432 protein-coding genes, 1 tRNA gene, 2 other RNA genes, 7 pseudogenes and 1 riboswitch (2 of these 443 running past the window's edge) are annotated in these 448,661 nt (G+C 62.4%); of the genes and pseudogenes, 263 read left to right on the top strand and 179 right to left on the bottom strand.

The window, feature by feature from the left end; genetic code table 11:
* Window positions 1-1,243, bottom strand: the 5' portion of a protein-coding gene (locus tag PZL22_RS13045) for a cystathionine gamma-synthase family protein (RefSeq protein WP_003534205.1). The gene continues 41 nt to the left of window position 1, outside the view; only the first 1,243 of its 1,284 coding nucleotides appear in the window; its start codon is at window positions 1,241-1,243; the stop codon falls past the left edge of the window.
* A gap of 235 nt (window positions 1,244-1,478) precedes the next feature.
* On the opposite strand from PZL22_RS13045, the gene PZL22_RS13040 reads away from it, so the two are divergent.
* Window positions 1,479-3,158 (top strand): alpha/beta hydrolase, encoded by a 1,680-nt coding sequence (locus PZL22_RS13040; RefSeq protein WP_003534207.1) that lies wholly within the window; start codon window positions 1,479-1,481, stop codon window positions 3,156-3,158.
* 228 nt (window positions 3,159-3,386) lie between these two features.
* Here PZL22_RS13040 and PZL22_RS13035 read toward each other — a convergent pair whose 3' ends face one another.
* Window positions 3,387-4,232, bottom strand: coding sequence for a LysR family transcriptional regulator (locus PZL22_RS13035; RefSeq protein ID WP_003534209.1), 846 nt, complete (start codon window positions 4,230-4,232; stop codon window positions 3,387-3,389).
* 122 nt (window positions 4,233-4,354) lie between these two features.
* Here PZL22_RS13035 and PZL22_RS13030 point away from each other — a divergent pair, with 122 nt between their 5' ends.
* The 3 genes from PZL22_RS13030 (at window position 4,355) to PZL22_RS13020 (ending at window position 10,874) form a co-directional block, all read left to right on the top strand.
* Complete coding sequence (locus tag PZL22_RS13030) at window positions 4,355-6,802, top strand: GcvT family protein (protein WP_003534210.1); 2,448 nt, start codon at window positions 4,355-4,357, stop codon at window positions 6,800-6,802.
* A complete protein-coding gene (locus PZL22_RS13025) occupies window positions 6,799-9,246 on the top strand; it encodes a GcvT family protein (RefSeq protein WP_284718688.1) in 2,448 nt (815 codons plus the stop codon). The genes PZL22_RS13030 and PZL22_RS13025 overlap by 4 nt, the downstream gene beginning before the upstream one ends.
* 83 nt (window positions 9,247-9,329) lie before the next feature.
* Complete coding sequence (locus tag PZL22_RS13020) at window positions 9,330-10,874, top strand: trimethylamine methyltransferase family protein (protein WP_003534213.1); 1,545 nt, start codon at window positions 9,330-9,332, stop codon at window positions 10,872-10,874.
* A 210-nt stretch (window positions 10,875-11,084) separates the two neighbouring features.
* On the opposite strand, the gene PZL22_RS13015 is transcribed toward PZL22_RS13020, so the two are convergent.
* From PZL22_RS13015 to PZL22_RS12970, 10 genes are all read right to left on the bottom strand, one after another.
* The gene (locus PZL22_RS13015) at window positions 11,085-11,606 is read right to left on the bottom strand and encodes a hypothetical protein (RefSeq protein WP_003534215.1); all 522 of its coding nucleotides are present in this window, start codon (window positions 11,604-11,606) and stop codon (window positions 11,085-11,087) included.
* Window positions 11,607-11,712: 106 nt separating this feature from the next.
* Window positions 11,713-12,846, bottom strand: coding sequence for an ABC transporter substrate-binding protein (locus PZL22_RS13010; RefSeq protein ID WP_003534217.1), 1,134 nt, complete (start codon window positions 12,844-12,846; stop codon window positions 11,713-11,715).
* 2 nt (window positions 12,847-12,848) lie between these two features.
* Window positions 12,849-13,580 carry a siderophore-iron reductase FhuF gene (gene fhuF / locus PZL22_RS13005; RefSeq protein WP_003534219.1) on the bottom strand — a complete coding sequence of 244 codons (732 nt, stop codon included), beginning with the start codon at window positions 13,578-13,580 and terminating at the stop codon, window positions 12,849-12,851.
* Between the two features lie 29 nt (window positions 13,581-13,609).
* On the bottom strand, window positions 13,610-15,784 hold the full coding sequence (locus PZL22_RS13000; protein WP_003534221.1) for a TonB-dependent siderophore receptor: 2,175 nt from the start codon (window positions 15,782-15,784) through the stop codon (window positions 13,610-13,612).
* Window positions 15,785-16,081: 297 nt separating this feature from the next.
* Entirely contained in the window at window positions 16,082-17,509 is a 1,428-nt protein-coding gene (locus PZL22_RS12995) for a gamma-aminobutyraldehyde dehydrogenase (protein WP_003534222.1), read from the bottom strand.
* 27 nt (window positions 17,510-17,536) lie between these two features.
* Window positions 17,537-18,352 carry an ABC transporter permease gene (locus tag PZL22_RS12990; protein ID WP_010969816.1) on the bottom strand — a complete coding sequence of 272 codons (816 nt, stop codon included), beginning with the start codon at window positions 18,350-18,352 and terminating at the stop codon, window positions 17,537-17,539.
* Window positions 18,342-19,292 (bottom strand): ABC transporter permease, encoded by a 951-nt coding sequence (locus PZL22_RS12985; RefSeq protein ID WP_003534226.1) that lies wholly within the window; start codon window positions 19,290-19,292, stop codon window positions 18,342-18,344. Before PZL22_RS12985 ends, PZL22_RS12990 begins: the two co-directional genes overlap by 11 nt.
* A complete protein-coding gene (locus tag PZL22_RS12980; protein WP_013844659.1) occupies window positions 19,289-20,287 on the bottom strand; it encodes an ABC transporter ATP-binding protein in 999 nt (332 codons plus the stop codon). Before PZL22_RS12980 ends, PZL22_RS12985 begins: the two co-directional genes overlap by 4 nt.
* A 201-nt stretch (window positions 20,288-20,488) precedes the next feature.
* Window positions 20,489-21,649 (bottom strand): ABC transporter substrate-binding protein, encoded by a 1,161-nt coding sequence (locus PZL22_RS12975; protein WP_003536635.1) that lies wholly within the window; start codon window positions 21,647-21,649, stop codon window positions 20,489-20,491.
* A 123-nt stretch (window positions 21,650-21,772) separates the two neighbouring features.
* Window positions 21,773-22,681 carry a LysR family transcriptional regulator gene (locus tag PZL22_RS12970; RefSeq protein WP_003536639.1) on the bottom strand — a complete coding sequence of 303 codons (909 nt, stop codon included), beginning with the start codon at window positions 22,679-22,681 and terminating at the stop codon, window positions 21,773-21,775.
* Window positions 22,682-22,801: 120 nt separating this feature from the next.
* Between PZL22_RS12970 and PZL22_RS12965 the strand changes: the two genes are divergently transcribed.
* Complete coding sequence (locus tag PZL22_RS12965) at window positions 22,802-23,725, top strand: alpha/beta hydrolase (protein ID WP_003536640.1); 924 nt, start codon at window positions 22,802-22,804, stop codon at window positions 23,723-23,725.
* A gap of 186 nt (window positions 23,726-23,911) precedes the next feature.
* Here the strand turns inward: PZL22_RS12965 and PZL22_RS12960 are convergent, their stop codons facing one another.
* Both PZL22_RS12960 and PZL22_RS12955 read right to left on the bottom strand, forming a co-directional pair.
* Window positions 23,912-25,909: a CocE/NonD family hydrolase gene (locus PZL22_RS12960; RefSeq protein ID WP_003536642.1), complete on the bottom strand. Its 1,998-nt coding sequence runs from the start codon at window positions 25,907-25,909 to the stop codon at window positions 23,912-23,914.
* A 79-nt stretch (window positions 25,910-25,988) separates the two neighbouring features.
* Entirely contained in the window at window positions 25,989-27,578 is a 1,590-nt protein-coding gene (locus tag PZL22_RS12955; RefSeq protein WP_003536644.1) for an ABC transporter substrate-binding protein, read from the bottom strand.
* 123 nt (window positions 27,579-27,701) lie between these two features.
* On the opposite strand from PZL22_RS12955, the gene PZL22_RS12950 reads away from it, so the two are divergent.
* Window positions 27,702-28,496, top strand: a complete 795-nt coding sequence (locus tag PZL22_RS12950; RefSeq protein WP_003536646.1) for a helix-turn-helix domain-containing protein — start codon at window positions 27,702-27,704, stop codon at window positions 28,494-28,496.
* Between the two features lie 29 nt (window positions 28,497-28,525).
* On the opposite strand, the gene PZL22_RS12945 is transcribed toward PZL22_RS12950, so the two are convergent.
* The 9 genes from PZL22_RS12945 to bcoG form a co-directional block, all read right to left on the bottom strand.
* The gene (locus PZL22_RS12945; RefSeq protein ID WP_003536648.1) at window positions 28,526-30,157 is read right to left on the bottom strand and encodes an ABC transporter ATP-binding protein; all 1,632 of its coding nucleotides are present in this window, start codon (window positions 30,155-30,157) and stop codon (window positions 28,526-28,528) included.
* The gene (locus PZL22_RS12940) at window positions 30,150-30,977 is read right to left on the bottom strand and encodes an ABC transporter permease (RefSeq protein WP_003536650.1); all 828 of its coding nucleotides are present in this window, start codon (window positions 30,975-30,977) and stop codon (window positions 30,150-30,152) included. Before PZL22_RS12940 ends, PZL22_RS12945 begins: the two co-directional genes overlap by 8 nt.
* Window positions 30,974-32,098: an ABC transporter permease gene (locus PZL22_RS12935; protein ID WP_033049313.1), complete on the bottom strand. Its 1,125-nt coding sequence runs from the start codon at window positions 32,096-32,098 to the stop codon at window positions 30,974-30,976. The genes PZL22_RS12940 and PZL22_RS12935 overlap by 4 nt, the downstream gene beginning before the upstream one ends.
* A complete protein-coding gene (locus PZL22_RS12930) occupies window positions 32,083-33,672 on the bottom strand; it encodes an ABC transporter substrate-binding protein (protein ID WP_003536654.1) in 1,590 nt (529 codons plus the stop codon). Before PZL22_RS12930 ends, PZL22_RS12935 begins: the two co-directional genes overlap by 16 nt.
* 341 nt (window positions 33,673-34,013) lie before the next feature.
* A complete protein-coding gene (locus PZL22_RS12925; protein ID WP_284718687.1) occupies window positions 34,014-34,796 on the bottom strand; it encodes a carnitinyl-CoA dehydratase in 783 nt (260 codons plus the stop codon).
* 5 nt (window positions 34,797-34,801) lie between these two features.
* Window positions 34,802-36,865, bottom strand: a complete 2,064-nt coding sequence (locus PZL22_RS12920; RefSeq protein WP_033049314.1) for an acetate--CoA ligase family protein — start codon at window positions 36,863-36,865, stop codon at window positions 34,802-34,804.
* A 194-nt stretch (window positions 36,866-37,059) separates the two neighbouring features.
* Complete coding sequence (locus PZL22_RS12915) at window positions 37,060-38,220, bottom strand: acyl-CoA dehydrogenase family protein (RefSeq protein WP_284718686.1); 1,161 nt, start codon at window positions 38,218-38,220, stop codon at window positions 37,060-37,062.
* A gap of 241 nt (window positions 38,221-38,461) precedes the next feature.
* A complete protein-coding gene (locus PZL22_RS12910) occupies window positions 38,462-39,952 on the bottom strand; it encodes a carnitine 3-dehydrogenase (protein WP_003537893.1) in 1,491 nt (496 codons plus the stop codon).
* A 175-nt stretch (window positions 39,953-40,127) separates the two neighbouring features.
* A complete protein-coding gene (gene bcoG / locus PZL22_RS12905) occupies window positions 40,128-41,030 on the bottom strand; it encodes a 3-dehydrocarnitine:acetyl-CoA trimethylamine transferase BcoG (RefSeq protein ID WP_003536409.1) in 903 nt (300 codons plus the stop codon).
* Window positions 41,031-41,139: 109 nt separating this feature from the next.
* Between bcoG and PZL22_RS12900 the strand changes: the two genes are divergently transcribed.
* Window positions 41,140-42,111, top strand: coding sequence for a GlxA family transcriptional regulator (locus PZL22_RS12900; protein WP_003536406.1), 972 nt, complete (start codon window positions 41,140-41,142; stop codon window positions 42,109-42,111).
* A gap of 91 nt (window positions 42,112-42,202) precedes the next feature.
* Here PZL22_RS12900 and PZL22_RS12895 read toward each other — a convergent pair whose 3' ends face one another.
* From PZL22_RS12895 to PZL22_RS12875, 5 genes are all read right to left on the bottom strand, one after another.
* Window positions 42,203-42,964: an SDR family NAD(P)-dependent oxidoreductase gene (locus tag PZL22_RS12895; protein WP_003536404.1), complete on the bottom strand. Its 762-nt coding sequence runs from the start codon at window positions 42,962-42,964 to the stop codon at window positions 42,203-42,205.
* A 4-nt stretch (window positions 42,965-42,968) separates the two neighbouring features.
* Window positions 42,969-43,787: an ABC transporter permease gene (locus PZL22_RS12890; RefSeq protein WP_003536402.1), complete on the bottom strand. Its 819-nt coding sequence runs from the start codon at window positions 43,785-43,787 to the stop codon at window positions 42,969-42,971.
* A complete protein-coding gene (locus PZL22_RS12885; RefSeq protein ID WP_284718685.1) occupies window positions 43,787-44,653 on the bottom strand; it encodes an ABC transporter permease in 867 nt (288 codons plus the stop codon). Before PZL22_RS12885 ends, PZL22_RS12890 begins: the two co-directional genes overlap by 1 nt.
* A 157-nt stretch (window positions 44,654-44,810) precedes the next feature.
* A complete protein-coding gene (locus PZL22_RS12880) occupies window positions 44,811-45,974 on the bottom strand; it encodes a polyamine ABC transporter substrate-binding protein (protein ID WP_003536400.1) in 1,164 nt (387 codons plus the stop codon).
* Between the two features lie 50 nt (window positions 45,975-46,024).
* The gene (locus PZL22_RS12875; RefSeq protein ID WP_003536399.1) at window positions 46,025-47,146 is read right to left on the bottom strand and encodes an ABC transporter ATP-binding protein; all 1,122 of its coding nucleotides are present in this window, start codon (window positions 47,144-47,146) and stop codon (window positions 46,025-46,027) included.
* 142 nt (window positions 47,147-47,288) lie between these two features.
* Here PZL22_RS12875 and PZL22_RS12870 point away from each other — a divergent pair, with 142 nt between their 5' ends.
* The 18 genes from PZL22_RS12870 (at window position 47,289) to derI (ending at window position 66,132) form a co-directional block, all read left to right on the top strand.
* Window positions 47,289-48,092 carry a helix-turn-helix transcriptional regulator gene (locus PZL22_RS12870; protein ID WP_284718684.1) on the top strand — a complete coding sequence of 268 codons (804 nt, stop codon included), beginning with the start codon at window positions 47,289-47,291 and terminating at the stop codon, window positions 48,090-48,092.
* 208 nt (window positions 48,093-48,300) lie between these two features.
* Window positions 48,301-49,260 carry a sugar-binding transcriptional regulator gene (locus PZL22_RS12865; protein WP_003536397.1) on the top strand — a complete coding sequence of 320 codons (960 nt, stop codon included), beginning with the start codon at window positions 48,301-48,303 and terminating at the stop codon, window positions 49,258-49,260.
* A 113-nt stretch (window positions 49,261-49,373) separates the two neighbouring features.
* Window positions 49,374-50,819 carry an ABC transporter substrate-binding protein gene (locus PZL22_RS12860; RefSeq protein ID WP_003536396.1) on the top strand — a complete coding sequence of 482 codons (1,446 nt, stop codon included), beginning with the start codon at window positions 49,374-49,376 and terminating at the stop codon, window positions 50,817-50,819.
* Between the two features lie 183 nt (window positions 50,820-51,002).
* Window positions 51,003-51,926 (top strand): carbohydrate ABC transporter permease, encoded by a 924-nt coding sequence (locus tag PZL22_RS12855; protein WP_003536394.1) that lies wholly within the window; start codon window positions 51,003-51,005, stop codon window positions 51,924-51,926.
* Window positions 51,927-51,937: 11 nt separating this feature from the next.
* Entirely contained in the window at window positions 51,938-52,795 is an 858-nt protein-coding gene (locus PZL22_RS12850; protein ID WP_003536392.1) for a carbohydrate ABC transporter permease, read from the top strand.
* 4 nt (window positions 52,796-52,799) lie between these two features.
* Window positions 52,800-53,918, top strand: coding sequence for an ABC transporter ATP-binding protein (locus tag PZL22_RS12845; RefSeq protein ID WP_003536390.1), 1,119 nt, complete (start codon window positions 52,800-52,802; stop codon window positions 53,916-53,918).
* Window positions 53,915-55,039 carry an ABC transporter ATP-binding protein gene (locus PZL22_RS12840; protein ID WP_003536387.1) on the top strand — a complete coding sequence of 375 codons (1,125 nt, stop codon included), beginning with the start codon at window positions 53,915-53,917 and terminating at the stop codon, window positions 55,037-55,039. Before PZL22_RS12845 ends, PZL22_RS12840 begins: the two co-directional genes overlap by 4 nt.
* Window positions 55,039-56,616, top strand: coding sequence for an FGGY-family carbohydrate kinase (locus tag PZL22_RS12835; RefSeq protein WP_003536386.1), 1,578 nt, complete (start codon window positions 55,039-55,041; stop codon window positions 56,614-56,616). Before PZL22_RS12840 ends, PZL22_RS12835 begins: the two co-directional genes overlap by 1 nt.
* Complete coding sequence (locus tag PZL22_RS12830) at window positions 56,613-57,650, top strand: 2-hydroxyacid dehydrogenase (protein ID WP_003536384.1); 1,038 nt, start codon at window positions 56,613-56,615, stop codon at window positions 57,648-57,650. The genes PZL22_RS12835 and PZL22_RS12830 overlap by 4 nt, the downstream gene beginning before the upstream one ends.
* Window positions 57,651-57,659: 9 nt before the next feature.
* Entirely contained in the window at window positions 57,660-58,328 is a 669-nt protein-coding gene (locus PZL22_RS12825; protein ID WP_127517385.1) for a class II aldolase/adducin family protein, read from the top strand.
* A 4-nt stretch (window positions 58,329-58,332) separates the two neighbouring features.
* Window positions 58,333-59,871 carry a glycerol-3-phosphate dehydrogenase gene (locus PZL22_RS12820; protein WP_003537289.1) on the top strand — a complete coding sequence of 513 codons (1,539 nt, stop codon included), beginning with the start codon at window positions 58,333-58,335 and terminating at the stop codon, window positions 59,869-59,871.
* Between the two features lie 13 nt (window positions 59,872-59,884).
* On the top strand, window positions 59,885-60,940 hold the full coding sequence (locus tag PZL22_RS12815; protein ID WP_003537288.1) for a class II aldolase: 1,056 nt from the start codon (window positions 59,885-59,887) through the stop codon (window positions 60,938-60,940).
* On the top strand, window positions 60,937-62,220 hold the full coding sequence (locus tag PZL22_RS12810) for an FGGY-family carbohydrate kinase (protein WP_284718683.1): 1,284 nt from the start codon (window positions 60,937-60,939) through the stop codon (window positions 62,218-62,220). The genes PZL22_RS12815 and PZL22_RS12810 overlap by 4 nt, the downstream gene beginning before the upstream one ends.
* Entirely contained in the window at window positions 62,217-63,062 is an 846-nt protein-coding gene (locus PZL22_RS12805; RefSeq protein WP_003537286.1) for a TIGR01459 family HAD-type hydrolase, read from the top strand. Before PZL22_RS12810 ends, PZL22_RS12805 begins: the two co-directional genes overlap by 4 nt.
* Before the next feature lie 13 nt (window positions 63,063-63,075).
* Entirely contained in the window at window positions 63,076-63,999 is a 924-nt protein-coding gene (locus PZL22_RS12800) for a sugar phosphate isomerase/epimerase family protein (RefSeq protein ID WP_003537274.1), read from the top strand.
* A gap of 108 nt (window positions 64,000-64,107) precedes the next feature.
* Window positions 64,108-64,893 carry a DeoR/GlpR family DNA-binding transcription regulator gene (locus PZL22_RS12795; protein WP_003537273.1) on the top strand — a complete coding sequence of 262 codons (786 nt, stop codon included), beginning with the start codon at window positions 64,108-64,110 and terminating at the stop codon, window positions 64,891-64,893.
* Complete coding sequence (locus PZL22_RS12790; RefSeq protein WP_003537272.1) at window positions 64,890-65,657, top strand: triose-phosphate isomerase; 768 nt, start codon at window positions 64,890-64,892, stop codon at window positions 65,655-65,657. Before PZL22_RS12795 ends, PZL22_RS12790 begins: the two co-directional genes overlap by 4 nt.
* 37 nt (window positions 65,658-65,694) lie before the next feature.
* A complete protein-coding gene (gene derI, locus PZL22_RS12785) occupies window positions 65,695-66,132 on the top strand; it encodes a D-erythrulose-4-phosphate isomerase (protein ID WP_003537271.1) in 438 nt (145 codons plus the stop codon).
* A 636-nt stretch (window positions 66,133-66,768) separates the two neighbouring features.
* On the opposite strand, the gene PZL22_RS12780 is transcribed toward derI, so the two are convergent.
* The 8 genes from PZL22_RS12780 to PZL22_RS12745 all read right to left on the bottom strand — a co-directional run bounded on the left by PZL22_RS12780 (window position 66,769) and on the right by PZL22_RS12745 (window position 76,063).
* Window positions 66,769-68,979: a TonB-dependent siderophore receptor gene (locus tag PZL22_RS12780; RefSeq protein ID WP_003529202.1), complete on the bottom strand. Its 2,211-nt coding sequence runs from the start codon at window positions 68,977-68,979 to the stop codon at window positions 66,769-66,771.
* 151 nt (window positions 68,980-69,130) lie between these two features.
* Complete coding sequence (locus PZL22_RS12775) at window positions 69,131-70,015, bottom strand: AraC family transcriptional regulator (protein ID WP_003529200.1); 885 nt, start codon at window positions 70,013-70,015, stop codon at window positions 69,131-69,133.
* Window positions 70,016-70,240: 225 nt separating this feature from the next.
* Window positions 70,241-70,714: a 6,7-dimethyl-8-ribityllumazine synthase gene (locus PZL22_RS12770; protein ID WP_003529198.1), complete on the bottom strand. Its 474-nt coding sequence runs from the start codon at window positions 70,712-70,714 to the stop codon at window positions 70,241-70,243.
* Window positions 70,715-70,804: 90 nt separating this feature from the next.
* Window positions 70,805-70,970: riboswitch (FMN riboswitch) on the bottom strand.
* Window positions 70,971-71,085: 115 nt separating this feature from the next.
* Window positions 71,086-72,147, bottom strand: a complete 1,062-nt coding sequence (locus PZL22_RS12765; protein WP_003529197.1) for an ABC transporter ATP-binding protein — start codon at window positions 72,145-72,147, stop codon at window positions 71,086-71,088.
* Window positions 72,148-72,151: 4 nt separating this feature from the next.
* On the bottom strand, window positions 72,152-72,940 hold the full coding sequence (locus PZL22_RS12760; protein ID WP_003529195.1) for an ABC transporter permease: 789 nt from the start codon (window positions 72,938-72,940) through the stop codon (window positions 72,152-72,154).
* Window positions 72,937-73,818 (bottom strand): ABC transporter permease, encoded by an 882-nt coding sequence (locus PZL22_RS12755; protein WP_003529194.1) that lies wholly within the window; start codon window positions 73,816-73,818, stop codon window positions 72,937-72,939. Before PZL22_RS12755 ends, PZL22_RS12760 begins: the two co-directional genes overlap by 4 nt.
* 77 nt (window positions 73,819-73,895) lie before the next feature.
* A complete protein-coding gene (locus tag PZL22_RS12750; RefSeq protein ID WP_003529193.1) occupies window positions 73,896-74,999 on the bottom strand; it encodes an ABC transporter substrate-binding protein in 1,104 nt (367 codons plus the stop codon).
* A 185-nt stretch (window positions 75,000-75,184) separates the two neighbouring features.
* Window positions 75,185-76,063 carry a MurR/RpiR family transcriptional regulator gene (locus PZL22_RS12745; RefSeq protein WP_003529191.1) on the bottom strand — a complete coding sequence of 293 codons (879 nt, stop codon included), beginning with the start codon at window positions 76,061-76,063 and terminating at the stop codon, window positions 75,185-75,187.
* Between the two features lie 170 nt (window positions 76,064-76,233).
* Here PZL22_RS12745 and PZL22_RS12740 point away from each other — a divergent pair, with 170 nt between their 5' ends.
* The 6 genes from PZL22_RS12740 (at window position 76,234) to PZL22_RS12715 (ending at window position 83,770) form a co-directional block, all read left to right on the top strand.
* Window positions 76,234-77,007 (top strand): N-formylglutamate amidohydrolase, encoded by a 774-nt coding sequence (locus PZL22_RS12740; RefSeq protein ID WP_003529189.1) that lies wholly within the window; start codon window positions 76,234-76,236, stop codon window positions 77,005-77,007.
* Window positions 77,008-77,115: 108 nt separating this feature from the next.
* The gene (locus PZL22_RS12735; protein WP_003529187.1) at window positions 77,116-78,663 is read left to right on the top strand and encodes an amino acid permease; all 1,548 of its coding nucleotides are present in this window, start codon (window positions 77,116-77,118) and stop codon (window positions 78,661-78,663) included.
* Between the two features lie 92 nt (window positions 78,664-78,755).
* The gene (locus tag PZL22_RS12730) at window positions 78,756-80,120 is read left to right on the top strand and encodes a glutamine synthetase family protein (RefSeq protein ID WP_003529186.1); all 1,365 of its coding nucleotides are present in this window, start codon (window positions 78,756-78,758) and stop codon (window positions 80,118-80,120) included.
* A gap of 196 nt (window positions 80,121-80,316) precedes the next feature.
* Entirely contained in the window at window positions 80,317-81,702 is a 1,386-nt protein-coding gene (locus tag PZL22_RS12725) for an aldehyde dehydrogenase family protein (protein WP_003529185.1), read from the top strand.
* Window positions 81,699-82,844, top strand: a complete 1,146-nt coding sequence (locus tag PZL22_RS12720; protein WP_003529184.1) for an iron-containing alcohol dehydrogenase — start codon at window positions 81,699-81,701, stop codon at window positions 82,842-82,844. Before PZL22_RS12725 ends, PZL22_RS12720 begins: the two co-directional genes overlap by 4 nt.
* A gap of 209 nt (window positions 82,845-83,053) precedes the next feature.
* Window positions 83,054-83,770, top strand: a complete 717-nt coding sequence (locus PZL22_RS12715) for an AAA family ATPase (protein WP_003529183.1) — start codon at window positions 83,054-83,056, stop codon at window positions 83,768-83,770.
* A gap of 27 nt (window positions 83,771-83,797) precedes the next feature.
* On the opposite strand, the gene PZL22_RS12710 is transcribed toward PZL22_RS12715, so the two are convergent.
* Together PZL22_RS12710 and PZL22_RS12705 are read right to left on the bottom strand one after the other, a co-directional pair.
* Window positions 83,798-85,087, bottom strand: coding sequence for an NAD(P)/FAD-dependent oxidoreductase (locus PZL22_RS12710; RefSeq protein ID WP_003529182.1), 1,290 nt, complete (start codon window positions 85,085-85,087; stop codon window positions 83,798-83,800).
* Between the two features lie 187 nt (window positions 85,088-85,274).
* On the bottom strand, window positions 85,275-86,681 hold the full coding sequence (locus tag PZL22_RS12705; protein ID WP_013844647.1) for a L,D-transpeptidase family protein: 1,407 nt from the start codon (window positions 86,679-86,681) through the stop codon (window positions 85,275-85,277).
* Between the two features lie 167 nt (window positions 86,682-86,848).
* Here PZL22_RS12705 and PZL22_RS12700 point away from each other — a divergent pair, with 167 nt between their 5' ends.
* Window positions 86,849-87,685 (top strand): DUF4432 family protein, encoded by an 837-nt coding sequence (locus tag PZL22_RS12700; RefSeq protein ID WP_003529180.1) that lies wholly within the window; start codon window positions 86,849-86,851, stop codon window positions 87,683-87,685.
* Between the two features lie 72 nt (window positions 87,686-87,757).
* Window positions 87,758-88,096, top strand: a complete 339-nt coding sequence (locus PZL22_RS12695) for a protein tyrosine phosphatase family protein (RefSeq protein WP_003529179.1) — start codon at window positions 87,758-87,760, stop codon at window positions 88,094-88,096.
* Between the two features lie 395 nt (window positions 88,097-88,491).
* On the opposite strand, the gene PZL22_RS12690 is transcribed toward PZL22_RS12695, so the two are convergent.
* Genes PZL22_RS12690 through PZL22_RS12680 form a run of 3 tightly spaced genes read right to left on the bottom strand, consistent with a single transcriptional unit; the run spans window position 88,492 to window position 92,067 of the window.
* On the bottom strand, window positions 88,492-90,138 hold the full coding sequence (locus PZL22_RS12690) for a thiamine pyrophosphate-binding protein (RefSeq protein WP_003529178.1): 1,647 nt from the start codon (window positions 90,136-90,138) through the stop codon (window positions 88,492-88,494).
* A 34-nt stretch (window positions 90,139-90,172) separates the two neighbouring features.
* The gene (locus tag PZL22_RS12685) at window positions 90,173-91,126 is read right to left on the bottom strand and encodes a DMT family transporter (RefSeq protein WP_003529177.1); all 954 of its coding nucleotides are present in this window, start codon (window positions 91,124-91,126) and stop codon (window positions 90,173-90,175) included.
* A complete protein-coding gene (locus PZL22_RS12680; RefSeq protein ID WP_003529176.1) occupies window positions 91,123-92,067 on the bottom strand; it encodes an alpha/beta fold hydrolase in 945 nt (314 codons plus the stop codon). The genes PZL22_RS12685 and PZL22_RS12680 overlap by 4 nt, the downstream gene beginning before the upstream one ends.
* A 191-nt stretch (window positions 92,068-92,258) precedes the next feature.
* On the opposite strand from PZL22_RS12680, the gene PZL22_RS12675 reads away from it, so the two are divergent.
* The 4 genes from PZL22_RS12675 to metF all read left to right on the top strand — a co-directional run bounded on the left by PZL22_RS12675 (window position 92,259) and on the right by metF (window position 97,167).
* Complete coding sequence (locus PZL22_RS12675; protein ID WP_284718682.1) at window positions 92,259-93,026, top strand: ribonuclease T2; 768 nt, start codon at window positions 92,259-92,261, stop codon at window positions 93,024-93,026.
* A gap of 127 nt (window positions 93,027-93,153) precedes the next feature.
* Window positions 93,154-94,803, top strand: a complete 1,650-nt coding sequence (gene ettA, locus PZL22_RS12670) for an energy-dependent translational throttle protein EttA (protein WP_003529173.1) — start codon at window positions 93,154-93,156, stop codon at window positions 94,801-94,803.
* 397 nt (window positions 94,804-95,200) lie between these two features.
* Window positions 95,201-96,223, top strand: a complete 1,023-nt coding sequence (locus tag PZL22_RS12665; RefSeq protein WP_003529172.1) for an ArsR/SmtB family transcription factor — start codon at window positions 95,201-95,203, stop codon at window positions 96,221-96,223.
* Window positions 96,224-96,225: 2 nt separating this feature from the next.
* Complete coding sequence (metF, locus tag PZL22_RS12660; RefSeq protein WP_033048634.1) at window positions 96,226-97,167, top strand: methylenetetrahydrofolate reductase [NAD(P)H]; 942 nt, start codon at window positions 96,226-96,228, stop codon at window positions 97,165-97,167.
* Between the two features lie 541 nt (window positions 97,168-97,708).
* Here the strand turns inward: metF and PZL22_RS12655 are convergent.
* The 5 genes from PZL22_RS12655 to PZL22_RS12635 form a co-directional block, all read right to left on the bottom strand.
* Window positions 97,709-98,653, bottom strand: a complete 945-nt coding sequence (locus tag PZL22_RS12655; protein ID WP_003529170.1) for a DMT family transporter — start codon at window positions 98,651-98,653, stop codon at window positions 97,709-97,711.
* A gap of 170 nt (window positions 98,654-98,823) precedes the next feature.
* A complete protein-coding gene (locus PZL22_RS12650; RefSeq protein ID WP_003529168.1) occupies window positions 98,824-100,041 on the bottom strand; it encodes a lytic murein transglycosylase in 1,218 nt (405 codons plus the stop codon).
* A 136-nt stretch (window positions 100,042-100,177) separates the two neighbouring features.
* Window positions 100,178-100,963, bottom strand: coding sequence for a glycoside hydrolase family 25 protein (locus PZL22_RS12645; RefSeq protein ID WP_003529163.1), 786 nt, complete (start codon window positions 100,961-100,963; stop codon window positions 100,178-100,180).
* A gap of 161 nt (window positions 100,964-101,124) precedes the next feature.
* Entirely contained in the window at window positions 101,125-101,790 is a 666-nt protein-coding gene (locus tag PZL22_RS12640) for a class I SAM-dependent methyltransferase (RefSeq protein ID WP_003529161.1), read from the bottom strand.
* Window positions 101,787-103,037, bottom strand: a complete 1,251-nt coding sequence (locus PZL22_RS12635; protein WP_003529160.1) for a BtaA family protein — start codon at window positions 103,035-103,037, stop codon at window positions 101,787-101,789. Before PZL22_RS12635 ends, PZL22_RS12640 begins: the two co-directional genes overlap by 4 nt.
* Window positions 103,038-103,380: 343 nt before the next feature.
* Between PZL22_RS12635 and PZL22_RS12630 the strand changes: the two genes are divergently transcribed.
* Window positions 103,381-104,742 (top strand): serine hydrolase domain-containing protein, encoded by a 1,362-nt coding sequence (locus PZL22_RS12630; protein ID WP_003529158.1) that lies wholly within the window; start codon window positions 103,381-103,383, stop codon window positions 104,740-104,742.
* A gap of 37 nt (window positions 104,743-104,779) precedes the next feature.
* On the opposite strand, the gene PZL22_RS12625 is transcribed toward PZL22_RS12630, so the two are convergent.
* The 3 genes from PZL22_RS12625 to PZL22_RS12615 all read right to left on the bottom strand — a co-directional run bounded on the left by PZL22_RS12625 (window position 104,780) and on the right by PZL22_RS12615 (window position 107,901).
* Window positions 104,780-105,781, bottom strand: coding sequence for a lytic transglycosylase domain-containing protein (locus PZL22_RS12625; protein WP_003529156.1), 1,002 nt, complete (start codon window positions 105,779-105,781; stop codon window positions 104,780-104,782).
* Window positions 105,782-105,913: 132 nt separating this feature from the next.
* The gene (locus PZL22_RS12620; protein ID WP_027993154.1) at window positions 105,914-106,549 is read right to left on the bottom strand and encodes a LysE family translocator; all 636 of its coding nucleotides are present in this window, start codon (window positions 106,547-106,549) and stop codon (window positions 105,914-105,916) included.
* A 137-nt stretch (window positions 106,550-106,686) separates the two neighbouring features.
* Window positions 106,687-107,901 carry a pyrophosphate--fructose-6-phosphate 1-phosphotransferase gene (locus PZL22_RS12615; protein ID WP_003529152.1) on the bottom strand — a complete coding sequence of 405 codons (1,215 nt, stop codon included), beginning with the start codon at window positions 107,899-107,901 and terminating at the stop codon, window positions 106,687-106,689.
* A 342-nt stretch (window positions 107,902-108,243) separates the two neighbouring features.
* Here PZL22_RS12615 and PZL22_RS12610 point away from each other — a divergent pair, with 342 nt between their 5' ends.
* The 17 genes from PZL22_RS12610 to murB all read left to right on the top strand — a co-directional run bounded on the left by PZL22_RS12610 (window position 108,244) and on the right by murB (window position 126,841).
* Window positions 108,244-108,951: a J domain-containing protein gene (locus tag PZL22_RS12610; RefSeq protein WP_003529150.1), complete on the top strand. Its 708-nt coding sequence runs from the start codon at window positions 108,244-108,246 to the stop codon at window positions 108,949-108,951.
* Entirely contained in the window at window positions 108,948-109,712 is a 765-nt protein-coding gene (locus tag PZL22_RS12605) for an N-acetylmuramoyl-L-alanine amidase (RefSeq protein ID WP_003529148.1), read from the top strand. Before PZL22_RS12610 ends, PZL22_RS12605 begins: the two co-directional genes overlap by 4 nt.
* Window positions 109,713-109,938: 226 nt before the next feature.
* Window positions 109,939-110,478: a lytic transglycosylase domain-containing protein gene (locus tag PZL22_RS12600; protein WP_010969754.1), complete on the top strand. Its 540-nt coding sequence runs from the start codon at window positions 109,939-109,941 to the stop codon at window positions 110,476-110,478.
* 137 nt (window positions 110,479-110,615) lie between these two features.
* The gene (locus PZL22_RS12595; protein ID WP_003529144.1) at window positions 110,616-111,803 is read left to right on the top strand and encodes an NAD(P)/FAD-dependent oxidoreductase; all 1,188 of its coding nucleotides are present in this window, start codon (window positions 110,616-110,618) and stop codon (window positions 111,801-111,803) included.
* A gap of 71 nt (window positions 111,804-111,874) precedes the next feature.
* An RNA gene (gene rnpB / locus PZL22_RS12590) (RNase P RNA component class A) lies at window positions 111,875-112,272 on the top strand.
* Between the two features lie 414 nt (window positions 112,273-112,686).
* The gene (gene mraZ / locus PZL22_RS12585; protein WP_003529143.1) at window positions 112,687-113,127 is read left to right on the top strand and encodes a division/cell wall cluster transcriptional repressor MraZ; all 441 of its coding nucleotides are present in this window, start codon (window positions 112,687-112,689) and stop codon (window positions 113,125-113,127) included.
* A 14-nt stretch (window positions 113,128-113,141) separates the two neighbouring features.
* Window positions 113,142-114,167 carry a 16S rRNA (cytosine(1402)-N(4))-methyltransferase RsmH gene (gene rsmH, locus PZL22_RS12580; RefSeq protein ID WP_003529142.1) on the top strand — a complete coding sequence of 342 codons (1,026 nt, stop codon included), beginning with the start codon at window positions 113,142-113,144 and terminating at the stop codon, window positions 114,165-114,167.
* A gap of 6 nt (window positions 114,168-114,173) precedes the next feature.
* On the top strand, window positions 114,174-114,569 hold the full coding sequence (ftsL, locus tag PZL22_RS12575; protein WP_003529141.1) for a cell division protein FtsL: 396 nt from the start codon (window positions 114,174-114,176) through the stop codon (window positions 114,567-114,569).
* Complete coding sequence (locus PZL22_RS12570; protein WP_003529140.1) at window positions 114,569-116,317, top strand: peptidoglycan D,D-transpeptidase FtsI family protein; 1,749 nt, start codon at window positions 114,569-114,571, stop codon at window positions 116,315-116,317. Before ftsL ends, PZL22_RS12570 begins: the two co-directional genes overlap by 1 nt.
* A 165-nt stretch (window positions 116,318-116,482) precedes the next feature.
* Entirely contained in the window at window positions 116,483-117,943 is a 1,461-nt protein-coding gene (locus tag PZL22_RS12565) for a UDP-N-acetylmuramoyl-L-alanyl-D-glutamate--2,6-diaminopimelate ligase (protein ID WP_003529139.1), read from the top strand.
* Window position 117,944: 1 nt separating this feature from the next.
* Window positions 117,945-119,378 (top strand): UDP-N-acetylmuramoylalanyl-D-glutamyl-2,6-diaminopimelate--D-alanyl-D-alanine ligase, encoded by a 1,434-nt coding sequence (locus tag PZL22_RS12560; protein WP_003529137.1) that lies wholly within the window; start codon window positions 117,945-117,947, stop codon window positions 119,376-119,378.
* Between the two features lie 241 nt (window positions 119,379-119,619).
* Window positions 119,620-120,720 carry a phospho-N-acetylmuramoyl-pentapeptide-transferase gene (gene mraY, locus PZL22_RS12555; protein WP_003529135.1) on the top strand — a complete coding sequence of 367 codons (1,101 nt, stop codon included), beginning with the start codon at window positions 119,620-119,622 and terminating at the stop codon, window positions 120,718-120,720.
* A gap of 6 nt (window positions 120,721-120,726) precedes the next feature.
* Window positions 120,727-122,118 carry a UDP-N-acetylmuramoyl-L-alanine--D-glutamate ligase gene (gene murD, locus PZL22_RS12550; RefSeq protein WP_003529131.1) on the top strand — a complete coding sequence of 464 codons (1,392 nt, stop codon included), beginning with the start codon at window positions 120,727-120,729 and terminating at the stop codon, window positions 122,116-122,118.
* Window positions 122,119-122,175: 57 nt separating this feature from the next.
* Window positions 122,176-123,330, top strand: coding sequence for a putative lipid II flippase FtsW (gene ftsW, locus PZL22_RS12545; RefSeq protein ID WP_003529129.1), 1,155 nt, complete (start codon window positions 122,176-122,178; stop codon window positions 123,328-123,330).
* Window positions 123,331-123,333: 3 nt separating this feature from the next.
* The gene (gene murG, locus PZL22_RS12540) at window positions 123,334-124,458 is read left to right on the top strand and encodes an undecaprenyldiphospho-muramoylpentapeptide beta-N-acetylglucosaminyltransferase (protein WP_003529128.1); all 1,125 of its coding nucleotides are present in this window, start codon (window positions 123,334-123,336) and stop codon (window positions 124,456-124,458) included.
* Window positions 124,455-125,870, top strand: a complete 1,416-nt coding sequence (gene murC, locus PZL22_RS12535) for a UDP-N-acetylmuramate--L-alanine ligase (RefSeq protein WP_003529126.1) — start codon at window positions 124,455-124,457, stop codon at window positions 125,868-125,870. Before murG ends, murC begins: the two co-directional genes overlap by 4 nt.
* The gene (murB, locus tag PZL22_RS12530) at window positions 125,867-126,841 is read left to right on the top strand and encodes a UDP-N-acetylmuramate dehydrogenase (RefSeq protein WP_003529123.1); all 975 of its coding nucleotides are present in this window, start codon (window positions 125,867-125,869) and stop codon (window positions 126,839-126,841) included. The genes murC and murB overlap by 4 nt, the downstream gene beginning before the upstream one ends.
* 72 nt (window positions 126,842-126,913) lie before the next feature.
* Here the strand turns inward: murB and PZL22_RS12525 are convergent, their stop codons facing one another.
* Window positions 126,914-128,224 carry an MFS transporter gene (locus tag PZL22_RS12525; protein ID WP_003529121.1) on the bottom strand — a complete coding sequence of 437 codons (1,311 nt, stop codon included), beginning with the start codon at window positions 128,222-128,224 and terminating at the stop codon, window positions 126,914-126,916.
* A 401-nt stretch (window positions 128,225-128,625) separates the two neighbouring features.
* Here PZL22_RS12525 and aqpZ point away from each other — a divergent pair, with 401 nt between their 5' ends.
* The 10 genes from aqpZ (at window position 128,626) to PZL22_RS12475 (ending at window position 142,327) form a co-directional block, all read left to right on the top strand.
* Window positions 128,626-129,312, top strand: a complete 687-nt coding sequence (aqpZ, locus tag PZL22_RS12520) for an aquaporin Z (RefSeq protein WP_003529119.1) — start codon at window positions 128,626-128,628, stop codon at window positions 129,310-129,312.
* Window positions 129,313-129,622: 310 nt separating this feature from the next.
* On the top strand, window positions 129,623-130,549 hold the full coding sequence (locus PZL22_RS12515) for a D-alanine--D-alanine ligase (RefSeq protein WP_003529117.1): 927 nt from the start codon (window positions 129,623-129,625) through the stop codon (window positions 130,547-130,549).
* On the top strand, window positions 130,537-131,466 hold the full coding sequence (gene ftsQ / locus PZL22_RS12510) for a cell division protein FtsQ (RefSeq protein WP_003529115.1): 930 nt from the start codon (window positions 130,537-130,539) through the stop codon (window positions 131,464-131,466). Before PZL22_RS12515 ends, ftsQ begins: the two co-directional genes overlap by 13 nt.
* Complete coding sequence (gene ftsA / locus PZL22_RS12505) at window positions 131,463-132,791, top strand: cell division protein FtsA (RefSeq protein ID WP_010969742.1); 1,329 nt, start codon at window positions 131,463-131,465, stop codon at window positions 132,789-132,791. The genes ftsQ and ftsA overlap by 4 nt, the downstream gene beginning before the upstream one ends.
* Before the next feature lie 94 nt (window positions 132,792-132,885).
* A complete protein-coding gene (ftsZ, locus tag PZL22_RS12500; protein ID WP_003529112.1) occupies window positions 132,886-134,658 on the top strand; it encodes a cell division protein FtsZ in 1,773 nt (590 codons plus the stop codon).
* A 425-nt stretch (window positions 134,659-135,083) separates the two neighbouring features.
* Complete coding sequence (lpxC, locus tag PZL22_RS12495; protein WP_003529110.1) at window positions 135,084-136,037, top strand: UDP-3-O-acyl-N-acetylglucosamine deacetylase; 954 nt, start codon at window positions 135,084-135,086, stop codon at window positions 136,035-136,037.
* A gap of 266 nt (window positions 136,038-136,303) precedes the next feature.
* On the top strand, window positions 136,304-137,170 hold the full coding sequence (locus PZL22_RS12490) for an outer membrane protein assembly factor BamD (RefSeq protein WP_003529108.1): 867 nt from the start codon (window positions 136,304-136,306) through the stop codon (window positions 137,168-137,170).
* A 36-nt stretch (window positions 137,171-137,206) separates the two neighbouring features.
* Window positions 137,207-138,880 (top strand): DNA repair protein RecN, encoded by a 1,674-nt coding sequence (recN, locus tag PZL22_RS12485; RefSeq protein ID WP_003529102.1) that lies wholly within the window; start codon window positions 137,207-137,209, stop codon window positions 138,878-138,880.
* A 98-nt stretch (window positions 138,881-138,978) separates the two neighbouring features.
* A complete protein-coding gene (gene ligA / locus PZL22_RS12480; RefSeq protein WP_284718681.1) occupies window positions 138,979-141,132 on the top strand; it encodes an NAD-dependent DNA ligase LigA in 2,154 nt (717 codons plus the stop codon).
* Between the two features lie 229 nt (window positions 141,133-141,361).
* On the top strand, window positions 141,362-142,327 hold the full coding sequence (locus PZL22_RS12475) for an IS110 family RNA-guided transposase (RefSeq protein WP_013844028.1): 966 nt from the start codon (window positions 141,362-141,364) through the stop codon (window positions 142,325-142,327).
* A gap of 282 nt (window positions 142,328-142,609) precedes the next feature.
* On the opposite strand, the gene PZL22_RS12470 is transcribed toward PZL22_RS12475, so the two are convergent.
* A complete protein-coding gene (locus PZL22_RS12470) occupies window positions 142,610-143,014 on the bottom strand; it encodes a VOC family protein (protein ID WP_003536212.1) in 405 nt (134 codons plus the stop codon).
* Between the two features lie 338 nt (window positions 143,015-143,352).
* On the opposite strand from PZL22_RS12470, the gene panC reads away from it, so the two are divergent.
* The 5 genes from panC to PZL22_RS12445 all read left to right on the top strand — a co-directional run bounded on the left by panC (window position 143,353) and on the right by PZL22_RS12445 (window position 146,641).
* Window positions 143,353-144,228 carry a pantoate--beta-alanine ligase gene (panC, locus tag PZL22_RS12465; RefSeq protein WP_003536214.1) on the top strand — a complete coding sequence of 292 codons (876 nt, stop codon included), beginning with the start codon at window positions 143,353-143,355 and terminating at the stop codon, window positions 144,226-144,228.
* Between the two features lie 2 nt (window positions 144,229-144,230).
* Window positions 144,231-145,052, top strand: a complete 822-nt coding sequence (panB, locus tag PZL22_RS12460; protein WP_003536216.1) for a 3-methyl-2-oxobutanoate hydroxymethyltransferase — start codon at window positions 144,231-144,233, stop codon at window positions 145,050-145,052.
* 204 nt (window positions 145,053-145,256) lie between these two features.
* Window positions 145,257-145,973: an AzlC family ABC transporter permease gene (locus tag PZL22_RS12455; protein WP_003536218.1), complete on the top strand. Its 717-nt coding sequence runs from the start codon at window positions 145,257-145,259 to the stop codon at window positions 145,971-145,973.
* Between the two features lie 3 nt (window positions 145,974-145,976).
* Window positions 145,977-146,285, top strand: coding sequence for a branched-chain amino acid transport AzlD family protein (locus PZL22_RS12450; protein ID WP_003536219.1), 309 nt, complete (start codon window positions 145,977-145,979; stop codon window positions 146,283-146,285).
* Between the two features lie 116 nt (window positions 146,286-146,401).
* The gene (locus PZL22_RS12445) at window positions 146,402-146,641 is read left to right on the top strand and encodes a PA2433 domain-containing protein (RefSeq protein WP_003536221.1); all 240 of its coding nucleotides are present in this window, start codon (window positions 146,402-146,404) and stop codon (window positions 146,639-146,641) included.
* A gap of 187 nt (window positions 146,642-146,828) precedes the next feature.
* On the opposite strand, the gene PZL22_RS12440 is transcribed toward PZL22_RS12445, so the two are convergent.
* Window positions 146,829-148,664, bottom strand: coding sequence for an aminopeptidase P family protein (locus PZL22_RS12440; protein ID WP_003536223.1), 1,836 nt, complete (start codon window positions 148,662-148,664; stop codon window positions 146,829-146,831).
* 745 nt (window positions 148,665-149,409) lie between these two features.
* Here PZL22_RS12440 and PZL22_RS12435 point away from each other — a divergent pair.
* Both PZL22_RS12435 and PZL22_RS12430 read left to right on the top strand, forming a co-directional pair.
* Window positions 149,410-149,667 (top strand): hypothetical protein, encoded by a 258-nt coding sequence (locus PZL22_RS12435; RefSeq protein ID WP_003536225.1) that lies wholly within the window; start codon window positions 149,410-149,412, stop codon window positions 149,665-149,667.
* A gap of 267 nt (window positions 149,668-149,934) precedes the next feature.
* A pseudogene (locus PZL22_RS12430) lies at window positions 149,935-150,072 on the top strand (resolvase); the annotation flags it as partial.
* Between the two features lie 25 nt (window positions 150,073-150,097).
* Here the strand turns inward: PZL22_RS12430 and PZL22_RS12425 are convergent.
* The 3 genes from PZL22_RS12425 to PZL22_RS12415 form a co-directional block, all read right to left on the bottom strand.
* Window positions 150,098-150,973, bottom strand: coding sequence for a 50S ribosomal protein L11 methyltransferase (locus PZL22_RS12425; protein WP_003536230.1), 876 nt, complete (start codon window positions 150,971-150,973; stop codon window positions 150,098-150,100).
* Window positions 150,974-151,134: 161 nt separating this feature from the next.
* Window positions 151,135-151,734 (bottom strand): SCO family protein, encoded by a 600-nt coding sequence (locus tag PZL22_RS12420; protein WP_003536231.1) that lies wholly within the window; start codon window positions 151,732-151,734, stop codon window positions 151,135-151,137.
* Window positions 151,735-151,881: 147 nt separating this feature from the next.
* Window positions 151,882-152,040: a hypothetical protein gene (locus PZL22_RS12415; RefSeq protein ID WP_010969731.1), complete on the bottom strand. Its 159-nt coding sequence runs from the start codon at window positions 152,038-152,040 to the stop codon at window positions 151,882-151,884.
* 250 nt (window positions 152,041-152,290) lie between these two features.
* Between PZL22_RS12415 and PZL22_RS12410 the strand changes: the two genes are divergently transcribed.
* The 4 genes from PZL22_RS12410 (at window position 152,291) to PZL22_RS12395 (ending at window position 156,181) form a co-directional block, all read left to right on the top strand.
* On the top strand, window positions 152,291-154,345 hold the full coding sequence (locus PZL22_RS12410) for a methyl-accepting chemotaxis protein (RefSeq protein ID WP_003536235.1): 2,055 nt from the start codon (window positions 152,291-152,293) through the stop codon (window positions 154,343-154,345).
* Between the two features lie 2 nt (window positions 154,346-154,347).
* Window positions 154,348-154,812, top strand: coding sequence for a chemotaxis protein CheW (locus PZL22_RS12405; RefSeq protein ID WP_003536237.1), 465 nt, complete (start codon window positions 154,348-154,350; stop codon window positions 154,810-154,812).
* A 372-nt stretch (window positions 154,813-155,184) separates the two neighbouring features.
* A complete protein-coding gene (locus PZL22_RS12400) occupies window positions 155,185-155,574 on the top strand; it encodes a hypothetical protein (RefSeq protein ID WP_003536239.1) in 390 nt (129 codons plus the stop codon).
* Between the two features lie 247 nt (window positions 155,575-155,821).
* Entirely contained in the window at window positions 155,822-156,181 is a 360-nt protein-coding gene (locus PZL22_RS12395; protein WP_003536241.1) for a hypothetical protein, read from the top strand.
* 179 nt (window positions 156,182-156,360) lie between these two features.
* On the opposite strand, the gene PZL22_RS12390 is transcribed toward PZL22_RS12395, so the two are convergent.
* Window positions 156,361-156,858 (bottom strand): CreA family protein, encoded by a 498-nt coding sequence (locus PZL22_RS12390; protein ID WP_010969727.1) that lies wholly within the window; start codon window positions 156,856-156,858, stop codon window positions 156,361-156,363.
* A gap of 103 nt (window positions 156,859-156,961) precedes the next feature.
* Window positions 156,962-158,242, bottom strand: coding sequence for a GGDEF domain-containing protein (locus PZL22_RS12385; protein WP_003536245.1), 1,281 nt, complete (start codon window positions 158,240-158,242; stop codon window positions 156,962-156,964).
* 122 nt (window positions 158,243-158,364) lie between these two features.
* On the opposite strand from PZL22_RS12385, the gene PZL22_RS12380 reads away from it, so the two are divergent.
* Together PZL22_RS12380 and PZL22_RS12375 are read left to right on the top strand one after the other, a co-directional pair.
* The gene (locus tag PZL22_RS12380) at window positions 158,365-159,075 is read left to right on the top strand and encodes a phosphoribosyltransferase (protein ID WP_003536254.1); all 711 of its coding nucleotides are present in this window, start codon (window positions 158,365-158,367) and stop codon (window positions 159,073-159,075) included.
* Window positions 159,076-159,111: 36 nt separating this feature from the next.
* Complete coding sequence (locus PZL22_RS12375) at window positions 159,112-159,573, top strand: GNAT family N-acetyltransferase (protein ID WP_003536255.1); 462 nt, start codon at window positions 159,112-159,114, stop codon at window positions 159,571-159,573.
* A 49-nt stretch (window positions 159,574-159,622) separates the two neighbouring features.
* On the opposite strand, the gene PZL22_RS12370 is transcribed toward PZL22_RS12375, so the two are convergent.
* The 3 genes from PZL22_RS12370 to PZL22_RS12360 form a co-directional block, all read right to left on the bottom strand.
* Window positions 159,623-162,196 (bottom strand): ATP-dependent helicase, encoded by a 2,574-nt coding sequence (locus PZL22_RS12370; RefSeq protein ID WP_027993138.1) that lies wholly within the window; start codon window positions 162,194-162,196, stop codon window positions 159,623-159,625.
* Between the two features lie 125 nt (window positions 162,197-162,321).
* Window positions 162,322-162,732, bottom strand: a complete 411-nt coding sequence (locus PZL22_RS12365) for a carboxymuconolactone decarboxylase family protein (protein ID WP_003534958.1) — start codon at window positions 162,730-162,732, stop codon at window positions 162,322-162,324.
* Between the two features lie 16 nt (window positions 162,733-162,748).
* Window positions 162,749-163,570, bottom strand: coding sequence for a cyclase family protein (locus PZL22_RS12360; RefSeq protein WP_003534956.1), 822 nt, complete (start codon window positions 163,568-163,570; stop codon window positions 162,749-162,751).
* Window positions 163,571-163,872: 302 nt separating this feature from the next.
* On the opposite strand from PZL22_RS12360, the gene PZL22_RS12355 reads away from it, so the two are divergent.
* Window positions 163,873-165,069, top strand: coding sequence for an efflux RND transporter periplasmic adaptor subunit (locus tag PZL22_RS12355; protein ID WP_003534955.1), 1,197 nt, complete (start codon window positions 163,873-163,875; stop codon window positions 165,067-165,069).
* Window positions 165,066-168,200, top strand: coding sequence for an efflux RND transporter permease subunit (locus tag PZL22_RS12350; RefSeq protein WP_003534953.1), 3,135 nt, complete (start codon window positions 165,066-165,068; stop codon window positions 168,198-168,200). Before PZL22_RS12355 ends, PZL22_RS12350 begins: the two co-directional genes overlap by 4 nt.
* 57 nt (window positions 168,201-168,257) lie before the next feature.
* Here PZL22_RS12350 and PZL22_RS12345 read toward each other — a convergent pair whose 3' ends face one another.
* Window positions 168,258-168,692, bottom strand: a complete 435-nt coding sequence (locus PZL22_RS12345) for an anthrone oxygenase family protein (RefSeq protein WP_003534951.1) — start codon at window positions 168,690-168,692, stop codon at window positions 168,258-168,260.
* Between the two features lie 443 nt (window positions 168,693-169,135).
* On the opposite strand from PZL22_RS12345, the gene PZL22_RS12340 reads away from it, so the two are divergent.
* A complete protein-coding gene (locus tag PZL22_RS12340) occupies window positions 169,136-170,542 on the top strand; it encodes an FAD-binding oxidoreductase (RefSeq protein ID WP_003534949.1) in 1,407 nt (468 codons plus the stop codon).
* Window positions 170,543-170,606: 64 nt separating this feature from the next.
* Window positions 170,607-174,347, top strand: coding sequence for an AsmA family protein (locus PZL22_RS12335; protein ID WP_033049194.1), 3,741 nt, complete (start codon window positions 170,607-170,609; stop codon window positions 174,345-174,347).
* 638 nt (window positions 174,348-174,985) lie between these two features.
* Here the strand turns inward: PZL22_RS12335 and PZL22_RS12330 are convergent.
* From PZL22_RS12330 to ssrA, 4 genes are all read right to left on the bottom strand, one after another.
* Window positions 174,986-175,228 carry a ribbon-helix-helix domain-containing protein gene (locus tag PZL22_RS12330; protein WP_003534945.1) on the bottom strand — a complete coding sequence of 81 codons (243 nt, stop codon included), beginning with the start codon at window positions 175,226-175,228 and terminating at the stop codon, window positions 174,986-174,988.
* An 82-nt stretch (window positions 175,229-175,310) separates the two neighbouring features.
* Window positions 175,311-175,526, bottom strand: a complete 216-nt coding sequence (locus PZL22_RS12325) for a DUF4169 family protein (RefSeq protein WP_003534943.1) — start codon at window positions 175,524-175,526, stop codon at window positions 175,311-175,313.
* 21 nt (window positions 175,527-175,547) lie between these two features.
* Entirely contained in the window at window positions 175,548-176,063 is a 516-nt protein-coding gene (locus PZL22_RS12320) for an SspB family protein (protein WP_003534941.1), read from the bottom strand.
* 203 nt (window positions 176,064-176,266) lie between these two features.
* Window positions 176,267-176,625: a transfer-messenger RNA gene (gene ssrA / locus PZL22_RS12315) on the bottom strand.
* Window positions 176,626-176,774: 149 nt separating this feature from the next.
* On the opposite strand from ssrA, the gene PZL22_RS12310 reads away from it, so the two are divergent.
* A complete protein-coding gene (locus PZL22_RS12310; protein WP_284718680.1) occupies window positions 176,775-177,083 on the top strand; it encodes a DUF2853 family protein in 309 nt (102 codons plus the stop codon).
* 115 nt (window positions 177,084-177,198) lie between these two features.
* Here PZL22_RS12310 and PZL22_RS12305 read toward each other — a convergent pair whose 3' ends face one another.
* Window positions 177,199-177,645, bottom strand: a complete 447-nt coding sequence (locus tag PZL22_RS12305; RefSeq protein WP_003534938.1) for a DUF2267 domain-containing protein — start codon at window positions 177,643-177,645, stop codon at window positions 177,199-177,201.
* A 284-nt stretch (window positions 177,646-177,929) separates the two neighbouring features.
* Here PZL22_RS12305 and PZL22_RS12300 point away from each other — a divergent pair, with 284 nt between their 5' ends.
* From PZL22_RS12300 to PZL22_RS12250, 11 genes are all read left to right on the top strand, one after another.
* A complete protein-coding gene (locus PZL22_RS12300) occupies window positions 177,930-178,136 on the top strand; it encodes a hypothetical protein (RefSeq protein ID WP_003534936.1) in 207 nt (68 codons plus the stop codon).
* 10 nt (window positions 178,137-178,146) lie between these two features.
* Complete coding sequence (locus tag PZL22_RS12295) at window positions 178,147-178,389, top strand: hypothetical protein (RefSeq protein WP_003534934.1); 243 nt, start codon at window positions 178,147-178,149, stop codon at window positions 178,387-178,389.
* A gap of 52 nt (window positions 178,390-178,441) precedes the next feature.
* On the top strand, window positions 178,442-178,660 hold the full coding sequence (locus PZL22_RS12290) for a hypothetical protein (RefSeq protein ID WP_003534932.1): 219 nt from the start codon (window positions 178,442-178,444) through the stop codon (window positions 178,658-178,660).
* A gap of 154 nt (window positions 178,661-178,814) precedes the next feature.
* Window positions 178,815-179,609, top strand: coding sequence for a thymidylate synthase (locus PZL22_RS12285; RefSeq protein WP_003534931.1), 795 nt, complete (start codon window positions 178,815-178,817; stop codon window positions 179,607-179,609).
* A 61-nt stretch (window positions 179,610-179,670) separates the two neighbouring features.
* Complete coding sequence (locus PZL22_RS12280; protein WP_003534929.1) at window positions 179,671-180,276, top strand: glutathione S-transferase; 606 nt, start codon at window positions 179,671-179,673, stop codon at window positions 180,274-180,276.
* A gap of 13 nt (window positions 180,277-180,289) precedes the next feature.
* Entirely contained in the window at window positions 180,290-180,832 is a 543-nt protein-coding gene (locus tag PZL22_RS12275; RefSeq protein WP_003534928.1) for a dihydrofolate reductase, read from the top strand.
* 194 nt (window positions 180,833-181,026) lie between these two features.
* On the top strand, window positions 181,027-182,115 hold the full coding sequence (hflK, locus tag PZL22_RS12270; RefSeq protein ID WP_003534926.1) for an FtsH protease activity modulator HflK: 1,089 nt from the start codon (window positions 181,027-181,029) through the stop codon (window positions 182,113-182,115).
* Entirely contained in the window at window positions 182,112-183,044 is a 933-nt protein-coding gene (gene hflC / locus PZL22_RS12265; RefSeq protein ID WP_003534924.1) for a protease modulator HflC, read from the top strand. The genes hflK and hflC overlap by 4 nt, the downstream gene beginning before the upstream one ends.
* A gap of 7 nt (window positions 183,045-183,051) precedes the next feature.
* On the top strand, window positions 183,052-183,237 hold the full coding sequence (locus PZL22_RS12260) for a DUF2065 domain-containing protein (RefSeq protein ID WP_003534922.1): 186 nt from the start codon (window positions 183,052-183,054) through the stop codon (window positions 183,235-183,237).
* Between the two features lie 5 nt (window positions 183,238-183,242).
* The gene (locus tag PZL22_RS12255; protein WP_003534920.1) at window positions 183,243-183,629 is read left to right on the top strand and encodes an ACT domain-containing protein; all 387 of its coding nucleotides are present in this window, start codon (window positions 183,243-183,245) and stop codon (window positions 183,627-183,629) included.
* 209 nt (window positions 183,630-183,838) lie between these two features.
* The gene (locus PZL22_RS12250) at window positions 183,839-185,350 is read left to right on the top strand and encodes a Do family serine endopeptidase (protein ID WP_003534918.1); all 1,512 of its coding nucleotides are present in this window, start codon (window positions 183,839-183,841) and stop codon (window positions 185,348-185,350) included.
* 31 nt (window positions 185,351-185,381) lie between these two features.
* On the opposite strand, the gene PZL22_RS12245 is transcribed toward PZL22_RS12250, so the two are convergent.
* Together PZL22_RS12245 and serB are read right to left on the bottom strand one after the other, a co-directional pair.
* Window positions 185,382-185,957 carry a GNAT family N-acetyltransferase gene (locus PZL22_RS12245; protein ID WP_003534917.1) on the bottom strand — a complete coding sequence of 192 codons (576 nt, stop codon included), beginning with the start codon at window positions 185,955-185,957 and terminating at the stop codon, window positions 185,382-185,384.
* Complete coding sequence (gene serB, locus PZL22_RS12240; RefSeq protein ID WP_003534916.1) at window positions 185,954-186,841, bottom strand: phosphoserine phosphatase SerB; 888 nt, start codon at window positions 186,839-186,841, stop codon at window positions 185,954-185,956. Before serB ends, PZL22_RS12245 begins: the two co-directional genes overlap by 4 nt.
* Here serB and miaA point away from each other — a divergent pair.
* The gene (miaA, locus tag PZL22_RS12235; protein WP_003534915.1) at window positions 186,840-187,751 is read left to right on the top strand and encodes a tRNA (adenosine(37)-N6)-dimethylallyltransferase MiaA; all 912 of its coding nucleotides are present in this window, start codon (window positions 186,840-186,842) and stop codon (window positions 187,749-187,751) included. The genes serB and miaA overlap by 2 nt on opposite strands.
* A gap of 118 nt (window positions 187,752-187,869) precedes the next feature.
* Here miaA and PZL22_RS12230 read toward each other — a convergent pair.
* From PZL22_RS12230 to PZL22_RS12220, 3 genes and pseudogenes are all read right to left on the bottom strand, one after another.
* A pseudogene (locus tag PZL22_RS12230) lies at window positions 187,870-188,308 on the bottom strand (DUF6841 family protein).
* Window positions 188,309-188,355: 47 nt separating this feature from the next.
* Window positions 188,356-188,706: a hypothetical protein gene (locus tag PZL22_RS12225; RefSeq protein ID WP_003534912.1), complete on the bottom strand. Its 351-nt coding sequence runs from the start codon at window positions 188,704-188,706 to the stop codon at window positions 188,356-188,358.
* 112 nt (window positions 188,707-188,818) lie between these two features.
* Complete coding sequence (locus PZL22_RS12220) at window positions 188,819-190,855, bottom strand: ATP-binding protein (protein ID WP_003534910.1); 2,037 nt, start codon at window positions 190,853-190,855, stop codon at window positions 188,819-188,821.
* 347 nt (window positions 190,856-191,202) lie between these two features.
* Here PZL22_RS12220 and PZL22_RS12215 point away from each other — a divergent pair, with 347 nt between their 5' ends.
* Window positions 191,203-192,981 carry an acetolactate synthase 3 large subunit gene (locus tag PZL22_RS12215; protein WP_010969708.1) on the top strand — a complete coding sequence of 593 codons (1,779 nt, stop codon included), beginning with the start codon at window positions 191,203-191,205 and terminating at the stop codon, window positions 192,979-192,981.
* A 23-nt stretch (window positions 192,982-193,004) separates the two neighbouring features.
* Entirely contained in the window at window positions 193,005-193,577 is a 573-nt protein-coding gene (ilvN, locus tag PZL22_RS12210; RefSeq protein WP_003534906.1) for an acetolactate synthase small subunit, read from the top strand.
* A 191-nt stretch (window positions 193,578-193,768) separates the two neighbouring features.
* On the opposite strand, the gene PZL22_RS12205 is transcribed toward ilvN, so the two are convergent.
* The gene (locus PZL22_RS12205) at window positions 193,769-194,614 is read right to left on the bottom strand and encodes an aldo/keto reductase (RefSeq protein WP_003533864.1); all 846 of its coding nucleotides are present in this window, start codon (window positions 194,612-194,614) and stop codon (window positions 193,769-193,771) included.
* Between the two features lie 312 nt (window positions 194,615-194,926).
* Between PZL22_RS12205 and PZL22_RS12200 the strand changes: the two genes are divergently transcribed.
* Window positions 194,927-195,136 (top strand): cold-shock protein, encoded by a 210-nt coding sequence (locus tag PZL22_RS12200; RefSeq protein WP_003533862.1) that lies wholly within the window; start codon window positions 194,927-194,929, stop codon window positions 195,134-195,136.
* Window positions 195,137-195,292: 156 nt separating this feature from the next.
* Window positions 195,293-195,517 (top strand): hypothetical protein, encoded by a 225-nt coding sequence (locus PZL22_RS12195; protein ID WP_003533858.1) that lies wholly within the window; start codon window positions 195,293-195,295, stop codon window positions 195,515-195,517.
* 102 nt (window positions 195,518-195,619) lie between these two features.
* On the opposite strand, the gene PZL22_RS12190 is transcribed toward PZL22_RS12195, so the two are convergent.
* A complete protein-coding gene (locus PZL22_RS12190; RefSeq protein WP_003533856.1) occupies window positions 195,620-196,348 on the bottom strand; it encodes a class I SAM-dependent methyltransferase in 729 nt (242 codons plus the stop codon).
* A 584-nt stretch (window positions 196,349-196,932) separates the two neighbouring features.
* Between PZL22_RS12190 and PZL22_RS12185 the strand changes: the two genes are divergently transcribed.
* From PZL22_RS12185 to PZL22_RS12170, 4 genes are all read left to right on the top strand, one after another.
* A complete protein-coding gene (locus tag PZL22_RS12185) occupies window positions 196,933-197,526 on the top strand; it encodes a LysE family translocator (protein ID WP_003533855.1) in 594 nt (197 codons plus the stop codon).
* A 67-nt stretch (window positions 197,527-197,593) separates the two neighbouring features.
* Window positions 197,594-198,235, top strand: a complete 642-nt coding sequence (nthA, locus tag PZL22_RS12180) for a nitrile hydratase subunit alpha (protein ID WP_003533852.1) — start codon at window positions 197,594-197,596, stop codon at window positions 198,233-198,235.
* On the top strand, window positions 198,232-198,891 hold the full coding sequence (gene nthB, locus PZL22_RS12175; RefSeq protein ID WP_003533850.1) for a nitrile hydratase subunit beta: 660 nt from the start codon (window positions 198,232-198,234) through the stop codon (window positions 198,889-198,891). The genes nthA and nthB overlap by 4 nt, the downstream gene beginning before the upstream one ends.
* Window positions 198,878-199,264, top strand: a complete 387-nt coding sequence (locus tag PZL22_RS12170; RefSeq protein WP_003533848.1) for a nitrile hydratase accessory protein — start codon at window positions 198,878-198,880, stop codon at window positions 199,262-199,264. The genes nthB and PZL22_RS12170 overlap by 14 nt, the downstream gene beginning before the upstream one ends.
* A gap of 19 nt (window positions 199,265-199,283) precedes the next feature.
* Here PZL22_RS12170 and PZL22_RS12165 read toward each other — a convergent pair whose 3' ends face one another.
* From PZL22_RS12165 to PZL22_RS12155, 3 genes are read right to left on the bottom strand one after another with little or no spacing between them, the layout of a single operon-like run.
* Window positions 199,284-200,093, bottom strand: a complete 810-nt coding sequence (locus PZL22_RS12165; protein WP_003533846.1) for an anti-sigma factor family protein — start codon at window positions 200,091-200,093, stop codon at window positions 199,284-199,286.
* The gene (locus PZL22_RS12160; RefSeq protein ID WP_003533844.1) at window positions 200,090-200,644 is read right to left on the bottom strand and encodes an RNA polymerase sigma factor; all 555 of its coding nucleotides are present in this window, start codon (window positions 200,642-200,644) and stop codon (window positions 200,090-200,092) included. The genes PZL22_RS12165 and PZL22_RS12160 overlap by 4 nt, the downstream gene beginning before the upstream one ends.
* Window positions 200,628-201,002 carry a COG4315 family predicted lipoprotein gene (locus tag PZL22_RS12155; RefSeq protein WP_003533842.1) on the bottom strand — a complete coding sequence of 125 codons (375 nt, stop codon included), beginning with the start codon at window positions 201,000-201,002 and terminating at the stop codon, window positions 200,628-200,630. The genes PZL22_RS12160 and PZL22_RS12155 overlap by 17 nt, the downstream gene beginning before the upstream one ends.
* Window positions 201,003-201,236: 234 nt before the next feature.
* Between PZL22_RS12155 and PZL22_RS12150 the strand changes: the two are divergent.
* Window positions 201,237-201,490 (top strand): annotated as a pseudogene (locus PZL22_RS12150) (toxin-antitoxin system TumE family protein).
* A complete protein-coding gene (locus PZL22_RS12145; RefSeq protein ID WP_003533838.1) occupies window positions 201,487-201,846 on the top strand; it encodes an HVO_A0114 family putative DNA-binding protein in 360 nt (119 codons plus the stop codon). The pseudogene PZL22_RS12150 and the gene PZL22_RS12145 overlap by 4 nt, the downstream one beginning before the upstream one ends.
* A gap of 6 nt (window positions 201,847-201,852) precedes the next feature.
* Here PZL22_RS12145 and PZL22_RS12140 read toward each other — a convergent pair whose 3' ends face one another.
* Window positions 201,853-202,941 (bottom strand): AbrB family protein, encoded by a 1,089-nt coding sequence (locus PZL22_RS12140; protein WP_028010094.1) that lies wholly within the window; start codon window positions 202,939-202,941, stop codon window positions 201,853-201,855.
* 250 nt (window positions 202,942-203,191) lie between these two features.
* On the opposite strand from PZL22_RS12140, the gene PZL22_RS12135 reads away from it, so the two are divergent.
* Window positions 203,192-204,319 carry an ATP-dependent DNA helicase gene (locus PZL22_RS12135; RefSeq protein WP_003533834.1) on the top strand — a complete coding sequence of 376 codons (1,128 nt, stop codon included), beginning with the start codon at window positions 203,192-203,194 and terminating at the stop codon, window positions 204,317-204,319.
* Window positions 204,320-204,371: 52 nt separating this feature from the next.
* Here the strand turns inward: PZL22_RS12135 and suhR are convergent, their stop codons facing one another.
* A complete protein-coding gene (gene suhR, locus PZL22_RS12130) occupies window positions 204,372-206,273 on the bottom strand; it encodes an RpoH suppressor SuhR (protein WP_003533832.1) in 1,902 nt (633 codons plus the stop codon).
* 392 nt (window positions 206,274-206,665) lie between these two features.
* Here suhR and PZL22_RS12125 point away from each other — a divergent pair, with 392 nt between their 5' ends.
* Genes PZL22_RS12125 through PZL22_RS12105 form a run of 5 tightly spaced genes read left to right on the top strand, consistent with a single transcriptional unit; the run spans window position 206,666 to window position 213,678 of the window.
* A complete protein-coding gene (locus PZL22_RS12125) occupies window positions 206,666-209,740 on the top strand; it encodes an ATP-binding protein (protein WP_033049078.1) in 3,075 nt (1,024 codons plus the stop codon).
* Window positions 209,724-210,953, top strand: coding sequence for a YcaO-like family protein (locus tag PZL22_RS12120; RefSeq protein ID WP_003533828.1), 1,230 nt, complete (start codon window positions 209,724-209,726; stop codon window positions 210,951-210,953). Before PZL22_RS12125 ends, PZL22_RS12120 begins: the two co-directional genes overlap by 17 nt.
* 7 nt (window positions 210,954-210,960) lie before the next feature.
* Complete coding sequence (locus PZL22_RS12115) at window positions 210,961-211,743, top strand: TfuA-like protein (protein WP_003533825.1); 783 nt, start codon at window positions 210,961-210,963, stop codon at window positions 211,741-211,743.
* 33 nt (window positions 211,744-211,776) lie between these two features.
* Window positions 211,777-212,961: a gluzincin family metallopeptidase gene (locus PZL22_RS12110; protein WP_003533823.1), complete on the top strand. Its 1,185-nt coding sequence runs from the start codon at window positions 211,777-211,779 to the stop codon at window positions 212,959-212,961.
* 21 nt (window positions 212,962-212,982) lie between these two features.
* Complete coding sequence (locus PZL22_RS12105) at window positions 212,983-213,678, top strand: hypothetical protein (protein WP_003533822.1); 696 nt, start codon at window positions 212,983-212,985, stop codon at window positions 213,676-213,678.
* 30 nt (window positions 213,679-213,708) lie between these two features.
* Here the strand turns inward: PZL22_RS12105 and PZL22_RS12100 are convergent, their stop codons facing one another.
* The 4 genes from PZL22_RS12100 to PZL22_RS12085 all read right to left on the bottom strand — a co-directional run bounded on the left by PZL22_RS12100 (window position 213,709) and on the right by PZL22_RS12085 (window position 216,696).
* On the bottom strand, window positions 213,709-214,062 hold the full coding sequence (locus PZL22_RS12100) for an EF-hand domain-containing protein (RefSeq protein WP_003533820.1): 354 nt from the start codon (window positions 214,060-214,062) through the stop codon (window positions 213,709-213,711).
* Window positions 214,063-214,079: 17 nt separating this feature from the next.
* Window positions 214,080-214,319: a glycine zipper 2TM domain-containing protein gene (locus PZL22_RS12095; RefSeq protein WP_003533819.1), complete on the bottom strand. Its 240-nt coding sequence runs from the start codon at window positions 214,317-214,319 to the stop codon at window positions 214,080-214,082.
* Between the two features lie 329 nt (window positions 214,320-214,648).
* Window positions 214,649-215,755 (bottom strand): hypothetical protein, encoded by a 1,107-nt coding sequence (locus tag PZL22_RS12090; protein WP_127517011.1) that lies wholly within the window; start codon window positions 215,753-215,755, stop codon window positions 214,649-214,651.
* A gap of 230 nt (window positions 215,756-215,985) precedes the next feature.
* A complete protein-coding gene (locus PZL22_RS12085; protein WP_003533815.1) occupies window positions 215,986-216,696 on the bottom strand; it encodes a DUF899 family protein in 711 nt (236 codons plus the stop codon).
* A 195-nt stretch (window positions 216,697-216,891) separates the two neighbouring features.
* Between PZL22_RS12085 and PZL22_RS12080 the strand changes: the two genes are divergently transcribed.
* The 3 genes from PZL22_RS12080 (at window position 216,892) to PZL22_RS12070 (ending at window position 219,858) form a co-directional block, all read left to right on the top strand.
* Window positions 216,892-217,644: a pyridoxine 5'-phosphate synthase gene (locus PZL22_RS12080; protein ID WP_003533813.1), complete on the top strand. Its 753-nt coding sequence runs from the start codon at window positions 216,892-216,894 to the stop codon at window positions 217,642-217,644.
* Between the two features lie 147 nt (window positions 217,645-217,791).
* On the top strand, window positions 217,792-219,249 hold the full coding sequence (locus tag PZL22_RS12075; protein ID WP_050543922.1) for an aminotransferase-like domain-containing protein: 1,458 nt from the start codon (window positions 217,792-217,794) through the stop codon (window positions 219,247-219,249).
* Between the two features lie 186 nt (window positions 219,250-219,435).
* Complete coding sequence (locus PZL22_RS12070) at window positions 219,436-219,858, top strand: DUF983 domain-containing protein (RefSeq protein WP_028010084.1); 423 nt, start codon at window positions 219,436-219,438, stop codon at window positions 219,856-219,858.
* A 77-nt stretch (window positions 219,859-219,935) separates the two neighbouring features.
* Here the strand turns inward: PZL22_RS12070 and PZL22_RS12065 are convergent, their stop codons facing one another.
* On the bottom strand, window positions 219,936-220,823 hold the full coding sequence (locus PZL22_RS12065) for an SDR family oxidoreductase (RefSeq protein WP_003533807.1): 888 nt from the start codon (window positions 220,821-220,823) through the stop codon (window positions 219,936-219,938).
* Window positions 220,824-220,987: 164 nt separating this feature from the next.
* Here PZL22_RS12065 and PZL22_RS12060 point away from each other — a divergent pair, with 164 nt between their 5' ends.
* Window positions 220,988-221,392 carry a winged helix-turn-helix transcriptional regulator gene (locus tag PZL22_RS12060; protein ID WP_003533805.1) on the top strand — a complete coding sequence of 135 codons (405 nt, stop codon included), beginning with the start codon at window positions 220,988-220,990 and terminating at the stop codon, window positions 221,390-221,392.
* Between the two features lie 38 nt (window positions 221,393-221,430).
* Window positions 221,431-221,562, top strand: coding sequence for a glycine zipper domain-containing protein (locus PZL22_RS12055; protein WP_003533803.1), 132 nt, complete (start codon window positions 221,431-221,433; stop codon window positions 221,560-221,562).
* A 9-nt stretch (window positions 221,563-221,571) separates the two neighbouring features.
* On the opposite strand, the gene PZL22_RS12050 is transcribed toward PZL22_RS12055, so the two are convergent.
* Entirely contained in the window at window positions 221,572-222,276 is a 705-nt protein-coding gene (locus tag PZL22_RS12050; RefSeq protein WP_003533801.1) for an aspartate/glutamate racemase family protein, read from the bottom strand.
* Between the two features lie 203 nt (window positions 222,277-222,479).
* Between PZL22_RS12050 and PZL22_RS12045 the strand changes: the two genes are divergently transcribed.
* The 6 genes from PZL22_RS12045 (at window position 222,480) to PZL22_RS12020 (ending at window position 228,899) form a co-directional block, all read left to right on the top strand.
* The gene (locus PZL22_RS12045; protein WP_003533799.1) at window positions 222,480-222,944 is read left to right on the top strand and encodes an Lrp/AsnC family transcriptional regulator; all 465 of its coding nucleotides are present in this window, start codon (window positions 222,480-222,482) and stop codon (window positions 222,942-222,944) included.
* Window positions 222,945-223,075: 131 nt separating this feature from the next.
* Window positions 223,076-224,344, top strand: a complete 1,269-nt coding sequence (locus PZL22_RS12040) for an NAD(P)/FAD-dependent oxidoreductase (protein WP_003533797.1) — start codon at window positions 223,076-223,078, stop codon at window positions 224,342-224,344.
* 84 nt (window positions 224,345-224,428) lie between these two features.
* A complete protein-coding gene (locus tag PZL22_RS12035) occupies window positions 224,429-225,271 on the top strand; it encodes a MurR/RpiR family transcriptional regulator (RefSeq protein WP_003533795.1) in 843 nt (280 codons plus the stop codon).
* 455 nt (window positions 225,272-225,726) lie between these two features.
* Complete coding sequence (locus tag PZL22_RS12030; protein ID WP_003533793.1) at window positions 225,727-227,190, top strand: MFS transporter; 1,464 nt, start codon at window positions 225,727-225,729, stop codon at window positions 227,188-227,190.
* Entirely contained in the window at window positions 227,187-227,846 is a 660-nt protein-coding gene (locus PZL22_RS12025; RefSeq protein ID WP_003533791.1) for an aspartate/glutamate racemase family protein, read from the top strand. The genes PZL22_RS12030 and PZL22_RS12025 overlap by 4 nt, the downstream gene beginning before the upstream one ends.
* A gap of 153 nt (window positions 227,847-227,999) precedes the next feature.
* Window positions 228,000-228,899 carry an aminoglycoside phosphotransferase family protein gene (locus PZL22_RS12020; RefSeq protein ID WP_003533789.1) on the top strand — a complete coding sequence of 300 codons (900 nt, stop codon included), beginning with the start codon at window positions 228,000-228,002 and terminating at the stop codon, window positions 228,897-228,899.
* A gap of 35 nt (window positions 228,900-228,934) precedes the next feature.
* Here the strand turns inward: PZL22_RS12020 and PZL22_RS12015 are convergent, their stop codons facing one another.
* Together PZL22_RS12015 and PZL22_RS12010 are read right to left on the bottom strand one after the other, a co-directional pair.
* A complete protein-coding gene (locus PZL22_RS12015) occupies window positions 228,935-229,693 on the bottom strand; it encodes a thermonuclease family protein (protein WP_013844626.1) in 759 nt (252 codons plus the stop codon).
* A 300-nt stretch (window positions 229,694-229,993) separates the two neighbouring features.
* On the bottom strand, window positions 229,994-230,794 hold the full coding sequence (locus tag PZL22_RS12010; protein ID WP_284718679.1) for a hypothetical protein: 801 nt from the start codon (window positions 230,792-230,794) through the stop codon (window positions 229,994-229,996).
* Window positions 230,795-230,964: 170 nt separating this feature from the next.
* Here PZL22_RS12010 and PZL22_RS12005 point away from each other — a divergent pair, with 170 nt between their 5' ends.
* Complete coding sequence (locus PZL22_RS12005) at window positions 230,965-231,555, top strand: transglutaminase-like cysteine peptidase (RefSeq protein ID WP_003537029.1); 591 nt, start codon at window positions 230,965-230,967, stop codon at window positions 231,553-231,555.
* A gap of 57 nt (window positions 231,556-231,612) precedes the next feature.
* Here PZL22_RS12005 and PZL22_RS12000 read toward each other — a convergent pair whose 3' ends face one another.
* Window positions 231,613-233,556 carry a MacB family efflux pump subunit gene (locus tag PZL22_RS12000; RefSeq protein WP_003537027.1) on the bottom strand — a complete coding sequence of 648 codons (1,944 nt, stop codon included), beginning with the start codon at window positions 233,554-233,556 and terminating at the stop codon, window positions 231,613-231,615.
* Between the two features lie 8 nt (window positions 233,557-233,564).
* Window positions 233,565-234,845 carry a macrolide transporter subunit MacA gene (gene macA, locus PZL22_RS11995; RefSeq protein ID WP_003537025.1) on the bottom strand — a complete coding sequence of 427 codons (1,281 nt, stop codon included), beginning with the start codon at window positions 234,843-234,845 and terminating at the stop codon, window positions 233,565-233,567.
* 283 nt (window positions 234,846-235,128) lie between these two features.
* Here macA and PZL22_RS11990 point away from each other — a divergent pair, with 283 nt between their 5' ends.
* Window positions 235,129-235,776 carry a TetR/AcrR family transcriptional regulator C-terminal domain-containing protein gene (locus PZL22_RS11990; protein WP_010969679.1) on the top strand — a complete coding sequence of 216 codons (648 nt, stop codon included), beginning with the start codon at window positions 235,129-235,131 and terminating at the stop codon, window positions 235,774-235,776.
* 58 nt (window positions 235,777-235,834) lie between these two features.
* Complete coding sequence (ilvC, locus tag PZL22_RS11985) at window positions 235,835-236,854, top strand: ketol-acid reductoisomerase (protein WP_003537021.1); 1,020 nt, start codon at window positions 235,835-235,837, stop codon at window positions 236,852-236,854.
* Window positions 236,855-236,919: 65 nt separating this feature from the next.
* On the opposite strand, the gene PZL22_RS11980 is transcribed toward ilvC, so the two are convergent.
* A complete protein-coding gene (locus PZL22_RS11980; protein ID WP_003537019.1) occupies window positions 236,920-237,174 on the bottom strand; it encodes a hypothetical protein in 255 nt (84 codons plus the stop codon).
* A 234-nt stretch (window positions 237,175-237,408) separates the two neighbouring features.
* Here PZL22_RS11980 and PZL22_RS11975 point away from each other — a divergent pair, with 234 nt between their 5' ends.
* The 5 genes from PZL22_RS11975 (at window position 237,409) to PZL22_RS11955 (ending at window position 242,434) form a co-directional block, all read left to right on the top strand.
* A complete protein-coding gene (locus PZL22_RS11975; protein ID WP_003537017.1) occupies window positions 237,409-238,362 on the top strand; it encodes an adenylate/guanylate cyclase domain-containing protein in 954 nt (317 codons plus the stop codon).
* Window positions 238,363-238,516: 154 nt separating this feature from the next.
* Complete coding sequence (locus PZL22_RS11970) at window positions 238,517-239,467, top strand: ABC transporter substrate-binding protein (RefSeq protein ID WP_033049343.1); 951 nt, start codon at window positions 238,517-238,519, stop codon at window positions 239,465-239,467.
* On the top strand, window positions 239,449-240,147 hold the full coding sequence (locus PZL22_RS11965; protein WP_003537013.1) for a L,D-transpeptidase: 699 nt from the start codon (window positions 239,449-239,451) through the stop codon (window positions 240,145-240,147). The genes PZL22_RS11970 and PZL22_RS11965 overlap by 19 nt, the downstream gene beginning before the upstream one ends.
* A gap of 50 nt (window positions 240,148-240,197) precedes the next feature.
* Complete coding sequence (locus tag PZL22_RS31610; RefSeq protein WP_013844623.1) at window positions 240,198-240,533, top strand: hypothetical protein; 336 nt, start codon at window positions 240,198-240,200, stop codon at window positions 240,531-240,533.
* 674 nt (window positions 240,534-241,207) lie between these two features.
* Window positions 241,208-242,434, top strand: coding sequence for an aminotransferase-like domain-containing protein (locus PZL22_RS11955; protein WP_003537007.1), 1,227 nt, complete (start codon window positions 241,208-241,210; stop codon window positions 242,432-242,434).
* Between the two features lie 215 nt (window positions 242,435-242,649).
* Here the strand turns inward: PZL22_RS11955 and PZL22_RS11950 are convergent, their stop codons facing one another.
* The 5 genes from PZL22_RS11950 to PZL22_RS11930 form a co-directional block, all read right to left on the bottom strand.
* The gene (locus PZL22_RS11950) at window positions 242,650-243,699 is read right to left on the bottom strand and encodes an aldo/keto reductase (protein WP_003537125.1); all 1,050 of its coding nucleotides are present in this window, start codon (window positions 243,697-243,699) and stop codon (window positions 242,650-242,652) included.
* Window positions 243,700-243,735: 36 nt separating this feature from the next.
* The gene (locus tag PZL22_RS11945) at window positions 243,736-244,410 is read right to left on the bottom strand and encodes a glutathione S-transferase family protein (protein ID WP_003537124.1); all 675 of its coding nucleotides are present in this window, start codon (window positions 244,408-244,410) and stop codon (window positions 243,736-243,738) included.
* 315 nt (window positions 244,411-244,725) lie between these two features.
* Window positions 244,726-244,962, bottom strand: coding sequence for a 30S ribosomal protein S21 (rpsU, locus tag PZL22_RS11940; protein WP_003537123.1), 237 nt, complete (start codon window positions 244,960-244,962; stop codon window positions 244,726-244,728).
* Window positions 244,963-245,004: 42 nt separating this feature from the next.
* Window positions 245,005-245,292: a hypothetical protein gene (locus tag PZL22_RS11935; protein WP_003537122.1), complete on the bottom strand. Its 288-nt coding sequence runs from the start codon at window positions 245,290-245,292 to the stop codon at window positions 245,005-245,007.
* A 170-nt stretch (window positions 245,293-245,462) separates the two neighbouring features.
* Window positions 245,463-245,672, bottom strand: a complete 210-nt coding sequence (locus PZL22_RS11930) for a cold-shock protein (protein ID WP_003537120.1) — start codon at window positions 245,670-245,672, stop codon at window positions 245,463-245,465.
* Window positions 245,673-246,053: 381 nt separating this feature from the next.
* On the opposite strand from PZL22_RS11930, the gene PZL22_RS11925 reads away from it, so the two are divergent.
* From PZL22_RS11925 to PZL22_RS11910, 4 genes are all read left to right on the top strand, one after another.
* Entirely contained in the window at window positions 246,054-247,034 is a 981-nt protein-coding gene (locus tag PZL22_RS11925) for an ABC transporter substrate-binding protein (RefSeq protein WP_003537116.1), read from the top strand.
* A 7-nt stretch (window positions 247,035-247,041) separates the two neighbouring features.
* A complete protein-coding gene (locus tag PZL22_RS11920) occupies window positions 247,042-249,078 on the top strand; it encodes an ABC transporter permease (RefSeq protein WP_003537114.1) in 2,037 nt (678 codons plus the stop codon).
* Window positions 249,066-250,127 carry an ABC transporter ATP-binding protein gene (locus PZL22_RS11915; RefSeq protein ID WP_003537112.1) on the top strand — a complete coding sequence of 354 codons (1,062 nt, stop codon included), beginning with the start codon at window positions 249,066-249,068 and terminating at the stop codon, window positions 250,125-250,127. Before PZL22_RS11920 ends, PZL22_RS11915 begins: the two co-directional genes overlap by 13 nt.
* A 138-nt stretch (window positions 250,128-250,265) precedes the next feature.
* Window positions 250,266-251,978, top strand: a complete 1,713-nt coding sequence (locus PZL22_RS11910; protein WP_003537110.1) for an HAD-IIB family hydrolase — start codon at window positions 250,266-250,268, stop codon at window positions 251,976-251,978.
* Window positions 251,979-252,015: 37 nt separating this feature from the next.
* Here PZL22_RS11910 and PZL22_RS11905 read toward each other — a convergent pair whose 3' ends face one another.
* Entirely contained in the window at window positions 252,016-252,210 is a 195-nt protein-coding gene (locus tag PZL22_RS11905) for a hypothetical protein (RefSeq protein ID WP_003537108.1), read from the bottom strand.
* Window positions 252,211-252,435: 225 nt separating this feature from the next.
* Between PZL22_RS11905 and ftsZ (PZL22_RS11900) the strand changes: the two genes are divergently transcribed.
* Entirely contained in the window at window positions 252,436-253,476 is a 1,041-nt protein-coding gene (gene ftsZ / locus PZL22_RS11900) for a cell division protein FtsZ (protein ID WP_003537106.1), read from the top strand.
* A 165-nt stretch (window positions 253,477-253,641) separates the two neighbouring features.
* On the opposite strand, the gene PZL22_RS11895 is transcribed toward ftsZ (PZL22_RS11900), so the two are convergent.
* The 3 genes from PZL22_RS11895 to PZL22_RS11885 all read right to left on the bottom strand — a co-directional run bounded on the left by PZL22_RS11895 (window position 253,642) and on the right by PZL22_RS11885 (window position 258,357).
* Window positions 253,642-254,805 carry an IS4-like element ISRm16 family transposase gene (locus PZL22_RS11895; RefSeq protein ID WP_003537933.1) on the bottom strand — a complete coding sequence of 388 codons (1,164 nt, stop codon included), beginning with the start codon at window positions 254,803-254,805 and terminating at the stop codon, window positions 253,642-253,644.
* A gap of 269 nt (window positions 254,806-255,074) precedes the next feature.
* Window positions 255,075-256,844 carry an adenylate/guanylate cyclase domain-containing protein gene (locus tag PZL22_RS11890; protein ID WP_027989375.1) on the bottom strand — a complete coding sequence of 590 codons (1,770 nt, stop codon included), beginning with the start codon at window positions 256,842-256,844 and terminating at the stop codon, window positions 255,075-255,077.
* Window positions 256,845-257,028: 184 nt separating this feature from the next.
* Window positions 257,029-258,357, bottom strand: a complete 1,329-nt coding sequence (locus PZL22_RS11885) for a PQQ-dependent sugar dehydrogenase (protein ID WP_003529986.1) — start codon at window positions 258,355-258,357, stop codon at window positions 257,029-257,031.
* A 275-nt stretch (window positions 258,358-258,632) separates the two neighbouring features.
* Between PZL22_RS11885 and PZL22_RS11880 the strand changes: the two genes are divergently transcribed.
* The 9 genes from PZL22_RS11880 to PZL22_RS11840 all read left to right on the top strand — a co-directional run bounded on the left by PZL22_RS11880 (window position 258,633) and on the right by PZL22_RS11840 (window position 268,651).
* Entirely contained in the window at window positions 258,633-259,772 is a 1,140-nt protein-coding gene (locus PZL22_RS11880; RefSeq protein ID WP_003529988.1) for a TRAP transporter substrate-binding protein, read from the top strand.
* Window positions 259,773-259,812: 40 nt separating this feature from the next.
* Window positions 259,813-260,514, top strand: coding sequence for a TRAP transporter small permease subunit (locus PZL22_RS11875; protein WP_003529993.1), 702 nt, complete (start codon window positions 259,813-259,815; stop codon window positions 260,512-260,514).
* Window positions 260,511-262,250 carry a TRAP transporter large permease gene (locus PZL22_RS11870; RefSeq protein WP_003529994.1) on the top strand — a complete coding sequence of 580 codons (1,740 nt, stop codon included), beginning with the start codon at window positions 260,511-260,513 and terminating at the stop codon, window positions 262,248-262,250. The genes PZL22_RS11875 and PZL22_RS11870 overlap by 4 nt, the downstream gene beginning before the upstream one ends.
* Window positions 262,251-262,782: 532 nt before the next feature.
* Window positions 262,783-264,117: a TadE/TadG family type IV pilus assembly protein gene (locus PZL22_RS11865; RefSeq protein WP_003529996.1), complete on the top strand. Its 1,335-nt coding sequence runs from the start codon at window positions 262,783-262,785 to the stop codon at window positions 264,115-264,117.
* 783 nt (window positions 264,118-264,900) lie between these two features.
* Window positions 264,901-265,344 (top strand): NlpC/P60 family protein, encoded by a 444-nt coding sequence (locus tag PZL22_RS11860; protein ID WP_003529999.1) that lies wholly within the window; start codon window positions 264,901-264,903, stop codon window positions 265,342-265,344.
* Window positions 265,345-265,494: 150 nt separating this feature from the next.
* Entirely contained in the window at window positions 265,495-266,601 is a 1,107-nt protein-coding gene (locus PZL22_RS11855; RefSeq protein ID WP_003530001.1) for an endonuclease/exonuclease/phosphatase family protein, read from the top strand.
* Window positions 266,602-266,603: 2 nt separating this feature from the next.
* Window positions 266,604-267,353 carry an NUDIX hydrolase gene (locus PZL22_RS11850; RefSeq protein WP_010969660.1) on the top strand — a complete coding sequence of 250 codons (750 nt, stop codon included), beginning with the start codon at window positions 266,604-266,606 and terminating at the stop codon, window positions 267,351-267,353.
* Between the two features lie 176 nt (window positions 267,354-267,529).
* On the top strand, window positions 267,530-268,447 hold the full coding sequence (locus PZL22_RS11845; protein WP_284718678.1) for a PhzF family protein: 918 nt from the start codon (window positions 267,530-267,532) through the stop codon (window positions 268,445-268,447).
* A gap of 128 nt (window positions 268,448-268,575) precedes the next feature.
* A tRNA-Lys gene (locus PZL22_RS11840) sits at window positions 268,576-268,651 on the top strand.
* An 87-nt stretch (window positions 268,652-268,738) separates the two neighbouring features.
* Here PZL22_RS11840 and PZL22_RS11835 read toward each other — a convergent pair.
* Genes PZL22_RS11835 through PZL22_RS11820 form a run of 5 tightly spaced genes read right to left on the bottom strand, consistent with a single transcriptional unit; the run spans window position 268,739 to window position 271,307 of the window.
* On the bottom strand, window positions 268,739-269,923 hold the full coding sequence (locus PZL22_RS11835) for a site-specific integrase (protein ID WP_284718677.1): 1,185 nt from the start codon (window positions 269,921-269,923) through the stop codon (window positions 268,739-268,741).
* Window positions 269,910-270,143, bottom strand: coding sequence for a hypothetical protein (locus PZL22_RS31415; protein ID WP_017267204.1), 234 nt, complete (start codon window positions 270,141-270,143; stop codon window positions 269,910-269,912). Before PZL22_RS31415 ends, PZL22_RS11835 begins: the two co-directional genes overlap by 14 nt.
* A gap of 47 nt (window positions 270,144-270,190) precedes the next feature.
* A complete protein-coding gene (locus tag PZL22_RS11830) occupies window positions 270,191-270,382 on the bottom strand; it encodes a hypothetical protein (RefSeq protein WP_284718676.1) in 192 nt (63 codons plus the stop codon).
* Complete coding sequence (locus tag PZL22_RS11825) at window positions 270,379-270,891, bottom strand: DUF1643 domain-containing protein (RefSeq protein ID WP_284718675.1); 513 nt, start codon at window positions 270,889-270,891, stop codon at window positions 270,379-270,381. The genes PZL22_RS11830 and PZL22_RS11825 overlap by 4 nt, the downstream gene beginning before the upstream one ends.
* The gene (locus PZL22_RS11820) at window positions 270,888-271,307 is read right to left on the bottom strand and encodes a DUF968 domain-containing protein (protein ID WP_284718674.1); all 420 of its coding nucleotides are present in this window, start codon (window positions 271,305-271,307) and stop codon (window positions 270,888-270,890) included. Before PZL22_RS11820 ends, PZL22_RS11825 begins: the two co-directional genes overlap by 4 nt.
* Before the next feature lie 74 nt (window positions 271,308-271,381).
* Between PZL22_RS11820 and PZL22_RS11815 the strand changes: the two genes are divergently transcribed.
* Complete coding sequence (locus tag PZL22_RS11815) at window positions 271,382-271,639, top strand: hypothetical protein (RefSeq protein ID WP_284718673.1); 258 nt, start codon at window positions 271,382-271,384, stop codon at window positions 271,637-271,639.
* 5 nt (window positions 271,640-271,644) lie between these two features.
* Here the strand turns inward: PZL22_RS11815 and PZL22_RS11810 are convergent, their stop codons facing one another.
* From PZL22_RS11810 to PZL22_RS11785, 6 genes are read right to left on the bottom strand one after another with little or no spacing between them, the layout of a single operon-like run.
* Window positions 271,645-272,166, bottom strand: a complete 522-nt coding sequence (locus PZL22_RS11810) for a hypothetical protein (protein ID WP_015007784.1) — start codon at window positions 272,164-272,166, stop codon at window positions 271,645-271,647.
* Window position 272,167: 1 nt separating this feature from the next.
* Window positions 272,168-273,130 carry a phage recombination protein Bet gene (bet, locus tag PZL22_RS11805; protein ID WP_284718672.1) on the bottom strand — a complete coding sequence of 321 codons (963 nt, stop codon included), beginning with the start codon at window positions 273,128-273,130 and terminating at the stop codon, window positions 272,168-272,170.
* A 3-nt stretch (window positions 273,131-273,133) separates the two neighbouring features.
* Window positions 273,134-273,661 (bottom strand): siphovirus Gp157 family protein, encoded by a 528-nt coding sequence (locus tag PZL22_RS11800; RefSeq protein WP_015007782.1) that lies wholly within the window; start codon window positions 273,659-273,661, stop codon window positions 273,134-273,136.
* Complete coding sequence (locus PZL22_RS11795; protein ID WP_015007781.1) at window positions 273,661-273,897, bottom strand: hypothetical protein; 237 nt, start codon at window positions 273,895-273,897, stop codon at window positions 273,661-273,663. The genes PZL22_RS11800 and PZL22_RS11795 overlap by 1 nt, the downstream gene beginning before the upstream one ends.
* On the bottom strand, window positions 273,897-274,157 hold the full coding sequence (locus PZL22_RS11790; RefSeq protein ID WP_015007780.1) for a hypothetical protein: 261 nt from the start codon (window positions 274,155-274,157) through the stop codon (window positions 273,897-273,899). The genes PZL22_RS11795 and PZL22_RS11790 overlap by 1 nt, the downstream gene beginning before the upstream one ends.
* Window positions 274,154-274,387: a hypothetical protein gene (locus PZL22_RS11785; RefSeq protein ID WP_015007779.1), complete on the bottom strand. Its 234-nt coding sequence runs from the start codon at window positions 274,385-274,387 to the stop codon at window positions 274,154-274,156. Before PZL22_RS11785 ends, PZL22_RS11790 begins: the two co-directional genes overlap by 4 nt.
* 249 nt (window positions 274,388-274,636) lie before the next feature.
* Between PZL22_RS11785 and PZL22_RS11780 the strand changes: the two genes are divergently transcribed.
* Window positions 274,637-275,383 carry a DUF5131 family protein gene (locus tag PZL22_RS11780; protein WP_088199523.1) on the top strand — a complete coding sequence of 249 codons (747 nt, stop codon included), beginning with the start codon at window positions 274,637-274,639 and terminating at the stop codon, window positions 275,381-275,383.
* Here the strand turns inward: PZL22_RS11780 and PZL22_RS11775 are convergent.
* Both PZL22_RS11775 and PZL22_RS11770 read right to left on the bottom strand, forming a co-directional pair.
* Window positions 275,373-276,239, bottom strand: a complete 867-nt coding sequence (locus PZL22_RS11775) for a three-Cys-motif partner protein TcmP (RefSeq protein WP_088199607.1) — start codon at window positions 276,237-276,239, stop codon at window positions 275,373-275,375. The two genes, PZL22_RS11780 and PZL22_RS11775, sit on opposite strands and share 11 nt — an antisense overlap.
* 397 nt (window positions 276,240-276,636) lie before the next feature.
* The gene (locus tag PZL22_RS11770; protein ID WP_041169327.1) at window positions 276,637-277,353 is read right to left on the bottom strand and encodes a S24 family peptidase; all 717 of its coding nucleotides are present in this window, start codon (window positions 277,351-277,353) and stop codon (window positions 276,637-276,639) included.
* A 104-nt stretch (window positions 277,354-277,457) separates the two neighbouring features.
* Here PZL22_RS11770 and PZL22_RS11765 point away from each other — a divergent pair, with 104 nt between their 5' ends.
* The 3 genes from PZL22_RS11765 to PZL22_RS11755 all read left to right on the top strand — a co-directional run bounded on the left by PZL22_RS11765 (window position 277,458) and on the right by PZL22_RS11755 (window position 278,783).
* Window positions 277,458-277,700, top strand: coding sequence for a hypothetical protein (locus tag PZL22_RS11765; RefSeq protein ID WP_015007774.1), 243 nt, complete (start codon window positions 277,458-277,460; stop codon window positions 277,698-277,700).
* Window positions 277,697-278,527, top strand: coding sequence for a DUF2312 domain-containing protein (locus PZL22_RS11760; protein ID WP_284718671.1), 831 nt, complete (start codon window positions 277,697-277,699; stop codon window positions 278,525-278,527). Before PZL22_RS11765 ends, PZL22_RS11760 begins: the two co-directional genes overlap by 4 nt.
* A gap of 133 nt (window positions 278,528-278,660) precedes the next feature.
* Window positions 278,661-278,783 (top strand): hypothetical protein, encoded by a 123-nt coding sequence (locus PZL22_RS11755; RefSeq protein WP_017274604.1) that lies wholly within the window; start codon window positions 278,661-278,663, stop codon window positions 278,781-278,783.
* 25 nt (window positions 278,784-278,808) lie between these two features.
* On the opposite strand, the gene PZL22_RS11750 is transcribed toward PZL22_RS11755, so the two are convergent.
* Window positions 278,809-279,060: a hypothetical protein gene (locus PZL22_RS11750; RefSeq protein ID WP_127615525.1), complete on the bottom strand. Its 252-nt coding sequence runs from the start codon at window positions 279,058-279,060 to the stop codon at window positions 278,809-278,811.
* Window positions 279,061-279,106: 46 nt separating this feature from the next.
* Between PZL22_RS11750 and PZL22_RS11745 the strand changes: the two genes are divergently transcribed.
* From PZL22_RS11745 to PZL22_RS11730, 4 genes are read left to right on the top strand one after another with little or no spacing between them, the layout of a single operon-like run.
* Window positions 279,107-279,481 carry a hypothetical protein gene (locus PZL22_RS11745; RefSeq protein WP_020479914.1) on the top strand — a complete coding sequence of 125 codons (375 nt, stop codon included), beginning with the start codon at window positions 279,107-279,109 and terminating at the stop codon, window positions 279,479-279,481.
* A gap of 26 nt (window positions 279,482-279,507) precedes the next feature.
* A complete protein-coding gene (locus tag PZL22_RS11740) occupies window positions 279,508-281,631 on the top strand; it encodes a DNA cytosine methyltransferase (RefSeq protein WP_284718670.1) in 2,124 nt (707 codons plus the stop codon).
* A gap of 32 nt (window positions 281,632-281,663) precedes the next feature.
* Complete coding sequence (locus PZL22_RS11735; protein ID WP_127619608.1) at window positions 281,664-282,023, top strand: hypothetical protein; 360 nt, start codon at window positions 281,664-281,666, stop codon at window positions 282,021-282,023.
* A 4-nt stretch (window positions 282,024-282,027) separates the two neighbouring features.
* Window positions 282,028-282,213 (top strand): hypothetical protein, encoded by a 186-nt coding sequence (locus tag PZL22_RS11730; protein ID WP_017267228.1) that lies wholly within the window; start codon window positions 282,028-282,030, stop codon window positions 282,211-282,213.
* A gap of 5 nt (window positions 282,214-282,218) precedes the next feature.
* Here PZL22_RS11730 and PZL22_RS31605 read toward each other — a convergent pair whose 3' ends face one another.
* Window positions 282,219-282,398, bottom strand: a complete 180-nt coding sequence (locus tag PZL22_RS31605; protein WP_088199519.1) for a hypothetical protein — start codon at window positions 282,396-282,398, stop codon at window positions 282,219-282,221.
* A gap of 68 nt (window positions 282,399-282,466) precedes the next feature.
* Between PZL22_RS31605 and PZL22_RS11720 the strand changes: the two genes are divergently transcribed.
* The 5 genes from PZL22_RS11720 to nusG are packed head-to-tail and all read left to right on the top strand — an operon-like array spanning window position 282,467 to window position 285,301.
* Entirely contained in the window at window positions 282,467-282,682 is a 216-nt protein-coding gene (locus PZL22_RS11720; RefSeq protein WP_088199518.1) for a hypothetical protein, read from the top strand.
* A gap of 1 nt (window position 282,683) precedes the next feature.
* Complete coding sequence (locus PZL22_RS11715) at window positions 282,684-283,538, top strand: hypothetical protein (protein WP_284718669.1); 855 nt, start codon at window positions 282,684-282,686, stop codon at window positions 283,536-283,538.
* The gene (locus PZL22_RS11710) at window positions 283,480-284,256 is read left to right on the top strand and encodes a hypothetical protein (RefSeq protein ID WP_284718668.1); all 777 of its coding nucleotides are present in this window, start codon (window positions 283,480-283,482) and stop codon (window positions 284,254-284,256) included. Before PZL22_RS11715 ends, PZL22_RS11710 begins: the two co-directional genes overlap by 59 nt.
* The gene (locus PZL22_RS11705; RefSeq protein ID WP_284718667.1) at window positions 284,253-284,687 is read left to right on the top strand and encodes a GcrA family cell cycle regulator; all 435 of its coding nucleotides are present in this window, start codon (window positions 284,253-284,255) and stop codon (window positions 284,685-284,687) included. Before PZL22_RS11710 ends, PZL22_RS11705 begins: the two co-directional genes overlap by 4 nt.
* Window positions 284,684-285,301, top strand: a complete 618-nt coding sequence (gene nusG / locus PZL22_RS11700; protein ID WP_284718713.1) for a transcription termination/antitermination protein NusG — start codon at window positions 284,684-284,686, stop codon at window positions 285,299-285,301. The genes PZL22_RS11705 and nusG overlap by 4 nt, the downstream gene beginning before the upstream one ends.
* 399 nt (window positions 285,302-285,700) lie before the next feature.
* Here nusG and PZL22_RS11695 read toward each other — a convergent pair whose 3' ends face one another.
* Window positions 285,701-286,387 (bottom strand): hypothetical protein, encoded by a 687-nt coding sequence (locus PZL22_RS11695; protein ID WP_284718666.1) that lies wholly within the window; start codon window positions 286,385-286,387, stop codon window positions 285,701-285,703.
* Window positions 286,388-287,070: 683 nt separating this feature from the next.
* On the opposite strand from PZL22_RS11695, the gene PZL22_RS11690 reads away from it, so the two are divergent.
* Window positions 287,071-287,778, top strand: a complete 708-nt coding sequence (locus PZL22_RS11690) for a GNAT family N-acetyltransferase (RefSeq protein WP_127535555.1) — start codon at window positions 287,071-287,073, stop codon at window positions 287,776-287,778.
* A gap of 102 nt (window positions 287,779-287,880) precedes the next feature.
* Here PZL22_RS11690 and PZL22_RS11685 read toward each other — a convergent pair whose 3' ends face one another.
* Window positions 287,881-288,156, bottom strand: coding sequence for a hypothetical protein (locus PZL22_RS11685; protein ID WP_284718665.1), 276 nt, complete (start codon window positions 288,154-288,156; stop codon window positions 287,881-287,883).
* Window positions 288,157-288,178: 22 nt separating this feature from the next.
* Between PZL22_RS11685 and PZL22_RS11680 the strand changes: the two genes are divergently transcribed.
* From PZL22_RS11680 to PZL22_RS11670, 3 genes are read left to right on the top strand one after another with little or no spacing between them, the layout of a single operon-like run.
* Complete coding sequence (locus PZL22_RS11680) at window positions 288,179-288,679, top strand: terminase small subunit (protein WP_284718664.1); 501 nt, start codon at window positions 288,179-288,181, stop codon at window positions 288,677-288,679.
* Window positions 288,680-288,682: 3 nt separating this feature from the next.
* Window positions 288,683-290,014, top strand: coding sequence for a phage terminase large subunit (locus tag PZL22_RS11675; RefSeq protein ID WP_017276967.1), 1,332 nt, complete (start codon window positions 288,683-288,685; stop codon window positions 290,012-290,014).
* 8 nt (window positions 290,015-290,022) lie between these two features.
* Entirely contained in the window at window positions 290,023-291,864 is a 1,842-nt protein-coding gene (locus PZL22_RS11670; RefSeq protein WP_284718663.1) for a phage portal protein, read from the top strand.
* 20 nt (window positions 291,865-291,884) lie between these two features.
* Here PZL22_RS11670 and PZL22_RS11665 read toward each other — a convergent pair whose 3' ends face one another.
* Window positions 291,885-292,139 (bottom strand): SinR family protein, encoded by a 255-nt coding sequence (locus PZL22_RS11665; protein ID WP_127639798.1) that lies wholly within the window; start codon window positions 292,137-292,139, stop codon window positions 291,885-291,887.
* A gap of 75 nt (window positions 292,140-292,214) precedes the next feature.
* Here PZL22_RS11665 and PZL22_RS11660 point away from each other — a divergent pair, with 75 nt between their 5' ends.
* From PZL22_RS11660 to PZL22_RS11640, 5 genes are read left to right on the top strand one after another with little or no spacing between them, the layout of a single operon-like run.
* Complete coding sequence (locus PZL22_RS11660) at window positions 292,215-293,360, top strand: DUF2213 domain-containing protein (RefSeq protein WP_127639799.1); 1,146 nt, start codon at window positions 292,215-292,217, stop codon at window positions 293,358-293,360.
* 12 nt (window positions 293,361-293,372) lie between these two features.
* Window positions 293,373-293,855, top strand: a complete 483-nt coding sequence (locus tag PZL22_RS11655; protein ID WP_127639800.1) for a structural cement protein Gp24 — start codon at window positions 293,373-293,375, stop codon at window positions 293,853-293,855.
* Between the two features lie 20 nt (window positions 293,856-293,875).
* Entirely contained in the window at window positions 293,876-294,844 is a 969-nt protein-coding gene (locus PZL22_RS11650) for a DUF2184 domain-containing protein (protein WP_127639801.1), read from the top strand.
* A 14-nt stretch (window positions 294,845-294,858) separates the two neighbouring features.
* Window positions 294,859-295,200, top strand: a complete 342-nt coding sequence (locus PZL22_RS11645; protein ID WP_127639802.1) for a hypothetical protein — start codon at window positions 294,859-294,861, stop codon at window positions 295,198-295,200.
* Between the two features lie 51 nt (window positions 295,201-295,251).
* Window positions 295,252-295,746 carry a DnaT-like ssDNA-binding protein gene (locus PZL22_RS11640; RefSeq protein WP_284718662.1) on the top strand — a complete coding sequence of 165 codons (495 nt, stop codon included), beginning with the start codon at window positions 295,252-295,254 and terminating at the stop codon, window positions 295,744-295,746.
* A 20-nt stretch (window positions 295,747-295,766) separates the two neighbouring features.
* On the opposite strand, the gene PZL22_RS11635 is transcribed toward PZL22_RS11640, so the two are convergent.
* Window positions 295,767-295,928, bottom strand: coding sequence for a Thivi_2564 family membrane protein (locus tag PZL22_RS11635; protein WP_015007748.1), 162 nt, complete (start codon window positions 295,926-295,928; stop codon window positions 295,767-295,769).
* An 80-nt stretch (window positions 295,929-296,008) separates the two neighbouring features.
* Between PZL22_RS11635 and PZL22_RS11630 the strand changes: the two genes are divergently transcribed.
* A complete protein-coding gene (locus PZL22_RS11630; RefSeq protein WP_015007747.1) occupies window positions 296,009-296,374 on the top strand; it encodes a hypothetical protein in 366 nt (121 codons plus the stop codon).
* Here PZL22_RS11630 and PZL22_RS11625 read toward each other — a convergent pair.
* Both PZL22_RS11625 and PZL22_RS11620 read right to left on the bottom strand, forming a co-directional pair.
* Entirely contained in the window at window positions 296,371-296,514 is a 144-nt protein-coding gene (locus PZL22_RS11625) for a hypothetical protein (protein ID WP_015007746.1), read from the bottom strand. The two genes, PZL22_RS11630 and PZL22_RS11625, sit on opposite strands and share 4 nt — an antisense overlap.
* A 158-nt stretch (window positions 296,515-296,672) precedes the next feature.
* The gene (locus PZL22_RS11620; RefSeq protein WP_038439119.1) at window positions 296,673-297,182 is read right to left on the bottom strand and encodes a lipocalin family protein; all 510 of its coding nucleotides are present in this window, start codon (window positions 297,180-297,182) and stop codon (window positions 296,673-296,675) included.
* A 78-nt stretch (window positions 297,183-297,260) separates the two neighbouring features.
* Between PZL22_RS11620 and PZL22_RS11615 the strand changes: the two genes are divergently transcribed.
* The 6 genes from PZL22_RS11615 to PZL22_RS11590 all read left to right on the top strand — a co-directional run bounded on the left by PZL22_RS11615 (window position 297,261) and on the right by PZL22_RS11590 (window position 300,611).
* Entirely contained in the window at window positions 297,261-298,298 is a 1,038-nt protein-coding gene (locus PZL22_RS11615; protein ID WP_284718661.1) for a phage minor head protein, read from the top strand.
* On the top strand, window positions 298,298-298,744 hold the full coding sequence (locus PZL22_RS11610) for an HK97 gp10 family phage protein (protein ID WP_284718660.1): 447 nt from the start codon (window positions 298,298-298,300) through the stop codon (window positions 298,742-298,744). Before PZL22_RS11615 ends, PZL22_RS11610 begins: the two co-directional genes overlap by 1 nt.
* A gap of 206 nt (window positions 298,745-298,950) precedes the next feature.
* Window positions 298,951-299,376: a phage tail terminator-like protein gene (locus tag PZL22_RS11605; protein ID WP_127639805.1), complete on the top strand. Its 426-nt coding sequence runs from the start codon at window positions 298,951-298,953 to the stop codon at window positions 299,374-299,376.
* 1 nt (window position 299,377) lies between these two features.
* Entirely contained in the window at window positions 299,378-299,863 is a 486-nt protein-coding gene (locus tag PZL22_RS11600) for a hypothetical protein (protein WP_127639806.1), read from the top strand.
* A gap of 14 nt (window positions 299,864-299,877) precedes the next feature.
* Entirely contained in the window at window positions 299,878-300,279 is a 402-nt protein-coding gene (locus PZL22_RS11595) for a hypothetical protein (protein WP_088194467.1), read from the top strand.
* Between the two features lie 95 nt (window positions 300,280-300,374).
* On the top strand, window positions 300,375-300,611 hold the full coding sequence (locus PZL22_RS11590; protein WP_127639807.1) for a phage tail assembly chaperone: 237 nt from the start codon (window positions 300,375-300,377) through the stop codon (window positions 300,609-300,611).
* Window positions 300,612-300,827: 216 nt separating this feature from the next.
* On the opposite strand, the gene PZL22_RS11585 is transcribed toward PZL22_RS11590, so the two are convergent.
* The gene (locus PZL22_RS11585) at window positions 300,828-301,310 is read right to left on the bottom strand and encodes a hypothetical protein (protein ID WP_284718659.1); all 483 of its coding nucleotides are present in this window, start codon (window positions 301,308-301,310) and stop codon (window positions 300,828-300,830) included.
* A 59-nt stretch (window positions 301,311-301,369) separates the two neighbouring features.
* Here PZL22_RS11585 and PZL22_RS11580 point away from each other — a divergent pair, with 59 nt between their 5' ends.
* On the top strand, window positions 301,370-303,460 hold the full coding sequence (locus tag PZL22_RS11580) for a phage tail length tape measure family protein (protein ID WP_127639809.1): 2,091 nt from the start codon (window positions 301,370-301,372) through the stop codon (window positions 303,458-303,460).
* On the opposite strand, the gene PZL22_RS11575 is transcribed toward PZL22_RS11580, so the two are convergent.
* Window positions 303,457-303,852: a hypothetical protein gene (locus PZL22_RS11575; protein WP_014529559.1), complete on the bottom strand. Its 396-nt coding sequence runs from the start codon at window positions 303,850-303,852 to the stop codon at window positions 303,457-303,459. The two genes, PZL22_RS11580 and PZL22_RS11575, sit on opposite strands and share 4 nt — an antisense overlap.
* Window positions 303,853-303,915: 63 nt before the next feature.
* Between PZL22_RS11575 and PZL22_RS11570 the strand changes: the two genes are divergently transcribed.
* From PZL22_RS11570 to PZL22_RS11545, 6 genes are all read left to right on the top strand, one after another.
* On the top strand, window positions 303,916-304,569 hold the full coding sequence (locus PZL22_RS11570) for a hypothetical protein (RefSeq protein WP_017275434.1): 654 nt from the start codon (window positions 303,916-303,918) through the stop codon (window positions 304,567-304,569).
* Window positions 304,566-305,156 carry a DUF2163 domain-containing protein gene (locus PZL22_RS11565; RefSeq protein WP_088197068.1) on the top strand — a complete coding sequence of 197 codons (591 nt, stop codon included), beginning with the start codon at window positions 304,566-304,568 and terminating at the stop codon, window positions 305,154-305,156. Before PZL22_RS11570 ends, PZL22_RS11565 begins: the two co-directional genes overlap by 4 nt.
* Before the next feature lie 99 nt (window positions 305,157-305,255).
* Window positions 305,256-305,660, top strand: a complete 405-nt coding sequence (locus PZL22_RS11560) for a DUF6950 family protein (protein ID WP_088197069.1) — start codon at window positions 305,256-305,258, stop codon at window positions 305,658-305,660.
* A 6-nt stretch (window positions 305,661-305,666) separates the two neighbouring features.
* Entirely contained in the window at window positions 305,667-308,414 is a 2,748-nt protein-coding gene (locus PZL22_RS11555; RefSeq protein WP_284718658.1) for a phage tail tip fiber protein, read from the top strand.
* Window positions 308,414-309,934, top strand: a complete 1,521-nt coding sequence (locus tag PZL22_RS11550) for a hypothetical protein (RefSeq protein ID WP_127639812.1) — start codon at window positions 308,414-308,416, stop codon at window positions 309,932-309,934. Before PZL22_RS11555 ends, PZL22_RS11550 begins: the two co-directional genes overlap by 1 nt.
* Before the next feature lie 11 nt (window positions 309,935-309,945).
* Window positions 309,946-311,970 (top strand): pyocin knob domain-containing S74 family peptidase, encoded by a 2,025-nt coding sequence (locus PZL22_RS11545; RefSeq protein WP_127639813.1) that lies wholly within the window; start codon window positions 309,946-309,948, stop codon window positions 311,968-311,970.
* 301 nt (window positions 311,971-312,271) lie between these two features.
* On the opposite strand, the gene PZL22_RS11540 is transcribed toward PZL22_RS11545, so the two are convergent.
* The 3 genes from PZL22_RS11540 to PZL22_RS11530 form a co-directional block, all read right to left on the bottom strand.
* Complete coding sequence (locus PZL22_RS11540; protein ID WP_088194619.1) at window positions 312,272-312,532, bottom strand: hypothetical protein; 261 nt, start codon at window positions 312,530-312,532, stop codon at window positions 312,272-312,274.
* A 425-nt stretch (window positions 312,533-312,957) separates the two neighbouring features.
* Window positions 312,958-313,095, bottom strand: coding sequence for a hypothetical protein (locus PZL22_RS11535; protein ID WP_013844006.1), 138 nt, complete (start codon window positions 313,093-313,095; stop codon window positions 312,958-312,960).
* Window positions 313,096-313,354: 259 nt separating this feature from the next.
* Window positions 313,355-313,573, bottom strand: coding sequence for a hypothetical protein (locus PZL22_RS11530; RefSeq protein WP_127616531.1), 219 nt, complete (start codon window positions 313,571-313,573; stop codon window positions 313,355-313,357).
* Window positions 313,574-313,756: 183 nt separating this feature from the next.
* On the opposite strand from PZL22_RS11530, the gene PZL22_RS11525 reads away from it, so the two are divergent.
* The 7 genes from PZL22_RS11525 to PZL22_RS11495 all read left to right on the top strand — a co-directional run bounded on the left by PZL22_RS11525 (window position 313,757) and on the right by PZL22_RS11495 (window position 318,304).
* Window positions 313,757-314,725 carry a peptidoglycan-binding protein gene (locus PZL22_RS11525; RefSeq protein WP_284718657.1) on the top strand — a complete coding sequence of 323 codons (969 nt, stop codon included), beginning with the start codon at window positions 313,757-313,759 and terminating at the stop codon, window positions 314,723-314,725.
* Between the two features lie 120 nt (window positions 314,726-314,845).
* On the top strand, window positions 314,846-315,088 hold the full coding sequence (locus PZL22_RS11520) for a hypothetical protein (protein WP_028011801.1): 243 nt from the start codon (window positions 314,846-314,848) through the stop codon (window positions 315,086-315,088).
* A 54-nt stretch (window positions 315,089-315,142) separates the two neighbouring features.
* Window positions 315,143-315,508, top strand: a complete 366-nt coding sequence (locus PZL22_RS11515; protein WP_014529432.1) for a hypothetical protein — start codon at window positions 315,143-315,145, stop codon at window positions 315,506-315,508.
* Between the two features lie 52 nt (window positions 315,509-315,560).
* Window positions 315,561-315,761 carry a hypothetical protein gene (locus PZL22_RS11510; RefSeq protein ID WP_088194454.1) on the top strand — a complete coding sequence of 67 codons (201 nt, stop codon included), beginning with the start codon at window positions 315,561-315,563 and terminating at the stop codon, window positions 315,759-315,761.
* Between the two features lie 367 nt (window positions 315,762-316,128).
* Window positions 316,129-317,250, top strand: a complete 1,122-nt coding sequence (locus PZL22_RS11505; protein WP_284718656.1) for a hypothetical protein — start codon at window positions 316,129-316,131, stop codon at window positions 317,248-317,250.
* On the top strand, window positions 317,247-317,669 hold the full coding sequence (locus PZL22_RS11500) for a hypothetical protein (RefSeq protein WP_088194452.1): 423 nt from the start codon (window positions 317,247-317,249) through the stop codon (window positions 317,667-317,669). The genes PZL22_RS11505 and PZL22_RS11500 overlap by 4 nt, the downstream gene beginning before the upstream one ends.
* A gap of 116 nt (window positions 317,670-317,785) precedes the next feature.
* Window positions 317,786-318,304: a hypothetical protein gene (locus PZL22_RS11495; RefSeq protein ID WP_127639508.1), complete on the top strand. Its 519-nt coding sequence runs from the start codon at window positions 317,786-317,788 to the stop codon at window positions 318,302-318,304.
* 96 nt (window positions 318,305-318,400) lie between these two features.
* Here the strand turns inward: PZL22_RS11495 and PZL22_RS11490 are convergent, their stop codons facing one another.
* On the bottom strand, window positions 318,401-318,658 hold the full coding sequence (locus tag PZL22_RS11490; protein ID WP_234840639.1) for an EsV-1-7 cysteine-rich motif-containing protein: 258 nt from the start codon (window positions 318,656-318,658) through the stop codon (window positions 318,401-318,403).
* Window positions 318,655-319,107 (bottom strand): hypothetical protein, encoded by a 453-nt coding sequence (locus PZL22_RS11485; protein ID WP_127639509.1) that lies wholly within the window; start codon window positions 319,105-319,107, stop codon window positions 318,655-318,657. The genes PZL22_RS11490 and PZL22_RS11485 overlap by 4 nt, the downstream gene beginning before the upstream one ends.
* Before the next feature lie 69 nt (window positions 319,108-319,176).
* Between PZL22_RS11485 and ligD the strand changes: the two genes are divergently transcribed.
* Both ligD and PZL22_RS11475 read left to right on the top strand, forming a co-directional pair.
* Entirely contained in the window at window positions 319,177-320,211 is a 1,035-nt protein-coding gene (ligD, locus tag PZL22_RS11480) for a non-homologous end-joining DNA ligase (protein WP_459382741.1), read from the top strand.
* Window positions 320,212-320,359: 148 nt separating this feature from the next.
* Window positions 320,360-321,271, top strand: coding sequence for a PhnA-like protein (locus PZL22_RS11475; protein WP_284718654.1), 912 nt, complete (start codon window positions 320,360-320,362; stop codon window positions 321,269-321,271).
* A 665-nt stretch (window positions 321,272-321,936) separates the two neighbouring features.
* On the opposite strand, the gene PZL22_RS11470 is transcribed toward PZL22_RS11475, so the two are convergent.
* The gene (locus tag PZL22_RS11470; RefSeq protein WP_003530007.1) at window positions 321,937-322,374 is read right to left on the bottom strand and encodes a type II toxin-antitoxin system HicB family antitoxin; all 438 of its coding nucleotides are present in this window, start codon (window positions 322,372-322,374) and stop codon (window positions 321,937-321,939) included.
* Between the two features lie 4 nt (window positions 322,375-322,378).
* Window positions 322,379-322,567 carry a type II toxin-antitoxin system HicA family toxin gene (locus PZL22_RS11465; RefSeq protein WP_003530010.1) on the bottom strand — a complete coding sequence of 63 codons (189 nt, stop codon included), beginning with the start codon at window positions 322,565-322,567 and terminating at the stop codon, window positions 322,379-322,381.
* A gap of 224 nt (window positions 322,568-322,791) precedes the next feature.
* Here PZL22_RS11465 and PZL22_RS11460 point away from each other — a divergent pair, with 224 nt between their 5' ends.
* Together PZL22_RS11460 and PZL22_RS11455 are read left to right on the top strand one after the other, a co-directional pair.
* A complete protein-coding gene (locus PZL22_RS11460) occupies window positions 322,792-323,514 on the top strand; it encodes a Stf0 family sulfotransferase (RefSeq protein WP_244422787.1) in 723 nt (240 codons plus the stop codon).
* A 180-nt stretch (window positions 323,515-323,694) separates the two neighbouring features.
* Entirely contained in the window at window positions 323,695-324,666 is a 972-nt protein-coding gene (locus PZL22_RS11455) for a glycosyltransferase family 2 protein (protein ID WP_003530013.1), read from the top strand.
* 764 nt (window positions 324,667-325,430) lie between these two features.
* On the opposite strand, the pseudogene PZL22_RS11450 reads toward PZL22_RS11455, so the two are convergent.
* From PZL22_RS11450 to PZL22_RS11440, 3 genes and pseudogenes are all read right to left on the bottom strand, one after another.
* Window positions 325,431-328,087, bottom strand: a pseudogene (locus PZL22_RS11450) (TonB-dependent receptor).
* A gap of 121 nt (window positions 328,088-328,208) precedes the next feature.
* Window positions 328,209-329,273, bottom strand: a complete 1,065-nt coding sequence (locus PZL22_RS11445; RefSeq protein ID WP_003530018.1) for a FecR family protein — start codon at window positions 329,271-329,273, stop codon at window positions 328,209-328,211.
* Window positions 329,263-329,775: an RNA polymerase sigma factor gene (locus PZL22_RS11440; protein WP_013844615.1), complete on the bottom strand. Its 513-nt coding sequence runs from the start codon at window positions 329,773-329,775 to the stop codon at window positions 329,263-329,265. The genes PZL22_RS11445 and PZL22_RS11440 overlap by 11 nt, the downstream gene beginning before the upstream one ends.
* A gap of 311 nt (window positions 329,776-330,086) precedes the next feature.
* Between PZL22_RS11440 and PZL22_RS11435 the strand changes: the two genes are divergently transcribed.
* Both PZL22_RS11435 and PZL22_RS11430 read left to right on the top strand, forming a co-directional pair.
* A complete protein-coding gene (locus PZL22_RS11435) occupies window positions 330,087-331,100 on the top strand; it encodes a Tim44 domain-containing protein (protein ID WP_003530023.1) in 1,014 nt (337 codons plus the stop codon).
* 224 nt (window positions 331,101-331,324) lie between these two features.
* Window positions 331,325-332,050, top strand: a complete 726-nt coding sequence (locus PZL22_RS11430) for a pentapeptide repeat-containing protein (RefSeq protein WP_003530025.1) — start codon at window positions 331,325-331,327, stop codon at window positions 332,048-332,050.
* Window positions 332,051-332,065: 15 nt separating this feature from the next.
* On the opposite strand, the gene PZL22_RS11425 is transcribed toward PZL22_RS11430, so the two are convergent.
* From PZL22_RS11425 to PZL22_RS11415, 3 genes are all read right to left on the bottom strand, one after another.
* The gene (locus PZL22_RS11425; RefSeq protein ID WP_003530028.1) at window positions 332,066-332,353 is read right to left on the bottom strand and encodes a hypothetical protein; all 288 of its coding nucleotides are present in this window, start codon (window positions 332,351-332,353) and stop codon (window positions 332,066-332,068) included.
* A complete protein-coding gene (locus PZL22_RS11420) occupies window positions 332,350-332,679 on the bottom strand; it encodes a hypothetical protein (protein ID WP_003530030.1) in 330 nt (109 codons plus the stop codon). The genes PZL22_RS11425 and PZL22_RS11420 overlap by 4 nt, the downstream gene beginning before the upstream one ends.
* A gap of 185 nt (window positions 332,680-332,864) precedes the next feature.
* On the bottom strand, window positions 332,865-333,554 hold the full coding sequence (locus tag PZL22_RS11415; RefSeq protein WP_010969647.1) for a S24 family peptidase: 690 nt from the start codon (window positions 333,552-333,554) through the stop codon (window positions 332,865-332,867).
* 134 nt (window positions 333,555-333,688) lie between these two features.
* Here PZL22_RS11415 and PZL22_RS11410 point away from each other — a divergent pair, with 134 nt between their 5' ends.
* From PZL22_RS11410 to PZL22_RS11400, 3 genes and pseudogenes are all read left to right on the top strand, one after another.
* Window positions 333,689-334,207: a helix-turn-helix domain-containing protein gene (locus PZL22_RS11410; protein WP_003530032.1), complete on the top strand. Its 519-nt coding sequence runs from the start codon at window positions 333,689-333,691 to the stop codon at window positions 334,205-334,207.
* A gap of 141 nt (window positions 334,208-334,348) precedes the next feature.
* A pseudogene (locus PZL22_RS11405) lies at window positions 334,349-334,965 on the top strand (hypothetical protein).
* Window positions 334,966-335,181: 216 nt separating this feature from the next.
* Window positions 335,182-335,547, top strand: coding sequence for a BA14K family protein (locus PZL22_RS11400; RefSeq protein WP_003530035.1), 366 nt, complete (start codon window positions 335,182-335,184; stop codon window positions 335,545-335,547).
* A 31-nt stretch (window positions 335,548-335,578) separates the two neighbouring features.
* Here the strand turns inward: PZL22_RS11400 and PZL22_RS11395 are convergent, their stop codons facing one another.
* The 3 genes from PZL22_RS11395 to PZL22_RS11385 all read right to left on the bottom strand — a co-directional run bounded on the left by PZL22_RS11395 (window position 335,579) and on the right by PZL22_RS11385 (window position 337,913).
* The gene (locus PZL22_RS11395) at window positions 335,579-335,758 is read right to left on the bottom strand and encodes a hypothetical protein (RefSeq protein WP_003530036.1); all 180 of its coding nucleotides are present in this window, start codon (window positions 335,756-335,758) and stop codon (window positions 335,579-335,581) included.
* A gap of 141 nt (window positions 335,759-335,899) precedes the next feature.
* Window positions 335,900-336,097, bottom strand: coding sequence for a membrane protein (locus PZL22_RS11390; protein WP_003530037.1), 198 nt, complete (start codon window positions 336,095-336,097; stop codon window positions 335,900-335,902).
* A gap of 1,375 nt (window positions 336,098-337,472) precedes the next feature.
* Complete coding sequence (locus PZL22_RS11385; RefSeq protein ID WP_003530039.1) at window positions 337,473-337,913, bottom strand: hypothetical protein; 441 nt, start codon at window positions 337,911-337,913, stop codon at window positions 337,473-337,475.
* A 175-nt stretch (window positions 337,914-338,088) separates the two neighbouring features.
* Here PZL22_RS11385 and PZL22_RS11380 point away from each other — a divergent pair, with 175 nt between their 5' ends.
* Window positions 338,089-338,451, top strand: a complete 363-nt coding sequence (locus PZL22_RS11380) for a hypothetical protein (protein WP_003530040.1) — start codon at window positions 338,089-338,091, stop codon at window positions 338,449-338,451.
* A gap of 204 nt (window positions 338,452-338,655) precedes the next feature.
* Here the strand turns inward: PZL22_RS11380 and PZL22_RS11375 are convergent, their stop codons facing one another.
* The gene (locus tag PZL22_RS11375; protein ID WP_003530042.1) at window positions 338,656-339,060 is read right to left on the bottom strand and encodes a hypothetical protein; all 405 of its coding nucleotides are present in this window, start codon (window positions 339,058-339,060) and stop codon (window positions 338,656-338,658) included.
* A 339-nt stretch (window positions 339,061-339,399) separates the two neighbouring features.
* On the opposite strand from PZL22_RS11375, the gene PZL22_RS11370 reads away from it, so the two are divergent.
* A complete protein-coding gene (locus PZL22_RS11370; protein ID WP_010969642.1) occupies window positions 339,400-339,555 on the top strand; it encodes a DUF3309 family protein in 156 nt (51 codons plus the stop codon).
* A 25-nt stretch (window positions 339,556-339,580) separates the two neighbouring features.
* On the opposite strand, the gene PZL22_RS11365 is transcribed toward PZL22_RS11370, so the two are convergent.
* Entirely contained in the window at window positions 339,581-339,922 is a 342-nt protein-coding gene (locus PZL22_RS11365) for a GFA family protein (RefSeq protein WP_003530046.1), read from the bottom strand.
* Window positions 339,923-340,061: 139 nt separating this feature from the next.
* Between PZL22_RS11365 and PZL22_RS11360 the strand changes: the two are divergent.
* The 5 genes and pseudogenes from PZL22_RS11360 to PZL22_RS11340 form a co-directional block, all read left to right on the top strand.
* Window positions 340,062-340,724: pseudogene (locus PZL22_RS11360) on the top strand (terminase large subunit domain-containing protein); the annotation flags it as partial.
* Window positions 340,725-340,729: 5 nt separating this feature from the next.
* Entirely contained in the window at window positions 340,730-342,346 is a 1,617-nt protein-coding gene (locus PZL22_RS11355) for a hypothetical protein (RefSeq protein ID WP_033048690.1), read from the top strand.
* Window positions 342,343-342,789: a GNAT family N-acetyltransferase gene (locus PZL22_RS11350; protein WP_003530052.1), complete on the top strand. Its 447-nt coding sequence runs from the start codon at window positions 342,343-342,345 to the stop codon at window positions 342,787-342,789. The genes PZL22_RS11355 and PZL22_RS11350 overlap by 4 nt, the downstream gene beginning before the upstream one ends.
* A gap of 5 nt (window positions 342,790-342,794) precedes the next feature.
* A complete protein-coding gene (locus PZL22_RS11345) occupies window positions 342,795-344,660 on the top strand; it encodes a tail fiber domain-containing protein (protein WP_003530054.1) in 1,866 nt (621 codons plus the stop codon).
* Window positions 344,661-344,987: 327 nt separating this feature from the next.
* On the top strand, window positions 344,988-345,455 hold the full coding sequence (locus PZL22_RS11340) for a hypothetical protein (protein WP_033048691.1): 468 nt from the start codon (window positions 344,988-344,990) through the stop codon (window positions 345,453-345,455).
* A gap of 827 nt (window positions 345,456-346,282) precedes the next feature.
* On the opposite strand, the gene PZL22_RS11335 is transcribed toward PZL22_RS11340, so the two are convergent.
* The 3 genes from PZL22_RS11335 to PZL22_RS31600 form a co-directional block, all read right to left on the bottom strand.
* Window positions 346,283-346,600, bottom strand: a complete 318-nt coding sequence (locus tag PZL22_RS11335) for a helix-turn-helix domain-containing protein (RefSeq protein WP_003530057.1) — start codon at window positions 346,598-346,600, stop codon at window positions 346,283-346,285.
* Complete coding sequence (locus PZL22_RS11330; RefSeq protein ID WP_003530058.1) at window positions 346,593-346,916, bottom strand: type II toxin-antitoxin system RelE/ParE family toxin; 324 nt, start codon at window positions 346,914-346,916, stop codon at window positions 346,593-346,595. The genes PZL22_RS11335 and PZL22_RS11330 overlap by 8 nt, the downstream gene beginning before the upstream one ends.
* Window positions 346,917-347,033: 117 nt before the next feature.
* Window positions 347,034-347,210: a hypothetical protein gene (locus PZL22_RS31600; RefSeq protein ID WP_411755843.1), complete on the bottom strand. Its 177-nt coding sequence runs from the start codon at window positions 347,208-347,210 to the stop codon at window positions 347,034-347,036.
* A gap of 360 nt (window positions 347,211-347,570) precedes the next feature.
* Here PZL22_RS31600 and PZL22_RS11325 point away from each other — a divergent pair, with 360 nt between their 5' ends.
* Together PZL22_RS11325 and PZL22_RS11320 are read left to right on the top strand one after the other, a co-directional pair.
* Entirely contained in the window at window positions 347,571-348,842 is a 1,272-nt protein-coding gene (locus PZL22_RS11325; RefSeq protein ID WP_284718653.1) for a tail fiber protein, read from the top strand.
* Window positions 348,843-349,367: 525 nt separating this feature from the next.
* On the top strand, window positions 349,368-349,853 hold the full coding sequence (locus PZL22_RS11320) for a hypothetical protein (protein WP_003530061.1): 486 nt from the start codon (window positions 349,368-349,370) through the stop codon (window positions 349,851-349,853).
* An 89-nt stretch (window positions 349,854-349,942) separates the two neighbouring features.
* On the opposite strand, the gene PZL22_RS11315 is transcribed toward PZL22_RS11320, so the two are convergent.
* Window positions 349,943-350,785, bottom strand: coding sequence for a glycosyltransferase family 2 protein (locus PZL22_RS11315; RefSeq protein ID WP_003530062.1), 843 nt, complete (start codon window positions 350,783-350,785; stop codon window positions 349,943-349,945).
* Between the two features lie 341 nt (window positions 350,786-351,126).
* Window positions 351,127-352,301: pseudogene (locus tag PZL22_RS11310) on the bottom strand (IS481-like element ISRm20 family transposase).
* Window positions 352,302-352,502: 201 nt separating this feature from the next.
* Here PZL22_RS11310 and PZL22_RS11305 point away from each other — a divergent pair.
* The 3 genes from PZL22_RS11305 to PZL22_RS11295 all read left to right on the top strand — a co-directional run bounded on the left by PZL22_RS11305 (window position 352,503) and on the right by PZL22_RS11295 (window position 354,018).
* Window positions 352,503-353,315: a lysozyme family protein gene (locus PZL22_RS11305; protein ID WP_003530065.1), complete on the top strand. Its 813-nt coding sequence runs from the start codon at window positions 352,503-352,505 to the stop codon at window positions 353,313-353,315.
* 120 nt (window positions 353,316-353,435) lie between these two features.
* Window positions 353,436-353,687, top strand: a complete 252-nt coding sequence (locus tag PZL22_RS11300; protein ID WP_003530067.1) for a hypothetical protein — start codon at window positions 353,436-353,438, stop codon at window positions 353,685-353,687.
* Window positions 353,680-354,018 carry a DUF1515 family protein gene (locus tag PZL22_RS11295; RefSeq protein WP_003530068.1) on the top strand — a complete coding sequence of 113 codons (339 nt, stop codon included), beginning with the start codon at window positions 353,680-353,682 and terminating at the stop codon, window positions 354,016-354,018. The genes PZL22_RS11300 and PZL22_RS11295 overlap by 8 nt, the downstream gene beginning before the upstream one ends.
* Before the next feature lie 189 nt (window positions 354,019-354,207).
* On the opposite strand, the gene PZL22_RS11290 is transcribed toward PZL22_RS11295, so the two are convergent.
* Entirely contained in the window at window positions 354,208-354,492 is a 285-nt protein-coding gene (locus PZL22_RS11290; protein WP_003530069.1) for a hypothetical protein, read from the bottom strand.
* A 36-nt stretch (window positions 354,493-354,528) separates the two neighbouring features.
* On the bottom strand, window positions 354,529-354,810 hold the full coding sequence (locus tag PZL22_RS11285) for a hypothetical protein (protein WP_231198568.1): 282 nt from the start codon (window positions 354,808-354,810) through the stop codon (window positions 354,529-354,531).
* 422 nt (window positions 354,811-355,232) lie between these two features.
* Here PZL22_RS11285 and PZL22_RS11280 point away from each other — a divergent pair, with 422 nt between their 5' ends.
* The 4 genes from PZL22_RS11280 to PZL22_RS11265 all read left to right on the top strand — a co-directional run bounded on the left by PZL22_RS11280 (window position 355,233) and on the right by PZL22_RS11265 (window position 360,925).
* Complete coding sequence (locus PZL22_RS11280) at window positions 355,233-357,008, top strand: SLC13 family permease (protein WP_003530071.1); 1,776 nt, start codon at window positions 355,233-355,235, stop codon at window positions 357,006-357,008.
* 158 nt (window positions 357,009-357,166) lie between these two features.
* Window positions 357,167-357,727: a DUF924 family protein gene (locus PZL22_RS11275; protein WP_003530072.1), complete on the top strand. Its 561-nt coding sequence runs from the start codon at window positions 357,167-357,169 to the stop codon at window positions 357,725-357,727.
* A gap of 39 nt (window positions 357,728-357,766) precedes the next feature.
* Window positions 357,767-358,228 carry a GFA family protein gene (locus PZL22_RS11270; RefSeq protein ID WP_003530073.1) on the top strand — a complete coding sequence of 154 codons (462 nt, stop codon included), beginning with the start codon at window positions 357,767-357,769 and terminating at the stop codon, window positions 358,226-358,228.
* A gap of 39 nt (window positions 358,229-358,267) precedes the next feature.
* Complete coding sequence (locus tag PZL22_RS11265) at window positions 358,268-360,925, top strand: mechanosensitive ion channel family protein (protein ID WP_033048695.1); 2,658 nt, start codon at window positions 358,268-358,270, stop codon at window positions 360,923-360,925.
* Window positions 360,926-361,086: 161 nt separating this feature from the next.
* Here PZL22_RS11265 and PZL22_RS11260 read toward each other — a convergent pair whose 3' ends face one another.
* Window positions 361,087-361,728, bottom strand: a complete 642-nt coding sequence (locus PZL22_RS11260; RefSeq protein WP_003530075.1) for a TerC family protein — start codon at window positions 361,726-361,728, stop codon at window positions 361,087-361,089.
* Between the two features lie 403 nt (window positions 361,729-362,131).
* On the opposite strand from PZL22_RS11260, the gene PZL22_RS11255 reads away from it, so the two are divergent.
* The gene (locus PZL22_RS11255) at window positions 362,132-362,395 is read left to right on the top strand and encodes a hypothetical protein (RefSeq protein WP_028011888.1); all 264 of its coding nucleotides are present in this window, start codon (window positions 362,132-362,134) and stop codon (window positions 362,393-362,395) included.
* A 117-nt stretch (window positions 362,396-362,512) separates the two neighbouring features.
* On the opposite strand, the gene PZL22_RS11250 is transcribed toward PZL22_RS11255, so the two are convergent.
* Together PZL22_RS11250 and PZL22_RS11245 are read right to left on the bottom strand one after the other, a co-directional pair.
* Entirely contained in the window at window positions 362,513-363,172 is a 660-nt protein-coding gene (locus tag PZL22_RS11250) for a dihydrofolate reductase family protein (RefSeq protein WP_003530077.1), read from the bottom strand.
* A gap of 115 nt (window positions 363,173-363,287) precedes the next feature.
* Window positions 363,288-364,697: an adenylate/guanylate cyclase domain-containing protein gene (locus tag PZL22_RS11245; protein ID WP_003530079.1), complete on the bottom strand. Its 1,410-nt coding sequence runs from the start codon at window positions 364,695-364,697 to the stop codon at window positions 363,288-363,290.
* 184 nt (window positions 364,698-364,881) lie between these two features.
* Here PZL22_RS11245 and PZL22_RS11240 point away from each other — a divergent pair, with 184 nt between their 5' ends.
* Complete coding sequence (locus PZL22_RS11240) at window positions 364,882-366,495, top strand: SMc04171 family calcium-binding repeat protein (protein ID WP_003530081.1); 1,614 nt, start codon at window positions 364,882-364,884, stop codon at window positions 366,493-366,495.
* A 101-nt stretch (window positions 366,496-366,596) separates the two neighbouring features.
* On the top strand, window positions 366,597-367,430 hold the full coding sequence (locus tag PZL22_RS11235) for a response regulator (protein ID WP_003530083.1): 834 nt from the start codon (window positions 366,597-366,599) through the stop codon (window positions 367,428-367,430).
* A gap of 124 nt (window positions 367,431-367,554) precedes the next feature.
* Here PZL22_RS11235 and PZL22_RS11230 read toward each other — a convergent pair whose 3' ends face one another.
* From PZL22_RS11230 to PZL22_RS11220, 3 genes are all read right to left on the bottom strand, one after another.
* Window positions 367,555-373,020, bottom strand: a complete 5,466-nt coding sequence (locus tag PZL22_RS11230) for a beta strand repeat-containing protein (protein ID WP_284718652.1) — start codon at window positions 373,018-373,020, stop codon at window positions 367,555-367,557.
* A 204-nt stretch (window positions 373,021-373,224) separates the two neighbouring features.
* A complete protein-coding gene (locus PZL22_RS11225) occupies window positions 373,225-373,986 on the bottom strand; it encodes an outer membrane protein (protein WP_127516650.1) in 762 nt (253 codons plus the stop codon).
* Between the two features lie 381 nt (window positions 373,987-374,367).
* Window positions 374,368-375,372 carry a GlxA family transcriptional regulator gene (locus PZL22_RS11220; RefSeq protein ID WP_003530649.1) on the bottom strand — a complete coding sequence of 335 codons (1,005 nt, stop codon included), beginning with the start codon at window positions 375,370-375,372 and terminating at the stop codon, window positions 374,368-374,370.
* Between the two features lie 505 nt (window positions 375,373-375,877).
* Between PZL22_RS11220 and PZL22_RS11215 the strand changes: the two genes are divergently transcribed.
* Both PZL22_RS11215 and dmeF read left to right on the top strand, forming a co-directional pair.
* Window positions 375,878-376,150, top strand: a complete 273-nt coding sequence (locus tag PZL22_RS11215) for a metal/formaldehyde-sensitive transcriptional repressor (RefSeq protein ID WP_003530653.1) — start codon at window positions 375,878-375,880, stop codon at window positions 376,148-376,150.
* Complete coding sequence (gene dmeF / locus PZL22_RS11210) at window positions 376,147-377,112, top strand: CDF family Co(II)/Ni(II) efflux transporter DmeF (protein ID WP_003530654.1); 966 nt, start codon at window positions 376,147-376,149, stop codon at window positions 377,110-377,112. The genes PZL22_RS11215 and dmeF overlap by 4 nt, the downstream gene beginning before the upstream one ends.
* Window positions 377,113-377,125: 13 nt before the next feature.
* On the opposite strand, the gene PZL22_RS11205 is transcribed toward dmeF, so the two are convergent.
* A complete protein-coding gene (locus tag PZL22_RS11205) occupies window positions 377,126-377,725 on the bottom strand; it encodes a YdeI/OmpD-associated family protein (RefSeq protein WP_003530656.1) in 600 nt (199 codons plus the stop codon).
* Between the two features lie 231 nt (window positions 377,726-377,956).
* Between PZL22_RS11205 and PZL22_RS11200 the strand changes: the two genes are divergently transcribed.
* The gene (locus PZL22_RS11200) at window positions 377,957-378,820 is read left to right on the top strand and encodes an alpha/beta fold hydrolase (RefSeq protein WP_013844602.1); all 864 of its coding nucleotides are present in this window, start codon (window positions 377,957-377,959) and stop codon (window positions 378,818-378,820) included.
* Window positions 378,821-378,942: 122 nt separating this feature from the next.
* Here PZL22_RS11200 and PZL22_RS11195 read toward each other — a convergent pair whose 3' ends face one another.
* Both PZL22_RS11195 and PZL22_RS11190 read right to left on the bottom strand, forming a co-directional pair.
* Window positions 378,943-379,143 carry a hypothetical protein gene (locus tag PZL22_RS11195; RefSeq protein ID WP_010969622.1) on the bottom strand — a complete coding sequence of 67 codons (201 nt, stop codon included), beginning with the start codon at window positions 379,141-379,143 and terminating at the stop codon, window positions 378,943-378,945.
* Between the two features lie 95 nt (window positions 379,144-379,238).
* The gene (locus PZL22_RS11190; RefSeq protein ID WP_003530662.1) at window positions 379,239-379,625 is read right to left on the bottom strand and encodes a hypothetical protein; all 387 of its coding nucleotides are present in this window, start codon (window positions 379,623-379,625) and stop codon (window positions 379,239-379,241) included.
* A gap of 67 nt (window positions 379,626-379,692) precedes the next feature.
* Between PZL22_RS11190 and PZL22_RS11185 the strand changes: the two genes are divergently transcribed.
* The 3 genes from PZL22_RS11185 (at window position 379,693) to PZL22_RS11175 (ending at window position 381,519) form a co-directional block, all read left to right on the top strand.
* Window positions 379,693-380,589 (top strand): LysR substrate-binding domain-containing protein, encoded by an 897-nt coding sequence (locus PZL22_RS11185; protein ID WP_010969621.1) that lies wholly within the window; start codon window positions 379,693-379,695, stop codon window positions 380,587-380,589.
* A 98-nt stretch (window positions 380,590-380,687) separates the two neighbouring features.
* Window positions 380,688-381,017 (top strand): ArsR/SmtB family transcription factor, encoded by a 330-nt coding sequence (locus PZL22_RS11180; RefSeq protein WP_003530664.1) that lies wholly within the window; start codon window positions 380,688-380,690, stop codon window positions 381,015-381,017.
* A 31-nt stretch (window positions 381,018-381,048) separates the two neighbouring features.
* Entirely contained in the window at window positions 381,049-381,519 is a 471-nt protein-coding gene (locus PZL22_RS11175; RefSeq protein ID WP_003530665.1) for an SRPBCC family protein, read from the top strand.
* 77 nt (window positions 381,520-381,596) lie between these two features.
* Here the strand turns inward: PZL22_RS11175 and PZL22_RS11170 are convergent, their stop codons facing one another.
* The 7 genes from PZL22_RS11170 to PZL22_RS11140 all read right to left on the bottom strand — a co-directional run bounded on the left by PZL22_RS11170 (window position 381,597) and on the right by PZL22_RS11140 (window position 387,780).
* Window positions 381,597-382,259: a phosphotransferase-like protein gene (locus PZL22_RS11170; RefSeq protein WP_284718651.1), complete on the bottom strand. Its 663-nt coding sequence runs from the start codon at window positions 382,257-382,259 to the stop codon at window positions 381,597-381,599.
* A gap of 54 nt (window positions 382,260-382,313) precedes the next feature.
* Window positions 382,314-384,365: an ASKHA domain-containing protein gene (locus PZL22_RS11165; protein WP_003530667.1), complete on the bottom strand. Its 2,052-nt coding sequence runs from the start codon at window positions 384,363-384,365 to the stop codon at window positions 382,314-382,316.
* A gap of 19 nt (window positions 384,366-384,384) precedes the next feature.
* Complete coding sequence (locus PZL22_RS11160) at window positions 384,385-384,723, bottom strand: hypothetical protein (protein ID WP_003530669.1); 339 nt, start codon at window positions 384,721-384,723, stop codon at window positions 384,385-384,387.
* Window positions 384,724-384,725: 2 nt separating this feature from the next.
* Window positions 384,726-385,688: a methyltetrahydrofolate cobalamin methyltransferase gene (locus PZL22_RS11155; RefSeq protein WP_003530670.1), complete on the bottom strand. Its 963-nt coding sequence runs from the start codon at window positions 385,686-385,688 to the stop codon at window positions 384,726-384,728.
* A 121-nt stretch (window positions 385,689-385,809) separates the two neighbouring features.
* Window positions 385,810-386,901, bottom strand: a complete 1,092-nt coding sequence (locus PZL22_RS11150; RefSeq protein WP_003530674.1) for a methylenetetrahydrofolate reductase — start codon at window positions 386,899-386,901, stop codon at window positions 385,810-385,812.
* Window positions 386,898-387,485, bottom strand: coding sequence for a methylenetetrahydrofolate reductase C-terminal domain-containing protein (locus PZL22_RS11145; protein ID WP_003530675.1), 588 nt, complete (start codon window positions 387,483-387,485; stop codon window positions 386,898-386,900). The genes PZL22_RS11150 and PZL22_RS11145 overlap by 4 nt, the downstream gene beginning before the upstream one ends.
* Window positions 387,478-387,780, bottom strand: a complete 303-nt coding sequence (locus PZL22_RS11140; protein ID WP_003530676.1) for a virulence factor — start codon at window positions 387,778-387,780, stop codon at window positions 387,478-387,480. Before PZL22_RS11140 ends, PZL22_RS11145 begins: the two co-directional genes overlap by 8 nt.
* Before the next feature lie 306 nt (window positions 387,781-388,086).
* Here PZL22_RS11140 and PZL22_RS11135 point away from each other — a divergent pair, with 306 nt between their 5' ends.
* The gene (locus PZL22_RS11135; protein WP_033048767.1) at window positions 388,087-388,554 is read left to right on the top strand and encodes a BA14K family protein; all 468 of its coding nucleotides are present in this window, start codon (window positions 388,087-388,089) and stop codon (window positions 388,552-388,554) included.
* Between the two features lie 91 nt (window positions 388,555-388,645).
* Here the strand turns inward: PZL22_RS11135 and PZL22_RS11130 are convergent, their stop codons facing one another.
* On the bottom strand, window positions 388,646-388,807 hold the full coding sequence (locus PZL22_RS11130; protein WP_003530680.1) for a hypothetical protein: 162 nt from the start codon (window positions 388,805-388,807) through the stop codon (window positions 388,646-388,648).
* A gap of 144 nt (window positions 388,808-388,951) precedes the next feature.
* On the opposite strand from PZL22_RS11130, the gene PZL22_RS11125 reads away from it, so the two are divergent.
* A complete protein-coding gene (locus PZL22_RS11125; RefSeq protein WP_033048769.1) occupies window positions 388,952-389,098 on the top strand; it encodes an entericidin in 147 nt (48 codons plus the stop codon).
* Between the two features lie 17 nt (window positions 389,099-389,115).
* Here PZL22_RS11125 and PZL22_RS11120 read toward each other — a convergent pair whose 3' ends face one another.
* Window positions 389,116-389,925, bottom strand: a complete 810-nt coding sequence (locus PZL22_RS11120; protein ID WP_003530682.1) for a formyl transferase — start codon at window positions 389,923-389,925, stop codon at window positions 389,116-389,118.
* Between the two features lie 185 nt (window positions 389,926-390,110).
* Complete coding sequence (locus PZL22_RS11115) at window positions 390,111-390,731, bottom strand: DUF1638 domain-containing protein (RefSeq protein WP_003530684.1); 621 nt, start codon at window positions 390,729-390,731, stop codon at window positions 390,111-390,113.
* 39 nt (window positions 390,732-390,770) lie between these two features.
* Here PZL22_RS11115 and PZL22_RS11110 point away from each other — a divergent pair, with 39 nt between their 5' ends.
* Window positions 390,771-390,929 carry an entericidin domain-containing protein gene (locus PZL22_RS11110; RefSeq protein WP_003530686.1) on the top strand — a complete coding sequence of 53 codons (159 nt, stop codon included), beginning with the start codon at window positions 390,771-390,773 and terminating at the stop codon, window positions 390,927-390,929.
* Between the two features lie 87 nt (window positions 390,930-391,016).
* On the opposite strand, the gene PZL22_RS11105 is transcribed toward PZL22_RS11110, so the two are convergent.
* A complete protein-coding gene (locus PZL22_RS11105) occupies window positions 391,017-391,715 on the bottom strand; it encodes a cobalamin B12-binding domain-containing protein (RefSeq protein ID WP_003530688.1) in 699 nt (232 codons plus the stop codon).
* Window positions 391,716-392,236: 521 nt separating this feature from the next.
* Here PZL22_RS11105 and PZL22_RS11100 point away from each other — a divergent pair.
* The 5 genes from PZL22_RS11100 to PZL22_RS11080 all read left to right on the top strand — a co-directional run bounded on the left by PZL22_RS11100 (window position 392,237) and on the right by PZL22_RS11080 (window position 397,333).
* Window positions 392,237-393,811, top strand: coding sequence for a trimethylamine methyltransferase family protein (locus tag PZL22_RS11100; RefSeq protein WP_003530690.1), 1,575 nt, complete (start codon window positions 392,237-392,239; stop codon window positions 393,809-393,811).
* 107 nt (window positions 393,812-393,918) lie between these two features.
* Window positions 393,919-394,623, top strand: coding sequence for a 4Fe-4S dicluster domain-containing protein (locus tag PZL22_RS11095; RefSeq protein ID WP_003530692.1), 705 nt, complete (start codon window positions 393,919-393,921; stop codon window positions 394,621-394,623).
* A 73-nt stretch (window positions 394,624-394,696) separates the two neighbouring features.
* Complete coding sequence (locus tag PZL22_RS11090) at window positions 394,697-395,449, top strand: phosphodiester glycosidase family protein (RefSeq protein WP_003530694.1); 753 nt, start codon at window positions 394,697-394,699, stop codon at window positions 395,447-395,449.
* A gap of 64 nt (window positions 395,450-395,513) precedes the next feature.
* Window positions 395,514-396,152 carry a helix-turn-helix transcriptional regulator gene (locus PZL22_RS11085; protein ID WP_003530696.1) on the top strand — a complete coding sequence of 213 codons (639 nt, stop codon included), beginning with the start codon at window positions 395,514-395,516 and terminating at the stop codon, window positions 396,150-396,152.
* A gap of 38 nt (window positions 396,153-396,190) precedes the next feature.
* Window positions 396,191-397,333 carry an aminotransferase class I/II-fold pyridoxal phosphate-dependent enzyme gene (locus PZL22_RS11080; RefSeq protein WP_003530698.1) on the top strand — a complete coding sequence of 381 codons (1,143 nt, stop codon included), beginning with the start codon at window positions 396,191-396,193 and terminating at the stop codon, window positions 397,331-397,333.
* A 163-nt stretch (window positions 397,334-397,496) separates the two neighbouring features.
* Here the strand turns inward: PZL22_RS11080 and bmt are convergent, their stop codons facing one another.
* Window positions 397,497-398,510 (bottom strand): betaine--homocysteine S-methyltransferase, encoded by a 1,014-nt coding sequence (gene bmt / locus PZL22_RS11075; protein WP_003530700.1) that lies wholly within the window; start codon window positions 398,508-398,510, stop codon window positions 397,497-397,499.
* Window positions 398,511-398,585: 75 nt separating this feature from the next.
* Window positions 398,586-399,434, bottom strand: coding sequence for a LysR substrate-binding domain-containing protein (locus tag PZL22_RS11070; protein ID WP_003530702.1), 849 nt, complete (start codon window positions 399,432-399,434; stop codon window positions 398,586-398,588).
* Between the two features lie 100 nt (window positions 399,435-399,534).
* Between PZL22_RS11070 and PZL22_RS11065 the strand changes: the two genes are divergently transcribed.
* Window positions 399,535-399,942, top strand: coding sequence for a tautomerase family protein (locus PZL22_RS11065; RefSeq protein WP_003530705.1), 408 nt, complete (start codon window positions 399,535-399,537; stop codon window positions 399,940-399,942).
* 87 nt (window positions 399,943-400,029) lie between these two features.
* On the opposite strand, the gene PZL22_RS11060 is transcribed toward PZL22_RS11065, so the two are convergent.
* From PZL22_RS11060 to PZL22_RS11045, 4 genes are all read right to left on the bottom strand, one after another.
* Window positions 400,030-400,287: a type II toxin-antitoxin system ParD family antitoxin gene (locus PZL22_RS11060; RefSeq protein ID WP_003530707.1), complete on the bottom strand. Its 258-nt coding sequence runs from the start codon at window positions 400,285-400,287 to the stop codon at window positions 400,030-400,032.
* Between the two features lie 75 nt (window positions 400,288-400,362).
* Entirely contained in the window at window positions 400,363-401,409 is a 1,047-nt protein-coding gene (locus tag PZL22_RS11055; RefSeq protein WP_003530709.1) for a quaternary amine ABC transporter ATP-binding protein, read from the bottom strand.
* A gap of 219 nt (window positions 401,410-401,628) precedes the next feature.
* Complete coding sequence (locus tag PZL22_RS11050) at window positions 401,629-402,627, bottom strand: ABC transporter substrate-binding protein (RefSeq protein ID WP_284718650.1); 999 nt, start codon at window positions 402,625-402,627, stop codon at window positions 401,629-401,631.
* A gap of 455 nt (window positions 402,628-403,082) precedes the next feature.
* Window positions 403,083-403,226, bottom strand: coding sequence for a hypothetical protein (locus PZL22_RS11045; protein WP_003530712.1), 144 nt, complete (start codon window positions 403,224-403,226; stop codon window positions 403,083-403,085).
* 244 nt (window positions 403,227-403,470) lie between these two features.
* Here PZL22_RS11045 and PZL22_RS11040 point away from each other — a divergent pair, with 244 nt between their 5' ends.
* The 3 genes from PZL22_RS11040 to cyaD2 all read left to right on the top strand — a co-directional run bounded on the left by PZL22_RS11040 (window position 403,471) and on the right by cyaD2 (window position 408,135).
* Window positions 403,471-404,925: a cobyric acid synthase gene (locus PZL22_RS11040; RefSeq protein ID WP_003530714.1), complete on the top strand. Its 1,455-nt coding sequence runs from the start codon at window positions 403,471-403,473 to the stop codon at window positions 404,923-404,925.
* A gap of 92 nt (window positions 404,926-405,017) precedes the next feature.
* Complete coding sequence (locus PZL22_RS11035; RefSeq protein ID WP_003530716.1) at window positions 405,018-405,833, top strand: alpha/beta fold hydrolase; 816 nt, start codon at window positions 405,018-405,020, stop codon at window positions 405,831-405,833.
* A 124-nt stretch (window positions 405,834-405,957) separates the two neighbouring features.
* Window positions 405,958-408,135: an adenylate cyclase CyaD2 gene (gene cyaD2 / locus PZL22_RS11030; RefSeq protein ID WP_010969598.1), complete on the top strand. Its 2,178-nt coding sequence runs from the start codon at window positions 405,958-405,960 to the stop codon at window positions 408,133-408,135.
* A gap of 12 nt (window positions 408,136-408,147) precedes the next feature.
* On the opposite strand, the gene PZL22_RS11025 is transcribed toward cyaD2, so the two are convergent.
* Window positions 408,148-409,056 (bottom strand): FecR family protein, encoded by a 909-nt coding sequence (locus PZL22_RS11025; protein WP_003530720.1) that lies wholly within the window; start codon window positions 409,054-409,056, stop codon window positions 408,148-408,150.
* 765 nt (window positions 409,057-409,821) lie between these two features.
* On the opposite strand from PZL22_RS11025, the gene cobU reads away from it, so the two are divergent.
* The 11 genes from cobU (at window position 409,822) to PZL22_RS10970 (ending at window position 424,177) form a co-directional block, all read left to right on the top strand.
* Window positions 409,822-410,349, top strand: a complete 528-nt coding sequence (gene cobU, locus PZL22_RS11020) for a bifunctional adenosylcobinamide kinase/adenosylcobinamide-phosphate guanylyltransferase (protein ID WP_003530724.1) — start codon at window positions 409,822-409,824, stop codon at window positions 410,347-410,349.
* A gap of 3 nt (window positions 410,350-410,352) precedes the next feature.
* Window positions 410,353-411,417 (top strand): cobalamin biosynthesis protein CobW, encoded by a 1,065-nt coding sequence (gene cobW / locus PZL22_RS11015; RefSeq protein WP_003530726.1) that lies wholly within the window; start codon window positions 410,353-410,355, stop codon window positions 411,415-411,417.
* 72 nt (window positions 411,418-411,489) lie between these two features.
* Entirely contained in the window at window positions 411,490-415,308 is a 3,819-nt protein-coding gene (cobN, locus tag PZL22_RS11010; protein ID WP_284718649.1) for a cobaltochelatase subunit CobN, read from the top strand.
* Window positions 415,309-415,318: 10 nt separating this feature from the next.
* Window positions 415,319-415,963 carry a cob(I)yrinic acid a,c-diamide adenosyltransferase gene (gene cobO / locus PZL22_RS11005; RefSeq protein WP_003530731.1) on the top strand — a complete coding sequence of 215 codons (645 nt, stop codon included), beginning with the start codon at window positions 415,319-415,321 and terminating at the stop codon, window positions 415,961-415,963.
* 196 nt (window positions 415,964-416,159) lie between these two features.
* Entirely contained in the window at window positions 416,160-417,326 is a 1,167-nt protein-coding gene (locus PZL22_RS11000) for a transporter substrate-binding domain-containing protein (protein WP_003530734.1), read from the top strand.
* Complete coding sequence (locus PZL22_RS10995) at window positions 417,323-417,937, top strand: ANTAR domain-containing response regulator (protein WP_003530737.1); 615 nt, start codon at window positions 417,323-417,325, stop codon at window positions 417,935-417,937. Before PZL22_RS11000 ends, PZL22_RS10995 begins: the two co-directional genes overlap by 4 nt.
* Window positions 417,918-418,814, top strand: a complete 897-nt coding sequence (locus tag PZL22_RS10990; RefSeq protein WP_284718648.1) for an ABC transporter permease — start codon at window positions 417,918-417,920, stop codon at window positions 418,812-418,814. Before PZL22_RS10995 ends, PZL22_RS10990 begins: the two co-directional genes overlap by 20 nt.
* A complete protein-coding gene (locus PZL22_RS10985) occupies window positions 418,814-419,734 on the top strand; it encodes an ABC transporter permease (protein ID WP_003530741.1) in 921 nt (306 codons plus the stop codon). Before PZL22_RS10990 ends, PZL22_RS10985 begins: the two co-directional genes overlap by 1 nt.
* 41 nt (window positions 419,735-419,775) lie before the next feature.
* A complete protein-coding gene (locus tag PZL22_RS10980; RefSeq protein WP_015007699.1) occupies window positions 419,776-421,392 on the top strand; it encodes an ABC transporter substrate-binding protein in 1,617 nt (538 codons plus the stop codon).
* Complete coding sequence (locus tag PZL22_RS10975; RefSeq protein WP_003530745.1) at window positions 421,382-422,326, top strand: acetamidase/formamidase family protein; 945 nt, start codon at window positions 421,382-421,384, stop codon at window positions 422,324-422,326. Before PZL22_RS10980 ends, PZL22_RS10975 begins: the two co-directional genes overlap by 11 nt.
* A 69-nt stretch (window positions 422,327-422,395) precedes the next feature.
* On the top strand, window positions 422,396-424,177 hold the full coding sequence (locus tag PZL22_RS10970; RefSeq protein WP_003530747.1) for an ABC transporter ATP-binding protein: 1,782 nt from the start codon (window positions 422,396-422,398) through the stop codon (window positions 424,175-424,177).
* Window positions 424,178-424,200: 23 nt separating this feature from the next.
* Here PZL22_RS10970 and PZL22_RS10965 read toward each other — a convergent pair whose 3' ends face one another.
* Complete coding sequence (locus PZL22_RS10965; protein WP_033048774.1) at window positions 424,201-424,986, bottom strand: TSUP family transporter; 786 nt, start codon at window positions 424,984-424,986, stop codon at window positions 424,201-424,203.
* Window positions 424,987-425,312: 326 nt separating this feature from the next.
* Here PZL22_RS10965 and PZL22_RS10960 point away from each other — a divergent pair, with 326 nt between their 5' ends.
* The 11 genes from PZL22_RS10960 (at window position 425,313) to PZL22_RS10910 (ending at window position 435,776) form a co-directional block, all read left to right on the top strand.
* Complete coding sequence (locus PZL22_RS10960) at window positions 425,313-425,741, top strand: cobalamin biosynthesis protein (protein ID WP_033048781.1); 429 nt, start codon at window positions 425,313-425,315, stop codon at window positions 425,739-425,741.
* Between the two features lie 133 nt (window positions 425,742-425,874).
* Window positions 425,875-426,714 carry a uroporphyrinogen-III C-methyltransferase gene (gene cobA / locus PZL22_RS10955; RefSeq protein WP_003530753.1) on the top strand — a complete coding sequence of 280 codons (840 nt, stop codon included), beginning with the start codon at window positions 425,875-425,877 and terminating at the stop codon, window positions 426,712-426,714.
* On the top strand, window positions 426,711-428,000 hold the full coding sequence (locus tag PZL22_RS10950) for a cobyrinic acid a,c-diamide synthase CobB (protein ID WP_033048777.1): 1,290 nt from the start codon (window positions 426,711-426,713) through the stop codon (window positions 427,998-428,000). The genes cobA and PZL22_RS10950 overlap by 4 nt, the downstream gene beginning before the upstream one ends.
* 2 nt (window positions 428,001-428,002) lie before the next feature.
* Window positions 428,003-429,004, top strand: coding sequence for a threonine-phosphate decarboxylase CobD (gene cobD, locus PZL22_RS10945; RefSeq protein WP_003530757.1), 1,002 nt, complete (start codon window positions 428,003-428,005; stop codon window positions 429,002-429,004).
* Entirely contained in the window at window positions 429,004-429,987 is a 984-nt protein-coding gene (gene cbiB / locus PZL22_RS10940; RefSeq protein ID WP_003530759.1) for an adenosylcobinamide-phosphate synthase CbiB, read from the top strand. Before cobD ends, cbiB begins: the two co-directional genes overlap by 1 nt.
* 150 nt (window positions 429,988-430,137) lie before the next feature.
* Window positions 430,138-430,425 carry an acyl carrier protein gene (locus tag PZL22_RS10935; protein WP_010969581.1) on the top strand — a complete coding sequence of 96 codons (288 nt, stop codon included), beginning with the start codon at window positions 430,138-430,140 and terminating at the stop codon, window positions 430,423-430,425.
* A gap of 171 nt (window positions 430,426-430,596) precedes the next feature.
* Window positions 430,597-431,073: a 3-hydroxyacyl-ACP dehydratase FabZ family protein gene (locus PZL22_RS10930; RefSeq protein WP_003530766.1), complete on the top strand. Its 477-nt coding sequence runs from the start codon at window positions 430,597-430,599 to the stop codon at window positions 431,071-431,073.
* 2 nt (window positions 431,074-431,075) lie between these two features.
* Entirely contained in the window at window positions 431,076-432,278 is a 1,203-nt protein-coding gene (locus PZL22_RS10925) for a beta-ketoacyl-ACP synthase (protein ID WP_003530768.1), read from the top strand.
* Between the two features lie 12 nt (window positions 432,279-432,290).
* Complete coding sequence (locus PZL22_RS10920; protein WP_003530769.1) at window positions 432,291-433,574, top strand: beta-ketoacyl-ACP synthase; 1,284 nt, start codon at window positions 432,291-432,293, stop codon at window positions 433,572-433,574.
* Between the two features lie 238 nt (window positions 433,575-433,812).
* The gene (locus tag PZL22_RS10915; RefSeq protein ID WP_284718647.1) at window positions 433,813-434,841 is read left to right on the top strand and encodes a zinc-binding dehydrogenase; all 1,029 of its coding nucleotides are present in this window, start codon (window positions 433,813-433,815) and stop codon (window positions 434,839-434,841) included.
* A gap of 11 nt (window positions 434,842-434,852) precedes the next feature.
* Window positions 434,853-435,776: a lipid A biosynthesis lauroyl acyltransferase gene (locus PZL22_RS10910; protein ID WP_033048783.1), complete on the top strand. Its 924-nt coding sequence runs from the start codon at window positions 434,853-434,855 to the stop codon at window positions 435,774-435,776.
* Between the two features lie 236 nt (window positions 435,777-436,012).
* Here the strand turns inward: PZL22_RS10910 and PZL22_RS10905 are convergent, their stop codons facing one another.
* From PZL22_RS10905 to PZL22_RS10890, 4 genes are all read right to left on the bottom strand, one after another.
* Window positions 436,013-436,366, bottom strand: a complete 354-nt coding sequence (locus tag PZL22_RS10905; protein ID WP_003530777.1) for a VOC family protein — start codon at window positions 436,364-436,366, stop codon at window positions 436,013-436,015.
* Window positions 436,350-436,793 carry an SRPBCC family protein gene (locus PZL22_RS10900; RefSeq protein WP_003530779.1) on the bottom strand — a complete coding sequence of 148 codons (444 nt, stop codon included), beginning with the start codon at window positions 436,791-436,793 and terminating at the stop codon, window positions 436,350-436,352. The genes PZL22_RS10905 and PZL22_RS10900 overlap by 17 nt, the downstream gene beginning before the upstream one ends.
* A 132-nt stretch (window positions 436,794-436,925) precedes the next feature.
* On the bottom strand, window positions 436,926-437,819 hold the full coding sequence (locus tag PZL22_RS10895; RefSeq protein WP_003536833.1) for a helix-turn-helix domain-containing protein: 894 nt from the start codon (window positions 437,817-437,819) through the stop codon (window positions 436,926-436,928).
* Between the two features lie 81 nt (window positions 437,820-437,900).
* Window positions 437,901-439,319 (bottom strand): alanine/glycine:cation symporter family protein, encoded by a 1,419-nt coding sequence (locus PZL22_RS10890; protein ID WP_284718646.1) that lies wholly within the window; start codon window positions 439,317-439,319, stop codon window positions 437,901-437,903.
* Window positions 439,320-439,754: 435 nt separating this feature from the next.
* Here PZL22_RS10890 and gndA point away from each other — a divergent pair, with 435 nt between their 5' ends.
* Together gndA and PZL22_RS10880 are read left to right on the top strand one after the other, a co-directional pair.
* Window positions 439,755-441,185: an NADP-dependent phosphogluconate dehydrogenase gene (gene gndA / locus PZL22_RS10885; RefSeq protein WP_003536830.1), complete on the top strand. Its 1,431-nt coding sequence runs from the start codon at window positions 439,755-439,757 to the stop codon at window positions 441,183-441,185.
* A 103-nt stretch (window positions 441,186-441,288) separates the two neighbouring features.
* Window positions 441,289-441,555: a hypothetical protein gene (locus PZL22_RS10880; protein WP_033049327.1), complete on the top strand. Its 267-nt coding sequence runs from the start codon at window positions 441,289-441,291 to the stop codon at window positions 441,553-441,555.
* Window positions 441,556-441,662: 107 nt separating this feature from the next.
* On the opposite strand, the gene PZL22_RS10875 is transcribed toward PZL22_RS10880, so the two are convergent.
* A complete protein-coding gene (locus tag PZL22_RS10875) occupies window positions 441,663-442,724 on the bottom strand; it encodes a LacI family transcriptional regulator (protein ID WP_003536828.1) in 1,062 nt (353 codons plus the stop codon).
* A gap of 483 nt (window positions 442,725-443,207) precedes the next feature.
* Here PZL22_RS10875 and PZL22_RS10870 point away from each other — a divergent pair, with 483 nt between their 5' ends.
* The 5 genes from PZL22_RS10870 to PZL22_RS10850 form a co-directional block, all read left to right on the top strand.
* Window positions 443,208-444,443 (top strand): ABC transporter substrate-binding protein, encoded by a 1,236-nt coding sequence (locus tag PZL22_RS10870; RefSeq protein WP_003536827.1) that lies wholly within the window; start codon window positions 443,208-443,210, stop codon window positions 444,441-444,443.
* A 192-nt stretch (window positions 444,444-444,635) separates the two neighbouring features.
* Window positions 444,636-445,544: a carbohydrate ABC transporter permease gene (locus PZL22_RS10865; RefSeq protein ID WP_003536826.1), complete on the top strand. Its 909-nt coding sequence runs from the start codon at window positions 444,636-444,638 to the stop codon at window positions 445,542-445,544.
* Window positions 445,537-446,478, top strand: coding sequence for a carbohydrate ABC transporter permease (locus PZL22_RS10860; RefSeq protein ID WP_003536825.1), 942 nt, complete (start codon window positions 445,537-445,539; stop codon window positions 446,476-446,478). The genes PZL22_RS10865 and PZL22_RS10860 overlap by 8 nt, the downstream gene beginning before the upstream one ends.
* A gap of 6 nt (window positions 446,479-446,484) precedes the next feature.
* Window positions 446,485-447,570: an ABC transporter ATP-binding protein gene (locus tag PZL22_RS10855; RefSeq protein ID WP_003536815.1), complete on the top strand. Its 1,086-nt coding sequence runs from the start codon at window positions 446,485-446,487 to the stop codon at window positions 447,568-447,570.
* 92 nt (window positions 447,571-447,662) lie between these two features.
* Window positions 447,663-448,661, top strand: partial view of a beta-mannosidase gene (locus PZL22_RS10850; RefSeq protein WP_033049328.1) — the start only. 1,476 nt of this gene lie beyond the right edge of the window; 999 of the gene's 2,475 nt are visible here — the first part of the coding sequence; it begins with the start codon at window positions 447,663-447,665; its stop codon lies off the right edge, out of view.

Genomic DNA, 448,661 nt, shown 5'->3' with positions numbered 1-448,661 from the left:
CGTCCGGATGCTCGATGCCGATCGACAGGCGGATCGTGGATTCGAGCACGCCGATCCGGGCGCGGACCTCGATCGGCACGCCGGAATGCGTCATCGCCGCCGGGTGGCTAGCGAGCGATTCCGTACCGCCGAGGCTGACGGCGAGCTTGAAGATCTGCAGTGCGTTGAGGAAGCGGAATGCCGCCTCCTGGCCGCCGGCGATGTCGAAGGAGAAGGTCGATCCCGCCCCGGTGCATTGCGTGGCGAATACACGGCCGACCGGCGTGTCCGCGTCGTGGAACGGCAGATAGTGGATTCGCTCGACCTTGGGATGGTCGCGCAGGAATTCGGCGACGATGCGGGCGTTGTCGTTTGCCTTTTCCATACGCACAGACAGGGTTTCGAGCGAGCGGCCGATCATCCAGCAGGAATGCGGGTCGAGCTGCGTGCCGATCGAGCCGCGCAGGGCCTTCACCTGCCTGATCAGCGCCTTGGAGCCGAGAACGGCGCCTGCGATCAGGTCGGAATGGCCTCCGACATATTTGGTCAGCGAGTAAAGGGAAAGGTCGGCCCCGTGTTCGATCGGGTGCTGAAAGACAGGGCCGAGCAGGGTGTTGTCGCAGGCGACGATCGGCCGATGCGCCTGTCTTTCTCCGATCCTTTCGGCAATGCGGCGGACCAACGCGACGTCGACAAGGCTGTTGGTGGGATTGGCCGGCGTCTCTATCAGGATCACGGAGACCCGTCCCTTACTCATCGCCTCTTCAGCCGCGGCATTGACGGCCGCCTCGTCTGTACCATCGGCAAAGCCGACGGCGGAGACGCCCAGATTGAGGAAGGTCTTGGCGAGCAACGTTTCGGTGCCGCCGTAAAGCGGCTGCGAATGCAGGATGGAGTCGCCCGGCCGCACGAAGGCGAGAAGCGTCGTGGCGATCGCCGACATGCCGGAGGAAAAGAGAGCGCCGGCTTCCGCTCGTTCGAAAATGGCGAGCCGGTCTTCGACGATCTCGCTGTTCGGGTGATTGAAGCGGGAATAGACGAGCCCGGCACCCACGCCAGCGGGCGGTTCGCGCCGCCCGGAGACGAAGTCGAAGAAGTCGCGGCCCTCCTCGGCGGAGTGGAAGACGAAAGTCGAGGTGAGAAAGATCGGCGGCTTGACAGCACCCTCCGAGAGCTCGGGGTCGTAACCATAATTCAGCATCAGCGTTTCGGGATGCAGTTTGTGGTTGCCGATATGGGTCTTGGAAGGGTGCGGCGCGGTCATGGGTTTTTCTCCTTGGCGCAGGCAGACTCTACTACCGGCTTGAATATACCAAACGTCTGCGCACGATCCTTGCTATTTGCGATCACTTCGTTTTGATGCCCGCAATCTCTTGCCGGTGCAAAGAACCTCTCCAGTGCCTCCGCTGCACGCTTTTGTCCTTTGCAGCAGGCCGCGGGAATTGACTGCGCGCCCGCGGAAAGCGACATTGCTGCCAGCGCCCGAAGTGGAGTCCGCCATGGAACACGTTCAGCAGACGGACCTGCCAAGACCGGTGTACCGTCACATCTCCACCTTCCTGCGTTCGTTTTCCACAAGCGGCCTCCTCGTCGGCATTCTGTTCTTTGCAGTTTCGCTGACGCCAAGTCTGATACCCAGGCCCTATCTCATTCAGGCCGTGATCTCCGGATTTTCTCTTGCGGCCGGCTACGCGGTCGGTGTGTCTCTGCGCTGGCTCTGGTCCTTCTTCGAACTCCCCGAGCCGACGGTGCGGCGCGCGCGAACATTGAAGATCGCCGCTGCGATCGTCTCGATAGCGGCTGCGGCCGTATTCCTGTGGCAGGCGGCGCATTGGCAAAACACGGTTCGGCACATCATGGGCCTCGAACCCATCGAGAGCGCCGAGCCGGTCAAGCTCGGTCTGATAGCCGTGCTGATGTTCATCGTCCTGGTCCTCCTGGCGCGGCTGTTCCGGCTGACCTTTCGCGTGCTTTCCCGATGGCTGCAATATTTCCTCACGCGGCCGATCGCCAATGCTCTCGGCGGGCTGGTGGCGCTCGCGCTGTTCTGGTCCGCTGCGAACGGCGTAATCTTCAAGTTCGCGCTTCGTGCCGCAGACAGTTCTTTCCAGCAACTCGATGCGCTTATGGATCCCGAGATCGCACCGCCTGCCGACCTCGCCAGGACGGGGAGCGGCGCGTCGCTCGTGCACTGGGACGAGCTTGGGCGCCAGGGGCGGCAGTTCATCGCGTCCGGACCGACCGGCGCTGACATCGGCGCCTTCTTCGGGGCTGCAGCCCCTGATCCCGTGCGTGTCTATGTCGGACTGAATTCCGCCGAGACCGCGCGGGAGCGGGCGAAGCTGGCGCTGGAGGAGCTGAAGCGTGCCGGGGGCTTCGAGCGCAAGTCACTGATTGTCGTCGTGCCGACCGGCACCGGCTGGATCGACCCCGAGGCGCTCGACACGGTCGAATATCTGCTTCACGGCGACGTCGCGAGCGTGGCCGTGCAATATTCCTATCTCACCAGCTGGCTCTCCCTGCTGGTCGAGCCGGGCTACGGCGCCGACGCGGCCGACGCCCTCTTCGACGCGGTCTATGGCTACTGGACGACGCTGCCCAGGGATCGTCGGCCCAAGCTCTACCTGCACGGCCTGAGTCTTGGCGCAATGAATTCGCAAGGATCGGTCGATCTCTTCGACGTCATCAGCGATCCCTTCCAGGGCGCGCTCTGGAGCGGACCGCCGTTTCCGAGCGCGCTCTGGCGTTCGGTGACGGCCGACCGCGTCGCCGGCTCGAGCGCCTGGCTTCCGCGCTATCGCGACAGCTCCGCCATCCGCTTCACCAGCCAGGAGAATGCGCTCGACATTCCCGGTGCGCATTGGGGCGCGATGCGGATCGTCTATCTGCAATATGCCAGCGATCCGGTGACCTTTTTCGATCCCCATTCCTTCTACCGGGAGCCGGACTGGATGAAGCCCCCGCGGGGGCCGGACGTTTCGCCGGCGCTGAACTGGTTTCCCGTGGTCACGGGGCTGCAGCTGCTTGCCGACATGGCATTGGCGACGACCTCGCCGATGGGCTACGGCCATGTCTACGCACCGGAACATTACATCGACGCCTGGATGGCGGTCACCGATCCGCAGGGGATTACGGCCGAGGATGTCACGCGGTTGAAGGCGCAATTCTCCGTGCGGTAGGTGCACGTCAGCCCCTCGAGCCGGGCAGTACCCGGGGTTTGCCCCTCACCCTAGCCCTCTCCCCGCAAGCGGGGCGAGGGGACGAGTCCGCTTGGGATCCGTTGAGGCCGAAGCGCCGCACAACGGTGTCCCCTCTCCCCGCAGGCGGGGAGAGGGTTAGGGTGAGGGGCAAACCCCGGGTTCAGACCGGGTTGATTGTCAACCTGGTTGAACCTTCTCCACGGGACCCTACAGACCGACCAATAGTCCCTCCATTGCGCCGATGATCTTGCGGTGCTGATGGGCATGGCGGGTGCGGAGACTCGTTGCCGCATAGACGGTCTGAGGGATGACCGGCGCGTCGGCCACGACGGCAACCCGGTCGGAGAGCCGATCGGCTGTCGCCTGCGTCACGTAAGCGGCGCCGCCGAGCGTGCGCAACAGGTCCGTGACGGCCATGTTCTGGCCGGCGGCAAGCGAAGCGCCCGAAAGGTGCGGAAGTGCCAGGCGGTGCGCCCGGTCGAAGGCCGGCGAGTAACTCGAACGGATATAGGTTTCGGGCTTCACCTCGGCCATCTCAGGAGCATCGGTGGTGACCAGCACGTAATGCAGTTCGCCGATCCGTTCATAGTGAAGGTCGGGCAGGAAATGCGGTGTGTAGAGGATCGCGAGATCGAGCTCCCCGGCGGCGAGATCGCGGTTCATCTGGTTCGAATAATCCGCCTCCATATAGATCTCGGTGGTCGGCAGATCGCGGCGGATCGCAGCCACCCAGCGGCCGGCAATGGTCTCGGCCAGGTCGTGCTGAATTCCGAGCCGCATCGAACGTTCCAGAGCGCCTGCACTCGCTACTGCACGGGTCGCTTCATGCCACTGATTCTGCAAGGCTTTCGCATAATCCAGAAAGCGCAGTCCCGCGGCGGTCGGAAGGGTTCCGCCCTTGTTGCGGGTGAAGAGCTTGCGGCTGAACTGCGTCTCCAGGGCCTTCACCCTATGGGAAACCGTGGATTGCGTGATGTTGAGCCGCTCGGCCGTCCGGTTGAAGCTGCGCGTTTCCATCAGGTCAAGAAAGGTTTCGATCAGGTCCACCTGCATTTGTGTCGCTCCTTGCTCCTACCGGGCAATCTAATCGAATTCTTCGATCAATAAAGCTCAATCGCCGCGCTTGATGGCATCAGGCTTCCCCGTCAAAAATCGCCGTAACAGAGGGAGCCAGCATGTCGAATTTGCCGTCTCACGCGCGCGTCGTGATCATTGGTGGGGGAGCCGTCGGTGCCTCCTCGCTGTACCATCTTGCCAAGGCCGGTTGGACCGACTGCGTGCTTCTTGAAAAGAACGAGCTCACGGCCGGCTCCACCTGGCATGCGGCCGGCAACGTGCCGACCTTCTCCTCATCCTGGTCGATCATGAACATGCAGCGCTATTCGGCCTCGCTCTATCGCGACCTGGGTGCGCTCGTCGATTACCCGATGAACTATCATGTGACGGGCTCCATCCGCCTCGGCCATTCGAAGGAGCGGCTGCAGGAGTTCAAGCGCGTCGTCGGCATGGGCCGCTACCAGGGCATGGACCTCGATATCCTGACGCCCGGGGAAATGCGCAGCCGCTATCCCTTCCTCGAAACGCATGACCTGACGGGCGCGCTTTACGATCCCTATGACGGCGACATCGATCCGGCGCAGCTGACCCAGGCGCTCGCCAAGGGCGCGCGCGACATGGGCGCGAAGATCATCCGCTTCTGTCCCGTGACCGGTGCCCGGCGCGAAAGGGATGAATGGGTGGTCGAGACGGCGCAGGGCGAAATCCGCTGCGAATATGTCGTCAACGCCGCTGGCTACTACGCCCGCGAGGTCGGGAAGATGTTCGGCCGCGACGTGCCGATGATGGTGATGAGTCATCAGTACATTCTTTTCGACGAGATCCCGGAGCTTGCCGCCTGGTCGAAGGAGGTTGGGCACAAGCTGCCGCTCCTTCGCGATGTCGACTCCTCCTATTATCTCCGGCAGGAGAAATACGGCATGAATCTCGGGCCATACGAGAAGAACTGCCGCGCTCATTGGGCAACACCGGATGACCCGATGCCGGAGGACTTCTCCTTCCAGCTCTTCCCGGACGATCTCGAAAGGCTGGAATGGTATCTGAACGATGCGGTCGAGCGCGTGCCGATCCTGGGAACGGCAGGTCTTTCGCGCGTCATCAACGGACCGATCCCCTATGCGCCGGACGGCAATCCGCTGATCGGGCCCATGCCCGGCGTGCCGAACGCCTTCGAAGCCTGCGTCTTTACCTTTGGCATCTGTCAGGCCGGCGGGGCGGGCAAGGTGCTCGCCGAATGGGTGACCGAGGGCCGGACCGAATGGGACATGTGGTCCTGCGACCCGCGCCGCTACACGGACTATACCGACCAGGACTATTGCATCGCCAAGGGCATGGAGATCTACGGCCACGAATATGCAATGCATTTTCCGAAGCACTACTGGCCGGCCGGGCGCGGCAGGAAGCTCTCGCCGATCCATGATCGCATTGCGGCGCTCGGCGCTCAGTTCAAGCCCTATAACGGCTGGGAACGCGCCATGTGGTACGCGAAACCGGGCGACGACACGTCAGAGGCTGCGACGCAGACCTGGGGAAGGGAAGGCCCTTGGGCGAAGCGGATCGAGGAGGAGTGTCTCGCCGTGCGCGATGCTGCAGGCATTCTCGACCTGCCGGGCTTCTCGCGCTTCCGGCTGAAAGGCGAGGGCGCGCGCGAGTGGCTCTCCGGCCTCATCACCGGCCGCGTACCGAAGCCCGGCCGCATCGGGCTGGCCTATTTCGCCGACGACAAGGGCCGCATCCTCACCGAAATGTCTGTCATGGCGATCGAGGAGGATTTCTTCTTCCTGATCACCGCGGCGACGGCGCAGTGGCATGATTTCGAGTGGCTGCGGAAGCATCGCCCGGCGGACGCCGCCTTCACGCTTGACGACGTGACGGTGAAATTCGCCTGCCAGATCCTGACGGGGCCGAAATCGCGCGCGATCCTGGCCGAGGTCTCGGACGCCGACCTTGCGAAGGGGTGGCTGACGCATCAGACGGCGCAGATCGCCGGCCGCTATTGCCAGCTTGTACGGGTCTCCTTCGCCGGCGAACTCGGCTGGGAGATCCACACGAAAGTGGAGGATACCGCCGCGGTCTTCGATGCCGTCTGGGACGCCGGGCAGAAGCACGGCCTCAAGCCCTTCGGCATGGAGGCGCTCGACAGTCTGCGCATCGAGAAGGGCTACCGCGCCTGGAAGGGCGATCTTTCCACCGATTACACGGTTTTGCAGGGCGGGCTCGAACGCTTCGTCGACTGGGCGAAGCCGGATTTCAAGGGCAAGGCGGCGCTGGAGCGTGAGAAGCAGCAGGGCGTCACGAAGCGCTTCGTGACGCTGACGGTCGAGGCCGGCGACTGCGACGCGCCCTACATGTCGACGCTCTGGTCGGGCGGCGAGGTCGTCGGCGAGACCACGTCCGGAAACTGGGGCTACCGTACCGGCAAGTCGATCGCACTCGGCATGCTGCGCGCCGATCTGGCCGTTCCCGGCCAGGAGGTCGAGGTGGAGATTTTCGGCGACCGCTTCAAGGCTATCGTCCAGCCGGACCAGCCGCTCTGGGATCCCTCGAATGAAAGACTGAAGGCATGACGAAGCCCATTCCCGCAAAAGCGCGTGTCGTCATCATCGGCGGTGGCGTTTCCGGCTGCTCGGTCGCCTATCACCTGGCGAAGCTCGGCTGGACCGATGTGGTCCTGCTCGAGCGCAAGCAGTTGACCTGCGGCACGACATGGCATGCGGCCGGTTTGATCGGCCAGCTGCGCGCGTCGCAGAACATGACACGGCTCGCGAAATACTCGGCCGATCTTTACGTGAAGCTCGAGGCGGAAACCGGCATCGCCACCGGCATGCGCCAGAACGGCTCGATCACCGTCGCACTGACGGAAGAGCGCAAGGAAGAGATCTACCGGCAGGCCTCGCTGGCGCGCGCCTTCAACGTCGATGTACGCGAGGTCACGCCCGACGAGGTCAAGGAGCTTTACCCACACCTCAACGTCTCCGACGTGAAGGCGGCGGTTCACCTGCCGCTCGACGGCCAGTGTGATCCGGCCAACATCGCCATGGCGCTTGCCAAGGGTGCGCGGCAGAACGGCGCGACGATCGTCGAGGGCGTGAAAGTCACCTCGGTCTTGAAGAAGGACGGCCGAATAACCGGCGTCACCTGCGAGCAGAACGGCGAGAGCTTCACGATCGAGACGGAGAATGTCGTCAACTGCGCCGGCATGTGGGGCAGGGAGCTTGCCCGGCAATCCGGCGTCACCGTGCCGCTGCACGCCTGTGAGCACTTCTATATCGTCACCGAAGCGATACCTGGTCTCAGCCGCCTGCCGGTGCTGCGCGTGCCCGACGAGTGCACCTACTACAAGGAGGATGCCGGCAAGATGCTGATCGGCGCCTTCGAACTCAAGGCGAAGCCCTGGGGCATGGAAGGCATCCGCGAGGATTTCTGTTTCGACCAGCTGCCGGAGGACTTCGACCATTTCGCCCCGATCCTCGAAATGGCCGTCAACCGCATGCCGATGCTGGAGACGGCCGGCATCCACACCTTCTTCAACGGCCCGGAAAGCTTCACGCCCGACGACCGTTACTATCTGGGCGAGGCGCCGGAACTCAAGGGCTACTGGGTGGCAGCCGGCTACAATTCGATCGGGATCGTCTCCTCGGGAGGCGCCGGCATGGCGCTGGCGCAGTGGATGAACGACGGCGAGCCGCCCTTCGATCTCTGGGAGGTCGATATCCGCCGGGCGCAGCCCTTCCAGAAGAACCGTTCCTACCTGAAGGAACGGGTCAGCGAAACGCTGGGTCTGCTTTACGCCGATCATTTCCCCTATCGCCAGATGGCGACCGCCCGCGGCGTTCGCCGCTCGCCGATCCACGAACAACTGAAGGCGCGCGGAGCCGTTTTCGGTGAGGTCGCCGGATGGGAGCGGGCAAACTGGTTCGCAAGGGACGGCCAGGAGCGCGAATACCGCTATTCGTGGAAACGGCAGAACTGGTTCGAAAACCAGCGGGAAGAGCATCTCGCCGTCCGCAGCGGGGTTGGCCTTTTCGACATGACCTCCTTCGGCAAGATCCGCGTCGAAGGCCGCGATGCGCTGGCTTTCCTGCAGCGGCTTTGCGCCAATGAGATGAATGTCGACCCCGGCCGTGTTGTCTACACCCAGATGCTGAACGCCTGCGGCGGCATCGAGAGCGACCTGACCGTCACGCGGCTTTCGCAGACCGCCTTCTTCCTCGTCGTGCCGGGGGCCACGCTGCAGCGCGATCTTGCCTGGCTGCGAAAACATGTGCGCGACGAGTTCGTGGTGATCACCGACGTCACCGCTGCTGAAAGCGTGCTCTGCGTCATGGGGCCAAGGGCACGCGAGCTCATGCAGAAGGTGAGCCCGAGCGATTTCTCCAACGAGGCGCACCCCTTCGCCACCGCCCGCGAGATCGAGATCGGGATGGGCCTCGCCCGCGCCCACCGCGTCACTTATGTCGGCGAACTCGGGTGGGAGCTTTACGTCTCCACCGACCAGGCGGCGCATGTGTTCGAGACGCTGGAACTGGCGGGGGCCGATGTTGGGCTGAAGCTCTGTGGACTTCATACGCTCGATAGCTGCCGGATCGAGAAAGCCTTCCGGCATTTCGGCCACGATGTCACCGACGAGGATCATGTGCTCGAAGCGGGGCTCGGCTTTGCGGTGAAGCCCGGAAAAGGCGAGTTCATCGGACGTGAGGCGGTGCTTGCAAAGCGCGACAACGGACTTTCGCGCCGGCTGGTGCAGTTCCGGCTTTCCGATCCGGAGCCGTTGCTCTTCCACAACGAAGCGATCGTGCGCGACGGAGAGATCGTCGGCACGATCACCTCGGGCAATTACGGCCACCATCTCGGGGGTGCGATAGGGCTCGGCTATGTGGCGTGCAAGGGTGAAAGCGAAGCCGATGTGCTGGCTTCGGCCTACGAGATCGAAATCGCCGGAACGCGGGTCAAGGCCGAGGCTTCGCTGAAGCCGATGTACGACCCGAAGGCGGAGCGGGTGCGGGCCTGAAAAAGGCTGCCCCTCATCCTCGCGCTAAACCCGAGGAGAGTGGCAAAGAACAAGACGACGACAGCGCCATTGGGAGATGAATGATGGCTGAGGAATGCGCAGTTGCGGGTTCGAGACGGTCCGGCGGACGGGCGGCGCGCGTTGCGCTTCGTTCGTCGCCGCTTGCCGAAAACATCCGCCCCGTCCGTCCGGGCCTTTCCGGCGGACAGTACAAGCCGCTGACGGAGGCCAACGTCAGACGGATTCACGAGGCGGCGCTCGATGCGCTGGAACAGATCGGCCTTGCCAACGCGCCGCAATCCGGCGTCGAGATCATGACCGGCGCCGGGGCCATCCTCGGCGAGGATGGACGACTCCGCTTCCCGCGTGCACTGGTCGAGGACATGCTGGCCATCGCCGCGCGCGACATCACCCTTTACGCGCGTGATCCGAAACAGGATCTCGAACTCAGCGGCACGCGCGTCTATTACGGTACGGCCGGCGCGGCGGTGCACGTGGTCGACGTCGAGAAGCGCGAATACCGCGAATCGACCGCCAAGGACCTCCTGAATGCGGCGCAGCTCGTCCATCGCCTGGACAATGTCCATTTCTTCCAGCGAGCCATGGTCTGCCGGGACGTTTCCGACAATTTCCTGATGGACATCAACACGCTCTATGCCTGCTGCGCCGGAACGACGAAGCATGTCGGGACGAGCTTCTCCGATCCCTCGCATGTGGAGGGCTGCTTCGATCTCATCCACATGATCGCGGGCGGCGAGGACAAGTGGCGGGCGCGGCCCTTCGTTTCGAACTCGAACTGCTTCGTCGTGCCGCCGATGAAATTCGCCGAGGAAAGCTGCATCACCATGGAGAAGTGCATCCGTGGCGGCATGCCCGTCCTGCTGCTATCCGCCGGACAGGCGGGGGCGACTGCCCCGGCGCCGCTCGCGACCGCCATCGTGCAAGCGGTTGCCGAGTGCCTTGCAGGCGTCGTCTACGTCAATGCGCTTTCGCCCGGCCATCCGGCCGTCTTCGGCACCTGGCCGTTCGTCTCCGATCTGAGGACCGGCGCCATGTCCGGCGGCTCCGGCGAACAGGCATTGCTGACGGCCGGCTGCGCGCAGATGCACCAATTCTATCGCCTGCCTGGCGGCGCCGCCGCCGGCATCGCGGATGCGAAGCTTCCCGACATGCAGGCCGGCTGGGAACAGGCGATCTCCAACGTGATGGCTGGGCTCTCGGGGCTCAACATGGTGTACGAGGCGGTCGGCATGCATGCATCGCTCCTCGGCTTCTGCCTGGAGTCGCTGGTGCTCGGAGACGACTTGCTGGGCCAGGTGCAGCGCTGCATCCGCGGCATCGATGTCACCGAGGATTCGGTTTCGCTCGAAACCATGCGTTCGGTCTGCCTCGACGGCCCCGGCCACTATCTCGGCCATCCGCAGACGCTCGGCCTGATGCAGACGGAATATATCTATCCGGCGGTCGCCGACCGCACGAGCCCGAAGGAATGGGTCGAGATCGGCCGGCCGGATCTCGTCGCCCGCGCCATCGAGAGGAAGAACCGCATCCTCGCCGATGCCGCTCCGTCGCTGATCGCGACGGAGGTCGACCGGGCAATACGGGAGCGGTTCGGGATCTATTGCTGAGACGATTGTTCATGCGTTTAGTGGCAGCGATTTGCCCCCTCTCCTCGGGTTTAACCCGAGGAGAGCCCCCTTCCCGCAGGCGGGGAGAGGGGACGACCTCCAGCAGCGGTGAGGTGGAATGGGTCGGCGCCGTGCGTCCCTTCGCCCCGCTTGCGGGGAGGAGGTGCCGGCAGGCGGATGAGGGGCGGATGCAGGCGAGACCGTCGTAAATCACCGTCGGCTCGAGCCCCTGACCTCACTCACCCTATAGCTCCATTTCGGAGCGGTCGGCGCTTCATCCGGTCGGAAGGGAAAGGTGAGGAACGTCTCGAACGGGCGGCTCTGGCCGCCCGGCACTCTCAGCAGGATGAGCGCGGTGTCGTCGCCGATGTGCCTGCAGGCGTCCTGCGGGCAATCCTCGAGCGTTACGGTCAAGCGGAAATATTCGAGCGCCAAGTCCGACGCATTGGCGGCAGTGCCGCGAACGCGATAGCTGCGCCTCGTCTGGCTTGGCTCGACAGTCATATTCTCGAGCACGATATCGTCGGCGGTGAGCCCGGTTTCAGGCTGGTCCGGAGCAGGCGCTGGGACCTCGTCCGGAGCACTCTCGTTCAGCCAGACGAGGAAGGCGGCGCTGAGGACGAGCGCGACCGCAATCGAAAGAACCGGTTCGATCCAGCTGCGGAAGCGACCGTAACGAGCCGCGAGATACACGATCGCCAAGCCCAACGGTAACGCAATCAGCCATGCCATGAAGATCCTCCTGGGAGAACCTTATATAGGGACGCGCGGCGCTGGCAATCGTTCGCGCCTGCCTCGACCCTTCTGCCTCGCAGAGGCCGCAACACTCAGCCGAAGCTCATTTCTTCAAGCTTATCCAATAGGAACCTTCGAAAGGTACCGCCGCGAAACGCCGGTTGATCTCGGCGAGCGTGGCGGCGGGATCGACATCGGGAAAGAGATCGGGGCGCAGCCACGAGGCGAAGGCCTCCGCCGCGACGATGTTCAGCGGAACGGCGTTGAAAAAATTCCAGAGGCCGTGGACACGCCCGTTGCGAACGGCGGCTATGCTCGCCATCACCGGCTTGTCCACGGATTCGGTCAGGGTTGTTTCCGCCTCTTCCGCCGTGATGCCGGGGCCGATCGAAAAGCCGCTGTATTTGCCGCCGGGCGACGAGGTGGCGATATAGACATCCGGATTCTCGGCCATCACCGCTTCCGCGTTCATCATGCCGCCCGGACGCGGCAATGCGCCCTCGGCGATGTTGCGGCTGCCGGTGATGGCGATGAACTCGCCGAGGCCGCCGACCCCATAGGCCCAGCAGCAACGGTCGGGCGCCGGGAAAGCTTCCATGAGAACTTTCGGCCCCGGCTCGGAACTCCCGGCGACGCGCTCGCGGATCCGGGCAAGACGCTCCTCGTAGAAGCGGGCGAAGTCTTCCGCCTGTTCTTCTCTCTCGAAGACCTTGCCGAGGAGACGCATGTTGTCCGGCGTGTTCTTGAGTACCTCGTTGTTGAAGTCGACGACGATGACCGGCACGCCGGTGCTTTCGAGATATTCCATCGCGCGCCGGCCCGCCTCGGTGTCCGCCTGCCAGTTGGCGAGGACGGCAAGATCGGCCTTGAGCGTCAGGATGGTCTCGAAGGAGAGTCCGGGGCCGCTTCCGTCGTCGATCAGCGGCACATCGGCGAGCTTCGGGAACTTGCGCAGATAGCTTTCGTAGATCTCGGGATTGTCGCCCTTCATGTCGCCGGACCAGCCGGCGAGAAGGCTTACCGGGTCCGGATGAATGAGCGAAAGGGCCACGAGATTGAAGCCGGTGCCGAGCAGTACCGCTTTGGGCGGTGCGGGGATCGTAACCTGTCGTCCGACGGCATCGGTGACCGTCATCGGCCATTGTGCCTGCGCCAGCGCGACGAGCGGCGAGAAGGCGATCGCCAGGAAGGCAAGGACGCGAACGAGGCTTCGGCGGCAGAGCAGCAGACGAGACAAGGCTATTGTTTCCTTTGGCTTGGAAGGGCGCAGAGGCTGCCGCAGCTCGGGATGCCCGGGAGGAGATATCTCAGGCAGCAGATCTTGCGCCGGCAGACGCGCGTCCCGTCCTCTTCCTCCTGGCGCAGACAGTCGAAGAAAGGATTGGGAGCGCCGTTGGGCATCAGCCGGCGACCGACCATCGCATCGGCCTGGTCGCTCATGGGGTCGGTCCCGGCGGTTCGAAGCGCATAATCGATGTAAACGGCGGCATTGTTCCAGGCGAGCCTGGGCGATATACCGCCAACCGCCTTGAGATGCGGCACCACTTTGGCAAGGTGCTCGTCCATGAGCGAGCCGATCAGGGCGAAGATGTCACGCCCGTCATCGTCGCGCCACCGACCTGCAGTCGCGACCCCGAAGGCGCGGGGCAGTCCGTCGTCGGAGAGCGCCACCGTCATCTGGTCGAAATCCGCCGGCAGCGCCTGGTGGTCCAGCACCCGGGCGACGACATAGGGGATGGTCAGGGCGGAGAAATAATAGAGCGACCACATGGAGGCCACGGCGCGGCGGTCCGTGCCGCCGGAGGCCCCGGCATAGTGCGAGAGCGTCCGGTCGAAGGCGCCGGAGGCGAAGAAGTCGGACAGCGGAATGCCGTCGGAAAGATTCTCCGACAGCATCATCTTCTCGTTGCACCAGGCATGCGGTCCCGCAAAGGCCGCCGACAGACCTTTCGGCTCGTCGATTACCGCCATGCTTTCATGCCCGGCTGTTGTCATGTCGCTTACCAGTTATAGCGCAGCGAGCCGATAACGGTGCGGCCCTGATCGCGATGGCAGTAGCCGGCGGTGCACACGGCCTCGCGGCGGTCGAACAGATTGGTGGCATTCACCTGCAGATGCAGACCCTCATATTTCTGGTCGATCGCTGCGAAGTCATAGCCGATGGAAGCATCGAAGAGAACACGCGAACTATTCTTGGAGGTGTTTTCGTCATTGCTGTAACTAGATCCGACGAAACGCGCGCCGCCGCCCACGCTAAGACCGGAAAAAAGGCCATCTTCCGGAAGTGTATAGTGGGCCCAAATGGATGCCATGTGCTGTGGTGCGGAAGAGACATAATTGCCAATCGTGCCTTCTGGGCCCTGAATGATCTTCACGTCGGTATAAGCGTAAGAAGCGATCAGGGAAAGACCGTTGTCAAGGCTGGTGTTCGCTTCGATCTCGAACCCTCTCGACCGCAGCTTACCGCGCTGAACCTGAATGTTGGTGACGCCGTCCGCTTCAAAATAAAGGCCATTCTTCTGATCGATGTTGAAGAGAGCGGCGGTAATCAGCGTGTTGCTGTTCGGCAGGAGGTACTTGACGCCGATTTCCTGCTGTTCGCTCTCGGTCGGTTTGAACGGCTGCTTCGTTTCCTGGTTGAGGCCGGCATTGGGCGTGAATGCCGTCGAGTAACTTATATAGGGGGCAAGTCCGAAGTCAGTCTGGTATGTGAGCCCTACGCGGCCGGAGAACTCCTTGTCCTTCTGTGAAACCGATGTCAGCGTTTCGGTGGTAAGGTCGGTAGTGTCCGTGTCGGTCGAGACCCAGTCGTAGCGCCCTCCGACCGTCAACGTCCAGGCGTCGTAGCGGATCTGGTCTTGCAGGTATGTGCCGACCTGCCACTGGTCCTGGACCGTACGCGTGTTGAAATCAATGGCGTCGACCGGACGCCCCTGCGTCGGATTCTTGGTATCGAGCGGCGGTGACACGCCGCGCCCGTCAAGCGCGCGGAAACGCAGCTTCGTATAATCGAGGCCGGCAAGAAGGGTATGCTCGATGGCGCCCGTGTCGAACTTGGCTTCGAGCTGGTTGTCGATCACGAACGCCGTCAGCCGCTCGTCATATGTGCCGGCGCTGCTGTCGAGCAAAGTCGGATCATCAGCATTCGGCGCATAGGCGAAATCCCAGTCCGCGTCGATGTTCAGAGTGGATATGCGTGCGTTCTGGCGGAAGACGAAGGTGTCGTTCAGCCGGTGCTCGAACTCATAGCCGATGCGCCCCTGCTTCTGTATCGAGTCGTTGAAATCAGGATTGCCTGCGAAGATGTCGGTGACTTCGCCGGTAAATGGATCGTTGTAATAGGTCGCGGTTCCCCCGGTCTTCGTGCGCGAATACTCTCCGAGAACGGTCAGCTTCGTGTCTTCGTCCGGCTTCCAGGTAAAGGCCGGAGCTATATAGGCGCGGTCGTCGGCGACGCCGACCTGCTCGGTATCGGCGTCGCGAAGCAGCCCGGTCAGGCGGTAGTAGACGGGGTCGGTCTCGTTCACCGGGCCCGAAAAATCGAACTGGCCCTGATAGCGGTCGTGATTGCCATATTGAAGCTGCACCTCTCTGAGCGCGTCTTCCGTCGGCCGCTTGGTGATGAGGTTGTAAAGGCCGCCGGCTCCGGTTGCGCCGTAAAGGGCAGAGGAGGGCCCGCGTAGGATCGAAACGCCTTCGAGGCCGTAGGGTTCGTTCTTGAAGACCGAGTCGACGGCCGCCGGCTGGCGGAGATTGTCGCGGAAGATGCCGGTAAAGGTCACATCGAAACCGCGGACGAAGAATGCGTCGAAGCGAGGGTCGAAGCCATAGGCGCCGACGCGCGTGCCCGGCGTATAGGCGAGCGTCTCCAGCAGCGTCTGCGGGTTGCGGTCCTTCAATTGCTGTTCGGTCACCGTGGAGATCGATTGCGGCGTCTCCAGGAATGGGGTGTCGATCTTGGCGCCGGTGGCGCTGCTGATGCCGACATAGCCGTCGGCGGTGATGACCCCGCCGCTGCCGTTGACCACCAATGTTTCGAGGGCGGTGGAGTCGCCATTGGAAGCGGTCTCCTGCTCTGCTTCCTGCGCCTGTGCGGTAGCGACGAGGGCAAGGGCCGACGTGCCGGCGAGGGCAAGGCGGATCAACGGCAGGCGGAGGGCGGACTTCGAGGGCATGCGACGCAACCTTAAACATTATATTTGATAAGGTGAGCTAATCACTCATGATTATGCTGAACGCAAGCCGTTTTCATGACTTTTTAAGTCATGTTCACAATGTTGTGGGAAATGTGCAACAGCAACGTGCGGGTGCGTGCGTCGGAGCGCGCTTTTGCCCCTCTCCTCGGGTTAACCCGAGGAACTCTCCCCGCGAGCGGGGCGAGGGAACGAGTGCGAGGCTGCCGCGACTTCCCCTTCGCCCCGCCTGCGGGGAGAAGGTGGCCGGCAGGCCGGATGAGGGCTTCGCCGGCAAATTCAGCCGTGATTGATCATGATGTGCCGGACGGCGGTGTAGTCCTCCAGCGCATAGACCGACATGTCCTTGCCATAGCCGGACTGTTTGATGCCGCCATGCGGCATTTCGTTGGTCAGCATGAAATGTGTGTTGATCCAGGTGCAGCCATATTGGAGGCGGGACGCGGCCCTCATCGCCTTGCTGATGTCCTTCGTCCAGACCGATGAGGCGAGGCCGTAATCGCTGTCGTTCGCCCAGGCCACGGCATCGTCCTTGCCGGTGAAGCGCGTGACGGAGACGACCGGGCCGAAGACTTCGCGGCGGACGATCTCGTCCTCCTGAGTGGCGCCCGCGACGACCGTCGGCTGGAAGAAGAAGCCTTCGTCGCTGCCCGTGCGGCCGCCGGTGGTGATCTCGATGTGCTTCTGGTCGGCGGCCCTTTCGACGAAGCTTGCCACGCGGTCGCGCTGGCGCCTGGAGATCAGCGGACCGATCTCGTTTTCAGTGTCGTCGTCGAGATTGTAGCGGATTGTGGAGACCGCCGAGGTGAGGTCGGCGACGAGTTTCTCGTAGATGCCGGCTTCGGCATAGATGCGGCAGGCGGCGGTACAGTCCTGCCCGGCATTGTAGTAGCCGAAGGTGCGGATTCCGTTGACGACCGCCTCGAGGTCGGCGTCGCCATAGACGATGACCGGCGCCTTGCCGCCGAGCTCGAGATGGGTGCGCTTTACCGTCTTGGCGGCGGCCGCGAGCACCTTCTTGCCGGTGGCGATGTCGCCGGTGATCGATACCATGCCGACCTTCGGATGGTTGATCAGCGCGTTGCCGACGGTCTCGCCGCGGCCGGTGATGACGTTGACGACGCCTTCGGGGAGAATGTCGGCGATGAGCCGCGCAAGTTTCAGCGCCGTCAGCGGCGTCTGTTCGGATGGCTTGAAGACAACGGTGTTGCCGCCGCCGATCGCCGGCGCCAGCTTCCAGGCCATCATCATCAGGGGATAGTTCCACGGCGCGATCGAGCCGACGATGCCGATCGGATCGCGGCGGATCATCGACGTGTGGCCCGGCAGATATTCGCCCGCCGCCGGTGCATGCAGATTGCGCACCGCACCGGCGAAGAAGCGCCAGCAATCGATGATCGCAGGCAGCTCGTCGTTCTTCACCGCATTGATCGGCTTGCCGCAGTTCAGCGCCTCAAGGGCGGCGAATTCGTCGGCTTCTTTCTCGATCGCATCGGCGATCTTCAAAAGGGCGTTGGAGCGTTCGGCCGGCGTCGTCTGCGACCAGCCGACGAAGGCGCGCTCGGCAGCGTCGACGGCTGCGTCGATCTGCGCGTGGGAGGCCTCGGCGAGGTCGATGATCCCGGCGCCCGTCCGCGGATTGAGGATGTGTTCCTCGGCCTCGGTTCCGGCTTCGAAGCGCGATCCGATCAAGAGCTGGGTGTCCATGTCTGTTCTCCCTTCAAGTGCGAAATGTCATTTGCCGGCGCCGGCGATCTGGTCGCCGTCGCGGGTCAGGTAATAGGCGCCGAGGATCGGCAGGAAGGTGGCCATCACGACGACCATCGCGACGACGTTGGTAACCGGGCGCTGGCGCGGGCGGATCAGCTCTTCCAGCATCCAGATCGGCAGGGTCGATTGCTGCCCGGCCGTGAAGGTCGTGACGATCACCTCGTCGAAGGAAAGCGCGAAAGCGAGCATGCCTCCGGCAAGCAGGGCCGTGCCGATGTTCGGCAGGATCACGTAGCGGAAGGTCTGGAAACCGTCGGCGCCGAGATCCATGGAAGCCTCGATCAGCGAGCCGGAAATCCGGCGGAAACGGGCGACCGCATTGTTGTAGACGACGACGATGCAGAAGGTCGCGTGGCCGAGCACGATCGTCCAGAAGGAGAAGGGGATGTCGGCCATGGAGAAGGCGGAGCGCAGCGCAATGCCGGTGATGATGCCGGGAAGCGCGATCGGGAGGATGACGAGGAGCGAGATCGTCTCGCGGCCGAAGAAACGGGTCTGGCTGACGGCAGCGGCGCAGAGGGTGCCGAGGACGAGGGCTACCGCCGTCGCGATCGAGGCGACCTTGACGGAGAGCGTCAGCGCCGCCCAGACATCCGGCCGGTTCCAGGCGACGGCGAACCATTGCGTGGTCAGCCCCGGCGGCGGAAACTGGTAGCTCTTCTCCTCGGTCGTGAAGGCGTAGAGAAAGATCAGCAGGATCGGCAGATGCATGAAGGCGAGGCCGGCGGCGGCCGCGATCTTCAGACCCAATGGAGCGGAGTTCGCCTTCTCAGAGCGCATCGAAGGCCCCCATGCGTTTGGCCATCCAGAGATAGGCGCCCATGATGACGATCGGCACGACCGTGAAGGCGGCGGCGAGCGGAATGTTTCCGGCGGTGCCCTGCTGCGCGTAGACCGCCTGACCGATGAAGAGCCGCGAGGAGCCGACGATCTGCGGGATGATGTAGTCGCCGAGCGTCAGCGAGAAGGTGAAGATCGATCCGGCGACGATGCCCGGCAGCGCCAGCGGAAAGAGCACATGGCGGAAGGTCTGGGCGGGCGTTCCGCCGAGGTCCGACGAGGCTTCGATCAGATTGGCCGGCACGCGCTCGAGCGCCGCCTGGATGGGCAGGATCATGAACGGCATCCAGACATAGACGAAGACGATGAAGGTGCCCGTATAGCTGACGGACAGCGAATTGCCGCCGACGACGGGAAGAGAGAGCCAGGCATCGATCAGCCAGAGAAGGTTCAGCTTTCCGAAGAACCAGGTCAGGATGCCTTCCTTTGCGAGGATCAGCTTCCAGGCATAGATCTTGACGAGATAGCTCGACCAGAGCGGCAGCATGACGGCGAGATAGAAGAGCGCCTTCCATTTCCCCCGCGCGTAGCGGGCGGCGTAATAGGCGATCGGAAAGGCAATGAGTGCCGAGACGAGCGTCACCAGAGCGGCCATCGAGACGGTGCGGATGATGATGTCGAGATTGGATTCGCTCAAGAGCTGCCGATAGGTGGCGAGCGTGAACTCGTAATTTATGAGCCCGGAGAAATCGTCGATCGAGAAGAAGCTCTGCAGAAGCAGCGCGAAGAGCGAACCGAGATAGACGATCCCGAGCCAGAGGAGCGGGGGTGCGAGAAAGATCGCAAGCAGCACATGCGGGTGCCGCCAGAAGAAATCCGAGAGGCGGCCCGCCGTGCTGCGGCGTTGCGGAAGAATGATGCTTTCGGCGACGATTGTCATGCGTCCTCCATTGGGTGGAGGTCGTGCGCGGCGAAGCTGATCGTGACCGGACTGCCGACCGCTGGAACGCCACGCGCCGCCGGGCTCGCCACGGCGATGCGGGCACCCTCGACGTCGATCAGGATGCGGTTGGTGGCGCCGAGGAAACTCTGCGAAGCGACAGTGCCGGAAAGGCTCAGCGCTCCGTCGCTCGGCGGCGCAATGGCCACAGCCTCCGGGCGCAGGCTCGCGAAGGAAGCCTTCAGCCCCAGTCGGCGGCAGAGGTCCTCGGAAAGCACGTTGGAGGAGCCGACGAAATCGGCGACGAAACGGGTCTGCGGACGGTTGTAGACCTCCTCCGGGCTTCCCAGTTGCTGGATACGGCCCTCGTTGAAGACGGCGATCCTGTCGGCCATCGAGAGCGCTTCGCCCTGATCATGGGTGACGAAGACGAAGGTGATGCCCAACGACTTCTGCAGCGTCTTCAGTTCCTCCTGCATCTGTTCGCGCAGCTTCAGATCGAGCGCGCCCAACGGCTCGTCGAGAAGCAGAACCTTCGGCTTGTTGACGAGCGCGCGGGCGAGCGCCACGCGCTGGCGCTGGCCGCCTGAAAGCTGTCCGGGCCGGCGCGTGCCGTAGCCCGGAAGCTTCACCATGGCGAGCGCATCCTCGGCCGCCCTGCGGCGCTCCTCGCGTCCGACGCCCTTGACCATCAGGCCATAGGCTACGTTGTCGAGAATGGAGAGATGCGGGAAGAGGGCGTAGTCCTGGAAGACGGTGTTGACGCTGCGCCGGTAGGGCGGCACGCCTTCGGCGGTCTCGCCGAAGATCTCGATGTGGCCTCCGGTCGGCTGCTCGAACCCTGCCATCAGCCTCAGGCAGGTGGTCTTGCCCGAGCCCGATGGACCGAGCATCGCGAAGAACTCGCCCTCGGCGATCTCGAGGTTCACGCGATCGACGGCACGCACGGCGCCGAAATAGCGGGAAACATTGTCGAAGAGGACGGCGGCGTTCATTGCGATACTCCAGGAGATTTCGGCGAGATTTCGGCCCCTCATCCGGCTGCCGCCACCTTCTCCCCGCTTGCGGGGAGAAGGCGACTCGGGGCTCCCTCTCGGGCTTCATTTCATCGAGCGGGCGCGGCTTACTCGTCCCCTCTCCCCGCCTGCGGGGAGAGGGCTAGGGTGAGGGGCAAACGCTTGCGCTGAAGGCAGGGCTTACCGCCCGCCGATCACACCGATATAGTCGGAGACCCAGCGATGATAGGGCACGCACTCGCCCTGGCTTTCGCATTTCGTCACCGGCGTCTTCCAGAACTTGACCTTCTCGAAGTCGTCGTAGCCGTTGGTCTTGCAACCTTCGTCGGTCAGAAGCTCGTTGCCCTTGCAGGCGGCACCGACGGAGGGGTTGGCACCGAACCAGGCGGATACATCTCCCTGGACTTTCGGCGAGAGCGAATGCTCCATCCACATATAGGCGCAGTTCGGATGCTCGCTGTCGGCATGCAGCATTGTCGTATCGGCCCAGCCCGTCACGCCTTCTTCCGGGATGACGGAGGCGATCGGCTGCTTCTCGGCCTGCATCAGGTTGACCTGGAAGGGCCAGGAGCCGGAGGCGACGACGCCCTCGTTCTTGAAGTCGTCGATCTGGATCATCGCGTCGTGCCAGTAGCGGCCGACGAGGGTGCGCTGGGTGCGCAACAGATCGAGTGCGGCCTTGTACTGATCTTCGTTGAGCTCGTAAGGATTCTTGATGCCGAGATCGGGCTTGTGCGCCATCAGGTAGTTGGCGGCGTCCGCGACATGGATCGGGCCGTCATAGGCCTGGACGCGGCCCTTGTTGGACTTGCCGTCGGGCAGCGTCATCTCCTCGAAAACGACTTTCCAGCTCTTCGGCGGCTGATCCTTGAAGGCTTCGGTATTGTACATCAGCACGTTCGGGCCCCAGACATAGGGGGTGCCGTAGTGGACGCCGTTGGCGGTGTGCCACGGCGCGTTCTGCATGCGCTCGTCGATCGTCTTCCAGCTGGGGATGAGATCGGTATTGATCGGCTGGACCCGCTTTCCAGCGACGAGGCGCAGCGATGCGTCTCCGGAGGCGGTCACCAGGTCGAAACCGCCTTCGTTCATCAGCGCGACCATTTCGTCGGAGGTGGCCGCCGTCTTGACGCTGACCTTGCAACCGGTCTTCTTCTCGAAATCAGTGACCCAGTCGTAATTCTTGTCGGTCTCGCCGCGCTCGATATAGCCCGCCCAGGCGACGATCGAGAGCGCACCTTCGCCCTGACCGAGCTCTTTCAGCGGCTCCTGCGCCAGCGCAGGGGCGGCGAGGCCCAGCGACAGGGTAAGTGCGGTGCAGGATTTCAGGATCTGCTTCATCGGAAGTCTCCCCAGTTTCATGCCGTTAGCGGCTTTGTTCCCGGATCGAAGCGTGCCTTGGTTTCTCCGTATTCGCAAATTCATTAATCAGAATGCCGATATCGGCATTTCCGATATCTGAGTTCATCGCGGGCGGGCGCTGCGCAGCGCTTCGGCGACGCCGACGAAATCGCGCGCGGACTGTGGCAGGCTCGAACCCTTGCGCCAGACCATGCCGACCTGCACCACCGGCAGCGCCCCGGAAACATCGCGGCTTTCGATCCGGTCGCCTTCGAGCGACCAGGGGCGGTAGACGAGGTCAGGCAGAAGCGCGATGCCGGCGCCGGTCGCGACCAGGCTTCTGACCGCTTCAACCGAACGGGTGCGGAAGGCGACATGCGGACGCGCGCCGAGCGCCGTCAGGAGTTTGCCGGTATTCTCCTCGATCTCGTCCACGGTCAGCATGATCAGCGGCTCACGGGCGATGTCCTCGACCGAGATGATGTCGGCGCTGACGAGCGGATGGCCGATCGGCAGCCACAGGCGGTAAGGAGAGGTTTCGAGGATTTCCGCTTGCAGCGCCATGCGGTCGCGCAGATTCGAGATGACCATCACGGCGACGTCGAGCTCGCCGCCGATCAGGAGGTGCTCGAGATAGGAGCCATTGTCCTCGATGGCGCTCACCTCCACGCCGGGGCAGGCGCGGCGGTAGCGCGCAAGCAGGTCGGAGAGCACGTAGCCGGCGACGAGGGACGTGACGCCGAGATTGAGCTTGCCGCCGCGTTCCTCGCGGCTGTCGGAGAAGCTGCGCCGCGCATCGGAGACATCGGCGAGGATCTTGGTCGCGTGGCGCAGAAACTGATGCCCGTTATGGGTGATCGCAAGGCCGCGGGGGTGCCGGTCGAAGAGCTCGACGCCGAGATCGGTTTCGAGCTCCTTGATTGCCTCGGTGATCGATGATTGAGAGATGGAGAGGTTCTGCGCCGCGCGGGTGACCGAGCCCTGCTCGGCGACGGCGACGAAATATTGCAACTGCCGGAGTGTGAATGCCATGTGCGAATTAACACCGTGCGCCGCAGGGAACGCAAGCACGGCGTGAACGGCGGCAGGGCTGACGCATTTCGTCGTGCACGCCGGCGCGACACTGTTAAGGTGCGGTGAGGGGGGAACAGGATGGATTCGAAAACGACAAAGCCAATGCCTACGGAAGCGGGGATTCGCGCCTTTCACGAACGTTGCAAGGCGTTCTATCCCGCCGATGCGGTCAACGCCTCCGTCGAGCAGCAACGGCAATGGTATGATGCACTCTGCGCCGAATTCGACGCGCCGTCTCCCGAAGGGCTGACCCGGCGGGACGAGCGGGTGGCTGGGCGAATTCCGGTGCGGTACTACCGTCCGGCGGAGGTCGCGAGCGAGACGCGCGTCTTCTATATCCATGGCGGCGGCTTCGTCGTCGGCTCGCTTGAGAGCCACGATGCGATCTGCGCCGAGCTTGCCCATGGTGCGCAAGTGGAGCTGGTGTCGGTGGACTATCGCCTTGCCCCCGAACATCTATGGCCCGCAGCCTTCGAAGACTGCTGCGATGTGCTCGAAGCGCTTCTTGCCGATGGGCGCCCGCTCGTCGTCGCCGGCGACAGTGCCGGCGGCAACCTGTCAGCCGGTATCGTACTGAAGGCGAAGGCTGAGGGGCTCGCCGGCATCGTCGGCCAGGTCCTGATCTATCCCGGCCTCGGCGGCGATCTGACGCGCGGCTCCTATGTCGAGATGGCCCAGGCGCCGCTGCTTTCCACCGCCGACGTCGACTATTACCGCGAGGTGCTGAAGGCACCGGCGGATCAACCCTTTGCGCACCCGCTGAAGGCCGCGGACCTGTCCGGGCTTCCCCCGGCCTATATCACTGGAGCCCATTTCGATCCGCTCCGGGATGATGCACGCGCCTATGCAGCCCGGCTCGCCCAGGCGGGCGTGGACGTCACCTACCGGGAAGAGCCGCAGATGGTCCATTCCTGGCTCCGGGCGCGCCATATGAGTCCCGGTGCGCAGGAGGGCTTCGCCCGTCTGGTGCAGGGTGTGGCAAGGTTGGTCGGCACGGCTTAACCCGTGTTTGCCCCTCTCCTCGGGTTTAACCCGAGGACTAGCCCTCTCCCCGCAAGCGGGGCGAGGGGACGAGTAGGCCGCGCGCGCTCGATGAATAAGCGCGGAAGAGCGCCTCGAGTCTCCTTCGCCCCGCTTGCGGGGAGAAGGTGCCGGCAGGCGGATGAGGGGCGGTCGCGCGCCGATCCCTCACATGAAATCCCGCCGGATCCGCTTCTCGAAGGTCTTCTCGAAGATCTTCGTTTCATCCTCGAAAGCCTCGACCTTGGCGGAGGTGATCCACTCGGTTTCCGTACAGCCGAGGCGGGAGGTCGAGACGGTCTTCAGCGATTGCTGCCCACGCCGCGCGATGCAGGTCCAGGTCGAAGCGCCCGTCATGGAGTGCGGATCGTCCGGTGCGATCGTCCAGGTTTCGTCGCGGATGTCCTGCGTCGCATTGCCGGTGCCGGGATGCTCGACGAGGCCGGTATTCTCGTAGATCCGATAATGCGTCCGGCCCTTGGTCATGTCGCGTTCGACGGTGCGGCGCGTTTCGGCCGGTGAATGCTCGATATAGTGCGGCAACGGGTCGGGATTGGCCGGCTGCGGCACGACGATCTCGCGATGGTCGCCGAGAAGCGGCAGGGAAAGCGAGACGCTGGCCGTGTCGATCGTGACGCCCGGATCGGTCGGCGACGGCAGGATGATCGGCCAGTAGGATGTCGACAGCGACAGCCGGATGCGGTGGCCGGCACGGAAGCGGTAGCCGCAGGCATCGAGCACCAGGGTGACGCGCGTCTTGCGGTTCTTCTCCATCGGCACCGGCTTGGCATTGCCGTTGCGGTGCGCCAGGTTGAGAACGCCGAAGGCGACGCGGGTCGACGTTCCGTCCGGATGGACATCGACGATACGCGCGGCGAGATTGGCGGTTTCGGCACTGCAGGAAAGCTCGAGGTCGAGCACAGGCTGGCCGAGATAGTCCTCCGCCTCGAGCAGCGGGTGCGTGTCGAAAGTGAGCGAGCCCGCATCGTCGATGCGCTGGTTGCCGGGCATCTCGGCGTCCGGTTTCAGCGTGAAATACTCACCGGCAGCGGTGCCGGTATCGAGCGGCGAACGCAGGTAAACGTCGCCGATCCCGCGCCTGGATGGGGAACCGGCCGCCAGGCCTCCCTCGCTCGAAACCGCGAAGGTCCGCATTTCCGGCGTGGTCCAGACGTCCTTGGCGATCCAGCGGCCCGGGTCTTCATTGCGCCTGACCGCGGGCCTCGGACCGTCGAGGATATAGGCGCGCATCTGCGGCAATTGCTCGGCATCGTTCTTTTCGCCGCGAAGCCAGCGGTTCCACCAGCGGATCGCCTCTCCGAGAAAGTCTGCTCGCGGCTTCGGCCAGGCGAAATGCGGATATTTGTGGACCCACGGGCCGATGAGCGCCTTGGACTTGCCGCCGAGCCCCTCGACCGCCTTGATCGGCGTGTTGCGGTAGCCGTCCGCCCAGCCGGCGATCACCAGCGCGGGGATCGGAAAGCCGTCGAAATCCTCTGAGATCGAGCCATGCCGCCAGAAATCGTCGCGGCGCTGGTGTTCCAGCCATTCCTCCAGGAAGAAGGGCTCGTTCTCGAGGCGCTCCAGCCACATCTCCCGCCAGCGCTCGCCGACGAGTTCCGGGTCGGGCGATCGGGACTGGTAGGCGAGCATGGTTGCCGCCCAGGAGAGTTGCGCCGAGAGATGGCAGCCGTTCTTGTAGTGGATGTCGTCATTGTAGCGGTCGACGGTCGAGGCGATCGAGATCACCGCCTTGAGGGCCGGGGGCTTGAGGGCCGCCACCTGCAGACAGTTGAAGCCGCCCCAGGAGATGCCCATCATCCCGACCTTGCCGTTCGACCAGGGCTGTGCCGCAATCCATTCGATGATCTCGCAGCCGTCGGAGAGTTCGCGCGGGGTATATTCGCCGTCGATCACGCCCTCGGACTCGCCCGAGCCGCGGATGTCGACGCGAACGCCGGCGATCCCGGCGGCCGCGAAGGCAGGGTAGGTGGATTCGTCCCGTGCACAGGTCCCGTCGCGCTTGCGGTAGGGCAGGTATTCCAGGACTGCCGGCACCGGCTTCTGCTCGGTGCCCTCAGGCATCCAGATGCGCGCGGCAAGCCGGGTCCCGTCCTCCAGGGTTATCCATTCGTTTTCGATGACGGTGAAATTACGCTCGGCCATGTTGGCTGCCTCCGATCGGTGCTTGACTGTTGAGACGCGAGGCGCAGGCGGCGAACCACCTGCACCTTCCCGTTGCACTTTAGCTGTCGAACCAGACGCGGCTTCCGACGTAGCCGTTGGAAAGGTCGTTGCCGATGTCGTGCACGAAGCCTTTCAGCGAAGCGGAGGCGGCGTTCACATAATCATTGAAGACCGGCAGGATGAGGCCGCCTTCGTCGCGCACCATGAGTGCCATGGTGTGGTAGAGCTCCTTGCGCTTGGTTTCGTCAAGTTCGGAGCGCGCCTGCAGGAGCAGCTTGTCGAAGTCCTCCCGCTTGAAACGCGTGTCGTTCCATTCCGCACTCGAAAGATAGGAGGTGGAATAGCGGGAATCCTGCGTCGGGCGGCCGCCCCAGTAGGAAGCGCAGAAGGGCTGGACATTCCAGACATTGGTCCAGTAGCCGTCTTCCGGCTCGCGGCGTACTTCGATTTCGATACCGGCCTTGCGGGCGCTTTCCTGGAAGAGGACCGAGGCATCGACCGCGCCCGGGAAGGCGGCATCGGAGGTACGCAGCAGGATCGGCCGGTCGTGGCCGGACTTCTTGTAATGGAAGGCGGCCTTGTCGGGGTCGTAGGCGCGCTGCTCGATGCCTTCAGGTGCCAGCGCGTAGTTTTCGTTGACCGGATAATCGTTGCCGAGCGTGCCATAGCCGCCGAGCACGCGGTCGAGAATAGCCTGCCGGTCGATCGCATATTTCAGCGCGAGCCTCAGGTCGTTGTTGTCGAAGGGGGCCGTGTCGCAATGCATGAGGAAGCTGTAGAAGCCCTTGCCCGAGGTCTGCAGGATCTCGACGCGGGGCGCACGCTTCAGAAGCGGCACGGTCTTCGGATCGACGCCGTTGATGAAATGCACCTGCCCGGAGGAAAGTGCCGCAATGCGGGCCGTGTTGTCGTTCATGACGATGATCTCGACGCTGTCGACATAGCCGCGGTCCGAACGCCAGTCGGCGGTGTTCTTCTCGAAGGTTGCCCGGATGCCGGCCTCATAGCTTGCAAGCTTGTAGGGCCCGGTGCCGATCGGCGAGGCGGGGTTGTCGCCGCCGCCGCCGGGCTGGATGATGAGATGATAGTCGGTCAAGAGGAGCGGCAGGTCCGCATTGCCTTCCGTCAGCGTCAGGACGAGGTCGCCGGCTTTTTCCTCGATCGTCTTGACGGACCGCATCAGCCCGAGCGCTCCCGACTTGGAGCCTTCGTCGGAATGCCGCTTCAATGTTGCGATCACGTCCGCGACGGTCAGTTTCTTGCCGTCGTGGAAAGCGATGTCGTTCCGGACCTTGAACGTCCAGACCGAAGCATCTGCCGACGACTCCCAGGAGGAGGCGATCGCGGGCAGCGGAGCGCCGGTCTCGGGGTGGGACTCGACCAGCGTGTCGCCCCAGAGATGGCCGATCACGAAGGATACCGAACCGCTATAGCTTGCCGGATCGAGCGAATCGGTCGTCGCTCCGCCGTCGAGGCCGAGCTTCAGGTGCCCGCCGCGTTTGGGCTCCTGCGCTCGTGCCTCGCCCAAGCCGATGGAGCTCCCGATGCCGGCGGCGAGGCCGAGCGCTGCCGTGCCTGCGAGGAAGCCGCGCCGGTTGATGCCGGCCGGTACGATGAGGCCGTCGGGACGCTTCGTGAATTCGGTCATTTCCAGTTCCCCTTGCGTGTTTTGTTCGAGAGAAACCTAGCGCCTGCCGGGCACCAGACAATTTCGCGACTTGACGCGTTTTTTCGCTGGTTTACGCTACCCGCAATCCGAGGGGTGGAGCACTTGCAGCAGGACGACACATTCGCAACAAATCTGCGTTTTGCCTGTGCGACGCGGCGCTCGATCTCGCAGGTTTGCCGGGAGATCGGCATCAACCGTCAGCAGTTCAACCGCTACATCAATGGCGAGGCGCGGCCTTCCGCTCACAATGTAGCGCGGATCGCGGCGTTCTTCGGGCTTTCGGCCGAGGATTTCTCACTGGCGCCGAAGCTCTTCGAGGCCCGCATGATCCGCCCCGAACGACACCGTCTGGAAGCGGGTCAGCTTCTGGAAGGATTTCCGGGCGATGCCGCAGCCCTTCGCCACCATTTTGGCTACTACCAGACCTATCACCTTTCGCTCTCCTGGCCCGGTTTCGTCGTCTGTTCCTGCGCGCATATCTATGAGGAAGGTGGCTCGATCCGGGTGAAGTCGATCGAGCGCATTCGCGATAAGGCGAACGAGATCGAGCAGTTCTCGAAATATGTCGGCCTTGTCACGTTCTGGCGAAACCGCATCTTCATAGCCGAGCGCACGGTGGGGCAGGCGTCGATGCTGGCGCAGACGATCCTGATGCCATTCGAGGTGCACCAGCGGGTCTATCTGCGCGGCACCACGATGGGGGTCTCGTGGCGCAAGGAGAACCTGCCCTACGCCTCGCGGATGATCTGGCGTCATATCGGGCTGGACCCGGACAAACGCCAGATGCTTTCGCGCTGCGGGCTGCTTCCTTTCGGATCGCGGCATCTGCCTTCTGCGGTCCGGCGTTTCCTGGAGGCGCCGGAGGCCGAGGTGCTGACCATTCCGGCGGAATACTGACGAATGCGCGTGGCGGCCGCCACGCGCATTCAATTGCCGGCGCTCTCCATCCGCCGCGTCTTCAGCACCTTTTCCAGCCAGCCGATTTCCATTTCGGGAACCGACTTCAGGAGAAGATCGGTATAATCGTCGAAGGGCGGCGAAAGGACCTTCGATTTCGGGCCGAAACGCACCAGCCGGCCGCGATGCATGACGGCGACGCTGTCGGCGATTGCCCGGACGATGGCGATGTCATGGGTGATGAAGACATAGGAAACCGCGGTTTCCTCCTGCAGCTTCAGGAGCAGGTTCAGGATGCCTTCCGCCACCAGCGGATCGAGCGCCGAGGTCGGCTCGTCGCACAGGATGAGCTCCGGTTTGGCGGCGAGCGCCCGGGCGATAGCGACGCGCTGCTTCTGTCCGCCGGAGAGCTCGGCCGGGTAACGATCGAGGAATCGCGTCCCCATTTCGATCTGGTCCAGCAGTTCCTTCACCCGCTCGGTCTTTTTGGCGCCGTGCATGCCGAAGTAGAAGGAGAGCGGCCGCCCGACGATCTCGCGCACCGTCTGGCGCGGATTCATCGCCGTGTCGGCCATCTGATAGATCATCTGGATCCGGCGCAACTCGTCGTTCGTCCTGCCTTTCAGGGCCTTCGGCAGTTCCTTTCCTTCGAAGGTGATGCGCCCTTCGCTCGGCGGCAGCAGGCCCGTGATGACGCGCGCGAGCGTCGATTTGCCTGACCCCGATTCGCCGACGATTGCCAGTGTCTGGCCCTTCGGCAGGTGCATCGAGACGTCGTGCAATACCTTGAAGCCGTTGGCGTAACCGGCATGCACATGTTCGATCTTGAGAAGCGTGTCGGTCTGGTCCGGAGCTTCGTCGCGTTTCGCCTGGCGGACGCTGACGAGGGCGCGGGTGTATTCTTCCCTCGGAGCCTCGATCACCTGCTTGGTGGTGCCGTACTCGACGGTCTTGCCGTGGCGCAGAACCATGATGTCGTCGGAGATCTGGGCGACGACTGCAAGATCGTGGGTAATGTAGAGGGCCGCGGTATCGGTCTCCTCGATCGCGTGCTTGATCGCGGCGAGCACGTCGATCTGGGTCGTGACGTCGAGCGCCGTGGTCGGCTCGTCGAAGACGATCAGTTCCGGGTTGGGGCAGAGCGCCATCGCGGTCATGGCGCGCTGCAACTGCCCGCCCGATACCTGATGGGGGTAGCGGTCGCCGAAGGTTTCCGGATTGGGAAGGCCGAGCACCCGGAAGAGATAGAGCGCACGCTTGGTCGCCTCGTCACGGTTCATTATGCCGTGGCGCAGAGACGCCTCGATCACCTGGTCGCCGAGCTTGTGGGCGGGATTGAAGGCTGCGGCGGCGGATTGCGCCACGTAGCAGACATGACGTCCACGAACCGAATTGATGCCGCCCCGGCCGAGCTTCAGGATGTCGCGGCCGTTGAGCAGCACCTCGCCGCCGGTGATGCGGCAACCGCCGCGGCCATAGGCGAGCGCCGAGAGGCCGATCGTCGACTTGCCGGCGCCGGACTCGCCGATCAGACCCAGCACCTTGCCCTTTTGAAGATCGAAGGAAACGTCCTCGACCAGCGTCACCACTTTCGGCGGTTCGCCCGGCGGATAGCTCGTCGCTTCGATCTTGAGGTTCTTGACGGAAAGCAGCTCAGGCATCGCCGCGGCCTCCTTTCAGGCTCGAGGTGCGCTTCATCAGCCAGTCGACGACGAGATTGACGCAGATGGCGAGTGCGGCGATCGCGGCGCCCGGGATGAGCGCGGCCGATATGCCGAAGATGATGCCGTCCTTGTTGTCCTTGACCATGCCACCCCAGTCGGCGGCCGGCGGCTGAATGCCGAGGCCGAGGAAGGAGAGGGTGGAGAGGAACAGGATCGAGAAGGCGAAGCGCAGACCGAACTCGGCGAGCAGCGGCGACAGCGTGTTCGGCAGGATTTCCCGGAAGATGATCCAGACATTGCCTTCGCCGCGCAACCGCGCCGCTTCGACGAACTCCATCACCGCGACATCGAGGGCGACGGCGCGGCCGATGCGGAAGACGCGCGTCGAGTCGAGCACGGCCATGACGAGGACCAGGATCCAGAGATGCTGCGGCAGCACCGCGAGAACGACGAGTGCGAAGATCAGCGTCGGCACCGCCATCATCAGATCGTTGAAGCGGGAGAAGAACTGATCGACGAAGCCGCCCGTTACTGCCGCGGTGAAGCTCAGGATCATGCCGAGAGCGAACGACAAGACGGTTGCCGCCAACGCCACGAAGATGGTCGTACGGGCTCCGTAGATCAGGCGCGAGAGCAGGTCGCGGCCGAGATTGTCCGTGCCGAGCAGGAAATCGCCGCCTGCCGGCAGCCAGATCTCGCCGACCACCTCACGCTCGCCGAAAGGCGCGAGGACGGGTGCAAAGAGGGCGCACAGAAGTGCGACGGCAATGCCGATGATGCCGATCCAGGCGCTGAAGGGAATAGATCTCAGGTTCATCGCGGGTGCCTCAATCTCGGATTGGCGAGAATGGCGAGAATGTCGGCCGCCATGTTGAGGAAGATATAGAAGGCCGCAAAGATCAGCCCGCATGCCTGCACGACGGGCATGTCGCGCACCGTCACGGCATCCACCATGTATTGCCCCATGCCGGGATAGACGAAGACGACTTCGACGACGACGACGCCGACGACCAGATAGGCGAGGTTCAACGCTATGACGTTGATGACCGGGGCCACGGCATTGGGGGCGGCGTGGCGCGCGATGATGCGGAACGTGCCGAGCCCCTTGAGTTCGGCGGTTTCCACATAGGCGGACGACATAACGTTGAGGATGGCCGCGCGCGTCATGCGCATCATATGGGCGAGGACCACGAGCACGAGCGTCGCGACCGGAAGTGCGATCGCCGAAAGCCGCTCGGTGAAGCCCATGCTGTCGTAAACGGTCGCCGGGAAAGTGGCGACGCCCCATTTGACGGCGAAGAACATGATCAGCAGATAGCCGATGAAGAACTCCGGCAGCGAGATCGCCGCAAGCGATATCACGTTGATGATCTTGTCAGGCAGGCGGTTTCGGAATTGCACCGCGAGCATCCCGAGCCCCACGGCGAGCGGCACGGAGATGAGCGCCGCGAAGAAGGCGAGGAAGAGCGAGTTGCCGAGGCGGTTGCCGATCTGCTCGCTGACGGAATTCCTGCTCGCCCAGGACGTGCCGAAATCACCCTGCACGGCGCCGCCGAGCCAGCTGAGATAGCGCTCGCTCCAAGGGCGGTCGAGCCCGAGATCCTTGCGGATGTTCTCGACGGCCTGCGGCGTCGCCGACTGACCGAGATAGGTGGTGGCGAAATCGCCGGGCAACGCCTCGATGCCGCCGAAGATCATCAATGACACCGCGAAGAGCAGGCCGACGCTCAGTCCCAGGCGCTGAAGGATCAGCGCCGCGAGAGGACGGCGAAAGGCGAAGCGCCGCCAGAAAGTGCCGCCGACCTCGTCGGCGGCCGGGTTGGGTTTGGCTGGGACACCGGAAAGATCGGGGGACCGCAGGGCTGTCTCGCCTGCGGTCGCATCCGTCACGACCGGACCCGTGATCGGTCCGCTTTCCATCATCAGGCGTCCAGCCATACCCTGGTCGCGACATAGCCGTTCGACATGTCGTTGCCGATGTCGTGGACGTAGCCCTTCACCGTTTTACCGGCCGCGTTCACGAAGTCGTTGAACATCGGCAGGATCAGGCCGCCTTCGTCGCGCACCATCATCGCCATGGTGCGGTACATGTCCTTGCGCTTCGCTTCGTCGAGCTCGGAACGTGCTTCGAGCAGGATCTTGTCGAAATCCGGACGCTTGAAGCGGGTGTCGTTCCAGTCGGCTGTCGAGAGATAGGCGGTGGAGTACATCTGGTCCTGGGTCGGACGCCCGCCCCAATAGGATGTCGAAAAGGGTTGGACGTTCCAGACGTTGGACCAATAGCCGTCGCCCGGCTCGCGCTTGACCTCGATCTCGATGCCCGCCTTCTTGGCGCTCGCCTGGTAGAGGACAGCGGCATCGACCGCGCCGGGGAAAGCGACGTCCGAGGTGCGCAGCAGCACCGGACCGCTATGGCCGGATTTCTTGTAGTGGAAAGCCGCCTTGTCCGGATCGTAGGCGCGTTGCTCGATACCTTCGGGGAAGAGCGCATAGGTGTCGTTGATCGGGAAGTCGTTGCCGACCTTGCCGTAGCCGCCAAGGATGCGCTGGACAAGAGTCTCGCGGTCCATCGCGTATTTCAGCGCCATGCGCAGGTCGTTGTTGTCGAACGGCGCCGTGTTGCAATGCATGATGAAGACGTAATGTCCTCGGCCCGACGTGTTTAGGATTTCGACGGTCGGCGCCTTCTTCAACAGGTTGACCGTCTTCGGGTCGACGCGGTTGATGAAGTGGACCTGGCCGGAGGACAGCGCCGCGATGCGCGCCGTCGCATCGTTCATCGCGATCAGTTCGACTGAATCGACGTAGCCGCGGTCGGTGCGCCAGTCGTCGGCGTTCCTTTCGAATGTGGCGCGTACGCCCGGCTCGAAGCTTGCGACCTTGTAGGGGCCGGTCCCGATCATCGCGTCGGGATTGTCCGTGCCGCCGTTCGGCTGGATGATAAGGTGATAGTCGGTGAGCAGCAGCGGCAGGTCCGCATTGCCCTCCGTCAGCGTCAGGACGAGCTTGTCGCCGTCGGCCTTGATTTCCTTGATTGACTTCATCACGCCGAGCGCGCCGGACTCGGACTTTTCGTCCGTGTGTCGCTGCAGGGTCTTGATGACGTCGTCGATCGTCAGTTCCTTGCCGTCGTGGAATTTGACGCCCTTGCGGATCGTGAAGGTCCAGGTGGCGGCGTCGGCGGAGGGTTCCCAGGATTCTGCAAGCGCCGGCACCGGTTCGCCGGTCGTCGGGTGGCTCTCGACGAGCATGTCGCCCCAGTTGCGGCCGACCACGAACATGAATTGCGACAGCGCCTTTGCCGGGTCCCGCGAGTCGGTGGCAGCGGCCCCTTCGAGGCCGAGCTTCAGGTGACCGCCGCGCTTCGGCTCCTGCGCCGCGGCGCTGGACGCAAAGAGCGTATTCGCCGTCGACGCGGCAATGCCGAGGGCGGCAGCGCGTCCGAGAAATTCACGCCGGTTCATTTTGCCGAGCATGACCTGACGTGCCAAATAGTCTTTGTAATCGCTCATTCCCCTGTTCCCTTCTTCAGCCGGCATTCGCCGTTCGTTGTGATTGGTAGAGTGTTCGCGTATTGCCATCGGTCGAGATGGCCGGAGGTGGTTTGCAGTCCACCGTGATCGTCTCTATCCTGACCTCCTCATTTGGTCTCTTTGCGCGTTATCCGCGCTGTTCATCCATAAGGCTAACCGCTTGGACGGGGCTTGTAACGTCCTAAATTATAAATCTTTTCCATAAGCATGTCTTATGGAACGACTGCTCAGCCGCAAGCGCCGGTGCTCGCGGCGCGTCACGCTGAAAGGCCGGCATCCCCCGGCTTCCACTCTGTCCGCGGCCGAAGCGGCCGCGTATCTCAGCGTCCCTTCCAGACCGGGTCGCGCTTCTCCGCAAAGGCGCGGGCGCCCTCGAGCTGGTCCTCGCTCGAATAGAGGACATCGACTGTCCTGAACTGGCGACGGGTGACCTGGTTCATGGTCGTCTGGAAGTCCCGGCCCTCGGCATCACGGACCACTTCCTTGATTGCGGCATAGACGAGCGGCGGGCCGCTTTCGAGCAGGCGCGCCAGTTCCCACGCGCGGTCCATCAGCCGTCCGGCCGGCAGGATCTCGTTGACGAAGCCCCAGCGGTTCGCTTCGACCACGTCGAGCCAGCGGCCGGTGAGCAGCATGTCCATGGCGATATGGTAGGGGATGCGCTTCGGCAGCTTGATCGAAGCGGCATCGGCGAGCGTACCCGAGCGGATTTCCGGGAGTGCGAAACTCGCATGTTCGGCTGCGAGGATGATGTCGGTCGAAAGCGCGATCTCCAGGCCGCCACCGCAACAGATGCCGTTGACGGCCGCGATGATGGGCTTGTTGAGGTCGCGCAGCTCCTGCATGCCGCCGAAACCGCCGACGCCGTAATCTCCATCGACAGGGTCGCCTTCCGCCGCCGCCTTCAGGTCCCAGCCGGGGCAGAAGAATTTCTCGCCGGCGCCGGTGATGATCGCGACCCGAAGCTCCGGGTCGTCCCGGAAATCGCGGAAGATCTCGCCCATGACGCGGCTGGTCTTCAGGTCGATGGCATTGGCCTTCGGCCGGTCGATCGTGACTTCGAGAATGGCGCCTTCGCGGCGCGTAAGGATCGGTCCGGTCATGGGCGTCATTTCCTCCGGCGGATCAGGGCGTCGGCGGCAACGGCTCCGTGGCCGTCCGGCAGCACCATTATAGGATTGATATCGAGTTCTTCGAGTTTGGAAGCGTTTGCAACGACATAGGATGCCGCGGCAGCGACAGTACGTATCAAGGCGCCGATATCGCCCTTCGGATTGCCGCGATAGCCATCGAGCAGCCTGCTGATTTTGAGCCCCGCAATCGCATCGCGGATACTCCCTTCGGTGACCGGCAGCGTGAGGATCGCGGAATCCTCCAGCAATTCGACGAGAATGCCGCCCGCGCCGATCGTCAGCACCGGACCTGCGACCGCGTCGCGCGTCGCCCCGACGATCAGTTCCGCCACCGGCTTGGCGATCATCTTCTCGACGAGGTAGCCGGAGGCGACCGATGCCATGCCGCGCGCCGCCTCGATGACCTCGTCACGGTTTGTCAGATTGAGCCTGACCGCACCGGCTTCGGTCTTGTGCGCCACGCCGAGGCCCTTGAGGACCACGGGGAAGCCGAGGGACTCGGCCGCCGCCGCGGCTTCCTCGACTGTCGCGGCGCTCCTGCCGCCGGGAACGATGACGCCCGCGGCTGCGAGCTCATCCTTCGCCTCGGCTTCGCTCAGGGTGACGATCTCGCCTCCCTCAGGACGCGAGCGAAGGAGGGGAGGTGCTGCGGGCTTCGCCCACACGGCGCCGATCGCAGCGGCGGTCTCGACGGCGCCGAGCGCTTCGTCGATACCGAAGAAGGGCACGACGCCCGCCGACACCAGAGAGATCGCGGTTTCCTCGGGCATGTTCTCGCCGAGGCTGGCGACGATGCCGGCGACCGCGCCGGTAGCCTTCGTCGAATCGATGACCGCCTCACAGGTCGTGACCCAGTCGGCCGCGTCGCAGCGATCGAGCCGCGGGAAATCGAGCACGATCAGGTTGAGCGCGTAGCCGCCGTGCATCATCGCCGTGAAGGCGGCCGTCTGCTTCTCGCGATTTCCCCAGACGAACGTGTGGTAGTCGAGCGGATTGGCGATCGTCACCATTTCGCCGAGGCTTTCGCGCAGCGGCTGGCGTTGTTCCTCCCTGAGTGCCCGGAAATTGACTTTGCGCCGGACGCCGGCATCCGCCACCAGCGATGCCTCGCCGCCCGAACAGCTCATCGAGGAGATATCGGCGCTGGGCAGCGGCCCATGAAGATGCAGCAGCTTCAGGGTTTCGAGCAGCTCGGGCAGCGTGTCGACGCGGCCGATGCCGAGGCGGGCGAGCAGGGCCGAGGAGACCCGGTCGTTGCCGGCCAGCGAGGCGGTGTGGGAGACGGTGGCAAGCTGGGCGGCTTCCGATTTCCCGACCTTCAGCGTGACCACGGGTTTGCGCAGCTCGCGGGCGCGGGCGGCAAGCCTTTCCAGCGCCTCGATGCTGTCGAAGCCTTCGATATGGAGACCGACGGCGGTGACGCGCGGATCCTCGAGCACGGCGCAGGCGATGTCGGAAAGGCCCGTCTGCGCCTGGTTGCCTGCCGTCATGACATAGGCCAGCGGCAGCCCGCGCTTCTGCATGGAGATATTGCATGCGATATTCGAGGACTGCGTGAGGATCGCGACGCCGCGTTCGACCCGGAGCATGCCGTGCTGGTCGGGCCAGAGCAGCGCGCCGTCCAGCATGTTGATGAAGCCGTAGCAGTTGGGGCCGACGATCGGCATGTCGCCGGCCGCCGCGACGAGCGCCTCCTGCAGGTCGTTGCCATCGGCAAGCTCGTTTGCCGCCTCGCGGAAACCGGATGCGTAGCAGACGGCACCCCCGGCGCCCCGCGTGGCGAGATCGCGGATGATCTCGATCGTGAGCGCGCGGTTGACCCCGACGAAGGAGGCATCGGGCGCCTCCGGCAGGTCGGCCACCGAGCGATAGCAGCGGCGGCCGAGGATCTCTTCTTCGCGCGGGTGGACCGGCCAGATGTCACCGGCAAAGCCCATCTTGTCGCATTGCTCGATGACGCGGCGCGCCTCCTTGCCGCCGAAGACGGCGATGGAGCGTGGGCGGATGAGACGGTCGAGGGAGCGGGCAGGGGTGGTCATTGCGTCACCTTCCGAACGCTGCCATGCCCCTCATCCGGCTGCCGCCACCTTCTCCCCGCAGGCGGGGAGAAGGGATATGCCGCGCCATTCTGCTCAACTGCAGCCACTGCGCAAAGGGCGTCCCCTCTCCCCGCGCGCGGGGAGAGGGCTAGGGTGAGGGGCAAACTGCCGAAACTAAAGCGCTGCCGCATCACTCAAGCCCCCAGCGGCCGGAGCAGATCGCGGCTGATGATGTGACGCTGGATCTCCGAGGTCCCATCCCAGATGCGCTCGACGCGGGCGTCGCGCCAGAAGCGGGCGAGCGGCAGGTCGTCCATGAGCCCCATGCCGCCATAGATCTGGATCGCCTCGTCGGTGACGCGGGCGAGCATTTCGGTGGCAAAGACCTTGGCCGAAGCGATCTCGCGGTTGGACGGCAGGCCCTGGTCGAGCCGCCAGGCGGCCGAGAGCGTCAGGAGGTCGGCCGCGTCGATCTCGGTGATCATGTCGGCAAGCTTGAAGGAGACGCCCTGATTGGCGCCGATCGGCTTGCCGAACTGCGTGCGCTCGGCCGCGTAGGAGAGCGCGTAATCGAAGGCGCGACGGGCGCGGCCGACGGAGGTGGCGGCCACGGTCAGGCGGGTGGCGTAGAGCCAGTCATTGGCAATATCGAAGCCTTTATGAACCTCGCCGAGGATCTGGGCGGAAGGCAGCCGGCAGTCGTCGAAAGTCAGGATGCAGTTCTTGTAGCCGCGATGCGAGACGGAATTGTAACCCTCGCGGATTTCGAAGCCCGGGGTGCCGCGGTCGACCAGGAAACAGGTGATCTTCTTCTTCGGTCCGCGCGGCGTCTGCTCCTCGCCGGTGGCGATGAAGACGATGACGAAATCGGCAATATCGGCATGGCTGATGAAATGCTTCGTGCCGTTGACGACCCAGTCGTCGCCGTCCGGCCGCGCGAAACATTTCATGCCGCGCACGTCGGAGCCGGCATCCGGCTCGGTCATGGCGAGCGCGTCGAACTTGTCGCCGCGGACGGCCGGGAGCAGGTATCGCTCGCGCTGATCCTCGTTGCAGGCCATCAGGATGCCGGACGGCCGCCCGAAGAAGACGGTGAGGCCCATGGACCCGCGTCCGAGCTCGCGTTCGACCAGCGTGAAGGTCAGATGGTCCAGGCCGGCGCCGCCGACCTCTTCCGGGAAGTTGCAGGCAAAGAAGCCGAGCTCCTTGCACTTGCGGGCGATTTCCAGCCCGAGTTCGCGCGGCACCACTCCGGTCCGCTCGACCTCGTTCTCATGCGGATAGATCTCGGTCTCGACGAAGGTGCGGACCGTGTCGACGATCATCTGCTGTTCTTCGGTCAGTGCGAAATTCATTGTTCTCCCTCGTCCATTCTGGTCCGCGCGGCAGATCGCTCCTCAACGATCCACTGCGGAGCTCTCGGGCAGTGTCTGCCCCTCTGCCCCTCACCCTAACCCTCTCCCCGCTCGCGGGGAGAGGGGACGTGCCCCACGGTAGATGGGGTGCAAGCGGCTGCGGCATATCCCTTCTCCCCGTCAGGACGGGGAGAAGGTGCCGGCAGGCGGATGAGGGGCTCTTATCCCGCCAACATCTCCGTCACCGCTTCTGCCCTACATGCCGCCCCGCGCCATCAGGCGCGTCCAGCTTCGCATGACCTTCCGCGATCGGCTTCAGCTTGGCCATCACCTCCGCCGGAGCCGGCACGGACTTGCCGGCCTTGGCGTCGACATGCAGCATCATCTGTTCGGCGGTGGCGATGACATCGCCCGAAGCCGCATCGTGAATGCGCGTGAAGAAGTGAATGCGCTTCTCGTCCGACGAAAGGAGCTGCAAGGTCGTATAGAGCGCCTGTCCGAGCTTGGCTTCGCCGAGATGGCGGATGTGGGTTTCGACCGTGTAGTAGCTGTGGCCGGCCTCGACATAGGCGAAGTCGACGCCGATCACCTTGAGCAGTGCATCGGAGGTGTCGCCGAAGAGCTGCAAGTAGCGATGCTCGGTCATGTGGCCGTTGTAGTCGACCCAGGCGGCGTTGACCTTGGTATCGACCAGACGCAGCGGCCCGGACGCGTCCAGGCTCTTCGACGGGCTGCCGCCCTTTTCCCAAAGCCGCTTCTCGAAATCGGCGAGCAGCTTGCCGGCACCCCAGCCTTTGCCGCCGTCGCCGGCCTTCAAGGCATGCATGATACCGACGAGGTTTTCGTCCCGGATTCGTTCGAGTTCGCGGATGGAGCGACCGGCGGCCTGCGCGTCCGATTGTGCCCCGATCTTCTCGACAAGCGCGTCGTCGAGATCGACCACGTCGGTGAATTTCGTCCAGGGCCATTTGAGGCAGGGGCCGAACTGGGCGAGGAAGTGCCGCATGCCCGCTTCGCCGCCGGCGATGCGATAAGTCTCGAAGAGACCCATCTGTGCCCAGCGCATGCCGAAGGAATAGCGCATGACGTCGTCGAGCGTCTCGGTATCGCAGATGTCATCCTGGATCAGCCAGAGCGCTTCGCGCCAGAGCGCTTCGAGCAGGCGGTCGCCGACGAAGGCCTCTATCTCCTTGGCGATGACGACGCCCTTCATGCCGATCTCGGCGACCGCTTCCTCGGCGCGTCTGATCGTTTCCGGCGAAGTCTTCCTGCCGCCGACGAGCTCCACCAGCGGCAGCAGATAGACCGGGTTATAGGGATGCGCCACGAACATGCGTTCGGGGTGCTTCATCTCGGCCTGCAGGTCGGACGGGAGCAGGCCCGAGGTGGAGGAGCCGATGAGGGCGTCGGGCCGGGCGGCCGCATCGATCTCGTTGATGACGCCGCGCTTCAACGGCAGCCGTTCGGGCACGCTTTCCTGAATCCAGTCAACGCCCTCGACCGCTTCCTGAATGCTCCTGCAGAAGGTGAATTTGCCGCGCGGCGGCAGCGGCGCCATGGTCAGCATGCCATAGGCGCGTTCCGCGTTGGCCATGACCTCGCCGATGATGCGCTCGGCTTCCGGATGCGGGTCGAAGATGTTGACGTCTATACCTGCAAGCGCAAAACGCGCAGCCCAGGCCCCGCCGATGACGCCCCCGCCGATACAGGCGGCCTTGGTGATTGTGGTCATTCCCCTCTCCTCGATTCCTTGGAATCCTAGTCTACCCCTCCAGTCGAGTATGCCCCTCACCCTAACCCTCTCCCCGCAGGCGGGGAGAGGGGACTGGGCGCCTACGGCTTGCGTCCTTCTCCCCGTTTCAACGGGGAGAAGGTGCCGGCAGGCGGATGAGGGGCCGAACTGACTCTTACCGCTTCGTCAGCTTCAGCTTCCTGCGGACCTCTTCCGGACCGATGATCTTCGCGCCCATGCTCTCGACGACGGAGACCGCTTTCTCCACGAGTTGGGCATTGGTCGCGAGCTGGCCCTTGCCGACATAGAGATTGTCTTCCAGGCCGACGCGGACGTTGCCGCCGGCAAGGACCGCGGCGGCGGGATAGGCCATGGCGTTGCGGCCGATCGAGAAGGCGGAGAAGGTCCAGTTCGAGGGCACGTTGTTGACCATGGCCATGAAGGTGTTGAGATCGTCCGGCGCGCCCCACGGAATGCCCATGCAGAGCTGGATCAGCACCGGATCCTCGATCAGGCCTTCTTCGGCGAGTTGCTTGGCGAACCACAAATGCCCGGTGTCGAAGGCCTCGATCTCCGGACGCACGCCGAGTGCGGTCATCTGCCGTGCCATCTCGCGCAGCATCGACGGCGTATTGGTCATGACGTAATCGCCCAGCGAGAAATTCATCGTGCCGCAGTCGAGCGTGCAGATTTCCGGCAGGCATTCGGCGACATGCGCGACACGTTCGGTGGCGCCGGCCATGTCCGTGCCCTTCTCGTTGACGGGGAAGGGGCTCTCGACGTTACCGAAAACGAGGTCTCCGCCCATGCCGGCGGTCAGATTGAGCACCACGTCTATATCGGCGGAGCGGATGCGATCGGTCACTTCCCTGTAGAGATCGAGCCGCCGGGCAGGCGCGCCGGTCTCGGGATCGCGGACGTGACAGTGGACGACGGCGGCACCCGCCTTGGCGGCCTCGATCGCCGACTCGGCGATCTGTTTCGGCGTGACCGGAACGTGGCTGGATTTCGAGACGGTGTCTCCGGCGCCGGTGACGGCGCATGTGATGAACACCTCGCGGTTCATGCTGAGCGGCATTGATGTCCTCCCTTTCGTTGTCCGTATTACGAGCCAGAAAGTGCGGCGCTGCTTTTCATGGATAGAACCATCCTATACATTATCGGAATTCTCTGGAGGAAGTTTTGCCTTGGACAGCAGCATCGCGCAGGCGCAGCATATTGATCTTCTGATCCTGCCGGAGACCAATCTCATCCTTGTCGCATCGGTTATCGAACCGCTGCGCGCCGCCAACCGCATCGCCGGGCGGACGCTTTACAGCTGGAGCCTGTTCAGTCCGGACGGGAGGGCGATCGAAACGAAGAGCGGCATTCCCGTTCCGGTGGCCGGCGCCTTCCGTCCGCAGCGCGAAACGGCGCCGCTCTTCGTGCTTTCCAGCTACCACTGGCAGCTCAGCGCCACCTCGCAGCTCAAGATGCTCCTGTCGCAGACGGCGCGGCACCGCGAGATGATGGCCGGCATCGAATCCGGCTCCTGGCTGCTGGCGGAGACGAGCCTCCTCGACAATTTCTCGGCCACCACCCATTGGGAGGATTTCGAGGATTTCGCCGCCGCCTATCCACAGGTGACGATGGTGCGCGAGCGTTTCGTCATCGACCGAAAACGCATCACCACCGGCGGCTCGCTGCCGACGCTGGACCTGATGCTGGAACTGATCCGCCGCGCGCATGGCTATTCGCTGGCGCTCGAAGTGTCGCGCCTTTTCATCTACGAGCAGGAACGCACCCGCGGCGACCTCCTGCAGGTACCCGCAATCGGCAACATGCGCATTCTCGACACCCGCGTCGGCGCCGCGGTCAAGCTGATGGAAGAAACGGTAGAGGCGCCGCTGACGCTCGCGCGGCTGGCGCGGCGCGTGGGGGTCAGCGCCCGGCATCTTCAGGATCTCTTCAAGGAGACGATGGGCGTCGCGCCGCACGAACACTATCTGGCGCTGCGGCTCAACGCTGCACGGCGCAAGGTCATCGAAACGCGGATGGAGTTCGCCGACATAGCGGCGATTTCCGGCTTCAACTCGTCGTCTTCATTTTCGCGCAGCTATCGCGGGCATTATCGGGAAAGCCCCAGCGAGACGCGCCGGCGGCTCAAGCTGAAAAACTGATTCAAGGGCTTCATGCGGCAACTGAGCGAAGGTGAGTTTTGCGAGTCGAATCAGCGATCTGCCGCAAGTCCCTCGAGAAAGGATTCAGCGATCAGACCACCGTCTCGCCCCCGTCCACCACGAGGATCTGTCCGGTCATGTAGGAGGAACGGTCGGAAACAAGGAAGAGGATCGACTCGGCGATCTCGTCGACGCTCGCCCAGCGGCCGAGCGGAACCCTCTCGCGGATATAGGCTTCGATGGCCTCGCGCCCGCCCATCTGGTCGATGAAGGGTTCGTTGAAGGGCGTGTCGACCCAGCCGGGGCAAAGAGCGTTCACCCTGACGCCGTATTTCGCATAGTCGCCCGCCATCTGCCGGGTCATGGCGATGACTGCGTGTTTCGTCGTCGTATAGGCGATCATCTCACGATCGTAGAGAACGCCTGACGAGGAAGACGTGTTGACGATCACGCCGCGGCCTGCCTTCTTCATCGAGGGCATGACGAGGCGGGCGGCCATGAAATGGGCGCGGACGTTGAGGTTCCAGGACCGGTCGAAACCCGCCACCTCGACCTCTTCCAGGTCGCCGGCGACCTGCGCGCCGGCGTGATTGTGCAGGATGTCGATCCGTCCGTGCCGGTAGAGAATATCGGCAATGCCGTCCGCAAGCGCATCGTCGTCGGTGACGTCGACCGCGAGCGCTTCAGCGCTGCCGCCCCCGGCGGCGATCGCTGCCACGGTGTCGCCTGCGGCTTCCACGCTGCGGTCGACGACCACCACATGTGCGCCTTCGCGGGCCATGATGGCGGCACCCGCCCGGCCGATTCCGGAGCCCGCTCCGGTCACGATCGCGATCCGGTTGTTCAGGATCATTGTTTCACTCCCCGGATTTGCTTTTCTTTTCGCGCATGAGCACGCGGGCGGTCAGGATAAGTAGCAGCGAGGCGACCAGGACCAGGGTCGCGATCGCGTTGATTTCCGGCGTCACCCCGCGGCGGATCGAGGCGAAGACATAGATCGGCAGGGTCGTCTTCGAGCCGGCGACGAAGAAGGCGATGATGAAGTCGTCGAAGGAGAAGGTGAAAGCGAGGAGAAAGCCCGCGAGGATCGACGGCAGGATCTGCGGCAGCACGATCAGCCTGAAAGTGGTGAGCGGCGTCGCATAGAGGTCGCCTGACGCCTCGACGATGTCGCGGCCGAGGCTCGCGATGCGCGCCTTGACGATCATGGTGACGAGCGCCATCGAGAAGAGCCCATGGGCGGCGATGATGGAGCCGTAACCGAGTCCCAGTTGCGGCGGCTGCTCGTCGGGCCAGAGGGCTGCGATCGTCGGGTTGACGAAGGAGAAGACCGCGACGAGTGCGACCAGTGTCGCGATGCCGATGACGACGCCCGGGACGACGATCGCCGCGGCGAAGAGTGCATCGAAGAGCGCCCGCATGCGAGAGCCAAGCCGCTCCATGCCCAGTGCGGCCATGGTGCCGAAGACGGCGGCAAGCGTGGCGCTGGTGAACGCGATGATCAGGCTGTTCTGCAGCGCCGAGATGAGAAATGTGTTGCCGAGCGCCTTGCCGTACCAGGCGAGCGAAAAGCCCGTGAACTCGCTCGCATTGCGGCCGGCATTGAACGAGAAGAGCACGACCAGCGCGATCGGCGCATAAAGGAAGAGATAGACGGAGGAGATGAAGGCGCGCATCAGACGAGATCCACCTGTCTTGTTCCGGCGACCTTCCAGGCGATTCGCATCGCCACCATGAGGACGACGACGACGACGGCGACGAGGGTCACCGCGATCGCCGATCCGAAGGGCCAGTTCCGCGACTGCAGGAAGAGATCGACCAGCGCATTGCCGATGAAGAAGACCTTGCCGCCGCCGAGCAGCTGCGGGATCAGATACTCGCCGAGAAGCAGGATGGTGACGAGCGCGACGCCCGTCATGACGCCCGGCAGCGACAGCGGCAGAGTGACGCCGAGAAAGGTGGAGACGGGCTTGCCGCCAAGATCGGCGGAAGCCTCCAACAGGCGGCGGTCGAGCCTTTCCAGGCTCACATAGATCGGCATGATCATCAGCGGCAGATAGCCGTAGACGATGCCGAGCAGCACGGCGCCGGGCGTGTTCAGCATGCGGACGTCCTCGATGCCGATCATCGACAGGAGATTGGGAATGCCGCGCGAGCCGAGGATGTACATCCAGGCATAGGTACGCACGAGCAGGCTCGTCCAGAACGGAACGACGACAAGCGAGACGAGGATGAGTCGGTAGCGCGGGTTTGCCTTGACGGCGAGGTAATAGGCGACCGGATAGGCGACGACGAGGCAGAGCAGGGCGCCGGCCGGGGCGAGCATCAGCGTATTCCAGAACGCGGCCGCCCGCGTCGGCAGATTGGCGAACTGCGCAAAGGTGAAAGCCGGCTGGTATCCGCCTTCAGGCGCCCGCTCGCCAAAGGCGAAAACGAGCATGGCGATGAATGGGAGAACCAGGAAGACGTTGAGCCACACGGCCGCCGGCGCAATCAACGCCGCCGTAACCAGGTTCCTCTTCGTGTTCGTTGCCACGCGCATGATTTGTCCGTCAGAATGCGTGTTGAGATAGCCCCTCATCCGGCCTGCCGGCCACCTTCTCCCCGCAAGCGGGGCGAAGGGGACTCGCGGCGGCCGCGAGCCTGTCCCCTCTCCCTGCGAGCGGGGAGAGGGCTAGGGTGAGGGGCAAATTGCGAGCTCAAGCCGATTTGAAACGCGCCATCAGCTCGGCGCGGCCCGGATCCGTCAGCGTCACCGCGGCGCCGAACTCGAGCGGGGTGAGGGCCGCTTCGTCCGGATAGACGATCTTGTTCGAGGTGACATCGGCCGGAAGCAGCTTCATGACGCGGCTGTCGGTCGTCGGCGCGCCGTTGGCGATGTGTTCCTTCACGGCGTTTGCCGGGGTCATCAGGTAATCGAGCAAGGCGTAGCCGGCGGGTTTGTTCGCTGCACTCTTCGGGATCGCGTAGAAATCCGACCAGATCTCGCCCCCGTCCTTGCCGAGCACGAACTTGATCTCCGGCATGTCGCGATTGAGTTGGGCCCCGTCATTGGTCCAGCACATCGTCATCCAGGCATCGGTCGCGCGCATCGACGGCTGATAGTCGCTGTTGATGGCATAGAGATGCGGCTTGACCTTGATCAGCAGCTCTTCGGCCTTGGCGAGCTCTTCGGCCTTGATCGAATTGAAGGAGAAGCCGAGCGAGACCAGCGCATTGCCGATCGTGGTGAGCTGATAGTCGTGCACCATGGCACGGCCATCGGCTTCCGTCATCGCAATCTCGAAGAAGTCCTTCCAGCTCGCAACCGGCGCCTTGATCTTGTCGGAGTTCACGGCGATCCCGGTGGTTCCCCAGTTCTTCGGCACGGCATAGGTCTTGCCGTCGACACTGCCTTCATTGGTGAAGCGGGCATTTTCCGTCGAGGCGTCGTAGTTGGGCAGCTTGGAAAGATCGAGCTCGTCGATCAGGCCGAGCTTCACATAGGTCGAGATCGTGTAGTTCGTGGGCACGAAGAGGTCCCAGCCGGTGCCGCCCGCCTGCAGCTTCGCCAGCATTTCCTCGTTCGAACCGAAGACGTTGACTTCGACCGCGACGCCGGTCGCGGCGGTGAAGGCTTCGAAGGTGGCGGGGTCGTGATAGTTCGGCCAGGTGGCGATCGACATCTGCGTGCCGAGGTCGCCGGCGGCGTAAGCGGCGGAGTTGAAGAGGCCGGGCTGGCGCGCCAATACGGCCGTCGCGAGGCCGAGGCCGGTGACGCCAAGGAAGTGGCGACGCGAAACGGAGCCGCGCTTCAGGCGCATCAGCTCGTCGGCAAGCTTGTCCGCGGTGATCGGGGCATTCTCTCTGTACCACTTGGTCATGATGCTGTTCCCTTATCGTTGACGTCAATGGATTGCGGCAGATCGGGCCTTCAGGCCGGAAAGACATGCATTGCATTCGGGTCGAAGCTGAGCCCGATCCTTTCGCCGGGTTCGGCGAGATCGCTGTCGTTCAGGCTGCGGCGGTCGGCGGTAACGAGAAAATCGCCGAGGCCCTCGACCTCGACCGAATATTCGACGGACGAGCCCAGGAAGATGCGGTGGGTCACCGTGCCCCGCAGCGCAGCGCTGCCGTCGCGCACCAGGCTTATCGCCTCCGGGCGCAGCGCCACCATGACCGGGCCTGCCGTGCCGTTGGCGCGGGCAGGCTTGGCAAGTCCGACGCCATTGGCGAGGAGGACCGCGCCGGCGCCGGGTTCGATCGTCCCGGCGATGCGGTTGGTCTTGCCGACGAAGTCGGCGACGAAGAGGCTTGCCGGGCGGTCGTAGATCTCCTGCGGCGGCCCGATCTGCACGATGCGGCCAGTGCTCATGACGCAGACGAAGTCGCTCATAGAGAGCGCCTCTTCCTGATCGTGCGTGACGAGCACGAAGGTGATGCCGAGCTCGCGCTGCAGGCTCTGCAGCTCGATCTGCATGGCGGTGCGCAGCTTCTTGTCGAGCGCTGCGAGCGGCTCGTCGAGGAGCAGCACCTTCGGCTTGTTGACGATGGCGCGGGCGAGCGCCACGCGCTGCTGTTGTCCGCCGGACATTTCGTGGATGCGGCGCTTGCCGAAGCCGCCGAGTCGGACCATCTCCAGCGCCTCCTGGGCGCGCCGGGTGATCTCGGCCGCCGAGATACGGGGACGCATCTGCTTCAAGCCGTAGGCGACGTTCTGCTCGACATCGAGATGCGGGAAAAGCGCATATTGCTGGAACACCATGTTGACCGGCCGGCGATAGGCAGGCACGCCGTTCATCGGCTGGCCGCCGATATAGACCACGCCTTCGCTCGGCTGCTCGAAGCCGCCGATCATGCGCAGGCATGTGGTCTTGCCGCAGCCGGATGGGCCGAGCAGCGCAACGAAGGCGCCCTTCGGCACCGTCAGGTTGATGTCCGATACCGCCGTCACGCTGCCATAGCGTTTGGCGACCGAACGGAATTCGATGTCGTTCGTCGAAGCGGATGTCACGTCTGTTCCCTGCGGTCGTTCTTGGAATTGCTCGCGGTTCATGCACCGCCGCTTCCACCGTCATTATCGGATAGCCTAGTCAAAAGCGCCCGGGCCGGTATATACCCCAAGAGAGGTATTTCAACCCAAAGCGCCCTGTGGAAGGAGTATACCCCAGAGCGGCGGAGCGAGCCGGGAGAACCGTTTGGGCATCGACCTCGACAGACTTTTTCAGGCGATGGCGCCGCTGGTAAACGGCGCGCCGATGGATGACGAGGCTGTCGGCTGCACATTCCGGGGACTGATGTCCACCTTGATGACGTTCGATTATGTCGTCGTCTTCGCCTACAGGGGAAAAGAACCGCCGCTCGACCTTTACAGTACGTTCGACGCCGAGGATCACGTGCTCTTCGTGAGCCTCTATCAGGCCGGACCTTATCTGCTCGATCCGTTCTATCACGCCGCTCGTGCCCCCAAGCCCGGCGTGTGGCGCATGCGGGAACTGGCGCCCGACCGTTTCTTCTCGAGCGAATACTACCGGACCTACTACGTCCAGACGGGGCTTGCCGAGGAGGTCGGCTTCTTCGTGCCGGTCAGCGAACAGGTCACCGTCGTCCTCTCATTGATGCGGCGGGAGGCGACGGGCGTCTTCAGCGCGACGGAATTCGCACTGCTGAAGAAGGCGGAGCCGCTGGTGGCCGCTTTCGTGCGCCATCATTGGGCGGAACTCGACCGTCGCTTCGATACGGCGCTCGCGAAAAAGGGCAGGGGCCGCCGGAAGGCGGCGCATCCGCCGGCAGACGGGGTCTGGCGGCATCTCAACCTCACCGAGCGGGAAGCCGCCATCATCGAACTCGTGCTTCAGGGGCATTCTTCCGAATCGATCGGATTGAAGCTCGGCATCTCGACGGGCACGGTCAAAGTCCACCGCCGCAACGTCTATCGGAAGCTCGGCATTTCCTCGCAAACCCAGCTCCTGTCTCTCTACATCAAGAATCTCGGTCAGTAGAGAGACCGGCCTCCGCTTCTCCCGCTCACCAGACTCCCTTGGCTTTTCGAAAACTCAGCGGAACGCATCGCCCGATGTGCCCGCGTTTTTTCTGCATGCCACCAACTGAGACTTGACAATTTTTTCAACCCATGAAAATTATTTCATATCGAGATAAAAATATCATGCGCTGCAAAAATTATCATGCAATGCAGCATGGGTGGAGGATATGGCGATCATCGGCGGAATGGCTGTCCGTGACGACGAGGCGAGCATGGCGACCCGCGCCGCCTGGCTGCATTACGCGGGCGGGCTGACCCAGGCCGAGGTCGCCAAGCGTCTGGGACTGACGTCGCTCAAAGCGCACCGGCTGATCATGAAGGCCAATCAGGAAGGCTTGGTGAAAGTCTATATCGACGGGGACGTTTCCGAATGTGTCGAGCTGGAGCAGAAGCTTTCCAGCCGTTACGGCCTGGACTATTGCGAGGTGGTCCCGGACTTCGACAGCGACGACCTGCCGCTGAAGGCGCTCGGCATCTCCGGGGCACAGTTTCTCAGGCGCGAGATCGAGCGCGGAGAGACGGCGCTGATCGGCGTCGGCCACGGACGCACGCTCGCAGCCAGCATCGAGTACATGCCGCGCACGGCGAGCAACAATACGCGCTTCGTTTCGCTGCTCGGCGGGCTCACGCGAAAATTCTCCGCCAATCCGCATGACGTGATCCACCGCCTGGCAGAGCGCACGGGCGCCGAAGCCTATGTGATGCCGGTGCCGTTCTTCGCCAACACGGTCGAGGATCGCGATGTCCTTTTCAGCCAGCGCGGCGTGCGTGAGGTCTTCGATCTCGCGAAGTCGGCCGACCTTCTGATGGTCGGAATCGGCACGGCCGAGCGCGAGGCGTCGCTTGTGGCGACCGGGATGATCGAGATGCGCGAAATAGCGGAGATTCAGAAAGCGGGCGGCGTCGGCGAGCTGCTCGGCCACTTCTTCGACGAGAAGGGCAGGCCGATCGAGACCGCGCTTTCGAACCGCACTTTCACGCTTGGCCGGCAGGACCTGAAGAACCGCCGCACCGTGGCGATTGCCGGGGGCAGGGTCAAGACGCGCCCTATACGCGCGGTCCTGGAGAGCGGATTCCTGAGCGGGCTCATCACGGACGAGCGCACTGCGCAGACGCTGGCCGCTTGAGAAACATGGGCCGAGGAGCGACGAAAATCGGCGCTGCGGTCCGGGGAGGCAATACCGGTTGGGTAGCCGGCAGCTCAGTCGAGCAGTTTTACCCGTAGTGGAGGAGAGAACAGATGTACGACAAGGAGAAAGACCTCATTGGCGCATTCCTGCGCGGAGAGGTGGACCGTCGCGGCCTGTTGAAGGGCCTTGGCGCGGCAGGCCTGACGGCGGGCACCGCCGGCACCCTGTTCAACATGATGTCGACCCAGGCGCTTGCCGCCGACTTCGACTGGAAGGCACATTCCGGCAAGTCGCTGAAGCTGCTCCTGAACAAGCATCCTTATGCGGATGCGATGATCGCCAATCTTCAGGCGTTCAAGGACCTGACCGGCATCGAAGTCACCTATGACGTCTTCCCGGAGGATGTCTATTTCGACAAGGTGACGGCGGCGCTCTCTTCCGGCTCGTCGGAATACGACGCCTTCATGACCGGCGCCTATATGACCTGGACCTACGGTCCGGCCGGCTGGATCACGGACCTCAACGAGTGGATCAAGGATCCGGCGAAGACAAATCCGCAATATGGCTGGGACGACTTCCTGCCGGGCGTCAAGGCTTCCTGCGCATGGAACGGCCAGCCGGGCGGTGCGCTCGGTTCGGAAGATGCCAAGCAATGGTGCATTCCGTGGGGCTACGAGCAGAACAACCTCTCCTATAACCAGGAGATGTTCGAAAAGGTCGGCGCCAGCGTTCCGAAGAACCTCGATGAACTCGTCGCCACCGCGGCAAAGCTCAACAAGGACGTAGGCGGCGGCGTCTACGGCATCGGCGTGCGCGGTTCCCGTTCCTGGGCGACCATCCATCCGGGCTTCCTTTCCGGCTACGCCAATTTCGGCCAGAAGGATCTGAACGTCTCGGAGGACGGCAAGCTTTCGGCCGCGATGAACACGGCGGAATCCAAGGCCTTCCACGCAAAATGGGTGCAGATGATCCAGGAAAGCGGCCCCAAGGACTGGTCGACCTATACCTGGTATCAGGTCGGCACGGACCTCGGCGCCGGCGCCTCCGCCATGATCTACGACGCCGACATTCTCGGCTATTTCATGAACGGCGGCGACAACAAGATGGCAGGCAAGCTCGCTTACGCTCCGTTTGCCGCCAACCCGGAGGCAAAGGCTCCGACGCCGAACATCTGGATCTGGTCGCTGGCCATGTCCAACTTCGCGAAGGACAAGGATGCGACCTGGTATTTCCTGCAATGGGCATCGGGTCTCGAGCACGCGATCTTCGGCGCGACCAAGATGGACTTCGTCAACCCGGTCCGGGCATCGGTCTGGAAGGACGAGATCTTCCGCGAGCGGCTGAACAAGAGCTATCCGGGATACGTGGAAATGCACGACGTTTCGGCGCCGGGCGCGAAGATCCACTTCACCCCCCAGCCGCTTTTCTTCGACCTCACCACCGAATGGGCGGCGACGCTGCAGAAAATGGTGGCGAAGGAAGTGCCGGTCGACGAGGGTCTCGACAGGCTTGTCGAGAGCATCAACCGGCAGCTCGCGGAAGCCGGGCTCGGCTGATCGCACTCCCGGCTTGGAACGGAAGCGGGCGGACATCATCGGACGTCGCCTTCCGCTCCAGGCCAGCCCGCCGCCGGCGGGCCGCCGTTTCGGCACGAAAAACAGATGGAAGAGGGGGTCTGGCTGCGCCGGCCGCGGCCGACCCCTTATGTCATAGACACAGGCATTTAGACGGAGCTGGCCATGGCTTCAGTAACGCACTCCAGCCCAAGGGGCAGCAGGTTCAGGATCAGCAAGAGGGCCTTGCCCTATGTGCTCTCCCTGCCGGCGCTTCTCGTGTGCATCGGTATCCTGATCCCGTTCTTCACGGCGGTGATCTATTCCTTCCAGCGCTACCGGCTCAGCCAGCCCTGGGCACGCCAGTTCAACTGGGGTGAGAACTATCTGAACTTCTTCACCGATCCGGGCTTCTGGAACACGCTGAAGATCTCGCTGCTCTATGCCGGCGTCACCGTGACCCTGGAGCTGCTGCTCGGTCTCGGCATTGCGCTGCTCCTGCAGCGCCGCTCCACGGTCAACAACTTCATCTCGATCATGCTGCTCCTGCCGCTGATGACGGCGCCGGCGCTTGCGGCGCTGATGTGGAAGCTGATGACCAATCCCGGCTTCGGGATCCTGAGCTATCTCGCAAGTCTCGTGGGCCTCGAGAACTTCCGCTGGGCATCGTCGCCGGACACGGCGCTGCTGACCGTCGTGCTCGTGGACATCTGGGTCTATACGCCCTTCATCATGATCCTGCTGCTCGCCGGCCTGCGCTCGCTGCCGACGCAGCCATTCGAAGCCGCCGCGCTCGACGGCGTGCCGCGCAGCTTCGTCTTTTTCCGCATCACCCTGCCGATGCTCACGCCCTATATCCTGACTGCGACGCTCTTCCGGCTGCTCGATTCGATCCAGCAGTTCGACATCATCTACGCGATGACGCAGGGCGGACCCGGGGACACGCTGACGGTCTTCCAGGTCGAGGCTTACCTCAACTTCTTCCAGTCGACCAATGTGGGGCGTTCCGCGGCGCTGCTGATCATCCTGTGGGCGATCACCTACGCGCTCTCGAACATCTTCATCAAGAACTGGCTCCGGCTGCGCGAACGCGCCCGCGGCGAAGCGTAAGGAGGCCGAAAATGGAAACCACCTCTCCGATCGAAAGGCTCCTGCGCGGCGTCGCGCTGACCCTGGTCGTCGTCTTCTTCATGTTCCCGATCGTCTGGATCTTCCTCATGTCGTTCCAGACGAACGAGACGATCCTGAGAATACCCCCATCGGTGGTCTTCACGCCGACGCTCGAGAATTATGCGGCGCTGATCACCGGCAAACTCCAGACCGCTTCCGGCACGCTCGATATCGCCTTCATGCGCAATCTCGGCAATTCTGTCCTGCTGTCGGTCGCTTCCGTAGCGCTGGCGCTGGTCCTCGGCGTGCCGGCGGCCTATGCCTTCGCGCGGCACAAGTTCAGGGGGTCGGAGGACATTGCCTTCACGCTGCTCTCCTTCCGCTTTGCGCCGCCGCTGCTCGTGCTGCTGCCCTTGACGCAGTATTTTCAGTGGCTCGGCCTCTCGAACACCTATTTCGGTCTCATCTGGATCTATCAGCTGATCTGCCTGCCGCTCATTCTCTGGATCGTGCGCGGCTATTTCGAGGATATCTCGGCCGATGTCGAATATGCCTATCGCATCGCCGGCCACTCCTGGTTCTCGACGTTCCGCAAGATCGCCCTGCCGCTGGCAGGTCCCGGGATCGCAGCGGCCGGTCTGCTCGCCTTCATCTTCGCCTGGAACAATTTCGTGTTCGCCCTGGTGCTGGCTTCCGCAGACAAGCAGCCGGTGACGGTCGGCGCGCTGGCCTTCGTCACGGCCTCGGGCATCCAGTACGGCCAGATCGCCGCCGCGATCGTGCTCTCGATCACGCCGACGCTCGCACTCGCACTCTACGCCCAGCGCTACCTCGTCGAAGGCCTGTCGCTCGGTGCGGTGAAGGGATAATCGAATGACAACGCTGCAACTGAAAAACATCGTCAAGCGCTACAAGAGCCAGACGGTCCTGGACGATCTTTCGCTCGACGTGGCCAATGGCGAGCGACTGGTGCTCTTCGGTCCGTCCGGTTCCGGCAAGACCGTTCTGCTTCGGCTGATCGCCGGCGTCATCGAACCGGATGGCGGCCGGGTCCTGATCGGCGGCGAGGACATGACGGACGTGGACGCGGAACATCGCGGCCTCGGCATGGCGTTCCAGAACTTTGCGCTGTTCCCGCATATGAGTGCTTTCGACAACATCGCCAGCGCGCTGACCTCGCGGAAGTCGTCCAGGGATACGATCGCCGCCGGCGTGCACAAAGTCGCAAAGCTCCTGAAGATCGATCATGTGCTGAGCCATCATCCGAAGGCGCTCTCCAACGGCCAGAAGCAGCGCACGGCGCTTGCACGCGCCCTCGTGGGCTCGCCGCCGCTGCTGCTCCTCGACGATCCGCTTCGCAACGTCGACGCCAAGCTGCGCTTCGAGATGAGGCTGGAACTGCCGCGCCTGCTTGCCGCTCAAGGGGCGACCGTCATCTACGTCACGCAGGACTACAAGGAGGCAATGGCGCTCGGCGACCGCATCGCGGTCATGGCGTATGGGCGTATCCGCCAGATCGGCACGCCGGCGGAAATCTACAACGCGCCTGCCGACATCGAGATCGCCCGGCTCTTCGGCGATCCGACCATCAACCTGCTCGATGTCGTGCCGCAGCGCGGTCCGGACGGCGCCTTCGTCGAACTCTCCGACATGCGGCTGCGCCTGCCGGGCTTCGGCGCGGAAATTATCGAAAAGCAGTGCGTCCTCGGCCTGCGCCCCGAGACGATCGCTTTTGCCGAAGCCAGCGCGCATGGTGCGATTCCGGTGACCGTCGAGGCGGAAACGCCGCTCAACGAGAAGACCGTGACGCTGGCGCTGACCGCCCGCGGCCGCGAGATACTGGTGTCCCGCCCTGCCGGCACCCCCGGCCCGGTCGCCGGACCGGCGCATATCGCAGTCGACGGTCGGGCGGCCTTTCTGTTCGACAAGGCGACGGGTCAGCGCATCCTTCCTTCCGAACTGGCATCCAAGCGCGATGGAGAAGCGGCATGAACGCTACCGCTCTTTTGATCGACAACGTCGACAAGTTCTATGGTCCGGTCGACTACGGCGTTCACGCCGTGAAGCAGCTGAACATGGAGGTGAAGAAGGGTGAGATCATCGCGCTTCTGGGCTCCTCCGGCTGCGGCAAGACCTCGACCCTTCGAATGATCGCCGGCTTCGAACCGGTATCGCGCGGCACGATTTCGGTCGCCGGCCGGCAGGTGCATATGCTTGCGCCGGTCCGCCGCAACGTCGCCATGGCCTTCGAGGGCTATTCGCTCTATCCGCCGCTGACGGTACGCGAAAACATAGCTTTTGCGCTCAAGGCGTCGAAGCTTTCGCAGAGCGTCGTCGAAGAGAAGGTAGCGAGCATCGCCAAGCTGCTCGAGATCGAGGATATTCTCGGGCGTTATCCGAGTTCGATTTCCGGCGGCCAGCAGCAGAGGGCGTCCCTAGGGCGTGCGCTCATCCGCGATGCCGACCTGCATCTCCTCGACGAGCCGATGGGCCAGCTCGAGCCGCAATTGCGCGCCGTGCTGCGCGGCCGCATCAAGCACTACATCAAGGAGCGCGGGCTGACCGCCATCCTCGTCACCCACGACCAGACCGAGGCGAATGCGCTCGCCGACCGGATCGCCGTCATGGAAGGCGGGGTGCTGCAGCAGTTCGACACGCCCCAGAAGATCAAGGAACGGCCGGCGAATCTCTTCACCGGAACCTTCGTCGGCGAGCCGCCGATGAACGTCTTCGAGGCCAGCATCAGCGGCACGGATGCTCGCGTGACCTTCGGCCTCAAGGACGGCGTCCGGCTCGAGTATCAGGCCGCCGATTTCTCCCATGCCGTCCGCGATGCGCTGATGAAGCGCCAGAATGTGGTTCTCGGCATCCGGCCCTATTCCGTCCGGCGCAGTGCAGACGGGGTGACGGGACGCGTTGCCGTCAATCAATGGCTCGGCGACCAGACCCATATCGCGGCCGATTTCGCCGGCGGCACCATGGTGCTGGTCGAACATGATCGTACCAGCCTGGAGATCGGTCAGCCGATCGGCATCCGGCTCGACCCTGCAAGCCTGCACGTGTTCGACAGCGAGAGCGGTATGGCGATCTCGCACGGCGAGGAGCTCGCCTGATGCGCGACATCCTCATCGGCATCGATGCCGGGACGTCCGTCATCAAGTCGGTCGCCTTCGATCTCGGCGGCCGGCAGCTGGCGATGACGGCGGTTCCGAACAGCTATGAGGCGGTGGGCCGCACCGGCAGCGTTCAGGAGTTGCGGCGTACCTGGACGGACACAGTCAAAACCCTGGTCGAGCTCTCGGCCAGGATCGAGAACCTCCCTGGCCGTGTTGCCGCCATCGCGGTGACCGGTCAGGGGGACGGCACCTGGATGATCGACAGAGAGGGCGAACCGGTGGGCAAGGGCTGGCTCTGGCTCGATGCGCGCGCGAGCGCAATCGTCGAGCGCCTGCGTGCCGAAAGCGGCGATGCGGAGCGTTTCTCGCGCACCGGCTCGGGTCTTGCCGCCTGCCAGCAGGGCCCGCAGTTGCGCTGGATGAAGGATCATGCGCCGGAGATGCTGCAAGGCGCTGCGACCGCTTTCCATTGCAAGGACTGGCTCTATTTCAATCTCACGGACAAGCGCGCGACCGATCCCTCGGAAGCGAATTTCACCTTCGGCGATTTCCGCAAGCGCCAGTATTCCGATGAGGTGATCGACTTTCTCGGTCTCAACGAACTCAAGCACCTGCTGCCGGAAATCGTCGACGGGGCGAGCACGCATCACCCTCTCTCGGCCGCCGCCGCGGCTGCCACGGGCTTGCCGGCGGGGACGCCGGTGGTGCTCGGCTATGTCGACGTCGTCTGCACGGCGCTCGGCGCGGGCCTTTACGATCCCGGAACCGACACGGGCTGCTCGATCATAGGCTCCACGGGCATGCACATGCGTCTGGCGGCCGGCGCCGACGATGTCCGGCTCAACCAGGATCACACCGGCTACACCATGTGCATGCCGATACCCGGCACCTATGCGCAGATGCAGTCGAATATGGCGGCGACGCTCAATATCGACTGGATCCTGCAGTTCGCGGGAGGTCTCCTGAAGGGCATGGGGATCGAGAAATCGAAGAACGATCTGCTCGCCCATGTGGACGGCTGGCTTTCCGAGGCGAACGAGACTCCGCTTCTCTTCCAGCCCTATATTTCGGAGGCCGGTGAGCGCGGCCCCTTTGTCGATGCCTCGGCCCGCGCCTCCTTCGTCGGGCTTTCGATCAACCACGGCTTCGGGGACATGGTGCGCGCGGTCTTCGACGGCCTCGCCTTTGCCTCGCGGGACTGTTACGCCGCGATGGGGCCGCTGCCGGCCTGCGTTCGTCTGTCGGGAGGAGCTGCGCGCAGCGCCTCGCTACGCCGCATTCTCGGCGGGGCTCTCGGCGCCAGCATCCAGACCAGCGAACGCGAGGAGGCGGGTGCCGCCGGTGCGGCGATGATCGCCGCCGTCTCTCTGGGCATCTATCCCTCCATGGCCGACTGCGTCCGCGAATGGGTGCGGCCGCACCATCGGCCGGCAGAACCCGCGGATGAAGAGCTCGCGCGCCGCTATGACGCGCTTTTCCCCGCTTACAAGCAGTCGCGCCTCGCGCTTCAACCCGTCTGGCATGCGCTCTCCCACGCAGCCGGAACGGGAAACCAACAGGAAAGACCGCAATGAAGAAGATAGCCATTATCGGCGACCGGTTCATGCTGCCGGATGTTTTTCGCGACAAGATCGTCGAGGCATGCGGCGACGAGCATGAGATAAGCATGCTCGAGCTGCCCTGGCCGGACGTGCCGATGGAGCACGGCTATGCCGTCGAGGGGATGGACGGCCTCAAGGAATATCTCGGCAAGCCCGGGGACATCGTCGACTTCGTCGGCGATGCCGAAATCCTCGTGACGCAGCTTGCGCCGCTGTCCCGAACCATGCTGGCCGACCTGCCGGGATTGAAGCTCGTCGCCGTCTCGCGCGGCGGTCCGGTCAATATCGACATGAAAGCCGCTCGCGAGGCGGGCGTCCTCGTCGTCAATACGCCCGGCCGCAATGCGAGCGCCGTCGCCGAATTCACGATCGGTGCCATCCTCGCGGAGACGCGCCTCATCCGCGTGGGGCACGAGGCGCTGAGGCGAAGCGAATGGCGGGGCGATCTCTACCGCGCCGACCGCACCGGCCGCGAGCTTTCCGAAATGGCGGTCGGCGTCATCGGCTACGGCAATATCGGCACCAAGGTGGTCCGGCTGCTTCGTGCTTTCGGCACCAAGGTGCTCGTCCACGATCCTTATGTGCAGCTCAGCGCCGAAGACCGGAATGCCGGCGTCGAACACGTCGCGTTGGACGAACTGCTTGCCCGCGCCGACCTGGTTACGCTTCATCCGCGCGTCAGCGAAGAGACGAAGAACATGATGAATGCGGAGACCTTCGCGAAGATGAAGCCGGGGGCGATATTCGTGAACACGGCCCGCGGGCCGCTCTGCGACTATGACGCGCTTTACGAGAATCTCGTCAGCGGCCATCTCGCAAGCGCGATGCTGGAGACCTTTGCCGTCGAGCCCGTGCCGGAAGACTGGCCGCTCTTGAAACTTCCCAATGTGACGCTGACGCCGCATATAGCGGGCGCGTCGGTGCGCACCGTGACCTATGCGGCGGAAATGGCCGCAGAGGAAGTGCGCCGCTACATCGCCGGCCTGCCGCCGGTCAATCCGTGCTGAGGTAGGACGATGAACGAACTTCAACTGCGCCAGTCGATCATCGACCATTGCCGCCACATGAATGCGATCGGCCTCAACCAGGGCACTTCGGGCAATATCAGCCTGCGCCACGGCGGCACGATGCTGATCACCCCGTCTGCGATCCCCTATGCCGAGATGACGCCGGACATGATCGTCGCCATGCCGATCGAGGGCGAGTATGGCGCCTGGGCAGGGCCGAAGAAGCCCTCGGTCGAATGGCCCTTCCACCTCGACATTCTGCGGGCGCGGCCGGATGTCGGCGCCGTCGTTCATACCCACGCGACCTTCTCGACGATCCTCGCGATGGCGCGCAAGCCGATTCCCGCCTGTCACTACATGATCGCCGCCTTCGGCGGTTCCGACGTGCGCGTCGCCGATTACGCCCGCTATGGCACGAAGGCGCTGTCGGAAAACGTGCTGAAGGCGATGGAGGGGCGTTCCGCCTGCCTCATGGCCAATCACGGCATGATCGCGACCGGTTCGAGCCTGGAAAAGGCGATGTGGGCGGCGGTCGAGCTCGAGACGATCGCCAAGCAATATTACCACGCGCTCCTGATCGGCGGTCCGGTGGTCCTGCCGCAGGAGGAAATCGCCGGCGTCATGGAGGGATTTGCCACTTACGGCCATCAGGACAAACCCAAGGGCGAGGCCGCCTGACCGCATGACGACGACAGGAGACAAGCACGTGAGTTCCGAAACCGGCACATACGACCTTTTCGTCATCGGCGGCGGCATCAACGGGGCGGGCATTGCCCGCGACGCGGCAGGGCGGGGGCTCTCGGTCCTCCTCTGCGAGAAGGACGATCTGGCGCAGGGCACGAGTTCCCGCTCCGGCAAGCTCGTCCATGGCGGCTTACGCTACCTCGAATATTACGAGTTCCGCCTGGTGCGCGAAGCCCTGATCGAGCGCGAGGTTCTGCTGGAATCCGCACCTCACATCATCTGGCCGATGCGTTTCGTGCTGCCGCACAATCCCGCCGACCGGCCGGCCTGGCTCGTGCGGCTCGGCCTCTTCCTCTACGATCACCTGGGCGGCCGCAAGCGTCTCCCCGGCACGCGGGTGCTCAACCTGCGCACGGCCCCGGAAGGCGCTGCGATCAAGCCGGCCTATCGCAAGGCCTTCGAATATTCCGACTGTTGGGTGGACGATGCCCGACTCGTGGTGTTGAACGCGCTCGACGCGAAAAAGAAAGGCGCCCGGATACTGACCCGCACCGCCTGCACCAGTATTCGCCGGCGCGGCGACCTCTGGCACGTCGAGATGACCGATGCGGAGACCGGCGCGAAGACGGAGGCCAAGGCGCGCTGCGTGGTCAACACCGCCGGGCCTTGGGTCAACGACGTGATCGGCCGGGTTGCCGGACTGAATTCGAGCCGCAGCGTGCGCCTCGTCAAGGGCAGCCACATCGTCGTGCCGAAGTTCTGGGAGGGGCGGCAAGCCTATCTCGTCCAGAACCCAGACAAGCGCGTGATTTTCATCAATCCCTATCAGAACGATCTGGCGCTGATCGGCACCACGGATATTCCCTATGACGGGCGGCCTGAGGACGTCACGGCCGACGAAAACGAGGTCGCCTACCTCCTGAAATCGGTGAACCGCTATTTCAAGCAGCAATTGGCGCCGGGCGACATCCTTCACAGCTTCTCGGGTGTGCGTCCGCTTTACGACGACAATGCCGAAAATCCGTCGGCGGTGACACGCGACTATATTTTCGAGCTCGACGCCGCCGGGAAGGAAGCGCCGCTGCTCTCGGTGTTCGGCGGCAAGATCACGACCTTCCGCAAGCTCTCCGAGCACGCGCTCGAACGGTTGAGGCCTTTCTTTCCCACGATGGGCCCGGCCTGGACGGCGCGTGCGCATCTACCGGGCGGCGACATGGCGGATGCGGATTTCGACCAGTTCCTCGGCGAACTGCGCGCGCGCTACCGATGGCTGCCGGCGGACCTCGCCAAGCACTACGCCCGGCTTTACGGCACGCGGGCGCATGATCTGATCGGCGGCGCCACCTCGCTCGACGAGCTTGGAACGGCGTTCACCCCGCTCTTCCGGGAGCGGGAAGCCCGCTTCCTCATAGAGAATGAATGGGCGCGCACGGCGGAGGACCTGATCGAGCGGCGCACGAAGCACGGCCTGCACATGAGCGAAGCCGAGAAGCGGGCCTTCAGCGGCTGGTTCGAAGGCCAGCAGGCTGCGGCGTGAGAAGGAAGAATTGATGTTGCGAAGCTCCGAATTCGAAGCGCTTCTCGATCTGTCGGCGCGTGTCGGCGCCGATCCGGATCTCGTCCAGGGCGCGGGCGGCAATACCTCGATCAAGGAGGGTGGAACCCTCTGGATCAAGGCTTCCGGCCTGTGGCTTGCCCATGCCCGTCGGCGCGACGTGATGGTGCCGGTCGCGCTCGACCCGCTGCTCGACGCGCTGGAGCGGGACGACCCGGCGACGGAGAAGGCGCAGGATTTCGTCGTCAGGGATCTGAACCCCTCGGGCCTTAGGCCGTCGATCGAAACCACGGTCCACGCGCTGATGCCGCAGAAGGTGGTGGTTCACGTTCATTGCGTCGAGACGATCGCGACCGCCGTTCACGCCGACGCGGCGGCGATTGCCGGGGAGAAGCTTCAGGGCATTCCCTACGCCTTCGTTCCCTATGCCAGGCCGGGGCTGCCGCTTGCCAAGGCAATCGCCGAGCGGATTCGGGAAGACACCTCGGTCCTGGTGCTCGGAAATCACGGGCTCGCCGTCGCCGCCGAGACGGTCGGGGACGCGGCGCGTCTTCTCGCAGAGGTATCCCAACGCTTTGCCGTGCCGGTGCGGCAGGCGCCTTCCGCCGACCTGGAGGCGCTGTCGCGCCTTGCGGTCAACAGCGCCTATCGCCTGCCCGACGACGGGCGGATCCACGATGCCGCGACCGACCTCGAAAGCTGCAGGATTGCCGCGGGAGGCAGCCTCTATCCGGACCACGTGATCTTTCTCGGCAAGGGATCGGTTGTCGCCGCTCCGGGAGAAAACGCGCTCTCTCTCGAAGAGGGCTTCCGTCGCGCCGGAGAGAGCCTGCCGCCGGTCCTTCTCTTTCCCGGCAAGGGCGCCTTGGTGCTCAAGGATATCTCAGCCGGCGCGCTCGCCATGGCGCGCTGCCTTTCGGACGTGACGGCGCGAATCCCGGATGGTGCAAGGCTGCGCTATCTCACCGATGCGGAAAACGCGGAACTTCTCGGCTGGGACGCGGAAAAATACCGCCAGCAGCTGAACCGTGCAGGGCAGGTGCTGCAATGAGCGGGCGGGGCAAGCTCGTTCTCGGAATCGACCTTGGCACGTCCGGTGCGCGTGCCGTGGCGATGACGGCTGCAGGCGAGATCGTCGCATCGGGCGCCGCCAGGCTTGCCGTCTTTTCCGATGACCATCGCGATCCGCTCGGCTGGTGGAGGGCGGTTCAGGCCGCGCTTGCGCAGGCACTCGAAGCGATCGACGGCTCGCACATATGTGCGGTCGGCATCGACGGCACGTCGGGCACCATGCTCCCGGTCGCTGCGGACGGCGCGCCGCTCGCGACGCCGCTCATGTATAACGACCCGGTCGGCGACACCGCCATTCTGGAGCGCATCGCCGTTCATGCGCCCAAGGAGAGCGCGGCACATGGCGCGACATCGGGGCTCGCCAAGCTGCTGACCTTCCAATCGCTCTCGGAGGTCTTCCGTGTCATCCACCAGGCCGACTGGATTGCCGGCCATTTCACCGGGCTTTATGACGTCAGCGACGAAAACAACGCGCTGAAGACCGGCTACGATCCCGTTGCCCGCAACTGGCCGGAATGGCTTGCGCGGACCGGCGCGCGTATCGATCTTCTGCCCGATGTTTTGCCGGCGGGGGCGCCGGTCGCGACGATCTCGCCTGCCGCGGCGGAAGCCTTCGGCCTGCCGAGCGAAACCGTTATCGTCGCGGGTACGACGGATGGCTGCGCTTCTTTCCTTGCGACCGGGGCTGACCGGCCGGGTGACGCCGTAAGTGCGCTGGGCACGACGCTGACTGTGAAGATGCTCTCCGACAAGCCGCTCTTTGCCCCGGAATTCGGGCTCTACAGCCACCGGATCGGCGACATGTGGCTTGCCGGCGGCGCCTCCAACACAGGCGGCGCGGTTCTCGCCGCGCATTTCAGCAACGATCGGATCGCCGAGCTTTCGGAGCAAATCGATCCGGCGAGCGACACGGGCCTCGACTTCTATCCGCTGCTGAAACCCGGCGAGCGGTTTCCGGTGGCCGATCCCGCCTTCATGCCGCGCATGGCACCGCGCCCGACGGAGGACGCCGAATTCCTGAAGGCGATCTTCGAGGGCATCGCGGGCGTCGAGCGTCTTGCTTATGAGCGGCTCGTATCCCTCGGCAGCCCGGCCTTGGGCTCGATCCGCACCGTCGGCGGCGGCGCGAAGAACGGGGTGTGGACCGAAATCCGAAAACGGAGGCTCTCCGTTCCCTTCCTGCCGGTGCTATCGGAGGAGGCCGCTGCCGGCGCCGCTCGCCTGGCGCTTTCCGGAGCGAAAGAGGCGGGGGTGCTATGAGCGTCGTCCGGGAAATACCAGCCCTCTCTGCGGTCGCAGACGCATATGATGCCTTCCTCGTGGATCAATACGGAGTCCTGAGAGACGGGCGCGGACCCTATCCGGGTGCGGCGGAAACGCTTGTCCGCCTCAAGCAGGCCGGAAAGCGGGTCATCATCCTCTCCAATTCCGGCAAGCGCTCGGCCGAGAACGACCGGCGGCTGGAGGCGCTCGGTTTCGAGGGCGGAAGCTGGGACTGGTTCCTGACCTCGGGAGAGGTTGCCTGGCAGCTCTTGAAACGGGAGGCCGAAGGCGAGGGTGGCGCAGCGCGCAAATGCCTTCTGATCAGCCGCGATGGCGATCAGTCGCCGCTCAAGGGGCTGAACCTCGTCCGCACCGAGAGCGGTGAGGATGCCGACATCGTGCTGCTGGCGGGGAGCGAGGGCGATATCCATCCGCTTTCCTATTACGAAGATCTGCTGGGCCCGGCGGCCCGGCGGGGCATCCCGTGCCTTTGCACGAACCCGGACAAGGTGATGCTGACGAGGAGCGGCCCGGCCTTCGGCGCCGGTCGCATCGCCGAGCTTTACGAAGAGCTGGGCGGTCCTGTCCGCTGGATCGGCAAGCCGTTTGCCGACATCTACGACTTCGCGCTCGATTTTCTCGGGCGGCCGGACCCGCGGCGCGTCTGTGCCATAGGCGACAGCGTCGAGCATGACATTGCCGGGGCTGCGGCGGCCGGGCTCGGCTCGGTGCTCGTCGCCACCGGAATTCTCGAGCAGCGGTCGGACGCGGAGCGCCGGCAGCTCTTCCGGGAGCACGGCGCGAGCCCCGATTTCATCCTCCCGAAATTCCTCTGGTAGCAAGGAGCCGGCAATGGCCTTCACGCTGTCGCTCAACACCAATCCTCTGGTCAACCGCTTTGCCGAGGCGGACGACCTGATCGATACCATCGCCGAGAAGATCCGTATCGGTCATGTCCAGCTCACCCATGAATTCGTCAATCCCGGCTGGCCGGCGGCGACGATCAACAAGACGCTCCGGCAGTTTCGAAGGGCGCTCGGGCGTACCGGCGTGAAGATCACCTCCGGCATGACCGGCCCCTATGGCCGTCTCAATCATTTCGGACATCCCGACGCGGACGTCCGGCGCTATTATGTCGACTGGTTCAAGACCTTCGCCGATATCTCCGCCGAGCTCGGCGCTTCCGGCATGGGCACGCAATTCGCGATCTTCACGCTCAGGGATTATCACGACCCGGCGCGTCGGGAGGAGCTGATGACGATCGCCATCGAATGCTGGCGCGAGGTGGCGGAGCACGCCAAGGCCGCGGGCCTTTCCTATGTCTTCTGGGAGCCGATGTCGGTCGGCCGCGAGTTCGGCCACACGATCGAGGAGTGCAGGGCACTCGACCGGCGTCTGGCGGCAGCCGACCTGCCGATCCCGATGAGGATGATGGTCGACATCGACCATGGCGACGTCACATCGCCGAACGCCGCCGATGTCGATCCCTATGCTTGGGCGGAGGCCTTTCCGCGGCAGTCGCCGATCATCCACGTCAAGCAGTCCTCGATGAACAAGGGCGGACACTGGCCCTTCACGGCCGTCTACAACAAGGACGGCAGGATCACGCCCGAGCGACTGCTCGACGCCGTCAGGAGGGGAGGCGGCACGGACAACGAGATCTGCCTAGAGCTCTCCTTCCGGGAGCGGGAACCGACCGATCGCAACGTGGTGGAGATGATCCGGGAGTCTGTTGAATTCTGGGAGCCGTTTATCGACACAGGATTCAATGCTTAGAAATATCACATGGGAATGTAACAAAATCCCAGATTTGAGTTGAAAAATAACATAATAATGTTACCTTTCCCTTGGCGCAGCGGAGGCTGCACCTGACGGGACGATACGATGAAACCGGAAGACAGACGCCAGGCGATCATGGATGTTCTGATGGAGGCTGGGACAGCCTCCGTCGAAGAACTCGCCCTTCGCTTCGGCGTCAGCAAGATGACGGTTCATCGCGACCTTGACGATCTCGAGCAGGCGGGGCTCCTGCGGAAGGTCCATGGCGGCGCTTCCATTCAGTCGAGCCCGCAATTTGAAAGCGATTTCCGGTACCGTGAAAAGATCGCGACCGGCGAGAAGCGCCGCCTTGCGGAACATGCGGCGACGCTGATCGAGCCCGGCCAGAGCATCATCATCGACGACAGCTCGACGGCCGGCGCGATCGCAGGGTTTGTCAGGGATATTCGCCCGCTCACCGTCATCACCAACAATCTCGGCGTCATTGCCGATCTTTCGGGGGCCCCGGGCATCAACCTGATCGCGCTCGGCGGGCAATACAGCAAGAAATTCAACGGCTTTTTTGGTGTCGTCACCGAGGAGGCGCTGCGCTCGCTGCGCGCCGACGTGGCCTTCCTGTCGAGTTCGGCCATCGAGGGCGCGTCAGCTTTCCACCAGGATCAGGAGGTCGTGCAGATCAAGCGCCAAATGGTGAAATCCGCCAGCCGCAAATATCTCCTGGTGGACCACGGCAAGTTCGGCCGGTCGGCCCTGCATTTTCTGACGGGGCTCACGGCCTTCGATGCGGTGCTGACCGGAAACGAAGTGTCCGAGGGGAATGCGGCGGCGCTCGGTGACGCCGGCGTCAAGCTCGTCAGGATCGACGTCAGGAAAATATTGGAGAACGCATGAGCAAGTCTGGTCTCTGGGTCGGCACGAGCTGGAAGATGAACAAGACGCTGGCCGAGGCAATGGTCTTCGCCGACGGTCTTGCTGCCGCCGACGATGTGCGCGATCAGCGGATACAGCGCTTCGTCATTCCTCCGTTCACCGCCGCGCGGCAGGTGAAGGAAAGGCTTAAGGCGACGAGCGTCAAGGTCGGTGCGCAGAACATGCACTGGGACGATGCCGGCGCCTGGACCGGCGAAATTTCCCCGGTCATGCTGAGCGATTGCGATCTCGACATCGTCGAGCTCGGCCACAGCGAGCGGCGGGAGCATTTCGGCGAGACCGACCGCACCGTGGGCCTGAAGACGGCAGCCGCCGTCAAGCATGGGCTCGTGCCGTTGATCTGCATCGGCGAAACTCTCGCGCAACGCGAAGCGGGCGAGGCGGATACTGTCCTGAAGCGCCAGGTGGAAGGCGCCTTTGCCTTTCTCGAAGGCGCGGCGCGGAAGGCGCCCGTTCTTCTGGCCTACGAGCCCGTCTGGGCGATCGGCGTCAACGGCATACCGGCGACCGCCGACTATGCGGACGCCCGCCATCGCCTCATTGGCGAAGTCGCCGAGCGTGCACTCGGCGTGAAGGTTCCGGTGCTCTATGGCGGCAGCGTCAATCCTCAGAACTGCGAGGAATTGATCCTCCAACCCCATATCGACGGGCTCTTCATCGGCCGCTCCGCCTGGGACGTCGGCGGCTATCTCGACATTTTGCAACGCGTAGCCCGGGCGATCTGAGTTGCCGGGCAACAACACCTTAGGGAAAGGAAACGACATGAAAATCGCGATTGGAGCCGACAGCGCCGGCAAGCCCCTGCTCGACGTCATCGCCGCGCATCTCGCCAAGAGAAGCGATCTCGAAGTCAAGGACCTGAGTCAGACCGGCTACTATGCCGATCTCTCCCGCGACCTGGCCCAGACGATCACGGCCGGCGAAAACGAACGCGGTATTCTGATCTGCGGCACCGGCATCGGCGTGTGCATCTCGGCCAACAAGGTGCCCGGCATCCGCGCCGCGCTGACGCACGACACCTATTCCGCCGAGCGGGCGGCCAAATCCAACAACGCCCAGATCATCACCATGGGCGCGCGCGTCATCGGCCCGGAACTGGCGAAATCGATCGTCGATACGTGGCTCGCCTCCGAGTTCGACCCCAACGGTCCGTCGGCGGCAAATGTCGAAGCGATCGACCGCCTGGATCAGGCGAAGTAACGGTCGCGAATTCTGCCGCGCATGCTGATCCTCCCTCATGCGCACGCAGCGAGACGCCCGGCAGCAATGCCGGGTGTTTTCGTTGGGGGGGCGGTGTGCCGGGTGCTCCCCGTTTTTGACGCTACGGCATGCACATATCTCTTGTTGTCCGGCCCTTCGCGGATTTACTCCGGAGTGGCGGCATCTGTATCCAGCAGTGGCGAGGCTTGGGGATGGGTCCTTGGGATCAAACCCGTATGCGCTAACATTGGCATTAGCGGTCACCCGCCCCTCAACCGCCTGCCGGCACCTTCTCCCCGCAGGCGGGGAGAAGGGACAAGCGGCGCCGACTGAACCCCGCATTCACCGCCCGCCCGAGGGAGCGAGCGGGCGCGGCATATCCCTTCTCCCCGCCTGCGGGGAGAAGGTGGCGGCAGCCGGTTGAGGGGCAAGCCCGACCGAGCGGGGGTTGAGGCGGTTGGGTTCCCGAGGGATCCCTTTCATGAGCAGTATCCGCCGCACCGGCGCGCAAGAGATATGTGCATGCCGTAGCATTTTTGACGGGGAGAAGGGACAAGCCGCGAGGCCGCGAGTCCCCTTCGCCCCGCTTGCGGGGAGAAGGTGGCCGGCAGGCCGGATGAGGGGAGGTCCCGCCCTTTACCACTTCTTGCTAAGCTTCAGCGTGAAAGTCCGGCTTTCGCCATAGCCGCAGGTCTGGAGACCCTGGCAACCCGCAACATATTCCTTGTCGAACAGGTTGGCGACGTTGAGCGACGCCGTCCAGTCGTTCTTCTCGTAGCGGATAGCGGCATCCACGAGCGTCGCAGCGGGGACTTTCTTCGTGTTCTCCGCGTCGGCCCAGGATTCCCCCTGGTAGCGCACGCCGGCGCCGAGGCTCACGCCCTCGAACGTGCCGTTCGCAACCGTGTAGTCGAGCCACAGCGACGCCTGTGTTTCGGGAATGAGAACCGGTGTATTGCCGATGAGACTGGCGTTGAGATCTTCCGTGACCTCGAGATCGGTATAGGAGAAGGCGCTTATGATCTTCCAGTCGGTATTGAGATTGATCTTGCCCTCGAGTTCGACGCCTCTCGAACGGACCTCGCCAAGCTGCGAGTTGACGAAGAAGCCGGGAACGGCAATTGAGACGTTCTGCTTGGTTATCTGGAAGACTGATGCAGTCAACAGCCCGTCGATAAAGGAGGGCTCGTATTTGACGCCCGCCTCGTATTGATAGCCTTCCTCCGGCTCGAGCGCGACCATCTTTGCCGGATTCGTCGGATCCGATGGATCGCTCGTGCCCGTGCCGACCAGCGGATTGAAGAAAGTCGCAGCGCTTACATAGGGCGTGAGGCCGTTGTCGAACTCGTAAGCGAGGCCGGCACGGCCACTGAAGGCACCGTCATTCGATTCGTAGCTCGTGCCGATCGCGGCGTCGGATTTGGTGTCCACATAGTCGTAGCGGCCGTTGAGCGTAACCAGCCAGCCGTCGCCAAAACGAATCTGGTCCTGTGCGTAGAGGCCGATCTGCTGCTGCGTGACGATCTGATCGAGATATACGAAATTTGCACCCTGAGGTGTGCCGTAGACCGGATTGGTTGCGCTGATCGGGGTCGCGCCGCAGCATGCCTGAATATGGTCGAGCCGGTAGTATTTGTAATCGAGGCCGGCGAGGAAGGTGTGGGTCGTGGCGCCGAGATCGAAATCCGTTTCCGTCCGGTTGTCGATCGAGAAGCTGTCGACTTTCGACGTCGCCTCGAAGCCGATGCGGTTCAGGAGGAAGTCCGGGCCGGTAGGTGCGCCGCCGACATAGCCATAGGTGTACGGGTACTTCTCGTGTTTGTGAAGATTGGCGTAGCGCGCGTTCTGGGTGAAGGTCCAGCCATTGTCGAAGTCGTGCTTGAACTCGTAGCCGAGCATCTGCTGCGTATAGCTGCCCTCGTCGATATCAGGCTCGCTGTAATAGGCATCCCGGTCGATCTTGCCGAAGGGCGCGTCTTCGACGGTTCCGACATAGGGCAGGAAGCCGTTGCCGACATGGACCTGATCGAGGCCCTGAAGCAGGCCGAAGACGGTCAGGCTGGTTGCGCCATCGGGCGCATAGGTTACCTGAGGAAGGATGAAACCGCGCAGATCTTCGGAATAGTCCGAATAGTTGTCGCCGCCGGCGACCTTGCCGGTGAGGCGGTAGCGAACCGTTCCGTCATCGTTCAGCTTGTCGTTCACGTCGAAGCCGGTGAAGGCATTGCCGTTGCTGTTGATGCCGAGCTCGGTGTAGTAGAGCGGCTCGTCAAGCGGCCGCTTGCTGATCAGGTTGATGATGCCGCCCGGATTGGACCCGCCATAAAGCACGGAGGCAGGCCCTTTGAGCACCTCGATTCGCTCCAGCATGAAGGGGTCGATCTGGAAGTTCCCGAAGCCGAAGCTGAAGAGCGGCAGTCCGTCGAGGAAGAGGCCCGTCTGTGCCGCATCGAAGCCGCGGATGTAGAACCAGTCCGTATCCGGGTCGGTGCCGAATGGTGCCGACAGGACGCCCGGCGTATAGCGCAATGCTTCATCGACCTTGTTGACCACGGCGCGGTCGTCCAGTTCCTCACGCCCGACGACGGAGACCGACTGGGGGATTTCGTTGAGCGGCATGGCGGTCTTCGACCCGGTCGCGGTCGCCTTTGCGACGTAGCCGTCCACCGGTCCGGTCGCGCTGGCGCCGGCCGCATTGCCGCCCTCGACGACGATTCGCTCGAGCTGCGTGGCGTTTCCCTCCTGCGCCAGCGCGATTCCGCTCATCATCAGCGGCGCGAGCGCAACTCCGCTCGCCAAAAGAGTCTTCAGATGCGCCCCGCGGATCCTGCACTTCATCTCATTCATGCCCCGAAATCGGCCGGTCCCGCCGTTGCCCCGCGTGACCGGTACTGTCAACGATAAGATGAGTGTCTAGATCAACTATTTTGGCGGCGCTTGTCCCGATATCAGGAAATTGAACGATTTTGGGCAAAACTGCGCGGTGCCGGCGGACTCGTCAGGCGGTGTGACTTTTCTTCCAGAGGGCCGGAGTCGTGCCGACTGCCTTGCGGAACACACGGGTGAAGTGCGCCTGATCGGCAAAACCCGTCTCGGCGGCAATCGAGGTCAGCGGGGCGTCGCTCCTGAGCAGCATCTGCTTTGCCCGTTCGACCCGCGCATTGATGTGCCACTGGTGAGGCGCGACACCCGTCGAAGCCTTGAAGGCGTGGCTGAAGTGCGATTGGGAGAGGCCCGTGAGGCCGGCGAGCTCCTCGAGCCGGACATTACGGGCGAAATTCTCCTCGATGAAATCGACCGCCCGCCGCAATTGCCACGCCGCAAGCTGGCTGCGCTTGCGGCCGCTTCGCTTGCCGATCTTCATGAGATCGATGAAAAGCGCCACCGTAAGACTGTCGCCGTAAAGATCGTGGAGGGGCTGGGGATTGAGGCACTCGGCCGCGATCAGCCCGGCAAGCGTGAGGAAGCGTTCGTCCTGGAACATCAGCCGGGGCGTCTCGATTGCCGCGGCGTCCAGGTCTTCCTTCAGGCGCCTGCCGAGCGCATCGACGTCGAAGTGAAGATCGAGATGCCGGATGTAATGGATGTCCACGACATCGGTCCAGAGCTCCATTCCGGCCGGAATATAGGAGAGGGCCTGCCGATGATAGTTCTGGACGGCACCCTTGCCGTTCGCGGCGAGCTTCACCCTGCAATTGCCGCCGCCCCTGGCATCGAGCACGATGAACATGCGGGGGTCCTCGGCGACATAATAGCCGCCCGCATGCGGAACGCATTCCACGTCCCAGACGTCCGCAACCACACCATTCCACTCTCGACGGTTGAGGCCGCCTATGATCGAAAACCCGCTTATCCTGTTCTGCATGCGCGGCTGGAATGTCATCGTCGCTTTCTCCGGTCCTGCCGGCTACAAGGCAAAACCGCAACAATCCTTCTCATTTAAGTCAAGTTTATTAGCGCGCAACGCGCGGGTTTTCAATCGCTTCAATGCAAAGGCGCGCGGCCATGCCGGCCGCGCGCCTTGGAATGCCGGAGGGCTGCCGCGAGTCTCCTTCGCCCCGCCTGCGGGGAGAAGGTGGCCGGCAGGCCGGATGAGGGGCAGCACCGTTCAGGCGTCGACCAGCGCAAGCTTCGCACGCGCATCGAGAATCTGCGCGCAGGCATTCGCGGCTTCCTCGCCCTTGATGACGAAATGGTCGCGGAAGAAGGCGATCAGCGGCTCGCTTTCCTGGAAGTTGTGGGGTGTCAGCACCGCGGAGAGCACCGGCACGTCGGTATCGAGCTGGACGCGCATCATGCCGTCGAGCACCGTGCCGGAGACGAAGTCGTGGCGATAGATGCCGCCATTGACGACGAAGGCAGTGCCAAGGATCGCCGCGTAGCGGCCGGTCCTGGCGAGCGCCTGCGCATGCAGCGGGATTTCGAGCGCTCCCGGCACGTCGAAGATCTCGACATCGGCGGCGCTGCCGCCGAGTTTCGTCCATTGCGCGACGAAGGCGTCGACGCAACGGTCGACGATATCGGCGTGCCAGCGGGCGCGGACGATGGCAATTTTGGCGGAGGGGTGGGAAAGTATGGTCATGGTCTCAAGCCTTTCAGGGTTGGCATTTTTCCAATGATCCCGTCGGGCGAACATGCATGCGCGAAGACCCCGGGGAGGGGCGACGCTTCTGCTTGCTCTCTTCCATCCGGACTATAACCGTCGGCTCCGGAATTCGACCGGATCTGCTGACCTTCGCACGAAAATGCGAAGCGCTCGCGGGCTCCGACCACCGACCATTCCCGATCCTGTGTTCGCTACCGCCGGTGGGGAATTTCACCCCGCCCTGAGAACGCTTGCGACTATAGCGGCTGTTTCGCCGCCGTCAAATCTGTGCTGCGACGTGAAAGCGAAAAATCACGACAGAATTTTCCAAGGATTTCACGCCCCTGAACAATTCATTCCGGCCGCCTCTATTCGCGGATGACGAGCAGGTCCTTTGCCGCGAAACGCAGCGTGACGCTCTCGCCGGCGACCGGTGGGGTCATGCCCGGATCGTTGAACATATCGAAGGAGATTATGTCTTGGCCGACCCGCAGCTTGGTGCGGATGACGGAGCCGAGAAAGCTCCTCGATACCACTTCGCCCGGAAGTGCGGTATCGCCCCTGGCGCCCTCGGCGATCGAGCCTGCTTCCGGCCTGAGTGCCAGCGAGATGCTGTCGCCGCCTTTTGCCCCGGCAATCGGCTCTTTCAGTGAAATGCGCTGCCCGCCGATGGTGACTGCGCCGCTTGCGGGATCGGCCACCTTGCCCTCGATGATGTTGAGCGTGCCGACGAAGGAGGCGACGAAGCGTGTCGCCGGGGTGTTGTAGATCTCGAAAGGGGTGCCGATCTGATCGGCGCGGCCGGCATTCATGACGACGATCCGGTCGGAGATCGACAGTGCCTCCTCCTGGTCGTGCGTCACGAATACCGTGGTGATGCCGAGCTGCTGCTGGATCTGGCGGATCTCCTCCCGCAGCGAGATGCGGATCTTTGCATCGAGCGCGGAGAGCGGCTCGTCGAGGAGCAGCACCTGCGGCTTGACGGCGAGGGCGCGGGCAAGCGCCACGCGCTGCTGTTGTCCGCCGGACAATTGATAGGGGAAGCGGTCCGCCAGATGCTCGAGCTTGATCAGCCCGAGCATCTGCTTAACCCGTGCCTCGATCTCCGTTTTGGAGGCGCCGGCGACCTTGAGGCCGAAGGCGACATTGTCGTGGACATTCATGTTGGGAAAGAGCGCATAGGCCTGGAACACCATGCCGATATTGCGCTGGTTCGGCTTCAGCGCACCCTGGTCCTTGCCATCGATGAAGATCGAGCCGCCGGACGGGGTCTCGAAGCCGGCAATCATGCGCAGGATGGTCGTCTTGCCGCAGCCGGAGGGGCCGAGAAAGGAGACGAACTCGCCCTTGTCGATCCCCATGTCGAAATTATGCACGACCTGAACCGGGCCGAAGGATTTCTGAATATTGGTCAATTGCAGGAATGCCATGTGATCAAGCCTTGGCCGGAGCGGATTTCTGGAAGCGCGACACGAGCTGGATCAGTCCCATGCTGAGCCAGGTGATCGCGAATGCGATGACGGCGAGCGCCGAAGGCTCATAGGCCTTGTTGGCGCCGACGAGCTGCAGATAGGGGCCGAAGGCGGGGCGGTTGAGCAGCGCCGCCATAGTGAATTCGCCCATGACGATCGCGAAGGTGATGAAGGCCCCGGAAAGCACGCCGCTCATCACATTCGGGAAAATGCAGCGGAATAGGATGGTCGGCCACTTGGCGCCAAGGCTTTCCGCGGCCTCCGTCAGCGTCCTGACATCGATGGCCCGCATCGCCGTGTCGACGGCGCGGTACATATAGGGAAGAGACAGCGTCATGTAGGAGAACATCAGGAGCGCGTTGGTGCCTGAAGTGGAGCCGGTCAGCGGCAGGAACGATGAGGAATTATAGAGTCTGAGATAACCGAAGACGATGACGATCGCAGGAATGACGAGCGGCAGCAGGGTGATGAACTCGATGACGGGGCGGACCTGCGGCAGGCGCAGCCGCACCCAATAGGCGGTCGGCACCACCAGCAGCATGCCGAAGATGATCGTGAAAAACGCCATCAGCATCGAATAGCCGAAGGTCTCGCGAAACTGGAAGTCGGAGAAGACCGACCGGTAGGCGTCGAAGGAATAGGCATTGCGGCGCATGCGCAGCGAGAATTCCAGCGTGCCGAGCAGCGGAATGATGAAATAGCTCGCCCCGATGGCGATGGCGATCCAGGCGCCGAGACGTCTTGCCTTCATTTCTGCCACCGTTCGGCGCGCATCCGCAGCCAGATGTAGAGAATATTGGAGATGCCGGTGATGACGATCATGCCGAGCGCCAGCGCATAGCCAAGGTTCGGATTATGGAGCACGTCGCCGCGGATCTGCGCATAGAGCAGGATCGGCACGATATTGAGCGAACTGCCGGTCAGCGCGTAGGCGGTGGCGATCGCGCCGAAGGCGTTGGCGAAGAGCAGGAGCGTCGTGCCGAGCAGGCTCGGCCAGAGGATCGGCAACGCCACCATGCGCCAATATTGCCAGGTGGAGGCGCCGAGAATCTCGGAAGCTTCGCGCCATTCCTTCTTCATGCCGTCCAGCGCCGGCGTCAGGATCAGAACCATCAGCGGGATCTGGAAATACATGTAGGTGATGGTGAGGCCGAGGAAGCTCAGGAGGTTGAAGCCGGTCGAATAGAGGTTGAAGCCGAACCAGTCGCGCAGAAACACAGTGACGAGCCCGGTGCGGCCGAGGGTCGCGAGAAAGGCGAAGGCGAGCGGAACGCCCGCGAAGTTGGAAGCGACGCCGGAAAAGGTAAGGAGGCCGGAACGGATCCACTTCGGCATGCCGCCGAGCACGATGGCCCAGGCAAGAAAGAAGCCGATGAGGGCGCCGCCGAGCGAGGAGGCGACCGACACCCGGATCGAGATCCAGTAGGCGGAGAGGATCGACGGGGTGAAGAGGTCGGCGATGTTCTTGAAGGTGAATTCGCCCGCCGGCGTCAGAAAGGCGCCGGTGACGAGATAGAGCGTCGGGACGACCAGGAACATCAGCGCGAAAATCATGAAGGGTGCAATACCCAGCCAGTCGATAATCGCTCGTTTGCTGATCAGAGGTGCTGCTGCTGTTGTCGTGGTCATAAAGCTTTCGGCTGTCCCGGCATCGGAGGAAAATGACCTCCCCGCCACGTATGAGGCGGGGAGGCACGCAATGGCAGTTACTGCACGCTCGCGCCGACGACGCTATCCCACTTGGTGGTGATCGCTTCCTTGCCCTTGGCCTGCTCGTCGAGTGTCGGGAACACGGCCTTTTCGTAGGATTCGGCCGGCGGCAGCTTGTCGAGCATCTCCTTCGGAACCTTGCCGTTCTTGACGAGGTCGTTGAAGCGGATCGGGTGGCAATAGCCCTTCAGCCAGCCGAGCTGACCTTCGTCCGAATAGAGATACTCCATCCAGAGCTTGGCGGCGTTCGGATGCGGAGCGAAGGCGGAGATCGCCTGCACATAGACGCCGGCGACGACGCCGGAGGCCGGGACGACGACTTCGACCGGCGGGTTGCCGTTCAGGCTGTCGCGCCAGGAGAGGCCGTTATAGTCCCAGGCGATGATGATCGGCGTCGAGCCCTGCGCAAGCGAGGCGGACTTGCCGATGACCGGGACGAAGTTGCCGGCCTTGTTGACCTCGGCGAAGAACGCCAGGCCGGCTTCGCCGGCCTTGGCCGCATCCGTTTCACCGGCCGCAAGGCCGGCGGCGTAGACCGCCTGCACCGCCTGGTTGGATGCGCGCGGATCGCCGGCGAGTGCGACCGAGTTCGCATAGTCGGACTTCTTGAGGTCCGCCCAGTCCTTCGGCACGTCCTTGACGATATCGGTGTTCACCACGAAGGAGAGAACGCCGTAATAGTCGCCGTACCAATAGCCTTCCGGATCCTTGGCCGTGTCCGGGATCGTGTCCCAGGTCGACACTTTATAGGGTTGAATCAGGCCTTCGGCCTTGGCCGAGGGGCCGAAAGAGAGGCCGACGTCGATGACGTCGGGGGCCTGCGGGCCGGTGTTGCCCTTGTTGGCCTTGATCGCCTCGATCTCGTCGCCGGAGCCCGCATCCGGGTTCAGTTCGTTGACTTCGATGCCGTATTTGGCCTTGAAGCCGGCGATCACGTCGCCGTACCCGCACCAATTGTGCGGGAGCGCGATTGTCGTCAGCGTGCCTTCCTTCTTGGCGGCTGCGATGAGCTCTTCGCTCGGCTCGGCAACGGCTGCTGCCGTGGTTGCGAGCAGCATGGCGGTCGAAAGCGAGAGCAGGCGTTGAGTCCTTGAAATCACTGGCGTTCTCCTTATTGGGTTTTCAGTCAATTTCGCCGATGCAGTTAAAGATATGCGATGAAGCCTATGTGACAGGCTTTGTCCCGTCTGCGGCAGATATGTCGGCTTCGGATCAATCCGCCCCGGTTGCATTCGAAAGTCGCCTGAATGCTCTTCCATCAGGAATTCAAGCCGCCGGAGCCCTCCTAGACCGGCTTTCGGAAAATGCGGGTCGAATCGAAAAGGCCCTCCAGCGTCTTCATCCGGCCCCGGGTTTCATCCCAGTTCGAGCTCTGCACGGCCTCGACCAGCGCCTCCACGAGGAAGAGCAGCATGACCGAACTGTCCCAGGCCGAGGGAACCTCGATCCGGGCGCGGAAGACCTTGGACGAAGACTTGGCGACGGGAGAGCCCCACTGGTCGGTAAAAAGGATGATCTCGACGCCGCGGTTGCGGGCGAAGCGGGCGAGCGTTTCCATCTCCTGCTCGTAGCGGCGGATATCGAACAGGATCAGGACGTCTCCCGCCTTCATGTCGAGCACGTAGTGCGGCCACGAACTCGGATTGGCGGCGATCTGCGTCACCCCGGTGCGGATGACCTGGAGATGGGTGAAGAGATAGTCCGCAATCGAGCGGGTGATGCGCCCGCCGACGAGATAGACCTTGCGTTTCAGGTCGGCGACGAGTGCTGCGGCCGTGTCGAACTCCGCCGGCTCGATCTGCGACAGCGTCTGGCGCATATTGCCCATGATCGCATCGGCGAAGCGGTTAAGCGTATGGGTTCCCGGCGCGCTGGCCGCCCAGCGATCATGTTTCGCGATGGGATTGGAGATCGTCGCCTCGAGCTCCTGGTGGAGCCGCGCCTGGAAATCCGGGAAACCGCGAAAACCGAGTTTCTGGACCATGCGGGCGACCGTCGGCGTCGAAACGCCGGCGTTCTCGGCGACCGTGGTGATCGAACCGAGACCGGAGACCGGGTAGTTGTCGAGAAGTGTCTCCGCCAACTGCCTTTCGGCGCGCGTCAGCGCGGCGAAATGTGCGTTGATCACATCCGACACCGTCATGGAAGCCGTGTTGCCGTTCAATGTTCGCCCCTCGGCCGGTCTTTGCCAGCTTGTAAGAAATTAAACATCGCTGTCACAATCGGAGTCAATCGCAATTTTGAAAAGATCGTTTCAGTTTTCCATTGACACCTGCCGATTCGTGAAGAATTCTCTTCACAATCATCGTCTGACGAGGCATTGGGGAGCCGGTTTTGACGGGACTTTTGACTGAGGCAGAGGGCGACCCGGTCGCGATCGAGAATGCGCAAGCGAAGGGAGAATTCCTCTTCGTCTGCGAGCATGCCTCGAACCGCATGCCCGAGAGTTTGGGAACGCTCGGGCTCTCGAAAGAGGCGCTCGAGAGTCATGTCGCCTGGGATCCCGGCGCACTGGCGGTCTCCCGATTGCTCTGCGAGAAGCTCGACGGCACGCTGATCCACCAACGCTTTTCGCGGCTCGCCTATGACTGCAACAGGCCGCCGGAGTCCGACGCGGCGATGCCTGTTCTCAGCGAAGTCTATGACGTGCCCGGCAACAGGAGCATGTCGGCGGCAGAGCGGCGTTCGCGGGTGGAGGAGATCTATCTGCCGTTTCACGAGGCCGTCACGCGCGCGGTTGCAGACCGCAAGGCCGCGGGCAGGCGGCCGGTTCTCGTGACGATGCATAGTTTCACTCCGATCTATTTCGGCAAGCCGCGGACAGTCGAGTTAGGCATTCTGCACGATGCCGACGGCCGGCTCGCAGACGGCATGCTTGCCGCCGCAGCCATCGGCGAGGCGGGATACGACGTCCGCCGCAACGAGCCTTACGGGCCGGCCGACGGTGTGACGCACAGCCTGATCGAATACGGCATCCGCTTCAGCGTGCCGAACGTCATGATCGAGATCCGCAACGATCTCATCCGCGATAAAATCGGCCAAAGGGTCATGGCCGATTATCTGGCGGGGCTGCTCGCGAAGAGCGTAGCTGCCCTTCCGGCGCACTAGAAGACCCTGGGGGAGCGGCCAAAGCCGCGGTGCTGCTCCGGTTTCCGGAGCAGGGTGACATGATCTTCCGCAATGGCGCGGCGGGTCTTGGAGAAACAGGGGAAAAGGATGTCAGACTACACCGAAGTCGATAAGAAGCAGGATATGCAGATCCTGCATTCGATGGGCTATGCCCAGGAACTCGAACGGCGAATGAGCCAGTTCTCGAATTTCGCCGTCTCCTTCTCGATCATCTGCATTCTGTCGGGCGGCATCAACTCGCTGGCGCAGGCGACATCCGGGGCGGGAGGCGCCGCGATCGGCATCGGCTGGCCGCTCGGATGCTTCATCTCGTTCGTCTTCGCGGTCGCCATGGCGCAGATCAGCTCGGCCTATCCGACCGCCGGCGGCCTCTATCACTGGGGTTCGATCCTCGGCAACCGCTTTACCGGCTGGCTGACCGCATGGTTCAATTTGCTCGGTCTGGTCACCGTTCTCGGCGCCATCAATGTCGGCACCTATTATTTCTTCATGGGCTCGTTCGGAACGCCTTACTTCGGTCTCGAGGACACGACGATGACGCGCATCGTCTTCCTGGCGATCATCACCGGCGCGCAGGCGCTGGTAAACCATATGGGCATCGGACTGACGGCGAAACTCACCGACTTCTCGGGCTATCTGATCTTCGTTACCGCCATTCTCCTGGCGCTGGTCTGCCTTGCCGCTGCCGACACTTACGAGATCAGCCGCCTTTTCACCTTCTCCAATTATTCGGGCGAGACGGGCGGCAATGTGTGGCCGCAAACCTCGGGAACCTGGGTGTTCCTTCTCGGGCTGCTGCTGCCGATCTACACGATCACCGGCTATGACGCGTCGGCCCACACCTCGGAGGAAACGGTGAAGGCCGCACATTCCGTGCCGCGCGGCATGATCTCCTCGGTGCTCTGGGCGGCTCTTTTCGGCTACATCATGCTTTGCTCCTTCGTGTTGATGATTCCTGACATGGACGAGGCGGCCAAGCAGGGCTGGAACGTGTTCTTCTGGGCGATGGATGCGCAGGTCAATCCGATCATCAAGGACGTTCTCTACCTCGCCATTTTCGTCAGTCAGTGGCTGTGCGGGCTGGCGACGGTTACCTCGGTTTCCCGCATGATCTTCGCCTTCTCGCGGGACGGCGGCCTGCCGGCTTCCAAGGCTCTTTCAAAGGTGAGCCCGACCTATCGCACCCCTGTGGCGGCCATCTGGACGGGCTCCATTCTTGCGGTGCTCTTCGTCTGGGGATCGTCGCTCGTCTCCATCGGCGACACGCCGGTTTACACGATCGTCGTCTCCTGCACCGTCATCTTCCTCTTCTTCTCCTTCGCGATCCCGATCACCCTGGGTCTGTTCGCCTGGGGAACCTCGAAGTGGGACAAGATGGGGCCGTGGAATCTCGGTGAGGGCATGTTCAAGCTCTTCGCGATCCTTTCTATCGTCGCCATGGTGCTGATCTTCGTCCTCGGCATTCAGCCGCCGAACGATTGGGCGCTCTACATCACCGTCGGCTTCCTGATCGTGACGGGCATCATCTGGTTCGCCTTCGAAAACCGCCGTTTCCGCGGTCCGCCGATCGGCGACGAGGTTGCGCGCCGCCAGGCGGAGATTGCCGCTGCCGAAAAGGCGGTCGGCGAAGCCTGAACAATAACAAGAGAGTGGGGGTCGCGACCGCGATCCCCGCTTCGTTTCGCGGTTCAAGGGAACGGCCGCGCCGAACATGGGATGACACTTTCATGAGCTATTCGTTCGAGGAACTGAAAGAGGATGTTGCCGCCGGGCGCATCGACACGGTGCTCGCCTGCCAGGTGGACATGCAGGGCCGCCTGATGGGCAAGCGTTTTCATGCGGAATACTTCGTGGAAAGCGCGTGGAAGGAAACGCATAGCTGCAACTACCTGCTTGCGACGGACATGGAGATGGAGACCGTGCCCGGCTACAAGGCGACGAGCTGGGAGAAAGGTTACGGCGACTACACGATGAAGCCCGACCTTTCGACGCTCCGGCGCATTCCGTGGCTCGAAGGCACGGCGCTGGTTCTCTGCGACATGCTGGACCATGACACGCATGCGGAGGTGCCGCATTCGCCGCGCGCCATCCTGAAGAAGCAGGTGGCGCGCCTCGAAGCCATGGGCTTCAAGGCCTATATGGCGAGCGAGCTCGAATTCTTCCTCTTCGATCAGTCCTATGACGATGCGCGGCTCTCGGGATATCGCGACCTGCAGCTCGCCAGCGGTTACAACGAGGACTACCACATCTTCCAGACGACCAAGGAAGAGGATGTGATGCGGGCGATCCGCAACGGCCTTCAGGGAGCCGGGATCCCGGTCGAGAACTCCAAGGGCGAGGCGTCCGCCGGCCAGGAGGAGATCAATGTCCGTTACGCCGACGCCCTGACGATGGCCGACCGGCATGCGATCATCAAGAACGGCTGCAAGGAAATCGCCTGGCAGCGCGGCAAGGCGATCACCTTCCTCGCCAAGTGGAACTACTCGGCCGCCGGCTCCTCGTCGCACATCCACCAGTCGCTCTGGAGCAAGGACGGGGAAACGCCGCTGTTCTTCGACAAGAACGGGCAGTACGGCATGTCCGAGCTCATGCGCCACTATGTGGCCGGTCAGCTCGCCCATGCGAGCGAGGTCACCTATTTCCTGGCGCCCTATATCAACTCCTACAAGCGCTTCATGGCCGGTACCTTCGCTCCGACCAAGGCGATCTGGAGCAAGGACAACCGCACCGCCGGCTATCGCCTCTGCGGCGAGGGCAGCAAGGCAATCCGCATCGAATGCCGCGTCGGCGGCTCCGATCTCAATCCGTATCTTGCCTTTGCCGCCCTGATCGCGGCCGGCATTGCCGGCATCGAGAACAAGATGGAACTGGAGGCGCCGTTCGTGGGCGACGCCTATCAGGGCAAGGAGGTGCGCGAGATCCCGCATACGCTGAGAGAGGCGAGCGAGGCGCTCTCCGGCTCGAAGATGCTGCGCGCCGCTTTCGGCGAAGAGGTCGTAGACCATTATGTGCACGCCGCAGAATGGGAGCAGCAGGAATATGATCGGCGGGTGACCGACTGGGAGGTCGCGCGCGGGTTCGAAAGAGCGTAGGTTTTTGCGGCTTTACCCCTCCCCAACCCTTCCCACAAGGGGGAGGGGTTTAGTCTGCGGCGCCATCTTGCCCAACTCGAAGTTTCCGTAAATGGCGACGCTTCGAGTGGCGGAAAGGGTGCCTCGACTAGCCTCTCCCCCTTGTGGGGAGGGGTTGGGGGGGAATTCATTGTGAAATGAGAACAGGAAGACGGTCATGACGATGATCCGATGTGTTTCGCCGGTCGACGGCGAGGTTTATGCCGAGCGCCCGGCAATGCCGCTGGAGATGGCGAGGCAGGCCGTGGCACATGCGCGCCTCGCGCAGAAGGCCTGGGCCAGGCGCCCGCTCGATGAGCGTGTGAAGCTGGTGCTTGCCGGCGTCGCACGCCTCAACGAAATGGTCGACGAGGTGGTGCCGGAACTCGCCTGGCAGATGGGCCGGCCGGTGCGCTATGGCGGCGAATTCAAGGGATTCAACGAGCGCTCCAATTACGTAGCCTCGATCGCGGCCGACGCGCTGAAGCCGCTCGTCGTGGAGGAGAGCGACCGCTTCGAACGGCGCATCGCGCGCGAGCCGCATGGCGTCGTCTTCGTCATCGCTCCGTGGAACTATCCCTATATGACCGCGATCAACACGGTCGCGCCGGCGCTGATGGCCGGCAATACCGTGATCCTCAAGCACGCCAGCCAGACGATTCTCGTCGGCGAGCGCATGGTGCGCGCCTTCATAGAGGCGGGCGTTCCGGCGGACGTTTTCCAGAATCTGTTCCTGGATCACGACACGACGGCGGCGCTGATTGCCGCCAAGAGCTTCGACTTCATCAACTTCACCGGATCGGTCGAAGGCGGCCGGTCGATCGAGCGGGCGGCGGCCGGCACCTTCACCGGCCTGGGGCTCGAGCTCGGCGGCAAGGATCCTGGCTATGTGATGGAGGATGCCGACCTCGACGCGGCCGTCGACACGCTGATGGACGGCGCGACCTACAATTCCGGCCAGTGCTGCTGCGGCATCGAGCGCATCTATGTGCATGAATCCCTCTATGACGCCTTTGTCGAGAAATCGGTCGCCTGGGTTTCCAATTACAAGCTTGGCAATCCGCTCGATCCCGAGACGACGCTCGGTCCGATGGCCAACAAGCGCTTTGCTGCAACCGTGCGCAATCAGGTCGCCGATGCGATCTCCAAGGGTGCCAGGGCGCTGATCGACCCGAAGCTCTTCCCGCAGGACGATGGCGGTGCCTATCTCGCGCCGCAGGTCCTTGTCGATGTCGATCATTCTATGGAGTTCATGCGCGAGGAGACCTTCGGGCCGGCCGTGGGCATCATGAAGGTGAAGAGCGACGCCGAGGCGATCGAATTGATGAACGACAGCCGGTACGGTCTCACCACGTCGCTCTGGACGAAGGATGCGGAGCGCGCCGCACGGATCGGGCGTGACCTCGAAACCGGCACGGTTTTCATGAATCGCGCCGACTATCTCGATCCGGCGCTGTGCTGGACCGGCGTCAAGGAGACCGGCCGGGGCGGCTCGCTCTCGGTGCTGGGCTTCCACAACCTTACCCGCCCGAAATCCTATCACCTGAAGAAAGTGACCGCATGACCATCACCGCCAACTGGAGCTATCCGACCGCCGTCAAATTCGGCGCCGGCCGGATCAAGGAGCTTGCCGACCACTGCAAGGCGCTCGGCATCAAGAAGCCGCTGCTCGTAACGGATCGCGGACTTGCCCCGATGGCGATCACGCAGCAGGCGCTCGATATTCTGGAAGCGGGTGGCCTCGGACGGGCGATCTTCGCGGACGTCGATCCGAACCCCAACGACAGGAACCTCGAAGCCGGCGTGAAAGCGTTCCGTGACGGCGGCCATGACGGCGTCGTCGCCTTCGGCGGCGGCTCGGGCCTCGACCTCGGCAAGTGCGTCGCCTTCATGGCCGGCCAGACGCGGCCGGTCTGGGATTTCGAGGATATCGGCGACTGGTGGACCCGCGCGAGCGTCGAAGGTATCGCGCCGATCGTCGCCGTTCCGACGACCGCCGGTACCGGGTCCGAAGTGGGGCGCGCCAGCGTCATCACCAATTCGGCAAGTCACGTGAAAAAGGTGATCTTCCATCCGAAGTTTCTGCCTGGCGTCACGATCTGCGATCCGGAACTCACGGTCGGCATGCCCAAGGTGATCACCGCCGGCACGGGCATGGATGCCTTTGCCCATTGCCTCGAAGCCTATTCGTCCCCCTTCTATCACCCGATGTCGGCCGGGATCGCGCTCGAGGGCATGCGGCTCGTCAAGGAATACCTGCCGCGCGCCTATAAGGACGGAGCGGACCTCGAAGCCCGTGCCAATATGATGAGCGCGGCGGCGATGGGGGCGGTCGCGTTCCAGAAGGGCCTCGGCGCGATCCACTCGCTGTCGCATCCCGTCGGCGCGATCTACAACACCCATCACGGCATGACCAACGCCGTGGTGATGCCCCCGGTCCTGCGGTTCAACCGCTCCGCGATCGAGGAAAAGATCGGTCGCGCCGCCGCCTATCTCGGCATTGCGGGCGGCTTCGACGGTTTCTACGACTATGTGCTGCGGCTCCGGGAGGAACTCGGCGTACCGGACAAACTTTCCGCACTCGGGGTCGGCACGGACCGTATCGACGAGATGGCCGAGATGGCGATCGTCGATCCGACGGCCGGCGGCAATCCCGTCGAACTGACGCTCGATGCCGCGAAAAAGCTCTTCGCAGAATGCATTTGACGGGAGCCGTCGTTAATTTTTTCAAGCCCGGAAAACCCATGTTTTCCGGGCTTTTTCGTTGCCCTTCAATGGAAAATGCGTCCTCCGGTTAACTTTTGGGGGCCAAAAGTTTCCATTTCGTTAACCATGTTCTGCAAGGTTCTATTAAGAAAACCGCGCGTCGGGCAAAGCTGGGCGGACCGGAAACGAGCAAGGACGAGGTGAGAGAAATGGCGGTCATCACATTCGCCAATGCAAAGGGCGGTGCGGGAAAGACGACCGCGGCGCTGATCCTGTCGACGGAACTGGCGAGGCAGGGGAATCGCGTCGTGGTATTGGACGCCGATCCGCAGCGCTGGATCACGAGCTGGTCCGAAGTGTCCGGCCGTGTCGCCAATCTCGAGGTGATTTCGCACGTCACTCCGGCTTCGCTTCCCTGTCATATCCGCGAGCTCAAGGGTGAGGCCGATTTCATCGTCATCGATCTCGCCGGCGCCAAGGACGCGATCGTCGCGTTGGCGCTGGGGCTGTCCGATCATGTGCTGATACCGGTTCAGGGCTGCGCCATGGACGCGCGTGGCGCCGTACAGATTCTTGAACTTATCCGCCATATCGGCGAGAAGGCGAGGGTGCGCATCAACCACTCGGTCGTCTTGACGCGCGTCAATTCGCTGGTGACGACGCGGGCGCTGCAGACGATCAAGGCGCTGCTCGCCTCGCGCGGCGTTTCGGTCCTCGATACGCCGATCGTGGAGCGTGTTGCCTATCGCGAAATCTTCGAGTGCGGCGGCACCCTGCAGATGATGGACCCGAACCGGGTCAGCAATCTCGACAAGGCGCGCGAAAACGCATACGCGCTTGCCGCCGAGGTGCAAAACCTGCTCCCCGTGACCGCACGCCGCGCCCTGATGTCCCGCCTGCGCTCGGCTTTGCCGCGGGCGGCGTAGCGATCGCTCGCGAAGGGCGGTTGCCGTTCAGAACCGTTTGTCGATGAAGTGTTTCGCCTGGGCGCCGGCGTGGTAGAAGGCGGACTTCAGAGTCCGCCACGGATCCGGCGTGACCGGCGTCTCCGCAAGCGGTATCGCGGACGTATCGCCGGTGACGTGGCGGGCAAGCGCCCGCCCGAAGACGGTGCCCGGCGCGATCCCTCGGCCGTTATAACCGCTGATCGATACGACGTTGGGAGCGAGCACATGCATGGCTGGCAGATTGTTGGTCGTCATGCCGATGCGGCCGTCCCACCAGTGCTCGAACCGGAAGTCCCCGATATAAGGAAAGAGTTTGCGCACCGAGCGCGCGGCGAAGGCCCGGTGCGTGCCTGCGGCGATCGCATCCAGCCTGCCGATCGAGCCGAAAATCAGCCGGTTCTGCCGGTCCATGCGGAAGGAGGTCATCACCAGCCCCGTGTCCCAGGCTCCCTGGCGTTCGGTCAATATCCGCGCGGCCACGTTGTCGGGCAGTGGATTGGTCGCGAACTGGAAATAGGGAAGGATCGTGAGTTCCTGCCGGTACTCCTTCCATGGGACGTCGGTGACAAGGCTCCCATAGGCGTTGGTCGCAAGAATGACGTGACGGGCCGTTACCGTTCCCCGCGGGGTCTTCAAGTTCCAGAGATCGCCTTGGCGGCTGGCTGCAAGGAGGGGGGTATCGGTGAAGATTTCGGCGCCGGCGGCAAGCGCTGCACGGGCCAATCCTCGCGCATAGGCGAGCGGCTGTATCGTTCCGGCGCGGCGGTCGAGCAGTGCGCCGGTGAAGCCCTCGGCTCCTGAAAGCGCGTGCGCCTTTTCAGCCGAAAGCACCTCGACCGGAGCACCGCGCTTTTTCCATTGCGCCTCGCGCTCCCGGATTTCCTTGAGCCCTTCCGCGCCGACCGACATATGCAGCGTGCCGTTGCGAACGGCTTCGCATTCGATTCCATGTTTCGCAACGAGATCGTAGACGAATGACGGGCCGTCGCCGAGTTCGTCGAGAAGCCGGTTGCCCGCCGCTGCTCCGAGCGTTGCGATCAGGTCGTCCGGCTGCACCCACATGCCGGCATTGACGAGGCCGACATTGCGGCCCGAACCGCCGAAGCCGATCATCCGCGCTTCGATCACCGCAGTCCTGATGCCCGTCTCCGCCAGATGAAGTGCGGCCGAAAGGCCCGTGAAACCACCTCCGACGATCGCCACCTCGACCGTCAGGTCGCCTGCTAGCGGAGCGGTGCGCGGAGCGGCCGGTGCCGTCGCATGCCAGAGATTGGGGAGAGCACGCTCCGTTGCCATCGCGGACAGTTCCTTAAGGTCAGGGGTGTTTCGTCTGTGATAAAGGCAATGCGGCGGAGTTTTTCATGACAATGTTTCATGACGTCATGAGGCTGCTGCGACCGGCAGGGGGGTATGGCCTTCGAAGCAGCTCAAGCGCGTCGCGATCAACCGCATTGACGCGACACGCTTGGCTGATTGTCGTGCCTCAGTCGACGAATTCGACCGTGACGCCGGTGCTCACCATCTTGCCGAGTTCGGTCGCGTCCCAGTTGGTCAGGCGGACGCAGCCATGGCTCTGGGTCTTGCCGATCTTCGACGGCTCCGGTGTCCCGTGAATGCCGTAGGTCGGCTTCGACAGCGCGATCCAGACGGTGCCCACCGGGCCGTTCGGACCCGGTTGCAATTGCAGGATCCTGTCGTTCGCGCCCTGCTGGAAGTTGATCTTCGGGTTGTAGGTATAACCAGGATCGAAGGCGATACGCTCGACATGCACCGTACCGGAAGGCGACGGCGTGTCGGAGGAACCGATGGTGGACGGATAGGCGGCGATCAGTTTCCCCGCCTCGTCATAGGCGAGCACCTGCTTGCGGGCCTTGTCCGCGACGATGCGCGCCACCTTGCCCTTCTTGTTCGGGCCGGGATTGACGACCTTGATCGTAGTGCCGGGAATTGAAAAATCGACACCGGGATTGAGCTCGCGCAGATACGCCTCGTCCATGTGGAACTTCTCGCCGAGCATCTCCGTCACGGACGTGAAGGACAGATGCGGAAGCTGCGCCTTGTGGGCGTAATCTTCCGGGATGGAGGCGACAAAGGGGCCGGCCGCATCCGCGGCGGTGATCGTGTAGGTCGTAATCGGCAAGCCGCCGTTGAAGCGCAGCCGCTCCAAAATGTCTTCGGTATTGTTCGGATCGAGCGTTTCACCCGTTGCCTGCTGCCAGGCTTCGATGGCCTTGGTGACGTTCGAGCCCATCTTGCCGTCGATCACGCCGGGAGAAAAGCCCTCGCGGTCGAGGAAGACCTGCAGGGCAGCGATCTCAGCGCGCGACTTTCCCGTCACCGTCATGGCCGGCGGCATCGGCTGTGCCAGCGGGTCATCGTATTGCGGATCGTAGGCAGCCTCCTCGCGATCGGAGAGCGAGGGAAGGCTGTTGGGCAGATCCTCGCGCTCGACCGGAGCGGGCGCAATATCGCGATATTCGGGGATGGCGCCGGTAAACTCGCCGGGCTCGGAATAGCCGTAACCGCGATCGCGGGGCTCGGGATAGCCATCGCGCCCGTATTCGCGGCGCCGCTGTCCGCGACCATAGCCGTCATTCGGCACGACGGTGGCGACGATATTGCCCCACGGATCCACGAGCACCGTGCGTCCGCGGCGGTCGCGCATGGCATGAACCTCGGCCTCTCCGGGGATATAGTCGAGAATGTCGCCTTCGGGCGTGACGAGCATCACGTCGCCGCCGCCCCAATAGCCACCATAGGCATCCTGTGCGTTGGCGGGCGCAAGCTCCATGGCCATGAGGGCGAGTGCTGCGAAGAGCGAAAGGCCGGTGCGGGTTGCGGGCGTCACTAGGGAACCTGTCTTCATGGCGGTTGCTTTGCGGCGGTACATACCGATTTGGACGTTAATGTGAAAAAAGTGAATTCATCATGAACAGCCGGTTAAATTAGTTAGGCCAACATCCTGCCCATTGCAACGCTCGCCGAAATGGCCCGGTTCCGAGGCTTCGACTATCATGGATTCCCTGCCTGATTCCGGGCTCCTTCTTTGGAGGTGGAATGCGGACGACCTTGAACGCGGCCGATGGCGCGGCGAGCCACCTCCTGTTCGACCCGTCCTCGGCACTCGATGTCGCGGCCTTCGTCGTCGCCGGTGTCGATCTGTCGCCGGGCGCGGCGATCCCCTCGGACGGCGATCCGCGCATCGACCGCGCGCTCGCGGGTTTCCTGTTTACCTGCGGTCCCGAGCACATTCGTCATCCCGAGGCTCTGGAAGGCAGCGCCGGCGCATATTATCCCCTGCATGGCTCGCTCGCCGGAACGCCCGTCAGCCGAACCGAGATGTGCGGTGCGGGCGATCGTTGTACTGCCGTCACCGAAGTCGATCTCGCCTGCGGCGGCCGGGCGGCTATCGAGCGCCTCTGGCAAGTCGATGCGGCCGCGCACGCCGTGACGCTTGCGGACCGCGTCATCAACATCGGTTCGTCTGCCTTTGCGCCGATGATGATGTATCACATGAACATCGCCGGCCGGCTGCTCGGCGAGGAAACGCGGATCGAAAGTCCGTCGGTCGACGGCGGATCGCTTCCCTGGCGCTTCGGCGAGGGGGAAAGCGCGCATTTCTGCCGTCCGGCCGTTGCCTGTGACGGATGGTCGGAGGTGGCGCTGACCGCAATGCCGGGTCTTAAGGGGCGCGCACTGCGCGTGCGGTTCCGGACCGAAACGCTGCCGTTCCTGCAGATGTGGCGCTGTCAGCGCGGCGGCGCCAACGTCGTCAGCATCGAGCCGGCCTCGCATCGCCTGGCGAAGCGGCCGCAGCTTGCCGCAAACGGGGAGCTCGATCCTCTTCAACCCGGCCAATCGCGCGATTATAGCCTGGCTTTCACCGTCTCCTGATGACGCCTTCTCGATTGACGCCGCCCGGCGCTGGGCCTAAATCAGGGCAACGCTTTTCTTGAGGGACGCCACATGGACATTCGCCAGATCAACGATGAGTACTCGGTTTCGGGCCAGATCACCGTCGACGACCTCGACGAGATCAAGGCGCTCGGCTTCAAGTCCATCGTCTGTCATCGCCCGGATTTCGAGGCACCCGATCAGCCGACCTTCGACGCCATCGCCGCGCGTGCCCAGGAACTCGGGCTGGAGGTCACCCATATCCCGGTCGGCCCGATGGGCGTGACCGCGGACGCGGTCAAGAGCATGGTCGACGCTCTCGACGAATTCCAGCGCCCGATGCTCGGCTATTGCCGCTCCGGCGCCCGCTCCACCGCAGTCTATCAGCAGACACTGCACATTCGGGGCTGAGGCGCCGAAAACGGATGTGACGAGGGCTTCGCTCCGGGAATCATCTCACGGATTGCGATCTCTCTCTCATCCCTCGAGCACTGAGGAGGTTGGCAGGCCTACCGCGATGCTCGCGAAGACGGCCGAGATCACGCATGATCTCGAGATGCAGACACGTCGAACGCAGTGGTTTGATCGGGCCGCCTCTGCCCCTCATCCGCCTGCCGGCACCTTCTCCCCGTTTTACGGGGAGAAGGAACAAGCGGACACTGCTTCGTCCTCTTCTTCTAGAGGGCGGAGACGGGGCTGGGAGCTTGCCGCTTGTCCCTTCGCCCCGCTTGCGGGGAGAAGGTGCCGGCAGGCGGATGAGGGGCTTTCGAGAATTCCGCTGAGCGCCGCATTACGGCGGCCCCATCCTACCCGTTCCGGATCTCGCTCAGCGTCCGCGTCGGCGTGATCGCTTCCGGGTCGAGCTTGATCTCGATGATGGCAGGCTTGCCGCTCTCACGCGCCCGCAGGAAGGCGTCTGCGAATTCTTCCGTCCTCGCCACCGTTTCGCCGTGGCCGCCATAGGCGCGGGCGAGCGCTGCGAAGTCCGGGTTCGTCAGATCCGTGGCGCTGACACGGCCGGGATATTCGCGCTCCTGGTGCATGCGGATCGTACCGTAGATACCGTTGTTGACGACGAGCACGATGATCGGGAGTTCATAGCGGACGGCGGTCGCGAACTCCTGGCCATGCATCAGGAAACAGCCGTCGCCGGCAAAGCAGACCACCTCGCGATCGGGATGCAGATGCTTGGCCGCGACTGCGGCCGGCAGGCCGTAGCCCATCGAGCCGGAAGCGGGAGCAGCCTGCGTCCCGTAACGGCGGAAACGGTGGAAGCGATGGAGCCAGGTGGCGTAATTGCCTGCGCCGTTGGTGAAGATCGTCTCCGGCCCCGTATTCGCCTCCAGCCAGTTCACGATCGGTCCCATCTGGACGTCGCCCGGTCCCTTTTCCGGCGGCGTCGACCATTTGAGATAGGCCGCATGCATTTCTCCGGTGCGGGCGGACCAGTGGGGCTCGGCTGAAGGCGTCAGGCTCGAGAGCGCGGCGACGAAGTCGCGCGGGCTCGCGGCAATTGCGAGGTCCGGACGGTAGACCCGGCCGAGCTCGCCCGGATCCGGATGGACATGCACCAGGGTCTGCCTGGGGTAGGGGACGTCGATCAGCGTGTAGCCGGAGGAAGGCATCTCCGAGAACCGCCCGCCGACGAGGAGGACGAGGTCGGCTTCCCGGATCTCGCCTGCCAGCGACGGATTGATGCCGATGCCGACATCGCCCGCGTAGTTCGGATGCAGGTGGTCGAAAAGCATCTGGCGGCGGAAGGAGCAGCCGACCGGCAGCTGCCAGCGCTCGGCGAAGCTCTGGAACCCGGCCACGGACTCGGCGGACCAGCGGGTACCGCCGAGAATGGCGATCGGCCTTTTCGCGGTGGAGAGAAGCTCTGCAAGCTTGGCAATCTGGCTTGGGCCCGGGTGGCTTTCCACCGGCTGGTAAGCGCGGGCGGCCGGTGCCTCGGTGCTCTGTGTCAGCATGTCTTCCGGCAAGGTCAGGACCACAGGCCCGGGACGGCCGGACGTCGCGACGGCGAAGGCACGCGTCACGAATTCCGGGATGCGCGCCGGATCGTCGATTTCGCCGACCCATTTTGCGACTTCGGTGAAGGCCCGCCGATACTCGATCTCCTGAAAAGCCTCCCGCTCGCGGGCTTCGCGCTGCACCTGGCCGATGAAGAGGATCATCGGAACCGAATCCTGCCGGGCCACGTGGAGGCCGGCGGAGGCATTGGTCGCGCCGGGGCCGCGGGTGACCATGCAGATGCCGGGCTCGCCCGTCAGGCGGCCCCAGGCATCCGCCATCATTGCGGCCCCGCCCTCCTGCCGGCAGACGACGACCTCGATGTCGGCGTCGTAAAGCGCATCGAGCACCGCCAGATAGCTTTCTCCCGGAACGCAGGAGATGCGCTTCACCCCGTTTGCGGCAAGCGCCTCCACCACCAGTTGTCCGCCCGTTTTCATATGCACCTCCCAATGCGGTCCTGTTTTGCCGATGTCAGATCGCCGGCGACACCGGCGCGATACCAGCCGTTTTCTGCACCTGCCGCTCGCGCCAGATGATATAAAGTCCTGAGCCGATGATGATCGCGATGCCCAGCCATTTCAGCGCGTCCGGCAGATCGCCGAAGACGAGCCAGCCGAAAATCGTCGCCGAGACGATCTCGAGATATTGCAGCGGCGCGAGCACCGAGGCCGGCGCCGCCCGATAGGCATAGACGCCGAGCACGCCGGAGATCGTCGCGGTGACGCCGACCCAGAGCAGGTAGTACCAGGCGCGCCCGTCCGGCCAGACCGGATCGAAGACGCTCGATCCGCTGCCCTCGCCGAACCAGAGCAGCGCGAGACAGAAGAGGCCTCCCCAGATGCCGGCATGGAACTGCATCGACCAGGGGTCCTCGTTCTGCGCGACCATGCGCGTCACGAGCAGGAAAACGGCGAGGCCGAAGGCGGCGACGATCGGAAGAAGTGCGACCAGACCAACTTCCTGCATGCTCGGCTGGATCACGAGCAGCGAACCGAGGAAGCCGACAGCGCAGGCGGTATAACGGCGCCAGCCGATCGTCTCCTTCAGGAAGATGCTGCCTAGGATAGTGAGGATGATCGGTTCAACGAAGAAGATGGCGATGGCATCGGCCACCTCCATGACCTTCAGCGTGGTGATGAAGGAAAGCATGGTCACCACCAGAAGGCCGCCGCGCAGCGCATGCAGCGCACTCTTGCGCCATGTGAGATCGAAGAGCGTACCGCGCACAAGGACGATCGGCAGGATGAAGACGATCTGCAGCAGGAAGCGTGCCGCCGTGATCTCGGCCGAGGGAACCGTCGCGATGGCTAGTTTCGAGAAGATGTCGATCAGCGGCGACAGCAACACCGAAAAGACCATCAGCGTCAGGCCGTAGGAGATCCGGTTGTGGTCGATTGCCGCCTTGGAAAGGGAGAGCTCGCTCATTGACCGTGGCGCTTTCCCCGGACTGCCTTCAGGCACCAGGCGGCGAATTCCTCCGTCGCTTTTTCCCGGCCGATCTCGTTGAGCGTTTCGTGGCGCATGCCCTCGTGAATTGCGATCGTGACATTCGTCATGCCCCGCGCTTTCATGCGGTTGCCCAGCCAGCGAACGGCCTCTCCGTTGAGGGTGGAAGGATCGGCACTGCCGCCGACGAGGTGTACCGGAAGGCTCGACGGCAGCCGCGACAGCCGGTCGGGGCGGGCACCGGCGAAGGCGAAGGCGAAGACGTCGAGCCACAGCGATACGGTCGGGTCGAAACCGCAGTGCGGATCTTCGATATATCTGGCGACCTCGCTTTCATCGCGCGAGAGCCAGTCGAAATCGGTCTGCCGGTCGGCGATGGTGGTGCTCCAGGCGCCGAAGGTGAGTTTCGTCACGAGCGGACTTGGCACGTCCGAACCCTTCAGCATCTTCTCGATCGCCAGCAGCAACTGGCCGCCGCGCCCGGCAAGACCCGGCCGGAAATTGGAGTTCCACACAGCGAGCGCGTCGTAGAGGTCCGGATCGGTTTCGGCGGCGTTCAGCGCGATCAGTCCCCCCATCGAATGGCCGAACAGCACGACCGGCAGGCCTGGATGAGCGGCCGCTGCCATATCGCGGAGCGCGCGCAGGTCCGTGACGACCTTCGCCGCACCTTCACGCTGGGCGAACATGGCGGGAGGCGCATCGGGGGCACAGCTCGTGCCGTGGCCGCGGTGGTCATGGGCGTAAACGTGGAAACCTTGGGCGGCCATGGTTTCGGCAAAGCGGGTATAGCGGCCGGAATGCTCAGCAAGGCCGTGGCTGATGACGAGAATGCCTTGCGGTTCGCCCGCCGCGCCGACATGGCGCCAGCCGAGTGTCGCGCCGGTCGGGCTTTGATGCGTCCTCACCTGCCCGAACATGCCATGCGCTCTCCCCCACTTGCGGATGCCGTACGGATATCAAATCGATTTGGGTGGGAAAGGCAATCGCAGCTTGTTGCTCGTTGCGCATGAGATCACAACGAATCCGCGGATACCGATTCAGGGTTGCAATTTTCCCGTATATGGGGTTATTTGTTCCTGTTTTGTTTTCCTTTAGAGGGCTTGGGGCAATGAAGACAAGGGCGATGATGCATCTGATGAGGTTGGCGGCGCTGGCGCTGGGGTTGGCGAATGCGCCCCTCGCGGCGGCTCAGGAGAGTTCGGCGAGCGAGGGCGAAACCGGCGGGGGGAGGACGGAATATGTGCTCGCCGTCAGCTGGCAGCCGGGATTCTGCGAGACGCGGCCCGATCGCAAGGAATGCGTCGGCCAGACGGCGGAGCGTTTCGACGCGACGAATTTCTCGCTTCATGGCCTATGGCCACTCAAGAAGAGCTATTGCGGCGTGGAAGCGGATCTGAAAGCGCGCGACCGCAAGGGCGACTGGCTGGAACTGCCGGAAGTCGACATGGGGGACGAGACGGCCAAGCGCCTGCTCGTCGCCATGCCGGGGGTCAAGTCCGGCCTCGACCGTCACCAATGGCTGCGCAACGGTACCTGCCAGACGGCAAATGCCGACGACTACTTCGCGCTGCAGCTCCGGCTTCTGGACGAGCTCAACCGTTCGGCTGTGCGTGCGCTCTTTGCAGACGGGATCGGCAAGGAACTTGACGAAAAACAGATCAAGCAGGCCTTCGACCAGGGTTTCGGGGCGGGGGCCGGAGACCGGGTGCGCATGCGTTGCCAGTCGGTGAACGGCGGCGACGTGATCACCGGGCTGACGATAGGGCTCTCGGGCGACCTCTCGGGCAAAGCCGAACTGGCGGATTTGATCCAGGCGGCGGGGCCGACGGAATTCAAATGCGCGAAGGGGATCGCAGACGCTGCCGGGCGGGGCTGATCGGGGGCGCAATTCGCATGGAGGGAGCGGCGGGGCAGCGTTCGGGCAAGGGCCTTTGACGTTGCCCCGCCACCATAATTCGCCTACATAGCGGGCAAAATTCCCTTCCGATGCGGAGCATTCCTTTATGGCACGTCAATTCATCTATCACATGGCCGGGCTGAACAAGGCCTACGGCAACAAGAAGGTCCTCGAGAACATCCATCTCTCCTTCTATCCGGAGGCGAAGATCGGCATTCTCGGCCCGAACGGGGCCGGTAAGTCGACCGTGCTCCGGATCATGGCGGGCCTTGATACCGAATATACCGGCGAGGCCTGGGTCGCCGAAGGTGCGAGGGTCGGCTATCTCGCGCAGGAGCCGCAGCTCGATCCTCAGAAGAACGTGCTCGAGAACGTGATGGAAGGGGTGGCCGCCAAGAAGGCGATCCTCGATCGCTACAACGAGCTGATGATGAACTATTCCGACGAGACGGCGGACGAAGGCGCCAAGCTCCAGGACGTCATCGACAGCCAGAACCTCTGGGACCTCGACAGTCAGGTGGAAATGGCGATGGAGGCGTTGCGTTGCCCGCCGGGCGATGCGGAGGTCACCAATCTCTCCGGCGGCGAGAAGCGCCGCGTGGCGCTTTGCAAGCTTCTGCTGTCGCAGCCCGAACTGCTTCTGCTCGACGAACCGACCAACCACCTCGACGCGGAAACGATCGCCTGGCTCGAAAAGCACCTGCGCGAATATCCGGGCGCCGTGCTGATGGTCACGCACGATCGCTACTTCCTCGACAACGTCACCGGCTGGATTCTCGAGCTCGACCGCGGCCGGGGCATTCCCTATGAGGGCAACTACTCCGCCTATCTGCAGTCGAAGGCCAAGCGGATGGCGCAGGAAGGACGCGAGGAGGCCGCCCGCCAGAAGGCAATCAGCCGTGAGCAGGAATGGATCTCTTCAAGCCCCAAGGCCCGCCAGGCGAAGTCCAAGGCCCGTATTCGCGCCTATGACGAGCTGGTCGAGGCGGCTGCGGACCGGCGTCCGGGCGACGCACAGATCGTCATTCCCGTTGGCGAACGCCTTGGGCAGGTGGTCATCGAGGCGGAAAATATTTCCAAGGGCTATGACGACCAGCTGCTGATCGAAGGCTTGAGCTTCAAGCTGCCGCCGGGCGGCATCGTCGGCGTCATCGGCCCGAACGGCGCCGGCAAGACGACGCTCTTCCGCATGATCACCGGCCAGGAGCAGCCCGACGACGGCTCTATCCGGATCGGGGACAGCGTGCAGCTCGCCTATGTCGACCAGAGCCGCGATGCGCTCGACGCCAACAAGACGGTCTGGGAAGAAATCTCGGGCGGCAACGACATCATCAAGCTCGGCAAGCACGAGGTCAATTCGCGGGCCTATTGCTCGACCTTCAACTTCAAGGGCGGCGACCAGCAGCAGAAGGTCGGGACGCTTTCGGGCGGCCAGCGCAACCGCGTTCACCTTGCCAAGATGCTGAAGTCCGGCGGCAACGTCGTCCTGCTCGACGAACCGACGAACGACCTCGACACCGAGACCCTGGCGGCACTTGAGGATGCGCTCGAAAACTTCGCGGGATGCGCTGTTATCATCAGCCACGACCGCATGTTCCTCGACCGCCTTGCCACCCATATCCTCGCCTTCGAGGGCGACAGCCATGTCGAGTGGTTCGAAGGCAATTTCGAGGACTATGAAAAGGACAAGATCCGGCGTCTCGGCCCGGACTCGGTCAATCCGAAGCGGGTAACCTACAAGCGTCTGACGCGTTGACCGTCATACGCTTGCGGCGGTGCATCGCTGAAGCGTAGAGCGACATGCGTCCAGATGGATGCCAAGAACAAAAGTCCTTCACGGCGCGGCGCACCGTAGCTGGATGCCTGTGACAAGCACAGGCATGAGGGGAGTGTGTGGGCTGCCGTAATTGACCGGTATCGCTCGCGGGAACGGGGCGCTCCGATTCTTCCTCATCCCTGTGCTTGTCACAGTGATCCAGCAGCGCCGCGTCCGCGGCGCCAGAGAGTCGCGCCGAAACGCACGTTCATAAGTGCGACCGCAAGGTCGCCCGCTCTTATCCTCCAAGCGCCATTCTGTTGCCCTTATGCGCAAATCTCTTGCGCCGTCGCTGCAAATCACATAAACATATCTTTATGTGTTGATGGGGAAGGCTATGGCTGATCGGGAAACGCTTGGTTTGGATGCGCTGGTCGACGTCCTGAAAGCGGCGGGCGAGCCGACGCGCCTGCGCCTGCTGGCACTGCTCTCGGCCGGCGACCTGACGGTCACCGATCTTACCGAAATTCTCGGGCAGTCGCAGCCGCGCATTTCCCGTCATCTGAAACTGCTGGCCGAGGTCGCGCTCATCGATCGCTATCAGGAAGGCGCCTGGGCCTATTTCCGTCTGCGGCAGGAGGGCCGTCGCGTCGCGCTAATCCGCGAGCTTCTCGCATCGGCTGCGGCCGACGATGCGATTCTGGCCAGGGATGCGATCCGCCTTGCCACGTTGAAAAGAACCCGCGCGGAGAAGGCGCAGGCCTATTTCAGCCGCAACGCGGCCGAATGGGACAAACTCCGACGTCTGCACATCGCCGAAGGCGACGTCGAGGCGGCGCTCAAGGCGATGGTCGGCGACGAGCCGGTGGACAGCCTGCTCGACCTCGGCACAGGTACCGGACGTATCCTGCAGCTCTTCGAGGGCATCTACCGGCGCGGCATCGGCGTCGACGCCAGCCGCGACATGCTGGCGGTTGCGCGGTCCAACCTGGACAGGGCCGGCATCACCAAGGCGTCGATCCGCCACGGCGACATCTTCAACCTGCCGCTGGATGGTCAATCCTTCGATCTCGTCACGATCCACCAGGTGCTCCATTATCTCGAGGAGCCCGAGGCGGCGATTGCCGAGGCCGCGCGCATGCTCGTACCGGGCGGCCGGCTCGTGATCATCGATTTCGCGCCGCACGGGCTTGAACATCTGCGTGACGACCACGCCCATGCGCGCCTCGGCTTCTCGCACCAGACGATGAGCGAATGGCTGCAGAAGGCGGATCTTTCGCTCGAGAAGACGACCGATCTTGCGCCGGAAGGCGGGCAGGAGGGGAAGCTGACTGTCACCATCTGGCTGGCGCGCGACCAGCGCGCGGCCGAAACCGTTGCCGACTTGCCGCGCCAGCGTCTTCATGCAGGGGGAGTTTGAGAATGAACGGACGGACGCCTTACCCCGTGGACTGTGACGGGCTTAGATTTTCCTTCGAGTACTTCCCGCCGAAGAACGACGAGATGGAGACGCAGCTCTTTCAGACAGTCACGGCCCTCTCCGTTTTCGCGCCCGCCTTCGTCACCGTCACCTACGGTGCCGGCGGGTCGACCAAGGCACGCTCCCTGACGACGGTCAAGCGGATGATCGGGGAGATGGAGATCGCGAATACGGCGGCGCACCTCACTTGCGTCGGCGCGCCGAAGGCGGAGGTGGATGCGGTAATCGACGAGTTCCTGGCCTGCGGCGTGCGCCATTTCGTGGCATTGAGGGGTGATCCGCAAGGCGGTATCGGCAGCGTCTACGAGCCTTTTCCGGGCGGCTATGAGAATGCCGCCGCCCTCGTCAAGGCCCTGCGGGCGCGCGGCGATTTCGAGATCTCCGTCTCCGCCTATCCGGAAAAGCATCCGGAGAGCCCCGACGTCGCTGCCGACATAGACATGTTGAAGCGCAAGGTCGACAATGGCGCAACGCGCGCGCTTACGCAGTTCTTCTTCGACAATGACGACTTCGAGCGCTATCTCGAACGCGTAAGGCGTGCGGGCATCGCGATACCGATCGTACCCGGGATACTGCCGATCAATAATCTCACCCAGGTGCAGAAATTTGCCGGTCTTTGCGGCGCCAGAGTTCCGGAGTCGATCGTTTCGCGGCTGGGCCCTATTGACGATCAGCCGGAGGAGCGCTTCCGGGAGGCGGCCCATATCGCGGCCGAACAGGTCGCCGATCTCGTCCGGCGCGGCGTCAGCGATTTTCACCTCTACACGATGAACCGCCCGCAGCTGATCACCGCCGTTCGCGAACTGATGGGCTATGATCCGGAAATCGCGCCGGCTCAGCCGGCCGACACGGAGCGCTCAGTCCGGGCGGTCGCGAGGGCATGACGGCCGACCTCGGATAACGCAGCAGCAATAGCGAAAGCCCATGAGTGCCGCAGCATTCATGGGCTTTCTGATTGTTGCAGCCTGTCGAACTATTGCGCCTGAGCGGCCGTCAGACATGCCTCGCTGCAAAAATGGATTTTCCGGAAATTAAAGTCCCCGTTTCGGCTGGACTGTCAGTGGCCCTGGATCACACGAAAAGCATTACGGCCACGAATGCGAACGCTGCACTGATCATAAGGACGTTCAACGAGTGTGTAAGTCCCATAAGCTGATCCTCCCTGCGTTGACGGGTAAAACATAGGGCGAAAAAACGGCATATGAAAGCGAAACTTGTGCTGCACTGCGAAATTCCGTATGTCAGATTTTCTCGCGAATACATCTAAATTGCTGAAAATATTTGATTATTTGGACTGCCACATTTTATTCACAATTCCTGCCGGGAGGTTAATGTAACCGTCTGTAACGCTGCGTGAGTGTGCGAAAACGACGGTGAATCAGTTCATCGGCGTCCGCCGGGGCGGGATTGCGGCGCGCGGAACGGTCACCGTCCGGCGGAATATCCGAGCTTCAGGACGCGCCCGTCCAGGATCGCCAGGCCGGCGGCGATGAGCAACATGCCGCCGACGTCCGTCGCCTGCAGCATTTCTCCCAGGAAGAGATAGCCGAGCAGGATGGCGCTTGGCGGGACAAGCAGCGTTACCAGCGACGTGTTGGTGGCGCCCGCTTCGGCCATGATGCGGAAGAACAGGATATAGGCATAGGCGGTTGAGACGAGCGCCAGTCCGAGGATCGCGAGCACGGTCGTGAGCGGCGGCATGGGCATGGTCCATGGCATGTCGACGAGGACCGCGACCGGCAGCATGATGAGTGTCGATGCCGTCAATTGCCCAGCGGCCGTCACCGGCGGGGCCAGATCGCGGAAGCGTTTGCCGTAAGTCGCGGAAAAGCCGTAGCTGACTGCTGCCAGGACCGGCAGGACGAGCGCCCAGAGCGGCACGTCGCCGGCAGTGCCGAAGAGGCCGGCAAGCGCACTCGGTCCTATGAGCACGACGGTACCGGCAAGCCCGAGCAGGCAACCGCTGAACTTCGCGGTGCTCAACTTCTCATCCTCGGTCGCGACATTGGCGATGAGCACCGTCCAGACCGGCGTCGTGGCGTTGAGGATTGCCGCGAGACCGGCGCCGATATGCGTTTGGCCGAGAAAGATGAAAGCATGCGGAATGGCGTTGTTGATGAGCCCCATGAGCAGGAATTCGCGCCAGCGCCCGGCGAGCGCCGGATATATGCCGTGTCGGCCGCGAAGATAGAGATGCAGGGCGAGGGCGGCGAGACCGAGACGCAAGAGCACGAGCGTGAAAGGCGGCACATGGGCAACGGCGACCCGCGCAAAGAAGAAGGAGCCGCCCCAGATGAGACCGAGCAGCCCGAGCAATGCCCAGAGGCGCATGGTCATGTGGGTGCTGATGGAATTTGCGGATGAAGCCATATCTTGCCTGCGCAGCAGCTACCGCATCGGCCCGAAAATCGGACGATTTTCGGAAAGCACGATGCGTCGGCTGAATCTAAGCCGGGATAGGAGCCCGACAATTCTGAATTGTGCAAGCAGTATTGCAGCGAAGCGGGTGTTGCCACCCGCTTCTTGTGTCCTGCAAAAGGTTAAAGCGCCTCCAGCAGGCCCGGTGTCGCCCACCCGTCGGCGGGAATCCCGAGCTTCAACTGCTCCTTCTGCAGCGCGGCCCGCGTGCCCGAGCCGAGAATGCCGTCGATTTTGCCGACGTCATGCCCAAGTGCCTGCAATCTGGTCTGCAGGGCCTTCATCTCGGCGTCGCCGAGCCCCGGTTCCGGATTTCCCTGTTGATAGGGCGGCGCACCGGCAAGCCGGGTCGCGAAATAGGCGGCGGAGGTCGTGTAGATGAAGGACTGGTTCCACTCGAGATAGATCTTGAAGTTCGGGTAGGTCAGGAAAGCAGCGCCTTTGCGGCCCTGAGGGAGCACCAGCGAGGTTTCGAGCCCACTATTGGAGGTGTTGCCGTCACGCGGCGCGACACCGAGTGCGAACCAGTCGCCGGCGGTCATGCCGGGCTGCAGGCCGGTCTTTTCCCATGGCAACTGCTCCGGAACGCGGACCTCCTGAATCCATGGTTCCCCGGGCTTGAAGCCCAGGCTCTGGATGAATTTCGCCGCCGTCAGAATGGCATCCGGAGAACTCTTCTTGAGATTGACATGGCCGTCGCCGTCGCCGTCGACGCCATAGGCGATGATGTCCTCAGGCAGCATCTGTACCTGACCGATCTCGCCCGCCCAGGCGCCGGTGGTCGCCGCGGGATCGAGATCGCCGTGCTGCACCATCTCGATTGCGGCGAGAAGCTGCGGCCGGAACATTTCCGGGCGGCGGCAGTCATGCGCCAGCGTCACCAGCGCATCACGCGTATTGAAATCGCCCTGCACGGCGCCGAAGTCGGTCTCCATGGCCCAGAATGCGGTGATCACGGGCGCCGGTACGCCGAACTCCTGCTCGGCCCGGGCAAAGACGTCGGCATATTCCCGCATCTTCTGCGCACCGATGTCGAGGCGCGACTTGCTTACGGTACGCTTCGAAAACTCGGTGAAGGTCTGCTTGAACACGCCCTGAGCGCGGTCGCGGCTCAGCACCTTCTGGTCGATGGCGGCGCCTGCGAGCGCCCGATCGGCGACGTCTGCGGGGATGCCCTTGGCGACCGCTTCGGCCTTGACGCCCTCCAGAAAGGAGCCGAGGTCGCCGCCGCACGCGGCGGCTGGGTTCCCCGGCTGAGCCGGAGCTTGCGCCAGGGCCGGCGCGCCGGCGATCGCAAGGAATCCGAGGGAGAGAAGGGCTTTGCGCGCTGTGGCTGTCATTACAATTCCTTTCCATGCCGGCCGCACAGGAATGCCGCCGGGCCCGAAGTCTGTCGAGAATGAAATCTATCGATGCTCTCTCAGAGCATTATGACCGAATGAAGAAAATGCGGACCATGCCGCCGCGTCCTCTGGTCTATCTTGCCTGCGAGACGGTCGCGACCCACTTCTGCCAGTTCCTGGCGGAACCGGCGAAGGCGTTGATGTCCGTGCTGCCCTGAATGCCGGGGATCACGCCGGTGCTGGTATATTGCCAGAAGGCCCAGCGGCGTTCGACGTAGATGTCCTTCGGGTGCTTGGCTACCGAGCGCACCCAGAAATGATAGTCGTTGAAGGCGCCGACCAGATTGTCATGGTGGAAGTCGACGGACGTGTAGATGATCGGCCGCTTGCCGTAATGGGCCTCGAGCCGATCCATGAACCGCTTCATTTCGGACCGCACGGTTTCCGGCGCCGGCCGGTGACGGCAGGTCTTGGATTCGCCATTCCATTCGACATCCAGGACGGGCGGCAGGTGGACGGCGCTCTTCGGCACGTTGGCGATGAACCAGTCGGCCTGGGCGTCGGCGGTGGAGCAGAAATAATAGAAATGATAGGGCGCGTAGGCGAGGCCGACGGCGCGCGCCTGCTGCCAATATTCGTGGAAGCGCGAGTCCACCCGGTCCTTGCCCTCGGTTGCCTTGATGAACGCGAAGGACACCCCGGAATTCTTAACCTTCCGCCAATCGATGTCGCCGTTCCACTTGGAGACGTCGATCCCGTGAACGCTGTGATGGTGCGGCGTGCGGCCGCCGAAATCCTGTGGATCGGTGTCGTGGAAGCGCGGCTGAATGGAGGCCGTCTTGACGAGATCGTAATCGGTGGAGGTACAGGAGGAGAGAATGGTGGCGATGGGCAGCAATGCCAGGAGAAGCCGGCGCATGGGGGTTCCGTTTCGAGACGAACGACGATCCTGCCTCACGCGATGGTTTCCATGATTGGTGATGTCCCCCAGGGAGGCGTGACCTCCTTTTCACCATATCATCGTAAAAATTGCGTTAGCTCAAGTGTGAATTGCAGCCGAATGCAATCCGCCACCGTCCGCTACGGTGCCGCGCGGCGATAGACGACAAGCCAGGCATAACCTCGTCCCAGCGATCTGACCTCGAGCGCCGCTCCGTTTCTCTCGGCTCTTTTGCGCATCACATCGAAAAGCGTTTCGCGCGGCGTGACGTGGAAGCGTCTGAGCCAGGCCTGGAGGAAGCGGCGGAAGCCGGCCGGCCAACCTTCCTGCTGGCCGAAGTCGGCGATATGCAGCGAGCCGCCCGGCTTGAGCGCGGCAATCGCGGCATCGACCGCCTTTTCCCATTCGGGAACCATGGAAAGGGCGTAGGAAATGACGATCCGGTCGAAGCCTTCCTGATCGAATGAGGCGGCGGTGAAATTCGTCGCGTCGGCGACCCGCAACACTGCGTCCGGCCGATTTTGGCGCCGGAGCTTGGCTTTGGCGGTCGCCAGCATTTCGGCCGAGATATCGAGGCCGAAGAGGCGCGCACCGGGGTAGAGATCCCCGATCACGGCGAGATTGCGGCCCGTGCCGCAGCCGACTTCCAGCACCGATGCGCCCGGCGGCGGGTTCAGTTCACGGATCAGCGTGTCACGGCCGAAGAGATAGTATTTGCGAGTGAAATCATAGATGTACCGCTGGTAGCGATACATGCGGTCCATCAGATGAGCGTGGCTTTCATTCGCGGTCTGCACGGCGCTCATGCTTTCTTCCGGTAGATGTGGAAGCCGCCATAGATCGCCGACCGGTCTTCAGCGCCGAGCCTCATCGAAGTCTCGGCATCATAGTGCCACTGATCGAGGAGCGTGGTGGAGAGGCGCCCCGGGAGGATGCTCGCTTCGGCCGCCGTGCGGAAGATCACGACCGCGCCGGCGTCGGCGGTGCGGGTGATCTCCGTCCAGAGGTCGTTCAGCTGCTGGTCGGTCATCCAGTCCTGTGCGTCGAGGAGCACGTAGCGGTCGACTGAGGCGGCGGGCTTGCCGGCGAGAAGCTCCGTGAAGCTCGCATGGTGGACCTCGACGCGCTCCGCATTGTCGCGAATCGCTTGGTATCGCGATGCCTGAAGATAAGGCGGCAACTCGCCCTCGTCCGGCCGCGGGTAGCGCCGCGCAAAGGCCTGCCAGGCGAAATAATTATCGCGCAAGGGGAAATGACAGGTCAGCTTTTCCAGGCGATTGCGCAGCACCGCGGCGACGGATTTCTCCCGGCTCAGGCTCGCGAGTTCGTCGAACTGCTGTGGCGGGATGCCGAGGCCGAAAAGGGAGCTCTTGCGGCTGGTGATCCAACGGATGACCGGACGCTCGAAGAGCGGAGCGAGCTTGTCGTCGAAGAACTGCCGCTGCTCGCGCATGGAGCGCGCCTTGACGAAATCTTCCGGATTGATGCCGTGCAGCCGTGCGAGAGCATGGCTGGCGGAAATGAAACGGCCAAGCAGGCCGGTACGGTAGATGTTGCGCCCGAAGACGCCGATGCGCCGGCGGCCGGTGAGATCTCGGCCGTTCCAGTAGGCGCGGGTTGCCGGATCGAGCTTCGGCGCGAGGAACACGTCGTAGGCCCGGCCATTCGTGCGCGTACCTTCGACGGCGAGGAACCGCACAACGTCCTTGTGGCTCGGCAGGTGACGAAAGGCAGACAGCTTCAGCCGGTTGAGCGCGATGTGATGGGGGTTGAGATCGACCACGTCTATCCGGGCAGGCTCGGCGGAGAGATAGGTCAGCATGTTGCAGCCGCCGGAACCGATCGTCACGATCCGATGTCCGGGACGGATCTGCATCGCTTCCATGTCGACAATCGGGTCCTCCCAGATCTGCGGGTAGACGAGTCCGGAAAAGAGCAGCCCGAACAGGCGTTCGGAGAGACCGGCGGGGGAGAGAGCTTTGTGCTGCAGGAGTGCGCTTTTCAGTTTCGGATTCTTCTTGCCGAAGCCGGCATCCGGGGCGAAGTCGGTCATCTTGCCTGTCGTCCAGTTGAAACTGAGCCGCTTCTAAGGTGACTCGGCTACACTTTGATGACGAGGTTTCGCACAGGGGCTTGCAGGGATTCGGGTATTGCCCCTCATCTGCCTGCCGGCATCTTCTCCCCGCAAGCGGTGCGAAGGAGAGTCGCGGCGACCACCAGGCCCTTCCGACAAAGCGGTTGCGGTGACGGCATTTTGCGACGAAAGGGCAAACCGGAGGAGAGGTCATCCTCACCACCTGAGCCTCTGCTGCCGGATACAAGACGCAATAGTCATGTACACTGGTCAGACGGGCGAAAGCGCTGTAGCACTTTATACAAAGGGCAGGAGGGCGAGAATGAAGGGTCTGCTGAAGACGCTTGGCGGGCTGGTTGTGGCTACGCTCGCGGGCCTCGTTGGCTGGCTGGCGCTGTTCCCGCCTGAACTCCTCAAGGTGGGCGATGGCTATGCCGCCAAGATCGTCTGCTCCAATGTGTTCCTCGCGGGACGCGATCCGCAGGAAGTGCTGGAGGAAGACGTGCAGGCGCCTGGCCACCCGCTCCTGAAGCTCGTGCGCGTTTCGGTCGATCGGGAAGAGCAGAGCGTGACGGCGCGTCTCCTGGGCTTTGCTGCCCCAGGCCGCGCCGTCTACCGTCCGGGCCGCGGTTGCGCCAATGTGAGCGGAGGCAGCGCCGAGGCCATCGCGGGGATGCGCGGGACCGAGTCGGCAACGGCGCCGCTCGCCCCCGATCCGAGCCTCGACTGGCCGGACGGGGACAAGCCGGACATCGACCCGGCCATTCAAAAGCTTGTCGAAGATCCGGCACTGGCAGGTCCGGGCATGCGTGCAATCGTGGTCGTCAGGGATGGCAGGCTGGTCGCGGAGACCTATGCGGCGGGCTTCGACCGGAACACGCCCCTGCTCGGCTGGTCGATGACGAAGTCCGTGACGGCGGCGATCATCGGCCGGCGCATTGCCGAAGGGCGGATGGATCTGGCCCAGACCAATCTGGTGACCGAATGGAACGGCGATGACCGGGCTCGCATCAAGCTGACGGACCTTCTCGCGATGCAGAGCGGGCTCGATTTCAACGAGGATTACGGCGACGTCACGGACGTGACGCGTATGCTCTATCTGGAAAGCGACATGGCCGGCTTCGTCGCCTCGAAGCCGCTGGAGGCGGCTCCGGGCACGAAATTCGCCTATTCGAGCGGCACGAGCAATCTTCTGTCCCGGCTCTGGATGCAGACATTCGACGATCCGGCCGAAGCGCTTTCCTATCCGCGCGAGGCGCTCTTCGCTCCGCTCGGGATGACGAGCGCCGCTATGGAGACGGATGCAAGCGGAACCTTCGTCGGCTCTTCCTACATGTATGCGTCGGCACAGGACTGGGCGCGCTTCGCCGAGTTTCTGCTTCAGGACGGAAGCTGGAAGGGGAGGCGGCTCCTGCCGGAAGGTTACGTGTCCTTCATGCGCACGCCGACTGCGGCTTCCGGGGGCGACTACGGGGCAGGCCAGGTCTGGCTCCAGGAAAACGGCACCCGCGCCGGAACGGCGAATTTCCCGCCCGATACGTTCTGGATGCTTGGACATGACGGGCAGGCGATCATGATCGTCCCCTCGCTTCGCCTCGCGGTCGTCCGCCTGGGGCTGACACCGTCGCGCCTCGGCTACGACGTGCAGAAGCTGAATTCGAGGATAATCGACGCGCTCGATTGAATGATGTCTGGCAGATAGGCCAGCCGCTGGTCGCGGCTTACCTCATATTCAGCTCGTCGAGCATGCCCTTGCGCTTGGCATGGTAATAATAGCCGCTGGCATAGAGCCTTACCGCGCCGTCGTGCTGGTTGTCGGCAACCATCCACGCTCCGCGCAGGTACTTCGTCGCGTATTTGAGGTTGGTTTCCGCGTCGAAGAGACCTTCGGCCGGGCCCTCATAGCCGAGACCCTTGGCCGTGTTGTAGCGGATCTGCATCAACCCGTAATTGCCTTTGCTGTAGGCTCGCGGGTTGTAGTTGCTCTCGCGCCTGACCACCCGGTGCACCAGCTCGAGCGGCAGACCGTTCAGCTCGGCATAATGTTTGATCAGCCTGTCAAGCTCCGGCCGCGAGCTGGTCGGTGTTTTTCCGGGCTTCAGCGAATCGGGGATGACGCTTGCGACCGCGCCGACTGCGGTGCCGATCACGCCTGTCTTCGGGCGCTCTGTCGGAACGATCATGCGCTTGGCGACAAGCGTTTCCAGACCGACCGGCTCGCCGGTGTCGAAATCCGATTCCCACGAGGCGGCGACCCCGATGAGCGGGACCGACTGTCCGGCGCCTTTTTCGGGGACCGGCGGCGCGGCTGCCGGGGCGATACCTGCCGAGGCGGGTGTCGCCATGGCTACTTCAAAGGGCTGTGCGGGTTTGGCCGCCGGCACGGCTACCGACTGGGGAGCCGCGAAAGCGAGGGTCGTGTCTGTCGCGGGCGCCGTCTGCGTTTCGCCGGCGGAACCGGTTCCTGCGGCGCTTGCCGGCACTGCCGACGAGGTTTGCGCGGTCAATGCGGCCGACGTGCTCGCCGCTGCGCCGATCGGCGCAGGCAGCGCGTAAGCCGTCGCCTCTGTGCCCGGCTTCGGCAGGGGCGTGACCGTCTGCACGGCCGTTAACTCCGCAAGCGACGTATGCTCGACCGTGGAACACCCGGAAGCAACGGCGACGGAAACGAGGGACACGGCGGCAAGTGCCCGCTTCGAAAGGGGAATACGGAAATTCGCCATGCTGTCACTTTCGTGCTTCTGGGCCCCGTAGCCCCTGCAAATCAGCGGTTGCCACCCGCCGCGCTTGAATCTCCATTAACCTATGCCGCCGGTTGCGGCAAGCACGTGGGAGCATTTCAGAGACTGCTCATTTCAGGAGGTGGCGCGCTTCAGCCCCGCCGTCAGAAAGCCGGCGCCGATGAGCAGCGAACCACCGAGGCGGTTGACGATGCGCCGGACATTCGGCTTGCGGATGGTGCTTCCGGCTGCGGCAGCAAGCCAGGCATAGAGGGCCGCGTTGATCGTCGCGAGTATCAGGAACGTCGTCTCGAAGATCGCCATCTGCGTGAAAAGCGGCCGCGACAGATCGAGGAACTGGGGCAGGAAGGCGACGAAGAAGAGAATGCTTTTCGGGTTAAGTGCGGTCACCGCATAGGTGTGAATGAATATCCGCAGCGGTCTTTCCGCAGGACTCGTTTCAACGGTGCTCCCGCTGTCGTTGCCGACCGGCGCCCTCCAGAGCTTGATCCCGAGCCAGACGAGATAAGCGGCGCCGATCCACTTCAGCACGGTGAAAACCGCCGCCGAGGTTGCAAGCAGGGCACCGAGGCCGAGCATCGAAGCGGTCATTGCGGTGAAATCGCCAAGAGCGACACCAGCCACGGTCGCGCCCGCGATCTTGCGGCCGTGGCCGAGCGCGTAGGAGATGACGAGAAGGATCGTGGGGCCGGGAATGGCAAGCAGCACCGCAGACGCGGCGGCAAAGGCGAACCAGTGTTCGAAGGACATGAAGGGGCTCCGCGGTTGAATGCTCGTGAAGAGGAGGGAGCCATGCCGGCGCGCAGCCGTCAACTCCTCCCGACCAGAAGCCCCAGCGAGAAGCGGTTCGCCGCTTCAGAAAACAGCGAACCGTTCCTCGTCGTTCATCAGTCGGCCGTCTGCCACTTCTGGCCGACGACATCCATGACCTCGCCGAACCACTTCGCGGACGTGTCGAAATGCTTTCCGCCCTTGATGCGCGGGAACTCGATCGTGCGCAGCCGCCCGCCCTGATCCTCGTCGTGGCCCGTCACGCCGGAGACCTTGTTGAGCGCGCTCTCGACCGCCAGATCGACCATGCTCTGGATGAGGCGCAGATCGTCGACATTGGCGGGGGCGGAGCGTGCATAGTAGCCGGACTTCTGCACCATTGAGCGCTCGGCGCCGAGGAGCGCCGCGAACTGCTTGGAGAACCAGTTTCCGACGTTGATCGTATCGATCTTCACATGGCCGAACGCGTCGCGCTTGACCGTCTCGCCGGCAGCCTCCCGTTCGGCGACGATGGCGTCGAGGCAGGCGCCTTCGCTCACGAACAGCGTGACGAAGCCGGCTCGATCCATGACTTCGCGCAGGCGCGCGGCTTCCGCTTCGAGATCGAACGCCATCTCGGGAAGGTAGAGGCCGTCGATGTTCTTCAGCTGTGCGTTCATCATGAAGCCGTCGACATATTCCTTGTTGCCGGCCAGCTGGATATAGGCGCGCGCGGTTGCCGCGGTCAGCCAGCCGCAGTGTCGGCCCATGACCTCATGGACGACGAGGGTGCGCGGCGCGGCGCTCTGTTCGTTGCTGACATGGTCGAAGAAGCGTGCGCCGTATTCGGCGGCCGTCCAGGCGCCGAGCGTCTGGCGGATGGGCACCACGTCGTTGTCGACCGTCTTCGGCAGGCCGACGACCGTCAGATCGTAGCCGTTGGCCCCGAGATAGGCTGCGAGATCGGCTGCGGTGGTGTTGGTATCGTCGCCGCCGATCGTGTGCAGGATGCTGATGCCGTCGGACGCGAGCCTCTCGGCCGCGACGCGCAAAGGATTCTCCCCTTCCTTGACGAGGCCGCGCTTCACGCAGTCGGCAGTGTTGGTGAGCTTCACGCGGCTGTTGCCGATCGGCGATCCGCCGTGGCGGTGGAGCACATGCGCCTTCTCGCGCATGGCCGGGGTGATTTCGATCCGGTCGGCGAGAAGCAGGCCCTGATAGCCGGAACGGTAGGCCACGAGCTCATAGTCCGGCGCGATGTCGGTGTAGCGTTCGATCAGGCCGCCGACAGCGGATGAAAGGCAGGGCGCGAGCCCGCCTGCCGTCAACATTGCGACTTTCTTCTTGGCCATGGGGTCCTCCTGGGGATTTCGGCATCAAGCGATCGCTCGTGAGATCGACCGCATTCTAATTCCTTGCCTTGGATCAAAGATAGCGGTGGTCTAACCCAAATCCGATGGAAATTAAATGACAGGCCTGTGGATCGCGAGAAACGGGAACCGGCTCGCGGTTGCGGCGTTGCGCCTGAAAGTCGCACGGTGGCGTCCAGGAATTCGATTGAGATTTGTGGCGATATGAATTATTGAGGGGCCATCACAAATTCGTCATCCATGATGATTGACGCGGCTCTGCCGCTTGCAAATCGCCACCGCATAAGATCATGCTCGCGTGGTGGACAGGGAACAATCGCACTTATGTCATTTTGGGACAGCCTGCTCAAAATCGTCACGACCACTGGTAACGCGCTTACGGGAGTGGTCGAGGCGGTCCGGACGCTCTTCGAAGGAGATCCGGAAACTCGGCGAAAGGTCGCCTTTTCGGTCGCCATGATCGCCCTTTCGGCGAAAATGGCGAAGGCCGACGGCATCGTGAACGAGGCCGAGGTGAGCGCCTTTCGCGACATCTTCAAGTTTCCCGCGGACCAGGCGAAGAACGTCGCCAGGCTTTACAATCTCGCCCGCCAGGACGTTGCCGGCTACGAGGCCTATGCGGAGAAAATGGCTTCGCTCTGCTCCTCCTGCGAGAGGAATTGCCCGATCCTCGAAGACATCGTCGACGGCCTCTTCCATATCGCGAAGTCCGACGGGGCGGTGCACGAGAAGGAACTTACGTTCCTGAGGCGCGTGGCTGAGATATTCAGGATGGACGACGAGCATTTCGGATGCATCATGGCGCGCCACGTTCATGGCGACGACCGCGATCCCTATCAGGTTCTCGGCGTTTCGCCGAAGGATGACTTTTCCGCGATTCGCAAGCGCTACCGCGTTCTCGTTTCCGAGAACCACCCGGACATGCTCGTGGCGCGCGGCGTGCCGGAAGAATTCCACGCGATCGCCAACGATCGCATGGCCGTGCTCAACGCGGCCTACGAGGCGATCGAAAGAGAACGTCGCGCCGCATGACATCCGAGACCTGCGATTTCCCCGGCGCTCATCTCGTGCCCTCGCCCAACCATGGCGAGCGCGCCGGCGGGCGCAGGCCGGATATGATCATCCTTCATTATACCGGCATGGAGACGGCGGCGTCCGCGCTCGACTGGCTCTGTCGCGAGGAAAGCCAGGTCTCCTGTCATTATTTCGTGGACGAGGAGGGGCGAATCGCCCAACTGGTGCCGGAAGAACGCCGGGCCTGGCACGCGGGCAAGGGCGTCTGGAAGGGCGAGACGGATATCAATTCGTGCTCCATCGGGATCGAGATTGCCAATGCCGGTCACCCGGGCGGCCTCCCGGACTTCCCTGAGGCACAGATCGAGGCGGTCGCCGAATTGTGTCTGGACTGTGGCGAACGCTGGCAAATCACCCCGGAGAGGGTGCTTGCGCATAGCGATATCGCGCCGATTCGCAAGGTTGATCCTGGAGAAAATTTTCCTTGGGATGTGCTCTTTCGTCGCGGGGTCGGACACTGGGTTGAACCGGCGCCCGTGAGGGGTGGCCGCTTCTTTCAGCGCGGCGACAGCGGTCAGCCCGTGGAAGCGCTCCAGTCCATGCTTTTGCTTTATGGTTATGGAGTTGAAATCACTGGGGATTTTTGCGCAAGAACCGAAGGCGTGGTCGCCGCGTTTCAGCGCCATTTCCGACAATCGCGAGTAGACGGCATCGCCGACGTTTCCACCATCGATACGCTGCACCGCCTGCTTTCGGCATTGCCGATTCGCAACGCCTGACAGGCGATTTTTGTTCCCCCTAAATTAGCGTGGGTTTGTTTTTCGTGCACGATTTTCTCGTGCTGCCACATGTTTACCATGATGCGCCGGTCATTTCCGTTGCATCAACTGCAGGGGATGTGGCGCCGAGCGCGGCACCTTTGTCAATGAAAACGATCGGGAAATTCGATCGTGGCGGTGGGGTGCGCCGCGCGATCGGTTCCCCAGACCGGAGACTTCAAACTAAATGAGAATAGCGTCTGTTGCTGCGGTGGCGGCATGCCTTGGCATGTTCTTCGCCGGGATTGGTACGTCGTATGCGGGGGGCATCGACAAAACCGTCAAGACTTCTGCGATTCCGTCGGTGACCAGAACGACGGGTTATCCGAAACCCGACCTGACATTGCCACGCGGATCCCAATATACGATCCTCATCCAGTCCTATGCCAAGCAATACGGCATTCCGGCCGATCTCGCTCACGCCATCGTCGAGGTCGAGAGCAACTTCAATGCCAAGGCTCGGGGAAGCGCCGGCGAGGTCGGTCTGATGCAGATCAAGCCGGCCACGGCCCGGATGATGGGCTATACCGGCTCGATCAAAGAACTCTACGAGCCTGAGACCAATATCAAGTTCGGGATGAAGTACCTGGCGAAGGCGCAGGAGCTTTCGGACGGGACGACCTGCGGCACCATCCTCAAATACAATGCCGGCCATGGCGCGAAGCGAATGAACCCCGTTTCGAAGCGCTACTGCGGTAAAGTCAAGAACATCCTGGACTGGCTGTGATCTACCGGATGTGACGCTGCAAGACATAGGCCGGATGGGTATCGCGTTCCGGCATATTGTTGATTGTTCGAAGGAATTCGGTGCGGAAGCCTGAACGGCATGCTATCTCGGTCGCGAAGCGAACATCGGGGAAGGGCATGTCGGAAAGCGTTGATTTCGTCATTGTTGGCAAGGGGATGATGGGCGCAGCAGCGGCGCGTCATCTTGCGAGGGCGGGCGCCGGTGTCGCGCTTATCGGCCCCGATGAGCCGGAGGACTGGGCGAACCACGGCGGCGTTTTCGCCAGTCATTACGACAATGCCCGCATCACCCGTACGATCGACGACGACCCGGTCTGGGCGCGTCTCGCTCGGCGCTCGATCGACCGCTATCCGGAAATTGCACTGGAGAGCGGCGTCGAGTTCTATTTTCCCGTCGGCTGTCTGATCGCGGCTCCGGCTCCCGGCGGCGCGTTCGACTATCTCGAGAATGTCGAGCGTGCCCGCGACAGACTCGGTGTCGAGGCGCCGCTGATCCCTGGCGACGACCTTGCCGGGCGGTTTCCCTGGTTCCGCTTCCCGCAAGGCTATGCCGGAGTTCACGAGGCAAGCGGCGCAGGCTACATAAATCCTCGTTCGCTCGTCCGCGCGCAAACGATCGCAGCCGAGAAATCGGGTGCACGGGTGATCCGCTCGGAGGTGGTCTCGGTCGAAGACGGTCCAGACCGCGTGGTGGTCAGGACTATCGACGGGCACCTGGTTCGTGCCGGCCGCGCCCTGGTCGCCGCAGGCGGCTTCTCGCTATCGCAGGCGCTTCTCCCGCGGGCGCTCGATCTTGCGGTAAAGGCGCGCACCGTGCTTTTTGCGGAAGTCGGCGCGGATGATCTTCCCATCTATCAAGGCATGCCATCGCTGATCGGCGCCGCGCCGGAGCAGGAGAGGAGCTACTATCTGTTGCCGCCGGTTGCCTATGCTGACGGCAGACACTACATAAAGATCGGCGGCGACCCGACCGATCGGATCCTTGCGAGCGAGCCGGCGATCAGGGATTGGTTTCGAGGCGGTGCAAACGCGGAAGCGGCCGAACACATGCGCGGACTGCTCGCCGAGACGATCCCCGATCTGAGACCCGTTTCGACGCATTATTCGCCCTGCGTCACCGCGTTCACGCGACACGGCTATCCTTATATAGGTTTCGTGAGCGACCGCATCGCCGTGCTCACCGGCGGCAACGGCCAGGCTGCCAAGAGCTCCGACGAGATCGGCAGGCTTGGCGCGGTGCTGGTGGCGGACGGCCGGCTCGAGGCGGACGATTACGAAACGGATTTCGCGGTCGCGTATCGTTAAGTAACCGCCGGACGGGGCGGCAGCGCCGATTTCTCTGGCGCTCGCTGCGCCGGTCGTTTAATGAGCCTCTGCCAGTTGGCCGGGCAGCCGCGCCTCGCAAGTGCCGAAAGGCCGCGGGGCGAGGAAAGTCCGGGCTCCACGGAAACACGGTGCCGGATAACGTCCGGCGGGGGCGACCCCAGGGAAAGTGCCACAGAAAGCAGACCGCTCCGCTTGCGGAGTAAGGGTGAAAGGGTGGGGTAAGAGCCCACCGCGGACATGGCGACATGGACGGCACGGCAAACCCCACCGGGAGCAAGACCGAATAGGGACGACACGGGCGCGCAAGCGCCCAGCCGGTTTCCAGGCGCGTCGTCCGGGTGGGTTGCACGAGGCTGCGCGCAAGCGCAGTCCCAGATGAATGGCTGCCAAGTTTCGTCTCTCCGGAGGCGGAGCCATACAGAACCCGGCTTACAGGCCAACTGGCTTTTTTCTTTGCAGCGCTCCTGCGGCAAAGCACGTCTCCTGAATTTCTCTGGTTCATGCGAATCACGCCTGCGAGGTTTTCCGCACCTCACCGGCGTGGCTCGCTTTTGCGCGCGATTCCAAGGGATTAGGGTTCGGATCGTAACCCTTTGTTAAACTTAACAACCTATCAATATTTGATCATCCGCAAGGCTGGTTACGAGCTTCTCCCATTGACGCCCATCTGGTCCCATGTTATCCCATAATGGTACTGCGCAAGGGCCGTGCAATGGCCCGCCATCGCGAAATTCGAGGCTTCCGTCGATGGAAGGATCAGGCGGGCACGCACGTGCCCGGCGGGGGATCTTTGCGCGGGCGTGCGAGTGTATGTGCGGGCCGATGATCGTGGCCCGTCAATCGGGGGCGGCCGTTTCGCGTCATGAACCGCTTCTTGTCACATGTTACGAACCGGATCGATGCCAAGGGGCGGGTCTCCGTCCCTTCGGTCTTCCGTGCCGTGCTTTTGGAGGCGGGCGTGCGGGAGTTATACTGTTTTCAGGACTTCGTCTTTCCGGCGATCAGCGTCGGCGGACCGGAGCTTCTGGACCGGTTCGAGAAGCAGATGGCCGCCGAGGATCCGTTTTCGGATGCGGCCAACGAGATGTCGCTCCTTGTTCATGGGGGCGGGGTCTATGTGAAGCTCGACCCGGAGGGCCGGTTGATGGTGACGGATTTCATCCGCGACTTCACCGGCATCTCGAACGACGTGACCTTCGTCGGGCGGGGCGATCATTTTCAGCTCTGGGATCCGCAGGCGTTTGCGAGGGCGCAGGCGGGGGCCAGGGAAGGGCGCAAGCAACGGGGGCTGCGTTCGCAATAGAGTGGAGAGGCGGAATGGTGACGGATCAAGGCGGCGGAACTTCTGAAGCCGACGGCGGACCGGTTCGTCACATTCCCGTCCTCCTGAAGGAAGTTCTCGCAGCTCTGGACCCCGCTCCCGGCAAGATCATTCTCGACGGCACCTTCGGCGCCGGCGGCTACGCATCCGCCATTCTCGATGCCGGTGCCGACGTCGTCGCGCTCGACCGCGATCCGACGGCGATCGCCGCGGGGCAGTCCATGATGCACGCCAGCGGCGGGCGGCTGAAGCTCGTTCATTCCCGTTTTTCCGATCTGGCCGAGCATGCGCCGGCACAAGGGCTCGACGGCGTCGTGCTCGATATCGGCGTCTCTTCCATGCAGATCGACGAGGCGGAGCGTGGCTTCTCCTTTCAGAAGAAGGGGCCGCTCGACATGCGTATGTCGGCCGCCGGCGTTTCCGCCGCCGATGTCGTCAATCGCGCGAAGGTGTCGGACCTCATCCGCATCTTCGGCTTCCTCGGAGAGGAAAAGCAGGCGGGGCGGATTGCGCGTGCCATCGAAAAGCGCCGCGCCGAGACGCCGTTCGAGACGACCCGCGATCTCGCAAATCTCATCGAGACGGTTACGCCACGCAAGGCCAAGGACAAGATCCACCCGGCAACGCGCGTCTTCCAGGCGCTGCGCATCTTCGTCAACGACGAGCTGGGCGAACTCGCCCATGCCCTGTTTGCGGCCGAGCGGGCTCTGAAACCCGGCGGCCGGCTTGTCGTCGTTACCTTCCATTCGCTCGAAGATCGAATCGTAAAGACGTTCTTCCAGGATCGCTCCGGCAAGGCGGGCGGCTCCCGCCATCTGCCGCTGGTGACGGCGCGCGCCGCAACCTTCACGCCAGTCGGCAAGCCTATGGTTGCGGCAAGCGAGGAGGAGGCGTCCCGCAATCCTCGTGCCCGGTCCGCGAAGCTGAGAGCGGGTGTCCGCACCGAGGCTCCGTCGCCGGGCGCCGATCTTTCGATTTTCAATCTGCCGGAACTGGCGAGCCTTGCAAGGCTGGGGGGCTAGAAGACGATGCTCAGAACGCTCGATATTGTCCTGATCGTCATCATGACGGCGGCCGCGACGGTCACCTACACGATCAAGCATAAGGCCGAGAACAAGCTCGAAGAAGTGCGCAGGCTCGATGCAGCGATAAAGCTCGAAGAGGACACGATCGATCTGCTCAAGGCCGACTGGGCGCTTCTGACCCAGCCGAACCGGCTGGAGAGGCTGGTGACTGTCTTTGCAGCCGACCTGCAACTCGCGCCGACCCCCTCGACGCAGCTGGCGCGGCCGGAGGAGCTGCCAATGCTGAGGGCCGATCTGCCTCCTTCCGAAGAGGACAAGAAGGCCAAGGACAAGGCGGCTGACAATATCGCCGCCGTCATCGAGGCAGATAATATCGCAACAGGTTCGGTGGCGCGCTGATGTCGTTTCTCTCTCGTATCATGGTGCTGAAGAGCAAGGCGCATTTTTCGGCGGGCGGCAATAATCGCCCCGCCGACAGCGGGCTCAACGTCACTTTCGAAGGAACGCGCAAGAAGAGCGCAAGCCGGGCGAAAAGCCGGGTCGCGATCATCATCGCCAGTTTCGGCCTCGTCTATGCGGTGATCGGAGGGCGCCTCGTCCAATACGGTCTCGCGCAGCCGGAAACGGTTTCCTCGATCGGCCGCGCCGACAGTCTCATGGCCTCGCGGCCCGATATTCTCGACCGCAATGGAGAGGTTCTCGCAACCGATATCCGTACCGTCTCGCTCTATGCGGAGCCGCACAAGATCGTCGATGCCGACGAGGCGGTGGAGCGTTTGGCGACGGTGCTTCCCGATCTCAACGCGCGCGAGATCTACAACAAGCTCAAGTCGAATTCGCGCTTTCAATGGCTGCGCCGGCAACTGACGCCGAAGCAGCAGAGCGAAATACTCGCGCTCGGCATCCCCGGCATCGGCTTCCGCCCGGAGAAGCGGCGCTTCTATCCGGGCGGGCCGACTGCCGCCCACATTCTCGGTCACGTCAACATAGACAACCGCGGCGTCGCCGGCATGGAGCGCTACATAGACGAGCAGGGCCTCGCCGATCTTGCGGCGATCGGAATGACCAGCGATGCCAAGCTCGAACCGGTCAGGCTTTCGATCGACGTGCGCGTACAGAACATCGTGCGCGACGTCATCGACGCGGGCATGAAGAACTACCAGGCGATTGCCGCCGGTGCCGTCGTGCTCGACGTCCATACCGGCGAGGTGCTGGCCATGGCCTCCGTGCCGGATTACGACCCGAACAGGCCTGCGGAAGGCGCAGAAGAGGGCTGGATGAACCGCATGTCGAACGGCACGTTCGAGATGGGCTCCACCTTCAAGACCTTCACCATCGCCATGGGCCTCGACTCCGGCAAGGTGACGCTCAACGACAGTTTCGATGCGACGGCGCCGATCCGCATCGGCGGCTTTACGATCAAGGACTTCCACGGCAAGCGCCGCGTGCTGACAGTGCCGGAAATCTTCCAGTATTCCTCGAATATCGGCACCGCCAAGATCGCCGACCTGATCGGCATTCCGGGCCACAAGGAGTTCCTCACCCGGATAGGCCTGCTGACGAGGCTTCCGACCGAACTGCCGGAAGTCAAGGCGCCAAGCCAGCCGCGCGAGTGGAAGAAGATCAACTCGATCACGATCTCCTTCGGCCACGGCGTTTCGACGACGCCGCTGCAGACGGCGGTCGCAGGTGCCGCGCTGGTCAATGGCGGCAAACTCATCCCTCCGACCTTCCTGCCGCGCAGCGAGGAAGCGGCGAGCGAACTCGCGAGCGCCGTGGTCAAGAAGAGCACCAGCGAAGACATGCGCTATCTGCTTCGCTGGAACGGCATTGCCGGTTCCGGCAAGCGGGCGCTCGTTCCGGGTTTCAATGTCGGCGGCAAGACCGGCACGGCCGACAAGGTCGTCAACGGCCGCTATGCCAGCGACCTAAACTTCAATGCCTTCCTTGCGGCGTTTCCGATCGACGATCCCAAATACATGGTGCTGACCTTCATCGACGCGCCGAAGACCGGCGAAGGCGGGGGACGCACGGCCGGTTCGAATGCCGCCCCGATGGTGCGCGACATCATCAGCCGCTCCGCTCCGCTGCTCGGCGTGGAGCCGAAATTCGGAGAAGACGGTTCTGCCTTGCTTGTGTCTTATTGACCGTGAAATGAAAGGCGGACGATTCGCGATTCCGCTGCATGGCTCCCTGAACCGGAGTCGATTCAAGGACGAGACCATGCTGCATTCAAAGTGTTACAGCGACCTTTGCGCGTCTGAAAAGACGCACGGCGCTGTTGGATCATATCGATGTGAGACGTGCAGTTCATGAAGATCACGGACCTGGCGGGATCGAATTTCCCGGAACTTTCGGCGCAGCTGAAGGGCGATGCCGCGAACATCGAGATCGGCGGCATCACCGCCGATAGCCGGCAGGTCAAGCCCGGCGACCTCTTCGTTGCGGTCGCCGGATCGAAGGCGGACGGGGCTGCCTACGTAGCGGACGCAATGTCTCGCGGAGCTGCGGCGGTCGTCGCCGGAACCGGCGCCCCGGCAGAAGCGGGTGCGCCCGTCTTTGCGATCTCCGACCCGCGCAGGTTCCTTGCAAAAGCGGCATCCAGCTTCTACGGACGACAGCCGGAGACGATGGTGGCGGTCACGGGCACGGCGGGAAAGACGTCCGTTGCCTCCTTCACCCGGCAGATCTGGGCGCATAGCGGCTTCTCGGCGGCGATGATCGGCACCACGGGGGTGGTGGCGCCCGGCCGCACCGAATACGGCTCGCTGACGACCCCCGACCCGGTATCCCTGCATAAGCTGCTTGCCGAACTCGCCGACGAGGGCGTGACCCATGCGGCAATGGAGGCTTCGAGCCACGGGCTGGACCAGAGGCGGCTGGACGGGGTCGAGCTCGCGGCCGCCGCCTTTACCAATCTCGGCCGCGATCACATGGATTACCATCCGACTGTCGAGCACTACATGGCCTCCAAGATGCGCCTCTTCGGGGCGCTCCTGCCGAAAGGTTCGCCGGCGGTGATCTTCGCAGACGACCAATGGTCCGCCGAGGCGATCGCTGCCGCTCGCAAGGCAGGCCACGATGTGCGCACCGTCGGGCGCAACGGCGATTTCATCGCGCTGAAGCGCGTCGAGCATTTCCGTCACAAGCAGTCGGCGGAGGTTCATGTCGGCGACGACATCTACGAAATTCACGTGCCGCTCGCCGGTGATTTCCAGATCGCCAACGCGCTCGTTGCCGCGGGCCTCGCAATGTCCACCGGGATCACCGCAAAGGCGGCATTCTCGGCGCTGGAGAGGCTGCAGGGCGCTTCGGGGCGGCTGGAGCTTGTCGGACAGACGAAGGACGGCGCACTCGCCTATGTGGATTACGCCCACAAGCCGGACGCACTCGCAAACGTGCTGGAGTCCGTGCGTCCCTTTACCACCGGCCGGGTCGTGGTGGTTTTCGGGTGCGGCGGCGACCGGGACAAGGGCAAGCGCCCGATCATGGGAGAGATTGCCAGCCGCCTCGCCGACGTCGTGATCGTCACCGACGACAATCCGCGTTCGGAAGTACCGGAAGTGATCCGTGCCGAGATCATGGCCGCGGCCAAGGGGGCTACGGAAATCGGCGATCGCGCCGAGGCGATCCGCGCGGCTGTCGGCATGCTGAAGACCGGCGATACGCTGATCGTTGCCGGAAAGGGGCATGAAGAGGGGCAGACGGTCGGTTCCGTGACGCTGCCTTTCTCCGACCACGCGGAGGTCCGCAAGGCACTGGGAGGTCTTTGATTTGAACTGGCTCTGGACAAGCAGCGATCTTCTGGCCGCGATGAACGGCCGCCCGGTCGGAAACCTGCCGGAAGGTATCACCGGCATTTCGATCGACAGCCGCACGATCGGCGACGGCGAGGCCTTTTTCGCGATCAGGGGCGATCGCGTCGACGGCCACGACTATGCCGGTATCGCGCTTGCAAACGGAGCCGCGCTCCTGGTCGTCAGCGAAGCGAAGCTGCCGGCGCTCGGGCGCCTGATCGCCCCGATGATCGTCGTCGACGACGTGCTGGAGGCGATGATCCGGCTCGGTTGCGCGGCACGCGACCGCAGCGCGGCGAAAATCATCGCCGTCACGGGATCGGTGGGCAAGACCACCACGAAGGAGATGCTGAGGCACGTGCTGTCGCCCCTCGGCCGGGTCCACGCCTCCGTGGCGTCCTTCAACAATCACTGGGGCGTGCCGCTGACGCTTGCGCGCATGCCGGAGACGACCGATTTCGGGGTCTTCGAGATCGGGATGAACCATGCGGGCGAAATTCTGCCGCTGACACGGATGGTTCGTCCGCATGTGGCTGTTGTGACCAGCATTGCCGCCGCCCATCTCGGCAATTTCACGAGCCTGGACGAGATCGCGGCGGCCAAGGCCGAAATCTTCGAAGGCGTGGTCAATGGAGGTCATGCGGTCATCAATCGGGACAGCGCGCAATACGATCTCCTCGAAAGGGCGGCTGCCGCGGCCGGGGTGAGCCATGTCCATTCCTTCGGCGCAAATCCGAGATCGGAATTCCGTCTGGCCGAGTTCGCCGGCGGAGCGGAAGGCTCGGTGCTCTGGGCCGGCATCGGAGGCAGAACGCTTGAAATCGCGATCGGCGTCCCCGGGCGCCATATCGCGGAAAACGCCTTGGCGGCGATCGCCGCGGCGACGCTGGCAGGCGCGGATACCGACCGCGTCGCCGCGTCGTTTGCGACCATGCAGCCGGAAAAGGGCCGGGGGCTGCGGCATCGCCTCAGGATCGGCACCGGGCACCTCACCGTGATCGACGAGAGCTACAACGCCAATCCCGCGTCGATGCGGGCGGCGATCTCGCTTCTTCGCGACGCCGAGCCGGCGCCCGGCGGGCGACGCATCGCCGTTCTCGGCGACATGCTGGAAATGGGCGAGCATTCGGCGGCTGTTCATGCGGCGCTTGCGCGACCCGTTGTCGAGGCGGGTATTGCCGATGTCTGGCTGGCCGGACCCGAGATGGCCCATTTGCGCGACGCTCTGCCGCCGGAGGTATCCGTCGTTCATCGGGATGTGGTGGGCGATCTCACGGGCTACGCCCTCGGCGCGGTTGCGGCCGGCGACGTCGTGATGGTCAAGTCTTCGAAAGGCACCGGTTGCGCAAAGATCGTCCAGGCGCTTCTCGATGCCTATCCGCAGGAGACGGCCGGAGCAGGGGAAGTATAGGGACGTTGCCACCGCTGCATGTTTCCTCGAACCGGAACCGGTTTACGGAAGAACATGCGGCAACTGAAAGCGTGACGGCGGCTCTTGTACGCCCGAAAGGGTGCGCGGCGCCGCAGTGCTGGTGGATACGGCCTTCGGCCAGGGGAAATGGCCTAACATAGTCGAACGCAAGCGGGTATCTTCTGGCAGATGATTCTGTTGGACGATGTCCGATTATAAACTTCTGGGGGAAAGGTCCCTTATGCTGATCTGGCTTGTGGAACTGGCGGACCACTTTCAATTCTTCAATCTCTTTCGCTACATCACCTTCCGTACGGGGGCGGCTCTCTTTACCTCTGCCTTGATCGTGTTCCTGTTCGGCCCCGCCATGATCGCCTCGTTGCGCATCCGCCAGGGCAAGGGCCAGCCGATCCGCGCCGACGGCCCCCAGACGCACTTCAAGAAGGCCGGTACGCCGACCATGGGCGGGTTGATGATCCTGACCGGCATCGTGGTGTCGTCGCTGCTCTGGGCCGATCTGTCCAGCATCTACGTCGTATCGACGCTTCTGGTGACGCTCGGTTTCGGCGCGATAGGCTTCTACGACGACTATCTCAAGGTGACGAAACAGTCGGAAAAGGGCTTCTCCGGCAAGGCACGACTCGGCATCGAGTTCGTGATCGCCGCCGTTGCCGTCTTCTTCATGATGCAGGCGGCGCTTTCCGCAGGGGCGGCGGGTTCCACCTTCGGCTCGTCGGTAACCTTTCCCTTCTTCAAGGACCTGATGCTCAATCTCGGATATTTCTTCGTGCTGTTCGGCGGGTTCGTCATCGTCGGCGCGGGAAATTCGGTAAACCTGACCGACGGCCTCGACGGGCTCGCGATCGTTCCCGTCATGATCGCGTCGGCCGCATTCGGGCTGATCGCCTATCTTGCGGGTAACGCCGTCTTCGCCAATTACCTGCAGATCCATTTCGTGCCCGGCACCGGCGAACTCGCGGTGATCCTTGGCGCCGTGATCGGCGCGGGACTCGGCTTCCTGTGGTTCAACGCACCGCCTGCCGCGATTTTCATGGGCGATACGGGTTCGCTCGCGCTCGGCGGCTTGATCGGCACCGTGGCCGTCGCGACCAAGCACGAGATCGTCATGATCATCATCGGCGGGCTCTTCGTCATCGAGACGCTGTCGGTCATCATCCAGGTCTTCTGGTTCAAGCGCACCGGGCATCGCGTGTTCCTGATGGCGCCGATCCACCATCACTTCGAGAAGAAGGGCTGGACGGAAAGCCAGGTGGTGATCCGTTTCTGGATCATCGCAGTGATCCTCGCAATGGTCGGCCTCTCCACGCTGAAGCTGCGGTGAGCCACGATGATCCCGGTCACCTCATTCAAGGGCAGGAAGGTCGCACTCTTCGGGCTAGGCGGCTCGGGCCTCGCTACGGCTCAGGCACTCGTTTCGGGCGGCGCAGATGTCGTGGCGTGGGACGACAATCCTGGCAGCGTCGCCAAGGCTGCCGCGGCCGGAATAGCCACCGCTGATTTGCGCGGCGCCGACTGGCATGCCTTCGCCGCCTTCGTGCTTTCGCCCGGCGTTCCGCTGACGCATCCGAAGCCGCACTGGAGCGTCGATCTCGCGCATCAGGCCGGCGTCGAGATCATCGGCGATGTGGAGCTCTTCGTGCGTGAGCGGCGCAAACACGCGCCCGATTGCCCCTTCATCGCCATCACCGGCACCAACGGCAAGTCCACGACGACGGCGCTGATCGCCCATATCCTCAGGACAAGCGGGCGCGACACGCAGCTCGGCGGCAATATCGGCACCGCGGTGCTGACGCTGGACCCGCCGAAAGCAGGGCGCTTCTATGTCGTCGAATGCTCATCCTACCAGATCGACCTTGCGCCAACGCTCGACCCGACCGCCGGGATACTGCTCAACCTGACGCCGGATCACCTGGATCGCCACGGCACGATGCAGCACTATGCGGACATCAAGGAGCGTCTGGTGGCGGGGAGCGGAACGGCGGTGGTCGGCGTCGACGACAGCCTCTCGAGCCTGATCGCCGACCGGGTGGAGCGGGCAGGAACAAAGGTCGTGCGTATCTCGCGCCGCCACCCTCTTGCCGAAGGCATCTATGCCGAAGGCTCGGCGCTGATGCGTGCGCAGGACGGGGCATCGTCGCTCTTTACCGATCTCGCCGGGATCCAGACGCTGCGCGGAGGGCACAATGCCCAGAATGCTGCGGCTGCGATCGCCGCCTGCCTGGCGGTCGGCATCTCCGGGAAGGATATCGTCGACGGCCTCAGGAGCTTTCCGGGCCTCAAGCACCGGATGCAGCCGGTTGCGAAAAAGGGAGAGGTCGTCTTCGTCAACGACAGCAAGGCGACCAATGCAGAGGCTGCAGCCCCGGCGCTTTCGAGTTACGACAGAATCTACTGGATCGCCGGCGGACTGCCGAAGGAGGGCGGCATCACGTCACTGGCGCCGTTCTTCCCGAAGATCGTCAAGGCTTATCTGATCGGAGAGGCGGCACCCTCCTTCGCCGCGACACTCGGCGAGGCAGTGCCCTACGAAATCTCGGGGACGTTGGAAAAGGCGGTTGCGCACGCGGCAGCGGATGCGGCGCGGGACTCGCAAGGTCCTGCAGCCGTGATGCTTTCCCCGGCTTGCGCAAGCTTCGACCAGTACAAGAACTTCGAGGTGCGCGGAGATGCCTTCGTCGGCCATGTGGCGGCGCTCGAGGGCGTGAGCATGCTGATCTGACGGCTCCGGCCGGTAGTGGATGTTGGCGCACTAGGCGCCGGGAAAGGGGACAGACTGATGGTAAGCCGAGCCGAACGTGGCCCCGTGGCCGACTGGTTCTGGACGATCGACAGATTTTTTCTCGCCGCCTTCATCCTGCTGATGGGCGTGGGCTTCATGCTCTCCTTCGCCGCAAGCCCCCCGGTCGCCGAACGGCTCGGCCTCGACAGCTTCCACTTCGTCAAGCGCCATGCGCTCTTCCTCCTGCCGTCGCTGGTGGTGATGGTCGGCATCTCCTTTCTCTCGCCGCGACAGGTGCGGCGCACGGCGATCATCCTGCTCGTGATTTCCACGGCGATGATGGTGCTGGCTCTGTTCTTCGGTCAGGAGGTCAAGGGTTCCAGGCGGTGGCTGTCGCTCGCCGGCATTTCGATACAGCCCTCGGAATTCATGAAGCCCGCCTTTGTCGTGGTCTGCGCCTGGCTTTTCGCCGAACATGCACGGCAGCCGGAAATCCCCGGCAATCTGCTTTCGATCCTCCTCTTCGGTATCGTCGGGGCGCTCCTCGTCGCCCAGCCCGACCTCGGCCAGACCATCCTCACGACGGTGGTCTGGGGCGGCATGTTCTTCATGGCGGGCATGCCATGGCTCTGGATCATCGTGCTCGCGTCGGTGGCGATAGGCGGGTTTTTCGCCGCCTATTCCATCCTGCCTCACGTCGCCGGCCGCATCGACCGGTTCCTGACCGGAGAAGGCGATACGTTCCAGGTGGATACGGCCCGCGAGGCGATCATTCGCGGTGACTGGTTCGGCCGCGGCCCGGGCGAGGGCGTGGTGAAGCGCATCATTCCGGACAGCCATACGGACTTCATCTTCTCCGTCGCTGCGGAGGAGTTCGGCATCGTCTTCTGCATGGTCGTCGTCGTGATTTTCGCCTTCGTGGTTATGCGCGGCCTCAATCATGCCTTCCGTGAGCGCAACGATTTCAACCGGTTCGCGGTTGCCGGGCTGGTCCTGCAAATCGGCATTCAGTCGATGATCAATATCGGCGTGAATCTGGAGCTGCTTCCGGCCAAGGGCATGACGCTCCCGCTGATTTCCTATGGCGGGTCGTCGATGGTGGCGATCTGCGTGACAGCGGGATTCATTCTGGCACTGACGCGTCATCGGCCCGAGAAGCGTGCGGTCGAGCGCAGCCTCTTTCGATCGGGCGTCGGAGTGCCGGCGGAGTGAGACATGGATAAAGGCATCATTCTTCTTGCCGCCGGCGGGACCGGCGGGCATCTCTTTCCAGCCGAGGCGCTGGCGCACGAGCTGAAAGCGACGGGTTATTCCGTGCATCTGGTGACGGACAGCCGTGCCGAACGCTTCACGGGGAAGTTCCCGGCCGACGAGATTCATGTCGTGCCGTCGGCGACGATCGGCTCGAAGAATCCGCTGAAACTCGCCCGGTCGGTGTGGAAGCTCTGGACGGGTCTGAGGGCGGCCCGGCGACTGATTGCCAGGCTTAAGCCCAGGGCCGTCGTCGGCTTCGGCGGCTACCCGACGGTGCCGCCGCTGCTTGCGGCCACGGGCATGGGCATTCCGTCCATCATCCACGAACAGAACGCGGTGATGGGCCGCGCCAACAAAATGCTCGCATCGCGGGTCAAGGCCGTCGCCGGCGGCTTTCTTCCGGAAGGCACCGGAGCCTTCGCGGCAAAGACCGTGGCGACCGGAAACCCTGTGCGCCCCGCGGTACTGAAGGCTGCCGGGGTTCCTTATGCGCCGGCTGCCGGCGATGCGCCCTTTCATCTCGTGGTCTTCGGTGGCAGCCAGGGCGCGCAATTCTTCTCGAAAGCGGTGCCGCAGGCGGTCTGCCGGCTCGACGACGCGCTGCGCCAGCGGCTGAAGGTGACGCAGCAGGCCCGGCCCGAGGACCGGGAAGGCGTCATCGCGATCTACGAGAAGCTCGGCGTTCCGGCTGAGGTCTCCCCCTTCTTCACCGACATGGCCGGTCGGATCGCTTCGGCGCAGCTCCTTATCTGCCGCTCGGGCGCTTCCACCGTTTCGGAAATCTCGGTCATCGGGCGCCCGGCGATCCTGGTGCCATATCCCTACGCTCTCGACCACGACCAGGCAGCCAATGCCGCCGCACTCGCCGCGAAAGGCGGGGCGCGCGTGATCGCGCAGGTGGAGCTCAGCGCCGAGCGTCTCGCCGGCATCCTTGCGGATGCGATGAGCAACCCGGATGCGCTGGCGCAGATGGCGGCTGGCGCCCGCCAGACCGGCAAGCCGGATGCCGCGCGCTTGCTTGCCTTGCTGGTAGAGGCTATTGCCAGCGGCTCGACAGTCGCGAAGTTCAAGGAAACACGCTCATGAAGATGCCGAAGACGATCGGGCTCGTACATTTCATTGGTATCGGCGGCATCGGCATGAGCGGTATTGCCGAAGTCCTGCACAATCTCGGCCATCGCGTCCAGGGTTCCGACCAGGCCGACAGCGCCAATGTGCAGCGTCTGCGGGAAAAGGGCATCAGCATTTCCATCGGGCACAAAGCGGAAAATCTCGGCGATGCCGAGGTGGTCGTCGTCTCGACGGCGATCAAGAAGGACAATCCCGAGCTTATCGCTGCACGCGAGAAATTCCTGCCGGTCGTGCGCCGGGCCGAGATGCTTGCCGAGCTGATGCGCTTCCGCAATGCGATTGCGATCGGCGGGACCCATGGCAAGACGACGACGACCTCGATGGTCGCCGCCCTGCTCGATGCGGGCGGCCTCGATCCGACGGTGATCAACGGCGGCATCATCAACGCCTACGGCACCAATGCGCGCATGGGCGCCGGCGAATGGATGGTGGTCGAAGCGGACGAATCCGACGGCACGTTCCTGAAGCTGCCGGCCGACATCGCGGTCGTCACCAATATCGATCCCGAACATCTCGACCACTACGGCAGTTTCGACGCCGTGCGCGCGGCCTTCCGGCAGTTCGTCGAGAACGTGCCCTTTTACGGATTTGGCGTGCTGTGTCTCGACCATCCGGAAGTCCAGTCCATGGTCGGCAAGATCGAGGACCGGAAGGTCGTCACCTACGGCGAGAACCCCCAGGCCGACGTGCGCTTCCACAATATCCGCATGGACGGTGCGACCTCCATCTTCGATATTGAGATCCGCCGCCGCCGCACGGGCCAGGTGATCGAGATCAAGGATCTCAGGCTGCCGATGCCCGGACGCCATAATGTCTCGAACGCCACGGCTGCCGTAGCGGTCGCACAGCGGCTCGGCATCAAGCCCGAGGACATAGCGAGAGGTCTTGCCACCTTTGGCGGCGTCAAGCGCCGCTTCACGCTGACGGGCGAATGGAACGGCGCGCGCATCTTCGACGATTACGGCCACCACCCGGTCGAGATCAGGGCAGTCCTGAGGGCGGCGCGGGAGGCGTGCCAGGGGCGCATCGTCGCGGTCCACCAGCCGCATCGCTATTCGCGCCTGTCGAGCCTCTTCGAGGACTTCACCTCCTGCTTCAACGACGCCGATACGATCCTGCTCGCTCCGGTCTATGCGGCCGGCGAGGAAGCCATAGAGGGCGTCAGTTCGGAAGCGCTTGTCGACCGCATCAAGGCTGCCGGCCATCGCGATGCCCGCCACGTCCCCGGACAGGAGGCACTGGCGCCTGTTATCGCGAAGATTGCGCAGCCGGGCGATTTTGTGGTTCTCTTGGGAGCTGGCAGCATTACCTATTGGGCCGCGGCCTTGCCCAAGCAGCTCGCGGAAATTTCAGGAAATCGAGCATGAAACAGGTCAACGGTCAGAAACTTCTCGATTCGCTCGGAAGCGGCGTCGCTGCAATCCGCGGACGTCTCACGCCCGATGCCCCGATGGACCGCGTCACCTGGTTTCGTGCGGGCGGCCTTGCCGAACTCATGTTCCAGCCGCACGACACCGACGACCTCGTCGCCTTCCTGAAGCTGGTGCCCGAAGAGGTGCCGGTGATGGTCGTCGGCGTGGGCTCCAACCTGCTCGTGCGCGACGGCGGCATTCCGGGCGTCGTCATCCGGCTTTCTGCGAAGGGCTTCGGCGATCTCGAACTCGCCGGTGAAAACCGCATCAAGGCGGGCGCGATCTGCCCGGACAAGAACATCGCCGCCATGGCGCTCGACCATGGCATTGGCGGCTTCTACTTCTATTACGGCATTCCCGGTTCGATTGGCGGGGCACTCCGCATGAACGCCGGCGCCAATAGCGGCGAGACCAGCGAACGCGTCATCGAGGTCCATGCCGTCGACCGCAAGGGCAACAGGCATGTCCTGAGCAAAGCGGAGATGGGCTATGGCTACCGCCATTCCGGCGCGGCCAAGGAGCTGATTTTCACGCATGCGATCTTCGAGGGTTATGCGGAAGACAAGACCAAGATCCGCACCGACATGGACGCCGTGCGCCAGCATCGCGAAACGGTGCAGCCGATCCGCGAGAAGACCGGCGGATCCACCTTCAAGAACCCGGACGGCCATTCGGCCTGGAAGCTGATCGACGAGGCCGGCTGCCGCGGGATGATGATCGGCAATGCCCAGATGTCGCCGCTTCACTGCAATTTCATGATCAATACCGGACAGGCGACGGGCTACGAGCTCGAATATCTCGGTGAGACCGTGCGCCAGCGGGTGATGGAGCATTCCGGCGTCAAGCTGGAATGGGAAATCAAGCGGGTCGGCAATTTCATGCCGGGCTACGAAATCAGGGAATTCCTCGGCCGCGCCACGGCCTGAGCCGAAATCAGGACCAAAGAAAAGGGCCGCGACGGTCATCCGCCGCGGCCCTTTTTTCAGGATTATTCCATCTCAGCCCGAGACCTCTTCCTCGTTCGAAAGAAGCAGGCAGACGAGCGTGATCGAAGCCGCCGCCAGCAGATAGTAGCCGACATGGCCGAGGCTGTAATTGGTCGCGAGCCAGGTGGCGATATAGGGCGCCAGCGACGCGCCGAAGATGCCGGCGAGGTTGAAGGTCATCGAGGCTCCGGTATAGCGCACCGCGGTCGGGAAGGGGGCCGCCAGTGCGGCGCCGATCGGCCCGTAGGTGAGGCCCATCAGGCCGAGGCCGACGATCGAGAAGACGAAGGCCCCGCCGAGACCGGACGACAGGAGCGGTGCCATGAAGAGGCCGAAAACGCCGATCCCGATCGTCGTCAGTACCAGCACGAGACGGCGGCCGAAGCGGTCCGAAAGGATGCCGGAGACGGGGATCATCAGGCCGAAGAAGACGACGCCCGTCATCTGTACGAGGAGGAACTGTTCGCGCGAATAGCCGAGCTTGGTCGTGCCCCAGGAGAGCGAGAAGACGGTCATCAGATAGAACAGGACGAAGGTCGCGAGCGCCACGAAGGTGCCGAGTACGAGGCTTCGCTTGTGCGAGCGGAAGATCGCCGCGACCGGCACCTCGACGCGCTCGTGCTTGTCGATCGCCTTCTGGAATTCCGGCGTTTCGGTGATCTTCAGGCGGACATAGAGGCCGACGATCACAAGCAGCACGCTGGCGATGAAGGGAACGCGCCAGCCCCAGGCGAGGAAGGCCTCTTCGCTCATGACCTCGCCGAGGATGAGGAAGGTTCCGGCCGACAGGATGAAGCCGATCGGCGCGCCGAGTTGCGGGAACATGGCGTACCAGCTCCGCTTGCCTTCAGGCGCATTCTCGGTGGCGAGCAACACCGCGCCGCCCCATTCGCCGCCGAGGCCGAGGCCCTGGCCGAAGCGGCAGAGGGCAAGCAGCAGCGGTGCCACGACGCCGATCGTCGAATAGGTGGGCAACAGGCCGATGACGACCGTCGAGATGCCCATAGTCATCAGCGCGGCGACGAGCGTCGCCTTGCGGCCGATCCTGTCGCCGAAGTGACCGAAGATCACGGCGCCGAGCGGGCGGGCGAAGAAGGCGATCGAGAAGGTGGCGAGGGACTGCAGCATTGCCGAGGTCGGATCGGCTGCAGGGAAGAAGAGGTGCGGGAAGATGATCACCGCTGCGGTCGCATAGACATAGAAGTCGAAGAATTCGATCGTCGTGCCGACGAGGCTGGCGAACAGCACCCGGGCAGGGGAGTTCACGGCCTGCCGATGCAACGCACCATCCTGCGGCGACAGCGAGGTTGTCGCGTCTGTCATTGGTTCGTTCCTGGAGCAATTGGCGGGAAAGCGAGTAACTCTCCCCGCCGGAATTGCGTAGTTTCATAGGGTTAGATCAGTTCGCTGTCCGATGGACACAATCAAACGATCTGGCGGTCATGCCGTCTTGGGAGGCGGGCGGCCGGTTCTTAGCGCAAGTTTTCACATCGAGAAAGCCTGATTTCGTAAGAAATGCGAACTAAATGCGCTTGCCGGCGAAGGAATATTCCACCGGCATATCGCCGCCCGTGTGCTCGATCAGCCGGCATTCCCGCCTACGCGAATTCATTGTCTTCCCGTATTGCGGGCATCGCCTGAAAATACATCTCCCGCTTGACGGGAATCGAATACTGGAGAACTCTCGCCGGCGAAGCGTTTTGCTTCGGTTCGGGGGAATATTCATGTTCAGGAAGCTCTCTGTGGAATTTCTCGGTACTTTCTGGCTCGTTCTCGGCGGGTGCGGCAGCGCCGTGCTTGCCGCTGCCTTCCCGGAGGTCGGCATCGGCCTGCTTGGGGTCTCCTTTGCCTTCGGCCTTACGGTGCTGACCATGGCCTATGCGGTCGGCGGGATTTCGGGCGGTCATTTCAATCCGGCGGTATCGGTCGGCCTTGCCGTTGCCGGCAGAATGCCGCCGGCAAGCCTCGTCGGTTACATCCTCGCGCAGGTCGCCGGCGCGATCGCCGCAGCTGCCGTGCTCTACGTGATCGCCAGCGGCAAGGCCGATTTCCAGCTTGGCGGTTTTGCCGCCAATGGCTACGGCGAACACTCGCCGGGCGGTTATTCGTTGACGGCGGCGCTCGTCACCGAGGTCGTCATGACCGCCTTTTTCCTGCTCATCATTCTTGGCTCGACGCATAGCCGTGTGCCTGTGGGCTTCGCGCCCATCGCCATCGGCCTGGGGCTGACCTTGATTCACCTCGTCTCGATCCCGGTCACCAACACCTCGGTCAATCCGGCGCGTTCGACCGGACAGGCGCTGTTCGTCGGCGATTGGGCGATTTCCCAGCTCTGGCTCTTCTGGGTCGCGCCGCTGATCGGTGCGGTCATCGCCGGAATCGTATGGAAGATCGTCGGCGACGATAGCTAGGTCGAGAAAGATAGCGCGACGCAAGACCTTGTAGAGCCCGCCTGCACACGCAGGCGGGCTCTACCTTTCCTAAGATTATTTCTCTTGCAAGCCACAGAAAGCTCTGATTCAGCTAGGAAATCTTGTCTCTGGTTGATTCTTGACGGGTGTCGCCGAAGCGCGTTTCGCGGCGAGAGTTAACCAAAGTAAACACTTCATTAACCATAATGTCGTTGTAGTGGTTCTACGCGGCGGTCTCGCGAATCGCGGCTTCGAAATCAGCCAGGTGCAAGCAAGCTTCGCGATAGTGGCGTATTGTTTGGGGGTTTGAATGAGCAGCAAGCATGTTGCTGTCCTGTTGGGCGGATTTTCCTCGGAGAGGCCGGTGAGCCTGTCTTCGGGGACTGCTTGCGCGGATGCCCTGGAGGCCGAAGGCTATCGCGTCACGCGTGTCGATGTCGGTCGCGACGTCGCGGCGGTTCTTCAGGAATTGCGTCCGGATGTCGTCTTCAACGCGCTTCATGGGCCGTTCGGCGAGGACGGGACGATCCAGGGCATTCTCGAATATCTCGAGATTCCCTATACCCATTCGGGCGTTTTGGCCTCGGCGCTGGCCATGGATAAAGATCAGGCAAAGCATGTCGCCAAGGCTGCCGGCATTCCGGTTGCCGAAGCCTTGGTCATGGACCGGCGCAGCTTCGGCAATCAGCACCCGATGAAGCCGCCTTACGTGGTGAAGCCGGTCCGCGAGGGGTCGAGCTTCGGAGTGGTGATCGTCAAGGAGGATCAGTCGCATCCGCCTCAGGTGATCACCTCGAGCGAGTGGCGCTACGGCGACCGCGTCATGGTCGAGCGCTATATTGCGGGGCGCGAATTCACCTGCGGTGTCATGGGCGACGTCGCCCTCGGCGTCACTGAAATCATTCCGCAGGGGCACGCCTTCTACGATTACGACTCGAAATACGTAAAAGGTGGTTCGAAGCACGTCATACCTGCACAGATTTCACCAAATATTTACCAAAAAATACAAACACTGGCGTTGAAGGCGCATCAGGCGATCGGTTGCCGCGGCGTCAGCCGGTCCGACTTTCGTTTCGACGATCGTGGGGATGGTGAGGGCGAGTTGATCTGGCTCGAGATCAACACCCAACCCGGCATGACCCCAACGTCCCTGGTGCCCGAAATGGCGCAGCATGCGGGCCTTCAGTTCGGTGAATTTCTCAAGTGGATGGTGGAGGACGCGTCGTGCTTGCGCTGAGGGGCAGAAGGGGCAAGAGGGTTCGTTACCCGGCCGACGGTGTCGCCGAGGCGGACGAAGCGTTCGTCCTGCCGCGGCCGCTGCGCAGGGGCGTGCGCTTTCTGATCAGCCTTGGCGCCGGTCGAATCCGCTTCCCGAATCATACCGGAACAGTATCCGCCGCAGCTTTCATGGTGGCGACGGGCCTCTATGGCATGTCGCTCGGCGGCCACACGCAGAGCTTCGCGCAGGTCTCGACGACTGCCGCCGGCTTCGCGATCGAGGACGTCCGCGTCTCCGGCAACGCGCAGACCTCCGAGATCGACATCCTCCAGCAGCTCGGCCTGGACGGCACGACGTCACTGGTGGCGCTCGATATCGAGGAGGCGCGTCGGCTGATCGGCGAACTGCCCTGGGTCGAGACCGTCACGGTTCGCAAGGTCTATCCGGGCACGATCGAGGTCGTTCTCAAGGAGCGCGAAGCCTTCGGTATCTGGCAGCACGGATCGGATCTCTCGCTCATAGAGCGCAGCGGCAGCGTCATCGCGCCGCTCAGGGACAACAAGTTCGCCAGCCTGCCGCTTTTCGTCGGCCGCGACGCGGAGACGGCGGCGGCCGCGTTTTACGACGAGTTTTCCCGCTGGCCGGAGTTCCGCTCCCGCGTCAAGGCCTTCGTGCGCGTGGCCGGGCGCCGCTGGGATCTGCGGCTCAACAACGGCGTCGTGGTGAAGCTTCCGGAAAAGGATGTTGCCCGCGCGATGAGCGTGCTCGCCGGTATGCAAGACACGCATCAGTTGCTCGAGCGCGACATCGCCGCCGTCGATCTCAGGCTCGAAGACCGCACGACCGTACAGTTGACGCCGGAAGCTGTGAAGCGCCGGGAAGTCGCACTCAAGGCGAGGGAGAAGATGCTGAAAGCCCAGGAGAAGCGGATATGAGTTTGTTCGGATCCGCCAATTTCGGCCTTCCGCGTCTGAAGCCCTTGCCCTCGAAGCGGTCGCATGTCGTGTCGGTGCTCGATATCGGCTCGACCAAGGTGGTATGCATGATCGGCCGCCTGACGCCGCGTGCCGAGAGCCAGATCCTGCCCGGGCGCACGCACAGCATCGAGGTCATCGGCATCGGTCACCAGAAGTCGCGGGGCGTCAAGAATGGCGTCATCGCCGATCTCGACGCGGTCGAAAGCGTCGTCCGGCTTGCGGTCGATGCAGCCGAGCGCATGGCGGGACTGACGATCGACAGCCTCATCGTGAATGTTTCAGCCGGCCGCCTGCAGAGCGACGTCTATACCGCGACGATCGATCTCGGCGGGCAGGAGGTCGAAGCGAACGATCTGAAGAAGGTACTCGCTGCCGCGGGGCACCAGTCGCTGCGCACCGACCGCGCCATCCTGCACTCTCTGCCGACCGGCTTCTCGCTGGACGGCGAGCGCGGCATCCGCGACCCGCTGGCGATGTTCGGTGACGTTCTCGGCGTCGACATGCATGTGCTGACGGCGGAGCGTCCCGCACTGAAGAACCTCGAGCTCTGCGTCAATCGCGCCCACCTCTCGGTCGAGGGCATGGTCGCGACGCCTTATGCCAGCGGGCTTGCGGCACTCGTCGATGACGAGGTCGAGCTCGGATGTGCGGCCATCGACATGGGCGGCGGTACGACGACGATCTCGGTTTTCGCCGAAGGCAAGCTCGTCCATGCGGACGCGGTCGGCCTTGGCGGCCACCACGTCACGACCGATCTGGCGCGCGGCCTGTCCACCCGCATCGAGGATGCCGAGCGCCTGAAGGTCGTGCACGGTTCGGCGCTTCCGAACAGCGCGGACGAGCGCGATATCATTTCGGTTCCGCCGATCGGCGAAGACGACCGCGACCAGCCGACACACGTGCCGCGCGCTCTGGTCTCGCGCATAGTTCGCGCTCGCATCGAAGAGACGCTGGAACTCATACGCGACCGCATCCAGCGGTCCGGTTTCAGCCCGATCGTCGGCAAGCGCATCGTATTGACGGGGGGAGCCAGCCAGCTGACCGGTCTGCCGGAAGCGGCGCGGCGCATTCTTGCACGCAATGTCCGCATCGGCCGCCCGCTCGGCGTATCCGGCCTGCCGGCCGCTGCCAAGGGCCCGGCCTTTTCCACGGCCGTCGGGCTGATGATCTATCCCCAGGTCGCCGACCTCGAGACGCATGCCGCCGGCAGCGGCATGTTCTCCACCCTCGGCGGCAACAGCCGTTTCGCCCGGATGGGGCAATGGCTGAAAGAAAGTTTCTAGATCGCTCGGCATATCGCCGGACGAGACAGGTGTTCGAGTTTGAAGGAATTGGCCGGCTCGGCAAGGCGGCCAGGGAAAGAGAAGGAACAGGACTATGGCCATCAACTTGCAGAAGCCGGACATTACCGAGCTGAAGCCGCGTATCACGGTCTTCGGCGTCGGCGGCGGCGGCGGCAACGCCGTCAACAACATGATCACCGCCGGGCTCCAGGGCGTCGATTTCGTCGTCGCCAACACGGATGCCCAGGCACTCACCATGACCAAGGCCGAGCGGATCATCCAGATGGGTGTCGCCGTCACCGAAGGTCTTGGTGCCGGCTCGCAGCCGGAAGTCGGCCGTGCGGCCGCTGAAGAATGCATCGACGAGATCATCGATCACCTGCAGGGCACGCATATGTGCTTCGTCACCGCCGGCATGGGCGGCGGCACCGGCACGGGTGCTGCTCCGATCGTCGCCCAGGCTGCCCGCAACAAGGGTATCCTCACCGTCGGCGTCGTCACCAAGCCCTTCCATTTCGAAGGCGGACGCCGCATGCGGATCGCCGACCAGGGTATTTCCGATCTTCAGAAGTCGGTCGACACCCTGATCGTCATCCCGAACCAGAACCTCTTCCGCATCGCCAATGACAAGACGACCTTCGCGGACGCCTTCGCCATGGCCGACCAGGTTCTTTATTCGGGCGTCGCCTGCATCACCGACCTCATGGTCAAGGAAGGCCTCATCAACCTCGACTTCGCCGACGTCCGTTCGGTGATGCGCGAAATGGGCCGCGCCATGATGGGTACGGGCGAAGCCTCCGGCGAGGGCCGCGCAATGGCCGCTGCGGAAGCCGCGATCGCCAACCCGCTGCTCGACGAAACCTCGATGAAGGGCGCTCAGGGCCTGCTCATCTCCATCACCGGTGGCCGCGACCTCACGCTCTTCGAGGTGGATGAGGCTGCCACGCGTATCCGCGAGGAGGTCGATCCGGACGCCAACATCATTCTCGGCGCGACCTTCGACGAAGAGCTCGAAGGCCTCATTCGGGTTTCCGTCGTCGCCACCGGCATCGACCGCACGGCCGCGGAGGTGGCCGGCCGCTCCGCCGACTTTCGTCCGGTAGCGCCGAAGCCGATCGTCCGCCCGTCCGCCGCCGTTCCGGCTCAGCCGCAGCCGACTGTCTCGCTGCAGCCGGCGCCGCAGCCGCAGCCGGTGCAGCAGCCGCTCCAGCAGCAGAATGTCGACCACATCGCGCTCGCCATTCGCGAAGCCGAAATGGAGCGCGAGCTCGACATCGCTGCGCGCGCCCAGGTCGCCGCACCGGCACCGCAGCCGCAGCCCCACCTCCAGGAAGAGGCCTTCCGTCCGCAGAGCAAGCTCTTCGCCGGCGTCGCTCCGGCGGAGGCCGCACCGGTCATGCGGCCGGCGCAGCCGGCACCGCGCCCGGTCGAGATGCAGGCGCCCGTCCAGCCGCAGATGCAGGCGCAGCCGGTCCGGCAGGAGCCCACCCAGGTCGTGCGGCAGCAGGCCGAGCCGGTACGCATGCCGAAGGTCGAGGACTTTCCGCCGGTCGTGAAGGCAGAAATGGACCACCGGACGCAGCCGGCGCCTGCGCATCAGGAAGAACGCGGGCCGATGGGACTCCTGAACCGGATCACCAGCTCGCTCGGGCTGCGTGAACGGGAAGCGACGAATGTCTCGTCCGACATGACCGCCGCGGCACCAAGCGCCGCCTCGCAACAGCGCCGGCCGCTTTCGCCGGAAGCCAGCCTCTATGCGCCGCGTCGCGGCCAGCTCGACGATCACGGTCGCGCTGCACCGCAGATGCGGTCGCATGAAGACGATCAGCTCGAAATCCCGGCGTTCCTGCGCCGCCAGTCGAGCTGATACCTACGGCGCCGTGCGTCCGACCGGACGCGCAACGTCGCCGTAGTACTTTCAGTCGCCGCAGTTTTTCCTGAGCCGGCTCCGGTTCAGGGAAACATGCGGAGGCTGTTCCTTCACCTTGCCGATGCCCGGGCGCCAGCCCGGGCATTTTTCGATTTTTTACGCGAAATCAGAAGCTTATCAATTGCATTGCGCGCATATGAATTGCGTAACAAAACGAAACGAACAGTGATTTGGAATGGTGCCTCCAAACTCTTATTTTCATGATCGGAATTGGGGACGCATACGATTCGATCGGGCGCTGTTAGTTCGAAGACGAGATTTCCGCCGGCTGCGCGGGGTCCCGGTACTTCGTCTTGTGTCTTGAGCAGCGTGGCACCCTTTAGGATTTTGGCCGAAGGCCGCCTTGATTGAAAGTGACGAGAATGGGAATCGAACTGCTCGGGTTTCAGACGACGATCGCAAACCCGATAACCCTCAAGGGAATTGGCGTTCACTCCGGTGCGGAAGTCGAGATCACCTTCCAGCCGGCCGATGCCGACGCCGGGATCGTGTTCCAGCGTGTGCTTGCCGGCGGCCGGGTGAGCGAATTCCGTGCCGTCTCGTCGCAGGTCGGCAACACCGATCTGTGCACCGTCCTTGGCCTCTCGCCGGCAACCTCGATCGCGACGATCGAGCATGTCATGGCGGCGGTCTATGCGCTCGGCCTCGACAACCTGTTGATCGAGGTGCATGGCGCTGAAATGCCGATCATGGACGGCAGCTCAGCCCCCTTTATCGAGGCGATCGAGCAGGCAGGTATTCATTCGCTTGCCGAGAAGCGCCGCTATATCCGCATTCTCAAGCCGGTGCGCATCGAATCGGGCGCTTCCTGGTCAGAATTCACGCCCTATGACGGCATGCGCTTCGAAGTCGAGATCGACTTCGACTGCCCGCTGATCGGCCGTCAGGCATGGAAGGGCGACATGACGCCTTCCGTTTTCAAGCGGGAGCTGTCGCGTGCGCGTACCTTCGGCTTCATGCGCGATGTGGAGCGCCTCTGGGCAGGCGGTTTCGCGCTCGGCTCGTCACTCGAGAACTCCGTGGTAATTTCGGACGACAACACGGTCATCAATGTCGAGGGCCTGCGGTATACGGACGAGTTCGTCCGCCACAAGACGCTCGATGCCGTAGGCGATCTTTCGCTGGCGGGTGCTCCCTTCCTCGGCTGCTACCGCTCCTATCGCGGCGGGCACCGGATGAATGCCAATGCCCTCAAGGCATTGCTCAGCGATCCGACCGCCTATGAGGTGGTGGAAACGGCAACGCCGCGCCAGCGCACCCGTTCGCGGGACATGGTGGCGGTTGCCGCACCGGGCTTTGCGCCCTGGTCCGCCTGACGGCATAGGATATTCCTTCTCCAGTCGCCGGCCGAAAGGCCGGCATTTTCATGATGATTCGATAGTTGCCCTGAGTAACGCGTGTTCTTCGGCACCTATTTTCACGGTGCCAGAGGCGCTTTACACATCCGAAAAGGGGTGCAGCGCTGCAGCGCGCCACAAATTTGCATGAATTGCCGATCATGACGTTGCGGTCTTGAGGTAACTTGCTCTAAAACGCGCAAGTCTGGCGCGATGCTAGGCGCTGAGTGAAACGGGAATATCCGATGGTTCTTGCAGTTTCTGTCGACATAAGAAAATCAGCGCGCGTCGCCGCGGTCGTTCTTGCGGCTATCGCCGGCTCCAGTCTGATCACGGCCTGCCAGAACGATCCGGATATCGACATCACCAAGCTCACGGCCGAGACCGATCCGCCGGACGTGCTCTACAACCAGGGCCTCGCAAACCTGAACGCCGGCAAGACGACGGAAGCGGCGCGGAAGTTCGAGGCGATCGACAAGCAGCATCCGTTCTCCGAATATGCCCGGAAAGCGCTGGTGATGAATGCATTCGTTGCCTATCGCAACGGCCAGTATCAGGACGCGATCAACTCGACCAACCGCTACCTGAATCTTTATCCGCAGTCGGAAGACGCAGCCTACGCGCAATATATCCAGGGCCTCGCCTATACGAAGCAGATTCCGTCGGTGACGCAGGATCAAAGACCCGCGGCGAAGGCGATCGAGGCAATGCAGGTGGTCGTCGACAAGTATCCGGACTCCGAATATGTCGACGATGCGCAGGCAAAGATCCGCTTTGCACGCGACCAGCTCGCCGGCAAGGAGATGCAGGTCGGCCGCTATTATCTCGAGCGCAAAGAATATCTGGCAGCGATTTCGCGCTTCCGCACCGTCGTCGAGCGGTATCCGACCACCAATCAGGTCGAGGAAGCGCTTGCCCGCCTCGTCGAAGCCTATTATGCGATGGGCGTGACCGGGGAAGCCCAGACGGCGGCAGCGGTTCTCGGGCATAACTACCCCGACAGCCAATGGTATGCAGACTCCTACAAGCTGCTGCAATCCGGCGGGCTTGAGCCGCGCGAGACCGGCACGTCCTGGATCGCGCGCGCGGGAAAGAACCTCATCGGCGCGTGATTTTCCCGGCGCCTGACAACGAAGATATGAAACCGGATGCTCGCCCAGCTCGCGATCCGCGATATCGTCCTGATCGAACGGCTTGACCTCAGCTTCGATGCCGGGCTTTCGGTGCTGACCGGCGAAACCGGCGCGGGCAAATCCATTCTTCTCGACAGTCTGTCGCTTGCGCTGGGCGGCCGCGGCGACGGTTCGCTCGTGCGCCACGGCGAGGACAGGGGCCAGGTTACCGCTGTCTTCGACGTCCCGGCCGGCCATACGGCGCGGCTCTTCCTGCGCGAGAACGGCATCGACGACGATGGCGATCTGATCTTCCGCCGCGTGCAATCGGCCGACGGCCGCACCAAGGCGTTCATCAACGACCAGCCGGTTAGCGTTCAGCTGATGCGGCAGGTCGGCCAGACGCTCGTTGAAATTCACGGCCAGCACGACGATCGGGCGCTTGTCGATACCGACGCGCACCGCACGCTGCACGATGCTTTCGGCGGTACCACCGAAGCTGCGGAAGACGTCGCAACCTTCTATCGCGCCTGGAAGGATGCCGAGCGCTGTCTGAAGAAACACCGCGAGAAGGTGGAGGCAGCAGCCCGCGAGGCGGACTATCTGCGTTCCTCCGTCGAGGAACTCGAGACGCTTTCGCCACGCGATGGCGAAGAGGAGGAACTCGCCGAGAACCGGGCCCGCATGATGAAGGCCGAGCGCATTGCCGGGGACATCAGCGAGGCATCCGAGTTTCTGAACGGCAACGCCTCGCCGGTACCGCTCATCGCGTCGCTCGTCCGGCGGCTCGAACGCAAGAGCCATGAGGCACCCGGCCTGCTCGAAGAGACGGTCGAGCTTCTGGATGGGGCGCTGAACCAGCTTGCGGATGCCCAGATGGCGGTCGAGCGCGCGCTCCGCGACACCGAATTCGATCCGAAGGAGCTAGAGCGCGTCGAGGAGCGGCTTTTCGCTCTGCGCGCCGCTAGCCGCAAATATTCAGTTCCCGTCACCGAACTGCCGGCACTTGCCGCGCGGATGATCGCAGATCTTGCCGATCTCGACGCCGGCGAAGAGAAGCTGAAGCAACTGGAAATACAGGTCGCCGAAGCCAGGGCGGCCTTCGATGTTGCGGCCCGCTCACTTTCCGAGAAGCGCCACAATACGGCTGCTGCACTTTCGGCCGCCGTCATGGAAGAACTGCCTGCGCTGAAGCTCGAACGCGCCCGCTTCATGGTCGAGGTGACGAGCGACCCGGGATCGCCGACGGCCGACGGGATCGATGCGGTCGAGTTCCACGTCCAGACCAATCCCGGCACCAGGCCGGGACCGATCATGAAGGTCGCTTCGGGTGGCGAGCTCTCGCGCTTCCTGCTCGCGCTGAAAGTGGCGCTCGCCGATCGCGGTTCGGCGCCGACGCTCGTCTTCGACGAGATCGATACCGGCGTCGGTGGCGCCGTGGCGGATGCGATCGGCCAGCGCTTGAAGCGGCTTTCGAAAACCGTGCAGGTGCTTTCCGTCACCCATGCGCCGCAGGTTGCCGCGCGTGCGGCGACGCATCTCCTGATTTCGAAGGGGCCTTCCGCGGAAAAGACCGAGATGATCGCGACCCGCGTCGCCCGCATGGACGAAGCGGCACGCACGGAAGAGATCGCCCGCATGCTCGCCGGCGCCTCGATTACCGAGGAGGCGAGGGCCGCAGCCGCGCGATTGCTCGCCGGCAACGGTTGAATAGCCCTCACGTTCCTTCGCGTCGGTTACCCTCAAAATCGATTCCGATTTGAGGAATCATGCAGTAAAAGCGACTCCAAAGTTCTGGAGCCGCATCCATGCTGAATCAAAGAAAATCCGTCGAACAATTGAACGAAGCGGAAGCTGCCGAGGAACTCGCCTTCCTGGCGGCGGAGCTTGCCCGCCACGACATGCTTTATCACGGCAAGGATGCTCCGGAGATTTCGGATGCGGACTACGATGGGCTGAAGCGGCGGAACGATCTGATCGAAGAGCGCTTCCCGGTACTTGTCCGCGAGGACAGCCCCTCGCGGAAGGTCGGTGCCGCACCCTCGCTGACCTTCGCGCCGGTCGTTCATGCGCGGCCGATGCTGTCGCTCGACAATACCTTCTCGGACGAGGATGCCCGCGCATTCGTCGCCGGTGTCTACCGCTTCCTCGGCAAGCTCCCGGACGGCTCGATCGCCTTCACGGCCGAGCCGAAGATCGACGGGCTGTCCATGTCGCTGCGCTACGAAAACCGGCGGCTCGTCACGGCAGCTACCCGCGGCGACGGCACGACCGGGGAAAACGTCACCGCCAATGTCCGCACCATCGGCATGATCCCGCAGACGCTTCCCGCGGACGCGCCTGATGTCGTCGAGATCCGCGGCGAGATCTATATGGCGAAATCGGACTTCGCCGCGCTCAATGCCGAAATGGCGGCGCAGGGCAGGCCGCTCTATGTCAACCCGCGCAATACGGCGTCGGGTTCGCTCCGTCAGCTGGACGCGAAGGTGACGGCGAACCGCAAGCTGCGCTTCTTCGCCTATGCCTGGGGCGAGATGTCGGCGATGCCGGCGGATACGCAGCTCGGCATGGTGGAGACCTTCAAGGCCTGGGGATTCCCGGTCAATCCGCTGATGCAGCGCTTCTTCTCCGCCGACGAGCTCCTGGAGCACTATCACCATATCGAGCGGGAGCGTCCGGACCTCGACTACGACATCGACGGCGTCGTCTACAAGGTCGACCGGCTCGATCTGCAGGCCAGGCTCGGCTTCCGCTCGCGCAGTCCGCGCTGGGCAACGGCGCACAAGTTTCCGGCCGAACAGGCTTTCACGCGTCTGAAGGGCATCGACATTCAGGTCGGCCGTACCGGCGCCCTGACGCCCGTCGCGCGGCTGGAGCCGATCACCGTCGGGGGCGTCGTCGTCACCAACGCGACGCTGCACAACGAGGATTATATCCGCGGCCTCGGCAATACCGGTGAGCCGATCCGCGATGGGCGCGACGTCCGTATCGGCGACATGGTGATCGTCCAGCGGGCAGGGGACGTGATCCCCCAGATCGTCGACGTGGTGATCGACGAGCGGCCGGAAGGCGCCGAGCCCTACAGGTTTCCGACGACGTGCCCCATCTGCGGCAGCCATGCGGTGCGCGACATCAACGAAAAGACGGGCAAGGTGGATGCCGTGCGCCGCTGCACGGGCGGCTTCGTCTGCCGTGCGCAGGCGGTCGAGCATCTGAAGCATTTCGTCTCGCGCAATGCCTTCGACATCGAAGGCCTCGGCTCCAAGCAGATCGAGTTCTTCTTCGAAAGCGAAGACGAGAATCTGAGGATCCGCACCGCCCCAGAGATATTCACGCTCGAAAGCCGCCAGGAGGCATCGCTCAGCAAGCTCGAGAACATCGACGGATTCGGCAAGGTAAGCGTCCGCAAGCTGTACGAGGCGATCAATGCCCGCCGCTCGATAGCGCTTCATCGCCTGATCTATGCGCTAGGCATCCGCCATGTGGGCGAGACGACGGCCAAGCTGCTTGCGCGCTCCTATGGCAGCTACGAGCATTTCGGGGCCGCCATGACCGAGGCGGCGGGCTTTTCGGGAGATGCCTGGAACGAGCTGAACAGCATCGACGGCATTGGCGAGGTGGTCGCGCGCGCCATTGTCGAGTTCTACAAGGAGCCGCGCAACCTGAAGGTCGTTTCCGAGCTGCTGCAAGAGGTTACGCCGGAAAGCGCGGAGTTGCCCGTCGCGACCGACAGCCCCGTCGCCGGGAAGACGGTGGTCTTCACCGGATCGCTCGAGAAGATGACGCGCGAGGAGGCGAAGGCGAAGGCGGAGAGTCTCGGCGCCAAGGTGGCGGGATCGGTGTCGAAGAAGACCGACATCGTCGTCGCCGGCCCCGGGGCCGGCTCGAAGCTCGACAAGGCCCGCGAACTCGGCGTCCAGACGATGGACGAGGACGAGTGGCTGGCGCTGATTGGCGGGTAGAGCGTTCACTTGCCCCTCATCCGCCTGCCGGCACCTTGCATAAGAAATGTTGTAAAGGATTCGGTATGCCTTTGGCCGGGCGGCCGCCCGGCCAAAGGCGCCGACCGTCGGATCGCCGGCACCAGAACCTTTGGGGGTTACGGAGAAGCAGGATCGCGGTCGGTTCCTCATCGTGGCCCGAATGGTTGCTGGAACAACCTGGTTCGTATGCAAGGCAGGGACGACAAGGATGACCGAGATTAGCATGAAAGCGGCCGGTATTGATACCGGGAAGATATGGCTTGATGTCGCCACCTACCCGGTGAGCGACAAACAGAAAGTGCCCAACAACGCCGACGGCTGGCAGACTCTGGCTGACTGGCTCGAGCGGCAGGGGATCGGACGGGTCGGGATCGAAGCGTCCGGCGGATATGAGCGCGACGTGATTGCGTATCTGCATCAGAGAGGCTTTGAGGTCGTCCTGCTGCAGCCGCGGCAAGTGCGCGCTTTCGGCCTCTATAAGCTGCGCCGAGCCAAGAACGACCAGCTCGACGCCGCGCTGATCGCCGAGTGCGCTGCCCGTTCGGATGCGCGATGCCATGCGCCGGATAGCCGGCTGATCGCGTTTGGCGAATGGCTGCTGTTCATCGAGCAGATCGAAGCCGATATAGCCTGCCTCAAGACCCGCCGCGAGCGTTTCACCGACAGGCGGATCCTCGAGGAGATCGATCGTTCCATCGGTGAGCTCAAGAGCCGTTGCAAAGCCCAGCTCGCGCTGTTGCAGGCCGCTGTCCGCGAGCATGACGATCTCGCCCGGAAGCTTGATCTGATCGAAAGCATCGACGGCATCGGCATCCGTACGGCACTCACCCTGGTCATTCTGATGCCCGAACTCGGCAGGGTCGACCGTGAGGAGATCGCCGCGCTGACCGGCGTGGCGCCTTATGACGACCAGAGCGGCAAGCGTGAAGGCGAGCGCCATATCGCCGGCGGACGGGCGCGCGTCCGCAGGGCCCTGTTCAATGCCGCCTTACCGGCGTCGCAGCGCTGGAACGAGACGCTGGTTGAGCTCTACGACCGTCTCACCGCAAAAGGCAAATCCCACAAAGCGGCGCTCATCGCCTGCGTCCGCAAACTCATCATCTTCGCCAACACCGTCGTCAAGCGCCAAACCCCATGGACGAAAAGCGCGCCACAACAAAATTCTTGCGCTTAGTCTAATGGTTGCGCTTCTCCCCGCAAGCGGGGCGAAGGGGACTCGCGGTGATGCTCCGCTTCTCGGGCGCTCAAGGAGAAATGGCGATCCAGCAGCTTGTCCCTTCTCCCCGTCAAAACGGGGAGAAGGTGGCGGCAGCCGGTTGAGGGGCATTCCGCGTGACCCGTTACAGCGCCGCGCGTCTTATCAGACGCGCAAAGGTCGCTGTAGCACTTTGATCTGCTGCATGTTTTTGTCCTTTAATCGGATACGATTAAAGGAAACATGCAGTAGTTTTGATCGTCACGCCTGCTGCTGTGCCGACATGTCCATCCACATGAACTCCCAGACGTGGCCGTCCAGGTCCTGGAAGCTGATGCCGTACATGAAGCCGTAGTCGCTCGCCGGCTTCCATGGCTTGCCGCCCGCGGCAATAGCCTTGTCGAACATGTCGTCGCATTCGGCACGGCTCGCGGCGGAGAGCGCAGTGATGACCTCGGTGCCCTTGGCCGTGTCGCTGATCTCGCCGACGATGAAGCTACGGAATTTCGGCTCGGTCAGAAGCATGGCGAAGATATTGTCGTCGATGACCATGCAGGCGGCGGTCTCGTCGGAAAACTGCTCGTTGAATGTGAAGCCCAAAGCGGAGAAGAAGGACCGGGAGGCTTTCAGATCCTTGACCGGCAGGTTGACGAAAATCATGCGCATGGGGTGCTCCTTGTTGAAAATGGGATGAGCCAAGGACGAAGACATGTGCCGCGTGCCGACAGGTCTCGCCGAATTTTGTCGCCCGCCCATAGTCGACTACGTCTGATGCGCCGATCAGGTGCGGCGCTTCGAATTTGAGCCCATTTCCGTTTGTATTTTTGCGCTGCACAAGATAGAGCTTGCAGCCAAAATTTGTGCAATTGCCTTTTCGCGGGGCTGGCGCCCGCAGCCGCGCGTCTTATCGGACGCGCAACTGTCGCTGTAGCATTTTGACGATGCAGGAGCCATATCAGCGAAGCGGGGCGTGTCCAACGTCCCGGCGGATTGGAGGGTCCGGAATGAGAACCATCAGCACCATCGCCGATCTGCGAGAGGCCCTTGCCGAGCATCGGCGCGCGGGCAGATCCATCGGATTGGTCCCCACCATGGGCTATCTTCATGTCGGCCATATGGAGCTCGTGCGCCGCGCCCGCAGCGAGAACGACGTGGTCGTCGCCAGCATATTCGTCAATCCGCTGCAGTTCGGCGCGAACGAGGATCTTGGCAAATATCCGCGCGACCTCGCCCGCGATCAGGCGCTGCTGACCGATGGCGGCGTCGATTTCCTTTTTGCCCCCGACGTTTCCGACATGTATCCGCGCCCGATGGAAACGGTGGTCGACGTGCCGAAGCTCGGCTCCGAACTCGAAGGCGCAGTTAGGCCCGGCCATTTTGCAGGCGTCGCGACGGTCGTAACCAAGCTCTTCAACATCGTCCAGCCGGACCGCGCCTATTTCGGCGAAAAGGATTTCCAGCAGCTCCAGATCATCCGGCGCATGGTCGAGGATCTGGCGCAGCCGGTTACGGTCATCGGCGTACCGACGGTGCGCGAGGAGGACGGGCTCGCCTGTTCGTCGCGCAACGTCTATCTGACGACGCAAGAGCGGCGTGCAGCCGCGATCGTGCCGAAGGCGCTGGACGAGGCCGAGCGGCTGATCGCAAGCGGCGTCACCGAACCGGCCGAGGTCGAGAAGCGTGTCTTGGAATTTCTCGCCGGCGAGCCGCTGGCGCGGCCCGAAGTGGTGGCGCTGCGCGACCCGGAAACGCTTGAGCCGGTCAGCGAGATCGAAGAAAAGCCGGTCCTGCTCCTGCTCTTCGTCCGCTTCGGCACCACGAAGCTGCTCGACAACCGCGTGCTTGCCCCGAAATCCGCCCGTTTTGCAAAGGTAGCCTGAGAATGAGCGTCCAGACCACGAAACGGCGGCTCAGCCCCGCCAGCATCGAAGCCCTGAAGGGTGAGCGCCCGATCGTCAGCCTGACGGCCTATACGACGCCGATCGCACGGCTTCTCGATCCTCACGTGGATTTCCTCCTTGTCGGCGATTCGCTCGGCATGGTGCTCTACGGCCTCGATACGACCGTCGGCGTCACGCTCGACATGATGATTGCGCATGGCCAGGCGGTCATGCGCGGTTCGGAGCGCTGTTGCGTCGTCGTCGATCTTCCTTTCGGCGCCTATCAGGAATCCAAGGAGCAGGCCTTCCGCAGTGCCGCGCGCATTCTGAAGGAAACGGGCTGCAGCGCAGTGAAGCTCGAGGGCGGTGCCGAGATGGCCGAGACGGTCGAATTCCTTGTCAGCCGTGGCATTCCGGTGCTCGGCCATGTGGGCTTGATGCCGCAGCTCGTCAACACGACGGGGGGCTACCGCTCGGTCGGGCGCAACGAGAAGGAAGTGACCAAGATCCGCCGCGACGCCAAGGCGATCGACGATGCCGGCGCTTTCGCCATCGTGGTCGAGGGAACGGTGGAGCCGGTCGCCCGCGAGATCACTGCCACGCTGCGCGCGCCGACCATCGGCATCGGTGCTTCGCCGGCCTGCGACGGCCAGATCCTGGTATCGGACGACATGCTCGGTCTTTTCAACGATTTCAAGCCGCGCTTCGTCAAGCATTTCGCTGAGTTGGCACCGACGATCTCAAAGGCGGCGGAGGCCTATGCCAATGAGGTGAAGGCGCGCAGCTTTCCGGGCATAGAGCACACGTTTCAAGTAAAGCGCTGACGTGTCGGGGCGGGCGCGTTCTTTGCGTCCGCCTTCTTATGGTAGGCCGACCGAGCACCAGGTCTCGTGTGCTCGTTCGGGAATGACGCGCGTCCAACCATCAGAAAATTCAATCGCCGCATCAGAGTAATTGAATTGTCGCGATCTGCGGCAGCCCCTATCTGTCCGGCATGCTCGTTACGGGCGGCCCCGCAGGAGAATTTCATGAGCAGAGGCGATTTCCGGGAAGGGCTGCGCGGCGGCTTTCCGATCATGCTGGCGGCGTCGCCCTTCGGAGCGCTTTTCGGCGCGCTTGCGGTGGATAACGGGTTTTCGATTGCCGATGCGGTATTCATGAGCGCCACCGTCTATGCGGGTGCAAGCCAGATGGTCGGCATCGAACTCTTCGGAAGCAACGTGCAGCCCTGGCTGGTGGTGCTCTCGGTCTTTGCGGTCAACTTCCGCCACGTGCTCTATTCCGCTTCTCTCGCCAAGCACATCCGCCATTTCAGCTTCGTTCAAAAGCTGATCGCATTTTTCCTGCTCGTGGACCCGCAATATGCGGAGACCGAACAGCGCGGCCAGCGCGGATTGCCGGTCACCTTCGCCTGGTATGCGGGCTTCGGCGTCGTGATCTATGTTCCATGGCTCATCAATACGCTGATCGGTGCGATCTTCGGGCAGTTGATCGGCGATCCCAAGGCGATCGGCCTCGACGTGCTCCTCCCGATCTACTTTCTGGGGCTCGTGATGAGCTTCCGCACGCGCGACCGCTTTCTGCCGATCGTGGCCGTGAGCGCCGTCGCTTCCGTCGCTGCGATGCATTTCGTCGGCTCCCCCTGGCATGTCAGCATCGGCGCGCTTGCCGGCGTCCTGCTTGCGGCCTGTCTGCCGCCGAAGCGACCGGCGACCGAAACCCACGCCGTGGAAAAGGAGGCCTGATCCTTGGACGCGCAACACCTCGATCTGCTCTATCTCATCGTCGCGGCGGCGGTCGCCACTTATGTCACGCGCTTCGGCGGCTACGTGCTTATCACGCAGTTGAAGAACATACCTCCGCGCGTCGAGTCTGCGTTGAACGCAGTCCCGGCGGCTGTACTGACAACGCTGGTGGCGCCCGCCTTCGTCTATGGTGGCATGGACGTCGCCGCAGCGATGCTCGTCGCCTTCGTCGTCGGGCTGCGCTTTTCGACGCTTCGGATGCTGTTCGTGGGCTGGATCGCGGTCATGGCGATCCGGCACCTGATCATGTAGGTTCCCGCCCGCCTGAGCATGGGTCCGGCCGCTCGGATTGGCGCCAGGCCGGTTCTGGACTATCATCTTCTCGTTGCCGGGGAGGCAGCCGCCCCCCGGCCCACGGAGGAGCGACCATGATTACCAGAATTTCCGTTGCGCTGTTTCTCGCGCTTGCGCCTGTTACCGCGTTTGCCAACCAGTGCCCCGCCATGATGCAGGCGATCGATGCGGCCATGCCCAACGCATCATTGTCCGAGGCCGACATGGCCAAGGTGAAACAGTTGCGCCAGCAGGGCGAAGACTTGCACAAGGCTGGCGACCATGCGGGCTCGGAAGCAGCGCTCGGCCAAGCCAAGACGATGCTTGGGATCTGACCGGGAAGGGGCCTGCGCTCCATTCAGACTATTGTCGGATTAAGGCTGCGATTCAGTAAAATTCGCGGGTTACGCGAGAGCGTCGCCGCAAATATAACCATGCTGTTGGTTGAGAAATCGACCCTCCCAACGGAGGCCCGGCGGTACCCCAGCCCCAGCCCACACCGCCGGGCCGCCCGTTCCGACCCTATCGCACGATTGCTTCCGTAGCACTGGCCAGCCAGTCTCTCGTTTCCGTGCCCGACAGCAGCGGCATCAGCTTTTCCAGCGTTTCCGCGTGGTAAGCGTTCAGCCAGTCAAGCTCGTCGTCGGTCAGCAGGGCGGGAAGGACGAGCCGGCGATCGATCGGGCAGAAGGTCAGCGTGTCGAAGCCGAGCATAGGCTGGTCGCCGCCCTCGATCTCCTCCGGCTCGCGCACGACGACGAGATTCTCGATGCGGATGCCGAAGGCGCCGGGGCGATAGTAACCGGGTTCGTTGGAAACGATCATGCCGGGCAGCAACTCCTGCGTGGCAAGCCGGGCAATGCGCTGCGGTCCTTCGTGGACCGAGAGATAGGAGCCGACACCGTGGCCGGTCCCGTGCGCATAATCGGCGCCCGCCTTCCATAGCGCGATCCGGGCGAGCGGATCGAGGTCGACGCCGCGTGACCCCTTCGGGAAGCGCGCCGTGCTGATTGCGATCATGCCCTTGAGCACGAGCGTAAAGAACCGCTTCTGTTCTTCCGGCACCGCGCCGATCGCGACCGTGCGGGTGATGTCGGTCGTACCGTTGATGTATTGCGCGCCGGAGTCGATCAGGAACATGGTACCGGCCTCGATCCGCCGGTCGGTTTCGTTCGTGACCCGATAATGCATGATTGCGGCATGCGAACCGGCGCCGGCGATCGTGTCGAAAGAAACGTCCTTCAGGGGGTTCTGCATGCGCTCGCCGACGGCCGCGCGCGTCGCCTCCAATTGCCTGGTTGCGCCGATTTCGGTGACGCTGCCGGGCTCCCTCCCGTCCAGCCAGGCGAGGAACTCGACCATCGCCGCACCATCCTGCAGGTGCGCCCGGGTCGATCCGGCGATCTCGGCTGCATTCTTGCAGGCGCGCGGCAGGCGGGCGGGATCGACCGCCTCGACCACCGAACCTTCCTTCCTGCGAATCAGCTCGCCGATCGCGAAGGGGGCGAGATCCGGATCGATCATGATGGCTGCGCCGGTTGAGGCGAGGGCGGCGAGCCGATCGTCGAAGCTCGCGGGCGCCATTATGTCGGCGAGCTGGGTCAGGTAGGCTTCCTGCTCGATGCCGGTCTTGCGTTTGTCGAGGAAAAGCTCGGCGCTGCCGTCCGCATGGATGATGGCGCGCGCCAGCGGGTGCGGCGTGTGCGGCACGTCACTGCCACGGATGTTGAAGGTCCAGGCGACGGAGGAGGGATCCGTGAGAACGACGGCGGCGGCCTTCGCCTTTGCCACGCCCGCCGCGATCTCCGCGATCTTGTCTTTCGCCAATTGCCCCGCATGCTCGACCGGCTGGATCGTCACCGGGCCGAGCGGCGTTGCGGGACGGTCGGCCCAGAGCCGGTCGAGCGGATTGTGGTCGAGAAGGACGACACTGCCGCCGATCGCGGCAAGCGCCTTTTCGAGCCGGCGAACTTCCGCCGCGGTGTGCAGCCAAGGATCGATGCCGAGGCGGAAGCCCTTGGGTCCATGGCGCTCCAGCCAGACATGCGGCGGTTCGCCGATGAGATCGCCGCCGGTGAAGACGCTGCCGTCCACCTGCTCCTTGAGCTGGGTTACATAACGGCCGTCGACGAAGACGATCGCTTCGCGCTGGGTCACGAGCGCTACCCCGGCCGAACCGGTAAAGCCCGTCAGCCACGACAGCCGCTCGGAACTGCGGGGCACATATTCCCCTTGAAATTCGTCGGCACGCGGCACGAGGAAACCATCGACGCCCAAGGTTGCGAGGGCGGCACGCAGGGCGGTGGTTCTCTCCTTGCCGAACTGAGGCGTGGAGGTGACTTCGAAGGATTGGAACATGGACTTTCCCGGTAAGCTTGGCGGAGACCGCAGGTGAGATGGGCATGTTAATGCATCTCTTCCAAAAGTGGAGCAGCGGTTTTGGAATAACGACCTGCATAAAGTAACAACTTAAACTCGTTCCCGCAGAGGGGAGACGAGATTCGCCCATGAACAGCGTGTACCTCGGGTGGTGCAGGACGCGCATTTGCCCATTTGTCATACATATGCACGCGGCGCATGGCACCCATGCCGGAATGTATCTTTCTCTATCGGAATTATGGTTTATAAGCCCGCTCAACGAACACGGACGAACGTCCGCCGGTTCAAAAGACTGCAGTTCCGAGAATAGTTGGTCATCTGTTCTCCTCCTCCCTCAGGGTGGCCAGCTTCGGAACGGTAGAGCCCGCTTGAGCGCTCCTCCTCCTCAAGCTCGCGGGTATGGTCGGCCAAAAGCCGGTCAGCAGGCGATGCTTCGGCATCGCCTTTGTTTCGAGAAGGCCGCCCCGTCATGATGGACCGGGCGGCCTTTTCGTTTTCTCGGTTCCTCTTTCGCTCGATACTCCTTCTATCGTCATCCCTGCGCTTGGCGCAGGAGGGAGGATCCAGTTCGGCGCAATAGAGCCTGTCCGGGACGGAAGTGCCTGTGGAAACAGGCGGTGTCCACGGGAAAACAAATGAAGAACGGTTTCTTTCGTGATATGCCTGCTTACGGTCGACTTGCGAGGATATCTCTCAAACGGAGCATGCAGAGGTAGGAGCGGCGATGCTGAAAACCGATACCCGCCAAGCGAATTGGCGCCGTGCCAATCCAGGGAAATACGATGCTCATCTCGCTGTGCAGCGAGCAGTGAAGGCAGGCGAACTGGAAAAGCAAACGTGCGAGGTCTGCGGGATCGAAGCGGTCGATGCCCATCACGATCAATACGACGAGCCTTTAAAGGTGCGGTGGCTTTGCCGCCGACATCACACGAGGCTTCATCACTACGGCGAAGACATGTTTCCGATCAGGGATGCACTTTAGAGATCCCCGGAGCTGAATTACGGCAGGGCAAGTTGGTCTTGCCGTCAGCGCGGCTGGATCACGATCAGCGAATGTAATTACGACGTTCTGGAACGATCGTACTACCTCGATTCCGGACAAGAACCGGTTGGTCGCTTCAGCGATGCGTTTCTTGAGAAAGTGCGACAAGCTTTCGTGCCGTTTTTGGCGGCAGGATCAGCGCGGGTCAATCGAACCTGACGGCGCGCCGGACCCTGGCGACAGCGTGCAAGAAATACGAGCGTATAAATGACGACCTTGATCGGGTATGCGCGAGTCTCGAAAGCGGATGGCAGCCAGCTTCATGACCATCAGCGCGATGCACTGATCAAGGCCGGCGTTCTACAGGAACATCTCCATAGAAATGCGGCGTCCGGACGCCGCGACCGGATGCGTCTGCGACAAGCGTGACTTACCTGGTCAGATGAATGGTTACCCAGCCATTGCGCCAGAGGGTGCGCGCATGTTTGAGGTTCTGACCGTTATAGGCTGCGAGCACCTTCCAGCGCTGTTCGGCGAGAATACCGGAAAGGATGACCGAACCGCCCGGAGCGAGGTTGGCCACAACTTGCGGCGCCATCTTCATCAGCGGCCGCGCCAGAATGTTGGCGATGATGAGGTCGAAGGGGCCGTTGGTGCTGAAGGTGGTCGAGTGGAAGCCGGGCGCGGTGGCGAAGGTCAGGCCGGTGACGACGCCGTTGCGACGGGCGTTGTCGGCGGCGACGCGGGTTGCGATCGGATCGATGTCGGTTGCGAGCACCGGGACGTGCAGGAGCTTCCAGGCGGCGATCGCCAGCACGCCGCTTCCCGTCCCGAGGTCGAGCGCGTTGCGGACGGGCCGGGAGCGGGCGACGGAGGCAAGCATTTCGAGGCAGCCGGCTGTCGTGCCGTGATGGCCGGTGCCGAAGGCCTGGCCGGCGTCGATCTCGATGGCAATCTCACCCGGCTTCACCTTGTCGCGATCGTGCGAGCCGTGGATGACGAAGCGGCCCGCGCGCACGGGGGCGAGGCCCTCCAGCGACTTGGCGATCCAGTCGACATCCGGCAGCACTTCGCGCTCGATCGGAAGATGCGAAAATTCGACTTCGAGTGCCTGAGCGAGGCGTGATCTCACGCTCTCCTCTTCATCCGTCATCATGTAGACGGAGGCCTCCCAGACATCCCGCTTCTCGTCGATCTCCATGGTCGCGATCGCGTAATCGTCTTCTTCGAAAATTGCGCTCATGACGTCGAGGACGGCTGCCGCCTGCTTCTCGGTAGTGGTGACGAAAAGTCGTATCTCGCTCACGGTGCTTTCCTTCGGCGTGCAGCCATTCAAACGGGCCACAGCGGCTTCGGCGCGTCCGATCGGATGCGCGGCGCTGTGGGCGGTTCGCCGCTATCATGAATGAGGTACAAAGGCAAAGCGCCGGGTTTACCGGCGCCCGCAGGATACACGGGCAAACATTGTTAGCCGCGCGTGAGGTTTTCCAGCTTCTTGACGGCCGTTTCCGGGTTTTCGCCATAGGCGATCGTTCCGCTGAACTGGCCGTTGGCGTCGAGCAGGAAGACAGAGGCGGTATGATCCATCGTGTAGTCGCCGTCCGGCTTTGCCTCGTCGGTGGGGACTTTCTTGTAATAGACGCGGTAACCCTTGACCATTTCCAGCACCTTGTCGGGCGGACCGGAGATGCCGGTGATGCGCTTGGACACGTTTGAAACATACTGGCCGAGCACTTCGGGTGTATCGCGCTCGGGATCGACGGTGATGAAGTAGGCCTGCAGCTTGTTGCCCTCGGGATCGACCTTATCGAGCCAGCCGTTGAGTTCGAACAGCGTGGTCGGGCAAACTTCCGGGCAATGGGTGAAGCCGAAGAAGAGCGCCGTCGGCTTGCCGGTGAACGCCTTCTCGGTGATCTGCTCGCCATTCTGGGCGACAAGGGTAAAGGGCACGCCGAAGGGGCCGGATGCGGCCTGCTGCTTCGGCTGGGTCATGTCGAAGGTCAGCCAGCCGAGGACGGCCACCATGACGAGAATGGCTACCCAGAGAACGATGCGTATGGATTTCATCATTGCCACCAGTCTGTTGCTGCCCCGACGCATCTGAGACAGACGCGCGGCGCCGTCGGGCCGTCAGGAATGTAGAGCGTTGATACCGCGTCGGACACACGGGTGCAAAGGGGACAATTGCCGCAGGTTCGCTTGAGGCGGTGCGTCTCAGATGCACCAGGCGAGACCGGCTTGCGCCAGCGACAGGAAAATGTCGGCGCCATTCGCGATCCAGCCTTTGAAGGCGAGCAGGAAGACGAGCGCGAGCACGCCGGTGGCGAGGGCGAAGATCAGGGGAGAGAGCGACTTCTTGGTATCCGTGCGCATGAAGCGATCATAGCACCGTGAGACGGAAGGAAAAGGGCAGCAGCGGTCGAAACGCGCGAACTTCCGCAAAGTCGCGGGCAGTGTTTTAGCGATTGTTTAAGGTCTGTTTGCCACTGTCCGCCGACGCGGAGAAGTGCACCACTTCGATATGACATGAGGTCATCCGGTTGATCGAGCCCGGTTTTCCGCATCGATCGCAACGGAGGACCCCGCCTGCCGCCGGCGGGTCCAGCTATGGACTGCCATATCGATGAACACCGTTCCATCCGCCAAGGGAAAGCTTTCCGTCAGCCTACGCCTTGCGACGCTTGCGGGCGCAGCCTTTCTAGGTTTCGGTTCCGTTCTCGCCGTCGGCCTTTATGAGCAAGGCGGCTCGCAAGAGGCACTCGACAAGGCGGTTATCGCTCAGCGCGGCATGGGAACGCTCGAGGAAATGCGCCTTGCCCGCCTGGAGCTCGTGCTTGCGGCAATGGACACCATCGTCGACCGCGGCGAACGCCGGATACAGCCGGAACGTGCGGCCCAGATCGGATCCTCGCTCGAGGTCATCGAGGGCAGGCAAGCCGATCTCGAAGCGCTCGCGCGTCTTATCGGCAAGCCGGAAGTTCTTGCCGGTTTCGAATCGGATATGGCCCAACTGCGCAAGGCCGTCGAGCAGGACCTGAAAGCGCTCGTGGAGGCCGGAGCGCCAGCCGAGGAATTCGCCCGCATCGACGATGTCATCGACGCCGCAGGCGAGCGCGTGGGCGCATCGCTTGCGCAATTGGCCGATGCCGCAGCCAGCCTGGCCGCGGGGCGCATCGCAGATGTCCGCACCAGTGGTGAGCATGCGCTCATGCTCCAGGCAGCCGCCTGTTTGCTGGCAATGGCGACCCTGATCGGCCTGATCTGGTTCCATGGGAACGTCTTGCGCCGGGGCATCCTCGGTCTGCGCGACAGCATGCGGCGGATACATTCGGGCGATCTCACGGCTGAAGCGGCGGGGCTCGACCGCGGCGACGAAATCGGCGAGATGGCACGTTCGGTGGAGCTTTTCCGGGTCTCGGCAATCGAGAAACGCGCGCTCGAGGAAAGGGCCAGGGCGAGCCGGCAGGAAACCGAGACGGAACGCGAGCGTCACGAGACGGAGCGCGAGCAGGCGATCGGACTGATCAACACCGCAGTCGAAGCCCTCGGCGGAGCGCTCAATCAGCTTGCAGACGGCAATCTGGCGGTTGCGATCCGCGAGCCTTTCGATGGCGGGCTCGATGCGTTGCGCCGTGACTTCAACGACACGGTGGAACGGCTGAGCCAGGTCCTTTCGAGTGTCAAGGAGAATACCGCCTCGATCGAATCGAACGGGCGGCAGATGCGCAGCGCTGCCGACGATCTGGCGCGGCGGACGGAAAAACAGGCCGCGTCGCTGGAGCAGACGTCGGCCGCGCTCGAGGAAATCACCGTCACGGTGAAGACAGCGACCGAGCGCGCCGAAGAGGCGAGCCACATGGTCGACGAGACACGCATCAATGCGGAGGAGTCCGGGCGCATCGTCGGCGAGGCGATCGCCGCCATGGCGCGCATCGAGGGCGCTTCCAGCGAGATCGGCAAGATCATCGACGTGATCGACGAGATTGCGTTCCAGACCAATCTGCTGGCGCTCAATGCCGGGGTCGAGGCCGCGCGGGCGGGGGAGGCCGGCAAGGGCTTTGCCGTCGTTGCCCAGGAGGTGAGGGAGCTCGCCCAGCGCGCTGCCGGTGCCGCGAAGGATATCAAGGCTCTGGTGAGCCGCTCGGGCAATGAAGTCAAGACCGGCGTCAGGCTGGTTCAGGAGACCGGCGACGCGCTCGGCCGCATCGGTGCCAAGGTGGCCTGCATCAACGAACATATGAGCTCGATCGTCATGGCGGCGCGCGAGCAATCGACGGGCCTTCGCGAAATCAATACCGCTGTCGCTCAACTCGATCAGATGACGCAGCAGAATGCCGCAATGGTCGAGCAGACCAATGCGGCGAGCCATACGCTTGCGCAGGATGCCGAGAAACTCAGCGAGATCGTCGGGCAATTCCGCCACGGGCAGGCGCGCGAGACGGCGATCCAGCCGCCGGGCAGGGCAGGCTCGGCGACGGCAAGCGCTCCGGCGCGGGCGGCAACAGCGACTGCTGCCGCGCCCGTGTCGCTTCGCAAGCCCGCGGCCGCGCAATCATCCACGCGTCCAGCTCCATCTCCAGCAAAGGCGTTGATGGGAAAACTGGCTGGCGCATTCGGTAACAGGCCGGGATCAACGCCGCCGGTAACGGCGTCCGGTGAAAATTGGGAAGAGTTTTGATCATGAGCAACGCAATCAAGCAGTCAGGCGCCTATCTCGAAATCGTCTCCTTTCACCTGGGCGAACAGGAATTCTGCATCGACATCATGGCAATCCGGGAAATCCGCGGTTGGGCACCGGTGACACCGATGCCGCACACGCCGCCCTATGTTCTCGGCCTCATCAACCTGCGTGGCGCGGTTATCCCGGTCATCGACATGGCCTGCCGTCTCGGCATGAAGATGACCGAGCCGTCGGAGCGCTCCGCCATCATCGTCACCGACATCAACGGCAAGCTCGTCGGACTGCTGGTCGAGCAGGTCTCCGATATGATGACGATCCGAAGCGAAGACCTGCAGCCCGCGCCGGAGATCATCCCGGAAGCCCAGCGCGCCTTCTGCCGCGGCATCGTCGCGCTTGAAAAATCCATGGTCTGCTTCCTCAATCTCGACACCGTCATCGCCGAGGAACTGGCGCAGGCGGCCTAGATCACGATGCTTTCAGGTCGGGCCGACCTAAAAACATCAACGTGATCGATTCCAGGAAGTTGAGACGCGGGATGCGGGCGGAAAACCGCACCCAAATTTCCTCATCCCGCTCTGAGCCCGGACCTCAATGGACGGTTTGAACAGGCCCGCGAAAGCGGGCCTTTTCGCATGAGCCGGCAGACGCTCGGCGGCTACTGCACGGCGGTCGGCATCACGGCGTAGCGAGCAAATGTGAAAACGTACCGGTCGCGGGCAAGGAACCCCTGCACGCGAAACGAGTTATGAACAGGCAGCATTTGGCGAGAAGCCCTCTGCTGGTGATTACAGCCTCCGCGTTTGGAAGCTGATGTGGAAACAGACAGGAGCAACGCCATGAAAGTTTCTTTCAGAACATCGCTCGCTGCATTTGCCCTCTCCTCGGCGCTTGCCGGCGTCGCCGTGCCGGCCTTTGCAGACAGTTACTATCAGGGCATCGACCCGCATAATCCTCCGGGCACCCAGAACAGAGGGGCGGTAATGGTGCCGGCACGTCCCTATTATGTCGATCCTGCCCCAACCGGCAGCGTCTATGTCGATCCCGCACCGACGGGCAGCGTCTATGTCGATCCGGCGCCGACCGGCAGCATCTACATGGAACCGGCGCCGGGAAGCCGAGCGACCAACGCGCCTGGCCGGGTACGTGAGCACTATACGAACGAGTATCAGGGCCCCGGCGACGGCGACTATTATCAAGGCATCTCGCCTCCGGCTCCCCGTCCCTAAACATTTTTAGACGCCTTCGAGCGCATTGCGCTTTCGCGGACCACCGCCTTCAGAGGCGATGGTCCGCCGCTGTATGCTCTTTCAGTCCAAGGACGCGCCACGATGCCGCCCCGGCGGTGGTGGGGCGGTCAAGTTACAGTTACGTAATGAGCATCACTCTTGGATGAGCAAAAGTGACAAATCGTCAAACGCTTTCGGCCGGTGCCGGGTGTTATCTTGGTAACCGCAGCATCCGTAGGAGGCTCGTATGCTGAACAGTAGCATCCATTGGGAGGTGGGATGCCTAACGGACATAGGAGTTAATGCCATGAGAGTTTCTCTGAAAACATCATTTGCTGCATTTGTCCTGTCATCCGCCTTGGTCGGTGCCGCGGTGCCAGCCTTTGCGGATAGCTATTATCAGGGCCTCGACCCGAACCACCCTCCGGGAACCCAGAATCAGGTACGCATGCCGGCGTCGCGTAACCTGCCTCCGTCTTCGGTCGACCCGACTGCAACGGGGAGTATCGACGGCGGCCGTATGATGTCTCCAAGCGGTACCTACCAGGAGAGATACGACCCGGGTGAGGGCGACTACTATCGGGGCATTGTGCCGCCTAAACCGTAAGGCGCGAAATCAGCTACTGCATGTTCCTCGAGGCGCACCAGCTCAAGAGACGATGTATGCGGCGTAAAATTCGGCAGACCTTAGTCTCGCAGGAAGCGCGCACGTAGCTCGGAAGGGGAGTGCGGAAAAACCCGTACTCCCCTTCCGGCCGTCTTGATCTGCTGCGTTCGCCGGATCGATTATTCCGGCCGCCCATTCTTCCAGGTGACCGATTGGCCATAGAGCGGGACCGTGGTGATCGACATCTTGGCCGATCCGTCGGTCAACTGCCTCGAATGCGCCAGATAGATCAGCGTGTCGTTGGCCTTGTCGTAGATGCGGGTCACCAGCAGGTTCTTCCAGATGAGAGATAGTCCGGAACGGAAGACTTCCTCTCCCTCCTTCGACAGGTCGATATCATCGATGGCGATGGGGCCGGTCTGGCGGCAGGCGATGGAGTTGTTCGACGGATCCTCGAACCAGTTGCCGTTCTTCAGGCGGTCGATGACGCTGCGATCGAAATAGGTGACGTGGCAGGTAACCCCGGTCACCTTCGGGTCGCTTACGGCATCGATCTTGATGTCGTTGCCGAGCCAGTCGACCCCGACTTGGCCAACGGTTTCGGCGTGGACCGGCGAAACCGCCGCGGCCGAGACGGTGAGGCCGGCGACAAGCAAGGCACGGATGCGGCGCAACATGAGTATCCTCCAATGAACTGCACCGTTCAGATAGGCAGCGGATGCTGCAATGCAAGCACCGGCCGCCACGCCCGTCGATATGCAGGATCCATCGTGCGAGAAGTCACGCCGAGCTGCGCAGTTCCGACCGGGCGGCACGGGCTTCGCGCAATTGCGCGGCGGCAGCCGCAAGGGCGCGGGCGCTGGCGTCGATGCGGCGATCCCTTGCTACCGAGCAACGGTCGCGACCATCCGCCTTTGAGTCGTAGAGAGCAAGGTCGGCGCGTATCATCACGTCGGTAATCGTTTCGCCCGCAATGGCGGCGGCGATCCCGATGCTCACGGTCAGACGGATGCGCTGATGCGAGCGGCCGGCCGGCGTCTCACGCACCACGCGGCAGATATCCTCCGCAAGCGCCCTTGCCTGCTCTTCCGTGTGGTCCGGCAGGACGATGCCGAATTCCTCGCCACCGATCCGTCCGAGGACGCCCCGTCCGGCGAGGAAAGCCGAGACGGTATCGGCAAAATGCGCGAGCGCCATGTCGCCGCAGGCGTGCCCATACTGATCGTTGATTTGTTTGAAGAAATCGAGGTCGAGCAGCAGGAAGGCAGCCGGCTCCTGGCGTGCCACGCACTCGGCGAAGATCCGCTCGCCCTCTTCCATGAGCGTCCCGCGTGACAGCGCACCGGTCAAGCCGTCGCGTGCGATCATGGCCCTCAATCCGGCGATGACCCGGGCCTGCATCGTGAGGATCATGGCCAGGAAGAGGAGGGGAAGGCACAGCACCCGCATGGTGACGAGCAGGAAATCGAACAGGCTCGAAGCGGGCGAGCCCGGCGGTCCCGGCAAGACGTGCGCCGATGGGCCGAGGGCATGGGCAAGGGCGGTGAAAACCACGGCGGCGGAGCCGACGACAACGACCTGGATCGCCGGCTTTTCGCCCGGCCAGCGGTCGGCTGCGGCCAGACCAAGGACGAGAAGTAGAGCTGCGACAACGCCCGCAACGACGATCATGCCGGCGGCCGGGCTGTCGTGGCCGCCGGGAGCGATGATGAAGCCGAGCACGCCGCTCGAGAACGCGAGCACCAGACAAAGCGAGGCCGGAATCGCCAATGCGAGGAACCGGCGGAGGCCCTGGAGGACGAAGAAGAGGGCAACGGCGAGACCCGCATAGCCGAACATTGCGGCGACGGGCGCCTGCAACGCCGCCGCAACCGTCAAGGCGCCTGCCGACGCTGCCGAGAGCGCGCAACTGGCGGAGAACTCCCGAACACCGGCAACCGGCCGCAGAGAGAGGAGAACGGGTAGCATGGCAAGAAGTGCGATGACCGGTATGGCGGAGAGAAAGCTCATTTCGAAACGGCCTGTCGTGCTAAAATAAAGTGCGGCTTGCGTTTCAGCCATTATGCGAGGCCATTGGTAACGATGGCGCATTAACGAAAGCTGGCGAAATTCGCTGCAATTTGAGCGATCACTCTCTCCATAGTTGTGGCGATCGGTCGCAGAGCTTTTCAGGGAGCGGTGTCATGGCCCAGGAAGGCATATCCTTTGCAGACATACCCTTTGCAGACAGGGCCGATGCGGGTCGAAGGCTTGCTCGCGTCATCGAAGCGCATCTCACCGAGAAAGCGGACTTCGCCGACCCGCTCGTGATGGCCTTGCCGCGCGGCGGCGTACCGGTCGCCTTCGAGGTGGCAAGAACTCTCGGCGCGTCCCTCGAGCTCCTCATCGTTCGCAAGATCGGCGCACCGGGTCATCCCGAATTCGGTCTCGGAGCGCTGGTCGACAGCGACGAACCGCAAGTCGTGCTCAATGCCGAGGCAATGCGTATCGTGAATCCTTCCGAGAAGTACGTTCAGGCGGAGACCGAGCGGCAAAGGCTCGAACTCGCGCGACGCCGCGTCCTCTATCTGGGCGACCAGACGCGAATTTCTCCAAGCGGTCGCAATGTCATCATTGTCGACGACGGCATTGCCACGGGCGGAACGGCCAAAGCTGCGGCGAAAGCCCTGCGGCAGGCAGGTGCCGCGGCACTAATGCTCGCCGTGCCGGTCGCCCCGAAGAGCGCGATCGCAAGCCTGGGGGACGACGTGGACCGGCTCGTCTGTCTCGCCAGCCCCACCCCTTTCCATGCCGTCAGCATCTATTACGACGATTTCGAGCAGACCACGGATGCCGAGGTGATCGCGCTGTTGAGGCAGGCGAGGGGCGGTGACACAGGCTTCGGGCAAAGATAGTTGTAATGCGCCTGAACTTGCGAACGAGGATTGAGAATGTCCGACTATCTTGCCATACGCCCGGTAACGCGCCTCGACTATGAGCAGTGGCTGCCGCTTTGGGACGGCTACAACGCCTTTTACGGCCGAGCCGGCGAAACCGCGCTCCATCCCGACATCACCCGGATGACCTGGTCCCGCTTCTTCGATGCCTATGAGCCGATGCATGCGCTGGTCGCCGAAAGCGAGGGGCGGCTCATCGGACTGACGCACTACATTTTTCACCGCAGCACGACGTCGATCCAGCCGAATTGCTATCTGCAGGACCTTTTCACCGATGAGGCCGCCCGCGGCAAGGGAGCCGGCCGGGCGCTCATCAACGGAGTCTACGAAGCGGCGAAACGCGTGGGGTCGCCGCGTGTCTATTGGCTGACCCACGAGACCAACGACACGGCGATGCAGCTCTACGACAAGGTGGCCGAGAAGCCGGGCTTCGTTATGTATCGAAAGATGTTTTGAGGCCGATAAGGTAGAGCGGAAAACCGCTGCACGGTTTTCCCGGAAGTGCTCACACCCGTTCTACGAACCCATCCAGCACGCGCTTCTGCCCGGCGCGGTCGAAATCGATCGTCAGCTTGTTGCCCTCGATCGCCGCGATGTTGCCGTTGCCGAACTTGATGTGGAAGACCCGGTCGCCGACATTGAAGCGGGAGGGCTCGGCGCTCGTCGACTTGGCGACGAGCTCGCCTTCGATGGTGCGGGTGCGGGGGCCCGATTCGCCGTAACCGATGCGTTCGATGGCGTGGCCGGAGCGGGTGCCCCAATTGTCTCGGGTGGCCTCCGACCGGTGCTGCTGGGCGCGTTTCCAGCCGGGCGTCTGGTAATTGTTCTCGAAGGGATCGGCCTTGTCGAAGCGCGACTGGCCGTAACCGCCGCGACCGTAACCGCCATAGGAGACCTCCTGTTCGGCCACTTCCACATGAGCGATCGGCAACTCGTCGAGGAAGCGCGAGGGAAGCGTCGATTGCCAGAGGCCGTGGATGCGGCGGTTCGAAACGAACCAGATATGACAGCGGCGCTTGGCCCGGGTGATGCCGACATAGGCGAGGCGGCGCTCCTCCTCCAGACCTGCGCGGCCGCCTTCATCCAGGGCGCGCTGATGCGGAAAGAGCCCTTCCTCCCACCCCGGCAGGAAGACGGTGTCGAATTCCAGCCCCTTGGCCGAATGCAGCGTCATGATGGAGACGGCGTCCATATTCTCGTTCTGCTCGGCGTCCATCACCAGCGCGACGTGCTCGAGAAAGCCGCGCATGGACTCGAAGGCTTCCATCGAACGAATGAGCTCCTTCAGGTTTTCGAGGCGCCCGGGCGCTTCCGCCGATTTGTCGGCCTGCCACATGGCGGTATAGCCGCTCTCGTCGAGGATCTGCTCTGCAAGTTCGGTGTGCGGCGTCGTTTCGAGCAATGTCTGCCAGCGGCGGAAATCGGCGACGACGTCGAAGAGGCCCTTGCGAGCCTTCGGCTTCAATTCGTCCGTCTCGACGATGTCGCTTGCCGCGGCCAGCATCGGGATGTCGCGGGCCCGGGCATAGTCGTGCAGGGTGCGGACGGTCGTCTCGCCGAGGCCGCGCTTCGGCGTGTTGACGATCCGCTCGAAGGCGAGGTCGTCGGCGGGCTGGCAGACGAGGCGGAAATAGGCCATGGCATCGCGGATTTCGAGCCGCTCATAGAAGCGAGGGCCGCCGATGACGCGATAGTTGAGGCCGAGCGTGACGAAGCGGTCTTCGAATTCGCGCATCTGGAAAGAAGCGCGCACGAGGATCGATATGTCGTTCAGATTGTGCTTCTTGCGCTGGAGCTGCTCGATCTCTTCGCCGATCGCGCGAGCCTCCTCCTCGGAGTCCCAGGCGGCATGAACATGCACCTTCTCGTCGTCGGGATTCGTGCGCTCGGTAAAGAGCGTCTTGCCGAGCCGGCCCTCGTTATGGGCAATCAGATGCGCCGCCGCGCCGAGGATATGCTCGGTCGAGCGGTAGTTGCGCTCCAGCTTGATGACCTTGGCGCCGGGGAAATCCTTCTCGAAGCGGAGAATGTTGTCCACCTCGGCGCCGCGCCAGCCGTAGATCGACTGGTCGTCGTCGCCGACGCAGCAGATGTTGACGGTGGGTTGCCCCTCACCCCGGCCCTCTCCCCGTTCTGACGGGGAGAGGGGGGATTGCGAACGCGCCGCTTGTCCCTTCTCCCCGTCGGACGGGGAGAAGGTGGCCGGCAGGCCGGATGAGGGGCGATTTCGCGACGCTTGCGTCTGCTGGGCCAGCAGCCTCAGCCACATATATTGCGCCGTGTTGGTGTCCTGGTACTCGTCGACGAGGATGTAACGGAACTTGGCGTGATACTCCTTCAGCACGTCCGGATTGGCGCGGAACATGCGGATCGGATGCAGCAGCAGGTCGCCGAAATCGCAGGCATTCAGGGTCAGCAGCCGGTTCTGGTAGGCGGCATAGAGCTCGCGGCCCTTGCCGTTGGCAAAGGCGCGGGCATCGCCTTCCGGGATTTGCGACGGGTCCAGGCCCTTGTTCTTCCAGGTGTCGATCATGCCGGCGAACTGCTTGGCCGGCCAGCGCTTGTCGTCGAGGCCCTCCGCCTGGATGAGCTGCTTGATGAGGCGAACGACGTCGTCGGTGTCGAGGATGGTGAAGTCGGACCGCAGGCCCACCAGCTCGGCATGGCGGCGGAGGAGCTTGACCCCGATCGAGTGGAAGGTGCCGAGCCAGGGCATGCCTTCGACGGCGTGGCCGACGAGCACGCCGATGCGCTCCTTCATCTCCCGCGCCGCCTTGTTGGTGAAGGTGACGGCGAGGATCTGCGAGGGATAGGCGCGGCCGGTCGAAAGGATATGGGCGATCCGCGTCGTCAGAACGCGCGTCTTGCCGGTGCCGGCGCCGGCGAGCACGAGTACCGGACCTTCCAGCGCCTCGACTGCCTCCCGTTGCTCCGGATTGAGCCCGGAGACATAGTCCGGTCGCTGGGCCTTGTCGCGGGCGGCCATGGCGCGCGCGGCGATGCCGCCGCCGGCGGCCGCGGGTTTCCGCGGCGCGGGCTCCTCGTCGAAAAAGGGAATATCGTCAAAACCTTTGGTCATGCGGCCCAATGTAGTGATTCGGGACCGAAAGGCCAGAAAGGATGTTCTTCTTTTATTCCGGAACCTTCGCCCACCCGGGCATGCCTGTGGAAAGACTGGTGTTTTCAGGCCGGCATGCCGAGTTTTTATGTTCTGCCGGACGCGTCGAACACCGGATCGACCGGCACCTGCAGGGCCGTCGCGAGCTGGTTGGTCTTGGCGGCAAGCGAAATGACGCGCAGGAGATCCGCGTGCTCGGCGTCCGTCATTCCCTTGGCCCTGGCGGCGGCGGTATGGGAATGAATGCAGTAGCCGCAGCCATTGGTCACGGAAACGGCGATATAGAGCATCTCCTTCACCAGTGGATCGAGCGGCGAAGGCGTCGCCATCACCGCCTTGACCTCCGCCCAGGTCCGCTCCAGCAGATCGGGGTCGAAGGCGAGCCAGAGCCACATATTGTTGATGAAGTCCGATTTCCGGGTCGCGCGGATGTCGTCGAAGACGGCCTTGACGCGTGGGTCGGATTCGGGACCGGATGGCGGCGCAACAGTGCTCATGCTTGCTCCATGCGTTTCAAACGAGAGCGAAGACGCGGGCCGGGCCGCCGGTGCCGCCGCGGTGCTTGGGCGCGCCGAGGACCAGCGTCGCGCCCTTCGCCGGCAGCTTGTCGAGATTGGCGGCCGCCTCGAGCCCCCAGCGGCCTTCCGGCAGCCAGGCGTAGTGGGCGGCGAAATCGGGTGAGATGCCGTGGTCGAGCGAGAGCGTATCGACGGCAATGCCGGCTGCCCTCGTGTCCTCGATCAGGAACTTGGCTGCTTCGACGTGAAAGCCGGGGAAATGCATCTTTCCAGCCGTGTCGGCATTGCGGAACTTGTCGCTGCCGAGATGATCCGACCAGCCCGACAGCATGGCGACGCAGGCGTTCTCGGGAATGTCCCCGTTGGCGGCGATCCACGCTTTGATGTCGTCCGGCGTCAGCTGCGCATCCGGATCGGCGGCCGCCTTCTCGCGGATGTCGACGACGCAGAGCGGCACGATCAGCTTGTCGAGGGGCAGCTCCGCCACCGAAAGGCCGTCGGCGGAGAAGTGCAGCGGCGCGTCGACATGCGTACCGGTGTGCTCGTTCACCCGAAGTTCGAACAGGTTGAACTTGTGTTCGGCATATTTGAACTTCTGCTCCCGGAAGAATTGCTGCTGGCCGAAGAAGGTCGGAAACTCCTCATGAAGTTCATGGGTGAGATCGGTGACGCTGCCGTGGCCGGCGGCAAGCGCCGGAGGTACGATTCCCATGCCGGCGGCGGCAATGCCTGCCGTACCGACCGCGGCCGCACGGAGCAAACCGCGCCGCGACACCATCCGCTGCTTGACCGATTCGATGACGCATGCATCGCACATTGCCGTCTCCCTTCGTGTCGAGAGCCGGCCCGAAACAGCCGCCGGCGACGAACAGAATAACCGAGCCACGCAAGCTGTAAACATGCCGCCGCCTCACCGCCGGCGTGTGCGTTTCAGGACGGCGCAAGCGCCATCATGCCGCCACCAAAATCGCTTTTGTTACAATTGCGTAATGATGCCATTCCGAGATTGCCCGGACGTCTGCAAACAACGATAATCAGCGCAAATCGGAACGTTCCATCGGGTGCGCGCCTCGTTGGAGCGCGCTTTTCTTTTGGAGAGCTTTTCTTTTGGAGACATGAATGCGCTTTTGGAATCAGCTCGCGATCAGCGTCGTCGTCCTCGCCGTCGGGGGCGCCGCGTGGGTGCGTCTTGCGCCCGGAGCGGGTGAGACCTTGGCCGCGATCGGGGTTTCGCAACCGTTGATCGATGCCTTGTCGGGACCGCAGGGCGGCGAAGGGGCAAGGGGCGGTTCGGGCGATAGCGAGCGCGGGCAGGGTCGACGAAGCGGCTTCGCGGAAGCACCCCTGGTCGTCGTCAAGCCGGCCGAGCGCGCCGTCGTCAACGACAGGCTGAACGCGATCGGCAACGGCGAAGCGATCCGCTCGGTTACCGTGACGCCGACCGCAACGGGAAATCTCACCGAAATACTGGTGAAGTCGGGCGACAGGATCACGGAAGGCCAGGTCATCGCGCGCCTCGACAGCGACGACCAGATGATCGCTGCCGAGCAGGCGCGGCTGACGCGCGACAGTGCCCGGGAGAAGGTCGAGCGCTACCGCAATCTCAGCACCGCGCGCGCAGTGACCGTCGTCGAGGTGCGTGACTCCGAAATCGCGCTGCAGGCGGCCGAACTGGCGCTGAAAACGGCCGAGCTCGACCTGAAGCGTCGCGATATCGTGGCGCCCTCCAAGGGGGTGGTCGGGATCATCACCGTCAATATAGGAGATTACGTCACGACCTCGACGCCGATTGCCGTCGTGGACGACCGGTCGCAGATCCTTGTCGATTTCTGGGTGCCCGAGCGCTTCGCCGGCAAGATCTCCGTCGATCAGCCGGTGACCGCGAGCGCGATCGCACAGCCGGGACGCGCGCTTCAGGGCGTCGTTCACGCGATAGACAACCGCCTCGACCCGGAGAGCCGGACGCTCCGGGTCCGGGCGCGACTCGAGAATCCGGATGACATGCTGCGCGCCGGCATGTCCTTCTCCGTCACCGTGGCATTCGACGGCGACCGATATCCCACCGTCGACCCGCTGGCCATCCAGTGGAGCTCCGAAGGCTCCTTTATCTGGCGGGTCAAAGGCGACAAAAGCGAGCGCGTGCCGATCAAGATCATCCAGCGCAATCCCGACAAGGTGCTTGTCGATGCGGAACTCGCCGAGGGCGACCGCGTCGTGACCGAGGGCGTGCAGCGGCTTCGCGACGGCGGCGTGGTGCGCATCGCCGGCGAGCCTGCGGCCGAGGCCGAGCAGAAGGTCGCGGGAGACGCTCAATGAATATCGGTATGGGAGGCCATCAACCGGGTGGAGGGCAGGGCGGAAAGACGGGTTTCACCGCGCTTTTCATCCGCCGGCCGATCTTCGCCCTGGTCGTCAACACATTGATCGTCGTGGCTGGTCTTGCCGCCTGGAATGGCGTCGAGATCCGCGAACTGCCGCAGGTCGACCAGCCGGTGGTTTCGGTCACGACCGAGTTCGACGGCGCCTCGCCGGAGACGATCGACCGTGAAGTGACCTCGGTCATCGAAGGTGCCGTCTCGCGCGTGCAGGGCATCAAGGGCATTTCGTCGTCCTCTTCGTTCGGGCGCAGCCGGGTCACGCTCGAATTCTCCGACACGACCGATATCGGCCAGGCAGCCAACGACGTTCGCGATGCGCTCGGCCGGATCACCGGCCAATTGCCTGATGATGCCGACGAGCCGCGCATCGTGAAGGCGGATTCCGACAGCCAGCCGATCATGCGCCTGGCATTGACCTCCGACACGATGAGCATGGACGACATGACGCTGCTCGTCGAGAACGAGATCAGCGACCGGCTGGCGGCGGTCGAAGGCGTTGCCGACGTCACCGTCTACGGCGACCAGGAGAAGATTTTCCGTATCGACCTCAACCAGGCGAAGCTCGCCGGACGCGGCGTCACCGTGGCCAATCTTCGCGAGGCGCTTTCCGACGCCTCCTACGATGTGCCTGCAGGCTCGCTGACGAGCGCAAGTCAGGACATTTCCGTTCGGGCGACGGCCGATCTTAAGACGCCCGAGCAATTCGAAAACCTCATGCTCGGCAACAATGTCCGGCTTCGCGACGTGGCGACCGTGACCCTCGGCCCGGATACGGGCACCTCGGCGCTGCGCTCCAACGGCCGCGAGGGTATCGGCCTCGGCATCATCCGTCAGGCCCAGTCGAACACGGTCGATATTTCCGAAGGCGTGCGCAGCGTTGTGGACGCGATCTCCTCGGATATCCTCCCGACGGGAACCGAGCTCAAGATCACCAGCGACGACGCGGTGTTCATCAACGGCGCCATCCACGAGGTGGAGATCGCACTCTTCGTCGCCGTTTTCATCGTCACCCTCGTCATCTACCTGTTCCTGCTCGACTGGCGCGCGACGCTCATCCCGACCATCACCATGCCGATCGCGCTGATCGGAACGGTGGCCGCGATCTATCTTGCGGGCTTCTCGATCAACATCCTGACGCTTCTGGCGATCGTGCTTGCGACCGGGCTCGTCGTCGATGACGCGATCGTGGTGCTCGAAAATATCGTGCGGCGCCGGGCGGAGGGCCTCGGTCCGCGCGCCGCCGCCGTGCACGGTACGCTCGAGGTCTTCTTCGCCGTGCTCGCAACCACGGCCACGCTGGCGGCCGTGTTCGTTCCTCTCTCCTTCCTGCCGGGGCAGACCGGGGGCCTCTTCCGTGAATTCGGCTTCGTGCTCGCCTTCTCGATCCTCCTGTCGTCCTTCGTCTCGCTGACGCTCTGTCCGATGCTCGCCTCGCGCATGCTGACGAAAGAGCCGCATGAGCATGACGGGGTGATGCAGCGCTTCGGACGGCGCGCTTCCGCCTTCTACCGCGTGACGCTTCGCGCCTGCCTCAATGCGCCGCTCATCGTCTTCGCGGTGGCCGCTTTCTTTACCGCCGCCGGCGCTCTGGGCTTCCTGACGCTCAAGTCGGAGCTGACGCCGAACGAGGACCGTTCGCAGGTCATGCTGCGGATCAACGCGCCGCAGGGCGTCTCGCTGGAATACACGCAGGCACAGCTACGCCGCATCGAAGAGGGCCTGCAGCCGCTGCTCAAATCCGGCGAGATCAGCAATGTGTTCTCGATTTCCGGCCAGGGCGGCTCGGCCAATAGCGGCTTCATGGTCCTGACGCTTGCCCCGTGGGAAGAGCGCGAGCGTACGCAGGGCCAGATCGTCGCCGACATCAACAGGGCGACCTCGAAGATCCCGTCGGTTCGCGCCTTCACCATCCAGGCGAACAGCCTCGGTATCCGGGGTGCCGGCAGCGGCCTTCAGGTCGCGCTTGTCGGCAACGATTACACGAAGCTGGGCGACGCGGCGGCGAAGCTCGTCAGGGCAATGGAGGATACCGGCCGTTTCGAGAATGTGAGGCTCAACTACGAGGCCAATCAGGCGCAATTGTCGGTGACGATCGACCGCGAGCGCGCCTCCGACCTCGGCGTGGACATAGGTGGCCTCTCCTGGGCGCTGCAGGCGATGCTCGACGGCAGCAGCGTCGTCGACATCTTCGTGGAAGGAGAAGCCTATCCGGTCAAGCTGCTCTCTTCCACCGAGCCGCTCAACGACCCGACGGACCTGCAGAACATCTTCGTCAAGGCCGGCGACGGCCGCATCGTGCCGATGTCGTCGATCGCAACGGTCGAGGAGAAGGCAGTGGCGCCGCAGCTTTCCCGCGAATCGCAACTGCGCGCCGTTTCGCTCTCGGCGGGGCTGAAATCCGATCTCGCACTCGGCGAGGCGCTGTCGATGGTCGAAGAGATGGCCGAACCCCTTCTGCCGCCGGGATCGCGGGTCATGCCGCTTGCCGAGGCCGCGACACTGGACGAGAACGCCAACGGCCTGTTCGTTACCTTCGGCTTCGCGCTCGTCATCATCTTCCTGGTGCTTGCGGCGCAATTCGAAAGCTTCGTGAGCGGCCTCATCATCATGTCGACCGTGCCGCTCGGTCTCGCCTGCGCCGTCTTCGCAATGATCGTGACCGGCAACACGCTGAACATCTACAGTCAGATCGGGCTCGTCATGCTTGTCGGCATCATGGCCAAGAACGGCATCCTGATCGTAGAGTTCGCCAACCAGCTCCGCGACCGGGGGCAGGACGTCCGCAGTGCCATCGAGAATGCCGCCAATATCCGTCTTAGACCGGTGATGATGACGATGATCGCGACCGTCGTGGGCGCGGTACCGCTGGTGCTGGCAAGCGGTGCCGGCGCCGAAGCGCGCATCGCGCTCGGCTGGGTCCTCGTCGGCGGGTTGGGCCTGGCGGTGGTCGTGACGCTCTACCTGACGCCGGTCGCCTATCTGGTCATTGCCCGCTTTACCAAGCCGCATGCCGACGAGGAGCGGAAGCTGCAGGAGGAGATGAACGCGGCCGAGGTGCTCAAGATCTGAGATGGGCGAGATCTGGCGCGCAGCGGCAGGTGGCGCGGTGCGATCGCCGCGAGATCGTCAGAAGCCGCCTGCTGCGGCAGCGAGATAGATGACGGTGGCGAGCGCACCGAGGGCGCTGCGGCCGGCATGGAGCTTGCCCCAGCGCTCGATGAGTTCGCGGGTCTCCGCATTCGCCTGATCCGGACGGGTCGTCTCCAGGCGCTGATTGACGGGCATGATGACGAACAGCGTATAGGGCCAGTTGAGTATGATGACGGCCGCTCCCAAGCCCCAGAGCGCATCGCCCGACTGCCACCATGCCACAGCGCCGAGAAGGCAGGAAACGATCGCGAGAGGAGCCTGCATCTCGAAGCCGCGCCGATAGGCGGGCACCCATTCCCGGAGCGCTGCGCCTCCGTCCAGGGCAAGCCTGGCAGGCTGTTCAGCCACATTGATGTAAATGGCGGCGCCGAAGAAAATCGACGCGGTGATCAAAGCAAGCAGCCCGAACATGCGACGTTCTCCCTTTCCGGACATAATACCCTATAGGCCTGCAAACAAAAGACGCATTCGCTGCGGCGCCGGTGCAGTTGGCCGGACTTGTGACAAGCCGGTATCACCGGCGGTAATTTTTTGACGCGAGGGCACTCCAAACCGGTGAACTTCTGGACAAAGTGATTCCGATTTGCACAGTAGCCCGTTGAAATGTAAGCGCTTCCGGCCGGCCGGCTGGCTGGGACGCGTCCGGATCGATCTTCGAAGCCGTCCAAAGCGCCCGAGACGGATTTGCGAAAGCGGAGGCGGGAGAGTGAGCTCTCGCGTATTTTCCTTGTCGCGCCGGACCGGTGCCCTTAATTCGAGTGCGGATTAGGGATAGATTATGCGGGCGCTCAAGACGAAAGAGCGCTCTTCCGGGTGCCGCGAAGGCGCATCGGGAGATGAGAAGGAGAATTTTCGTGGCGTTGAACGCAATCCGGGCAGGGGCGAGAAACGAGAACGGTATCGCGGCGGCCAAAACATACCTCGCCACACGCTTCGGCGATCGATTCCAGACCGGTGAAGCGATCCGGGCCCAGCACGCCAACACGACGACCTACATTCCCGCGCAGCTCCCCGATGCCGTGGTTTTCCCCGAAAGTGCCGCCGAGGTGCGCGAGATCGTGGAGATCGCATGTGAACACCGCGTGCCGCTCATCCCCTTCGGAACGGGCTCCTCGCTCGAAGGTCACGTCAACGCGCCCCATGGCGGCATCTCCGTCGACATGATGCGGATGAACCGCGTGCTCGCGGTCAACGCCGAAGACCTGGACTGCACGGTGGAGCCGGGCGTGACGCGGGAGGAACTCAACAGCTACCTGCGCGACACCGGTCTCTTCTTCCCGATCGATCCGGGCGCGAACGCCTCGATCGGCGGCATGGCGTCGACACGTGCATCGGGCACCAATGCGGTGCGCTACGGCACGATGAAGGAAAACGTGCTCGCCGTCACGGCCGTCGTCGCAGGCGGGCGCGAAATCAGGACGGCCCATCGGGCGCGCAAGTCGTCGGCCGGCTACGACCTGACGCGCCTCTTCGTCGGCGCGGAAGGCACCCTCGGCATCGTCACCTCGATCACGCTGCGCCTGCAGGGCATACCGGAGGTGATCTCCGGCGGCGTCTGCCCGTTTCCGACGATTGCCGACGCCTGCAATGCCGTGATCCTGACGATCCAGTCCGGCATCCCGGTGGCGCGCATAGAACTCCTGGACGCGTTGCAGATGAAGGCGTGCAATGCCTATTCGGGCCTGACCTACCAGGAAACGCCCACCCTTTTCGTCGAATTCCACGGCAACGGGGAGAGCGTCGAGCTGCAGTCCCGCCAATTCGCCGAAATAGCGTCGGAATTCGGTTCTACGGGTTTCATCTGGACGACCAATCCGGAAGAGCGGGCACGGCTCTGGAAGGCACGGCACAACGCCTACTGGGCGCAGAAGAGCCTCATGCCCGGGCGCGCCATTCTCTCCACCGACGTCTGCGTGCCGATCTCGCGCCTTGCCGACTGCGTCGCGGCGACGCATGAAGACATTGCTGCGCATGGCTTGGTCGCGCCGATCGTCGGGCACGCCGGCGATGGAAATTTTCATGTGGGGTTGCTCTTCGACGACAAGGATGCGGCTGATGTGGCGCAGGCGGAGGCTTTCGTCGAGCGGCTGAATGCGCGGGCGCTGTCCGTGGACGGCACCTGTACGGGCGAACATGGGATCGGGCAGGGCAAGATGCCGTTTCTTGCGGCCGAACTCGGTGATGCGCTGGATCTGATGCGGCAGATCAAACGCTCTCTCGATCCCGACAACATCTTCAATCCGGGCAAGATCTTTGCCTGAGACTTGCAAAACCGGCTCAAAGCCGCAATGCAGGGGGCGAACGAACTGACGGGAATGTGACACGGTGCTGGCGCGAATTCTGGTTACCCTCGGAGGACTGTTGGTTGTCGCGCTCTTTGCCGCGCTGATCGCACCCCTGTTTATCGACTGGACCAGCTTTCGTAACGATTTCGAGCGGGAGGCAAGCCGCATCATGGGCAAGCCCGTGGTGGTCCACGGCAGCGTCGATGCGCGTCTCATTCCCTTTCCTACGGTCACGCTCAACGACGTCCGCGTCGGAGCGAGCGACGGCGGCGCACCGCTGATTCAGGTCGCGCAGTTTTCGATGAGCGCGGAGCTTGCTCCCTTCCTGAGCGGCGAGGCGCTGATATTCGACATGCGGCTCGACCGGCCGAAGGCGCGGCTCCGGCTCCAGCCCGATGGCACGCTGGATTGGGCACGCGGGTCGCGCGCCGCGATCCCCGCCCATACGGTCATCCTGGAGAAGGTGGAGATCGCCGACGGCGAGATCGAGTTTGTGGATGAGCAGACGGGGCGCACGCGCCGGGTCAGTGACCTCTCCGCCGACCTCTCGGCCCGCACGCTCGCCGGACCTTGGAGGGTCGAGGGCCGTGCGACGCTCGACGGGGAGGCGGGAAGCTTCTCATTGTCGAGCAACACCGTCGACGAAACGGGCGCCTTGAGCCTGCGGGCGCGGCTGGTGCCGGACGAACGGCCCTTCGGCGTGGAGCTCGACGGCGATCTGAAGATCGTCGATTTCAGACCGGTTTATGCCGGGCGCTTCACGCTCACGGAGAACCGGCCCGCCAGCGAGGTCAAGGCGGACGGCGCCCTTCGCATCAACGGCGAGTTCCAACTCACCAACGAAAGCATCCGCGTACCGGAATACCACTTCGAGATCGGGCCGCCCGACGATCCCTATATCGTCACCGGCGAGGCAACGCTCGACACCGGCAAGGACCAGAGATTCCTGCTGATCGCCGACGGCCAGCAGATCGATGTCAGCCGCATCGGCAATTCCGGCAGCAGCGGCAAGACCGGGCGCGACCCGGCCATTTCGCTGCGCCAGCGGATCGACGCAATGCTGGCGATCGCCGCCGATATCCCGATTCCGCAGGTGCCGGGACGGGCCAGTCTGAAACTTCCGGCGATCGTGATCGGCGACACGACGGTGCGCGACGTCCGCCTTGACGTCCGGCCCGACGGCGCCGGCTGGATCGTCGACAATGCGGTCGCACTTCTGCCCGGCCGCACGCAATTGGAAGCCAAGGGCCGGCTGAACCTCAAGGAGCAGCGCTCCTTTCGCGGGGACCTCGTCATCGCCTCGAACCAGCCATCGGGATTTGCCAATTGGCTGGCGGGATCGGTCGATCCGGCGATACGCACGCTGAAAACGGCCGGGTTTTCGGCGACGGTCAATCTGACCGACACTCTGCAGCAGTTTGAAAACCTTGAAGTGGCGGCAGGTCCGGCCACGTTGCGCGGCAGGATCGAGCGCCAGTCCTTCGCCGAGCAGCCGCCCGCGCTGTCGCTGCAGTTGAAAGGCAACCGCATAGATCTGGAGGCGCTTCAGGCCCTTGCCGGCCTTGTCGCGGGCGACGCTTCCACCGGGACGTTGCTGCAGCACGCCATCGCTGCCGATCTTTCCGCCGAGACATTCTCCGCTTTCGGTGAGGAAGCGCATGACGTCCAGGCGGTGCTCACCTTCAAGAACGGCCAACTGCAGGCGGAGCGCGTGGCGATCGGCGCTCTTTCCGGCGCACAGCTTGCCTTCTCCGGCCGCGTGAGCGGCGGGCTCGAAAAACCGGTCGTGTCGGCGAAGATGAAACTCGCCGCGCAGGAGCTTACGCCCTTCCTCAACATGATCGGACGGCATAGCGCGGCCCATCCGGCGCTCGCACGGCTGATCGAGGCCGGACCCTATTACTCCGACGCTGCTTTCGATGTAACGCTGACGGCCGGCAACAAGGAGGGTAACGCGCCCTTCACCTTCGGCGTGATCGGGACCGCCAACGGAGGCAAGATAGCCGCCAGCTATCAGGCGCCCGATCTCGCCCAGGCGCTCGCCGGCCAGGGCATGCTGCTGGAGGCGACGCTCGAGAATCCGCAGACATCCGTTCTCCTGGGGCAGGCCGGATTGGACCCGCTGCCCTTCGAAGCGGACGCAAACGGTATTCTTGCCATAAAGCTGCAGAGCACGGACGGCTCGAAGGCCAATGGCTCGCTGACCTTCACCACCGAGCGGACGTCGCTTGCGGCGAACGGTGTCTTCGATCTTGCGCGCGCGCACTATCTCGAAGGGCAGGGGAAGCTCACGCTGAAATCCGAGGACCTGGAGCCCTATCTGCTGTTGCAGGGCATCGGGCTGCCCCAAATGGGCAGCGGTTTGCCGGTGACGGCCTCGGCTGAGTTTGCAACCGACCCCGAAAAAATCTCGATCACCGCAATAGAGGGCAAAGCCGACCAGAATGGCTTCGCCGGCGCGCTTTCGATCGACCGCAAGGTCCCCGGCAAGGCCGAAGGGGAGCTTGCGATCGACGCCCTCGATCTCGCCTGGCTCGGCGAAGGCATTCTGGGGCAGCTTCACGACACAAGCACCGGGGGACTGGCGCTGGCACCGGTCGTAAAACCGGCATGGACCGGACTCGATGTGGCGCTCAACGTAAGCGCGAAGCGGTTCTGGCCAGGCGTCTACGGCCCGGTGACCGGTTTTGCCGGGAAGCTGCAATGGAAGGGCGATGAACTCGCACTCAGCGACGCGACGGGAGACTGGCTGGGGGGCAAGCTCGCGGGGCGGCTGCAATTCGGCAATGCCAATGGCTCCGGCTACCTGCGCTCGAAGTTCGATCTCACGGGTGCCGACATTGCCGAAACGGGTTGGGTGCGGGCGACTGGCCCGGTGGCGACCGGCCGCTTCGATCTTGCGGTGGCGATGGAGGCTGCGGGCGCAACGCCGCAGGCAATGGTGCATTCGCTCAGCGGATCGGGAACGGCGAGCTTCAACGGGCTTACCCTCAACGGCATCAATACGGCGGCGCTGCCGCAACTGATGGCGGCGGCGGACGCCATGAAGACTGATATCTCGCCCGATGCGATCCGCAAGGCTGCAGAGAACCTGCTCTTCACCGGCCAGTCGGTCGTCGGCGCTGTGAAGGTGCCCTTCGGCATAGCAGGCGGAACCGTCAGGGCGCAGAACGTCACCGCGGGCGATGGCAACGCCGCTTTCAGCGGGGAGGCCGCTTTCGACTTGCCGGCAGGGCGAATGAACGGGTTGATCGATCTGGCCTTCCGTCCCGGCGAGGAGGCGCTTGCGGGAGCAGAGCCGCGCGTCCGATTCGGCTATGCCGGGCTGCTTGCATCGCCCGGTGTGACGGTCGACGTCACGGAGCTTTCGAACTTCCTGTCGCTCAGAGCCTTCGAGCGTGAGCGCAGGCGTGTCGAGACACTACAGGCGAATGTGCTCGAAAAGCAACGTTTGCGCCGCGAGGTCTCGCTTTATCGGGCGCGCGCGGCGGAGCGTGAGCAGCAGCGATTGCGGACGATCGCCGAAGAGCGCCGCCGTCAGGCAGCGGCGGCGGAAGCGGCGCGGATGCGGGCGGAGGCGGAAGCACGAGCCGCCGCCGAACGCCGCGCGGAGGAGGAGGAGCGGCTGAGAATGCGGCAGCTGCCGCCGCGCAGCATCGGTCGCCAGCAGGCGCCCGTCACTCCGCCGGAGGATGGCGGCACCCGACAGGGGCAGAATGCGGGCCCGCCGGCAGGTCATGGCCTGAATTTCGATATGCTTCCCGACATTACTGTGCAGTAGCAGAGCAGTGTGCGGCACCCGCCCCTCATCCCGCTGCCGCGACCTTCTCCCCGCAGGCGGCTACGGCATGCACATATCTCTTGCGCGCCGGTGCGGCGGATACTGCTCATGAAAGGGATCCCTCGGGAACCCAACCGGCTCAACCGCGCTCGGTCGGGGTTGCCCCTCAACCGGCTGCCGCCACCTTCTCCCCGCAGGCGGGGAGAAGGGATATGCCGCGCCCGCTCGCTCCCTCGGGCGGGCGGTGAATGCGGGGTTCAGTCGGCGCCGCTTGTCCCTTCTCCCCGCCTGCGGGGAGAAGGTGCCGGCAGGCGGATGAGGGGCGGGTGACCGCTAATGCCAATGTTAGCGCATACGGGTTTGATCCCAAGGACCCATCCGCAAGCCTCGCCACTGCTGGATACAGATGCCGCCACTCCGGAGTAAGTCCGCGAAGGGCGGGACAACAAGAGATATGTGCATGCCGTAGCCGCAGGCGGGGAGAAGGGATATGCCGCCCTCTCTACAGCGCCGCGCGTCTTATCAGACGCGCAAAGGTCGCTGTAGCACTTTGATCTGCTGCATGTTTTTGTCCTTTAATCGGATACGATTAAAGGAAACATGCAGAAGTCGCCGACGATCCAACGGCCTGCAGAGAGCTATGCCCCGCCTTTCGCATCGGCGCGTGCCTTGACCCAGGCGAGCACATAGACCCGTAAGGCCGACGACAGATTTCCATCCTGGCCGCGACCGTCGTCGATCTCGGCGATGAGCCGCGCGAGCGGCATGTCGCGGTCCCTGGCGATCGATTTCAATTCCAGCCAGAAGGGTTCTTCGAGAGTGAAGCTGGTGCGGTGTCCGTGCAACGTGGCCGAATGCTTGATGACCTTCCCCTTACTCATAAGCGGATTCAAGTGGCTGCCAATTTGATTCGGGAAACTGCCGCAAGTCCTTGAGTGGGAATCGCTTTTGCGGCGGCGGTCGTCACGGCTTCTCCCGGTCGACTGAAGTCTCGCCGCCCGCTTGATCGAGCCTGCCCTGATCAAGCTTCTTCGCTGCCTTTTCGTTCAAGGCCTTGGTCAGGGTTTTCTCGGCCTTGCTGCGGCCGAAGGTGACGCGATTCTGCTCGGCCTGCTTTTCCTGTTCAGTCCGAGCCTGGCGTTTGCGGAACTGACGCAGATTGATCACGTCGCCGGCCATGGTCCGCGCCTCCTGGCGTCGTCAGTTTTTCTTGCGAAAGGAATCGAGCGAGACGACGGAAGCGCCGCCGCCCTTCGGGCCGTCAGGCTTTTCCGTGCTGTCGTCAGTTGCGGTTTCGGTGGCTTCGTCGAGGGGATAAGCGGTTATTTCCGCCGAATCGGCTGCTTCCTCCTCGCCGGCCGCCACGTCGAACTCCAGTTCGAAGTTGACCGAGGGATCATAGAAGCCGCGAATCGCATTGTACGGGATCACAAGCTTTTCCGGTGTGTCCGAGAACGAAAGGCCGATTTCGAAGCCGGTCTCGGTAACCTTCAGATCCCAGAACTGGTGCTGGACGACGATCGTCATCTGTTCCGGATACTTGGCCTTGAGATGTTGCGAGATCCGGACACCGGGCGCACCGGTCAGGAACGTAATGAAGAAGTGGTGATCGCCGGGCAGATGGCCCGTGGCGGAAACTTCGGCCAACACCTTGCGAATGACGCCGCGAAGCGCGTCCTGCGCCAGAATGTCGTAGCGAATATGGTCCTGGCCCATTTGGTCCCCGTTCTCTTCAAGTCACTTGATGCATGATTCCTACGACCGGAACTCCATTCAGGAAATCATGCAGCGATTCAAGGTGCTACGGCCAAACCTGCGCCTTGACTATGTCGGCGCCGTGGCCTGCTCCTTCATTGCCCGTCTGTTTATGACGAGTCAATTATTGAGGCATCTATAGACCATTTCACGACGGGGGAGAAGGTGAAGGCTTCTGTTGCCAGGTGCCTTCGGACCCCGCCTTACGGTGCTACCCGGAAGGACTTGATTTGAAGTGTCGCACCGCCGTTAGGCAGCGAGACGTGCTTCAGCATAGTTGTCGTTTGCAACTATAAGTTTAGCCCGATAACGGTGGTACAATGCCGAGCAAAAAGTCGATCTTTACGCCCTTGTCGATCCTATTTCGCCCCCATCAAAAGCCGGTCTGCACAGGCCGGTTTTTGGTGGAGGCGCCGGGTACCGCCCCCGGGTCCAATGGGTTTATTGCATCGCCCGTTTATTGCCATAGCCGCCCGAAGACGGCACTCGTCATATAGGTCTTTCCGACGCCCAAGAAAAGGGCTTCTCGAGGGAAATGACGGATTTATGTCGGTCTCGCCAACTCCGCACGAAATGCTTGACTTACACGAGCGGCGTGAAAAACTCCGCCTGCTGCACGCGGTTCGCGAGAAGGGCGGCAGCTTTTGAGAGCAAGTGCAAAGTGGAGGCTTCATGACTGATTATCTTGCGGACGTGCAGAAGTATGACAGCAGCGCCGACGAAGCAGTTGTCAACAAGATCGTGCGCCATCTCGGTATCGCCCTTCGCAATAAGGATTCCGCCCTCGTTTCGGCCTCGGATCCAAAGGAACTGGAGCGCGTCAGGGAAAAATGGTGCGAGAAGAAACTCGGCGTCGGCGGGTCAGATGCAGATGCCGCTATTGCCGCGACGGCCAAAGCGATGGCGGATGATCGCAGCAGGTCGCGTGTGACCTTCTACTATCTGGTCGCCAAGAATCTGGGCAAGCTCCAGACGCTCTGAACGAGGCTGGTTGGCAATGCGCTTTCCGGTCGGCGACGAGCCGGCCGGGCGCAGAGCTGCCTCGGCGGCGCCGTGACCCGGCGCCGATCGTCTTTAATTCGCCCCCTGTTTTCGGCTATTCGCGCGCGCCGACACTGTCGGGCCACAGCGACTGGATTTCCTTGGGCAAGGTGTCGCGTACCTTTGCAGTCTGGCCAAGGTCGACATGCCGTGCCAGGACCCGAAATACGCTCCTCGCCGCGTCGGCGGGATCGACCGGACGCGTATCCTTCATTCCTTCGGCGATCCGGGCGAGAAATTCGTCGAGCGAACGGGTGCCCTTGTCCGGCGGGTGGTTCGGCCGGTATTGATCGTAATAGGCGCCTCGCACGATCAGCGGAAGCTCCGCGCCGAGATGGGCCGCGATTTCCGGAGGAAGCCGGTCCCGCAGGACCCGCAGCACAACTGTCAGGATGTGCCAGGCGACTTTCCGGTCGGGTCCGTGTTGTTCCATGATTTCGCCGAGCCAGATATGGGTCGTCTGCAGTGTTTTCTCGAAGACGTCGAGACCTGTGGCGCTCATCGTCACCTCCCTTGCTGTTGTTGGCTGAAGCGCAACCGCATGTCTCTCTGGTGGAGCCTGTTCAGGCACGAACATGCAGAATTTCGCGTCCCGCGAAGAACGCGGCGCTGTCGATTGGCCTAACAGCCATCCGCCGCGATTGTTTCGCCGCTGCCGACAAATACTGCTCCGCCTCGTGCTGCCGAACAAGGTCGCGATGGCGGAACATTCGCGGTTCAGTGCGGTTAAACGAGGGAGTGAACCAAGGGCGCCCCGGAACAAGTCGCAGAGCAGGAGGAAGGCCGATGACATCGTCCAAACATCCGAAGACACGCCGCCCGAGCGACAAGGACCTGAAGCAGGATCCTGGGATCGGACGCACGAAGGGCATTCGCGGACCATCGGACTACGAAGCCCTGAAACGCGGCAACACCATCGAAGGAGATGTCGCGAACGACACGACCGCGCAAGGCGGCGCGAACCCGGACCAGCGCGGTCGCACCAACAAATAGGAGCAAGGCAATGGTCGGCAGAAAGACGCAAGAGCAGCAGAAGCGCGTGCTGCAGGGCCACGAGAACACGTCGAACGCGGACAAGGACTTCAATGCCGAAGCGGATCTGCACCGTTCCGACGCCTTGAGAAAGGCGCAACGGAAAGGGCAGGACTTGAGCACCGAGCATGGCGATGCCCGCGAGGCGGACGATCGCAGCATTCTGCGCGGGAAGAATCAGGAGAGCAGGCATCACAAGGGCGCCGGCGACTGACGAAGCTCGGCCGGCGGCCGGCATTTCCGAAAATCGATGAAAGGAGACCGCGATGGCTCACGCCAGCAAGAAGAACATGGGAAAGCCCGACAAGGGCAAGGGCGACGGTAGCGGTGCGCAAACCGAGCTGAAGGAAGGCGTCCTCGGCGAAAACGACGTTCTGTCGAACAGGGACAAGGCGCAGCATTCCGACTCGCGCGGCCTCGACGAGAGGGCGGTAAGGAACGAGCAGTATCAGGACCACGCCGCAAACCGACGCCCGTCGAAATGAACCGGCGGGCGCGTTAACCGGAGATCTTGGGCGGGTTGGCCCGATCCAAGGACGGCATGGCGATTCGAAGTGCGGGAAAACACCTTTCCACCATTGGTTCGCGCGGCGGTTCGTTCTATTTTCGCAGCTACGAACGAATCGTCGGCGGAAAAGCATGCGACAATATCTCGATCTCCTCGAACATGTGATCACAACGGGAACCGACCGGGGCGACCGTACGGGTACGGGCACGCGCTCGGTTTTCGGCTACCAGATGCGCTTCGACCTGTCGCAGGGTTTTCCGGTGCTGACCACCAAGAAGCTGCATCTGCGTTCGATCATTCACGAGCTTCTGTGGTTCCTCAGGGGCGACACGAACGTCGCCTATCTCAAGGAAAACGGGGTGAGCATCTGGGACGAATGGGCGGACGAAAACGGCGAGCTCGGACCGGTCTACGGCTACCAATGGCGCTCCTGGCCGACGCCCGATGGCGGACATATCGATCAGATCGCGGCGCTGGTCGAAGGCCTGAAGACCAATCCGAATTCCCGCCGCCACATCGTTTCGGCCTGGAACCCGGCGCTCGTGGACGAAATGGCGCTGCCGCCATGCCACTGTCTGTTCCAGTTCTACGTGGCGGACGGGAAGCTCTCCTGCCAGCTCTACCAGCGCTCGGCCGATATCTTTCTCGGCGTACCCTTCAATATCGCTTCCTACGCTCTGCTGACGATGATGGTGGCGCAGGTGACGGGGCTCGAAGCCGGCGATTTCGTTCATACGTTTGGTGACGCGCATATCTACCGCAACCACTTCGAACAGGCGCAGCTGCAGCTGACGAGAACGCCGAAGCCGCTGCCCAAAATGGAAATAAATCCGGCGGTGAAGGATATATTTTCGTTTAGATTCGAAGACTTTGAGCTCGTCGGCTACGAAGCCGATTCACATATCAAGGCGCCGGTCGCGGTCTAGCTAAAGCACTCGGTGAAAGCCGGTTCTCGCGTTCCCGGTGGTGCTCCAATGGGAGGTTTCCATGCTGACGCTGATCCACGCGCCTTTGTCGCGCTCATCGCGCATCATCTGGCTGCTCGAAGAGCTCGGTGCCGAATACGAGATCCGCTATGTCGATATCCGCCGTTGGGACGGATCGGGCGGCCCGGACGAGAACAATCCGCATCCGCACAAGCAGGTGCCGGCACTCCTCCACGACGGGACATTGATCTGGGAGTCGGTCGCGGTCGTGCAATATCTGACGGATCTCTATCCCGATTGCAGCCTGAGCCGGCCGCCGGGCCATCCCGAGCGCGGCGCCTATCTGTCGTGGCTCGCCTACTATGCCGGTGTCATCGAGCCGACCGCTCTCGCTCATATATCCGGAGTGACGGTGAACAATCCGGGGCTCGCGAGGCTTTACACCGAAATGTGTGCGCATGTGATCGACGCGCTTACGCGGCACACCTATCTCCTTGGTGAATCGATGAGCGCCGCCGATCTGTTGCTTGCAAGCGCATTGCAGTGGATGCGCAAGATCCTGCCGGAAAGCGACGTGATAGATCGCTATATTCGCGTCGTCACGGACCGGGCGGCGCTGGTTCGCGCGCGCGAAATCGACAACAAGCCGAGTGGTTTTCATGACTGAGGCGGAGCAGAAGATGACGACCCGACCGAAGATCGTTTTCGTCGTCGCTGTCGCGGCGAATGGAATAATCGGCCGCGAGGGCGATCTGCCCTGGCGGCTTTCGACCGATCTCAAGCGCTTCAAGGCGCTGACGATCGGCAAGCCGGTCGTCATGGGACGGAAGACCTGGGCCTCGCTCGGGCGGCCCTTGCCCGGCAGGCCGAACATCGTCATCAGCCGCACCCCCGATTTCGAGGCTCCCGGCGCGGAGGTGGCGCCGTCGCTGGAAACGGCGCTCACGATCGCGCGGGAGCGGGCGGCCGCGGTCGGGGCCGACGAGATTTGCATCATTGGCGGCGGCGAGATCTACCGTCAGTCGATCGGCATGGCCGATGTGCTGCACGTGACCGAAGTGCAGGCGGAGGTGGATGGCGATACACGCTTCCCCTCTATCGACCCGGCGACTTTCGAGAAGGTGTTGGAGGAAGATCTTCCGCGCAGCGAGAAAGACAGTCACGCAATGCATTTCGTGACCTGGCGCCGCCGCACGCCGCCGCCGGAAGGTGCCGGAGCCTGAGCGGTCTTCGGCGCTTATCCATGCTCTTGCCTATCGCTGCGGCGCAGCGGTGAACAATTTTAACGCATTTACGGTGAACTCGGCCGTATCGCGTTGAAAGCAATGCACATGATACCTATAACGGGTTCACATCGTGACCGGCCGCAATGCCTGCGGGGCGTTCAGCGACAGAGTTTCTTGGAAGTGAGGATTTGATGCCCTGGAGCAATCAGAATGGCGGCGGCGGCGGCCCGTGGGGCGGCGGCGGCGGCAATCAGGGGCCATGGGGCCAGGGGCCCAACCGGCCGCGCGGCGGGAGAGGTGGTCCGCCGGATCTGGAAGAGATCATCCGGCGTGGCCAGGACCAGTTGAAGAACGTGGTTCCGGGAGGCTTCAACGGCGGGATCTTCGTCATCGTCGGCCTGTTGATCCTCGGCTTCGTCCTGCTGAATTCCATCTATACCGTTCAGCCGGATGAACGCGGCGTCGAGATGCGCTTCGGCAAGCCGAAGGAAGAAATCTCCATGCCGGGCCTGCACTATCACTTCTGGCCGCTCGAAACCGTCGAGATCGTCAAGGTGACGGAGCAGCAGCAGAATATCGGCGGCCGCACGGGCCAGTCGAATGCCGGCCTGATGCTCAGCGGCGATCAGAACATCGTCAACGTGCAGTTCTCGGTGCTGTTCTCGGTTACCGATCCGAAGGCCTATCTCTTCAATGTGGAGAACCCGGCCGACACGCTGCAGCAGGTGGCCGAAAGCGCAATGCGCGAGGTCGTCGGCCGCCGTCCGGCCCAGGACATCTTCCGCGACAACCGCCAGGCGATCGCCGCGGACGTGAAGAACACGATCCAGGCGACGATGGATTCTTACGGCGCCGGCATATCGGTGAATACCGTTGCGATCGAGGATGCCGCACCGCCGCGTGAAGTGGCCGATGCCTTCGACGAAGTGCAGCGCGCCGAACAGGACGAAGACCGCTTCGTCGAGGAGGCGAACCAGTACGCCAACCAGGTGCTCGGCAGGGCTCGCGGCCAGGGCGCCCAGATCCGCGAAGAGGCGGCCGCCTACAAGGACCGCGTCGTCAAGGAAGCTCAGGGTGAGGCTCAGCGCTTCATCTCGGTCTACGACGAATATTCCAAGGCCCCGGAGGTCACGCGCAAGCGGCTTTACATCGAAACGCTGCAAGGCGTTCTCGGCAAGTCCAAGAAGGTCATTCTGGACGAGAAGAACGGCCAGGGCGTGCTGCCCTATCTGCCGCTCAACGAAATCGGCAGGCCCGTTCAGTCGGGAGGAAACCAATGATCAACAATCGCAGTTCAATAATCCTGATCGTCCTCGCCGCCGTCCTGTTCGTCGTCTATTCCTCGGTCTTCGTCGTGAACGAGCGCCAGCAGGCGATCGTCGTTCGCTTCGGTCAGATCCGGGAGGTGAAGAGCGAGCCGGGTCTCTATTTCAAGCTTCCATTCGGCTTCATGGACGCCGACCGCGTCCAGTATGTCGAAGACCAGGCACTCCGTTTCGATCTCGACAATATCCGGGTGCAGGTCTCCGGCGGCAAATTCTACGAAGTGGATGCATTCGTCGTCTACAAGATCGCCGACCCCCGCCGCTTCCGACAGACGGTTTCCGGAGACCGGGAATCTGCGGAGTCGCGGCTTAGGACGCGCCTCGATGCGTCGCTGCGCAGGGTCTACGGTCTGAGGGGGTTCGAGGCGGCGCTTTCCGACGAGCGCGCATCGATGATGCGTGAGGTCCGGACGGACCTCAGCGCGGATGCCGAGTCGCTTGGCCTCAATATCGAGGACGTGCGCATCCGCCGTACGGACCTGACGCAGGAAGTTTCGCAGCAGACCTACGACCGGATGAAGGCGGAACGTCTGGCCGAAGCCGAACTGATCCGTGCCCGAGGCAACGAGGAAGGCCAGCGACGCCGCGCGATCGCCGATCGTCAAGTGGTCGAGATCGTTGCCGAAGCGCAGCGTGATTCGGAAATCCTGCGCGGTGAGGGCGAAGCGGAGCGGACCCAGATATTTGCCGACGCATTCCAGCGCGATCCGGGCTTCTTCGAGTTCTACCGGTCGATGGCTGCCTATGCGCAGTCGATCGGCAGCCCGGACACAACTATCGTGCTGTCGCCGCATTCGGAATTCTTCCGTTATTTCAACAGTGCGGACGGTGCGGATCAAACGCCACCGAGCCCAGGCCTGGCGGCGCCGACCACCGCAGATTGAGCGGACGATGTCCGACTTTCTGACCGGTCTGGCTTTTTTCCTGATCATCGAGGGGCTGGTGTACGCACTGGCCCCTTTGGTTTTGGTGGAACTGGCGAAGCGATTGCCGTATGTCCCTGAACATCAGCTCCGATTGGCCGGATTGACTTCGGTGGCCGTCGGCGTCGGGCTTGTATGGTTGCTTCGAGGATAATGCGAATGCCACATAAATTGCTCATCCGGCTGGTCGATGCCGAATATGCCATTACCCGTCTGAACGTCGGATCCGCGATTCCCGAGTGGCTGCCGGGTCCGGGGTTCTGGACGGTTTCCAGTTCCCGCGAGGAAATGACGCTCGTCTGTCGCGCCGCCCGTGTTCCATCGAGCGTGCAGAGTTCGCTCGGCTGGCGCTGCTTCCGCATCGAGCAACACTTCAGTTTCGACGTGCCCGGCGTTCTGTCGTCGGTGCTGCGGCCGCTTTCGGAGGCAGGTGTCGGCGTCTTCGCCAATTCGACCTTCAGCACCGACTACGTCTTCGTCGCGGGGTCCAATCTCGAGCAGGCCGTGGAGGCTCTGAAGGAGCACGGACACGAAATAACCATCTGAGGCGCCGCCGGTTCGCTGCCCGGATCAGGAAATCGTGTTTGGACGCTTCGGAATTCCGCCGTATCTTCAAGAGAAGGTTCGCGTGTTGCGCGTCTCGATCAGGTCGCGCTGCGCTGTAGTTCGTTGCAGCCGAACGATGTTCATGCATCATCCTTGCCGGACGGCCGGGGACCGGCGTTACGTAAGGGAAATGATAGGAGCCTAGCGACTTGTCGAAACGACCCGAATTCTTCCGCGGCCTGGTGCTGGCGGCCGCGACGGCACTCATATTCACCAATGCGACGCTGGCCCAGACGGCCACGTCCCGGCCTCCGGCCGGCCCGCCGTCCGTTGCCGATCTCGCCGAGGGTCTGCTCGACGCCGTCGTCAACATATCGATTTCGCAGAACGTCAAGAGCGACGACGACAATGCGCCGATGCCGCAGGTGCCGGAAGGATCGCCGCATCAGGAGTTCTTCGACGAGTTTTTCAGGGGACAGGGCGGCGAGGGCGGCCGGCCGCGCACGGTCAACTCGCTCGGTTCGGGCTTTATCATCGATCCCGCCGGCTACATAGTCACCAACAACCACGTCATCCAGGATGCCGACGATATCGAGATCAACTTTTCCGATGGATCGAAGCTGAAGGCGAAGCTTGTCGGCATGGATACGAAAACCGACCTCGCCCTCCTGAAGGTCGAACCGAAGAAGCCGCTCAAGGCCGTCTCCTTCGGCGACTCGCGAAAGATCAGGATCGGCGATTGGGTGATGGTCGTCGGCAATCCGTTCGGCCTTGGCGTATCCGTGTCCGTGGGTGTCGTCTCCGCACGCGGTCGCAATATCAATGCCGGACCCTACGACAGTTTCATCCAGACCGATGCGGCGATCAACCGCGGCAATTCGGGCGGTCCACTCTTCAACATGCAGGGTGAGGTCGTCGGCATCAATACGGCGATCCTTTCGCAGACCGGCATGTCGGTCGGTATCGGCTTTGCCGTGCCGGCGGAGCTTGCGGTGAACGTCGTCAATCAACTCAAGGAATTCGGCGAAACCCGCCGTGGCTGGCTCGGTGTACGGATCCAGCCCGTCACGGACGATATCGCCGAGAGCCTGAAGATGGAGCTGCCACGCGGCGCGCTCGTTTCGGGCATCATCGAAGGCGGTCCGATCACCAAGGGCGAGATCAAGCCGGGCGACATCATCATCCGCTTCGACGGAACGGATATCGCGGAAATCCGCGACCTCATGCGCACTGTCGGCGAGAGCCCGGTCGGCAAGGCGGTCGATGTGGTCATCATCCGCGACGGCAAGGAACAGACCGTTCGCGTGACGCTCGGTCGGCTGGAGGATGGCGAGCAGCTCGCCAATGCGAAACCGGGGGAAGTGCTGCCGAATGGCGGTGAGGCGAAGCCCGGCGAGCCGCCGGCCGCGCAACTGCCTGCGAGCGACACGGTGCTCGGAATGAAGCTTGCCGAGCTCGACGCCGACAGTCGCCAGAGTTTCGGCATCGCCGAAAGCGTCAAAGGCGTCGTGATCACCGAGGTACAGCCCAATTCGCCCGCCGCCGAGCGTCGGGTGGAGCCGGGCGAGGTGATCGTCGAACTCGGTCAGGAAGCAATGGAAACGCCGGAGGATGTCACCTCACGCGTCACCGAACTGAAGGCCGACGGGCGCCGCAACGCCTTGCTGATGATCGCGAACAAGAGCGGCGAACTGCGCTTCGTGACGGTGCGGATGGAATAGAGCTCGCGCTCCCGGCCGTGGCGACGGGGTGCTACCGCTTCGCGGCCGAGCCATCCCGCCGCCATCCTTCCGCGGTTGTTGCGTAAAGCACGTGGCGTCTGAGATGGGGATGCGTGTCCGGGACGCCGGAATGATCGAAGTCGCGCTTGAAATCAGGACGCATGCCGATCCGCGTCATCACGGCGGTGGAGCGAGTGTTGGCCGGAACGGCGATGGCAACGATCTCCCCGAGCTTCCTCTCGCTGAATCCATAATCGAGAAGCGCCCGCGCTGCCTCCGTCACGTAGCCCTTTCCCCAATGGCGGACAGCCAGGCGCCAGCCGATCTCGACGGTACCGTCGGGCAGGTGCGGTTCGAGGTCGGTGCGTGCAAGTCCGCAGAAGCCGATCGGCGCGTCGTTCTCACGGAGCGCGAGCGCGAAGAAGCCGAAGCCGGTTTCGCGGATGCTGCGGTTGTTGCGGTCGAAAAGCGCGTCGGCCTCCGCGCGGGTGCGGCGGAACGGGAAGAACTCCATGACCGCGGGATCGCTGTTGATCTCGGCAAAGAGTTCGCGATCGGTCTCGACCCAGGCACGGAGCCTGAGCCGCCCGGTCTCGAGGATGATCACGTCACGAAATCCGTCTTGCGGTATCCCTGGAGATAGAGCAGGGCGGTGAGGTCGCCATGGTCGATGCGGATCTTCGCCTGTTCGGCAACGACGGGCTTGGCGTGGAGCGCCACTCCAGTGCCGGCAAGCTGCAGCATTCCGAGATCGTTGGCACCGTCGCCGACGGCGATGACGTCCGCCGGCGTGATGCCGAGCCGTTCCGAAATGTCGATGAGTGCGTCGACCTTGGCCTGCTTGCCGAGGATCGGCCGGGCAACGTCACCGGTCAGCTTGCCGTTCTCCTCAACGAGAATGTTGGCACGGTTTTCGTCGAATCCGAGCTTCTCTGCGATGGGGCCGGTGAACACGGTGAAGCCGCCGGAGACGAGGGCGCTGTAATGTCCCTTCGCCTTCATGGTGGCGATCAGTTCGCGGCCACCCGGCGTCAATGTGATACGCGTGGCTATGACCTCCGCGACGACGGTAACGGGCAGGCCCTGGAGAAGCGCCACTCTTTCGACGAGTGCCGGCTCGAAAGCGATCTCGCCGTTCATGGCGCGCGCGGTGATTGCCGCGACCTTTTCCTTCAGGCCGACTTCCGCGGCCAGCTCGTCGATGCATTCCTGTCCGATCATGGTGGAGTCCATGTCGGCGATCAGAAATCGCTTGCGGCGGCTTTCGGCATCCTGCACGGCGACGTCGATCGCGGCGCCGGCGACCGCCTGGCGCAGCCGAGCTTCCGCTTCGCCGGCCTCGGCGCCATCCCTCAATACGATGTCGCAGGCAATACCGTCCGCGAGCCAATAGAGCCCGGATGCATCGAGCCTTTCCGCCGCCGCTTCCGCGCGTGCCGGCGTCAGAACGGGATTTGACGGATTAGCGATAAGCGTGGCAACGAGAGCCATGATGCAAAACCTTGCGAGAGACATCGACGCGATCCTGATAACCGGGCCGACCGCCAGCGGCAAGTCCGCGCTCGCGGTGAAGCTCGCGCAAAGGCACGGCGGCGTCGTGATCAATGCGGATAGCATGCAGGTTTACGGGACGCTGAAAGTCCTGACAGCGCGGCCGGATCAAAGCGAGATGGGTGGCGTCGAGCATTTCCTTTACGGTCATATCCCGCCAGGCCGGGCCTATTCCACCGGCGTGTGGCTCCGCGAAGCGGAAGCGCTCGTGGCGCGGCTGGGGAAAGAAGGGCGGCTGCCGGTCTTCGTCGGCGGCACGGGCCTCTATTTCAAAGCGCTGACGGGAGGGCTTTCGGATATGCCCGAGATTCCGCTCGAAACCCGCAAGCGCTTGCGCACCCGACTGACGGAGGAGGGGGCCGAGGCGCTCCACGGTGAACTTTCCGCACGCGATCCGGAGACGGCGGGGCGCGTGCGGCCCAGCGATGGGCAGCGTATCGTGCGCGCGCTGGAGATAATCGAGGCGACGGGAAGGCCGATCGGATCTTACCAGCAGAGCCGTGGGCCGGTGATCATCGACCCGGCGCGAGCGCAGAAGATCGTCGTATTGCCGGAGCGGCCGGTTCTTCATGGCCGTATCGATCGGCGCTTCGAGACGATGCTTGCGAGAGGCGCCGTCGAGGAGGTCCGCGCGCTTCTCGCGCTCCGCCTTCCTCCGGAGATGCCGGTGATGAAGGCGATCGGCGTCCCACAGATCGCAGCGATGCTGAAAGGCGAGATGAGCGAAAAGCAGGTGATCGAGGCCGGCGCGGCTGCGACGCGGCAATATGCCAAGCGCCAGATGACCTGGTTTCGCAACCAGCTTGACGAGACCTGGCAGCGTATCGAGGACCCGGATGCCTTGGGCTAGATCACAATTTAGGTCGGGTCGACCTGTTTTGATCTCCCCATCCCTGTGACAAGCATAGAGATGACGGGGGAGAGAGATTGCAATCCTTATGCTGCGGTCTGAAGCGGCATCAGCAGCATCAGTCGATGCCGTGCTCCTTCAATACCGCCTCTTCGTCGCCGCTGATCCAGCCGAAAATCTTCGGCTCCCCGTCACGCAGCTGAACGAGGTAATGGACCTCGAAATCGATGGTGACATTCGGCTGTTCCTCCGCGTCGAAGACGGAGCGCCAATCGACCTGTACCAGAAAATGCAGCGCATCGATCGGGGTGACAGTGGTTTTGCGGATCTTCAATTCCCTGGTGCCGATCGCGCGATAGCGGGCGTAGCCCTTCTCCATGGAAACCGTCAGGGTTTCGTCGTTTCCCCGTCATGACTCCGGCCGGCGAGGCGGCGATAAAGTCCGAGGCGAAGGCGGAGGTCGTATCTCCGACCGGAAGCGTCCCCGCAAGGACCTGATTGGCCATGCTCTCGTAGCGCTCGAAGAAGCGCCTCAAAATCTCTTCCATGATTTTCATCCCAATTCGCTCCGCGCAACGGAGGCGGAGGCTTGCGGTGCTGCAGGTCAATCGACCGGCGTGTGCTGGTGTTGAATGAGCTTCCAGTCTGCTCCGACGCCGTGGTAGGTCGAGGTGCAACAGGCCGCATAAGGCCCGCCTTCCGCGCGTCGCGCCTCCGCAAGATAGCCGAGTACGATAAAGTTCTCGCCGATCCGGCTCATGACCTTCTCGCTGATCGTGAGATGCTCCCACCGCGGAATTCCCTGGAGACTTCGGATTATGACCGATCTTCCGCGCAGCAGACCGACCGGCGCAGGGAATGCCATGATGCAGTCTTCGTCCAGCAATTCGCGATAAGGATCGGAACCCTCGAGCCAGAGCCGCCGCTCGTTTCTCCATGCGTCATTGTCGTCCATGGTCGTCTCCTCGCCTTGACGTCACCTCAACGCTTGAGAAGAGCCCCCGGATCCAAAATTGCAATCAGCGCAGGTTCAGCTGCCGGGACACGCCGTACCGTCCGCTTCTGCGTCATTTGCGGATAAGGCTGCCGAGTGGTCGCCTGAGCAGGCTTTCGCGAAGCGACCCCTCCTGACGCGGTGCCGGCTTACCGAAGCCCGCATCCGATTGGCCGGGCGCCTTGGCGGGTCGGCCCGATAGCCTCTCCGCCTCTCCGGACAGGACCTGCTCGCGGATCCGGCTGAAGCGTTCGATCTCCGGGTTTCCCGGCTCGGACGAGCGGGGAAGCATGTCGGGGCTATAGGGCTCGAATGCGGGGTATCGTCGCGAAAGGGAGTCCGCGACCTCGGTTCCGTTGCCTTTCCCGCTCCAGTTGTCGTCCTCGAGCACCGGCGCCTGCTTCGTCTGTGACGCCAGATAGCTCTGTTGGAAACTCGATATGTCGGGACCGTTCACGGCACGCATTCGGCTGACGATCGAACGGAGGTCGGCGAGGGGCGGCGCGTCGTCGTCAACCTTGTCGGTGATGCCGTGGGCGCGGGGCAACCGCGCATCGTCGACGCGGGCAAAGCGCATGCGCATCGGTACTGCGACCGCCTCGCCGAAGGCGATTGCCTCGCCGTTGCCGATCGACGAAATGAAGCTGGTGGTGGAGATCGACGAATTGGCGATCGCCGAGCGGATGATTTCCTGGTCGCGATCATTGGCGAGCCGCATGGCGAAGACCGTCGAGCATTGCGACAGGATCGTCGGATCGAGCTCGCCCGGCCGCTGGGTGATGATGCCGAGCGAGACTCCGTATTTGCGACCCTCCTTGGCGATCCGTGCAATAGCCTGGCGTGTCGGCACAAAGCCGAGCGACGGATCGGCCGGCACATAGCGGTGCGCCTCTTCGCAAACGACCAGCATATGGATGGCGCCATTGCCCCAGAGGCCTATCTCGAAGGCCATGCGGCAGAGCACGGAGGCGAGGGAATTGACGACTTCCGAAGGGATCCCGGCAAGCTCGAAGGTGGCGATCGGCTTGCCGTCGCCCGGAATGCGGAAGATCTTTGCAATCGTGTCCTCGATCGTGTCCGTGATCGTGTTCTGCGAGAACATGAAATGGTAGCGCGGATCGTTGACTGCGGAGACGATCCTGACCTTGAGGGAGCGCAGGTACGGCTTGTCGTTGCGCCCCTCCAGCCGGCCGATGCGCTCATCGATCAGCGCCAGGAGGTCGGCGATGCGGTACGGGACGGGCGTATCTGCGGTGATCGAGCTCTTTTCCGTCTGCCGCCGCATCAGGCCGGATTCGCCGCCCTTGAACGCCTTTTTTGCGTCCGCGATGACGTCGCGCAGGATATCGAGCTCGTCCGGCACCGGCGGGCGCCCACGAAAGATGACCTCGGCCAACTCCTCGAGCCGGAAGAACCAGAAGGGGAGGTCGAGCGTATCCGTGTCGATGACCACCGCCTGGTCCGGAAAGGCGGCGGCGAACTCGTTGTGCGGATCGAGGATCAGCACACGCAGCTTCGGGTCGGCGGCGATCGCCTTGTTCAGGAGCAGTGTCACGGCGGTCGACTTGCCGACGCCGGTGGTGCCGACGATCGCAAAGTGCTTGGAAAGCATGGAAGGTACATGGATGGTGGCGTCGAGGCTTTCGTCCTGCGTCAGCTTGCCGATGACGCAACTGTCCGATTGACCGGAGTCGTAGATGCGGGCGAGATCGCTCACGCGGATGCGGTGGGCAATCGCTCCGAGATAGGGATAGCGGCTGATGCCGGCGGAGAACTCTTCCCGCCCATCCGGACCGACATGAACCTCGCCCATCAATTCCACTTCGATGCGGAAAGTGTTGTTGACCTCTTCGCCCCAACCCTCGGAAATGGTCTGCATCGAATAGACGAGGGCGACGACACGGTTGGTGCCGACGGAAATCGAAACCAGTTTGCCGACCGACCAGAGCTCGGTGAGCGAAGTCTCGCCATTTTCGGCGACCGCCGCGATCGTGGCGCGCGAGCCGTTGCAGGCGACGACCCGCCCGAGAAATCGATTGCCGGGCTTCAACGTATCGCGGCGATCCGTCTCGGCGGCGCGAGGCGCCGATTGATTTCCACTTTCGAGCAACGCAGCACCTCGGGCGAAAACGCCAATCACAGCAGGATGCGCACCGAAATCCGGCGCCTGTTTCCTTGCTGGTCCCAGGATAGCGGCTGCGGTTTAATAACTGGTTGCTCACAAGCCTTGCCGATCAGGTCACGCCAAAGCCGTTGACGGATGGGGAATTTCCGTTTAACAAATCGCCCCATGAAAAATTTCGCGGTTATTCTTGTGGTGGGACGGCGCATGGGCAGGATGGTGTAACCATCCGGCGGTAGCCACCCATGCGCTGAACGAGGCTCCTGACGGGGCCTTTTTTTATGCCTTCAAACACGTTATTCACCCAAACCTGAACGAGGGACGGAAGCAGGCCAATGAGCGGAACTGAGAACCAGATGACGGGCGCGGAGATCGTTCTCCAGGCCTTGAAAGACAATGGCGTCGAACACATCTTCGGCTATCCCGGCGGTGCCGTGCTCCCGATCTACGACGAGATTTTCCAGCAGGAGGATATCCAGCACATCCTCGTCCGCCACGAGCAGGGCGCCGGCCACATGGCCGAAGGTTATGCCCGCTCCACCGGCAAGGTCGGCGTCATGCTGGTGACTTCCGGCCCGGGAGCGACCAATGCGGTCACGCCGCTGCAGGACGCGCTGATGGACTCGATCCCGCTCGTCTGCATCTCGGGGCAGGTACCGACGTCGCTGATCGGTTCGGACGCCTTCCAGGAATGCGACACGATTGGCATCACGCGGCCCTGCACCAAGCACAACTGGCTGGTCAGGGACGTCAACGAGCTCGCCCGCGTCATCCATGAGGCTTTCCGGGTCGCTCAGTCGGGGCGTCCGGGTCCGGTCGTCGTCGACATTCCGAAGGACGTCCAGTTCGCAACCGGCACCTATACGCCGCCTTCGGCCGTTCCGACGCAGAAGAGCTACCAGCCGAAGACCCAAGGGGACCTGAAGAAGATCGAGGAGGCGGTCGCGCTCATGAAAACGGCGCGCCAGCCGGTCATCTATTCGGGCGGCGGCGTCATCAATTCCGGGCCGCAAGCCGCGCATTTCCTGCGCGAGCTGGTCGAGCTCACCGGCTTCCCGATCACGTCGACCCTGATGGGCCTCGGCGCCTATCCTGCCTCCGGCAAAAACTGGCTCGGCATGCTCGGCATGCACGGGACCTACGAAGCCAACCTGGCGATGCATGATTGCGACGTCATGATCTGCATCGGCGCGCGCTTTGACGACCGGATCACCGGCCGGCTCAATGCCTTCTCGCCCAACTCCAAGAAGATCCACATCGACATCGACCCGTCCTCGATCAATAAGAACGTCCGCGTCGACGTTCCGATCATCGGCGACGTCGCCGCTGTTCTCGAGGACATGATTCGCCTGTGGCGGGCTGCGGCCAAGACGGTCGACCAGACGCGGCTTGGCGACTGGTGGAAGTCGATCTCCAAGTGGCGGGCGCGCAACTCTCTGGCCTATACGCCGAGTGCCGACGTCATCATGCCGCAATATGCGATCCAGCGGCTATACGAGCTCACCAAGGACCGCGACACCTACATCACCACCGAGGTCGGCCAGCACCAGATGTGGGCCGCGCAGTTCTTCGGCTTCGAAGAGCCGAACCGCTGGATGACCTCGGGCGGCCTCGGCACCATGGGCTACGGATTTCCGGCCGCGGTCGGCGTCCAGGTCGCGCATCCGGAGAGCCTCGTCATCGACATCGCCGGCGACGCGTCGATCCAGATGTGCATCCAGGAGATGTCGTGTGCGGTTCAGTACGGCCTGCCGGTCAAGATCTTCATCCTGAACAACCAATATATGGGCATGGTCCGGCAGTGGCAGCAACTCCTGCACGGCAACCGCCTGTCGCATTCCTACACCGAGGCGATGCCTGACTTCGTCAAGCTCGCCGAGGCCTATGGCGGCGTCGGCATCCGTTGCGAAAAGCCGGGAGAGCTCGACGATGCGATCCGGCAGATGATCGACACTCCGGCTCCGGTCATCTTCGACTGCCGCGTCGCCAATCTCGCCAACTGCTTCCCGATGATCCCTTCGGGCAAGGCGCATAACGAAATGCTGCTCCCCGACGAGGCCACGGACGAGGTGGTCGCCAACGCCATCGACGCCAAGGGCCGCCAGCTCGTTTGAGGACAAGGGTAGGAACAGGAAAAATGAATGCACATCTTCAGCCGACGGGCTCCGCCTACTTCATCGCCAAGGAAACGGAGCTTGCGGAAACGCACACGCTTTCCGTTCTGGTCGACAACGAGCCGGGCGTGCTCGCCCGCGTCATCGGCCTTTTCTCCGGCCGCGGCTACAATATCGAGAGCCTGACGGTCTCCGAGACGGAGCACGAGGCTCATCTGTCGCGCATCACCATCGTGACCCGCGGCACACCGCACGTGCTCGAGCAGATCAAGAACCAGCTCGAACGTCTGGTGCCGGTGCACCGGGTCGTGGATCTCACGGTCCGCGCCGCCGGCCTCGGTCACGAGCGGCCGATCGAGCGTGAACTGGCGCTCGTTAAGGTACACGGCTCGGGCGAACATCGGGTGGAGGCGCTCAGGCTCGCCGACGCCTTCCGCGCCTCGGTCATCGACGCCAATATCGATCACTTCGTCTTCGAGATCACCGGCAAGCCTTCCAAGATCGAGCAGTTCATCGCCATCATGAAGCCGCTCGGGCTGATCGAAGTCTGCCGCACCGGCATCGCCGCGATGAACCGCGGGCCCCAGGGGATGTGAAGAAGCTCCCTCAACCGCGATAGAGACGTTCTGTACCTGTGACTGCCCCTCACCCTAGCCCTCTCCCCGCGCGCGGGGAGAGGGGACTTTGGAGCGAGAGTTCGAGGCTTGTCCCTTCGCCCCGCTTGCGGGGAGAAGGTGCCGGCAGGCGGATGAGGGGCAATCGGGGCAACGCTCGCCATGATCGCTCCTCAAATCACCTCCAGCCGCGTCTTCCTCCTCGGCGGCGGGAAGTGGCGGTCGAGTTCGGCGAGATTTTCCGTCGTCAGGTGGATATCCATCGCGTCGCGGTTTTCGCGGGCGCGTTCGGGCGAACCGGTCTTCGGGATCGAGATGACGCCGGAACACGTCTTCAAAAAGGCGAGTGCCACCTGGGCGGGCGTCGCCTGATGCGCCTTGGCGATGTGAATCAGATCGGCGTCATGCAGAAGGCGGCCCTCGTCGAGCGGTGAATAGGCCATGACCGGCACGCCTTGAGCGCGGCACCGGGGCAGCAGGTCGAATTCGATGCCGCGGCGGGCGAGATTATAGAGCACCTGATTGGCCGCGACGTTGCCGCCGTCAGGAACGGCCGACAGTTCCTCCATGTCGTCGACGTCGAAATTGGAGACGCCCCAGGCACGGATCTTGCCGGCCTTCTTCAGCTCTTCGAAAGCGGCGACGGTCTCGGCGAGCGGATAGCCGCCGCGCCAGTGCAGAAGGTAAAGGTCGACGCAGTCGATGCCGAGATTGCGCAGGCTGCGTTCGCAGGCGGCAACCGTACCCGCCCGGCTGGCGTTGGAGGGCAGCACCTTGCTGACGACGAATGCCTCGTCGCGCCGACCCTTGATCGCTTCTCCCACGATACGTTCGGCAGCGCCGTCGCCGTACATCTCTGCAGTGTCGACCAGCGTCATGCCGAGATCGAGCCCGGTTTCCAGGCTGCGGACTTCGTCGGCGGTCTTCGCGCGGTTTTCACCCATCCGCCATGTCCCCTGGCCGAGCGCGGGAACCTTGCGGCCGTCCGGATAAGCGATGGTCGGGATCGGATCGTGCATAGGGGATTGTCCTGAGAGTTGGTCCAGTGCTGAGATTTAAGCCCGTTGGGGGAAAGTCCACAAGCTAGTTGAAGCATTGCTGCCTTGGCCGGGCCGCCGCCTGCGGTCGCGCCGATAGTCTTCTCTCGAAAGAAAATAAAATTGTGCCTTGTAAGAAACACAATGATGACCTACATAGCTCGGTATCGATATTGATCGACGATATTTGTTTCTGCGCCAAGGCGCATCGTCACGAAAATCCTGACAACATCGGTTTTGATACACCGTTTTTATGCGGTGGCGGTTTTCCATGGCTATTGAAAGGACATCGACGTGGCTTCTGGAACGGTAAAGTGGTTCAACAGCACCAAGGGCTTCGGTTTCATCCAGCCAGATGACGGCGCCGCTGACGTGTTCGTCCATATTTCGGCGGTTGAACGCGCCGGCCTGTCCACGCTGAAAGACGGGCAGAAGGTAAGCTTCGAGCTGACGCAGGATCGGCGCTCGGGCAAGACCTCGGCGGACAACCTTCGCGCTCTCTGAACGGATCGCGCGTTTGTGCCCTAACACGGCACTTCATGACATTATTGTCTCCCCGCCCGTGACCACGGATGTACTGGCGCGGCGGGTTGAGATGATGAGGAAGGTCGGGCCTGTCCCGGCCTTTTTTATTGGCTGAAATTTGATGGAGGATCTCGCATGAAGGACGTCGGCAACCGCATTTTCAAGGCCGAGAAGAAGAACCCTGCGGATCGCGCGGATCAGGCCACAATTGCGTCACGCGCCATTATCGAGCAGGAGGCTGCAGCGCGTGTGAAGAAGACGGCTCGCCTCAAACAGATGCGGCTGGAGAAAGAGGCCGAGGAGGCGGCAAATCCAGTTGCCGCTCCCGCCAAGAAGGGCAAGGCGCAGAAGCGAAAGTAACCAGACCTTACGGCATGTTTCTTGAAATTCGGCGCTTGCCCTATCGAACAAGGCGGCGCGAAGGGATGGCAACACTACTCGCGCATCCCGCGCGGCCGACACCTACCTTTGTACGGCAACGAGCAGCATCATCGGCCGGTCGACCTCTTCCGCGAGGTCCGGGTTGCGGGCGATCTCATCGGCGGTCGGGCTCCACTCCTGAACGCGGCGGATCGCGAAACCGGCTGCAATCAGGGTGTTCAATGTCGTGCCGAGCGTACGGTGATACTTGACGACGCCCTTGGCGAGCCAGTCGGTGACACGCTTTACTTCGACCGAGTAGCGGTCGAGCGGCCAGTTGCGGCGGCCCTCGGCGTCCGTGGACCAGCCAGGGTTCGTCGGGGCCATGTAGACCGGGTGTTCGATGGTGAAGACGAAATGCGATCCGGGCAGGAGACTCCTATGGATCGTTCGCACCAACCGGTCGAAGTCTTCGATGTAATGGAAGGCGAGCGAGCTGTAGGCGAAGCCGAAGCTCGCTTCGGGCAGAACCAGATGCTCGAGGTCGGCGATTCGATACTCGACCGAAGGATCCTCCGTCTCTTGCCGCGCGCGTGCGATCATTTTCTCGGAGAGGTCGAGGCCAAGGACATGAGCCGCGCCGTTCTCCCGCGCCCAGCGGGCGAACCAGCCGAAGCCGCAGCCGAGATCCAGGACGCGCAAGTCCCTGAGATCGGGCAGCATTGCGCGGATTGCGGGCCATTCGGCAGCGCCGGCGAGTCCATGCAGGGATCGCCCGAGTTGACTGTAGCCGGTGAAGAATTCGGGTCTGTCGTAAACGTTCTGTGCCATTTTCCATCTCCATGATGCCGATGGACGGGCGCCTGAACTACAGCGCCGCGCGTCTTATCAGACGCGCAAAGGTCGCTGTAGCACTTTGATCTGCCGCATGTTTTTGTCCTTTAATCGAATACGATCAAAGGAAACATGCAGTAGAAGAAAGCCCCGTCCGCTTGGGCGAGGCTGCGGGGTTACGCGTGCTTGCGCGTGCAATAGACGCGCGGCGCTGTTGTCAGCGTGTGCGAAGCCCCTGCATCCCGCCTGTTGGGATGCCGGCGAACCGGGCGACAATGTGGGTGTCATGTTCACACATGGCGTGGCTATCCCATGGAAAACGTTAGGGGTCAAGCCGGCGCAGCATCCCCAGCTTTCGGTTTGTCACCGTGACAAGATTTGGGTGGCGGTTGCATTTGGGTCAGCTAGCTTGACCCACTGCTGCATGTTTCCTTTGATCGTAACCGATCAAAGGAAACATGCAGCAGATCAAAGTGCTACAGACGCGCGGCGCTGTAGGGGCGCCGCCCGGGGAGATTGCTCGATGCGAATCCCAGGTTTGCAGCGGCGTCCTCGGCAGACCCGCGGCTTTGGAGGAACTCATGCAACTGGATACGCTTCTGGCGCTGTTCCTGTTTGCCTTCACGACATCGATCACGCCCGGACCGAACAACATGATGCTGTTCGCCTCGGGCGTGAACTTCGGTTTCGTGCGCACGATTCCGCATATGCTGGGGATCGGCATCGGCTTCTTCGTTCTTCTCATTGCCGTGGGGCTCGGTCTCGGCGCACTGCTTCATTCCGTGCCGCTCCTCTATACGGCCCTGAAGTTCGCCGGCGGTGCCTATCTCGTCTGGATCGCCTGGAAGATCGGCACGTCTCGCTCGCTCGGCGAAGGGAGGGCGAATGCGGTGCCGATGACCTTCCTGCAGGCGGCTGCTTTCCAATGGGTCAATCCGAAGGCCTGGGTAATGGCGGTTTCGGCCATGGCCACCTATACGAGCAGCGACAGCTATCTCATGAGCGTGCTCGTCGTCGGCCTCGTCTTCGCGCTCGTCAACGTGCCGAGCGTCTCGACCTGGGCGGGTTTCGGCTCGGCCCTCAGGCAATGGCTCTCGGAACCTGCGCGACTCAAATGGTTCAACATCACCATGGCCGTCTTGCTCGTCGTCAGCCTTTGGCCGATGCTCAGGTAGTCGGCCGAGACGGGACGTTTTAGGGTCAATGCATTAAGATCAGCAGCCTTCTGTAGAGGAGCCAGGAATGTCCGAACATCATCATGGGCATGGCGACGATCACGGCCATCACCACGACAACCACCTGACCGACATGGAAGCCCGGGTAAAGGCGTTGGAGACGGTGCTGACGGAAAAGGGTTTGATCGATCCTGCGGCGATCGACGCGATCGTCGACGCGTACGAGACGAAGGTGGGACCGCGAAACGGCGCACGCGTCGTCGCCAAGGCCTGGAGCGATCCGGGTTTTGCCGACTGGTTGAAACGCGACGCGACCGCGGCGATCGCCAGCCTCGGCTTTACCGGGCGCCAGGGCGAGCACATGCGTGCGGTGTTCAACACGTCCGAGACGCACAACCTCATCGTCTGTACGCTGTGCTCCTGCTATCCCTGGGCAGTGCTGGGGCTGCCGCCGGTCTGGTACAAGGCGCCGCCCTATCGTTCGCGCGCCGTCATCGATCCCCGCGGCGTGCTTGCCGAATTCGGGCTCGAGCTGTCGGCTGAAAAGAAGGTCCGCGTCTGGGATTCGACGGCCGAGCTCCGCTACCTCGTCGTGCCCGAGCGGCCGGAAGGGACCGACGGCTTCGGCGAGGACGCCCTGGCGGAGCTCGTGACGCGCGATTCCATGATCGGCACCGGGCTCGCCCTTTCGCCGGAGGATGTGCGATGAACGGTCCGCATGATCTCGGCGGCCAGCATGGCATGGGCCCGATCGCTCCGGAACGCAACGAGCCCATTTTCCATGCAGAGTGGGAGAAGCGGGCGCTCGGCATCACGCTTTCCTGTGGTGCTTTCGGTGCCTGGACGCTGGACGAAAGCCGGCACGCGCGCGAAAGCCTGGCCCCGGCGACCTATCTTTCCGCGAGCTATTATGAAATCTGGACTCGAGCCCTGGAAACGCTTCTCAAGCGCCATGGCTTCGTGACGCAGGCCGAGCTCGATGCCGGCCATATGCTCGACAAGGGGCGGGAACCGAAACGGGTGCTCACAGCGGACATGGTGGCCGGCGTGCTCGCCAAGGGCGGGCCATGCGACCGGCCGGTCGAAGCGCCGCCGCGCTTTGCCGCCGGCGACAGTGTGCGTACGAAGAACTTCAATCCGGAGAGCCACACGCGCCTGCCGCGCTACGCCCGCGCCCGGACAGGCATGGTGGAGGCCGTGCAGGGCAGCTTCGTCTTCCCGGACGACAACGCCCACGGCAAGGGCGAGAACCCGCAATGGCTCTACACGGTGGTCTTCGATGCCGGCGAGATCTGGGGTGAGGGCGCGGACCCTACGCTTACCGTCTCCATCGATGCCTGGGAGAGCTATCTTGAACACGCTTAGATCGACGCCTGCTCTTCCCCGTTCCCCGCTTCTGGCTTCGGCGGAACTGCCGAAATCGCGCGAGGGCGACCCCGTCTTTGCCGAGCCCTGGCAGGCGGTAGCCTTCGCCATGACCGTGCGGCTTCATGAGCAGGGCGTATTTTCATGGAGCGAATGGGCGGAAGCGCTTTCGGCCGAGCTCTACAAGCCCGGCCGCAGGGCGGACGGGACCGACTATTACGATTGCTGGGTTGCGGCGCTGAGCCGCCTGGTGACGGAACTCTCCATCGCTTCCGGTCCCGAACTGGAAGCGCTGGTCGGCAGCTGGCAGCGCGCAGCGGAAGCGACGCCGCACGGAACGCCGATTGCGCTCGCGAACGATCCTCTGCGTTGAAGCATCACCCGCCGTTCCATCAAGAGCTCTCTGATCCCTCGAACTGGCGATAACATTCGTCCGCAACCTTCTGCAGCAGCTCGCGCGGTACTTCGCCGGTGACGGCATAGCCGATTTCACCGTCGATCCAGTAGAACGTCTCGACATTTCCCTGGCTGGCGATCCGGAAGCTCGTTTCGCGGTTCTCGGTGTTGCGGCCGAGAAGCACCGTCAGCCGCCCGCCGGTCCCGTCTTCATACATCAGCATCGCGCCTGCCTTGCCATTGACCGGGATGAGCCGTCCTCCGACGAGCGAGAAGCCGAGCGACGAAAGATCGGGGATTTTCAGCGCGTAGTCGAGACGCTTGCCGAGCCATGTGGCGAGATGATCCCGCTCGCCGGCGCCGACCTCCACGGGGTGGCGCACTTCGCTGGCATAGATCAGGAAAGCCGACTGCGCCTGCCGGGGGAGAGCCTCGGAGGCCGCGGCGGCCAATTGCGATTGCGGGACGATGAGATCGCGTGCGTAGGCGCCGGCGAGCGCGCCTGCCGCGAAGATCAGAAATCCGGCGGCGAGGCGCCGCAGCGTGGGCGCGGGTGATGCGAGACCGGTGCTTCCTCCCGAACGGCGGGCCGTTACCAACGCGCGATCGTTCTCGCCGCTGCGGGCATAGGAGGCGAAATTCTGTTTCAGTGCCGCCGCCTGGGCCTGCCACTGGCGCACCTCTTCGCCCCTTGCCGGGTGCCTTTCCAACCAGGATGCGATGCGTTCGCGCTCCGGTGGGCTCAATTGGCCATCCACATAGGCGTGCAGTTCGTCTTCGGAGACGGTTTCGAATTCGTCGGTCATTTCGGTCTCCGCAGGGCGATCACGTTATCGTCCTTCATCGCTTCGGCAAGCTGGCGGCGGGCCCGGGAGAGGCGGGACATCACCGTCCCGATCGGGATTTCCATCATGTCGGCCACGTCCTGGTAGCGATAACCCTCTATGACGACGAGCATCAAGACGGCTCGGTTGTCGGCCGAGAGCCGCTCGAGCCCGCGCATCAGGCGTTGCCGCTCCAGGGGATCCGCATTGTCCTCCTCCGCACGAAGGCCGAGCGCCTCGTCGAACTCCACTTCGGGATGCTGGGCGCGGCGGCGGTGGCCGTTGCGGAAAAGATTGGTCATGATGGTGAAGGCCCAGGCGCGCAAGTTCACGCCCCGCCATTGTTCACGTCTTGCGAGCACTTTCTCGACGCAGTCCTGCAACAGATCTTCGCCGTCGGGATCGGAGTGGGCGAGGCTGCGCGAATAGCGCCTGAGCGCCGGCATCAATTCCAGGACCTCTTCCTCGAAAGCATCAGGGGCGGCGGGATCGGCCCGCGCCCCTGTTTCCGGACCGTCAGGGCCGTGCGACATCCCATTCGCCCTTCACGCCGTCGCCGGTAACGTCACCCATCTTCTCGTCCTTTACCCAGAAATAAAGCGGCATTCCGTCCTTCGCCCATTGCTTGGTGCCGTCCTTTCGCTCAACGATCGAATAGGCACCCTCGGCCGCTGCATCGCCTTCCACCATGAAGGGCGGCCAATTCTTGGCGCAGGCATCATAGCAGGCGGAGACGCCTTTCTGGTCGTCCTTGTAGGTGTAGAGCGTCATTCCGTTCTCGGCGGCGAGCACAGGGCCTTTTTCTGATTCGACCGTTTTCACCGGCGGAGCGGCGAAGGCGGCGGCGGCCGTGCCAAGGGAAATGGCGATGGTCAACGCAAGCGTTCTCATGGGTTTCCTCCTCAAGATGTCTTCAACGCAGAACCTCGCACGGGCGGGTTCGAGGATAAGACACGGAGGGCTATGGATTTATTCCCGGCGCGAGTGACGATACGGACAAGCAGGAGCTTGCCGCCTTCGGACCACGCGGACGCGGTGACGCAGGTAGATCGATGGCGCTGGCCGGGTTTTCCGCGCGGCTGGTCCCTTTCGACAAAGGAGTGTTGTTTCCGTTGACAACACAAAATTCCGTTGTTAAGCGAAGAGGCGTTCTTTGAAATCGTCATTTGGCAGGTTCCCGCGCCGGTTCCGGGCAGCGCTCACCTGTACAAGTATCGGCTCGCCCTCGTGGTGAAAGGCGAATGTGTTCTCCGTTACGACAATGAGCGAGGCAAAGGCGACCATCGCCACGTCGGAGAGCACGAGGAGCCAATTACCTTTCATCGCTGGATGACCTCCTGATCGCTTTCCAGCAGGATATTGAAAGGATGGCCCTATGAATACACTCATTGTTCGGTTGGGCGGCATGGACGATATCCGCAACAGGATCGCAGTTGCCGCCAAGCTCGCCTCGGAGGGAAAAGACCCCGAGGCCAATTCCACTCTCAATTTCGCGAGTTATGAGGATATGCACCGCATCCTCGCCCCGTCCCGTCTCGCTCTCGTCAAGACATTGGCCGGACAGGGCGCATTGTCGATCAGGGAACTCGCGCGTCGTGTTGGCCGCGATGTGCAGGCCGTTCATCGCGACGTAACCACTCTCATCAATTCCGGCGTTATCGAGCGTTCCGACAAGGGGGTCGAATTTCCCTACGAAAATATCCATTTCGAGTTCGACGTAAGAGCCGCCGCTTGAATTCATTCACGCCCGGTCGGCGACGAAGCGGGCGAGGGCGGGGCCGATCAGCGTGATTATGAGCAGACGGGCCGTCTGCAAGGCCATCACGAAAGGAAGATCGACATTGCTGGAGGCGGCGATGACCGCGATCGAATCGAGTCCGCCGGGGCTGGTCGCGAGATAGGCGGTCAGCGGATCGATGCCCGCGACCTTGATGAGCAACAGCGCAAGAAGACCGGAAAAGGATATCAGCACGACGATGGAGACGATCGTCGGCATCAGGGCGCGGCGAGCGTGCGCCAGAATTGCCCGCGTGAAGCCGAGGCCGATATTCCAGCCGAGCATCGCGAAAGAGAGCGCCAGCAGCCATTGCGGCAGTTCGATCGTAAGCGTTCCGGTAATGTTGAGGGCCGAACCGATTGCAAAGGGCACGAGGAAGGCGCCGGCCGGTACACGCAATATCTTGCCAAGGATGCCGCTCGCGATTCCGACGGCGAGCGTCATGAAGAATGGCAGACCGGCAATCGGGGCAAACCAGTGAGTTGCCGTTTCGGCTTCGACGCCGCTCACCCAGAGATGGGACACGATGGTCGCAGTGCTGGCAACGAAGACGACGCGCAGATATTGCATGAAGGCGACGAGCCGGGCGTCCGCGCCATAGGCATCGGCCATCAGCAGCATCGTCGAGGCAGCGCCTGCCGACGAGCCCCAGATCGCGGTCGTGCCCGGCAGGATGCCCATCCGGGTGATCGTCCAGCCGCAGAGCGTGCTGACGCCGATCACCGACAGAATGATGGCAAGAAAGAGGAGCCAATTGCCGGAAAAGGTCACGAGAAGATCGGGGCTCATCGAAGCGGCGATCATCATCGCCAGCACGACCTGAACGCAAAAAAAGAGCTGTCGCGGCAGCCGGATCGTTCCGCCATTCATGCCGACGAGCGCACCGGCGATCATCGGCCCCATCAGCAGGCCCGCGGGAATTCCGATCATTTCGAGGACGCCGGCGAAGATGGCGGAGAGCAGGGCCAGCAGGCACCACTGCCAAACGGCGGACAGACGTCCCAGTCCGCCGTTCTTGGGCAGCATCGGGGTTGAGGGCTGTTCCGGCTTCAAGGTCATTCTCCGGCGGGCGGCGCGGCTTCCTGCACACTGTATGCAGCGCACCGTTGGTAGCAGGATCGGCCGCCCCAATTCAAGGTGCAGTGCAAAAAACTGTGCCACAGCCCGTTTTGCCGGAAGTTGGGCGCAAAGTCGGTGATTGCGCACGTGTGGCCGCCGCCTAGCAGCGCGCCTCACGAGCTTCGTCGGCTGGCCGGCCAAATCCGCACTTGCGCCGGGCGGCCGAATCCTGACACTCAAGGTCATGCAGTTCGCTCCGCAACAGGATGAGGCCCTGAAGGCCGTTTCGCAATGGTTGAAGGGAGGCCGTTCTCAGCTCTTCCGGCTGTTCGGCTATGCCGGCACCGGCAAGACCACGCTCGCCCGCCATTTCGCAGAAAATGTGGATGGCGAGGTGGTGTTCGCCGCCTTCACCGGCAAGGCCGCGCAGGTGCTGCGCTCCAAAGGAGCCACGAACGCCAAGACCATCCACTCGCTGATCTACCGCCCGCGCGGCGAGGAGGAAGTGGAGGACGAGGAGACCGGCAAGACGTCGATCGCGCCGATGTTCGCGATCAACCGCCAGAGCCCGGTCGCGAAAGCGGCGCTGATCATCGTCGACGAATGCTCGATGGTGGACGAGGCGCTCGGCAAGGATCTGATGAGCTTCGGCACGCCGATCCTCGTTCTCGGCGATCCCGGACAATTGCCGCCGGTTTCCGGCGGCGGCTACTTCACCAATCACGAACCGGATTTTCTCCTGACGGATATCCATCGCCAGGCGAGGGACAACCCTATCATCCAGCTCGCCATGCAGGTGCGCGAGGGCAAGGAGATCATGCACGGCGACTACGGCACCGCCCAGGTCATCTCCAAGGGGCAGGTGACACAGCCTCTGGTGCTGGAAGCCGACCAGGTGCTGGTCGGGACCAACAGGACGCGGCGGCGCTACAACCAGCGGCTTCGCGAACTGAAAGGCTTTACCAGCGAGTATCCGCAGTCCGGCGACAAGCTCGTATGCCTTCGCAACGATCCGGCCAAAGGCCTGCTCAACGGCTCGCTCTGGCAGGTGATGAGCTCGTCCAAGGAGACGGTCAAGCCAGGGATCAACCTGATGATCCGCCCGGAAGACGACGACATGGATCGCGGCGCCGCCAAGATCAAGCTCCTGAAGGCGGCTGTCGAGGACGTCGAGGGCGAAATCCCCTGGTCCACGCGCAAGCGTTACGACGAGTTCGATTACGGCTACGCGCTGACCGTGCACAAAGCCCAGGGCTCGCAATGGAACAACGTCGTGCTTTTCGACGAGAGCTGGGCTTTCCGCGATACGCGCGAACGCTGGCTCTACACGGCGATCACACGCGCCGCGGAGCGGTTGACGATCGTGCGGTGAAGCTTCGGCCTTCCTTCATGCCCCAGTGGTTTGCCCTTAGTCGTTCACTCTTTCAATAAGTCGGTGCTATCTGCAATTGCGGCAGCGGCCGCGGGGCGGTCTTCGTCAGGTCGGGGCCTTCACCGCTCCATTTCTCTCCCTCACCGATCAGCTTTTCGAGAAGCCGCGCCGCCTCTTCGCGCTCCGCCTTGCTTGCGAAGCGGTAAGAGGGCGGCTTCGACGTGGCGTCGTGGGCGAGCGCATAGGCGGGCTCGTAATCGGGGATCTTCGGCCGGTAGGCGTCGCTCGCGGCAATGTCGATGGTGTAGCGCTGGAGCGCCGAGGCGAGATTGCGCCACCGGATCCAGTAATGGTTCTCGAAGGAGAACCGGGCGAATGCCTCGCCGGCGGCCGTGCCTTTTTTCGAGACGGCCGCGAGGACCTCCTTCGACATGGCGAGGTTCAGGCCGCCTTCCTGCGGACTCAACGAGACGTGGACGATGCGTTCGCGATGCCCGGGCGCGCGTGACTGGAGGAGATCGCGCCAATTCTGCATGGTCGCGACAATCGCGAAGACGAAGGCGCAGAGTTCGTGGACTGCCGACTTGCGCGCAATCGGCTGATAGTGCCGCTGCCATCCCTGCCGGTTGTTCTCCGGCAGAAAGACCTCCGGCCGCGAGCCGGTATCGGAGGTCTCCGGATAAACGAGATTGATGGCGAAGGTGGGCCATCGCGGCAGCGCTCGGTCAAAGAGGTGGATCGGGAAGTTGCTGCTGATGCCGCCGTCGGAGAACCAGCAGATCCGGAACGCGGCGGGCCTCGCCCTGCGCTTCTTGCCGCCGGTGGTCAACGCTTCCGTGCTGTCCAATACGGTCTTCTGTTCGTCCTCGTCCGAAGTCGTATCTTCGGCTTCGTTTTCTCCGTCGGATCCCGGCAGGCTTTCGCGGCGGGCCGGCTCATGCAGCGGCACCGCGCTGATCAGGAAGGGGAAGCTGAGGCTCATCCGTGTTGCGACGAGGACCGGCATGTCGGCGCCATGCGGGAGCAGATAGTAATCCTCACCCGCCACGGTGACCGGCTCCCCGGCCTTCTCTACCATCCAGTCGACGACGACCTTCGGAAAAAGCGCTTCGAATTCCTTGCGCCGGAACCAGAAAAGCGCGCTTTCGAACGGCAGGCTGCGCGGCTCCTGGTGCGATATGCCAGTTGTGATCATCTTCAGGGTAACGGCGCGGTCGGAGCCCGGTTCGCCGGGGTAGCGCTCCGCCGTCCAAAGATCGCCGAAGGTGAGGGGCTGGCCCGAAGCCTTGCCGGACAGTGCCTGCAGGGTTTCGTGAAGCCAATCGGTCAAGACCATCCTTGGCCGGCGGGCGGGCTGATCCGGTGCCGTGCCGGTACAGAGGCCCATCAGATTGCGGCGCAGGACACGAGCGATGCGCAGTACCGCGAACACCGCCCCTCCCAGATAGGCGCAGATCGCAGCCGGCAAAGCTGCGGCTATCATGCCTGTTTGCCCCCCGACAGCATAAGCAAGACCCGCGAGTGCCGCGAGCAGCAGCAGCGTTTCGACGGGTGCGATGCGAACGACGCTTCCAAGAAGCGCAACGCCTTTGCGAAGAACGCCGGTGTTGCCGGCGAGTGTGACGAGCAAGCGGAATGCCTGGCCTGCGCCGGCCGCAGGCTGGAGGAGGTCCTTGATGAACCCGGGCGAGGCGAGATTCGCCGATGCCTTCGCAAGGCCTTCGAAACCGACGCGCTCCTCCGGTTCAGCGATCGCCGCCTTCGTCTGCTTCCGCCGGTCTCCGACTGCAGCCGCCGCACAAGCCGCAGCTGCGATCGCTCCGGCCGACGTGCCGCCGATATTCTTGAACCGGTAGTCCCGCGCAAGCGCCAGAGCGGCGTTCGGGTAGACGATACCGCTGGTGATGCCGCCCTTCATGACGAGATCGCAGTATTTCGCGGGAGTGCGTGCCATCGATCGTCTCCTGATGCAGATCTGACGAAAATCATCCTCCAGGCGCCGGGTGCCTGCGCGCCGTCTTTCTTTTCAAGGTTGCGCGCAAACCGTGCGGCAATCCAGTGCCGCCTGCGATTACGGCATTGTCTTTGCAACACAAGAAGGCGCGTCCTAACGCTCATCGAAGGGGAAAGGTTGCCCGGTTGCGCGTTTTGCAACTGCCCGCCGATTGACATTGATCTAACGGGCCATCAGCCTTCCCCGAGTCGGTCCCGACACCGCGTGCAGTCAGGGGTGATATTTTTCGCACGTCAGGTCGGGATCACGTCGGAAAATGCGAGACAGACAGGTCGCCCTTAAGCAGCGGCGCGCGTCTGAGCGGACCTGGCTGGCGAATGCGGGAGTGGTGCATGCTGCGCGAGAGCCGGACAAACACACCACGGCGAGCGGCCGAGCGCGGGAAGCGCCCGGGTGGTTCTTCCGTGCGTGGCGGCGAGCGGCGTATCGTCACGGCGCTTTGCTATGATCTGGTCGGGTCGACCGATCTGATGCACGTGATGGATATCGAGGATTACCAGGAGCTGATGTCCGCCTTTCAGCTTGCCTCGAAGCAAGCCATCGCATCGCATTCCGGTGTGATGCAGCACGAGGCCGGCGACGGCGGTGTTGCGCTCTTCCCGATCGAACTCGAGGCGAAGGACGCCGCCTCGCTCGCAATCCGCGCGGGGCTCGGGATCGTCGAGGCGTGCAAGCGCGTCGGCCGCGAGGCAGGGCAGGACGATCTGCAGGTCCGCGTGGGCATCGCCACGTCCGTTGCCCTCGTTCTCGAAGGATCCCGCGAAGGCTGGACTCGCGAACCGGTCACAGGCGCGGCCCTTGCCATGGCTGCCCGGCTGCAGGCCATCACGGCGCCGAACAGCGTTCTGGTCTCCGAGGAGACACGCCATCTTGCAGGCAGATCCTATGCCTTCGTGTTTCAGGGCAGCAAGGAGCTCAAGGGCTTTGCAGCGCCTGAGAAAGTGTGGCGCGCGCTCGGCCATAAAGTGGGGGTGGACCGCTTCTATGCCTTCGGACGGATGGGCGGGCCGCTGATCAACCGTGAGAACGAACTGAATACCATCGGGAAGCTTTGGGATGGCGTTCTTGCGGGACAAGGCTCCGTGGTCCTGATCCAAGGGGACGCCGGCATCGGCAAATCGCGTCTTCTCAGGGAAATTCGCAGACGGACGCGCGCGAAGCGTTCCAAGCTTCTCTTCTTCCAATGCCTGCCCGGCGGTTTCCGCTCGACCCTTCATCCTCTCTTGAACAATCTCCCGGAGGCGGTGCCGGGGAGCGCAGGGCAGATGGGTCCGACGGCCGCCGCCGTGGCGGCGCTGTTCGAACGCAACGGCATCAGGGATGCGGAGGTCGTCGACGTCTTCTCCTACCTGCTTGGGGCGCAGGGTAGCCGTCTGCAGTCGAACGAAGATCCGAAGGCGATCCGCGAGAAGGCTCATCGAGCCCTGCTCCGTGCATTGGAAGCCGTGTGCCGACGCGGGCCGGCGGTGGTGGCTGTCGAGGACGTCCACTGGATCGATCCGACATCCGGTGACCTGCTTGGCGAAGCTGCGAGGATCATTGCAAAATTTCCCGTCTTGCTCGTTACCACGTCGCGCCCTTCCTATGCTTCGGAATGGCTCGACGCCGCCAATCCGACGCGGCTTGCGTTGCGGCCGCTCGATTCGGATGAAACCAGGCTGGCGATAAAGGCAAAATGGCCGGAGCACCGCCTGGCGTTGCTTCCCGATCTCTTCGACGCGACCGAACGGATATCCGGCGGCGTTCCGCTCTTCATCGAGGAGATCTGTCAATGGGTGTCGCAAAATGTCGAGCCCGACACGATGCGCCTGTCGGAGAGCGCCAACCCGTCGCATGTGTCGGCGTTCGAGTCGATATTGGAATCCCGCCTGCAGCAGTTGGGTACGGCCAGGGAGGTCGCGCGCGCGGCGGCAGTCGCGGGCACGCAGGTGACGCTGCCGCTGCTCCGGGCTCTTTTGCCGGATTTCGGCAAGAGCGCGCTTGCGAACGCAGCCGATACTCTCTGCGAGACGGGATTCCTGACGCGGATAAGGGTGCCGGGGCGGACCGCCTATGGCTTCCGGCATACGCTGATCCAGGAGACGATCTACAACGCCGTGCTGCGCAAGCAGCGGCAGGTGCTGCATCGGCGGCTCTTCACAGCGGTCAACCAAAATCGTGGCATGGCGCCCTGGATCGATACCGGTGCGCTTGCCGAGCATGCGGAAAGGGCGGGGCTTGTCGAAGACGCTGTCCCCTTGTTCATCGCCGCGGGAAAGGAGAGTTCGAGCCGGTCCGCAATGATAGAGGCGAGGCAATTTCTGGAGCATGCCCTGGATCTCTGCGGCCAAATGAGCGAGATCGACACTGCCGAACCTCTGAAGCTTTCGGCGTTTACGGCCCTCGGTCCGGTCGTGGCCGGTCTGGTAGGACTTAACTCGCCGCCGGCCCGGCGGTTATACGAGGAGGGCGTGGAAATTGCCCGCCGTCGTCCCTTGTCGGAACAGTCGAAGTGGTTTCCGATCTATTGGGGGTGGTGGTTCACCGGGTCCGATTTTCGGGTGATGCACGACCGTGCCCTGGAGGTGCGGTCGATGCTGTCGAAGGCCAACGAGCCGGAAATCCAGCTTCAGGTCAATCATTGCATCTGGGCGATCGATTTCAATCTCGGCCGCCACAGGGAAACGCAGGATGCGATCAAGGCCGGCCTGGCGCTCTATGACGAGAAGCGCGCCAAAGACAGCCGAACGGAGTTCGGCGGGCATGATGCGAAGGTCTGTGGCCTCGGCCAACTCGCACTCTCCCTATGGCTCACGGGGCGCACGAAGGCCTCGGACGCAGCGCTATCGAGAATGATCGCTTTCACGGACCGGATAGCGCATGCGCACAGCAAGGCACACTCCCTGGATACCGAAGCGGTGTCTGCTTTTTACCGGGACGATTTCGAAAGGCTCGCTGAGGTCTCGGCGCGAATGGCGGATTTCGCCAAGAGGCACAAGATGCAGTCCCTGTCCGGCCTGTCGCTTCTTTTCAGCGGGTGGGCCGAGGCGCACCGCACGAGCCTTGCGAGTGGCCATGCGAGATTTCAGAACGGTCTGTCGCTTCTGCGCGAACTTGGGGCGGTGGCGGATCTGCCGATCTATCTCTGCATGCACGCTACCTTGCTGGGCCTTGCCGGCAAGATCGAACCGGCGATCGAGGTCGTCAACGAAGCGATCGGCAGGGGGGAGGAAACCGGCCACGCCTATTGGCTGGCGGAGTTGCACCGGTGCCGCGCAATTCTGCGGGCGCGGGCAGGCGAGCGGAAGGATGCCGTCGCTGCAGATCTGCGGTGCGCCGTTGAAATCGCGGAAAGCCAGGGGGCGACGGCGCTCGCCAGGAGAGCGAGGCATTCGATGCGGGAGCTCGGCATTGTTATCGGGCGCTGAACGAAACGGTGCGAAATCGAACGACGGCGCACGCGCGGCCCTCGCTGATCTCCATGCCTCGATCGTTTCCGCGCGGAAGGCGCCCTTTTCGGATCGCCCGGTCGAGGGGAGCCTGGAGCGCTGTCTCGCCGCCCTGGCGCCACTCTGCCGCCGCGCCCGCATTACACGGCTGGGCGACCTGACGGGCCTCGATCGGCTCGGCCTGCCGGTGATGCAGGCCGTGCGACCCGCCGCGCTTTCAGAGGTCACATCTCTCGGACGGGGTCTGTCGAGGGCCGAGGCGGCAGTCGGCGCGCTGATGGAATCGCTCGAGCGTTACTTCGCCGAGGCCATTCCGACGGAGCGGACCTTTCTGGCGACGGCCGACCAACTCGAAGTCACCGACGGCCTTTTCGAAAACCTCGTGGTTCCCGAATGGCGCGGGAAATGGCGGCAAAGGACAATTGCCTGGATCGAAGGTATCGATGTCGTCGGCGGCTCGGCGCACCCGGTGCCGCTGGAGCTTGTGCATACGCGCTACAGCGAACCGCAGCCGGCCCATGACGGCGTCTTTCTGCGGACGACCACCGGGCTTGCCTGCCATACGAGCCCCCATGGTGCTTTCCTGCACGGATTATGGGAATGCCTTGAACGGGACGCGATCGCACGCGCATTCGGGACGCACGGCTTCTTCGACCGGTGGCGCATTGCGCCCTGCGGACTCGGCGACGGGGTGGATCATATCCGATCGCTCGCGGGCGCTCGCGGAATATCGTTTGCACTGTGGCTCGCTCCGTCGCCGGCGGCTGTTCCCGTCGTCTGGTGTCAGATGGTCGAGGCCGGGCTCGGGGAACCGATCCTTGCGTTGCCGACGGAAGGCTATGCCGCCGGGCCAAGCATCGAAATGGCGGCGGCAAGCGCAATGCTGGAAGCGCTTTCGGCCAGGGCAGGGGCGATCTCCGGCGCCCGTGACGACCAGACGAGGGAACATTACCGCAGGAGCACCGATGCCGCGGTGGCGAGGGCCCGCGAGCTCGTCCTCGCCGATGCGGCGCCGAAGCGCGGAGAGGCGACGTCCGCGACGATTCCGGACCCCGGTACATTGCTAGACCGGGTGGTCGAAGCCGGTCTTGGACCTGTGCTGGCCATTCCCGTGGGCGCCGACGAGGAGGCGGGCGTCCATTGCGTGCGAACCGTTCTTCCCGGAGCCTCTCCCTTTTTCGTTCTGCGATGAGTATGTGATGGCCGGCCGAGGCGACAATCCGATCCTGGTGTTTCTCGGTCCGACTCTTCGTCTTTCCGAGGCGGAGAAAGTCCTCGACGCGATTTATCTGCAGCCGGCCGCGCAGGGGGATGTCCTGCTTGCGGCACATGCCTTTCGCCCTCGGGCCATGATTCTGATCGACGGGCAGTTCGAGGACAGACCGGCTGTCCGGCACAAGGAAATTCTCTGGGCGATGGCGCAAGGGATCGTCTTCATCGGCGCCGGCAGCATGGGCGCACTCAGGGCCGCGGAGCTTGACGCTTTCGGCATGATCGGCGTTGGTCTCATCTACAGGTGGTATCGACGCTTCGGGCGTGGTCCTCTTTCCAGCCCTGTGCCCGACGATGCGGTCGCGGTACATTCGGGACCGCCGGAACTCGGCTTTCTGCCTTTGACGGATGCCCTTGTCGACCTGCAGCGAAGCTTTTCCGCGTGGTCGCGCCTCGGTGCTGTCAGCCCTTCGGAACGCGACCGTCTTACAGCTATCGCGAGAAACATGAACTTCCGGGAGCGCTCGCTTTCTGCGGTCTTGCAGGCCGCGGGCTGGGCTCAAGAGAGAAGCAGGGAACTGCGGCAGCAGATGATCGGACAGAAGAGGCACGACGCGATCCTGGCGCTCCAGCAAGCACCAACCCTTCTGGCGCAGCATAGCGGCACGCAGCAAGATGGCGACTGGATCGCGACGAACACCTTCCTCCGCGACCTGGAGGCTGGCGGCATTGACTCGAATTTGGTGAACACCTATAAATTGAAACCATAATTTAGGCATTTTTATTCCGGGGGGCAGTGTGCGATGCGTCTGCTTCGAGACGAAGCCCTCGGGTCCGGCGATTCACGCCTGGGCACGCGGTTCTGGATTTTCCCTCAGCCCCCCTTTATCCCGGGCTATGAAAAACCGGACCGCGTCTGGCTGCCGATACCGAGGGACGAGATCGGCGAAGGACCGAGCGACGCGACGATGTACGTCGTCGATCCGCTCGATGACAAGGAACCCTACGGCTTCGACCGGCTGCCGCCGTTCCACGGCGCCGCCCGTGCACCGGTGGGACCGGGTCCGGATCTGCATTTCGACAACCTGTCTCCCGACTCCCGGGCATTCCTTCCGGTTCATGCCTATGCGTGCGTGCATTTCGTTCTCAACATCTGGCAGAGTTATCTCGGCAGACCGGTCCGCTGGTTCTTCGACCAGACCTTTCCGCGGCTCGAGATCGTTGCCTTCGTGAACTGGGACAACGCCCAGGCAGGCTACGGCTTCCTGGAGCTTGGCTGTTCCGACATCGACGGAATAAGGCGGCCCTACGCGCTCAATTTCGACACCATCGCTCACGAAACCGGACATCTCATCTTTCTTTCGGAAACCGGTATCCCGACGGCTGTGTCGCGCGGAGACGACTTCTTCTCCTTTTCCGAGGCCTTTTCAGATCTGGTGTCGCTGATCTCGTTCCTGCACTTCGATTCCGCGATCGACAGGCTGCTCCGGCGGACGAAAGGGAACCTCCTGCTCTACAACGAGCTCAACCGCTTCGCCGAGACGAGTCCGGAAACCCAGATCCGTCTCGCCACGAATTTCCGCCGCATGTCGGAGGTTACGCGCGAAGTGCATGACCGCGCACTGCCATTCGTGGGGGCGATCTTCGATTCGGTCGTGGAACTCTATCACCGCGAGCTCGTGGCACGCGACTGCGCCGACATCCGGCTGCTCGATATCGACCTCCGGCATCTGGAGCAGGATGATTTCGACCGGTTCCGTGAGACGACGGCAGAGGCTTTCCGGATCAAGCCGATGATCTTCGGACTTGCGCTACGGTCGGCCCGCGACGCGGTGGGGCAGGCCCTTGCAGCTTCGCTGCGGTCGGTCAATCCGGACAACTTGCGGCTGGATCAGGCCGCGGCCGCTATCGTTGCGGCTGCCGATGGAACGGCCGCCGGAGTTCTGGAGGCGAATTTCGCATGGCGTGAAATCATCAGCTCGAGATAGGGGACAGAAAAGGAGAGGAAGATGAGCAATTGCAGCAGCCATCCCGGAGTGGGCAGAGAGCCGGACGGCCTGTCCGGACCAGTCTACGATACGTATAATCCGAGCGAAGTACGCCTCTACGGGCGACCGGCAACCCGAGAGGAGATATTCAAGATCACGGACGAGCAGATCCTGCAAAGAATCAAATCGTCGCTACGCGAAACTTCGCTTCGGGACGAAGACCTGAATACGCTCGTGAGAATAGTGAAGGAGGCGGCGATCGGAACGGTCGACAACGACGTTCTTGCCGGTATCTTAAAGCAGCAGATCGTCCTCGCCATATTCGATGATGAGCTGAAGTTCAGTCAGCTTCCGGTCAGCGTCAACATACCGGCGAAGAATTTCGAAAAGGGCGGCGAACGATATATCAAGAGCATCGGCGTGATATACGGCTATGCCTATGAGGGGCATTGCTACAAGTTGCCGAAGCCGCAGATCATGTATTTGCCGGAAGAGCCGCGAAAGATCCTCGGCGGGGATTGCGGATGCGACTGCGGATATGTTCCCGAACTCGGCTACGCCGTATGGCAGATCGACAAGCTCGAGCGCGTCATTGCGCTGGACGTCCGCTCCGACGACGTGAAGACCCTGGTGCTCGACGAGAACATGCCCGGCAGCCGGTCGCCCATGGCCTATGCGCAGACGATGGCGCTTGCTCCGCAACGGCATCGCGACTGAACATCGTTGGCCGAGCGGCGCCGGTGCTGCCTATTGCAGGCTGCCGTCGCCGCTTCTGTCGGCCGATTTGAAGTCGGCCATGACCCTGTTCAGGAACTCGGTTTGGCTGAGCTTCCCGTCGCGATTGGCGTCTGTCGCGGCAAACTGCTGCGCGTTCAGAACCTGCGCCACTTCTTCCGAGCGCAGACTTCCGTCCTTGTTCCTGTCCAGGTTCCCGAAGGCCGAGGTCATGAAGGCTTGGTATTCCGGCCGGTCGACGGCGCCGTTCCCGTCACGGTCCAGCCGATTCATCTGGCCCTGGTTCATGGCCATCGGCTGATCCTGCGCCGCCGCTGCAATCACCTGAGAAAGCGCGAACGCCACCACGAGGACTGGTCTTTTCATCACCCTGCTCCTTTGGGTCAGGTGCAGGTCAGGGCGCTGCCCGCTGCGCTGCCGAGTACGGCACCGCCGCCCACGGCCCAGAGCTGCCCGGTTCCCGAGCCGATGGTCGCGCCTGCCAGTCCACCGACGACCGCGCCACCGACGGTGCCCGCGATACAGCCGAACTCACCGGTCCGCCCCCCGGTCATCGAGGCGGTTTGGCAGCCGGATAAGGCGAGGCAGGCTGCGAGAGCGAGAGTGATCGTGCAATTCTTCATTTCTTCCTCCAAGCATTCCGCCCGTATGAAATACAGATCGTAGGAGGCGCCATTAAGTGGCGTCGAATGGAAAAGGACTTCCGAATATCTCCCTCGTAAGAAGAGGGTTCTTCTGTTCCATTGGAAGCTGCCTCTCGGCAAAACGCGCGGTCCATCTGAAAAGACGTGCGGACTGCCGGTAAATACTACCGCTGCCTATGAGTGAAAACAACTCTCGGGCCAGTTGATCACCGATCACCAATGGCAACATATGATGTCGGCCGTGATTGTGAGCTGGTCATTTTCCGTTTGGGGGCGGCTCGCCGGGTGAAGAACCACCTGTGAAGAGCTCAGTGACCGTTGATCTTGTGCGGACTGCTGACCGAGAGGATGAAGAAGGGCTCGTCGCCCTTGAGCGGCTTCAGCTTCTGCTGGCAGTTCCACGCCTCCTGGAAGCTGTCGCGCGTCAGCAGCTTGCGGTACCGCGCGGTCGCCGACATGCATTGCATCAGCGTGCTTTGCAGGCCCTCCAGTGCGGCATGAGCATAGATTTCGCCGTCCAGAGCGAAAAGCTGCGCCGCAAGCGAGGTGCTTTCGAAGAGGATGTCGCCCTCGCTATCGAGCCTGTCCGCGGTGATGAAGTCCTGGCGCAGGGGAATGCCTTCGCCGTCGTGGGAAAGCGTGACCCGGATTCCCGGCGCAGGCGCGTCATGCCAGGCGAGCGCGATGGAGAATGCTAGCGCCTGATTGCCGGAAGCCGGCTCACGGCCGCCGTCGGACGCGCTTGCCTTCGCAAGCGTTCCATGTCGAAGCGCCGCCTCGCGCAACTGGGCGGCAAATCGCCCGGTGCTCTTGTGCTGCGGGCCGGTAACGCTGATGCTGACGGAGGGAAGCCCCCGGACCGCGGCCATCGGACCATTGACGAGCTTGGCCTCGGCATCGATGTCGAGCGACATTTCCGATTCCGGCAGAGGAGCAAAAAGGAGAAGCGGCAGCACCGTGAGCACGGCCCAGGGAGAGGAGAAGGGGGCGGGCTGCCAGGGCGGCCTGCGCCCGGACTGCCGGCTGCGGGCGCCCGCGGTATCGTGACCTGAAGCCACAGGCACACTGGACGACTGCCGGCGATACTCCGGCACATAGGTCCCCTTTGGCATGACGATCTGCCATTCTTCGTCGGCGCCGTCCGTTTCGTAAAAGGCCTTGAGCAGCTTGCGCAGCTTGCCGGCATGGACGCGGACAAGCGGATCGCTGTCCGCATCGAAGGTCTGACTGCGTCCGAAAACATCGATGGCGATCGAGTAGCCCTTCAACTGGGCGCCTTCACCGAGCATCTCCTTTTCCACCACATAGGCGAGAAACGCGCGCAGCCGCTCGGAGCGCTGAAAGCCATTGCTGTCGAGAATCCGGGCGAGCGCTCGCCGGATCGTCTCGTTGCATGGCCTTTCGGCTGGCGTCATCGATGGCTCCAAGAGAAGATGCGGCTCAATGCCGGATAAATGTTTTAGAACATAAGCAACCTTAACCTGATTCGAAACTTAGGCCCAAAGATGGTGGTTGTCAGGCCGCGCGTCGGAAAGTGCGCGTTTTTCCAGCTGAGCAGCAGAAATGCATCGATTCGCGGGCGCGCGCGACCGTCACCTGCGCGGTCCTCTATGGACGGGCAGCGACGGTCCCTAAGACGGCCGGATCATCCGCCGCTGCTATATTCGAGCTTCGGGTACCAGTCGGCACCCCGGCCTTCGGGCGTGGTGTCGAGCAGGGTCCATAACGGGTCGGGATCGGGTGCGCCGCGCGGGTCCTGGCCCGGATCGGCCATCTCGCCGCTGATCTCCGCACTCCAGAAATGCCGGATCGTTCCGTCTCTCCGCGTGAAGACCGTGTAGCCCGGAACGTCCTCATCCTCGGCACTGACATAGTCTCGGGTGAAGGCGCCGTCGCTATCGGAATAGACCTTCAATTGCGTCCAGCCGCGGGCCTTCTTTGCAGCGAGCAGTCTCTCCACCGGCGAACGGGCGACCATGGCGAGTGCCACGCGCTGTTCGATATCGGGCACCTTGCCTTCCCAGCCGGCCATCAGGGAGGTGCACATGGGGCAGGGCCTTTCGCGCTGCGGTCCGAACATATAGCTGTAGATGATGAGGGTATTCTTGTCGCCGAAGAGATCGGCAAGTGTAACGGGTCCGTTCTCACTCTCGAAACGATAGGTCTTGGTCACTTCGCCGCCCGGCGGCAGTCGCCTGCGCAGCTCCGAAACCCGCTCGATGTGGCGCCTCAATTCGATCTCCTCGGCGAGAAGCGCATTACGCGCCCGGCGGTAGTCGGCACTTTCGTTGGGAAAGCGGGCGCGGTTTCGCGCTGCCAGCTCCTTAGCGGCGATCGGCGTCGTCTGCATGGTCATGTCTCACTCCTCCGGTTCGATATGGTGCACTCGGCGATTAAGTTGATATCAACGTATCTGACCGCTGTCAAAGAGGCGCGCTGCGCAGAACCGCGAATGAGCGATTCCTGTTTCCTGAAAACTGCGGTAGAACAGCGGCGTAGCCATCATTCGGCCCCTTGTGCAAATTGGGGCGTCTCGTCTGAAAGTTCCGATATGCCTGCAAAGCTCTCCGTAAATCTCAATGCCATCGCCATGCTGCGCAACCGGCGTGATCTCCCCTGGCCATCCGTGACCGGCCTTGGTCGCACCGCCCTGCAGGCGGGGGCGAGCGGACTGACCGTTCACCCGCGTCCGGACCAGCGGCATATCCGCTTTTCCGATCTCCAGCCGATCCGCGACCTGATCGACGACGAGTTTCCGGCTGCGGAATTCAACATGGAGGGCTTTCCGAACGAGGCGTTTCTCGAACTGGTCGAGCGGCACGAACCGGAACAGGTGACGCTGGTGCCGGACGATCCGGCGCAGGCGACCTCCGACCATGGATGGGATTTTCGCAAGAGCCATAACCTGCTCGGCAACGTCGTCGGGCGGCTGAAGAAGAGAGGTTTCCGCGTCTCGCTGTTTGCCGACGGCATACCCGACCCGGAGGCGCTGAAGCTTGCGAAGGAGACCGGGGCCGACCGCATAGAACTCTATACCGGACCCTATGGCGGCTGTTACGACGATCCGGAGAAAGCGGAGCGGATCGCGATCGAGCTGGGCCGCACTGCGGAGATCGCGATCGGCCTTGGCCTGGCCGTCAATGCCGGCCACGACCTGACCGTCGCCAACCTGCCGTTGCTCGTCGAACACATTCCCGAACTCGCCGAAGTCTCGATCGGACACGGGCTGACGGCCGATGCGCTCGAATATGGAATGGCCGAGACCGTACGACGCTTCCGCCGGGCCTGCGGCGAGACGGCTTAACGCGACGGATTCATAGCTCGGCGCGCCTCCTGCGTTGCGCGCCGCTTTGACGAGGGACTTCCGCGCGCGCCCATTTTGAAATGAAGCTGCGCACCGAGTGCCGGCAGTTCTCTCTATCAGGACGATCTTGCGCGCTATCCCGCGTCCATGCAATATCCATACATTGCAAGAACTCGAAAGGCTCCGAAGGCCGTGGATCGCGTGGAGGTTTCCTGGGTGCCGGCCCTCGGCAGGGCGGGAGGGCCGCTGTATCTCGCAATTGCCGACGAGATCGCCGCGGACATCGCGGCGGGCCGGCTGCAGGATGGAGTGCGCCTGCCGCCGCAGCGCGCTCTGGCGGCCGCGCTCGGCATCGACTTTACAACCGTCAGCCGAGCCTACAACGAAGCGCGCCGGCGCGGCCTGGTCGAAGGTCGCGTGGGGCAGGGTACCTATGTCACGGCTCGGCGGAGGAGCGCGGTACGTCCCTCCTCGGGCGGTCTGGCGGGCGGCCCACTGGGCAGTCTCGTCGACATGAGCATGAACCTGCCGCCGCTCTTCGACGACCCGGCTCTGTCGGAGAAGATGTGGGCGGATGTTGCGGCTCTCGATCAGCGTGGTCCCGAACTGCTGATGCGCTATCAGCCTGTCGGCGGCGCGGAGCGGGACAGGGCTGCGGGTGCGGCCTGGCTCAAGCCGCGGCTCGGCGATCTTCAAGCCGATCGGTTGGTCGTCTGTACAGGAGCGCAAGGGGCTCTGCTTGCGAGCGTTGGGATGCTGGCGACGAAGGGCGACAGGATCTGCGCCGAGGCGCTTACCTATCCCGGCCTCCGCTCACTGGCGGCGCATATGGGTATCGAACTCGTGAGCGTCGGGATCGACCGCAACGGGATATTGCCTGACGCCTTCGAGGAGGCGTGCGCCCGGTACAAGCCGAAGGCTCTTTACTGCAATCCGACCCTTCACAATCCGACGACCTCGACGCTTCCGCTCGAACGCCGCGAGGCGATCGTGGCGATCGCACGCCGCCATGGCGTGGTCGTAATCGAGGACGACGCCTACGGCGCATTGCCCGCGAACCCCGTTCCCCCACTGGCCGCGCTCGCGCCGGACCTCGTCTTTCACATAGCAGGCCTTTCCAAGTGCCTCTCGCCGGCGCTCCGCATCGCCTATCTGGCCGCGCCTGACCGATCGGCGGCCGTCCGCCTCGAAGGGGCGATTCGAGCGACAGTCGGCATGACGTCTCCGCTTTCGGCGGCCATCGCCACGCGCTGGCTGGAGGAGGGAACGGCGCAGGCGGTCCTGGCAGCGATCCGCACGGAAGCCGGCGCGCGCCAGCGGATCGCGATCAAGAGCCTCGGTGGTGCCGATCTTCTCGCCGATCGCGAGGGTTTTCATCTTTGGCTGAAGCTGCCTTCCCGGTGGAGCCGCGGCGAGTTCACGGCGCAACTGCGAACGGCCGGGATCGGCGTCGTCGCCAGCGATGCCTTCGCGATCTCCGACCCACCGGAAGCCGTCCGGCTCGGTCTCGGCGCTGCGCGGACACGCGATGAACTGCGGCATAGCCTGGACGTCATCGCCGGTCTGCTCGCTCAGTCCCCAGCGGCCCATAACCTCATCGTTTAAAGGTGATACTCCTGTGCGAAGGTGCTGCGTGGAATTGCCGCGCCCCTGAATGCATACAATTTATTGTTCTTGTATGGTTTGTATGTCATGTCTTTTTGGTCGCCCAAGCGGGTGGTGCCCGGTCGGCGGGAACGTCTCGCAAGGTTGCGGGTTTGCGGGGCACGCAGAAGACTGAAAGGAAGAACGATGCCGGATCAAGAGTGGCCGCCTCTATCGCCGCTGCATACGGGATTGCGCGGTCGCTGCCCCCGTTGCGGCCAGGGGCATATGTTCGATGGCTTCCTGAAGCTCAGGCGAGGATGCGAAGTCTGCGGGCTGGACTATTCCTTCGCCGATCCCGCGGACGGGCCTGCTTTCTTCGTCATCTGCTTTGCCTGCGTGCCGAGCGTTTTTCTCGGCGTGTGGCTGGAGGTGCAATACAACGCACCCCTTTGGGTCCATCTCCTGGTCACCGGGCCGTTCATGCTCCTGACCTGCATTCCGCCGTTGAGGCCGCTAAAGGGGTGGTTGGTGGCGAGCCAGTATTTCTACAAGGCCGAGGAGGGCAGGGTGGCTCGCCGGGCCGCAGCCGCGGCGCCGGAGAATTCGAGCGAGACCGCCCTGCGCTGAACGCCGACCTCGGTCACTACCCTCGAATCAGCCCAGAAAAGGCCCGGTCGTTTTGCCGGGCCTCCTGCGACCTATGATCAGTGGGCGAGCGCCGCCCTATTCGCCTCCAGGAAGGAGGCAAGGTCGATGGGGTGCCTGCCGGTAAGGCCGGCGGTGTCGTCGGTTACGATGTCGAAATGTCCTTTGCGGGTATTGGCGTCGAAGGAGACGAGGATCGGAACGAAGAAGTCCGGCAGACCCGCATTCTTGAGACCGCCGGCCAGTGCTTCGTCAGAGACATGGACGACCTCGAGCTTCTTGCCCGTGGCTTTGGCAACAAGGGCGGCGATCTCGCCGGTTGTGAGAGCCTGCGTTCCGGTCAGGGTGTAAGTGCGGCTTTCCGCCGAGTCCGACTGGAGAGCGGAAGCGGCGGCCGCGGCAAGGTCACGGCGCCCGATGTGGGAAATCCGGCCATCGCCGGCGGAGGAGAACCATTGTCCTGCCGCGAGTGCGTGCGGGAGCGACAGGAGGAGGTTTTCCATGTACCAGGCGTTACGCAGAATCGTGTAGGGAATCCCCGTCGCCTTGATGGCTTCTTCGGTGCCGAGATGGTCGGACGCGAAAGGGATCACCGACGCTTCCGGCTGCGGCATCGACGTATAGAGGATGTGCTTCACCGCCGCCTTCCTTGCCGCCTCGACGGCGGCAAGGTGCTGCTTCAGACGCTTGCCCGGTTCGTTGAGAACATCCGTCGAAATGATGAGTATTCGGTCGGCGCCGGCGAAGGCCCGCTCGAGCGAAGCCGCATCGTCGAAATCGGCGGCACGGGTCTCCACGCCCTTCGCTGCGTAGTCCGCCAGTTTGGCAATGTCCCGGCTGGTGGCGATAATATCGGCCGGCTTCGTCTTGCCGGATGCCAGGAGGGCATCGAGCACGAGTTTGCCGAACTGGCCGGCGGCGCCGGTTACGAGCAGTCTTCCAGACATGATTTTCCTTTCTTTTCCACTTTAGCGCGTTGTTCAGCATGTCCTGTCGACATGAGCTCATGCCGAAAGCTGGTCTCTTTTTGAGAGTTGCTCTTATCCCGTGATCTGCTAAGAGCTGTAAAGAAGGCAGTTTTTTCTGCCGTGGTTACGGAAAGGGTACCGCCATGACCAGGGCGTCGGGCACGTTGAAGGGCGAGCGGGTGGCAGTCGTCTGCGGCATGCCTGTGGACATCGACAATTGTCCGGTGCGGGACGTGATGGACAATATCGGCGGTAAGTGGAACTCGCTGATGATTCTGTCGCTCGCCGACGGTCCCTTGCGGTTCTCGCAGCTCAGGCGGCTCATCCCGGACATTTCACAGCGTATGCTGACCCAGACGCTGCGGGATCTGCAGCGTGATGGCTATCTGCGCCGTACCGTCTACCCGACGCAGCCCCCGAGCGTGGAATACAGCCTCACGGATCTCGGCCGCTCATTCCTTGCCGTGCTAAGGGTCTTCGTCGACTGGTCGCTCGAAAACCACCAGGCTATCCGACAGGCGCGGGCGGAGTACGACGACGCGCAATAGGCGGATTGTCGCCACAGGCCTGTGGTATCGCCACGCTCATGGCAATCGGCATTGCAATCGGCGTAGGTGTTGGCGCAGCCGTGGGATCCGCGCTCGACAATGTCGCGCTGGGCATCACGATCGGCATCGCTCTCGGTGCTGCGCTGGGCCTCCTATATCAGCGCCGTTAGGCAGGCAGCTTACTGCCGGTCGCGAAGCGAGAATTCGACCGCCGCCTCGGCGTGGATGGCGGTGGAATCGAAGCCCGGGAGCGGCAAATCGGCCGGATCGAGAAGGAGGCAGATTTCGGTGCAGCCGAGAATGACGGCGTCCGCACCTTCCGCCTTTGCTTTCTCGATGAGCCCGATCACTGCCGAGCGCGAGGCGTTCAGCACCTGGCCGGCGCAGAGCTCGTCGAAAATCACGTTGTGCGTCAGTGTCCGCCCGTCGGGATCCGGTACCATCAGGTCGATATCATGTGTCTTCATGCGCTCGGCATAGAAGCCTTGTTCCATCGTGTAGCGTGTGGCGAGCAACAGGGGCTTGCGGCTGCCGGCGGCTTTCAGGCGCAGTGCCGTTTCGTCGATGATGTTGATCAACGGGACGTCGACCGAGGCATGCACCGCGTCGGCAATGAGGTGCATTGTGTTGCTGCAGATCAGGATGCAGTCCGCGCCGCCGGCGACGAGCCCGCGGGCAACATCGGAGAGAAGCAGGGCGGCGTCGTCCCAATGGCCGGCTCTCTGCAGGTCCACGATCCGCTGGAAGTCGACGGAATGCAGAAGCACTTCCGCCGAATGTAATTTGCCACGTCGCCTGCGCACGGCCTCGTTGACCAGGCGATAGTAGACCGCCGAGCTTTCGAAGCTCATGCCGCCGATGAGGCCGATTTTCCGCATTTCCATCGTCTCGTTCCCTGCTGCTGTCCTGTGGCCGGTCGGGAACGCTTCGCCACGTTCCCCGTTCCATTGCTAGATTATCGTGCGGGCCCGGTCGCATGTGTTTGCTTTGATCGGCGCTTGGCCAAATTTTAGCAAGCCGTTTGCGCCAAATCCGAATGTTCCGAAAAATTTCGGCGCACTCTATGGCAAGAGCAAGGAGTCGGAGCGTGCTTGACGAGAGAGACCGGAAGCTGCTCATGCTTCTGCAGCAGGATGCGAGCGTCGCCATGGGCGACCTTGCCGAGAGGGTGAGTCTTTCGCTTTCCGCCTGCTCGCGGCGCATCCAGCGGCTGGAGGAGGCGGGCTATGTGACCCGGCGCATCGTCGTACTCGACCGGGAAAGGATGGGCGTGCCGACCACGGTTTTTGCGCTGATCAAGACGGCGCATCACTCCGACGACTGGATCGAAAAGTTCCGCAGGGCGATCAGCGACATTCCGGAGATCGTCGAGGCGCACCGGCTGACCGGGAATTACGATTACATCGTCAAGGTGGTTCTGCCGAGGGTCGAACATTACGACGTCGTCTACAAGCAGATCGTGCGGAAGGTGGAGCTTTTCGACGTTTCCGCGTCGATTTCGATGGAAGTTCTGAAAAGTGGTACCGCAGTGCCCGTCGGCTATGCGGAGTAGGGCCGCCGAAAAATCACGCGAAGACCATCCGCGGATGCAATGCAGCCATGCCGGGCGAAGGCTTGCGCTCCGGCTTGTGGAGTTGAACAGTCTTGCCAGCCAGAGCGGGATGAGGAACAGGACGGAAGACCATGCAGGAAAGACATCATGTCGTCGTGGTCGGCGGAGGTTTCGGCGGGCTGCAACTCGTCAACGACCTCAAGGGTGCGCCGGTCAAGGTCACGCTGATCGACCGGCGCAATCATCACCTCTTCCAGCCGCTGCTTTACCAGGTGGCGACCACGGTGCTTGCGACTTCGGAGATCGCATGGCCGATCCGCCGGCTCTACCGCGACCGACAGGAGGTGACGACGGTGCTCGGCGAGGTGGCGGGCGTCGATACGATTGCGAAGGAAGTGACGCTCGCGCATGGGCAATCGGTCCCCTACGACACGTTGGTGTTGGCGACCGGCGCAACGCACGCCTATTTCGGCCACGATGAATGGGCGGCGGTCGCGCCCGGGCTCAAGACACTGGAGGATGCGACGACCATTCGCCGCCGCGTGCTCATCGCCTTCGAGCAGGCGGAGGTGGAGGAGGACCCCGCCAGGCGCGATGCGCTGCTGACGTTCACGATCATCGGCGCAGGACCGACGGGAGTCGAGCTTGCGGGCATCATCGCCGAAATGGCCCATAGAACGCTGCCCGGCGAGTTCCGCCGGATCGATACGCGTTTGGCCCGCGTGGTGCTCGTCGAAGCCGGCCCGCGCATTCTTCCCGCCTTCAGCGAGGAGCTTTCCGCCTATGCTTCCCGCGAACTGGAGAAGCTTGGCGTCGAGGTGCTGACGGGCACGCCGGTGACCGACTGCACCGATGAGGGGGTCACGATAGGCGAGAGCTTCGTTCCGAGCCGGACGCTCGTCTGGGCGGCGGGGGTCCAGGCCTCACCTGCAGCCAGATGGCTCGGCGCCGACGCGGACCGCGCCGGCCGCGTTAAGGTCGGGCCCGATCTGACCGCGCCGCACCGCCCGGACATCTTCGTCATCGGCGATACGGCATCGGTCATCCAGGAAGACGGCAAGCCGGTGCCCGGCATCGCGCCCGCGGCCAAGCAGCAGGGAGCCTACGTCGCCCAGGTGATCCGTGGCCGGCTCACGGGCTCGCCGGCGCCGGGGCCGTTCCGCTACCGGCACCAGGGAAGCCTGGCCACCATCGGCAAGCGCGCGGCGATCATCGATTTCGGCCGGATCAAGCTCAGGGGATCGCTCGCCTGGTGGATCTGGGGCATTGCCCACATCTACTTCCTGATCGGTACCCGCAGCCGCTTTGCCGTGGCCTGGAGCTGGCTATGGACCTATCTGAGCGGCCAGCACAGCGCCCGACTGATCACGCAGAAGGATACGCTTCGGGAGGAGAGGTGACCGCGGGAGCGGATCTTCCACCTATTGCCAAGGCCGGACGAAAATCGGACAGTCCCGTGAAACGACAGTTTCATGAGAGTGCCGATGGCTGCCAAAGAACGATCCTTCCTCGCTCGTGTCCGCGAGATTCTGCCGGAGCTGCACCCGGCCGAGCGGCGGCTTGGCGATTTCCTCTGTGATTTTCCGGGGGAAGTAGCGAGCTATTCCGCGCAGGAGCTTGCGGCTTTGGCCCATGTGTCGAAGGCGACCGTGTCGCGCTTCGTTCAGCGTCTCGGCTATGAAAACTACGAGGAAGCGCGGCGGCACGCGCGCGCGGACAAGCAGACTGGGTCGCGCCTCTTTCTGGCGACCGCCACCGACGCCGACGGCCGGCAATCGGTCGCAGCGCATGTCGCCCAGGGCGTCGCCAATCTCGAAGCCACGTTCCTCGCGATCGGCGAGGCTGAGATCGATGCGGCTGCCACAGCCATCCTGGAGGCCCGCAAGGTGTGGGTCATCGGCTTTCGCGCCAGCCATTCCTTCGCGACCTATCTGCAATGGCAGCTCACGCAGGTGATCGAAAACATCGCTGCCATTCCCGGAGGCGGGCAGACGCTCGGCGAGCACCTGGTCAGCATCGGTCCCGACGACGTCGTCGTTCTCTTCGGCCTGCGGCGCCGCGTCGCTCTGATGGAGCAACTCATGGCGCAGGTGGAAAGAACCCAGGCGAAGTTGCTCTACATCACCGATGAAGGCGTGCCTCTCCTGAGCCGTGCGGCTTGGCACTTCCGTTGCCAGACGCTGGCGCCGGGACCGCTTTTCAACCACGTGTCGGTGATGGCGCTCTGCCATCTCCTGACCACGCGCTGCATCGAGACCGCAGGCGTGGCCGGCCGGAACCGGCTGCGTGGTATCGAGGCACTGAACGACACGCTGGAAGAGCTGTGAGTCCGCTGAATGCAGGCCGCGACGGCTTATCTCGCCGTCGATAGGGCTCTGGCTGGAACGCCTTGCGTGTGGATCCTCGGGTCAAGCCCGAGGATGACGACCGGGTCAAGCCCGAGGATGACGACCGGGTCAAGCCCGAGGATGAAAGGATGTTTCGATAAATTGCCGCGACGAGCGTCCCCCCCTGGCTGATATGAACCGTGCACGGGCCTCGCTGCGCCGGTTTCATGCGTCAACCCCTCAGCCAGTCATCCTCGGGCTTGACCCGAGGATCCAGCCACGAGCCACCAAGGCAGCGCGACCAAGCCCGTCAAGGCGCCGCGTCGGGGACTGCCGGGAGGGGCAGGAAGCTCTCTCCGTCGCCCCTGTGGATTCGGGGCTATGAAACTGTAGTTTCTTGGTGTATGATTGAGAAACTAAGTTTTCACGCTCGTTCAACCACAAGGGGAACAACAATGGCAGCGGAAAATATGGTGCCGACCGGCGGGAGTTCGCCGGTCATTCGACAACTGGAATCGGCTTTCACCAAAATCGGCGTTACCGGCGCGCACAAGCAGATCCTCGCCCTTGTCCTGATCGGTTGCCTGTTCGACAGCTTCGAGCAGAACACGATCGGCGTCGCCGGCCCCATTCTCAAGGAGCACTGGGGTCTCACCGGCACGGATATCGGATTTCTCAACACGATCACCTTCGGCAGCGCCGCCATCGGGCGACTGCTGTCGGGCATTCTCGGCGACCGCTACGGTCGGCGGGTCATGCTGACGATCAATCTCCTGCTCTTCACCATCGGCTCGGCGGCCTGCGCGATGGCGCCGAACTTCACCATGCTTTGTTTTGCCCGCGCGATCGTCGGCTTCGGCGTCGGCGGCGAAATCTCGACGGCGGTGACGATGCTCTCCGAATTCTGCTCGCCCAAGTTTCGCGGCACGGCTGCAGGCCTCGTGAATGTCGGCGCCGGTGGCTTCGGCAATTTCCTGGCGCCGGCATTCGGTCTGCTGATATTCACGCTTTTCCCCGGAGAGAACAGCTGGCGCTGGCTATTCGCATCGCTGGCGCTGCCGGCACTTCTGGTCGTCTTCTATCGCCGCTTTGTACCCGAGACGCCGCGGTTCCTCGCCTCGAAGAACAGGATCGGCGAGGCGAACAAGGTGCTGTCCATCCTGGCCTCAGGCTCGCTCAAATCGCGCAATCTCGTGGTGCACGAATACCTGACGACAGACCATATGACGGACGAGGCACCCGAGAAGAGCGACTGGCGGGAACTCTTCCGCGCACCCTTCATCGGGCGGACCATACCGGTAGCGATCGCCATTCTCATGAGCTATGGCGCGCAATTGTCGGTCCTGACGCTGATGCCCGTCATCTTCGTGTCGATGGGCTATACGCTCTCCGGCAGCCTGCTCTACAGCATGATCATCCAGAGCGGCAGCGTCCTCGGTGCGATCGCCGCTTCGATGTTCGGCTACTATCTGCCGCGCAAGAAGGTGCTGACCGTGGGGGCGGCGCTCGCGTGCCTTGCGGCGGTGTCGATCGTCACTCTCGGCACCAATATTTACCTCGTTCTCCTGTTCGGAGCCATCTTCCAGTTCTTCGTCCTGCTCCTCAACACGTCGATCTGGATCTATGCGCCGGAACTGTTCCCGACGAGAATCCGTGCCTTCGGGGTGGCCCTCATCCTGGCAACGGGATCGGCGGCCGGCTCGTTCGTGCCCACGATTTCCGGCATGCTGTTCGACAGCTACGGAATGGTCGGCGTCTTCGGGCTTGCTGCGGGGATGTATGCGGTCTTCGCATTCTGCATCCAGCTCGGCCCGGAAACCTACGGCCGGTCGATGGAGGATCTCTCGCAACCGGCGGAGGCCGATCAGCCCAAAGTCGCGCAGCAGCAGGGGCCAGTCGCCGCGGAGCTCAGAACGTGAGCTCCCATCTCCTGCTGATCAACCCGAACAGCTCGCAGGCGACGAGCGAGATGATGGTCTCCATCGCGCAGAAGGCCGCGAATGGGCGCCTGGCCGTGGCAAGCGCCACGGCCAGGCGCAGTCCCCGGATGATCCTGAAGCCGGACGAACTGGCGGCCGCCGCCGACGAGGTGGTGGAAATCGGCACCAGACACGAGCCGGGCTGCCTCGGGATCATCGTCAGTGCTTTTGGCGATCCCGGCCTTGCCCTGCTTCGGGAGCGTGTCGGTATCCCGGTCGTCGGCATCTGCGAAGCTTCGATGCTGGAGGCTTCCCGGGATGGACGACGGTTCGGCGTTGCAACCACGACGCCCGACCTCGCGGATGCGATCGCCGAGCGGGCACGGCATCTGGGGCTTTCGCATCTCTACTCCGGCATCCGCTGTACGCCCGGCGATCCGCTCGCCGTTGCCGGAGACGAGGAGCGTCTGCGGACCTCGCTTTGGCACGCAGTTCGCGCCTCCGTCGACCTTGATGGGGCAGAGGCAGTCATCATCGGCGGCGGTCCGCTAGGACAGGCCGCCGAGCAACTGCAGCCGCTATTCGATGTGCCCGTCATCGGCCCGATACCGTCCGCCGTAATGCGGGTACTCGGGCTGTTGCAGGTCGATGCCTGAGCGCAATTTCCGCGCGGAAACTTGGAAACCGTCACGTTTCATGATCATAATTTGATCCAACCCGGATCGTTCCGCTGTCTCGTTGGAACATCGAAGCGATCCGGCTCCTCCCGGCAGTCTAAAAATCACCGTGATCAGGGAAGCGGATATTCGATGTCTTCCGCCGAAACGCCCGAAATCAGTACAGCCCTCGTCGAACAATTGATTTCCGAACAGTTTCCGCAATGGGCGGACCTGCCGATAAGGCCGGTCGAGTTCGGTGGGTGGGACAACAGGACCTTTCACCTCGGCGACGATATGAGCGTGCGGTTGCCGAGCGCCGCCCATTACGCGCTTCAGGTGGAAAAGGAGCAGCACTGGCTGCCTCGACTTGCACCGCACCTGCCGTTGCGTATTCCTGTGCCTTTAGCCATTGGGCGGCCGGGCAGGGGCTATCCGTGGCATTGGTCCGTCTATCGCTGGCTCCGGGGCGAGACCGCGACCCATGCGCCCATCGCCGATCTCGCCAGTTTTGCGACGACGCTCGGTGAATTCCTGGCTGCGCTGCAACGGATCGACGCGTGGAGCGGTCCGCCGCCCGGGCAACACAATTTCTACCGAGGCGGTCCTTTGGCCGTCTACGACCACGAAACGCGCCGGGCATTCGAAGCGCTCGAGGGCACGATCGACGTTGCCGCCGCACGTGTGGTGTGGGAGGCGGCGCTTGCCTCCGCATGGAACGATGATCCCGTCTGGTTCCATGGCGATGTCGCCTCGGGCAACCTCTTGGTCGAAAACGGCCGCTTGAGCGCCGTGATCGATTTCGGCACGTCCGGCGTTGGCGATCCGGCTTGCGACCTGTCGATCTCCTGGACGATGTTCGATGAAACAAGCCGCGCCGCATTCCGGGACGCCCTTCCGCTCGACGAAGAGACCTGGGCGCGTGGCCGTGGATGGACCTTGTGGAAGGCGCTGATCGTTGCCGCCGAGATGCCGGGCACCGATCGACTGGAAATCGAAAAATCGCGGCGGGTCATCGATGCGCTTCTGTCGGATCATCGCCGCTATGGGTAGCGAATTTTAATCCCGCGTCCTGTTGCCGATGCGGTTCAACCGGAAACGCGCGCGGTGGACTGACCGCACCACGACTGTGGCTGCCCGGTTCGCTTTCTGGCGAGCCCCTCCGATATGAGGATGTCTCCGAGGGACCTGCCGTTCCTGACGACGAGCCGCCGCTTGCCCGGCTCGTCGCCGGGGCTGGTTTCGGATGCAACGAGGGCGAAGTTTCCGGAATTCAGCAACTCGCGCAATCGTGCCTTGGCATAAGAGCCGCGCGACCGTTCCTCGTCGCATTTCGCGAGCTTCGTTTCCGGCGCGTCTATATCGGCGATGAGAATCCTCTGGCCCTGGTACAGGAAGGTATCGCCGTCGAGAACGCAGTTATCGTGGCGGATGCCGCAAAAATAAAAGGTGCCGCTCTCGGCCGGGCGCAGACTCGCCTGTTCGAGAGACTGCCTAACCGGTAGTTCAACGGGTGCAGGCGGGATCAATGCGGTCTTCGGCGCTATCGACCCGGTCTGCTCCTTCGGACGGAAAGGGATCGGAATGGTCGCCAGTTCCACCTTCTTTGGTGGTTTCTTCTCGGCCGGCTTCTTCGCCTGCGCTCTTTTCTCGGCCGGTTTCTCGGCGTGCGAAAGCAGTGCCGTCAGCTTCGATGCGCCGGGCAGATGGCCGAACTCCCCCCGATGCTCGTAGGCCACAATCCCGCCGACGATGACTGCGGCCGCCAGATACCAGCGGCCCATACCGCTCCGGCTGCTCTTGCGGGCCGTACTGCGCTTTCGTCTTTTGGAATTTGTCTTGGTCATGGGATTCGGTCCTCGATTGCGGCGGCATTATCGGGACCAGGGGTTAGTGAAAGGTTGTCGTAGCTGCGCGGGTCAAATCATTTCAGGTTCTGCACTCTTCCCGATCCCGCCCTGACTACAGCGCTCAAGAAGGGAAGGGCGGCACCTGCGGGAGCCGCCCTTCAAGAGTTACCGTTGACGTTGCTGGACAAGCGCCCCGGCTTGTCACTTTCCCAGTCTGACCGTAAGCCGTCAACGGTCGTGATCACTCTTCTTGCTGATGCCAGGGACTTCCGTCACCGCGGCGATTGCCGCGGCTGCTTACTTGTCGCCCTTGGCTTTTCCGCCCTTGTCCTTCCCGCCTTTGCCTCGGCCGTCTTGATCGCCCTTATTGTTGTCCTGGTGGCCCTTACCGCCGTCCTGGTTACCCTTGCCGCCGTCCTGGTTGCCCTTGTCGTTGTCCTGGTGGCCCTTGCCCCCGTCCTGGCCACCCTTTCCGTTATCCTGGTGGCCTTTGCCGCCGTCCTGGTTACCCTTGCCATTATCTTGGTCACCCTTGCCGGGATCCTGACCACCGCCGCCGTTGTCGCCGCCGCCGCCGCCACCGCCGTTGTCGCCGCCGCCGCCACCGCCGTTGTCGCCGCCGCCACCGCCACCGCCATTGTCGCCGCCGCCGCCACCGCCGTTGTCGCCGCCGCCACCGCCATTGTCGCCGCCGCCGCCACCGCCGCCACCGCCGCCGCCGCCGCCGCCACCGCCGCCACCGCCGCCGCCGCCGCCGCCGCCAACACCGCCGCCGCCCTTGCTGCCGCCGCCTTTGCCGCCACCTCTCATCGGACCGCTTGCCGTGGAGTCGCTGCGATCGTGGCGTCCGGTGCCGGCGCCGATAGATGCCGTCGTCAGGGGCGGACACATCTTAATCTGCGCGGGGGTGAGAATCTTCGTTCGGTTTATTGCAACGCAACATGCCGCGAAGTTGTCTTCCGAAAGGGGACTGCACTGACGGGCAGTCATGCGCTGGCGCTGTACTGCATCCGCATCCGTCGTAACGATTACAGCTCCAATCGTGGCCGTGGATAGTATGAAGAATGTCCGAAATATCGATCTATTAATTCTTTTCATTTCTATACTCCTAAAAACATTAACTTTAAAAATACTTTTTAGAATTGAATTAAAATTAACTGTGGTCAATTTACAAATTGTTAGTAGATGGCCATATCGCTGCCTCATTTCGGGTTATCAACCATGGCTTAATCTATCTTAGCTAGTCTCTACGGCGGACCGGGGGACTTATGCCCGCCGTTGGAGAACGCCTCGTGAAACGCTTCATTGCGCAGACAGTCTTTTTGTTGCTGATTGCGGCCCCTGGGGCTGCCGATGCCGGTACAACCATGAGGACCGCCGGCAAGGCCTTCGCGCCGCCGGCCTTCGCATCCTTCTGCGTCCGCGAGCCGCGGCTCTGCAACACTGGCGGCGGAAAGAAGGCCGTCGTTCTCGCTCCGGAAAAAATCAGCGAGCTCAAGCAGATCAACAGCTCCGTCAATGCAAGCATCCGAGAACGCAGCGACCGCGCAAACGTCGGCAAGGAAGATGACTGGCGTGTGCCGACCGCCTATGGAGACTGCGAGGACTTTGCAATTCTGAAGAAGCGGGAGCTCCTGAAACGGGGTTGGCCGGCCTCGGCTCTGCTACTTACGGTTGCGCGCTACCGCGGGGAGGGCCACACGGTTCTCACGGTCCGCACGAGCGAAGGTGACCTCGTGCTCGACAACAGGACCAACTCGGTCAGAGATTGGTCGCGCACCCCTTATAATTACTTCGCCCGGCAGTCCCAGTCGAACGGTAAGCGCTGGGAATTGATCGCAGGCGCCCAAAATATCTGATTTCGACTGAAACGGCGCTTTTCCCGCGCGGGAAAACCGTTACTGCGTGGAAGTGATCTAATCCGCGCTGAGGGCCACCGCCGGCTGGAGGCGCGATGCGTTTCTGGCCGGCAGATAGCCGAAGAGCAGGCCGGTGAGAAATGCACAGGCGAAGGCAAGCGCGACGGGGCCAGGCGTGAAGCTGACGGGCATGCCGAAGGCTTTAGCGGCGTAACCTGTCGATAGACCGGCCACGACGCCGATCGCCCCGCCGATCGCGGAAACGACCAGCGCCTCGACGATGAACTGCACGAGTATGTCCCGCTCGCGCGCTCCGGTCGCCATTCTCACGCCGATCTCGCGTGTGCGTTCACTGACGCTGACGAGCATGATGTTCATCACGCCGATGCCGCCGACGAGCAGCGAAATCGCTGCGACCGACCCCAGGAAGAATTTCATGGTGTTCGAAGTCTCGGTAAAGGCCTCGCGCACGGAAGACATGTTGGTGATCTGGGTATCGTCCTTCCTGTGGCGCTCATTGAGCAACGCTTGAATTCTCTCCTGGGTCAGGTCTATTGCCGAGGCATCCTGCACCTTGACGGTGATCGTGCGGATGTTGCGCTGACCGAAGAGGCGCATGCTGCCGGTCGTGAGCGGCACGAGGACCACGTCGTCCTGATCGTTGCCGCCGGCGCTGGCGCCCATCCCGCTCATCACCCCGATCACCTGGAAGGGGATCTTGTTCACGAGCACGTATTGACCGATCGGGTCGGAGCCCTCCGGGAAAAGCGTCTTGACGACGGTTTCGCCGAGCACCGCGACCGGTGCATATGTTTCCATGTCGTACCGGTTGATGAACTCGCCGCGGCCGATCTTCCAGGACTTCGCTTCCGTGAACTGCGGCACCGTTCCGTTGGCGGTCGTCTGATAGTCGATGTTGCCGCGCCGAAGCGTCACCGTGCTCGTCATTTCCGGGACGGCGAATGCGACATTCGCTAGCTCGGTGATCGCGTCCGCATCTGCCGGCACGAGGGTGACATTCGTCCCGCCGGCGCTGCCGCGGAAATTCGCCATGCTGGGGCGGACGACGAGAAGATCCGATCCCATCGACGAGATGCGGTCGAGTACCGAATTCTGCGCGCCGGTGCCGATGGCGAGCATGGCGACAACCGAGCCGACGCCGATGACGATGCCGAGAAGCGTCAGGATCGTACGGAAGAGGTTTGCCCGTAGCGCCCGCAGTGCCATCTTCACCGCTTCCGACACGTCCGCAATTGCCGCGAAGCCCTCACGCGTGCGCTGGGCGAGACCGACGGCTGCATCGGGATTGCTGCGTCCTTTCTTGGAGCGGTCGGCAACGATGTGCCCATCGCTGATCTCGATCAGCCGGTCGGCCTGTGCGGCGACCTCGCGCGAATGGGTGATGACGATGACGGTGTGGCCGTTTTCGTTCATATCGCGAAGGAGGCGCATCACCTCGTCGCCGCTCTGGCTGTCGAGCGCGCCGGTCGGCTCGTCGGCAAGGATGACGCGCCCTCCATTCATCAGGGCGCGGGCGATCGAAACGCGCTGCTGCTGGCCACCGGAAAGCTGGTTCGGACGATGATCGAGCCGTTCACCGAGCTTGAGCGACTGCAGGAGCGCCTCGGCACGATCGTGCCGGTCCCGGGCGGAAACGCCGGCATAGACCGCGGGCACCTCGACATTCTCCCGGGCGCTCGCGGTCGGGATCAGATTGTAGGACTGGAAGATGAAGCCGAAGGTGCGGCGACGCAGCGCCGCGAGCTCGTCGCTGTCGAAGCCGGAGACGTTTTCGCCTTCGATCAAGTAGCTGCCCGAGGTCGGCTGGTCGAGGCAGCCGAGAATGTTCATCAGCGTCGACTTGCCGGAACCGGATTGTCCGATGATCGCGACGAACTCGCCGGCCTCGATATCGAGGGATATATGGTGCAGGACCTCGACGGCGATGTCGCCGTTGAAATAGGTCTTGCTGACATCCTGGAGTGAAATGAGCGGGGCCATCGGCGTGCTCAGAAAATCGGCGGCATGCGCATGCCGCGCCGGGTGGCATTGGGAGCGCGGCTGCCGTTCGTGGCGGAGGCAGCGTCGACGACCACTTTCTCACCTTCCTGCAGCCCGCTGACGATTTCGGCGCTCACCCGATTGCGGACACCGACTTCGACGGTGCGCGTCTGCGTCGCACCGGACGGCGCGACGACGGTCACTTCCGCTCTTGCGGGCCCGTCGGAGGCCGCGGCTTCCACGGTGCGGAGTGCCGCGCTCGGCACGACCAGCACATTCTTGGCCGCCGCCTGGACAAAGAAGACCTGCGCGCTCATCGACATCATCAATTCGCCCGTGGGATTGGGGACATCGAAGAGGGCGTAGTAGAGGACGACGTTGTTCTCGGTATCGGGCATCGGCTCGATCTGGCGCAAGTTGCCGGTGAAGCGCTTTCCGGGCTGTCCAAGCAGGGTGAAATACGCATCCATGCCGAGCTTCAGCTTGCCGACATCGGCTTCGGAGACCTGCGCCTTGACCGTCATCGTGGAAAGGTCGGCGATGGTGACGATCGTCGGCGTCGTCTGGTTGGCGTTGAGGGTCTGTCCCTCCTTGGCGGGATCGTCGACGATGGTGCCGGCCATCGGAGCATAGATCTTGGTATAGCCGAGATCGACCCGGTCCCCGGCAAGGGTGGCCTTCTGCTTGCGGATCTGCGCCTCGATCGCCTGCACATCGGCCCCAGCGGCCGCATGATCGGCGACGGCCTGGTCGAGCGTCGACTGCGAAACGCTGTTGGTGGCGACGAGATTGCGCTGACGCTCGATATTGGCCTGCTTCAATACGAGCTGGGCCTTCTTCGAGACGAGCTGCGCTTCAAGATTGGCCAGTTCCGCCTCATCGATCTCGATCCTGTTCTCGATCGAGGCGGGGTCGATCTCAGCGATGAGCTGGTTCTGTTCGACCTTGTCGCCGATCCCGACATGCAGCGACTTCAACTGGCCGGAGACCTGTGCGCCGGCATCGACCGATTTGACCGCATCCAGCGTGCCGACGGCGGTCACGCTCTCTTCGATGTCGCCGCGCGTGACCGCCTGGGTGATCATGGTGGTGGCCGGCGGCGCCCCCTGGCGGCTCCAGGCATAGTAGCCCGTGCCGACAACCGCGAGCACCAGGAGCGCAAAGATCCAGGGGCGGCGCGAGCGGCGCTTCTTGCGCGGCGGCGTCACCGGAGCCGGGATGACCGTGACATTCGACGGTGTCGAACCACGCGCCGCTTCGTCTTCCCTCGTCTTCGCTGTGTTGCTCATCGATTTTCTCTATCTCAGGCATCTTCATTCAAGATAAAGATCAACCCGATCAGCGAAAAGCTTTGAGATCATTATATTTTCGTAATGTAGGGAGGGCCGCGCCGGCAAAGCGGGCTCGGGGGCGACGCAGGCAGGGAAACCGCACTCCGTCAGTGGGTTGCTCGGTTTTAGAGCAGGGCTGCCCTTAAAACGAGCCGGATATCCAAAACCGCTTGACGTTCCCCGATCGGACAATTAGAAACCTCACGAACCGTACCGTACGGTACTGATGAGGCGACAGCGAGTGCAAAACGTCGGAGCGATGAGAGAGGCAGGCGCCGCAAACGGCCTGACGGAGCGCCAGGGAGCGGTGCTCGAACAGGCGTTGCGCCTGCTTGTCGACGGGGGCGAAAAGGCGCTGACGACGGCGGGTGTGGCGCGCGCGGCGAACTGCTCCAAGGAGAGCCTCTACAAGTGGTTCGGCGATCGTGAAGGGCTCCTTTCGGCCATGATCGCCTTTCAGGCGAGCAAGGTTCGCACGCTCGACGTCTCCGCCGCAAAGCTGGACGGGGGCAGCTTGAGGGTGCATCTCGTCGCTTTCGCCAAGGACCTTCTCGACGTGCTGGCAGGCGACGTGTCGCTGGCGCTCAACCGGCTGGCGATCGGACAGGCGAGCCGGGAAGGCTCGAAGCTCGGCCACATGCTGCAGGAGCGCGGCCGCCGGCAGATCGGACGCAGGGCGGGAGCGCTGCTCGAAGCGGGCCGCAAGGCCGGTCTCCTCGCTTTCGACAACGCCGATGAGGCCTATGGCGCGCTTTACGGCCTCGTCGTCTCGGACTGGCATTTGCGCATGCTTCTCGGCGAGGAGCCGGGTAGCCTGAAAAAGGATTTCAGCCGCAGGGCGGAGCGGGCGGTCGACGCCTTTCTCGCGCTCTACGGCGCGAAAAGGTAGGGCGGCCGTATCTGCGGCTGCCAAAGCGAAACGGACAAGCAAAGGGAAGGAAAATTCGATGCGCGTCTATTACGATCGTGATGCCGATCTCAACCTCATCAAGTCGAAGAAGGTCGCCATCATCGGCTACGGCAGCCAGGGCCGCGCCCATGCGCTGAACCTGAAGGATTCCGGCGCCCAGAACGTCGCCATTGCGCTGAAGTCGGGTTCCGCCACGGCAAAGAAGGCCGAAGCGGACGGCTTCAAGGTCATGACGGTTGCCGAAGCTGCCGCCTGGGCCGACCTGATGATGATGGCGACGCCCGACGAGCTGCAGGCCGACATCTACAAGGCCGACATCGCCGGAAACATCCGCGACGGCGCGGCAATCGCCTTTGCGCACGGCCTCAACGTCCACTTCGGCCTCATCGAGCCGAAGGCCTCGGTCGACGTCGTAATGATCGCTCCGAAGGGCCCGGGCCATACCGTCCGCGGCGAATACCAGAAGGGCGGCGGCGTCCCGTGCCTTGTCGCCGTTCATCAGGACGCTTCCGGCAATGCCCTCGATCTCGCTCTCTCCTACGCCTGCGGCGTCGGCGGCGGCCGCTCGGGCATCATCGAGACCAATTTCAAGGAAGAGTGCGAAACCGATCTCTTCGGTGAGCAGGTCGTTCTCTGCGGCGGCCTGGTCGAACTCATCCGCGCCGGTTTCGAGACGCTGGTCGAGGCCGGCTATGCGCCGGAAATGGCCTATTTCGAGTGCCTGCACGAAGTGAAGCTGATCGTCGACCTGATCTATGAAGGCGGCATCGCCAACATGAACTACTCGATCTCGAACACGGCCGAGTGGGGCGAATACGTCACCGGACCGCGCATCATCACCGAAGACACCAAGGCCGAGATGAAGCGGGTCCTCAAGGACATCCAGACCGGCAAGTTCACCTCGGAATGGATGCAGGAATACCGCTCCGGTGCCGCTCGCTTCAAGGGCATCCGTCGCGTCAACGACTCTCACCAGATCGAGGAAGTCGGCGCGAAGCTGCGTGCAATGATGCCTTGGATCGGCAAGAACAAGCTGGTCGACAAGGCGAAAAACTAAGATCCGCCTGCGATGAACAGAAAGGAAGCCGGAGCCCACGCTCCGGCTTTCTTATTTTCAGCGTCTTACATCGGATCCTTACCCTTCATGGCATTCGCCATATGGGACTTGCACTTTTCCTGGTCGTTCGCTGCCAGTGCCTCCTTGGCCATGGCGAGCTCCTTCTGCGCCATCTCCTTCCGGCCCGTGTCGGTGATCTGGCCCACGTCAGTCTCGAGCCTCGTCATGCCTGCCTGGTCGCAAACCATATCGACCTGGGCAAAGGCTGGGGACACGCAAGCGGCGGATATCGCGGCTGCAACCAACATTTTCCTCAACATCTGTAACCTCCAGTTTCGTCGCTTCATGCGATACACGGCTCCAAACCGCCGAGGGACCGATCAGTTCCTTGCAGCAGGCTGCAGGTGCTCCCGCACGGGAAGCCGCTACACACTTTTCCCGGAAATGCTCCAAGCGCGCAGTGATGCCGCGGCAGATGCGTATAGCATTGAGAATCGCGACGGCGTCGCTATGGTGCCAGCGAGGCTCAGGCCTTCGAGCGAGGGCGAAATCCGATGTCACCAACACGCCGTAAGCTGACCACCATCTTCTGTGCCGACGTGCAGGACTATTCGCGCCTGATGGGCAAAGACGAGGAGGGAACGCTTGCGGCTCTCAAGCGCAGCCGGGATGCCATGGCGCGCCTGATCGAGGCGCGTGAGGGACGGGTGGTCAACACCTGGGGCGACGGGGTGATCGCGGAGTTTCCGAGCGTGGTCGAGGCGGTGAGGGCGGCGATAGACGTTCAGAACGAGTTGGCCGGACTGAATGCCGAACGGCACGGCGAGGCGCGGATGGATTATCGCATCGGCCTCAATCTCGGCGATGTGATCGCTGACGGCGACGACCTTTACGGCGACGGCGTCAATATCGCGGCCCGCCTGCAAGCCTCGGCACCGGCCGGTGGTATCGTGATTTCGAGCACCGTCTATGATCAGGTTCGCAACAAGCTGGCCGTCGGCTTCGAATTCCTTGGTGCGCTGACGGTCAAGAATATCGACGGGGGCGTTCCGAGTTATGTGGTCCAGATCGGAATGGCCGAGGGCACGGTGTCGCAAAAAGGGGGGAGCGGCAGGGGGAGACCGGGTGCACTTTCGGACCGCGGGACCCCGGCCGCCGACACCGGGGCAGGGCGAGCGACGATCGTCGAACGCACAGCGGCAGACCGTCGCCTTTTTGGCGTCCTCGCCGTAGCCGCAGCGGCGGTCGTTGCCGTAAATCTGCTTTCCTGGGACGGAACGTTCTGGGGCAGATGGCCCCTATTTGCGCTGGCCTTGATCGGGGTGCTCCGTTGCCTATGGACGTCCACGCGGCTCGACCGCGGACTCGCCCTGCTCGGGGCAGCCGGATTTGCGGTCCTTGCGGTCAATCTCCTTTCCTGGGAGGGGAGATTCTGGGCGGTATGGCCTCTGCTTGGAATTGCGGTTGTGGCGGGAATTCGGTGGGTCACGCGCCGTCCCGGGCGGTGAGCACCGGCTCGCATAGGTTAAGCGGCGGAATGCATGCGGTGTAACCGGAAGTTGACGTGACTCGGCAAGCCGTGCATTGTGCCCCCAGGGAAGATAAAGCTCAGCAGGCATTCGTATCGGGACGACGTTCAGATAAACCTTTTCGGGGGGCACTGTGGGGAGAGGCCGGGAGTTCCTTTGTGCGGCGGCGCTGGCGTTGGCCGTGGCTGCGCCGGCAGCGGCGGCGGATCTGGTGATCGCGATGCCGCCCTGGCCATCCGGACAGGCAGCCGCGAATATTCTCAAGCTCGGCATCGCCAAGAAATTCAGCCTTGAGGCGGAGGTGCGCGAACTCGGGACGCTGACCGCCTTCATCGGCCTCGAAAAGGGGGAGGTCGATATCCAGCCGGAGGTTTGGCGGCCGAATTTCGACGAACTCGTCCGCAAATTCGTGACCGAAAAAGGCGTCGTGACGCTTAGCGAGCGTGCGGTACCGGCATGGCAGGGGATTTGCGCCACGCCGGAAGCGGCTGCGACGATCAAGTCCGTCGCGGATCTCGGCGATCCGGCCAAGACCAAGATCCTGGATACCGACGGCGACGGGCGCGGCGAAATGTGGATCGGTGCCGCCGAATGGCTTTCGACGGGCATCGAACGGGCGCGGGCGGCGGGCTACGGCTATGCGGCGAACCTGACGCTCGTCGAGGCCAAGGAGGAAGTAGCGATGGCGGCGGTCGACGCGGCGATAGCGACCGCGCGGCCGATGGTCTTCTACTGCTACGCTCCGCACCACGTTTTCAAACTGCACCAGATCTCCCGGCTCGAGGAGCCGCCTCACGACCCGGCGAAATGGAAGATCGCGCCGCCGAACGACCCGCTATGGGTCAGCAAGTCGAGCGCCGCCACGGCCTGGGACGCCGGGCAGTTTCAGATCGGCTATGCGACGGCCTTCGCAAAGAAGCATCCGGAAGTCGCGCAGTTCCTTCAGAAGGTAGACTTCTCGCCGGATGAAGTGACGGCGATGAGCTATGCGCTCGAAGTCGAGCGACAGGCCCCTGCGGACTACGCCAGGAAATGGGTTGAAAGCCACGCGGAACGGATCGACGGATGGGCGAAACGACGATGATCCAGACGCTCTCGAAAAGACAGGCAGGCCGCCGTAAATTCGGCAAGGCGCTGCTTCTCCTCGGTCTTTGCCTCGTTCCGCTTGCAGCGCTTGCCCAAACGCAGATCTACGATTCCAAGACGAAGAAATGGGTGAACTACGATAAGAGGAAAGCGCGGCAATATTTTGCGCGAAACAATCAGGTTCCCGAGGCCTTTCGCCGGCAGATGGTGCCGTTCCGCACGGCCGAAGTCCCGGGCACGATCATCATCGATGGCAACCAGCATTTCCTCTATCTCGTGCAGCCCGGCGGTCAGGCCATTCGCTACGGTATCGGCGTAGGCCGCGAAGGTTTCGGCTGGGCGGGCATCGTTCGGGTGGGGCGCACGGCCGAGTGGCCGACCTGGACGCCGCCGCCCGAGATGGTCGCGCGCGATCCGAACGCGGCAAAATGGGCAGGCGGCATGCCGGGCGGGCCTGACAATCCGCTAGGCGCTCGCGCGCTCTACCTTTACGAAGGTGATAACGATACGATCTACCGCATCCATGGTACGGTGGAGCCCTGGACGATCGGGCTGGACGTTTCCTCCGGGTGCATAAGAATGAACAATGATGACATTATCGACCTGCATTCGCGCGTCGGGGTGGGCGCGAAGGTCATCGTGCTGATGCAGGGGGCTGCGCTCTATAAGGGCGTGTGACCGGCCGAAACGCGGCCGGACGGGCGAGAGCGCGAAGATACGGGCTATATGTGCCAAGACCGGAGGATGTGGATTTGTCGACGAGTAACGTGGGAAGCCGTCCAATTCAAGCGTCTGTGGTGGCTGCGGCCTTGCTTCTTGCCGCATGCCAATCGAACCCTGAGCCTCAGGAAATGGCCCGCACGAGCCTCCAGACAGCCCCCGCCGACCTCCAGCTCCTGTGCGCCAATGCCGTGGTCGCCCAGGCCGGCGGCGCCAAGGTCCTGCCGATGAGTTCTCGACAGCTCGATGCGACGAGCTACAGCGTCGACCTCGATGCCGCCGGTCGCAAGTTTACCTGCATCGTGGACAGCAGCGGCAGCGTGAAGTCGGTCCAGCCGGCATAGCTCTTGAGACGGGCGCTTCCGAACAAAAACCTCTTCCCGGCTTTCTTTTGCGGCGCAGTATAAATGTTGCGTCGCAAGAGAGATAAAGAATAGAGTTCCAGTTCGGCAGTCATTCTGCGAATTTTCTTCCAAAAATTCGGAAATTGTGTTCTGATACCTTGTGGGTAGGAGGAGCACTATGTCCACGATCATACAGCACTTCGCTCTTTTCGATTTGCTTATCTTGGCTGGGATCTCTTTTCTTTTGGTCTGCAGCTATTTCGACGAGGGTGAAGCTTGATATAAGGAGGCGCTTGCCGTCTCCTGCTGACCGGAGAGCATCCGGCCCGAACGCTGGCGTTTTCAAGCCGCAACTAGCGGCGCTTTTGACGCTGTTGCCGGGAGGAGCGCGAACCTCCTCGACGTCGTCAGGCTGCCACCGGTACTCCATCGCTACTGGCATCAGTTCCGGGTCGCTGCCGCCTGTCTGAGCGGTGCAGCCCTTATGAATTCGCGGCCGCCCCCTCATCCGCCTGAAAGCACCTTCTCCCCGCAGGCGGGGCGAAGGAGAAGGCGCGGCTCCGCACTCGTTTGCCCGATCGAAGGCACGGTCGAGAGCAGCAAGATAGGTCAGGAATATTGACTTAAATATTGCGCTGTGTTCATGTCCCTCGGGTGCAACCGGGAGGACCTCCATGCTGGATTGGGAAAGCATTTTCGCCACGCGCTCGAGCCGGATGAAGGCTTCGGAGATCCGCGAATTGCTGAAGCTGCTCGATCGCCCCGACATCATTTCGTTTGCGGGCGGAATTCCCGATCCGGAGCTTTTTCCGAATGATGCGTTCAGAGAGGCTTACGCCGAGATTTTCGGTGGGCCGTCGGTCGGTGCCGCGCTGCAATATTCGATCAGCGAGGGCTATCGCCCGCTTCGCGAGTGGCTCGCCGGGCAGATGGCGGCACTTGGCATTCCGGCGAGCGTCGACAACATCTTCATCACCTCCGGGTCGCAGCAGGGGCTCGACTATCTCGGCAAGCTGTTTCTGTCGCCGAAAGACACGGCGCTCGTCACCTGGCCGACCTATCTCGGTGCGCTGCAGGCCTTCAACGCCTATGAACCTAGCTACGATCAACTGAACCCCGCCGGCAACCGGACGCCGGCAGCCTATGCCCAGGCCGCAGCGGAAGCGGGCGGGCGCGTCAAGTTCGCCTATCTCTCGGCCGACTTCGCCAACCCGACCGGCGAGACGGTGGGCCGCGCCGGGCGCGAGCGCGTCCTCGAACTTGCCGAGGAGCTCGACATCGCCATCATCGAGGATGCGGCCTACCAGTCGCTGCGTTATGACGGCGAGGCGATCCCGCCGATCCTTGCGCTTGAGATCGCCCGCAAAGGCGACATAAACAGCACCCGCACGATCTATTGCGGCAGCTTCTCGAAGACACTGGCGCCTGGCCTTCGCGTCGGCTGGATCTGCGCCGCCGAACCGGTGATCCGCAAGCTGGTGCTGATGAAGCAGGCCGCCGACCTTCACTCCTCCACGATCAACCAGATGGCGATCGCGACCGTTGCCGAGCGCGGCTTCGAGCAGCAGGTGGCCAAGATCCACAAGGCCTACCGGCAGCGGCGTGACGCGATGCTGTCGGCGCTCGAAAAATACATGCCCGCCGGCGTCACCTGGACGAAGCCCGAAGGCGGCATGTTCATCTGGGTGACGCTGCCGAAGGGGAGCGACGGCGCTGAGCTGCTCGCCAAGTCGATCCAGACGGCCAAGGTGGCTTTCGTCCCCGGCCGCGCCTTCTTCGCCGACGGCTCCGGCGAAAACACCCTGCGACTCAGCTTCTCCTGCGCCAACGACAGGATGATCGACGAGGGCATCCGCCGGCTGGGCGATCTCGTTCGCGGCGAGGTCGCACAGGCGGCCTAGGCGGAAGTCGCGGCGGGCTGCTGGGTATTGCCCCTCATCCGGCTGCCGCCACCTTCTCCCCGCAAGCGGGGCGAAGGGACCTGTGGCGAGCGCCTCCGTTACCAAGATCACCAGCGGTTCGCGGGGATGGTCCCCTCTCCCCGCGTGCGGGGAGAGGGTTAGGGTGAGGGGCAGACTCAAGGGGCGGCCGCGGATCCAGAAAGTCCTGCCGTCACTCAGATATGAGGCTCGAGCAGCGACAGATCGGCTTCGCCGAGGCGGTCCTTGGCGGTCCAGAGCTGATGCCAATAGGGATAGAGCACCGGCGGCAGGCTGACGGCGTCGAGGAGTTCGCGTTCCTCGTCGGTGAGCTTCAGGCCGGCGGCGGCGAGATTGTCGCGGAACTGGTCCTCGGTGCGCCCGCCGATGATCACCGAGGTGACGGCATCGCGGCCGATAAGCCAGGCGAGCGCGATCTGCGCCGGGGACACGTTGCGCTCGGCGGCGATCGCCACCAGCAAGTCGACGATCTTCCACAGCCGTTCCTCGTCGCGGATCGGCGGCTCGTTCCAGCCGGCAAGCTGGCGGGTGCCTTCCGGCGACTGTCCGCGCCTGTGCTTGCCTGACAGAAGGCCGCCCGCAAGCGGGCTCCAGACGAGGATGCCGAGACCCTGGTCGATCGAAATCGGGACCAGTTCGTACTCGGCCTCGCGGGCTTCGAGCGTGTAATGAATCTGTTGGCTGACGAAGCGCTGGCGATGTTCGAGCGCACTGATGCCGAGTGCCTTCATGATGTGCCAGCCGGAATAGTTGGAGCAGCCGATATAGCGCACCTTTCCCTGGCGCACGAGCGTATCAAGCGCTTCCATCGTTTCCTCGAGCGGCGTCTGGCCGTCCCATTCATGCACCTGGTAGAGGTCGATCACATCGGTCTTCAGCCGCTTGAGGCTCGCCTCGCAGGCGCTGATCAGGTGATGGCGCGAAAGACCGCCGTCATTCGGACCCGGGCCCATGGAGAAGCGTGCCTTGGTGGCGATGAGCACACCGTCCTTGCGCTTTCCGCCGAGAACCTCGCCGATGATCTCCTCGCAGGCGCCGGTCGAATAGATGTCCGCCGTATCGATCAGATTGACGCCCGCATCCAGGCAGAGGTCGACATAGCGGCGGGCGTCCGCGATGCCGACATCGCCGACCTGGGCGAACTTGCCGCCGCCGCCGATGGTCATCGTGCCCATGGTGATGGTCGAGATCTTGAGCCCGGAGCGGCCGAGCCGACGATATTCCATTGTCTCGCTCCTTGTGTTTTTGGTCGAGTAGGGATGTTAGAGGAATCTCGCGGGTATCGCGTCCTTATAGGGAAAGAGCGGGAAATAAGGCCGCGCCTCGGCCAGCGTGCGCTGGAAGGAGGGGCGCTCCAGCAGGCGCTCGAAATAGGCGCCGAGGTTTGGATGCGTGCCGTCGAACGGGGCCACGATCCCGGCATAGAAGAGGGCGGGCGCGGCGGCGCAGGCGGCGATCGAGAAGCTTTCCCCAGCGGCAAAGCGCCGGTCCCTGAAGTGGCGTTCGGCAAGATCATAGGCGGTCGCGAGCGACGCTTGCGCATCGGCGACGCCGCGCCGGTCGTTCTCGCCGGAAGCGCGGAGCGTGTCGGTCACGATCTTCTGCATCGGCACCTGGACGTAAAGGTCGAAGAAGCGGTCCCAGAGCCGCGCCTCGAGCGCCAGGGCGTCGTCGCGCGGGATCAGCGGCTGCGCTCCGGGGTAATGCTGGCCGAGATATTCGATGATCACCGAGGTTTCCGGCACCGTCCTGTCGCGCACACTGTCGTGCAACACGGGGATCTTGCCGACCGGCCAGACCTCCAGATAGCGCGCATGCTCCGCCGGGTTCCCCAGGTCCACGATCTGCGGCTTGAACGGAGTGCCGGCTTCATAAAGCGCGATCAGCACCTTGTGACAGAAGGATGCGAGCGGATGGAGATAGAGGGTGAGCGTCATGCGACATTTCCTTGGGCCAAACCCCCGGTGACTATAGCGCGGATTCGGGAAGGGAAAAGTACGCTTGTCCGCAACGCCCTCGGTGGAAGTCCGTCATCGGCCTGGTCGAGGTGCCGGCGCGCGGCCGCGTTGTGGGTCTGGGGGCTGCAAAGGCGCAGGAAAAGGGATCGCAGTGTCGAAGGAAACGCCGCAGAGGGGACAGAGCGACTTCACGCATGAAAACGACGCGCAAGGGCGCGTCGCAAAGTGGTACCAGCCTACAGCGGCAGACGTGCAAAGATCGCCGCAGCTGCTGTGCAGCCGGAGCGGCGCGCCTCAGCGCGCGCGGGCGACTTTCTTCGGCGACGGCAGCAGGCCTTCTCGCTGAAGCTTCTTGCGCGCCAGCTTGCGGGTGCGGCGGACAGCTTCGGCCTTTTCGCGGACGCGCTTTTCGGACGGCTTTTCGTAGGCGCTGCGCATCTTCATTTCGCGGAAGACGCCTTCACGCTGCATCTTCTTCTTGAGAACGCGAAGAGCCTGGTCGATGTTGTTGTCCCTGACGAGTACCTGCAAAGTAGATCCTTTCCGTATTTATGGGATTGCTGATTGGGTTCTTTATTTCGGCGTCCTGATGCTCAAGGGTTTGAACCAGGGCTTACCGTCGAGCGATGCCGCCTGGCCATGTTCCTGAACCGGCGAAGCCGTTTCCGAAGGATCGATATCGTGTTCGAAGATGCGCCGCTCGAAGTTCTCCGTTCCGAACCGCACCCGATACTGCGCTTCCCCATGTTCGGCCGCGGGCAGGATCGACACGATGCGGCAGGTCCGGTCCGCAGCAGCCGTGCGCGTGAGATCGGCTCTCAGGACGACACTGTCGCCAACGCTGTAGGTGTTCCGGCCCATGGCCATCTCCTTCGTCCATGCCACCCGGAGGGCGGCACAAGCAAAAAAGGCCGGGCGTTACCCCGACCTCCTCTTGAGCGCCGCGCGTCTTTTCAGACGCGCTAGGGCGCCCCCGTCATTCAAACGCTCCCTGCCAGTACATCCGTGGTCAGCGGAGGCGAATGACGAATTTATGCGGCCCGCAGATTGTCTGCCGAGCTCTTGCCGGACTTGGTGTCGCGGACGATGTCGTAGGTAACCTTCTGGCCTTCTACGAGCGAACGCATTCCAGCGCGTTCAACGGCGGAGGCGTGCACGAATACGTCCGTAGCGCCATCATCGGGCTGAATGAAGCCGAAGCCCTTGGTGCTGTTGAACCACTTTACGGTGCCTGAGTTCATAACGATTTCCTTTCAATCGCTAGAGTTCCCGGACGAATATCAGTCCGGTATGATCGATATTGAGAGGAAATCTGACGAAGCGCTTCGGCGCGTAGACAAAGGTCACAAGCAAGTTTCGATGAGCTATATATAAACGCTGCTTCGAGATATGCAATGGATGAACCGAATTTAATTGTGCGAGGGCCTCCTCCCGTCCGGAAAATACGATCAAGCCGCTGATTTGAATCGCAAATAATATTCTCGAGGGATCGTTCGAAAACATTCGGGGGAATGCTCCGGCCGGCGGACGAGCTGAGGTTCTTCCGGCTTTTCGCTGTCACATCCCTGTAAAACACCCGCTCTATCCCTCGGCGCGATCTTTCTCCGACCGAGGGCAAACTCATGAAAACGCTTCTCCCTGCCGTCGCCGCCGCGCTCGTCGCCGGCCTTCTGTCCACTGCCGCTTTCGCTGAAAGCCTCGTGCTCTACACCAGCCAGCCGAACGAGGACGCGCAGGCGACGGTCGATGCGTTCGAGGCGGCGAATCCGGGTGTCGAGGTCGAGTGGGTGCGGGAGGGGACGACGAAGATCATGGCCAAGCTGATGGCCGAGATCGAGGCGGGCAACCCGGTGGCGGACGTGCTTCTGATCGCCGATACGGTGACGATGCAACGGCTGAAGGAAGCGGGACATCTGATGCCCTACAAATCTCCGGAAGCGGCGGCTTATGACGCCTCGCTCTTCGATGGGGAAGGCGCCTATTATTCGACGAAGATGATCACCACCGGCATCATCTACAACGCTTCCGCTACGATGAAGCCGACCGGCTGGCAGGATCTTGCGAAGCCGGAGGCCAAGGGTCTCGTTACCATGCCGAGCCCGCTCACCTCGGGTGCGGCGCTGATCCATGCGCAGACGCTTGCCGGCATCGACGGGCTCGGCTGGGACTATTACAAGGCGCTCGCCGAAAACGGCGCGACGGCTGCCGGCGGCAATGGCGGCGTATTGAAAGCGGTCGCGACCGGCGAGAAGGCCTATGGCATGGTGGTCGATTTCATGGCCATCCGTGAGAGGGCCAAGGGTGCGCCGGTGGAATTCGTCTTCCCGGCGGAGGGCGTTTCCGCCGTCACGGAGCCGGTCGCCGTTCTGAAGACCGCAAGGAATCCGGAGACAGCAAAGAAATTCGTCGATTTCCTGCTCTCCGAGGAGGGCCAGCAGGTGGCCGTGAAAATGGGCTATATCCCGGCGCGCGACGGCATGGCCTTGCCGGCGGGCTTTCCGGCGCGCGAGACGATCAAGGTGCTTCCCGTCGATGCTGCCGAAGCCGTCAAGAACTCCGAGGCGGATCTGAAAACCTTCTCCGGCATTTTCGGTACCAACTGACCTTCCGATGCCGGACACTGACGAGATCGCCCGCAACCGGCGCCGGGTACCTCGCACGCCGGCTGCGGACCCGAATGCCGAGGGAGGTTCCGGCTTGAAAATGCTGGGGCGCCCTGTGCGCGTAATGGCAAAGGCGCGGTCCTGGCGGTGGCTTCGGTTCGCATTCGGCGGCGCGACGGAGGAGGGGGCCGAGCGGAGCAGGGAACCGACCCGGGCCCCGCTACCGAAGGCGCTGACGCGGACGCTGCGCGGCTTCGAGGTGCCGCCGTCACCCTACGTGACGGAAGATCGATCACCTAAGACGAACTCCTCGAAGGCCGGGACGGGGTGGCGAGCGGCATATTTTCGACTTCGTGGCCAGCGCATGTCCGCGGGCGGGGAGCCCGCATGGCTCCTGGCATTGGTGTTCGGCGCAGTCTTTCTGCTTTCGGCGCTGCCGCTGATCCGACTCGGATGGGCCGGTATCAAGGGGCTCGAAGGAGGCGAGGCGGTGAGGGTGCTCTTCGAGGCGGCGACCTTCGCGGCGCTCCGCAATACGCTGATTACGGCGGCGGGCGGCATGGCGATCTCGCTCTTCGTCGGGGCACTCTTCGCCTTTGTCGTTGCGCTTACGGATATCCGCGGCAAGCTTGCCCTGAGCTTCGCCTTCATGCTGCCGATGATGATCCCGCCGCAGGTGACGGCGCTCGCCTGGGTGGAGATGTCGGGTCCATCGAGCCCCCTGCTCAAGACGCTGGGGCTTGCACCGCCGCTCGGCAGCCCGCAGCCACTCTATTCGCTTGCGGGGATCGCCTTGCTTCTCGGCGTACAGCATGCGCCGCTCGTCTTCCTGGCGGTCAAGGCCGGACTTGCAGCGGCCCCGCGCGACGGGGTCGAGGCGGCGCGGCTTTCCGGCGCCTCGCCCTGGCGCGTCTTCCGCGACATCGTTCTGCCGCTTTCCTCTCCGGGGCTCATCGCCGGAGCGGCGATCGCCTTCGTCTCCGGTATCGGCAATTTCGGTATTCCGGCGATACTCGGCATTCCCGCCTCGATCGAGACGCTGCCGACCTTGATCTTCAGCCGGTTTGCGAGTTTCGGTTCGTCCACCTTCGGCGAGATCGCCGTGCTTTCGACGCTGATCGCCCTGATTTCCGCAGCAGGGCTGCTGCTGCAGCAGCGAGCGCTCAAGGGCAGGGACTATCGCCTGATCGGCCTTGCCGGCGCGAGGGCCGCCTTCACGCTCGGGCGCTTGCGGATCGCCGCGGAGGCGCTGCTTTGGTCAATCCTGGCGCTGCTGCTGGTCGCGCCGCTCCTGGCGCTCGTCGCAAGTTCCCTGGTGCCGGCCTACGGCGTGCCGCTCAGTTTCGACACCATGTCCTTGAACGCCTATGGGGAAGTACTCTTCCGCCAGTCGATGACGCTGACGGCGCTCAAGAATTCCCTCTTCCTCGCCTCCGCCGCTGCAGTCGGCCTGCTTGCGGTCACCATACCGGCCGGTTACCTGCTCGTGACGCGACGCGGGCGGCTTGCCAGTCTGCTGGCGATCCTGATCGAGATCCCCTATGCGCTGCCCGGCATCGTGCTCGCCGTCGCCTTCATCCTTGCCTTCGCGGCACCGCTGCCGCTGATCGGCGTTTCGCTCTACGGTACGATCTGGATCATTCTTGCCGCCTATTTCTCCTCCTTCCTTGCCGTGAGCCTCAAGCCGGTGATGAGCGCCTTCCTGCAGATGGATCCCTCGCTCGAAGAGGCGGCGCGGCTTGCGGGTGCGGGGTTCCTGCGCCGTATGCGCGATGTTCTGCTGCCGCTTCTGGCCCCGGCCGCCGGCGCCTCGGTCATCCTCGTCTTCCTAATCGCGGCGAACGAATTGACCGTCTCGGCGCTCCTGTGGTCCGCCGGCACGCAGACGCTCGGCGTCGCGATCTTCAATCTCGACGACAGCGGCTCTTCCGATCTTGCCTCGGCGCTCTCCGTGCTCGTCGTCGTCATGGTCATCGGGTTGATGGCGGCGCTCGAATTCCTCGCGAAATACCTGCCGGAGGGCGTGCTGCCATGGCGCAATTGATCCTCAACCACCTGACCAAGGACTTCGGCGGCAAAGGTGCAGACCGGGTAAGGCCGGCTGTTTCGGACGTGTCGCTGGCGCTGCGCAAGCAGGGATTTCTCGCACTGCTCGGGCCTTCCGGCTGCGGCAAGACGACGGTGCTCCGGATGATCGCCGGCTTCGAGCAGCCGACGGACGGCTCGATCGAGCTCGGCGAGCGCAGGCTTTCGGATGCAACCCGCGTGCTGCCGCCGGAAAAGCGCAACATGGCGATGGTGTTTCAGTCCTATGCGCTCTGGCCGCATATGACGGTGGCGGAGAATGTCGGCTACCCGTTGAAGGTCCGCGGCATTTCCGGGGAAGCCTGGCGCAAGCGGGTAGGCGACGCGCTTTCGCTGGTGAAGCTTACGGATTTCGCCGATCGGCGGCCGGCTGTACTTTCCGGCGGTCAGCGGCAGCGTGTGGCGCTGGCGCGCTGCCTGGTCACGGAACCGGACGTGGTGCTGCTCGATGAGCCCCTCGCCAATCTCGATCAGCATTTGAGGAAGTCGATGGAGGAGACCTTCCGCGCCTTTCACGAGCGCTCCGGCGCGACGATGATCTATGTGACTCACGACCAGGCCGAGGCGATGGCGCTTGCGACCGATGTCGCGGTGATGTCGGAAGGCAAGCTTCTTCAGGTGGCGCCGCCGGCGGAAATCTATGCGCGGCCGGAGGGGCGGGTCGTCGGGGGCTTGATCGGTCGCGGCGCGATCGTGCGGTTGAATTTGCCGGAGGGAGGGGCGCGTGCGCTCGATTGGCCGCTCCTCGGCGCCGCGCTTGGTGAGATGCCCGCGGGTAAGGAGCATGCAGGCGGGGGGCCGCTTTCCGACGTGCTCGTCCGTCCGGAGCAGGTTCATCGGGATAGCGAAGGCATTCCGATGCGGGTTCTCTCCTCGGTCTTCGAGGGCGAACGCTTCGCTCTCACACTGGCGCTGCCGGACGGGCAGAGCGTCAAAGCCTATAGCAGCGTGCCGCTCTGCGAGGGCGCTCGCGTTCCCTTCGTCGTGAGTGGAGGCTGGCGGCTTTGAACGAAGCTTGCGGCGACAGGCGGCCTTGCGGGCCGGAACCAGCCTTGGCCTTGCACGTTCCACCGTGCAGCACGACAATAGCGGCGGCTAACGATCGAGCGGATCTGGCGGCCGGCGACAGAAGGAGGCGGCGCGCAGATGTATGTCATGGCTCTTGCGACGGATTACGACGGCACACTTGCAGACTACGGTGCCGTCCGTCCTGAAACTCTGGAGACCTTGAAGAGGCTGAAGGAGAGCGGGCGCAAGCTTCTGCTCGTGACCGGGCGCGAGCTGCCGGACCTCAAGAGCGTGTTTCCCGAAATCGACGTGTTCGACAAGGTCGTCGTCGAGAACGGCGCGCTGCTCTATACGCCGGAAACCGGGGAGGAGCGGCTGCTTGCACCCTCGCCGCCGGAGGCCTTCATCGAGCGCCTCAAGGAGAAGGGCGTCGACAGGATGTCGGTCGGCCGTTCCATCGTCGCCACCTGGGAGCCGTTCCAGACAGCCGCGCTCGAGGCGATCAACGAGCTCGGCCTCGAACTCGAGATCATCTTCAACAAGGGCGCCGTCATGGTGCTTCCGACGGGGGTGAACAAGGCCACGGGGCTCAAGGCGGCCCTCAAGGAGATGGGGCTTTCCTTTCTCAATGTGGTGGGTGTCGGCGATGCCGAGAACGATCACGCGCTTTTAAGGATGTGCGGCTGCGGAGCCGCGGTCGCCAACGCCCTGCCGGCGCTCAAGGATACGGCCGACGTGGTCCTCGAGGGTGTGCGCGGGGCCGGCGTCGAGCACCTGATGAACCGGATCATGGAGTCCGACTATGCGTTGTGCGCGAGTGCCCGTCACCAGGTGCCGATCGGTGAGGATGACGAGGGGCAAGTGGAGATCGGACCGCAGGACGTGCTGCTGATAGCGGGGAGTTCCGGCATCGGCAAGTCGAGGCTGGCGACCGCCCTTGCGGAGCGATTACGGGAGCGGCACTTCCAGCTCTGCATATTCGATCCCGAGGGCGACTATGAGGGGCTTGAAGGCGCCGTGACCGTGGGTAACGGGTCTGTCGCGCCTACGGGCAGGGAGGTGCTGGAGCTGCTGGCCAATCCGGACGACAACGTCGTCGTCAGCGCAACAGGCGTCGAACCCAACGACCGGCCCGAGTTCTTCGCCGGCCTGATGCCGGACCTGTCGGCGCTGCGTGCCAGGACGGGCAGGCCGCATTGGCTGATTATCGACGAGGCCCATCACCTCATGCCGGCAGCGCGCGACAGTGCCTCGCTCGCGCTTTCCGACGACCGCTCCGGCATGATCATGATCACGGTCCATCCGGATTCCGTCTCGCCGGATGCGCTCAAGGAGATCACTGCGGTCGCAGCGCTCGGTCCAAAGGCGCGCGACGTAATCGCGACGATATGCTCCGTCTTCGACGAGGCGCTGCCGGACGGGCTGGACGCTTCTTTCGGGGAAGACGAGGTTCTTTTCTGGCGGCGCACGCCGCCCACGCCGGTTCGGCGGATCAAGGCCGAACAACCCCGGGAAGCCCGCAAGCGGCATACGCGCAAATATGCGGAGGGCCGGTTGGGCGAGGAGGCAAGCTTCTATTTCCGCGGTCCGAAGAACGAGATGAATTTGCGCGCCCACAATCTGACGATGTTTCTGCAGATCGCCGAAGGCATAGACGACAGGACCTGGGAGCACCATTTGCGTCGCGGCGACTACTCGAAGTGGTTCGAGGAACGCATCGGCGACGAGGAATTGGCCGGGGAGGCGGCAGGCATAGAAGAGGATCGTTCGCTCTCGCCCGCCGAAAGCCGGCAGAGGCTGGCCGAGGCGGTGCGCCGGCGCTACACCGCGCCCGCATCCGAAGCGGGTTGAGCCGGCGCCTGCCGCGGGCGTTGAAAGGACGACCTCTTTACTTTTTCGGCTTCTGCTTCGAGGCGGCGCTGCGGCCGTCGGAGCTTTTCGAACGTTCGTCGAACCGCTCGGCGCCTTTCCTAAGGTCGGACCCCTTTTGTGCTTCTGTCTTTTTCTCTTCCTTGGCGGCGCTTTTGCGCAGGCCGGTGGCGGATTGCTTGCCCTTTGCCGTCGGGGCTTGTTCGATACCCATGGCAGCCATTCCTCCTTGAGCGAAACCCAGATTGAACGTGCTCAGATATTTCTTTGTTCCTCTGCCGGTGAAGGTAGTTGTGGACTGCCTTGATTTTGTCGCTCTTGCCTTCTCTGTGGCTTTTTTGAATTCCTAGAATGAAAGCGCCTGATTCGCGCCGCACCGCATACGATCTCCGTGTTCCGAGTTTTCGGGCGGCCGGGGAACTGCCCAAGGAGAAGAACCATGACGGAATACAAGAAGCCGATCATCACCGAGATGCGCCCGAAGATCACGGTCATCGGCGTCGGCGGCGGCGGCGGCAACGCGATCAACAACATGATCGCCGAAAACCTGCAGGGCGTCGATTTCATCGCCGCAAACACGGACGCGCAGGCGCTGGCGACGTCCAAGGCGGAGCGGCGGATCCAACTGGGCGCTGCCATCACCGAGGGTCTCGGCGCCGGTTCGGTGCCCGACATCGGCAATGCGGCGGCCCAGGAATCGATCGACGAGATCATGGATCACCTCGGCGGCACGCATATGTGCTTCGTCACGGCAGGCATGGGCGGCGGTACCGGTACGGGAGCGGCGCCGGTGATCGCGGAAGCGGCGCGGCGGGCCGGCATCCTGACGGTTGCGGTCGTCACCAAGCCCTTCAGCTTCGAGGGACAGCGGCGCATGCAGACGGCGGAGCTCGGCGTCGAGCGGCTGCGGGAGAGCGCAGACACGGTCATCGTCATCCCCAACCAGAACCTCTTTCGCATCGCCGATGCCAAGACGACCTTCGCCGACGCATTCATGATTGCCGACCGGGTCCTCTATTCGGGCGTCAGCTGCATCACCGACCTGATCGTCAAGGAGGGACTGATGAATCTCGACTTCGCCGACGTCAAGACGGTGATGAAGGGCATGGGCCGGGCGATGATGGGCACGGGCGAAGCGACCGGCGAGAACCGCGCGATGCTGGCGGCGGAAGCGGCGATCGCCAACCCGCTGCTCGACGAAGTCTCCATGCGCGGTGCCAAGGGCGTGCTCGTGTCGATCTCCGGTGGCATGGACATGACGCTTTTCGAGGTGGACGAGGCGGCGACCCGCATCCGCGAGGAAGTTTACGACGAGGCCGACATCGTCGTCGGCGCGATCTTCGACCGGAGCCTGGACGGCACTTTCCGCGTGTCCGTCGTCGCGACCGGCCTCGACAGCAACCGCAGCGCCCAGCCGACGGCGCCGGAGGCCATAAATGGCCAGACGGCGGCCGCCGTTCCTTCGCGCACGCTGCAGTAGGATAGCGGATACGGCGGATGCCCCCGTACGGGGGAGATGTCACGAAAGTGACAAACGGGTGCGAGTTTTCAGGAAACACAACACTACTGCAGTTTGCCCCTCTCCTCGGGTTAAACCCGAGGACTAGCCCTCTCCCCGCAAGCGGCAGGGCTGTCCGGGGAAAATTCATGCATAGCGGAAGACCATTTGGTTTGGGATGGTCCGGGGTTTTGGTCGGCTTGGATTGACCTGCGGCGGCTTGTGGATTTCGGCGATGCTTTTGCGCTGGAACAGGCACTGGGTGACGAGGTCGGTGAAGCGCAGGATCGGTAGAGGGACGCGGGCGAGGCGGGCGGCGATGCGCAACAGTGCATAGGCGATCATCGCCGCGAAGATCTGCAGGCGGATGGCGTTGTCGTTGTTGCCGAGGAACTTGCGGATCTTGAGGTGCTGTTTGATCCAGCGGAACAGAAGCTCGATCTGCCAGCGATCCTTATAGAGCTGGCCGATCTCGACGGCGGAGCGCTCGAGGTCGTTGGTCAGAAGCGTGATCGTATCGCCGTCCTGGCGCTTGACGATTACCCGGCGCAAGCCGATCGGCAGCTTGGAATCGCCCTTGCTGGCGAGGCTGACCTGGCTGTCTTCGAGGACCAGGAAGCCATCGCCTTGAGGTTGCTCAACGGGGCGTTCAGCGACCAGAGCCAGTCCCATGTTGGTCTTCGGCCGGGTGACGAAACTGGCGCCGGCTTCGGCGATCGCCGTCCACCAGCCGTAATGGCAGTAGCCCTTGTCGAAGACATAGGTTGCGCCCTTTTCGATGGTGATCGTGCGGCCGATCTGGGCGTCGTTGACGTTGGCGTCGGTGATGTCGAGGATGCCTGGACAATCGGCCTTGGGATCATAGACGACATGCAGCTTCATGCCGCGGATGCGGCCGTTCGACTTGGCCCAATCGTACAGCTTACCCAGCGGGATCGGGGTCGAATCGATCAGCCGCAGCATCTTGGTGCCCTCCCGGCGCGTCTGCCGGTCGAGCTGACCGGCCAGAAGCGCGAAGGTCTCGGCGAAGACGGCGACCGGGCGGCGGCGGTTGGCGTCCGACAGCGTCGAGCGCATCAGCCGGCCACTGCCGAGATGGTAATGATGCTGACTGTTGGCGTTGAAGCTCGCCTCCAACCCGCGCAGGCTGGTCGTGGCGCTCAACTGGGCATAGATCAGTGCCACCAGATGATCCCAGCTGGTAAAGCACTTGTCGTAGGCATCCCCGGCATGACGATCCACAATCGCCTGAAAGCTGCGGCGATCAATCGCTTTCAGCAGCTGGGCGAAAATGCTAGGGGTGAACCGCATGCTCCGTCTCCTTTTCTGAGTCTCGACAACCAGAAAATAGACGGAAAAACGCCGTCTGACGGGGCATGCGCCTGCGACATTTCGATTCACCCGGAACTTTCCCCGGACAGCCCTGCGCAAGCGGGGAGAGGGGACGTGCCTGATCGGGCACATCCCATTCCAAGCAATCTGGCGGAGGCAACAGAGCGCTGCGAGTCCCTTCGCCCCGCTTGCGGGGAGAAGGTGCCGGCAGGCGGATGAGGGGCGGGCCTTTCGGCAGCAGCTGGATATCAGTCAGGCAGGCCGGCGCGGTGCAGATCGCGGACGAAACGATCGATGAAATCTTCCGGCATGACCGGCACGCTGCCGAAGTAGAATTCGGCGCGGGCGGTTTTCACGGTCATGTCCGGCCGCCGGCGAAGAAGGTTCGCCACGGCTGAACCGGCTTCGTCGGACCGCTCCATGGCACCGAGGGAGGCTGCCAGGACCATTGCCGGCCAGAAGGTGGCGTTCTCTTGGCGAAGGGAGGCGCGAGCCGCTTCGGCGGCTTGCGCGAAGCGACCCGACTGATAGTGGGCGATGGCCACCATGTTGTAGAACGTCCACAGATGCGGATCGCGGGGGCTCAGCCGGAAGGCTTCGTTGATCGCGGCAATGCCTTCCTCCGGACGGCAGACATAGCAAAGCGCTTGCCCGAGGGCGAAGTGGCCCTGGGCGAAGCTTGCATCGAGCCTCAGCGCATTGCGCAGGTGGTCTATGCCGCGCTGCGGCTGGCCGCCGAGCGCCCGTGCCCGGCCGAGCGCAAGATGGGCAGCCGGCTCACGGTCGTCGAGCGCAATTGCGCGTTCCGCGAGCGCCGTCGCGTCGGCGATCCGCTCGGCCCGCTCGTCCAGGGGGCCATACCAGCCGAGCTGTATATGGACATAGGCAAGCCGCGCATGGGCCTGGGCAAAGGCGGGCTCGAGATCGATCGCCCCCTCGAAGAGCGCTTTGGATATCCTCAGATTCTCCAGATCGAACTTGTAAAGGTGCCATAGCCCCTTCAGATAAATGTTCCAGGCATCCATGTCCGTCGCGGTGTGGCCGCGCAGCGCAGCGAATTCGATGAAGCCGAGTTCCGGCTCCACGGTGCCGGTGATCTGCCCCGCGATCTCGTCCTGGAGCACGAAAACATCGTCCAGCATGCGGTCGTAGCGTTCTGCCCAGAGCAGCATGCCGGTCTCGCCGCTCAGCAATTGCGCCGTGATGCGGATGCGGTTCGCCGCGCGACGTATGCTGCCCTCGATCACGTATTTGACACCCAGGTCTTCCGCCACCCTCCTTACGTCGGCTGCCTTCCCTTTGAAGGTGAAGGAGGAGTTGCGGGCGACGACGCGCAGCCACCGGCATCGGGCGAGCGTGGCGATCAGTTCCTCGGTAAAGCCGTCGGAGAAATGTTCCTGTTCTTCGACGCTCGAAAGATTGACGAAGGGCAGGACGGCGATCGAGGGACGCTTCTTACCGGGCAGGGGATCGGTTTGCGCCGGCGCCGGCGGCTCTTCGCCTGCCGCGCCGCCCGGCTGCCAGCGCCAGGCGCGCAGCGGACCGGGAAGATCGGCAAATGTCCTGCAGCCGATTTCGGTCAAGGGGAAATCCACCTTCAAGCCGATCTGGTCATAGACCTGCTGCGACACGCAGACGCCCCCGGGCGGCGCCATCTCCTGCAGGTGCTCGGCAACGGCAATGCCTTCGCCATGGATATCGCCATCGTCAGCGACGATGTCACCGAGATGGACGCCGATGCGCAATTCCAGACGCTCCGCTTCGGCGCCTCCGGCGTGGTCATGCATCGTTCGCTGGATCGCGACCGCGCAGGCGACCGCGTCGAGAACGCTTGCGAATTCCGCAAGCGTGCCGTCTCCCGCCTGCTTGACTATCCTTCCGCCATGGGCCGCGACCAAAGGCAGAATGAAGGCATCACGGCACCGTTTGACCGCCCGGTACGTGCCCGCTTCATCCAGTCCCATCAGCCGGCTATAGCCGACGACGTCCGCGTCCATGATCGCTGCCAGCCGCCTCATGCCGTCCGTCTCCCGGCGATGTCGTGAGCGAAAAACCGATCGGTTGAACATGTGTGAGCGGTAATTCGTGCGTAGTTTCCGGTCCGCTCCAAAGTGCCGCGGACGCCATGAAAAGTCGCATTGCGATCGCCTCGAGTGGGAGAGTAGCAATGGGGAAGCGGCAAGTCTATCGGGGCGAAAACCGCTATCTTCGGCTGACGCGCCAGATGACATTGCCGACATCGTCGGCGACGAGCAGGGCGCCCCGCCTGTCGATCGCAACGCCAACCGGCCGGCCCATCGCCTTGCCGTCCCGACCGACAAAGCCGGCGAGGACGTCTCGCGGCCGGCCGTTCGGCTTGCCGTTGGCGAAGGGCACGAAGATCACCTTGTAGCCGCTGTGCACGCTGCGGTTCCAGGAGCCGTGCTGGCCTACGAAGGCGCCGTTGGCATAGGCGCGCCCGAGCGATGCGCCTTCGGAGAATGTCAGCCCCAGCGAAGCGGTGTGCGAACCAAGAGCGTAGTCGGGTTTTACCGCCTTCGCTACGAGATCCGGGCGCGGCGGCTTGACGCGCGCATCGACGTTCTGACCGAAGTAGCTGTAGGGCCAGCCATAGAAGGCGCCGTCCCTGACGGAGGTCATGTAGTCCGGCACGAGATCGTCGCCGAGCTCGTCCCGCTCGTTGACGGCGACCCAGAGCTCGCCGCTTTCCGGGTTCCAGGACAGACCGTTGGGATTGCGCAGGCCCGAAGCGAAGACCCGGGTGCGGCGGCTTGCCTTGTCCACCTCCAGGACGGCGGCGCGATATTTTTCCGCAGCCATGCCGTTTTCCCCGACATTGCTGTTGGAGCCGACGGTGACATAGAGCTTTCGTCCGTCCGGGCTCGCGATCACGTCTTTCGTCCAGTGATGATTGAGATTTCCCGCCGGCAGATCGATGATCTTTTCCGGCGTGCCCAGGCGCGTCTGGCCGCGGGAATAGGGGAACGCGACGAGCGCGTCGGTATTGGCGACATAGAGCTTGCCCTCTGAGAGCGTCATGCCGAAGGGCGCGTTGAGACCTTCGGCGAAGGTCCTGCGAAGATCGGCGATACCGTCGCCGTCGGTATCGCGCAGGAGCGTGATCCGGTTGGCGCTTGTCGCCGCGGCGCCCGCTCGCTTCATCGCCAGCTTCATGAATGCCTTCTTGAGGCTGAAGCCTTCGTCGTGCTTGGCCGGTGCATTGGTTTCGGCCACGAGCACGTCACCGTTCGGCAGCACATGCAGCCAGCGCGGGTGATCGAGGCCCGCAGCAAAGGCGTTCACCTTCAGCCCTTTTGCCGGCGTCGGCGTGGCGCCTTCCTGCCAGCCTTTTGCGTCGGCGATGTTGACGGTCGGGATCACCGTAGGGTTGGGCTTCGGCAAGGTCGGATTCGGGCCATAGCCGACAACGCCCGTCGTACGGGCCGCTTTTTGCGCCGAAACGCCGGCGCAGCCCGCCATAAGCGCACCGGCCATGGTGATGACGATCAGGTTTCGCGGAACGGTAGTCATCCCTATGCCCTCCGGAAGAGATCGGCTGTTCTCGCAGTGAGACGGAACGCCGTGTCATACTATTCCCTTCCGCATCCGATCGGCAGCGTTCTCGGCTCGTTCCCTGCAATCTTTGCGAGGGGCCGCATTCGGGAGTATTCTCTCCTGCAGCAAGAAAAAAACGGGGCGCAGCGCGTCTCCAGACGATGCTTGTGCCTCTTCAGCGATTGTGAATGCCGCGAAAAAATCCGCTCCCAGAAGGGGAGGGAGTTCGCGCGCAGCCTTGGGAGGAAAACATGAAACACAGAGCCGAAAGCGGGGGGACATCGCGCCGCAAATTTCTGCGCGGCGCTGCAGCGGCCGGGGCGGCCATGGCTGCAGCGCCAAGCATCGTGAGGGCACAAGGGCCGGTCAGCATGCGCTGGCAAAGCACCTGGCCGTCCAAGGACATCTTTCACGAGTTCGCCCTCGACTTCGCAAAGAAGGTCAACGACATGACCGGTGGCGACCTCAAGATCGAGGTGCTTCCGGCCGGTGCCGTCGTGCCGGCATTCGGACTGCTCGATGCGGTTTCCGAAGGAACGCTCGATGGCGGCCACGGCGTGATGGTCTATCACTACGGCAAGCAGACTGCACTGGCGCTGTGGGGATCGGGGCCCGGCTTCGCCATGGATGCCAACATGATGCTGGCCTGGCACAAATATGGCGGCGGCAGGGACCTGCTCGCCAAGCTCTACGAGTCGATCGGCGCCAATGTCGTGTCGTTTCCCTACGGGCCCATGCCGACACAGCCGCTGGGCTGGTTCAAGAAACCGGTCGCCAAGGCCGAGGATCTGCAGGGACTGAAGTTCCGCACCGTCGGTATCTCGATCGATGTGTTCACCGGGCTTGGTGCGGCAGTCAACGCTCTTCCGGGCGGCGAGATCGTCGCCGCACTCGACCGCGGCCTGCTCGATGCGGCGGAATTCAACAACGCCTCATCCGATCGCCTGCTCGGCTTTCCCGACGTCTCCAAGGTCTGCATGCTGCAGGGCTATCATCAGAATGCCGAGACATTCGAGATCCTGTTCAACAAAGGAAAGTTCGACGGCCTGCCGGACCAAATGAAGGCAATCATAAGCAATGCGGTGGACGCGGCGTCGGCGGACATGGCCTGGAAGGCGATCGACCGCTACTCCACGGATTATCGCGAGATGCAGACGGCCGATCAGGTCAAGTTCTACAAGACGCCCGAAGCGATCCTGAAGCGGCAACTCGAAGTCTATGACGAGGTGGTGAAGAAGAAATCTGCGGAAAATCCGGTGTTCAAGGAGGTTCTGCAGTCCCAGATCGCCTTTGCCGAACGCGCGACACGCTGGGAGCAGGATACCGTCGTCAACCGGCGGATGGCCTTCGACCACTATTTCGGGCGAGACGGGGTCGCCAAGTCGCTCTGACTTCATCCCGATCCCGCACATCACCGGCGCGGGGCCGGTGATGTGCGGTCAGGACCTGGCCATCCCGGGGGTGCGCGTGAACGTTCAGCATCTGCTCATGAGGATCGACGCCATCAGCGTCTGGACCGGCAAGGCGGCCGCGTGGCTGATCATCGGTCTGATGGTGCTGGTCTGCGGTGAAGTCTTCAAACGCTACATCCTGAACATGCCGACCGCATGGATATTCGATGCCAGCAACATGCTCTACGGCAGCCTCTTCATGCTGGCGGGCGCCTATGCGCTGGCGCAGAACGCGCATGTGCGCGGTGATTTCATCTACAGCTCGTTGAAGCCGCGCACGCAGGCGGCGCTCGACCTCATCCTTTACATCTTCTTCTTCCTGCCCGGCATCGCCGCCCTCATCTATGCAGGCTACGACTACGCCGCATTGTCATGGCGGATCGGCGAGCACTCGACAGTCACGGCTGAAGGGCCGCCGATCTACTACTTCAAGACGGTCATTCCGATCGCAGGCGCGCTCGTCATTCTTCAGGGACTGGCGGAGATCCTGCGCTGCATCGTCTGTCTCAGAACCGGGGCGTGGCCGGCGCGGCTTAAGGACGTCGAAGAGATCGACGTCGTAGCCGAGCAGCTTGCCCATAGCGAGCATCTGGACGAGGAAACGCGCGAGGCTGCCATCGAACGCGCGCAGGACATCGACAGGGCGGCCCGGCAGCGCGGCCTCGGAGGGGGAGAGCGGTGAGTGAACCATTCCTTGGCTTGACGATGCTGGGCCTCATCGTGGTCGTGATCATGATGGGATTTCCGACGGCCTTCACCCTCATGGGTCTCGGAATGCTGTTCGGTTTCTACGCCTTCTACAATCCGGTGGAACCCTGGATCGACAATCGCGTCTTCGATCTCATGGTCCAGCGCACCTACGGCGCCATGACCAATGACGTGCTGATCTCCATCCCGCTTTTCGTGCTGATGGGCTACGTGATGGAGCGGGGCGCGCTGGTCGACAAGATGTTCTACAGCATCCAGCTGTCATTCCGGCGCGTTCCGGCATCGCTCGCGGTGACGACGCTCATCGTCTGCACTTTCTGGGGCATAGCCAGCGGCCTTGTCGGCGCCGTGGTTGTGCTGATGGGGGTGATCGCCATGAACCCGATGCTGCGGGCCGGTTACGATGTGAAGCTTGCCTCGGGCGTCATCACCGCCGGAGGAACGCTGGGCATCCTGATTCCTCCTTCGGTGATGATCATCGTCTATGCGGCGGTGGCCGGCCAGTCGGTGGTCAAGCTCTATGCGGCGACGATGTTTCCCGGCTTCTTTCTGGCGCTCCTCTATCTCGCCTATGTCCTCGGCTGGGCGATGCTCAATCCGAAGATCGCGCCGCGGCTGCCGGAGGAACAGACGCGCGTACCGGTGCCGCCATGGATGAAGCATTTCGCAGAGGTCTATTCATCCAACATGCTCGCCGGTCTTCTCGTCGCTCTCGTTTCGCCGTCACGCGCGCTCGGGATCAAGGCGGGGGAGGGACGGCTCACCTATTGGAAACTCGTCAAGAACCTTGCTGCGGCGTTCGTTCCGCTTCTGCTGACGGCGTCCACGCTCGGTCTTCTCTGGTGGTATGTCGTCATTCATCAACAGGCCGCCGCGACCGAAGCGCCGGAGGGGCTGGAAGAGCTCGGCGCGCCGCTTGCGGATGCAGGGCCTGCGACGGCTGACGGCCCTGCGACGAGCTTCTACGTCTGGTTCGGCCTCGCCGCCGCGGTCGCCGTCTTCGCGCTCCTGCGCTACTATCGCAACATGACGGCCGAACGGCTGCAGGTGGTGAAGCTCCTCGTTTCCTCAGTCATGCCGCTCGCAATCCTGACGGTGGTGGTGCTCGGGGTGATCCTGTTCGGCATCACCACTGCGACGGAATCCGCCGCAGTCGGCGCGGCCGGTGCCTTCCTGCTGGCGCTCCAGGCGCGGACGCTTGACTGGCAGCGCACCAAGGAAGCGGTGTTCCTGACCGCCAAGACGACCGCCATGGTCTGCTGGCTGTTCGTCGGGTCGGCGCTTTTCTCCGCCGTTTTCGCGATCCTCGGTGGACAGGCGCTGGTGGAGCAATGGGTTCTCGCGCTGAACCTCACCCCGGTGCAGTTCATGATCCTGTCGCAGGCGATCATCTTCATTCTCGGCTGGCCGCTCGAGTGGACCGAGATCATCATCATCTTCGTGCCGATCTTCCTGCCGATGCTCCATCATTTCGACATCGACCCGATCCTCTGGGGCGTGCTCGTCTTCGTCAATTTGCAGGCTGCGTTCCTGTCGCCGCCGGTTGCGATGTCGGCCTACTATCTCAAGGGGGTGTCGCCGCCGCAGGTGACCCTCAACCAGATATTCGCGGGCATGATGCCTTACATGCTGATCGTCATTCTCTGCATGATCATGATGTATATCTGGCCGGGCATGACGCTCTGGCTGCCCGAATATCTCTACGGCTGACGCGCTTGCTGCGGCGGTGCAACGGCGCCGCCGATATGACGCGCGAATGTTCATCTGATACAGCGCCATACAAAAACAGGGCCCGCCGTCAGCGAGCGGGTCCTGGTAGATTGCGGCGAAAACTTCAATCTCTCTATATTCCCGGCGGCAATATCACGCCCGGGTGCCAAACGCACCGGGCATATCCATCACTCTCCGCCCGGGGGCCGCCGCGAGCTCGACCGGGTACATCCTCGCAATCGGAGTTCACCCTGAAGCGAGCTCCGATCTAAATTGCTACTGAAATCATTTCCCTGATTGCACCGCTATTTTTGACGAGATCGGTGGCCTTGGTCCAGTAACTTTTCAGGGCGATTTGTTACGAACTACGACCGATTCTTGCGCAAGAGGCGGCTTGAAGAGCGTTACACCCCGGGCGCCTCCGGGAATCCCGCCTTTTGTAAAGATTTCATAAAAGCCGAACGTGTTTCGTAACGGTCTCAAAATTAGTTAATGCTTATGTGTTGCGGTGGGGCTGCTGAGAGGGAAGGCTATGAGGGCCGCGACGTTCCGCCTGCATTTGAGAAGGCTGGTGCGCGACAGGGACGGCAACTTCGCCGTTCTTGGCGCGATCGCATTCGTTCCGATCATCGGCGCGGCTGCGCTGGCGATCGACTTCGCCGGGGCTTACTTCGAGGCGGAGAAAATCCAGAGCGCCCTCGATGCGGCCGCGCTCGGCTCGGTCCGGGCCTATGGCGAGGGTGCCACCGAGGACGACGCCTACGACGCGGCGCAAAAGTTCTTCTGGAGCAATTATGCGTTGCCGCAGGAGAGCGTCGTCGACGCGCTGGCCGTCGCCACGGAACCGTCCACGCAGGCATTGTCCGTAAAATTCACGCGCAATGTGAATGAAGATACCGCTACCGCAGAGTTCGTGCTGGACCACAAGCCGCTCTTCCTCGAGCGCCTCCCGCTGCAGATCCGGCGCCTGGCGGTTGCGGCACGCGCGTCCGGGGCCGAGGCCTGCATTCTTGCTCTTCATCACACGGCAGACCGGGCATTCGAGGTCAGCGGCAGCGCGATTGCCGATCTGACGGGATGCGCGGTCCTTTCGAACTCCGGTGACGATCAGTCGGTCTATATCGGCGGCTCAGGCAAGCTCAAGGCCGAATGTCTTTACGCAGCGGGCGGCATCTACAGCTCGCCGCAGGCGGTACAGCTCGCCTGCGAGGCCGCCGTGGAAGGGTCGCCGCGCATACCCGATCCGTTTGCGAGCAAGGCGCTCCCCAAACCTTCGGGCTGGACGGATCTTTCCGGCTGCGGCCAGGCCTTCGTCGCCGGAGGCGGCGGCAACGGCGATTGCAACGGCACCGGAAAGACACCCAAAAATGCCGACGGCTATGTGGTGACGCTGAAACCCGGCACCTATGGCGGCCTGGATCTGAAAGGAGCCGTCGCACTCCAGCCGGGCAATTACATCATCGATGGTGGCCGGCTCGAACTCGGCAGCCAGACGGTCGTCAGCGGCCAGGGCGTGACCTTCTTTCTGATGAACGATGCGGAGCTCAGGATCAACGGAGGCGCCACCTTCAATATCTCGCCCTCGCTCGAGGGCAGTTGGGCCGGCTTCTCGATCGTTGCAGAGCACGGCAACACCGCATCAGCCGTCATCAACGGCAACAGCAAATCCTCGCTGACGGGAATCGTCTATTTCCCCGACGCCGGCGAACTCCAATATGCCGGCAATGGCACGACCAGCGGTGAGTGCATCAGATTGATCGCACAGGAAATCACGCTGATCGGCAACAGTACCTTCAAGATGGATTGCAGCAAGGAGCTTGCAAATACCCACTTCAATTATCCGGGCGCTATTCGCTTGGTGCGCTGACTCCGATGCATCGATGCCAGCCCGCCATGCGAGTCCGGCAGGCGGGATTACGGGCAAACAACCACCCATCGACCGGCAAAAACGCGCCATTCCTGGGTCACAGTAGCGAATCGGCGAAGAAATTTGCGCCATTTGCGCAAGAGAAGCGGTCCTTGCCACAATTTCGCTTCACCTAACCGGCAAGTTTTCGCCTGCTAACCACCGGCTGGCAGGGGAATTTCGAACTCTCGCAAAGCGACCGCCATAAGGTTGGGGGCACGGCCATTGCAATTCGCGGGCCGGCTGCAACACCGGGCTGAAAATCCATATTCGATTTTCGGGGGCCGGCCATGTGCAGCCTCAAAGCGCTAGAGAGTCCTTCGTGCTTTGTGACGAAGGCGTGGTGCAGCCTTGACGGCTGTCGACACGGTACTGCTTACGGGCGGACCGTGCAGCGATTCAGGCATGCGGGCTTGGAGCCTTTAACGGGCGCTGGGCGCGGACGTTTGCTGCACGCCTCGTTCAAGGACGCTCTAGCCCTTTGATTCCGGAGCATTCTTCATCCGCGATCGGGACGCATTCCCGAATGCGGAGCGGCTCGGCGCGTGCATATGCGCGTCTGCGGAAGGGGCGAACTTCTTGCGATGGACGGGAAACGAAGAGGCAGGCGAAGGCCGGCATGACGCCGTCCGCGCCGGCTGCATGTCGCCGGATCGCAGTCGATCCGGAAACATGCAGCAAAACCAGGTGCTACGGCGACTTTTGCGTCTGATTGAACCGTAGCGCTGTGAGGGAGACCAACTCATGAAGGTTGTCGCGCTTCTGACTGCAGCATTTCTTGCGCTTACGTCACCCGACACCGCATCAGCGGGAATGCTGACCCAGGCGCAGCAATATGCCGGGCTGCACGAGGTGAAAAACAACAGGCGCCTGCGCGCCGCTCTCGGCATCAATCCGGCCCGTACGCCATGGTGCGGCCATTTCATGGGAATGGTTGCCCGGAAGTCCGGCCGGCAGCCACCGAAGAGCTATGGCATCGCCCGCTCGTGGCTGAGGTTCGGTGCTCCCGTCAAGCTGTCCTACGCACGCCCCGGCGACGTCGTCGTCGTCAGAGCCGGACGGAGCTATCACGTCGGCGTCCTGTCGCAGATGTCGAAATCGACCGCACGTCTTATCGGCGGGAACCAGTCGGGCCGCGTGCAATTGTCTTATTTCAGCCGGGCCCAGGTGGTGGCGGTAAGAAGATAGCGGCCAAGGCCGCGCACGGGTTCATCGCAACTTTCACTCTCTGGCGGACGGCTACGCCCCGGAGGGACCGCGCGCGGCACAATCTGCAGCTTTACACTCTTGCTCGTCCCGCTCTAATCTCCGCGGCAATTCAATGTGGAATTGCCCCTGATGTCGCTTCGCCTTGCCACCTTCAATATCGAAAACCTCATGAGCCGTTTCGATTTCTCCGGCTTTCGCAATCAGCTCAAGCAGGATCGGGTGTTGCGGCTCTTCGACGTTCGCAGCGAGGCGGAATACCAACGTCTGGAAGAGGCGCGCACGATCGCGCACACGGATGACACCCGGCAGATGTCGGCGCTGGCGATTGCCGATTGCGACGCCGATATTCTCTGCCTGCAGGAGGCCGACAACATGGCGGCGCTGCAGGCCTTCGAGTATGGCTATCTGTTCCGCATGGCCGGCAACGGCTATCGCCAGAAATACCTGGTCGAGGGCAACGACTCCCGCGGCATAGATGTCGCCGTGCTGATGCGGGAGGAGACCCGTGACGGCCAGAAGATCGAGTGCCTGGAGGTCAAGAGCCACGCTGCGCTCACCTATGAGGATCTCGACCTTTTCAACGATGAGCTGGCACTTACGAACCGGCCCCGCGACCGCATCTTCAAACGCGATTGCCTCGAAGTGGACGTGCGAATCGGCGGGCGGCCGCTGACCCTCTATGTCGTGCATCTCAAGTCCATGGGGCCGGCGCGCGAGGGTCTCGACGGCCGCCAGGCGACGATGGCCGTGCGTATCGCGGAGGTGAAGGCCGTGCGCCATATCATCGAACGCCGCTTCGGCCGTGGACATACGGCCGACAAAGTCTTCGCGATCTGTGGCGACATGAACGATTATCAGGAGAAGGTGAAGGTGCTGGGCGACCGGCGCAACGGCTATGAATTCTTGCCGCATGAGGAGACGACCAGCGCGCTCGACGTCCTCAGCCACGACGGTTTTGTCGAAAATCCCAATCTGCGCCGGCCGGTCCTCGACCGATGGACGCTCTTCCACAGCAGGGGGCCGGAAGATCGGCATCTCTGCCAGCTCGACTATATCTGGCTGTCGCCGGAGCTGGCGCGCCGCAACGCGGCCCGGCTGCCTGAAATCATCCGTGCCGGACAGCCCTATCGCACGATCTTTCCCGCGGGGCAGGAGGTCGAGCGTTATCCGCGCACCGGCTGGGACCGGCCGAAGGCCTCCGACCACTGCCCTGTCGTGATGACCCTGGACATTTGAAGATGACCTTGCCCGAAACCGACCAGGCGCAATGGCCTCTCGACGGGACGATCTTTCCGGTCGCTGAAATCGATATAGAGGTCTCGCCCGAGCCTCACCCGTTCCATCTGGCAGAGGCGGAGCGGGCGCGCGAAAGCTGGGGGCGGGAAATCGCCGCGAACCCACACCTATTCGACGGCAGGATGGTACTGCAGAGATCGGTCCGGATCACAGACGGGCGCATCAGCGCGCGTGCCCATATCGTTCCCTATTCGACCTTTCTCTGGTGGCGGAAAACGAGGGCGGCGGGCGCGAGCCATATCTTTGGCATGCCGATGCTCGTCTCTTCGGACGGTGCCTTGATCGCTATCCGCATGGGTGCGCATACGGCCAATCCGGGGCGGGTCTACAGCCCAGGCGGTTCGCTGGAGCCTGAGGACATCATCGACGGGCGCTGCGACGTCGCCCGCAACATCGCGCGCGAGGTCATGGAGGAAACCGGCATCTCGCTTTCCGAGGCGATCGCAGAACCGGGCTGGCACGCCATCCGCATGGATGGCACCCTTACCGTTTTCCGCGTTTTCCGTTTGGCGGCCACGGCGGAGGAAATCCTTGCGCGGGTGGCGGCGCATGTCGCTGCCGATCCCCATCCCGAGATCGACGAGGCGGTGGCGATCCGCGGGCCGGAGCCGGCCGCACATAATTATCCGGAGTTCATTCCACCCATACTCGAATGGCTTTTTGCGCGTGTCCGCGGGCAACAGACGGCGTGAAGGAACGCTGCCGCGGCATTTTGCCTTGCCGCCGGGGCGCTGGCGTTGCAAGGTCGCGAGCGGTGCGGCACCGCAGAGTTTTGCACCCGACGTCGCGGCGTCGGCAGAGGGGATCTTCGTAACACCGCGCTACCCGAACCTAACCCACAGCGACCCGGACCAATAAGGGGACATGTATGGCACGGCGTTACGCGATCTACGATGTCTTTACCGAGAGGCGGCTGGCGGGCAATCCTCTTGCCGTGGTGTTCGAGGCCGAGGGGCTTGCCGAGGAAGCCATGCAGGCTATCGCCCAGGAGTTCAACCTTTCCGAAACGGTCTTCATCCTGCGGCCCGGCAACGCCGCCCATTCCGCCCGCCTCCGGATATTCACGCCGGCACACGAACTGCCCTTCGCCGGGCACCCGACGGTCGGAGCGGCCGTAGCAATTGCGGAAGCGGCCTACGGGGAGGCCAACAGTGCGCTCGAACTGATGCAGGTGCTGGAGGAAAGCGTGGGGCCGGTCCGCGCTGCCGTCAGGCTGAAGCCGGGAGCGGCGACCTTCGCCGAATTCGACCTGCCGCGCAAACCGATCCGGCTCCACGCGCAGTTGGACCGGCAGGAGATCGCCGACGCGCTTGCGCTCAAGACGACGCAGGTCGGCTTTGAAAATCATGTGCCGTCGTTCTGGAGCGCCGGCGTTCCCTTCGTCATGATACCCCTTCGCGACGTCGGCGCGGCGGCTTCGGTGGAATTCGATCCGCAGCGCTGGGAGCACTTGGCACCGCTTGCCGAAGGCCGGCTCGCGGCAGCCTATCTCTACTGTCGCGGCGGCATCAACCATACAGCCCGCTTTCATGCCCGGATGTTCGCCCCGGGCATGGGCCTCGCCGAGGACCCGGCGACCGGCTCGGCCGTGGCCGCTCTTTCCGGCGCCATCAACTTCTTCGACGGCCTGGTCGACGGCCATCATCCGATGCTGATCGAGCAGGGCGTGGAAATGGGCCGCCCTTCCTTCATTCATCTGCATCTGGACATAGCGGAGGGCAAGATCGCGGGCGCGCGGATAGGCGGCCTTGCCGTAAAAGTTGCCGAAGGGGAGCTGGCGGTCTGAAGTGGCGGCACGAAGGACGCACGAATGCACTGCGCTGAAATTTTTGCAGAAAACTTGCAAAGGGCGCTGGACAAGCCCGGCGAACGCCATTATACGCCCCACCAGACCGCTGCGAAGCGGTTCCGGTCGGGTGATTAGCTCAGTTGGTAGAGCAGCTGACTCTTAATCAGCGGGTCCACGGTTCGAGCCCGTGATCACCCACCAAAAACCTCTTGAAATCATTGTAGAATTTCAGAGTTGTCCGGGATTTCCCGACAGCTGGTTTCCAAGAAATTGGAAACGGTTTCCAATTCACGTTCCGTTCTTGTTCCTGAAAGCGGCCGGCTCGATCTCGCTCCAGCGTGCTTCCATGAGCTTCATCGCGTCCTTCGCCAGGCTCCTCAAAGCCACCTCTCGGCCGTAGTGCTGCACCATCTGCGCGGACATGTTGCAGATCGCTCCGACCTGGTTCTCGGTGCAGCCAACCTCCAGCAGATTGATTACAGCGTTCTTGCGCAGACCGTGGAAGACGATGCGGTTTTCCCGGAACGGCTTGAACGCTTCTTTCGCCATGAGCTTCTGCCATTCGGTCCGGAAACCGTCGGCGCTCTTGTATGACGTGGCGCGAGCGCCGGCGTGCAGCATCACGCTGTCGGACGTCGGCACGCGATCGATCCATTTCCGATAGGCGAAGTGGATCGGAATCCAAACGGTGTTCCCTGTCTTCTGCGCACGAACGGCGATCGTGTTCTCTCCGGCCTTCGGCTTCGTCATAGCCAGCACGTCGCCCTGGCGCTGCCCGGTGAAGAATGCCGACATGGCGATCATCTGCATATGGAACGGTGCGTGTTCCAGCAGGATCTCAAAAGCCCAGTTCGGCCACGGCACCCACGGTTCTCCGCCAGGTATCTTTTCCGTCATCTCCACGACGTTGGTCTTGCAATAGCCGCGGGAGGCGCCCCACGCCATCAGGCGGGACAGGAAGGCTCGGAACTGGTTTGCTTTCGCCGGCGTCTCCCCGAGGGCGTCTATCGCGTCCTGCGCGTCGACCGTCGTCAAGTCGACGGGAAGGTCGTCTCCCCATGTCTCCTTGATGATGTCGCCAGAGGTTCGGTAGCCGCGCTGGGTGGAAGCCGCCAGCTTGGTCCAGAAGGGGTTGGTCTCGCTCTGGAAGGCTTCGACGAGCGCCTTGAAGTCCTTGATGCCCTGGCGGCCGCGGCGAATGAATGCTTCGTGCGCCTTCGTGGCCTCGGGCCAAAACTCTTTGCTCTTCAGGTCCGGTAGCCGCTTGCCGTCAAGGAGGAAGCCCTTCTCATCGCGCGCCATGGCTTCGCAGATCGACAGGCGTTCGGAGAACTCCTTCTCAAGCGGTTCCGGAAGGGCGATCGACGGCCACGCCTCCTTGGTGTTCCGGAACCTGGTGTAGAAGGTGTAGACGGTTTGCGAACCATTGGCGCGTCGCTTGATGACGCGGTGCACGTGCTTAGGCAGTTCCACCGTTCCGCTTTTCCCTGATCTTTTCACGGAACTTCGCTCCCAATCCTGAGGACATCGTCGATGTGCCGAGGTTCATCGCCCGGTCCAGATCCTCACGATACCAGAACTTCCGTCGCGTGCTGTCAACGATGCGCGGGTTTGGATAGGTTGTTCCGACGCGCTCGAGGAAATCCTCGACATGCTTTTCCCCGCAATACCCGGCAGCCATGTCAGCCGACATGCGAGGCGGCCAGCTGCCGGGGGGAACAAGGGATTGGCGACGTTCTCTCATCTTTCGCCTCTCTTCGCCGCTTCCTGCTCATTTGCGATTGCCATCCCGACCGCGAGCAGGATTTCGATATGGGTCATCGGACGCGGCGGGCCGGCGATTGCCTCTGCTGCCGTTCGGATGTGCTCGGGTAGTGCGTACCATTCGCGCGTGGCGGGGGTGGCGTTGGTGAGGTCTCGTATAACTGTCATGGCGCAAAATACGATTTAGGTTGGATATCGGCAGGGAGGTACAGCGGATGACCTGGCTGGCCGTCTGCTGTGACTTTCAGCGCGACGAGGTCGAAGAATTCGAGCCGTTCGGCGACCTGGCGACCGCGGTCATGAAGAGCTCCGTGTGTCCCCCACGCGCAAACGATCTTACGGGCGCTCTTTGCAATCGCAAGAATGTGCTGATCGTTGTCGGGCCCGATCGGGTCCGGATGGTTGTACAGAGCCTTCGGATCGGTGGAGCGAAGCGCAAAGAGGTTGCCAACGATCACGCCGCCGAAGCCCCAAGCCTTCGCGAAGCCGATGCAGCGGCGAATTGTCGGGTCATCTTGGCTGGCATCAGCCGTGGATGGGTTCAGCATGAGGAAGGCGACCTTTGGCTTATTGCCGTCCCATTGCCGCTCAAGGCGGTAACGGTAGGCGCCGCATTCAGAGATGACAGCCGAGGACTTCGTCTCGGTTGCGAACATGTCGAGCGTATCGGTGCTCATACCTCGTCCCTCGACCGGAGCGCGCCGGCGTCAGCCAGCGTCTGATTGATGATAGCAGTTGCGAATGGCGCCGCATCCTCGCCCATATCGGACCAGAGGCCGTGAATGGTGAGCGCCAGCACGTGTGGATTGATGCGCGCGGCGCGCCAGAAGCGCCCCTCGTTCATGCCGTGCTGGCGGCGGTGCTCGTCCGGGTGAAGCGGCAGAACCCAGCGGTCGGAAACTTTGCTGCCCTTGCCGCGGCCGTAGTGCCCGTACCGTGTCGCCGCGCAAGACAGGTGGGCGGCCTCGACGCCGTACCGACCGGAGACGCAGCAAGGCAGCTCGTGGATGAACGCCAGGTAATCCTTGTTCTTCGTCGGCTTCCGCTTTGGCGTCGGATCGGGGCGGACGGAATTGGCTATGCGGTAGGCCATCACGCTGTTTCCCAGTTTAGCGGAACCTAACTGAACGCTGTTGGTTGAAGCCGCGATACGAAAGGACTCCGATCATGAGTGATCCCAAAGACGGCAAACCCACCGAACAGCAGACGCCATCCCGACGGACGACTGTGCCACCGGAGATGGATTTCGAACCCGTTCCGTCGCCAGACCAAGCGAACAAATCTGGTAGCGAGGACTCCAACGTGCCGCCGGCGCGAAGCGGCCAGTCCGAAAAGCGGGAGAAGCCGACGGAAGCTGCTGGCGAGGACAACCCCGTTCATCACACCGGCCGGGTGCCGCCGAAGGTGACCAAGGATCAAGTCTGAGACGATCATGCTGCGGCTCCCGCATTTCGTTGCGTGGTGCCGCGCTCGACGCCGATCAGATCGTCGAGGAAGTCGAGAACGGCCGTCTTGCTCTCCTGAAAGTCCTGCTTGCCCATGGCCTTCATGGATTGGCTCTTGGCGACGTATCGCGTGACGGTCGCCTCCTTCACGTCGACGACAGAGAAGGCGTCGATCGGACGGATGAAAGCGGCGAGGCGCATCGCCTCGGCCTTCGTGCTGCAGACGATCGTATGAGCATCGCAGTAGCCGGTCCGGATCAGCGCATAGGCCCTGAGGTGCTCGGCGGACTCGGCGAAGGGCAGGCCGGAATACTGTTCCGGCAGATTGCGCCAGGCATCGTTCACGGCGGCGAAAAAGTGCCGGTGAGAATTCATGCTCCGGTCGTTGTGCTCGGCGAGGGTATAGAACTCGCCGACCACGTAACGCTTGTCGCATTCGCGGGCCCAATGCCGGTTCGCCGGCTGGAAGGCCTCGCCGTTCCACTGCAAGAGGACCGGGCCGCTCATGTCAGCCCGCCATCAGCGGATGGCTGCGGAGCTCGGCATCAGACGGGCCTTTTGCCGCCGGCCGCGCAATTGCGGCTTCAAGCCGCCTCTTCAGTTCGAGCGCATCGCCCGGATGCTTCGACCAGAACATTTTCAGCGGCTCGCGGTTGGCGTCCCGCCATTTCGCTATTTTTGCCGGCGGCTCCTTTTCGATGAACTCGCAAGCCCGGTCGAAGAATTCGCCGACGGGCACATTTTCAAGCGCCCAATTGTCGCCCCAGGTGATCGTGATGGAATTGGAGGCGCCGACGGCTTTGAGGCGGTTTTCCTCGCGCTCGTGCTCGACGATCTCGGACGCGGTCAGGTCGATGATCTTCGCCCGATCCATCTCCGCTTCGTCATAGAGGCCGGTGAACTGCTCGGGCCAGCCGGCGCGCAATGCCTGCATCTCGGCGCACTTGGCGATCATGAGCCGGGGCATCCGGCACCAGTTGCCGGAGTCATCCAGCGTCTGCTTGCCGGTCTTGTAGTTTTTGCCGGTCTTTTCGTTCTCCGCCCATTCATCTTTGATCGGGGCGAACTCCTCCCAATACGACTGGCCGGCGACCTCGTACCATTCGCCAGACTTTGGGTCCTGCTTCCAGAGATAGACGGTGGCGGATACGATGCCCTGGGGGTTGAGCGGGCTCTTGAGCGAGGCGTCGAGCTCATACGTGGCTGGCTTGCTCGCCGGCCGGTAGTCGCCGCAGCGCTGCGCAATGACGCGCTGGCCGTCGCGGCTGATGATGATCGTCATCCTCCGCTTGTTGGCGTTGTTCTTGGAGAAGACCATCGGAATGATCTGGCCGAGGAACGGATCGAGGCCCTTTGCCCGGGCAACCTCCATGAAGAGGTTGAACTCTTCGGCGTTGCAGTCTTTGGCGACGGTCTGCTGAACCAGCGCAATCTGGCGCGGCGACAGGTCGAATTTCGTGATCGCGTTCATGGATTACTTCCTCCGGACGGAAAGAGAGACGGAACCGTTGTCGAGGTTGGCGCCGGGCACTTGCTCGCCGGCTTTGATCGCGGCGGCTAAGGCCTTTTTGTCCAGCTTCGGCGCGGGGCGCTCTTGCTCGACGAAGAAGCGGGAAGGGATGTCCGCTTCGCTGTTGACGATCAGGCCGGGAGCTCGCTTCGTGAGCGACAGGGTGGCTGTCGGCAACTTCAGCGAGGTTTGATCGGTGGCGAGCATAGCCTGCTCGATCAAAGCCCGCACGCGCTCGGCGCGGCGCTCAATCGACTTGCGGCGGGTCTCGAATTCCTCTTCCTTGGCTTTCAAGCCGGTAATGAGGACGTCGCACTCGTCGATCTGCGCGAGGGCGGCTTCGATAGCCTCGAGGAGGTTGGTCTCGCCCTCGATGGCGTCAGCGACCAGTTCGGCGTCATCATCAACGCCTTGGTCGCGAAGGCTGGACAGAAGCGACTTCGCCGCCTCGGTCTGGCGATGAATGTTGAACTCAAGGTCGGGCATGGCCATCAGACATTCCTTTCGGCGACGATTGCTTTGTGCACCTGTTCCGTCCGCCAAAGGCCCGCGGCGAAAATGCCGAGGAGGAGGGCGATCAGGACCAGGCACATGGCGGTTGCGGTGGTGGCGCGGTTCAGGTTGGCGACCGCGTCCAGATCGATGTTGCGCGCTGGCGGGAGGGCGCAGCGGCCGCATTCGCAATAGCCCTGCGCAGGATCGCAGGCGTAGGAGACGGGGCGGGTCATCACGCCACCTTCCGTGCAGCCGCTGCCGCCTGCTCGCGGGAGTATTCGCTCACCTGCAGGTAACCGGCGATCATGTCCGCAAGGGCCTTCAGTTTCGCGGCGGAGAGCTTGATCACGAACACGTCGAAGTCGTTGTTGAAACGCTTCCAGGCAGTGTCGCCGCTCGGGCCGGGCGCAATAATGCCGGCCTTCTCAAGTTCCCACCTGCTGGTGTTCGAGAGGAAGAAAGCGAAGTCGCGAAGTTGCGCTGCGGTGATCACGCTGAGCTCCTCTGGACCGAGACGGCTTCGGAGAGGAAGAAATCGGGGAAGCTCGAATAGCGTTCGAAGCGCTCGACGGTCGTGCCGGGGAAGGCGCTTGCTTCCTCGTAGGCCTCGTCTTCCGACCGGAACTGCAGAGCGTCATCCGCTTCATAGGAGAAGAAGCCTTCGACCGTCAGGACGCGGCCCACCTCATCCTCAATCCTGTATCGCGTAACCATCGTGCCCATCGTTTCATCTCCCGGCGCGGCCGTGTGTCCACGGCGTCTCGCTGACGAAGGAGATATTCGCGACTATCGCAAAATAAGTCAACACATAAATTTGCGATTGTCGCTATTTCGCAAAATTGACTTGGCCCCCAGATTCTCCGCGTGGTAGATTTCGGCCTCAAGAATCGGCCTGAGAGAGACTGGCGGCGCGCAACCGATCTTTAACCAAATCGCAACTATCGCTTATCTCTGAAGGTCGGGGAGCGTCCTATGGCTGAAACATCAATCGAATGGACTGATGCAACGTGGAATCCGGTAGCCGGCTGCTCGATAATGAGTGCGGGGTGCACCAACTGCTACGCGATGCGTATGGCGGCGCGCCTTGAAGCCATGGGGCTCGAGAAGTACCGGGGCCTGACGCGCAAGAGCGGCGGTCGAGCGAAATGGACGGGCGACCTCTATCTCGACGAGAGCGCGCTTTCTGTGCCATCGACCTGGTCAAAGCCACGGAATGTATTCGTCAACTCGATGTCCGACCTATTTCACCCAGACGTACCGGTGGAGTTCATCCGAAAAGTGTGGCGAGCGATGGCCGAGACACGCCGCCACACATACCAGATCCTGACCAAACGGCCGGACCGGATGGCTAATATTCTGCGCGGCTTCGATGTTCTGCCGAATGTATGGCTGGGGACCAGCGTAGAGGATGGTCGCGTGACAGACCGGCTTGACGACCTGCGCAGAGTCCCTGCAGCAATCCGTTTCGTCTCGTTCGAGCCGTTGATAGGTTCCGTTGCCGCTGGGCGATTGAACGGCATCCATTGGGCTATCGTTGGGGGCGAGTCCGGCCCAAACGCGCGGCCGATGGATCCGCTGTGGATCGACGAGATCTTCGCAATGTGTACTGACGTCGGCGCGGCATTCTTCTTCAAGCAGTGGGGGGGTAAGAACAAGAAGGTGGCTGGGCGATCTTATCGCGGCCGTATTTGGGATGATGTTCCGGCGGCTACGCTTTGAGGATGCTATTTCCGATCTTAGTCGCCAAGCCGATGGCTTTTCCAGCGGGGTTAGAAATAGCTAGGAACAGTGAAAACATGGGTGCCCCATTAGCATTCTTGAGCCGCTTGGGGGGAAGGACGGCAGGGAACAGGCTCTTGAGGCGCTTACCAACGAAGCTCTCTATCGCCTCTACGTCAGCGACGCGCTGATAAACATCGTCATACTCGCCGAGAAGGTCTTCTTTCTTCGGCCTGTTGTACCAGGCTTCAATCCACTCGTCGGTTCCGAGCATCCTTGTGATCGCAACCCGCTTGCTGTCATCAAGCTTCTCCGGGTCGCGCGTTGCTTGGCGAAATAAGCCGGCCAAGGACACAAGGTACCAGACGTCGATCGCCTCCGTCTTGCGGATACGTTCGAGCGTTGTCCAGTTCACAGCCATGCCGTAAGGATCGAGGAACATCACCGCGCGCTTGCCAACCCACTTCATTGCTTGAATTTCCGCCTCGATAGCGGCATTGGCGTCGCCCCGGACGATATCAATGTTCCGGCCCGGATACTGCTCTTTCAAACGCTCCAGGGCAGAGCAGTAGCTTTTCTTCTTCTCCATGAAGACGATGCGGTCGAAGGCCGGTCTGATGTCTAACGCGATTTGAGCCGACCCTCGTCGACGCTCAATTTTTTCAGCTTGACCTGGCATTAGGTCGGCAGGAACAGCAGTCTGCTTGATGACGCGCTCGCCGGTACCCGCGAATGCGTCGATATACCAAAGCTCGGGGAATTGAGGGCGGAGAGCAGTCGTGAACGCCTTCAAATATGCTTCCACAAGAGACAGTTTCAGGTCGGTGGAGACATTGCCAAATTCATGATCGCTCAAAATCAGACCTCACATATTGCGCCGCCGGCAATCTTTCCCCTACCTGTTGTGGCAAGCGAAATATTTCCGAAAACCGACTCGACTCACGGCTGCATTCCTGCTGTTTTTATGAGAACAAAGACGGAACATCGCAGGAGACAGAAATGAGCCCTAACGCTCCCGTAGATCACCCCGACGCCTTGCGGCTCGTCGTTGAACTTGAGAGCGTGTACGTAGCTTGCGATGATTGCGGGCATTCCCGCATTCTCCGCCTCGATAACCTAATGAAAGCCGCGGAACTCGGTGTTCACAACTACATGCAGTTATGCCGAAAGATCCGCTGCAGCGAGTGCCCAAAGATGCCGCCGGCATTCCGCAATTTGACCGTCCGGCCAACATGGCGCTGCGACGAAGCGCTTCAAAGCATCGCATGAAACACAACTTTGTGGACGCTGAAAACTTTGTCCGTAGGAAACTCCAGATCGTGGCTTTCGCCTTTGCCGGGGTTGTACTGGTAGAGGCGAAGCACATCGGCGGATCTGGAAACGAACCGCTTGAGGTAGCTTGATATCTCATCGTCTTCCAGGATCTGCACTACGACATCGTCGCCCTGTCGGACCTTCTGATGAGGGTTCACCCACGCCGTCTCGCCGTGAAAGAAGCGTGGCTCGCCGGAGCGGCCGTCGACCTGCACGGCATACGCGCCCTCAACGCCCTCGAGGCCGGGCGGACAAAAAACCGTGGCGATATCCTGACCGTTCATAATGAACCGACCGTTGGCTCCGGCGGCAATGTGCCCTCGAAGCGGAATCGAAACATCGCCGGGGAATTGCTGCCAGCGCGGCGGGAAGCTGGCGTTTGGTATCGGCTTGGCCGTGGGGGCGGGGGGCAGATCCTCTAACCAACGCGTCATTTGTTCGAAGCCAGGCGGCAATTCCCTAAAGAATCTCGCCATCGCCTCTATCTCCTGGAGAGATATCTGACGGCGCTTCTTAGGATCGTCGCTGTGCAGTTCTTTTGATCGCGTGATCTTGTCGTTGGACATACCCGTAGCTTCGGCGAGTTTCGAAGCCACGCCGCGAGCCGCGAGTTTTTCTGCAAGCCATTGTTTCAGTTCATATTGTGGGTCACTCATGCGGCGATCTTCGCGGATTCCGCAAAAAACTCCATCGCGAAGATCGCAAATAAGTTATCGCGACCCCGTTGACAAGTTGTCGCGAAAATCGCAAATTTCGCGACATGAGCGAAAAACATCTCGAGCCTGCAAAATCCATTATCGGCAAAATCGGCATCGAAAAGGTGGCCGAGGTCACCGGCAAGCACGTGTCCCGGGTGTACCGCTGGATGTACCCGAAAGAGAAGGGTGGTACCGGCGGGTTGATCCCCCAGACAGACGCACCCGCGCTGCTGGCGTATGCAAAGTCGAAGAGGATACCGCTCAAGGCCGAAGAGTTCTTCCCAGCTCGGGAGAACGCACAATGACGTCCGACGCCCAGATCAGAGCCTTCATCGACCGCATCCTTCGCTTGAAGGAAGAGCAGGACACGATCGGCGAGGACATCCGCGACATCTACGCGGAAGCCAAGTCCATGGGTTTCGACAAGACGGCCATGGGCAACGTCGTCGCTCATCTGCGCAAGGTTGCGAAGAAGGGCCACGACACCGTCGCGGAGCAGGGCGCCATCTTCGATTTGTACCTGTGCGCCTACGAGGGCAAATCCCCTCATGCGCCTGCGCCCGCCCGCGTACGAGAAATCATTGAACAATTTGATCCGACCACGGGCGAGATCATCGAGGCGGATGTCAGCGCCAAGCTCGTCGAGACGATTGCTGCCGGCGTGCAGACGGAAGTCGGCCGCGCGGCTCTGATCGCCGCCGTCGACATCATGATCGCCCGCGAAGATGCGGAAGACCACGAAGCTTTGGCCGGCACGGCTCCTGCCGTTGAAACCTCGCTGGCAGCGCGCGAGGCCGAAGAAAGCGCTGTTTCCAATTCCGAGATCGCCTCTGCCGCTCAGGGCGAGACCGAATCCCCCAGCGCTGAGGCGGAAGCCGCCGGCGCCAACGCAGGAGGCGAAGATGTAGACGGCAGCGCGGAGCGCGCACGGAACGCCGCAACCAACGTCGCCAACGCCGCGGAGAGCGTGACAGCCGGAGAGACGGCAACCAATTCCATCGCCAAGCCGAAATACGTCCTGCGGCCTCACTGCCTCAATCCGGGGGAGGCCTGCGGAGGCTATAGCGACAAGCATTGTCATACCTGCACCGTTGCCATGCGCAAGCGCGAGCAGACGGAGGAAGTCGCATGAGCGAGTACCTCCGACCATCCAAATCAGAAGACGCGGCAGCTCAAAGAAGCATTGAGGGCAGGGTGGATTTCCATCGCGCCCAGGTGAGCCGCTCCGCTCCGTCCAATCCAAGTTCAGATCAGAAGAGGGCTGCATGACCTGGTCCATCCTCATTGCATCCGCTGGCGCCGTTCTCTGGATGGCAGCCCTGACATTGATCGTTCCTGGCTTCGTTGAACGTGAGTTCCGGAGGAACGGCTACCGCGCAAAGGATTGAGCGCTTTCACCTCCTCCCGAGGCGCTCAACGCTGGTCCCGGTCATCCTCCTCCCGGCCGGGACCAGCAACTCTCAATCGGATCCGCTTGTTCGCCAGTCTCATGACCACGGCTTGAACAGCGTCTCCTAACGAAATTGCCGGTGACGACGAGGGCGCGTCACCGGCGGCAGGACCGGACGTTGCGGCGGTGGTCCTGCGAAACGGAAAGACTCGGGAGGGACCGGCAGCCGCGCCAACGGCGCCGTCCTCTCCATCGGAAGTAATGCCTGTGCGCATCCGCGTCTCCTTGAACGAGATGAAGGTCGCACAGGAGTTGTCGGAAATGTCCGAGAAGTCGTCGGAGAAATCAGAAATGTCCACGATCGCATTTTGTCAGCACGCACTGCGGAGGGAGATAGCACCTCCGTCTGTCGGCAGCGTCCAGACACGCATCGCAACGGCAGCCCGTTCTCTAGGCTGGTCTTACACGCGCACCAGAGACGCTTGGTACGCCGATCCCCGAATTTCCATCAGGCCTGAAGAGCTGTTCCGCGTCGAAGCGGTGAGCGGGCTTATCTACCAGGCACGGCAGGAGGTGCGGAAGAATGACGATGCAATCGCAAGGGCCACAGCCCTCCTTGGTGGCGAGGATGCGCATCTCGTTCGCTCGATCGTTGCTGCGGTTCGCTCGGCGCTTGGCATTCGCAATCGCGCCTGAGCTGAGGGAAGAAGAGGGGGATCGCAATGTTCAGGACTGACCTTTTCAGCGAGACTAGCACCGGCGCTTTGATGGCCTCCGCCTATGTCGGCGCGCCCCTTATCGTCGATAGCTTCGCCGGCGGCGGTGGAGCCTCGACCGGCATTGAGATGGCGCTCGGCCGCTCGCCGGACATCGCCATCAACCACAACCCTGATGCGCTGGCGCTCCACGCGGCCAATCATCCAGAGACGCACCACCTCTCCGAGAACGTCTATCGCGTCGATCCTCTCGACCACCTCAAGGGCAAGCACATCGGCCTCGCCTGGTTCTCCCCGGACTGCAAGCATTTCTCCAAGGCCAAAGGCGGCAAGCCCGTGGAGCGCAACATCCGCGATCTTTGCTGGATCATTCCTGGCTGGATCGAGCGCATCCAGAAGAGTGGCGGCCGCGTCGATGTCGTCATCATGGAGAACGTCGAGGAGTTCAAAGATTACGGTCCGCTGGTCGCGACCGATCGCGGGCTGATGCCTGACCCTGAGCGACGCGGCGAGAACTTCGAGAAATGGTGCAAGAAGCTTCGGCGGCTCGGCGGCAAGATCGAGTTTCGCGAGCTGCGTGCCTGCGACTATGGCGCTCCTACGATCCGCAAGCGGCTGTTCGTGATCATTCGGTTCGACGGCAAGCCGATTGCCTGGCCTGAGCCCACTCACGGTAAACCTGAGGACCCGGATGTGATGTCCGGCAGGAAGCTGCCGTGGCGCACCGCAGCTGAATGCATTGACTGGTCTCTGCCTTGCCCCTCGACCTTCGACACTTCGGCAGAGATCTGGGCGAAGCACCAGCTACGCGCGGTGCGACCGCTCGCGGATGCAACGATGGCCCGCGTGGCCCGCGGCATGAAGCGCTATGTGCTTGATGCGGAGCGTCCGTTCTTGGTCAGTGTCGCGCACGGCGATAGCGGGGGTCGCAGGGAGTATCCCATTGACGAACCGCACGGCGTCGTCACCGCAGGAGGTATCAGCCATGCCGTCGTTGCCCCCTCGGTGATCCGCTTCAACACCGGCGCGACCGGACAGGATATGCGCGATCCGCTGTCAACGGTGACGGCGAACAGCTTTATCAAGCGGCCGGGTGGCGCAGCGCCTTTGGGCATCATTGCGCCGGTTCTGACCGCTGCTCAGCAAGGCGGCTCCGTCCGCTCGGTGGCGGATCCGCACCACACCATTACTGCCAGCAGCAAGGATCAGAATTCCGTCATCGTGCCGACGCTGGTGGGTTGTGGCGGCCGGGCAGGGCAAAGCCGTCCGCGTGCTGGCGACGAGCCTGTCGGAACGATCACGGCCAAGGCGGATGGCTGCGTTGCGGTCGCCTTCCTTGCGCAAAACAACTATCTTGAGCCTGGCCATGATGCGTGCGAACCACTGTCGACAATCGTCGGCAGGGGCAGCACGCAGAGCCCAATAGTTGCTTTCATGGTCCAACACAATGGGGATCCGCGCCCCGATGGTAGCGAGACCGCTCGTCCGGGCCGTGCGGCGGATGAACCGTTGGCGACCATCACCCAATCGGGAAGCCAACAGAGCCTCGTATCTGCATTTGTCGCTCGCCAGTTTGGCACCTCGACGGGTCATGCCGTTGACGATCCTGCAGCGACGGTTATGGCGGACGGTGGTGGCAAGTCGCAGCTCGTCATGCCCTACCTGCAGGCATACTACGGCACGGGCGACGGCCAGCACGAGACCGAGCCGATGCGGACGGTAACGACCAAAGATCGGCACGGCCACGTCGAGGCGACTATCAGCGTCCCGCCCTTCACAGAGGCGCAGGCCGACCGCGCGCGCCAAGTCGCTGACTTCATGCGCGCGCACGGCTTCTGGGACGATCGCGAGTTCGTCACAGTCGAGATCTCGGGCGAGACCTTCGTAATCGTCGACATCGGAATGCGGATGCTAACCCCGCGCGAACTCTTCAATGCGCAGGGGTTCCCGTCCGACTACGTCATTGATGGTGCTTGGAACTATCAAGCAGACGGCGCCGGCCCAGTCTGGCGCGAGTTCTCGAAGTCGGTCCAGGTCTCCTGTGTCGGCAACTCTGTCTCGCCCCCGGTCGCCTGTGCGCTGGTCTCGGCGAACTGCAGCCACCTCGCTGTTCAGAGGGAAGCCGCATGACCACCACACCTACATCAATCGGAGGCAAGGCGATGGCAGAGCATCTTCTTTTCAGTGAACATCTGACCGCAAAAGACGTGCACCGGCCGATTGCTGAAACCTACTTAGGCCAAGCGCACATCGCCGGCACGGGTCCGGAAGGCAAAACTTGTCGCGAGTGCATCTTTTGGCACGTATGGAAATCGAGGAAAGTGTCAGGGGGTACCGAGAATATCCCCGCAGACCCGGGCTACTTCGGCAAGCGTCATGCAAAAACGCCCTGCGAGCTGAAAAAAGCCCGCTGCAACCGTCCTATCCTGAACAAAGCCAACCGTCTCATCCCGCACACCGCAAAGGCATGCCGGTTGTTCGAAGCGGCGGAACACGTCCTTCCGGCCAAGAAGAGCGGGTAAACGGATGCCGGCGATGATCCCAGAAAAGATCGCTTTTCTCGACAGCGAAATAACCGGTTTGCGCTCCCGAATCGGTGATGGCGGCAACTCCGTCCAGCGTGCCAAGCTCAAGATGTTGCGTGACATCCGCGAAGACTATCAGAAGTCGATCGATGTTGCCGCGCGCCGAGAGCAGGGAGGTGCGGCATGACGGGTTCAACCGCTCATCTTCGACGGAACCTCCTTGCCGGGCACCGGACTGATGTCGGGTGCGTCCGGGCCGACGTCGGGCTCTGGCTCTTCGATCGGTGGCTCCGGCAGATCTGGCGGCACATCCGTCGGCATGTCTGGCGGGAATTCAGGGTCATCGGGCTTGGGGATCGGCGTGGTAGGCATTCAGACCTCCTCTTTGATCGCGCAACCGATGCTGGGCTGTGTTTGTTCCACGAGCCGGGAGGTGTGGCGTGACCTTCCTGGAAGCCTACGCCAAGTTTGGGCCCGACACGATGGCGATCGCCGAGGCCTTGGACATCAAGGAACACGAGGCCGACACCCTCATCAATATGAAGATGAACCGCGATCGGCTGGGCCCGACGGTATGCCAGATGGCGGCTCTGAACGCTCCCCGTAAGCCCGTTCGTTTCGCCGGCTACGACGAGACAGAAAAGTCGTGGTGGTAGAATGAGCCGGTGGATTCGCGTCCAGACCTCAATCTTCGATCACGAGGTGTTCGCCGCTGAACCGTTCAGCGAGCGTGAAGCCTGGCTGTGGCTCATCTCCAAAGCGGCATGGAAAGACACCGTGCATCGCATTGGCGCGTCTGTCATGCCTGTCCCTGCAGGAAGCCTGTTCGTGACCATTCGCGAGATGCAGGCGGCATGGAAATGGACCTCGACGCGCCGCGTTCACAAGTTCCTTGAGCTGCTTTCCAGCCAGAACATGATTGAAACATCTTCTGAAACAGGGAAGACGCTCGTAAATGTCTGTAATTACAGCAAATATCAAAACGCTGAAACACATTCTGAAACAACGGAAGGTGCTGAAGCGAAACAAAAACGAAACACAAAAGACACCAGTACACCAGACACCAACATATCCTCACTCCGTTCGGATGTTTGCCCGGAGCCGGAAAAATCCGCTCCGGCCTCGCCGACGGTGATCGAGCTTCCGACCGTCAACGGCGACATGATCCCGCTCACAGAGGCAGACGTGGCCGAGTGGTCCGAGGCCTTCCCCGCCGTGAACGTTCGCCAGCAGCTCGCGGCGATGCGCTCGTGGCTCAACGCCAATCCCAAGAACCGCAAGACCAGCAAGGGCATGAAACGCTTCGTCGTTTCCTGGCTCACTCGTGACCAGGACCGGGGAGGAGGGCGCCAGCATCCGCAGGCCCAATCGCCGCCGCGGCCTCAAAGCCCATCCATGCAGCGCCATCACGACATCCACGCAAGGCTGAAACGAGAACTCTACGGTGAACCAGATGAACAATTTGCCGGCCAAACTGTCGACCTTGCAGCAGGAGATTTCCGCTCTCACTGAGCAGCTTGCCCCGGCCGGCGCCGACGAAATCGGCCAGTGCATCGAAGGCCTCATGAGCGGCGGGATGCGGATCTCCGAAACGATCACTGCTGCAAACCCAGTCGAAGAATACCGCCTGTCCCTTCGCAACGTGCCGGTCTACGGACTGCGCCGGGCCTACGTGAAGCTGAAGCGCGGCGAATACGAAAACATCAACAAGGCTTTCATTCCGCTGCCGGCGGAGCTTGCAGCCATGGCCAACGCTGAATGCCGTCTCCTCCGCGAGGACCGGATACGCAAGCAGGAAACGCTCAGGGCGATCGAGGACTCGGTCAGCCGAACGGTGCCCAGCTCACATGGGCTTATGGATCTACGCGTCACCCAGCGTGAGCGCGCCATCGCACTAGCGGAGAAGGGCTTCGTCAGGGTTGCCGAAGGTGTCGACCATTTGGAATTCGCCCAGCTCGCCAAATCGCGGGAATTGCCTGCCGGCTCCGTCCACCTGTGGGCAATCGACGAGGTCTGGTCGCCGATCGCCGTCCGCGTCAACCGCAGCAGGATCCAGACAAAGCTGAACGTCCAGCCGCCGGCGGTATCTCCGGAGCGCGCCGACGAGCTCGCCCGAATGCTGGCTCTCCCCGATGCCAGCCAGGTCTCCGCCGAGCAGATGGCCTGGCGCGGCAAGGTGAAATCCGAAATCGAAGCGGCGGAGCCGGTCGAAGAGGAGCGCGCGGCATGACCATCCAGCATCGCACCGTAGACATCGAGGCTGCTGCGAAGCTCTGGAAGGATGATCTCTCCGCCTCCCAGATCGCAAGGCGCTTTGGCGTCAGCCGAAACGTCATTGTCGGACTGGCCTTCCGAAACCGCGGTCTGTTCCCGTGGCGCGGTGATGCTGGGAAGAAGACACGCGCACCGGGCCCAGCGAAGACGGCGCGGCCTCGCAAGTTGGCGCCGGAACTGAAGCGGGAACCGGAGATCCCGGCGACTGCCTATGACGCCGAGCGGCTTCAATCCGCAAAGCTCCTCCACCACCTCACGGCCGGCGAATGCTGCTGGCCGCTTGGAAACGGCGGCCCGTACCTTTTCTGTGCGGCGGAAACAACGGGCCGCTACTGCCGAAACCACCATTCTCGGTCATTGCCGAAAAAGTACGAGGGAAAAGCATGAGCCGATCACGTTGGTACGCAATCAGGACGGCCCCGGGCTATCAGCGCATGGCGGCGGTCGACGAGCGCCTCCCAGAAAGCCGGCGCATGGAGTCGATCATCGAGCGGAACTGCCGCAAGGACGGCTTCGACATCTTCATGCCGTCGTTCTACACCGAGCTGAGGCATCACCGGACCAAACAGATCCTCCAGAAGCGGTTTCCGTTCCTTGTCGGGTATGCGTTCGTGAACCTGCCCAGGCTGAACTTCGAGGAGCTCAGGAGCGTCGAGGGTGTCGTGTGCTTCCTTCGGGGCGCGAACTACGGACCGCTCGAATTCCCGGATTCGACCATCGAGGCCCTTTACTTCGCAGAGCACGAGCGACGGCAAGCCTTCCTCTACGAACAGCACTGCCGGAAGGAGAACGAGCGCCACGAGCAAATCCAGCACCTGCGCGGCCAGCTCCGCAAGATCCTGCCAAAGGGCCGAAAAGCTCGCGTCTCCATGGTCGATCAGGCGGAGAGAGCTATAGATTCTCTAAGCCCGCAGATCAAAGAGCGCGTCCAGAAAATTATCAGTGAATTGAACACACTCACGGCTGATGCAGAGGTTGAAAATCTGCGCAAAGCCGTATAGGTTTCCTCAAGTGATTTGTGTGGCTGTTCAGTTGCGGACCTCAATCGAGGGAACACTCGCCGGGCCACCGCCGAAATAGGCGGTAGGAGAAATGCGCCCAAAATTCAGATTTCACGCATCCCACCTTGTTTAGAACACAGTGGCCCTCTATATGCTGGTCATCGGCATTGCTTATGAGCGCTGACAAGCTCGCCGCTCGCAATTGCCACATCGTTTTCGACTTTTGACCACGGATGTACTGGCACTGGTTTGGTAAGCGATGATGAGGAAGGTCGGTGCGATTTCGCCCCGGCCTTTTTTGTTTTTCCAGTAGATAAGTGCCTGTCCGCGTCTATGCGGTAGGTGGTCGCTTTTAGGTCTCGCAGAAGGGCAAAGGACTATAGGGGCACAGGCGAGAGTTCAGGGATTGAGGTCCCCGGGGATAAGCTTATCTCGCACGGCCGACATGTTTGCGCGGACTGCGCCAAGGTTGGACGATACGGCTGCGTTCAGTTGTGAGATCTGTCCAGCTAGCTGACTCGGCACCCCATGGGCGCCCCCACTGCATATGGGACCAACAGCCAGATCGCTCGACTTACGAAAGTTTTCCAGGGCATCATCAAGCTGCGAGACAGCCTCTTTCATCCTTAGATCAATCTGATGCATCCTGCCGTCTTGCTCACGGATTTGCTGTCGGAAGTTTCTTACGAATTCAATAGCATCGCTAACATCGATGATTGCGGTCACTTCAGACTTAACTGGATATTTAAGCGGCGGCGTCAGCGAGTCACTGTTGATCGTGATTTGTGGCGGCGGAAAAGCTGCGACCGCTCCTTGAGCTAAGGGTTCCACGCGAAAGTGAACCATGTGAACACTCGTTGGTGTTATGGCGCTGAGAACGGCGGAGACCACGAAGCAAAACGCTCCTACGTACATATACAGCTTGAGTAAACGCTCCCGCCCTGGGCTCATGTCCCGAACTGCGAGCGCCACAATGACAAGCACCAACATCAGTCCCGCCAAACCCAGCGGACCGAACTTGAGAAGATCGACCGCGCCCTGGAATAACGGGCCGGGGCCTATCGTCTGGGCGTCTGCCTGACTCATTATTGCCCCCCGCTTCGTGCTCAACAGCAATTTTAGCTTGCATCAGAAATAGCTAAAAGTCGAGTAGAACAACGCCATGAGGACCGCAACCGTAGGGACACGCCACCTCCGCAGGCAGGGCATCTGGTAAGCCGCGTGGCTCATAACCACGAAAGACCGGGTTCGATTCCCAGCCATGAGTACGAGGAAGGCAACGCCGGCTCTTCCTCACATTAGATAACGTTAACACTGGTTGGAAAAAGCCTCAGCCAAGATGGCCAGCGCGAGTGGGATATTGTAAAAGGCGATTAGAGGTTAGCACTCAGCCAGCCGCCTCCCCATGTAACTAGTCCCGTTACCGCTCGAAGAAGCGCACCGAACGGGCTACTCCCACAGAAACAGGTCACCATGTGCTACCGCGAGGTCTCCATGTGCTACCGCGTCGTCGAATACGATTCAGGCCCTACGGGTATGTCTGGCAGGGATGCGCTCATAAGCGAGTGGGAGGGCAAAGGTTATTCGCTCGCCAGATAGTGCGCGGAAGCGCACACCGGTGGGTGCTGCTCTTCTCTCCAAAAGTCGGCGTAGAGGAGCCCGGCATCTCGCCATCTTCATAAGCTGGAGGATCACAGTTTCCAAGCTTGTCGCCGCAACCAAGTCATCCCTCACCATCGGTGGCGGCTTTTTCTTTTCAGGAGCGTCAAGTGAAGATCCCCCGTTCCCAACAGTACGACCAGCCCACCCCTGAGGGCCCGTACTGCATCCGCTTCTATAAGCACTACGCGGATTCACCAGCGTGGGAGTTGGTGCCGCAGGCATTGACTTACCTCGAAGAGAGTGGGTTCGCGATCGGGCGCGGGCCGCAAACTCCGCCGCTTTTCACGGATTCCTGCATGGCAGCCATCGGTAAAGACGGCAAGGCAATCGGCTTCCTCACCTGCGACTGCGACGGGGAGAGCTGGGATATCACGCTCTCCTACGTGCTGCGCGAGCATCGACGGAAAGGTGTCCACACGGATCTTTTCTATGCCCTTCGCGACAAAGCCAAAGAGCAAGGAAAGGTCGTTTCAATCAACTGCATGACGCACGCCAACAACCTGCCCGCCCAAGCAGCATTCGAAGCGCAAGGTAGGACAAAAGAATACATCGTGTATTCCTATCGCCTGAAGGACGAGATCGTCGGCATAGAGCCCACTGAGAGCTCAGTAGCGCAATCGCGGGGCCATAGCTTTGAGGAGATGAGGATGCCCGAATACCTCGTTGAGCCCTTCTTCGATACCGGCCCAGACGGCCTCAAGAGCATGCAGGCCTTCATTAACGAGAAGGCAGCAGAAGGATATGAGGTCCACCAGGTAATCGAGCGCAGCACGTATCAGTGGGTGCTGATTTTTAAAGCGCGAGCCTGGTCCTGACAGCCGACGCATGTCTGAATAGGGAGCCGGACCCAAGGCCCGGTTCCCCGATGTCTTAACTTGTACCCTCAGGCGAGGGTAGAAATTGTGACACCATCAAAGTCATGGCTCATAGTCGGCAAGGAAGGGTGCCTGACGCCCACCGATGGGGTCCCACCCCGTCAGCAACTCCATCGTCCACGAAAGAGCCTCCAACTGCTCCTTAACATCTCCGTCGGTGTTGTCTTTCAGTACGCGATAGGCGGCTTCCATGCGCTTTAGGAATCGCTGCTGAAACGTCGGGTCGGTTTCATTCAGCGTCTGCACCAAGCAAGCAGACACCATAGCCATCCCGAGTTTAGCCCGGTGCAGATCTGATCGTTTGTCTTTGTCTTCCATGTTTGATCCCCAAGGTTAACCGATGCCCGTCCTAAAGAACGCACGGCACGAGAAGTTCGCGCAGGAACTCGCCAAAGGTAAGACGGCCGACGAGGCATATCAGCTTGCGGGGTTTAAGCCTAACCGGGGAAATGCAGCACGTTTGAATGCAAATGAAAGCATTCAAGAGCGCGTAGCCGAAATCCAAGGCAAGGGCGCCCTCAAGGCGGAAGCAACCGTCGAGCGTGTTCTGAAAGAGCTTTCTCGTATCGGCTTCTCCGACCTTCGTCGCCTATTTGATGCGAACGGCAGCCTGCTTCGTCCGGAGGAGTGGGATGACGATACAGCCGCCGCAGTCGCGTCGGTCGAAGTGGTGACCCGCAACATCGGCGACGGCGGGGTCGAGCACGTCCACAAGATCAAGGTCTGGGACAAGAACAGCGCCTTGGAGAAGCTCGCCAAGCACCTCGGTATGTTCATCGAGCGTGTCGAGCACTCTGGGAGCATGAGCCTCAATGTCTTGCCAGAGGATGCCGAACTGTGACGCATGCAGGTAGCTCGATTAACGGAGAAACAGCGAGAGGCTAATCGCCTTCTCGCCGGCCCGGCGCGCAATATCATGCTCCGTGGCGGGTCTCGGTCCGGAAAGACGTTCGTTCTTTGCCGGGCGCTGATTCAGCGAGCGATTAACGCTCCCGGTTCGCGGCACGTCATATTCAGGTTCCGGTTCAACCACGCGAAGACGTCGGTCTGGTCCGATACCCTGCCAAAGGTTCTGTCTCTCTGCTTCCCGTCGGTTCGGGTGCGATTTGATAAGACCGACTTCTATGTCGAGCTGCCGAACGGATCGCAGATCTGGATAGCCGGCCTCGATGATAAAGAGCGGGTCGAGAAGATCCTCGGGCAGGAATACGCCACTCTCTATTTCAACGAGAGCAGCCAAATCCCTTGGGCCTCTGTCGAAACCGCAATGTCTCGCTTGGCGCAGAAGTGCGAGCTCGCTCCAGCGATCGCCGCGGCGACAGGCAGAAGGTACCTAGCGCTCAAGGCCTACTTCGACTGCAACCCGCCATCTAAGCTCCATTGGAGCTTCCAGATGTTCCGGGCGAAGATGAAGCCGGGCACGAAGGAGAAGCTGGCTAAGCCGGAAGACTATGCCGAGATGCAGGTGAATCCTGCCGACAACTCGGAGAACCTGCCGCCTGAGTATTTCGAGGTGCTTGCCTCGATGTCCGCAGCGAAGAGGTTGCGGTTCGAGGCTGGAGAATGGGCCAGCGAAGTCAGCGGCGCTCTATGGGCTCTTGAGGATCGCAAGGCGCCAGACGGGAAGCTGATGCCGGGCATCGACAGCCTGCGTGTTGCCAGCGCTCCTGAAATGCGGCGCATCGTGGTTTCCGTCGACCCCTCCGGTACGAGAGGCGATGGCGCGGGCGACGATATCGGTATCGTCGTTGCCGGCCTCGGCATCGACGGGCATGGCTACATTCTTGAGGATGGCACTTGCCAGTTGTCGCCAGAAGGGTGGGGCAGGCGAGCGGTCGACCTCTACCATCGTCATCAGGCGCACCGGATCATCGGGGAACGGAACTTCGGTGGCGACATGGTGCGCTTTACCGTCTCGACGGCTGATAAGACCGCGCCGTTCAAGGAAGTCGTCGCCAGCCGAGGCAAAGCGGTTCGAGCAGAGCCTATCAGCGCGCTGTATGAGCAGGGCAAAGTTCATCACGTCGGAGACTTCCCCGACCTTGAAGACCAGATGTGCAATTTCACGCCGTCTGGATACCTCGGAGAGGGTTCACCTGACCGGGCCGACGCCCTGGTCTGGGCTCTCACCGAGTTGATGCTTGGAGGTTCGTCCTTCACGCTGACGAACGTTTAGGAGCGGACATGGCCAACATCATCGCGTTCGTCCGCGACAGCCTGACAAACATGGTCGCCAGCCTGGGTACCAGCCGGGACAAGGCAGCGGCTAACGTCTATTCGATGCCGATGCTCACCGACGAGGAGCTGCTCAACGCCTACCGTGGCGCGTGGCTCCCCAAGAAGATCGTCGATATCCCAGCATTCGACAGCATCCGCGCCTGGCGCGATTGGCAGGCGAAGAAGCCGCAGATCGAGGCCATCGAAGCGGAAGAGAAGCGGCTGAACCTCATGGGCAAGCTGCTGGAGACCCGCATCAAGGCGCGGCTCTGGGGCGGCGCTGCGTTGGTCATCGGTACCGGCGACCAGGACCTGGCCGCGCCGCTCGACGTCGAGCGCATCGGGAAGGGCGGCCTGAAATACCTCACGGTCATGACGCGTCGCCACCTCACGGCCGGCGAGATCGATCGTGATCCGGCGTCCGAATGGTATGGGAAGCCGAAGGTCTATCAGCTGAAGTCGGCCGATGGCGCTCAGGTGGAAATTCATCCGTCGCGCCTGGTCATCTTCAACGGCAGTCAACAGCCGGACGAAGACATCGTAACGACGACCTATGCCGGTTGGGGCGACAGCGTCCTCCTGTCGGTCGTCGATGCGATCAAGCAGGCTGACGGTACCGCGGCGAACATCGCCAGTCTCGTTTTCGAGGCCAAGGTCAACGTGATCCGCATCCCCGACTTCATGCAGAACCTCGGCAACGCAGAGTACCGCGCCAAGATCCTAGAGCGCTATACGCTTGCGGCGACGGCAAAGGGCATCAACGGCGACCTCCTCCTCGACAAGGAAGAGGAGTACGAGCAGAAGACGGCGAGCTTCGCCACGCTGCCCGAAGTCCTGATGTCGTTCCTGCAGATCGTGTCGGGCGCGGCGGACATTCCGGCTACCCGGCTGCTTGGCCAGTCGCCGGCCGGCATGAACGCCACGGGCGAAAGCGACCTGCGGAACTATTACGACCGGCTGCAGGCGATGCAGACCGTCGAGATGACGCCGGCGATGGCGCGCCTCGACGAGTGCATCATCCGGAGCGCGCTCGGCTCTCGCGACCCGGACATCTACTACGAGTGGGCGCCGCTCTGGGGCATGTCGGAGAAGGAAAAGGCCGACGTCTTCAAGACGAAGGCCGATGCGGCTCGGCAGCTGGTCGGAACCGGTACGGGGCAGGAAATCATCCCGCGCGACGCCGTTTCAGATGCGCTGGTCAACACGTTCATTGAGGACGGATCACTGCCCGGCCTCGATGCAGCGATTGAGGAATACGGCAAGCTCAGCGAGCAGGAGCCCGAAGAGGAAGAGGTCGCCGCAGCGGCTGCTGCCCAGCAGGCGCAACAGACACCAGTGGTGCAGAGAAAGCCGACTGCCGACGCCGCGCCGCGCACGCTGTATGTGCGCCGAGACGTCATCAACCGGTCCGATATCGTACGTTGGGCCGAAGGGCAGGGCTTCACTGACATCGTCCCGGACCTTCATGTCACGATCGCTTACAGCCGGACGCCGGTCGATTGGTTTGACATGGGCGAAAGCTGGTCGCCTCGGCTTGAGATAGCTGCCGGCGGGCCCCGCCAGATGGACAGCCTGGGCGGTGACGGCAAGTACAAGGCCCTGCTGATCACCGCGTCGGAACTGGTCTGGCGTCACCGCGCGATGATCGAGGCCGGCGCATCGTGGGAATGGCCGGAATACCAGCCGCACATTACCATCCAGATCGGTGGCGATGTCGATCTGTCCAAGGTCGAGCCGTACCGCGGCAAAATCGTGCTTGGGCCCGAGATCTTCGAGGAAGTGAACGATGATTGGAAATCAGCGGTGTAGGAGGCGTGACGCCCTACGGCCTAGCCATTGAGGTACGCGGCGTCTGGATTCATTTGATACGAGGCCCAATCTGATATTTGGACCACCATGAGTTCATCGTTTCCGTCCAGACACCCTTTGAGGTGATCACGTAGTGCCTTGCAGTTAGTGGTCGATTTGAGAAGCCAGACAGAGCCTTGGGAGTGAAATGCCCCCAGCTTTTTAAGCTTGTCCGTTATGCACGTGTAATTCTGGCCGACCTGCTTCAGGTCATACGCGATCATGAAATCCGGCATTCGACGCTCCTTTTTGTCTGGTAGAATTCAGACATCAAGACAATCAAGAGTCGAGTCCGGCCAGAGGTAAATTCCATGAAATTCACAGACCTTGCACCGATCGCGGGCACGCGACGGACCGCCGACGGCTACCTTGTTGCTGACGTCCGCACCGCGCGCACCGGCATCCAGCTCTATGCCGGCCATGAGGTCGGCAAGCCGGGAATGCAGGTCGTGAAGGTCTATCGGCCAGAGGATCAGGTCTTCGACAAGGCGAGCCTCGGCAGCTACGCGCACAAGCCGGTGACAAACGATCATCCGGACGAGGCGGTGACGGCCGATAATTGGAAAGCGCTTTCCGTTGGCCAGATTGGAGATGAGGTCGCCCGCGACGGTGAATTCGTCCGCGTCCCCCTCGTCGTCATGGATGGTGCCACCATTAGCGAGATCGAGGGCGGCAAGCGCGAGCTCTCCGCCGGCTACACCTGTGATCTCGCCTGGGAGCCAGGCACCACGCCGGCGGGCGAGAAATACGACGCCATCCAGAAAGATATCCGGATCAACCACGTCGCCATCGTGCAGCGCGGCCGCGCCGGATCAGAAGCTCGCATCGGCGACGGTGCGAGGTCGTGGGGCGCTGCCCCTTTCACCAGTGATCAGAAACCGAAAGAGGACAAGATCATGACCCTGAAGACGGTTACCGTCGATGGCATCCCGGTTGAAGTAACCGACCAGGGTGCCACGGTGATCGGCACGCTCCAGCAGCGCCTTGCCGACGCCAACACCAAGTTCGCCGACGCCGAGAAGGCACATCAGACGGCTCTGGCCGCCAAGGATGCCGAGCTGGCGAAGAAGGATGCCGAGATTGACGCTCTGAAGGGCAAGATCCTTTCCGACGCCGATGTCGACAAGCGCGTCCAGACCCGTGCCGATCTCATCACCAAGGCGCACACTATCGCGAAGGACGTGAAGACCGAAGGTCTTTCCGATGCCGCCATCCGCAAGGCCGTCGTCGTCGCCAAGCTCGGCGATGCGGCGGTCGCCGACAAGTCGGAGGCCTACATCGACGCTCGCTTCGACATACTCGTCGAGGATGCCAGCAAGAACGGCGCCGATCCGTTCCGCACCGTCATGCAGCAGGGCCTTTCGCAGGTCAGCGACGCCGATAAGGGCGTGACCGACGCCTATACCCAGATGGTCGCCGACATGAAGGCCGGCAAGACCTCTGCAGCGGCCAACTAAGGAGGCGCTTCAATGGCTACCTACCAGACCACTTATACAAACGCTCCTCCGAAGGGCCTGCATGGCCAGATCGCTTCCGAGGAGAAGTGCAACAAGATCAGCCGCACGGTCGAGAACCTCGGCGGAGTGCGCTTCGGCCAGCCGGTTCAGCGCGGCGCCGCTGACCACGGGGTTGTGCCCTTTGCGGCCGGCGGCGAATTCATCGGCATCACCGTTCTGAACCCTGCCGTGCCGGCAGATGTGCTGGTACCCGACTCTTATCCCCGGTACTTCACCGGCGCATTCATGACGATGGGCACGATGTACGTCACTGCCGGCGGCGCGGTCGCGCAGGGCGATGCTGTTTTCTACAACACGCTGACCCATCGCTACGTCAACGCTGCGGGTGTGGATATCGTCGGCCCCATCCCCGATGCAGTTTTCGACACGTCCGGCGCGAATGGCGCAATCGTCGAGATCGCGCTTCGTCTGCGCGCTTCGGCCCCGGCAGCCTGATCAGGGAAAGGACCTGAACCATGAACCAGATCATCCGTCAGGCCTTCGCTGATGCGCAGGCCGCGTTCCCCTTCGTCATCGCGCAGGGGCGCAACATCGAGACCCGCATCTACCAGCGGCGTTATCCGACCTTCAACTACGGCGCCCACGTGCCCGTCGTGACGGAAGGGAACGCCTGGGCGATCGGGACGACCTTCTTCACCGTCGATACCGCAGGCGAGGCTAAGTTCCTCTCCGGTGCCGGTACCGACATGCCCTTCAACCAGGCCACGAAGGATATGGCCAGCCATGACTTCGCGATGATCGGCTCCGGCTGGGAGTGGAACCTCGAGGAGGTCAATCAGGCTGCCCTTTACGGCATCGACCTGAACGGCACCAAGGCAATGTCGGCTTCCGATAAGGTCGAGCGCCTGCTCAACTCGGTTGCCATGGTCGGAACGGCCGAGAAGAACTGGACCGGCTTCGTCAACGACCCGCAGGTCTCCCGTGTCGACGTTGCCGCGGATGGCACGGGCTCTTCGACCTTCTGGTCGGCGAAGTCCAACGACCAGATCCTTCGGGACATCAACGACCTGATCTCCAGCGTCCGCGAGAACACCTCGGAAGTGGAATGGGTGGACACGCTGCGCCTGCCGCCGGAAGCGTTCCGCCTCATCGCCACCCGCCGCCTCGGCGAGGGTGACGGCCTCCTGACGCTCCTGGAATACATCCGCCGCAACAACGTCTACACGGCGGAAACCAACCAGCCACTCGACATCCAGCCGCTGCGCGAGCTGGCGAATGCCTCCCAAGACGGCGGCGGCCGCATGGTCGTTTACCGCCGGGACGAGGAAGTTCTCCGCTTCCACCTGCCGATGCCGCGCCGTGTCCTCCAACCGCGCCAGAAGTCCATCATGGGCTTCGAGACCGGCATCATCGCCCGTACCGGTGGTACCGAATGGCGTCTGCCCGGTGCTGCCGCCTACGGCGACGAAATCACCGCTCCGTAATCAGAGGATCAGTCATGAAGGTCACCAACAACAGCAAGGCGCTGCAGGGCGTCCGCTCGAAAGGGCGGGCGGTCTACATCCCACCGGGTGAGACCCGCGATGTCGAGCTTGAAGGCGTCGATCTCGAAAAGGCCAAGCGCCTTCGCTTCCTCAAGATCGAGGGCGTCTCCAAGGCTGCAAGCAACCAGGACGGCGACGGTCCGAAGACGGCACTCGAAGTGCTCGAAATGGCGAAGGACCAGAACGTGCAGTTCATGTCCTTCAAGTCGGCCGCCAAGAAGCTGCTCGGCGAAAAGACCCCGTCCACCAAGGACGAGATTGTCGCTGCTCTCGAAGAGCTGGCGACGCAGCCCTGACAATCAGCTCGGCGGTAACCTGCCGGGCCTACTCTTGCATCGGAGATCGACATGGCTGGATACGGCGATAATGCAGGCTTCACGTCCTACGCTGAGGCGGCCGGCTATGTCTTTCCCGATGGCGCGACCGATGCCCAGAAGACCGCCGCACGTCAGCGCGGTTCTTTGGTGATCGATCGGTATGAGCCTCGGTTCAGCGGGCAAAGGACCGGCGGGTACGCCCAAGAGCGAGCCTGGCCGCGCACGGGCGCGACGACCTATTACGGCGAGGCGATCCCCTCGGGCGAAATCCCGGTCGCGGTTATCAACGCCTCGTATGAGGCCGCATTCCTCGAGTTGACGAACCCAGGCAGCCTTTCGCCGGTCGTAACAGGCACGTCTACGGTGAAGCGCGAGAAAATCGGACAGCTTGAGGTCGAGTATTCAACCTCTACTTCAACGGATATCGACGACCTCGTCGCGCTCGCAACGCCTGTCGTGACCACGATCGAAGGGCTGCTCTGGCCGTTTCTCGTGCCGGTCTGGCCGGGTGCTTTGGTGGTGTAGCTCCAGGCATCGGAACTTGATCAGAATACGCCCAGTGAACCGAGCAACGAGACCATTCCGGCGATCAAAATAACGAATTGAGCCCTCTGCTTCATCGTAGGGTCAATTGGAAGCTTCTGCACGAGATAAAGCACAACCCCGGCGAAGAGGATGGTCAGGAGGATGCTGATTGTGGCGGACATGTCCCCCAGATCCTTGAACAAAGAGCCTTGCGGCAATGAGGCGTAAATAAGGCTTAGCTCTCGAAAAGGAAGGGCGGAGGATGGCAAACCCGATCTATGCGCGCCTGCAGGCGACCGCGCAGCGCCTCATCGCCAAGTACGGCCAATCCGCTACTGTGAAGCGGATCACGCCTCCGGATCCTGTTTACGGCGGCGAGCCTGTCGTCACGTCTTATCCCGCCACGCTCGTCCCGATGGCCTACGAGGCCCGCTACATCGACGGCACGGTCATCCAGACCGGTGACATGCAGATTTACATCTCCGCTGTCGGCCTCTCGATCGAGCCCACGGTCGGCGACGTCGTGACCGCCAATGGCGCCGATTACGCCATCATCAACGGCGACCCGAACAAATACGATGGCATCACGCCGGTCGTCTTCATCGTCCAAGGAAGGATTGCGGCTTAGTTCTCCTGAACCGAGATCCCGTCCTCGCCAATCTTGATCTCGACGCCTTGTGTCGTCTCCTCCTGGTAGACGTAGATGCCCAGTCCGACAGTAATGACGGCAAGCACGGCGATGATGAGATAGAGGGCGTTTCGGTTCATGCAGCGGAATCCTTACATGAATTTCGATCAGTTGCTCAGTGCATACGAGCCAAAGCTTGTGGCGGGCTTTCGGGAGGCGATCGATCCCTCGCGATAGCGCTTCGAATATCACGCTACCGCCGCCGACACGGCCCAAGGAGAGGGTTGCCCTATGAGCATCATTGTTTCTCGAGCATAGCATCGCTCACCTCCCGCCCGGTGTGGCGCGGCCTGATAAGGCTCTTCAGGTCAAATCCCTGCCGTCGAGCCTCAGCTAGGTAGTCTTCCAGGGTGCTTTCCGAAACGGCACTCTCGCGCGCGATCACCCAAAGAAACTTACGATCAGGCGTGCCGACCAATGCGACCCGGTACTCAGGATCGATTTTGAGCACCCAATAATCGCCGTCAGTGAAGGGTATCCAACGAAGTGCAGCCGGAAGAAAGTTGACTTTCAGCTTAGCGTTCGTCGCATCGATTGGCTCTGCTTGGCCGAGCGCTTGCTTGGGCTGGTTGTTGTTATCGAAACAGCGGTTGTCGACGCGAATCTTTCCGTCGTTATCAAGGGAATAGTCTGCCGTGATGTCCGTCGCGGCATCTTCTTCATATTTGAGCGGCAGGCGGACGATCTCATACCAGCGCCCCAGATAACGGTTGAGGTCGAGATTCGGAATTGCTGTGACTTCGCTCATGGCTTCGGTTCTCCTTCAATGAGGAGCGGCAACGCCTGCAGGGTACTTCGGTTCCCTGGCAAGAAGATTGGATAACCTATGACGTTTGATGAACTCCTCGCCAAATACGAGCCGGCGCTCGCCGCCGCATTCCGGCAGGCTATCGAGGAGATCAAGTCGGGCATCGTCCTCCGCGTCGTGGTCGAGCGGCTGGAGCGCGGCGACGTCAACGGCGCGGTCGATGCCATGCAGATCGAGCCGGAGGTGTTCTCCGCGCTCGAAATTGCCCTGCAGGACGCTTTCAACGCTGGTGGCACCAACGCAGTCGCTGAGCTACCGAAGGTCATGGACCCGCAAGGCAATCGCGTGATCTGGCGCTTCGGCGTCCGCAATCCTGTTGCCGAGGCGATACTGCGCGACCTGTCGTCGACGATGGTCACGCACATCACCGATGACCAGCGACAGGGCATCCGCCAGGCGTTGGAGCAGGGGCTTGCCAGAGGCGCCAACCCGAGATCGACGGCCCTCGACGTCGTCGGCCGGCAGAGCCGCGTCACCGGCCGCCGAGAGGGCGGCGTGATCGGTCTGACCCGGTACCAGATCGAGTTTATCGAGCGGGCGCGCCTGCATCTTGATTCCGACGACCCGGACCTGATGAACCGGTATTTCGAGCTCAAGACGCGCGACAAGCGTTTCGACCGAACCGTTATGGCAGCCATCAGAGCAGGGAAGCCGGTGACCGGCGAGGCGCTGGCCAAGATCATCGGCCGGCTGCGCGATAAGAACCTGCTTCTCCGCGGCGAAATGCTGGCGCGGACCGAGACCATGATTGCGCTCAGCTCCGCCCGCGACGAGGCGATGCGGCAGCAGATCGAGGCCGGCAAGGTCCGGGCGCAAGACGTCACGAAGGTATGGCGTTCCGCCGGCGACAGCCGTGTGCGGCACACCCATCGTGTCCTCAACGGCAAGGCCGTCGGCATGGATGAGGTATTTCAGAGCCCATCTGGCGCGCTTCTCCGCTTCCCGGGCGACCCGCGCGCGCCCATATCGGAGATTTCCGGCTGCCGATGCCGGCTCGAATACAAGGTGGATCACATCGGCGCGGTCGTGCGCCGGTACCGCGCTGAGGTCGTTTGATGGCAACGCTCTCATTTAGCGCTGCCGTGGCGCAGTGGGCCGACAGTGTCGAGGGTGCCGTCGAAGCTATCTTCAAGGAGGCGACACAGGAGGTCGTCGAAGAAATGCAGACGCCGGTCGGGCAGGGCGGCCGTATGCGCGTGGACACCGGATTTCTCCGGGCATCACTGCTCGCGTCCTCGACCGCCATGCCCGCGATCAACGCCGCTGCCAGTCCTGCGGAAGGAAGTACCTACGCGCCAGACTTTGCTCAGATCGAAGCGGTAATCGCTGGAGCGGACATCGGCGATACGCTCTACTTCGGCTACACGGCATCTTACGCTGGCTACCGAGAATATGGCGCTAATGGACAGCCCGCCGATGGCTTCGTCAGGCTCGCAGCTCAGAACTGGCCGCTCATTGTGGATCGGAAGGCCTCGGAGCTGAAGGCTCGTCTGGGGCTTTGACGGCTTGGTTCTTGTCGCTGCTTTGCTCCATCGCCGACAGAAGCCCAAGCTGCAACAGTGTCAGCGCCTTCCGTGCTGCTCTTAAACTAGTTTCGCCCCGAACCGTGGCCGCCGTCTCGCGCCCCAACGCGAGCAGCGCCGCATGGATGCGCTCATAGACCTGATCGTCAGTGAGAGGCGGCTTCTCAGACATAGGTAACGGATATATGGCGGCAGGCACCGACGCAATCATCTTCAAGGCGCTCACCGATCGGCTCCTTGCAATGCCACAGGTATTGCCAGTCGCCGCGCCGAACATCGTGTTCCCGCCCGCTGGTCAGCAGATGCCGGCGAAATACCTTCGTTTGGCTTTTTTGCCAAACCAGACACGTCAGATCACGATGGGCAACGACCCGCAGCAGAGGCGCGGTCTCTTGCAGGTCTCGGTCGTTTGGCCGGTCGGGCAGGGCATCATTGGCGCCCTCGATGTCGCCGATCAGGTCATCGACCATTTCAAGAACCAAACCCTATTCGCCTCTGGCGTGAAGATCACGATCAGCAGCGAGCCGTGGGCGGCAGGCCCGCTCCAAGAGGGTGAACGGGTACAGATCCCCGTCACCATTCCGTACATCGCCTTCGAACCGGAGAACTAGCATGTCAAACAAGGCAACCAAGAAGGGCAGCAAGGTCTATGTTTGCGCCACTGCCCAGAATACCGATCTAATCGAGTCCGCCTATGCGGCACTAACCTGGGTGCAGGTTGGCAAGGTCGGCAACATCGGTGATTTCGGCGCCGAGTCGACGATGAATAGCTACAATACGCTTGATGAGCCGGTGACCCAGAAACAGAAGGGCACGGCGAATGCCGGTGATCCACAGATCGAGGTCGCCTCGGTGCATGACGATGCCGGCCAAGTCATCCTGCGAACGTTCGGCAATCCTCTGAACCTCGACAACATGGCAATCAAGGTCGAGCGCAACGATGGCGGCGAGGGGTTCACGAACACGATCTTCTACAGCCGCGGCGTTGTGTCCGGTCCGCTTTATCCTGGCGGCGGCTCCGACGACTTCGAGCTCGAGCGCTTCACGATCGGCCTCAACCAACTGCCGATCCGCGTCAATCCCGCTGTAATCCCTTAATCGATAGGTGACCCTTGGACATCTCTAAACTCGTCAATTCTGAAGACCTCTTCGAACTCAACCTCACGGGGCCGGATACCGATGAACTCGTGGGTATTCGCTTCATGATCCGCTCCGCCGAGAGCGATGCGGTGAAGCGCGTGGTCCGGCAGCATAGTGACAAATTCCTCGCGAGCCGGAAGAAGAAGCTTACGGCCAGCAAGGTTGAGGCCGAGTACCTCGACAAGGCGGCGGCCTCCGTCGCGTCCTGGGACTGGGGCGATCACAACTGGAAAGGAGAAAAGCCGGAATGCACCTTCGAGAAAGCGCGGGAGGTCCTTGAGGAGGCCGGCTGGATCTATGACCAGGTCGCGGCAGCCTCGGAGGACCGCGCAAATTTTACGAAGAGCTTGGCGAAACGCTCTGCGAAGCCGTAGCGATCGTCGCGCGCTACGACAGCGTCAAGGACAAGGATGGCGAGACTCGACGCGAGCGCAATGAGAGCTTCGAGATTGAAAGCCCTGAGGCGGAGGTGCCCGACGCTGGTGCCTTCCTATGGGATTGGTTCTGGAAACTTCGGCAGGCGCAGCCGCCTGGGTTCTCCGGGCCAGTACCGATCTCGAACATTGAACTCTCTGTTTGGTGCCAACTGACTGGCAATATCATCCGGCGTGAGGAGCTTGCGATCCTTAGGGCGATGGACGCGCGGCTCTGCATCGAGATCGAGAAGGAGAGCGAGGCGATCAGGGCGCGCGAGGCGACGACTTAGCGCGCCCTGCCCACCGATCGGAGACCAAAACGCAGGTTGGTCTGCTTGAGCACAGAGTGACGAGGTCACGGATCGGAGAAGGTTACAGAGCAGGTGACGGTAACAACCAAAGGGGCTGACAAAGCTGGCGCGGCGGTTCAAGAAGCATGAAAACCGGCAAGATCGGCAGGAGAATTGAGGCGGCGATTTGCCGGCCCCATTCTCAGGCGACACGACTCATTTGGGACAGTTCTGCCGCAGTAGGTCATAAGTCGTCCTAGCGGCAATCGAGCTGAACGCACCTTGCTTTTCTCCAGATCGAAACGGAACGTCTTGGCCGTCGGCGCGCGCGAACACGTCTATCAACTTTTCAGTTTCGCCGGCGTCAATCATCAGTCGTTTAGCCAGATGAGGAACTTCGCCGACCGAAAACGTAAACTCCTTCGTGCCATTACCGTCGCGCAGCTGAAGTTTTGCGCTGCTGTCAAACGAAACGAAGCCGCTGGGTTGGAAAAACGCCACGAGCTTACCATTCGGGCCGCAGGCGACGGCAAGCGTGGCTTTGTCAAAGCTGTCGCCTTCTTCAGACATCATCGAGAGCGGCAACACAACCTTGTCGAATGTGTCCTGTCTGAATTGAAACCCCCATCCGTGCTTCGTCTCCTGCGCGTAGGCTGCGCCCGACGCGAGGAGAGCGGCGGCCAGTACAATGAACCTCATAATCGTCCTCCAGTTGAATCGCGAGGACGATAACTCACGTTCTTTGAAAAGGAAAAGCCATGGCAGATGTTGCGACGCTCGGACTGCAGGTTGAAAGTGGTTCCGTTGAGAAGGGCACCGACGCTCTCAACAAGCTGACGGGAGCGGCCGCGCGCGCGGAAGCAGCGGCAAACGGGCTGTCCGGCGCAAATCGTGGTGCAACGGGTGCGGCTTCAGCTGCCGCAAAGGCTTATGCCGCCGAGGGGGCGGCCGCCGCGTCAGCCTCGAAACAGATCGAGTTGATGAGCCGGGCGGCCAATCAGAACCGCGCATCGTCGCGCGGCCATCTTGGAAATATTGCCGCTCAGTTCCAAGACATTGCTGTCAGCGCGCAGATGGGAATGGGCCCGCTGCAGATTGCCCTCCAGCAGGGCACACAACTGGCCGCAGTTCTTTCGTCCATGGAGAGACCAGTCCAAGGATTGGGTGCAGCCTTCTTGTCGGTGCTCTCTCCAGTTAGCCTCCTGACGATCGGCATAATCGCGCTGGCGGCCGCTGGCCTGCAGATGGTTGATTGGACAAAGTTGGCGCAGTCGGCGCTGATAGCCTTGGCGGATGTTCTCGAAACCATAGCGCCTTACGCTGTCGCTGCGGCTGCAGCCCTTGCACTGATTTACGCCCCATCGATCGTCGTTGGCATCGTGAATGTTATCGCGGTTTTATCCCGCCTCGTAGTCGCGTCTGGGACGGTCGCGGCTAGCTTTACGGCAGCATGGTTGGCTGCGATAGGGCCTGTTGGCTGGGTTATCGCTGGCTTCGGAGCCGTTTTGGCTGCTGCTGTCGTCTTCCGAGACGAACTCAAGGGGATCTTCGGGCGAGACATTGTCGAAGATGTGAAAACGGCTGCAAGCTTCATTATAAACAGCTTTGAGGCGGCGTTCGCGGACATCAAATTTCTTTGGGGTCAGTTCCCCAACATAATCGGAGCTGCTGCAGTCGGTGCTGCCAACGCTGCGATAAAGGCGATGGCGGGGCTGATCCAGAAGGGCGCCGCGATGATTGATACCCTGCAAGAGCAGGTCAATCAGCTCCTGCCGGAGAGCCTTAGAATGAGACCGATCGGGAATCTCGGCCTCACCGACAAGTTGCGCATCGAGAACCCATATGCTGATGCGCTGGGCAAAGCCGCAACCGACCGCAATGCAAATCTGCAACGCATCATGTCACAGGATAGGATCGGGCAGATCGGCACTTGGGTCGCGGATGCCGCGTCGAGAGGGGTGGCATCGCTCCAGGCGCTCGCCGACTGGATGGGGAAGGTCGACGAGAAGTCAAAGAAGCGCACTGGCGGCAAGAGCGAGCAGGAGAAGTACGCCGACATTGTCGCCGGGGCTGAGCGCCAGATCGCTGCGCTTGAGGCGGAGCGAGACGCGATCGGGCTCACCGAGCAGGCGGCAGCCGCGCTGCGCTACGAGACGCAGCTCCTGAATGAAGCCCAGCAGCGTGGTATCTCGCTCACGGATGCCCAGAAGAGCGAGCTATCGTCACTTGCGCAGGTCATGGCCGCGATCGAGGAAGAGACCCGCCAGATGGGTATCGCGCTCGATTTTGCTAAAGAAGTAACCGGAGGCTTCTTCGATGACTTCTTCGCGGGAATTGAGAACGGCAAATCGGTATGGGAGTCTTTCGGCGACGCGGCTTTGGGGGTGCTTGACCGCATCGCCGACAAGCTGCTGAACGACGTCCTCGATGCCGTGTTTCAGGTCAGCGGGGCAGGGGCTGGCGGAGGAGGACTCGTCAGTTGGCTCTTCGGCGGTGGCTCAAAGGTGGACCCATGGGCTGGGCTGCGTGGGTATGCGAACGGAACGAGCTCCGCTCGTCCTGGCGTCGCATGGGTTGGTGAAAAGGGGCCGGAGCTCGTCCGTTTCAAGGGTGGCGAGGAGGTCATTCCGAACCATCGCCTTCAACGACCGGCTAATGGCAACGTGGCGCCATCGGGCGGTCAGCTAAACCAGAATGGGCCGCGCGAGATCATCCTTCGGGTGATTGCTGAGGAGGGGCCGATGTTCAGGCCCGTCATTCGGTCGGAGAGCCGAGGCGTCTCCGTCGAGACCATAAAACAGTATGACGCGGCGAAGGCAAACATCTACCAAAACGGCGAAGACCGCTAATCTTCGATGGATTTCCCGCCTTGGATCACGGTGAAGATACTTTCGCCGCTCTTAGCCTTCCTCATTGATGTGAGGAATTCCTCCATTTCCTGCGCCATTACCTCGAAGGCACGTCGTGCACCGGACCGCTGCTCGGGTGTCAATTTCGGATCACTCGCGAATTTCTCCGCTGAGTTGATGTTCGATTTACGGGCGTTCTCTGTCATGGCCATCAGCGCCTCGTACTGAGATTCATCGATGTTCGATAAAGCGCTTGCAACAAACATAAACATAAAGCGATGGGCATTCGCCCTGAATTCCAGGTCCGATACTTGCTTGACCAGCTTGCTGTGTTCATCGGCCAAGAGCTGAAGAACCTGCTGGGTTGTCCCGCTGAAATCGATTGTGGGCACTGATTCCGCTCCCTAATTCCCTACCGCTGCATATTGCGGCGATTACCCTGGATTGCAACCAACATGCCTGATCCGATTCTGTTGCCGACGCTGCCTTGGCGAGACTGCCAGTTTGATCCCATCAATCCGACGGACGTTTCGATGATGGAGGGCCGGCGTTCCGAAGAGCAGGCCGCCGGCACGCCTTTCTGGAAGGCGCAATACACCACGAACTGGATGACGCCAGCCTTTTACGGACTGTTTGATGCCTTCGTCATGAAGTCGAGTTCGCGAGGTGCACCATTTCTCGGATACGACCTGTTCCGGCCACGCCCAATCGCGCACAACAACGGGAAACCTCTCTCCGGCACGAAAGCAGGGGGAGGGGCATTCAATGGCGGCGCGGTTCTGCAGTCCATTACTAACAGCAGAACCATCGTCGTCTCAGGTCTGCCGGCTGGTTTCAAGCTATCATCCGGAGACTATGTCGAGTTGCGGAAGTCGGTGTTGATCCGATCCCTTCATCGGATCGTCGAGAACGCCACGGCGAACGCTAGCGGCGTGGTTACGCTCTCGATCATGTTTGGTTTGGACACCCAGCATTTCACTACGTCGGCGACAGTCCATCTCGAGAAGCCGTCGTGTGTCATGAGTATTGATCCGGGCAGTGTGGCGGCACCGAAATCGTGGGCGGGTCGCGAAGCCTCCTTTTCCGCTACGGAGATGTTTTTCTCATGAGTGTGCTGGATCCTGCTGTCGAGAGTGCGCTCGAGACCGGCCGCCTTGCACGGCTCGACCTCATCCGCTTCGATTTACCCGGCAAGACCGTCGGCTACCATCGTGGTGGGAGGCCCTACACCTATAACGGTCTGACCTATCTTCCGAACCGCTTTCTCGAGCCGGGCGAACTGGTGAGCGCAGTGGGCGTCGCCGTGACGACGCGGACTATCGTCTTCTCAAACATCCCAGTCAGCAACCCCGAGGACGCAGTCTCTCAGATTGAGCAATATAACTATCAAAATGCTCCGGTGATCATCTCCCATCTGGCGGGAGATCCCGAAACGGACGCGGTCCTCGGGATTCTCGCCTCATCGATCTACGAGATCGACCAGGTTCGCTACAACGAAGGCGCGGTCTCGGGCTACGAGCGGACGCTGACGATGATGATTGACCTGCAGCCGCCCGGACGATCGGCGCGGGGCTCTACCGGGCTCAAGCGCTCGCAGGCCGAGCAGCAGTTCGACAATAATCCCACCGACACGGGCCTGGAGCACGTGGCGACGAATGCAACCATCCCTGAGGAATGGGGGCAGGTGTCGCGCTGATGTCGATCTAAATCATAGAGTATAGAACGGCCACGGAACGCTTGGGGGACAAAGCGGGTCCGCCTCCTGCCGACCACACCGCTGCTTCAGAGGCAATCCATGAACCGCTTTCGCATCGTTGAAGCCACGCTCGCGCGTGAGCTTGCGAAACCCTATGCCTATGGCTCGGCCGATTGCTTCATGCTCGGCTGCGCCTTCATCGACGCGCTGACGGGCTCGGCGGTCGCCGACAAATACCGTGCCGCCTATCGCACGCTCGCCGGTGCTCAGCGGGCGCTGCGCCGGCGCGGGCATAAGTCGCTGGTGAGCTTCTTCTCGGCCGAGCTCGGCCAAGAGCCGAAGGGCGGGGCGGAAGCGCGCCTCGGCGATCTCGTCATACTGCGCCTGGCCGACGGCGCCGAGCATGTTGGCGTCTGCCTCGGCGCCCGTTTCGTCACCAAGACCGAACGCGGCCGGAGTGATCACGCTCTCGCCGACGTCATTGCAGCCTTCCACCTCGGATAATCCAGTATGGCAATCTTCACTTCAATTGCGACGGCGATCGCCGGTGCGCTGTTCGGCGGCTCTGCGCTCGCTGCCAGCCTCATTGGCGGCGCTCTTGCGTTCGGTGCCAAGCTGGCGATCGGCAAACTCAGCCAGCAGAAGCAGCAGAAGCGGAAATACACGGCCGTTCAGGGCGAGATCCAGTTCGGCGGGGATGTGCCGGTCGGCACGCTCTACGGCGTCGGCAAGACAAAGGGGCAGCGGACTTTCTATGCCAAGTGGGGGAGCGGCAATAAATGGAATGCCGAGGTCTTCGTGCTCGCGAATGGCTGGTGCGACGGGCTGGAGCCTTACGTCTACATTTACGGCGAGAAGAAAGCGCTGGTATCCCGCCCGGTCATCGGCAACGAGGTTGCGAACTATCATATCGAGGGCTTCGTCAACGGCTCTGGCGACCCGGTCCTGACGATCCGCTTTTACGATGGCAGGCCAGGCCAGCTGGTGGATCAAAAGCTGGTCGACGTGTCGGCGGCGCTTGGCAACAAGTGGAAGAGCACGAGCGTCAATGCCGGCATCTGCTACGTCGTCGTCGAGCGCATCTATAGCGACAAGCTCTTCGGCTCGAAGGGGCGGCCGGAACTTGAATTCGTTCTGCGGGGCTTGCGCGAATATGATCCGCGCAAGGACTCGACGGTTGCAGGTGGCTCCGGGACGCAGCGGCTCAATACACCGTCGACCTGGGCGCACACGAAGAACCCGGCCGTTCACCGCCTCAACTATCAGCTGGGCCTTCGCGCGCTGGTCTCCGGCCGCACGCTGATCGGCGAGGGGAAGAGCCTCGGGCAGATCGATCTCGCCACCTATTTCGTGGCGATGAACGTCTGCGACACGCTGCGGGCGAATGGCAAGAAGACCTATGAGTGCTCGCTCTTCGTCAGCGGCGACGACGATCACACCGAGGTGCTGAAGCAGTTCGACGATGCCATGGCGGGCTATGGGCTCAACCGCCGCGGCCTTTCCGGCGTCATCCCGGGCGCACCGCAGATCCCGGTCAAGGATCTGACCGCGGGCGATGTACCCATTGATCGCGCCAAGGACGTGCAGTTCCGGCCATCGGCTTTCGAGCGCTTCAATCACCTTTCCGGCCAGTTCACCTCGATCGAGTCGATGTGGAACCCCGAGAGCCTGAAGCCGGTCTATGTGAATGCGGACATAGCCGCCGACGGCCGTAACCGGCAGACGAGCATCGATTTCCTGCAGGTGACCGACCCGGACATTGCGCAATACCTGCTCAATATCCGCTATCGGCAGAACCGCATGGGCGGCAAGGCGACAGTTCCTGTCAGCCGTCGCTTTGGCCTGGCGGTGCAGGAGGGCGAGTGGATCACCTGGCGCGGCAAGAGCTGGCTGATCAGCGAGTGGCGGGCCGACGACCGGCTGCGCATCACGCTGGTTCTTTCGGAGACCAGCGCGGCGATCTATGACGACGCTGGCATCCAGCCGGGCCCTGTCGTCATCCCGCCGACGCCGCCGATCAACCCGTCGCTCTTGTCGACCGTGCAGAACTTCAAGGTTGCCGTCGGCATGATCAACGGCGCGCAGGGCTATGACACGCCGGCGCTCGTCTTCACCTGGACCCCGCCGGACGATCCGACGATCACGGCGGTGCGCTTCTCCTATCAGATTGAGGGCACGACCGAGCTTTTCGAGGATCAGTGTACCTCGCCCGAGGACGGTCTGTTCCGCACCACGAAGAACGTGGTCTCCGGCAAGGTCTACAATGCCCGGGCGACGATCACGACCGTGCCGGATCGGTTGCGCACGTTCACCCCCTGGATGACGACGGCGCAGGCGACCGGCTTGCAGACGCTGCTCACCGGCCTGCAGCAGTTGCAGGACGATGCGCTTAACCGCTTCAAGGAACTGCAACAGGAGATGGACGAGTTCTTCCGGCCGCGGCTGGTCGAGCTGCTGGATGCCTTCTCGCTCGAAGGAGCTGTTGGACAGATCGAACGCCAGCAGATCGTAGCCTCCATAGGTGACGCGCTGGCGCAGATCACCGAGGAGAGCCGGGTCCGCGTCTCCGAGAATGAGGCAACGGCGCAACTGCTGACATATCTGCAGGCGAGCCTCGGCGGCACGAATGCGCGGCTGATCACCGAGGAGACTGTGCGTGCGACCGCAGATTCAGCGCTGAGCAGCCAGATCACGCAGCTCACGGCCGAAACCGGCAATAACGCGGCGGCCATCCAGACGGAGGCGACCGCGCGCGCCAATGCCGACAGCGCACTCTCTACCCAGATCACAAGCATCGATGCGGAGGTTGGTGACAATCTTGCCCGGCTGATCCAGGAGGAGACGGCGCGCGCCGATGGCGATAGCGCGAACGCGACCAGCATCAATGGCGTGAGTGCCGATTTCAACGGCCGCTTTGCGCACGGCCTGGTGAAGTTCGAGGCTGTGGCAGCACCATCCGGCGTCGACGCTCGGTTTTCCGTCATGCTGCGGGCCGGCACCAATCAGAGCTTCAAAGTGTCGGGCTTCTACATCGAGCTCTACACCGAGGGCGGCGTCCAGAAATCGCGTATGGCGATCCAAGTAGACCAGTTTCTCGTCTTCTCCGGCAACACCGGCCAGCTCCCGTTCGTCTTTGAGAACGGGGCATTGAAGCTGGCGATCGCCAATATCGGCACGGTCAACGCCGGTCTCCTTCAGTCACTGAACGGCAAAATGAAAATCGACCTCAACAACGGCACGATCGAGGTTTTTAGCTAATGGTCCGCACGATGATTGGCGTCGACAGTACCGGCGCCGGCTGCGTCAAAATCATGAAGAGCGACGCTGACAGTCCGCGCACGACGCCGGACAGCCAGCGCTCGAAGTTCCTCTATAACTCGAAATATGCTCTGAACGCGTCGATCGCCCATATTGAGCGTGTGAACACTATTCCCGGCGGAAGCGGTACCCAATACTTTCCCGCCGGGTCTAACTCTTCCAACTACCAAAAGCTTGTTGCTTACGGTGACGCGGGCGGATTTAATGAAGCGATATGGGTGCTTAAAAATAGCGCCTTCCCTGATTTGAAGTACAATATGCCGCTTTTCGACGTGAAAGCCACCCGCAATAGTACGGGTCGCTTTAATCAGATGAAAATACAGCGGCGATATAGCGGCAAATATTATAACGATCAGGGCGGTTATTTGTTCATGGGGAATTGGCGTCAAGCCCCTTGGTTCAAGGATTATGAGGGACTTGTCAGCAATTGGGGTTCCTTCCTGTATGGAACAGTTACGAGGATAAACAACTCAGACACAAACGACGCCTACAACCGCTTTCAATCCAGCGATAAACGGTTGATCGTGTGGAACCTCCCCGGCAATGAAGACCCGTCATTAGAAGCTCCCGTGCTCGCGCCAAACGGCAGTAAGAACATCATCATTCGTTCGGATAAGATGATTATCGCTAAGCCGGGGTACAACGCGGAAACTGCGACCGAATGGCAAATCTCATTCGACAGTCGACGTGTGCCCGTCAAGGTCATCGCTGCTGCGGACATCGCAATTCCCGCCGGAGAATCGTTCTACGATACCGGAATAACGTTGCCGACAAATATCGCGCTTGACGTTCATTTCTACACGGGTTCCACAATCTATTATCCGTGGACTCCTGACATGGAAGACGGCGCGGGAGCGGAGTACTGGTTTAGCGGTTCTCGCATCTACTTCAACGCGGCCAGCGCGCTGCGCGCTCGGTTCATGCTGTACCTCGACGCCGGCGACAGCCCGACGAACGGCAGCAATAAGGTGTTTAGGCAGTTTACTGAGGGCGGCGTTGATGTCGTTCAATTCCTGCGCCCGGGTTCTGCCAACCCGCCGTCCTGGGCAGACATCGTGATCGACAGTCGTTGGCCGTGTGTGCAAATCATCAAAGAGGGGTATTTTCCGGTCTCGGCAGGGAGCCCAGTCGAAACTGTTGTTACCTTTGATGCAACCGGAATGTTCCCCATGGTCAAGTACATGACCAAACACGGGCCTGGTTCGGATCAGAATTTCGGCAGTTGGCAGGCGTCGATCAAATTGCCGTCCGTTCGCCAATTGATCTACTCGACGAGCAGCAATTTCGAGTGTGGGGACAGCTCCCATTGTCGCCTAACCCAAACGAGCGCGACGTTTGTCACTAATCGCGGACGACCAGGCGACTATTACAACGATGATGATGATCCGGGCACGTGGCGCACCGAAGGCGCCGACGACGTGCTCGGCATCCGCTACTACATTCTCGGCATTCCAGCTTAGGAACTCCTGACATGACGATACCCTACGTAACGGGCACGGTTTCCGTGACCGCCGGCAGCGCCGTGGTCAACGGCTCCGGGACCGCTTGGGCCACGGCATTGATTGCCGGCGGGCTCTTCGGCCTCGACAGCAGCAACGGCAACCCGGTGCCGATCCTCTCCGTCGACAGCAACACGCAGCTCACGCTGGCGAAGCCCTGGCGCGGCACCACGGCGGCCGGACAGGGCTACTGGATCGTCCGCGACACGGCCTATCTGCAGCAGCAGACCGTCAACGCCCAGGCGCTCTCGGCCTACATCCAGCGGCTCGACAATGCGGCGCTCACGGCGCTGGCCGGGCTTACGCCGGCAGCTGACAAGCTCGCTTATTTCACTGGGGCCACTGGGGCGGCCCTGACCGACATCAAGGCTAAGGGCCGAGACCTGCTTGCCGCAGACTCGATGTTGTCGCTCCTGGGGAAACTCGGTCCCGTAAATGGTGGTGTTGCTTCGCCTGTCCCGTCCGCCGCTGGGGTCGGACTTTCGGACGGTGATTTCAACACGATCATCATACCCGGTACGTATACGATCACAGGCAGTTGGACGAACGGACCATCCGGGGCGGCGGCTACAGGATATACAGCTGTTCTGAACGTTTATCGCCGTTTCGGGATGGTGTTTCAGGAAATCTATATAGCTGATGCAACCTCCCCGAAGAAGTTTCTTCGGTTTTCGGCGGAAGCTTCTGCGGGAACGTGGCCTAATCCTTGGTGGAACATAACAAACCCCGCTTATCCTGGTGCATCAGAGATACTAAATGGTGCGTTGCCCGCTCGTCTCAGGACGGTGCAAACGGCTCTCTCTGACGCAAATACCGCAACGGAAACCGGGTTTTACAGTGTCAATGCAGGAACCGTTAATACCCCCGAAGGGGCGCAAGGTTCTCTCACAGTCGTTGCCGTCACGGCTACGGTTATTACGCAAGTATACATTCGGGGAAGTAACGGCAACATGTACATGCGGTGGAACAATGGTTCCACTTGGAGTTCATGGGCGAAGGTCGGGCTGCAGGACAGAAACAACACTTGGTCCGGTACACAATCTTTGGACGGCGCAGGAAGTTATGTTCAATTTGCACTGAACAGAGGCTCGGTTGTCGGATCATATGAGTCGGGTGTGAATTTCATTGGACTCGGTTCCGTAAGTGATCACCCGCTTATATTTAAGGCAAACAATGTCGAGCGCGCCCGGTTCGAGCCGACTAACGGCGATTTTCTTGTAGGACTTACAGCAACGATTGACCCTGCAAGCGGGAGCACAACCGGCGTTGCAATGCGTCCCGCGACCGGACGCATGTGGCGGCGCGCATCGGGGTATAACCCGTTTTATCAGTCCAGACTTGCTACTGACGGCGCCGTTCAGGAGTTTTACCGCGAGAATTCATCAGTAGGCGGCATCTCAGTTACCGCGACTGGGACCAGCTATTCCACCACATCGGATTACCGTCTTAAGTCGGATGTTCAGCCGATCGTGACGTTCTCGCTGACTCCGGAGCAATTCGACGTTTTGGATCATGCGGAGCTTAAAATCATGGCTCTGCGCCCAGTTTTCCACCGGTGGAACAATGCTCCGGAAAAGGGCGTCGTATCCGGCTTTATTGCTCACGAGGCGCAGCAGGTCGTTCCGCATGCGGTGACGGGCAAGAAAGACGAATTCGTTGAGGTGGGCCGAGAAATCTTCCCCGCGCACGAGGTCGAGCGGGAGATAACTGACGAGGACGGAAACAGCAAAACGGTGATCGTCACTGTTCCGGAAGTCGTCAACGAGGGCGTGCGCCGCGACGCATTGGCGGCGGGCGCCCTGTTTGACAAGACGGGCGAAGTGCCGGTTTTCCAAACGATGGACTACGGTCTGATCACTGCGGATATCGTCGCGGCTCTGCAGTGTGTCATTCACAAGAACATGCTGCAGGGAGAAGAGATTGCTGCCCTGAAATCGGAAAAGGATGTCCTTGCCCAACGGCTCGCCCATATTGAGGCACACCTTGGCCTTGCCTGAAATTCATCCGAGCCTAGCATCCTTATCGCAGAGCTGCGGGCGTTTCAGTGGCCGCAGTTGTAGGGGTTGGGTCTCTCGCCCATTCGGCGACAGCAATCGCTGAACTGAGCAATATGGCCGGCAGCGCTAGCGCGGCGAGGAACCTGATCACGCTCTTCCGACGAGATCGCTTGCCGTCCCAATCGTAAGACATTGTGCTTGCCTCTTCGTGATCCGAACGACGCTCCGGCTTAACCATATGGCCACGTTACGCGGTGCTGGTCGAGTCATCTTCTGCGATACTGCGATCGGAAAGCCTCGTTCACGCAAGCCCGGAAAATTGCCGCTGCTTTCGAATATATGCAATTGCGGCAGCTTCCAGGCTCTTGCACTCCGTCTCGGATCTAAGCAGCGCCTCGTCTTCTTTCTCGGCCGAGCATCGGAGGGCATCGCGCCGCAAACACGCGCGCTCATACGCCTCGCACATCTGCAGAAATGCGGGGCTTCTCATCATCCACGTGCTGCGACGCAGATCTGGGGCCACCAAAAGCAGCCGCGATATTCCTGCCTTCTTCGCATCCATGCCGGCGCTCGCACTCTTCGCCGAGCTGAACCGTTCAACGGATGCTGCTAGAAAACGTTCCACCACATAGATCCCGCCTGACGGGGTTCCAAAGCTCCCAACCCAAAGGAAAATCAAGTGGATTAAACCGTGCCCAGGGCGCGGCGACCTGCTCGACATTTAACGCAAAGAACTTTCCGCCTCGGGATACTCTTCCCGTCGCCCTCGAACTCGTGTTCGGCCATCTCTAACCAGCTAAACAAGGTGACCATGAACAAGACCGTGCAGTCTCTGCAGCGGCGCTTGAAAAACGCGCCATTTCCCGCCTAGACTTGCAGCGTCTGTGAATTCGAACGCTCAGACGCCCGGCCCCTTCTTTCGTCTAGAGAGAGGGGGCCTTCTGCTTTCATAAAGCGAGGATTCAAGACGAGCGACGTGATCGCACGTCAGAAGTCGAAATCGCGATCATTGCGTTGCAGGTCTCGCTTGAACTCGGCCTCCCAAGGGTCGAATTGTGGTGCCTTGTCCGCTTGCGGCTCCTCGCCGCGATCTTCCGATTGCGGCTGCTTTGCTTTGTCGGCCATCATCATGCTCCTGATTTTCAGGCGCATGTACGCCAGACAGTCGCGGAATGCCACCCTGCGGGCGGCCTTTCAACACGTCGTCGCCTGCCGTCGACCTTTCAACTCACAACCAGCAACCAGGAGAGATTATGGCTCGGGAAACTCTTCCCGTCGCCCTCGAACTCATGTTTGGGAATGAAAAGACCCGTGGTTCGGGTGCGATCACGGGTCTAAGCCGCCGCCATGTTGCGAGGCGTGGCGGGCGGCGCCTGTACTTCTGCTACTCCGAGCTTGCTTCAAGCTGATCGCCGGGATCGGCGGCCGTTGGTATTGGCTCGATCGGGGTTGCCGCTAGAGCTTTGAGGTCCTCGGCGAGGCCGGCAAGCTGTGCCGCAAAGTCAAGAAGATCCGAAGCGGCGCACTGTGCCGCGATTTCTGAGAGGTCAGTAACCAGCTCGATTGGGCCGGCGCTTTCCGCTTCGCTGTCTTTTATGTCCAAGTCCAAGCCCCTGCTTCCATTGATGTGGGATCAATAGCGCGGGCCGTCAAGGGCTACCGCCGGCGACGAGCCTTCCCGGTCGCCTGCGAGGAGCAAGACGACCAATGTCAGCTTAAGCCCGAACACTGCCGGCCGCCACAAACCAGCTGCCGAATATTCCCCAACGACAACCAGGAGACTTCAATGAGGGCCATCACCGCTCAGCACGTTCGCGCGGCCGCAAAGGGCAGGGTGAACGAAAGCAACCTCGCGTCCGTGATCGTGGCGCTGGATAGATACGGGGAGCGTTTCGGCATGGATCGGCCGCACCGGCTCGCCCAGTATTTCGCCCAGCTCATGCACGAAAGCGGCGACTTCCGCTATGATCGCGAGATCTGGGGCCCGACGCCGGCGCAGCAGCGCTACGACACCCGCACCGATCTTGGCAACACGCCGGAGAAGGATGGCGACGGACATCTCTACCGCGGCCGAACCGGAATGCAACTGACCGGCAAGGATAATTATCGCCAGTTCCGCAACTGGTGCCGCGCGGCTGGCCTCGATTGCCCGGACTTCGTTAAGGATCCAGACGCGGTCAATGCCGATCCATGGGAAGGCTTGGTGCCTCTGTTCTACTGGGACACGCGCGATCTGAACCGTTGGGCCGACCAGGGCGACGCCGAGACCATCACGAAGAAGATCAATGGCGGCAAGAACGGTCTGGCCGATCGGTTTGACCGGCTGGCGCGGATTTCGCTCGTGCTGCTCGGCTACCGCGCCGACAACATCCTTCAGTTTCAGGCCGACCATCGGCTGCAGGTCGACGGCGATGTCGGGCCGAAAACGCGCGCTGCCATGCATACGGCGCTGGTGGCGCTCACCCCGGGCGAAGCGGCGCGGCCGGAGGTCAAAGCCGCGCCCGTGACCGAGGAGAAGCCGGTCCCGGTTCCCGTCACGCCGCCTAGCCTCGATGCGCCGTGGTGGAAGTCGAAGGAGGTCATCACCCCGTCGGTCATCGGCGGCGGCGCTTCGCTGCTCACTGCGATCGGCGGCATACCTTGGCAGAACCTCCTCCTGATCCTTGTGGCGTTCGGAGGTATCGCCGGCTTCCTCTACTGGCGCAAGAACGCCGATCGGAAGGCGGTGGCGAAGCAGGTCGAGGGCATGGCGTGATGTTCTCCACTCCTCGCCTCCTGGCGGCTGCAGCCGCTATCGCCGTTGTCGTTGCCGTCGTCGCCTGGATCTACCGGCAAGGCGGCGACGACGTTCGTCAATCCATCGAAAGGCAAAACAATGAAGCTGGCCGCACTGCGGACGATGTCCGCTCTCGCTTTGACCTTTGTCCTCCAGGGATGTGGGACTTCGGCGCCGGCAAGTGCCGACGGACTGCGCCGGGTGGTGGGCACTGATCTGATTGGCGCGCGCGGCGCGACGCCGGCGGATCAGCGAAAAATAGACAGGACCGTCGTCGGCATCTGCGCGGCGGCGGTTTGGACGAAAGCGGAATGCGTCCGCCACGGCGAAGCGCAGCAGTAACTCGCATCACTCTACGAGGGCAGGGGATTGTCTGAAACACAGGAAACCGAAAAGATGGTCGCAACTCCGAAATGGAGGTTCGAATATAACCTCAATACCCTGGTGATCCTGTTCGGCTTTGCCGGCGGCCTCGTAGCGTGGGGCGCGACCTGGGAGAGGGTGAACGCCAATCAGGACTCGCAGGCGAATTCCATCGATCGCCTCGACAAGCGCCTGACGGCTGCCGAAGTCTCCCTCCGGCAGATCGACAATCATGAGCTCCGAATATCGGCTGTGGAGAAACAGGCGGCCGAAGCGGCGACGTCAATGAAGGCCGTCGAGAACACGCTAAACAGCCTTTCCATCGATACACGTGTGATGCGAGAAATCCTTCAGAGGATCGAGGCCAGCCAGCGGGACGGCGCTCAACTGCGGCGCTGATTTGCATAATCATGCAATTGCGCGATGCGCATCGGTCTGCTTTTCTCTTGGCATGGACACGAAACTTGCAGACTTGAAACTCAGGCCTTGGCTTCTCCGGGAGTTAAACATGATTGGGTATGAGGTGGTCGGAGATATGCAACATCTGCCTACTGCCGAATTGCTGCGAATACCCGGTATGGGCGGGCATGACTGGCGGAAGATTGCCAAGGCGTTGGGGCGAGAGCCATTCCCTGATCAGAAGAGACGTTGAGCGTCAGCGCCGACCAATCCGGCGCTTTCGAAAAGGGGCAGCGCTCCGGCAGATGCGACGAGGAGCGCTGCAGTTGTCCGACATGTGCGATTGTCCGCCAGTCGAAATTCAGAGGGAGAAAACAACCTTCTGAAATGGGAACGCCTCTCAAACGCCGTGTTGGCAGGAATGTTCCGGAACAATGCTCGTTTTTGAGATTGGCGAATTTCAGGCGGGATCCGGTAGCAGCTGCTGGGGAAGGGGACTGTCGTGTCCACCGCCATCATCATCCGGCCACCTCATCCAGGACAGAAAATGTGCGCACCGGAAGCTTTTAATTAACTGAGTCGCATAATATAGATCATCCATCTTTGGCAGGAATCCCATCATGGAAATCGGCGACAAGTCGTTCCAGCTCCGTTATGTCGGAAGTCGTTTTGACGGCGCGAGATTGCCGCTTGACGTTTTGGCCGACCTCCCTGCGTTCCGCGACCTTCTGGTTGCTTTCGCCAAGGATAACTGGCGGCTCTCCCATGCGGATCGACAAAGGCTTCCAAAGGGCTTCGATCACAGCATCTCTTTCGATTTGGTTGCTATCGAGGAGGGAAGCGCCATGCCTCGGTTGGACTGGAGCCGGCAAACGGCGCAGGATTTCCTCCCTGGATTCAGCGATGAGTTGGGAGAAATAGTCGACTCGTCCTTCCATCACATTATCACACTGATCGATGACGCCGCTCACGATCGCTTTCCAAAATCAATGTCTTCCGAGCATATCCGAGCACTGAACAAGCTGGGCGCCGGTCTACGCCAAGGAGAAAAAATAGAGTTCCTTGGGAGCGAAGGGCAGGATGGTAATGTCGTTTACCTCGATACGCATCGCCGAAAGTCGTTGATTACGCACGTACGTGAAACATACCAAATACGTGTCGATGGTCTGGGAACCCTGCAGGGCCTACACATTGACGGACAAATTTCGGTGCTCACTGAAGAGTACGGCGAGATTAGGCTGTCAATTGACCCCGACAGGATCATCAACGAATTTGACGGTAACACCGGGTCCGATATTCAGTTTTCTGTGAAAATTGAACTGGACAACAAAGATAATTTCAGAGGTGTAGTCGAGGTGTATGACGTCGACCTCATCGATGCTGAGTTGTTGGACAATCTAATGAAATGCAGATCGCGTCTCACTGAATTGCGAAACCTGCAAGACGGCTGGTTGAATGGATCAGGTTCGAGCCCGACTGAGAATGCAGCCAGCACTGCAGAGAGATTTATCAGAAAGCGGCCAGCATATTCTCGCGAGTTTGGGATTTTTCCAACGCCGGCTGGCGGGATCGTTTTGGAGCTAGAGGTCGACGGGTGGGACTACTCTGTGGAATTCTCTTCAGAGGGCAGCGTGGAGATGTACGGGATCGAAGTTGGCGGACCAGAAGAGCTGGAGCCTCAATACTTCGAGGGCATCAATCCGGAATTCCTGAATTTCTTTGATAGAAGGGTTGGCAGATGACAGATTCTGCCCTGACCAATGATGACGAGATCTTATATCGTCAAATCCACCCGACATTCATGATGGAGGGCCAGCTTTCAAGTCAGCCTTTCATGCCCACAAGCCAAGCGTTCGCGCCGACGCCTAAAGACGAGAACAAGTTATCCGTTGATCGTAGTACGATTACTTCCGCGGCGGAGTCGTTCGAGCTCTTCAAAAGCAACGGCCACTCTTCAGCGGCCGTATACGGTGTAACCGTCGGTGAATTTGGGACTCACGACATCTCTTGCGTCGCGGATCCCCTCGAGGCGACCAACAATCAAGAAGCTAACCCAGCTCATGCGGTTGCCGACTATAGCAAGCACGGTCCTACACAACAGAAGAATAAGGCCAAGCGCCTGAAGCAAACCGCAATTGCAAGAGGCAAGCTGCACCCCTGAGCCAGAGAGAAGAGGACGCGGCCACGCTGCGGCGCGCCACTTAGTGCGAGCCGAGCCCAATAGCGGTGGGGACAAAATTTCGCTATCTACTTGTTGATCTCCAAGGGGCGGGGGCGATGGCCGGAAAGAATTACAAAGCCGAGAACTTATTGTTCGGCGCGCTGTTGTTAGCTGGTGCATATTGGTACTTCACGTCAGGGACGGATGCCGAAAGCCCCCGCGCAGATGCTCCGGTCGAAAGAGGATCATCAGACTCCGGTTCAAGCGATCTCAATGCCCTCACTGAACGCGTCGAACCGTACGCCGACCCCTACGTTGAGCTTGCCGGGGAGAGTTCCAATCTTACACCCGAGAAAACCGGTACCATTGCAGAGAAGGTGCGCGTTTGCACTGACCCCGACGTCCAAGGCGCGTCTTTTCGTGCGCTTAGTGCGGGTGATGGAGTTGAAAGCGAGCGGCTTATGGACCCATCCAAATGCAAATGGGCGACACCAGGGATGAAGGTGCGCCTGACCGGACGAAGACAACCTATTCAGTTGAGTAAATCACCAGAGGACACGATAGAGTTTCGGGAGTTTGAGGCGCCTGATGGCGGACTTTACTGGACCTCAGAGGTGTCCTTCAAACAGCAATAAAAACCTTCCCTTGCTTGGAAGGGTCGTCACAGTTTTGCGAGAACGTCGACCTGCGGAACCGGGTCGGCCCTTCGGTGTGATGCATCTGAAGCAACTTCACCTCCACGTGCACTGCCGTGCGAATGGCATTATTAAGGATCCGCATTGACTCGCGCGCGTCGCCCGCGCCGTCAATGGCGCCTGGGTGGTCGGTCCGGTTTTCCAATCGGGCCGATGCTCAAAACAGAACCAATTCGGCTCCGACCGGCCGACAGCGAAACCAAAGCCACCCCATTTTGTGCAGCCGGGATGCTCGCAGTAATGGACATAAGGGCCAGCCTCGTAGTGGGGTTTCGCACCCTGTTCGTCACTCATCCGCTTGATCCTCTTCCTCGGCCGGCGCCAAACTGCTGCTCGAAGGCCTCTTCCCAATTCGGATGGCAGGACGCGCCGACGTGCTTCAAGGGCTCGAAATGGTATCGCGACAGCAGTGCGGCCGAGATTATCCGCGCCATCTCCTTTCGCGCGCCTTCTGCTTTCAGCCGGTCGCGGTCGCAGGCGGCCCGCCTCAATTCGAGCGGGATCGCGTAGAGCGTCTGCGTAACGAATGGCGCGATCGCCGGAGACCGCAGCACCGTCTCGACATCGAAGATGGCAAAGGCCCCGAAGGATTCGGCAATTCCCTTGGCGAGTTCCTGGACGCCGCGCACCTCAACGGGACGGCGATACTGGTCGAGGCCGGCGTAGGCCCGCCTTTGGTGCGGAGGTATTACCGCAAGATCAACTTCAATCGCGGTTCCTATCTCATCGGCAAGTGTTCGCATTACGCGCGTCTTTCTGGTTTCGCCCCTGATTGATGGAATGGCGCCGCATCGCCGTCGAATGTTCCTAATATGTTCTCTCAGCCGAAAGAGTCAATTCGGCTTTTCGCGGGCCTGTGCGTTAATGGGCTAATGGCCAGAGGATCGTCGAAAACACCGCGCGGCACCTCATCGCCGGACCCGATGCCGGAGCGGGTTGATCCATGCCTGGCGATGCTAGTCGACAAGCCGCCAAAAGGGCCGGGCTGGGCCTTTGAGGTGAAATGGGACGGCTACCGTCTGGCCGTTCACGTGGAGCCGGACAGGGTACGGATAATCACACGCGGCGGCTACGACTGGACGCCCCGCTTTGCTTCAATCGCGGCAGAGGCGCGCCAGCTTGGTTACGAAACCTTAATCCTCGACGGCGAGGCGGTTGTCCTTGACGATCAGGGGCGGTCGGATTTCGGCATGCTTCAGCGCGCGCTCGGTAAGCGACCTAGCTTGCATGATCCACGCGAAATCATCTTCTTTGCTTTCGACCTTCTCTATGTTGATGGTTGGGACCTGCGCCGACTGCCGCTTCGCGAACGCCGGTGGCTGCTCGACCCGATAGTCGCCGGCCGTGCCGGTGCCATCCGGCTATCGGAAGAGGTTCAGGCCGATGGCGACGAGTTCTTCCGCGTCGCCTGCGAGCACGGCCTCGAAGGCATCATCGCCAAGCACGTCGAGAAGCCATATCGGTCCGGCCGGGGCGAGTGGTGGCAGAAAATCACTTGCAAGCGCCGGGACAGCTTCGTGATCGTCGGCTTTGAGCCGTCCACCGTGCCCGGTCATCTCGGCCGGCTACTGCTGGCGGCGCGGAAGGGCGGAGAGCTCGTCTACGTCGGCGGCTGCGGCACTGGCTGGTCGCACGATCTATCCCGCGAGCTACGCAATGTCCTCGCATCGATCGTTACGAAAACACCAGCAGTGAGCCTGAGGCGAAAGAATGCCGTCTTCACCGAGCCGGTGCTCGTCGCTGAGGTCGAGTATCGCGCCTGGACAGATGACTGGAAGCTGCGGCATGCCTCGTTCAAAGGAATAAGGCCGCGAGAGGATGGAGTGGCAGTGTTCGAGCTGATCTAGACTGCTAGCCGCAAATGCAAAACCGAGTCACGGGGTCCCGAATAATCCCTGATCTGACCTTCCATTGTGATCACTGGGTTGTGCCGGGAACAGTTTCCCGAGTTCATCGTTTGAATGCGATCCGCGTGCTCTCCGGGAGGAATATATCATGACGGACCCTGTTGCCGCTCATCGTGCCCGCGAGGCCGATTACATTTCTGATCCTTCGGTGAATGCCGCCCTCAACGAAATTTCCTGGGGTGCAGTCTTTGCCGGCATGGTGCTCGCGCTCGCGGTCCAGTTTCTGCTAAATCTTTTGGGTGTCGGGATCGGAGCCGCCGTGATCGATCCGGCGACAACGGACAATCCGGACCCAAGTACGTTTTCCATTGCCGGCGGTCTCTGGTTCGTTGTCTCGGGCATCGTCGCCGCCTTCGTGGGTGGATATGTCGCCAGCCGCGTCTCCGGTCGCCCCAGCAAGGCCACGGGAAGTTACCATGGGCTGATCAGTTGGGCCGTCACGACATTGGTCGTGCTTTATCTGCTAACGACCTCGGTCGGTACTTTGGTCGGTGGCGCCTTCAGCGGTTTAAGCAGCATCATCGGGGGCGTCGGCAAGACTGCCGCTACCGTGACGACTGCCGCCGCCCCGGCCATTGCCACATCCGTCGATCCGATTGCCGACATCGAGCGGCAGGTGAGAAACGCGACCGGCGGCAACGATCCGGCGGCTCTTCGCGACGCTGCGGTGGCCGCCGTGCGTGCGGCAGTCACCGGCGACGAAGCGACCGCGGAAGAAGCCAGAAATCGCGCCGCTGACGCCATTGCGAAGGCGCAGAATATTCCGGTTGATCAGGCGCGCACCCAAGTTCAACAATACGAGGAAAGCTATAAAGCCTCGGTGGAGCGCGCCAAACAGCAGGCGACCGAAGCCGCCGACACGGCTGCCACCATCGTTTCGAGTGGAGCGCTTCTTGGCTTTGTCTCGCTAGTTCTAGGTGCCGTCGCTGCTTGGTTCGGTGGTGCATCTGGAACGACACGGATGGTGGTTACGACGGACACCGCTCGCCGAACCGGCTGATGCCGCCCCACCAACAGCCGTCCCGTATGTCCAACTTCCTGGGAAGGGCGAAAGATGTAGTTGTGAGAATACTACCTGCGGACTGATACTGGAAAAAAGGTATTCAGACCGATATTTTGAGTTTTCGTGTCCCTCTTTGATTGTTGCGATATGTTACGTGATTGGACTCAGCGATGCTCGTGGCGTACCAGTACCGTTTTAGGGGTATTATATTAAAGTCGTTCATCGAAACATTATTTTAGAAGAGAGCTCGCTCAGGAGCGAGCTCTACTCTCTATGCATCACCCAACATCCGCGAAGAGCGAATCAAGCCGCGAGGCGATGACGCGACCGTATTCGAAATTCCTGTTGCAGATCAGCCAAAGAACAACTAATTTTCGGTTTCCAATTCACGAAACGTTCCGCGTTTTTGGGTGTAGTTATCGCAGGGCATTGGAAACCGCTTTACTTGATTTGTAGGCTGTTCAGAGAAAAATAGATTACTCTTAATCAGCGGGTCCACGGTTCGAGCCCGTGATCACCCACCATTCTTCTCTTCTTCTCAAAGATCCGTTCATGGCTTGCCGGATACCAATGCCTTGCTTAAGGCATGGACACTCGTTCCAAGCTTTTGAAAGTACGCGCTTCCGCATGGAAAAGCGTTACACATTTTTGCTGGAAGTGCCCTAAGCCGACAAGCGGGATTCCGCATAAGCGTCGTGGCCGTCATTTGCCCGTTCGATCTCGTGCGTTGCAGCACGAGCAAGAAATCCAGACCGCGTAAGGCCGTGGGCTTCGGCGAAGGCATCTATCTGCTTCAGGACACCTTCGGGAAGCGTAACGTTCACTCGAATGGCTCTTTTTGCCTCGGTTTTCACCGCGACGAGAATAGCGACGCAATCCTTGTTCTCGACGTCGGACATGACAACTTCAAGGGAGGAGGGCTCCGGGATGGCCTCGCCGTCCTCTACCAGCCCTTCAATATGCAAGGCCAAGGCTTCCTCTGCCATAGCGCGCGCGTCGTCGAGGTCGGCACCGGCGGTCACGACGCCGGAAAAATCAGGAAAGGAAACGCCGTAATCGCTCTCGGCGTCCTTGTGGATCAATCCGATATAGTTGCGCATGGTCTTACCTCAATTTCAAACCGGACTGCTTTTCAATGCTCCTGAGGGTACCGATTGGTAGATCCCTCTTCGGGTGAGGAACGGTAACCCGGCCGTGCTTTTTCGGATGTTTGAATTGAACGTGGCTGCCCTTGGTCGCAACCTCGTACCATCCGTCCTTCTGCAATGCTGCAATAATGTCGCCGCTCTTCACCTGATACGACAATACACACGCATGTGTATTCGTCCAATGAATTTGTCAAGCCAATCTAAGGCGGCTTTCTCGGATGGTCTCGAACCGTCGGATCATCAGCTTGTGCTAAAAAAGCCAATATTCATCTCTAACGACCGCCTGGCTGGGACTTCGAAGCGAGTTCGGACGGAGAGTTCATGCGAGGTTATCTGCTCCTGACGGAGGCGAGAAGCGGGTCGAACTGACTGGGTTCGCTCGTCAATGGCGCCGGTAATATGGGGCGCTCGAGCGAGTGGCTCTCGCCCAAGATCCATCGGCTGGATACCGGCGCCTTGTCATGGGACGCATTCTTTCAGGAACTCCTCAGGAAGTGCTCTACGCCGAACGGCGTCCTCGGCTCGAAGATATTCCCGAACCAGCTTTTCGTGACGCATGAGGTCTATGGAAGGGATTTCATTCAGCATTGCCTCGCCATGCATGACGTTGCGCTCGTATTCCTGCGGCGCAGGGATACGCTGAGGCAGGCGATATCCTATGCGCGGGCGAGGCAAACACGTAGTTTTGCCGCTCACGTCGAGGGAAGGGCCAATCCCCAATACGACTTCGAGCAGATCGCCCGATGCTTTTTCTACATTCGCGACAGCTATGCCTTTTGGCAAAGCTATCTGGAACTCACCGGCGTTGAATTTGCCGAATTCGTCTACGAGGAGCTCGCCGCCGATCCGATTCCATTCGTCAGCCACTTGGCGGAGCACTTGCAGGTGCCGCTACCGGCGGAGCTGCAGACATCAATGGCAGTCCAGCGCGACGATCTGACGGAAGAGTGGATCGCCCGCTTCCACGAGGATCGCAGATCTGCGAACCTCCTGGAGGCCTATGACCGGCGCGAACATATTCCGGGAAAACTCAAGAACTTCGTCAAGTTGGGGACCCGGAGCCTGCGACCGCGGTATCCGTTTGCGTTCTAGCGCATTGGCCCGAAGTCTTGCGGCGGCAAGCGCCTCGAGTTGCGGCGGAGTTGAATTCCCGTGGCGATGCCGATAAACGCATCCTCCTGCAGCGGCCGATCGGAGCGAACCTTGAAAGATCTTCACTATCCTTCTCGCCAAGCTGAGAATGAGCGGGATCGGAGAGGGATATTCGATCGCGTGCTTACCCGGTACGAGACCTACAAGCTCACGGCGCGTGTTCGGAAGCGGAGGCGACCGATCGAAATGTCATGCCTGACCGAGGGCGGCCAGAGGCCTCTCGGCAAAGGCGACATTCCCGTCGTGTTCAATACGCATAACGATCGCAAGTTGATGCCGTCGTTTCTGGCGCACTACAGAGGGCTCGGCGTTACCCGCTTCATCTGCGTCGACGACGTATCGTCGGACGGGACGCGGGACTATCTGCTTGCGCAGGCCGATGTGGACCTTTGGAGTTCGCCGGTGCGGTATCGCGATGCCCGCAGGGGGCGTGAATGGCGCGAGGCTCTCTTCGAGCGCTATGGCTGGGACCGGTGGTATCTCAATGTCGATTCCGACGAGTTCCTGATTTACGAGGACTGCGAGAACCGGCCGCTCGGTGCGCTTCTGCAGGCATTGGAGAGCAGAGGGGAAAAGCGCCTCGCAGCCCCCATGCTCGACATGTATCCGCCCGGACGGCTCGGGGCTGCCACGCTCGACAGCGACGACGGCCGCATGCCGTGGGAAATCGCCGATCATTTCGACGGCTCCGGATACGAGATCAGCTATACGAAGCGGGCGATCAGCATCACGGGCGGCCCGCGCAAGCGCAAATTCGCCCATCTGCTCGAACTCATCAAATATCCTGTCATCTTCTGGGACAAGGAATGCAGCCTGGGCGTCAGCATTCACCAGCCCTTGCCCTGCGAAAGGAATTTCCCCGCCGTCTCCGGCGTGCTGCTGCATTTCAAGTTCTTCTCGGACTACAAAGAGAAGATCGAGCAGGCAGTCGCCGACGGGCAGTACTTCGACGCTGCGGCCGTCTACCGCAAGATGCTGGAGGGTCTTCAGGAGACGGGTGAATTCGACTTTTCCGATGCATGCTCGACGCGATTCTCGGGTTCCAGGCAGCTGCTCGAACTCGGCTTTATCGCGCCCATCCGCTATCCGTAAAGCGGCTGCCAGCGGGTCCGCAGCGTTCTGGTTGTTGGTCAGCGAATAGATCGCGCCGGTGAAAGACTTGGACGGGCTTACGCCAACGAGATCGATGCTCAGTTCCGTCGTTGCCATGTCGAAGCCCGATGACGACTTGGTAAGACCTTTGCCGAATTCGAGACTGTCGACTGTTCCCGTAAAGCCAGCGGGGATGACATAGGAGAAATTGCCTTCGAGGATGACGCCGGAATTCGTGCCGCCGTCGACTTTACCGCCCGCCCACTCATTGTAGGGAGGAAGAAGCGAGTCGAACTGCCCGTTGCCCTTGTAGTCGAGATTGAGAGACTAACCCTTAAGATAGTTGAGGAGATTAGAGCTTGCCGACGTCAGATTGATGGTTGCAACCATGGTGAGTTTTCCTTGGTTCTGAACGATGGCCGCAGGTTGATCCTGCGACAGTGTGCTGTGAGCAATTGTCCCATGTCTTGTCTCCCGAAGTGGCTTTTCGTTTCGATTGAACGGGAGCGATAGATGCGCCCCACGTTACGCATGTCGAACGGAACTTCGCCCCTCATCCGCCTGCCGGCACCTTCTCCCCGCGAGCGGGGCGAAGGGGACTCGCGGCGCCGCTCTACCCTCAGCCCCTCAAGAGCGAGCGGTGAGGCCGAGGCTTGTCCCTTCTCCCCGTCAGAAAAGGGGAGAAGGTCGCGGCAGCGGGATGAGGGGCATCCGCTTCGCTCGAAGAACCGACAATCGGGCGCGGCCGCTTCACTCGAACCACTCTAGAATTTGAAGTTCAGCGATACCGTCGCGGTCCGCCCCGGAGCGGGATAGTAAAAGGCACCCAGGGCCGGCGCATATTGCTCGTCGGTAACGTTGTTGATGGCGAGCCGCAGCTTGGCGCTGTCCGAGAAGCTGTAGGAGCCGTAGATATCGAATACCTTGTAGCCGGCGGTGTTGAACAGGCCCGCCAGCTGGCCCACCGTGGGCTTTGAATCGCTGACATAGGTCGCGCGTCCGCCGAGAACCAGCTTCCGCTCGAACAGGCGGATGCCGGCATCGAGCGTGAACTTGTTTTCCGGCGGGACGAACAGAACCGATGGCACCGGCGTGTTGCCACTTGCTGCAAGCGGGGTCCCGGACGCGGTCGGCCCGGAGTAACTGTAGGTGTCGGCGTAATCGGTTTTCAGGTAGGTATAGGAGGCGCCGACATAGGCTGATCCCATGTCGTAGCTCGCCTCGATCTCGACCCCGTTCATCGTGGTATCGCCGTCGAGATTGACATGCTGGAAGAGGTTTTGTCGAAGGTGGCGAAGTAACCATTTCCAAGCGTGATATAGTCCTGAATGGTCCTGTCGAAGTAGACCGTCTTGAGGCGCAGGCTGTCGCCGGCCGTGAACAGCCCGTCCCGTGCGATGTTGATCCCGAGCTCCCATGTCCGGCCCCGTTCCGGCTTGAGGTACGGGTTGGGGATATAGGTGGCGATGGCATCACCGGGATGTCCGCCCGACGTCAGCGCTTCCATCACGGATGGCGGCCGGTAGGTATGCGCATAGGTAACGAAGGGTTGAATTCCTTCGAAGGGCATGACGGCGATCCGCGCCGACGGAAGAAGCGCGCCTCCGGACTTGTCGATATCGACCCGTTCCAAGACCGCCTCACCGCCGCCGTAAACGGGGTCCTCGTCGTAATAGGCGCACTCGCCGTCGTCATAAAAATAGCCGCACACTCCAGGGACCACGATGTAGCGCGGCTTCCTCCCTCCGACTTCCGTGAACCCCTTCAGGCGGTAGCGGTCGTAGCGAAGGCCGGCACCGACCTCCAGCCAATCGTCATGCTCCAGGGTGGCGTTGAGGAACGCGCTCGTCATCGACCGGCGGCCGACCGGGTTCAATCCCTTGTAGCCGTAGGCCTCGTCGAAGCCTTGGTCGTCGACGAGAGGCGGCGTGGTCGTCTTGCCGTCGTCGGAATAGGCCTCGCCGCCGTAATTCAGCGAGAGGTCGCCCAGCGCCGTTTCGAAACGGCTCGTATTGTCGAGGCTCCCTCCGAAGCTGGTCATCGCATAGGTGATGGGGAGCCTCGGGGTATAATCGCGCAGTTCGTCATTGACCACGCGGTTGTACCAGAGGCGGCCCTTGAGATCGATCAGTTCGCTGTCGGGATCCCATTCGAAGGATGAGCTGACGGTGTTGTTGAGGTAGTTCTGAGGGTCGTCGCGCAGGTCGCCGAAGACGAGCCCGCCCTGTATCGCCTCCGAGTCGTTGCGAAGCCAGCTGAGGTCGAAGGTGAAATCGTCCGACGGCGAGCCCTCGACTTTCAGAAGCGTGCCGAAGGTTTCGAGACGCGAGAACAGGAAAGAATCGTCGACTGCGGTCGTGACCGCAAGATCGAGCAGCGGGGACTTGCCGTTCTGGCCGAAGTCGTAGTCGCCGACCCGCTTGCGGCTGATGCCGCCGAGAACCGAGAAGTCCTCCGAGAATCTGGCAGCTCCGATCAGCGAGCCGTTGAAGTAGTAGGCATTGGTGCCGGTCTCGGCATTGAGTTCGACGCCCCGATCCCGGTCCGGTTTTATGATGTCGTCGGCCGTCACCGTGCGGAAATTCACCGCGCCGCCCAGCGAGCCCGCACCGCCGACGCCGGCGACTGCGCCTTTCTCGACCTCCACCGATCGAAGGAATGCCGTGTCCACATAAACCCGCTGGCTGGCGCCGTGGCCGGCCCGCTGGAAATCCTGCCGCGCGCCGTCGATCATGGTGGTGACCCGGTTCTGATCCTGGAGGCCGCGCACATTGATTGCGATGCCGGGGTTCTGCGCTTCAGAACGGTTGCTGGTGACGCCGGCAACCGAGTCGAGCACGTCGTTGGCGTTGCGCGCCGCCCGGCTCTGCACCGCGTCACGCGAGACGACGCTGACGGAAGCCGGTTCCTCGTAGACCCAGTCGGGTGTCCCTTGAAAGCCGGTGCCCGAATTGGCATTTCGCCCGGTTTTGCCGGTCACGACAATCCGCTTCAGAACGGTCGCGCCTTCCTCCGCGCCTGGCGCGCCAGCGTCTCCTGCGGGGCCGATGACCGCAGCGCGATTGGCCGTGAACTGATAGTGCACACCGGTGCCGTCCAGCAGTTGCGCCAGCGCCTGCTCCGGCGTCATCCTTCCGCGCACCGCACGGGTGGTGACGTTCGAGGTCCTGCCCGCTGCAGCCCGGCTGATCTGGATGCCTGACTGGCGGTTGAACAGGGCGAGGGCCGAGGCCAGCGGCTGCGACGGGATATCGAAGTTGCGGACCGCCTGCGACTGTTGCGGTGTGGCCGCGATTTCCTGGGCCGCCAGTTGCGGCGCAGTGCAGACCACGGCGATTGCTGCCGAGGTAGATAGAAGGAAACCGCGAAGGTACCTTGTGGTGAATTGTGTGTCGCGCTTTGACGCTGCCCCGTATGCCATGAAATGCCCACTCTTCTGCTTGTCACAGGCACCGCCCCCGGTGCCGTCGACCAAATAGACAAAGCGGCAGATCGGTTTTTTCACGGGGTCATGAAAAAAACTTGAAAGCGGATGTCATATTTTAGAAGCGAGAGATGACGCGGGCGAAGCTCGAGATTCTCCTCACCTTGCCTCCATAAGGGTCGACCAGAGCGCCGAGCGCTTCGTCCGGCGCCGTGAGGTCGAAGATGCCCGTCACCCGCTGGCTGCCGAGCACGGGATCCGGCAGGGATATCCAGGCTGGATGGTAACGTTGAATCCGTTCCACGACGGAGAAGATGGTGGCATTAACGACGTGAAGGCGTCCCTGTCGCCAGGCGCCGATAGACGCCGCGTCGATGTCGGAGGTCGTCATACCCTGCGCATCGCGGTCGAAGACGAGCGCTTTCCCGGGCGTGAGACGCCGCTCAGCAGATGCCTCCTGCCCGGACGGAGAGGCCGTGACCAGTCCCCGTTCAAGACTTACCCGGGTGCTTTCACTATCGACCATGACGTCGAATGCCGTGCCGAGAACTTCGATTTCGAGACCGCCGGCATCGACGACGAATGGGCGCGCGGGATCGTGCGCCACATCGAAGTAGGCTTCGCCCTGAAGCAGCCTGAGGCTGCGTCGACTCTGACCGAAGTCCATGGCGATCGCGCTCTCGGGCGCCAAAGTCACGGTGCTGCCGTCGTCGAGCTCGAGGGAGCGAGTCTCCGCGGTCCCAGTGTGGTAATCCGATTGCAGGACGATCAGCAAACCGGGAACCCACGCTACGAGAAGACAGATGGCCATCGCACAAGCTGCGATCGCCAGGGCTGCTCGGCCGCCGCGCCGGGAGGGCTTGAAACTGTCCGCCGAGGGCTTGTCCCACGCGGCTGGCAACGCTCCGACGGACAACCAGAGCCGACAGGTCTTCTCCCATTCCCGCCTGTGGTCGCGGGAAGTGGTGATCCATCGTTCGAAACGCAAACGCATTTCGGGATCATCGGGCGCTTCGCGAATGCGAATGAGCCAGTCCGTCGCCTCTTTCGAGAGCTCCGCTGCATTGTCGTCAGGCGTCATGGTTCCATCATCCAGCTGCGCGTAGTCTGCATCTCGCTCACTTTGAAGATAGACAAGCGAGAGATCGGCATTTTTCAGATGTACCGAACGTTCATTCGTCATGGTCGAGGCCTGCCTTCAAGTGCTCCATGGCGTCCCTGACGAGGCGATGGGCCGTCGGTATCGAGATACTCAGTTCTTCGGCGATGTCCTTCAAAGTCGACCCCTCGAAGCGGTACAGTTCGAATGCCCGTCTCATGCGATCCGGAAGAGCTCCGAGCGCCTGGGCGACCCGGTCTGCGGCCTCGGACATCAGGAATTGGGCTTCCGGCGTCTCGACGGCCTGTGGCAGCGCCCACCACGGTATATCCGCGGACTCGACGACGTTGTTCTCAAGCTTTCGCCGCGACCGCTTGTTGAACGAAAGGTTGCGCACGATGCGAAACAGGTAGGTCTTCGGCGGCATGTGCTCGTCTGCCGTTTCCCGCACGAAGCGAAGATAGGCATCCTGCACGATATCCTCGGCATCGTCCTTCGATCCCAGCAGCGGCGCGGCATAGTCGATCAGGGACCTGCGGTGCCGCAGGTACATGTGAAAGCGGTCGCCCTTTTTTTCGATAGTCATTGTCCAGCCAGATATTCCGAGATCGCCGCGCTGGCCGTCGGCCATTCTGGAAAGGACACCGGACGAACGCGCCAAACGAGCGGCTATGCTTATTCTGTCGCCCAGAATGCCGCAACAAAGTTGATTGAGATAATCATGTTTAAAGGCTGTTTTTCGTGGAAACGCCCCTCCAAAGCGAACTTTAAAAGCGAGGATCCTCAAACTGCTCCGAATTCTGCGAAAGACGCAGCGGCAGACTTAAATTCCGGCACTTCCGGCTCTATATGGCGTTCTATGACCTCTTTGCGGTCACGAAATAGGGAAGGATGGAAATGCAGCGTTTCGGACGAGTTATGGCCATTGCGGCGATTGGTTTGGCATCTGTACTGACACTAGCCGATGTCGCCGATGCAAGGCGGGCGGGGGGTGGCTTCGGCTCACGCGGCAGCCGGACCTTTTCCACCCCGCCTGTAACCCGGACGGCGCCCGCGCCGGCCGCGCCGATCGACCGGACGATGACGCCGCGTCAGAACGCGCAGCCTTCGACCTCCACCAACCCCGCTGCGCAGAATCGCACGACCAATGCGCGCCCGGGCTTCTTCAGTGGTTTCGGCGGATCGATGATCGGCGGTCTGATGATGGGCGGCTTGATCGGCATGCTGCTCGGCCACGGTATCGGCGGCGGCATCGGCTTCCTCGGACTGCTGCTGCAGGTCGGCCTCGTCGTTCTGCTGATCTCCCTTGCGATGCGTTTCTTCGGCCGCAATCAGCGTCCTGCCTATTCGGCGCCCTCGGCATCCGGCCGCTCTTCGGCGGCGACTGCGGGCTCGCCATCCTTCCGCATTCCTCGAATCGGTGAAGGTACGGGCGGTGCCGGCGCGGCGTCGCTCGCGACGCGATCGTCCGCTGCCGCACCGGCTTCCGGAGATGGCGATGAAATCACAGTCGGCCAGGAGGATCTCGATCGCTTCGAGGCGATGCTCAGAGATGTGCAGGCTGCCTACGGAGCGGAAGATTATGCGGCATTGCGCCGGCTGACGACGCCGGAAGCCATGTCCTACCTCGCGGAAGAGCTCAGCGACAACGCAACGAAGGGCCTGAAGAACGAGGTCCGTGACGTCCACCTCGTCCAGGGCGACCTCGCCGAGGCATGGAAGGAAAACGGTAGCGATTACGCGACCGTTGCCATGCGCTACGAGAGCGTCGACGTGGTGCGCGACCGAGCCACCGGCCGCGTCGTCAGCGGCGATGCGGATCGGCCGACCGAAGCGGTCGAAATATGGACGTTTCAGCGCAAGCCCGGCGCCGACTGGCAGGTATCCGCCATCCAGGGCGTCGAGGCTTGACCTCGAGGCCATGGCGGCCCGGTTCCGTCGGGGGGAGGCTCTTGGTCATACAGGCGTTGCGACCCTCGACGGGGAAGGGCGAAGATCGGCTATTGACGGCGCCGCTCTTTGCCGCTCTTTTCTGACATGCGAGCTCGCCGTAACCTATTGATTCCAGGGCTTCGTTGCGGCGGTTCGGTGCAGTGGCTGTTTTTTTGACTGCAGCCCGGTCCAGGAGCAGCGATATGAAGAAGCTTGGCATGACAACGAACAGCTCGGGCGGGGCAGCGTTCTTCGCCGTGGCAATCACGGTGTCGGCTTTGGCCTCCAGCGCTGCCGTGGCGGCGGATTGCAAGAGCTCAGCCAGAGCCGGGATCGACTGGCAAGACTGCAACAAAAAGCAGATCATGCTTGGCGGCAGCGACCTTCCGGGGAGCAATCTGTTCAACACCGACTTCACGATGACCGACTTGCGCGGGGCCAATCTCACTTCCGCAAATCTCGAAAAGGCGACGCTCGTTCGCGCTTCGCTTGCCGGGGCGAGGGCGGACAAGGCGAATTTCAGCAGGGTCGAGGCCTATCGGGGCAATTTTTCAGCGATTTCTGCGGAAAACGCCTCCTTTGCGAGTGCGGAACTGCAGCGCACCGATTTTACCGGAGCGCGTCTAACAGGCGCCGACTTCGAGAAGGCGGAACTCGGGCGCGCCAATTTCGACAAGGCTGTGCTGACCGGCACGCGTTTTTCCATGGCCAATCTTTCGCGCGCCAAGCTGAGCGGTGCGGTGCTCGAAGGGCCGATCGATCTGGATCGGGCCTTTCTCTTTCTGACCAGGATAGAGGGCGTCGACCTTTCCAGCGCGTCCGGACTCACACAGGAGCAGGTCGATCTCACCTGCGGTGACGGCGCGACCAAACTGCCATCGGGTCTGGCCGCGCCCGGCAAATGGCCGTGCCCTCCCGACGACGATTGAATCGTCCAGGGCGGTTCAACGGTCAGCGTTCGGTGCTGCAAGCCCGGCGGATACAAGCCTGAGACCGGGTAGGGCGGCCTGTGACGACTCCGCGCCGGATCTCCGTTCCTGCCGACTGTCGTGCGCCGCCGCTTCGGCCAGCTCATAGCCGAGAGCCAAGGCGATTTTCTTCAGCATTTCGCGGGCGCGAAACTCGTGACGGGTGATGGCCTGGTTCTCGGTGGCGTAGTAGGCGGCACTGACCGCCTCGATGAGATTGAGGGCCGCGAGATTGACGACGGCGTATGTCTCGGCGGGGATCACAGGGCGCCTCCGAACTGCTGGCGGGAATTGTGCGTACCGAGCTGCCGCTGCACCTGGTTCGCATCGGCGCCGCTGCCGAACTCGCGCTCGCGATTGAGTGCGAAGAAGGCATCGTCGACGAGGTCCGTCGCGGGTTGAGCTTCACGCTGGAAAACATGTCCATCTGCACCAAGGTGCCAGGCGAGCGAAGCCAGGCTGGAATAGGCGGAGGAGAGAAAGCACTTGAGCGCCATCTGGTTCTGCGCGTCGCTTGAACGGAGGAAATCGGCGGCGAAGAGTTCGTCGACCTGGCCATGAAGATCGGATCTGATTCGGGGGAGGGACATGTGGGTCTTATTCTCCTCGATTGACTGCCGGCGTTTCTCCGCCGCGCAATTTTTCCCTGTGTTCACTCAACATTGCACCTGACACGATACATGTCAACACGTTTTGTGTTGAGCTGACCGCCGCATCGAGGATGTCGTCGAGGTGCCGTCCAAACGAAAGGAGATCGTAACGGAGTTCGTGTCGCTCAGGCGTTGCCGGCGAGCGCGATATAATGGACCGAGTGAACGGTATTGGCTTCGAAGCGCAGCTCCTTGTGAGGGTTGAACTGCTCGAGAACCAGTTCGGAGCTGTTGTGGCGCACGAATTTCTTGACATAGGCCAGCAGGGCGCCGCCTTCCTCCAGCCGAATCTGGGCGATCACATAGTCTCCCTTCCGGACGCGCCGGCTCGGATCGACGAAGCAGACCTCGCCGTCTTCGTAGCGCGGATACATCGAATCGCCTGAGACCGAGACCGCATAGGCGCCCGAGATATCCGAGAGTATCGGCGGCGCCATGACTTCGTACAACACATTGCCGTTCATTATGAATTCACCATCAACCCCGCCGACTGCCTGACCGAAGACCGGGATCTTTTCCCCCTGGCCGATGACCTTGGCGCCGATCCGGGCGTTCGGTACGTCGATTTCGGTCATTGTCGAGCCAAGCGCCGAGCCTGTAGGGATTCGGCGGTCGGTGCCGGTCAGCAGCCAAAGCGGGTCGACGTTGAACTTGCGTCCGTAAACTTCGGCTTCGCTGAGTTCGAACTCATTCTGCCCATTCTCGTGGGCGCGATAGGTCGAGGCGACGATGCCCAAGGCATTCGCCGCGTCGGAGGCGAACCGATAGCCCGCTTTGACGCGCGCCTCGCGCAATCTTTCAGCTCTTTCGCTCATGACACGGACATAGCAATGTTTAGAACACAAATCATGTTGACAACACGACATTATAGATGTCATTGATAATGTCAAGTCGCGGCTGCGCTTGCTCCGTGACTGCTGGGAGCGCCGGAAAGGGAGTAGGAGAAGCGATGGTGGAGAATTCTGAACTGGCAAGGCAGACGCGGCACTATCTGGCCGTGCGGGAGCGGTTGGCCCGCCCGGGCGACGCGGCGGGCCGATCTGCTCGCATCAAAGAACTCGAAGGGCAGTTGGCCGACCTTGCTTCTGACAATGAAGCGAAAGGGCGGCGGATTGCGAGACTGGAAGCCGATCTTGCCGATGCGGGAGCCCGGCTGCTCGCGCAGGCCCGAATCCTGCTTGGCGGCCGCGATACCGGTGCGTCGAACGAGGACGGCGGCGACAGAGCGCCGATCGAGGAGATCGTTGCCGCCGTGCTCGAGGATTTTCCCGGTGTGAGCTGGGACGACATCATCAGCGTGCGCCGGGAGCGCCGGCTGGTGAAGCCGAGGCATGCCTGCATGCGCGCGGTCTATGAGCGCCGCCGGGATCTCTCGCTGGCGGGGATCGGCCGCATCTTCCATCGAGACCACACGACCGTGCTTGCGGTCGTGAATGATGGCGGTGCCGGAAGCGGAACAGCTTCCTGAGATGACACCTTCAGCCGGGCCTGGTGGCGGGCTCGCATTCCATATCCACCCTCAGTTCACCTCGGATACCGTCCCGTCCCGCTGCTTCACGGCTGGTCGTCCGCGACGGATGTCTCAATCACCACGCTCGAAAGGATTCCCATGTTGACCAAGGCCCAGAAATTGCGTGCAAAGCGCAAGGCACAACTCGGACGGCCGCGGAAGGCCAATGCCGAGCGCTTTGCCTGCGGCAAGATAAAGCCGGAGTGGTCCAAACAGGAAAGCGAAAGGAAGCGATGGCGGTGGCGCTTGCAGCGCGCAAGCGCATGCATGGCCTCGAGACCAGAGGCGCCCTTGCCGGCTACACGCTCGGCCGGTTGTTTCTCGATGGTCGGATCACCGAGCAGCAGCGGGAGGCGGGCGACGACTACGCGGCCACGATGGTGCGCTATTATCATTTGACGGGCATTCCCTTTCCGAGCGTCAGGGCCCAGCAGATCGATCACGTAAGAGGGCACTCGGGCGAGCCAAGCGAGGCTCGCACGTTGAAAGCGAAGAACGCGGCGGAGAGGATGATGCGGCTTGAAGGCCTGTTGCTCGGATGCGAGGAGGGGCGGCAGGTGAAAACCACCGTCTTCAATGTCTGCGTGATGGATTACGAAGGGTTAAGAATGATGCCGGAAGCCCAATTGGATTGGCTGAAGCGGGGCCTGAATGTCCTGCTCTTTGAAAAGGGCTTGCGTCAATATGGGAAGAAGGATAATTCGTTTACTCCATGATAGGAATATTATCCTTATCATGCGCCGCGCAAGAATGCCGGGCATGCCGTTGTCCCAAAACCGCTGCACTTTTGGGCGATTGAGGTTAAATGCTTTCAATGGATCCGCCTCGAACGAGCATGTCGAGGCGGATCGTTTTCTCCGAGCAGAAAGAAGGTGAGGTCCGTGAAAGCTTCAGCAACGCTCGCCTTAGCGGTGATTGCCGCAGCGATAGGTATGATACCGGCACAAGCCCAGACGTGCAGCACGGGAATTTGCGCCGGTCGTCCCGCGGGCAGCAGCAACCACAATCTCTTCATCGAGAGGGAATACCGCGACTTCCTGCAACAGCGATATCCGAACTACGGCTCCCGCTATCGCGGCAGGGCTCCTGATATCGGCATAGGCCCCGGTGCGACGGTAGGAGGACCTTTGCCCGGAGCGGTGGACAGATCGCGCCTGCGCCAGAGGCAAAGGGTGCAGTTCGACGCCAATGCGCATCTTCGCTGGTGCCAGGAGCGCTACGCCTCGTATCGCTTGTCGGACGATACGTTTCAGCCCTTTGATGGCGCACGCCGGCGGTGCAACTCACCTTACAATTGACGTGCTGGACAATTGCCGTGCTGGGAATGCCTCAGCGTGTGTTCCGCAGAAGCTTCATGGCGACGTAAGCCGCGGACTGTGCCAGAAGCTGGGTACTGAACTGACCCTCCGCCGGATAAGTGACGCCGCGATAGCTGAGCACGAAGGCCCAGCGCCCGTTCGTCCGCTTCTCGACCTTAATTTCGCCGTCAGGTTTGTTATCTGAGTTCAACGCAGGCTTCCTCGATCGTCGTGCCGTGCCGGAAACCGCCGGCGCGAGTAACTTGCGCATCCGGCGGCGAAAGGCAAGGGCTCACGTCGGCCCGGCAGCTAGTCCAGACCAGTGCTGGCGAACGCCCTGTTTTGACGACTGTCATTCAACCGCTTGCGAAGGGCCGAAACGCTCCATGACGAACGAAGTCTGGATGCCGCCCTGGAGGCGGTCGGTCTTCTCGAGTTTTACGGTGGCGAACTGGTTGGACGATTCAGGTGTGCGCTGCCAGGCGGTTGTGACAAATAGGCCTGCACCGACGATAAAGCCGATGGCGACATAGATCCAATGATTGCGCATGGACAAAGCTCCTTCTCTCGGGAAGGCAAAATGCATCGCGGGCAGCTGTGGTTCCCCGGAACGACCGGAATGCGGGACTAAAATTCAGTCTTTAAAAATAAGCGTTCAAAGCAATGTGTTCTCGCCTCGGCACGCAGCGCCACCCGACATCGAGCACCGATGGCGAATTTGTTGCTGCCTTTCCTGCGAGGCATTATTAGTATCGGAGTATATACCCTAGCCCTTGAGCATCAGCCTGGTTGGATTGAAGCAGAGGCCAATGTCTTATGCAAGGAAATTATAATATACATTTGTACAACAAAATTTGAGCAGCCTCTTTCGGGCTGCGCGCGGCCGCAGCAGACGAACTCACCTTCTTCGGTCCGCCGTGAGACATAGGAAAGATTTCCCGTGGGTAAATCGAAAAACGATCGCGGTTCGCGTGACGAAGGCTTGCGCACCGAGGGCCAATTACGCTATTCCATAAAATCAAGGATAGGAATTTTATCCTCTTCGGGCTTCGGCAGCGTGACTTGTGAGATTTCGGAGTACCCGCCGCGGCTTGTTTGATCTCCTCATCACTGTGCTCGTCATAGGATCCAGCGAGACCAAGTCCTTGGGCTGGAAGAACTCTTCCCGCGCCGCAGACGCGGCGCTGCTGGATCTCTGTGACAAGCACAGAGATGAGGGATTGCAGTCCTGCTCTGATCCTCCAGAGGCGATCTCGAAGCGGCCGGCGCTCCCCCCGGCGCGGCGTGCTCCCTCACTTCCGATTCATGGTTCACGGCGATGCTGCGCGTTCCAAACGCCGCGGCGCCGTGTACGGCCGGCGATGCGCCTTCCGCGTCTCCCGAATCCGCGAGGCGGCTTCGGCGTGACGACGCGTCGATCCCAAACTCGCATGATCCAGACGCCGCAATCGGCACTGAGCGAGTGGCGGCATCGCCAGCCGGAACAAGAACGCATCAGCGCAGATCTTCGAGTGCGATGTAGAGCGTTCCGAATTCGACGGGGCCTTGTCGGCCAGCTGCGCCGGGAGCCTGTAGTAGAGAATCTCGGCATGCGGCGTTCCGTCTCCGATGAATGCTTCTTCCGTTCCGTCGGCGAAGACGCAACAGGGGGCGGGAGCGTCAGGATCGGTGTGGACGCGGAGGCGATAGCTGTTTCCGGTAAGGAAAAGTTCAGCCGCAGCTCGTGACCGGCGAGTTCCAGGGTGCAGAGATCATTGCCGTCGCACCAGCCTGTCACATGTTCGAAGCTGTTGTCGAACTTCTGGACCCAGGCCTTGACGAGAAAGCGGGAGTCGCCGGTTCGCCCGGCCGCAGACGCGGAGACTGCAGCGGTGGCGAAAAGCATGAAGACGAGTGCACGCAGCATGTTTTCCTCGCGGAGACGCTTACAGTCGCGGAGGCTCGGGCGCCGAGTTGGGCTTGCCGAGATACTCGACGGCTATGACGAGTTTGCCGAAGGGTGTTCGCCCCGGATCGCCCGATATTCTCGGGGTGTAGTAAAGAGGAACGACGCGGGGACGCCCGCTCCAGAGGCGCAGCGCGGGAAAACCGGTGCGGGTCACACAGCAGGCATCCTGCTGCGAGGGGTCGGTCCAAAAGCTGAGCGAATACGAGGAGGCCGTCATCTCCCGCAACCGGATCACGTGCTCACCGATCGGCACGAAACAATCATCTTCTCCACCGCACCAGCCGGTCGTGTGCTCGAAGCTCCTGTTGGCCATTTGAAGCCAGGCTTTCACGAAGTAGCGCGGTTCGCGCGGCTCCCCCGCAAAGGCGGAGACCGTCGAGGCGGCAATGATAAAGGCGGTGGCAAAGTTTCGGCGCATGTTCCCCCCCGGTGTGGCGGTTAACTTTTCGATAATCGCGGTGGTGCAGTCCCGTTGCACCTCATCTGATCCGCGATTCTGGCGCAATTATGGATTGTATACGATGGAAATAATTTGCAGAAGTTGCGGGCGTATGTTGCCGGCCCCGGGATAACGACGAGCGGAGAAGTTCTTAATGAATGATCAAAGCGCCACGCCGGGAGCGGAAGCGCCGGACGACGCGGCGGGAACGCCGGCTGCGAGAGGTGAGGGCAGTCCGTTGGGAGGCAGCTTTCTGGGAGCCGTGCAGGCGGACTTCGCCCGGCATGGTGTCAACGTCATCGCTCGTATTCGCGAGGAGAAGCCGGAAGCCTATCTGAAGCTCGTCGCGTCGGTTCTGCCGAAGGACCTGAGTGCCGCAACCGGCGGGGTTGACGATTTGTCAGACGAACAGATCATCGACCGGATCCGCGCGCTGGACGCTGCGATTCGGCCGTTGCTTTCACTAAGGAAGAGGGCAGGCGGCCTGCGAAAGCGCGTGCCGCCTGCGAAAAGGTAACTTTATAGGGCATATACACATCTGATCCTCTCGCGGGACCATTGCCTTGGGGCACGCAATAAACGGTTTGACCTTCGCATGCCCAAAACGATGCCGCGGACGAACGCAGAAGCGGAGGCGAGGGCCGCCGCATATATTCTCCCCCACAAGGAGGGAGACGACAAGCGGCTTGACCTTCACCTATGAATCTCAACAGGCCTCAGTTTAGTGAGTCGGCGCTACCCTTGCCGAAACCGACGCTTCGCTGCTCGAGAAGATGATGACCGCAAAGAGCAGAACGCCGGCGAAGGCGATGAGCGACGATATGGCGACGATCGGCTCCACGGCAGTGTTTCCGGAGAGCAGCAGGTAAAGCGATGGGATAAGCATGGTCACGCCGAAGGTGTAGACGGCGTACTGGATCATGGCCAGCCGTCTTGCCGCCTTTCGAGGATTGAGCGCGTGATAGCCGCCGAAAATCGCCATGGTTACCCAGCCGAGCAGATTGGCGTGGGCATGGGCCCCCGTTGCGGCATGGTTGCCTGTGATCGACATGTGCAGGCCGATCGAAATGCCGAGGATCAAAAAAACAATCGCCGTTCTGAAATAAAGATTTGCAATACGTGGCATCGGTTTCCCCTCCGAGAAAACGAGAAAATTAGCATGATCTCACGCATATGAGAACATCTAGATAAAAGGGCCTTTCGCGCGGCCTCGCTGTTCCTGATGTGACAACTCGGAAAATGAAGACCGGGCTTCGAAGGAAACTGCGCCTTCTGATTGAGTGTTGCCCATATATGGGTCGCGAGGGGCGTGGAACATATTCTGCCTTTTCGCATTCGGTAGAATGAACGATGTGCTTTGTAGCGCACCCACGACTTTGGAGGCGCGCAAAAGTCGCTGCAGAAACTCGGTTTGGCGCGTGATTTCGTTCGCGGAAATTTCGATTGTGCAAGGGAGAACCGCAATATGCTTGGCACCGTCCTCCTCATTATTCTGATCTTGCTTTTGATCGGCGCCTTTCCGGCCTGGCCCTACTCGTCCGGCTGGGGTTACGGCCCTTCGGGAATTCTCGGCGTTCTGGTCGTGGTCCTGTTGATCTTGCTCTTGATGGGCAGAATCTGAAGGCCCGAGACAAACAGAGCCGATTTCACCAACTCGCGCCGTCGATGAGGCGGTGCGGGATATCTTCCCAGACCGAACGCTCGAAGACGCGCATGTTGACCCCCATGCGCGGTGAGCTGCGGCCGACCGGCGACCAGTGGGTTATGCAGCCGCAAACGCCGCAGTGATGCATGGTCAGGGTCCTGTCGCCTTGGACATATCCGACGAGCTTTTTCTCAGGATCGGTGATGCTGACCTCGCTGGAAGGATAATAGCCCCAAAGCGTGCCGAGCCTGCTGCAGAGCGAGCAGTTGCAATCGCCGAGCGTTTCGGGGCGGACGGGGACCGCGACGCGGACCGCCCTGCAATGGCAATGGCCTTCGATCATGATTTTCTCCCATCGGCGCTACGTATGTCAGCGGCAATGCGGACATTATTGATCTTATTCCGGCGCAGTCCAGCAAAGACGAAGCTAAGCTTACGCCGGCTACGACGGCAATTCGCAGCATATAGAGGCATGATCACGGATGAGCGTATCCAACCCATCCGGGGGGACCATTGCGTCCGGCCTTTCCGCGATGCTCAGGGAACAGATGCTGCTGATGGCGGAGCTCCACAGGCGGCAACGAACGAATATCCTCGCCGGTTACCGGCCCTATGCCAAGCAGCGGGAGTTCCATGCGGCGGGCGCGGCCTTTCGCGAGAGGCTGTTCATGGCCGGCAACCAGCTCGGCAAGACGCTGGCCGGCGCAGCGGAGGCGGCGATGCATCTGACCGGGCGCTATCCCGACTGGTGGCAGGGCCGGCGGTTCGACCGGCCGATCGTCATGCTGGCGGGCTCGGAATCCTATGAATTGACCCGCGACGGCGTGCAACGGCTGCTGATCGGTCCGCCGCTGAATGAGGAGGAGTGGGGCACCGGATTTCTCCCGAAGGCGGCGATCAAGGCGACGACACGCCGCGCCGGTGCTTCCGGTGCGCTCGACAGCGTGACGGTGCGGCATGTTTCGGGCAGAGCCTCGACCCTTCTCTTCAAGGCCTACGAACAGGGCCGCGCCAAATGGCAGGCCAATACGGTGGATTATGTCTGGTTCGACGAGGAGCCGCCCGAAGACGTCTATTTCAAGGGGATCACCCGCACCAATGCGACGCGCGGCGCGATCGCGGTCACCTTTACGCCACTCAGGGGGGCAGGATGAGAATTCAGCTCAGGCCAGGACGCATAGCACAATCCAATCGCGGGGCGGTGTCCATCGGCCGCCAGCAGTCATCGCAGCCGGTGACCTTCCCGGCGCCGAAAGGAGGGCTGGTGACGACCGCCGACATGGCCTCGCAGCAGCCGGGGTCGGCAACGGTGCTGCGCAACTTCTTCCCGACGCTGATGGGCTGCAAGATCCGCGGCGGATCGCAGAGGAAGGCGCTGGCGGCGGACGGCGGCGACATCAGGAGCGCGTTCAAATACAAATACGGCGCGAACGAAAAGCTGTTCATGGCGACGGCGAGCGGCATCTACAACATGACCTCGCCGGCCGCGCCGCCGACCACGACCTCGGCGGACGTTTCCGGCATGAGCGGCGGCGACTGGTGCGCCTTCCAGCATACCAATGCCGGCACGTCGTGGCTCGTCTGCCTGAACAGTGCCAACGACCGGCAGCTTTATAACGGCACGACCTGGACCACGGCGCCCGCCATCACCTTCACCGATGGCACCACGATGGCGCAGCTCAATTACGGCTGGTTGTTCAAGAACCGGGAATTCTTCCTGAAGAACGGCACGCTCGACGCCTATTATCTGGCGATCAACGCGGTGGGCGGCGCTGCGGCTGTGTTTCCCCTCGGCGGGGTGATGAAGAAGGGCGGCTCTCTGCTGACCGGCTTCTCCTGGTCGCTGGAGAGCGGCGACGGCCTCAACGACATGTGCGTCTTCGTCTCGACCGAGGGCGAGATCGCGGTCTATGCGGGCTCCGACCCGTCGAGCGCATCCGACTTCGCGCTGAAGGGCGTCTATCAGATCGGCAAGCCGCTCGGCAAAAACGCCTGGATCAGGGCAGGGGGCGACATTCTCATTGCCACGACGGACGGGCTGACGCCGATGTCGCAGGTTTTCCAGCGCGACCGGCAGGCGCTTTCGCTCGTCTCCGTCTCTCGCCCGATCGAGGACGACTGGCGCCGGGCCGCGAACGCGACCGGAACCGGCTGGACGCTGAAGCAATGGCCCGAGCAGAACCTCGTCTTCGTGGCCTTTCCGGAAAACAGCGTCGTTACGGATACGACCTTCGTCCTGAACGTGCTCACCGGCCGCTGGTCGACGATCAGCAATTGGCAGGCGCTCTGCTACGAGACGTTGCAGGGCGGGCTCTTCTTCGGGGGGCCCGACGGCTATGCCTGGCAGGGCGACGCCGGCGGCACGGATGACGGGCTGACCTTCTCGGCGACCTATCTTTCGCAGTTCTCGCCGGCCGGCCAGTTCGGCCAGCGGGCGACGGCGACGATGGCGCATATGTACTTTCGGGCCAAGTCCAGCCCCAAGGTACGGCTGTTTGCCCGTGCCGACCACGACCGGTCGACGCCCACATTCGCCACAGCGACCGAAGGCGATGCAACCTCGTCCGAATGGGACGTCGGCCTGTGGGATGTGGCGATCTGGGACGGTGTTTCCGAGGTGCGGCGCTACGAATTCCGGCAGAACGTGCGGGCGACCGGCGACATGATCGCGGTCGGCTGCGTGATCACCTCGGGCGGCAATTTCAAGCTGGATATCGAGGTCGATCTCGCCACGGTTCAAGTCTCGGCCGGGGAGGCCAGCGCTTGAGCCTGATCTGGGGCGGGGCAGCAAACCCTGCCGTCAATCAGGCCATAGCCCGGTTCGTCGCAAGCCGCATTCCGGGCTGCGACCGAGGTTTCGAGCATTTCACGACGCTGGGAATGATCGAGGGCGAGCACCTCGTCGCCGGCGTCGTCTTCCACAACTACGCGCCCGAGGCCGGGGTCATAGAGCTTTCGTCCGCTTCGGCCAGCAGGCGCTGGCTGACGCGCCCGATGCTCAAAGCGATGTTCGGTTACCCCTTCGATCAGATCGGCTGCCAGATGGCCGTTCTCAGGGTTTCCGAGCGCAACACCGGGATGATCGAAATAGCCGAGCGCTTCGGCTTCAAGGCTTACCGCGTCCCGCGCCTGAGAGGCCGGGAGGAAGCGGAAATCATCTTCACGTTCACAGATGACGACTGGCGCAACCACGCCGTCAACAGAAGGTAGACGCCATGGGGAAGCAAAAAGCTCCAAGCCCTCCGGATCCGAACAAGACGGCCTCGGCACAGACGGCGACCAATATCGGCACGGCCATTGCCAACCAGACGCTCGGCAATGTCAACCAGGTGACGCCTGACGGCAGCCTGACCTATTCGCAGACCGGCAGCACCAAGTGGACGGATCCGCTGAACGGCAAGGAATATGACCTGCCGACCTATACGGCAACGCAAACGCTTTCGCCCGAGCAGCAGGCCATCAAGAACCAGACCGACGCCGCCGAACTGAACATGGCGACGCTTGCCAGCACCCAATCGGGCAAGCTCAACACTCTGCTCGGCAGTCAACTCGACATCTCCAAGGCGCCGGCAGCGGGAAGCGCGAGCGCAATCGGGCTGCCGCAGTACCAGAGCTTCACCGGCGGCCCGCAGCTTCAGACCGGCCTCGGCAATTACGGCAATGTGCAAAGCTCGATCGCCGGGGCAGGTCCCATCCGGACGGGCCTTGGAAACACCGGCAAAGTGCAGACGGGGCTGGCCGGCGCCGGTAATGTGCAAAACGCGATCGCGAGCGCCGGTCCCATTCAGAACCAGGTTGCAAATGCCGGCCAGATCCAGACCTCGCTTGGCAATGCAGGCGACATCACCAGGTCCTATGCCTTCGATCTCGACACGGCGAAATACGAACAGGCGTTGCTCGACCGGCTGAACCCGCAACTCGAGCGGGACCGGGCGGCGCTCGAAACGAAGCTCAGCAATCAGGGCCTGCAGCCGGGTTCCGAGGCCTATAACCGCGCGATCGACGAGGCGAACCGCGCAGCCAACGACGCGCGGATAGGGGCAACCTTGAGCGCGGGGCAGGAACAGTCCCGCATCGCCGGGCTGGCGCAAAATCAGGCGATGTTCCAGAACTCCGCGCAGCAGCAGGCCTATGACCAGATGACCGGGCTGGCCCAGTTCTACAATTCCGCGCAGGCGCAGCAATATGCGCAGAACGCGAACGACATGCAGATGGCCAACGCTGCCCAGGGGCAGACGTTCGGCCAGAACCAGGCGCAAACAGAAGCCAACAATGCCGGCCAGCAGCAGAAGTTCAACCAGAACCTCGCTTCCGGCCAGTTCGCGAATGCCGCCCAGCAGCAGCTGTTCAACAATGCCCTGCAGGAAGCCCAGTTCACGAACGCCGCCCAGGAGCAGACGTTCGGCCAGAACAAGGCGCAACTCGAAGCCAATAATGCGGCCCAGAATCAGAAGTTCACCCAAGGTCTGGCGGGTGCCGAGTTCGGCAACAGCGCGCTGCAGCAGCAATACCAGAACCAGAACACCGCCACGGCCGGCAACAATGCGCTTGCCGATCAGCGCTTCAACACCCAGCAGGCGAAGTTCAACCTGCAGAACCAGGAGAGAGCGCAATATCTGAACGAGCTTTATGCCCAGCGCAACCAGCCGGTCAACGAGATCTCGGCGCTCCTGTCCGGCGCCCAGGTCGGCAGCCCGAATTTCGTGCCGACGCAGGGGGCGCAAGTCCCGACGGTCGACTATGCCGGCCTCGTCAACCAGAACTACCAAAATCAGCTCAGTGCATGGCAGCAGAACAACGCCAACTCGCAAAGCCTGCTCGGCGGCCTGCTCGGCTTCGGAGGCCAACTCGCCGCGCTCTCCGACAAGCGGGCGAAGAAGGAAATCGAGAAGGTCGGCGAACTCAAGGGCCACGGCCTTTACGAGTATCGCTACAAGGGCACGCACGACGACGGGAAGCGGCACATCGGCGTGATGGCCCAGGAAGTCGAGAAGATGCGGCCGGACGCGGTATCGCGCCGCCCCGACGGGCTCCGCCAGGTTGATTACGGCAAGCTCTTCAATGCAGGAAGGAAGAAATAATGGCCCCATCCTTCATCTTCGGTGGGAATACGGGCGAGACGCCGGAGTCCATCAAGCGCAAGCGTGATCTCGCCATGGCAATCATGGGCGCATCGAGAGCTCCGCGGAATGTCGGCGAGGGCCTCAATGCGCTCGGTTCGGGGATTGCCGCGGGCATCATGAACCGGAGGGCGGACAAGGCCGAAAGGACCGGCAGGGCCGGTGCCGACGGTGTGTTCCAAGGCATTGTGAACAGGATCACCGGTCAGGCGCCGGATGCCGGCGCTTCGGGCATGGTTCCACCGGACGGAGGGAACGGCGCGGGTGTTGGCGTGTCTTCCAGGCCCGATGACCCGCGCGAAGGAAACCCCGCAGGAGGTTATCAACCTTGGTCCGTCGATCCGGATGCCGCCACAGACCGCTACCGGCAAAGTCAATACTGGTGGGGCGAGCGCTCCGTCAGTCTCGCTTTCGGAAGGAGTCGCCTTCGAGCAGACGCCCGAGTATCGGGCCCAATTTCCCGGCATGAAAGCACCACAGGGCATCCCCGCGCAGTTCCAAGGCTCCCGGCAGCTCGTCAATGCCCAGGGCGGCATCATGCCAGCCCTCATGGGCGGCACACCGGCCTCGCCGGAGCAGGTCGCACGGGCACAGGCGATGGGCCAGCAGCAGCCGCAGGCGCCGCAAGGTCCCAATCAGATGGAACTCCTTCAGGGCCTCGGCAACCCGTTCCTGAGCGCGGAGCAACGCGCCGTTCTGCAGGCGCTCTACCAGCAGCAGGTACAGCAGCAGGAGAGCGCCCGCGAGCAAGCGTGAAATTTGCCCTGCGTGATCTTCAGGAATTTCTTGATGACGCCGTATCGCCGTCTATGGCGTCCGATGTCCTGCCAGCATGCCAACAGGTTTGACGGGGCCCTCGGGCTGATCTCTCCCGCGCGTCTTCGGCAGGCGACCGTGACGACGCAGGGCCGCCGGAACTATGTGACAGGGAAGGCGACTTTGACGAACTTGCCCGATCCGGGCTCTTCTTAACCCACTACCTCAGAGTGGGACAGCCCCGCGGGTGAATGCTCCCACGACCGGTGGCGGTCTCGGGTGCTTGGAGCGGGCGCCGGCGCTGCCGGAGGCGGCGCATGTGCTGCGATTATTGGATCTATTCTGGGCACTGCTGCACCTTATGCAGCAGCAAGGGCGCTTATGACTTCTCCCGTTCAGGCTCTTTTAGCAAACCGACTTCTCGCGCAAGCGCCTAGTAGCCGTTTTGAGGCTCTGATAGGCCGAGGAGCCGACGACCAAGACCGAGGAGTGCGTTTGCCAGTCGGTAGCGTACCAAGCCGCCATACCCCCAAGGACTCCGACGGCGAGGCTGTCAGCCTCCATTCGAATTCGATCGAAGCGACATGATGGCCCAGAAGACGGCCGCCTGAACCGGTTTCCAACCCATAATTTTCCCTCAACCCGGTTGAGGGAATGAATCGCCGGTTCGTTGTTTTAGTCGTCGTCGTCATGCAGAGGCAGATAGCCGTGGTCTATCAGCCAGTCGCGGAGGATCACGATAAACACCTCGTCGCGGTAAATGTCCTGTTCTTCGGCAAAGGCGTAAACACCGGATTCGAGCTCAGGAGAACTTTCATCTCTCCTCCTCAGGCCGCCGCGCTGTTTTGGGCCGCGATCTTTTCAACAAGGTCTGGAGCGGCTTCTATCGTCTGAAGGAGGAGACGGCCGGCCGGATCGGGTTTGCGTCGGCCTTGTTCCCAATTGTTGATCGTCGCGGCGGGTATGCCGAAGCGGCGCTCGAATTCCTTTGCAGATTTCGCAACACGCTTGCGAATGGCGCGGATACGTTCAATGGGCATGGGGTCGACGTTACGGACCTCGAGCGGGACTTCACCGCGCTTCCATGCCAGAGCTTCACGAAGGCCCTCTTCCAGGGCCTTGCCGAGATCGGTGCGCTCAGTCATCGTTCAACTCCTTAATCAAGGCGAGCAGGGCCTTGCGATCTTCTGAAGACAAGTCAGCTTTCTCATTCTTGGCGTACGCAGTCAGCATCAAAGCGGCATCATCCGCCAGCATCATGAAGTAGATAGCCCGACCGCCGCCCCGCTTGCCGCGGTTGTGGAGACCAAAACGTATTTTGCGGATGCCGCTCAACCCTTGGACCACGTCACCTGCGGTCGGGTTGCTGGCGATCATCCGGTCAATGGCATCCGCCTCTGCACTCGTCGCACCAATGCGTTTGAGGTCTTTCAGGTAACGTTTGGTGCGAACGATTTTCATGAATATGATTTACGCCAATGGCGTATCAGATGCAAGGCAAAAATACGCCGATGGCGCAACTGTCACTAGGAAGAGTCCTCTTTACGAATTTTTCGAACGCTGCGTTCGATGACGCGTTTAATCATGGCGTAGAACTCGTCTGGTGTATGAGGAGCGCCTTGCTGTGGCATGTGAACCTCGTCGAGCGCGTCGGCCTCTAACGTCATCGCCAAACGGTGAATGATCCAAGCTGCGCGCGTTTTTGAGGGCCTCTTCTTTCAAGCGGTCGCGCATCCCATCAGGAAAGCGAAGCATGAATCAAGGGGAGGCTGCCTCATGATGGCGCCTCGCCGGAATGTCCTCAAGACTATCGGCCTACGCCGATGATCGCCAGCGCACCGCAAGTATCTGATCAGTCCGTCAGCATCGATCAATTGCTTGCGGTAGCCATGCCGGCAGAGGTCGTCCGATATCACGCAAACGCGGTTGCCGAAGCGATGGCGGTTATGCACCCGAGCACGACTGCAAATTCGCCATTGTCGCAGGCACGCGGCGCGCCGGGCGTCATTAGTCAGGCGAACCAAATCCGGTGAAGACATCCGTTTCATGGGGTGCCTTCTGCCAAATTCTTCAATAAGGCGGTTCTCCGGAGCCGCCTTTTCCATGGAGGCGACATTGCCGAGAACTGGTGGAGTCTACGCCCCGCCTGCGGGGACAAAAAGTGTTTCCAACACCACGATACAATCCGTACCGTATAATGCGCTTGTTGACGACCTGGCCGCCGACGCCAATGCGGCGCGACCGGTCACGGCAGGTGGTACGGCGGCCACCAACGCCACCGATGCGCGCAAGAATCTAGGCCTGGAAATCGGGAAGAACGTGCAGGCCTACGACGCCGGCCTGCAATCGATTGCCGCGCTGGCGACTGCCGCCGACAGGATGATCTACACGACGGCAGCCGATACCTATGCGACGACGGCGCTGACGCCGTTCGCGCGCACGATCCTCGACGACGCAGACGCCTCGGCGGCGCTGACGACCTTGGGCGTGTCCACTTTCGCCAAAGCGATCCTGGACGACGCGGATGCGGCTACCGCCCGGACGACGCTCGGGGTGGCGATCGGAGCGGACGTGCAGGCCTACGACGCCGGTTTGCAGTCGATCTCGGGGCTGACGACCGCCGCAGACAGGACCATCTATACGACGGCATCGGATGTCTATGCGACCACGGCGCTGACGCCCTTTGCGCGAACGATCCTCGACGACACCAGCGCCGCCGCCGTGAAGACCACGCTCGGCCTTGCGGCAGTGGCGTCCTCCGGATCGGCCTCGGATCTCGGTTCGGGCACGATTTCCGATGCACGGCTTCCGGGCTCGATGGCGGGCAAGAATTTCTCGTCGGGCGTAAGCTTCGCCAATGCTGTTGCCACCAGCAATACCGACTTGTCGAAGCATATCCAGCTCTATAGCGGTTACGGGTTCACAATCACGGGTTCAACCCTGAACTATACGGTCCCGACCAACTCCTCTCATGTGTGGAACGTCAACGGAACCGAAGTCGGCCGCCTCAATTCCTCTGGCCTGACGCTGGCGACACCGCTTGCACTCGCCGAAGGCGGTACGGGGGCAACGGACGCGGCGACGGCGAGATCCAATCTCGGTGCGAACAACGCTTCCAATCTCACAACCGGAACCGTTTCGAACGCCAGAGTTTCCGGCGCTTATGACGGCATCACGACGCTCGGCCAGACCGGCACCCATACGATCACCACCTCCGGCGAGGCGATACGCATCGTTGGTCCCGCCTCCACCGACGATCCGTATGTGACCTTTTACAAGGGTGCCGCTCGCCAAGCTTACATCCAGCACACCGACGGCACGGGGGTGAACCAGGGGCTTCGCTTCTATAACGACACAGCGACCGCGGCGACACGGCCCTCACACTGAAGAATTCCGGCGGGGTCGATAGTCTGGAATTCCAAGTCAACGGCGCCGAATATACCGTCTGGCACACCGGCAACCTTGCGGCTGGCGACCTCAATTCAATCTATGGCTACACGGCGGCGAACTCGGCAAAACAGATCACCGCCGGCAACGGCCTGACCGGCGGCGGCACGCTTGCCGCAGATCGAACGCTGACGCTCGGCACGCCTGGCGACATTACCAACACGACGACAAACTCCGTCACGTCTACCAGCCACACCCATGCCCTCGGGTTTACTGCGGCGGAGGTTTATACTGGAACTGGTGCCAACGACACGAGCTTTCCACTCGGCCACATTGTGGCACTGGGCAACGACGCCAACATTGCACGGAATGCAGCCGGCACCCCTACGCTCCACAACTCGATCAACAGGTACTACGTCCCGTCGACCCACCCGAACGCGGGAGCAGCATTGGCGGGGACCTGGCGTTCACGCGGGGTGGTCAATGGCAACGGCGAGTACAACATCATGCAAAGGGTTGCTTAAAATGAAAAGAACTGTTTTCGAGGTCGTCACCGTCCACAAGGTCACAGATACGGCGACCCCAGGCGTCTACGATCTCGATCTCACGTTGAAGGTCAACAGCGTGGAGGAACGTTTCGAACACTACGTTTCCACGCCTGACGACTCGATTGGTGCGAACCCTGCAATCCGTATGTGGATGAAGCAGCATCCGGACTTCCCGGTTCAAAATTATGTACCGCCGACGAAGGAGCAAATCCGTGCGTCGCTTCCGTCACTGACCACCCGCCGGCTTCGTCTGGGCCTCCTCAACAACGGTTTTACTCCGTCTCAGGTCACGGCCGCCATTGAGGCAATGCAGGAAGGTCCTGAGAAGGAGGTTGCGAAAATCGAGTGGGAATACGCGACCACATTCAAGCGCATGCATCCGATGATTGGGGCCATTGCCGCCGCCCTGGGAGTCTCCGACGACCAGATTGACGCAATGTGGTCCACATCTGCCGACCTCTAGACTTCCTATCAGGGATCGACCAACATAGAACTGAGTGGAAGTCGGCAAGGTGCGCCGTGGAAACGAAAGACCTTGCAGTCAAATGGATACTAGAAAACCCAGAACAGCTTGTATCGAGTCTTTCGTCGCGCATCGTTCCAACACATTCTAAAGAACTTCATCCGCGTCGACCAGCTGACGTCTGGAAGCTTTTTTACCAAAGCGTAGCACCCTGTAGTATATTTCAGCCTCTGAGTTAGACGATCCCGAAAACTCTTGGCACGATAACGCGCCTCAGATCCAGATCCCTCTGTAAAGTCAAGTGTCGCTCCGTCCACGTACGCTACCAAATCGAGGACGACAAACTCCGACAGGACGTAGGATGCGAAACACCACGGATTTCCAAGTTCGAACCAGCGTGACATGAGCAGTTCTTTTGCGTCGGCTCTGTACAGACCGTAAATCCACTCAGCGGGGAAGGTGAGGTTTCTTGGCACCTGACCGGCCACATACTTTCCGGTGAAATTGAAGGCCGAGTCGTTCGGGGCTTTGATTCTGCTTCCGCTTGATCCCACCAGCTTTGTCGGACATGCGGCAAGAAGCTTTCCGGGATTGGTATCAAGTGCTTCCACGAGCCGGGCCAAAAAATCCGGGGAAGAATGGTCATCGCATGCACGCAGGCAAAAATATTCACCGCGTTCTGCGCCGAGCTGTACTGCTCTCGCGAAGTTCGCTATCGCGCCTACATGTTCTTCGCATTTGACGAGCGAAAAGCGGTCGTCCGACCGGCAAAATTGCTCGGCTATGTCGACCGTCTTATCAGTCGATTTATTGTCGAGAATGATTGCTTCGAAGCCTTCGAACGTCTGTTCGGCAATGCACCGTAGACTGCTGGCGAGTGTCTTTTCGCCATTGTAGACGGGGAAAACGACGACGACCTTCGGCTTGGGCACTGATTTTCTCTATCGTTGAATTGACCTTGCACATACCGAATGCCGCAGCGATCCGCAACGGGCCTCCATGGCGTGCGCGCCAAGCGCCTCTTCGGCGGCAGCAAGGTCGCAACGGATTAAGGCTGTCGAGATTCATCTCGAGTTTATGACGGCTGCTGCGAGATGGATAATGGCGTTGAAGCTCTGGTCAGTCTTGTCGGCACGCACGCCGGGGGACTGCAATCTCTCCTCTTCCGTCATCTCTGTGCTTGTCACAGAGATCCAGCAGCGCCGCGTCTGCGGCGCGGGAAGCGTTGTTTCAGCCCAAGGACTTGGTCTGGCTGGATCCCTGTGACGAGTGTTTAGCCCGGGGACATGGCGGACACCTGTTCGGATACATCACTGACGGATTGCTTGTTGGTCAAGTTGATTGTTGCGATGTGATGGGCACCGAAGAAAGCGCGCCATAGTGGCCGTCGCGGTCGAGCGGGCGGATGGCGAGGCGTTCTCCGCAGAAAGCTTTGGGAACTTTCCATAGCCGGCCTTTGAAGCTGACATAGGCTTTGGTGGCGGAAACCTTGCGCACGATCTCGCCCTCGTCATAGACGGGCTCGGGCAGGCGATCCGGCATGGCGCGCGGACTGGGGTGGTAGCGGCTGGCCGGCACGTCATGATCGAGTGCCCCATGCGGGCGCTCGAAATTGTAAAGCTCGCGCCAGGCATCGAAGGCGCGCTGAACGGCAGCAAGATCCCTGAAACGGTCAAAGGCGAACACCTCGGCCTTGAGTGTGCGATGGAAGCGTTCATTCTTGCCACGGCTCTGCGGATGGTAGGGGCGACTGTGCAGTAGGGCGACGCCGAGCTTCAGAAGCCATACGCCGAGGCCGGTCCAGCCCTCGCCTGACGGATCGCCCCATGGCGCGCCATTATCCACGAACATGGCGTCCGGCAGCCCGTAGCGCCGGAATGTCCGCTCCAGATGGCCGCGTACGGTCGCGCCTCGCTGATCGGCGCAGGCCATGAGACAAGGCACGAAGCGGGAATGGTCATCGATCACCGTCAACGGGTGGCAGAGCGTGGCGTCGGCCAATTGCACCCAGCCCTTGAAATCCATTTGCCAGAGCTGGTTCGGCGCCTCCTTCTCGAAGCGCTGCAACGCCGGCGCGCCGCCCGGCGGTGCTACGATCCGATCATGGCGCTTGAGGATGGCATGAACGGTCGAAACCGCCGGCGGGTGGGTTCCCTGCCGTTCCAGATAGCCCACAATTTTGCGCGCCCCCCATGCCGGATGCGCATCGCGCACCCCAAGCACCTCGGTCTCTACCGCTTCGTTGCAACGCATCGGACTTATATGCGGGCGCCGTGAGCGATCCGCCAACTCGCGGTCGCCGGCTTCCCACCGCGCCAGCCATTTATAACCGATATCCGGGCTGATCCCGAACCGCCGGCACAATTCCCGCCGGTCCACACCCTCCTCAAGCGCAAGTCGCACAAACTCCCGCCGCTCTCCCATCGTCGATACCTCTCGCCACGGCATGGAATACCCCCTTCGAAGCCAAATCCATGCCAGTATGACGTGTCAGCCATCTCCCCGAACACCCGTCAGTTATGTCCCCGGGCTAAACAACGAGCACAGGGATGAGGTAATCAAACAAGCCGCCGCGGCATTCCCGAATCTCAAAAAGGCCTGTCCGCCTGTCTTCAGTACGACCTGCAATCTTCAGCAAAAAGGTAACCCATGACCAGAACCGTGCCTCAAGGCGCGGCGATGCTGCTCGACTTTATCCGGGAGGCGGAAGTCGGCAGCAAGGGCCGCGCGTCTTACGACGTGATCTACGGACATAACCAGGGGAAGCTTACAAAGCCGCTTACGGAGATGACGATCGCCGAGGTGATCCGTGCGCAGAAGGGATGGGCGAGGGCGCACGGATCGAGTGCGGCGGGGGGCTATCAGTTCATGCGGGCCACGCTCGCCGGGCTTTTGAAGGAAGTACCGGGACTGCGCGGAGAACAGCGCTTGGATCCCGCGCTTCAGGACCGGCTCGCCCTTCACCTTCTGAACCGCCGTGGCTTCGCCGGCTTTGTCTCCGGCGAAATCAGCCCTGTTGAATTCGCGAGGCGGTTGGCGATGGAATGGGCGTCCCTGCCGATACTCGCCGAAAGCCAGGGCGACCGGCAACGGATAAGGCGCGGACAGTCCTATTATGCCGGCGACGGGCTCAACCGAGCGCTGGTGCGGCCGGAAAAGCTGGAGGCCGTGCTTGGCGCGGTGCTGGCAGCCGGTTCACGAGAGGATGAGGCAGACCGCGTGGGCGAGGAGGCGGCGCTTGTGGTTCCGGCACGCCCGCGCAGGCCGGTTTCCCGGTCCGGCCGCTTCTGGACCTGGTTGCTGACGGCCGGCGGCACGCTCGTCACGGCGCTGAAGGAGTTGAACCTTGTCGCGCTGGATTGGCGGGTGCAGCTTGCGATCCTCGCCGTAATCGTTGGCTTTGCCGTTTACGCCATCTCGTCGATGCCGGCGGTTCGCGATGCCTTGGGCCTCACGCGATGACGTTGCCGTGGAGCAGTCTGGTCATCGGTGCCCTGATCCTGGCCGGAATTTCCTGGGCAATACTCGAAATCCGTTCGGATGCCGCGCAAGCGGTCCGCAATTCAATCGAAAGGCAGAACAATGAAGCAGCAAAGAGCGCTGACGCGAAGCGCCTTGACTATGACGTCTGTTCTTCTTCTGGCGGGCTGTGGAACTTCGGGACCGGCCGATGTGAGCGGCCTTCGCGGCATCGTGGGAACTGAGCTTGCCGGCGCACGCGGCGCGACGCAGGCCGACCAGCGCAAGATCGACCGCACGGTGGTCGGCCTCTGCGCGGCATTCGTCTGGACTCGGGCGGAATGCGCGAAACACGGGGAGGGCGGAGATGATTGATGCCGGCGTTCACCAGCAGCTCGGCACCTTGGTGGCCGAGGTGAAGAACCTGAGGGAGGACCTGCGCCGATCGGAGGATAGATCGGATGCGGGCCGCCTATCCATGACGCGACGGATGGACGAACTGGTCGAGCGCATGCGGACGCTCGAGGGCTCGATGATGCTCGTCAAGGACGATATTGCCGCGATGAAGCCCGTGACCGAGGATGTGCGCAAATGGAAGCTGATGGGGATGGGCGCTCTCGGCGTTATCGGCATCGGCGGGGCAGCGCTCGGCGTGACATTTGCCGATGTGGCAAAACGCGTGCTGATGCTGACGAGAGCTGGGTAGAGGTCCTCTTTCGCTATCGTAACCGCGTAACCGGAAGCGGTGGATGCGGTAGCCCGCCAACACAATGCAGACGGTGCGCGAATAGCGGCCGCGCCGCTCTTCGATGCCTGATCATTGAATTGCGCAATCCAAGCAAATCGCTCGCGCTCTTCCGGGGAAGTGCTCCAGCGCAGGGACCGACGCGCCCATTCAATCGTCGTCGAAAAGGGGTAGGTCGCGGTAGCGGCGGCTTACCAGCCGCAGCGACCGGTCCGGTTCGATGACATAGGTTTCGTAGACCCGGCGGCCGAACCGGTCGATGAACTGATGCGGCACAATGCTGCCGACCGGCGCCTTGGTAAGCCTGGTGCGTGGCTGGCCGCCGTAGGTGATGCTGCCGGGAATCGGCTCCAAATAAGGCGAATAGCCCATCGAGGTCGCCTCGCAGCCGGTCAGAAGTGTGAGCACGCACAGGACAGGAAGAACATATTTCATGACGATCCTCGCCACTTGCATGATTCTCGCCGGCGTTCAGTCGCTGAAGATGTCGTAATCTATGCGGCGGCTGGTCAGTCGCAACGAGCGGTCCGGATTAATGACATAGGTCTCGTAGACCCGGTGACCATAGGTGTCGAAGAACTGGTGCGGCACCATGCTGCCGATCGGGGCCTTCGTCAGTTTCGTTCGCGGCTGACCGCCATAGGTGATGCTGCCGGGCATGGGTTCCAGTCTGGGGCCGTAGCCAACCGTTTGCGTCGATGTACAGGCGCTGAGCGCGACGGCGGCGCAGAGGGTGAGGAGAGCTGTGCTCACGGCGCCGCGCCTCCCGATGGACACGTGGCGATGTCCTGCCGGGGCCCGCATTGTTGTGCGGTTCTCCGGTTTCATTCCGGTTTCAGGGAAGATGCAGTAGGCTGCGGCGGATTGCATCGCGTGACGGTTCATGTACATGCTTTGCCCCATATGAGTTGCACCAGCTTATTCCTTATTCGACAACGTGCAAAGAAAGCAGGAAGTTCGGCGTGTCGCGGTGATCTCCCGCGTTTCGTGGGGGATTTCGCGATATTTCGATTGCATAGGCAGGAATCTTTGAAGGATGTAATGGCCGAGGCCCGCCGATGCATGAGGAACCCCGTGCGAACCTTCCAGTGGGATCGCGCGTTTGATTCGGTGTCGGCGAATGGGCCTGCAAACAGAACCCCGGTTTCCGACGAGTCGCTGCTCAGGTATTGCCCATGACCGCCGAACAGACCCTTTCGTTTCTCGTGCTCGGCGCCATGATGATCTTCTTCATTTGGGGTCGCTTTCGCTACGACATCGTCGCCTGCTCGGCGTTGATGCTTTCGGTAGCGGTCGGTATCGTTCCTTTCGATAACGCCTTTGACGGCTTCAGCGACGACATCGTCATCATCGTCGGCAGCGCACTGATCGTCAGCGCGGGCGTTGCGCGTTCGGGTGTGGTCGATGCCGCCATCCAACGATTTCTTCCGGATCTGCAATCGGTGAGGGCGCAGCTTGCTCTGCTCGTCGTCACGGTCACGGTACTTTCGGCCTTCATAAAGAATATCGGCGCGCTGGCGATCATGATCCCGGTGGCGTTCCAGTTCGCGCGCCGCTCGAACGTGCAGCCCTCCGTCTTCCTGATGCCGATGGCTTTCGGCTCGCTGATCGGTGGCCTGATGACGCAGGTCGGCACCTCGCCCAACGTGGTCGTGTCCCGGGTGCGTGCGGATCTGACGGGCGAGAGTTTCACCATGTTCGACTTCACGCCCGTCGGCGCTTCGCTGGCACTGGTCGGCGCGGTGTTCCTGCTGTTCGGCTATCGCCTGGTGCCGGAGCGGAAAAGTCAGCAGGTCGGCATGCATCAGGCGATCGAGATCACCGACTACACGTCCGAGGCAATGGTCCCGGCCGGGTCGCCGGTGATCGGCAAGCCGCTCAGCAACCTGGTCAAGATCGGCGATGGCGGAGCCGTGGTGATCGCCGTCTTCCGTCGCGGCACGCATCTGGCGCCGCTGCCCGATGTCGTCATCGAACTGGACGATATCCTTCTGCTCGAAGGCGGTCCCGCTGCGCTCGACCGCATCGTCTCCCAGGCAAAGCTCAAGATCTCCGGTGATCGTGCGCCGATGCCGAACGACAAGGAGAAAGCCGAGACCGAAGCCATCGAGGCGGTGATCGCCACCGGCTCACCGCTGATCGGAATGTCGGCTCAGCGCCTGGCGCTCTTCAACAATCACAACATCAACCTGCTGGCCGTCAGCCGCCAAGGCGAACGATTGAAACAGAGGCTTGGCAGCATAAGACTGCGGGCCGGCGACATCGTCGTGCTTCAGGGTACCCGCAGGGAATTGCCGTCTTTCCTGCAGGACTTCGGCTGCCTGCCGCTCGCGCAACGGGAAATCCTGCTCGGCACCATTCGCCGTGCCACCGTTCCGTTGCTTGTTCTGGCGACCGCGATGGGGGCGACCGCGGTTGGCGTCGTGCCTGTGCAAATCGCCTTTTTTGCTGCGGCGCTTGCCATGGTGGTGTTTCGCGTCATCCCTCTGCGTGACGTTTATCGCGCCGTGGACGGACCGATCCTGGTCATGCTTGCCGCGCTGATCCCCGTCAGCGACACTTTGCGCACGACGGGCGGCTCGGACCTGATCGCGGGCTGGCTGAGCGGAATGGCGGCGAGTCTGCCGCCTGCGGGGGCGCTTGCCATCATGGTCGTTGCGGCCATGGCGGTGACACCCTTTCTGAACAATGCCGCCACGGTCCTCGTCATGGCGCCGATTGCCGCCAGTTTTGCAACGGCGCTCGATTACAGGCCAGACGCGTTCCTGATGGCGGTGGCCATCGGCGCCGGCTCCGACTTCCTCACGCCGATCGGCCACCAATGCAACACGCTGGTTATGGGACCCGGCGGTTACCGGTTCAGCGACTACCCACGACTGGGTCTGCCGCTTTCCGTCGTCATCGTGATCGTCGCGGTGCCGATGCTGATGTGGGTCTGGCCGCTGCGTTAGAATGCCGGGGACAAATGGAACCGCGCGGAATACGGATTGCCTGCCAAATTGCAGGCATTCGGTGGAAACGGCCTGATCGCCGCCTATCTTGCGGCGGAAGCGTATCTTTTGTGGAAGTGCTCTGAATTGCTCTGGCAGTAGGGAGGCATGTGGGCGTCATGACTGGCGATATCGAGATCTGTACGCCGGAAGAGGTGCTGAAATTCTGGTTCACGGAACTTTCTTATGACCACTGGTTCACGCCGGATCCAGGGCTCGACGAGCAATGTGCGCAGCGCTTTCAGGCGTCGCACCTGGCCCTGTCCAGAAACCTCGACAATGTCTGGCGCGAGACCCCGCAGAACTGGCTGGCGGCCGTCATCCTTTTCGACCAGATGCCGCGCAACATGTATCGCGGGTCGCCGCTAGCCTTTGCCACGGATTGCCTTGCGTTGCGGGAGGCGAAGCTCGCCATCGGCGCGAGCGCCGACACGGCGGTGCCGAGGGAATGGCGCGCGTTTTTCTATATGCCGTTCGAGCACTCCGAAAACCTGACCGACCAGACCATGTCGGTCAAGCTGTTCACCGAACTCGGAGACGCCAGCTACCTCGACTATGCGATCCGGCATCGCGACGTGATCGAGCGGTTCGGGCGCTTCCCGCACCGCAATGGCATTTTGGCCCGCATGTCGTCACCGGCCGAGGAAGAGTACCTCGCGCAGCCCGGCGCCGGGTTCTAGGCATGAACCATGGCGGAAAACGAAATCAGGAGGAAACCAATGAGTGCCGGTGAACTGCCCTGGCAAGGGGGATGCCGCTGCGGACAGGTGCACATCAAGGTGAGCGCGCAACCGCTTCTCACGATGGCATGCCATTGTACCGGCTGCCAGCGAATGACCGGCAGCGCGTTCTCGTTGAGCGTCGCCATTCCGAGCGAAGGCTTCGAGGTCACACGCGGCGAGCCTGTCATCGGCGGCCTTCACGGCGCAACGCGCCACTATTTCTGTCCTCATTGCATGAGCTGGATGTTCACGCGCCCGGAAGGCATGGACTGGTTCGTCAATCTCCGAGCGACCATGCTCGACGATCCCAGTTGGTGCAGGCCGTTCATAGAAACCTGGACCAGTGAAAAGCTGCCGTGGGTGAGCACATCCGCCGTTCATAGCTACGCGGCGTTGCCACCGCTGGAGAGTTACGAGCAGTTGCTGGCGGACTATGCCAAGCATTCCGAAGAGGATTGAGCCGCGAGACGATTCAGATCAGCCTGGATCTCAGAGGATTTGCATCTTTTTGCCGTTATGCATGTGCAGACCGGCAACTGGCAAAGCTCGGAGCGGTTCTGCTCGGCGCAGGGATTATCGAAGGGTAGGAAATTGCATCTCCTGGAAAAACTGAGGGCGCTTTCGATCGCCCTGTCTTTCGGTGCGCTGACGCTCGCTGCCGGCGGATCCGCAGTTGCGCAGGAGCCCGCGCCGAGCGTAGAGCAAACCCGGCCGGCCCAACAGGCCGCACCTGCCCAGCCTCTCCAGCCTGCCCAATCCGTCCAGCCCGCGCCGCAGGCCGAACCCGCACAGCCGGCGACGCAGACCGGGACGGGTCAGGCGCCGGATGCCGCATCGCCGGTATTGCAGCAGGCGGAGGATCAGCTTGCCCAGGCCGACCGGGAGCTGAAGCGTCTCATCGAGCGTACCAATGCCGTCGAGGACGACGACGCCATGCTCGCCGAACTCAGGGTGCAGGTCGACGAGCTTTCGAAGCAGATCATCGCCGCCTCCGTCCCCACCCGTCCGAGGCTCGACGAAATCAAGGCGAGGCTCACGGAGCTCGGCGATCCTCCCGGTGAGGGGCAGCCGCCCGAAGACGCGGTCATCACCGATGAGCGCAAACGCCTCCTGGCGGAACGCGGGGCGATCAATGCTCTGACGGGCAGGGCGGAGAACCTCTCGGTCGAGGCGAGGAAACTTGCCAACCGGATCACCGCGACGCGCCGGGCGATCTTCTCCAACACCCTGCTGAGACATACGGATGTCTCGGCGGCGATGTTGAGCGAGGCCGTCACTGCAACGATGCACGAAGCGATGGCACTGTCGCGCAGCATCGGCGGTTGGCTGACATTCGCCTGGAATTACAAGCGCGTGCCGCTGCTGAGCGCGATCTTCCTTTCGCTCTGCGCCGCGCTGCTCTTCCTGGTCGGCGGTTACAGGCTTTTTTCGCCGGTCCTCATGCGCCACGAGGAAGACGACGAGCCCACCTATTTCCGGCAGCTTTCGCTTGCGTTCTGGTCGACACTCATCCCGACTCTGGCGCTCGCCGCCTTCGCTATGTCGAGCTACTTCTTTCTCAGTAGTTTCAACGTCTTGCGGCCGGATATTGCTCCCATCGTTGCGATCACGCTCGCCATGGGCGTCGTGCTGTTCTTCATAGCCAGGCTGGCAGGCGCGGTGCTATCGCCGAACCGATCGAGCTGGCGGCTCGTGCGCGTTTCGGATCGCGGCGCGAAAATGCTGATGGTGCCGATCTTCGCGATGGCGCTCGTCAATGGGCTCGACTATCTGCTCGGCAGCATCAGCGAGTCTCTCGGTTCTCCGGTGGTGCTGACGATCGCCAAAAGCTTCGTGGCATCGATCATCATCGGTCTCATTCTGATGTCAATGGCGTGGATCCGGCCTGTGCTGAGGGCCGATGAACCTTACGATGCACCGGGACGTCCCTGGCCGCGGGTGATTTCACTCTCGTTTCTCCTGTTGGGCGCGGCGCTCATCGCGACTGCATTGTCGGGCTATGTCGGCCTGGCGCGCTTCATCGCCACGCAGATCACGGTAACGAGCGCGATCCTGGTGACGGTCTATATCGGCCTCCTTACGGGGAAGTCCGTGTCCAAGCAGGGCGCCTTTGCCGAAACGGTAGCCGGACGCTATCTGGAGCGCCGCTTCCATCTGGAGCCGGTTGCGCTCGACCAATTCGGCCTTTTTGCCGGTCTCGGCATTTATGTGCTCGTTCTCTCCTTCTTCATCCCGCTGATATTGATGCAGTGGGGCTTCAAGACTGCGGACATAGAGTCCTGGGCCTATCAGGTGCTGACCGAAATCAGAATCGGTACGATCACGATTTCGCTGGTGGGCATTCTCGCGGGGGTACTGCTCTTTGCCCTCGGCTTTCTCGTCACGCGTTGGGTGCAGCGCTGGATCGACGGCAACGTCATGGCGCGCAGTCGTGTCGACGCCGGCGTGCGCAACTCCATACGTACCGGTATCGGCTATATGGGCGTGGGCATTGCCGGCCTTATCGGTTTGTCGGCCGCCGGCATCGATCTTTCAAGTCTCGCCCTCGTTGCCGGCGCCCTCTCCCTCGGCGTCGGTTTCGGTCTGCAGAACATCGTCTCCAATTTTGTTTCGGGTCTGATCCTGCTGGTGGAGCGTCCCTTCAAGGTGGGCGACTGGATCGTCAGCGGTACGACCGAAGGCTTTGTGCGGCGAATCTCCGTCCGCGCGACCGAGATCGAGACCTTCCAGCATCAGTCGATCATGATGCCGAATTCTCTGCTCATCAACGCCTCGGTCGGAAACTGGACGCACCGCAACAAGCTCGGACGGTCGGAAATTGCAGTGACGGTGACCTATGCCAGCGATCCGCGCCGGGTTATCGAACTGCTCTACGAAATCGCCGCAGCCCATCCGATGATCCTCAAGAACCCGGCTCCCAATGTCGGCTTCACGGCCTTCGAAGACGAGCGAATGACGTTTGAATTGCGCATCTATGTCGCGGACGTGCTGACGGCCGGCGGTGTTCGCAACGACCTTCGCGTCTCGATCTACGAGCGCTTTCGTGACGAGGGAATCGGCGCGCCGTTCCCGATGAAGATCGAGGATGTAACGCCTGAGGAAGAAGCCGGAAGCGCCGGACCCGAACCTTCGGTTATGGAGAAAGAGAAGGCCTGATCTCGCCGAAGACAAGGCCTGACGCGCCGGCGCCATTGGCGAAGGCAGGAAAGAGAAGAAGGAGCGGTAATACCGCTCCTTCTATCGGCCGAACCCCGGCCGCACGTTGAAACTGCGCACTTCCGTCCGGAAACGGTTACACACCGTTTCCGGGGAGTGCTCTAAAGCCCGGCCAGCGCCTGGGCCACCGGCATAACGTGTGGCCACACCTCCATTGCGCCGCGATAGATCATGTCGAGTGCGACGTAAAAGATGATCGCCAGGCCGATGTAAGCGATCCAGTGGTACCGGCTGAGCAGGCGGGCGATAAAGCCCGCGGCGATACCCATCATCGCGATAGAGAGCGCCAGACCAAAGACGAGCACGGTTGGATGCTCTCGGGCGGCACCGGCGACGGCGAGGACGTTGTCGAGCGACATGGACACGTCCGCTATCACGATCTGTGTTGCCGCCTGTTTGAAAGTCTTCTTTGGGGCCGAGGCGTCCGCATTTCCCAGGCCGTCAACGCCTTCGTGACCGCCAGTGCGAATCTCGCGCCACATCTTCCAGCAGACCCAAAGCAGGAGAAGCCCGCCGGCGAGCAGGAGCCCGATGATCGCAAGCAGTTGGACCGTGAAGATGGCGAGCACGATGCGAAGCACGGTGGCGGCGAGAATGCCGACGAGAATAGCCTTCTTGCGCTGCTCCAGCGGCAAGCCGGCTGCTGCAAGGCCGATAACGACGGCGTTGTCGCCGGCAAGCACTAGGTCGATCACAATGACCTGCAGCAGTGCCGTCAGGCCGGCGGAAGTGAAAATCTCCATGTGTGGTAACCCTTCTTGTCCCCGAAACGCCTGCGGCGTTGCAAAACGCATAGACCGCGAACAATCGACGGATCAAGTGGGCCGGGACAACTAATCGGCATTTTCGAAGGACACACAAACGCCGAGCAGCTTCCGGTGCTCTGACGCGGCTCCAGCCGCCGCATTGTTTTTCCTGCACGGCGTACGCTTCGAGAAATTCTGCGCTACGGCGCCGCGCGTCTTATCAGACGCGCAAAGGTCGCTGTAGCGCTTTGATCTGCTGCATGTTTTTGACCTTTGATCGGTTACGATCAAAGGAAACATGCAGTAGGCTGGCCGTGGCTAGAGGGGTGGCCGGCGTCTTCCTTTTCGCGACGGGAAGGCGGCCGGCCGAAACGGGGGCGGCGCTCGAGCGCCGAATGTGATGAAGACGTATGCTGTCGTTATGGTGCCCGCAATGCTGTGGGCTGGCGTGGCCTATGCCGCGACCGTTACAAACAAGGATGGCGAGGCCGCTGTTCTGGTGATCGTCGAAGGGGAGAGCCGGATCGAAGTGGCAATCGATGCAGGTGCGACGGAAGTGATCTGCCCCGGCGGCTGCTTCGTCACTGCGCCGAGCGGCGACCGCGTGGGGCTCCAGGGCGACGAGACGATCGAAATCGTCAACGGCTCCGTCGTTGTGAAGTGACGCCACGTGCGGCGTATCCTCCGGGAGCGGAAGGCCGCCGGAAGTTGGGCCTTTCAAAGATAATGCGGGGCCGTAGCCCCGCACCGTGTTGGGCGACGGCACGTGCAAAGCGGAAGATCAGCTCAGCTTTCTTCGCCGCTCCAGTTCCGCTTCGGTCGGCTGTTCGAACTCGAACGAACCTGTTACGACAGGGCCGCTGCGGACGTATTTGTTGGCGGTGACGCCCGTCCCGGAGACTTTTGAACCGAGGAGTTTCATGGCCATCGGCATGGCGCCGTGACCAAAGAGCCGCTTGCCCTTTCCGAGCACAACCGGAAAGTACGAGATGTACATCTCGTCTACCAGATCGTTGCTGAACAGGGTCTGCAGGAAGTCGGTCGAACCCTGGGTCAAAAGATCGGGACCTTCCTCGCTCTTCAGTTTCTTAAGCATTGCAACTGGGTCGGAGCCGAGAGTACGGCTGTTTTGCCAGTCGAGCCTCAGATCGGGGTTGCGCGTGGCGACATATTTGGTGATCCGGTCAAAGAGCGGACCGATCGGATCGTCAGGGCCGGCATAGGGCCAGTGTGCGGCGAAGATGTCATAGGTCTTCCGCCCAAGCAGAAGATCGAACGGCTTGGAAAACATCTCGTCCACCGCTTGTCCCATGGTCTCGTCGAAATAGGGGGCGGCCCAGCCGCCATGGTCGAAGCCGCCGACCGGGTCCTCGTGCGGTCCGCCCGGCGCCTGCATGATTCCGTCAAGGCTTACGAATGCGCCAACGATGATCTTTCTCATTCCGGCTCTCCTCATTCGTGGTGTTACCGAACCCAGGACGCTGGACGAAGGCCGATACCGACAGCAACGCCACAAGCTGCAAGAATTTCCTTTAGAACTTTGGCGTAAGAGCGGCTCACGGGATCGCGAAAATGCTGATCTCGTTGGCAATTCCTCTTAGCGTCACGTTGTGCGCCATCGGACTTAGGCCCCGATCAGAGAGCACACCGGATGCTCGAGGATCCTCGAGGACGGAGCCGGTCGCGAAGATCTCACGCGAGGTGGCGAGATGTTGCACGCGCGAGGCGATGTTGACGGTCTGGCCGAAATAGTCCTGCCGGTCGTTCAGGTTGACAGCGATGCACGGCCCCTCATGGATGCCGATCTTGAGGAGCAGGTCCTCGCTGCCGCGCTCTTCGTTGAGTTCGCGCATTGCCTCGCGCATCCGCATTGCCGCGGTGACAGCCCGGTCGGGCGTCGGGAAAGTCGCCATAACCGCATCACCGATCGTCTTGACGACGGCGCCGGCCCCGGCCGCGACGATTTCGTTCAAGACGTTGAAATGCGTTCTTACCAGGTCGAAGGCCGCGAGGTCGCCGACGCGCTCGTAGAGTTCCGTCGAGCCGCGCAGGTCGGTGAAGAGGAAAGTAAGGCTGGTGATCTTCAGCCGTTGGTCCACATCGAGCGTGTCGGTGCGGTAGATGTCGCGGAAAGTCTGGTTGGAGAGCAGCCGCTTGGCGGTGAGAAATGGCCGACGGCGGCCGAGCAGGGCATGCAGCGCTTCGCCTGCCACGCAGATCGAGGGCAGGGTACGAACCTCGGCGTGGTTCTCCACCGAGACGCGCAAGGGGCCGGGCGGCAAGCTCAGCGTCTCGTGATGGCGGTGCGAGCGATCGAAGACGAGCCCGAGATTCCTCCTTTCCCTTGTCGGTTCGCCGCTCACATCCAGGAATTGCGCGGCATGCGTCACCGGCTCGAAGATGATGACGAATTCCGCGGGAAGCTGCAGCGAGATCACGGCTTTCTCGCCTGGCGGCAGTTCCAGTGCCTCCAACAGGAATTCGTCGACCTTTGCTTCGTAATCCTCTTCCGGCAGGTCGATGCCGGAACCCCAATAGATCTGGCGGAAATATTCGGCCGGCGGCAATTCATGCGGCGTATGTGCTCCGATGCGGCGCACGCGCGGACTGACCGTGAAGGTGACTTCGACCATCTCGTCGAGCGTCGGCTCGTAACCGGCGGCACAAAGCGCGCAGGTATACTCCGTGCTCTGCACCGTCTTCAGGGACGTGTTGGCATCGAGTACACCGCCGCAACCCGGACAGAGCACATTCCAGGAAAGCTCGAAAATGCCCAGGCGCGACGCATGCAGAAAGCCTGCGATCGTCTCTTCCTCGTCGAGGCCCTCGCGCGCGGCAAAGGCGAGCGCATTGATCCGGCAAAGCCTGTGATCGGGTGCATCCCGAACGAGCCGCTCGAATGCATCGGCGACCTCCGTCCTTGCCGAATGGCGCAGCACATCGAAAAGGGGTTGGGCTTCGCTCATGAACACATTCTATACGGAAATCGGCTGGCGGTCAGGCCGCATTTCGGTTTGGGTGCAATGTAATTTTATATTTGAAGTAATGTAATTTATATTTGTAGTACGAAAATTATTTTTAGCCGTATCTCGATTTGTTCTTTGGAATTTAATATTAGTGGCCTTCTTCGCAACTCAGGGGATGAGCGACATGACTACAGTCGTGGGGACGGCCGGAAACGATACGCTATCTGGAACCGAGGAGAAGGATCGCATCTGGGGTCTAGCCGGCGCCGATGAGATCGATGCCGGCGGCGGCGATGACCTCGTCGACGGCGGGGCTGGAAACGATCGTCTGACAAGCAGGAGCGGGTATGACCGGCTCGACGGCGGCGAGGGAGATGATCTCATCAGCCTGATCGGGACCGGCGGCGCGGTTACAGGCGGTGCCGGCGTCGATACCCTGGTGGTCGACCTGTCGAACGTCAGCTCCGACGTCCGGTTCAGCGGCGAGCACGGTCACGGCATCATCGGCTACAACACGGCGAACTGGGAACACATCTTCTTCAATCGCATCGAGAGGCTGGTCCTGACGACCGGCAGCGGCAACGACCGGATATTCGGCGCCGCCACCGACGACATCATCTCGACCGGCGCCGGGAACGACGTCGTAGGCCCATATGGCGTCGACGGCGACGACGGCACCAGCATGCTGGGCGACGACGCGATCGACACAGGCAGCGGCGGCGACATCATCAACGACACTGTTGGCGCGAACCGGATCTTTGCCGGAGACCATAACGACATCATCATCACCACGCTTTCCTCCGCGGTGATCGACGGCGGGAGCGGCTGGGATAAACTCTCCATCTTCGATGAAGGACGAACCGACGGCGTCACTATCGATTTCGGACAGGGGTTTGCCTCGACGGGCACGCTGATCAGCGGGATCGAGGTTGCAAGCGTGGATCTCGGCGGCGGCAGTGATACGCTGATCGCCGGAAATCTGTCTTCGCTCACCGCCCATATGGGCGAGGGCGACAATTATGTCGCCGGCGGCAGCGGCAGGGACTATGTCGCCTCCGGAAGCGGCGACGATGCCCTTTATGGGGGCGCTGGCGATGACATCCTGATCAGTGCCGGCGGGAACGACGTGCTCGCCGGCGGCGATGGGAACGACGAGATTTACGACGGCGGAACGAGTTTCGGCGACGGAGAGACATATATAGACGGCGGCGCAGGCGACGACCTCATCCAGGTGGTTGCGCCATCCGGCTTTATCGATGGCGGGAGCGGCAGCGATACGTTGCGCGTCATCGATCCCCTGCCGGGCACGAATTTCGACGCTTCGACCGGAATGCTGGGTACGTCGCTGATCTTTACCAATATCGAGAGATTCGAGCTGTCCGGCGGCTCTGGGGACGATAGCATCCGCACGCTTGCAGGCGACGATCAGCTCGCCGGCAACGACGGCAACGACCGGCTGGACGGCGGCGCCGGAAGCGACGTGCTTTGGGGCGGCGCGGGTGACGATGTCATGACGGGCGGAGCAGGCGCAGATACCTTCCTTTGGTCGTCCGATACGTTTTCGTTCTCAGGTGTGGATCGCATCACGGATTTCGATGCGGACGGCGGCGACCTGCTGCGCTTTACCGGATATGCACCCGACACCACGCGCATCGACAGCTTCGCCGACCTGGTTGCCGCCGCGACCGAGACGGAAGACGGGCTCTACATCGCCTTCAATGGATCCGATACATTCGGTCTGCTGCTGGACAAGGTCGCACTTGCCGACCTTTCGGCGGATGATGTCGTCTTCGTTTGAGGGATGCCTTCGCGGACATTTGGATGAGCGCGCCATTAACACCGGATAAAGCGTTTTGCTCATAGGGTGCCTTCCGGGGACACTCTATTCATAGGCGATCAATGTCATTCTTCGGCATTTCCGGAATGTACTTTTCCGGTGAATCCCTCGGCGAGCACCGTATCGTACTTGCCGAGGACTCCAACCTCTTTGCTTCGATGGTCTCGAAGCGGCTGAAGGAGCTTTTCGATATCGATGTGATCGTCTGTCGTGACTACGAGGACTTGCAGTTCGCGGTCGAAAACGCTTCCTTCGCGCCATCTCTCGCCATTTCCAATATCAACCTTCCAGGCGCAGAGAACGGAGAGGCACTCACCTACCTGATCGAAATGAGCGTGCCGACGATCGTCTTCACCGGTTCGTTTCAGGAGAGCACGCGCGAGACGATCCTCGCCAAGGACATTGTCGATTATGTCATCAAGGACAGCGTCTTTGCTGTCGATATGCTGGCAGAGTCCGTCTGCCGATTCCTGACGAACCAGCAGCATCACGTGTTGATCGTCGACGATAGCGCGACGGCCCGGGCCGTGTTGACGACGCAGTTGAAGCGCTACAATTTCAGAACGAGCTCGGCGGAAAACGGCTCTGCGGCGCTGGAAATCCTGAAGAACAATCCGGACATCGCCCTCGTCATAACCGACTACAATATGCCCGATATCGACGGTTTCGAGCTTACGCGGCGAATCCGCGCCGCCCACGGCCCGCATCAGCTAAGGATCATCGGTGTGTCGTCGTCGACGGACCGGCTGCTTTCCGCCCGGTTCCTCAAAGCCGGCGGCAACGATTTCGTCGTTCGCCCCTTCGTCAACGAGGAATTCTACTGCCGCGTCAATCAGAACCTCGATACGCTCACCAAGGTGAGAACTTTGAACGCGAGGACCAAGGTTCCGGCCTGAAGGACGATTGCCATTCGGGCGGTCCGGGCGACCGGCGCCGCGGGTTGATGTCGGAATTTGCCGTTCTGAACGTCCTGGCATTGTGATCGGGGAGGCGGGAGTGCCGAGACGCGGTCCGGCCGGCTTACAACAGAAAATCTCCCGTCACGAGGCTCTTCAACCCGGAAAGCTCGATCTGAAAATCAGCGCGGCCGTCGCCGTTGACATCACCATAGATGATCGTCTTATCGTCGACTGTGCCCGCCGGATTGAACGTCTTGTAGATGAGCTCGCCCGTGTGACGGGAGAATTCGCCGGTGCCCCGCCACGTGAAGGCCTGATTGCCGGCCGCGCCGGTGTTCGCATCGATGGCGGATAAATCGAGCCGGTCGAAGCCGTTCCCGAAGTCCGTCACGGTGTCGCGATATCCGGCACCAGAGGCGGGCCCATATGCAACATTGTTCACATAGCCGGAGAAGCCGGGCGCCGAGTCGTTCGGTGATTTGAAAACAAAGGTGTCGTTCCCTGCTCCTCCCGTCAGCAGATCGGCTCCCGCGCCGCCAATGATCGTATCATTGCCGGCTGCGCCGTTGATGACATCGTTGCCCGCTCCTCCGTCAAAGGCCTCGTTCACCGCGGTGCCGGTGAGGCGGTCGGCGCCGGCCGTGCCGATATAACGCTCGATGACGTCGGTGACGGACACCCTGATCGTCTTGGTCGCTTCTAGTCCTGCTCCGATAGATGAGTCATCAAGCCCGATGGTCACGTCGAGGAATGGGTTTGCCTCGAAATCGAGCCGGGCTCCTGCCTTCAGCCAGAGGACGTTGGCGCGGATTTCGAACAGCGACGCATCCGCGCCGCTCAAAGACAGCAGATTGGTGCCCTGGGTGTCATCGGCGATCACAAGAGTAGCGACCTTCTGAGCCGTTCCCGTCGAGGCATCTTCGGCAATGCGGGTGAGGTTCTGCGTGAGCGTAAGGCTAGGAGCGTCGTTGACGGGGTTGACGGTGAAATTGAAGGTCGCAGGCGTCGGCGCGGAATTGTCTTCATTGCCGTCTTCGACGGCGACACGGAAGGAGGCGGCGGTGGTCTCCGAGCCGTTGTGCCGGAAGGAGACGAGGCCGGCTGCGAGTTGCGCTGCGGTAAAGCTCGCGGCCACTGACCCGTTGACGAGGACAGAGCCGTTGACGGCGCTGGAGACGGTGAAAGTAACACCCGCTGCTGTGTCGTCCGGATCGGAATAGCCGAGATCCGCCGTCGTGAGCTTATAGGTTCCGCCCTCCGCGACCGTCGCTTTCAGGTCGCCGGTGCGTATGGGGGCGTCGTTGAGGGGATTGACGGTGAAATTGAAGGTCGCAGGCGTCGGCGCGGAATTGTCTTCATTGCCGTCTTCGACGGCGACACGGAAGGAGGCAGCGGTGGTCTCCGAGCCGTTGTGCCGGAAGGAGACGAGGCCGGCTGCGAGTTGCGCTGCGGTAAAGCTCGCGGCCACTGACCCGTTGACGAGGACAGAGCCGTTGACGGCGCTGGAGACGGTGAAGGTAACACCCGCTGCTGTGTCGTCCGGATCGGAATAGCCGAGATCCGCCGTCGTGAGCTTATAGGTTCCGCCCTCCGCGACCGTCGCTTTCAGGTCGCCGGTGCGTATGGGGGCGTCGTTGAGGGGATTGACGGTGAAATTGAAGGTCGCAGGCGTCGGCGCGGAATTGTCTTCATTGCCGTCTTCGACGGCGACACGGAAGGAGGCAGCGGTGGTCTCCGAGCCGTTGTGCCGGAAGGAGACGAGGCCGGCTGCGAGTTGCGCTGCGGTAAAGCTCGCGGCCACTGACCCGTTGACGAGGACAGAGCCGTTGACGGCGCTGGAGACGGTGAAGGTAACACCCGCTGCTGTGTCGTCCGGATCGGAATAGCCGAGATCCGCCGTCGTGAGCTTATAGGTTCCGCCCTCCGCGACCGTCGCTTTCAGGTCGCCGGTGCGTATGGGGGCGTCGTTGAGGGGGTTGACGGTGAAATTGAAGGTCGCAGGCGTCGGCGCGGAATTGTCTTCATTGCCGTCTTCGACGGCGACACGGAAGGAGGCAGCGGTGGTCTCCGAGCCGTTGTGCCGGAAGAAGACGAGGCCGGCTGCGAGTTGCGCTGCGGTAAAGCTAGCGGCCACTGACCCGTTGACGAGGACAGAGCCGTTGACGGCGCTCGAGACGGTGAAAGTAACACCCGCTGCTGTGTCGTCCGGATCGGAATAGCCGAGATCCGCCGTCGTGAGCTTATAGGTTCCGCCCTCCGCGACCGTCGCTTTTAGGTCGCCGGTGAGGGTGGGGGCGTCGTTGACGATGCCGTCGACGAGGACGAAATCGGTGGGTGCTATATTGTTCAAGGTCCGCAGAGCACTGTTGCCGGCGCTGTCACTTATAGCCGCCCCATTGAGCGTGAGGGGGCCGAGCGTGATGCCTGTCCAATCCGCCTGATTATCGGCAACCGTCAGTCGGAATCCCAGAGCGGTGCTGCCGCTTCCTGCAACATAGTCGGCATAGGCTGTCCCGCCCGTATCGAGGATAACCGTAAGTCGCGGAACGCCGTTGGTGGTGTCCACGATCACGGCCTCATGGAAGTTCACCGTGAAGTTCAGACTGTCGCCGAACTTGTAAGTGCCGGCTGCAGGCACTCCTACGCTGGTGACCGTCGGCGCGACGCCGTCCACGACGATGTTGTTCTGTGCGGCGATCGAATTGGCGCCGCCCGGAGTCGGGAGCGTCAGATCGGCGTCGACATTGGTGGCGCTTCGGATCGCCGCGCCGTTCGCCGCTAACGCGGTGAGGGCCGCATAATCCAGATCCGGCGTCAGATCACCCGCCTGAACCGTGTAGCTGAAGGACAGCGTATTCGATCCGGAACCCGAGATATATGCAGCGAGCCGGTCGGTGGCACCGGTTTCCAGCAGCAATGTGGGCGTTCCGCCGGTGGTGTCGACGTTGACGGCGCCATCGAAGGTTACGGTCAGTGTGATCGTATCTCCTGCCTTGTAGACTCCGTCAGGCGCGACAGTGTCGACGCTGAGGATCTTCGGAGCCGGCGACAAGACGGCGATGGCGATCGTATCGCTATCGCTTTGCGTACCGCCTGAGCCGGAAAGCCCCTGATCATTGGTTTCGATCTTCAGTAAAGCGTCGCCCGAATAGCCGGCAGTAGGCGAGAAGACCAGCCCGTTCAGTGCGACGTTGATGTCGCTCAAAGAACCCGTAAAGATCATGCCCGAATCGGACGCGCCGGCGCCGGCAATGAAGGTCAGGCCCGTAGTGCCGCCGAGCGTAAGCAGGCCGTGTTCGGCGGTAAGCGTCACCAGGACCGTACCGCCGCCGGCATCGACGTCGTCAATCGAGATTAAATTTCCATTTGCAAGGCTGAAGACGAGGGCGCCGTCGGTCGAAACCGATTGCCCCGCCGGGACGTGGTTTACGGGTGCATCGTTCACGGCACTCAGCACGAGCGTCGTGGAAGAAGCCTCGCTTTTCGCGCCGCCGGACCCGGCATTGCCGAGGTCGTTTATCTCCGTCGTCAGAACGACGTTGGCGGTCGCGTTGGGCGCCGGCGCAAATGTGACATTGGAACCGGCAATGAAGGCATTGATGTCGGCCAGGGAGCCGGTCATTTCCAGCGATGCACTCGTGCCGGAAATGGTAACGCCGCCGGCAGATTGCGCCGCGAGCGATCCCGAGGCGACGCTGAAAGTAACTGTGACGCTGCTGAACCCCGCATCCGCATCCGCGTAGGAAATGCCCGTAATTGCAGTCGCAGTGTCCTCGGAAACACTGACCACAGCGGGAGCCGAAACCGTCGGGGCGTCGTTGACCGCCGTTATTTGCAGCGCCGTCGTTTCGGTCGCGGTCTGCGCGCCGCCGCTGCCTGTGCTTCCGCCATCGGTGATGCTCGTCGTGAGGATCACGTTGCCGGTCGCATTCGCGGCCGGCGTGAAAGTCACGTTGGCGGCAGCAATGAACGCGTTGATATCGGCCATCGTGCCGGTGAGCGTGAGGCCCGTCGCCGTTCCGCCTGCCGTGACACCGCTGCCGCTGACGGCCGAGAGCGATCCCGATGGCACGGAGAAGGTGACGGTCACGGAACTGCCGCCAGCGTCCGCGTCGGAGAAGGAGATGCCCGTGACAGCGACCGACGTGTCCTCCATGAGGGCGATTGCGGCGGGCGCGGCAATTTGCGGCGCATCGTTGAAGGCGCCGACGTCGATGGTCTTCGTGGCAGGAGCGCTGTCGCTAGTGCCGTCATTGGTGCTGAAGCTGATCGTACGGGCCGCGGCGGTTGGTGCCTCGGAGGTGTTCACATAGGTGACAGTCCGTAACGCCGCCTGCCACTGCGCGACTGTTGCCGTTGCGCCCGGCGACGTAAGGGTCAAAACGCCTGTCAGGGAGTTATAGGTGGCATCGATATTCCCGAACGCGGCCGAACTGGTATTCGTGAAGGTCAGAACGTCCTGATCGGAATGAAAGTTTCCGGTGATCTGGACGGTCGCCGAGGCGAGTGTACCGTTGTCGAGGTCGGACACGGTCAGTCCGGTGTCGATCGCCACCGGTGCATCTCCCTCCGTAAAGGATCCGGTACCACCGGACGTCGTCGTCACCGGGGCGTCATTGGCTGCGACGAGATTCACCGTCGTAGATGTCGTTGTCGAATTGCCGCCTTCGGCGTCGCGGACCGTAACAGAGACGGTCCTTGTGCCGGTGGGCGAGGCGCCCATGTTGGCGTAGGTCAGATTGTGAATAATGGCTTCCACTGCGGCGCCCGAAGCGTTGCCGTTCAAAGCGACCTGCAGGAAGCTGGACCCCGCACCGCCTCCGCTCATTGTCCCGATAGCGGTGCCGCCAAAGGTAACGACCGAACCTGAAATTCCGATTTGCCCGGCACCTGTTCCCTGGTTTTGCAGACCAAGGGCATCTTCGCCTGGGACCAGTCCGGAAAGCGTGAAGCGCACCTGTCCGCCGCTCCAGCCGGTGTTGTCAGCATCGGTGACCGCAGCCGGACTTATCGTATCCACCAGTATCGCAGCTTGACTGCCGCTGACATAGTCCTTTGCGTCGGAGGCATCGAAATTGGTAACAACCGGCCGGTGGTTCGCGTCGATCGTTATATTATCGAGCCAAAAGCTCATCGTGCCGGTGGTCGTCGTCTCCGGAATGATGAGGTCTCCCACACTGAGCGATGCCCCTCTGCTTACAGCGGGAACATTGCCGGCAAAGATCGCCCGATAATAGTAAGGTCCGACCCCATCGCCGTGAATATTGTCGTCAGGCCAGCTGGTTCCGTCCAGACCGAGCCCGGGCGACCAACCATTCACGATCAAAGGATCGGCGTTCACGCTGATCTGGTAATCGTAGAAGTCGATCAACGCTCCGGTTGCGCTGGTGATGGCGATCGAGAAGTGCTCGCCGCCATAGGCCGGATCCTCGGCGAAGTTGAAACGGCCGTTGTCGAAATTGGCGCTCCAGTTTCCTTGCGCGGTTATCGTGAAAACGAGCCCGCCGGCGCTAAGGACATTATCGGCCCCACCGGCCGATCCGTCGGTGATCTGCCCGGCGGAAAAGTCGATCAATGTCTGCGCCATGTCTGCACTCCTGCAATGTCTGCCGCGATCGCCTGGGGGGAACGGCACTGACTCCGAGCCATGGGCGTGTCCGTTCTGTTTTTGTCTACGACCCCGTTCGCTTCACAGGCGTCCGGAGAAACTCATAATTCGTTGATTAAAAAGGTTTTTATCCGCTTACGAGGCATCGCCCTGCGTCTTTGTCCCTGCCGCTCAGTTCGCAAGTCACATTCGCCAACGGATTCCGACCCGCACGACATCGAAATCGAGATCGTTTTCGTAGCGCGGGAACGCGCCGACCGGTTCGATCGCTGCGCCCGAGGCGGTCACCTTGCCGAAATCGTAATGAAGATATTCGAGCGTTGCCGACCAGTTTTCTGCAAAGCGCCATTCAGCCCCGGCACCAGCCACCCAGCCGCTCTTTGTTCCTCCGCCGGAGACGTTCATCTGACCGATCGTCGGCCAGTCGCTAAGGTCGTAGGCGCGCACGTCGATATCGGCCACGGCCACACCGCCGGTCACATAAAAGAGCAGGTCGTCGGCGGCAAGTCCGGCACGAAGACGCGCGGTGCCGGCCCAGTCGGTGTCGAAGCTTGCATGTGTATCGTTGACGAGTGCCGACGTGCCGGTGCCGGCGAGATTCATCAGGCTGAAATCGACCGCGCCACCGAAGACGAGTGTCAGTCCATCGACATCGAACTGCCTGTCGCAACCGGCTTCGATCCCGCCGATCGCGCCGTGGTCATCGCTCTTGATCACTTCGTAGGGCGGACCGACACTGTTCCACGAGGTCCCGCCCGTCGCGAATGGCCCCTGTGTGAACGGCGAATCCGTCGCTTCGGCATCGGCGCGGCCATAGCCCACATTTGCGCCCAGGTAACAGCCCGACCAATTTCGGGAGGAAGTCAGTTCGTCGGCAAAGGTCGCGTGAGCGCTTGTTACCGTCAGCGCAACGGCGAAGGCCACGGGCAAGGCGAGACCGGACATGATTATCTCTCGTGATATATGATAAACAACTTATGGATGATAACGCAGCTAAAATTCGCGTTATGCGACCATAAGTAAAACAGCGGCCCAAAGAAAGTGGGGGTCGGCACAATCGTTAATTTTTTGTGAGAGACGGCCGTTATCCGAAGAAAATGGCGCTCCGGCCGAATTGAAAGCGGGCGAAAAAAGAAATCCCTCGCTCCAGCGCGACGGCGCGGCCGGAAAGCGAGCCCGCATTTTCCCTATTTCAATGAAACAGGGAAATGCTCTAACACTTTGAAACTACGCACTTCCGCACGGAAGTGCTCTAATCGGTCCGTTCGAACGAATCGGAGCTTCGTTCAACTCTGCTATGTTCCAGAGGATCGAAAACGCGGCGATCTACCGCGCCATCTGCAGCGTCAGCTTTCGCTCGGCGCGTTCCTGTTGCGGCGAGCGGTTGTAAAGCTCGCGGTAACACTTCGAAAAATGCGAAGCGGAAACGAAGCCGCAGGCGACGGCGACTTCCACAACCGGCATGGACGACTGGATAAGCAGGTGCCGGGCGCGGTCGAGGCGGATTTCCAGATAATAGCGGGCAGGCGATCTGCCCATCTCCTGGCGGAAAAGCCGCTCGATCTGACGGCGAGACAGGTCCGCGCTTTCTGCGATCTCCAGTAGCGACAGCGGCTCGGAGAGGTTGCTCTCCATCAGTTCGATGATCGACAGGACCTTGGCGTTCTGGACGCCGAGACGCGCTCTCAGCGGCAGCCGCTGGCGGTCGTGCGGCCCGCGCACCCGATCGGTGAGCGCTTGCTCGCAGACGCGGTTGACGAGGTTCTCGCCGAAATCCTGATCGATCAGGTTCAGCATCATGTCGAGCGAGGCGGTGCCGCCGGCGCACGTATAGATGTTGCCGTCGATCTCGTAGAGGTCCGCATATACATCGGCCTGGGGGAAGCTCTCGGAGAAGCCCGGCAGGTTTTCCCAATGGATCGCGCAGCGCTTGCCCGTGAGCAGGCCCGCCGAGGCGAGCACATGGGCGCCGGTACAGAGACTGCCGACGGCGATGCCGCGGTTATAGGCTTCGCGCAGCCATGCATTCACCGACTTGTTCTGGAAGTCCTCGACATAGACGCCCGAACAGACCAGCACCATGGATGGGCGGCTTTCTCCCCCGAGATATTTGCGTTCGTCGGCGAGCGAGGTGTTGACTTCGAGCGCAATGCCCGCCGACGAATAGACCTTTTGGCCGTCGGTCGAGGCGAGACGCCACGTGTAGGCTTCGTAACCGAGCATCCGGTTGGCGATGCGGAGCGTCTCGATCGCCGCCGAAAAGGGCAGCATCGAAAAGTTTGGCACCAGAAAGAAGACGAGCGAACGCTTCTTCGTCAGCGGTTTGTGCATAAAACCTCCCAGGCTAAAGCACGTTGCATAGATCGAATTCATGCGACGCACTTCAGGTCGTCGCTTTCGTGCATGTCGTCAGCCCCAAACCGCTGCGCACTTTTGGCGACATGCATTAAGGCTCGCATATTCGTCGCTTGGAATATGCGCTTCAGCTTGTCGAATTGCGACATTGGCATGGAAAGCCGCGACTGGGAAGAAATTTCGCATTGCGACATCCCTCCGCCCGGGCCTGTCGCGTGCCGGGTCGACGAGTGTATGAAATGCGACAAGATCATGGACCGCGATGACGTAATCGAGCAAAAATGAGGCAAACTGAGCGAAAGTTGCGCAAGTGAGCTTGAGCTGCGGCTTTACCGCTAGCGACTTTTCACCTTCGCAGAATTCGGATGTCGGTATTTGACAAGACGCATTGGAGAGCGCGCAGCTTCAGGGCCTGTCCCCAATGCAACGCAGCGACGGTGCAGCTTGCATGGGCATTTAAAATAGGGTACCCCCCTATGCTATGTCCCATACGATCAGAGATCAGGAAAAGTTGCTCGCCCGTGTCCGTCGGCTAAAGGGGCAGATGGAGGCGGTCGAGCGTGCGCTCGAAGCCCGCCAGCCCTGCGGCGATATTCTCAACCTCGTCGCCTCCGTGCGTGGTGCGGTCAACGGGCTGACGATCGAGCTGATAGAAGATCATATTCGCGGGCACGTAGCCGGCCACGAAACCCAGGGAGAGCGCGAAGAGGGCGCTGCCGAACTGATCGAAATCGTCAGGAGATACCTGAAATGAGTGAAACCCATTCACCGGCGCCCACAGGCCATGAACATGTATTCCTCGGCGACAATCACCAGCGCAACGAAAGGCGCACCTGGTTCGTCATCGCACTGACTGCGGGAATGATGGTCGCGGAGATCGCCGCGGGTACCTTTTACGGTTCCATGGCGTTGGTCGCCGACGGCTGGCATATGTCGACGCACGCCGCCGCCCTGCTCATCGCGGCGCTTGCCTATCTCTATGCCCGGCGCAACGCCCGCAACCCGCGCTTTACCTTCGGTACGGGCAAGCTTGGCGATCTCGCCGGTTTCTCAAGCGCGATCGTACTTGCCTTGATCGCTCTGCTGATAGGCTGGGAAAGCCTTCTGCGCCTTGCCAATCCGGTGGCGATCAGTTTTCCGCAGGCCATTTCGGTGGCCGTGCTCGGACTTGCGGTCAATCTCGCCTGTGCCTGGCTGCTTCGCGAGGATCATTCACATCACCACCACGGTCACCATCACCACGGCCATCATCACCATCACGAGCACCACCATAGCGTCTCGGCCCACGGCCGGGACAACAACCTGCGTGCTGCCTACCTGCATGTGCTGGCGGACGCGCTCACCTCGGTCCTCGCGATCGTCGCGCTTGCAGCCGGCAGCGTCTATGGCTGGATATGGCTCGATCCGATGATGGGCATCGTCGGCGCGCTGGTGATTGCCCGCTGGTCATGGGGCCTGATACGGGACAGCGGCAGCGTGCTGCTCGATTACATCCCGCCGGGCGAGGACCTGCCGGACGAAATACGCGCGGCGATCGAGCGGGACGGGGATCGGATCACCGATCTGCACGTGTGGCAGCTTGGGCCCGGCCACCACGGTGCCATCGTTTCGCTGGTGACGAAGAATCCGCAAAGCCCGTCGACCTACCGCCGCAAGCTCGAACACATCCACGAGCTTTCGCACGTGACGGTCGAGGTCGAGCCGCTGGCGGCCTGAGAGGCAGGTCGATCTATCGCGCCTTGCGCCGCGGATAGGGCGTCTCGCCCCGGGCGAGCATGCCGACATATTTTTCGATGCGCGCGGCGCGCGTCTCGCTCTTCTTCGCGTCGTGAATGCGGAAGAGGATTGCATAGCGATTTCGGCTGTCGAGTTCGTCGAACAGCATCTTAGCGGCTGCATTCTGCGCGAGCGCATCGTGAAGATCGTCAGGAACGGTCGCCTTGCTCGGCGGTGGCGCGGCGGCATCCCATCGGCCGTCGGTCCTGGCGCGTTCAACTTCGGCAAGGCCGCGCGGCGTCATGCGCCCCTCGGCGATCAATTCGGTCGCCCGAGCGCAATTCACCTGCGACCATCGGCTGCGCGCACGGCGCGGCGTGTATTTGTTCAGGTAGAAGTCGCTGTCGGATCCAATACGCTGACCGTCGATCCAGCCGTAACAGAGCGCCACATCGAGCGCCTCCCTCGGCGTGATGCTCGCTATCCCGGACGCTTTCTTGGCGAATTTCACCCAGAGCCCTTTGCAATCGGAGCCTTGCTCCGCGATCCACGTTTCGAAGGTCCTTGCGTCCGCAAAATGGATCACCGGCAATTGGGCTTCAATTTCACTCATGAGGATTACCGATCTGCTGGGAGCTCTTGGCATGGGCCGCTTTTACGAAAGCAAATACCGCTGACGCCAGCTGCAAATTTTACCAGGAGGCGAGGGTCGTCCGAGCAAAGGCAGTCACAGGCCGCGCGCATTGCTGAAAAAAATTGCGTTGATCAATGTCGGAGACCGGGAGCCCCGCTCGTCTTATCATCGAAACCGGCATAGGCCGGCCGCAAACCGAGGAGAAGACCTATGTTCCGCATCGCACTGATTGCCGCGACCCTGCTTGTTGCGGGCGCCACGCTTGCCCGATCCGAACCGGCGGGCAATCGGGTCAAGGTCAACGGCATGGAAATGTATTACGAAGTCTCGGGCGAGGGCGACCCGCTCATCGTGCTGCACGGCGCCTACATGAACATCCCCTCGATGGGTACGATCATCCCGAAGCTCGCCGAGACCCACAAGGTCTATGCGATCGAGTTCCAGGGCCACGGCCGCACCACGGATATCGACCGGCCGATCACCTATCCCAATCTGGCCGATGATGTCGCGGCCTTCATGGATGCCGTGAAGATCGAAAAGGCCGATGTCTTCGGCTACTCCATGGGTGCGGCTGCCGGTCTGCAGCTTGCCATTCGCCACCCGGAAAAAGTCGACAAGCTCGCCGCCGCCTCCGTCGCCTATGATGCCGAGGGCTGGCAGCCGGCGTTCAAGGCCTTCATTCCCCAGATGTCGGTCGAGATGTTCGTCAACATGCCGTTTGCCGAGGACTATCGCAAGCTCGCGGCCAATCCCGACGGTTTTCCCGAACTCGTCAGGAAGCTGATCGCGCTGGAGAAGGAGCCGATGGCATGGGAAGCGGACGTCAGGGCGCTGAAAACCCCGGTTTTGATCATCACCGGCGATGCGGACGTGGCGACGCTCGAACATTCGGTCGCTCTGTTCCGGCTGCTCGGCGGGGGCGTCATGGGCGACATGGGCAAACCGCTGCCCGCCTCGCGCCTTGCCGTCCTCCCGGCGACGTCGCATACCGCCGTCATCAGCCAGCCCGAGTTGCTTCATGCGTTCGTCGAACCATTTCTGAAGGGCAAGACGCCGAAGGGATTCTTCGAGTAGGGAGCACTGCTGACAGCGACTGTTTAGCGCTCCTCGAAACAAGAAGGGCATTCCGTTGCGGGAATGCCCTTATAGTTTGGTCTTGCGGTCAATGCCGGGAGGGTGGCATCTGCAGTCTTTAATCATTGGTCCGTCTTATGTACTGCATCATCGACGGAGGGGAAGCCGATATCCTTCAACGTGTCGTAGGAGAGGTTCTCCAGGACACGTTCGTTGCGGTGCCGCTTCCACGCTGCCCAGGCACGGGCCCGCAGGTTGAAAAGTCCGGGCAGGGCTGCAAGACCCTGGCTCGAAGCGGATGACGAATGCTCGTTCATAGACATTGCTGGTTCCTTCTGAGTTCCTCAAAAGGTCGCGACCATGGACGTTATGGTGCAACGCGATTGATCATTCAAACGAATATGTTTGATGTAATTCATCAAACATCGTGATTGATTTCGCCCGCTATCGCCTTTCTATCGGATGCTCTGATCGGCTGCTGTTCCGCGGGTAACAGGTCGTTTCGCACCCTGGCTGGAAGTCTCGCCAATTGCCGGCGTGTTTCCACCCGATTCCTGACCAGATTGCCGGCACGCCGCCGCTCGGCAATCAGTTCAATAAGAGATCGGGCATGCCACAGCATCGCCAGAACGATGTCCCCCTCATCGATGGATCGAGCCTGCCTGGGCGCCCGACCGGTGGGTGCGGCGCTCGGGGCCGGTCTTTCATGAGGGGCGCCATTATTGATCGCCAACGTCAGAGCGGACATAGCCTTCTCCTTCTGGTTCAGGGCGTTTCCGTCCCTTGCAGCTTGACTATCGCGCATGCGTGATGTTCAATCAAACGAAATGAAGTTAAGCTATCTTTCAGTTTTTCTGATCGAGGATGCCGCCATGAACATGATGATGCGCCACGCGCTTCCGCTGCTCGAGATGGACGTGCTCAAGACTTTCGTCGCCATTGCCGAGACCGGTAACTTTACGACCGCCGCGGAGACGGTCTACCGCACGCCTTCGGCCGTTTCGATGCAGATCAAGAAGCTCGAGGAAATGCTTGGCTGCACGTTGTTCCTGCGCGACGCCCGCTCGGTGTCGCTGACGCCGAAGGGCGAGCTCCTGCTCGGCTATGCCCGGCGGCTTCTGTCGCTCAATAACGAGACGGTGTCCCGCTTCCTGTTGCCCGACATGAACGGTGTGGTGCGGGTCGGTGCGCCGGAGGATGTCGGTGAGCGAATCCTGCCTGATGTATTGAAGCGCTTTGCCGAGACGTATCCGAACGTCACCATCGACGTTTCGATCGGCATGAGCAACGCGATGCGCAAGCGGGTCGACGAGCACCGCCTGGACATCGCCGTGTTCAACAGCCTTTCCGAGGAATCTGCCAAGGGCGCCGAAATCCTGATGCAGGAGAAACTGGTCTGGGCAGGTGCGAAATGCGGGAACGCGCATCTGCGCGATCCTCTTCCGGTTTCCATGTGGGAGGACGGCTGTGTCTGGCGTGCCGATGCGGTCGAGAAGCTGTCGCGTGCGGGCCGCAAGTTCCGCGTCGCCTTTTTGAGCGCCTATACCACCGGACAGCGTGCGGCTGTTCTCGCCGGGCTCGCGATCGCGCCGCTGCCGCGCTACCTCGTCCAGGGCGAGATGGTCCAGCTCGGCGAGCGTGACGGCCTGCCGGATCTCGGCCACTACAACATCGGCCTCAAGGTCATCGAAGATGCGCCGGCGCCGGTTCTGGCGGTCGCGGAGCATGTTCGGGCTGCCTTCGCCGAGCTGCGGATGCAGGCGGCATAATTGCGCAAGCGGCTTCCCGGGACCGCCAAACGACCCGAGAAGCAAACGTCGCGCTGAAATTGGGGTGGACGATGATAAGTTATGGCTTATAATAAGCTATGACTTATGATCAGGACAGAGCCTTTATTGCCCTTGCCGATCCAACGCGCCGTGCCATCTTCGAGAAGGTGGCCGAGCGGCGGCAGTCGGTCGCCGAGATCGCCCGGGCGATGCCGGTTTCACAGCCGGCGATCTCACAGCATTTGAAGATACTCAAGGAGGCACACCTCGTGCGCGACGTGCCGTCGGGTGCGCGGCGAATCTATTCGATCGATCCGAACGGGCTGGGGCCGCTCAGGAAATGGCTCGACCGATTCTGGGACGATCAGCTCGCCGCTTTCAAGCAGGCGGCCGAGGGGGCCGAGCGTTCCGAAGAAGCCGAAGAGTAACTTTATCGCGATCTCACGGGAGGAGGACCTCATGAACATGATCGAGCCGGCACCGGTCCGCAAGTCGGTTACGGTGCGTACATCGCCGCAGCAGGCGTTCGACGTTTTCGTCAGCGGAATGGGGACGTGGTGGATCAAGGGCCACAGCCTCACGCAGTCCGGCCAAAAGACGGTTGTGGTGGAGGCCGTCGCGGGTGGCCGCTGGTACGAGATCGGCAACGCGGGAGAGGAGTGCGAGTGGGGGCGTGTCATCGCTTGCGACCGACCGAACCGAATTCTCTTCGACTGGCAGCTCAACGCCGATTTCGACTACGATCCCGGCCTGCATACCGAAGTGGAGGTCGTGTTCGAGGCAAATGGGGAAGGTGGCACAACCGTCATTCTCGAGCACCGCCATCTTGAAAAGTACGGCGTGAAGGCCAAGGAAATGCGCGGCATTTTCGATTCGGAGAATGGCTGGGGCGGCCTGTTGGCGTCCTATGTGGAGAAGGCAGCAGCTTGAGTTCACGCGGGTTCTCGGACGCGTAGGGATGAGAAAATCAAGCAGGCCGCGGCGGGTATCCCGAAGCTCAACAGACCTTAATCCGGCTGCGAAATGCTGGCCATTCTGGCCAGCCGTTGGAATGCCGTCGGAGCCATGGGCTCTGCTTCGAGCCGCTTGCGGATGAGCGCGGCGCATTCGTCAGGCGTCATCATGGACGTGTCGACTGCGAGATCGTAGATACCGGGGCGATGCACCTCTCGCTGCCATGCGAGCACCTGGTGCGGAACAGGCTCCGCCTCGCTACCGGTGAGGTAACCGCCTTCGCGACCGGGCTGGCCGCGATTGCGTCGCTCCATTATCGTCTCGACCGGACACCGCACCCCGACGAAGAGGACGGGAAGGCCGAGAAGCCGGCGAGCGCAGTCGGGAAGGATATGGCGCGGTTCGCCATAGGCGTCGTGATGCCCGACATCGGCGACAACGTTCAGACCCAGCCGGCTATGCGCGGCAACGGACTCGTAGAGGGCAGCGTAGAAGAGAGGTACGAGCGCTTCGATTTCAGGTAATTCACCGCCGGGCAGCAACCCGATACCCGGCAGGTAGCGGCGAGGCATTACTCGCTCCATGTAGGCGTCGACGCCAAGGTTCATCCATGGTCCGTCGAATGTCTCCTGGATCGCCTCGGCTATGCTCGACTTGCCGGATCGCGGCGCCCCGTTGAGGATGACGATCCGTCCAGGATTGCAGCCGCTTTTCATCGGATCTCCTTGGCCGTCGACACAAGGTTCGGCTATTCGAAGCGGTGAGACGGACTACTCCCTGCTGCGTCGCCGCCTGCGGCCGCTTCCTTCGCCACCGTCATCGGTCAATGACTTGCGCGCCGGCAGGGTAACCACTTCGGCGAGTTTCGGGAAGGCATCCACCTTGTTCGGCATCGCCATGGCGTTGACGAAATGCTCCTGAAACTTCGATTCAAGCGCCGTCTCTATCTTCTCGATTTTCCTCACTGTTTGCTCGATCTCGCGGCGGTGACCGCGATTGAGGAGCGCCATCAGCGCGCCTGTGCCGGCGGCATTGCCGACCGCCTTCACCTCAGTGAGGTCGCAATCGGGGATCAGGCCGAGCACCATGGCATATTTCGGATCGATGAACGAGCCGAAGGCACCGGCAAAACGGATCGTGTCGACGTGATCGACACCTTGTTTCTCCATGAGCAGCTTGATGCCGGCATAAAGCGCCGACTTGGCGAGCTGGATCGCTCTGATATCGTTCTGCGTCACGGTGATGCGCTGTTCGCCTTCGTGGAGCAGATAGGAGAAGGTGCGGCCGTTCGGGATGATGCGCGGGCTCTTCGCGACCATAGCGCCGTCGACGACGCCGTCCTGCGAAATGATGCCGGTGAGGTACATCTCCGCGACGACTTCGATGATCGCCGAGCCACAGATTCCTGTGACACCGACTGCTGCAGCTGCCTCGGCGAAGCCTTCTTCATTCGACCATTTGTCGACGCCGATTACCCGGAACCGCGGCTCCAGCGTCTCGGGATCGATGCGGACGCGCTCGATCGCTCCGGGTGCGGCTCGTTGACCGGAGGAGATCTCTGCCCCCTCGAAGGCCGGGCCGGTCGGCGATGAGGCGGCGACGACGCGCTCCCTGTTGCCGAGCACGATCTCGGCATTGGTGCCGACATCGACGAGCAGCATCATCTTGTCCTGACGATGCGGCCCTTCGGAAAGCGTCGCACCCGCGGCGTCCGCTCCGACATGGCCGGCGATGCAGGGGAGCATATAAAGGCGCGCGCCGCGATTGACCTCTATGTCGATTTCGTGCGCCCAATATTGCAAGGCGCCGGATACGGCCAGCGCGAATGGCGCCTGTCCGAGCTCCGTCGGATCGATCCCGAGGAACAGGTGATGCATGATCGGATTGGCGACGACGACCATGTCGAGAATGTCGTGGCGGTCGACCTCGCCCTCAGCGCAGACCTTGCCGATCAGGCCGTTCAACGCTTCGCGGACCGCCTTGGTCATCGCCTCGCGGCCATCCGGATTCATCATCACATAGGAGACGCGGCTCATCAGATCCTCACCGAAGCGGATCTGCGGATTCGATGTGCCGGAGGAGGCCACGATGCGTCCGGAGAGCAGCGATACGAGATGCATCGCGATCGTCGTCGAGCCAATGTCGCAGGCGACGCCATAGGCCTCGTTCTTCAATCCCGGCCAGAGAGCGACAATGAAGGGACGGGAGGAGTCCATGTCGCGGTGGATCGCCGCAGTCACGGCCCAATTGCCCTTGCGCAATATGCCTTGGACCTGGGGGATCAGGTGGGGGGCGATCAGAAGGTCCTTCCAACCCCAGTCCTTTTCCAGGACGGCCTTCATCCGATCGAGATCGCCGAGCGGCTTATGCATGTCCGGTTCGTCGATCTCGACATAGCACAGTTGCACCGCCGCGTTGCGCTCGATTACACGATCGCTTGCGGCCTTGCGCACCACCTGCGCGTTGATGACGGTGTCCTGCGGGACGTCGATGACGAGATCGCCGAGAATCTGGGACGAACAGGACAGCCGCCGCCCGTCCGGCAATTCGCGCACGCTCGCGTAACGCTGCTCCTTGGGACCGATCGGCGAGATATGGTCGCTGGACGAAACGATCTTGTGCTTGGCGAAATTGCCTTCCTGGACGGAAACCTGGCAACGTCCGCAGGTGGCGCGGCCGCCACAGACGCTTTCGACATAGACCCCGAGCGAACGTGCGGCGTCGAGGATCGGCGTACCGACGGGGAAACGGCCGCGTTTGCCGGAGGGCATGAAGAGCACCAGCGGATCGTTCTTTTCGTCCTTCGAGGGCACGTTCAACATTTTCTGTCTCGCCAGCAGTTTATTTCGCGAGCCGGCGGGCGTTTGCCCGCACGCGCTTGGCATAGGGCCGAACTGCGGCCGCCGCTATCCGGTTGTGCGCGGCGGCAGAGCCCGGCTTTCCGGCAGCAAGTGCCGCGGCCGCATTCATTCCTTCCTTCACCAGGGCGACATTGGCGGCGACGACGCTTTCGGCGACGGCCGCCATTTTTTCAGTCACCATCCGGCTTGCCTCGACATAGTCGGTTGCCGAGCCGGTGATAGCGGCGACGGCCATGGCCTGCGTACGCGCGGCGATGACCATCGGAGCCTGAAACCAGAGTGCCGCCAGGTCGCTGGCGAAGGAGTGGTGCTTGGCCATTTTTACTCCGCCCGTGCGACGCCGGCGCGCGCCGCGCGTCCGCCGCGCCGTCCGCCGGCACCCGCCGGTGCTGCCGCAGCAGCAACGGCATGGCCGCCTTCGGCCGGCTTGTGGTCGCGATAGGTCATGATCCAGTTTGTGCAGTTCGGGTCGGTGCCGTTAAGCACGTTTGCGGCTCGAACCGCCTCCATCTCCTGCGGACGGCAGGGGTTCATGATGGCCGAGGTCATACCGGCGCCGATAACCATGGGGATGAAGCCGGCGTTGATGCCGTGGCGGTGCGGCAGGCCGAAGGAGATGTTGGAGAGGCCGCAGGTGGTGTTGACCTTGAGCTCTTCGCGAAGGCGGCGAAGCAGCGCGAAGACCTGCTGGCCCGCAGATCCCAGTGCGCCGATGGGCATGACGAGCGGATCGACGACGATATCGTGCGGCTTGATGCCGTAATCGGCGGCGCGCTCGACGATCTTCTTGGCGACCGCGAAGCGGACGTCCGGGTTCATCGAAATGCCGGTCTCGTCATTGGAGATCGCCACCACCGGAACGTCGTATTTCTTGCAGAGCGGCAGGATCGCTTCGAGCTTTTCCTCCTCGCCGGTCACCGAATTGACGAGCGGGCGGCCCTTTGCAACGCGCAGGCCGGCTTCGATGGCGGCGGTAACCGAACTGTCGATCGACAGCGGCACGTCGACGAGGCCCTGAACGATCTCCAGCGTCTTGACGAGGAGCGGCGGCTCGGTCTCGTTCGGGTCGACGGCCGTCACGCCCGCATTGACGTCGAGCATCGTCGCGCCGGCGGCAACCTGCTCCAGCGCATCCTTGATCACGGTGTCGAAGTTGCCCTCGATCATCTCGGCGGCGAGCTTCTTACGGCCGGTCGGATTGATGCGTTCGCCGATGACGCAGAAGGGCTGGTCGAAGCCGATGATGATCTCGCGTGTGGCGGAGGCGACGATGGTGCGGGTCATATAAGATCCTCTGAACCTTGAGCGTTGGCCTATGTAATAGGGCCGTTCTGTGTTTGTAAGGCGCTGGACGAGCAGGAGCGCCGGTTATCCTCTGCTAAAGCCGCCGATTCACGGCTTTGTCTCAATGCGGGTGGTGCGCGGCGGCCTCGGCCATCTGCTGCTGATTTTCCTCTTTGCCTTCGCGGATATGTTCCAGCCGCTCGGCAACCAGCGCGTCGGTCGGCGCGGCTTCGCGCGTCCAGGGTTTGCGGCCCCTCAGGACACCTGATTCATGGACGATTTCGGCAACATATTCCTCCTGGCGATAGGCCATGACGTGGACGCCGGAGACGCCCTCGATCTCCTTCACCTCGTTCATGATGTCGATGCAGAGTTGCTTACCTTCCTTTTTCTGGTCCTGGGCGCCCTCGAGCCGTTTGATGATGCTGTCCGGAATGTGGATGCCCGGAACATTGGAGCGGATCCAGCGGGCAGTCTTGGCGGATGCCATCGGCCCGACGCCCACCAGGATGTAGCACCTCTCGTGAAGACCGAGATCGCGCACCTTCTTCATGTATTCGCGAAACATCGGAACGTCGAAGCAATACTGGCTCTGCACGAACTGTGCGCCGGCCTCGATCTTCTTGGCGAGGCGATAGGGGCGGAAATCATAGGGCGGAGCGAAGGGGTTGATCGCTGCTCCGAGGAATACCTGGGGCGGCGTCGTCAGCTTGCGGCCCGAAAGGAACTTGGAATTATCGCGCATGATGCGGACCGTCTCGAGCAGGGACATGCAGTCGAGATCGAAAACCGGCTTGGCCCCGGGCTGATCGCCCGCCTGCACGCCGTCGCCGGTGAGGCACATGATGTTCTGGACGCCCATGGCCGAGGCGCCGAGCACGTCGCCCTGAATCGCGATGCGGTTCTTGTCGCGGCAGGCGATCTGCATGATCGGCGCATAGCCCATGCGCGTCAGGAGCGCGCAGATGCCGACGGATGACATGTGGCAGTTGGCGCCCGAAGCGTCGACCGCGTTGATGCCGTCCACCCATCCGTCGAAGATTGCCGCGCGCTCGTAGACGTCCTGGGGATCGGCGCTGTCCGGCGGATTGAGCTCGGCCGTCACTGCGAACTCGCCGCGGCGCAGCACGCGCTCCAACCGCCCGCGCGAGGAATGGCCGGGCAGGGGGTCGAGCGGAGCGCCTGGATCGTGGGGATTGATGTCCGGGCTCATTGCTGCGGGCCTTCCTTCTTCGCCGCTTCGCGGGCGGCCGCGGCCTCGGCCGTTACCCGCAACCAGGACGAGGTTTCGCGCAGCGACTGGTTGACCGGCTTCTGCACGTTCATGATCGCATCACCCTTCACCATGTTCTGCGAGCCCTTCCACGCCTGCACCCAGACGCAGGGCATGTCCGGCTCGACTTCGCAATTGCCGTTTGCGCGTACGCCGCCGCAGGGACCGTTCCTGAGCTGCTTCGGACAGTTCATGGGGCACGACATGCCGGTTGAGGACAGTGCGCACTGCCCGCACATGCGACAGTCGAAGAGGAAGCCCTTGACGTGGCGCTCGACGAAGGTCACGGGCCTTTCAACCCGGTTGTAGCCAATTGCGTTCCACAGAGGATGGAGAAGCAGGAACATGTCGGCGAAACGGTTGTAGAACCACTCGAGGAAACGCGAATTGCGTACGGCCCAGAGACGCACCGTGTATTTGTGGCGCGAGCGGCGGCTGGGCGACACGCCCTGGGGTGTATAGGCGCCCGTCGCCGCCTTCCTGGCGGACTGGGCGTTGCCGGTCACGACCTTCGGGTCAGGCATTGTCGCGGCCTCCGGCCTTGACGAGTGCGACGAGGCGCTCCCGGTCATAGGCGGCTTCCAATTCGGCCGCCGCCCTGTCGGCTTCCGCCTCGAGGTCGTCGGAGACTGGAACGGGATCGGCCTTGCGCCATTCGGCAAGGTAGTCGTCGGTCTCGGCGGCGCCGGTGCGCATGGCGCACATGTCGATCGCCTCGGTGAAGCGCAGCGAGAGCTCGCGCTTGGCGGTCTTGCGGCCCTGCTTGATGATGACTTGCGCGGGGATATCGCGCCAGTAGACGATAATGCGGTCTGCCATCGGATTCCTGTTCTCCTATAAGGGCGACAATGCGCATGTCCACGCGCCGTGGCTCACCTTGCCACGACGTCCGATATGTCCAAAAACGACGCTGCACAATCACGCATCCGAACCTTGCGCTCGCGGAGCGCGCCGCTTGCGCCGGCGCGGCGAAATGCCTGCCTCATCGGCGGCGACAAAGGACCGGGAACACGCGTGCACCGGCCCTTCAGATGGTCCTTAAGAATATCATGAATCTTGCATTCACTGCGCGTTCACCTGGCCGGCGGCAAAAGCTCTGACCTATTCGAACAGATAGGTGTGGAGATGAAGAAAATTGGGATCCTGTTCCTCGCGGCTGTGACGGCTTTCACCGGCTATGCGCCTGCGCAAGCCATGCCCGTCCCAACCGTTCCGGTGTCGCAGACGAGCGACGTGCAGATGGTCGACCACCGCGGCTGGCATGGTCACCGGCATCGCCCGCGGCACGGCTGGCGCCGGCACGGCCATCGACACGGCTGGTATAACGGGCATCGCGGCTACAACTATCGCCGCCACGGTTACCGCCGGCACAACGACGGCTGGTGGTATCCACTGGGAGCCTTCGGTGCCGGTATGATCATCGGCGGCGCCATCGCCCAGCCGCGTTACGCAGAGCCACGCTATGCGGCGCCGGGATTGCCTGCCAGCCACGTAAACTGGTGCTATGACCGCTACCGCTCGTACCGCGCTGCGGACAATTCCTACCAGCCCTATGGCGGCCCAAGACAGCAGTGCTATTCGCCTTACTACTGAGGTCGTCGAGCATTGTCCCTCCGGCAACGCACGGAGGGACAGCCGGTCCTTCTTTCACCGGACGATGACTTCAGATCCGACCGAGATCCGCTCAGTAGCCGGAGCTGCCGCCGCCGGAACCGCCCATGCTGCCGCTACCGGAGCCGCCGCTTTGTTGAGGGCTGTTGCTGTTCCGGGCCGACTGGCTGCTCATGCAGCCTGCCATCGTCAAAAGGGCGAGCGCGGCTGCGACGATCGATGATCTGCCGGTCATGACGTTCTCCGATCACCGGATTTGACATGAGGAATAGCTAATATTCTCTCATCTGTCGGCTAAAGACAAGATTCCCACCACGCTTGATTTCTCGCAGGCATGCATCATCTTTTCTTGGATTGCCGGGCTGTCTCCGAGGGTGTCATGTCGAAGACCGTAATTGCAGTTCTAATCCTGATCTTCGCTTCGTCCTGCGCCAACACGGCACGGGGATTCAGGGAAGACAGCACGCAAACTGGCCATGCCGTCGACCGGGCGACCCATCGGGTCTTGAGCGCGGGGGCGCAGTAGCAGGCAGGTCCCTCTGTCTACCACCTGCCGTGCCGCAGGCCATTCCAGAACCAAGTCCAGACCGGGGGATGGTACCACTGCCGCGACGGGGCCGCGATGGCGATCGGGCGCAGTTTCCCGGCAAGGGCGTGCTCGACCGCACGGATGGCGATGTCGGTTGAGGCGGCCGTCTGGAGAAGGGGGTAGGTGTGGATCGTGTCGGCGCGGCGCGGCGCCTGCCGCGATTGATAGAGGATGCCGCCGGTGTCGACGCCTTCGTCGACGAGATGAACGGTCGCGCCGAAATTCTCGGGATCGTTGTTGGCCAGCGCCCAGTAGCCTCCCATCAAGCCGCGATATTGCGGGTTGATGCCGGCATGGAAATTCAGAATCGGACAATTGACGGCAGCAAGCGTTTCCGGCTTCAACATGCGGCAACTGATTAGGAAGAGGACGGCGGGTTTCAGTAGCTGAAGCATTGCATGGCCGTCAGCGTCGTTGATCGAGTCAACGCGGTGGACGGGCACCGTCCGGTTGGGCGCGGCGGACGCATCATTCTCGCGAAGGATCTCGGCTGCCCGACGCCGGGTGAAGCGCTTGCCGATGCGGGAGACGAACATCGTCGCAAGTTGCCCGAGTGCCATTACCCATCCGAGTTTGCGCGCACGCCGCTTGACGAAGAGCGCCTTCGATTCCGGCTCCTCCTGCAAAATTGCAACATTCGTGAAGCGCGCAGCCAATGCGTTGATCATGATGTTCGCATTGTCGCCTCCGGCGGTCACCACGACGATGCGTCCCTTGTGCTCGGCGCTCGACAGCGCCCCTTTTTCAGATTTCACGTTACACATCAGCGGATCGCGACAAGAATTTGCGCCAGATGGGATTTGAGGTGCGCTGCGCGGCAGGTCAGCGCAGGAAATATGCCGTCGATACGTTAGCACAGCCTTAAGCTGTGCCCTGCACACGATCCCGAAGGATCGCGGGGCCATCGCACCGCCGACGAGGCGTGAGTGCCGGGACCGGAGAGAGCGGATCAAACCTCGATCAGGGATGTCGTAAGATCGCCATAGCCGGTATAACGGTACTCATATTCGAGCCCGAGAGTAACGGCGGCGCGCCGGGCCTTTTCCTGCAACGCGGCGTCCTCCTGCTGGGAGAGATAGACGAGCTTGCGGTAGTGGCCGAAATACATGTCGCGCAGTTCCGGGTGCCGGTCGAGGCCGAGCGGCTCGATGACGAAGGCTTCGAACTGCCGGGCAAGGAAATCCGTCAGGAAGAAAGCTGTGATGTCATCGTCCCAGCGGGCTGCGAAATCCGCGTTTCCGGCGAAGAACGAGTAGCAATGCGGACCCGGGATGCGCGTCACCCCTTCCTCTTCGCAGAGTCGGTCGATAAGCCCGCCGGTGCCGCAATCGGCATAGGCGATGAAGATGCGCTCGAAACCGTTGGCGCGCGCCCGGGTGATAGCCTCACGCAGGCCCGGAGTGATCTTCTCCGGCGTGTTGTGCCAGATGGCCGGCAGACAGTTGAGCTCGATGTGGTCGAGCCCGTTGGCCGCGCAGACGGCAAGAATTTCGCGCGCGATCGCGCCGCAACCAATGACATGAACTTTCTTCGGTTGTGCACGTTCTCTTGCCGACGTTGCGTTTTCCATCTTTATTCCGCCTTGCATCAACACAAAGGAATCACGGTCATGACGACAAAATCCATCGCGACCATCGGAGCCGTTCTGATAGCGCTGGCAGCCCTGAGTTCCTGCGCAAATACGATCCGCGGCGCAGGACAGGATACTGCAAACGCAGTCAACGCGACACAGGGAGCCGGCCAACGGGTCGCCAAGGCCGCCAACTGACGGCACCCGGTAAGTGCTCTTTCCGAAAAACAAAAAGCCGGCTGCTCGTTTCACACGGGCAGCCGGCTTTTTTCATGTCAGATCGTCTCAGCCGGCTGCGAACTGATTGTGTTTGCGCTTCATGTAGTCCTTGGCGGTCTCGACGGCGACGGCGGCATCGCGGCAATAAGCGTCGGCCCCGACGGCCTTGCCGAATTCCTCGTTGAGCGGTGCACCGCCGACGAGGACGACGTATTCGTCGCGCAATCCCTTTTCCTTCATCGTATCGATGACGACCTTCATATAGGGCATGGTCGTCGTGAGCAGGGCAGACATGCCGAGGATGTCCGGCTTCTCACGCTCGAGCGCTTCGAGGTAGTTCTCGACCGGATTGTTGATGCCGAGGTCGACGACGTCGAAGCCGGCGCCTTCCATCATCATGCCGACGAGGTTCTTGCCGATGTCGTGGATGTCGCCCTTGACCGTGCCGATCACCATCTTACCGAGCTTCGGGGCACCGGTTTCGACGAGCAACGGGCGCAGGATGAACATGCCGGCCTTCATCGCATTGGCCGAAAGCAGCACTTCCGGGACGAAGAGAATGCCGTCGCGGAAATCGATGCCGACGATGCGCATGCCTTCGACCAGGGCCTGGGTCAGGACGTCGTAAGGCGTCCAGCCACGCTTGAGGAGGATACGCGTCCCTTCCTCGATTTCCTCCTTGAGACCGTCATAGAGGTCGTCATGCATCTGCTGCACGAGTTCCTCGTCGGAAAGGTCCTCGAGAATGATTTCATCGTCTGCCATAGTTGGGTTCCTCGGTTCCTGGCACAGTCATTTCGCACGGGTGGCACGAGAGATGGCACAATCCGGACGCGTTGCCCAATCCTTAGCGGGCTACACCTAAAAATCTCTTGTTGAAAGCGACGTCGCATATGATGAAAAACGACGGCGCCCCGCGTAAATGCTCCCATGCGACAGCGGTAGCGCATTATTCCGCGGTTCGGAATCTGCCGCCTGCAAAATTATGCAGCACTTCAAGGCGTTAGAGTGGCGCTTGCGCGGTCCCGATCTGAAGCAGCGAAAGACACGCTCGACGCACTGCAATGGGAGCGACCGCAGACCGAGTGTCTAAGATGCGCCAGCCGTTGGCGCATTAAGACCCGTACCGGTCCGGCGCCTTGGTAGCATTAGGCTAAATCGACTACCGGATGCATATGCCCGCCGCTGGATTTAGCCTCGCGAAAGGGGTATGCGCCCACCCATCAAAGTGTTGCGGCGTTCATCGCGCATGATGCGCGGAGCACCGCGGGAAGAGGAATGAGCGAATGAGCGACGTTACAGAACAAGGTGCGGCCGAAGGCGGCGGACGCCGCGCGCGTGGTGAGGGGCGGGGAGCGGCAGCGCGTCGCGCTTCCCGCACCGGCGGTGGCCCGGGACCGTCTCTGCCCTATATCCAACGCAGGATTCGCGAATACGAAGTTCTTGACGAGGAAGGGCTGCAGCTCATCGAACGCAACGCCGACGTCGTTCTCGAAGAGATCGGCATCGAGTTTCGCGACGATGCCGAAGCGCTCGATCTGTGGAAGGCCGCTGGTGCCGACGTGCGCGGTCAACGCGTGCATTTCCCCAAGGGACTTTGCCGCGAGCTCTTGAAGACGGCGCCGAAGGACTTTACCTGGCACGCGCGCAACCCGGAGCGCAACGCTCAGATCGGCGGCAAGGCGACCGTCTTCGCGCCGGTTTACGGCCCGCCCTTCGTGCGCGATCTCGACGGCAACCGCCGCTATGCGACGATCGAGGATTTCCGCAACTTCGTGAAGCTCGCCTATATGGCGCCGTCGATGCACTCATCGGGCGGCACGGTTTGCGAGCCGGTCGATATCGCCGTCAACAAGCGCCACCTCGATATGGTTTATAGCCATATCCGTTATTCCGACAAACCCTTCATGGGGTCGGTCACCGCGCCCGAGCGCGCCGAAGACACGGTCGCAATGGCGAAGATCCTTTTCGGCGACGATTTCGTCGAGAACAATGCGGTGACGTTGAACCTCATCAACGCCAACTCGCCGATGGTCTTCGACGAGACGATGCTCGGTGCCGCGAAGGTCTACGCCCGCCATAACCAGGCTTGCGTCGTTTCGCCCTTCATCCTGTCGGGCGCGATGAGCCCAGTCACGGTCGCCGGCACACTGACGCAGATCCTCGCCGAAGTGCTGGCAGGCGCGGCCTTTACCCAGCTCATCCGCAAGGGCGCGCCGGTGCTGTTCGGCACCTTCGCCGCGTCGATTTCGATGCAGTCGGGCGCGCCGACCTTCGGCACGCCGGAGCCGTCGCTCGTCTCCTACGGCGCTGCTCAGCTTGCTCGCCGCCTCGGCCTGCCGTTCCGTACCGGCGGTTCGCTCTGCGGCTCGAAGGTTCCGGATGCGCAGGCCGCGCATGAATCGGCAAATACGCTGAACATGACGCTGCTTGCCGGCACCAATTTCGTGCTGCATGCGGCCGGCTGGCTCGAGGGCGGTCTCGTCTCATCATACGAGAAGTTCATGATCGACCAGGATCAGCTCGGCATGATGCAGAAGATGGCCGAGGGCGTGGACCTTTCCGAAGACGCGCAGGCGCTCGACGCCATCCGCGAAGTCGGCCCCGGCAGCCACTATCTCGGCTGTGCACATACGCAGGCGAACTTCCAGAGCGCCTTCTATCGCTCGCCGCTCGCCGACAACAACTCCTTTGAGCAGTGGGAGATCGAGGGCGAAAAGCGGATCGAACAGCGCGCCAACGCGCTCGCCCGCTCGTGGCTCGAACATTATGAGGCGCCCTATCTCGATCCGGCGATCGACGAGGCGCTGAAGGAATTCATCGCGAAGCGCAAGGACTCGATGCCCGACGCCTTCACCTGAAAGGCTCCCGAGCGAGCCAGGGAGCAAGGCGGCGCGGCGCAGGTGGCCGATATGATACAGAAAGAGGTCTGGCGCCCGCATTACGAAACTCAAGGGCCGAAACCGAAATGACGGCTCCTTACGCATCGGAAAGCGATGTGCTTGAAACCATCCGTGCGGCGCTTGCGCCGCACGGTCTTTTTTTGCGCGGAACCATCAATTTCGCGCCGGGCGAGGCAGGACCAACGCTCGAAGGCGGCAAGCCCGCAGCGAGCGTGGTGCTGATCGGCAATGTCGGCGGCTCGGTCTGGGAGGCTTTCCGCCGGTGGCGCGAAGGCGAACCCGACGGCGGCGGTGCGGAGCCGCTCGACAACTGGTCGAAACAGGTCATCCGCCCGGCGGCTGCGGCAGCAGGCGCCTCGGCGTATTTTCCGTCCGATCCCCCTTGGCAGCCCTTCCAGCAATGGGCAATGCGTGCCGAAGGGCTGAAGCCGTCGCCGCTCGGCATCCTCATTCATCCGCTCTACGGTCTATGGCACGGCTATCGCGGCGCGCTTGCGTTCGATCGAGCCATGCCGGTGACGGGCGAGCCGGCGGGTGGCCACCCCTGCGAAACCTGTGTTGGAAGGCCCTGCCTTTCCACCTGCCCGGCGGATGCTTTGGCAGGCGCTACATTCGATATCGGGCGCTGCCGCGCGCATCTGAGAACCGGGGAAGGGGTGGCCGGCTGCCTTGCTCACGGCTGCCTGTCGCGCGATGCCTGTCCGGTTGGGCGCGACTATCGCTATCCGGTGGGGCAGTTGCGTTTCCATATGGCGGCGATCGAGTTTTAATCAGAGCGCGCCCACATAAATCCGCTGCAATCCATGCGATGCTACGTCGTATGATTCCCTCCGGGTCTGTTCGATGCCGCTGTTTACAAGAGCCTTCATCGCCGGCGCCGCCCTTCTATCCGCCGGTCTCGCTGCACCCGCGTTCGGTGCCTGCCGCGATGTTCGCCATCTCGGCGAAACCTACCTCGCCTGCAGCTTCGACCCGGCGACGAGCGACATACGGCTCTACAACAAGGACCAGGCGGGCGTGCCGTTCAGGTCCTTCAGAGCGCTGTCGCTCGAACTTCGTCGTCGCGAACAGTATCTCGTCTTCGCAATGAACGGCGGCATGTACCACGAGGACCTCGCTCCGGTCGGGCTGCATGTGGAGGAGGGCGCGGAGCAGGCGCCGCTCAATACAAATCCGGGTTGGGGCAACTTTCACATGCTGCCGAACGGCGTCTTTTATGTCGGCGACGGCAAGGCCGGGGTCATGGCTGCGGAGGCCTATCGCCTTGCAGGCATCGAGCCGCGTTTCGCGACGCAATCCGGTCCGATGCTCGTCATCGACGGTGCGCTGCATCCCCGTTTCCTGCCGGATAGCGACAGCCTCAAGACCCGCAACGGCGTCGGGGTGACGCCCAATGGCGAGGTGGTCTTCGCCGTGTCCAAACGGCCGGTGCGCTTTCACGATTTCGCGACCTTGTTTCGCGACGCGCTGGATTGCCCCAATGCGCTCTTTCTGGATGGTACGATCTCGAGCCTTTATGCGCCGGAGATCAATCGGCACGACCGGCTGTTTCCGCTCGGCCCGATCATCGCTGTCGTCGCGAAGTTTCCGCGCTGACTTGCGATCGGATGTATTATAAGTCTAATATTGACAAAATATACAAATCCCGTCAGATGCCTGCATGAAGACTGAACCCATCATCCCCCAGAGTCTCGCGATCCACGCGCCGTCAGCCGCGGCGATTAATGCGCTGCTCTATCCCCATGCCGAGATCTTCCTGCACGATCTTGCGAGCGGGCGGATCGCCGCGATCTGGAATGCTTTTTCCGGCCGGGGCGTGGGCTTGGAATCGCTCATCGAGGATGGCCTCGGGGACATCGTTGAGGGCGCCTCCGTGCTTGGGCCCTACGAAAAGACGGGTGCGGATGGGCGGCGGCTGAAATCCGTATCCGCGGTGCTGCGCGACGGCGAAGAACGTGCCGTCGGGTTGCTCTGCATCAATCTCGATGTTTCCCGTATCGACGACGCCGTGAGGCTGCTCGCGGCCTTTGCCGGCACGCCGGAACCACGGCCGCAAGCATTGTTTTCGCGCGACTGGCGCGAGGAGATCAATGCAGCGCTGCACGCTTGGCTAAAGGTGAGGGGTCTTGCGCTTTCCGCCTTGAAGCGCCCGGATCGCGTGGCCCTGGTTGCGGCACTCGAAGAGCAGGGGTTCTTCAAGACCCGCAACGCCGTCGACCATCTGGCAAGCCTGATCGGCACCTCGCGCGCATCCATCTACAACTATCTCTCAGCCGCGCGCGACGAAGGCGTCGCCTGAATGAGCACCGAGCCTCGCCTTCAAAGGGAAGAACGACCATGACGACCTTGCCGGCCTTCCGCCTCGAGACGCATTTCTCGCGCTGGGAGTTCACGGCGCGCCACCACATGACCGCGAGCGACAGCGAAACCATGTCGATGGCCGAACTTCTTTCGCTTGCCGACGAGGCCGATCGCGACGCGTGGGAGCGGCTGACGCTCGGCTATACGGAGACCCATGGCGCTCCGGCGCTCCGCAAGGCGATCGCCGCGACCTACGAAGGGCTTGAGCCGGAAGATATCCTCTGCTTCGCCGGTGCCGAGGAGGGGCTCTACTGCGCCATGCTGGCTCTGCTCGGTCCCGAGGACCATGCCATCGTCACCGTGCCGAATTACCAGTCGATGGAAACCCTTCCGGTCACGATCGCCGCCTCGGTAAGCGGTGTTGCACTCCGTCCCGAGAACAGTTGGCAGCTCGATATCGCCGATGTCCAGTCGGCGCTGCAGCCGAATACGAAGCTGATCGCGGTCAATTTCCCCAATAACCCGACGGGCGCTGTCGCCGAGCCGTCGGTCTTTCGCGCGCTCGCGGCACTCTGCGCCGAGCGCGGCATTCATCTTTTCAGCGATGAGGTCTATCGAGGGCTGGAGCGCGACGAGGAGAAGCGCCTGCCGCAGGCGGCCGAACTCTTCGACCGCGGTATTTCGCTCAACGTCATGTCCAAGGCCTATGGCCTTCCGGGGCTTCGGATCGGCTGGATCGCCTGCCGCGACCACGCGCTTCTCCAGCGCATGGAAGGCATGAAACACTACCTTTCCATATGCAATTCCCGGCCATCGGAGGTGCTGGCGACGATCGCGCTGAAATTCCGCCATCGGATACTCGAACGCAATCGCGCACTCTGCACGCGAAATCTCGAAAAACTCGGCGCCTTCTTCGCCGAGTTTGCCGATCTCTACGAGTGGCAGGCGCCGGACGGCGGCTGCGTCGGCTTCGCCCGCTATCACGGGCCGGGCAGTGTGGAGGAACATTGCCGGCGCCTTGTCGAGGAATCAGGCGTGCTGTTGCTTCCTTCAAGCCTTTTTGTCTCCGATCTGCTGCCGGTCGCGCAGGATCGCTTCCGCGTCGGATTCGGCCGTAGGAACATCGAAGAAGGGCTCGAAGCCTGGCGCAATCATCTGCGACGGGCGCGCGTGAGGTGATCGGCGGGGTGGCGCCGGCCGATTGCACATGTTAACGACGCGCCGACCTCACGGAAGTACCTGCCTCGCATTATGCATTATAGACCCGAGATCGACGGGCTGCGCTGGTCCCGTAAAATAGGATAGCTCCGGCTTTGCCGCCGGAGCTGCCGCAAGCATTACCTTACGCGCGCCGACGGCGCTCTCGGGCCGGGGCGGCGGGGCCTTCATTTGCCGATTTGTTGCGCAACGGTCCGATCTTCTCGACGATCGTTTCGAGCGTGGGGCGCTCGCCCCTGGTGTGATTGTCGATCGCAAGCCGCATTGCGGCCAGATGGTTGCAGGAGGTGCCGCAACAGCCGCCGATGATCTTGGCACCGGCATCGACGGCCAGCCGGGCATATTCCGCCATCAGCGGCGGAGTCCCGGAATAATGGATCTCCGAGCCGCGGAATTCGGGAATGCCGCAATTGCCCTTGACGACGATCGTAGCCTCTGGGCTTGCAGCCGTCATGTCGAGCAGCGAGGAAAGAATGTCCGACGCCCCGACGCCGCAATTCGCGCCGACGGCAACCGGACCTTCGCCGATATCAGCGGCGACGCCGTGAATGTCTTTCGGGTGCAGGCCCATCATCGTCTTGCCGGCGGTGTCGAAGGAGCCGGTGTAGACATAAGGGAGGCCGACCTTCGCCGCGGCTTCGGCGGCCGCACGAATTTCGTCCGGAGAGGACATGGTCTCGATCCAGGCGACCTCCGCGCCGCCGGCTTTCAGGCCCTCGATCTGTTCGACAAAGGCCGCGACCGCGTCCTCATAGGAGAGGGCGCCGAGCGGTATCAGCAGTTCGCCCGTTGGGCCGACGGACCCGGCCGTAATGACTTTTCGCGGAGCCTTGTCGGCGACGGCGCGCGCGATTTCTGCCGCCCGCTTGTTGAGCTGGTGGACCCGGTCTTCGGCCTGGTGAAGCTTCAGCCGGTGGCGTGTGCCGCCAAAGGAATTGGTGAGAATGATGTCGGCACCGGCATCCACGAAGTCCTGATGCAGCTTGGTGATGTTGTCCGGCTTGGTCTCGTTCCAGATCTCCGGCGCCTCGCCCGCTTCAAGCCCCATGGCGAAGAGCGACGTGCCTGTGGCTCCATCGGCAAGCAGGACGCCCTTCTGGGCGAGGAGATCGGAAAGGGCATGGGCTGCAACGGACATCGGATTTTCCCGGCTGAATGGAATTGCAATAAGATATAAAGATATCTTTATGTGTTGGCAACAGAATTGCACAGATCAACGCGGCAATTCGTCCGCAAGCAGCGCGGCAAGGTCGGCTGCGGGCTTATCCGCCCGGGCGTGCAGCCGCAGGCTGAATTCCGCCGGTGGCAGGGACGGCAAGCCGAGATGGGCAGGAGCGCGCTCGATGCCAGTGCTGAGAAATCTTTCCGTCCGGGTGGTAACGGCGATGCTGCTCAAGACAGCCGCGCGTAAGCCCGACAGGCTGGGGCTCGTTGCCGCGATCCGAAAGCGGCGGCCGGTTCTCTCTAGGGCCGATATGGCGGCGGCGCGGAAGCCGCAAGGTGGGTCGAGCACGGCGAGGGGTAGCTCCTCTTCGTCCGTTGCCAAGCCCCTGTCGGAGCAGAGCCAAAGCATCTGTTCGCCGAGCACAAGCAATTCGTCATCTGCAGCCGCCTGTCGCATGGCAAGAAGAATGTCGATCTGGCCCTGATCGAAGGCGGCCGTCAATTCTTTCGACCTGCCGATCCTCAAATCCAGGCGGATGCGCGGATGGGAGCGCGCGAAGCGGCGCAGCAATCCGGGCAGCATCGTATCGGCAAAGTCCTGAGTGCTGCCGAGGGAGATTCGTCCATCGGCGCGCGCGCCCCTGAGGCTGAGCCAGGCGTCGCGATGCGCATCCAAAATGCGCCGGGCATGCGCGGCGAGTTCCTCTCCCACGGGCGTGAGCACACGTCCGCGCCCGGCGGGCGCAAGAAGGCGCTCGCCGATCAGCGCTTCCAACCGCTGCATTTGCGCCGTCACGGCGGAGGGCGAACGGTTGACGGCCATTGCCGCTCTTGCAAGCGAGCCGCCCTCGGCGAATGCGAGAAAAGTGCGCAGCAGCTCGGGGTCGATCGGATTCATGCTTCAATTTTATAGAAGTATTCCTGCAAAACAATTCGATTTTTCTGATGTGGCAGTGGTGGCAAATTGAAGAGGTGTTATTTCGAGAAAGGAACCTGTGATGCCCATCATCAACATCAGCTTTACTGGACAGCCGGAGCCGGAGCTTTCGGAGAAAGTAGCGGCAAAGGTAAGCGACCTCACGCAGTCGCATCTTCGCAAGGACCCCTCGGTGACGGCGGTCGTGGTCAGCTATGTCGATCCCCGGCATTGGTTCGCGGGCGGAAAGTCGCTCGCATCGCAGCAGGCCAGCAGTTTCTGGCTCGACATCAAGGTTGTCGACGGCACCAATACCAAACAGGAACTTGGCGCCTATATCGAAGCGATCTTCGCGGCCTTCGAGGATATTCTCGGGACTGTCCATCCCGAAAGCTACGTGCTCGTGCATGAGGTACCGGCGGCAGCCTACGGCTATGGAGGCAAGACGCAGGAGTTCCGATACATCAGCGGAAGGCTGGCGGTCACTTAAATATCCGGTGTCGAGGGCGCCGCGCGACGCCCTCGATAACGGTCAACGACGTTTCCTCAGATCGGGTCAGTCGCCAGGATTTCGGCATCAGGTGGCTGCATGCGCTGCCGCGAAAGCACGGCGGATCGCCTCTTCGCCCGTACCTTCGGCTAGATCGCCGCGACGAGCTTCATCGAGTCCTGTGCTCAGCCTTGCCCGCAAATCGTCCAGCTCCGCCTCTTCCCGCTCGAGCAGCCGCAACCCGGCGCGCAAGACATCCGAGGCATTTTGATAGCGCCCGGAGGCGACCAACCGTTCAAGCAGCGCTGATTGGGCGTCAGTCAGAACGACGTTTCGAGTAGCCATGTACATCTTCCGCGGCAAACCGGCCAGCCGAATATCCCCCGAACGAGGGCGCCCATGGGCGCCCCTCAATGCGAATCAAGCCGCCTGCCGGTCGGTATGCTGCACGGGCGTCACCATGGCGGAGATGATCATCTGCAGGTCGATCGCACCGATCGGGCGGCCATTGGCGTCGACGACATGCGCATTGCTTATTTGCGCGCCGGTCATGGTGCGGGCGGCGGCTTCGAGCACGGTGCCTGCGGCGAGCGGCAGGCCTTCCGGATTGCCGGACAGCGGCCGCATGATCGTTTCCACGTTGACCACCCGCCCGCGGTTCACTTCCTTCACAAAGGCCGTGATGTAGTCGTCGGCCGGCGAGAGCACGATTTCCTGGCCGGTTCCCTGCTGCACGACGCGGCCGTCGCGCAGGATGGCGATCTTGTCGCCGAGCCTCAGGGCCTCGTCGAGATCGTGGGTGATGAACACCACCGTCTTCTTCAACTCCTTCTGCAGTTCGAGCAGCACCGACTGCATGTCGACGCGTATCAGCGGATCGAGTGCCGAATAGGCTTCGTCCATCAGCAGGATGTCGGCGTCGTTTGTAAGCGCGCGGGCAAGGCCGACGCGCTGCTGCATGCCGCCGGAAAGCTGGTTCGGATAGTGCTTCTCGAAGCCTTGAAGGCCGACGCGCTCGATCCAGCCAAGCGCACGCTTCTCGCTCTCGCGCCGGTCCACGCCCTGGATCTCCAGACCGTAGATGGTGTTCTCTAGAACCGTGCGATGCGGCAGCAGTGCAAATTTCTGAAAGACCATCGCCGTCTTGTGGCGGCGGAATGCGCGAAGGTCGTTCTCGTTCATCTTGCAGACGTCGACGCCGTCGTAGAGGACTTCGCCGGAGGTCGGATCGATCAGCCGGTTGATGTGCCGGATCAGCGTCGATTTGCCGGACCCCGAGAGCCCCATCACGACCGTTATGCAGCCGCCAGGCATGGAAATGTTGATGTCCTGCAGTCCGAGCACGTGGCCGTGCTTTTCGTTGAGTTCGGCCTTACCCATCCCGTTCTCGACGAGCTTGACGTAATCCTCCCCGCGCGGGCCGAAAATCTTGTAGAGGTTCTTCACCTCGATTGCGTGACTAGCCATGGACAACCTTTCCCCTTCTCTTGGCTTGGAGCTTTTACGCCGACTGCGTTTTCGCGGCGCTTGCCGCTCCTTGCATCAGAACTGTGACAGCGGAAGACGCGGACCGCTTTACTGTTTGCGACGCAGGCGCGGCTCGTGCGTCGCGCATCAGGCAGCCGCATCCTCGAAGGGGCACTGGAATCGATCACGTTCACGACTTCAGGCCGATCCGACCGACAATCAGAGCGCCGCCTTCACCTTTTCGGCGACCTCCGGGCTTACCCACTGCGTCCATATCTCCTGGAAGTTCCCGAGGAAGTAGCGGGCGGCGCTCTCGTTCGTCCCCTGGTTCTGATCCATCCAGGCCAGAACCTTGTTTACCGTCGCGTTTTCCCATTGCCGCGCCTCGACGTAGTCCATGGCGCTGCCTGCTCTATCGGCAAAGGACTTGGTCACCACGGTATAGACGTCCGAGACCGGATAGGAGTTTACCTTTGGGGTCGGGCAATCCGGAGCGGCAGTGCAGGAGTCCCATTCCGCCTTGTCGTGATCCACACCGAAAGACAGCAAGGTCATCTCGTACTTGCCGAGCAAGGCGGTCGGAGCCCAATAGTAGCCGAGCCAGCCGGTCTTCTTCTCGAATGCTTCGGTGATCGACGCGTCAAGCCCGGCAGCAGAACCGGGATCGATCAGCTGGAAGCCGGCCTTTTCCGCATCGAGAGCCTTGTAGAGATTGGCGGTGGAGAACCGGCAGTTCCAGCTTGAAGGGCAATTATGGATCGCTCCCTTTGCGGGGTTCTCGTGAGAAGGGAAGAGTTCCGGGTGCTTCAACGCGTCCTGCACCGTTCGGATATCCGGGTGCGCGTCGGCGATGAACTTCGGAATCCACCAGCCTTCGACACCGCCTTCACTCAAGATCTTGGCGCCCTCGACGAGGCGGCCCCCCTTGACTGCGGCATCGAAAGGCGTGCGTACGGAGTTGATCCAGAGTTCCGGCACCAGGTCGGGCTCTGCCTTCTCGTTCATCGAGGTGAAGGTCAGCATCGTGTCGCCGGCGACGAGCTTCACGCTGCAGCCATAGCCGTTTTCCAGTATGAACCTGTCCACGTGAGCCGCGACGCCCGCCGAGGCCCAGTCCATCTCGGCTATGCTGACGTCGCCGCATTCGGCAGCTCCAGAGGGGCCCGCCAGAGAGCATATACCTGCCGTGAGGATGAGGGTAGCAAGGAGTTTTTTCATGTCCGTCGACACCTTCACGTCACTGCGGCCACACATGGTGGATGGAGCGCCGCCTAACCGCTCCCGCGCTGAAGCTGCCAGCCGGCCCACTTCGTTGTCATTGCGGCAAGCCTAAGTGTTCGCGTTGAGAAATCAACCTTTTCATCCGGCGTCTGGCGCCGGCGGCGTATTCCGCCGTGACGCCCTCGCTGTACCGAGCACACGAACGGCGAAATTGACGAAATTCACTTTTGGTTAAGACCTCAATAACGATCCGGTAAGGTTGTGGGGATAATTGTCTGCCTGCGGCGGGCGACTGCCGCAGGTCCGGATCAGGTAGTGCGTGCCGGACCCGATATTCAGCGGAATAATCTGATCGCCGCACCCTTCCGTTCCAACGGTTGGGTGCGGCTTTCGCATTTCGGGGGAAGCGTGAAGAAGCCGCCCCGGGGCGGTTTCGAACGCGACGCGGCGCTTTATCCGACGTTGGACGTTCGGATGAGGCCGAGTGGGCCGACCGGCGCTTCCGCGACGACATTGCGGACGCGGGACTGGCCGATCGGCGCCTTGGAGTTCCAGGCGATCTGAACGAAGTTGGGTTTGCCGAAGACGAACAGCATGGCTTTCTACCTTGGGAGACCGGGCAATTTCCGGCGGGGTTTCGATGGCGCGGATATAGGCTCTTGCCGGGACGACTTGAATGCCAGGCTCGGCACGGCATGTCGCAATTGAGCAAGCGTGCGAGAAATTTTCGCACGCTTGAAGAAGGCCGGAAATGCACCGTGACCGCCGGTGACGCAATCATGGCGGAATCGCGTCGGAACAGAGCTTTGCGGTGGGCGGTTTCGATGCTACGGGAAAGGCATGACACGCAAGATCATGCTGCAGGGAACCGGCTCGGATGTCGGAAAATCGGTACTGGTAGCGGGCCTCTGCCGGCTCGCTTCCAATCATGGCCTCAGCGTAAAACCGTTCAAGCCCCAGAACATGTCGAACAATGCCGCCGTTGCCGACGACGGCGGCGAGATCGGCCGTGCGCAATGGCTCCAGGCGCTTGCCGCGCGCGTGCCGTCCTCCGTGCATATGAACCCGGTGCTTCTGAAGCCGCAATCGGATGTGGGCAGCCAGGTCGTCGTCCAGGGCAGGGTGGCGGGCCAGGCCAAGGGGAGGGAATACCAGGCTCTCAAACCGAGCCTCCTCGGCTCGGTCATGGAGAGTTTCGAACAGGTGTCCGCCGGCGCCGATCTCGTGATCGTCGAAGGCGCCGGCTCGCCGGCCGAAATCAACCTGCGCGCCGGCGACATCGCCAATATGGGGTTTGCCACCCGCGCTGACGTGCCCGTGGTTCTCGTCGGCGATATCGACCGCGGTGGTGTGATCGCGTCCCTGGTCGGCACGCATGCGATCCTGCCGGGGGACGACCGGCGCATGGTCACCGGCTACCTCATCAACAAATTCCGCGGCGATGTCACCCTCTTCGATGACGGCATCGCATCGGTTCGTCAGTTCACCGGCTGGCCTTGCTTCGGCGTCGTGCCCTGGCTGAAAAGTGCCGGGCGGCTGCCTGCCGAAGACTCCGTCGTCCTCGAGAGGCTGACGCGGGGCGGCGGCAAGGCGCTGAAGGTCGCAGTCCCCGTCCTGTCGCGGATCGCCAATTTCGACGATCTCGATCCCTTGGCCGCGGAGCCGGACGTGGACATAGTCTTCGTTCGGCCGGGGACGCCGCTTCCCGACGATGCGGGCCTCATCGTCATACCCGGCTCGAAATCCACCATTGCCGATCTCGACGATTTCCGCAGGCAGGGCTGGGACCGGGATCTCGACCGGCATATGCGGCGCGGTGGCCGGGTCGTCGGTATCTGCGGCGGCTATCAGATGCTCGGAAGCCGGGTTGCCGACCCGCTCGGTATCGAGGGCGGCAAGCGCGAGATCGAGGGGCTGGGGCTGCTGTCCGTCGAGACGGAGATGGCTCCGGAAAAGACGGTTCGCAACAGCCGCGCCTGGTCGCGGGAATACGACGTCGCGCTCGAAGGCTACGAAATCCATCTCGGCAAGACGACGGGCGCCGATTGCAGCCGCGCGCCGGTCGAGATCGACGGCCGCCCGGATGGTGCGATGTCGGCGGACGGCCGCGTGATGGGCACCTATCTGCACGGTCTTTTCGGAAGCGACGCCTACCGGTCCGCGCTGCTCAAGAGCTTCGGTATCGAAGGCGGGGGAGGCAATTACCGCCGGTCGGTGGATGCGGCTCTCGACGAGATTGCCTTGGAACTCGAAACGGTACTCGATCGGGCGTGGCTCGGGACACTGCTCGGGTAGGGCCGGCCGGACGAGGCGTGCCCGTTTGGAGTTTCCCGCCCCGGCCCGTATCGTGCCGCCAGCGCAGCAAACGGCTCGTTGAAAGGATCGGAATGCAGCAATACGACGACGATCTTCGGCAGTTCGAAGCCCGGGGCGCACCGGCTCTGCCTCCAGCCGCGGAGCAGGGCTATGTGGAGCGCGATGGCGCCCGGATATGGTATTCGACATACGGCGCGGGAGCACCGGTGGTCCTTTTGCACGGCGGCCTCGGCCACAGCGGCAACTGGGGCTATCAGCTTGCGCCGCTTCTTGACGCCGGCCGTCGCGTCGTGCTCATCGACAGCCGCGGACATGGGCGCAGCACGCGTGATGAGCGGCCCTACAGCTACGAAGTGATGGCATCCGACGTCCTCGCCGTCGCGGACATGCTGCAGCTTCAGAAGTTCGCCGTGGTGGGCTGGAGCGACGGGGCTTGCATCGGCCTCGTTCTTGCGAACCGCGCGCCCGAGCGCATTGCCGGCGTCTTTTTCTTCGCCTGCAACATGGACCCGAGCGGCGCGACAGAATTCGAGGCCACTCCGGTTATCGATCGTTGCTTCGCCCGGCACCGGAAGGACTATGCCGAATTGTCGGCGACGCCGGATCAGTTCGACGACTTCGTCTCGGCCGTCAGCGAGATGATGAGTACGCAACCCAATTACTCGGCAGGCGACCTCGCCGAAATCCGAGTACCGGTCGCGGTCGTGCAGGCCGAGAAGGACGAGTTCATAAAATGGGAGCACGCCCAATATCTCGCCCGGAGCATTCCCGCAGCCGACTTGATCGCGCTTGAACACGTCAGCCACTTTGCGCCGCTGCAGAGACCCGACGTGTTCAACGGCGCCATGCTTGCATTTCTCGACAAGGTCCTTCCAACCAGGACCTGAGCTTTACACCCGTCTTCACGTTCTCCGTTGCATACGCCTTGCGAAAAATGCAGCATGGTTTCGGGGTAGGACGACCTCTTCGCCGCTGTGCATGGCGACGGCGTCCGGCGCGAAGGGCGCTGCCATGGCACGCACGCAGCTAGTTGGGGTCATTATCGGCCTGGCGATCGTCGCGGCGCTCACAGTGCTGCGTGCAACCGATCCGCCACTTTTGCGTCTCGCCCGCGATCTCACCTTCGACGAGTACCAGCGCCTGGCGCCGCGCAGCTTCGAGAACGTTCCGGTTCGCGTCGTCGACATCGACGAGGCGTCGCTGAAAGAGTTCGGCCAGTGGCCGTGGCCGCGCGACCGCGTTGCCGCTCTGGTCGACCGGCTCTCGGAAATTGGCGCGGCGGCGATAGCCTTCGACATCCTGTTCTCCGAACCCGACCGTCTTTCGCCGCGCAGCGTCATGCGCGACGTCGCCGGCGTCGATCAGGCGCTCCTTAAGCGGTTGCCGGACAATGACGAGATACTCGCACGATCGATCGGCGACCGGCCCGTCGTGCTCGGTTTCGGCCTTACCAACGCAGGCAACTACCGGCCGCCGGTGAAAGCGGGTTTCGCCTTCACCGGGGAAAGCCCGTTCGATGCGCCGCCGCGGCTTACGGCTGCGACTCCTTTGAGGCCGCAACTCGAAGCCAGGGCCGCGGGCCTGGGCCATATAAGCCTCAATCCCGGCAGCCGGTCGGCCGTCGTGCGCTCGGTCCCGCTGCTGTTGAGCGATGGCGAGCAACTCTATCCGAACCTGGCCCTCGAAGCGCTGCGCGTGGCTCAAGGCGCTTCCACCTACATCGTAGCGGGTGCTCCGGATGCGCCCGATACCATCACGCTGATCAAGGTCGGCGAATTCGTGGTGCCGGTGACCGCAGCGGGCGAACTCTGGCTCTATGTCAGTCCGGATCGCGCTGAAAGATATGTCTCTGCCGGCCGGGTGCTGGCGCCCGGCGGAGTTTCCGCCGAAACGAGGGCAGCGATCGAAGGCGGTATCGTATTCGTGGGCACGTCGGCAGCAGGCCTGCAGGACATTCGCACCACGGCTCTTGGGCACAATGTGCCCGGAGTGTCGCTGCACGCGCAGACTGTCGAGCAGGTCCTCTCGGGCCGCTTTCTCTCCCGCCCGGATTGGGCGGACGGACTGGAGATCCTTGCGATCGCGGCTGCAGGCAGCCTGCTTGTCCTGCTGACCACCTTCGTCAGCCCGGCCGTCGCGCTTGCCTGCGGCCTCCTGATAACCGCGCTGGCCCTCGTGGCCTCCTGGTCAGCCTTCCTTTATGCAGGCCTGCTATTCGACCCTCTGGCTCCAATCCTTGCCGGATCGATCACCCATTTTGCGGCAACCGCCTATCGATTCCTGGTCATAGACCGGGAGCGGCGCGTGGTTCGGCGCGCCTTTGGCCAGTACCTGTCGCCCTCGCTTCTCTATCGCATCGAGCATACGCAGGACGCCCTGCGTCTCGGCGGCGACGATCGTGAGTTGACGATCATGTTCGTCGATGTGCGCAACTTCACGGAGATCAGCGAGCGCCTGACGCCGGGAGAGGTGGTGCGGTTTCTCAATACGCTGCTCGATGCGCTGAGCCGCCATGTCATCGCCAACGAGGGCACGCTCGACAAGTTCATCGGCGATTCGATCATGGCGTTCTGGAACGCGCCCGTCGACGTCGCCGATCACCCCGGCAAGGCGGTCCGCGCCGCCTTGGCCATGCGCGAGACGCTCGCCCGGCTCAACGAGAGCGACGCCTTCGGCTTCGGGAGCGATCAAAAGGTGGCGATCGGCGTGGGAATCCATACCGGGCTTGCCTGCGTCGGCAATATGGGGGCGGAGATGCACTTCAACTATTCGGCCGTCGGCGACGCGGTCAACATCGCCGCCCGGATCGAGGCCGCCTGCAAGGACGTCGGCTTCGATATTCTTATATCCGAGACGACGGCGGATTTGGGCGAACGGTGCGCCGTGCTGGAGGCGGGGGCGCTGGCGCTGAAGGGCAAGAGCACGCGAACGCGGGTATACGCCGTGGTCGGTGACGAGCATATGGCCGCTTCGGCCGAGTTTTCCGAGCTGCAGCGCATTCATGAACAGTTGATCGGGGCGATGCGTTCGAGGTCACGGCCGCGCAGAGAACTCGTCAATGCCGCAAAGCTCAAGGCTCCGGCCCTATGTGGAGGATTATCGGATTTCTACCGCCGCATCGGGCGCCGGACAGACCACTTTGCCGGTGAGCCTTTGCCGTTCGCAGACGAAGTCGGATCCGCCGAATAGAGAGGGAGTGCTCTAGCCGCGGCCCTTCTTCGTGCCTGTGTCCAGTTGCCCGTTCTTGCCGGTATCCTGGCCCTTCTTGCCGGTGTCCTGCCCCTTCTTGCCCGTGTCCTGCCCCTTCTTCCCCTTGTCGAGGCCACGCTTGCCCGGCTCGTTGCTGGGTGTCTTGCCCGGGCGGGGCGCCTTTTGCGGGCTTGCTCTTTCGGGCGGCCGCGCGCGTTCCGGCGCGGTCGGCTTGATCTCGACAGCGGCCGAAATACCGCAACTGCCGCTCATGCTGCCGAAGGAGGCAGACAGTCTTTGGTCGCCCGAAAGAAAGGGCAGGGCCTTCCGGTTTCCGAGTGTCGCCAGTGTGCGGCGACCGGCCCTGTGCGTGTCCGTCATGGTTCCGTCGCGCTTTGCGATCACGCAATCGCAGCGTCGGGTGAGTTGCTGGCATCCCGCCGGGCCGCAGAACCGGGCCGCGCCCTCCAGGAGAACGATCGCCGTCGTTCCGTCATTGCCGATGTAGAAATCGAACACGGTTCCGCGTACGCCGATCGTTCCGGCAGGTGTCAGGATCTGATAGGCCGAGTGCCTCGAATTTCCGCTGATCCAGCGAAACGTGCCTTTGGCGGCGGCGACGGTGAGTTGCTGCACCGATTTCGAATCGTTGAAGACGAACTTGTCGATGACGACGGAAGAGCCTGCCCCCACCGCCAATTTACTGCCGTCGCGGAACACGAACTGGCCGAGCCCGGATCTGGACGTGCTTATTCGCTCGTCCCGGTGAACAGCGTCCCGCTCCACGAGCGGTCCGCCGCTGCCGGTGACCACCGTCCTGATCCGGACCGCTTCTCCAACCGGTTCGGCAGCAAGTGTCGGTATGGAACCGTAAAACGCTGCGCCCAACACAGCGATTGCGGCACGACGCAAGTGAAACATCGCACCCTCCACGATGATCTCCTGCGGCCGACGTGGTCCGGGATCATGAGCGTGAATGAGAAATAACCGGATCGACACAATGTCGCCGGACCCCAAGCATTCATTCTTATCATGGGGTGGGCGGAAGTGTCTGCCTACCCGTTCGGAGTAGCCGACGCAAAGCGCATTTCTGCCGTAATCGGCGGCCCCGGTGTCGCAGGCCGTCGATTGACTTTGCCGCCGCCGCTTCATAATTAACGCAGTATGGATGGTTCTCTCGTGCCGAGGTGGGGCGAGGGAGTAAATGGGAATGCGACGGGGCGGACCCACGCCGGGCGCCCTTATCGCAGCCGACCCCGCGACTGTAGAACGGTCAGGGTTCGCCATCGGGCATTTCGCCGAATTCAACGCGCTGCATGGGGCAGTCTCGTGAAGTTTGGCGACATGTCGGAAAAGCCACTGGCGTGGCATTGCGATCAGCCGGGCAGGACGCCTCTTCTTCTACGAATCGTCCGCCTTTCGCGATGCCGCAAACGCCGGGAAGGCGAGGCGAGCCCGTTCGGTCTTTTGCCGCATCGTTTTTCGGGCCGAGCCGGTCCGGCGAACGTGCGGCCATGAGGATCGTGACGCCGTGAGCCAGGAGACCTGCCATCCGTCAGGGCATTCCGCCCAAGGGGAGATGCTCCCCGATGCCAGCACGGAGGTTGTCGTGGCTCATAGATCTTCGATCGAACGCGTTTTCGGCGTGCGCCGTTGCCGCTACAGCCATCGCTATGGCAAGCGGTAATGGACATTTCAAATCTCGGCCCGACCCTTGTGCTTGGCGGCGCGCGTTCGGGAAAATCCACCTTCGCGGAAAAACTCGTCGAAGCCACCGGGTCTCCGATGCACTATCTTGCGACCGGCCGGGCCTTCGACGAGGAGATGCAGGAGCGCATCGCCCTTCACCAGGCCACTCGGCAGGGCAAGGGCTGGACCACGCACGAGGAACCGCTCGATCTCGTGGGGCTGCTTCGCCGCATCGATGAGCCCGGCCGGGCTGTCCTCATAGACTGCCTGACCCTGTGGGTGACCAATCTGATGATGGAGGAGCGCGACATGGCCGCCGAATTCGCCGCGCTCGCCGCCTTTCTGCCCGAGGCGCGCTCGCGCCTCGTTTTCGTCTCCAATGAGGTGGGTCTCGGGATCGTCCCGGAAAACCGGATGGCGCGCGACTTTCGCGATCACGCCGGCCGGCTCCATCAGATCGTGGCGGAGAAATCCGCAGAAGTTTACTTTGTCGCGGCCGGACTGCCGCTGAAAATGAAGGGTTGATTCATGACACTCGCAAGGGCTCCGCAGCGCAAGATACCGGCTACCGTCATCACCGGCTTTCTCGGTGCCGGCAAGACGACGATGATCGGCAACCTGCTGCAGAATGCCGACGGCAAGCGCATAGCGCTGATCATCAACGAATTCGGCGATCTCGGGGTCGACGGCGATGTGCTGAAGGGCTGCGGAGCGGAAGCCTGTTCGGAAGAGGATATCATCGAACTGACCAATGGCTGCATCTGCTGCACCGTTGCCGACGACTTCATTCCGACCATGACGAAGCTGCTCGAGAGGGAGAACCGGCCGGATCATATCGTCATCGAAACCTCCGGCCTGGCGCTGCCGCAGCCGCTCGTCGCCGCATTCAACTGGCCGGACATCCGCAGCGAGGTAACGGTCGACGGCGTCGTCACAGTGGTCGATAGCGCAGCGGTCGCCGCGGGCCGCTTTGCGGATGATCACGACAAGGTGGACGCGCTGCGCGTCGGCGACAATAATCTCGACCACGAGAGCCCGCTCGAAGAACTTTTCGAGGATCAGCTCACCGCCGCAGACCTCATCGTTCTCAACAAGACGGACCTTATCGACGCCGCGGGACTCAAGTCCGTGCGCGAAGAGGTGGCCTCCCGCATCAGCCGCAAGCCGACGATGATCGAGGCGAGGAACGGCGAGGTAGCCGCCGCCATCCTGCTCGGGCTTGGCGTGGGTACGGAGGGCGATATCGGAAACCGCAAGTCTCACCACGAGATGGAGCATGAGGCAGGCGCGGAGCATGATCACGACGAGTTCGACAGCTTCGTCGTAGAGCTCGGCGCGATAGCCGACCCTGCCGCTTTCACCGAAAGGCTCAAGGGCGTGATCTCAGAGCACGACGTGCTGCGCCTCAAGGGCTTCGTCGACGTTCCGGGCAAGCCGATGCGCCTCCTGGTCCAGGCGGTCGGCAGCCGCATCGACCAGTATTTCGACCGCGCATGGGCTTCCGGCGAAACACGCGGTACGCGTCTCGTCGTCATCGGGCTGCACGACATGGACGAGCCTGCCGTGCGTGCAGCGATTTCAGCGCTCGTGTGAGGCGATTCTGAGCGTGAAACTGAATTTCACCTCCCCAACCCCTCGGGAGGGGTGTTTGTTGCGGGAGCATCCATGCATCTCCTCCTAGCTCAGAAAGGAACGATCGCCGACGGTAATGAGGCGATCGACCTCGGACAGAGCCCGGGCGACATATTGTTCCTGTCGGCGGCCGATACGGAACTTGCCTCGATCGCGGCTGCCCATCGTCAGCGCGCGGGCGCAAGAAGCCTGCGGATCGCCAGCCTGATGAATCTCATGCACCCCATGTCGGTCGACACCTACGTCGAACGCACGGCGAGGCATGCGAAGCTGATCGTCGTACGGCCGCTCGGTGGTGCGAGCTACTTCCGTTACGTCCTGGAGGCGCTCTACGCCGCGGCGGTTGCGAATAAATTCCAGATCGCCGTGTTGCCGGGCGACGACAAGCCGGACCCGGGCCTCGACCCGTTTTCCACCGTCTCGGTGGAAGACCGGCAGCGCCTTTGGGCGTATTGCACCGAAGGCGGCGCGGAGAATGCCGGCCTTTTCCTTGATTACGCGCAGGCATTGATCGACGGCGGCGACAAGCCGCAGCCGGCGCGGTCGCTGCTCAAGGCCGGCATATGGTGGCCGGGCAGGGGCGTGATCGGCGTCGAGGAATGGGTTCGCCTATCCGAACTGCGTCGGGCTGTACCCACCGCGCAGGCGGACAGAGCGGAACACGAACCCACCGTCGCCGTCTGCTTCTACCGCGCGCTCGTCCAGAGCGGGGAGACGAAACCGGTAGAGGCGCTGATCGAGGCGCTTGCGGCCGAGGGCGTGCGGGCACTCCCCGTTTTCGTCTCCAGCCTCAAGGATCCGGTCTCGATCGGCACGCTCGAAGCGGTCTTCGCCGAAGCCCTTCCGGATGTCGTGATGAACGCCACGGGCTTTGCCGTTTCCGCACCGGGCGCGGACCGCCAGCCGACCGTGCTCGAATCGGGCGGCGCGCCGGTGCTGCAGGTCATCTTTTCCGGGTCGTCGCGGGAGGCCTGGGAAACTTCGGCTCAAGGGCTGATGGCCCGCGATCTCGGCATGAATGTCGCGTTGCCGGAGGTGGACGGGCGGGTTCTCTCCCGTGCCGTTTCCTTCAAGGCAGCCTCGGTTTACGACCCGCTGGTGGAGGCCAATATCGTCGGCCACGAGCCGCTTGCCGATCGCGCGCGCTTCGCGGCACGCCTCGCCGCCAATTGGACGAAGCTGCGCCGGACCCGGCCCGAGGGCCGCCGGGTCGCAATCGTCATGGCCAACTATCCGAACCGCGACGGGCGCCTCGGAAACGGCGTGGGTCTCGATACGCCTGCCGGCACGATTGAAGTGCTGAAGGCGATGACGGCAGAAGGCTACGCTGTCGGCAATGTTCCTGATGACGGCGACGCGCTGATCGGCTTTCTGATGGCCGGGCCGACCAATGCGGCGAGCCGCGACCGGGAAATCCGCGAAACCATTTCCTTGAATCGCTACAAGGGTTTCTTCGACGCGCTTCCGAAAAAGATTCAAGAGGAAGTGACCGCGCGCTGGGGTGCGGCGCAGGCCGATCCCTTCTTCATCGACGGCGTATTCGCCCTGCCGCTCGCGCGCTTCGGCGATGTGCTCGTGGGCATCCAGCCGGCGCGTGGCTACAACATCGATCCCAAGGAAACCTATCACGCTCCGGACCTCGTGCCGCCGCACGGCTATCTGGCTTTCTATGCCTATCTGCGCGAGGTCTTCGGCGCCCATGCGATCGTCCATATGGGCAAGCACGGCAACCTCGAATGGCTTCCCGGAAAGGCGCTGGCGCTTTCCGAAGAATGCTACCCCGAGGCGATATTCGGCCCGATGCCGCATCTTTATCCCTTCATCGTCAACGATCCCGGCGAAGGCACTCAGGCCAAGCGGCGGACGAGCGCCGTCATCATCGACCATCTGACGCCACCTTTGACGCGGGCGGAGTCCTACGGACCGCTCAAGGACCTGGAGGCGCTGGTCGACGAATATTACGAGGCTGCGGGCGGCGATCCGCGGCGGCTCAGGCTGCTCAGCCGGCAGATCCTCGATCTCGTCCGCGACATCGGCCTCGACCACGACGCCGGGATCGAGAAGGGCGACAGCGAGAACCAGGCGCTCGAAAAACTCGACGCCTATCTCTGCGACCTCAAGGAAATGCAGATCCGCGACGGCTTGCATATCTTCGGCCTGGCGCCGGAAGGACGGCTTTTGACCGACCTCACGGTCGCGCTCGCCCGTGTGCCGCGGGGTCTGGGTGAGGGCGGAGATCAGAGCCTGCAACGGGCAATCGCGGTGGACTTGGGGTTGCACGCGGCTTCACGCTCGCAACCCTTCGACCCGCTCGATTGCGTCATGTCCGACCCCTGGGCCGGCCTGAAGCCCGATCTTCTCGCCGCCCTCTCGGATGCGCCATGGCGCACCGCCGGCGACACGGTCGAGCGCATCGAACTGCTTGCGGCGAAGCTCGTTTCAGGCGAAATCGCCTGTCCGGTGGGATGGACCAACACCCGCGCCGTACTTGCCGTGATCGAGACGCGGCTGAAGCCTTCGATCCAAAGCTCCGGCGAGGCGGAAATAAAGGGTCTGCTGACGGGCCTCGACGGCCGGTTTGTCGCCCCCGGTCCCTCGGGTGCGCCGACGCGCGGCCGTCCGGACGTGCTGCCGACGGGGCGCAACTTCTATTCGGTGGACAGCCGGTCCGTGCCGACCCCGGCGGCCTACGAGCTCGGCAAGAAATCGGCGGAGCTGCTCATCCGCCGCTACCTGCAGGACCATGGCGAATGGCCGTCCTCCTTCGGTCTCACGGCCTGGGGCACCTCCAACATGCGTACCGGCGGAGACGATATCGCCCAGGCTTTGGCACTGATCGGAGCAAAGCCCGTCTGGGATATGGCCTCGCGCCGCGTGACCGGGTACGAAATCGTTCCGCTTGCCGTTCTCGGCCGTCCCCGTGTCGACGTCACCCTGCGTATTTCCGGCTTCTTCCGCGACGCCTTTCCCGAGCAGATAGCACTCTTCGACAAGGCGGTCCGCGCGGTCGGCGCGCTCGACGAGGACGATGCCGACAATATGATCGCCGCCCGCATGCGTGCCGAAACGCGGCGGTGGGAAGAGCGGGGCGCCGACGCGAAGGAGGCTCGACGCCGTGCCTCCTATCGCGTCTTCGGTTCGAAACCCGGCGCTTACGGAGCGGGCCTGCAGGCGCTTGTCGACGAGAAGGGCTGGGAAACGCGCGGCGATCTTGCCGAGGCTTACCTCACCTGGGGCGGCTACGCCTACGGTGCCGGCGAGGATGGAAAGGCGGAGCGCGGCCTTTTCGAGGAGCGTCTGCGCTCGATCGAAGCCGTGGTCCAGAACCAGGACAATCGCGAGCACGATCTGCTCGACAGCGACGACTACTACCAGTTCGAGGGGGGCATGAGCGCCGCGGCCGAGCATCTCGGCGGCCAGCGCCCGGCCATCTACCACAACGACCATTCGCGCCCCGAAAAGCCGGTCATCCGCTCGCTCGAGGAGGAGATCGGCCGCGTGGTGCGTGCCCGCGTTGTCAATCCGAAGTGGATCGACGGCGTGATGCGCCACGGCTACAAGGGAGCCTTCGAAATCGCCGCGACGGTCGATTACATGTTCGCCTTCGCTGCGACCACCGGGGCGGTCCGCGATCATCACTTCGAGGCAGCCTATCAGGCCTATATCGCCGACGAGAAAGTCCTCGGGTTCCTGCGCGAAAAGAACCCGGCCGCGCTTTCGGAAATATCGGAGAGGCTGCTGGAGGCGATCGACCGCGGCCTATGGAACCCGCGCTCCAATTCGGCGCGATTCGAACTGAACAGCCTTTCCGGCCGCGCGGCTACCGACCGTCTGATGGCCGGAAATCAATAGGGAGGACATCATGAACGACGAGACCGCGAATACCGGCGAACCGATCGCCGAGAAGGATGAAGCGCGTCACGCCATGAAGATGGCGAAGAAGAAGACCGCCCGTGACAAGATCATGGCCACCAAGACGGACGAAAAAGGCTTGATCATCGTCCACACCGGCAAGGGCAAGGGCAAGTCGACTGCCGGATTCGGCATGATCTTTCGCCACATCGCCCACGGAATGCCCTGCGCCGTCGTTCAGTTCATCAAGGGCGCCATGCACACGGGCGAACGCGACCTGATCGAGAAGCATTTCGGCGAGATCTGCCAGTTCCACACGCTCGGCGAAGGCTTCACCTGGGAAACGCAGGATCGCGCGCGCGACATTGCCATGGCGGCGAAGGCCTGGGAAAAGGCCAAGGAGCTCATCCGCGACGAACGCAACTCAATGGTGCTCCTCGACGAGATCAACATCGCGCTGCGCTACGACTATATCGACGTCGCCGAGGTCGTAAGCTTCCTCAAGGAAGAGAAGCCGCACATGACGCATGTGGTCCTGACCGGCCGAAACGCCAAGGAAGACCTGATCGAGATCGCCGATCTGGTGACGGAGATGGAGCTGGTGAAGCATCCCTTCCGCTCGGGAATCAAGGGCCAGAAGGGCGTCGAATTCTGATGACGCAGAGCTGGCAGCTATTGGCGCTGCTCTCCGCAGCGCTGACTGCCGTCTTCGCCAAAATCGTCGCCGCTATGTCCATTCGTATTGACAAGTCGTATCCTAGCGTTAGGCTTGGCTGAAATTATCTGTCGGCATCTGGGCCTCGAAGAGAAACTTTGTTTCTCTGCGGGGCCTTTTTGCATTTGAGGGGCGAATGACAGGCAACGTTACCTACCCGGTGGGAGTATTGTTCTCGCGGAGCGGCAGCTATGCGCAGCCGGCGGGCCAGGGCTTTGGCGGCGCGATGGCAGCAATCGAGCATGTCAATGCATCCCGGCGTTTCCCGTTCAGGCTCGAGGCCCATCATCTCGATCCCGCAGGCGAGGCGGATCGCTATGCACCGTTTTGCAGGCAACTGATCCGCGAGCACGGTGTGCGCCATGTGGTGGGCTGCACCACCTCCTGGAGCCGCAAGGAAGTGATTCCCGTGGTCGAGAAGCTCGACGCGCTGCTCTGGTATCCATGCGTCTATGAAGGTTTCGAGGTTTCCGAAAACCTTATCTACGTTGCCGCCTGTGCCAACCAGCACCTGGTGCCGCTTCTCGACTATATCGCGCCGCGCTTCGGCAGCAGGGCGATGCTTGTCGGCTCCAACTATATCTGGGGCTGGGAGACCAACCGGATCGCACGCGACATTCTCCATCGCTCGGGCGGCGAGGTCCTGGGCGAGCGTTTCGTGTCGATGGGAGACACGGATATCGCCCATCTGATCGACGAGGTGCGCGAGAAGAAACCGGATTTCATCCTGAACAACCTGATCGGACCGTCGTCCTACGCTTTTCTGCGCGCACTTCAGGCTCTCGCTGAAGCAGATGATCGCTTCCATCCGGATAGATGCCCGGTCATCAGCTGCAATCTGTACGAGGGCGAGATCGCCGGGCTCGGACACGCCGCGGCGGGACATTTCACGGTCAGCTGCTATTTCCGCACGATCCAGTCGCCCGAAAACGACTCCTTCCTGAAGACACTTGCGGCGCTGGATCCGGGTGCCGTGGTCGATGCCTTCTATGTGCAGGCATTCAGTGCCGTGGTGATGATCGCCGAGGCGATCGCACGCAGCGGCAGCGACGATGCGGATCTTGTACGCGCCGCCCTGTGCGGGCAGGCAGTCGACACGCCGCTCGGGGCCATCAGCGTCGATCGATGGACGAACCACGTGGAATTGCCTGCCCATATCGGCCGCGCGGGTGCGGATGGCAGTTTCGAGATCGTCAAGCGCTCGTATGAAGCCATCGCGCCGGATCCGTTCCTGACATCCACGCCGCTTGTCCGCCCGTTGGGGCGGGACGAGGGGCGGCCCGAACTGAAGGTGGTGAAATGAGTTCCGTTCATAACACCCCGAATTTCGACGGCTGGCGGGCGCTCATCCTGCACCGGCCGCATCAGAACGTCGACGCTCTCTTTGCCCAATGCGCCCGCATAGGCATTGCGGCGGAACAGGCCTGGCCGGATTTTTCCAGGGATCGATCTGCAGAGGAGTTCAACGTCCTCCTGATCGACGCAGATATGGGTCACGACGAGCAATTTCCCTGGCGTCAGGGGGAAGCCCCCTTGCCGATGATCGCACTGATCGGCTCCGAGGCACCCGGCCGCATCGCCTGGACTATCGCGCAAGGGGCCGACGCGCAGCTCCTGAAGCCCATCGGCAGCGCCGGGCTGTACAGTGCTCTGATGGTCGCAAGCCACAGTTTTGTCCGCCGCCGTGCGCTCGATCGTGACGTCGCCGCATTGAAGGATCGCCTCGCGCGACGCCAGGAACTTGCGGAGGCGACGGCACTGCTGATGCTCCGGAAGAACTGCGGGGCCAGCGAAGCCTACCAGCACCTGCGCCTGACCGCGATGTCGCGCAGCTGCAGCATCGAGGACGTCGCTGCGGCCATCGTCCAGGAATTCGAGAACCACGGATTGAAGAATGCCGACCATGGTCGCTGAAACGGCGCGCAGCAAAGAGAATAGGACACCGGGCGTGTGGACGCGCCTCCTGCACAGGCCGCTTGCGCTCATCGGTCTTGCGGTCATCATCGTGGTGGTGGGCGCAGCAGCGCTTGCGCCTTGGATCGTGCCCTATGACCCGCACGAGCAGTTCTTCGAGGGTCTGACCATCGAAGGCGCGCCGCTGCCGCCCAACAGCCAGTTCAGGCTGGGTACCGACCTTGTCGGACGCGACCTCCTTAGCCGCCTGATCTACGGCGCGCGCACCTCGCTCGTCATCGGCGTGGTCGCCAATGGCATTGCCGTCGTCATCGGCTCGCTCGTCGGCATTGCAGCCGGCTATTTCCGGGGCTGGGTGGACACCGTGCTGATGCGCTTCACCGATCTGATGATGGCCTTTCCGGCACTTCTCCTTGCCATCGTTCTGGCTGCGATCTTCACGCCCAGCCTATGGATCGTGGCGATGGTCATCGCCATGGTGAACTGGGTGCAGATCGCCCGCGTCGTCTATACCGAAACCCGCTCGATCGCCGAGCGCGATTTCGTGACTGCCGAGCGGGCCATGGGCGCCGGCGCCGGACGCATTCTCTTCCGTCACATCCTGCCGCATCTCCTGTCCACGATCATCGTCTGGGCGACGCTCGGCATTGCCACGACTGTACTACTGGAGGCGACGCTTTCATTCCTCGGTATCGGCGTGCAGCCGCCCATCCCGTCGTGGGGCAACATCATCTTCGAAAACCAGACCTACTTCACCTCGGCACCATGGCTGGTGTTCATACCGGGCGCGGCGATCCTGGCGCTCGCGCTCGCCTTCAACCTGGTCGGCGATGCGCTACGCGATGTCCTCGATCCGACGCAGCAGGGGAGGCATTGATGGCAGCCTATATCGCGCGGCGACTGCTTCAGACGGTCGTCATCCTGCTTGGCATCAGCTTCGTCACCTTCGTTCTGCTCTATCTGATACCGGCCGATCCGGCCAGACAGATCGCCGGCCGCAGCGCAACGGCTCAGACCGTGGAGAACATCCGCGAACAGCTCGGGCTCAACCTGCCCTTCTACGAGCAATATCTGCGTTACGTCACCGGCCTGGTGCAGGGCGACTTCGGCCGCTCCTATCTGCAGAAGACGGAAGTCGCCACTTTGATCGCATCGCGCCTTCCGGCAAGTCTCTTGCTGATGGCCGGAGCCATCACTTGTGAACTGATCTTCGGGCTCACCATGGGCATCGTCGCGGCGCTCCGGCGCGGCTCACGCACCGACGATACGCTGATGATCGCGTCTTTCGTCGGGGTGTCGGCGCCGCAATTCGTGATCGGCATCCTGCTGCTTTACGTCTTCGCCGTGAAGCTCGGCTGGTTCCCGATTGGCGGCTACGGCACCTTCGCCCATCTGGTCCTGCCCTCCGTTACGCTCGGCTTCCTGGGCGCCGGTTGGTATTCGCGCATGATGCGTTCCTCGCTGATCGAAGTGATGCGCCAGGATTTCATCCGCACGGCGCGCGCAACCGGTGCCGGTCGCGCCAAGGTCCTGTTCCGGCACGCAATGCCCAACGCGATACTGCCCGTTATCGCGATGATCGGCATCGACATCGGTCTGTTCATGTCCGGCATCGTGGTGGTGGAAAGCGTCTTCGGCTGGCCCGGCATCGGCCAGCTGGCCTGGCAGGCGATCCAGCGGGTGGACATCCCGATCATCATGGGCGTCACGCTCGTCTCTGCGTTTGCAATCGTGCTCGGCAACCTGCTCGCCGACCTCATCACACCGCTTATCGACCCACGCATCAAGCTGCGCTGACGCGGGAAGAAAAAACTGCAGCATCAAGAAAGGAACTTCAGATGAGGAACTTGCTACTGGCCGGCGTCTGCGCCGCCGCACTCATGGGAAATCCCGCGCTTGCCGACGACATCAAGCAGGGTGGCGAAATGACCGTCACCTACAAGGACGACGTTTCGACCCTCGATCCGGCGATCGGCTACGACTGGCAGAACTGGTCGATGATCAAGTCGCTGTTCGACGGCCTGATGGATTATGTCCCGGGCACGACCGAGCTGCGTCCCGACCTTGCCGAATCCTACGAAATCTCGGAGGACGGCAAAATCTTCACGTTCAAGCTGCGCAAGGGCGTCAAGTTTCACAACGGCCGCGAGCTGACTGCCCAAGACGTGAAATATTCGATCGAGCGCGTGGTGAACCCGGCGACCCAGAGCCCGGGTGCCGGGTTCTTTGCAACGATCAAAGGGGTCGAAGAGGCCTCGGCCGGCAAGGGTGGCGAGCTATCCGGCATCACGGTGCAGGATCCGCACACGATCAGGTTCGAACTGACCCGCCCGGACGCCACTTTCCTCCACGTCATGGCGCTCAACTTTGCCCATGTCGTGCCGAAGGAGGAGGTCGAGAAACACGGCGCCGATTTCGGTAAGAATCCGGTCGGTTCCGGTGCCTTCAAGCTTGCCGAATGGACACTTGGGCAGCGTCTGGTGTTCGAACGCTTCACCGACTATTGGAACGAAGGGCTTCCGAAGCTGGACCGCATCACCTTCGAGGTTGGCCAGGAGCCGGTCGTTGCGCTTCTTCGCCTGCAGAACGGCGAAATCGACGTGCCCGGAGACGGCATTCCGCCGGCGAAGTTCGTCGAGGTGACGAACGACCCCAACTTCAAGGATCTGATCATCCGGGGCGGCCAGCTGCACACCGGCTATGTGACGATGAACGTCAAGATGGCTCCCTTCGACAAGGTCGAGGTGCGCAAGGCTGTGAACATGGCCATCAACAAGGATCGTATCCTGCGTATCATCAACGGTCGCGCGGTCGCTGCCAACCAGCCGCTGCCGCCCTCGATGCCCGGCTATGCAAAGGACTACGCAGGCTATGCCTACGATCCCGAAGGCGCCAAGAAGCTGCTCGAGCAGGCCGGCCTCGGCGACGGGTTCTCGACCGAACTCTATGTCATGAACACCGACCCGCAGCCGCGCATCGCCCAGGCGATCCAGCAGGATCTGAAGGCGATCGGCATCACGGCATCGATCAAGTCGCTCGCACAGGCCAATGTCATCGCGGCCGGCGGCGAGGAAAACCAGGCGCCGATGATCTGGTCGGGCGGCATGGCGTGGATTGCCGATTTCCCCGATCCGTCGAACTTCTACGGCCCCATTCTGGGTTGCGGCGGTGCCGTGCCGGGAGGCTGGAACTGGTCCTGGTACTGCAATGAAGAGCTCGACAAGAAGGCAGCCGAAGCCGACGCCATCGTCGACCCGGCAAAGGCCGCGGAGCGCGAGGCCCTGTGGCGCGACATCTATCTGAAGATCATGGAGGACGCGCCCTGGGCGCCGATCTTCAACGAGGAGCGCTTCACCATCCGCTCGGAGCGTATCGGCGGCGACGACAAGCTGTTTGTCGATCCGGTCCACATCCCCGTCCACTACGATCAGGTATATGCAAAAGATGTGCAGTAACTGCGACTACACCATCCACGGACGCCATCACCACTACGGCTGGGATCATTCGATCCCGCCGGTGGAAACCGTGGCGCCCGGATCGCGGCTCGAGTTCAATTGCCTGGACTCCGGTTCCGGTCATTTCACCGCCGACAGCACGGTTGCCGATGTCTCGACGGTCGATTTCACGAAGGTCAATCCGGTCACCGGTCCCATCTATGTCGATGGGGCCAAGCCGGGTGACGCCCTGAAGGTGACCATCGAGCACTTCAAGCCGAGCGGCTTTGGCTGGACCGCCAATATTCCGGGCTTCGGGCTCCTCGCCGACCAGTTCGCGGAGCCGGCGCTGACACTCTGGAAATATGATCCGGCTACGCTCGCTCCCGCAGCCTTTGGCGAGTTCGGCCGGGTTCCTCTGAAGCCCTTCGCCGGCACGATCGGGCTCGCGCCGGCAGAGCCGGGGCTGCATTCCGTGGTTCCGCCGCGGCGGGTAGGAGGCAATCTCGACATTCGCGACCTGGCGGCGGGCACAACCCTCTATCTGCCCGTCGAGGTGGAGGGCGCCCTGTTCTCCATCGGCGACACGCATGCGGCGCAGGGCGATGGCGAAGTCTGCGGCACGGCCATCGAAAGCGCGATGGACGTGGTCCTGAAGCTGGAACTGGTGAAGGACGCCAATCTCAGGATGCCGCGCTTTACCACGCCGGGCCCCGTCACACGGCATCTCGATGCCGAGGGCTATGAGGTCACGACCGGTATTGGAAGCGATCTGATGGAAGGTGCGCGGGCGGCCGTGTCCGGCATGATCGACCTTCTCTGTGCGACACGCGGCATGAAGCCGGAAGACGCCTACATGCTCTGCTCCGTCTGCGGCGACCTTCGCATCAGCGAGATCGTCGACCAGCCGAACTGGGTCGTGTCCTTCTATTTCCCGCGCATCGTCTTTGCGTGACGAACCGGTCCTGCCCCGCCTCGGCGGGACAGGACGTCCTTCCGATGACATTGCCAAGGCCTCTGCCTGATGACATCCTCTCTGCTTTCCGTGAAGGATCTGACCGTCCAGGTGGCTACGCCGACCGGGCCGAAGGTCGTGGTGGAGCGTCTGTCCTTCGATCTTCTTCCCGGCAGGACGCTTTGTCTTGCAGGCGAGAGCGGATCGGGTAAATCGATGACCGCGCTTTCGCTGATGCAGTTGCTGCCGAAGCCGATGGCACGTATTGCGGGCGGCTCGGCCACTCTCGATGGCGAGGACATATTGGCGCTTCCGGAAGCACGCATGCGGCGGATTCGCGGGCGCAAGATCGGGATGATCTTCCAGGAGCCTATGACCTCGCTCAATCCGGTGATGACGGTCGGCAATCAGCTGATCGGGGCGATCACCGCCCACGGAAACACCAGTGGCCGGCGCGCCGCGCGGGCGCGGGCCGTCGAACTCCTGGACCAGGTTCAGATTCCAGAGCCGGAGCGGCGGCTCGGCCAGTATCCGCACGAGCTCTCCGGCGGCTTGCGTCAGCGCATCGTCATCGCGATGGCGCTCGCGCAAAACCCGAAAATCCTGATCGCCGACGAGCCGACGACGGCGCTCGACGTAACGGTTCAGGCGCAGATCCTGGCCCTTATCCGCAAGCTGCAGGCCGATCACGGGATTTCGGTGATCATGATCACCCATGATATGGGCGTGGTCGCGGAAATGGCCGACGAGGTGCTGGTGATGAAGCATGGCCGTACCGTGGAGCACGCAACCAGCAGGGATCTTTTCGCGCATCCGCAGGATGCGTACACGAAGGAGCTCCTTTCCGCCGTGCCGCGCCTTGGCGAAATGGCGGGAACGGAGACGCCGAAGCGTGCAGCGGGGAAGGCGGTCGAGGCAGGATCTGAGCCAGGCGCCGAACAGCCGATGCTCCAGGTCGAGAACCTCGCGGTTCGCTTCGACATCAAGGGCGGCATCCTTCAGCGCCCGGTCAGGCGACTTCACGCGGTGGAGGGCATCTCTTTTTCCGTGCGCAGGGGTGAGACGCTGTCTCTCGTCGGAGAGTCCGGTTGCGGCAAGTCGACGACCGGCAAGGCGCTCTTGAACCTTGTCCCGTGGACGGGAGACATACGCGTCGACGGACGCTCCACGCGCGGCTTGCGGGGGAGCACGATGCGGCCCATCCTGCGTGACGTCCAGATGATCTTCCAGGACCCTTACGCATCGCTGGATCCGCGTATGCGGGTCGGCGATCTGGTGGCCGAGCCACTTGTGATCCACGGCCTTGCAAGCGGAAGCGAGCTGCGTGACCGGGTGGAGTATCTTTTCAAGCGGGTCGGATTGTCGCCCGAGCAGATGAAGCGTTACCCGCATGAGTTTTCGGGCGGTCAGCGGCAGCGCATCTGTATCGCGCGCGCCCTGTCTCTCTCACCGAAGCTCATCGTCGCAGATGAGTCCGTTGCGGCACTCGACGTGTCGATCCAGGCACAGGTGCTCGATCTCCTGCAGGACATCCAGGACGAGACCGGCGTCTCCTACCTGTTCATTTCTCACGACATGGCGGTCGTCGAGCAGATCAGCCACCGGGTAGCGGTCATGTACATGGGCCGCTTCGTCGAAATGGGCACGCGGCGGCAGATCTTCGAGAGTCCGCAGCATCCCTATACGAAGAAACTGATGGCAGCCGTTCCCGTGGCGGATCCGGGTCGAGTACGCCGGGATTTCGTGCCGAAAGCGGAAGACCTGCCGAGTCCTGTGCGCGCCCTGGATTATGCGCCATCCTTCCCGCCGCCATCGGATCTGGGCGGCGGACATCTCGTCTGGAACGGCTGAACTGTCGTCGGTTTGCGGCCGGCCTACAGCCCCAGCCAGATCCGCAGCGGATATTCCGGATCGGCAAGCAGCCGGATGGCGAGCGCGATCGAAACGACGACCAGCAGAGGCTTGATGATCTTCGCGCCCTTTGCCATCGCATAGCGCGAGCCGACCTGCGCGCCGAGGAACTGGCCGACGCCCATCGTAAGGCCGATCTTCCAGAGCACGACGCCGCTGAGCAGGAAGACGAAGAATGCGCCGATATTGGAACCGAAGTTCAGGAATTTCGTGTGCGCCGTCGCCTTGAGGATGCCGTAGCCCGCGAGCGAGACGAAACCGAGCATGAAGAAGGAACCTGTGCCCGGACCGAAAACGCCGTCATAGAGGCCGATAAGGGGCACGAAGGTGACGGTGAACAGGAAAACCGACAGGCGCCGATGTTTGTCGAGGTCGCCGATATTCGGCTTGAAACCGAAGTAGAGCGCGATACCGATCAACAGGAACGGCAGCACGGCCTCCAGAACGTCCGCGGGAACGACCGTCGCGAGCAATGCGCCCAATACCGCGCCTGCCGCCGACATCAGCGCCATCGGGAGTTCCTCCCGGAGGTTCACGTGGCCGTGCCGGGCATAGGCGATGCTCGCCGAACCGGAGCCGAAAAGCGACTGCAGCTTGTTGGTGCCGAGCGTCTCGAGCGGTGGAATCCCCGCGATCAGCATGGCCGGGATGGTGATCATCCCGCCGCCGCCGGCGATCGAATCGATGAACCCGGCAAGGAATGCGGCCGCGAAAAGAAAGAGCAGTATGTGGAGGGCTAGGTCGTGCACTGGAGTCTCGAGCAAATAGGGCGGCGGGAACTGCTTCAGCCGCCTTGTGTCAGAGGTGACGCCGAAATGCAAAGTTTGTCTGAGGTCGATCCCGTGGCCGCACGGATTGCGACACGTGGATGGCGCAATCCGGTTTGACCGACCTGAAGCGCTCCGATAAAAATGACGATCATGCGACGGCGTCCGTTCAGGCGGACTGAAAGAGCGTCCGGTGCGGCCGACCCATACAGGGGGCTTGATCCGGTGCTGTCCGGACCGGTACGTGGCATTTCGCCGGGCCGGCGCTTCGTATGGAACGCCGACGCCGCATGGGAGCCGCACCGCATATGCCTTCCGCCGAAGGACACATCACCGCCAAACTCGTGCTCGGCCTTGGCTGCGAGCGCAACACTGCGCCCGAAGAGGTTATCGCGCTTGCCGAACAGGCGCTTGCGGACGCCGGCGCTTCCGGCAGGGATGTCGCACTCGTCGCCTCTCTGGATGCGCGGACCGATGAGCCCGCGATCCATGCGGTCGCGCAGCACTTTTCGGTGCCCACGCATTTCTTCGACGCTGCCACGCTGGAGGCGCAATCGTCGCGTCTAAAAAATCCATCGAAGGTCGTCTTTGCCCATACGGGTTGCCACGGCGTCGCTGAGGGCGCGGCTCTGGCGGCCGCCGGGTGCGACGCGGTGCTGCTCGTGCCTAAGATCCGATCGGTGCGGGCGACGGCGGCAATCGCCGGACCGGCTGGTTTTGCAAGGGGAGCCGTGTGATGGCCTCGGTCGAATTTTGCAGTTTCTTTGATGAGCCGATTCAATTATCTGCCATTGTTTCCTGCATAACGACTTCAAGTTTTTCCTCGGTTGGATCGGATGGAATGCCTTGCTTTGCCCGGAGTATCGACCGATGACCGACATGTTTGCCGGCCTGCCTGAACTCGAGCCGGGTTCGGTCTGGCTCGTCGGTGCGGGCCCGGGGGATCCCGGCCTTCTGACCCTGCACGCAGCCAATGCGCTTCGCCAAGCGGATGTCATCGTTCACGATGCGCTGGTCAACGGTGATTGCCTCAAGCTCGCCAAAGCGAGTGCAGCACTCGAATTTGCGGGCAAACGCGGCGGCAAGCCTTCGCCGAAACAGCGCGACATCTCGCTGCGGCTCGTCGAACTGGCGCGTGAAGGGAAGAGGGTGCTGCGCCTCAAGGGTGGCGATCCCTTTGTCTTCGGCCGAGGCGGAGAGGAGGCGCTGACCCTGGTCGAGCACCGCATCCCGTTCCGCATCGTTCCCGGGATCACCGCGGGCATAGGCGGGCTTGCCTATGCCGGCATTCCGGTCACGCATCGGGAGGTCAACCACGCGGTGACTTTCCTTACCGGCCATGACTCTTCCGGCGTCGTGCCGGACAGGATCAATTGGGAAGGCATTGCCAAGGGCTCTCCGGTAATCGTCATGTACATGGCGATGAAGCATATCGGCCAGATCTCCGCCAATCTGATGGACGCCGGCCGCTCGCCGGACGAGCCGGTGGCCTTCGTCTGCAATGCGGCGACACCGGAACAGGTGGTGCTGGAAACCACTCTTTCGTCCGCTGAAGCCGATGTGACCGCTTCGGGGCTCGAGCCGCCGGCAATCGTCGTCGTCGGCGAGGTCGTCCGGCTTCGCGCCTCGCTCGACTGGCTTGGCGCGCTCGATGGCCGGGCGCTCGCTCCCGATCCGTTTTCGAGCCGCATTCTCCGGAACCCGGCATGAATGGACTGATGATTGCAGCCCCGAGCTCCGGCTCGGGCAAGACCACGGTGACGCTCGGCCTGATGCGGGCATTGAGACGGCGCGGGCTCTCGATCGCGCCTGGAAAGGCGGGGCCGGACTATATCGACCCGGCTTTTCACACGGCTGCCAGCGGCAAACCCTGCTTCAATTATGACCCCTGGGCAATGCGCCCCGAACTGCTCCTAGCCAATGCGGCGGCTGCGGCGGAAGACGGCTCGGTGCTGATCATGGAGGCGATGATGGGCCTCTTTGACGGTGCAGCGGACGGCACGGGCGCGCCGGCGGATCTCGCCGCAGCACTCGGACTTGCAGTGATCCTGGTCGTCGATTGCGCGCGCCTCTCCCATTCCGTGGCCGCCCTGGTCGGCGGCTATGCCCGTCACCGCGACGATGTCCGTGTCGCGGGCGTCATTCTGAACAGGGTCGGCAGCGACCGGCATGAGGGAATGCTGCGCGATGCGCTTGCCGGAATTGCGATGCCGGTCTTCGGCGTACTGCGACAGGACGCTGCACTGAAGCTGCCCGAACGCCACCTGGGCCTCGTACAGGCAGGCGAGCATGGATCGCTGGAAGCCTTCATCGATCACGCGGCAATGCGGGTCGCATCGGGTTGCGATCTCGAGGCGGTGCTTGCTGCGGCGACGCCGCTGACGGTGGGAGTGACGGCCGGAACGCTAAAGCCGCTCGGCCAGCGGACAGCCGTCGCGCGCGACGTGGCCTTCGCCTTCTGCTACGAGCATCTTCTTTCGGGCTGGCGCGGGCAGGGGGCCGAAGTCACATTCTTCTCGCCTCTTGCGGACGAGGCGCCCGATCCGCGTGCCGATGCGGTCTATCTCCCCGGCGGTTATCCCGAGCTTCATGCGGAACAGCTCTCCAATGCTTCGAATTTCCGCGCGGCCATGCACAAGGCCGCTGGGGGCGGGGCGCGCATCTTCGGTGAGTGCGGCGGCTACATGGTGCTCGGCGAGGGGCTTGTCGCGGCGGATGGCGGGCGCTACGAGATGCTCGGCCTTTTGCCGCTCGTCACGAGCTTCGCCGAACGCAAGCGGCATCTCGGCTACCGGCGCGTCACGCCGGTTGACGACGTGTTTTTCCGGGGACCGATGACGGCGCACGAATTTCACTATGCCACGATCGTTTCGGAGGGCGCGGCTGAGCCGCTCTTCACGGTACGTGACGCGGCAGGGCTCGATCTCGGCCGCGCCGGCCTCCGTCGCCGGAACGTTGCCGGCTCCTTCATGCATCTCATCGATTTCTCGGAATGATCATGGCCGCTCCCATCATTCATGGCGGCGGGATCACGGAAGCCGCAGCGCGCTTCGGCGGCACGCCCGAAGACTGGCTTGACCTCTCGACGGGCATCAACCCTTGTCCCGCCGCCCTGCCGGAAATCGACGCGCGCGTCTGGCACCGATTGCCGGATCGGCATGTGGAAGAGGCAGCGCGTGCGGCGGCCAGTCGCTACTATCGGACGGGCGAACTCATGCCATTGCCGGTGCCCGGAACACAGGCCGCCATTCAATTGCTCCCGCGGATCGCCGGCCAGGGAAAACGCGTCGCCATATTCGCGCCGACCTATGGCGAATATGCGCGCGTACTGAAAGTCGCCGGCCTTGTCGTCGACTCCGTCACGTGCGCCGGTGATCTCCAGGCGGCGCACGGCCTGGCGGTCGTCGTCAATCCGAACAATCCGACCGGCCGGCGCTTTCCGCCGGAGGAAATCCTTGCAATGGCGGAGGCGATGCGGGCGCATGGCGGCCTGCTCGTGGTGGACGAGGCCTTCGGCGATCTGGAGCCGGACGCAAGCGTCGCCGGACACGTTGCGGCCAATGACAACCTCGTCGTTTTCCGTTCTTTCGGGAAATTCTTCGGTCTTGCGGGTCTTCGGCTCGGCTTTGTAGTCGCGAGCCGGACGATCGAGGACTTGTTTCGTGACTGGCTCGGGCCCTGGTCGGTCTCGGGTCCGGCACTTGCGATTTCGGCGAAGCTGATGGAAGGCGACACGCTGGGGATCAAGGTCGGTATCGCGGAACGCAAGGCCGCGCTCGACGCGGTGCTTCTCGGCGCCGGGCTCGATGTGGTCGGCGGCACCGGCCTCTTCACGCTCGTAGAACACGAACGGGCTTACGATCTTCACGCGGCGCTCTGCGAGGCGCATATCCTGACGCGAAAGTTCGACTACGATCCGCGGTGGCTGCGTATCGGATTGTCACCGAACGCGCAGGGCGACCGTCGTCTCGCCGAGGCTTTGAACCGGATGGGTGTGTAGTGTCGGCTGAAATACTTCTTATCCTTGTGATGGCGCTGCTGCTGGACCGCGTCCTCGGCGATCCGGACTGGCTCTGGTCGCGTCTGACGCATCCGGTGGTGTTCTTCGGCAAGGCGGTCGAATTCGTGGACGAAGCGCTTAACCGCGGCGAATTCACCAAGGCCTGGCTGAAATTCCGCGGTGTGGTCGGCATACTGGTACTGCTCGCCGGAGCCACGGCCTTGGGTGTCGTGCTCGCTCGGCTTTTCGATGTGCTTGGCGCCCTCGGCTCTTTGCTCGAGGTTGTCACGGTGGCCGTCTTCCTCGCCCAGAAGAGCCTTGCCGATCACGTTTCCCGGGTTGCCGCCGCCCTGCGACGCGATGGACTTGCTGGCGGCCGCAAAGCGGTATCGATGATCGTTGGACGCGATCCGAACACACTCGACGAGCCGGCGGTCTGCCGCGCGGCCATCGAAAGTCTTGCTGAAAACTTTTCAGACGGCGTCGTCGCTCCCGCCTTCTGGTATGCGGTTGCCGGACTTCCCGGCCTTCTTGCCTACAAGATGCTGAACACGGCCGACTCGATGATCGGCCACAAGAGCCCGAAATATCTTCATTTCGGCTGGGCCTCGGCGCGGCTCGACGATCTGGCGAACCTGCCCGCGGCACGGCTCTCGGCCCTCCTGATCGCAGCCGGCGCCTATTTCAGGCGCGGTGCGGAAGCGGCGAAAACCGCAATCGAGGTGGCGCGGCGCGATCACGGACTTCACCGCTCGCCCAATTCCGGCTGGCCCGAAGCTGCGATGGCAGGCGCAACCGGCGTTCAGCTTGCAGGACCGAGAATCTATGGTGGTGTGAAGGTCGACGAGCCCATGATGAACGACGCCGGCCGTGCGGTTGCTGCCATCGAGGATATCGAGGCTGCGGTCACCGTCTTCTATGCGGCCTGTTCGGTGATGACGTTCGCCTTCGCGGCTGCTGCTTTGCCGCTTCTGCTTTTCTAGGTCCCGGATCACGAAGTAACCCCGCTCAGGGCCTACACGGTCGTCGTTGAGCAACACCTTCTCCAAATCGCGGTGGCAAAAGACCATGGGGCATTGGCTTTTGCGGTGCATTTTTCTATAGGGTTCGCCAAGACTCGAATTTTAAGAGGTATGCGCGTGACAGCTACATTCGACAAGGTTGCCGATATTATCGCGGAAACGAGCGAGATCGATCGCGAGACGATCAAGCCGGAAAGCCACACGATCGATGATCTCGGCATCGACAGCCTCGACTTTCTCGACATCGTTTTTGCGATCGACAAGGAATTCGGCATCAAGATTCCGCTGGAGCAGTGGACTCAGGAAGTCAACGAAGGCAAGGTCTCGACCGAGGAGTACTTCGTGCTGAAGAACCTTTGTGCCAAGATCGACGAGCTGCGGGCCGCAAAAGCGGGTTGAGGAAAGCCTGAAGCGGCTTTCCGCGTGGATCGCGCTTTCATCTGCGATCGGAGCTTGGCGATCATCGCTGACACGGATCGGCCCCTTTCCCGATGCCGCCTGTCGCGCCCCGCGCTTGACAGGCGGCATCGGCATTTTTACTTGAGCGCGAAACGAATGGGATGAGCCTGCATGCTCCTTGAATATTTCCAGATGATCGACCGGGTCGAAACCGTCGATCTGTCGGCCGGCCGTCTGGTGGCGCGCTCGGTCGTGCCGGAGAAGAGCCCGGTATTCGAGGGGCATTTCCCCGGCTACCCGCTGGTCCCGGGCGTGCTGCTGATCGAAACCATGGCGCAGGCTTCCGGCTTCCTGGTGCTGGCCGCGACGAAATTCGCCGCAATGCCGTTCCTGATGACGGTCGACGGTGCGAAGATGCGCAGCTTCGTCGAACCGAATGCCGAGCTCGAGATAGAGGCTCTGCTCGAGCACGAGGGATCCGGCTTCGCAGTGACGAAGGCCAGGATTGCGTCTGGCGGCAAGAAGATATGCGATGCTCAACTGAAGCTGAGGACGATCCCGTTCGACCAGGTGCCGCTGGGCGATATCGTGCGCAAGCGTGCGGAAGAACTGGGGCTCATGGCCGCGATGGCCGGTTCGGAGAAGTGAAAATGACGAAATCCGCGAACGATGTGGTGATCACCGGGGTAGGCATCGTGACGAGCCAGGGCGTCGGCGCCGAGCCTCATGTGGCGCTGCTCGGCGCGGCCGAGCCGCCTGAGGTTCGCATCGAAACGGAACGTTTCGCACCCTATCCGGTCCACCCGTTACCGGAAATCGACTGGTCGCAGCAGATTCCGAAGCGTGGCGACCAGCGGCAGATGGAGAACTGGCAGCGCCTCGGCGTTTTCGCTGCCGGCCTGGCGCTCGACGACGCTGGTCTCAAGGACAATCTCGAAGCCTGCGGAAGCATGGACATGATCGTCGCGGCCGGCGGCGGCGAGCGCGACATCAATGTCGACTCGCTCATCGTCGACGAGGCGCTGAAGCGCAACGACCGCGAACGGCTATTGAACGAGAAGCTGACGACGGAACTGCGCCCGACGCTGTTTCTGGCGCAGCTTTCCAACCTTCTCGCCGGCAACATCTCCATCGTGCACAAGGTCACGGGTTCGTCGCGCACTTTCATGGGCGAAGAGGCGGCCGGCATTTCCGCGATCGAGACGGCCTTTGCCCGCATCAAGGCCGGTCAGTCGAGCCACACGCTGGTCGGCGGTGCATTTTCGGCCGAGCGTCTCGACATCGTCCTGATGATCGAGGCGATCCAGGGCCATGCACTCGGTGAGTGGCATCCGATCTGGTCCCGCAAGCCCGAGGACGGGGGCGGCATGATCCTCGGTTCCGTTGGCGCCTTCCTGGTTCTGGAGTCGCGCGAATATGCCGAGTCACGCGGCGCCCGCATCTATGCGACGATCGATGCGATCGGCGGCGACCGCGGCAGCCGCGAGGACGGGCGGCTCGAAGCGCGCCTCAGATATCTATCGAAGCCGGCCCTCGAGCTCGATCCGCAGTCGACCGTCGTCTTTTCCGGCACCTCGGGCTTCCATGACCTTGCCGGACGGGAAAAGGCGTTTCTCGAAACCGAACTCGCCGGCCGGCCGGTCCGTGCCTATGGCGGGCTCGTCGGTCACGGCATCGAGGCGCAGTTTCCGGTCGGCATGGTCCTTGCCGCGCTCTCGCTCGGACACGCAGCCAAGGTTCCACCTTTCGACCCCGCCGCCGAAGCCCCGATGCTGGCCCCGGCAAGGGCGGCGGTCGTCACCACCATCGGCCACTCCCGTGGCGAAGGCGTCGCCGTGCTTGCCGCGGAATAAGGAGCTCAAACTATGAGCAAGGCTTATAAGGACCACCTCGGCCGTCCGATCGTTGCCGTCACCGGCATGGGCGTCATCACCTCGCTCGGGCAGGGGCTCGACGACAACTGGGCGGCGCTCACCGGGGGCGTATCGGGCATTCACAAGATCACCCGGTTCCCGACCGATGCTCTTTCGACCCGCATCAGCGGCACGGTCGACTTCATCGAGATTCCTGCGGAGAATGCCGTCGAGCGTTCCTATGCGATGGCGCGCGAAACGACGCTGGAGGCCCTGGCTCAGGCCGGCCTTTCCGGCGATTTCAACGGCCCGCTCTTCCTGGCGGCCCCGCCGATCGAGCCCGAATGGAATGCCCGTTTCGAGCTTGCCGACCGCTCGCCGCCGTCGAGCCAGCCGGGCGACGCCTATAATCGGTTCCTCGCGGCAATGCGGCAGAAGGCGGATCCGACCTTCCACGAGGCCGTGCTATTCGGCTCGATCTCGGAGCGTCTTGCGGACCGCTTCGGTACGCGCGGCCTTCCGGTGACGCTTTCGACGGCTTGCGCATCCGGGGCGACCGCCATACAGCTCGGCGTCGAAGCCATCCGCCAGGGCAGGACCGACAGGGCGCTCACGGTTGCGACGGACGGCTCGGTCAGTGCCGAGGCCCTCATCCGCTTCTCGCTGCTCTCGGCGCTCTCCACACAGAACGAGCCGCCGGAAAAGGCTTCGAAGCCCTTCACCAAGGATCGCGACGGTTTCGTGATTGCGGAAGGCGCCGCGACGCTGGTGCTCGAATCGCTGGAAGCGGCGGTCGCTCGCGGCGCCCGCATCTACGGCATTCTCAAGGGCTGCGGCGAAAAGGCCGACCTCTTCCACCGCACGCGTTCCTCCCCCGATGGCGGACCGGCGATCGCGACGATCCGCGCGGCACTTGCGGATGCGGGCATCGACGAAGCCGGGATCGGCTACATCAATGCCCATGGCACCTCCACGCCCGAAAACGACAAGATGGAGTATCTGTCGATGTCCGCGGTCTTCGGCGAGCGGTTGCCGTCGATCCCGGTCTCATCCAACAAGTCGATGATCGGTCACACGCTGACGGCAGCCGGTGCGGTCGAAGCGGTCTTCTCGCTCCAGACGATGCTCAGCGGCACGCTGCCGCCGACGATCAACTACCAGAACCCCGACCCGGCGATCGTTCTCGATGTCGTGCCGAACGTGAAGCGCAGCCAGCAGGTGACTGCAGTGCTGTCGAACTCCTTCGGCTTCGGCGGCCAGAACGCCAGCCTTGTCATGACCGCCGAGCCGGCCTGAGTGGAAGAAAAAGGCCCCCTCTGGCCTGCCGGCCATCTCCCCCACAAGGGGGGAGAAAAGGTGCGGTTGGCCTCTCGCTTCGCTCCAAGCGTCGCAACAAGATGAGCCTTGATTGGAAGGCGAAAGGCATGCCACGCCTACTCTCCCCCCTTGTGGGGGAGATGGCCGGCAGGCCAGAGGGGGTCTATCCCTTCCGCGCAACTCTCGCGCGACAACGACATATGCAAAGGAAAAGACCATGCGCGCCCTGCAATTGCTCGATGACCGCAAGCTTGAAATCACCGATCTGCCGGAGCCGGAGGCGCCCGGTCCCGGCGAGGTGACGCTGCGGGTCAAGGCGGTCGCGCTCAATCATATCGACGTCTGGGGCTGGCGCGGCATGGCTTTCGCCAAGCGCAAGATGCCGCTCGTCATCGGCGCGGAAGCCTCCGGCGTCGTGGAGAGCATCGGCCCGGGCGTCGCCAATGTGCTCCCCGGCCAGCTCGTCTCGATCTACGGTGCGCGTACCTGCGGCCTCTGCCGCCCGTGCCGCGAGGGGCGCGACAATCTCTGCGAACATGTCGGGGGCGTCCATGGCTTCCATCTGGACGGCTTCGCGCAGGAGAAGGTCAACCTTCCGGCGCGCCTGTTGGTGCCTGCACCCCCCGGCGTCGACGAAATCGGCGCGGCGCTGGCGCCGGTCACCTTCGGTACCGTCGAGCACATGCTGTTCGACAACGCCAAGCTCGAACCCGGCGAGACGATCCTCGTCCATGCCGGCGGATCCGGTATCGGCACGGCCGCGATCCAGCTCGCCAAGAAGATCGGTTGCACGGTCATCACCACAGTCGGATCGGACGACAAGATCGACAGGGCGAAGGCGCTCGGTGCCGACCACGTCATCAACTACCGGATCGATCGTTTCGAAGGCGTGGTGCGGAAGCTGACGAAGAAGAAGGGCGTAGATGTCGTCTTCGAACATGTCGGCAAGGATACCTGGGCGGGCTCGATGCTGTCGATGAAGCGTGGTGGACGCCTCGTCACCTGCGGCTCGACTTCCGGTGTCTCGACCGACATGAATCTGATGATGCTGTTCCAGCAGCAGCTGAAACTGCTCGGCTCCTTCGGCTGCCGAATGGAGAACATGGCGAACGCCATGCAGAAGATGGGGCGCGGGCTCGTTCACCCGGTGATCGACACCGAGGTGGGGCTCAACAATATCGACCGCGCGCTGGAGCGTATGGAGTCGCGCCAGATCTTCGGCAAGATCGTGTTGCGGATGGATTGATCTTCGTGCGGATGCTGATCACACGGCTGGTGCTTGCTGCGGATCGCTTCCGTCAATGGTCGATCGCGCAGTTCGTCCTGCTGCTTCTCACGATACTCAAGCTTTTCCCCGCGGACATGGCGATCAACTTCATGGATCGCGTTGCCCGCCGGATCGGGCCGAAGACTGGTCGCCACAAGCTGACGCTGATCAATCTGCGCAATGCCTTTCCCGAGAAGAGCGATGCCGAGATCGAGGCGATCGCGCTCGAGAGCTGGGGCAATATGGGGCGGCTCGCCGCCGAATACGTGTTCCTCGATCAGCTCTTCGACTTCGATCCGGCGCGCGCGGAGGCGGGCAGGGTGGAGGTTTCGGGCATCCCGCTCTTCCTGGAGCTGCGGGACAATCCACGGCCCTTCATCGTCTTCACGGCCCATAGCGGCAATTTCGAGATGCTGCCGGTTGCCGGCTCGGCCTTCGGCCTCGACGTGACGGTGCTCTTCCGGCCGCCGAACAATCCCTATCTCGCCGACCGGGTATTCGAATTCCGCAAGGAGCGCATGGGCAACCTCGTGCCGTCGCATGCCGGCTCCTCTTTCGCCCTTGCCAGGCAGCTCGAACGCGGCGGCGGCGTCGGCGTGCTCGTCGACCAGAAGTTCCGTAAGGGCCTGAAGACGAAATTCTTCGCGCAGGACGTGCAGACGAATCCGCTGCTTGCCAAGCTCGTCCGCCAGTTCAATTGCGAGGTCTATCCCGCCCGCTGCATTCGCCTGCCCGGCAACCGCTTCCGGCTGGAGCTCGAGCCGGCGGTCGAGATCCCCCGCAGGGCCGACGGCAGCGTCGATGTCACGGCAACGGCGCAGATGCTGAACGACAAGGTCGAGAGCTGGGTTCGCGAATATCCGGGCCAGTGGCTCTGGTATCATGACCGCTGGCACATCAAGCGGTCTCTTTGAGCCGGTCTCCTGACGCACATCTTTTCCCCTCGTAAACCGCCGTCTCCTTAAATCGGTGCCGATTCAGGGATTGTCTGGAGTGCGCCGGGCATGCGCGAAGGGAATCGTGACAGCGTCCGCCGAAAGGAGGAAACGAGATGTCACAGGAGTGGCCCATGTTCATCCTGCAGTGCATCGTCGTCTTCGGGCTCGTCGGCGCGCTGTTCATCCGCTTCGGCGAATGAACAGGCGTACGGCTACTGCGCGGACCACACCGCCAGCTCATAGCCATCGGGGTCGGCAAAATGGAACCGCCGGCCGCCCGGGAAGGTGAAGATAGGCTTGACGATCTTGCCGCCTGCGGCTTCGACCCGTCGCTGAGCGTCCTCGATCTGGTCGGCATAGATGATGACGAGCGGACCGCCGCTGCGGACCGGGCCGAGTGTCGTGAAACCGCCGGTCAATCGCCCATCGCCGAACTCGCAATATTCCGGGCCGTAATCCGTGAAGGTCCAGCCGAAAGCGCTCCCGTAGAAGGCCTTGCTTGCGGCGATATCCGTCACGTTGAATTCGACATAGTCGATACGTTTGTCGTTACCTTTGCTGGCCATTATCTTTGCCGCTTTCCTGATTGTGGTTACCGGTTTCCAGAATGGATTTGAGCGCGGCAAGGTCCTTTTCGACCCAGGCCGCGTCCTCGGCGAATTGCGCATCGGTCATGCCGGGCTGCCTGAGCAGGGTGAACATGACTTCCGCACCGTCGCCGTTCGGCACGACGCGAAGCGCATTGTGGACGCGCGCGCCGTTATCGAGTGTCACCAGGTGATCCACCACACCGAATTCGTTATCGGCAACGAAGCGGACGCGGGCATTTCCGAGGGGGCGGGGTGCGATCCACTCGTCGCCGTCGCGCGTGAGCCCGGAGGAGAGACCGGTCGCCCAGAGCGGCATCTTCTCGTGGTCGGCCATGAAGGCATAGACCTCGCGCCAGTCGCGCTCGATCGAGGTGTGAATGATCCGGGCCGTCATCGTCGCCATGTGTTTCTCCGTCGAGGGGATTTATAGGATTGCGCCAAGCAATGGTCTTGAACGAAACGGCCAATCTTGCCGCGTAGGCTCGAAACCGATTAACGGTGCCGGTCGCCTATGGACGTGACAAAGTCTTTTGAATCAGGTCGTTGTGCGGAAATTCTCAACCCGGCCAATGCCGAAGCGCGCGGCCAACTGCCGCTGGATTTCGCGCGGCGTGAAGGATGTGAGCCCTCTTGCCTCCCGGGCAAGATGGGCCTGATCGGCATAGCCGGCATCGACAGCGAGATTTGCCAGCGTGTCCCCGGGCCGCGAGCGGCAGGCGGCCAGGAAGCGCTGCAGGCGAAGAATGCGGCCGAGGGTCTTCGCGCCGTAGCCCAGATGCTCGTGGCAGTGACGGCGAAGAGTCCGCTCGCTGGTGCCGATCTCACGGACAAGGGTCCGGATAGCATCGTCCACGGTCGACCGGCCGACCTGGAGATGTGCGACGCAAGCCGCAATGTCCGGCGGCGGCGGCGGCTCGGCGGCGGATAGACGTCCAAGCAGGGCCGCGGCAAGAACACCGAGCCGCTCCGGCGTGCTCGCTGCATCCCTGATCCGCGCCTCGATCTCGTTCGTAGCCGGTCCCCAGACGAGATGGAGCGGCACCGTTTGGCCGGTCATTTCACGGAGCGGCGTCCGCAACCACGACGCCGCCGCGCCGATCCGGAATCGGGCGCCGATGATGGTTTCGCCGGCAGGAAGCTCGGGAAAGGCGGCAATCCTGTCGGGACCGACGATGGCGAGCCCCTTCGACGACCAGATGATGTCGCTGCAACCGTCGGGTACGACGGCGATGCTCGAAGGGGCGCCGTCGGGCATGCGATGCAGCCAGAGGCATTTGAAGTGGAAGGCGAGCGCCGCTGGGGGCGACTGCTCACGATAGATTCCGCTCGTCTGCGCGAGTGCGGGAGGGCCGAGCCTCAGCCTGGCCTCCTGCTGGAGCCGTTCGGGGGCGCGGGCGTCTTTGTCATATGCGGGGCAGGACGTTCCCATTGCCCTCTTTTGCGCCGGCGAACCTGCGCGGTCAATGCCCGATCGCCGAGGCAAGGAGTGCCTCGGCGATCCCAGCTGGCTCTAATCGCGCGACCAGATCTCGCCGTCGATCTTTCCCTGCAGTTCCGGATAGTCGGCCGCGTGGAAAACCGGGACGGCGCCCACTTTACGCTGTTCGAAATAATCTTTCGTCAGCTTTGCGATGGTCCCCGAGAGGAGCAGGATCGCGACGAGATTGATCGTCGCCATCAGTCCCATGGAGGCGTCGGCCGCGTCGAAAACGGTGGTGATACTTTCGTAGGCTCCCCAGACGACCATCGCCAGCGTGGCGCAACGCATGATCATAAGCCCGAGTCGGTTGCCCCCGCCGAGATAGGTCAGCGCGTTTTCGGCGTATGAATAGTTGCCGATGATCGAGGTGAAGGCGAAGAAGAAGATCGCGATGGCGATGAAATAGGTGCCGGCCGAGCCGATATGGGTGCTCATCGCCGCCTGCGTGAGCTGTGTTCCTGTGACGCCGGAGCCGGGTTCCAGCGTACCCGAAAGCAGGATCATCACCGATGTCGCGGTGCAGATCAGTATCGTGTCGATGAAGACGCCCAGGGACTGCACGAAGCCCTGCGACGAGGGATGGTGCGGTACAGGCGTCGCCACGGCTGCGATATTCGGGGCCGAGCCCATGCCTGCCTCGTTCGAGAAGAGGCCGCGTTTGACGCCGTTGAGCATCGCTGCAGCAATCCCGCCGGTGATGCCGCCGGCCGCTTCCTGAAAGCCGAAGGCGCTCGAGATGATCGTCCAGAGTACGCCCGGCACCGCCGAGGCATTTGCGATCAGCACGTAGACGGCCGTGAGCAGATAGGCCGCGGCCATGAAGGGAACGACAATCTCGGCGACGCGGGCAATCTGGCGGATGCCGCCGAAGATCACCACGCCGGAGAGGAGGGCAACGGCCACGCCGACTGCGAGTTTGGGCACGCCGAAGGCGCCCTGGACCGCATCGGCGATCGAGTTTGCCTGAACGGCGTTGAACACCAGACCGAAGGAGAGGATGAGGCAGGCCGAGAAGATCGTGGCCGCCCAGGGCGCATTGAGGCCGCGAGCGATATAGAAAGCCGGCCCGCCGCGGTATTGCCCGTCCTCGTTGCGAATCTTGTATAGCTGAGCCAGCGCGCTCTCGGCATAGGCGGTCGCCATGCCGACGAACGCCACGATCCACATCCAGAAGGTCGCGCCGGGTCCGCCGAGATAAAGAGCGACCGCCACGCCGGCGAGGTTACCGGTTCCGACACGTGAGGCGAGGCTGACCATAAGCGCCTGGAAGGGGCTGATCCCGGCCGCATCCTTGCTGCCGCCGCGGCTTAAGACCCGGAACATTTCGGAGAAATGAACGATTTGGGGAAAGCCGAGCCGGACCGTGAAATAAAGGCCGACCGCAAGCAGACCATAGATGAGCACATAGCCCCAGAAGATCGTGTTCAGAAAGCCGATGATCGTATCCATACGGTCCTCGCTCCTATTGCATTGGAGGTTGCGCGCCGGCCCCTCGTTCCCGTCGCGCGGGGGACTCGGACGTATTGTGCGGCATTAGGGCGCAAACTCGACTCAGATCAAGGCTCTGCGGGGCTGGATCGGGCAGAACACGGGGCATGAGGCGATATATCCCGTGGATTCGCTTCGGACGCATTCAGAAGGAGGGCGTAGAGGGTGCCTTCCGGCGCGTGTTCAAGGCGTCGAGCAGGGGTCGGAAAAGGTTTGATTTTGTCAGGAACGGCTTGTCGTAAATCGATTTGAATGCCAAAACAGCCTCCGCCGCCGCGTGCCGTCCGGTCCCTGATTTCCTTGGGGGGCGGCAGACACGCGCAGATCAATTCGAAGAGCCGGCACGCGCGCGATTGCGCCCCGTGGCCGGCTCTCCTGTCCAATGGAGGCAATCACGTGTCACAGGCGGAAATCGGCCTAATCGGTCTCGGAGTCATGGGCTCGAACCTGGCGCTCAACATCGCTGAAAAAGGCAACAGGATCGCCGTTTTCAACCGCACGGTCGACGCGACACGCAAATTCTACGCTGAGGCCGGCGCACTCAAGGACCAGATCGTCCCCTGCGAAACGATCGAAGAATTCGTCGCCGCCATCCGCCCGCCGCGTCCGATCATCATCATGATCAAGGCCGGCGATCCGGTCGACCAGCAGATGGAGGCGCTGAAGCCCCATCTCGCCAAGGGCGACATCATGATCGATGCGGGTAATGCCAATTTCCGCGACACGATGCGCCGTTTCGATGGGCTGAAGGACTCGGGTCTCACCTTCATCGGCATGGGCGTCTCCGGTGGCGAGGAAGGCGCGCGCCACGGGCCCTCGATCATGGTCGGCGGCACGGAAGAATCCTATCGGCGCGTCGAGAAGGTTCTGACCTCGATCGCTGCGAAATATGATAGCGACCCCTGCGTCGCCTGGCTCGGCGAGAACGGGGCAGGGCACTTCGTCAAGACGATCCACAACGGCATCGAATATGCCGATATGCAGATGATCGCCGAGATATACGGGATCCTGCGTGACGGATTGAAGATGACGGCACAGGAGATCGGCGAGGTCTTCGGCGCCTGGAACAAGGGCCGGCTCAACTCCTACCTGATCGAAATCACCGAGAAGGTCTTGAAGGCCGCCGATCCGCTGACCGGCAAGCCCATCGTCGATATGATCCTCGACAAGGCCGGTCAGAAGGGCACCGGCAAATGGTCGGTGATCGAGGCGCAGAACATGGGCGTGCCTGCGACCGCAATCGAAGCGGCGGTCGCAGCGCGCAGCATCTCCTCGGCGAAGGAAGAGCGGGAAGCCGCCGAGAAGGTTCTCGGTCTGCCGCCGGTCGGCGAAATCAAGGTGGCCGACAGGGACGGCTTCATCAAGGATCTGGAAAACGCGCTGCTCGCCGCCAAGATCGGCGCCTATGCGCAAGGCTTCGCAGTGATGGCGGCGGCGTCGAAGGAGTTCGGCTGGAACCTGCCGATGCCGACGATCGCAAAGATCTGGCGCGCCGGCTGCATCATCCGCTCGCAGTTCCTCGACGAGATCACCACCGCCTTTACCAAGGCACCGGATGCCGCGAACCTGATCGTCACCCCCGCCTTCGCCGCCATGGTCAAGGAGAGCGACGGCGCGTTGCGACGGGTGGTTTCGACGGCCGTCCTCGGCGGTCTGCCGGTGCCTGCGCTGGCCTCGGCGCTCGGCTATTTCGACAGCTACCGCCGCGGCCGCGGCACGGCCAACGTCATCCAGGCGCAGCGCGACTTCTTCGGCGCCCACGGTTTCGACCGTGTCGATGGCGCAGACAGCCATCACGGTCCATGGGGCAGCGGTCTGAACGCTTGAGATCGCATGCGTTTAAGGGGGCGGCTTGGCCGCCCCCTTACGACAAGTCCAGGCAAGCCAGGCGGTTAAGATCTCAATAAGGGAGCCATTCGAGAAGGCAGGCATGAAATTCACAGTGATCGAAGGGGGAAAGGCGGCGGAGGTCATGGCCGCCGGATCGGTGACCATCCGCGACGAGGCGGAGAGACGCATAAAGGCGGCGGGCTATGAGCAGTGGCGGGTGCGGAGCCTGGCAACCGGCGCGCCTATCCCAGGGCCTATCCAGTACCTGAAGATGCAGATCGATTTCGTCGCCGGAAAGCTCGAGCAGCTCAATCCCATCCCAAGCGATTTTACCGACGACAAGTACTGGCCTGCCGCTGGGATTTGAGCCCTGCTGCATCGGCGCGGAAGAGTCTTTTCAGCCCAAGGACTTGGACTGGCTGGATTCCTGTGACAGCACAGGAATGAGGGGCGCTGGTAACAGGCGGGGCAGGCTTACGATACCGCCGACCTCGCCATCGGCGGCTGGAATTCCGGCTGGCTGAGGCTCTGAAGCGTCTCCGGCGGGCGGCCTTCGATATGGCCGATCACAGCCTTTGCGAGCTCGCGCCCGGCAATGCGGATGTCCTCATACATCGTCATTACTTCCGGACGCAGCCAGCGCAGGAAGTCGCTCGGCACTTTCGACACCATTTCGGCGTCCTCGCCGACCTTCTTGCCTGCCGCTTCGATCCCTGCGATCAACGCGATCGCGCCGGAGCCGCTGCCGGAAACCACACCGTCGGGGGCATCGGGGGAACGCATCAGCTTCTCGAATGCATCACGGATGGCCACCAGGCTGTGGTCGATGTTGACCTGGTGAAAGCTTACGGCTTCCGCGCCGAAGTCCCTCACGCCCCTCTCGAAACCGGTGCGCATGTGCGAATGGAAGGTCAGGTTCGGCGGCGGCTCGAGGAGCACCAGCCGCCGCCTGCCGCGGTCGACGAGCTTTCGGACCGCCTCGTAGGCGAAGCGCTCGTTGTCGAAGTCGTGATAGGGATGGATCAGCCCCATCTCGGTGCGTCCATGGGTGGCGAAGGGCAGGTGGCGCTCGGTTAGTAGCGTTACCCGCGGATCGTTGGGTTCGGTTCGGGAGATGATCACCCCGTCCGCCGCGCCGGTATCGAGAATGTAGCGGATCGGGCCGAGCGGATCCTTGGCCGAACTGTAAGGCGTCACGACCAGGTGGTATTGCGTGCCGGCGAGAATTTCGGTGATGCCGATGACCATGGGGCTGGTGATGCCCATGATCTCTTCCTCCAGCGTCAGCACGAGACTGATGACATTGGTCTTGCCCGTCCTGAGGCGAACACCCGCGCGGTTGGGCTGATAACCGATCTGTTTTGCTACAAGACGGACGCGCTCCTTGGTTTCCGCACCGATGTCCGGAGCATCCTTCAGGGCGCGCGAGACGGTGGTGACACCGAGCCCGGTCATGAAGGCGATCGTCTTAAGGGTCGGTCTGCCGCCTTCGACCGGCGCCGCCGTCGTCGCTCTGTTCTTCGTCTTGCCATCCATGCCCGTCACGCCAATCCGCTCTCCTGAACCACGGCCCCCGTCGCACTCGTTCAACCGCAGGCCGCGTCGCCCCGCCTTATATACGAAATACGGCTGCCGGCCACATTCATCGACGCCGATGTTCAGCCGGAAATCTGTAACGATACAGTAGCAATGTCGAGCATTTTCGTTGCTGCAATGCGAAGGGCGCAACCCGCAGGTTGAGTTCCGCCACGGAGAGCGCCGATGTCGCATATGGGAAGTCATTAAAGGCTCCTCCGAGACGAAAAGTATGTGAATGCCCAGCGTTACTAACAGCTTACCTCGAAAAACACGTTGAGAGCCTTGCCTTTGACCAGACGCTTCGTCGATACCTTTCTCACAGGAATGTGCCACCGAAAATTGTATTTTCGCATTTATCGTGAATTGGCCGTTGTAGGTGTTGCGCGGGGAAATTCTTTGATCTAAGTTTTTACGGCAACGTTACAGTGAGGGAGGACACTCATGAATTTACGTTTTCTAGCTGCCGCTTTGGGCGCAACCGCTGCCTTGCCCTTCGGCGCTGCCAGCGCGACCGATCTCGAGGTCACGCATTGGTGGACTTCGGGTGGAGAGGCGGCCGCGGTTGCCGAGCTTGCGAAGGCTTTCGACGCAACCGGAAACAAGTGGGTCGACGGCGCGATCGCCGGCTCCGGGGGTACGGCGCGCCCGATCATGATCAGCCGCATAACCGGCGGTGACCCAATGGCCGCCACCCAGTTCAACCATGGCCGTCAGGCGGAAGAGCTGGTGCAGGCGGGATTGATGCGCGATCTCACCGATATCGCCACCAAGGAAAATTGGAAGGAAATCGTGAAGCCGTCGAGCCTGCTCGACTCCTGCACGATCGAAGGCAAGATCTATTGCGCGCCGGTCAATATCCACTCCTGGCAGTGGCTCTGGCTTTCGAACGCCGCCTTCAAACAGGCGGGCGTCGAAGTTCCGAAGAACTGGGACGAGTTCGTCGCAGCCGCACCGGCGCTCGAGAAGGCCGGGATCGTTCCGCTCGCCGTCGGCGGTCAGCCGTGGCAGGCGAACGGCGCCTTCGACGTGCTGATGGTCGCGATCGCCGGCAAGGAGAACTTCGAGAAGGTCTTCGCCCAGAAGGATGAGGAAGTGGCGGCCGGGCCTGAAATCGCCAAAGTCTTCAAGGCTGCAGACGATGCCCGCCGCATGTCGAAGGGCACCAACGTCCAGGATTGGAACCAGGCGACCAACATGGTCATCACCGGCAAGGCCGGCGGACAGATCATGGGGGACTGGGCCCAGGGCGAGTTCCAGCTTGCGGGTCAGAAAGCCGGCGTGGACTACACCTGCCTTCCGGGTCTCGGCGTCAACGAGGTGATCTCGACCGGCGGCGACGCGTTCTACTTCCCGCTTCTGGAGGATGAGGAAAAGTCGAAGGCGCAGGAAGTGCTGGCGTCGACCCTGCTCAAGCCGGAAACGCAGGTGGCCTTCAATCTGAAGAAGGGCTCTCTGCCGGTGCGCGGGGACGTCGATCTCGCGGCCGCGAACGACTGCATGAAGAAGGGCCTCGATATCCTCGCCAAGGGCAATGTGATCCAGGGCACGGACCAGCTTCTGTCGGCCGACAGCCAGAAGCAGAAAGAGGACCTCTTCTCCGAGTTCTTCGCGAACCACTCCATGACGCCGGAAGATGCGCAGAAGCGTTTCGCCGACATCATCGCCGCTGCGGATTGAGAGCGGCGCTCCAAGCCCCGCACTTTGACGGGGCTGATCTTCCCTCGCCGAGAGCACGGTGAAATCGTGCCGCCTGCGCTGATTTTTGTCGGCGCAGGCGTGGCGGGCGAGGGCGGCAAATGGGCGTGAGCCGCCGGCGCATTCCGCGGTGCCCATCACAAGAAAACCTTTTGCAGATCCGGAGGAGGAAACATGACAGGTCTAACACGTGGCTCGGCGCGGCCGAACCAGTGGCTGCGAAACCTGAATGCGAAGATCGCCTCTATCCCGATGATACTCACGGCCATGGTCATCTTCGTGGGCGGCACGGCCTGGACGGTCGTCTACTCCTTTACCAATTCCAAGCTCCTGCCGCGGCTCGCCTTCGTCGGCTTCGACCAGTATGAGCGGCTGTGGGCCGCGCCTCGCTGGCTGGTCTCGATCCAGAATCTGGCGGTCTTCGGTTGCCTCTCGCTGGTTTTCAGCCTGGTGATCGGCTTCGTCCTGGCCGCCCTGATGGATCAGAAGATCCGTTTCGAGAACACGTTCCGGACGATCATGCTCTATCCGTTCGCCCTGTCGTTCATCGTCACCGGTCTCGTCTGGCAATGGCTGCTCAATCCGCAATACGGAATCCAGTCGATCGTCAGGTCTCTTGGATGGACGAGCTTCTCCTTCGACCCGCTCTACAATTCGAACATCGTCATTTACGGCATTCTCATCGCCGCGCTGTGGCAGGGAACGGGCCTCGTCATGTGCCTGATGCTGGCCGGGTTGCGAGGGATCGACGAGGACATCTGGAAAGCGGCCCGGGTCGACGGCATCCCGATGTGGAAGACCTATGTGCTGATCATAATCCCGATGATGCGCGGCGTCTTCATCACCACTCTGGTGATCATCGCGAGCGGCATCGTCAAGGTCTACGACCTCGTCGTGGCGCAGACGAGCGGCGGCCCGGGCATCGCCTCCGAAGTGCCCGCCAAATACGTCTACGACTACATGTTCCAGGCCCAGAACCTGGGCCAGGGCTTTGCCGCCTCCACCATGATGCTCGTGACCGTCGCGATCATCATCGTGCCGTGGGCATATCTGGAGTTCGGAGGAGGGCGCAAGCGTGGATAACATCGCCAATCACAGTATGGCCGCGGCTTACGAGACTGCCCCCGGCGGTCCCATGGCCGGGCCTCGCGGCAGAAAGCCGCGCCGGACGCTCTCCCGCCGCAATATCATCGTCTACGGCACTTTGATCGTCGTGGCGCTCTACTATCTTCTGCCGCTTTACGTGATGATCGTCACATCGCTCAAGGGCATGCCCGAGATCCGCGTCGGCAACATCTTCGCTCCGCCGCTCGAGATCACTTTCGAGCCCTGGGTGAAAGCCTGGGCGGAGGCCTGCACCGGTCTCAATTGCGATGGGCTTTCCCGCGGCTTCTGGAATTCGGTGCGCATCACCGTGCCGTCCGTGATCATCTCGATCGCAATCGCTTCCGTGAACGGTTACGCGCTCGCCAACTGGCGCTTCAAGGGCGCCGATCTGTTCTTCACCATCCTCATCGTCGGCGCCTTCATCCCTTACCAGGTGATGATCTATCCGATCGTGATCGTGCTCAGAGAAATGGGCGTCTACGGGACGCTGACCGGCCTGATCATCGTGCACACGATTTTCGGCATGCCGATCCTGACGCTGCTGTTCCGCAACTATTTCGCCGGACTGCCGGAGGAGCTCTTCAAGGCCGCACGCGTCGACGGCGCAGGGTTCTGGACGATCTACTTCAAGATCATGCTGCCGATGTCACTGCCGATCTTCGTGGTTGCGATGATCCTCCAGGTGACCGGGATCTGGAACGACTTCCTTTTCGGCGTGGTCTTCACCCGGCCGGAATACTACCCGATGACGGTCCAGCTCAACAACATCGTCAACTCGGTTCAGGGCGTGAAGGAATACAACGTCAACATGGCGGCCACGATCCTGACCGGCCTCGTGCCGTTGACGGTCTACTTCGTCTCCGGCCGCCTGTTCGTCCGCGGCATCGCAGCCGGCGCAGTGAAAGGATAAGCAAGCATGACAAGCGTATCTGTCAGGGACCTGTCGTTGAACTTCGGCGCCGTCACCGTGCTCGACAGGCTCAATCTCGACATCGATCACGGGGAGTTCCTCGTCCTGCTCGGCTCTTCCGGGTGCGGCAAGTCCACGCTGCTCAATTGCATTGCCGGGCTGCTCGACGTTTCCGACGGGCAGATCTTCATCAAGGACCGCAACGTCACCTGGGAGGAGCCGAAGGACCGCGGCATCGGCATGGTGTTTCAGTCCTATGCGCTCTATCCGCAGATGACCGTTGAGAAGAATCTCTCCTTCGGCTTGAAAGTCGCCAAGATCCCGCCGGCCGAAATCGAAAAGCGCGTGAAGCGGGCCTCGGAGATCCTGCAGATCCAGCCGCTGCTCAAGCGCAAACCTTCGGAGCTCTCCGGCGGTCAGCGGCAGCGCGTGGCGATCGGCCGGGCGCTGGTGCGCGATGTCGACGTCTTCCTGTTCGACGAGCCGCTGTCGAACCTCGACGCCAAACTGCGCTCCGAACTGCGCGTGGAGATCAAGCGCCTGCACCAGTCGCTGAAGAATACGATGATCTACGTCACCCATGACCAGATCGAAGCGCTGACGCTGGCCGACCGGATCGCCGTCATGAAAAGCGGCGTGATCCAGCAACTCGCCGATCCGATGACGATCTATAACGCCCCGGAGAACCTCTTCGTCGCCGGCTTCATCGGCTCGCCGTCGATGAATTTCTTCCGCGGCGAGGTGGAGGCGAAGGATGGACGCAGTTTCGTTCGGGCCGGCGGCATCGCCTTCGACGTGACCGCCTATCCGGCGCATACCAGGCTGCAGCCGGGCCAGAAAGTCGTTCTCGGCCTGCGGCCGGAGCACGTGAAGGTCGACGAGGCGAGGGACGGCGAGCCAACGCATCAGGCGGTCGTCGACATCGAGGAACCGATGGGGGCGGACAACCTCCTATGGCTGACATTTGCCGGCCAATCGATGTCGGTGCGGATTGCCGGCCAGAGGCGCTACCCGCCGGGAAGCACGGTGCGCCTCTCCTTCGACATGGGCGTCGCGTCGATTTTCGACGCCGAGAGTGAAAACCGCCTCTGACAAGTCGCGAAGCGGACCGGGATACGAGACTCGGTCCGCATCAATGAAACGGCGCCGGTGCAGGCCGCCCGGTGCACGAATGGACCATGGAAATGCCTTCCGAGACCCCGAACCGCGATGCCGTCCGTATCGACCTTTCCGGCGATTGGCTGCTTGCCGCCGCCGACAACAGCCACGCCCTGACGATCGCGCTGCCGGGCGACGTGCACAGCGCGTTGCAGCGGGCCGGCATCATCGCCGATCCCTATCGCGGCCGAAACGAGGCCGATGTCCAGTGGGTCGCCCGGAAAGACTGGGTGCTCGAGCGCACCGTCGTCATCGATGCCGACGATCTGAACGGGGGATGGTATCTCAACTTCGAAAGCATCGACACGGTCGCCTCGGTCTACGTCAACGATGAACTCGTATTGCAGGCCGAGAATTGCTTCCGCCGTTATCGGCCTGACGTATCGGGCGCGATCGTCGCCGGCGAGAACCGCATTCGCATCGTGCTCCATTCGGCAATTGCCGAGGGAGCGCGGCGGCAGGCGGCGCAACCCTTCTACGTGCCCTATCACGACGGCAATTCGCCGATCGCCAACGGAAACATGCTGCGCAAGCCGCAATGCCATTTCGGCTGGGACTGGAATATCGCCATTGCGCCGCTCGGGATCTACGGCTCGCTGGCGCTCTGCCGGCTGGAAACGGCCCGCATCGAACATGTCACCACGCGTCAGATGTGGCTGGATGACGGGTCCGTCGATCTGCAGGTGACGGTCCAGCTCTTCGCCCGTGAACCCGGCATCGTGCCGGTCCATTTCATGCTCGACGGCGTGCGCGAGCGGCTGGATTGCGCGGTCGGCGCCGGGGAAACGCGCCTTACCCATGTCTTCACGGTGCAGGAGCCCAGGCGCTGGTGGCCGGCCGGCAGCGGCGACCAGGCGTTCTCGACGCTCAAGGTGGAGGTGCCCGGCGAAACCGTCACGCGTCAGATCGGCTTCCGCACGATCGAGCTCGTCACCGATAAGGACGAGGCGGGGAGCCGCTTCGCCTTCCGGGTAAACGGCCGCGAGATATTCTGCCGCGGGGCCAACTGGATACCGGCGGATGCT

Source organism: Ensifer meliloti (assembly GCF_030064585.1).
Classification (GTDB): domain Bacteria; phylum Pseudomonadota; class Alphaproteobacteria; order Rhizobiales; family Rhizobiaceae; genus Sinorhizobium; species Sinorhizobium meliloti.
The sequence above is the reverse complement of the archived record's forward strand: the minus strand, read 5'-3'. Positions and strand labels throughout refer to the sequence as shown.

Bases quoted from the DNA above. Each gene is read 5' to 3' on its own strand.
- PZL22_RS11645 (WP_127639802.1), top strand. From the start codon at position 294,859: ATGAAGGTCACCAACAACAGCAAGGCGCTGCAGGGCGTCCGCTCGAAA.
- PZL22_RS12095 (WP_003533819.1), bottom strand. From the start codon at position 214,319: ATGAAGAATTGCACGATCACTCTCGCTCTCGCAGCCTGCCTCGCCTTA.
- PZL22_RS12615 (WP_003529152.1), bottom strand. From the start codon at position 107,901: ATGGCCAAGAAGAAAGTCGCAATGTTGACGGCAGGCGGGCTCGCGCCC.
- PZL22_RS11560 (WP_088197069.1), top strand. From the start codon at position 305,256: ATGAACCGCTTTCGCATCGTTGAAGCCACGCTCGCGCGTGAGCTTGCG.
- PZL22_RS12110 (WP_003533823.1), top strand. From the start codon at position 211,777: ATGCGTCTGCTTCGAGACGAAGCCCTCGGGTCCGGCGATTCACGCCTG.
- PZL22_RS11820 (WP_284718674.1), bottom strand. From the start codon at position 271,307: ATGGCCTACCGCATAGCCAATTCCGTCCGCCCCGATCCGACGCCAAAG.
- PZL22_RS12390 (WP_010969727.1), bottom strand. From the start codon at position 156,858: ATGTTGCGCCGCATCCGTGCCTTGCTTGTCGCCGGCCTCACCGTCTCG.
- panC (WP_003536214.1), top strand. From the start codon at position 143,353: ATGAGAACCATCAGCACCATCGCCGATCTGCGAGAGGCCCTTGCCGAG.
- PZL22_RS12755 (WP_003529194.1), bottom strand. From the start codon at position 73,818: ATGACCACGACAACAGCAGCAGCACCTCTGATCAGCAAACGAGCGATT.
- PZL22_RS11100 (WP_003530690.1), top strand. From the start codon at position 392,237: ATGAGCGACGTTACAGAACAAGGTGCGGCCGAAGGCGGCGGACGCCGC.
- PZL22_RS12930 (WP_003536654.1), bottom strand. From the start codon at position 33,672: ATGAGCGATTACAAAGACTATTTGGCACGTCAGGTCATGCTCGGCAAA.
- PZL22_RS11470 (WP_003530007.1), bottom strand. From the start codon at position 322,374: ATGCGCAACTATATCGGATTGATCCACAAGGACGCCGAGAGCGATTAC.
- PZL22_RS10890 (WP_284718646.1), bottom strand. From the start codon at position 439,319: ATGGATACGATCATCGGCTTTCTGAACACGATCTTCTGGGGCTATGTG.
- PZL22_RS12635 (WP_003529160.1), bottom strand. From the start codon at position 103,037: ATGACCGACTTCGCCCCGGATGCCGGCTTCGGCAAGAAGAATCCGAAA.
- PZL22_RS12405 (WP_003536237.1), top strand. From the start codon at position 154,348: ATGAGCAACGCAATCAAGCAGTCAGGCGCCTATCTCGAAATCGTCTCC.
- PZL22_RS11180 (WP_003530664.1), top strand. From the start codon at position 380,688: ATGACTTATGATCAGGACAGAGCCTTTATTGCCCTTGCCGATCCAACG.
- PZL22_RS10930 (WP_003530766.1), top strand. From the start codon at position 430,597: ATGCTCCTTGAATATTTCCAGATGATCGACCGGGTCGAAACCGTCGAT.
- PZL22_RS31600 (WP_411755843.1), bottom strand. From the start codon at position 347,210: ATGCTTCGCTTTCCTGATGGGATGCGCGACCGCTTGAAAGAAGAGGCC.
- mraY (WP_003529135.1), top strand. From the start codon at position 119,620: ATGCTGATCTGGCTTGTGGAACTGGCGGACCACTTTCAATTCTTCAAT.
- PZL22_RS31415 (WP_017267204.1), bottom strand. From the start codon at position 270,143: ATGTCGGCTGACATGGCTGCCGGGTATTGCGGGGAAAAGCATGTCGAG.
- PZL22_RS11215 (WP_003530653.1), top strand. From the start codon at position 375,878: ATGTCCCATACGATCAGAGATCAGGAAAAGTTGCTCGCCCGTGTCCGT.
- murD (WP_003529131.1), top strand. From the start codon at position 120,727: ATGATCCCGGTCACCTCATTCAAGGGCAGGAAGGTCGCACTCTTCGGG.
- PZL22_RS11605 (WP_127639805.1), top strand. From the start codon at position 298,951: ATGGCGGCAGGCACCGACGCAATCATCTTCAAGGCGCTCACCGATCGG.
- murB (WP_003529123.1), top strand. From the start codon at position 125,867: ATGAAACAGGTCAACGGTCAGAAACTTCTCGATTCGCTCGGAAGCGGC.
- PZL22_RS11150 (WP_003530674.1), bottom strand. From the start codon at position 386,901: ATGAGCCCGGACATCAATCCCCACGATCCAGGCGCTCCGCTCGACCCC.
- cobU (WP_003530724.1), top strand. From the start codon at position 409,822: ATGGACATTTCAAATCTCGGCCCGACCCTTGTGCTTGGCGGCGCGCGT.
- PZL22_RS12035 (WP_003533795.1), top strand. From the start codon at position 224,429: ATGGCTGCCAAAGAACGATCCTTCCTCGCTCGTGTCCGCGAGATTCTG.
- PZL22_RS11045 (WP_003530712.1), bottom strand. From the start codon at position 403,226: ATGCTGTTCGTCTTCGGCAAACCCAACTTCGTTCAGATCGCCTGGAAC.
- PZL22_RS10855 (WP_003536815.1), top strand. From the start codon at position 446,485: ATGACAAGCGTATCTGTCAGGGACCTGTCGTTGAACTTCGGCGCCGTC.
- PZL22_RS12685 (WP_003529177.1), bottom strand. From the start codon at position 91,126: ATGAGCGAGCTCTCCCTTTCCAAGGCGGCAATCGACCACAACCGGATC.
- PZL22_RS12085 (WP_003533815.1), bottom strand. From the start codon at position 216,696: ATGACCATGCAGACGACGCCGATCGCCGCTAAGGAGCTGGCAGCGCGA.
- PZL22_RS11565 (WP_088197068.1), top strand. From the start codon at position 304,566: ATGAGTGTGCTGGATCCTGCTGTCGAGAGTGCGCTCGAGACCGGCCGC.
- PZL22_RS11490 (WP_234840639.1), bottom strand. From the start codon at position 318,658: ATGAGTGACGAACAGGGTGCGAAACCCCACTACGAGGCTGGCCCTTAT.
- PZL22_RS12840 (WP_003536387.1), top strand. From the start codon at position 53,915: ATGAACGCTACCGCTCTTTTGATCGACAACGTCGACAAGTTCTATGGT.
- bet (WP_284718672.1), bottom strand. From the start codon at position 273,130: ATGAACGCGATCACGAAATTCGACCTGTCGCCGCGCCAGATTGCGCTG.
- PZL22_RS11170 (WP_284718651.1), bottom strand. From the start codon at position 382,259: ATGAAAAGCGGCTGCAATCCTGGACGGATCGTCATCCTCAACGGGGCG.
- PZL22_RS12975 (WP_003536635.1), bottom strand. From the start codon at position 21,649: ATGAAGCAGATCCTGAAATCCTGCACCGCACTTACCCTGTCGCTGGGC.
- PZL22_RS12630 (WP_003529158.1), top strand. From the start codon at position 103,381: ATGAAGGGTCTGCTGAAGACGCTTGGCGGGCTGGTTGTGGCTACGCTC.
- PZL22_RS11655 (WP_127639800.1), top strand. From the start codon at position 293,373: ATGGCTACCTACCAGACCACTTATACAAACGCTCCTCCGAAGGGCCTG.
- PZL22_RS11695 (WP_284718666.1), bottom strand. From the start codon at position 286,387: ATGAGTCAGGCAGACGCCCAGACGATAGGCCCCGGCCCGTTATTCCAG.
- PZL22_RS12995 (WP_003534222.1), bottom strand. From the start codon at position 17,509: ATGGACACCCAGCTCTTGATCGGATCGCGCTTCGAAGCCGGAACCGAG.
- PZL22_RS12385 (WP_003536245.1), bottom strand. From the start codon at position 158,242: ATGGCTGAAACGCAAGCCGCACTTTATTTTAGCACGACAGGCCGTTTC.
- PZL22_RS12700 (WP_003529180.1), top strand. From the start codon at position 86,849: ATGCGGACGACCTTGAACGCGGCCGATGGCGCGGCGAGCCACCTCCTG.
- PZL22_RS11525 (WP_284718657.1), top strand. From the start codon at position 313,757: ATGAGGGCCATCACCGCTCAGCACGTTCGCGCGGCCGCAAAGGGCAGG.
- PZL22_RS12185 (WP_003533855.1), top strand. From the start codon at position 196,933: ATGCAACTGGATACGCTTCTGGCGCTGTTCCTGTTTGCCTTCACGACA.
- PZL22_RS12780 (WP_003529202.1), bottom strand. From the start codon at position 68,979: ATGAATGAGATGAAGTGCAGGATCCGCGGGGCGCATCTGAAGACTCTT.
- PZL22_RS12915 (WP_284718686.1), bottom strand. From the start codon at position 38,220: ATGAATTTCGCACTGACCGAAGAACAGCAGATGATCGTCGACACGGTC.
- PZL22_RS11680 (WP_284718664.1), top strand. From the start codon at position 288,179: ATGCCCGTCCTAAAGAACGCACGGCACGAGAAGTTCGCGCAGGAACTC.
- PZL22_RS12415 (WP_010969731.1), bottom strand. From the start codon at position 152,040: ATGCGCACGGATACCAAGAAGTCGCTCTCTCCCCTGATCTTCGCCCTC.
- PZL22_RS11145 (WP_003530675.1), bottom strand. From the start codon at position 387,485: ATGCCTGACCCGAAGGTCGTGACCGGCAACGCCCAGTCCGCCAGGAAG.
- PZL22_RS12940 (WP_003536650.1), bottom strand. From the start codon at position 30,977: ATGAACCTGAGATCTATTCCCTTCAGCGCCTGGATCGGCATCATCGGC.
- PZL22_RS12115 (WP_003533825.1), top strand. From the start codon at position 210,961: ATGGCCGGCCGAGGCGACAATCCGATCCTGGTGTTTCTCGGTCCGACT.
- PZL22_RS12835 (WP_003536386.1), top strand. From the start codon at position 55,039: ATGCGCGACATCCTCATCGGCATCGATGCCGGGACGTCCGTCATCAAG.
- PZL22_RS10935 (WP_010969581.1), top strand. From the start codon at position 430,138: ATGCGCGTGACAGCTACATTCGACAAGGTTGCCGATATTATCGCGGAA.
- PZL22_RS11930 (WP_003537120.1), bottom strand. From the start codon at position 245,672: ATGAACTCAGGCACCGTAAAGTGGTTCAACAGCACCAAGGGCTTCGGC.
- PZL22_RS11515 (WP_014529432.1), top strand. From the start codon at position 315,143: ATGGTCGCAACTCCGAAATGGAGGTTCGAATATAACCTCAATACCCTG.
- PZL22_RS11290 (WP_003530069.1), bottom strand. From the start codon at position 354,492: ATGAAATATGTTCTTCCTGTCCTGTGCGTGCTCACACTTCTGACCGGC.
- cobD (WP_003530757.1), top strand. From the start codon at position 428,003: ATGGCCGCTCCCATCATTCATGGCGGCGGGATCACGGAAGCCGCAGCG.
- PZL22_RS12105 (WP_003533822.1), top strand. From the start codon at position 212,983: ATGAGCAATTGCAGCAGCCATCCCGGAGTGGGCAGAGAGCCGGACGGC.
- ligD (WP_459382741.1), top strand. From the start codon at position 319,177: ATGTTCTCTCAGCCGAAAGAGTCAATTCGGCTTTTCGCGGGCCTGTGC.
- PZL22_RS11270 (WP_003530073.1), top strand. From the start codon at position 357,767: ATGAGTGCCGGTGAACTGCCCTGGCAAGGGGGATGCCGCTGCGGACAG.
- PZL22_RS11635 (WP_015007748.1), bottom strand. From the start codon at position 295,928: ATGTCCGCCACAATCAGCATCCTCCTGACCATCCTCTTCGCCGGGGTT.
- PZL22_RS10865 (WP_003536826.1), top strand. From the start codon at position 444,636: ATGACAGGTCTAACACGTGGCTCGGCGCGGCCGAACCAGTGGCTGCGA.
- PZL22_RS12355 (WP_003534955.1), top strand. From the start codon at position 163,873: ATGCGCTTTTGGAATCAGCTCGCGATCAGCGTCGTCGTCCTCGCCGTC.
- PZL22_RS12710 (WP_003529182.1), bottom strand. From the start codon at position 85,087: ATGGCAACGGAGCGTGCTCTCCCCAATCTCTGGCATGCGACGGCACCG.
- PZL22_RS11875 (WP_003529993.1), top strand. From the start codon at position 259,813: ATGTGCGGTCAGGACCTGGCCATCCCGGGGGTGCGCGTGAACGTTCAG.
- PZL22_RS11380 (WP_003530040.1), top strand. From the start codon at position 338,089: ATGAATGATCAAAGCGCCACGCCGGGAGCGGAAGCGCCGGACGACGCG.
- ligA (WP_284718681.1), top strand. From the start codon at position 138,979: ATGCTGAATCAAAGAAAATCCGTCGAACAATTGAACGAAGCGGAAGCT.
- PZL22_RS12060 (WP_003533805.1), top strand. From the start codon at position 220,988: ATGACCAGGGCGTCGGGCACGTTGAAGGGCGAGCGGGTGGCAGTCGTC.
- PZL22_RS11505 (WP_284718656.1), top strand. From the start codon at position 316,129: ATGGAAATCGGCGACAAGTCGTTCCAGCTCCGTTATGTCGGAAGTCGT.
- PZL22_RS12640 (WP_003529161.1), bottom strand. From the start codon at position 101,790: ATGAGCGCCGTGCAGACCGCGAATGAAAGCCACGCTCATCTGATGGAC.
- PZL22_RS11035 (WP_003530716.1), top strand. From the start codon at position 405,018: ATGCAGCAATACGACGACGATCTTCGGCAGTTCGAAGCCCGGGGCGCA.
- PZL22_RS10995 (WP_003530737.1), top strand. From the start codon at position 417,323: ATGAGTTCCGTTCATAACACCCCGAATTTCGACGGCTGGCGGGCGCTC.
- PZL22_RS12475 (WP_013844028.1), top strand. From the start codon at position 141,362: ATGACCGAGATTAGCATGAAAGCGGCCGGTATTGATACCGGGAAGATA.
- PZL22_RS12875 (WP_003536399.1), bottom strand. From the start codon at position 47,146: ATGAACCGCGAGCAATTCCAAGAACGACCGCAGGGAACAGACGTGACA.
- PZL22_RS11185 (WP_010969621.1), top strand. From the start codon at position 379,693: ATGAACATGATGATGCGCCACGCGCTTCCGCTGCTCGAGATGGACGTG.
- PZL22_RS11890 (WP_027989375.1), bottom strand. From the start codon at position 256,844: ATGAGGCGGCTGGCAGCGATCATGGACGCGGACGTCGTCGGCTATAGC.
- PZL22_RS12345 (WP_003534951.1), bottom strand. From the start codon at position 168,692: ATGTTCGGGCTGCTTGCTTTGATCACCGCGTCGATTTTCTTCGGCGCC.
- PZL22_RS11220 (WP_003530649.1), bottom strand. From the start codon at position 375,372: ATGCACAAACCGCTGACGAAGAAGCGTTCGCTCGTCTTCTTTCTGGTG.
- PZL22_RS12050 (WP_003533801.1), bottom strand. From the start codon at position 222,276: ATGGAAATGCGGAAAATCGGCCTCATCGGCGGCATGAGCTTCGAAAGC.
- PZL22_RS11675 (WP_017276967.1), top strand. From the start codon at position 288,683: ATGCAGGTAGCTCGATTAACGGAGAAACAGCGAGAGGCTAATCGCCTT.
- PZL22_RS12830 (WP_003536384.1), top strand. From the start codon at position 56,613: ATGAAGAAGATAGCCATTATCGGCGACCGGTTCATGCTGCCGGATGTT.
- PZL22_RS12195 (WP_003533858.1), top strand. From the start codon at position 195,293: ATGAAGGACGTCGGCAACCGCATTTTCAAGGCCGAGAAGAAGAACCCT.
- PZL22_RS11650 (WP_127639801.1), top strand. From the start codon at position 293,876: ATGAACCAGATCATCCGTCAGGCCTTCGCTGATGCGCAGGCCGCGTTC.
- PZL22_RS11430 (WP_003530025.1), top strand. From the start codon at position 331,325: ATGAAGAAGCTTGGCATGACAACGAACAGCTCGGGCGGGGCAGCGTTC.
- lpxC (WP_003529110.1), top strand. From the start codon at position 135,084: ATGGGAATCGAACTGCTCGGGTTTCAGACGACGATCGCAAACCCGATA.
- PZL22_RS11665 (WP_127639798.1), bottom strand. From the start codon at position 292,139: ATGCCGGATTTCATGATCGCGTATGACCTGAAGCAGGTCGGCCAGAAT.
- PZL22_RS11225 (WP_127516650.1), bottom strand. From the start codon at position 373,986: ATGTCCGGTCTCGCCTTGCCCGTGGCCTTCGCCGTTGCGCTGACGGTA.
- PZL22_RS12720 (WP_003529184.1), top strand. From the start codon at position 81,699: ATGACCATCACCGCCAACTGGAGCTATCCGACCGCCGTCAAATTCGGC.
- ftsZ (WP_003529112.1), top strand. From the start codon at position 132,886: ATGGCCATCAACTTGCAGAAGCCGGACATTACCGAGCTGAAGCCGCGT.
- PZL22_RS12790 (WP_003537272.1), top strand. From the start codon at position 64,890: ATGAGCAAGTCTGGTCTCTGGGTCGGCACGAGCTGGAAGATGAACAAG.
- PZL22_RS11905 (WP_003537108.1), bottom strand. From the start codon at position 252,210: ATGGGTATCGAACAAGCCCCGACGGCAAAGGGCAAGCAATCCGCCACC.
- serB (WP_003534916.1), bottom strand. From the start codon at position 186,841: ATGGCTCTCGTTGCCACGCTTATCGCTAATCCGTCAAATCCCGTTCTG.
- PZL22_RS12395 (WP_003536241.1), top strand. From the start codon at position 155,822: ATGCTGAACAGTAGCATCCATTGGGAGGTGGGATGCCTAACGGACATA.
- PZL22_RS11795 (WP_015007781.1), bottom strand. From the start codon at position 273,897: ATGACCCGCCCCGTCTCCTACGCCTGCGATCCTGCGCAGGGCTATTGC.
- PZL22_RS10910 (WP_033048783.1), top strand. From the start codon at position 434,853: ATGCTGATCACACGGCTGGTGCTTGCTGCGGATCGCTTCCGTCAATGG.
- ettA (WP_003529173.1), top strand. From the start codon at position 93,154: ATGGCACGTCAATTCATCTATCACATGGCCGGGCTGAACAAGGCCTAC.
- PZL22_RS11175 (WP_003530665.1), top strand. From the start codon at position 381,049: ATGAACATGATCGAGCCGGCACCGGTCCGCAAGTCGGTTACGGTGCGT.
- PZL22_RS12280 (WP_003534929.1), top strand. From the start codon at position 179,671: ATGCTGACGCTGATCCACGCGCCTTTGTCGCGCTCATCGCGCATCATC.
- PZL22_RS11105 (WP_003530688.1), bottom strand. From the start codon at position 391,715: ATGGCAGACGATGAAATCATTCTCGAGGACCTTTCCGACGAGGAACTC.
- PZL22_RS12420 (WP_003536231.1), bottom strand. From the start codon at position 151,734: ATGAAATCCATACGCATCGTTCTCTGGGTAGCCATTCTCGTCATGGTG.
- PZL22_RS11815 (WP_284718673.1), top strand. From the start codon at position 271,382: ATGAGTGATCCCAAAGACGGCAAACCCACCGAACAGCAGACGCCATCC.
- PZL22_RS12565 (WP_003529139.1), top strand. From the start codon at position 116,483: ATGAAGATCACGGACCTGGCGGGATCGAATTTCCCGGAACTTTCGGCG.
- PZL22_RS11925 (WP_003537116.1), top strand. From the start codon at position 246,054: ATGAAAACGCTTCTCCCTGCCGTCGCCGCCGCGCTCGTCGCCGGCCTT.
- PZL22_RS11155 (WP_003530670.1), bottom strand. From the start codon at position 385,688: ATGACCCGCACCATCGTCGCCTCCGCCACACGCGAGATCATCATCGGC.
- nthB (WP_003533850.1), top strand. From the start codon at position 198,232: ATGAACGGTCCGCATGATCTCGGCGGCCAGCATGGCATGGGCCCGATC.
- PZL22_RS11245 (WP_003530079.1), bottom strand. From the start codon at position 364,697: ATGAGCGAAGCCCAACCCCTTTTCGATGTGCTGCGCCATTCGGCAAGG.
- PZL22_RS12860 (WP_003536396.1), top strand. From the start codon at position 49,374: ATGTACGACAAGGAGAAAGACCTCATTGGCGCATTCCTGCGCGGAGAG.
- PZL22_RS12410 (WP_003536235.1), top strand. From the start codon at position 152,291: ATGAACACCGTTCCATCCGCCAAGGGAAAGCTTTCCGTCAGCCTACGC.
- PZL22_RS11445 (WP_003530018.1), bottom strand. From the start codon at position 329,273: ATGACGAATGAACGTTCGGTACATCTGAAAAATGCCGATCTCTCGCTT.
- PZL22_RS12350 (WP_003534953.1), top strand. From the start codon at position 165,066: ATGAATATCGGTATGGGAGGCCATCAACCGGGTGGAGGGCAGGGCGGA.
- metF (WP_033048634.1), top strand. From the start codon at position 96,226: ATGAACGGACGGACGCCTTACCCCGTGGACTGTGACGGGCTTAGATTT.
- PZL22_RS10905 (WP_003530777.1), bottom strand. From the start codon at position 436,366: ATGGCCAGCAAAGGTAACGACAAACGTATCGACTATGTCGAATTCAAC.
- PZL22_RS12205 (WP_003533864.1), bottom strand. From the start codon at position 194,614: ATGCACGATCCGATCCCGACCATCGCTTATCCGGACGGCCGCAAGGTT.
- PZL22_RS11255 (WP_028011888.1), top strand. From the start codon at position 362,132: ATGAAGACGTATGCTGTCGTTATGGTGCCCGCAATGCTGTGGGCTGGC.
- PZL22_RS11620 (WP_038439119.1), bottom strand. From the start codon at position 297,182: ATGAGCGAAGTCACAGCAATTCCGAATCTCGACCTCAACCGTTATCTG.
- PZL22_RS12080 (WP_003533813.1), top strand. From the start codon at position 216,892: ATGCCTGCAAAGCTCTCCGTAAATCTCAATGCCATCGCCATGCTGCGC.
- PZL22_RS11250 (WP_003530077.1), bottom strand. From the start codon at position 363,172: ATGAGAAAGATCATCGTTGGCGCATTCGTAAGCCTTGACGGAATCATG.
- ftsA (WP_010969742.1), top strand. From the start codon at position 131,463: ATGAGTTTGTTCGGATCCGCCAATTTCGGCCTTCCGCGTCTGAAGCCC.
- PZL22_RS12525 (WP_003529121.1), bottom strand. From the start codon at position 128,224: ATGACAGACGCGACAACCTCGCTGTCGCCGCAGGATGGTGCGTTGCAT.
- PZL22_RS11415 (WP_010969647.1), bottom strand. From the start codon at position 333,554: ATGAGCGAAAGAGCTGAAAGATTGCGCGAGGCGCGCGTCAAAGCGGGC.
- PZL22_RS10960 (WP_033048781.1), top strand. From the start codon at position 425,313: ATGCCTTCCGCCGAAGGACACATCACCGCCAAACTCGTGCTCGGCCTT.
- PZL22_RS11810 (WP_015007784.1), bottom strand. From the start codon at position 272,166: ATGAGCGGCCCGGTCCTCTTGCAGTGGAACGGCGAGGCCTTCCAGCCG.
- PZL22_RS12285 (WP_003534931.1), top strand. From the start codon at position 178,815: ATGCGACAATATCTCGATCTCCTCGAACATGTGATCACAACGGGAACC.
- PZL22_RS12990 (WP_010969816.1), bottom strand. From the start codon at position 18,352: ATGCGCTCTGAGAAGGCGAACTCCGCTCCATTGGGTCTGAAGATCGCG.
- PZL22_RS11390 (WP_003530037.1), bottom strand. From the start codon at position 336,097: ATGCGCAATCATTGGATCTATGTCGCCATCGGCTTTATCGTCGGTGCA.
- PZL22_RS12300 (WP_003534936.1), top strand. From the start codon at position 177,930: ATGACATCGTCCAAACATCCGAAGACACGCCGCCCGAGCGACAAGGAC.
- PZL22_RS13040 (WP_003534207.1), top strand. From the start codon at position 1,479: ATGGAACACGTTCAGCAGACGGACCTGCCAAGACCGGTGTACCGTCAC.
- PZL22_RS13030 (WP_003534210.1), top strand. From the start codon at position 4,355: ATGTCGAATTTGCCGTCTCACGCGCGCGTCGTGATCATTGGTGGGGGA.
- PZL22_RS11920 (WP_003537114.1), top strand. From the start codon at position 247,042: ATGCCGGACACTGACGAGATCGCCCGCAACCGGCGCCGGGTACCTCGC.
- PZL22_RS11610 (WP_284718660.1), top strand. From the start codon at position 298,298: ATGGCAACGCTCTCATTTAGCGCTGCCGTGGCGCAGTGGGCCGACAGT.
- nthA (WP_003533852.1), top strand. From the start codon at position 197,594: ATGTCCGAACATCATCATGGGCATGGCGACGATCACGGCCATCACCAC.
- PZL22_RS12960 (WP_003536642.1), bottom strand. From the start codon at position 25,909: ATGGCCGAGCGTAATTTCACCGTCATCGAAAACGAATGGATAACCCTG.
- PZL22_RS12770 (WP_003529198.1), bottom strand. From the start codon at position 70,714: ATGACCATACTTTCCCACCCCTCCGCCAAAATTGCCATCGTCCGCGCC.
- aqpZ (WP_003529119.1), top strand. From the start codon at position 128,626: ATGTTCAGGAAGCTCTCTGTGGAATTTCTCGGTACTTTCTGGCTCGTT.
- PZL22_RS12290 (WP_003534932.1), top strand. From the start codon at position 178,442: ATGGCTCACGCCAGCAAGAAGAACATGGGAAAGCCCGACAAGGGCAAG.
- PZL22_RS11125 (WP_033048769.1), top strand. From the start codon at position 388,952: ATGTCGAAGACCGTAATTGCAGTTCTAATCCTGATCTTCGCTTCGTCC.
- PZL22_RS11110 (WP_003530686.1), top strand. From the start codon at position 390,771: ATGACGACAAAATCCATCGCGACCATCGGAGCCGTTCTGATAGCGCTG.
- PZL22_RS12595 (WP_003529144.1), top strand. From the start codon at position 110,616: ATGTCGGAAAGCGTTGATTTCGTCATTGTTGGCAAGGGGATGATGGGC.
- cobO (WP_003530731.1), top strand. From the start codon at position 415,319: ATGAACGACGAGACCGCGAATACCGGCGAACCGATCGCCGAGAAGGAT.
- PZL22_RS11585 (WP_284718659.1), bottom strand. From the start codon at position 301,310: ATGAGGTTCATTGTACTGGCCGCCGCTCTCCTCGCGTCGGGCGCAGCC.
- PZL22_RS12515 (WP_003529117.1), top strand. From the start codon at position 129,623: ATGAGCAGCAAGCATGTTGCTGTCCTGTTGGGCGGATTTTCCTCGGAG.
- PZL22_RS11860 (WP_003529999.1), top strand. From the start codon at position 264,901: ATGAAGGTTGTCGCGCTTCTGACTGCAGCATTTCTTGCGCTTACGTCA.
- PZL22_RS12625 (WP_003529156.1), bottom strand. From the start codon at position 105,781: ATGGCGAATTTCCGTATTCCCCTTTCGAAGCGGGCACTTGCCGCCGTG.
- ilvC (WP_003537021.1), top strand. From the start codon at position 235,835: ATGCGCGTCTATTACGATCGTGATGCCGATCTCAACCTCATCAAGTCG.
- PZL22_RS12125 (WP_033049078.1), top strand. From the start codon at position 206,666: ATGCTGCGCGAGAGCCGGACAAACACACCACGGCGAGCGGCCGAGCGC.
- PZL22_RS11200 (WP_013844602.1), top strand. From the start codon at position 377,957: ATGTTCCGCATCGCACTGATTGCCGCGACCCTGCTTGTTGCGGGCGCC.
- PZL22_RS11055 (WP_003530709.1), bottom strand. From the start codon at position 401,409: ATGGCTAGTCACGCAATCGAGGTGAAGAACCTCTACAAGATTTTCGGC.
- PZL22_RS11495 (WP_127639508.1), top strand. From the start codon at position 317,786: ATGGCCGGAAAGAATTACAAAGCCGAGAACTTATTGTTCGGCGCGCTG.
- hflK (WP_003534926.1), top strand. From the start codon at position 181,027: ATGCCCTGGAGCAATCAGAATGGCGGCGGCGGCGGCCCGTGGGGCGGC.
- PZL22_RS11600 (WP_127639806.1), top strand. From the start codon at position 299,378: ATGTCAAACAAGGCAACCAAGAAGGGCAGCAAGGTCTATGTTTGCGCC.
- PZL22_RS11000 (WP_003530734.1), top strand. From the start codon at position 416,160: ATGACAGGCAACGTTACCTACCCGGTGGGAGTATTGTTCTCGCGGAGC.
- PZL22_RS12255 (WP_003534920.1), top strand. From the start codon at position 183,243: ATGCCACATAAATTGCTCATCCGGCTGGTCGATGCCGAATATGCCATT.
- PZL22_RS12650 (WP_003529168.1), bottom strand. From the start codon at position 100,041: ATGACAGCCACAGCGCGCAAAGCCCTTCTCTCCCTCGGATTCCTTGCG.
- PZL22_RS13000 (WP_003534221.1), bottom strand. From the start codon at position 15,784: ATGCCCTCGAAGTCCGCCCTCCGCCTGCCGTTGATCCGCCTTGCCCTC.
- PZL22_RS10975 (WP_003530745.1), top strand. From the start codon at position 421,382: ATGTGCAGTAACTGCGACTACACCATCCACGGACGCCATCACCACTAC.
- PZL22_RS11910 (WP_003537110.1), top strand. From the start codon at position 250,266: ATGTATGTCATGGCTCTTGCGACGGATTACGACGGCACACTTGCAGAC.
- PZL22_RS11760 (WP_284718671.1), top strand. From the start codon at position 277,697: ATGACGTCCGACGCCCAGATCAGAGCCTTCATCGACCGCATCCTTCGC.
- PZL22_RS11335 (WP_003530057.1), bottom strand. From the start codon at position 346,600: ATGACTGAGCGCACCGATCTCGGCAAGGCCCTGGAAGAGGGCCTTCGT.
- PZL22_RS12610 (WP_003529150.1), top strand. From the start codon at position 108,244: ATGTCATTTTGGGACAGCCTGCTCAAAATCGTCACGACCACTGGTAAC.
- PZL22_RS12855 (WP_003536394.1), top strand. From the start codon at position 51,003: ATGGCTTCAGTAACGCACTCCAGCCCAAGGGGCAGCAGGTTCAGGATC.
- murG (WP_003529128.1), top strand. From the start codon at position 123,334: ATGGATAAAGGCATCATTCTTCTTGCCGCCGGCGGGACCGGCGGGCAT.
- PZL22_RS10915 (WP_284718647.1), top strand. From the start codon at position 433,813: ATGCGCGCCCTGCAATTGCTCGATGACCGCAAGCTTGAAATCACCGAT.
- PZL22_RS12735 (WP_003529187.1), top strand. From the start codon at position 77,116: ATGTCAGACTACACCGAAGTCGATAAGAAGCAGGATATGCAGATCCTG.
- PZL22_RS11440 (WP_013844615.1), bottom strand. From the start codon at position 329,775: ATGACTATCGAAAAAAAGGGCGACCGCTTTCACATGTACCTGCGGCAC.
- PZL22_RS12775 (WP_003529200.1), bottom strand. From the start codon at position 70,015: ATGACATTCCAGCCGCGCATGCAGAACAGGATAAGCGGGTTTTCGATC.
- PZL22_RS11740 (WP_284718670.1), top strand. From the start codon at position 279,508: ATGTTCAGGACTGACCTTTTCAGCGAGACTAGCACCGGCGCTTTGATG.
- PZL22_RS11625 (WP_015007746.1), bottom strand. From the start codon at position 296,514: ATGAACCGAAACGCCCTCTATCTCATCATCGCCGTGCTTGCCGTCATT.
- PZL22_RS12805 (WP_003537286.1), top strand. From the start codon at position 62,217: ATGAGCGTCGTCCGGGAAATACCAGCCCTCTCTGCGGTCGCAGACGCA.
- PZL22_RS11765 (WP_015007774.1), top strand. From the start codon at position 277,458: ATGAGCGAAAAACATCTCGAGCCTGCAAAATCCATTATCGGCAAAATC.
- PZL22_RS12275 (WP_003534928.1), top strand. From the start codon at position 180,290: ATGACGACCCGACCGAAGATCGTTTTCGTCGTCGCTGTCGCGGCGAAT.
- PZL22_RS11510 (WP_088194454.1), top strand. From the start codon at position 315,561: ATGGACACGAAACTTGCAGACTTGAAACTCAGGCCTTGGCTTCTCCGG.
- PZL22_RS12010 (WP_284718679.1), bottom strand. From the start codon at position 230,794: ATGAAAAGAATTAATAGATCGATATTTCGGACATTCTTCATACTATCC.
- PZL22_RS11850 (WP_010969660.1), top strand. From the start codon at position 266,604: ATGACCTTGCCCGAAACCGACCAGGCGCAATGGCCTCTCGACGGGACG.
- PZL22_RS12100 (WP_003533820.1), bottom strand. From the start codon at position 214,062: ATGAAAAGACCAGTCCTCGTGGTGGCGTTCGCGCTTTCTCAGGTGATT.
- PZL22_RS10895 (WP_003536833.1), bottom strand. From the start codon at position 437,819: ATGGGAACGTCCTGCCCCGCATATGACAAAGACGCCCGCGCCCCCGAA.
- PZL22_RS10925 (WP_003530768.1), top strand. From the start codon at position 431,076: ATGACGAAATCCGCGAACGATGTGGTGATCACCGGGGTAGGCATCGTG.
- PZL22_RS10980 (WP_015007699.1), top strand. From the start codon at position 419,776: ATGAGGAACTTGCTACTGGCCGGCGTCTGCGCCGCCGCACTCATGGGA.
- PZL22_RS11975 (WP_003537017.1), top strand. From the start codon at position 237,409: ATGTCACCAACACGCCGTAAGCTGACCACCATCTTCTGTGCCGACGTG.
- PZL22_RS10900 (WP_003530779.1), bottom strand. From the start codon at position 436,793: ATGGCGACGATGACGGCCCGGATCATTCACACCTCGATCGAGCGCGAC.
- PZL22_RS31605 (WP_088199519.1), bottom strand. From the start codon at position 282,398: ATGCCTACCACGCCGATCCCCAAGCCCGATGACCCTGAATTCCCGCCA.
- PZL22_RS11705 (WP_284718667.1), top strand. From the start codon at position 284,253: ATGACCATCCAGCATCGCACCGTAGACATCGAGGCTGCTGCGAAGCTC.
- PZL22_RS12890 (WP_003536402.1), bottom strand. From the start codon at position 43,787: ATGCGCGCCTTCATCTCCTCCGTCTATCTCTTCCTTTATGCGCCGATC.
- PZL22_RS12980 (WP_013844659.1), bottom strand. From the start codon at position 20,287: ATGAACGCCGCCGTCCTCTTCGACAATGTTTCCCGCTATTTCGGCGCC.
- cyaD2 (WP_010969598.1), top strand. From the start codon at position 405,958: ATGGCACGCACGCAGCTAGTTGGGGTCATTATCGGCCTGGCGATCGTC.
- PZL22_RS11085 (WP_003530696.1), top strand. From the start codon at position 395,514: ATGAAGACTGAACCCATCATCCCCCAGAGTCTCGCGATCCACGCGCCG.
- PZL22_RS12605 (WP_003529148.1), top strand. From the start codon at position 108,948: ATGACATCCGAGACCTGCGATTTCCCCGGCGCTCATCTCGTGCCCTCG.
- PZL22_RS11095 (WP_003530692.1), top strand. From the start codon at position 393,919: ATGACGGCTCCTTACGCATCGGAAAGCGATGTGCTTGAAACCATCCGT.
- PZL22_RS11630 (WP_015007747.1), top strand. From the start codon at position 296,009: ATGGCAAACCCGATCTATGCGCGCCTGCAGGCGACCGCGCAGCGCCTC.
- PZL22_RS11535 (WP_013844006.1), bottom strand. From the start codon at position 313,095: ATGGCCGACAAAGCAAAGCAGCCGCAATCGGAAGATCGCGGCGAGGAG.
- rsmH (WP_003529142.1), top strand. From the start codon at position 113,142: ATGGTGACGGATCAAGGCGGCGGAACTTCTGAAGCCGACGGCGGACCG.
- PZL22_RS11660 (WP_127639799.1), top strand. From the start codon at position 292,215: ATGAAATTCACAGACCTTGCACCGATCGCGGGCACGCGACGGACCGCC.
- PZL22_RS11980 (WP_003537019.1), bottom strand. From the start codon at position 237,174: ATGTTGAGGAAAATGTTGGTTGCAGCCGCGATATCCGCCGCTTGCGTG.
- PZL22_RS11710 (WP_284718668.1), top strand. From the start codon at position 283,480: ATGAACAATTTGCCGGCCAAACTGTCGACCTTGCAGCAGGAGATTTCC.
- PZL22_RS11375 (WP_003530042.1), bottom strand. From the start codon at position 339,060: ATGCCACGTATTGCAAATCTTTATTTCAGAACGGCGATTGTTTTTTTG.
- recN (WP_003529102.1), top strand. From the start codon at position 137,207: ATGCTCGCCCAGCTCGCGATCCGCGATATCGTCCTGATCGAACGGCTT.
- PZL22_RS12730 (WP_003529186.1), top strand. From the start codon at position 78,756: ATGAGCTATTCGTTCGAGGAACTGAAAGAGGATGTTGCCGCCGGGCGC.
- PZL22_RS11845 (WP_284718678.1), top strand. From the start codon at position 267,530: ATGGCACGGCGTTACGCGATCTACGATGTCTTTACCGAGAGGCGGCTG.
- PZL22_RS12620 (WP_027993154.1), bottom strand. From the start codon at position 106,549: ATGTCCTTCGAACACTGGTTCGCCTTTGCCGCCGCGTCTGCGGTGCTG.
- panB (WP_003536216.1), top strand. From the start codon at position 144,231: ATGAGCGTCCAGACCACGAAACGGCGGCTCAGCCCCGCCAGCATCGAA.
- PZL22_RS12320 (WP_003534941.1), bottom strand. From the start codon at position 176,063: ATGGGCCAGGACCATATTCGCTACGACATTCTGGCGCAGGACGCGCTT.
- PZL22_RS12455 (WP_003536218.1), top strand. From the start codon at position 145,257: ATGAGCAGAGGCGATTTCCGGGAAGGGCTGCGCGGCGGCTTTCCGATC.
- PZL22_RS11025 (WP_003530720.1), bottom strand. From the start codon at position 409,056: ATGTTTCACTTGCGTCGTGCCGCAATCGCTGTGTTGGGCGCAGCGTTT.
- PZL22_RS11965 (WP_003537013.1), top strand. From the start codon at position 239,449: ATGGGCGAAACGACGATGATCCAGACGCTCTCGAAAAGACAGGCAGGC.
- miaA (WP_003534915.1), top strand. From the start codon at position 186,840: ATGATGCAAAACCTTGCGAGAGACATCGACGCGATCCTGATAACCGGG.
- PZL22_RS12305 (WP_003534938.1), bottom strand. From the start codon at position 177,645: ATGAGCGCCACAGGTCTCGACGTCTTCGAGAAAACACTGCAGACGACC.
- PZL22_RS11355 (WP_033048690.1), top strand. From the start codon at position 340,730: ATGAGAATTCAGCTCAGGCCAGGACGCATAGCACAATCCAATCGCGGG.
- PZL22_RS11550 (WP_127639812.1), top strand. From the start codon at position 308,414: ATGGTCCGCACGATGATTGGCGTCGACAGTACCGGCGCCGGCTGCGTC.
- PZL22_RS11865 (WP_003529996.1), top strand. From the start codon at position 262,783: ATGAGGGCCGCGACGTTCCGCCTGCATTTGAGAAGGCTGGTGCGCGAC.
- PZL22_RS12955 (WP_003536644.1), bottom strand. From the start codon at position 27,578: ATGACCGAATTCACGAAGCGTCCCGACGGCCTCATCGTACCGGCCGGC.
- PZL22_RS12015 (WP_013844626.1), bottom strand. From the start codon at position 229,693: ATGACCAAGACAAATTCCAAAAGACGAAAGCGCAGTACGGCCCGCAAG.
- PZL22_RS12570 (WP_003529140.1), top strand. From the start codon at position 114,569: ATGTCGTTTCTCTCTCGTATCATGGTGCTGAAGAGCAAGGCGCATTTT.
- PZL22_RS11540 (WP_088194619.1), bottom strand. From the start codon at position 312,532: ATGGATGCGAAGAAGGCAGGAATATCGCGGCTGCTTTTGGTGGCCCCA.
- macA (WP_003537025.1), bottom strand. From the start codon at position 234,845: ATGAGCAACACAGCGAAGACGAGGGAAGACGAAGCGGCGCGTGGTTCG.
- PZL22_RS12665 (WP_003529172.1), top strand. From the start codon at position 95,201: ATGGCTGATCGGGAAACGCTTGGTTTGGATGCGCTGGTCGACGTCCTG.
- PZL22_RS12655 (WP_003529170.1), bottom strand. From the start codon at position 98,653: ATGGCTTCATCCGCAAATTCCATCAGCACCCACATGACCATGCGCCTC.
- PZL22_RS12765 (WP_003529197.1), bottom strand. From the start codon at position 72,147: ATGGCATTCCTGCAATTGACCAATATTCAGAAATCCTTCGGCCCGGTT.
- PZL22_RS12310 (WP_284718680.1), top strand. From the start codon at position 176,775: ATGACTGATTATCTTGCGGACGTGCAGAAGTATGACAGCAGCGCCGAC.
- PZL22_RS12440 (WP_003536223.1), bottom strand. From the start codon at position 148,664: ATGTTCCAATCCTTCGAAGTCACCTCCACGCCTCAGTTCGGCAAGGAG.
- PZL22_RS10990 (WP_284718648.1), top strand. From the start codon at position 417,918: ATGCCGACCATGGTCGCTGAAACGGCGCGCAGCAAAGAGAATAGGACA.
- PZL22_RS12065 (WP_003533807.1), bottom strand. From the start codon at position 220,823: ATGTCTGGAAGACTGCTCGTAACCGGCGCCGCCGGCCAGTTCGGCAAA.
- PZL22_RS11670 (WP_284718663.1), top strand. From the start codon at position 290,023: ATGGCCAACATCATCGCGTTCGTCCGCGACAGCCTGACAAACATGGTC.
- PZL22_RS12935 (WP_033049313.1), bottom strand. From the start codon at position 32,098: ATGGCTGGACGCCTGATGATGGAAAGCGGACCGATCACGGGTCCGGTC.
- PZL22_RS11130 (WP_003530680.1), bottom strand. From the start codon at position 388,807: ATGACCGGCAGATCATCGATCGTCGCAGCCGCGCTCGCCCTTTTGACG.
- PZL22_RS12165 (WP_003533846.1), bottom strand. From the start codon at position 200,093: ATGACCGACGAATTCGAAACCGTCTCCGAAGACGAACTGCACGCCTAT.
- PZL22_RS11935 (WP_003537122.1), bottom strand. From the start codon at position 245,292: ATGGGCCGGAACACCTACAGCGTTGGCGACAGTGTCGTCCTGAGAGCC.
- PZL22_RS11410 (WP_003530032.1), top strand. From the start codon at position 333,689: ATGGTGGAGAATTCTGAACTGGCAAGGCAGACGCGGCACTATCTGGCC.
- PZL22_RS12850 (WP_003536392.1), top strand. From the start codon at position 51,938: ATGGAAACCACCTCTCCGATCGAAAGGCTCCTGCGCGGCGTCGCGCTG.
- PZL22_RS11885 (WP_003529986.1), bottom strand. From the start codon at position 258,357: ATGACTACCGTTCCGCGAAACCTGATCGTCATCACCATGGCCGGTGCG.
- PZL22_RS13015 (WP_003534215.1), bottom strand. From the start codon at position 11,606: ATGGCATGGCTGATTGCGTTACCGTTGGGCTTGGCGATCGTGTATCTC.
- PZL22_RS12370 (WP_027993138.1), bottom strand. From the start codon at position 162,196: ATGACCAAAGGTTTTGACGATATTCCCTTTTTCGACGAGGAGCCCGCG.
- PZL22_RS11855 (WP_003530001.1), top strand. From the start codon at position 265,495: ATGTCGCTTCGCCTTGCCACCTTCAATATCGAAAACCTCATGAGCCGT.
- PZL22_RS10875 (WP_003536828.1), bottom strand. From the start codon at position 442,724: ATGGATGGCAAGACGAAGAACAGAGCGACGACGGCGGCGCCGGTCGAA.
- PZL22_RS12145 (WP_003533838.1), top strand. From the start codon at position 201,487: ATGAATACACTCATTGTTCGGTTGGGCGGCATGGACGATATCCGCAAC.
- PZL22_RS12885 (WP_284718685.1), bottom strand. From the start codon at position 44,653: ATGCGCGTGGCAACGAACACGAAGAGGAACCTGGTTACGGCGGCGTTG.
- PZL22_RS12375 (WP_003536255.1), top strand. From the start codon at position 159,112: ATGTCCGACTATCTTGCCATACGCCCGGTAACGCGCCTCGACTATGAG.
- mraZ (WP_003529143.1), top strand. From the start codon at position 112,687: ATGAACCGCTTCTTGTCACATGTTACGAACCGGATCGATGCCAAGGGG.
- PZL22_RS12445 (WP_003536221.1), top strand. From the start codon at position 146,402: ATGATTACCAGAATTTCCGTTGCGCTGTTTCTCGCGCTTGCGCCTGTT.
- PZL22_RS11730 (WP_017267228.1), top strand. From the start codon at position 282,028: ATGCCGGCGATGATCCCAGAAAAGATCGCTTTTCTCGACAGCGAAATA.
- PZL22_RS11050 (WP_284718650.1), bottom strand. From the start codon at position 402,627: ATGAAAAAACTCCTTGCTACCCTCATCCTCACGGCAGGTATATGCTCT.
- PZL22_RS11320 (WP_003530061.1), top strand. From the start codon at position 349,368: ATGAAAAGAACTGTTTTCGAGGTCGTCACCGTCCACAAGGTCACAGAT.
- PZL22_RS11520 (WP_028011801.1), top strand. From the start codon at position 314,846: ATGAAGCTGGCCGCACTGCGGACGATGTCCGCTCTCGCTTTGACCTTT.
- PZL22_RS11115 (WP_003530684.1), bottom strand. From the start codon at position 390,731: ATGGAAAACGCAACGTCGGCAAGAGAACGTGCACAACCGAAGAAAGTT.
- PZL22_RS12795 (WP_003537273.1), top strand. From the start codon at position 64,108: ATGAAACCGGAAGACAGACGCCAGGCGATCATGGATGTTCTGATGGAG.
- PZL22_RS13035 (WP_003534209.1), bottom strand. From the start codon at position 4,232: ATGCAGGTGGACCTGATCGAAACCTTTCTTGACCTGATGGAAACGCGC.
- PZL22_RS11040 (WP_003530714.1), top strand. From the start codon at position 403,471: ATGACACGCAAGATCATGCTGCAGGGAACCGGCTCGGATGTCGGAAAA.
- PZL22_RS12910 (WP_003537893.1), bottom strand. From the start codon at position 39,952: ATGACCACAATCACCAAGGCCGCCTGTATCGGCGGGGGCGTCATCGGC.
- PZL22_RS11330 (WP_003530058.1), bottom strand. From the start codon at position 346,916: ATGAAAATCGTTCGCACCAAACGTTACCTGAAAGACCTCAAACGCATT.
- PZL22_RS11500 (WP_088194452.1), top strand. From the start codon at position 317,247: ATGACAGATTCTGCCCTGACCAATGATGACGAGATCTTATATCGTCAA.
- PZL22_RS11685 (WP_284718665.1), bottom strand. From the start codon at position 288,156: ATGGAAGACAAAGACAAACGATCAGATCTGCACCGGGCTAAACTCGGG.
- PZL22_RS12815 (WP_003537288.1), top strand. From the start codon at position 59,885: ATGTTGCGAAGCTCCGAATTCGAAGCGCTTCTCGATCTGTCGGCGCGT.
- PZL22_RS11400 (WP_003530035.1), top strand. From the start codon at position 335,182: ATGATACCGGCACAAGCCCAGACGTGCAGCACGGGAATTTGCGCCGGT.
- PZL22_RS11260 (WP_003530075.1), bottom strand. From the start codon at position 361,728: ATGGAGATTTTCACTTCCGCCGGCCTGACGGCACTGCTGCAGGTCATT.
- PZL22_RS10880 (WP_033049327.1), top strand. From the start codon at position 441,289: ATGAAATTCACAGTGATCGAAGGGGGAAAGGCGGCGGAGGTCATGGCC.
- PZL22_RS12945 (WP_003536648.1), bottom strand. From the start codon at position 30,157: ATGCCTGAGCTGCTTTCCGTCAAGAACCTCAAGATCGAAGCGACGAGC.
- PZL22_RS12020 (WP_003533789.1), top strand. From the start codon at position 228,000: ATGTCTTCCGCCGAAACGCCCGAAATCAGTACAGCCCTCGTCGAACAA.
- PZL22_RS12190 (WP_003533856.1), bottom strand. From the start codon at position 196,348: ATGGCACAGAACGTTTACGACAGACCCGAATTCTTCACCGGCTACAGT.
- PZL22_RS11120 (WP_003530682.1), bottom strand. From the start codon at position 389,925: ATGTGTAACGTGAAATCTGAAAAAGGGGCGCTGTCGAGCGCCGAGCAC.
- PZL22_RS12985 (WP_003534226.1), bottom strand. From the start codon at position 19,292: ATGACAATCGTCGCCGAAAGCATCATTCTTCCGCAACGCCGCAGCACG.
- PZL22_RS12380 (WP_003536254.1), top strand. From the start codon at position 158,365: ATGGCCCAGGAAGGCATATCCTTTGCAGACATACCCTTTGCAGACAGG.
- PZL22_RS11770 (WP_041169327.1), bottom strand. From the start codon at position 277,353: ATGAGTGACCCACAATATGAACTGAAACAATGGCTTGCAGAAAAACTC.
- PZL22_RS12695 (WP_003529179.1), top strand. From the start codon at position 87,758: ATGGACATTCGCCAGATCAACGATGAGTACTCGGTTTCGGGCCAGATC.
- PZL22_RS12970 (WP_003536639.1), bottom strand. From the start codon at position 22,681: ATGGCATTCACACTCCGGCAGTTGCAATATTTCGTCGCCGTCGCCGAG.
- ftsZ (WP_003537106.1), top strand. From the start codon at position 252,436: ATGACGGAATACAAGAAGCCGATCATCACCGAGATGCGCCCGAAGATC.
- PZL22_RS12325 (WP_003534943.1), bottom strand. From the start codon at position 175,526: ATGGCCGGCGACGTGATCAATCTGCGTCAGTTCCGCAAACGCCAGGCT.
- PZL22_RS12895 (WP_003536404.1), bottom strand. From the start codon at position 42,964: ATGATCCTGAACAACCGGATCGCGATCGTGACCGGAGCGGGCTCCGGA.
- PZL22_RS11945 (WP_003537124.1), bottom strand. From the start codon at position 244,410: ATGACGCTCACCCTCTATCTCCATCCGCTCGCATCCTTCTGTCACAAG.
- cobN (WP_284718649.1), top strand. From the start codon at position 411,490: ATGCATCTCCTCCTAGCTCAGAAAGGAACGATCGCCGACGGTAATGAG.
- PZL22_RS11300 (WP_003530067.1), top strand. From the start codon at position 353,436: ATGAAGCAGCAAAGAGCGCTGACGCGAAGCGCCTTGACTATGACGTCT.
- PZL22_RS11230 (WP_284718652.1), bottom strand. From the start codon at position 373,020: ATGGCGCAGACATTGATCGACTTTTCCGCCGGGCAGATCACCGACGGA.
- PZL22_RS12925 (WP_284718687.1), bottom strand. From the start codon at position 34,796: ATGACCGGACCGATCCTTACGCGCCGCGAAGGCGCCATTCTCGAAGTC.
- PZL22_RS12490 (WP_003529108.1), top strand. From the start codon at position 136,304: ATGGTTCTTGCAGTTTCTGTCGACATAAGAAAATCAGCGCGCGTCGCC.
- PZL22_RS11385 (WP_003530039.1), bottom strand. From the start codon at position 337,913: ATGCGCCGAAACTTTGCCACCGCCTTTATCATTGCCGCCTCGACGGTC.
- PZL22_RS11735 (WP_127619608.1), top strand. From the start codon at position 281,664: ATGGCAGAGCATCTTCTTTTCAGTGAACATCTGACCGCAAAAGACGTG.
- PZL22_RS10920 (WP_003530769.1), top strand. From the start codon at position 432,291: ATGAGCAAGGCTTATAAGGACCACCTCGGCCGTCCGATCGTTGCCGTC.
- PZL22_RS11280 (WP_003530071.1), top strand. From the start codon at position 355,233: ATGACCGCCGAACAGACCCTTTCGTTTCTCGTGCTCGGCGCCATGATG.
- PZL22_RS12470 (WP_003536212.1), bottom strand. From the start codon at position 143,014: ATGCGCATGATTTTCGTCAACCTGCCGGTCAAGGATCTGAAAGCCTCC.
- PZL22_RS11165 (WP_003530667.1), bottom strand. From the start codon at position 384,365: ATGTTGAACGTGCCCTCGAAGGACGAAAAGAACGATCCGCTGGTGCTC.
- ftsW (WP_003529129.1), top strand. From the start codon at position 122,176: ATGGTAAGCCGAGCCGAACGTGGCCCCGTGGCCGACTGGTTCTGGACG.
- PZL22_RS11755 (WP_017274604.1), top strand. From the start codon at position 278,661: ATGACCTGGTCCATCCTCATTGCATCCGCTGGCGCCGTTCTCTGGATG.
- PZL22_RS11800 (WP_015007782.1), bottom strand. From the start codon at position 273,661: ATGGCCATGCCCGACCTTGAGTTCAACATTCATCGCCAGACCGAGGCG.
- PZL22_RS12295 (WP_003534934.1), top strand. From the start codon at position 178,147: ATGGTCGGCAGAAAGACGCAAGAGCAGCAGAAGCGCGTGCTGCAGGGC.
- PZL22_RS12845 (WP_003536390.1), top strand. From the start codon at position 52,800: ATGACAACGCTGCAACTGAAAAACATCGTCAAGCGCTACAAGAGCCAG.
- ftsL (WP_003529141.1), top strand. From the start codon at position 114,174: ATGCTCAGAACGCTCGATATTGTCCTGATCGTCATCATGACGGCGGCC.
- PZL22_RS12600 (WP_010969754.1), top strand. From the start codon at position 109,939: ATGAGAATAGCGTCTGTTGCTGCGGTGGCGGCATGCCTTGGCATGTTC.
- cobW (WP_003530726.1), top strand. From the start codon at position 410,353: ATGACACTCGCAAGGGCTCCGCAGCGCAAGATACCGGCTACCGTCATC.
- PZL22_RS11365 (WP_003530046.1), bottom strand. From the start codon at position 339,922: ATGATCGAAGGCCATTGCCATTGCAGGGCGGTCCGCGTCGCGGTCCCC.
- PZL22_RS12075 (WP_050543922.1), top strand. From the start codon at position 217,792: ATGCAATATCCATACATTGCAAGAACTCGAAAGGCTCCGAAGGCCGTG.
- PZL22_RS11555 (WP_284718658.1), top strand. From the start codon at position 305,667: ATGGCAATCTTCACTTCAATTGCGACGGCGATCGCCGGTGCGCTGTTC.
- PZL22_RS12225 (WP_003534912.1), bottom strand. From the start codon at position 188,706: ATGGACGACAATGACGCATGGAGAAACGAGCGGCGGCTCTGGCTCGAG.
- PZL22_RS12260 (WP_003534922.1), top strand. From the start codon at position 183,052: ATGTCCGACTTTCTGACCGGTCTGGCTTTTTTCCTGATCATCGAGGGG.
- bmt (WP_003530700.1), bottom strand. From the start codon at position 398,510: ATGTCCGTTGCAGCCCATGCCCTTTCCGATCTCCTCGCCCAGAAGGGC.
- PZL22_RS11235 (WP_003530083.1), top strand. From the start codon at position 366,597: ATGTCATTCTTCGGCATTTCCGGAATGTACTTTTCCGGTGAATCCCTC.
- PZL22_RS12330 (WP_003534945.1), bottom strand. From the start codon at position 175,228: ATGAGTAAGGGGAAGGTCATCAAGCATTCGGCCACGTTGCACGGACAC.
- PZL22_RS11190 (WP_003530662.1), bottom strand. From the start codon at position 379,625: ATGCGCGATAGTCAAGCTGCAAGGGACGGAAACGCCCTGAACCAGAAG.
- PZL22_RS11640 (WP_284718662.1), top strand. From the start codon at position 295,252: ATGGCTGGATACGGCGATAATGCAGGCTTCACGTCCTACGCTGAGGCG.
- PZL22_RS11370 (WP_010969642.1), top strand. From the start codon at position 339,400: ATGCTTGGCACCGTCCTCCTCATTATTCTGATCTTGCTTTTGATCGGC.
- fhuF (WP_003534219.1), bottom strand. From the start codon at position 13,580: ATGGCGGTAATCGACGAGCCGAAAGGTCTGTCGGCGGCCTTTGCGGGA.
- PZL22_RS11880 (WP_003529988.1), top strand. From the start codon at position 258,633: ATGAAACACAGAGCCGAAAGCGGGGGGACATCGCGCCGCAAATTTCTG.
- PZL22_RS12160 (WP_003533844.1), bottom strand. From the start codon at position 200,644: ATGTCGCACGGCCCTGACGGTCCGGAAACAGGGGCGCGGGCCGATCCC.
- PZL22_RS12725 (WP_003529185.1), top strand. From the start codon at position 80,317: ATGACGATGATCCGATGTGTTTCGCCGGTCGACGGCGAGGTTTATGCC.
- PZL22_RS11895 (WP_003537933.1), bottom strand. From the start codon at position 254,805: ATGCGGTTCACCCCTAGCATTTTCGCCCAGCTGCTGAAAGCGATTGAT.
- bcoG (WP_003536409.1), bottom strand. From the start codon at position 41,030: ATGCCGCTCAGCATGAACCGCGAGGTGTTCATCACATGCGCCGTCACC.
- PZL22_RS10970 (WP_003530747.1), top strand. From the start codon at position 422,396: ATGACATCCTCTCTGCTTTCCGTGAAGGATCTGACCGTCCAGGTGGCT.
- PZL22_RS11955 (WP_003537007.1), top strand. From the start codon at position 241,208: ATGCTGGATTGGGAAAGCATTTTCGCCACGCGCTCGAGCCGGATGAAG.
- PZL22_RS11780 (WP_088199523.1), top strand. From the start codon at position 274,637: ATGGCTGAAACATCAATCGAATGGACTGATGCAACGTGGAATCCGGTA.
- PZL22_RS12070 (WP_028010084.1), top strand. From the start codon at position 219,436: ATGCCGGATCAAGAGTGGCCGCCTCTATCGCCGCTGCATACGGGATTG.
- PZL22_RS11485 (WP_127639509.1), bottom strand. From the start codon at position 319,107: ATGCGAACACTTGCCGATGAGATAGGAACCGCGATTGAAGTTGATCTT.
- PZL22_RS12690 (WP_003529178.1), bottom strand. From the start codon at position 90,138: ATGAAAACGGGCGGACAACTGGTGGTGGAGGCGCTTGCCGCAAACGGG.
- PZL22_RS11580 (WP_127639809.1), top strand. From the start codon at position 301,370: ATGGCAGATGTTGCGACGCTCGGACTGCAGGTTGAAAGTGGTTCCGTT.
- PZL22_RS12715 (WP_003529183.1), top strand. From the start codon at position 83,054: ATGGCGGTCATCACATTCGCCAATGCAAAGGGCGGTGCGGGAAAGACG.
- PZL22_RS12810 (WP_284718683.1), top strand. From the start codon at position 60,937: ATGAGCGGGCGGGGCAAGCTCGTTCTCGGAATCGACCTTGGCACGTCC.
- PZL22_RS11915 (WP_003537112.1), top strand. From the start codon at position 249,066: ATGGCGCAATTGATCCTCAACCACCTGACCAAGGACTTCGGCGGCAAA.
- PZL22_RS11070 (WP_003530702.1), bottom strand. From the start codon at position 399,434: ATGAATCCGATCGACCCCGAGCTGCTGCGCACTTTTCTCGCATTCGCC.
- PZL22_RS11140 (WP_003530676.1), bottom strand. From the start codon at position 387,780: ATGGCAGACCGCATTATCGTCTACTGGCGCGATATCCCCGCGCAAGTC.
- PZL22_RS10950 (WP_033048777.1), top strand. From the start codon at position 426,711: ATGAATGGACTGATGATTGCAGCCCCGAGCTCCGGCTCGGGCAAGACC.
- PZL22_RS12055 (WP_003533803.1), top strand. From the start codon at position 221,431: ATGGCAATCGGCATTGCAATCGGCGTAGGTGTTGGCGCAGCCGTGGGA.
- PZL22_RS12135 (WP_003533834.1), top strand. From the start codon at position 203,192: ATGCAGTTCGCTCCGCAACAGGATGAGGCCCTGAAGGCCGTTTCGCAA.
- PZL22_RS11475 (WP_284718654.1), top strand. From the start codon at position 320,360: ATGACGGACCCTGTTGCCGCTCATCGTGCCCGCGAGGCCGATTACATT.
- PZL22_RS10985 (WP_003530741.1), top strand. From the start codon at position 418,814: ATGGCAGCCTATATCGCGCGGCGACTGCTTCAGACGGTCGTCATCCTG.
- PZL22_RS11080 (WP_003530698.1), top strand. From the start codon at position 396,191: ATGACGACCTTGCCGGCCTTCCGCCTCGAGACGCATTTCTCGCGCTGG.
- PZL22_RS11950 (WP_003537125.1), bottom strand. From the start codon at position 243,699: ATGGAATATCGTCGGCTCGGCCGCTCCGGGCTCAAGATCTCGACCATC.
- PZL22_RS11240 (WP_003530081.1), top strand. From the start codon at position 364,882: ATGACTACAGTCGTGGGGACGGCCGGAAACGATACGCTATCTGGAACC.
- PZL22_RS11205 (WP_003530656.1), bottom strand. From the start codon at position 377,725: ATGAGTGAAATTGAAGCCCAATTGCCGGTGATCCATTTTGCGGACGCA.
- PZL22_RS12400 (WP_003536239.1), top strand. From the start codon at position 155,185: ATGAAAGTTTCTTTCAGAACATCGCTCGCTGCATTTGCCCTCTCCTCG.
- cobA (WP_003530753.1), top strand. From the start codon at position 425,875: ATGACCGACATGTTTGCCGGCCTGCCTGAACTCGAGCCGGGTTCGGTC.
- PZL22_RS12675 (WP_284718682.1), top strand. From the start codon at position 92,259: ATGAAGACAAGGGCGATGATGCATCTGATGAGGTTGGCGGCGCTGGCG.
- PZL22_RS12865 (WP_003536397.1), top strand. From the start codon at position 48,301: ATGGCGATCATCGGCGGAATGGCTGTCCGTGACGACGAGGCGAGCATG.
- PZL22_RS12680 (WP_003529176.1), bottom strand. From the start codon at position 92,067: ATGTTCGGGCAGGTGAGGACGCATCAAAGCCCGACCGGCGCGACACTC.
- PZL22_RS11340 (WP_033048691.1), top strand. From the start codon at position 344,988: ATGACCCGCGCGAAGGAAACCCCGCAGGAGGTTATCAACCTTGGTCCG.
- PZL22_RS12155 (WP_003533842.1), bottom strand. From the start codon at position 201,002: ATGAGAACGCTTGCGTTGACCATCGCCATTTCCCTTGGCACGGCCGCC.
- PZL22_RS13025 (WP_284718688.1), top strand. From the start codon at position 6,799: ATGACGAAGCCCATTCCCGCAAAAGCGCGTGTCGTCATCATCGGCGGT.
- PZL22_RS11715 (WP_284718669.1), top strand. From the start codon at position 282,684: ATGAGCCGGTGGATTCGCGTCCAGACCTCAATCTTCGATCACGAGGTG.
- PZL22_RS11825 (WP_284718675.1), bottom strand. From the start codon at position 270,891: ATGAGCACCGATACGCTCGACATGTTCGCAACCGAGACGAAGTCCTCG.
- PZL22_RS12030 (WP_003533793.1), top strand. From the start codon at position 225,727: ATGGCAGCGGAAAATATGGTGCCGACCGGCGGGAGTTCGCCGGTCATT.
- PZL22_RS12645 (WP_003529163.1), bottom strand. From the start codon at position 100,963: ATGCGCCGGCTTCTCCTGGCATTGCTGCCCATCGCCACCATTCTCTCC.
- PZL22_RS12090 (WP_127517011.1), bottom strand. From the start codon at position 215,755: ATGACGCCAGCCGAAAGGCCATGCAACGAGACGATCCGGCGAGCGCTC.
- PZL22_RS12215 (WP_010969708.1), top strand. From the start codon at position 191,203: ATGAGCGGAACTGAGAACCAGATGACGGGCGCGGAGATCGTTCTCCAG.
- PZL22_RS11160 (WP_003530669.1), bottom strand. From the start codon at position 384,723: ATGGCCAAGCACCACTCCTTCGCCAGCGACCTGGCGGCACTCTGGTTT.
- PZL22_RS11570 (WP_017275434.1), top strand. From the start codon at position 303,916: ATGCCTGATCCGATTCTGTTGCCGACGCTGCCTTGGCGAGACTGCCAG.
- PZL22_RS12365 (WP_003534958.1), bottom strand. From the start codon at position 162,732: ATGAGCACTGTTGCGCCGCCATCCGGTCCCGAATCCGACCCACGCGTC.
- PZL22_RS12705 (WP_013844647.1), bottom strand. From the start codon at position 86,681: ATGTACCGCCGCAAAGCAACCGCCATGAAGACAGGTTCCCTAGTGACG.
- PZL22_RS11135 (WP_033048767.1), top strand. From the start codon at position 388,087: ATGAAGAAAATTGGGATCCTGTTCCTCGCGGCTGTGACGGCTTTCACC.
- PZL22_RS12760 (WP_003529195.1), bottom strand. From the start codon at position 72,940: ATGAAGGCAAGACGTCTCGGCGCCTGGATCGCCATCGCCATCGGGGCG.
- PZL22_RS10870 (WP_003536827.1), top strand. From the start codon at position 443,208: ATGAATTTACGTTTTCTAGCTGCCGCTTTGGGCGCAACCGCTGCCTTG.
- PZL22_RS11545 (WP_127639813.1), top strand. From the start codon at position 309,946: ATGACGATACCCTACGTAACGGGCACGGTTTCCGTGACCGCCGGCAGC.
- PZL22_RS11745 (WP_020479914.1), top strand. From the start codon at position 279,107: ATGTCCGAGAAGTCGTCGGAGAAATCAGAAATGTCCACGATCGCATTT.
- PZL22_RS12880 (WP_003536400.1), bottom strand. From the start codon at position 45,974: ATGACCAAGTGGTACAGAGAGAATGCCCCGATCACCGCGGACAAGCTT.
- PZL22_RS12825 (WP_127517385.1), top strand. From the start codon at position 57,660: ATGAACGAACTTCAACTGCGCCAGTCGATCATCGACCATTGCCGCCAC.
- dmeF (WP_003530654.1), top strand. From the start codon at position 376,147: ATGAGTGAAACCCATTCACCGGCGCCCACAGGCCATGAACATGTATTC.
- PZL22_RS12820 (WP_003537289.1), top strand. From the start codon at position 58,333: ATGACGACGACAGGAGACAAGCACGTGAGTTCCGAAACCGGCACATAC.
- PZL22_RS11435 (WP_003530023.1), top strand. From the start codon at position 330,087: ATGCAGCGTTTCGGACGAGTTATGGCCATTGCGGCGATTGGTTTGGCA.
- PZL22_RS11615 (WP_284718661.1), top strand. From the start codon at position 297,261: ATGACGTTTGATGAACTCCTCGCCAAATACGAGCCGGCGCTCGCCGCC.
- PZL22_RS12435 (WP_003536225.1), top strand. From the start codon at position 149,410: ATGCTGAAAACCGATACCCGCCAAGCGAATTGGCGCCGTGCCAATCCA.
- derI (WP_003537271.1), top strand. From the start codon at position 65,695: ATGAAAATCGCGATTGGAGCCGACAGCGCCGGCAAGCCCCTGCTCGAC.
- PZL22_RS12360 (WP_003534956.1), bottom strand. From the start codon at position 163,570: ATGTGCGATGCATGCGTCATCGAATCGGTCAAGCAGCGGATGGTGTCG.
- ilvN (WP_003534906.1), top strand. From the start codon at position 193,005: ATGAATGCACATCTTCAGCCGACGGGCTCCGCCTACTTCATCGCCAAG.
- PZL22_RS11345 (WP_003530054.1), top strand. From the start codon at position 342,795: ATGGGGAAGCAAAAAGCTCCAAGCCCTCCGGATCCGAACAAGACGGCC.
- PZL22_RS11090 (WP_003530694.1), top strand. From the start codon at position 394,697: ATGCCGCTGTTTACAAGAGCCTTCATCGCCGGCGCCGCCCTTCTATCC.
- PZL22_RS12965 (WP_003536640.1), top strand. From the start codon at position 22,802: ATGGATTCGAAAACGACAAAGCCAATGCCTACGGAAGCGGGGATTCGC.
- PZL22_RS13020 (WP_003534213.1), top strand. From the start codon at position 9,330: ATGGCTGAGGAATGCGCAGTTGCGGGTTCGAGACGGTCCGGCGGACGG.
- PZL22_RS11060 (WP_003530707.1), bottom strand. From the start codon at position 400,287: ATGGCTACTCGAAACGTCGTTCTGACTGACGCCCAATCAGCGCTGCTT.
- PZL22_RS11830 (WP_284718676.1), bottom strand. From the start codon at position 270,382: ATGACAGTTATACGAGACCTCACCAACGCCACCCCCGCCACGCGCGAA.
- PZL22_RS12005 (WP_003537029.1), top strand. From the start codon at position 230,965: ATGCCCGCCGTTGGAGAACGCCTCGTGAAACGCTTCATTGCGCAGACA.
- PZL22_RS11295 (WP_003530068.1), top strand. From the start codon at position 353,680: ATGATTGATGCCGGCGTTCACCAGCAGCTCGGCACCTTGGTGGCCGAG.
- PZL22_RS11065 (WP_003530705.1), top strand. From the start codon at position 399,535: ATGCCCATCATCAACATCAGCTTTACTGGACAGCCGGAGCCGGAGCTT.
- PZL22_RS11195 (WP_010969622.1), bottom strand. From the start codon at position 379,143: ATGTCTATGAACGAGCATTCGTCATCCGCTTCGAGCCAGGGTCTTGCA.
- PZL22_RS12040 (WP_003533797.1), top strand. From the start codon at position 223,076: ATGCAGGAAAGACATCATGTCGTCGTGGTCGGCGGAGGTTTCGGCGGG.
- PZL22_RS12800 (WP_003537274.1), top strand. From the start codon at position 63,076: ATGGCCTTCACGCTGTCGCTCAACACCAATCCTCTGGTCAACCGCTTT.
- nusG (WP_284718713.1), top strand. From the start codon at position 284,684: ATGAGCCGATCACGTTGGTACGCAATCAGGACGGCCCCGGGCTATCAG.
- PZL22_RS11785 (WP_015007779.1), bottom strand. From the start codon at position 274,387: ATGGGCACGATGGTTACGCGATACAGGATTGAGGATGAGGTGGGCCGC.
- PZL22_RS11305 (WP_003530065.1), top strand. From the start codon at position 352,503: ATGACCAGAACCGTGCCTCAAGGCGCGGCGATGCTGCTCGACTTTATC.
- PZL22_RS11275 (WP_003530072.1), top strand. From the start codon at position 357,167: ATGACTGGCGATATCGAGATCTGTACGCCGGAAGAGGTGCTGAAATTC.
- PZL22_RS11420 (WP_003530030.1), bottom strand. From the start codon at position 332,679: ATGTCCCTCCCCCGAATCAGATCCGATCTTCATGGCCAGGTCGACGAA.
- hflC (WP_003534924.1), top strand. From the start codon at position 182,112: ATGATCAACAATCGCAGTTCAATAATCCTGATCGTCCTCGCCGCCGTC.
- PZL22_RS11750 (WP_127615525.1), bottom strand. From the start codon at position 279,060: ATGCGCACAGGCATTACTTCCGATGGAGAGGACGGCGCCGTTGGCGCG.
- suhR (WP_003533832.1), bottom strand. From the start codon at position 206,273: ATGGCACGCACTCCCGCGAAATACTGCGATCTCGTCATGAAGGGCGGC.
- murC (WP_003529126.1), top strand. From the start codon at position 124,455: ATGAAGATGCCGAAGACGATCGGGCTCGTACATTTCATTGGTATCGGC.
- PZL22_RS12920 (WP_033049314.1), bottom strand. From the start codon at position 36,865: ATGACCACCCCTGCCCGCTCCCTCGACCGTCTCATCCGCCCACGCTCC.
- PZL22_RS12000 (WP_003537027.1), bottom strand. From the start codon at position 233,556: ATGGCCCCGCTCATTTCACTCCAGGATGTCAGCAAGACCTATTTCAAC.